This is a genomic window from Frondihabitans sp. 762G35 (assembly GCF_002074055.1).
In the GTDB taxonomy this organism is placed as follows: Bacteria; Actinomycetota; Actinomycetes; order Actinomycetales; family Microbacteriaceae; genus Frondihabitans.
Map to the genome: position 1 here is coordinate 397,195 of NZ_CP014619.1, position 449,664 is coordinate 846,858.

Sequence of the window (449,664 nt, forward strand, 5' to 3'; positions counted from 1 at the left end):
CCTCGACGAGTACGTGGGGATCCCGCTCGAGCACCCGGAGTCGTACGCCTCCGTCATCGCCCGCGACGTCACGGGGCCGCTCGGTCTCGATCCCGCCAGGGTGCACGTGCCCGACGGTCGCGCCGCGGACCTCGAGGCGGCGACGCAGCGCTACGACGACGACATCGCGGCCGCCGGCGGCGTCGACATCCAGATCCTCGGGATCGGGGCCAACGGGCACATCGGCTTCAACGAGCCGACGTCGTCCTTCGCGTCGCGGACCAGGATCAAGACCCTCGCGCCCGAGACGCGTCGGGCCAACGCGCGGTTCTTCGACGACCCCGACGATGTCCCCACGCACTGCCTGACCCAGGGGCTCGGCACGATCCTCGACGCGCGCCGGGTCGTGCTCGTGGCCCAGGGGCCGGACAAGGCCCGGGCGGTGGCGGCGGCCGTCGAGGGTCCGCTGTCGGCCCTCTGCCCGGGATCGGCGCTGCAGCTCCACCGGCACGCGACGATCGTCGTCGACGAAGCGGCCGCCGCCGAGCTGACCCTGGCCGACTACTACCGCTACACCTACGCCCACAAGCCGGCCTGGCAGCGGTTCGAGTGACGCCGGGCGGCGTCTTCCTGCCCGCCGGAGAGCCGGTCGTGGTTGGCTGGATCGACACCGTGGGAGGCACAGCATGCGAGTTCTCGTTCTCGGAGCGACCGGAGGCACCGGCCGGTTCGTCCTGACCAGCGCGCTCGCCGCGGGGCACGAGGTCACCGCGCTCGTCCGCGACCCGGCCGCGCTGGGCGACGTCGACGGGGTGCGGGTGATCGTCGGCGACGCGACCTCCGAGGCCGACGTCCAAAAGGCGGTCGACGGGCAGGAGGCGATCCTCAACGCTCTCGGGTCGCGGAACCTCCGCCGCCCCGTGGAGGCCGAGTCGACGTCCGTCCTGGTGCCCGCGGCCGTCGAGGCCGGGGTGCGACGGCTCGTCGTCTGCTCCGCCTTCGGCGTGGGCGACACGGCCGACGACGCCGGCGCGCTGCCGCGCCTCTTCTTCCGCACCGTCCTCGGGGCGGTCTACGACGCCAAGGAGATCGCCGACCGGGCCGTGCGCGAGTCGCCGCTCGACTGGACGCTCGCCTACCCGACGCGACTCGTCGACACTCCCGCGACCGGGCGGCTCCTGACGGTCGAGAGCTTCTCGGGGACCGGCCGCGTCCCGCGCGCCGACGTCGCCCGCTTCATGGTCGACCAGCTGGGATCGGCCGAGTGGTCGCGGAAGACGGTGATCGTCAGCGGTCGTTGATCGTCAGCGGTCGCTGACGACCCTCCCTCTCTCAGCCGAGGACGGCCAGCGCGTCGATCTCGACGAGCATGGCCTCGTTCGGCAGCTCGACGAACACCGTGGTGCGCGTCGGGTACACCCCGGACGGCACGTTCGCCTCGAGGTAGTCGGCGTACGCGGCGTTCATCTCCGGGAAGTCGCTGCGCGTCGTGAGGAAGACCCGGAGCGACAGGACGTCCTCGAACGACCCGCCCGCCGCCTCCACGACGGCCCGGACGTTGTCGAGCGTGCGCCGCGTCTGCGACGTCAGGTCGCCCGGGAAGAGGTAGGCGCCGGAGGCGGGATCCTGCGGGCCCTGATCCGACACGGCGAGGATCGCGCCCTTGCGGACCCCCTGCGAGAATGTCGTGAGCGGCGTGGGAGCCCCCTCGGTGACGACGGGGGTCTTGCTGTCGGTCATGGTGCGGTCCATTCTGTGTCGGAGCGGCGCCGTCGATACCCGGCGCTCAGGGCACGGTACTGCACGCGATCCGGCACCGGATCACGGCCACGACACGATCACGACAGGAATCCCATGACCGCCGGCACGGACAGCCCCTCGAAGATCGCCTTCACCGGGAGGGCGTGGCCGGTGCCGCTCGGGGAACTTCCCACGCCCGTGCTCACGCTCGACCAGGCCGCGCTGACGCACAACGTCGACACGATGTCCGAGTGGTGCAGAGCGTCCGGCGTCGACCTCGCCCCGCACGGCAAGACGACCATGGCGCCCGCGGTCTGGCAGCAGCAGCTCGACGCCGGCGCCTGGGGGATCACGGTCGCGACCGCGTACCAGGCGGCCGTCGCGCGGGAGGCCGGGGTCGAACGGATCATCCTCGCCGGAACCACCTTCGCCCCCGACGCCCTCGCGCTCCTCGCCGAGCCGGGCGCCGACGTCCTGATGTGGCTCGACTCCGTCGACGGCGTCCGCCTCGTCGACGACGCCCTCGGCCGGGTCGGACCCGCGCGCCAGCTCCCGATCCTGGTCGAGCTCGGCGCCCCCGGCGGCCGGACCGGGGCCCGCACCATCGAGGTCGCGCTCGAGGTCGCCCGCGCCGTCCTCGCCGCGGAGAACCTCGTGCTCGCCGGAGTCGCCGGTTACGAGGGCGCCCTCAGCCACGGCACCGACGGCTCCGCTCTGCAGCTCATCGACGACTACCTCGCCTCGCTCATCGAGTTCCGCGACGTCCTCGACGGCGACGCCTTCGCCGACTGGCTCGCGCGCGGCGGCGACGTCATCGTGACCGCAGGAGGCAGCGTCTACTTCGACCGTGTCGTCGAGGCCCTCGGGTTCCGGCACGACCCCGAGGGCGTGCGAGGTGCCCGCACCCGGGTCGTGCTCCGCTCCGGCGCGTACGTGACGCACGACCACGACCTCTACCGCCGCCTCACGCCCTTCGGCCGGACGGCGGGGCCGGAGACGTTCCGCCCCGCGCTCGACCTCTGGGCCAGCGTCGTCTCCCGGCCGGAGCCGACCCTCGCGCTCCTCAACGTCGGTCGCCGCGACACCTCCGACGACGAGGGGATGCCGCTGCCGGTCCGGGCCTACCGTCTCGTGGACGGGGAGCACCGACCGGTCTCGGACGCCGTCGAGGGCGCGGTCGTCACGGCCCTCAACGACCAGCACGCGTTCGTGCGACTCCCCGTCGGCTCCGAGCTCGCGGTGGGCGACCTGGTGCGGCTCGGGATCTCGCACCCGTGCACCACCCTCGACAAGTGGGCGAGCATCGCGGTGATCGCCGACGGGCGGGGCGGGCCGGCGCTGCCCGTGGTGACGGGGAGCGTCGTCACGCGGTTCTGAGGGCGGCGCGGCGCCGCGCCGCCGCCTGGAATGGAAAACGCGGTCTTTCCGGCCGATCCCGACGCTCTCGCGCGAGGAACGACCCGGAAGACCGCGTTTTCCGACGGTGTCGGCTCAGCTCAGGCGACGCCGACGCGCAGCCACCACCAGGCCGAGGCCGAGGGCGAGGAACGCGCCTCCGGCGATCAGCGGCACGGTCGCGTCCGAGCCCGTGTAGGCCAGGGCGGTGGGCGCCGGTGCCGAGACCGTGGACGCGGGCGTCTGCGCGGCGGGGACCACGGCCACGGTGGCGACGCGGGCGAAGTAGGCGTTGGACGCCGTCACGGCCGTGCCGGAGGTGGCGCCGCGGCCGGTGACGGTCCCGACGTCGTGGTGGTCGGTGCTCCCGGGGACGACGCCGGTCAGGGCGGCCGTGCAGGGGAAGCTGGCGCCGACGGCGAGCGGTCCGGCCCAGGTGGTCCCGGTGCGGGGGCCGCCCAGCGCCGAGAAGTCGCAGCTCAGACCGTTCACGGTGCCGTTCGCGATGACCGCGTCGGTGACCGCGAGGTCGGTGAGCGGCTCGGTACCGGTGTTGGTGACGGTGTACACGAGGCCCGTGGCTCCTGCGGTCCCGAGGGTCGCGGCCGTGGCCGCGGTGTCCGCGGCATTGCCCCGGACGTCGCCCTTGACGATACGGACCGTCGGTGTGAGGTTGGTGCCGACACCGGTGCCGCCCGCGGTGGCCTGCGTGTTGGAGGCCGAAGCGGACGCGGTGATCGTCGAGGCACCGACGGTCGTCGCCACCTGCGCGGTGTTGAGGAACGTCTGCGCGGGGGCGTCCGCCGGGATCGGCGTCGTGAGGGACACGGCGATGCGCGCGCGGTAGAGGTGGCCGTCGACCTGAGCGGGCCAGGTGACGCTGAGCGCCGTGGTGCTGCAGGAGGAGGTGGTCGGCGTGGCCGCGGCTCCGGGAGTCACTCCGCCGGCACCGTTGGGGGTCTCGTCCGCGAAGGTCAGGGTGCCGCAGTCGAAGGCCCAGTTCTGGCCGGCCGGCACGGTGTCGGTGGTGACGGCGGAGTCGAAGGGGCCGACGGGCGTGTCGAGGCGGTAGATGAGGAAGTCGGTGCCGTTGTCGCGGCCCTGGTCGGCGCGGGCGAACGAACCGTACTTCGACGGCATGCTGTAGTCGCGCGGTCCGCCGGTCGGAGTGACGTCGGTCGTGAACGAGCGGTTGTCACCGGTGGTGAACGTGAAGGGCGTCGCGACGTTCGAGGGCGTCGAGCCGCCGTTGAAGTCGGACGTGATGTAGGCGCTGCCCCGCGTGTTGAGGTGCGTGGACGCGTAGGACGTCATCGTGAACGTGATCACCTTGGGTGAGGTGCCGGTCAGGACCGCCGTGGCGACGACGGCGCCGGTCGCGGGGTCCTTCAGGGTGAAGCCCGCGGGCAGGTTGTCGAGGTGGGTCGACAGCGTCAGGGTGAACGTGTCGCCCGCCTTCGTGCTGTCGGGCACGGACCAGTCGATGCGCGTGGTCAACTGCGAGCCCTGCTTCGGGTTCGTCGGGGTGACCACGACGTTGGTGATCGCGGAGTCGATCGGGGCGGCCTGGGCGGGAGCGCCGATGCCGACGGTCAGGGCGAGGGCGGCCAGGAGCGGCGTCACCACGAGGGCGAGACGGCGGCGGGCGCGACCGGTTCGGGCGGAGGGCTCGGCCGCAAGCGGGCGCGCGGGCAGGAGGGGATTCGGGATTCTGGGCATGCGGATTCGGGTTCCATTCGGGTGGGTATCCCCCAAAGTAGTGACAAATCCGTCGCGGCGCACCTCTTCGTTCGGTCACGGTCGGATTGCGCACCCTCGTCGGCACGACGCAGCACACCCCCTCGTCGCCCTGGGGCGGGAGGGGGTGCGATCGCTGCCGGGGTAGGGCCCGCTAGCGCGACACGTTCCGACCGGACCTCGGCCACGTGTCGGCTGCGACGCCGCGGCGGAGGAGGAGGGCCAGGACGATGCCGAAGAGAAGCCCGAAGAAGCCGACCGGAAGGCAGATTGCCGCTGCCAGGATCGGTGCCGTCGTGAGCATGAGCGTGAAGGCCGCGATCAGGAAGACGCCGCCGATCATCCCGGAGGCGATCGCCACCCTCTCCCACGCTCCACGCTGCTCAGGCTTCATGTGAGCAGGCTAGGTGAGCGCAGGATGCCCGCGCAGTCGCATCTTCGGGGGACACGTCCCCCGGGCCGGGGTACGGGCGTGCCTCACGCGGGCGGTCAGGCGGTCAAGACGTAAGGCCCTCAGGCCCTCAGGCCATCGAGACGTCAGGCCCTCAGGCCGTCAGGCGGTCGTACAGCGCGTCCACCTCCGGGTCGACGACCCGTCGCGACGGATCCGCGTCGAACCAGTCCACGATCTGTCGGGCTCCCAGAGCGAACGGGATCCGGGGTGCCCAGCCGGGCACGTGCGCCAGGATCTTCGTCGTGTCGAAGACGGCCGGATGGCTGCGGTCTCCCCGGAGGTCGGCGTCCCACTGCGGTGCGCTCGCGGCGAGGTCGTGGGTGGTCCGGTGCACCAGGTGAGGCGCCGTGACTCCTGCGGCGTCGGCGAGATCGAGCGCGATCCTGTTCCAGGTGAGGAGCTCCGTCGACATGATGTTGAAGGCCTCTCCGAGAGCTGCGGGCGAACCCAGGAGCGGCACGAAGGCCCGGGCGAAGTCGTCGGCGTGGGTGATCGCCCAGGGCGAGGTGCCGTCGCCGTGGACGACGATCGGACGACCCCGGCGGAGCCGGTCGACGGCCGTCCAACCGCCGAGGAGCGGCACGTGCGTCCGGTCGTAGGTGTGCGAAGGTCGGACGACGGTAACCGGGATCCTGCTGCGCGCGTGCTCGTCGCGGAGCACCGTCTCGCAGGCGATCTTGTCGCGCGCGTAGGCCGAGAACGGGTTGAAGAGCGGCGTCGTCTCGGCGATCGGGAGTCGCGAGGGAGGCTTCTGGTAGGCCGAGGCCGAGCTGACGAAGACGAACTGGTCGGTGCGATCGACGACGGCGGCGACGGCGGCGCAGACCTGCTCGGGCGTGAACGAGAGGAAGTCGACGACGCTGTCGAACCGTCGACCCCGCAGCGCCCGCTGCAGTCCGACGTCGTCGCGGACGTCGGCGATCACCGTCTCGACGCCGTCGGGAAGCGGCCGGATGCTCGTGGAGCCGCGATTCACGACCGTCACGGCGATGCCCCGGCCGACGGCCTCGCGCACGCACGCGGCGCTGATCTGCCCGGTGCCCCCGAGGACGAGGACCGACTTCGCTGTCATGACCCGATCATGGCACGGGGGACAGGGCCCGCGCGGCGTCGGACGCCGCGCCGGGCGCGTCCCGCCCGGTCCCCGCCCGGTCCCCGCCCGGCGAGACTCCACGACACGCCGCTCGCCTTCGCCCGGCGTGGCGAAACGTGGAGCCTCGCGGGGCGAGCCCGCACGCATGCCCGGCGAGATTCCACGACACGCCGCTCGCCTTCGCCCAGCGTGGCGAAACGTGGAGTCACGCGGGGCGAGCCCGCACGCATGCCCGGCGAGACTCCACGACACGCCGCTCACCTTCGCCCAGCGTGGCCAAACGTGGAGTCACACGGCGAGACGCCGCCCCGCACCCCAGACCGAACGCACCGTCCAGTCGTCGTTCCAGACGACGAGGTCGGCGGCGTGCCCGGGCGCGAGGAGGCCGAGCCGATCGCCGAGGCCGAGGGCGATCGCCGGGGTGCGGGTCAGGGCCGCGACGGCGTCGCGAGGGGAGATCCCGGCCCGGTCGATGGCGAACCGGAGGGCCGCATCCTGCGTGAGGGTCGATCCCGCGATGGTGTCGCTGCCCCGCAGGCGGGCCACACCGCCGTCGACCCGCACGTCGAGCGAGCCGAGGACGTAGTCGCCGTCGGCCGCGCCGGCCGCGGCCATCGCGTCGGTGATCAGCGCCACGCGGTCGGGCGCCTCGCGCATCAGCAGCGCGGCGACGCTCGGGTGCACGTGCACGCCGTCCAGGATCAGTTCGAGCGTCACACGACGATCCTCGACGGCCGCGACGACCGGCCCGGGTGCGCGGTGGTGGATCCCGGGCATCGCGTTGAACGCGTGGGTGAGCAGCGTCGCGCCGCGGTCGAAGGCGAGAGCGGCGTCCTCGGCCGTCGCGACCGTGTGCCCGACGGCGACGGTGACGCCGGCTGCGACGAAGCGCTCGACGGCCTCGAGGGCGCCGGGCAGCTCGGGCGCGAGGGTGACGACGCGCAGGATGCCCGTGCCCGCCTCGATCAGGGCCTCGACGTTCTCCGGCGTCGGCGCCGCCAGGAAGTGCGGGTCGTGGGCGCCGCGGTTGTCCGGCGACAGGAACGGCCCCTCCAGGTGCGCCCCGAGGACGAGCGGGTCGCGGTCGGCCACTCGCCGGATCTGCTCCAGGGAGGCGCCGAGCCGGTTGAGCGGGCCGGCCACGAGGCTGACGACGCTCCGGGTGGTCCCGTGCGCGCGGTGGAAGGCGAGCGCCTCCCGGATCTCGTCGGCCGAGCCGTCGAACGAGTGGCCGCCGCCGCCGTGGCCGTGGAGGTCGATGAGCCCCGGCGTCACGACCGCCCCTCCGACGTCGACGATCTCCTCGGCGGTCTCGACCTCGTCGGCGGGAGCGCGACCCGTGCCGGTCGCGACGATCGTGTCGTCGTCGAGGAGGAGCCAGGCGCCGAGCGAGTCGCCGGTGGCGTCGAGCGCGACGGCGTGCGTGACGAGTGTCGTCACGCGTTCTCCCGACGGAAGTTGACGACGCCCGACACGAGCGCGAGCACGCCGAAGACGGCCCCGACGATCGGGATGCCCAGGCTGAACCAGGTGTAGGTCGCCGCCCCCATCACGGCGATCTCGACGATCGCCTTGCCCACGGGGTCGTTCTTGACGACGGCCCGCGGGGAGCGGAAGAGCGCCCAGAGCACCGCCGCGAAGGCCGGCAGGCCGATGACGAAGAAGATCGCCGGAAGGGGCCAGGGCCAGGCGTAGTAGCCCCAGAATGCGAGGCTGAACAGGGCGAAGATCTCGAGCAGGAGGCGGAGGACGTCGTTGCCCCGGAGGGGACGCGGGTCGCCGCCCGGTCGGCCGGGGCGGCGCTTCGGGGTGTCGTACACGGCTGGAGGCTACCGGAACACGATCGTGCGCGCCCCGTCGAGGAGGACGCGGTCCTCGGCGAACCAGCGGACGGCCTGCGTGAGGGTGCGCGACTCCTCGTCCTGGCCGATCGCCATGAGGTCGGCGGGCCCCTGCGTGTGGTCGACCCGGACGACGTTCTGCTCGATGATCGGGCCCTCGTCGAGGTCGCTCGTGACGAAGTGCGCCGTGGCGCCGATCAGCTTGACGCCGCGCGCGTGCGCCTGGCGGTAGGGGTTGGCGCCCTTGAACCCGGGGAGGAACGAGTGGTGGATGTTGATGGCGCGGCCGCCGAGGGCGTCGCACAGCTCGGGGCTGAGGATCTGCATGTAGCGGGCCAGGACGACCAGCTCGACGTCGTGTTCGTCGACGAGGTCGAGGATCCTGCGTTCGAAGGCGGTCTTTGAGTCGGCGTCGACGACGGCGCGGTGCTCGAACGGCACGCCGTAGAAGGCGGCCAGTCCGGCCAGGTCGGGGTGGTTCGCGAGGATCAGGGGGATCTCGACCGGGAGCTGGCCGGCCCGCTGCCGGAACAGCAGATCGTTGACGCAGTGGGCGGCCTTGCTCGCGAGCACCAGGGTGCGGAGGGGGCGGCCGACCACGTCGAGCTTCCAGTCCATCCCGTAGCGCTCGGCGACCGGGGCGAGCGCGGCCTCGAACGCCTCTCGCCCGATGCCTGCCACGACCTGGAGGCGCATGAAGAAGGTGCCGGTGTCGTGGCTGGAGAACTGCTGCGATTCGGTGATGTTGCCGCCCGCGTCGACGACGGCGCCGCTGATCGCGTGGACGATCCCGGGGCGGTCCTCGCAGACGAGCGTGAGGGTCCAGTGCGTCTCGGGGTCGCGTTCGTCGGTCACCCGTCCAGGGTAGGGCACCGCCCACCCCGGGTCGGCGCTACGGGTACCCGACGAACCAGAGCAGCACGACGGCCGCGGCCTGCAGCGCGATCGACGAGGCGACCAGCAGGATGCGCCGCCTCCGGCCCCGCGAGAAGACCTCCGCCCCGAAGAGCGGGGCGACCGGCATCAGGAGCCGGAAGAGGCTCTGCTGCGGCAGGAACACGGCCACGAGGTACAGCAGGTAGGCGCCCGCGAACCCGACGATCTCGTGACCGAGGGAGCGCACACCGGGCCGGGTCAGCCACCACGCGGCGGCCACGATCACGGCGGCGACGAGCAGGATGCCCAGGGCACCGAGATACGTCGACGCCATCGTGAACCAGGGCGTGAGCGGTGCGAAGTGGCGGCGACCGACGAAGCCGACCCACCACGAGAGCTCGGTGTCGAGGTAGGCGTCCGGGCGGCCGGTGGCGCGCGCGGCGATCACCGGCCAGGCCAGGCCGGCCACCGAGACGACGGCCGCGGCGACGACGATGCGGACGCGGTCGCCGACCGGGAACGGTGCCCCGCGGCTCCTGCTCTGCCACCACCGCACAGCGAAGTGGACGCCGAGCGCGAGGGCGAGAGCGAGCACGCCCGGCCTCGTGAACGCCGCGACCACGGCGAACGGCACGAGGAGGAGGTAGCGGCGGGTGACGAGGGCCCAGAGGCTCGCGAAGAGGAAGAAGAGGAACGTGCTCTCGGCGTACGCCGTCTGGAGCACGAAGCCGAGCGGGCCGACGCAGAACAGGGCGACCGCGAACAGGGCGCGGCGCTCGTCGACGCGCTGTCGCAGCAGGAGGAAGAGCATGAGCGCTGCTCCTGCGCCGAAGACGGTCGCGACGAGGACGCCCGCGGGGTAGAAGTCCAGCCCCGTGACGGTCGAGACGGCCCGGACGATGCCCGGGAAGACGGGGAGGAACGCCCACGGGTTCGGCACGACGTTCCCGCTCGCGTCGGTGGGGAGGACGCTCGGGTAGCCCCGGGTCGCGATGGTCCGGTAGAAGGAGGCGTCCCACGAGCCCGAGAAGGTGAAGAAGGTCGGGTTCGACCGGTGGCTCGCGAACGTCCAGCCGCTCGCGGTGGCGACGGCGAACATCGTGCCGAGCAGGAGCGACGACACGCCCCTCGAGGCGGCGTAGATCGCGAGCGCCATCAGCCAGGGGCGCTGTCGCAGGGCTCCTCGCATCCGAACAACGTAGCGGGAACCGCCGCACGAGCGGGTCAGTGCCGCGGGCGCCGGATCCGGATCGGGCCCTTCGCCGTCGACGGGTCGACGACCGATCCGCCCTGGGTGATCTCGACCTCGCCCCGCGCCACGAGGCGCCTCGCGGCGCGACGGGCCGGCTCCATCAGCTCCCGCCAGGCCTCGTCGTCGGGGAGGAGATCGCGGGCGGCGTCCGACGGGCAGATCGACGACGACGCCGCCCTCGCGTCGAGGAGGCGCAGGATGCTCGACTCCAGGTCGCGGTCGACGCGCGTCACCTTGCGCCGGCGGCACGCGTCGCTGCAGTACGCGACCTCGTCCCAGTTCTTCGCCCACTTCGCGCGCCATTCGATGCGGCGGCCGCAGGAGCGGCAGGTCTTCTCGGCGGGTTCGGGCACGCCCACCGTCGTACGCCCCCGACCTGGAGCGTCGCTCAGCGCGACAGGCTCCGGACCAGGACCTCCTGGACGTAGCCGAGCCACTCGTAGACGGAGTGCAGCACGCGGCCGTCGTCGCTCGTCGGGGCGATGACGCCCTCGGCGGTCGTGCCGAGTCGCGCCGCGAGCGTCAGTCGCAGGTCGGTGAGGGAGCGCAGCCAGGCCTGCTCGGTCGCCGCGTCGAGGGGCGTCCGGCGGTCGACGTCGAGGCTCGCGAGGACGGCTCGCGCGTTCCTGACCTTGCCCTCGGTGAGGTCGTCGACGGTCAGGCGCCGGAACTCCTCCTCCGCCTCCCGGTCGCCCGTGTACCCGGGCGGGAGCAGGCGCTCGAGAGCAGGATCCGCGTGGTCGCCCTCCTCGAGCAGGGTGACGAGCTGCCCGACGAGGTCGCGCAGCAGGCCGCGCTCGTGCTCGGCGAGCCCGAGGTGCAGGCCGTCGCGCCGGCGCTGGAACGGCATCACTCGTCGGCCCTCGCCACCGTCGCCTGGAGACCGTAGCCGTGGAGGGCGTCGACGTGCATCTCCATGCGCTCGCGGGCGCCCGTCGCGACGACCGCCTTCCCCTTCGTGTGGACCTGCATCATGAGCCGCTCGGACTCCTTCTGGTCGAAGCCGAAGTAGCTCCGGAAGACGTAGGCGACGTACGACATGAGGTTGACGGGGTCGTCCCAGACCAGGGTCACCCACGGCACGTCGGAGGAGGTGCTCCGGCGGAGCTCGGTCTCGTCCATCGTCATGCTCACGTCCTCCAGCGTGGCACGGTCCGGCGGCGGGGGAGTGCGGGAGCTCTCGGCGCCGAGCATCCGGATCGAGCATTCGGGCCGACCATCCGGTCCGCCATCGGATCCTCCGGTAGGAATAACACTCGCTTGACATGAATATGTCGCATGGTAGACAGTGGAGTCTCCTCCCACGAAAGGAACACCGATGTCCCTCCTCGCTCCCGTACGAGCCCCTCTCCTCCCGGGTATCGTCCGACTGCTCTCCGTCGACCCGGTCGACGTCGTCGCCCGCGCCCGCGAGCGCGCCGTCGAAAATGGGGTCGCGCCCGTGGTCCTGTTCTTCGTCGCGGTCATCGTCCTCCTGGCGCTCGCCGCCGCGATGAGCGTCGCCGTCCTGATCTTCTGCTCGCAGAAGGGGATGAACTTCGAGTGGTACGCGAAGACCTCCCTCTTCGAGGTGCAGATCGCCTGCAAGCGCTGAGCCGTGAGCGCTGCACACCTTCACCAAGGCCCACCCGGAGCGCGGCGGGCCCGACTCGTCCTCTGGGGTGTCGTCGGCCTGGTGGTCGGCGGCCTCGTCGGCGCCGTCCTCACGGCCTGCACGGCCGGCTTCGCCGTCTGGCGGACGGCGACTACGGCCCTGCCGACCGTCATCGATCCGGTCATCGCCGTCGCCGTCCGCGACGGGGTGATCCGAGCGGAGTCGGGCGACGGGATCCTGTTCCCGTCGCTGCTCGCGGCCTGCGCCGGAGGGCTGCTCGCCGTCCTCGTGGCGGCCCGGCTCCGAGGCGCGAGGCGTCCGTCAGCCGACTCCGGGGCGGGCGCGTCGCGCGGGGAGGTCGGCGGGTGATCGTCTGGCCCTTCCGCGTCGCCTGGGCGGCGACCTGGCGTGTCACGCTGGCACTGTCCGGCCTCCTGGCCGTCACGGTCGTGCCCGTCGGCCTCCTGTTCGGGGCGCTCGGCGGTCGCGCCGCCGCCGGCCCCGTCCTCGCGTTCGCCGTCCTGCTGCCCGGGAGCGTCCTCGTCCACGAGTGGGCGCACGCGGCGTGCGCCTGGCGGTGGGCGGCGTGCCGAACCCGCCGAGAGGTGGTTCCGGTCGGCGGCTGGCGACGGGCGGGCGTCCGACGCCCGCGCCTGCCCGTGCGGTTCGACGTCGCCACGACGGTCGCCGGTCCTCTTGCGGGAGCGGCGTCGGGGCTCCTGCTGTTCGCGGCCGTCCCCGGAGCGGGGTCGTCGGCGCTCCTGTGCGGGGCCCTGTGCCTCCCGTTCGCCGCGCACCTCCTGTCCCTCGCGCCGTCCGCCGCCGACGGGCGAGCCCTGCTCGCGGCCCTGGCTCCCGAGGGGAGCACCCCGTGAGCGACGGTCTCGTCGTCGCCGATCTCACCGTCGGCTACCGGCGTCGCGCGCCCGTCCTCCGCGGGGTCGGGTTCGAGGCGCCCCGGGGCCGGATCACGGCGCTGATCGGGGCGAACGGCTCCGGCAAGTCGACCCTGCTGCACTCGCTCCTCGGGCTGGTTCCCCGCTCGTCGGGTTCTGTGGAGCTCGACGGCGTCCCGCTCGTCGATCAGCAGCGCTGGGCGGTCGGCTTCTGCGCCGACGACCTCCCGCTTCCGGAGCTCCTGACGGGGGCCGAGTTCGTCCGCCTGATGACGTCCCTCCGGGGAGTCCACGTCGACGCCGCGCGACTGGCCGCGCTCTTCTCCGCTCTCAACATGCGCGGCGCCGAGCGCCGACTGCTGAAGGAGTACAGCCACGGCATGAAGCGCAAGGCGCAGCTCCTCGCGAACGTCCTCCACGGGCCGGAGCTCCTCGTCCTCGACGAGCCGTTCCGCGGACTCGACCCGGAGTCGCACGCCCTCGTGCTCGGCCTGCTCGACGGCTACGTCGAGACCGGGCGCGTCGTCCTGCTGTCGACGCACGACCTCCGGCTGGCCTCGACCCTGTGCCGAGGCGCCGTCATCGTCGAGGGCGGTGCGACGCGCTCGCTCGAGCTCGACCCGGGGGAGTCGCTCGGCGACGCCGTCGGCTCGGAGGCGGCGCTCGCCGCGAGCGATCGCGCCAGGCGGTTCTTCGAACTGCTCGATCCGGGCGGGTTCCGCGATCTCCCCGGGGCGAGCGACGCGGCGGTGCCGGGGTGACGCCGGGTCTCGTGGAGCGGCCCCTGATCGGCGCCCACCTGCGGTCGAGCGTCAACCACCTCGGCGATCATCTGGGCGGGCGCAGGAGCCTCGGGGTCGCCGCCGCGAGCATCCTGCTGGCCCTCGCGGGCTACGGTGCGTTCACGTTCGTGTCGCTCGACCGCCTCCTCGGGCCGGTCCTCGACGACCCCGCCGCGGCGGGCCGCATCGTGGCGATGCTGCCCGTGCTGCTGGCCGTGCCGGCCTTCGCCGTCAGCCTCGTCGTCGCGATGGTCATGCCGGTGTCGTCGCCGCTCGCGCTCCACGCCCGGATCGTCGGGGTGTCACGCTGGCGCTGCGGGGCGGCGGAGTTCCTCCCGTTCGCCGTCGTCACCGCGGGCCTCGGCGCCCTGTCGCAGGCGGGGTCGATCGCGTACCTGGCAGTGCTGTCCCCGGTTCCTGTCCTCGCCGCTCTCGGCCTCGGGTTCCTCGACGCGGCGTTCGCGCTGCTCTGCCCCGTCGGCGTGCTCGTCGTGCAGCGGATCGCGTCGCTCGCCCGGCTCCCGGGCTACGAGAGTCGATGGTTCGCGATGATCGCGGCGACGGCCGTGGCCGGGGCCGCGCTCGTCGATCTGGTGCGCTGGGCCGGCGATCCCTCCCCTGGGGCCGCCGCGTCGTCCGTCCTCGGACGCACGGCGGTCCTCTGGGGCGGCGGGGCTCCCGACGGCCCGCTCGCCGTCGGCGGACTGGCTCTCGTCGCTCTCGCCCTGGTGATCGTCGGGTCGGCGCTCGCCGCGGCGGATCCCGCCGGCGGCTACCTCGCGGGCGGGCGGCCCGTCCTCCGTCTCCCGGCGCTCCGGGGGCGTGCGGCACAGGTCGTCGCGACGGAGGTCGCGCAGTGGCTGCGCGACCCCACGGCCCGCGTCTCGCTGGCCTGCACCGTCGTGGGCGACGCGGCGCTCGTGGTCGGTGTCCGGGGTGGCGTCGTCGATCCGGGGATCGGGCTGACCGTGCTCGTGCTGCTTTCCGCGAGCGGTGCCGAGCTGGTGGTGGGGCGGACGAACCCCGTCACGTGGCTGCATCTCGTGGCGGGGCGGAGCGCCCCGGGCATCCTGCTCGCGAGGCTCGCGCCGGTCGTCGTCGTGATGCTCGGAACGCTCGCCGTCGCGGCCACGGCGTCGGGAGCCGCGGCCGGCAGCGGGCTCCTCCTCGGCGAGGCGGTCGCTCTCGGCGCGGGCGTCCTCAGCGTGGCCGCCCTCGCCGGTGCCCTGGTGCCGTTCGACCCGCGGGCCCCGCTCGCGATGGTCGGCACGACCGTCGTCGCGTTCGTCCTCGAGATCGCGCTGCTCGTCGTCGAGACGGCCGTCCTGCGTCTCACAGGGCCGTCGCTCACGCTGGCGAACCTGGCGGTCGCCGCCGTGTCCGTCCCCGTCCTGTGCGCCCTCCATGGCCGCTCCGGCAGGCGGCTGTGACTCGAGGTCACGGGGCTTCCGCGGGGTCGTCGCCCTTGTTATGCTCGACGGGTCGCGACTGGCGTTCGGGTGGTCAACCACCGGGGAGCGACTTGCACGGTTGGTGGCCGTACGCCTGGGCCACCGCTGCTCACGATCCGCGCCGGTTTTCCCAAGACCAGTGCTGTCGTCGAGATCCGCCCGTGTAATCGAGGAGTCGTTCCATGACCATTGCCGACCAGTCCACCGATCGTCTTCCCACGACGTTCAACCAGCCCCTCGAGGTCGTCGACCCCGAGATCGCCGAGGTCCTGCGCCAGGAGCTCGGTCGTCAGCGCGACTACCTCGAGATGATCGCCAGCGAGAACTTCGTTCCGCGCGCCATCCTCGAGTCGCAGGGCTCCGTGCTCACCAACAAGTACGCCGAGGGCTACCCGGGTCGCCGCTACTACGGCGGCTGCGAGTACGTCGACGTCGCCGAGAACCTCGCCATCGAGCGCGCCAAGTCGCTGTTCGGCGCCGACTTCGCGAACGTCCAGCCGCACTCGGGCGCGCAGGCCAACGCCGCCGTCCTCTCGGCGATCGCCACGCCCGGCGACACCATCCTCGGCCTCGAGCTGTCGCACGGCGGTCACCTGACCCACGGCATGAAGCTCAACTTCTCCGGCAAGCTCTACAACGCGGTCGCCTACGAGGTCGACCCGAAGACCTACCTGATCGACATGGAGGTCGTCCGCCAGCAGGCGCTCGCCCACAAGCCGAAGGTCATCATCGCCGGCTGGTCGGCCTACCCGCGCCAGCTCGACTTCGCGGCCTTCCGCGCGATCGCCGACGAGGTCGGCGCGTACCTCTGGGTCGACATGGCCCACTTCGCCGGTCTCGTGGCCGCGGGCCTCCACCCGTCGCCCGTGCCGCACGCCCACGTCGTCTCCTCGACCGTCCACAAGACCCTCGCCGGTCCGCGGTCGGGCGTCATCCTCTCCAACCACGAGCCCCTCTTCAAGAAGCTCAACTCCGCCGTCTTCCCGGGCCAGCAGGGCGGACCGCTGATGCACGTCATCGCCGCCAAGGCCACGGCGTTCAAGCTCGCGGCCGAGCCCGAGTTCAAGGACCGCCAGGAGCGCACGATCCGCGGAGCCCAGATCCTGGCCGCCCGCCTCGTCGCCCCCGACGCGAAGGCTGCGGGCATCGACGTCCTCACCGGCGGTACCGACGTGCACCTCGTCCTGGTCGACCTCCGCACGAGCGAGGTCGACGGCAAGCAGGCGGAGAACCTCCTGCACGAGGTCGGCATCACGGTCAACCGCAACTCCGTGCCGTGGGATCCCCGTCCGCCGATGGTCACCTCCGGTGTCCGCATCGGGACGCCGGCCCTCGCGACGCGCGGCTTCGGCGACGTCGAGTTCACCGAGGTGGCTGACATCATCGCCGCCACGCTCATGCCGAACCCCGACATCGAGGCCCTGGCTGCGCGCGTCAAGTCGCTCACCGAGGCTTTCCCGCTCTACGCGTGAGCGCGATGGTCGTGACCGACGAACTGCCTCGGGATCGATTCGTCGCCGATGACCCGGAGAGCGCCGTCCGCATCGACGGCACCGCCCTCGCCGCTCGGGTGAAGGCCGACCTGCGGGTCCGCGTCGACGCCCTCAAGGCGCGCGGCGTGCACCCCGGGCTCGGGACGATCCTGGTCGGCGCCAACCCCGGCTCGCTCTCCTACGTGGCGGGCAAGCACCGGGACTGCGCCGAGGTCGGCATCGAGTCGATCCGCATCGACCTCCCCGACACGGCCTCCGAGGCCGACATCCGCGGGGCGATCCTGACGATGAACGACGACGACCGGGTGACGGCGTTCATCATCCAGCTTCCGCTCCCCGACGGCATCGACCCGACGGCGATGCTCGAGCTGATGGATCCCCACAAAGACGCCGACGGACTCCACCCGGTCAACCTGGGCGAGCTCGTGCTGGCCGTCCCGGGCGGCAAGGGCTCCATCGACACGCCGCTGCCGTGCACCCCGCGCGGCATCGTGCAGATGCTCCAGGCGTACGACATCCCGATCCGGGGGCGTCACGTGACGATCATCGGGCAGGGGCTCACCGTGGGGCGTCCGCTGGGGCTCCTGCTGACCCGCCTCGAGGCGACGGCCACGCTGACCCATTCGCGCACGGTCGACGTCGCCGCCGAGGTGCGGCGGGCCGACATCGTGGTCGCGGCGGCCGGTGTCGCCGGCCTCGTCAAGGCCGACTGGGTCCGCCCAGGAGCCGCGGTGATCGACGTCGGCATCACGCGCGTCCTGAACGAGGAGACCGGTCGCTACCGCCTCCGCGGCGACGTCGACCCGGAGGTGGCCGCGGTCGCCGGTTACCTGTCGCCGGTCCCCGGCGGCGTCGGGCCGATGACCCGCGCCATGCTGCTCGCCAACGTGGTGGAGGCGGCGGAGCGCGCCTCCTGACCGGCTACGCCGTGCGGCGGGCGCCCTCGGCGGCGTGCACCACGAAGAGCGTCGGCGCGGTGAAGCCGGCGTCGGCGAACGCCCTGACGACGGCCGCGGAGACGGCCTCGCGGAGGTCGGTCGGCACGAGCGCGATGGCCGCGCCGCCGAAGCCGCCGCCGGTCATCCGGGCTCCGACGGCCCCGGTGGCCTGAGCCGTCGCGACGGCCAGGTCGAGTTCCGGCACGGAGATCTCGAAGTCGTCGCGCATCGAGACGTGCGAGGCGTCGAGGAGCGAGCCGATGGCTCCGGGCCCCTCGAGCCGCAGGGTCCGCACGGTGTCGAGGACGCGCTGGTTCTCGGTCACGACGTGGCGCACCCGGCGGAACGTCTCGTCGTCGAGCACCTCGGCGGCTCGGGGGAGGTCGTCGACACCGAGGTCGCGCAGGGACGAGACGCCGAGCGCCTCGGCGCCCCGCTCGCAGGAGGCGCGGCGGGCCACGTACCCGCCGGTCGCGTGCGCGTGCTCGACGTGCGTGTCGATCACGAGGAGTTCCAGCCCGGCGGCGGCGAACCCGAGATCGATGACCTCGGCGTCGAGGCTCCGGCAGTCGAGGAAGACGGCGGAGTCGACCCGGCCGAGGAGGGACGCCGACTGATCCATGATGCCGGTCGGGGCGCCCACGGCGTCGTTCTCGGAGCGCTGCCCGATCTTGGCCAGGGCGGGGCCGTCGAGGCCCAGTTCCCAGAGGTCGTTCATCGCGACGGCGACGGAGCACTCGAGCGCGGCCGACGACGAGAGGCCGGCCCCGACGGGGACGTCCGACTCGACGAAGACGTCGAGGCCGAAAGCCCCGGAGAGGTCGCTCGCGGGGACGCCCCGTGCGCCCTCGCCCAGCGCCCAGGCGATACCGTGCACGTAGGCCGACCAGCCTGCGAGGGCGGCCGGATCGAGCGCGTCGAGCGACGCCTCCTGCACGCCGTCCTCGAAGGAGGAGGCGACCCGGAGGAGCCGGTCGCTCCGGCGCCCCACCGTCACGGTGGTCTGGCGGTCGATGGCGAGCGGCAGCACGAACCCGTCGTTGTAGTCGGTGTGCTCGCCGATCAGGTTGACGCGGCCGGGAGCGGCCCAGCGGCCCACGACGTCGGTGTCGAAGATGTCGGTGAATGTCATGCGCGGTCGATGGCCTCTCGGATCAGGGCGGCGGAGGTCTCGGGGACGAGGTCGCCGATCCAGGCTCCCATCGCCGCCTCGGACCCCGCCAGGTACTTGAGCTTCGTCGCCGCGCGCCGCGGCGAGGTGATCTGCAGCATGAGCCGCACGGTGTCGCGCCCGGTGCCCACCGGGGCCTGGTGCCATGCGGCGATGTAGGGCGTGGGGTCGTCGTAGAGGGCGTCGACGCCGCGCAGGAGCCGCCGGTACAGCACCGCGAGCTCGTCGCGCTCCTCGGTGGTCAGCCCCGCGAAGTCCGCGACGTGACGGTGCGGCAGCAGGTGGATCTCGACCGGCCAGCGCGCGGCGAACGGGACGAACGCCGTGAAGTGCTCCCCGGCGAGGACGACGCGCGGGCCGTTCCGCTCGCTGTCGAGGACGTCGGCGAAGAGCGTGGGGCCGTACTGCTCGATGCTCGTGAGGAGGCGGGCGGTGCGCGGCGTGACGTAGGGGTAGGCGTAGATCTGACCGTGCGGGTGGTGGAGCGTCACCCCGATCGCCTCGCCGCGGTTCTCGAACGGGAACACCTGCTGGATGCCCGGCAGAGCGCTCAGCGCCGCGGTGCGGTCGGCCCACGCCTCGACGACGGTGCGCGCGCGGGTCTCGCTGAGGCTCGCGAACGAGCCGAAGGTCTCCGGGCTGAAGCAGACGACCTCGCAGCGGCCGACGGAGGTCCGGGTCCGGCCGAGACCGATCGAGGCCAGATCGGCGAGATCGTGCGGCGCGTTCGGCGCCTCGGGCGGCAGGAGCGGGCCGAAGGAGGGGGAGCGGTTCTCGAACACGGCCACGTCGTAGACGTCGGGGATCTCCGACGGATTCGTGGCGCTCGCCGGAGCCAGCGGATCGAACTCCGCCGGCGGCAGGAACGCGCGGTTCTGCCGCGAGGCCGCGATCGAGACCCACTCGCCGGTGAGGACGTCCTGCCGCATCGTCGCCGTCTCCGGCCGCGGGTCGAGGGGACGCTCGTCGGGCTTCCGCTCGGGGGAGAGCGACGTGCCGGGATCGTCGAAGTAGATCAGGTCGCGGCCGTCGGCCAGCAGGGTCGATCGCTTGACGACACCGGACGACAGCTCGACGGCTTCGGTCGGTGAACCGCTCATGGTCCCTCCTCGGGTTCGCGCGCCCGACTTGGGATTGCGAAAGCAAATGAAAGTATACGAAACTGGGGGCGTGGCTACCAGTCGTGACGAGCATCCTGCGGTCAAGCCGCCGGCCTTCGTCGTGTCGGCCCGCCGCCGCGACCAGATCGCCGGCGTCGTCGAGGCGCACGGCTTCGCGCGGACCATCGATCTCGCCCGCGAGTTCGGCACGTCCGAGGTGACGATCCGAAGCGACTTCGACGCGCTCGCGGCCACCGGCCGGGTGGTGCGGGTGCACGGCGGCGCGATGTCCTCCGAGCAGTCGCCCGTCGAGCGCCCGTTCGAGGAGGAGTCCACGGTGCGCGCCGACGCCAAGCGCGCCATCGGTGTCCGCGCGGCCTCGATGGTCCGCTCCGGGCAGTGCGTCGTCCTCGACGTCGGCACGACGAGCGCGCAGATCGCCGTCGCCCTGCTCGAGCGCACCGACCTGGTCGACGTGACGATCGTCACCAACGGCCTCACGATCGCCCTCGCCCTGGAGAGGGCCGTCCCGCGGTTCACCGTCATCGTGACCGGGGGCACCCTCCGCCCGCTGCAGCACTCGCTGGTCAACCCGCTCGCGACGAGCGTCCTCGACGGCATCACCGCCGACCTCGCCTTCATCGGCTGCACCGGGGTCGACGTCGACCGCGGCGTCACGAACGTCAACCTCCCCGAGACCGAGGTGAAGCGGGTCCTCGCCCGGACGGCCCGCCGCTCGTTCATCGTCGCGGATGGCGGCAAGATGGGAGAGGCGCACCTCGGCGTGATCGCACCGCTCGACTTCTTCAGCGGACTCGTCACCGCCGGCGCCTCGGCCGCGAGGGTCGACGCCCTCCGGGCTGCGGGCCTCGTCGTGATCGAGGCGGACGCGCAGGATGCCCAGCCGACGACCGAGGAGACCCCCGCGTGACCGAGACCACCGCCCACCCGCCCACCGGGGAGCAGTACCACCTCGCCCTCGACGTCGACGGGCACCGGATCACCGGCATCGTGACCGAGGTCGCGGGAGGCCTCCGCGCACTGGAGTACAACGGGGTCGCCCTCGTCGAGACGTTCGAGGAGCACGAGACGCCCCCGTCCGCCTGCGGCATCACGCTCGCGCCCTGGCCGAACCGCGTCGACGGCGGTGCCTGGACGCTCGACGGGGAGACGCAGCAGCTCGACATCACGGAGGTGGCGAAGGGGAACGCGAGCCACGGGCTCCTGCGGTACACGGCCTATCGGCCCGTGTCGGTCGAGGAGCACGCGGTCACGCAGGCGGCCACGGTGTTCCCGCAGCACGGTTGGCCGTTCCGGCTCGACACGACGGTGCGGCACGAGCTCACGGCCGACGGCCTCCGCGTCACCCACACCGTGACGAACCGCGGCCCCGGTCGGGCCCCGTTCGCGATCGGGTCGCACCCCTTCTTCCGCGTCGGCGACCACGATCCGGCGACGCTCCGGGTCACGCTCGATGCTGCGACGCGGTACGAGCTCAACGTGAGGAGCATCCCGGTCGGAACGACGTCGGTCGCGGGCACCCCGTTCGACCTGACGTCGTCGCCGCTCCTCGGCGAGCTCGACATCGACGCCTGCTACCGCGACGTGGCCGCCGACGAGCACGGCGTGCGGCGCACCCGGCTCGAGGCGCCGGACGGCTCCAGCACCACGATGTGGCAGGACGCCTCGTTCGAGTACGTGCAGATCTTCACGCCGCGGAACTTCCCGCGCCGCGGGGTGACCGGGCTGGCGTTCGCCGCCGAGCCGATGACCGCACCCGCGAACGCGCTGGCCTCGGGCGAGAGCCTGCGCTGGCTCGACGAGGGCGAGACGTGGAGCGGCACCTGGGGTGTCGCGTACGCGGGGCCGTCGGCTGGCTGACGCGTCATCGTCGGCGCGCGTCGGAGAACACGGTCGTCTCGGTCGCATCGCGACGCGTCTGGCCCCGCTCGCCCGAAAAGACCGCGGTTTCCCGCGGAGGCCGAGCGCAGCACGGGGCCGACAACGACGAAAGCCGCCCGAAGGCGGCTTCCGACGGTGTGGGCCCCGTGGGGCTCGATCCCCGGTGCACGGCCGCCACGTCGCTGGCGCGGCGCGTCGGGACCGGCTCCGTGGGCCCACCACCTGTGAGCCCGAGCGCAGCACGGGGCCGACAACGACGAAAGCCGCCCGAGGGCGGCTTCCGACGGTGTGGGCCCCGTGGGGCTCGAACCCACGACCCGCGGATTAAAAGTCCGATGCTCTACCGACTGAGCTAGAGGCCCTCGCGCACGAGGCGCTCCCTTTCAGCCTAGCAAGCATCCGCCGCCCCCACGCGCGGTCCCGCCAGGGGCGAAACCGGGCGCGCACATCTCCTGTCGCGGCTAGCCTGGCCCCAATGTCCCCACGCGACTTCCACCGTCCCGCCCAGTTCGCCGGCCACGAGTTCGAGGCGTTCCAGGGCGGCGCCGACCCGGCCGTGATGCACCGCGTCGCGCACGAGTCCGCGAGTGCCCTTCTGGCGCGCGTCCGGCAGGATCCCACACCCGAGATCCTCGACCGCCTCGTCGCGTTCACCGACTCCAACGGCATCGACGCCCTCGCCGAACTCTGGGCGAGCGCCACCCCGCACAGCCTGCCCGGCGCCCTCTGGCGGGTCTACCTCATGCGCGCCGTCATCCGGCAGAGCCCCGACGACATCGCCCTGCTCTTCGACCGGGGGACCCACGTCACCTCGACGATCGATCAGGTCGTGGCCGGAGCCCCGGCGCCCGCGAGCCCGGCGGAGATCCTCGATCTGGCCGACCGCATCCTGCGGGGCGTCTTCGACGGCGACTTCGCGCTCGCGCTCGATCGCGGTGCGGCCTTCTGCCGTCTGGCGGCCGCCGGAGCCACGGACGTCGCCGACGACCTCGACCCGACGCGCCCCGACCGGGCGAGCGAGCTGACCCGGCGGGCCCTCCGCCTCTCCGAGCTCGCCGTCGACCTGAGCGCCTGCGCGGCACTCTGGCGCGACGGGAGTCTCGCCTAGCCGGTTCGCCGTCCCGCGCCGACGCGCCCGGGCCCTCGCCGCGTTCGCTCTGTGCGGACTCGGTGCCGCGTTCCGGTTGCCGCGGCTAGAGTGGACGTCGCCGGGCCGCAGTAACCCCGGGCTCCAATATTCGCCGCTCCGAGCGGCCTCGCGCCGAGAGGCGTTCTGCGGCCCGGTTCTTCTCTGCCTGGGTGCCCGCGCCTAGCCGGCGAGTGAACAGATACCGACGTATCTCGGCGTCGAGACGTCGACACCTGTCCACTCGCGGCGCCGGCGCGGGTGCGCGCGGCCGGCGCGGGGCACACATCTGCGCGGACGCATTCTGCAGGATGCGCAGTCTCACCAAACCGATCCGGGACCCGCGCCGAATCCCTCTCTGAAACACCCCGCAACAGCTTCCCGAAAGCCGAACCGTGCCCCCAATGGCCGGTTCACAGCGGTGGTGCTCCCATGGGAGACGGGCTTGATTGCCATCCCAGACGTGTTCCATGGGAGTTCCACTGCTGTAACCGCCGCCCCCTTCGGACAGTGCGGATGGAGGTGCGACCTGACATGCTGGAACTCGTGAGCCGAGATTCTGAACTCCCCGGGCGAGACATCGATCCCGCCCTGACCCCCGAGGAACTCCTCGAGAGGGTCGCGACGGGAGACCGCCAGGCCTTCGCCGCTCTCTACGATCTGACGGCCCCGAGGGTCCTCGGGCTCATCAAGCGTCTTCTGAAGGACCACTCGCAGTCGGAGGAGGTCACGCAGGAGGTCTTCCTCGAGATCTGGCAGACGGCCTCGCGGTTCGATCACGCCAAGGGCGGGGCCGCGAGCTGGATGCTGACCATGGCCCACCGTCGCGCCGTCGACCGGGTGCGTGCCAGCCAGTCGAGCCGCGACCGCGACACGAAGGTCGGCATCCGCGACTTCGAGACCGACTACGACTCGGTCACCGAGCAGGTCGAGATCCGCATCGAACACGAGCGTGTCGAGCGGGCCCTGACCCGCCTCACCGAGCTCCAGCGCCAGGCCGTGACGCTCGCCTACTACGGCGGGTTCAGTCACAGCGAGGTATCCACCATGCTTCACGTCCCGATCGGGACGGTCAAGACCCGACTGCGCGACGGAATGATCCGCCTCCGCGACGAACTAGGAGTGGCATCATGAGCGACCGCGACAGCGTGTCCGGTGGTCGTCACCGCACGCCCGAGACCGACAACCTTTCCGCCTCCTACGCCCTCAACGCCCTGAGCGACGAGGAGCGCACCGCATTCGAGACCCGCATCGACGAGTCTCCCGAGATCAGAACGGAGGTGGCCGAGATGACCGAGACAGCCCTCCTCCTCGGACGAGCCGTCGAACCCGTGACACCGTCGGCAGGCCTCCGCTCGAGCATCATGGGTCTCCTCGACTCGACGCCGCAGCTCCCGCGGCTCGAGACGGTGGCGCAGGATGCCCGGGGCGACGAGTCCACCACCCCCTCGTGGTCCCCGGCCGAGCCCGCAGCACCGTCCGGCGAACTCCGCCAGCCGACGCCCCTCGCCCGCCAGCGCTGGTTCATGCGCCCCGTTGTCCTCGCCGTCAGTGCCGCCGCTGCCGTGGCGCTCGTCTTCGGTGCCGTGTCGCTCGGCACCAGCGGACTCGGACAGCGCCCCGCACCGGTCGCCGCCAGCGACCCGAGCATGTCGCAGATCCTCGCGGCGTCCGACGTGCAGCACACCGCCGCCGACATCTCGACCGGTGGTTCCGCGACCCTCTACTGGTCGAACAAGCTCAGCCGCTCGGCGGTCGTCCTCAACGGGGTTCCGGCGCTGCCCAGCGACAAGACCTACCAGCTCTGGTACATCAACGGCTCGAAGATCGCCTCGGCCGGCACCGTCACCGCGTCGTCCAACGGTCTGACCCAGGTCCTCCAGGGCGACCTCAAGACCGGCGACGTCGTCGGCATCACCGTGGAGCCCGCGGGTGGGTCCAACCAGCCGACCACGAAGCCCATCGTGACCCTGCAGAGCGCCTGACCCGCGGATCCTGCGAACCGAGAACGGCCCCGACCGGGGATACCCGGGCGGGGCCGTTTCCTGTGGGCGGTGACGCGTTCGCACGCCGCCGCCCTCGGATCAACCGAAGCGGCCCGAGACGTAGTCCTCGGTGGCCTGGACGGACGGGTTCGAGAACATCGTCGCGGTGTCGTTGTACTCGATGAGCTTGCCGGGCTTGCCGGTGCCGGCGATGTTGAAGAACGCCGTCTTGTCGCTGACCCGCGACGCCTGCTGCATGTTGTGGGTCACGATGACGATCGTGTACTGGGTCTTGAGCTCCTCGATGAGGTCCTCGATGGCGAGCGTCGAGATCGGGTCGAGGGCGGAGCAGGGCTCGTCCATCAGGACGACGTCGGGGGAGACGGCGATCGCGCGCGCGATGCACAGGCGCTGCTGCTGGCCGCCGGAGAGGCCGGAGCCGGGCTTCTCGAGGCGGTCCTTCACCTCGTTCCAGAGGTTGGCGCCCTGGAGGGACTTCTCGACCAGGGAGTCGGCGTCGCCCTTGCTCATCCTGCGGTTGTTGAGCTTGACCCCGGCGAGCACGTTGTCGCGGATCGACATCGTGGGGAACGGGTTGGGGCGCTGGAAGACCATGCCTACCTGGCGGCGGACGAGCACCGGGTCGACGCCGGGACCGTAGAGGTCGTTGCCGTCGATGAGGACCTCGCCGTCGACGTACGCCCCCGGGATGACCTCGTGCATGCGGTTGAGCGTGCGGAGGAACGTCGACTTGCCGCAGCCCGACGGGCCGATGAACGCGGTCACGGTCCGGGGCTCGATCGTGATGTTGACGTCCTCGACGGCCTTGAACTTGCTGTAGTAGACGTTGAGGTCTTTGACTTCGATGCGCTTGGACACGTGGTTCCTTTGACTGTTCGGGCGCGGGGGCGGGGGCGGGGCGCTGCGGAGGGCCTAGCGGCTGAGCTTCGGGGCGAAGAGGCGGCCGATGAGGCGGGCGATGAGGTTCAGCGCCATGACGATGAGGATGAGCACGAGGGCGCCCGTCCAGGCCCGCTCGACGAACGGCGTCGCGTCGGGCCCCTGGTTGGCGTACTGCGTGTAGACGAAGACGGGGAGCGTCATCATCCGGTCGCTGAAGAGGTCGTAGTTCATGCTCGTCGTGAAGCCCGTGGTGATGAGCAGGGGTGCGGTCTCGCCGATGACGCGCGAGATCGCCAGCATGACGCCGGTCGTGAGGCCCGCGATGGAGGTCGGCAGGACGATCTTCAGGATCGTGAGCCACTTCGGCACGCCGAGGGCGAAGCTCGCCTCACGGAGCTCGTTGGGGACGATCTTGAGGATCTCCTCGCTCGACCGGACGACCACCGGGATCATCAGGACGCTCAGCGCGATCGATCCCACGACGCCCGCGCGGAAGGCGGGACCGAGGAAGAGGGAGAAGAGCGCGAAGGCGAAGAGACCGGCCACGATCGACGGGATGCCGGTCATCACGTCGACGAAGAACGTGATCGCGCGGGCGAGGCGGCCGCGGCCGTACTCGACGAGGTAGATCGAGGTAAGTAGACCGATCGGGACGCTGATCAGGGTCGCGAACGCGGTGACCTCGAGGGTGCCGACGATGGCGTGGACGGCCCCGCCGCCGGCGCCGATGATGTTGCGCATCGACGACTGGAAGAACGTGCCGTCGAACCGGGCCACGCCGCGCGAGAGCACGGTGTAGACGAGGGAGACGAGCGGGAGCAGGGTCACGATGAAGGCCGTGGTCACCAGCGAGGTGACGAGGCGGTCCTTCGCCTTGCGGCCGCCCTCCACGATCATCGAGGTCACGACGATCAGGACGTCGAACAGGATCGTGCCGAAGAAGAGCGCGCCGACGATGTTGAAGTCGGCGGTCGTACCGGACGCCTTGAGCAGCAGGAACACCATGACGAAGATCGCCCAGCTGACCACGAGCAGGCCCCAGGTGGCGCCCTTCGGCAGCTTGCCGGCGGTGAGGGTGTTGGACTGCGCGTTGCGGACGGCGACCGACATCAGTTGGCTCCCGAGAAGGCCTTGCGGCGGTTGACGACGAAACGTGCGGCCATGTTGACCACCAGCGTGATGACGAAGAGGATCAGGCCGGACGCGATGAGCGTGTTGAGCCCGACGCCCTGAGCCTCGTTGAACTGCAGCGCGATGTTGGCGGCGATCGTGTTCGGGTTCTGGCTCGTCAGCAGGAAGAGGTTGATGACGGTGGCCGGAGACAGGACGATCGCGATCGCGAGGGTCTCGCCGAGGGCGCGGCCGAGGCCGAGCATGACGGCCGAGACGATGCCGGAGCGGGCGAAGGGCAGCACCGCCATCTGGATCATCTCCCAGCGCGTCGCGCCGAGGGCGAGGGCGGCCTCCTCGTGCAGGCGCGGCGCCTGCAGGAAGATCTCGCGCATGACGGCGGTCATGATCGGCAGGATCATCACGGCCAGGACGATCGCGGCCGTCAGGATGGTCTTCCCGGTGCCGGAGACGGGGCCGGCGAACAGCGGGATCCAGCCGACCTTGTCGACGAGCGTCGAGTAGAAGGGCTGGATGAACGGCGCCAGGACGAGGACGCCCCACAGGCCGAACACGACGCTGGGCACGGCGGCGAGCAGGTCGATGATGTAGCCGAGCACCTGGCTGATGCGCCGGGGTGCGTAGTGCGAGATGAACAGCGCGATACCGAGCGCGAGCGGCGTGGCGATGATGAGCGCCAGGAGGGCGGCCCAGACGGTGCCGAAGACGAGGGGGCCGACGTACGACCAGAAGCTCGTGGCCTGACCGGGCAAGGTTCCGGCCTTGGCGAAGAAGGCGGGGAGGCTCTGCGCCACGAGGAACGCGGCGACGAGGACCAGGACGAGCAGGATCAGCGAACCGGAGAGGACCGTGGCGAGGGAGAAGACCCTGTCGCCCAGCCGGACCTTGGCCTTGGGGCGCTCGGCGGTCAGGGGGCGTTCCGCGGTTGCGGTCATGAAGTGGAATCCTCGTCTGGCCCGCGCGGGGCCGGCATGACTGTCGGGTGGTGGTGCGGGTCGTGCTGGTGGAGCAGGAACGGTCCGGGTCGCGGCGGGTGGACCGCGACCCGGACCGGGTGGAGCGAGGTGCTACTTGATCGTCGCGGCGGCGGTGGCGACCTTGGTGGCGAGCGCCGAGGTCAGCGGCGCCGACTTCGCCTGCGCGGCGGCGGCCTTCTGGCCCTCGTCGCTGGCGGCGTAGGTGGCGTAGGCCTTGACGAGCGTACCGACCTTGGCGTCCTTGTAGGTGTCGCAGGCGATGATGTAGCTGACGAGCACGAGGGGCCAGTCGCCCTTGTCGGTCAGCGTGCGGTCGATGTTGATCGCGAGGTCGTTCGAGGCGCGGCCCGAGACGAGCGGCGACTTCTCGACCACGGCGGCAGCACCGTCGGCGCTGATCGTGGTGGCGGTGTCGCCGACCATCAGCTTGGCGACGGAGAGCGAACCGGCGCCGGACTCGTCGATGTAGGTGATGCTGTTCGTCGAGTTCTTGACGGCGTCAGCGACACCCGAGGTGCCCTTGGCGGCGTCACCGACCTTGTAGGGGTAGGTCTGCGAGGCTTCGGCGTCCCAGACGGACTTGGCGTTGGCGGCCAGGTACTGCGTGAAGTTGAACGTGGTGCCGGAGTCGTCCGAGCGGTGCACGACGCCGATGGAGGCGCTCGGCAGCTTGGCGTCGGGGTTCAGCTTCTTGATCGCTGCGTCGTCCCAGGTCTTGATGGTGCCCTTGAAGATGCCCGCGATGGCGTTCGCGTCGAGCGTCAGGTCGGTCACGCCGGAGACGTTGTACGCGATGGCGATGGGGGAGATGTAGACGGGGAGGTCGATGCCCTTGCCACCCGCGGCGCAGCCGGCGAAGGTCGAGGAGAGCTCGGTGTCCTTCAGGGCGGCGTCGGAGCCGGCGAAGTTGGCGGCGCCCGAGATGAAGCTCGTGCGGCCGGCGCCGGAACCCTGCGGGTCGTAGTTGACGGTGGCCCCGGGGTTAGCGGTCTGGAAGCCGGAGGCCCAGGTGGTCTCAGCGACGCCCTGGGCGGACGAGCCGATGCCGTTGATCGTGCCGGAGAGAGTCGAGGCCGAAGCCGAGCCGCTGCCCGCGGGAGCGGCGTTCTCGTTGGAAGCGCAGGAGGAGAGCGCGAGAGTTCCGACGATGGCGATGGCAGCGATGCTGCCGATTCGCGAGATTTTCACAGGTTTCCCTTCGGGAAGGTTCAAAGAATATGTGCTGCTGGACGGGCCGGTGCTGACCCGCAAGCGAGGCTACGTTCGCGCGTTAACGACGTTCGTCCGGTTGGGTGAACGGAAGGTGAACGGCTTGAGAACACGGGGCGGCCGAGGGCGTGGCGGCGGGTCGGGGCCCGTCGCGCGTCGCCCGAGACTCCACGACTCGCCGCTCACTTTCGCCGGGCGTGGCCAATCGTGGAGTCTCGCCGGCCGGGGCAGCCCGCCCCCGGCGAGGTCGGCCTCCGGCCCTGCCGAGACTCTACGACTCGCCGCTCACTTTCGTCGGGCGTGGCCAAACGTGGAGTCTCGCCGGCTGCGGCAGCCCGCCCCCGGCGAGGTCGGCCGCCGGCCCTGCCGAGACTCCACGACTTGCCGCTCACTTTCGTCGGGCGTGGCCAATCGTGGAGTCTCGCCGGCCGGGGCAGCCCGCCCCCGGCGAGGTCGGCCGCCGGCCCTGCCGAGACTCCACGACTTGCCGCTCACTTTCGTCGGGCGTGGCCAAACGTGGAGTGTCGCCGGGCGGGGGAAACCGGGGGCGGAGTGCGGCCGAGGGCGGGCGCAGGAGCTGCGGCCACAGCGACAACCGGCGGCTGCACCGGCCGGCCACCGCCTCGAACGGCTAGAGCTCCGGCCCGTGTGTCTCGACGGCGACCAGCGTGCCGTCGGCGCGCGACACGTGGAGCACCGTGTAGTCGGCGGTGCCGAGCGACGAGTAGCGACGGAGGTCGAGCCGGTTCCCCCCGCGCGTCTGCAGGGCGATCTGTCGGACGATCTCGGGCAGCACGGGGCCGTGGCTGCAGAGCACGGCGTTGACCCGCTTCTTCAGACGCTTCTTGACCACGGCGGCGACGTCGTCGGTGCCCGCCTCGAACGCGTCCTGGCTGATGTCGTCGGTGTGCTTGACCCCGACGTGCGACGCCGCCGAGAGCGGTTCGACGGTGGCGAGGCAGCGCGCGGCCGTGCTGCTGATGATCCGTTCGGGGCGCCAGGCGGCGATGCCGGGCGCGACGCTCTTGGCCTGCTTCCGGCCCGCAGGATGCAGGGGCCGAGTCGCATCCGCCCCCGACCACTCCCCGGGCGGCACCGCTTTGGCGTGCCGGAGAGCCACGATGGCGAAGGTGCGCGCGGTGTCGGTCGCGACCCGGTCGGCGAAGCGGTCGAGCACCTCGGCATCGCGCTCGTAGGTGAGCTGCGTGCGGGCCTTCGCGAGCGGGACCCACTCGATGAGCTGCACCTCGCTGTTGGGCACGAAGGTGCCCGCCGCCTCGAAGGCCTCGTCGGTCACTTCCGCCGCCCAGTAGTGCACGATCTTGTCGCGGCCGCCGGGGAGGAGGTACTCGGCGGTGCCGAGCGGCGCTCCCAGAGCCACCCGGTAGCCGGTCTCCTCCGCGATCTCGCGCACGGCCGTCTGCGGGGTGGACTCGCCGGGATCGACCTTGCCCTTGGGGAGGGACACGTCGTGGTGGAACTCGCGGTGGATGAGGAGGACGCGCACCTTGTCGTCGACGAGTCGCCAGCAGACGGCTCCTGCCGCGACGACGGTCGTCGCCGTCGTGCCTGTCGGACGCGGCATCGTCACCGGGCGGAACGCCTTCTCTTGCTGATCTGTCGCATCAGACCATCTTGCATGTCGTCGAGCGTCTCGCCCTCATCGCCGTGCGAGTGGCGGACCCACGTGCCGTCGGCGTCGAGGTGCCACGACGCGGTCTGCGGCGACATGGCGAGGTCGAAGAGGTGGCCGATCTCGGCGAGATGGTCGTCTTGCACGAGGCGGACGAGCACCTCGACCCGGCGGTCGAGGTTGCGGTGCATCATGTCGGCGCTGCCGATGAAGACCTGGCGGTCGCCGTCGTTCTCGAACGAGAAGAGGCGGGAGTGCTCGAGGTAGCGGCCGAGGATGGACCGCACCCGGATGTTCTCGCTGAGCCCGGGGATCCCCGCCTTGAGCGAGCAGATGCCTCGGACCCAGATGTCGACCGGCACGCCGGCGTTGCTCGCGTGGTAGAGCGCGTCGATGATCTCCTCGTCGACCATCGAGTTGATCTTGATGCGGATGCCCGAGGGCTTCCCCGCCCGGGCGTTCTCCGCCTCGACGGCGATGCGCTTGATGAGGCCCTTGCGCAGGTGGAGCGGCGCGACGAGGAGGCGCTTGAACTTCTTCTCGATCGCGTAGCCCGACAGCTCGTTGAAGAGCCGCGTGACGTCTTTGCCGACCTGGTCGTCGGCGGTGAAGAGCCCGAGGTCTTCGTAGATGCGGCTCGTCTTCGGGTTGTAGTTGCCCGTCCCGATGTGGGTGTAGTGGCGGAGGCGTCCGCCCTTCTCCTGGCGGATGACCAGGGCGAGCTTGCAGTGCGTCTTCAGCCCGACCAGGCCGTAGACCACGTGCACACCGGCCTTCTCGAGCTTGCGCGCCCAGGTGATGTTGTTCTGCTCGTCGAAGCGGGCCTTGATCTCGACCAGGGCCAGCACCTGCTTGCCGGCCTCGGCGGCGTCGATGAGGGCCTCGATGATGGGGCTGTCGCCCGAGGTGCGGTAGAGGGTCTGCTTGATGGCGAGGACGTTGGGGTCGGCCGCGGCCTGCTCGAGGAAGGCCTGCACGCTCGTCGCGAACGACTCGTAGGGGTGGTGCACCAGGACGTCGCGCCGCGCGATGCTCGAGAAGATGTCGGGCGCCGTGTTGGGCTCGTTGGGCAGGAGTTGGACGGCCGTGGTCGGGAGGTGCTTGGGGTAGTGCAGCTCGGGTCGCGCGATCTTGGCGACCTCGAACAGCCCGGCGAGGTCGAGCGGGGCCGGGAGGCGGTAGACCTCCTGGTCGGTGATGTCGAGCTCGCGCACGAGCAGCTCGAGGGTCACGGGATCCATGTCCTCGGTGATCTCGAGCCGGATCGGCGGCCCGAAGCGTCGACGGAGGAGCTCCTTCTCGAGGGCCTGGATGAGGTTCTCGGACTCGTCCTCGTCGATCTCGACGTCTTCGTTGCGCGTGACGCGGAAGATGTGGTGCTCGATCACCTCCATGCCGGGGAAGAGATCCTGCAGGTGGTTCGCGATCAGGTCTTCGAGCGGGATGAAGCGGAGGCGGCCGCTGTTGTCGTCGGGCAGCTGCACGAATCGGGGGAGGACCTGCGGCACCTTGAGGCGCGCGAACTCCTGCTTCTCGGTCTTGGGGTTGCGCACGCGCACCGCGAGGTTGAGCGACAGACCGGAGATGTAGGGGAAGGGGTGGGCCGGGTCGACCGCCAGCGGCATGAGCACCGGGAAGATCTGGTTGGAGAAGACGTCGTGCATGCGGGCGCGGTCGTCTTCGCCCAGGTCGGACCACATCTCGACGTGGATGCCCGCGGCGTCGAGGTCGGGCTTCACGAAGTCGCTGAACGCGCGAGCGTGCCGCTCCTGCAGCTCGAGCGCCCTCGCGTTGATGGCGGCGAGGACGTCGCTGGGAGCGGTGCCGATGTTGGTCGGGACGGCGAGGCCCGTGGCGATGCGGCGCTTGAGCCCGGCGACCCGCACCATGAAGAACTCGTCGAGGTTGCTGGCGAAGATCGCCAGGAAGTTGGCCCGCTCGAGCAGGGGCGTGTCGGGGTCCTCCGCGAGTTCGAGGACCCGCTGGTTGAACGCCAGCCAGCTGATCTCGCGGTCGAGGAACCGGTCGACGGGCAGCGTGCCGTCGTCGTCGAAGGTCACGATCTCGTCGAAGTCGTCGATCAGATCGTTGGTCACGGCTGCGCCGTCGACGTAGGGTTCGCTGTCCATCCGTCAATCGTGCCACGCGGCCGCGTGCGGATGAGCCCGGGCGGGTTAACTGTTAGTAACTCGCTCGGATCCGCTCGCGGCCGCCGCGCATCCTGCTATTCCTCTTCTTTGAGCGCGAGCCCGATCGCGAAGAAGGTCGGCGCCCAGTGGCCGATGAAGATGCCCCAGCGGTCCGACTGGGCCTTGTCGTCGCTCTTCTTGCCGCGCGAGACCAGCCAGGCGACCAGGGCGATGACGATCGACGCGAAACCGCCGATGTAGGCGTGCTCGCTGCGGAAGCCGAGGTCGTGGACGAATTTGATGGGGTTCATGGGGTGCCTTCCGGGACGGGGTGTCCCTCGACCCAACTCCCCGGCGGGGATCGCGGGCCGCCCGGGCGACGATCGCGCCGGAACGGGAGCCGGACCTAGCGCGAGAGCGTGTACTGCACGTCGACCGCGAAGTCGGTGAAGCCGCGCGCCCGGTACAGGCGCAGCGCCGCCTCGTTGTCGCCCTCGACGTAGAGGGAGGCCTCGTCGACGCCCCGCTCGCGCAGTCGCACGAGCCCCGCGTCGACCGCCGCGCCGCCCAGGTGCTCGCCCTGATGCTCCGGGGCGACACCGACGGCGTAGAACTCGCCCGGCTGAGCCCGGTCGACCTTCAGCCAGCAGAACGCGACGAGGTCGTCGCCCTGTCGCAGCAGGAGGAGGTCGGCCGCGTCGAACCAGGGCTCGCGGATGCGGGCGTCGAGGTCGTCCTGCGTCAGGGAACCCTGCTCCGGGTGCGAGGCGAAGGCGCGCGCGTTGAGGTCGAGCCACGCCGCGTCGTCCGTGCCGGGGCGGAACGGGGCGACGGTGGTGCCGGGCGCGAGGCGCGGGGCCCGTGGCTCCTGCGCGACCGGGGCCCGCTGCTGCAGGAGCCGCCGGGTCGCCTCGAATCCGAAGCGGGCCGCGAGCCGCTTCGCCCCGGGCAGGTCGCCGTGGGCCCAGACGGCCAGGTCGCCCTCGGTCTGGTCGACGACGGCCCGCAGGAGCACCGTGCCGAGCCCCGCGCGTCGGAGCGACGGGTGCACGACCAGTTCGGCCTCCCCGGGGCGGAGGATCGCGGCGGCGTCGGCGTCGCCGAGCACCTGCGCGTCGCCCGCCCGCGCCTCGACGAGGGACTGGTCGGAGAACGGGGGGACGCCGTCGGCGTCCAGGGCGGCCGCCGCGAGGGCCTGGAGGACGGGTGCCGCCGCGGCACCGCTCAGGTGGATGGCGCCCAGGTCGGAGGCCGCAGGGGAGTCGGTCGGCGCACCGGCGTCGGGACCCGCGCCAGCGTCGGGACTTGCAACAGCGTCGGGATCCGCGCCGCGTTCGGGCGCCGCGTCGTCAGGACGAGAGGGCCGGGACATCGCGCTGCTCGTCGTCGTAGACGTTGAATCGGTAGCCGACGTTGCGCACCGTCCCGATGAGCGACTCGAGGTCGCCCAGCTTGGCGCGCAGACGCCTCACGTGCACGTCGACGGTGCGGGTGCCGCCGAAGTAGTCGTAGCCCCAGACCTCGCTGAGGAGCTGCTCGCGCGTGAAGACGCGCGAGGGGTGGGTGGCGAAGAAGCGGAGGAGCTCGAACTCCTTGAAGGTCAGGTCGAGCGGGCGACCGTGCACCTTCGCCGAGTAGCTGGCCTCGTCGATGACGACGCCGGAGGCCTGGATCTTGGACCCGGTCTGCGTCTGGGCGAGGCGGCCGGTGACGAGCCGGATGCGCGCGTCGACCTCCGCGGGACCGGCCGTCTCGAGGATGACGTCGTCGACGCCCCACTCGGAGTTGACCGCGGTCAGGCCGCCCTCGGTGAGCACCAGGACCAGCGGGACCGTGACGCCCGTCGTCCGCAGGATCTTGCAGAGGGCCTTCGCGCTCGCCAGGTCGGCGCGGGCGTCGACGAAGATGAGGTCGCTCGACGGGGCGTTGACGAGGTGCGCGGGCTCCGCGGGGATCTGGCGCGTACGGTGACTGAGAAGGGCCAGGGCCGGCAGGACGTCGGGCGTGCTGGCAGAGGTCAGGACCAAGAGCTGCGCCACACGACCTCCAGAAGATGGACTGCGGGCAAGTGTAGAGGACCGCCGCAGTGCTACCGGCTCAGCCTAGCGGGTGCCGTGGAGGCCTCCGTAGGGGATGATGGACACGTGGAATCGACTGAACGACGCACGCGTCTCCGCCTGGCCACCACCATCCCGGTGTGGTTCGCGGCGCTCGTCGGCGCCGTGATCGTCGGTCTGACGACAAGCGGCGACCGCTACCTGGTCTGGCTGCCCCTGGTGCTCGGCCTGACGATCCTGCTGACCTTCTGCCTCCAGCTCGCGACCCGCGAGAAGGACGGCCTCGTCGACCGGACCATGCTCAGCCTCACCGGGAGCCTGGTGGTCCTGGGTGTCGCCACGGGCGTCCTGGCGCTGCTCGGCCTCTCGGCCTGAAGCGGACGGACCCCCGAAAGTCGGCCCCGACGAGTACCATCGGAGCATGGATTCGCTGCTCGCCCTCGAGGTGTTCTACATCGGCCTGCTCGTGCTGGCCTCGATCAGCATCGCCTTCGTCGCGGTGACCGTGCTCGTCAAGCTGTTCAAGGGACAGCGCTAGACGTTGATGGAGATCCCCACCGGTCTCCCCGCGGAGATCGTTCCCCTGTCCTGGCTCCTGGGCGTCTGGGAGGGCACCGGGGTGGTCGACTACACCACGGGCGACTCGCCCGACACCCGGCGCACCCACGAGTTCGGCCAGCGCGTGAGCTTCAGCCACGACGGCCTGCCGTTCCTCAACTACAGCTCCTACACGTGGCTCCTCGACGAGGCGCACACGCCCCTCGCGAGCGAGACCGGCTACTGGCGGCTCGACCGGCCGGCCGAGGAGGGCGACCGCGGCCCCGGCATGCTGCCGGGCGTGGGCATCCAGCCGTTCACGACGCCGCGCGCCGTCGAGATCCTGCGAACCAACGACGACGGATTCAACATCGAGGTCTCGCTCGTGCACCCGAGCGGCGTCAACGAGCTCTACCTCGGCCGCGTCAAGGGCCCGCGCATCGACCTGGCGACCGACGCGGTGCTCCGGTCGAGCAACGCGAAGGAGTACTCCGCGGCCACCCGCATGTACGGCCTGGTCGACAACCACCTCCTCTGGGCCTGGGACATCGCCGCCCTCGGCAACGAGCTGCGCACGCACTCGTCGGGGCGGCTCGCTCATGTCGACTGACCTGACCCCCTTCTCCGCCCGCCCCGGTTTCGTCGCCGACGCGGCCACCGGCGTCGCCGCTCACTACGGCAACCCGTTCGTCGAGCAGCGCGAGCTCCTCGCGGGGCGCGCCGTCGTCGAGCTCGGCGACCGCGGCGTCATCACCGTCATGGGCCCCGACCGTCTTTCCTGGCTCGACTCCCTGACCAGCCAGGCCCTCAAGGGCCTCGCGCCGGGCGAGTCCACCGAGACCCTGCTGCTCGACCCCTCCGGTCGCATCGAGCACGCCGCCCGCGTCGTCGACGACGGCGAGACGACGTGGCTCCTCGTCGAGGCCTCCGAGACCGAGGCGTTCGCCTCCTGGCTCGACCGGATGCGCTTCACGCTCCGCGTCGAGGTCGCCGACCGCAGCGCCGACTTCCGGGCGCTGGCGTCGTTCGCCGATCCGGGGATTCCCGCCGCGGCTCCTGCCGGGGTCGCCCTCGTCTGGGTCGATCCCTGGGCGGAGGTCTCCGTCGGAGGCGTCGGCTACGCGGCCGAGGCGGGTCACGCCGGGCGCGGCTGGACCCTCCGGGAGACCCTCGTCGCCCGCGCCGACCTCGCCGGCATCGCGGCGTCCGAGATCCCCGTCGCCGGGGTCGTCGCGCTCGAGGCCCTCCGCATCGCCGCGTGGCGCCCGCGCCTGTCGACCGAGGTCGACGAGCGCAGCATCCCCCACGAGCTCGACTGGCTGCGCTCCGCGGTGCACCTCGCCAAGGGCTGCTACCGCGGGCAGGAGACCGTCGCCAAGGTCCACAACCTCGGGCACCCTCCGCGCCGGCTCGTGATGCTCCACCTCGACGGCTCCGACAACGTCCTTCCTCCCCACGGCGCGCCCGTGTTCGCAGGAGGCCCTGGCGAGCGCCGCGAGATCGGTGCCATCACCTCCAGCGCCACGCACTTCGAGCTCGGGCCGATCGCCCTCGCGGTCGTGAAGCGCACCGCACCCGTCGACGAGTCGTTCGTCGTCGTCTGGGACGACACCGAGATCGCCGCCGGCCAGGAGGTCGTCGTGCCCCCCGAGGCCGGCGCCGCCGCCGGTGTCCCGCGTCTGTCGCGGCTCGGTGCCGTCCGGCGCTGACCCGTGTCGCCTCCCGCCGGGGCTCGCGCGCCTCGCCCCGGTGGCGCCTCGCGCGTCCTCGGCGACTTCGACCCCCGGGCCGCCCTCGAGCGCGTCCGCTCGTCGCTGCCCGCGGTGCTCCAGATCGTCGTCGCCGCCGGGGCCGCCTTCGCCATCGCCCACTTCGGCCTCGGCCACGCCATCCCCGTGCTCGCCGTCACCATCACCATCTCCTCGCTCGGGTTCGCCCGCGACGCGAGGCCCCGGCGCGTCCTCGAGAACGCCGTTGGCGTCGTCATCGGGATCGCGCTCAGCGAGGTGCTCCTGCTCGCCGTCGGCAAGGGGGTCTGGCAGTCCGGGGTCGTCCTGCTGGCCACGCTCCTCGTGGCGCGGTTCTTCTCGGCGAACAGCGCGTTCGCCGTCGCTGCGGCCACCCAGTCGATGTTCGTCGCGCTCCTGCCCGACCCGGCCGGCGGCCCCTTCACCCGCTCCCTCGACGGCCTCGTGGGCGGAGCGATCGCCCTGGTGGTGACGGCGATCATCCCGCGCGACCCCGTCGGTCTGGCGCGTGCCGACGCCCGGCGGCTTTTCCGCGAGCTCGACGCGTCCTTCGCCGCTCTCGTCCTCGCCCTGCGCCACGGCGACGTGCGCCGGGCCGACGACGCGCTGGCCACCCTGCGGGCGACGCAGCCGCTCCTCGACGACTGGGCGCAGACGCTCGACACGGCGGTGTCGATCGCGCGGATCTCGCCGTTCCTCCGCGGCCGGCTGCCGGCGCTCGAACGGGAGCAGCGGCTCCTGCGGTACCTCGATCTCGCGACGCGCAACCTGCGCGTGGTCGCCCGACGCATCGACACGTCGACGGGCGACGGCCGGAGACGCGGCGAGATCGCCGACCTCGTGGCGAGCATCGCCCGGGCCACCTCCGCCCTCGGCGACTCGATCGAAGCCATCGAGCTGATCCCGGTCGCGCAGGATGCCCTGACCGCCGTCGCCCGGAGGCTCGACCCCCGCGCGGTCCTGCCCGGCGCTCCCGTCGGGGAGACCGTCGTCGTGGTGATGCTGCGGCCGCTCGTCATCGACCTGCTCATGGCGACGGGGCTCGACCACGAGGCGGCGCGGGAGCGGCTCGCGCCGGTGTGAGGTTTGGTGCGCTCCGCGGAGCGCGGGTCAGCGCGGCAGCGGAGCGACGGCCTCCCACGGCACGCTGATCTCCCCCAGGCGCCAGCGTGTGCGGCCGTGCAGCACGGGCCAGCCCTCGGCCCGGAGCGCCTCCACCGTGGCGACCCAGCGCTGCACGGGGGAGTAGACGGCGAGGGCCGCGTTGTAGCGCCAGTGCCGGTCGAGCGAGACGAGCAGATCGTGGATGCGTTCGCCCTCGACGTTGCGATGGATCAGGGCCTTCGGCAGGCGCTCGGCGACGACGAGAGGCGTCTCGAGCGACGCGAGGCGGAGGCTGGCGGTGAACGTCCGCGGTCCCTCCGCCGAGACGTCGATCCACGAGGCCACACGCCCGACCTCGTTGCAGGTCCCCTCGACGAGCACCCCGTCGGGGGCGAGCCGGGAGGTCATGAGCGCCCACGCCTCTCCGACGTCGGCCTCGTCGTACTGCCGCAGGACGTTGAGGGCCCGGATGACGGCCGGCCTCCGCCCGCCGTCGAGGGGGACCTCGAAGCCGCCCAACCGGAACGTCACCCCCGGCCGCGCCGAGAGGCTCGCCACCCGGACCCGCTCCGGATCGATCTCGATGCCGACGACCTCGACGTCCGGCCGCACGCGGCTCAGCCGCTGGTGCAGCTCGAGCGGGGTCGTGGCGCTCGCCCCGTAGCCGAGGTCGACCACGAGCGGGTCGGGCGCGTGACGGAACGCAGGATGCGCGGCGATCCACCGGTCGACCCGGCGGAGGCGGTTCGTGCCGGTCGTCCCGCGCGTGATCGACCCGATTGGCATGGGCACAAGTCAAGCATCCCGGCGAGGCACCTTCGATAGGATTCCGACATGACTTCGACGCTCATCCTCCTCCGGCACGGCAACAGCGAATGGAACCAGAAGAACCTCTTCACGGGGTGGGTCGACGTGAGGCTGAGCGAGCAGGGCGTCGCCGAGGCGAAGCGCGCGGGCGAGCTGCTCCGCGACTCCGGCCTCAAGCCCGAGATCCTCTACACGTCGCGTCTGACCCGCGCCATCCAGACCGCCGACCTCGCGCTGGAGGCGGCCGACCGGCTCTGGATCGACGTCAAGCGCTCCTGGCGTCTCAACGAGCGCCACTACGGCGCGCTCCAGGGCAAAGACAAGGCAAAGACGCTCGAGGAGTACGGCCCCGAGCAGTTCCAGACCTGGCGTCGCTCGTTCGACGTGCCGCCGCCGCCCCTCGACGACGACAGCGAGTGGTCGCAGGCCCACGACGAGCGCTACCGCGACCTCGGCGTCGACGCCCCGCGCACGGAGTCGCTCAAGCTCGTGATCGACCGCATGCTCCCGTACTGGGAGAGCGACATCACCAAAGACCTGGCCGCCGGCAAGACGGTCCTCGTCACGGCGCACGGCAACTCGCTGCGCGCCCTCGTGAAGCACCTCGACGACATCGGCGACGACGAGATCGCCGAGCTCAACATCCCCACGGGCATCCCGCTCGTCTACGAGCTCGACGACGACTTCCGTCCCACCGGGCCGGCCGCGTACCTCGACCCCGAGGCGGCTGCCGCCGGTGCCGCTGCCGTGGCGGCGCAGGGCAAGAAGTAGGCTGCGCGTCGGCGTTGCCCCCGCTAGACCCTCGCGCTCGGCTGCGGCGGTGGTCCTAGGCGGGGTGCGGCGTCCGAGCGCGAGGGTCTAGCGACGGACGGGTAAAGGCCGCCGCCGACGTCACACGAAGAGCGCGCTGATCTCCTGCACGAGGGCGTCCATGTCGACGGTCGCGAGCGACCCGACCCGGACGACGGGCCAGTCGCCGATCGCGGGCACGTCGGCGCAGCGGACCTCGACGAGGCGCGGCGCGCCGGCTGCGGCCAGCGGGGCCAGGACGGCGTCGGCGTCACCGGCGTCCCAGGTCGCGTCGATGACGACGCCGGCCTCGACGAGCGCGGCGGTGCGCCAGACGGTGTCGATGGCGAGGGCGCGGATGCCGGCGCGCGGCGCCACCGGTCCGGTCTGCTGTGTCAGGGCATCCTGCAGTTTCGAGGGCTGGAGAACGGGACAGCCGAGCAGGATGCCCAGCGCCGACGCGATCTCCGTCTTGCGGGGGTCGGGGGAGCCGTTGACGAGAATCGCGACCTGAGCCATGCGTCCATCCTGCCGGATCCGGGGCGACGCCTCGGCCGATGGCTCTTGACATTCAATCGATCGCTTGAATAAAGTCGGCAGCGTGTCCACCACCGTCGCGTCCACCTTCGCCGCTCTGGGCGATCCGGTCCGCCGAACGATCGTCGACCGGCTGGCCGAGTCCGATGCGACCGTGGGCGAACTCGTGGCGCTCTTCGACATCTCGTTCCAGGCGGTCTCGCAGCACGTCGCCGTCCTGGAGCGCGCCACGCTGGTCAGTCGACACCGGGTCGGCCGCACCCGTCGCGTGCGGCTCGAGCCGCAGCCCCTCGACGAGGCGCTGACCTGGATGGAGTCGCGGCGACAGCGGCTCGAGGAGCGGTACCGCCGCCTGGACGCGGTCCTGGCGGACATGGCCGACGACGCCGGACCGGACACCACGGCGCGCCCGGACACCACGCCACTCCCCGACACCATGGGACGACCCGGTCGCGCATCGACAGCCACTTCGACGAAGGAGACGAAGAAATGACCGACGACGACACCCGGCACGAGCACGACACCCCTGCCGAACCCGACGCCCGACCCGGGCACGACGTAGCATCGCAGCGAGGCACGACCCACGTCAGGTCGGGCGCGCAGACGATCTCGCATCGGCGCGAATTCGACGCGCCGGCTTCTCGGGTGCAGCGGGCGCACACCGATCCGGCCCTCTTCCCGCGGTGGATGGGGCCGCGGGGGACGACCGTGCGGCTCGACAGGTTCGAGGCCGTGACGGGCGGCGCCTTCCGGTACAGCGTGGTGGGCGGGGACGGTGCCGCCTGGACGTTCTTCGGGAGCTATCACGAGGTCCGCGACGGACTCGTGACGCACACCTGGCAGTACGAGGGCGAGACGGACGTGTCGCTCGAGACCCTGCGTTTCCGCGACCTCGCCGGGGGCCGATCCGTGCTGGAGGTGACCTCGGCGTTCTCCTCGGAGGCCGCGTGCGAGGCGATGGTGGCGAGCGGGCTCGACGGCGGCATGGACGAGAATTTCGCCCGGCTCGACGAGGTCCTCGCCGGCTGACGCCGCCCCGAGGCTGATCCGGCACAGCCGGCTGACGCGGCCCGGCGTCACCGCACCTCAGAGCAGCGGCCGCACCTCGACGCGGCGGTTGCAGGCCTCCGACGCCTCTGCGGCGAGGGCCAGGGCGGCGTCGGCGTCCTGCGCCTCGATCACCCAGAAGCCGCCGACGTTCTCGGCGGAGTCCGACAGGGGCCCGGAGGAGGACTCCCCGCGCCCGCCCCGGTTGTCGAGCACGGTCGCCTCGCGGGGCGCGCTGAGGCCGCCCGCGAAGATCCAGTGGCCCTCCCGCACGAGGCGCTCGTTGTACTCGTGGATGGCCGCCGCCTCGGGCGGGGTCGCGGATCCGGCGTGGTCGCCGCGGACCCCTCCCGGGAGGAAGGTCTCGACGACCGAGAAGAGGAACTGCACCGGTCGCCCCCGTCAGGCCCGCGGCAGGGCGCGGACGCTGTTGTTGCGGGCGTCGTGCGTCAGCTCGACGAGGCCCAGCTCCTCGAGCAGGGGCGGGAGGTACATGCCGAAGCGTCCGCGGTAGCCGTTCCGGAGCCCGTACCAGCCGCCGACGGGGTTCTCCTCGGAGCGGCCCCACGCCTCGACCGTGCCCTCCGCCGCCGGCTTCTTCTCGTCGGCCGCCCCGAGGGGGACCCAGTCGCCCCTCTCGAGGAGGAAGGCGTGCAGGTCGTCGATGGCGCGGGCGTCGTACTTCAGGGTCGTCGACCCGACCTGGCAGACGATCGTCGGCGGGGTGGCGGCGTCGTCGACGTACATCGTGTAGGCGGAGGTGCCCGGCGCGGTGGTGAGTGTCCAGGGGTCGTCTTCGACGCCTCGTCCGGGTGCCATGGTTCGTCCTCTCGCGAGCGATCCGGGTCGCAGGATGCCCGGCCGTCCCCGCACGACCGCCCGGTGCCGCCGAGTCTGATCCTCCCGCCCCCGCCCGTCAAGGCCCCGCGTCGTCCCGGCCGAACCCCCGTCCGTCCCGGCCCGCACCCCCTTCCGTCCCCGCCGCACCCCCTTCCGTGCCGACGCACCCTCTCGCGGGAGGGTTCCTCGCCCGGAACGGGGGTGCACGTCTCCCGGCGGGGGCGCGCCCGCGGTCAGCGGCTCCAGCGGAACAGGAGGTAGCGCCCCGTCGGCGACACGGCGACGCGCGCGACTCCGGCCGAAAGCGTCCTCAGCCACGCCCGCGATCCCGCCGAATACGCGAGCGTGTCGACCTCGACGGCGCACGCTCCCGTGCGATCGACCACGGCCGCGAATCGCGAGGGCGTCGTGGCGTCCTGCCACACGCGGAAGCCGCGCCTGCCGGTGACCGAGCCGAAGCTCCAGCGCAGGTGCCCGGGTGTCGTGTGGAGGAAGGGGAGCGCCTCGTCGTAGGAGCCGGCGGCACCGTGGCTCCTGCCGGGCAGGAGGTCGGTGACCGGCAGCTGCGCCACACCGCAGCCGTCGGGGAGGGCCGCATCGGCCCGGGCCACGAAGGTGCGCACGTCGGAGTCCGACACGGGATCGATCTTGACCACGCGCGTCACGGCTCCGACCTGATCGACGAGAGCCGCGACGACGACGAGGCCGACGATCGCTCCCCGGACGAGGCGTCGCCCGGGAACGGCTTGCAGCGCGAGCCCGGCGATGCCGAGCCCGAGGAGGGCCAGCAGGATGCTCAGCCGCGCCCAGGCTCGGATCTCCGGCCCCGCCACGTAGGCAACGACGACGCCGAGGCCGCTCGAGACGAAGAAGAGCCCCACCCAGACGGTCGACGTCGCGAGGGTCGAGAGTCGCGGGTCGGCGAGGAACGCGCCGAGACCGGACGCCTCTCCCGTCGGCACCCGTCGAAGGCGCGATCCGAGGAGGACTGCCGCGATGCCCACGACGAGGCCGGCCGCGGCGAGGAGCGATACCCCGGGGCTCTCCGTCGTGTGGAGCGTGAAGGTCCCCGCCAGATACTTCGCGGTGATCCGCGGGAGCAGCGGGATCCCCGATCCCTGCCAGGGCAGGAGCACGGTGACGATCTTCCCGGCGTAGAGCTCCGATTCCCCGATCGTCCGGCCGGTGAAGTACGGGGCGAAGCGCTCGCCGAAGGAGCGGCCGAGCGTGAACAGTGCGAGGGCCACGAAGAGCGAGAGGAAGCCGATGGCTGCGGTCGGCGCGAGGCTCGATGACCGGCGGGGCCGCGCGAGGAGGTCCGGGAGCGTCCCGGCGAGCCAGGCTCCGCCGACCGCGATGACGGCGAAAACGAAGTAGTAGGGACCGGTCGTCGCCACGAGGAGGCCGAGCAGAGCGCTCGGTGCCGTGGACCGCAAGGTCCGGGATCGTCGCGATCCTGCGGACTCGCTCCACCTCCGGAAGGGATCCGTCGATCGCCCGGCCGCGACGAGGATCAGGATCCCGATGAGAGGAACGGCCCAGAAGCCGGCGAGGAAGTAGTGCCCGTACCCGATTCGGAGGAAGTGGTACGGCATGAGGCTGAAGAGGACGGAGGCCAGGACGGACCGCAGCCGGAGCGCGCGGAAGAAGAGGTAGGCGGTTGCCGCCGCACCCGCGAAAGAGAGGAGCGCGAAGACGTTCAGGAGCACGATCCCGTCCGGGGTCAGCGGCGCGAAGAGCCGGAGACCGACGACGGACGCGAGGTCGACCTGCCCCGTGAAGAACACGTCGAGCCCCCGGGGGAACCCGAGGTTCCGGTTCGTCGCGTACGAGAGCGAGGGCTTCGCGCAGGAGCCGCGGTGCCCTTCGGCGGGACACCGGCGGCCGAGGCGTCGCGGGTCGGATCGTGGAGGTCTGGCTGGTCACGCGGCGTCCTGTTCCACCCCCGTCGTTCGCGGGCCGGATCAGTTCAGCAGGGGACCCGTCTCTCGGGCGTTCGCGCTTTTCGAGATGTTTTCGAGAGGTCCCCCGCCGGGGAACACCACCTCGACGACGAGGCCGTCCGGCCTGCCCGCCTGGAGCAGGAGCCGCGCGTCGTGTGTCTCGACGATGCTCTTGACGAGGGCGAGACCGAGGCCGTGCCCCCCGGTGGCGGCACCGCTCGCCGTGCGGAGCGCGGTGCGGTGGAACGCCTCGGTGAGAAGCGGAACCGTCGCCTCCTCGATCCTGGGTCCGCTGTTCGACACGCGCAGGACGACTCCGCCCGGCTCGCGGCCGACGGCGACGTGCAGGTCGCCGCCTCGGCGGTTGTGGCGCACGGCGTTCTGAACCAGGTTCCTCACGAGGAGCTGGAGCAGGACGGGATGACCCACCACGGTGGCCGAACGGAGGACCTCCGTGACGACGAGGGCTTCGTCGTCGATCGTCTCGGACTGGTCGGCGAGCTCGCGGCGGGCGAGCTCCGCGAGGTCGACATTTTCCGCGTGGTCGATCCGGTTGCTGCCGGCGAGATCGAGGAGCGCGCGCGTGATGTCGATGGTCCGGTCGTTCGTGATCGACAGGCGGTACAGGAGCTGCTCGACCTCCGGCGTCTGCTCGGATCGGCTCGCGACCTGGAGCAACGTCTTCGTCGTCGTGAGGGGTGTCCGGAGCTCGTGGCTGACGTTCGCGGCGAACCGGCCCTGAACGGCGAACGCCGCCTCGAGACGGTCGAGCATCCCGTCGATCGTGTCGGCGAGGACGCGGACCTCGTCTTCCGGGCCGTCGAGGGCGATCCGACGGTCGATGGACGCCCCGTCGAGGGTCCTGGCCGTTCGGACGATGTCGGTCAGGGGTTTCAGAGCCCGTCCCGCGACGAACCAGCCGACAGCGGCCCCGATCCCGCCGACGAGGACGAGTACGGGCACGGCGACCACAGCGAGGAGCTCCAGCAGGTCCCGCTTGTTCGAGACCATGATCGACGGCGTGCCCAGGACACCGCTCGGGTACTGACTCGACGTGAACGCGTAGCCGGGGATGAGGAGCAGGACGACGGCCACCGCCGCGAGCACGCTGAACCCGGTGAGCACGACGAGCACCGCGTAGGTGATGGTGAGGCGCAGCCTCAGAGTCACCCGGATCCGACGCCTCCGCTCACTAGGCACGGTCCGCCTCCCGGATGCAGTAGCCGACTCCGGCGACGGTCACGATCGGCGAGGGCGGGCCGAGCTTCCTCCGGAGGTTCGACATCGTGATCCTCACGGCGTTCGTGAACGGGTCGGCGTTCTCGTCCCACGCCTTCTCGAGGAGGGTCTCGGCGCTGACGACGCCGCCGTCGGCCCTCAGGAGGACCTCGAGGACGGCGAACTCTTTGCGACTCAGCCGCACGAAGCGCCCCTTCCGGTACACCTCGCGGCGGAAGACATCGACCGTCAGGTCGCCCGAGGTCAAGGTGGGTGGCACCGACTCCTTGGACCGGCGGTTCAGGGCCCGGAGACGCGCGACCAGCTCCTCCAGGTCGAACGGCTTCGCGAGGTAGTCGTCGGCCCCGAGCTCCAGCCCGTCGACGCGGTCCCGGAGAGTCCCGGCGGCGGTCAGCATCAGGATGCGCGGGGGACGCTGGGACGCCACGAGGCGACGGCAGACCTCGTCGCCGTGGATCCCCGGCAGGTCACGATCGAGGACCACCACGTCGTAGTCGTTCACCCAGGCCTTCTCGAGGGCCGAGGCGCCATCGAAGGCGAGGTCGGCCGCGATCGCCTCCAGCCGGAGCCCCGCCTGGATCGCCTCCGCGAGGAACACCTCGTCCTCCACGACCAGAGCGCGCATTCGTCGGTCCCTCCCGTGGCCGGAGCGCGGCCACTCTCCGTCTAGTGGACCACGGACGCCCTTTCGAAAACGTCTGCGAAAGGGAAGACGGCCCCGCAACGGCCGCCGGCGTGGGATGGCTCTCGGCGCTCGACCTCCGAGCCGGAAGGAAGCACCATGTCGAACCCCACACGCGACTCGGGACGGTCGCTCCTGCCCTCCCTCACCGGGCTCCGCTTCCTCGCGGCGTTCGTGGTCTTCGCCTATCACACCCGGAACATGGCCTATTTCTCGGGTCACGGGCAGGCCGCACTCGGCCTCGTCTTCGGCGCCGGCCCAACGGGTGTCTCCCTGTTCTTCGTCCTCTCGGGATTCGTGCTCGCCTGGTCGGACGACGGTTCGGGAACGTTCCGTGCATTCTGGCTGCGTCGTGCGGCGCGGATCGTGCCGACGCACCTCGTGGTCCTCGCTCTCGCCCTCCTGCTGGCGGCGACGATCCTGCCGAGCATCCGGACCGCCGACCCCTGGGCCGCTGTGGCAGACGGCCTCCTCGTGAGCAGCTGGAACCCGGTCTGGTGGCAGGCCGGCAATCCGGTGAGCTGGTCCCTGGTCTGCGAGGCCTTCTTCTACGCGGTTTTCCCCCTCCTGATCCGTGCCCTCCGCCCATTCGGGACCGGTCGGCTCCTGGCCGTCTTCGCGCTCGCCGTCGGAGGCGTCCTGGCGGTGGCGGCGGTCAACGACCACCTTCCGGCCGTGCTCGGGGCGAACAGCTCTCCGCTGGCCCGACTGCCGGAATTCGTCGTCGGGATCGCCCTGGCGCGCCTGCTCCGCACGGGAGCGTGGCGGGGCCCCTCGCTCGCGGTCGGCGTGCTCGCCGCGCTCGCCGGATACGCCGGAGCGTCGCTGGCGCCGACGTCGGCGTTCACGAACGCAGGCTGGACGGTGATCGGTTACGCCCTCCTCATCGCCGCCCTGGCACGCTGCGACATCGAGGGGCGGCGGACGCTCCTCGCCTCCCGCCCGCTCGTGAGGCTCGGGGATCTCTCGTTCGCCTTCTACCTCGTCCACGTGCTCGTCCTGCAAAGCATCGGTTCGCTCTGGCCGGGGCACCAGCCGACACTCGCCGCTGTGCCGGCCGCGCTGCTGACCCTCGCGGCCCTCGGCGTGGCGGTCACGGTGGCGCTGCTGCTGAACCGCGTCGTGGAGAGGCCGGGTCGGAGGCTCCTGCTGGCCCTTGCCGAGGGTCCGCGACCGGCGGTACGTCCAGACGAGCGGCCGGTGCGAGCTCACCGCATCGGCACGTGACTCGCCGACCGCCTACCGACGGGCGACGAGCGCCATCGCGTCGCGCCGCATCGTCACCGGGTAGTCGACGGTCGCCGTCCCGATCCGCACGAGTCTCTGGATCGTCTGCCCGGGCCAACCTGCGTCACCGCGCCGGCGGACACCGCACCGGCGGCCGGTGCGCAGGCGGCCTGTGCGCAGGCGGCCGGTGCGAAGGCGGCCGCACCGCATCAGGCGGCGTCGCGCTCCAGCACCGGCTCGCCGCGCGAGCCGTCGAAGCCGACCACGATCTCGCTCGAGGCGGATCGCGGATCCTGCGTGCCGGGGGTCGGGCTGTCTGAGGTCATGCCTCACGGTCGCAACGATCGACCCCGGTCGATAGGGCAGAAGGTCACTTGCGACGGGAAAGGCCCCGCCCGGACCGGAGTCCGAGCGGGGCCGTGCGCCTCGGCGCGAGGTGTTACTGACCAGCCTTGGCGAGAGCCTCGAGCGTGGGGTTGTTCGCGTACTCCTTCACCGCGTTCTCCTTGGTGATGAGGATCGGGGTGAGCTCGACGGCCGGGACCGTCTTGACGCCGTTGTAGTTGTTCTTCTTGTCGAGGACCGTCTTGGGGGTCTGGCCCTTCGACAGCGTGGTGACCAGGTCGACCGCGGCCTGAGCCTCGACGTCGGTGTTCTTGTAGATGGTCGAGTACTGCGTGCCGTCCATGATGAGCGGGATCGACGCGGTCTCGGAGTCCTGACCGGTGACGATCGGGACGGGCTTTCCCGCCGACTTCACGGCCTGGATGATGGCGCGACCCAGGGTGTCGTTGGGGGAGAGGACGCCGTCGAGCGCGGTCGAGCCCGAGTAGCTGGCCTGCAGGAGGTTGCTCATGCGGGTCTGGGCGTTCTGGGCGAGCCAGCCCTGGGTCGAGACCTGGGTGAACTTGGTCTGACCGGAGACGACCTTGAGGGTGCCGTCGTCGATCTTCGGCTGCAGGATGCTCATGGCGCCGTTGAAGAAGACCGGAGCGTTGGCGTCGTCGGGCGATCCGGCGAACAGCTCGACGTTGTAGGGACCGGAGGACTTCTTGGCCTTCATGCCGTCGAGGAGGGCCTGGCCCTGAAGCTCGCCGACCTTGAAGTTGTTGAACGCGACGTAGTAGTCGACGTTCGCGGTGCCGGTGAGGTTGCGGTCCCAGGCGATGACCGGGATGCCGGCGGCCTTGGCCTGCTTGACCTGCGTGCCGAGCTGCGAGCCGTCCTGAGCGGCGATGATGATCGCCTTGTCGCCCTTGGTGACCATGCCGGAGATCTGGCTCTGCTGGTCGGTCACCGTGTTCGACGCAGCGGCGTACTGCACGTCGGCCTTGAAGCCGGCGGCGGCGAGCGACTTCTCGAACGCGGCCTTGGCGAGGACCCAGTTCTGCGAGGTCTTGGCGGGGAGCGCGACGCCGATGGTCGAACCCTTCGGGATGGCGGCGGCGCCGCTGGATGCTCCCGAGCCACCGCGGGCCGTGCCGGAGCACGACGTCAGGGTGACGACGGTGAGGGCTGCGACGGCGACGCCGACGATGAGCTGTTTCTTCATTGAAATGCTTCTTTCATTTCTGGTGGGATGTGAGTGCGGGGAACGCACCCGGTTGCTGTGGGATGACTGGTGCGCATCCCGTATTTCTGCTGCTGTCGGACGCCCGCACGCGGGCGGATCGTCAGGGCAGCAAAACCTGTGAGTCGCTGTCGATCGACTGCGGCTGGGCGCCCTGGCCCTTGAGGCCGCCGGAGGTGGGGCCGTCGTCCTGCTTGTTCTTGCGACCGAAGCCGCGGGTCAGGTAGCCGATGATCGACGGGCGGCCCTGCGTCTTGTTGTAGACGTCGAAGGCGACGGCGATGAGGAGGACGAGGCCGCGGATGATCTGGACCAGGTTCGTGTCGATGCCCTTGAGCGAGAGGCCGTTGGCGAGGAACGCGAGGACGAGACCACCGATGATCGAGGCGATGACGGTTCCGACACCACCGGCGACCGCCGCACCACCGACGAAGACGGCGGCGATGGCGTCGAGCTCCCAGCCCGTGCCGTCGGCGGGGCCGGAGGACCCCGAATAGCCGACGAAGACCATGCCGGCGACGGCGGCGAGGACGGACATGTTCATCATCACCAGGAAGTTGACGCGCTTCGAGTTGACACCCGACAGGACGGCGGCGTTGGAGTTGCCGCCGACGGCGTAGAGGTGGCGACCGAAGGTGGTCGTGTTGGTGACGAAGCCGTAGACGATGACGAGGACGCCGAGGATGATCGCGACGATCGGGATGCTCGTGTTGGGGCGGCCCGAGGCGAAGAGGATCGTGGCGTAGGCCGTGATGCCGCCGAGGACGACGATGCGGACGATGCTGGTCCACAGCGGTGCCGGCTGGGCTCCCATGAGGACGCGGTTGCGGCGGCCGCGGAACTCGAAGACGACGATCGCGATGATCGTGACGACGCCGAGGATGAGCGTTCCGTTGCTGTAGCCGGAGTTGGGTCCGAAGTCGGGGATGTAGCCGCCGCCGACGTTCTGGAAGCTCTGGGGGACGGGGACCGCGGTCGAGTTGCCGATGATCTGGTTCGCACCGCGGAAGATGAGCTGGCCGGCCAGCGTCACGATGAACGCGGGGACCCGGACGTAGGCGACCCAGAAGCCCTGCCAGGCCCCGACGAGCGCGCCGACGACGAGGCCGAGGATGATCGCGAGCCACCAGGAGAAGTGCCAGACGGCCATCGCCTGGGCGACGATGATGCCGACGAACGCGGCGACCGAGCCGACCGAGAGGTCGATGTGGCCGGCGACGATCACCATGACCATGCCGATCGCGAGGATCAGGATGTAGGAGTACTGCTGGAAGACGTTGATCACGTTCGCGGGCTCGAGGGTGATGCCGCCGGTCCAGATCTGGAAGCCGATGATGATCACGATCAGCGCGATGATCATGCCGTACTGGCTGATCCCACCACCCTTGTTCCCCAGGATGCTGTCGATGTTCTTCTTGATGTTCGTCATCGAACCGTGGTCCTTTTCGAGGTCATGCTCACCATCAGCGACTCGGGGTTCGCTTCGGCTGCGGTCAATTCATTGGTGATGGAGCCCTCGAAGATCGTGTAGATCCGGTCGGAGAGACCCAGGAGCTCGGGGAGCTCGGAGGAGATGAGGATGATGCCCTTGCCCTGGGCGGCGAGGTCCTGGATGATCCCGTAGATCTCGAACTTCGCGCCCACGTCGATGCCGCGGGTGGGCTCGTCGAGGATGAGGAGGTCGGGGTCGGTGAACATCCACTTCGCCAGGACGACCTTCTGCTGGTTCCCGCCGGAGAGCTTGTTGACGCCCTGCTCGACCGAGTTCGCCTTGGTGCGGAGCGAGCGGCGGTAGCGCTCGGAGACCTCGTACTCCTCCACGGAGGAGACGACGCCGTTGTGCGTGATCTTCGGCAGGCCCGCCGCGACGGTGGAGCGCTTGATCGTGTCGAGGAGGTTGAGGCCGAGGGCCTTGCGGTCCTCGGAGACGTAGCCGATGCCGTTCTTGATGGCGCGGCCGACCGTGTCGGTGCGGATCTCGCGGCCGTCCTTGTAGACCTCGCCGGAGACCCAGGTGCCGTAGGAGTGGCCGAAGATGCTCATCGCGAGCTCGGTGCGACCGGCGCCCATGAGGCCGGCGAAGCCGACGATCTCGCCCTTGCGGACGAAGAAGTTCTCGTTCTTGCAGACCAGGCGCTCCGGGTCGAGCGGGTGGCGCACCGTCCAGTTGCGGACCTCGAAGAAGGTCTCGCCGATGTTCGGGGTGCGGTCGGGGAAGCGGCTCTCGAGCGAGCGGCCGACCATGCCGCGGATGATGCGGTCCTCGTTGACGCCGTCGTTCTTCACGTCGAGCGACTCGATCGTCTTGCCGTCGCGCAGGATGGTGATGGTGTCGGCGATCTGCTCGATCTCGTTCAGCTTGTGGCTGATCATGATCGACGTGATGCCGCGGCCCTTCAGGCCGACGATGAGGTCGAGGAGGTGCTGCGACTCCTGCTCGTTGAGCGCCGCGGTGGGCTCGTCGAGGATGAGCAGCTTGACCGACTTGTTGAGCGCCTTGGCGATCTCGACGAGCTGCTGCTTGCCCACGCCGAGCGACTTGATCTTGAGGTCGGGGTCCTCGGCGAGGCCGACGCGGGCGAGGAGGTCCTTCGCGCGCTTCTGAGCCTCGACCCAGTTGATGACCCCGCCGCGACCGGGCTCGTTGCCGAGGAAGATGTTCTCGGTGATCGAGAGCTCCGGCACGAGCGCGAGCTCCTGGTGGATGATCACGATGCCCGCGGTCTCGGACTGCTTGATGCCCGAGAACTGGGCGACCTGCGACTCGTAGACGATGTCGCCGGTGTACGTGCCGAACGGGTAGACACCCGAGAGCACCTTCATGAGAGTCGACTTGCCCGCACCGTTCTCGCCGCAGATCGCGTGGATCTCGCCGGCCTTCACGGTCAGGTTCACGTCGGAGAGGGCCTTCACACCGGGGAATTCCTTGGTGATCGAGCGCATCTCGAGGATGGTGGGTTCACCAGCCATTGTGCACCGCCATTTGTTTGCTAGACGTCGTTGTCGGGTTGGGCTTGAGTCCGCCCCGCTGGGCCGAGGGCCCGAAGAAGTGGGCTTCTCAGCCCGGGATCACATTAGGCCGAGAAGGGCCTGAGGTCAAAAGGTTAACGCAACGAATTTGTAACGGCTTCAGGAGTCGGTCGTAAGAGAGCGCTCACATTTCGCGTGACCCTTGATTTTCCGGGCCTCGCGGGGGTGGTGACGCGGTCAGATGACGCGGACGGCGGCCTGGTGGTAGACGAGGGCCGCGGCGCCCAGGGCCTCGCCCCGATCGTCGAGGGTGGAGGCGACGATGGCCGTGGCGTCCTTCACGAGGGGGAGGACGTGCCGCCCGAACGAGCGGTTGATGGGCTCCAGGATGAGGTCGCCGAGCGCGGCGAGCGGGCCGCCCAGCACGATCACCTCGGGGCTCAGGATGCTCGCGAGGTCGCCGACGACCCGGCCGATGAGGCGTCCGGCGTCCTCCACGACGCGCATGACGGCGACGTTCTCCTCGAGCGCCGCGGCGACGAGGTCCTCCGTCGTCGTGATCGGCGTCACGGAGCTCAACCGGTCGAGCATCGCGGTGATCGACGCCTCGGCCTCGAGGCAGCCCCGGTTGCCGCAGCGGCAGGCCGTGCCGTCGGGGACGACCTGCACGTGACCGACCTCGCCCGTGACTCCGATCGCCCCGTTGAAGGGCTGCCCGTTCAGGATCAGGCCAGCCCCGATCCCGCTGCCCACCTTGAGGTAGACGAGGTTGGTGACGCCTCCGTACGGCCCCCAGATCGTCTCGGCGACGCTCCCGAGGTTGGCGTCGTTGTCGAGCACGACGGGCACGCCGAGGCGGTCCTCCAGCTCGACGACCACGTCCACGAAGGCCCACTCGGCCCACACCGTGCCGATCACGGGCATGAAGTCGCGGCGGTCGATCGACCCGGGGATCCCGACCCCGACACCGCTCAGGGCCTCCCAGGAGGTGCCGGTCTCGTCGAGAAGGCGGGTCAGCACGTCCTTGGCGAGGTCGAAGCCGTCGCGGGGGTCGTACTTCTGCGGGAGCACGATCGACTCCTCGGCGGCGATCGTGTAGTCCGGGTAGACGAGCACGACGCGCAGGTGCCGCCGACCGAAGCCGATGCCGGCGGCGACGGTGCCGTTGCTCGTCAGGAGCCGCACCGACACGGCGCGACGGCCGGAGCTGGTCGTCGGCGTGAGGCTGACGAGACCGTTCTTCGCCATGTGGCTGACGATGTTCGAGATCGTGGCGGTGCTGAGGCCCGTCCGGCGCGCCAGATCGGCCTGCGTGGAGGCGCCCACCTTGACGAGGGCCTCGACGACGCGCTGCTGGTTGCGCTTGCGGAGGGACGTTTGCGAACCGGGGCTCTGGCGAGCCACCGGACTCTGCCGTCGACCCGTCATTGGGTCTTGGAGATTTGACACCGTCGAATCATTGCCTCCCTGAAGTATGTCGTCAAGAGGTTAACGCAAAGCGTGATGCAACCGTGAAGGGCCCGGAAACACGCGCGAGGCGTGCGTCCGGGCCCTTCGACGGCAGGATGCGGGGCGCTCAGGCCTCCACGCCCACCCAGTCCCCCGTCGCCAGGTACTGGACCTTTTTGGCGATAGACACGGCGTGGTCGGCGAAGCGCTCGTGGTACCGGCTGGCCAGGGTGGCGTCCACCGTGTCGGCCGGCGCACCCTTCCAGGTCTCGCCGAGGACCTTGTCGAAGACGCTGAGGTGCAGCTCGTCGATCCGGTCGTCGTCGTTGCGGATCTCCTCGGCGAGGCTGACGTCCTCCGTTGTGAGGAGGAGCGTCAGCTTCTTCGCGATGGCCACGTCGAGCTCGCCGAGCTCGGTGAACGTCGGGCGGAGCGACTTCGGAACGACCTTCTCGGGGAAGCGGTAGCGGGCGAGCTGCGCGATGTGCTCGGACATGTCGCCCATGCGCTCGAGCGACGCGCTGATGCGGAGCGCGCTGACGACGATGCGCAGGTCGCGGGCCACCGGCTGCTGGCGGGCGAGGATGTCGATCGCGAGTTCGTCGAGGCTCACCGACAGCGAGTCGATCTTGTCGTCGTCGGCGATGACCTGCTCCGCGAGGCTCACGTTGGAGTCGTGGAACGCGCGCGTCGCGTTCTCGATCGAGACGGCCACCAGGGAGGCGATCTCGACGAGCCGCTCCTGGACCTCCTGGAGCTCTAGCTGGAATACCTCGCGCATTGTCTGTGTCGACCCTCTCGTCTCGGGACTCGCCTGCTCCGTGCAGGCCGCTGCCCGCGCAGTCCCGGCCACTGTCTCTCGCCGAGGTTAACGTCCGGTGATGCGCAGGCGAACTCTGTCCAACCTACAGCGGCGGCCGCGGCCCGCGGATTCGCGGGACATCTGCCGTTCACTACCCTGAACACTATGTACTCCCCCTGGCTGGTGCCGGTTTCCCTGGCACTCGGCATCGTGATCGGCGCGGGCCTCGTCCTCCTGATCGTCCTGGCCGTCGAGCGCGGGCGTCGCGCTCGCGCGCTCAGCGAGGTGACGCTGCCGGAGGGGGTGGGCGCCGTCCTCGACACCGTCGACTCCGTGGGGTTCGTGGTCGATCCGTCCAACAACGTCCTCAAGTCGTCCGCGCTGGCCCTGGCGACGGGCATCGTGGCCGCGCACCAGATCGCGCACCCGGAGGTCGTCGCCCTGGTCGAGCGGGCCCGCGACTCGGACGAGCCGCTCTCGGAGGAGCTCGTGCTTCCCCGGAGCCTCCGAGAGGAGACCAACCTCCGGATGCGCGTGCGCGCCTCGCGTCTCGGCAGCCGGTTCGTCCTGGTGCTCGCCGAGGACCACACGGAGACGCACCGGCTCGAGGAGGTCCGCCGCGACTTCGTGGCGAACATCAGCCACGAGCTGAAGACCCCCATCGGTGCCGTGGGTCTCCTCGCCGAGGCGCTCGAGTCGGCGTCCGACGACCCGGAGCAGGTCCGCTACTTCGCCAAGAGCCTCACGCGGGAGTCTTTGCGTCTCGGGCGCCTCACGCAGGACATCATCGAGCTCTCGCGCCTGCAGTCGGCCGACCCGCTGTCGGGCCCGTCCCTCGTGGACGTGCGCACCGTGATCCGGACCGCCGTCGAACGGAACCGCGTCGAGGCGGACGCGCGCGGGATCGAGATCGTCACCCGCGGCGGAAAGCACGCGTCGGTCGTCGGCGACGCCGACATGCTCGCCGTGGCCGTCCACAACCTCGTCGCGAACGCCGTCCACTACTCGCCGGACGGATCGCGCATCGGGATCGGCGCCACCGTGACCGACCAGGGCGTCGTCGAGATCGCGGTCACCGACCAGGGCGACGGCATCGCCGACGTCGAGAAGGAGCGCATCTTCGAGCGCTTCTACCGCATCGACCCGGCCCGGTCGCGCCGGACCGGCGGGACCGGCCTCGGCCTCGCCATCGTCAAACACGTCGTGCAGAATCACGGGGGCGACATCCGCGTCTGGTCGCAGCTCGGATCCGGCTCCACCTTCACCATCCGACTCCCCGAGGCCTCGACGGCTTCGGTCCCCGTCCGAGGAGAACCGCAATGACCCACATCCTGATCGTCGAAGACGAAGAGAGCCTCAGCGAGCCGCTGGCCTTCATCCTGGAGCGCGAGGGCTACCAGGTCTCGGTCGCCGACGACGGACCCAAGGCCCTGGTCGCGTTCGACCGCGACGGCGCCGACCTCATCCTGCTCGACCTGATGCTGCCCGGGCTGCCCGGCACCGAGGTGTGCCGCGAGCTCCGCAACCGCTCGCAGGTGCCCATCGTCATGCTCACCGCCAAGGACAGCGAGGTGGACATCGTCGTCGGCCTCGAGCTCGGAGCCGACGACTACGTGACGAAGCCCTACTCGACCCGGGAGCTGCTCGCCCGGATCCGCGCCGTCCTCCGGCGCCGGGTCGACCTCGAGGAGCTGAACGACGCGATCCTCACCGCCGGCGACATCTCGATGGACGTCGAGCGCCACGTCGTGACCGTCCGCGGCCGCGACATCGCCATGCCGCTCAAGGAGTTCGAACTGCTGGAGCTCCTGATGCGCAACGCCGGCCGCGTGCTCACCCGCGGACAGCTGATCGACCGGGTCTGGGGCTCCGACTACTTCGGCGACACGAAGACGCTCGACGTCCACATCAAGCGGATCCGATCGAAGATCGAGGCGACGCCGTCGGAGCCGGTGGCGCTCGTCACCGTCCGCGGCCTCGGCTACCGCATCGAGGCCTGACGCCTGCGCGCAATTAGCGCGGTACCACGCGCAAAACCCTCGCGTTCGGCTGCGGCGGTGGTCCTAGGACCACCGCGACGGCCGAACACGAGGGTTCAGCGGAGGAGGAGTGACCCGCTCAGCTCGTGGGAGCGGGGGAGGGCTCGGAGGACGGCACCTGCACGGGCACGCTCGACGGCGAGACGGAGGGCAGGAGCGTCTTGTACTGCGGCAGGGACCCGTCGAGCACCGGGATGTCGAAGTTCTTGCCCGACTGGGTGCCGTACTGGACGAAGACCCGGAGCAGCGATCCGGGCTGCTCGCCGATGCCGTCGAGGATGACCTGCTCGTCGCCGCCGGCCGTGCCGCGGCTGACCGTGCTGTTCGCCGGCACCGGGATCGTCGCCGTGGCCGTGCTGCCGAGCGACTTGTACTGGAACGAGACGTCCTGGTCGGTCGACGACGTGTTGATCAGCGTGACGCTGAGGCTGCCCTTGTCGCCGCTCTCGGTGAAGACGATGGCGTTGCGGATCTGGATGGCGCCGAGGTTCGTCTCGAAGCCGTCGCTCGGGGCGTACTGCTCGGTGGTGGTCTGAGGGCTGATGAAGTTGCACCCCGCTGTAAGGACCATCACGGCTCCGGCCAGAACGACGGTTGCCGTGGTACGTGCTCTCACAGTTCCTCCAGATAGGGGTCTTCGTATGCCGTGCAAGCCTAGCCTAGAGCGGGGGAGCGCTCGGCGACCGGGCTCCTGGCCCCCATCCCGGAGGGGGTCCCCGTGGTAATCTGGCGGCCCCAGAAACGGAGCCCCAGCATGCAGTTCGAGGTCGGCGAAACGGTGGTCTACCCGCACCACGGAGCGGCGGAGATCACGGCGGTGACGACGCGCGTCGTCAAGGGGACCGAGCGGCTCTACCTGACGCTCCGGGTGATGCACGGAGACCTCGAGATCCAGGTGCCCGCCGAGAACGTCGAGATGGTCGGCGTCCGCGACGTCATCGGAGAAGACGGCATCCGGCAGGTCTTCGAGGTGCTCCGCACCCCCTTCACCGAGGAGCCGACCAACTGGTCGCGCCGCTACAAGGCCAACGTCGAGAAACTCGCCTCGGGCGACGTCATCAAGGTCTCGGAGGTCGTGCGCGACCTCTGGCGCCGCGACAACGACAAGGGCCTGTCGGCGGGGGAGAAGAGCATGCTCGCCAAGGCCCGCCAGATCCTGGTGTCCGAGCTGGCGCTGGCCGAGCACACCGACGAGAAGAAGGCCGAGAGCGTTCTCGACGAGGTCCTCGCATCGTAGGCGCGAGCGGCGAGCCGACGCGGGGGGTCGTCGTCGTCGCCGCCGGCAGCGGAACACGTCTGGCGCAGGGGCGCCCGAAGGCGTTCGTCGAGGTCGCGGGGCGGACCATCCTGGAGCGCTCGCTGGTCCCCATCCTGCGGTCGCCCGAGCCCTATCAGATCGTCGTCGTCGCTCCGCTCGACCTCCTCGCCGAGACACGGTCCCTCGTCGCGACCGTCGCCGGCGCGGCCGCGGGCTCGGTCGACGTCGTCGCCGGAGGCTTGACGCGGCAGTCGTCCGTCGCCGCCGGCCTCGAGGCGCTCGCCCCCGCGATCGACACCGTGCTCGTGCACGACACGGCGCGCTGCTTCACCCCGACCGCGCAGTTCGAGGCGGTCGCCTCCGCGGTCGAGCGACTCGGTCACGGCGTCGTCCCGGGTCTCCCGGTCAGCGACACGATCAAGCGCGTGGCCCCCGACGCGACCGTGGTCGAGACCGTCGACCGGTCGGAGCTCGTCGCCATGCAGACGCCGCAGGGCTTCCCGCGCCGGGCGCTCGCCGAGGCGTACGCCGCGGCCGGCGCCGAGCACACCGACGACGCCGCCCTCTTCGCCGCGGCGGGGCACCGCGTCACCGTGATCGCAGGAGACGCCTCGGCGTTCAAGATCACGACCCCGTGGGATCTCGGTCGGGCCGAACAGCTCGCGGTCGAGCAGGCAGGAGCCGCGCGGCTCGTGGCCGAGAATGCAGGAGCCGCGCGGGCCGGCACCGCCCGGCCTCGCCTCGAGCGCATCAGCACCGGGATCGGCATCGACGTCCACGCCTTCGACGACGGCCAGCCGCTCCGGCTCGGCCTGCTCGACTGGCCGGGCGAGGCGGGGCTCGCCGGCCACAGCGACGGCGACGCGGTCGCGCACGCGATCGTCGACGCCCTCCTCTCCGCCGCCGCGCTGGGCGACATCGGCTCCCGCTTCGGCACCGACGACCCGCGCTACGCCGGTGCCTCGGGCGAGGTCTTCCTCCGGGCGACGCTGGCCCTGCTCGACGAGGCGGGCGCCCGCGTCGGCAACGTCGCGCTGCAGATCGTCGGCAACCGGCCGCGCCTCGCGAAGCGCCGGCTCGAGATGCAGGAGTCGCTGGCCGGCATCCTGCGCGCCCCCGTCTCGGTCTCGGCCACGACCACCGACGGCCTCGGGTTCACCGGCCGGACCGAGGGCGTGACCGTGGTGGCCACGGCGCTCGTGCACCTCCCCGCCTGACGCGACGCCTCCGCACCCGCGCCCGCCCCGATTAGGCTGTGGCGGTGACCATTCGCCTCTACGACTCCCGCGCGCAGGCCCTCGTCGACTTCGTCCCGCTCGTGGACGGCGAAGTGGGGCTCTACGTCTGCGGGCCGACGGTGCAGTCGTCGCCGCACATCGGTCACCTCCGCTCGGCGCTCGTCTACGACCTCTGGCGGCGGTGGTTCTCGCACAGCGGCCTCCGCGTCACCCTGGTGCGGAACGTCACCGACATCGACGACAAGATCCTGGCCCTCGCCGCGGAGACGGTCTCGGAGAGCGGTGGCGAGGAGTGGTGGGCCCGCGCCTACCGGTACGAGCTCGAGTTCTCGGCGGGGTACCGGGCCCTGGGCATCCTGCCCCCCACCTACGAGCCCCGGGCGACCGCGAGCGTCACGGAGATGCAGACCATCATCGCCCGCCTGATCGAGCGCGGCCACGCCTACCCGGCCGCCGACTCCTCCGGCGACGTCTACTTCGACACGGCCGGCTGGCCCGCCTACGGCGCCCTCACGCGGCAGAGCCTCGACGACATGGCGAGCGCGCAGGACGCCGACCCGCGCGGCAAGCGCGATCCCCGCGACTTCGCCCTCTGGAAGGGCACGAAGGAGGGCGAGCCGGAGTCGGCGAGCTGGGAGTCGCCGTGGGGCCCCGGGCGTCCGGGCTGGCACATCGAGTGCTCGGCGATGTCGCGGCGCTACCTCGGCCCCGAGTTCGACATCCACGGCGGCGGCCTCGACCTGCGCTTCCCGCACCACGAGAACGAGCTCGCCCAGTCGACGGCCGTGGGTGACCCCTTCGCCCGGCACTGGCTGCACAACGGCCTCGTGAACGTCGAGGGCCAGAAGATGTCGAAGTCGCTCGGCAACTCCCTCTTCGCGTCGGAGTTCCTGGAGCGGGCGCGGCCGGTCGTGGTCCGCTACTTCCTCGGTGCCGCTCACTACCGCTCGACGATCGACTACCACGAGGGAGCCCTCGAGGAGGCCGAGGCCGCTCTCGACCGCATCGAGACGTTCCTCCAGCGGGCCTCGAGGCGCCTCCTCGACACCCGCTTCGCCGGGGTCGGTTCGCGCGTCGTCCCCGACGACTTCGCCGACGCCATGGACGACGACCTCAACGTGCCCCAGGCGCTCGGGGTGCTCCACGACTCGGTCCGTCGCGGCAACGCGGCCCTCGACGACGACGACCTCGACACCGCCGCGCGGGAGTGGCAGCACACGCTGGCCATGGTCGACGTCCTCGGCATCGACCCGCTCGCCCCCGAGTGGCGCGGCTCCGACGAGGGCGCCGCACACCTGGCGCTCGGTACGCTCGTGGACAGCCTCCTCGAAGCCCGGCAGAGCGCCCGCCTCGCGAAGGACTTCTCGAACGCCGACCGCATCCGGGCCGATCTGGCCGCCGCGGGCATCACCATCGAAGACACCTCGACCGGATCGCATTGGAGCCTCACACAGTGAAGAACACCTCAGGAGAACGCAAGGGGCGCCCCGGGGCGGTCCGCCAGGGCGGCAAGGGCAAGCAGGTCGGTTCCGGCGGTCAGGGTCGCCAGGCCCTCGAGGGCAAGAAGCCCACGCCGCGCGCCGAGGACCGCCCGTACCACCCCGCGGGCAAGCGCAAGGCGGCTCAGGATCGTCTCGTCGCCGCTCGCGGCCGCGCCGGCACTTCCGCCGAGCGTCCGATCCGCCAGCAGCAGGTCGCCGGCCGGACGACGAAGCCCAAGGGCGACGAGAGCGAGATGGTCACGGGCCGCAACTCCGTGCTCGAGGCCCTGCGCGCGCGCATCCCCGCGTCGACCCTCTACCTGGCGGCCCGCCTCGAGATGGACGACCGCGTCAAGGAGGTCCTGACGCTGGCCACCCGCCGCGGGATCCCCGTGCTCGAGGTCATGCGCCCGGAGCTCGACCGGCTGACCGGCCCCGACTCCGTGCACCAGGGTCTCGCGCTCAAGGTGCCGCCGTACGAGTACGCCCACCCGATCGAACTGCTCGACCAGATCGAGCGTCGCGGCCAGAAGCCGCTGATCGTGGCGCTCGACGGCATCACCGATCCCCGCAACCTCGGCGCGATCATCCGCTCGGTCGCCGCGTTCGGCGGCCAGGGCGTCGTCGTGCCGCAGCGTCGGTCCGTCGGCCTCACGGCCTCCGCCTGGAAGACAAGCGCAGGAGCCGCGGCCCGCGTCCCCGTCGCGATGGCCGGCAACCTCACCCAGACCCTCAAGGCCTACAAGGAGCGCGGTCTCTTCGTGCTCGGTCTCGACGGCGGCGGCGACGTCAGCCTGCCCGGTCTCGAGCTCGCCGATCAGCCGCTCGTGATCGTCGTGGGCAGCGAGGGCAAGGGTCTGTCGCGCATCGTGACGGAGACCTGCGACGCCGTCGTCTCGATCCCGATCACGGCCTCGACGGAGAGCCTCAACGCCGGTATCGCGGCCAGCGTGACCCTCTACGAGATCTCGAAGCTCCGCGCGACTCGCTAGCGGCTCCTGCCCCTCACCCCTCACCCCTCACCCCTCACCCCGAGGGTACCGAGTGGACGGTTCTCGACGCGTTTCCCGCGGAAAACGTCGACACCTGTCCACTCGGCGCCTGGGGCTGACGGGCCGAGGGAGCGCGCGCGGGCTAGACCTTCGAGCGCCAGTCCTCGTCGGCGTCGTCGGCGACGGGCAGCGTGATCGACTCCGTCGCGGGAGCGATGACCATCTGCTCGTCGCGACGGTGGCGCAGCACGTCGTTCACGTACGAGGTCAACGCCTCGGCGATGGGCACGTCGCGCCCCTCGGCCTGCGACTGGTACCACCGGTGCTCGAGCAGCTGGTGGAAGACCTCCGCCGGCTCCAGCCGACCGCGGAGCTCGCGCGGGATCGACCGCACGACGGGCTCGAAGACCCGCGCCGCCCACTCGTGCGCCACCATCTCCTCGTCGAGGCCCGATCGGTCGTTCTTCATCCGGTAGGCGTCGAGGTCGTTCAGGAGGCGCCGGGCCTGGTTCTCCTGGGCGTCGAGCCCGGTGAGGCGCAGGAGCCGCCGCGAATGGTGCCCGGCGTCGACGACCTTCGGCTGGATGCGCACCTGCGTGCCGCCCTCGGTGGTCTTGATCGCGAGCTCCTCGATGTCGAATCCGAGGTCGTTGAGGCGCTCCACGCGGTCGTTGATGCGCCAGCGCTCGGAGTCGGAGAACTCCTCCGTGCCCGTGAGCTCCTTCCAGAGGCTGCGGTACTTGGCGACGATGCCGTTGGAGACGTCGACCGGGTCCATGTCCTCGTCGAGGCGTCCGCCGGCTTCCAGGTCGAGGAGCTCGCCTGCGATGTTGACCCGGGCGACCTCGAGGTCGTTCTCGCGCTGGCCGTTGGAGAGGCCGCCGGGGTAGAGCTTCCCGGTCTCGGCGTCGACGAGGTAGGCCGCGAAGGCTCCTGCGTCCCGTCGGAAGAGGGTGTTCGAGAGCGAGACGTCGCCCCAGTAGAAGCCGATGATGTGGAGGCGCACGAGGAGCAGGGCGAGGGCGTCGACGAGCCGTGCGGCCGTGTCGGGGCGCAGCGTCTGCGAGTAGAGGGCCCGGTAGGGGAGCGAGAACTTGAGGTGCCGGGTGACGAGGACGGGGTTGAGCTCGTTGCCGTCGTCGTCGCGGCGGTTCGTGATGACCGCGAGGGGGTCGACGCAGGGGATGTCCATGCGCTGGAGGGTGCGGAGCATCTCGTACTCGCCCTTGGCCATCTCGCCGGAGGTCTCCTTGATGGCGATGACGTAGCCGCTCAGGTAGGCGAACCTCACCAGGTGGCGGGAGATGCCCTTCGGCAGCGTCGCGATGGAGTCCTCGGGCCACACGTCGAGGGGGAGGTCCCACGGGAGGTCGAGGAGCGCGGGGTCCGCGGTGGCCGAGGTGATGTTGAGGGAGGTCACGGTGCTCCGATGTTAGTGCCGACGCGATCGGTGGACGAATGAGCCCGGACAGAGAAATGGCCCGGACGCGTGAGATGCAAGGCGGAGGAGGAAGCCGATAGTGGAACTATCGGCGACGACGACAACGCCGCAGGTCGCGCGACCGGGCCGTTTCGGCTACGCGGAGACGACGGCCTTGTCGCCGAGGCGGAGGCCCGACTCGGAGTCGAAGACGTGCACGTGGTGCGCCTGCGGGGTGATGAACACGGTGTCGCCGGCGCTGGCGTGCGCACGTCCGTCGACGCGGGCGACGATGTCGGCGCGCTGGCCGTTGACGTCGGCGTGACCGTAGAGGTAACCGTCGGCTCCGAGCTCCTCGACGACGTCGACGGCGACCTTGAGGCCCTCGCCGGTGGTCGAGACGACGACGTCCTCGGGGCGGATACCGACCGTGACCGACTTCGACGTGGCCTGGCCGAGGATGTCGCGCTCCACGGCGGCGACGCTCGTGCCGAACTGGATTCCCCCGTCGACGACGTCGGCGGGGAGGAGGTTCATGGCGGGCGAGCCGATGAAGCCGGCGACGAACACGTTGTCGGGCTTCTCGTAGAGGTCGCGGGGGGTTCCGACCTGCTGGAGGACGCCGTCCTTCAGCACGGCGATGCGGTCGCCCATCGTGAGGGCCTCGGTCTGGTCGTGGGTGACGTAGACCGTGGTGACGCCGAGGCGGCGCTGGAGCGACGCGATCTGCGTGCGGGTCTGGACGCGGAGCTTGGCGTCGAGGTTCGACAGCGGCTCGTCCATGAGGAAGACCTGGGGCTGGCGGACGATCGCGCGGCCCATGGCGACGCGCTGACGCTGACCACCGGAGAGGGCCTTGGGCTTGCGGCTGAGGTAGGGCTCGAGGTCGAGGAGCTTGGCGGCCTCGAGGACGCGGGTGGCGCGCTCGTCCTTGCCGACGCCGGCGATCTTGAGCGCGAAGCCCATGTTCTCGGCGACGGTCATGTGCGGGTACAGCGCGTAGTTCTGGAAGACCATCGCGATGTCGCGGTCCTTCGGCGGCACGTCGGTGACGTTGCGGTCGCCGATCAGGATGTCGCCCGAGTTGACCTCTTCGAGGCCGGCGAGCATTCGCAGGGTGGTCGACTTGCCGCAGCCGGAGGGGCCGACGAGGACGAGGAACTCGCCGTCGGCGACCTGCAGGTCGATCGAGTCGACAGCGGGGCGGGTCGAACCCGGGTAGAGACGGGTTGCTTTGTCGAACGTCACAGACGCCATGATGTTTCTCCTTCACCGGCAGGTACGTGCCGGACGATCCGTTGTGAATGGATGGCTGTCAACCAAGCGATGTCGCCGATGACCGCCTCGCTATTTCTAGCACACCGGACCGGTTGGTCGGGTCCTCTCACCCGGATGATCACCCCCGAACAGGGGTGACCCGATGCGGCCGCATCGATCTGCTTGGACTTTTCCCAGTGACTCCAAATACTGTTGACGAGGTTTCACACACGTGAATTCCCCTGACGCTGCGTTTCGACGCGGCGCGCGTTCCCGGAAGACAACGACACGGCCCCTCGGCGGAGACCGCGTATCGGAGACCTCGTTCCATGACTGACAGCGATTCTGACGACCAGCAGAACGGCGCACCCTCCGGTTCGTCCCGGGGCCAGCGCAGGGCCGCGGCCCGTGCGAAGGCCCAGGCCGCGCGTCAGCGCCAGAAGGCCCGCGCCAGGCGCGGTCGGTGGGCCATCCAGGGCGCTCTCGGCCTCGTGATCATCGCGGTCATCGTCGGGATCGTGCTCGTGGTCACCCAGTCCGTCCGTCCCGAGGGCCCCGGCCCGGCGAACATGGCCGGCGACGGCATCACCATCGGCCGTGACTTCAAGGCCGTGCCCGCCGATGCGCAGAGCGCCTCGGCCGCCCCCAGCCCCACCACGACGGCCGCGGCCGCCGACACGGTCAAGATCTCCGTCTACCTCGACTACCTCTGCCCGATCTGCGGCTCGTTCGGGGCGACGAACAACGAGTACATCAAGGGGCTCGTCGAGTCCGGCGCCGCGACGGTCGACTACCACCCCATCGCGATCCTGACCAACCAGTCGCTGGGCACGAAGTACAGCCAGCGCGCCGCCAACGCCGCGGCCTGCGTGGCCACGTACTCGCCCGACGCCTTCTTCGACTTCAACACGGCCATGTTCGCGAAGCAGCCGAAGGAGGGGACGGCCGGCCTGACCGATGCCGCGATCTTGACGCTGATCAAGGGCGTGCCGAAGATCACGCAGACCGACAGCATCGCGCGCTGCATCAGCGACAAGACGTACGTGCCCTGGGTCGTGAGCGCCACCCAGCGGGCGCTCGACGGTCCGATCGCGGGAAGTTCCATCGGCAAGGTGCAGGGCACGCCGACGGTCCTCGTCAACGGCCAGGAGTACAAGGCGACGACGCCCTTCACGACCGCGGAGTTCAGCAACTTCGTCGTCACGGCGGCCGGCAACAGCTACTCCGACACGGCGACCTCGAGCGCGACGCCCACGCCGACGAAGAAGTAGCGGCGACCGCCCCGACGCCTCGCCCGGTACGGTGGAGATCGAACCGCCGACGAAAGCAGACGATCCATGGGCCTCTTCCGCCGTACGAACGACCGTGACACCGCAGATCCTGCGGTCACGGCCGGAGCCCCGGGGCAGCGCCCGCCGCTGACCTGGAGTGCTCAGCGCACCATCTGGTCGGACGCCTTCGGGCGCCTCGCCACCCGCTGCCTCCAGATCATCCTCGTCCTCCTCGTGGCCATCGGCCTCGTCTTCGCGATGACGCAGCTCAGCCTCGTGGTGATCCCCGTCGTGCTGGCGCTGATCTTCGCCTCGGCGATGTACCCGTTCCTCGAGCTCCTCCGCCGCAAGGGCGTGCCCTCGATCCTCGCGACCTGGATCTCCCTCGTCGCGATCATCGTGATCCTCGGCCTGGTGGTGTTCCTCATCGTGGAGGCGGTGCAGAACCAGATCGGCTCCCTCGTCTCGCAGGCGTCGAAGGGCCTCGACCAGCTGCAGTCGTTCGTGAAGGACGGCCCGTTCCAGATCGGCGACGACCAGGTCCAGAGCGCCATCGACTCCGGCGTCAAGTTCCTGCAGAGCAGCTCGTTCTCGTCCGGCGCCCTTGCGGGCGTCTCCGCCGCCTCGAGCTTCGTCGCGGGTCTCGCGCTCTTCCTCGTCGTCCTCTTCTTCTTCATGAAGGACGGCCCGAAGATCTGGGCGTTCCTGCTCCGACCGTTCTCCGGAGACCAGTTCTCCCGGGCCGAGCGTGTCGGGGCCAAGACGGTCTCGACCCTGGGCGGCTACGTCCGCGGAACCGCGACGGTCGCTCTCGTCGACGCTCTCGGCATCGGGATCGGGCTCTTCGCCCTCGGGGTCCCGTTGGCGCTCCCGCTGGCGGTCATCGTCTTCATCTCGGCCTTCGTCCCGCTCGTCGGAGCGACGGTGGCGGGCATCCTGGCGGCCCTCGTCGCCCTCGTGGCGAACGGCCCCGTCGCCGCGATCATCGTCGTGGCCATCGTGGTCGTGGTCAACCAGCTCGAGGGCAACTTCCTGCAGCCGGTCGTCATGGCGCGGTCCCTCAAGCTCCACCCCCTCGTGGTGCTGATCGCGCTGACGGCGGGCACCATCATCGGCGGCATCGTCGGAGCGATCCTCTCCGTCCCGATCGCCGCCGTCGCCTGGGGCATCGTCACGATCTGGAACGGCGACGACACCCCCGCCGAGTTCGCGCGGCAGAAGCGTCCCGAGCGGCAGATGAAGTAGATCCCGAGCACGACGAAGCCCCCCGGAGGATCCTCCGGGGGGCTTCGTCGTGTCGCGGTCGGAACCTAGATCGTCGCGGTGTCGATCACGAAGCGGTAGCGGACCTTGCTGCCGACGACGCGCTCGTAGGCCTCGTCGATCGTCGTGGTGTCGCTCGCGTCGAGGACCTCGATCTCGGCGCCGATGTGGTGCTCGGCGCAGAAGTCGAGCATCTCCTGGGTCTCGCGGATGCCGCCGATGTTGGAGCCGGCGAGGCTGCGGCGGCCCATGATCAGCGATCCGGCGCTGAAGCTCTGCGGCTTCTCGGGCAGTCCGACGAACACCATGGTGCCGTTGAGGCGCAGGGTGCGGGCGTAGGCGTCGATGTCCATGTCGGCCGAGATCGTGTTGATGATCAGGTCGAAGGTCGAACGGAGGTCCTTGAAGGTCGACGGGTCGCTGGAGGCGTAGTAGTGGTCGGCTCCGAGCTTCAGGCCGTCCTCCTTCTTGGAGAGCGTCTGGCTGATGACGGTCACCTCGGCGCCGAGGGCGTGCGCGATCTTGACGGCCATGTGGCCGAGTCCGCCCATTCCGACGACGGCGACCTTCTTGCCGGGGCCGGCACCCCAGTGCTTCAGGGGCGAGTAGGTCGTGATGCCGGCGCAGAGGAGGGGCGCGGCCTCGTCGAGCGCGATGCCCTCGGGGATCGAGAGCACGTAGTTCTCGTCGGCGACGATCTGCTTGCTGTAGCCGCCGTAGGTGTCCTCACCCGTGTACTCGCGGCCGTTGTAGGTGGGCACGTTGCCCTTGACGCAGAACTGCTCCTCGCCGGCGAGGCAGTTCTCGCACTCGCGGCAGGAGTCGACGAAGCAGCCGATGCCGACGCGGTCGCCGACCTTGTGCTTCGTGACCTCGGCTCCGACCTCGGTGACGATTCCGGCGATCTCGTGGCCGGGGACCATCGGGAAGATCGCGGAGCCCCACTCCTCGCGAGCCTGGTGGATGTCGGAGTGGCATATGCCGGCGAAGGCGATGTCGATCTGGACGTCGTGGGCGCCGACGTCGCGGCGCTCGATGGTGGTGCGCTCGAATGCGGCACCCGCGGTGCGGGCGACGAGAGCGGGAACGGTGGTGGTCATGATTACCTCCGGGCAGACGGAACGGCCGGACGCAGGATGCACGCCGGCCGCCATTGGGGTGTTCGACAAGCCTACGACCGACGTGCAGTCGCCGCCCGGCGGTCTTTCAGCCCAGCAGGTGCGACTGGTGTACGAGCGCGGCGGCGCCGACGAGGGGGCTCTCGTCCGACAGGCCGGATCGGACGACCCGGACGCGCTTGGCGTAGCCGTTGTACGCGGCCTCCTCGATCACGGCGCGGACGAGGTCGAGGTAGTCGGCGCTCACCCGCGAGAATCCGCCGCCCACGGCGACGACGTCGAGGTCGAGGAGCGTCGTCACGGAGGTGATGGCCTCGCCGAGGGCCGTTGCCGACCGGCGGACGGCTGCCACGGCCAGGGGGTCGCCGGAGGCGTAGCCGGCGGCGAGGTCCTCGCCCCGCTCGCCCTGCCAGCCCTGCTCCCGAGCCCACGCGACCGTGTGAGGACCCGAACAAAGCACCTCGAGGGTCACCCGCTCCGAGGTCTCTCCCGGGGTCCGCGTCGCGATCTGGATCTGGCCGATATGGCCGGCGTTGCCGGTGCCGCCCGACAGGAGGCGCCCGTTGACGATGAGCCCGCCGCCGACACCGGTCGAGACGGTGACCGCGAGGGCGTTGTCGACGCCCTGCGTGGCCCCGACCCAGTGCTCGGCGAGGGCCAGGCTCACGCCGTCGAGCCGCAGGGTCACGGGTGCCGTGTCGGGCAGCGACTCGCCGACGAGGCCCGCGACGAGCTCGCGCAGCGGGTACTCGCGCCAGGCGGGGAGGTTGATGGGGGAGACGGTGCCGAGCCCGAGATCGACGGGACCGGCGCTGCCGATGCCGACCCCGATGATCCTGCCGTCTCCGGGCAGGACGCCCAGGGCGTGCACGACGACCGCGCGAACGGCCTCGGCCAGGTCGTCTGAGGAGGCGTCGGGCCCTGTCGGTTGCCGGTCGCGACTTCCCGCGAGGAGGAGCCCGGAGGCATCGACGAGGGCGGCTTCGACCTTGGTCCCGCCGAGATCGACGGCGAGCGCGAATTCAGTCACGGCGCCAGGCTACCGGCCCGCGGTCAGCGGCCTTCGGCGGCGCGCTTCGCGGCGCGCTCGGCGTTGCGCTCCTTGACGCGGAGCTCCTCGTCGCGGACCTGGGCGAGGTTGTACCGCTCCTGCGAGAGCCACCACGGCATCTCCTCGAGCAGCGCCGTGATCTCGTCGGTCGTGAGCGCCTCCTCGACGCCGCCGCGGGCGAGACCCGAGATGGTGACGCCGAGCTTGCGCGCCACCTCGGGGCGCGGGTGCGGGCCGGTGCGGCGGAGCTCCTGCAGCCACTCGGGCGGATTGTCGGACAGCTCGGCGAAGGCCTCGCGCGTGAGGGGCGTGTTCTGGAACTCCTCGGGCGTCGCGGGCAGGTGGATGCCGAGCTTCTTCGCCGCGGTGAACGGCTTCATGGTCTGCGACGTCTTGGTCGGCTTCGCGCGCGGCGTCTCCGGCTGGTCGCTGTTCTCGGTCGTCATCTGCCCAGGGTAGCGGCCCGGCCCCGGTAACCTGGCGTCTCGTCGGCGAACCGCCCGGCGTTCGAGCCACCGGCAGGGGAATCGTGAGCGATCAGAGAGCGGCCGGCGCCTTCCGCGTCGGCTTCGTGCCGGGCGTGACCCTGACGAAGTGGTCGCGCGTGTGGGAGGAGCGTCACCCGCGCGTGCCGCTCGAGATCTTCCACGTCGACGCCGCCGATCCCGCGCTGGCTCTCCGCGAGGGCCGGGCCGACGTCGTCTTCGCGCGGCTGCCGATCGAGGCCGACGGGTTCAGCGTCATCCCGCTCTACGACGAGCAGCCCGTCGCCGTCCTTCCGAAGGAGCACCCCCTCGCCGAGGCGGAGAGCGTCGTGCTCGCCGATCTCGCCGGCGAGAGGCGGTTCGACCAGGATCCGACCCTCGACCTCGTCGCGGCCGTGGAGGTCGTCGAGACGGGCGCCGGGGTCGCGGTCATGCCGCAGTCGCTCGGGCGCCTCTACGCGCGGAAGGGTGTCGTCTCCCGCTTCGTCACGGATCTGCCCGCGACGACGATCGCCCTCGTCTGGCCGGAGGAGGCGACGACCCCCGAGGTGGAGGACTTCATCGGGGTGGTGCGGGGCCGGACCGCGAACAGTTCGAGGGCGCGGCGCGACGAGTCCGAGGCTCCTGCCGCCTCGAAGACGGCGAAGAAGGGGGCCGCGGACCGCTCCGGCGGCAAGCCCGGATCCGCCGCCCGACCCGCTCGCGCTCGAGGCCCGCAGCGGGGCTCGGGGCGCGGGGGGAACCCGCGCGGCGGCACCCGCGGTAGACGGTCGTGACGCTCAGCCGAGGGCGGCGTCGGCGTTCCGCACGCGTCGGCTGAGCCCGACGACGGCCGAAGCGGCCACGATGAGCACCGCCATGCCGACGAGGGTGGCGGAGGAGCCGACGAGCCGTGCGACGGGCCCGACGACGATCTCGCCCAGTGGCATCCCGGCGAGGGAGGCCAGGGTGAGGCTCGCGTAGACGCGGGCCAGGTAGCTCCGCGGCACCTGGAGCTGCACCGTCACGTCGAGGGGGATCGTGAAGATCTCGAGCCCGACGCTGGCCGCGAACAGCGCGAGGCTCAGCCAGAAGAACCAGTGCAGCGGATCCACGCCGAGCGGTTCGACGAGCAGGATCAGGGCGAGGACTCCCAGGGGCAGCGCCATCGCCATCGTCCCGGTCGTCGCGACCGCGAGCCGCAGCCGCCCGCGCAGCGACCCCGCCACGACGGCGCCGACGACGAGCCCGAGGGTCTGCACCGCTCCGGCGAACCCCCAGAGGGCGGGGCCGAACGTCTCGCGGGCCGCGATCGGGCCCAGCACCTGGACGGCGCCCGCGAAGACGAACTGCGCGAGGAACGACAGGATCAGCGTCGAGAGCAGCCACCGCGTGCGGAGGACGAACGCGAGGCCCTCGAGCAGGTCCCGAGCGAAGGAGCCGCCGCGCACCGCCCCGATGGCGTTCCTCGGGAGGCCGGCGAACGCCACGAGGGCGCTGGTGAACAGGAGGGACCCGACGGCGAGCGCGATCTGCGACGAGAAGGCCGCGACGAGGGCCCCACCGATCGCCGTCCCCACGATGAGGCCGATGTTCATGCTGACCCGGTTGAGCACGGTGGCGTCGCGGATCAGCTGGTCGCCGACGAGCTCGCGGAGCAGAGCGCTGGTCGACGGCGAGAAGTACGCGGCGCCGACGCCGTTGAGCGCGCCGAGGACGGCCAGGAGCGGGAGCGTCCCGAGTCCGCCCGCCAGGAGCAGGGCGCCCACGGCGAGCGACAGCGCCGAGACGACCGAGGAGCCCACGGCGATCAGCCGCTTCGGCAGCCGGTCGGCGAGGACCCCGCCGAAGAGGATCAGCAGGAGGTTCGGAAGAGACCTCGCCGCCACGACCAGGCCGAGCTGCACGGCGTCCGCTCCGAGGTCGAGCGCCGCGAACGCGAGGGCGACCGGGCCGATCCCGCTGCCGACCCAGGAGAACAGGCGGCCGAGCCAGAGCGCCCGGAACGCGGGCAGCCGGAGCAGCGACCAGTTCATCGCGCACCCGTGATCGCAGATCCCGGTTCACGCGGCGGCAGAGGCACGAGGGTGAGCCTACCGACGGCGCTCGCGACGGGGCCGGGCACCGCGACGGGGCGCCGGTCCCGTATCGTCGACCGCGTGACGACCGACGGAACCGCCCCCGCGACGGGCCGGACAGCGTCGCCCGGGCACTACGCGAAGGGCCTCGCGAAGCGCGAGAGCATTCTGGACGCGGCGCTCGAGGTCTTCGGGCAGTCCGGCTTCCACGGCGCTTCGCTCCGCGAGATCGCCCGGCAGTGCGGCGTCTCCCACCAGTCGCTCATGCACTACTTCCCGACCAAGGAGGAGCTCCTCCTGGCCGTCCTGAGGCGCCGCGACGAGCGCCTCCGGCGGCACTTCGACGACGTCGGCGGGATGCGGCTCGGCGAACTGGTCGACCTGGCGGAGTACAACGTCGACGTGCCGGGCGTCATCCAGCTGTTCAACACCGCGTCGGCGGAGTCCACCTCGCCCGAGCATCCTGCCCACGACTACTACGCCGACTTCTACGAGCGCATCGTCGCCTCCACCACCCGCTACCTCGACGTGGCGGGCGCTCGCGGATGGTTGGCGCCCGGCTACACGGCGGAGACGGCGGCCCGCGTCGTGCTCGCGGTCCAGGACGGCCTGCAGCTCCAGTGGCTCTACGACCGCGGCCGGGTGCGCGTCGCCGAGACCATGCGGCTCGTGATCTCGTCGATCGTCGCGGTCCCGCTGGCGGAGCTCGATGACGCCGTGCGCGAGGCGACGGCAGGAGCCGCGGCTCCCGCGGACGACGTCAGCGCGAGCTGATCGACGCGAACTTCCGCACCGACCAGGGGACGAAGACCACCAGCATCACGGCGATCCCGATCAGGACGGTCGCCAGGGCGTTCTGCTGCGTCCAGACGTCGGGCACGGGCGTCGTCCCCTCGTTGCCGAACAGTTTCCGCGCCGACTGGACGAGCGACGAGACCGGGTTCCACTCCGCGAAGATCCGCAGCGGCGTCGGCAGGGTGTCGCTCGGCACGAAGGCGTTCGACACGAAGGTCAGCGGGAACAGGATCATGAACGACGCGTTCTGGATCGTCTCCGGGGTCTTCACGCTCATGCCGAGCAGCGCCATGACCCAGCTGAAGGCGTAGCTGAACAGCAGGAGCAGTCCGACCCCGGCGAGGAACGACAGCGGCGAGGCGTTCACCCGCCACCCGACCGCGAATCCCGTCGCCATCATGATCACCATCGAGATGCCGTTGAGCACGAGGTCGGAGTTGGTCCGCCCGATCAGCACGGCCGAGGTCGACATCGGGAGGGTCCGGAACCGGTCGATGATCCCCGCCTTGAGGTCCTGCGCCATGGCGGAGCCCGAGAACGTCGCGCCGAAGACGACGGTCTGGGCGAAGATGCCGGCCATGAGGAACTGCGTGTAGTCGGTGCCCTTCACGGAGATCGCTCCGCCGTAGACCTGGCTGAACAGCAGGACGAACATGATCGGCTGCAGCACCGCGAAGATGAGCATGTCGGGGGAGCGCTTGATCTTGATGAGGTTGCGCTTGGTGACGGCCCAGCCGTCCGAGAACCAGGTGCCGAGGGTGGCCGAGGAGGCCCCGACCGGGCGACCTCGCGCCGCGAGCGTGGTCATGCCGCCGCCTTCTTCCGTTTCGTCGCCGGAGCGTCGTCGGCGGCCTCGACCTCGGTGCTCCGGCCGGTGAGGGTGAGGAAGACGTCGTCGAGCGTGGGGCGCCGCATGCCGGCGTCGTGGAGGTCGATCCCGTCGGCGTCGAGGTCGCCGAGCACCCGCTGGAGCGACTCGGGGCCGTTGGTGACGGCCACGTCGATCGTGCGGCCGTCGGAGGAGATCACGGGCTCCGAATCGCCGTGGCGGCGCAGGATGCCCGTGGCCGCGTCTCGATCGGCGGCGTCGGTCAGCGACACGACCACCCGGTGGCCGCCGACCTGCGCCTTCAGCTCGTCGGAGGTCCCCTCCGCGATGACCCGGCCGTCGTCGATGACCGAGATGTCGTCGGCCAGCTGGTCCGCCTCCTCGAGGTACTGCGTGGTCAGGAGGACGGTCGTGCCGCCCTTCACGAGACTCGTGATGACGTCCCACAGCGCCAGGCGCGATCGCGGGTCGAGCCCCGTGGTCGGCTCGTCGAGGAAGAGGACGCGCGGGTCGGTCACCAGCGCCCCGGCGAGGTCGATCCGCCGCCGCATGCCTCCCGAGAAGCCCTTGACGGGTCGGTCGCCCGCGGCGGTGAGCTCGAAGAGGTCGATCAGCTCGTGCGCCCGCCGCTGCGACTCGCGTCGGCCGAGGTGGTAGAGGCGGCCGATCATGTCGAGGTTCTCGAAGCCGGTGAGGTTCTCGTCGACGGCGGCGTACTGGCCGGAGACGCCGATCACGCGTCGGGTGGCCCGCGGGTCGGCGAGCACGTCGATGCCCGCGATCCGGGCCGTCCCCTCGTCGGGGCGAGTGAGCGTCGTGAGGACCTTCACGGTCGTGGTCTTGCCGGCGCCGTTCGGACCGAGCAGGGCCTTCACGGTGCCCTCGGGCACGGTCAGGTCGAGGCCGGCGAGAGCGTGGACGGGCCCGGATTTCGACCGGTAGGTCTTCGTCAGACCGTGAGCTTCGATGATCGCCATGACACTGCCCTTCCGCGGGGTTCGGGCGTCCTTGGCCCCGAAAGTAGCAGCTTCTCGGCTCGCGGTCGACCGTCGATCGATCCGGGTCGTCCTGCCGTCCGCGGGCGAGGCGCCCGGGTCGCGAATCCAATCCTTGCCACGCGGCAAGTTCTCGACGTACTGTGAGCGCATGGCGAACATCGAGGTGGCCCCCGAGGCCGCGAGCACCGCAGCCGACACCCGCACGGGAGCGCCGGAGGTCTTCCCGCCCGGGCTCGCAGACGAGGCGGTCGCCCTGGCCCGGCGCTGGGCGCACGAGGCCACGAAGGCGCCGAGCACGAGGTCCGCGGAGCTCCTGGCGCACGTCCTCGAGGACGAGTCCGGGCTGGCCTTCACCATCGGGTTCGTCGACCGTGTGGTCCGCCCGGAAGACCTGTCGGTCGCGGCCCGCAACCTGGCCGGCCTCGCCGCCTCCGTCCCGTCGTTCCTGCCCCTCCCGATGCGCGCGGCCGTCCGCCTCGGCGGCGCTCTCGCTCCCACGTTCCCCGGCATCGTCGTCCCGCTCGCCCGGCGCGTCCTCCGCGGGATGGTGTCGCACCTCATCGTCGACTCCCGGCCCGACCGCCTCGGCCGCGCTCTCGAGACCCTCAAGAAGGACGGCACCCGGCTGAACCTCAACCTCCTCGGCGAGGCCGTCCTCGGCGACGCGGAGGCCGACCACCGCCTGCGCGGCACGAGGGAGCTCCTCGAGCGCGACGACGTCGACTACGTCTCCATCAAGGTCTCCTCGATCGTGAGCCAGCTGTCGATGTGGGCCTTCGACGAGACGGTCGAGCGCGTTGCCGAGAAGCTGATCCCGCTGTACGAGATCGCGGCGCGCTCGCCGAAGCCGAAGTTCATCAACCTCGACATGGAGGAGTACCGCGACCTCGACCTCACGATCGCCGTCTTCACCCGCGTGCTCGACGAGGAGCAGCTCTCGTCGCTCGAGGCCGGCATCGTGCTCCAGACCTATCTCCCCGACGCCCTCGGCGCCCTGCAGCGTCTGAACGCCTGGGCCACGAGGCGGATCGAAGCGGGCGGCTCGCCCGTCAAGGTCCGGGTCGTCAAGGGCGCCAACCTCGCCATGGAGCACGTCGACGCGGCCCTCCACGACTGGCCTCTCGCCACCTACGACACCAAGCTCGACAGCGACACCAACTACAAGCGCGTCCTCGAGTGGGCCATGACCCCCGAGCGGACCGCCGCGATCCGCCTCGGCGTCGCGGGCCACAACCTCTTCGACATCGCGTTCGCCCACCTGCTGTCGGTGCGACGCGGCGTGGCGGACCGGGTCGAGTTCGAGATGCTGTTGGGGATGGCCGAGGGGCAGGCCGACCTCGTCAAGGCGGAGGTCGGCGGGCTCCTGCTCTACACGCCCGTCGTCCACCCGCGCGAGTTCGACGTCGCGATCAGCTACCTCATCCGCCGGCTCGAGGAGAACGCCTCCAGCGAGAACTTCATGTCGGCCGTCTTCGAGCTCGCGCGGAACGAGGCGCTGTTCGAGAGGGAGAGAGGCCGCTTCCTCGACTCCCTCGCGCGCGTCACCACCGGTGCTCCCGCTCCCCACCGCACGCAGTCGCGCCTCGACGAGACGCCGGCCGTCCGCGAGGGTGCCTTCGAGAACACCCCGGACACCGACCCGGCGCTCGGAGCCAACCGCGAGTGGGGGCGCAGGATCCTCGGCCGAGTCCCGACCTCCGACCTCGGTGTCGCGACGATCCGCGCCGCTCGGATCGACGACGCGCAGGCGCTCGACGACGTCGTGCGGCGAGCCGTCCTGGCCGCTCCCGCCTGGGCGGCGCTCGGTGGCACGGGCCGCGCCACGATCCTGCGCCGCGCCGCCGCCTCCCTCGCCCGCCGCCGCGCCGACCTCATCGAGGTCGCCGCGTCCGAGACGGGCAAGACGATCGCCGAGGGCGACGTCGAGGTGAGCGAGGCGATCGACTTCGCCACCTACTACGCCGAACTCGCCGAGGAACTCGACCGGGTCGACGGGGCGCGATTCGTCCCCTCCACGCTCACGGTCGTGACGCCGCCATGGAACTTCCCGGTCGCCATCCCCACGGGCTCGACCGTCGCCGCGCTCGCCGCCGGGTCGAGCGTCGTCGTGAAGCCCGCCGGCCAGGCGAAACGCTCGGGAGCCGTCCTGGTCGAGGCGCTCTGGGACGCCGGCGTCCCGCGCGAGGTCCTCCACCTCGTCGACGTCGACGAGGGCGATCTGGGGCGTCGCCTCGTCTCGCACCCCGAGGTCGACCGGGTCATCCTCACCGGCGCGTTCGAGACCGCCGAGCTGTTCCGCTCCTGGCGGCCCGACCTGCCCCTGCTCGCCGAGACGAGCGGCAAGAACGCCATCATCGTCACGCCGAGCGCCGATCTCGACCTGGCGGCAGGCGACGTCATCCGCTCCGCCTTCGGTCACGCCGGGCAGAAGTGCTCCGCGGCCAGCCTCGTGATCCTCGTCGGATCCGTGGCCACGTCCGACCGCTTCCGCCGGCAGCTCGTCGACGCCGCCTCCAGCATGCGCGTCGGCCTCCCGTCCGACCCGACGACTCAGATGGGGCCGCTCGTCGAGCCGGCGTCGGGCAAGCTCCTCGGCGCTCTGACGACCCTCGAGGCGGGGGAGTCCTGGCTGGTCGAGCCCCGGAGGCTCGACGACAGCGGCCGGCTCTGGTCGCCGGGCATCCGCGCCGGGGTCGCCCCGGGCAGCGCCTTCCACCGCACCGAGTACTTCGGCCCCGTCCTCGGCGTCATGACGGCCGCGACGCTCGACGAGGCGATCGCCCTCCAGAACGCCACCGACTTCGGCCTCACCGCCGGGATCCACACCCTCGACCGCCGTGAGCTCGCGACCTGGCTCGACCGTATCGAGGCGGGGAACCTCTACGTCAACCGCGGCATCACCGGCGCCATCGTCCGCCGGCAGCCCTTCGGCGGGTGGAAGCGCTCCGCAGTGGGGGCGGGGGGCAAGGCGGGTGGGCCCAACTACCTGGTGCACCTCGGGTCGTGGCGGGGGGAGCCCCTCTCCGGGCATCCTGCCGCTGCGCCCCTTCCCGCGGTGACGGCACTCCTCGAGGCCTCCCGTGATCTCGTGACGGACCTCGACGCGCTGCGCGCAGCGGTGTCGGGCGACCAGGAGTCGTGGGTCGCCACCTTCGGAGCGGCTCCGGACGTCTCGGGCCTCGGCCTCGAGCGCAACGTCTTCCGGTACCGCCCGCTCCCCGTCACGGTGCGCCTCGCCGAGGGCGGATCGACGTCCGACCTCGTCCGCGTGCTCGCCGCGGGTCTCCGATCGGGGGCGCCATTTTCGGTGTCGTCCGCCGTCCCCCTGCCGGAGCGGGTCGTCTCCGTGCTGCGCTCCGCGGGAGCCGACGTGCGCGTGGCCGATGACGCCCGCTTCCACGCCGACGGCGTCACGACGCCCCGGGTGCGACTCGTCGGTCCCGAGTCGGCGGCCGTCGCGCTCGCGGTGGCCCTGCACGGTGATCCCGCCGTCGCGGTGTTCGCCGGCGCCGTCACTCCGGCCTCTCGACTGGAGCTGCTGCCCTTCCTCCGCGAGCAGGCCGTCACGGTGACGGCTCACCGCTTCGGCAACCCGGACGCCGCGTTCCTCGACGTCCCGGGCCTCGACTCCTAGACCTGTGGCGCGCAGGATGCCCGGAGCACGGCCCCACCCGGGCCGATAGTCTCGACCCGTGAAGATCGCGCGTTTCTCGAGTCCTGGTGAAGATCCCCGTTTCGGCGTCGTCGACGGCGAAGACCTCGTCGTCCTCGCGGGCGATCCGATGTACAGCGGGTACCAGACCACGGGGGAGCGCGTGCCGCTCCGCACGAGTCGAGTCCTCGCGCCGGTGATCCCGCGATCCAAGGTCGTCGGCGTCGGGCTGAATTACTACAGCGAGTCCGACGGCGCGGGCACGGACACCCCGGAGTTCCCCGTCCTCTTCGTCAAGCCGAACACCACCGTGGTCGGCCTGGGCGATCCCATCGTCCTGCCTCCTGTGGAGGGGTCCATCCTCATGGGCGCCTCCCTGGCCATCGTCATCGGGGGGATCGCGAAGCGCGTCTCCGCGGAGAACTACGGCGACGTCGTCTTCGGCTACACGATCGCGAACGACGTCACGGCCCAGGGCGTGCAGGAGGCGGACGGCCAGTGGACCCGCGCCAAGAGCTACGACACGTTCTGCCCGCTCGGTCCCTACATCGAGACCGAGTTGGACTGGAGCGACCTCCGCGTGCAGACGCGGGTGGAGGGCGAGCTCATCCAGAGCGAGACCACCGAGCAGATGATCCGCAAGATCCCGGAGCTCATCGAGTTCGTGAGCGATGTCTTCACGCTCCTTCCCGGCGACGTGATCCTGACGGGTACGCCCTCGGGCGCCGTTCCGTTCACCGCAGGCCAGACCGTGGAGGTCGGGATCGAGGGGCTCGGGTCCCTGATCAACCCCACGCGGTCGCGGGACTGACGCCGCGACACGCCCGGGATGCAGCCGAGATTTGGCAGACCCCCGATCGACACGTATTGTTTTCTCTTGTCACCCCAAAGGTTCGAAACGGGCCGCTGAGATCACATCTCGCGGTCAACGGCCTCAAGCGGGGACATCCTTCCACCAGATCGGCTCTTGCAGCCACTGTCTAGTGTGGTTAGGATTGCAACTCCCACCTTCCAGATCCTGATCGTCTCGATCACATCCGGATGCGGCAAGCTCGAAAGACATGCCGAAGTCGCGTCGCCTGGTCTCCAGGAGTGTTGCGGCCCGAAAAGGTGGTTTAGGTTCTGATTTGCTTTCGTGCTGTCTGGTCTTTGTGGCTGGGTGGGCGGGGTGCGTTTGGTCCTTGAGAACTCAACAGCGTGCACATTGTCAAATGCCAAAGTTTTACCTCGGCATCTGCTTGTCCTTTCATCGCGTTCGTGGTGGGGGGTTGGTGGGTGTTGGGTTTCTTTGAGATTGAAATGGACAACAATCGTCAGATTGTTTTTGTTCTTTTGGTCAGCATCAAACTTGCTGCGATCGGCCTTTTTCCGGTTGGTTGTGGTGTTTTTCTTTTACGGAGAGTTTGATCCTGGCTCAGGACGAACGCTGGCGGCGTGCTTAACACATGCAAGTCGAACGATGATCCCCAGCTTGCTGGGGGGATTAGTGGCGAACGGGTGAGTAACACGTGAGTAACCTGCCCTTGACTCTGGGATAAGCGTTGGAAACGACGTCTAATACCGGATATGACTCCTGGCCGCATGGTCTGGGGGTGGAAAGATTTTTTGGTCAAGGATGGACTCGCGGCCTATCAGGTAGTTGGTGAGGTAATGGCTCACCAAGCCGACGACGGGTAGCCGGCCTGAGAGGGTGACCGGCCACACTGGGACTGAGACACGGCCCAGACTCCTACGGGAGGCAGCAGTGGGGAATATTGCACAATGGGCGAAAGCCTGATGCAGCAACGCCGCGTGAGGGACGACGGCCTTCGGGTTGTAAACCTCTTTTAGTAGGGAAGAAGGGAGCTTGCTCTTGACGGTACCTGCAGAAAAAGCACCGGCTAACTACGTGCCAGCAGCCGCGGTAATACGTAGGGTGCAAGCGTTGTCCGGAATTATTGGGCGTAAAGAGCTCGTAGGCGGTTTGTCGCGTCTGCTGTGAAATCTGGGGGCTCAACCCCCAGCCTGCAGTGGGTACGGGCAGACTAGAGTGCGGTAGGGGAGATTGGAATTCCTGGTGTAGCGGTGGAATGCGCAGATATCAGGAGGAACACCGATGGCGAAGGCAAATCTCTGGGCCGTAACTGACGCTGAGGAGCGAAAGCATGGGGAGCGAACAGGATTAGATACCCTGGTAGTCCATGCCGTAAACGTTGGGAACTAGATGTAGGGGCCATTCCACGGTTTCTGTGTCGCAGCTAACGCATTAAGTTCCCCGCCTGGGGAGTACGGCCGCAAGGCTAAAACTCAAAGGAATTGACGGGGGCCCGCACAAGCGGCGGAGCATGCGGATTAATTCGATGCAACGCGAAGAACCTTACCAAGGCTTGACATATACCGGAAACGTCCAGAGATGGTCGCCCCGCAAGGTCGGTATACAGGTGGTGCATGGTTGTCGTCAGCTCGTGTCGTGAGATGTTGGGTTAAGTCCCGCAACGAGCGCAACCCTCGTTCTATGTTGCCAGCACGTTATGGTGGGAACTCATAGGAGACTGCCGGGGTCAACTCGGAGGAAGGTGGGGATGACGTCAAATCATCATGCCCCTTATGTCTTGGGCTTCACGCATGCTACAATGGCCGATACAAAGGGCTGCAATACCGTAAGGTGGAGCGAATCCCAAAAAGTCGGTCTCAGTTCGGATTGAGGTCTGCAACTCGACCTCATGAAGTCGGAGTCGCTAGTAATCGCAGATCAGCAACGCTGCGGTGAATACGTTCCCGGGCCTTGTACACACCGCCCGTCAAGTCATGAAAGTCGGTAACACCCGAAGCCAGTGGCCCAACCTTTTGGAGGGAGCTGTCGAAGGTGGGATCGGTGATTAGGACTAAGTCGTAACAAGGTAGCCGTACCGGAAGGTGCGGCTGGATCACCTCCTTTCTAAGGAGCATGTACCTGCCCTGCTGTTTACACAGGGATCAACGGGTCAAGTCACACCGAACCGAATGTGTTCGGGTGGCGCTCATGGGTGGAACATTGACAGTGGCCTTCTTCCGAAGGTTCTTTCTTCTAGTACGACTCCTTTCGGGGGGTTTGGAACGGCGGAGGGGCTGGGTGGGGTGGGCGTGCACGTTGTTGGGTCCTGAGGGACCAAACACCGGGGGCTCTTTGAGTCGTCGGGGTTGAATCCTCAAGCGGACCAGGTCTGAGAAGCTTTGTGCTTCGAGGAGTTGGTGTCGCCCGTTTTTTGAGAACTACACAGTGGACGCGAGCATCTTGAACGCGTGTGAACGATCAGGGTCGCCTTTCGGGGTGGCTCAGGTTGTTGGCAGGTGTTCGAGTGCAATTTCTTCCCCAGCCGGCTTGCCGGTTGGGGTAACGAGATAACACTGATTTACCGCGTCAAGTGGCGCCGCCTTCGGGTGGAGCCTTCTTGTCGTGGTTCTTTGTGGTCAAGTTTTTAAGAGCAAACGGTGGATGCCTTGGCATCTGGAGCCGAAGAAGGACGTAGAAATCTGCGATAAGCCTCGGGGAGCTGATAATCGAGCTGTGATCCGAGGGTCTCCGAATGGGGAAACCCCGCCAGGCGGTCTGACTGACCTGGTGACTCCCGCCTGAATATATAGGGCGGGTAGAGGGAACGTGGGGAAGTGAAACATCTCAGTACCCACAGGAAGAGAAAACAACAGTGATTCCGTGAGTAGTGGCGAGCGAAATCGGAAGAGGCTAAACCGGTCATGTGTGATAGACGGCGGTCGTTGCATGGTCGGGGTTGTGGGACGTGTTGTTCAGTTCTGCCGGACTGGAACAGTTACAGCGCATTATAGGCGAACAGGATTGAAAGCCTGGTCATAGAGGGTGCCAACCCCGTAGCCGAAATGGTGTTGCTGGCTGAATGCGTATCCCAAGTAGCACGGGGCCCGAGAAATCCCGTGTGAATCTGTCAGGACCACCTGATAAGCCTAAATACTCCCAGATGACCGATAGCGGACAAGTACCGTGAGGGAAAGGTGAAAAGTACCCCGGGAGGGGAGTGAAATAGTACCTGAAACCGTTTGCTTACAAACCGTTGGAGCCTCCTTAGTAGGGGTGACAGCGTGCCTTTTGAAGAATGAGCCTGCGAGTTAGCGATATGTGGCGAGGTTAACCCGTGAGGGGTAGCCGTAGCGAAAGCGAGTCTGAATAGGGCGATTCAGTCGCATGTCCTAGACCCGAAGCGAAGTGATCTATCCATGGCCAGGTTGAAGCGACGGTAAGACGTCGTGGAGGACCGAACCCACTTCAGTTGAAAATGGAGGGGATGAGCTGTGGATAGGGGTGAAAGGCCAATCAAACTTCGTGATAGCTGGTTCTCTCCGAAATGCATTTAGGTGCAGCGTTGCGTGTTTCTTGCCGGAGGTAGAGCTACTGGATGGCCGATGGGGCCCAAAAGCTTACTGACGTCAGCCAAACTCCGAATGCCGGTAAGTGAGAGCGCAGCAGTGAGACGGTGGGGGATAAGCTTCATCGTCGAGAGGGAAACAACCCAGACTACCAACTAAGGTCCCTAAGCGTGTGCTAAGTGGGAAAGGATGTGGAGTTGCAGAGACAACCAGGAGGTTGGCTTAGAAGCAGCCACCCTTGAAAGAGTGCGTAATAGCTCACTGGTCAAGTGATTCCGCGCCGACAATGTAACGGGGCTCAAGCACACCACCGAAGTTGTAGATTTCATATTATAGACAAGCCTTCGTGGTTCAGTCGTATGGAGTGGTAGGAGAGCGTCGTGTGGCGAGTGAAGCGGCGGTGGAAACCAGCCGTGGACGCCACACGAGTGAGAATGCAGGCATGAGTAGCGAAAGACGGGTGAGAAACCCGTCCTCCGAAAGACCAAGGGTTCCAGGGCCAGGTTAATCCGCCCTGGGTAAGTCGGGACCTAAGGCGAGGCCGACAGGCGTAGTCGATGGACAACGGGTTGATATTCCCGTACCGGCGAAAAACCGCTCAAGCTAATCCAGTGGTGCTAAGAGTCCTAACCCGGCTGAGTGGATCCCTTCGGGGTGAAGCCGGCCGGTCTAACGCTCGACCCCATGCTGGTGCGGTTAGCGTATTAACAGGTGTGACGCAGGAAGGTAGCTGAGCCAGGCGATGGTATCCGTAAGGTGATCCTGGTGTAAGGATGTAGGGCTGACGATAGGCAAATCCGTCGTCAATGCGCCTGAGATCCGATGCGTACCCCGATTGGGGGAATTCAGTGATCCTATGCTGCCGAGAAAAGCATCGACGCGAGGTTTTAGCCGCCCGTACCCCAAACCGACTCAGGTGGTCAGGTAGAGAATACCAAGGAGATCGAGAGAATCGTGGTTAAGGAACTCGGCAAAATGCCCCCGTAACTTCGGGAGAAGGGGGGCCGGAACCGTGAACGGATTTACTCCGGGAGCGGGGAAGGCCGCAGAGACCAGTGGGAAGCGACTGTTTACTAAAAACACAGGTCCGTGCCAAGTCGCAAGACGATGTATACGGACTGACGCCTGCCCGGTGCTGGAAGGTTAAGAGGAAGGGTTAGCGCAAGCGAAGCTCAGAATTTAAGCCCCAGTAAACGGCGGTGGTAACTATAACCATCCTAAGGTAGCGAAATTCCTTGTCGGGTAAGTTCCGACCTGCACGAATGGCGTAACGACTTCCCAGCTGTCTCAACCGCGAACTCGGCGAAATTGCACTACGAGTAAAGATGCTCGTTACGCGCAGCAGGACGGAAAGACCCCGTGACCTTTACTACAGCTTGGTATTGGTGTTCGGTGTGGCTTGTGTAGGATAGGTGGGAGACGGTGAAGCTCGGACGCTAGTTCGGGTGGAGTCATTGTTGAAATACCACTCTGGTCACTCTGGATATCTAACTTCGAACCGTGATCCGGTTCAGGGACAGTGCCTGGTGGGTAGTTTAACTGGGGCGGTTGCCTCCCAAAAAGTAACGGAGGCGCCCAAAGGTTCCCTCAACCTGGTTGGCAATCAGGTGTCGAGTGTAAGTGCACAAGGGAGCTTGACTGTGAGACTGACAAGTCGAGCAGGGACGAAAGTCGGGACTAGTGATCCGGCAGTGGCTTGTGGAAGCGCTGTCGCTCAACGGATAAAAGGTACCTCGGGGATAACAGGCTGATCTTGCCCAAGAGTCCATATCGACGGCATGGTTTGGCACCTCGATGTCGGCTCGTCGCATCCTGGGGCTGGAGTAGGTCCCAAGGGTTGGGCTGTTCGCCCATTAAAGCGGTACGCGAGCTGGGTTTAGAACGTCGTGAGACAGTTCGGTCCCTATCCGCTGCGCGCGTAGGAAATTTGAGAAGATCTATTCCTAGTACGAGAGGACCGGGATGGACGAACCTCTGGTGTGTCAGTTGTTCTGCCAAGGGCACCGCTGATTAGCTACGTTCGGAACGGATAACCGCTGAAAGCATCTAAGCGGGAAGCCGGCTTCGAGATGAGATTTCCATCCCCTTCGGGGGGAGAGGCTCCCAGCTAGACTACTGGGTTGATAGGCCGGATGTGGAAGTGGGGACTAAAGACCCATGGAGCTGACCGGTACTAATAAGCCGATAACTTGACAACACCCACCACCACGTACAGGTAACTGTGTGTGGCAGGGGCGGTGATGCTCGCGTCCACTATGTGGTTCCCGAAACACGGTCGATACGACCCTGTTCCGTGAAACCAGTACCCCGCTTGGCGGGGTGCGAAGCTAACTCAATAGCACGAAGCATTGACTTCGGAACACGACTTCACACCACACCCACACCACGTGGGGTGGTGTGGCATGAATGTTTCGGCGGCCATAGCGAGAGGGAAACGCCCGGTCACATTCCGAACCCGGAAGCTAAGACTCTCAGCGCCGATGGTACTGCAAGGGGGACCTTGTGGGAGAGTAGGACACCGCCGGACTTAACGTTGCACCACCAGAAGAGCCATCCCACACACCGGGATGGCTCTTCTGCGTTAACCGGCGGGCACGACGCTGAGCAGCAGCGCAAGACGTCCAGGCCGGTGCTCCCGGCAGGCACGGGCTCGTGCGGTCGGCGACGGTAGGATTGGCCACGATGTCTGCTTCCTTCACCACCGCCTCCGGTTCCGATGTCCGCGTGCGCTTCTGCCCCTCTCCGACGGGCACGCCGCACGTCGGACTGATCCGCACGGCCTTGTTCAACTGGGCCTACGCGCGTCACACCGGCGGCAAGCTGATCTTCCGCATCGAGGACACCGATGCCGCTCGCGACAGCGAGGAGAGCTACCTGCAGCTGATCGAGGCTCTCCGGTGGCTCAGGATCGACTGGGACGAGGGTGTCGAGGTCGGCGGCCCGCACGCGCCCTACCGGCAGTCGCAGCGCCACGACATCTACACGGAGGTCATCGCGCAGCTCACCGAGCGTGGGCTCCTCTACGAGAGCTTCGCCACCGCCGAGGAGATCGAGGCGCGCAACCGCGACAACGGTCGTGACCCCAAGCAGGGATACGACAACTTCGAGCGCGACCTGACGACGGAGCAGCGGGAGGCTTACCGCGCCGAGGGCCGGAAGCCGGCCCTGCGGCTCCGGGTCCCCGATCGCGACCTGAGCTTCGACGACCTCGTCCGCGGCGAGATCACGTTCCCCGCCGGATCCTTCACCGACTTCGTCGTCGTGCGTCCGAACGGCATTCCGCTCTACACGTTCGTCAACCCCGTGGACGACGCTCTGATGGGCATCACGCACGTCTTGCGCGGGGAGGACCTCCTCTCGTCGACACCTCGTCAGATCGCGCTCTACGAGGCGCTCGTCGAGGTCGGCGTCGCGTCGTTCATCCCCAGGTTCGGCCACCTCCCCTACGTCATGGGCGAGGGGAACAAGAAGCTCTCGAAGCGCGACCCGGAGGCGGATCTCTTCCTCCACCGCACGCACGGCTTCATCCCGGAGGGGCTCGTCAACTATCTGGCGCTCCTCGGCTGGTCGCTCTCGCACGACCGCGACGTCTTCTCGCTCGAGGAGATGGTCGCCGCGTTCGACGTCGAGGACGTCAACCCGAACCCTGCCCGCTTCGATCACAAGAAGGCGGAGTCGATCAACGGCGACCACATCCGGCTTCTGGAGGCGGGCGACTTCGCCACGAGGCTCCTGCCGTACCTCGAGGGCTTCGTGCAGGAGCCGCCGACGGCCGAGCAGCAGCGGATCCTCGACGCGGCAGCACCTCTCGTGCAGGAACGCATGCAGGTGCTGGGGGAGGCCCCCGGACTCCTCGGGTTCCTCTTCACGGAGGATGACGAGCTCGACTACGCCGACGACGCCCTGAAGACGCTCGGCGAGGGATCGGGCGACGTGCTGCGTGCTGCCACGGAAGCGCTCGCCGGTCTCGACGACTGGACGACGCCGGCCCTCGAAGCCGCCCTCAGGGCATCGCTCGTGGACGGCCTCGGGTTGAAGCCGCGCAATGCCTTCGGGCCCCTGCGCGTCGCCGTGTCAGGGCGCCGGATCAGTCCGCCGTTGTTCGAGTCGATGGAGATCCTCGGGCGCGAGTCCACTCTCTCGCGCCTCGAGCGTCTGTCGGCGCGACTCTGACCGGGGCGGCTTGAGAGGCCGCCGGCATGCTGTAGAGTAGTGACTCGGTTCGGGTAACGAGCCGCCTGGTCAGCCTCTTTCGAGGGCTGTGCCTTGGGGTATGGTGTAATTGGCAACACGACTGATTCTGGTTCAGTTGTTCTTGGTTCGAGTCCAGGTACCCCAGCAAATGGTTTTTCCGTGCTCCTCTCTTCGAGAGGGGCTTTTCCATTTTCTGGATGCTTTTTCCACGACGCTGAAGGGCGGTGCGCGTCCGCGCACCGCGGCTGGGGGAGCGAGCGCGCTGAGCGCGCCGCTGGAGGCGGGGGGACGTCGGAACCGTCCACATCCGGGTGGGTGCCGTTCGCGACTCCACGACATGCCACTCACTTTTGGCGGGCGTCGTAAAACGTGGAGTCTCGGTAGCGGATCGGGCGGGAGCCTTGCGGGCGGGGCGGTGCGGGCGTACGACGGAACGGCCGCCCCCGAGGGGGCGGCCGTTCGGCGGGGAGCGTGCGCGAGGCTACTTGACGGAGCCGGCGGTGAGGCCGCGGACGAAGAATCGCTGCAGCGACAGGAAGACGATGAACGGCACGATCATGACGATGAACGAGCCGGCCGCCACGAGGTTCCACCCCTGGTTGTACTGGCCGAGCAGACCGAGCAGGCCCTGCTGGAGCACGGGGTTCGCGTTTCCGATGAAGATGTAGGCGACCAGGTAGTCGTTCCACACCCAGAGGAACTGGAAGATCGCGAACGACGCCAGTGCCGGCACCGACATGGGCACCACGAGCCGCCAGAAGATCTGGAAGTGCGAGGCGCCGTCGACGCGGGCGGCTTCGATGAGGGCGTTGGGGAGCGTCGACATGTAGTTGCGCAGGATGAAGATGCACAGCGGCAGCGCGAAGGCGGAGTGGACGATCCAGGCCGCCGGGAACGTCCCGGTGATCTGGATGCCCGTCGCCTGCGTGATCGCCTTGTAGGTCTGCAGGATGGGGATGAGCGCGATCTGCACCGGCACGACGAGCAGACCGACGATGAGGGCGAAGTAGATCTCCTTGCCGCGGAACTCCAGGAACGTGAACGCGTACGCGGCGAACGCCGCGAACATGATCGGCAGGACGGTGGCCGGCACGGCGACCGCGACGCTGTTGAGGAACTCGCCGGCGAGGCTCTGGCCCGTTCCGCTGCTCGCGCCCGACAGGGCGTTGGAGTAGTTGTCGAGGGTCCACGCCGTTCCGAAGAACTTCGCGAACACCGTCCACCAGCCGGTCGACTGCGCGTCGGTGGTGGTGCGGAAGCTCGTGATGAAGAGGCCGATCACCGGGATGAGCCACAGGACAGCGACCACGCCGAGGATGATCGTCAGCGCGGGGCGCCGCTTCGGGGCGCCCGTCTTGGTGATCGCCTCCGGCTTGACCCTGGCCTTCGTCGAGGTCTTCGTCGTCGCGATGGTGGGGACGATTTCGGTCATCGGAGTGCCTCCTGCTGACGGTAGGTGCGGACTTGGTAGATGACGACGGGGATCACGGCGATGATCAGGATGACCACGACCGCGGACGCCTTGCCGGGGTTGTTGAACGAGAAGAACTGGTTGTAGAACTCCATGCCCAGCACGTTCGTGTTGAACGCACCGCTCGTCATCGCGAATACGATGTCGAAGATCTTCATGACCGTGATGAGCACCGTGATGAAGACCGCGATGATCGTTCCGCGGATCTGCGGGGCGATGATCTGGAAGAACGCCTGGCGCTCGCTCGCGCCGTCGATCCTGGCGGCCTCGATGGTCTCCTCCGGCACGGCTTTGATGGCTGCGGAGAGGAGGACCATGGCGTAGCCGGCGTTGAGCCAGATGACGACGGCCATGATGAGGAAGCTGTTCGCGTGCGCCGTGCTGTTCTGCAGCCAGGCGATCGGGTCGGCGTGCGTGATGCCGGTCCAGATGCCGTTCAGCAGGCCCACCTGGGGCTGGCCGGGAGCCACGTAGTAGTAGACGAACGACCAGATGGTCGCTGCGGCGATGAAGCTGATGGCCATCGGCAGGAAGATGATCGACTTGAACGTCTTCTCGCGCTTCGGGCCGAGGCGGTCGGCGAGGGTCGCGACGGCGAGGCCGATGATCACGGTCACGGCCGGCACCACGATGATCCAGAGCAGGTTGTTGAGGAGCGTCTGCAGGAACGACGGCGTCGTGAAGAGCGACACGTAGTTCGACAGGCCGCCGAACGACTGCAGGCCGTACTGGTCGGTCTTGAGGAGGCTCTGGTACACGGTGAGCAGCGTCGGTCCGATGAGGAACACCAGGATCAGCAGGAGCACCGGCCCGATGAACACGTAGGGCAGGAGCCGCCTGTTCCACGCGGTGTTCGTCTTGGCGACGATGAAGTTCAGGCCCAGATAGATGAGGAAGGACACGGCCAAGCCGCCGATGACGGACGAGAGAACGGAGATGATCTGCACGGGTAACCACCTGACCACGTTGTGAGGGGATGTCGGGGAAATACTAGGGCGGGGGAGGTCCCCACCGGTAGGGGTGATGCTGCGTGTGCCGGTGGCCGTGCATCCTGCGGGAGGACGGCCACCGGCACACGGTGGAGCGGGTGGAGCTGGTGGAACGGGTGGAGCGGGTGGAGCGGGTGGTGTCAGTTACTCGGCCACGAGGCGTCGATGGCCTTCAGAGCGTCGTCGAGACTCTCCTGGCCGGCCGTCCACTGCGTGAGGTTCGTCCACTCCGTGCCGGCGCCGACGGCACCGGGCATCTGGTCGGAGGCGTCGAATCCGAAGACCTTGCCGTCGGCGACGGTCTTCTGGGCGATCGCCTGGAACGGGCTGGCGTACGACGACGTCGGGAAGGAGCTGTGGGCCGAGAGGTACGACGACCACTCCTTCGAGTAGCCGTTGGTGCCGTAGTCCTTGCCCACGAGGTAGGCCATGACCTTCTTGACGTCGGCGTTGTTCTTGAAGGCGCCCACGAGGTCGCCGCCGCCGAGGGTTCCGGAGGTGGTGGCGTCGGACGGCGTCGGGAGCGGGAACGCGTTGACGTTCGTCGTGTCGCCCTTCGCGATCTCGGCCTGGATGTCCTTCGGGAAGAAGCCGGTGATGAACGTGCCCTGGCGCATCATGAAGCACTGTCCGGCCGACTTGCCGCTGACGAACAGGTTGTTGCCCGCCGCGCCGAAGTCGGTCGAGGCCATCGCCTTGCCGCCGCCGTTGACGGAACCGTCGGCGAAGATCAGCGATTCGACCTTGGTCGCGGCCTGCTTGACGAGCGGGGAGTCGAACTTGACCTTGTGCGTGATCCAGTCGTTGTACTGGTTGAGCCCGCCGTAGCGCAGCACGTACTCCTCGAGCCAGTCGGTCATCGGCCAGCCGTTGGAACCCGAGGAGGCGATACCGACGCACCACGGGTAGCCCTTGCCGGAGGCGATGATCTTGCTCTGGAGCGCGGTCAGCTCGGCGTCGGTCGTCGGAACGGTGTAGCCGGCGGCCTTGAAGGCGGCCGGGTTGTACCAGACGAGCGACTTGACGTTGATCGAGTAGGGCAGACCGTAGGTCTTGCCGTTGACCTTGGCGATGTCGGGGAGGCCCGAGGCCTCGTCGGCGGTGACCGACTTGACGTCGACGAGGTCGTCGAGGGGGACCATCTGCTGGCTGATGAGCGACTTCAGGACGCCGGGCTGCGGGAAGATCGCGATGTCGGGAGCCTGGCCGCCCTTGACCTGCGTGATGATGCCGGTCTGGAAGCTGTTGCTGCCGTTGTACTTGACGGTGATGCCCTTGCCCTTGGCCCAGGCGTTGAGGTCGTTCTGGAAGGCCGTGGCCTGAGCGCCGGTGAAGGCACCCGAGATGTTGACGGTGCCTCCGGACGAGGCGCCGCCGCCTCCGGCGGAGCATCCCGAGAGCACCACCGCGGCGGACGCCGTCAGGGCAACCGCCAGGGCGAGTCGTTTGCGAAGCATCATTACTTCGAACCTTTCGTCGTTGAAAGAGCAGAACCCAAAACGATTTAGCTCACCGTGACGGTAGCACCCGCTGAGGGATTCTCGCCACCACCCGAGGCGTCACGGATCGGTAACGATCCCAGCTGCCGGATCGACTCCCGCTCGATGAGTCGGCCGGGCAGGCGGAGCACCTGATCCCGGCGCGGCTTGGCGAGGGGGAGCCGCGAGGCCAGCTCGACGGCGCGGCGGCCCATCTCGGCGTGCGGCAGCGCCACGGTCGAGAGTCCGGGGCGGAGGGCGTCGGCGATCAGCCGGAGGTCGTCGACCCCGACCACGGACAGGTCGCGGGGGATCGACAGGTCGCGATCCGGCCCCACGGCCTGGTACACGCCCATGGCCATCTGGTCATTGAACGCGAAGATGCCGGTGAGGTCGCCGTCGGTCTCGAGCGCGCGGCCGATCGCCGTGTAGCCGGCGCCGGCGGTGGCGGGCCCGGGGACGCGGACGACCACGGGCGGGCATCCTGCCTCGTCCATCGCCTCGAGGTAGCCGCGTTCGCGGCCGTCGACGGCCGGGACGTCCTCGTCGACGGTGAGGTGCACGATCCTGCGATGCCCGGCCTCCAGGAGCCGCCGCGTCGCGAGCAGGCCGATGCCGAGCTCGTCGGGCACGACGGCGGGGCTCGTGATCGCGGGATCGTAGGCGTCGACGAGCACGGTCCTCGCCGGATCGAGCTTCGGCGGGACGCGGATGACCCGGTGCGACGACGAGGCGTAGATCATCGCGTCGACCTGCTGGGCGACGAGGGCGTCGATCTGGGGGTCGTCGATCGTGCCGCGCTTTACGTTGACGATCATGAGCATCAGACCGAGCTCGGCCGCCGCCTCCTGCGCCCCCACGAGGATCTGGCCGGCGTAGGGGGTCGTGGCGATCTCCTCGCTCACGAACCCGAGGAGGTTCGAGCGCTGCGATCGGAGGGCCCTGGCGATGCGGTTCGGGGCGTAGCCGAGACTGTCCGCGGCGGCCTTGACGCGCCGCTTGGTCTCGTCGCTGACCTGGCCGCGACCGCTGAGCGCGTGCGAGACCGTGGTGACGGAGACCCCGGCGGCGGCGGCCACCTCGCGGATCCCGGCGTTCTCCCGCGCCATCGCGTCTCCTCGCCTCGATCGTGGCAGTGCCGATCGTCCCGGTGAGGAGTGTCGCGTCGCTGCGTGCCTCGATGATGGCACAGACCGGAATCGTTTTGGTACTCCCGCCGACCTTCGGGCTGCGGTCGATGCCCCTGCCCCGGCGCTGCGGCGCTAGGACCGCAGGATGCCCGAACGCGCGCCGTACCAGGCCGCCAGCCGCGCGAACCCCTCCTCGAGCGACACCGCCGGGACCCAGTCGAGATCGCGGCGCGTCCGGCGCTGGTCGAACCAGTGCGCCGTCGACAGCTGCTCGGCGAGGAAGCGCGTCATCGGCGGCTCGTCGACGCCCGGCCGGAGGCGCCAGACGGCTTCCACGACCGAGCCGAGAGTCGTGGCCAGACCGGCGGGGACGCTCCGGACCGGTTCGCGGACCCCCGCGGCGCGGCAGATCCCGGCGAGGAGCTCGGCCACCGGACGGGGCTCGCCGTTCGTCAGGACGTATGCGTTGCCGTGGACGGCCTCGGCCCGCTCGAGCGCCTGCGCGATCCCCGTCGCGGCGTTGTCCACGAAGAGCGAGTCGATCAGGGCGGTGCCGTGCGCGAGCAGGGGCAGCCGGCCGGACCTCGACCGGTCGACGATCCGCTCCACGAGCTGCGTGTCGCCCGGGCCCCAGACGAGGTGCGGCCGGACGGCGACCACGGCGAAACCGTCGCGGTCGGCGCCGAGGGCCAGGAGCTCCGCGCTCGCCTTCGTGCGGGCGTAGTCGCCCCGCGCCGCCGCCGGGTCGGCGGGCAGCGCGTCGTCGCCGACGATCGACGTGCCCGCGTGCGCGACGGAGGGCGAGGAGACGTTCACGAAGCGCTCGACGCCGGCGCGGCGGGCCTCCTCGAGCAGGAGGGCGGTGCCCTGCACGTTGACGCGGTCGAACTCCGCGGGGTCGCCGGCGAGGGAGACGCGCGCGGCGAGGTGCACGACGGCGTGGACGCCCGCGGTGGCGGTGCGGACGTCGTCGCGGTCGGTGAGGGAGCCCCGGGCATCCTGCGCGCCCTCGACGCCGGAGGCGCGACGCTGGAAGGTGCGCACCTCGTGGCCCCGGGCGATCAGTTCGGCGGCGACGGCACCGCCGAGGAGGCCGCTCGCCCCCGTCACCAGGACGCGCACGCCGCGCCTCAGCGGGGAGCGACCAGGGCGCCGCCCGCGAGGACGTCGGCCGCCCACGAGGAGAGCGCACTCCGGTCGATCTTGGAGTTGTGGCGGACGTCGGTCGGGAGCTGGGCGACGACGAGCACCGCGGCGATCGGCACGCCGGCGATCCGGCGCACCTCGGCGGCGAGATCCGCGTCGGCCAGGGCCGGCCGATCGGTCGGCGTGGTCGTCTCGGCGACGACGACGATCTGCTGCGTCCCGGCGGGGCCGACGCCGACGACGGCGGCGCGCGCCACCTCGGCGAGGAGCTCGACGCGCTGCTCGGGGCCGACGGGCGTGACGACTCCGTCGGCGGTGGTGATGACGTGCGGGAGGCGGCCCTCGACGAAGACTCTCCCGGCGGCGTCGAGGTGGCCGACGTCGCCCGTCCGGTGCCAGCGCTCGCCGGCGAGAGCTCCCCGGCGGGCGGCGCGGTCGGTCGACCACAGCCGGTCGTAGTGGTCGAAGAGGTGGGGCGCCGAGACGCAGATCTCGCCGGTCCGACCCGCGTCGGTCGTCTCCGCGAGATCGAGGGCAGGATGCCCGGAGTCGTCGAGCGCCGCGATCCGCACCCGCACGCCCGCGACCGGGGTCCCCACGCAGACGCCGCCCACGGAGGAGGCGTCTCCCGCCTCGCGGATCGCGTCGAGCGTCACGTCGGTGAGCAGGAGCCCCTCCGTCATGCCGTAGGGCGTGTGAGCCGTCGCCCCGGGCAGCAGCGCGGAAGCCCGCTCGAGGAGCCCCTCGGAGACGGGGGCGCCGGCCGAGAGGAACGTCGTGACGGTGCCCAGGGCCGCCCGCTCGTCGGCGTCGAGGTCGTCGGCGGTCGCGACGACGTTGGCGAGGGCGGCGGGCGAGAGGAACAGGACCGTCGCGTCGACCTCGCGAGCGGCCTCGGCCACGGCGCGGGCCGTCAACGTCTTCGGCGAGGTGACGTCCATGTCGGGTGTGACCGATCGGGCGCCGATGGCGGGGCCGAGCAGGGCGAAGGGAGCGAATCCCGCGACGAGCCCGGTGCCGGGGCCGACGCCGTAGGTCTCGGTGAGGACCCCGCAGATCGCCGCCAGCTGCGCGTGCGTGTAGGAGACGCCCTTGGCAGGACCGGTGGAGCCCGAGGTGAAGAGGATCGCGGCCTCGTCGTCGGCCCCGGGCTCGACGGGGAGGCCCTGCAGACGGGCGGCGCCGAGGGAGGCGAGCTCGGGAAGCGAGTGGTCGACCCCGAGGGCCTTCGCGGCGGCGGCCGGCAGGACCTCCGTCGAGATCCGCTTGCCGGGCCAGCCGAGCGCCCGGGCCGCGGTGAGCCCGGGGAGGGCGCCGATCAGATGATGGGGCCAGGCGCCTCGGACGGCGCGGGTCAGGCCCTTCACCCCGAGGCCCGAGTCGGCCACGACGACGACCGCGCCGATCCGGAGGCAGGCGTAGAGGACCGCGGTGAGGTCCGCTCCCGGGGGGACGAGCAGCGAGACGCGGTCGCCCTTCGTCACGCCGCTCGCCGCGAGCCCCGCGGACAGGCGGGAGACGCGGCGCGAGAGAGCGCGCCAGGAGACGACGGTGGGCGACGCGCCCGCCATCTGCACGAGGGCGGTGTCGTCGCTGTCGCGGCGCTCGTCGAGCCACGCCCACAGGGGACGGTGGGGCGGCGGAGCGGACGGGGAGGGATCGGCGGGGGCATCCTGCGGGCCGACGGGACGGGGCCGGGCGGAGTCGGCGGCGACCGCGGGCTCCGTCGCGAACCGGTCGTCGAGCCAGGTCAGGGCGGCGGACGCGAAGTCCACGTCTTCGGCGACGAGGTGACCCGCCCCTTCGTAGCGGTGCACGTCCGGGCGGACGAGCCGTGCGAGGAGGTCGTCGAGGTAGCGGTCGCTGAAGATCGGGTCGCGCGGCCCCCAGAGCAGGAGCGACGGCACGTCGAGGGTCCGGATCGACTCGGCCACGCGCCTCCGCTCGGCCTCGCTCGGGTGCGTCTCGTCGACGGGGATGTCGGCCACGAAGGCGCCGATGCCGCCGCGGCGGTCGGCCCCGCGGTAGGGGGCGCGGTACGCCTCCTTGACCTCGGTCGGGAGAGCAGGATGCGCGAGCGCGAGGGTGGTCTCGAGGAACGCGGTCGTCGTGACCGTCGCGCGGCCGAGCACGCCCTTGCCCAGCGCGAGGCGCAGCGGCGCGGGGATCTTCGACGTCTCGGGCTGGTGGACGGCCGTGTTGAGGAGCATGACCGCGTCGACCTGGTCGGCGTGGTCGACCGCCCAGCCGAGCGAGATGACACCGCCCCAGTCGTGGCCGAAGGTGACGACGCGGCCGTCGAGGCCGAGGGCGTCGGTGAGGTCGGCGAGGTCGCCCACCCGGAGCGTCAGATCGCGCTCGACACCGGTGCGCTCGGAGAAGCCCATGTCGAGCTGGTCGACGGCGACGACGCGCCAGGCCGTGCCTCCGGCGAGGGCCTGCTCCGTGGCCGCGCGGACGAGGGAGCGCCAGAGGAACGACCAGGTCGGGTTGCCGTGCACGCAGAGGATCGTGCCGCGGGGCTCGATCCCGGCGGCGTCGAGCGTCGGGCCGGAGTCGAGGACGTGCCAGGTGCGTCCCGCCGCGGGGACGAGCCGGGAGAACGACGGGTCGAGACCGGGCAGACCGTGGGGCGGGAGCGAGGCCGGAGCCGTCCGCTGAGCCGCGCGGGGAAGCCGGGAGGTCACCAAGCCAGCTCGGTCATCGCGGTGTTGATGCCGGATCCGACGCCCATGAGGAGCACGCGGTCGCCCTTCGAGAGCGACTCCTTCTCGCTCGCCAGGGTGATCGGGATCGACGCCGAGCCGACGTTGCCGAGGGTGGGGTAGGTGAGGGGGACGAGGTTGCGGTCGATCCCGGCGGACTTCACGAAGTCGGCGGTGTGGATGTCGGAGACCTGGTGCATCACGTAGCGATCCATGTCGGCCCAGTTCCACTCCGCCTTCGCGTCGCTCCAGGCCTGCACGACGAGCTCCATGCCGTGCTTGAGCAGGCCCTTGGCGTCGGTGAACATGCCGTTGACGGTGCCGACGCAGAGGTCGTTGTACTGGCTGGCCGAGCGGGTGATGCCGCCGACGATGCGGTGACCCTCGGGGTGGAGATCGGCGCGGCCCAGCACCGCGGCCGCGGCACCGGAGCCGAGGGTGAGGCTGGCGAACTCGCTCATGAAGTCTTTTCGGGCGATGTCGCCGTTGAGGAGACGGTCGACCGTGTTGGTCTGGACGTCGTCGAAGTCCTCGCCGTCGATGATGATCGCGTAGTCGACCTGGCCGGCGTCGATCAGCGACGCGGCGAGGTTCATGCCGTTCACGAAGCCGAGGCACGCGTTGGCGATGTCGAAGTTCAGGGCGGCCGACCCGAGGCCGAGGCCGTCGTGGAGGTGGACGGCCACGCTCGGCTCGAGGTTGCGCCGCGTGATCGACGTGTTGATGAGGAGGCCGATCTGGTCGGCGCGGACGCCGGCCTCGTCGAGGGCGCGCTTGCCCGCCTCGATCGCCGCCTTCTCGAACGTCTGGTTCTCGCTCCAGTTGCGACGCTCGAAGACTCCGGCGACCCGCTGGAGAAGGCCCTTGGGGAGTTTGAGACGGCGGAGGACCGGCTGCAGGATCCTGTCGAGATCGTCGGAGGTCGTCACGCGGTCGGCCAGCGTGCTCGTGACCGAGAGAAGAGCCACGTTCCTGTGCCTCGTCGTTGCATTTCCGTCCAACGGAACTCCCTATCGAGTTGTACGTGTCCCTGACTGACTCCCCGAGTTTACGACCGGTTCAACTGGATAAGTGCCTGATAGCCTCTCGGGTCCTATACCCCTGGAGGCATATTATTTCTTCTTCGCGGGTGCCGTGTACTCGAAGTGCCAGGGTTCGCCCCACGCATTCCCGACGGGGTACCAGCCGTAGGCGGGGCCGTTCGCGTCGGCCCACTTCTTCTGCGGGCTGCCCGCCACGTTGACTCCGGAGAAGATGTCGTCCGCGAGAGCCCACCCGTGGACGGACGTCCCCGGGACGGCTGCGACCGCGACCTTGGGCTTCTTGGTCCAGTACCGGCCGCTCCAGAAGATGCCGGGGCGCGTGCGGCTGGGGGTGTAGCGATCGACGAAGATCTTCTGCTGCGTCGCGAAGTCGCGGTACCCCTCCGAGAGGGCGAGCGTCTTGCCGAACTTCGCGCTGTAGGCCTTCGACATCGAGGCGAACGCGGCGGCGGCGTCCGGGCGGAGGTACCCGCTCGACGCCTTCTTGAGCGAGCTGACCGGGATCTTTCCGTTGGCGTAGCCGCCCCAGGCGATCGAGCGGGGTGCGGCCTTGGCCTCGGCGCTCGGGCTCGCAGGATGCGCGGGGCCCGCGGCGTCGGCCGGCGCCACGGCCGCGGAGGCGACGAGCGCCACGGCGAGGAGGGCGGTGGCCGCGGCTCCGGCGCCGCCGCGTCGCCTCGCGGGGCGCCGCGACGGCCGGGGGGAAGTGGGTGGAGTCTGTGCGGTGGGGAGCATTCCTCGACCCTCGCATCCGAGGACGGACTCGTCTTCCCCCCAGTGCGGGTCGCCCCACTCCGGGGTACACGTCGGCGTGTCGCCTTGCCACGCCCCCGTGGCGCCTCTTTTTCATCGAGATCGCGCTCTGCGTCGTGTGTCGCGTTCGGGCCCGACGTCAACTGCGATCTCGAGGATCCTCAGTCCGTGGCGGTCGCCCGAAGGGCCGACTGCTTTGCCGTGTGATCTGTACCCCGGGGCCGACTGCGGGACTTGAACCCGGCGGAGCGCAGCTCCGCCAAAAAGGGGGCTTCAAGCCCCGCATTCGGGCCTCCATGAGGGCCGACTGCGGGACTTGAACCCGCAACCTGCTGTTTACAAGACAGCTGCGCTACCAATTGCGCCAAGTCGGCAAGATGCTCTTCAGTGTAGGGGACCGGCCCCGGGGAGCGACGAGGCTCTCGGAGGGCGTACCCTTGAGCTAGCGTTTCCCTTTGCAGAGGAGTCTGAAGTTGTCCAACATCGTCATCGCCGTGATCTCGATCGCGCTGTTCATCTTCGGCATGCTCTGCTTCGGTTTCGCATTCCAGGTGCCGGAGGCGTGGGCGTACCTGACGTTCCTCGGCGGCATCATCGCCTGCACGGTCTCCCTCTTCGTCCCGATGACGTTCATCGGTCGCAGCGACCGCAGCTGGTAGTCCGCAGCCTGATCGCCCGAGACGCCCCGGCGACACCGGGCGCGTCATTTGATCAGGCAGCGCCGAACGACTAGAGCGTTTTGACGTACTGCGCCGCGTCGAACGTCTTCCGCGGCTCCACCTCGTGATACGGGTCGATCCCGCCGACGTAGAGCCAGCCGAGCAGCTTCTCGCCGCTCTCGAGGCCGTGGGCCGCGTGCACCTCGGCCGATCTCGTCCAGATGCCGGTGCGCCACATGACGCCCCAGCCGGCCTCGTCGAGGAGGAGCGACAGGACGTGCGCGACTCCCGACGCCACCGACTCCTGCTCCCACTCCGGAACCTTGCGGCTCTCGCGCGGCGAGAGGACGACGCCGACGAGCAGGGGCGCTCGCAGCGGCTTCTGCGCCAGGAGCTCCGCCGCCTCGCCGGTGGCTCCGCCGGCCGCGGCGATGGCCCGGCCGACGACCGAGCGCGACTCGCCCCGGATCTCGATGAGCCGCCACGGTCGGAGACCGGAGTGGTCGGCCACGGTCGCGGCCGCCTCGACGAGCGAGAGCAGCTCGTCGCTCGACGGCGCCTCCGCGGTCACCCTGGCCCGCGACCGGCGCCGCAGCACCGCGTCGCGGGCCGGGTAGGCGAGCGTCACTCGCCCTCGGCCTTGAAGTTCAGCGAGATGCTGTTCATGCAGTAGCGGTCACCCGTCGGCGTGCCGAAGCCGTCGTCGAAGACGTGGCCGAGGTGCGATCCGCAGGTCGCGCAGCGGACCTCGGTGCGGACCGTGCCGAGCGAGCGGTCCTCGAGGAGCTGGACCGCCTCGGGGCGGACCGACTCGTAGAACGACGGCCAGCCGCAGCCGGAGTCGAACTTGGTGCCGCTCTTGAAGAGCTCGGCGTTGCATGCGGCGCAGGTGTAGAGGCCGGAGCGGCTCTCGTCGAGCAGCTCGCCGGTCCACGGGCGCTCGGTCGCGGCCTGCCTGAGCACCTGGAACTCCTCCGGGCTCAGCTCTTCGCGCCACTCGGCGTCGGTCTTCTCGATCTTGTAGTCCATCAGGGCTCCTCACTCGTCTGCCGGGTCGGCGGTCACGCCTCCGGCCCACCCCATTCAACACTGGGCTTCCCACGATGATTCCGTGAGCGCGCAGGATGCCCGCTGCATCCTGCCCGTAGGCTCGCCTCGTGACCACGGCCGACCGCTTCGCCGCCTTCGCCCGGTCGGCGGAGGCCGGCGGTTCCCCGCTCTACGCCGATTGGGCCGACGGATTCGCGCTCGACGAGGGCCTCCTCGCGCTCGTCGACCGGGCGCGGGAGTCGCAGCGTCAGCCCGTCCTCGTGTTCGCCGTCTGCCGGATCCTCGGGGCCCCGCTCGCCCCCTTCGTCACGCTGCGCGCGTGGCTGCTCGCTCACGCCGACGTGGTCCTCCCGGAGCTCGACCGGCGGCGCACCCAGACGAACGACGTCCGCCGTGCCGCGCCCGTGGCGGCGGCTCTCGCCCGGATCGACGGACCGGTCGCGCTGCTCGAGGTCGGAGCCGCCGCCGGGTTGGGGCTCCGGCCCGATCTGTTCCGCATCGACGTGCGCGACGGCGACGGCTCCCGGATCCTCGGCGATCCATCGGGAGATGTTCGCCTTCGCCTCGATGTCGGCGGCTCGCTCGGGCTGCCCGGCGATGCGTCCCTGCCCGCGGTCGTCGACCGCCGCGGACTCGACCTCAGCCCCCTCGATCCGGCCTCGGACGACGACGCCCTTTGGCTCGAGACGCTCCTCTGGCCGGGTCAGGACGACCGCGTCGATCTCCTGCGTCGGGCCGTCGCCATCGCGCGGCAGGAGCCGGCCACCGTCACCCGGGGCGACGCCGTCGACGGCCTGGACGCCCTCGTCCGCGCCGCACCCGCGGGAGCCGTCCCCGTGGTGATCACCTCCGGCACGCTGGTCTACCTCCCGGGGGCGCGGCGGCAGGCCTTCGTCGACCGGGTGGGGGCGCTCGGCGTGCGGTGGATCTCGTACGAGAAGACGGGACTGCTGGAGGGGGTCCAGGCGACCCTCCCGGATCCTGCGATCGCCGACGGCTGGTTCGCGACCCTCGCTCTCGACGGGCGCGCGATCGCCGTCGGCGACGCGCACGGGACGCGGCTCCGCGCCCTCTGAGCGGCCACCGACCCCGACCGGGCGGCAAGTCGCGCGACGTGCGCCCGTCCTCCGTCGGCGAGCGGCCTCGCCGCCCTAGGATGTGCGGGACCGAAGGGCGATCGATGCGAGACGAGCAGGCGGGTGGACTCACCGAGCGTGAGCGCCGCATCCTCGATTTCGAGCAGGATGCCCCGGCCCTTCCCGCCCGGAAGGCCGTCGCCATCCGGAGCGAGCTGGGCCTCACGCCGCCTCGATACCAGCAACTCCTCGGTTCCCTCATAGAAAAACCCGATGCACTGGCGTACGCCCCGATGCTCGTCGGACGACTCCTCCGTCTCCGCGAGACCCGGGCGGACGCCCGACGGGCCCGTACCTTCGGGCACTCGACCCGCTGACCCACGGAAGACCGCACACCCATGGCCAAGTTCCCGCCCGATCGTTTCGACGGGGTCCCCGACTCCCTGCAGCGCGTCGGTGCGCACCGGTCCGGGAGGCGCTCGCACCACGGCCTCATCGTCTTCGCCTGGGCCGCTCTCGCCACGGGCCTGCTCGTGGGTGCGGGAGTGCTCGCCCTCAACGTGCTGAACAACGGCACGCAGTTCACCGCTGGCGGCGGCACCACGACCGGCGTCACCTCGCCGAAGCCGTCGGCCTCGGCGTCCACGCCCTCGTCGTCCTCCCCCTCCGCGTCGTCGCCCGCCGCCTCCTCGGCGCCGACGCCCTCGGTCACCCCGCTGACCGACCCGACCCAGATCGACTCGACCGTGACGAAGATCACCGTCCTCAACGGCACGACGACCAGGGGCCTCGCCGCCAACGCCGCGACGACGCTGCGGAACGGCGGCTGGGTCGTCGCCAGCCAGGGCAACACCACCTCGACGGCTCCGTCGTCGGTCGTCTACTACTCGACCACGGCGCCCGCGAACCAGTCGATCGCGCTCGGCATCGCGCAGAAGCTCGGGATCGCCAGCGTCCAGCCGAGCACGGCGTTCCCGAACGCGGCGGTCGCCGTCGTGCTGGGGCCCGACTACACGCTGAAGTAAGAGGCTCAGCCGGCCGGGTGTCGGGCCGCACGTGACGGTCAGGGGCGCGCCAGGTTACGGCCGTGTTAAAACCTGGCCCCGGGCATCCTGCGGGCCCGGTTTTTTCGTGACGGGGTACAGTTTTCGCCCCTCCGTGTCATTACTATCTGGAACCAGTCGCCTCAGCACCAGGGCTGGCGCCGCACGGAACACAGCAGGGAGTACGCAATGGCCAACGGAACCGTGAAGTGGTTCAACGCTGAAAAAGGCTACGGTTTCATCACCGTCGAGGGGGGCGGGCAGGATGTCTTCGTCCACTACTCGGCGATCGACATGAGCGGGTACAAGGTCCTCGAGGAGGGTCAGGCCGTCGTGTTCGAGGTCGGGACCGGCAACAAGGGGCCGCAGGCGGAGGGCGTCCGTCTCGCTTAGCCGATCACGCTCGTGGGAACGCCGTCCGGCCGAGCCGGGCGGCGTTCCTTCATGCCCGGTGCGTGTTCGCTCCGCGTCCGGCGCGGGTGCCGCGAGTGCGCCCGTCGTCACTTGCACTCGCCTCGGCAGAGTGCCAGAATCAATTGGCACTCTCTACGAGTGAGTGCCAAAGCTACTGCCGGAGCCTTTGCTCCACGACGTCCGACGTCCGGGAGGGACGAAAAACCACATGGCTAAGATCATTGCTTTTGACGAAGAGGCCCGCCGCGGCCTCGAGCGCGGCCTGAACATTCTCGCCGACGCTGTGAAGGTCACACTCGGCCCGCGCGGCCGCAACGTCGTTCTGGAGAAGAAGTGGGGCGCCCCCACGATCACCAACGACGGTGTCTCCATCGCCAAGGAGATCGAGCTCGACGACCCCTACGAGAAGATCGGCGCCGAGCTGGTCAAAGAGGTCGCGAAGAAGACCGACGACGTCGCCGGTGACGGCACGACGACGGCCACCGTCCTCGCCCAGGCTCTCGTCCGCGAGGGTCTCCGCAACGTCGCCGCCGGCGCCGACCCGATCAGCCTGAAGCGCGGCATCGAGAAGGCCGTCGCGGCCGTCTCCGCGCAGCTGCTCGAGAACGCCAAGGAGATCGAGACGAAGGACGAGATCGCCGCCACCGCGTCGATCTCCGCCGCCGACCCCACCATCGGCGCGCTCATCGCCGAGGCCATCGACAAGGTCGGCAAGGAGGGTGTCGTCACCGTCGAGGAGTCGAACACCTTCGGCACCGAGCTCGAGCTCACCGAGGGCATGCGCTTCGACAAGGGCTACCTGTCGCAGTACTTCGTGACCGACCCCGAGCGGCAGGAAGCCGTCTTCGAAGACGCCTACATCCTGATCGTCAACTCGAAGATCTCGAACATCAAGGATCTCCTGCCGATCGTCGACAAGGTCATCCAGTCGGGCAAGCAGCTCCTCATCATCGCCGAGGACGTCGACGGAGAGGCTCTCGCGACCCTCGTCGTCAACAAGATCCGCGGCATCTTCAAGTCGGTCGCCGTCAAGGCCCCCGGCTTCGGTGACCGTCGCAAGGCTCAGCTCCAGGACATCGCCATCCTCACCGGTGGTCAGGTCATCGCCGAGGAGGTCGGTCTCAAGCTCGAGAACGCCACCCTCGACCTCCTGGGCCGTGCCCGCAAGGTCATCATCACCAAGGACGAGACGACCATCGTCGAGGGTGCTGGCGACGAGGAGCAGATCGCCGGCCGCGTCCGTCAGATCCGCTCCGAGATCGAGAACACCGACTCCGACTACGACCGCGAGAAGCTCCAGGAGCGCCTCGCGAAGCTGGCCGGTGGCGTCGCCGTCATCAAGGCCGGCGCTGCGACCGAGGTCGAGCTGAAGGAGCGCAAGCACCGCATCGAGGACGCCGTTCGCAACGCGAAGGCCGCCGTCGAAGAGGGCATCGTCGCCGGTGGTGGCGTCGCCCTGATCCAGGCCGGCAAGACCGCTCTCGCCACGCTCGAGCTCGAGGGCGACGAGGCGACGGGTGCGAACATCGTCCGCGTCGCCATCGACGCGCCGCTCAAGCAGATCGCCTTCAACGCGGGCATGGAGCCCGGCGTCGTCGCCGACAAGGTCCGCAACCTGCCCGTCGGCTGGGGCCTCAACGCCGCCACCGGCGAGTACGTCGACATGCTGGCCGCCGGCATCATCGACCCCGCCAAGGTGACGCGCTCCGCTCTGCAGAACGCCGCGTCGATCGCCGGCCTCTTCCTCACCACCGAGGTCGTCGTCGCCGACAAGCCCGAGAAGGTCCAGGCTCCGGCCGGCGACCCGTCGGGCGGCATGGACTTCTAAGTCCGAGCTGATGCGTGAAGGCCGGTTCCCCCTCGGGGGAGCCGGCTTTTCGCGTGTGCGCTGGGGGTGCGTGCGGTGGGGCGGGCAGGGTGGCCGGCGCGGGCACGGGGTGCGCGCCGTAACTCAGGAAGTCGGGGCGGGGCATCCTGCGGTGCGTGCCGGTGGCGGAGGTTCTTCCTGCATCACGTGCTGCGCAGGAGCTATGTTCCTGAGTTGTGTTGCCGCGTCCTGCGGTGGGTGTGCGTGCGGGACGGGGGTGGCGATGTTGCTTCGGCAGGAAGTCTGGGCCGGGCATCCTGCGTTGCGTGCCCGCGAGAGCGGTCTTTCCTGCATGGAGCGTCTCGCAGGAGCCGCGCTCCTGCGTTGTGGCGCGGAGGTCCTGCTTTACGGGCGGGCGCGTCGGGCGGTGAGACCGCGTCGCCCGCATCGCACGGATGCGCGGCACGGGGGCGGGGCGGTGGCGGGAACGTCGCTTCGGCAGGAAGTCTGGGCCGGGCATCCTGCGGTGCGTGCCGGTGGGGGAGGTTCTTCCTTCGTTAGGTGCTGTGCAGGAGCTGTGTTCCTGCGTTGTGTCGCGGGGGCCCTGTCTTACGGGCGGGCGCGTTATCCGGCGGCACCGCGTCGTCGGCATCGCGCGCGTGCGGCACGGGGGTGGCCCTGGCGTCCGGGATGTTGCTTCGGCAGGAAGTCGGGGCGGGGCATCCTGCAGTGCGTGCCGGTGGGGGAGGTTCTTCCTTCGTTAGGTGCTGTGCAGGAGCCGCGTTCCTGCGTTGTGGCGCGGAGGTCCTGCTTTACGGGCGGGCGCGTCGGGCGGTGAGACCGCGTCGCCCGCATCGCACGGATGCGCGGCGCGGGGGCGGGGCGGTGGCGGGAACGTCGCTTCGGCAGGAAGTCGGGGCGGTGCATCCTGCGGTGCATGCCCGCGGGCAGGAGTTCTCCTGCGTTAAGCGTCTCGCAGGAGCCGTGTTCCGGCGTTGTGGCGCGGCGGTCCTGCGTCACGGGCCGGCGCGACGGGCCGCGGCTCGGGACGGGTCAGGACGACTGCACGGCGGGGCGCGGCGCGGACGCGACGCGGGGCGGGGAGCCGGGGGTGAGCTGCTCCGGCACGAGGGGGAAGCCGACGCGGAACGTCGCCCCGCCGCCGGGGGTGTCGAAGACGTCGACCTCGCCGCGGTGCGCGGCCACGATGCCGGAGACGATCGCGAGGCCGAGGCCGCTGCCGCCGGTGTCGCGGGTGCGGGAGGTGTCCGCGCGCCAGAAGCGCTGGAAGATCTTCTCGCGGATCTGCGGCGGGATGCCCTCGCCGTGGTCGATGACGTCGATGGTCGCCATGCCGCGGCCCGGATCGGCCTGGACGGCGAGCTCGATGGGGGAGTCGGAGTCGGTGAACCGCATCGCGTTGCCCATGAGGTTGGTGACCACCTGCCGGATCTTGTTCTCCTCGCCGAGCACGACGGGGCTCGAGGCGTGATCGCTCAGCGGGTTGTCGGCGAAGTCGTCCGCGGCTCCTGCGGTCTCGCCCGTGGCCCGGGCGCGGCGGCTGCGGAGCCGCGCCAGCGTCGCTCCGGCGAAGGCGATGGGGCCGGTGACGTTGGCGGCGTTCTGCGCGTCGGGAAGCAGCTCGGGCTCGATCGGGAGCTCGTCGCCGGGCTCCGCGACGGGCTCGCGCACGATGACGCGGATCTCACGGTCGGTGTTGGAGGCCATCGTGTCTAGGGCCGAGTCGCGGGCGATCGTGACGAGGTCGACGGGGCCGAGCTCGAGCGGCTTGGACTCGTCGAGGCGGGCCAGCTGCAGGAGGTCCTGCACGAGGCCGCCCATGCGGATGGCCTCCTTCTCGATGCGGTCCATGGCCTGGGCGACGTCTTCGGGCTTCGTCAGGGCGCCCATCCGGTAGAGCTCGGCGTAGCCCCGCAGCGAGACGAGCGGCGTGCGGAGCTCGTGGCTGGCGTCGCCGACGAACCGCCGCATCTGGTCGATCGTCTTCGCGCGGTCGTCGAACGCCGAGTCGATCCTGTTCAGCATCGTGTTGAGCGAGCGGTTGAGGCGGCCGACCTCGGTGTTCGGCGTCGTCGCGTCGAGCCGCTGGCTGAAGTCGCCGTCGGCGAAGCGCGCGGCCGTGTCTTCGACGTCGCGCAGGGGCGCGAAGGTCGAGGTGACCAGGAGCCGCGTGAGCGCCGCCCCGAGGACGATCACCGAGAGTCCGAACCCGAGGAAGATGAAGGTGAAGCGCGCGATCGTGTTGTTCGTCTGCGCCAGGTTCGTGCCGGTGATGACGGTGTAGTACCCGGTCGCGTTCGTGGACTGGTTAGTCAGCGTCTCCTGGATCGCGAAGAGCCGCCACTCCTGGGAGTGGTCGGCGTTGAACGCGGTGGAGATGCCGACGAGGCTCTGGATGTCGGAGGCGCCCGAGATCGCGAGCTGAGGGGCGGACCCGGTCGGGAGGTCGCGCTCGTTGTCGCAGAGGCGCCGCCCCGTCGAGTCGAAGATCGCCAGGTAGCTGGTCGGCTTGTAGCCGAAGTTCGCTGTGCAGTACGAGTCGTCGAGGGTGAACGTGGTCGTGTTGCGCGCCGCGATCGGGAGGTTCTCGTTGACCTGCGTGTAGAGGTAGGTGCTCAGCACCGTCATGGTGCCGAGCCCCGCGACGAGGAGCCCGAGGGTCACCAGAGTCACCGTGATTCCGGTGATCTTGGTGCGGATGGAGATCTCGTTCCACCACTGGGACAGACGCCTGTGCATAGGCGGTCAGGATAGCCGTGCGGGCTGGGAGCCCGGGAACTGCGCCCCGGGGCTCCTGCCGTCTCAGGCCTTGGAGGCCTTGAGCATGTAGCCGAAGCCGCGCTTCGTCTGGATGATCGGCTCGGCCGAGAACTGGTCGAGCTTGCGGCGCAGGTAGGAGATGTAGCTCTCGACGATGCCGGCGTCGCCGTTGAAGTCGTACTCCCAGACGTGGTCGAGGATCTGGGCCTTCGACAGCACGCGGTTGGGGTTGAGCATCAGGTAGCGCAGGAGCTTGAACTCCGTCGGGCTGAGCTCGATCGCGGTGTCGCCGATGGTGACCTCGTGGGTGTCCTGGTCCATCGTGAGCTCGCCGGTGCGGATGATCGCGTCTTCGTCTTCGTTCATGGTGCGGCGGAGGATCGCCTTGATGCGCGCGACGATCTCGTCGAGGCTGAACGGCTTGGTGACGTAGTCGTCGCCGCCGACGGTGAGGCCGGTGATCTTGTCTTCCGTGTCGTCTTTCGCCGTGAGGAAGAGGATCGGTGACGTGTAACCCGACGAGCGGAGGCGCTTGGTGACGCCGAAGCCGTTCATGTCGGGGAGCATCACGTCGAGGATGATCAGGTCGGGCTCCTCTTCGAGGACCGCGGAGATCGCCTGGGCACCGTTGCCGACGGCCCGCACGGCGAAGCCGGCGAAGCGGAGGCTCGTGGTGAGCAGATCGCGGATGTTGGGCTCGTCGTCGACGATCAGGATCTTGGGGCCATCACTCATGCAGTGATTATCTGCGCGAAGCCTAAGCGTTGCCTGTGAGGAGTGCGAACGGCGGGTGGTAGCGCGCTGGCCGCCCGGCGCACGGTCGATGACGGATCGCGGCGGGGCGGAAGGGGTCTACGCGGCCAGGGCGGGCGAGTCGAGGATCGTGTAGCTGTAGCCCTGCTCGGCGAGGAACCGCTGCCGGTTCTGCGCGAAGTCCTGATCGACGGTGTCGCGCGAGACGAGCGTGTAGAACGACGCCGGCAGGCCGGATTTCTTGGGGCGCAGGAGCCGCCCGAGTCGCTGGGCCTCCTCCTGCCGCGAGCCGTACGACCCGGAGACCTGGATGGCCACCGTCGCCTCGGGCAGGTCGACGGAGAAGTTGGCGACCTTCGAGACGACGAGCACCTTCACCTCGCCGTCGCGGAACGCCTGGTAGAGCCGCTGCCTCTCGTCGACCGAGGTCGACCCGGTCAGCTTCGGGGCGTCGAGCGCCTCGGCGAGCTCGTCGATCTGGTCGAGGTACTGGCCGATCACGAGGATCTGTTCGCCCCGGTGCTTCTCGACGAGCTGCTTCACGACGTCGAGCTTGATCGGCGCCGTGGCGGCCAGGCGGTAGCGCTCGTCGTCGGCGGACGCCGCGTACTCGAGCCGTGCCTCCTGCGGGAGGTCCACGCGGACCTCGTAGCAGCTCGCGGGGGAGATGAAGCCCTGGGCCTCGATCTCCTTCCAGGGGGCGTCGAAGCGCTTGGGGCCGATGAGGCTGAAGACGTCGCCCTCGCGGCCGTCCTCGCGGACGAGCGTGGCCGTCAGACCGAGGCGGCGTCGCGCCTGCAGCTCGGCCGTGAGCTTGAAGACGGGCGCCGGGAGCAGGTGCACCTCGTCGTAGACGACGAGACCCCAGTCGAGCGCGTCGAGGAGGGAGAGATGCGTGTACTTGCCCGCCCGACGGGCGGTCAGGATCTGGTAGGTCGCGATCGTGACCGGCTTGATCTCCTTCACGGCGCCGGAGTACTCGCCGATCTCGTCCTCCGTCAGCGACGTCCGCTTGAGGAGCTCGTCGCGCCACTGCCGCGCCGAGACCGTGTTGGTGACCAGGATGAGGGTGGTCGTCTTGGCCTCCGCCATCGCCCCGGCGCCCACGAGGGTCTTGCCGGCGCCGCAGGGCAGGACGACGACGCCCGAGCCGCCCGCGAAGAAGTTGTCGACCGCCTGCTGCTGGTAGCCGCGGAGGTGCCAGTCGGCCGTGTCGAGGTCGATCTGGTGCGGGGTCCCGGGGGTGTAACCGGCGTGGTCCTCGGCCGGCCAGCCGAGCTTGATCAGCTGCTGCTTGACCTCGCCCCGAGCCCAGTCGGCCAGCTCGTAGACGTCGTCGCTCCGCTTGCCGGTGAGCAGCTCGGCGATCTTCTTGTTGCGGGACACCTCGCGGAGCACGGCGGTGTCGGTGCCGCGCAGGAGGAGCTGGTCGCCGTCGCGCTCGATCACGATGCGGCCGTAGCGGGCTACCGTCTCGCCGATGTCGACCGTGACGCTCTGCGGCACCGGGAACTTGGAGTACTTCTCGAGCGTGCCGAGCATGTCGTCTGCGGTGTGGCCGGCGGCGCGCGCGTTCCACAGGCCGAGGCGCGTGATGCGGTACGTGTGCACGTGCTCGGGGGCGCGTTCGAGCTCGGCGAACACGCTGAGATCGTGTCGTGCGTCCTCCGCGTCGGGGTGGGCGACTTCGAGGAGCACGGTGCGATCGCTCTGGACGATCAGGGGGCCTGTCACAACGGCCCAGTCTATGCGCGGGGGCTGGGAGCGGCGGCGGCCGGTCACGCCTCCTGCGGTGTCGCCACCGCCACGATGCTCGACAGCGGCAGGGTCCGCTCGATGTCGGACTTCCGGTCGCGGCCGCGCACGCGGCCGCCGCCGACACCGGTGGGCTCCATCTGGAGCTCGGAGGTCGTGCCGTCGGCCAGGGCGACCGTGACGACGACGGTCAGCCGGCCGCGGACGGCGGCGTCGAGCTGGCGCGCGATCCAGGCCCGGTCGGTGGCCTCCTCGGTCGCGTCTCCGGACGACTCGACGACGCGGGCGACCAGGTCGCCGATCGGGTCGGTGGGGGTCGCCAGGACGGATCGCTTCGGGCGGCGTCGGATCGGGGAGCGCAGCGGCTCCTGCCCGGCGTCTTCGAGCACGACCGGGTAGCGCTCGTCGCTGAGGGTCCAGTAGAGGCTCTCCGCCTCGAAGCGGCAGAGCATGCGGTGCGGGTCGATGCGCCGGAGGCCGAGCGGGCTCAGCGCCTGGTCGACGGCCACCGTGTCGAGGAGGGCCGGGTCGTCGCTCCGGAGCTGGCTGACGGCGCCGAAGACGGTCGCCTCGCGGTCGAGCTGATCGGGCGTCAGGGTGGAGACGCGGTAGCGGCCGTGTCGCGCCGCCGTCTCGGTGAGCAGGTAGTCGACCGGCTGGGGGATGCCGGTCGACGAGAGCTCGGTGAGGAAAGCGCGCAGCGACTCCTCGGTCTCGCCGTCGCTGAGGGCTCGGCGGATGCCGGCCTCGGTGATCCGGTAGGTGGCGGCCAGACCGGCGCTCTCGACGACGGCGATGGAGCGCAGGCGCCCGTCGAGGGCGGGATCGAGGGGGCCGGGTGAGACGGCCGTGAGGTCGTGCTGGAGGTAGACCTTCTCGATCGGCGCGGGCAGGAGCGTCGTGACGATGGCGCTCGCGGCCTCGGCGCCGTCGTGCAGCAGCGCCACGGCCACGGAGGTCGGCCGACCGGACGCGGTGAGCCCGAAGAGCTCCGCGGACCGGGCGAACGCGTCGAGGCGCTCGGGGACCCAGGAGCCGCCCGCCGGGAAGAGCCACTCGCTGAAGGTCTCGAGGGGGTCGCCCCACGACGTCTCGGCCCGCTGGTCGAGGATCGAGCGGATCTCGCGCGGCAGCGCGTCGAGCCACGCCGACACGAGGGCGGCCCAGCGCTCCGACCAGGAGGCCAGGAGCCACGACTCGGCGGCGCTCGCCGGGATCCAGCCGTCGGGACCGAGCTCGACGAGCCCGGCGGCGCGGGCGGCGGCCAGGATGGGGACGACGTCGTCGACGTCCACCCGCGCGGCCTCCGCGAGGCGGCGGGTCTCGGGCAGCGCGAGGCCGCCCTTGGCGAGTTCGCGCGCCGGGGAGTCGGCGACCGCGCGGACGAGCTCGGCCACCTCGACGACGACGGCGAACAGGCGCTCGGCGCTCTGGGCATCCTGCGCCTGACGGTCGACCACGTCGACGGCCTCGAGGACGACGGGAGCCGGTGTGCCGGCGAGGGCGTCTCTCGCGAGGACGGGGTCGGCGTCGAGGACCTCCGCGACCGCGTCGAGGGTCGTCACCCGGTCGCCGTCGCGCAGCAGGAGGAAGAGGTCGGCGACCCGGTCGAGGGCGCGGGCCGCGTCGTCGTCGGAGACGTCGAAGGCCGGTTCGGCCCCGGCGAGAAGCGCCGCCGCGGGGCCCGGAGTGCGAGCGACCTGGAGAAGGAGGAGCGACGTGCGGTCGAGTCGGCTGAGCGCGTCGCGCACCGACGAGGCCTCGAGGAGCGCCTCGGCGAGGTCGAAGGCGTCGCGGACGACGGTGGGGCGGTGGACGCTCCGCTCGCGGAGTCGCGTGGTGAGCTCCTCGGCGGACAGACCGCGCAGGACTCCGGCGAGGTCGAGGGCGCTAGCCACGGGGCGCCTCTGCCCCGCGCCGACGGCGCTCGCAGGTCAGCGTCGGGTGCCCCGGGTCTCGAGCTGACGCCGACGGAAGCTCACGAAGACGAAGGCGAGGATCAGCAGGATAGCGATCGGGAACCCGATCACGGGCAGCAGTGCGATGGCCGGCCAGATGCCGGTGGCGGACACGCTGTGCGTCGCGCCGCCGATCAGGAAGATGGCGATGCACACGGCCGAGAGCACCGCGACGGTGATCGCCGCGTAGGCGAGGACGCGCTCGGCGCGCTGGATGCCCTGGGGAGCGCCGTCGGGTTGCTTGTTCGTGGCCACGGTCCTCAGCGTAGTCGGGAGCGGGGGCGCACAACCCCCGTATGCTTAGGACGCCCCAAAACCTAGGAGTCAGTCATGCCCACCGGCAAGGTCAAGTTCTACGACGACGAGAAGGGCTTCGGCTTCATCTCCAGCGATGACGGCCAGGAAGTCTTCCTCCACGCGTCGGCCCTGCCCGCCGGCACCACCGGCGTGAAGGCAGGCACCCGCCTCGAGTTCGGCATCGCCGACGGCAAGAAGGGCGCGCAGGCGCTCTCGGTCCGCGTGCTCGAGGCCGCACCCAGCATGGTCGAGCGCTCGCGCCGTTCCGCGGAGGACATGGCGGTCATCGTCGAGGACCTCGTGAAGATGCTCGACGGGGTCGGCAACCGTCTCCGCCGCGGTCGCTACCCCGAGAACGGCCCGCAGGTCGCAGCCGTGCTGCGCAAGATCGCCGACCAGCTCGATGGCTGACGACTCCCGGCGCGCGATCCTGGAGCCGCTGACCCGCGAAGCGCTCCTCGAGGTGACGCGCGACGACACCATCGGAGACCTGCTCGACATCGTCGACGAGGGCGAGGGCGTCTCGACCGTCACCTACTCGAACACCCTGCCGGGCTACCCCGGCTGGGTCTGGACCGTCAGCGTCGCCACCGTCGAGGGGGCCGAGCCGACCGTCCTCGAGACGGAGCTGCTGCCCGGCGAGTCGTCCCTCCTCGCGCCCGACTGGGTGCCGTGGGTGGAGCGTCTCGCCGAGTACGAGGCCTCGCAGGAGGCGGCGGGCGCGCTCGCAGCCGAGGGCGAGTCCGACGACGACGAGTCGGATGACGACGACGACGAGTCGGATGACGACGACGATGCCGATGAGGACGACGACTTCGAGGACGAAGACGACGACGAGTCGGACGACGAAGACGAAGACGACGAGCCCGACGACGACCTCGGCGACGACGAGTTCGACGGGGTCGACGTCGAAGAGGCCGCCGAGGCCGGGGGCCTCGACGAGCCGGGCCGCCGCTAGCGCGCTCTCCCGCGCCCGCGCATCCTGCGCTCCAAGCCCCTGCCGCCAGTCGCTAGACCCTCGCACTCGGCTGCCGCGGTGGTCCTAGGACCACCGCGACAGCCCCGCAACAGGGTTTAGCGGGTGGTGGAGCCGAGCTCCGCCACGACGTACTCGATCGAGCGGATCAGCTGCCGCACGTCGTCGGGCTCGATGGCCGTGAACGTCGCGACGCGCAGCTGGTTGCGGCCGAGCTTGCGGTAGGGCTCCGTGTCGACGATGCCGTTGGCCCGCAGGATCTTCGCCACGGCGGCCGCGTCGATCGACTCGTCGAAGTCGATGGTCGCGACGACCTGCGAGCGGTGCTCCGGGTCGACGACGAACGGGGTGGCGTACTCCGAAGCGGTCGCCCAGTCGTAGAGCGCGGAGGACGACTCCTTCGTGCGCGCGTCGGCCCAGTCGAGGCCGCCGTTGTCGAGGATCCAGCGGGTCTGGTCCTCCATCAGGAGGAGCGTGGCCAGCGCCGGGGTGTTCAGCGTCTGGTTGAGGCGCGAGTTGTCGACGGCGTTCTTCAGGCTGAGGAACTCGGGGATGTAGCGGCCGGAGGCGGCGACCCGCTCGACCCGCTCGATGGCCGCGGGGGAGAAGAGACCGAACCAGAGGCCGCCGTCGGAGGCGAAGTTCTTCTGCGGGGCGAAGTAATAGACGTCGGCCTCGGAGGCGTCGAACTGCGCGCCACCGGCGGCGCTCGTCGCGTCGATCACGGTCAGCGCGCCATCGTCGCCGTGGACGCGCGTGACGGGCGCCATGACGCCGGTCGAGGTCTCGTTGTGCGGCCAGGCGTAGACGTCGACGCCCTCGACGACCTCGACCTCGGAGCGGGAGCCGCCGGGGGCGGTGATGACGTGGGGGGACTCCAGCCACGGGGCTCCTGCCGAGGCCGCGAACTTGGAGCCGAACTCGCCGAAGGAGAGGTTCTCGGCGCGCTTCTCGATGAGGGAGAAGGAGGCGGCGTCCCAGAAGGCGGTGGATCCGCCGTCGCCGAGGACGACCTCGTAGCCCTCGGGCACGTCGAAGAGTTCCGCGAGACCCTCGCGGACGCGGCCGACGAGATCTTTCACGGGGGCCTGGCGGTGCGAGGTACCGAGGATCGTGGCTCCTGCGGTGACGAGGTGCTCGAGCTGCGCGCCGCGGATCTTCGAGGGACCGCAGCCGAAGCGGCCGTCGGTGGGAAGGAGGTCGCTGGGTAGGGTGATTTCCGCCATGACCCCGATGCTAGCGAGCGGCCGGGAAGCGCAGCGGCACGGGGCGTCACGCCCAGAAGACGTCCAGGTGATCCGTCCCTAAGGTGCCAGCCGGTAGGATCTGGCCGGAGAGCGCGCCGTGTTCCAGGGCGCCGGACCGGGAGGCACCGTTGACCGATCTCGTCGACACCACAGAGATGTACCTTCGCACGATCCTCGACCTCGAGGAGGAGAACATCGTGCCTCTGCGGGCCCGCATCTCCGAGCGTCTCGGCCACTCCGGTCCGACCGTGTCGCAGACGGTCGCCCGCATGGAGCGCGACGGTCTCGTCGTCGTCTCCGGCGACCGCCACCTCGAGCTCACGACGCAGGGGCGCACGAAGGCCACGCACGTGATCCGCAAGCACCGTCTCGCCGAGCGCCTTCTGGCCGACGTGATCGGGCTCGACTGGGCCTACGTCCACGACGAGGCCTGCCGGTGGGAGCACGTCATGAGCGAGCAGGTGGAGCGCCGCCTCCTCGAGATGCTCGACCACCCGACGGAGTCGCCCTACGGCAACCCGATCCCCGGTCTCGACGAGCTCGGAGACTCCCCGGCCGGCCGGTTCCTCGACGGCGTGGTGTCGATCGTCGACGTCGCGGCCAAGAATCCCAGCGGAAAGTCAGGAACGATCCGCCGGCTCGCGGAACCCGTCCAGTTCGAGCCGGAGTTCCTCCAGCAGCTCCACGACAACGGGGTACAGCCGGGCCGCACGGCCACGATCGCTGCGGCGGGCACCTACATCTCCATCCACGTGGAGGGGTACGACGAGGCTTTGGAGCTCTCGCCCGAGGTCGCGGCGCACATCTACCTCTCGGAGTGATCCAGCGACCTCAGGTTTACCGATTCGTTACAAATATCAGCCTCAAGGATGACATCGGAGCGGTACTCGGGTACGCTCGCCCACGTCCAAACAACCAGGAAGCCGGTTGCCGGGCCCAGGGCAAGACGTTTCATCCCCCCGTCTCTTGACCTGGTTCGTTGAAAAACGAAGGAGACGGGGCGGAGTCCGATTCGGCACCTAGCATCCGGTGTCGGCCTCCGGGAGACGCAGGAGAGACCCACTCTTGACCACTGGCAATCAGACGTCCTCGAGCACGCCCACCCAGCAGCTCCGACGGACGACCCCCCGCACCGACCCGATCCGCACCGGCCCGATCGCGACCGTCCCGGCCCCGGCAGCTCCGCTCACGCGTCGAGCAGCCCGCGAGGCCGACAGCCGCGCACAGAAGGCCGGAGCCGTCGTCGGCAAGCGCCCGAGCGCCAAGAAGACCGTCGTCTCCGTGGCCGTCATGACCATCACGGCCGGCCTCTTCGGCACCATGGCCCTCCCCGCCTTCGCGCAGACCCCCACCAGCACCGACGGCACGTCGTCCGCCTCCGCCGGGTCGGCCCTCGTCCGCCAGTCGCAGAGCGTCTCCGTCTCGTCGACCGCGTCCGCCGCGACCGTCTCCCGCGACGACTACACGACGACCCTCCCCGTCGTGGTGAAGACCCCCACGACGACCACCGCCGCGTCGCTCAGCACCAAGGCCGCCGCGTCGGCCGAGGCGACCCGGGCATCGTTCGCCGCGAGCACCGCGTACTCCGGCAAGACGGCGTCCGACTACCTGGCCGCGCCCGCGCATCCTGCGTTCAGCCTCGCCGCGGTCTACCAGACGGCACTGCAGTACGTCGGCACCCCCTACGTCTTCGGTGGCGCGACGCCCGCCGGCTTCGACTGCTCCGGCTTCGTCATGTACGTCTACGCGCAGTACGGCATCTCGCTCGCGCACTCCGTGCCGCTGCAGTCCGCCGCGGGCACCACGATCTCGCAGGCCGACGCGCAGCCCGGCGACATCGTCGTCTTCAACAACGGCTCGCACGACGGTTTCTACGCCGGCAACGGCATGATCCTCGACGCCCCGAAGCCCGGCGGCTTCGTGAGCGTCCGTCCGCTCTGGTCGTCGGACGTGCACTTCGTGCGCTTCGGCATCAAGTAGCGGGGTTCGTCGCCCCGGGCATCCTGCGGTCGAGGCCCTCGTTCTTCATGGAGCGGGGGCCTTTCCCGTCGCGGGGAGAGCAGGATGCACGAGGCCGAGGCCGCTCGTGAACGTCCTGTAAACCGTTACCCGCCTCTCTAGGCGAGCGCGGGGCGGTGACGTACTCTGAAGCTCTCGGAGTTCCACGAACCGCTGGGAGAGTCTGATGTCACGCTCGGAAGCCGTCCGCACCATGGATGCGCGCCTGAGTTGTGCCATACGACAGGGCACCACCCGCAGCATCCACCATTCCGGTGTGCGCTGCGGAGCACACGACTGAGCACCGTCACCCCGTGACGGTGCTTTTTTCGTGAGCGGGAGCACCACCCGGTTGTCGTAGCGCGACGAGAGAGATCGAATGCCTGGAAGCCGTCCAGGCCGTTTCGAAAGGGAAGCGATGCGCACTCTTGTCCTCAACGCCGGCTACGAACCCCTGGCCGTCGTCTCGTTCCGCAGAGCACTCGTGCTCGTCATGAGCCAGAAGGCCACCGTGCTGGCGGCCGATGCGGAGCACCCCGTCCTCGGAGCCACGTTCGCCTTCGACCGCCCGAGTGTCATCGTGCTGACGCGTTACGTGAGACTCCCGCACACGAGGCAGATCCCGGTGTCGCGCCGGGGCGTGCTGCGGCGGGACGCCCACACCTGCGCGTACTGCGGCCGCTCGGCGACGACGATCGACCACGTGCATCCGCGCTCGCGGGGAGGACGGGACTCGTGGGAGAACCTCGTGGCGTGCTGCCTCCGGTGCAACAACCTCAAGAGCGACCGGACGCCGCTCGAGATGGGCTGGAGCCTCCGGTTCGTGCCCAAGGCGCCGCACGGCGTCGGCTGGGTCGTGCGCGGGGTGGAGCAGCCGCAGGCCGTGTGGGAGGACTACCTGACGGCTGCGTGACGCTGCTGGTCCTCGCTCGTTTGTCGCGCGTCGGTGTGCTCAGCGGCGGGGCGGTCGGGCCAGCAGGATGCGGCCCTCACCCGTGACCGTCAGCGCGCCGGCCGCGTGGGGGAGCACCGCCGTCGTGCCGCGCTCCACCCGGACGGGATGCGCGTCGGGGTCGCCCTGCGCGTGCAGCGTCAGCTCGCCGTCGAGGACGATGAGCACGGCGAAGCCGGCGTGGGTCGTGGTGGTGGCTGCGCCGGCGCCTGTGCCTGTGGCCGCGTCGCTCCCGCCCACGGTCAGCAGCTCGAAGCGGAAGTACGGTGCGGCAGCCCTCGCGAGGACGTCGCCCTCGGCGCCGCCCGACACGAGCGCGGCGATCTCGTCGGTGGTGCGGCCCCGCGTCTCGACGGCCCGGAGCGCGGTATCGAACCCGAGGCCGAGGTGTCCGTCGCGGGCGCCGTCGAGCTCGAAGTCGCGCCACTCCAGCAGGATCGACAGGTCTTCCGGCTCCTGCACCTCGGCCAGGAGGACGCCCGCCCCGATCGCGTGAAGGACGCCGGGCGGCACCATCACCGTGTCACCGGAGCGGACGGGGACGCGGTGGAGGAGGGCGAGGAGCGCCCGGGCATCCTGCGCGTCGACCAGCGCTGCGAGCTCGTCGGCATCGACGTCGCGCAGGAGCCCCAGATGGACGTCGCCCGGTTCGAGAATGAACCACGCCTCGGCCTTGCCGTGTCCCGTGCCGAGGTGCGCCTTGGCGAAGGGCCCGTCGGGGTGGGCGTGCACGGGGAGGCGCTGGCCCGCATCGAGGAGTTTCACCAGCAGCATCGTGTCGACGCCGAACGCGTCGAGGTGCTCCCGGCCGAGCCACCGCTCGGGGTCTTCGGCAATGGCGTCACGCAGGATGCGGCCGTCGGGCAGCGTCGTCAGCCCGAGGCTCGCCTCGCCCCGGATGGTGGTCGTGGAGCCGATCCAGTCCTCCGGGATGCGATCGCCTCGTGGTTCTTCACCGCGGAACGCCTGGATGCGCGGGCCGCCCCGGTAGAAGCGGTCGGCGGGCTGGTTGGCGGGTAGGACGACGATGTCCACGGGGATCCTCTCGGCAGGGAGTCTCCACGCTAGCCGGTTGGGTAGGCTTGTCTGGTCAGCCTCTGTAGCTCAATGGAAGAGCAGTTCCGTCCTAAGGAAATGGTTGGGGGTTCGAGTCCCTCCAGGGGCACCGGATAAACGGTGCAGGTGCACACACCAGTACACACAACGCGGGCGGCAGTGCCCCGCTGACAAGGCGAAGCCCCCGACTGTACGGCGGGGGCTGTCAGGCGAGGGTGCGTCGGGAGCGTCTCTCGGCGGCGGCATCTGCTCGGCGGAGGAGGCGCTTCACGAGCATCGGGTGACGGGCGAGGGCTTCCTGGGTCGTGATCAGCCGGGACAGGATCTGCTGGTACCTCACGCGCCCCATGTGCAGCTCGTTCCAAAGCTCCGTCGTGGCGTGCGCTCCACCATTCGGGTGTGCGGCTTCGAAGTCGAGGACTCGCTCTTCCGTCTCTGTCACTCCTCCAGTATGCGAAGTGGCACCGACGCCGGTGGCGTTCGAAGAATGTCTAGTGCGGGCTTGCATTACTTGTCTAGTCCGCACTAGAATGAGAGCATGAAGAAAGTAGACCTCGAGAAGCGGATCGCAGAGCTGGCCGCCGAGAACAATGCGACCTGGGTCTACGCCGGAGGTACGAACCATGACAAGTTCAAACTCAACGGGACCGTGATCATGATCCCCCGACACAAAGAGATCGGCGAGATCCTCGCAGCCAAGATCCTCAAGGACTGCAAGAAGGCCCTCGGTTAGCCACCGGGGGCCCGGGCCCCGGCCCACACGTAAAACACCGACCACACCTAGAACGCTGACCGTAACAAGCGCACTGACCACGCTTGACACAACTAACACACCTACCACGCCGCCCATGCAGGAGTTCATCATGCCCACCCCCACCTACCAGGTGACCGTCCGACGGGACGGCAAGTTCTGGTTCATCGAGATCCCCGAGATCGACGGCGCCACCCAGGCCCGACGCATCGACGAGATCGACGAAATGGCCCGCGACTACATCGCGAGCTCGCTCGACATCGACCCCAAGAGCTTCGAGTTGTCCGTCAAGTTCGAGCTTCCGGAAGCCGCCGCCCTTCACGCCGAGGCCGCTGAACGCCTCCGCGACGCCGCCGCCGCAGCGCAGGCACTCGCCGCAGACGAGTCCCGCGCCGCTGCCTGGACGCTTAAGGGGCTCGGGCTCACCTTCCGCGAGGTCGGAACTCTCCTCGGTGTCTCGCACCAGCGAGCACAGCAGCTCGTCGTGACCTACGACGGGACGATGGGAACGAAGTACGACGGCACGCTGCCTGGAGGGCTCACGACCCTCGACCTCGTTGATGCACGGTCAAATGCTGGTCGCATATTGACGGTGACAACCAAACCGGCCCGTTCGAGGGGTTTAAAAGCCGGGTCCTCTCGTTTAACCTGACAGGGCACTGATCACGTCACTATCTGGGGGGAACCCGAATTGAAGAAGCTCCATGTCTCCGCTGCCCTAATCCTGGCGGCCCTCGCCCTGACGGGCTGCTCGAGCACCACCACGACGGGTGCCGCTCCCGCCGACACGACGGCCGCGAAGACGCAGTCCTCCGCGCCGGCGAAGGCCGCCACGACCCGCAGTGTCACGTACGAGGTGACCGGCGATGGCACCAAGGCGATGAACGTCACCTACCTCACCTTCAACGGTGGCGGTTCCTCGCAGGCTCAGGCCACGAGCGCGCCCCTGCCGTTCAAGAAGGTCATCCCGATCAAGAGCGACCAGCTGTTCGAGTCGAGCATCTTCTCCCTCGTCGCACAGGCCGACGACGGCACGAAGATCTCGTGCAAGATCACCGTCGACGGCAAGGTGATCCAGGAGCAGACCTCGACGGGTCAGTACTCCGTCGTCACGTGCTCGGGGTCGGCCAGCAAGTAGCCCCACGTGACAGAACGCCCCGCCATCTCCTCGGAGGTGGCGGGGCGTTGTCATTGGGTGGGTGGCGCTGACGGGTTGCGCTGGGGTCCCGGGCGTAGCGCGTACGATCCACGGATGGCTGTTCAACCGTTCAAGGGCTCCCGGATGGAGTGGTTCGCTGCGCACGGATGGCGGCACGAGATCGTCACGGTCAAGGGCGGGTTCGAGCTGCGCATCCTCCCCGACCAGCGGCCGTTGACGTGGCACATCGTGAAGGTGGGCGAGGAGTACCAGGCCTCAGGCGTGATCCGGCAATCGTTCCAAGGGTGGATGCTCGACAGCGAGAGCCGGCCGTACCCCAGCGCCGATGCCGCTTTCGAGTCCTGGCTCGCCCAGCAGTAGGACCACACGACGGAACGCCCCGCCACCTCCGAGGAGATGGCGGGGCGATGTCGTAGGTCAGGCCGACCGGCGAAGGTTCACCAGTGGAGCGTCGTTGCTGCCTGACACTGACGTCGAGGCGTTGGCGAGCGCCATGGCGGTCGTGGGGAGCGCTGTCTGGCCGGACCAGGTGTAGGCGCGGATGCTCGTGTTGGAGCCGACCGTGGACGGCACGGCGAGCTGGTAGGCGTTGTTCGTGATGCACTGGAATGCCGGCGATGTCGTCGGGGCGGCCGTCCCGGTGAGCAGCGTCGCCACCCAGTAGAGGCCGGGCTTGAGCGTGATGGGCGCGCTGAGCAGGACTGTCTTCGCGCCGGTCGTGAGCGAGGCCGACGACTGGGAGCTGCTCGCGAGCGGGCCGCCTTGGAACTTCGGCTGACCGGTTCCGTCGTCGGCGTAGATCCCAGCGAGGAAGGCGATGTTGGTTCCGCCCGACACGGCTGTCGTGACGTTGTACAGGGCCGCGTCCGCGGTCCACGCGACAGGGCCGACGAGGAACGGAGTCAGCGTGAGCCGTTGGTAGACCGCAGTCCCCGCCGTCGCTCCGAGGATCCCACCGCCGTTGACGGAGAATCCCACGGGCGGAACGATGACGTGTGACGCCGGGATCGACAGCCCCTTGATGTCTGACGCGATCTTCGTCGCCAGCTCATCCATGAGGCCGCGGAGGCTCATGCCGACTTCGCCGCGTTGTAGACGGCCACGAGGGACGACGTCGTGTCGCCGATGTCAGCCGCGGCCACGGCACCGAGGTTGCTGAGCCCCTGCGCCTTCTGCGCAGCCGAGAACGCCTGGACGTCGTCGACCCGCACCCGGTTCCCGAGCATCGTCATCATCGTGGTGGCGAAGTTCGGGTCGTTGTTCAGCGCCGTCGCGAACTCGGCAAGCGTGTCGAGCGTCGCCGGGGACGAGTTCACGACCGCGGCCACGGCTGCCTGGATCGAAGAGTTGGTCTTGGATGAGGACCACGTCTTGCTCGTCGACGTCGATGCGTCGTCGATCGCCGCGCCGGCCGCGTTCTGCGCGTTCTGCGCGATGACGAGGACCGCGTTGATCGCCGCGGGGAGCGACGTCTTGTCGGTCGTGTTGAGGGCGTTGAGGTTCGACCCATCCTTCGCCCCGGTCGTCCACCTGGTCAGGTTGACGACGTCGGTCGCAGCGGAGGTGATGAACCCTTCGATGAGGGATCGCAGGGAAGCCATTAGAGGACGGCCTTTCGGTTGGCGTAGAAGAGGGCGAGGTCGGGGATGTCGTCGTAGGCCGGGTGAGGCTCGACGTCATCGACGTGGACTTGGAGGGCCGACTGCACCTCGGCCATGCTGACGCCAGCCGCAGCGCCCGGGCCCGGCGCGGTGCCAGGACTTGATGGGACGGGTGAGAGCGCCGTCAGATCGCGCGTCTCGCCGGCGTTGATGATGAAGTCGAACGGGTCGTAGTGGACGATCTTCCCGTTGGCGCGCAGTTGCGAGAACTCCACCCGCCAGGTCACCCCGCCGGGTACGCCCGCGTCCGACCCGAACAGGCGCACCCCACGGTGACCGTCCTGCACCAGATACCCGTCAGCGTCGAGCGCCCCGACGACTCGAGCAGGTACCCGCGTCGCCGGAGCGTTCTGATCGAGCATGGCGCTCGCCGGAGTGAACTTGACGTACCCGGTGAGGGGCGTGTTGTCGCTGGGCGCGAGGAGCCTGCCCGTCACGGTCGCGTAGTTCGTGGTGTCGGCCATGCTGCCTCCGTCTCGCGGGTCGAGGGTCAGGAAGCGACGTGCTCGCCGCGGGCGACGGCGCGGGGGACGGAGCCGAGGCCGAACCTGGTCGCGAAGGCGTTCACGGCGGGGATCGCCATGATGCGTGTGAGAGCGGCCGCCGCGGCGGTGATGGCCGCGGATACGCCGACGAGCCACAGCCTCAGCTCGTTGTCGACGGGCAGGCCGAGGGCGTCGATGAGTTGGGGGAGCAGGAGCGCCCCCGAGAGGAAGGCGGGGATCCCGACCTGGACGATGGTGCGGAGGACTCGCTGGCTCTTGAACCAGATCTCTTGCACCTGGGGAGTGGTGGACATGGTGTCTCGCTTTCAGTGTCGAGGCCGTCGCCGGGGAGACGGCACATCGGTGGGTGTGGAGATGGCGCGCCGTTCGGCATCGACCTGCGCGCGGGTCATGGTGTCGTACACGTCGGGGTCGTCCTCGAGCGGATCGTCGAGGAGTCGCTTCTGTGCGTCCGACAGCCGCGGCGGGTGGGTGGCGTGCCCCCACGCGGTGTTGACCTCGGAGACGAAGTCAATGAAGGCGTCTCGGAGATGCCGATAGGTGGCGCTGATCTTGCGGACCTGGTTGGTGCGGTTGACGAGCTTCTGTGACAGGTCGTCGATGCGCCCTTCGAGGCGGGCGAACTCGCGCTCGGTGGCCTCGCGGAGCATCTCGAACTCGGTCTTGTTGACCTTCTCCTGCGGGGGCTTCCGTGTCCGCGCGACGCGCTTGCCAGCCTTCTGCAGCAGGTATGCGCCGAGCAGCGAGATCATCGCGACGACGACGGTCGCGACGCCGGGCGGGATGTCGAAGTCTGATGCGGCTACTGCCATCCGTGCACCTCGCGATCACGGGCGATGTCGAACACCCGCCAGAAGGGCAACAGGATGAGTCGAATCGACCCGATCGCGAGCGCAGCTCGGTCGCCGGCGTGCGGATCTCCGGGGGCGAAGAAGGCGAGGTAGATGAGGCAGACCGTGTAGGTCGAGAACAGCATCACGAGGAACGCGTTGGCGTAGACGTCGACGCGCCACAGCTTCTGGGGGAAGTGGACTGCGACGAGGCAGGCGAGGGACGTCGCGAAGACGAGTTGCGACCAGATGGCGGCGTAGTCGGGCGCGATCGCGTCGAAGATCGCTGGGACTCCGTACCAGATGCCGTACCAGCCGAAGGCGGCTGAGACGGCATAGGTGATCGGCAGGTAGACCCGGAGCAGGGTCGCGAGGCGGTCGTCTTCTTCCGAGACCGACCCGCGACCCCAGATCGAGGCATCTCTGAGTGCCCGAGCGTTCGCGCGCAAACGGGTGAGCATCGTGGTCAGAGCTGCGGGTTGCGGTTGAAGAGGTAGACCCGCTTGGGGAGCTCGTTCGCGAACGTGCGGAGGCTCTTGACCTGGCCGAGCACCTGGTCGAGGACGCCGTCTTTCTCGGCGAGCTTCGCGGCGATCTGGGCTGGCGTGAACCTGGGCGTGCGGCGCTCGGCGGCGTCAGCGAACTGGATCTGGACGTTGGTGTCGGTGAGGACCGCGTAGACGATCGCCTTGATCTCGGCCTTGCCTTCTTCGGTGAGTGCCATTTCTTCGTCTCCAATGAGAGTGGTGTTGCCGTTTCCCGCGGACGCGGTAACGGGGGCGACGTTGGTCGCGGTGCCCGGGATGAAGTGCCAGTGCCAGAGCTCGGAGGGGACGTCGTTCACCCATCCGTACCTGTGGGCGTTGGCGGCCATCCACTTGTACGCACGGCTGGTCGGGTCGCCGATCCCGGACCGCCAGTCGACGGTGACGCCGAGGCCGTGGGTGCTGGTCCCGGGGAGGGCGGCGAGGGCCTCGCCGGCCTTCTTTGACCAGTAGGAGCCGTCGTACCAGAGCCCGGTGTTCCTCGAGGTTCGGACGTAGCGCTCTCCGAAGATGAGCCGCTGGTTCGCCAGGGGGCGGTAGGCCTCGGCGAAGAACAGCGTGATGCCGAGGTCGCGTTTGAAGTCGGCCTGCATGAGGCGGGCTTGCCGGGCGGCCTCGGCGGTGAGACGGTCCGAGCCGACCACGCTGGCCGCGTGGCTGTCCTGGTAGGGGGCGAAGTTCTCGAGGACTTCGAGGGTGCTGATGTCGAGCGTGCCGTTGGCGGGCATCAAGGCTCCTGGATGGTCAGGCCGGCCAGGCGCTCGAGAGCGACGAGTCGGGTGTGGTGGGCTTCGCGGGTCGCGCGGGTCTCGGCGACGTGCTGCTGGATGAGGGCGAGGCAGACGACGCCGAGCAGCTCGTAGCGGACGCCGCGGAGCTTGTGGTTCTCGTCGTAGATGCCGAGCATCGGTTCGCGCTTCACGACGAGCTCGGCGATGAGACCGAACTGTCGCTGCTTGGCCGGGTCGTCCTTGTAGGCGAAGACCTTCGGGATGAGGGTCACCCACTGGTCGATCTCGGGGGTGAAGTTGCCGAGGAGAGTCTTCGTCGAGAGCGTGGACGGGGCGTACCCGAAGACGCCGTTCTGGTCGACGTACATGGCGACGTATCCGGTGGTGACCTGGTTGTTCCGCACGCCTGTGGACGTGATGCCGGTGTTGGCGGTAAGGCGGCCGCCTGCGCTGAATGTGCCGCCGACGCTGCCCGTCCCGCTTGCCGAGACGGTGCTCGTCGTGGAGAGAGCCCCGTTCACAGCGAGCGCGCCACCTACGGTGAAGCCTGCCCCGGTCGTGCCGCCGGTCGTGATGTCGGACGCGGCGTGCTTGTGGCTTGTGCTCGACTTTCCAGCGAGGAGCGAGTCCGTCTGGGTCATCGTGTAGTAGGTGGTCTGGATCGTCGCGATGATCGTCGCCTGGAGGTTTTCGACGACTGGTGCGAACGACTTCGGGATGGATGCGAGGAGTTCGCCGAGCTTCTGTTTCAGTTGGGCGATATCGCGGAGGGTGTCGTCCTCGCCTCCGAGGACGCTGAGGCGGCTCATCAGGTGTCTCCGTCCGTGGGTTCCTCGAAGACGGGGATGATCTTCTCGACGTCGTCGAACTTGATCTGCCAGCCGATGACGCGGCGGATGCCGTCTGCGCCCCGGGGGAACGCGGTCCGTTCGTTGGAGTCCGGGTTCTCGTAGTCGGGGGAGACGTAGTAGCCGATGTCGTCGCCGATGAACCAGTCGATTCCTAGTCGGGGTGCGTCTTCGGCGATGGCTTCGATGGCGACGGTCTTCGTGCTGCCGAAGATCCGCTGCGCGCGGGCGCGGGCGTGGTCGTTCAGCGTCGCATTGTCGGTGACATCGGTCGTCGGGGTGAATCGGTCCTCGAACGTGGGCCTGAGAGGGTCGACCGTGACGATGTGGTCGGACTGGGGCTGGTCCGAACCGACCGCCGTGCTCGTCGCGGTGACGTCGTTCGCGCCGTGCCCTTCGGTGTAGTCCTCGTCGAGCGACACGGATCCTGCCGAGCCGGGCACCTCGAACGTCGTAGCCGTGCCGAGGACCGGATCGGCGGCCGTTCCGACCCGCGTCCCGATGTACAGGACTGGGGTGATGCGCTCCGGGTTGTGCTGGCGCTCCCACCCGATGGTCCATTCCGGGCCGTCAGGGAGGTCGCTTAGCTCGGTGAGGCACGAGTAGACCGACTTCCCCAGGGCTTCTTCGTAGTCGCGATCGCGGAGGGGACCGTCGTCAGTTCCGACCTTCACGATGCGGAGGGGGATGCCACCGTTGGAGCCCTGCGTGATGTAGCGCTGCACGAGGTCAGCGACGATCTGGTTCTGGCCGACTTGCGTGTAGGACACATCTCGCACGAAGCGCCGGTTGAAGTAGCCCTCGAGCGTGACCATGCTCAGCGGGATCTTGTCGTCGTCGGTCGACTTGTTCCGGTGTGTGATGAACGCTCCGTAGACCGGGGTGTCGTCGTTGTCGGAATCGATGAGGTTCAGGACCGTCGCGCCGGGCAGCGTCGCGCGCTCCCACTCGTCCGGCGCCGATGCGATCGGCAGGTCGGCAGTCGCCGACTGGTACTCGCACAGCCCTACGGCGATGTCCTCGACAGCGAGGTCGGGAAGGTCCTCCAGGATCTGCCCGTTCGTCATGGCCGTGGCCACCCACGCGTAGCTCATCAGGACACCGGGTACGACAGACCCGTGATCTGGTACGCAGGGGTACCGGATCGAGCCGTCGGCGACTGGAACCCGACCGTGCCGTCAGCCGCGAGGATCTGCACGTCACCACCCCAGCCACTCACACCCACTGGCAGCAGAAGGTCGGCAGTCGGGCGAGCACCGACCGGGAGGGTGAACGCCGTCGCACGAGTCGTGAACGACGCGGGACGGCCGACACCTCCGCGGAGGTAGCAGATGCCGTTCAGCACCCTGTAGCCGACCACCGTCGAGATCGTGAACCCGTTCAGAAGGGCGGGCACGTTGACCCAGCCCGTGTCGGACCACGAAGTCCCGTTGAAGTACACCGGGCACCCCATGGCGAGGTTGAAGACGCCCTGACCCGGGTACGGGTTCAAGGGGTAGCTGTTCGAATCCGCCGCGAACAACATCGCGCCGGCCGCCAGAAGCGGCGGAGCATCCCACGTGGTCGTCGGCGCACCGCCACCCGACGTCGGCATGTTGATCCGGAACAGCCGCATCGAACGAGCCGGCGTCGCCGGCACCGGAGCACCCGACTGAGCAACGCCCGCCAGATACTTGATGTCGACCTGGGTGAGCCCCGACCCGTCCTCCTGCTGGTCCGACACCTGCGCGTAGACGATGTCCGTCCGCGGGCCCGACGAGCTCGCAGGCACCAGATCACCCGACACCAGCGCATCCGATGAGAAGAGGTAGCCACCAGCCTCGGCCGCCGTCTGCACGTCCAGACCGCCAGCCAACGGACCGCACGACCACTTCGTGGACGTCGCGCTCGCAGTGCTGGCGGGGGTGCCGGGCCGGACGCCGGAGGTGAAGCCGAGGGGCCTGGCTGCGGTCGCGCCGGCGAAGGGGATGCCGGCGACGGTCTGTCGGAGGCTGCGGCCGGAGTAGACGGGGTTCCCGTTGAGGGCGTTAACGGGGTAGACGGTGATCGTCATGGTGATCTCCTAGAGCCAGGCGGGTCGCGCCGTGACGGTCAGTTTCGAGTTCGCGTTGAACGTGGCGGCCGTGAATGACCACGTGTTGTTCCCGGGGTCGAAGTTGGACCACCCGCGGGACAGGATGTAGAGCGACCGGGAGGACTGCCCGTTCGCTTTCGCGGTCTTCTTCTCCATGTCGACTTCGAGGTACTCGCCCGGTCCCAGAACGAGCGAGGACGAGAAGATGAGCTGCGCCCCGGATGACACGTGCGTGATGACGGGGCCAGCGCACGGGCCATCGATGCGGAGCATGACGGGGCCGCGCTCGTTGCCCGGGTTGGTGAGCTTCACCTGGCCGGTGACGGACGTGGCGTTGATGCTGAACGGGATGGTGTGGGGAAGGGTGAGCCCGCCCACCGTGGATGGCAGCTTCGTGCTGTCGGTGACTTCCGTTCCGAACTTCCGCCAGTCGTCGCTTCCGACCGCGAACGAGTAGTCGAACGCGCGGTCATTGATCCAGTCGGGAACGACGTCGCCCGTCTTGAACACGTCGACCCAGCGGGGGCCCGTTCCTTCGTCGATCGTGAGACGGGTGAGGTTGAGGTCGACGGCCTGGTTGAGTCGGTCGATCGCGGCGGCCGCGAGGAAGTTGCTGGGTGCCTCGACGGAGCCGTGGACAGTCATCGCCCGCGCTTGAGCGAACTTCCGTCCGGAGTTGGAGCCAGACCGGCGGGCCCTGGCCGTCTGAGACACAGACGAGCCAGTGGCCCCCCAACCTTCGACGTCGGTCACGGTCCACGCGACTCCCTGATCATCGAGGGTGTCGAGATTCAGAGATCCAAGTGTCCGGGTGGGCATCAGATCCTCTTCCTCTTGAGACGGCGAGCAACTTCTTGTGCAGTCGCTCGGCCATCGGTGGCCTCGTGCACGTCGATCTGGATCGGGACGTCAGCCCCGTTCCCGGTGCCATCCGTACTGCCCCCGCCCGTTGCCACGGACACGCGTGGCAGCGCCGTCGACGAGTAGCGGCCGCTGTAGTCGCCGATCCCTGCCGTGGACACCATCGACGGATCCACGAGGGACGCCATCCGCGACGCCAGCGCGGATGCCTGGTCGTTGATGCCGCTGATGATTCCGCCCACGACGTGAACGCCGACGAGCTTGTTCATCACCCGGGACGGCGAGTGGATGTCGAGCGCTTTCCGGATCGAGGTGACCATGGTCGAGGCGATGGTCTGCATCTGCTTCGAAATGGCCGCTTGCTGCGACTGCAGCCCGCGAACGATCCCTCGGGCGGCCTCGACCCCTGCGCCGTACAGGTCGTTCGATGCGGAGGTCGCGAGTGAGTCCGATGCGGCCGAGAGCTGTCCTTGGAGGGATGCCACGGCGCGCACGCTGGACGAGCCACCAGCGAGGAGTGCCTTCGCCTGAGGGAGCGAGTCCACTCCGGCCGCGACGAACTGCTGGTAAGTGGCGGAGTCGAGCCCAGCCTTGCGGAGGCTCGCCATGACGGTCGCGAACTGCTTCGTGTTCGCGACGCGCCTCGTGAGCGCGCTGATGAGGGACGTCGGCGATGAATAGCCGGTGGCGTCGAACTTCGTGAGTCCGGACTTGACGCTGTCCTTGTAGTCGGCTCGCTGCTTGACGAGCGCGTTGTAGCTTTTCGTGGCGGCGGCGAGCCTGGTCGTGATGGACTTCCGCGTGTTGGCGGCGGCCGAGAGCTGGCCGTTGCCGCGGTTGACGATCCCGATCAGGGCGTCTTTCGCTTTGGCGCTGATCGTCTTCGTGTTGAAGGCTTTCAGGATGGTGCTCGTCATCTTGACGGCAGCCTTTTGCACGCCCTTCGCGCCCTGGTTGATGCCGTTCGCGAGGCCCTGAGCGACGAAGCCACCGATCGCGAAGAAGACCGTGGAGGGGCTGTGGATGCCCAGCGCGTCGCGCACGACCTGGGGGATTTTGTTGATGAGCCCCTGGACGACTGAGGTCACCAGGCCCCACGAGTTTCGGATTCCGTTCACGAGGCCGTCGACCAGGTTGCGGCCGATTCCGAGCAGCCAGATTCCTGCTGACGCCAGAGCGCCGAGGATCTTGCCTTGGAGGCCGGCGAACGCTCGGGTCACGCCGCCGAGGGAGCCGAGGATGCCGGACACCATTCCGCCCGCGATTCCGAGGATCCGTGAGACCGCTCCGGAGACAATTCCGGGGATCGCGCCCCAGTTTCCGGTGAAGATGGCACGCACGATCGCGAGTCCGGCACCGATGACCGTCTTGACGATGTTGATGTAGCCGCCTACGACGGCGACGATTCCGGCGAACACGGATCGGCCGACCTGGAGCAGGAAGTTGAACCCGGCCGAGAAAATCGAGCCGATGAACGCGATCCCGGCCGAGAAGGTGACCTTGATGCCTTCCCAGGCTGCGGCGAGGAACGCCACGAATCCGGACCAAATTGCCTGGCCGACCTTCGTCTGGGTGAAGAACCAGATGAGTCCTGCAACGAGGGCAGCGACGGCCACGATGATGATGCCGATCGGGTTCGCGGTCAGTGCCGCGTTGAACAGCCACTGGGCTGCGGTGGCGACACCCGTAGCCGCGGCGCCGGCGAGCATGGCCGTTCTGCTCGCGACGTTCGCGATCCCCTGTGCTACCACGGCGGCCGTTGCGGGAAGACGAGCGATGAGGCCTTGCTTCTCTGCTCCGGCTGCGATCAGGGTTGCGTCGGCGAGGGCGTTGTTGGCGGCCGCCGAGGCAAACAGAGCTGCCGTCCGGGTCGCTTGGAGGGGTATCGAGGCCAGGGTCGCGACGTTCGCGGCGGCCTGCGCAAGCTTGTAGACCGCGAATCCCGCTGCGAGAGCGATGATCAGCGGCGTCAGGATCTCCGTGTGCTGACCGACGAAGCCGAGGATCTCGGCGAACGACTTGAGGATCGGCACGAGGAGGGGCAGACCCGACGCCACGACCTCGCCGGCAGCACCGGAGATGGAGCCGAGTCCCTGAGCGACCTTGAGGAAGAAGGGCAGCACGGGCTTGATCACGGTGCCCACCTGGCCCAGGGCCTGGGGTACCTTGCCGGGGTCGCCGGACTTGAGTGCCTGGAACAGGCCGATGACCGCTTTGCGGGTGTCGATGATGAACCCGACGAAGGAGTTGTCTTCCTGGATGTGGAAGGCCTTCGCGAGCTGCGAGGTGAAGTCGCCCTTGGCGACGAGGTCGTAGACGCCCTGGATGCCGCCGATGACTCGGCCGAAGTCGACTCGGTTGATCCAGGCGGTCAGGTTCGTGAGCGCCTTGACGACGTAGGTGTTGACCTTCTCCGCGAACGGCTGGAGTGCCACCCCTGCGCGGTCGATGGCGGCGCTGACGGCCTGGAAGAGCTTGGGGCCTGCGGCGACGGCTCCGCTCTGGAACATCGCTCCGACGCGGCCGAGGGCGGCCATGACGTTCGCCCAGGCACCACGGTTGGTGTCCGCGGCGGCGAGGGCGGCGCCGCCGATGTTCTTCTCGATCGCGGCGCGGAAGGTCGCGGAGTCGACCTGGCCCTTCTGGACCATCTCCTGGAGCTTGTCGGCGGAGACGCCGTACTGCTGCTGGAGCCAGGTGAAGATCGGGACACCGCGGTCGGCGAGCTGGTTGAGGGTGTCGGTGTAGACCTTGCCGGAGGACGACGTCTTGTTGAAGATCGCGCCCATGTCGCCGAGGGAGGTTCCCGCGATGACGGCCGTGTCGGCGGTCAGCTTGAGGTACTTCGTCAGGTCCTGGCCGGGCTTGATGCCCGAGGCGACGGCTGACGCGGCGACGGTCGCGGCGTCACCGAGGCCGAAGGCTGTGCCCTTCACGGAGGCGAGGGCGTTCTCCATGATCGTCTTGACGCTGGTGGCGTCGTGGCCGAGGCCCTTGAGCTTGGCCTGCGCGTCCTGGATGTCGAGGAGTCGGCCGAGGCCCTTCGTGGCAGCGACAGCGCCGATTCCGGCGACTGCCGCTGCCACGCCACCACCGAGCACCTTGGTGGTCGTCTTGGCGATGCCGCCGACCGTGCTGAGGAAGCTCTTCGACAGGCTCCTCGAGACGGTCGACCCGACGTTCTGGCCGTCGATGTCCGAGGCCAGCTTCGTCCCGAAGCCCTTGGCGGCCGGGACGACGCTGACGTATGCGACGGCAGATTCGGACATATCAGCCTCTGTTCTTTCGAAGCACCGCCTTCGCTTGCGCGGGGGTGAGGGTGGTGTGCCCGAAGTGGGTCTCGGAGGCGTCTTTCCATGGACGCGGGTACTTCTTGGCGGTTCGCTTGCTCTTGGACGCCACGAACTGGTCGTGGAGGTCAGCGATCGCGAGGTATTCGCGCGTGACGGGATAGCGCCAGTCGTTGAGGACGGCGAACAGCCACGACGTGGTCTCGCGTGCGTTGACCTTGACCAGCCGGTCGACATGGATGTGGTCGACCGTGGTACCGATGTCCTCTGGTCGGTAACCGAGCTTGTGGAGCTCGTAGACGAACTCGTTGGGGTGTGCCCTCGCTATCTCTAGGAGGGCTTCGATTCCCCCAGGCCGACGTGCTCCGACCAGATCGTGAAGACCTGGTCGATGTCTTCGAGGTCGAGGACGTTCTTGAAGTCCTCGGGGATGACGAGGGTGAAGAACGCGCCGATGAGGGCGGCGCCGAGCTCACGGGTGTGGTTCTCGACGGCCTCCTTCGAGGCGTTCTTCGGGCGGCGGTAGCCCGACTGAATCGTCAGGATCTCCGGGGGGATGCGCCCGGTGAGGGTGAAGACGTCGCCGGAGCCGGCGGGGTACTCGAGGTTGATGGGCTGACGGACGGTCGCCTTGATCTGGACAGCGTTGCTCGGTGCGGGGGTGGACGGGCTGTCGTCACGGGGCGCGGACTGGCTCTCGCGCCACTGCGCGAACTGAGCGAGCTCCTCTTCGGTGAGGGCAGCCTGTGGGGTGGTGGTGTCGGACAAAGTGGTCTCCTTGGTCGGTAGAAGATGGTCGGGAGTGTGGGGAGGGTGGCCGGCCCCGACCAAGCCGGCCACCCCGTGTGCTACTCGGGGCTGGTTTCGCCCTGAGTGGTCTTGTCGTCAGCCGAGGCCTTCACGAAGCCGCGCCGAATCGCCTTGGAGGCGATCTCACCGGCCGCCGCGCCGGAAGCCTGTGTCTCGGTGGGCTTGGAGACGTTGCCTGCTTCGACGTCGTCCGTCTCGGGCTCGCTGGGGTCGTCCGTCTCGGGCTCGCTGGGGTCGTCCGTCTCGGCGGGCGGCGTGTAGTCGGTGACGTGGACCCACCAGTTGGGGTCGCGCGCCTCGAAGTCCTCGTCGGAGAACTCCTTGATCTCGCCGGTGACGACGTGTCGTGCGTGTGACATTCGGGTTCCTCCTAGGAAGCCAGGGACGAGTACCACTTGATGGCGGAGTAGGTCTCGCCGGCGACGGTGACGGCGTAGCCGGTGACGGTGACCTCGTAGCCGATGGGCTCACCGTTCGCGAAGACCTGATCGCCGACCTCGGTGATCTCGCCCGAGGGGACGTAGATCCGGATGAGCTGGTCGCCGTCGATGATGTCGATGACGTGCTTCTTACGGCCGCCGGTCTTGGAGGGGTCGATCTTGACCGAGCCGTCCGTGCCGACCGAGACGCCGTAGTAGAGCTCGAGGGTGCCCTTCGTCGTCTCGATGAGGGTGCCCTTGTAGGTGATCGAGGACTCGGTGACGGGCTCGCGGACGAGTGCGCCGTTCTGCCAGGCGCGGATCTGGTTCGTCGACCGGTCGCGGGTCTCGGTGATCCCGTCGTCGCCGACGTAGCCGAGGTCCGTGTAGCCGGGGCCGGGGGTGGGCGAGGGGAGTGCGGACGACGCGGTGGTGGGTGCGGGGGCGGTCAGGGGCCCGGAGTACCAGGCCCCCGTTACCGCCACCCGGACGTTGTCTGAGTTCAGGGCCACGAGGGCTCCTTTCACGTTGTAGTTGGTGGGCGGATTGCCCTGGTTTTCCGGTCGGTGGAAAGACGGGTGCCCATGGCGGGCATGAGAAAGCCCCGCTCAGTTGGCGGGGCTGGGAAGGTTCGTGCCTCGGTGTCCGATGTCGAGTTCGGCGGTCTGCTTGAACTGGTCGTCGGAGGCGAAGTCGGCGTTGGGGCCACCGTTGATCGCGGCGTAGGTCAGCGGGGATCCGTTGACCATTCCGTCTGCGCCTCGTGAGGTGGCGAGGGCGAGGGCCAGGTTCATCAGGTCGACGGAGTCGGTCTGGGAGTTGGCGTAGACATCGACCGTGACGAAGCTTCGTCGGATGGTGTTGGTCGTGGAGCCTCCCGGCCCGATGCTGAGGACGATGCTGCGGTCGGCCCCTGATGCCTTCTTGTCGGACACGGTCACGTCTTGTGCGAAGGTCTCGTCGCGGTCGCGGATGAGTGTCGTGAGCCGGGAGATGACCGCTGCGAGGATGTCGCTGTAGAGGATCGCGTCCATCTGGTTCACTCCCTGGGTGTCGCCTGCCCGATGACGCTGCGCAGCGCGTTGATGAGGCGCTGCCGGGTCTGGTTCTCGTAGGTGTGCGGGGTCTCGACGCGGAGGCGCACTCGACTGCCGCCGCCGCGAGCGGTCGTGCGGACGGCGACGACGGTGGCGTTGGGCAGTTGGGAGGCGACACGCTCTGCCAGGGGCCTGAGCTGGGCTTCCATTGCGGCGGAGGACATCACCTGGCGGCCGAATTCGGCCTGGTTCATGACGACTTTCGTCTTAGCCATTGGTGTCTGCCTTGAGGACGATCTTGACCACGACGCCCGGGGTGAATCCCGTGTAGTACGAGACCCATTCGGCTGGGAGACCCGCGACCTTGTAGCGAGTTCCCCGGACGGTGAACTCGTCGGACGTGTCGACGGCGGTGCCTGCGGGGAGGTAGAGCGTCTGCTCGCGGGTGAGGCTGTCACGGCTCAGAGAGAGCGTGTCGCTTCCGAGTTCGGGGGCGACACCGACCCCGTCGACCGAGCGGGTGGACTCAGCCCTGGTGGGCTTGCCGTACCGATCCGGCTCCCCTGGCTCGAAGGTGTGCTGGAGGACGGTTTCGCCTTTCACAGCAGCCCCGATCGGACACGGAAGGAGCGGATCCGGTTCGACGTCCGGGGTAGCAGGCCGTCGAGGTCGTCGTCGGAGATGTAGATGAGGCCGGTGGAGAGCGCTGTGTCGATGGTGCCGGACTCGGTGAAGGGCCCGGTGGTGCTGGCCTTCTGCCGGTACCCCTCGGGGTTCATCAGCACGCGCTTGATCGCGTTCACGACGGCGTCTTTCGCAGTCAGTTTCGCGAGCTCGTCGGTCTCGACGAGGTGGTCGATGTCGACGTTCCGCTTCCGCGCCTTGACGCGCAGCTTCGTGGAAGCCTGCGCGATCCACGCGTCGACCTTTGCCTCCTCGGCGAGGGTGAGGTCACCCCACACTTCGGCGACGTCGTCAGAGCTTGCGAACGGTGTCATCTCCATGTGGGGTGCCCTTCCTACTCGACCGGGATGCCTTCGGCGGCGAGGCTCTCGCGGATCTCCGCGGCCTTGGCGTCCGCCTCGACCTCGAATCCGTTCGCGAGTGCGTACGCGGCCCAGGTTTTGGCGGTAGCGCCCTTCTTGGGCACCGTGATGGTCTGCTCAGCGCCGGCGTCCGGATCGGGCGTCTCGTCTTCGCCGCCCTCAGCGGGTCCGGCCTGCGGATCCTTCCCAGCGGCAGCCGGGGCAGCCTTCGCTTTTGGCTTGGGCTTCGGCGGGGTCGGAGTGGTGTCGTCGTTCTCATCCCAGACGGCGGGGTTGGTGATGAGCGGCACGGCCCAGTCCGGCGCGACGCTTCCGGCCGGGAGGACGTGGGTGGCGAAGTGCTCGTCTCGGACGACGACGGTGTCTTTCAGCTTGGGCATGTGTGTCCTCCTTGGACGCCAGGGGAGGAGCCACCCGTGGGGATGGCTCCTCCCGATCGGTTAGAGAACCTTGGCCGCCAGGCTGAGGTTCGCGTTGGCGAGGACCGGCATGCCGATGGCGTCCGAGATGACCTCGGCGATCATCGGCGGCTTCTCGTTGCGGTAGGTTCCCGCGACGATGCCGGGCTGCTCGACGTCCTCGATGCCGTAGCTGTCGTCCGTCGCCGTGAGGGTCTGGCCCCAGAAGGTCGCCCCGAGCTGGGTGCCCTCCCAGTCGTCGGTGGCGACCGGCGCGGGGAGGAGCATGAGCGTGTCGTTGGCGATGACCTGGCCGCCGCTGGTCTTCCGGTCGAACCGGAAGATCGGGGGGAGGCCGGCACCGGAGACGACGGCCTGCACGTCCGCGTCGGTCGCCGGGCGGGCAGCGCCGTTGAGGAGCTGCGTCTGGAACTGCGTTCCGGACGACAGTGCGCGGAAGACGCGGTTGGTGAGGAGGATCGAACCGGGCTCCTCGCCGTTCGTGTCTCGGTACACGTCCACGATCGACTCGAGGAAGCCGAGGCGGTCGGCGGCCGGGTCGGTCCAGAGCGTCGGTGCGGTGACCGAGTGCGACGCGGAACGACCGAAGTCGTCGCTCGAGTCGAAGTTGTTCTGGTTGATGGTCGCCTTGCCGGTGTTGAGGACGGTGCCGCGGAGGCGCTCCATGCGGTCGGCCACGGCTCGGACGACCTGGGTCGTCGTGGCGAGGATCGAGGCGAGGATCGCGTCGTCGGAGGCGTTCCGAGTGCGGAGCTGCTGGTACTCCGAGACGGGGATGTTCTGTCCGATGGCCGGGAGCTCCAGCGTGACGCGGCGGCCACCCTGGGTCTTGCCGACCTCGGGCTCGGCGTCGAAGGCTCGGAAGTTCGCCTCCTGGACGAGACCGCTCTGGCCCATGACGAAGCGCACGACGGTGTCGGCGACGGTTCGGTTGGGCAGCCAGCGCGCGAGCGTGCCCTTGGCCGCCTCGTAGTCCGCGAGGGACGCGCGGGCGTACCCGGTGAGCGTGGCGGGGTCGATGATGTCGGTCCAGAGTGCCATCAGGCGGTCCCTCCTACGAAGACGAAGCCGGCCGCGCCTGCGGTGGGCACCGTGAAGGCGACCGGCAGGTTCGGGGCGTTGATGATGCCGTGGCGGAGGATCGACACGGGGGCGACCTGACCGGCGACGACGGGGGCGTCGAAGAGCAGGAACCCGAGCTGCTCGCCGGCGGCGGCCGTCCAGGGCTTGATCACGTCCTCGTCTGCGGCGTTGACGGGGGTGCCGGAGCGGAGATAGCCGTCCGGGTAGTGCGTTGCAGCCGTGAAGGCCGTGAGCTGGAGGGTTCCGGTTCGCCCGTTGGCGATTCCGTGGGTGGACCCGAGCCACGACTGGTCACCGCTGCCGAAAGTCTCCGTGCGGAGCTTGGGCATGGTGTGTCCTTTCTAGGAGTTGGAGGTCTTCTTCTTGCTGTCGAACAGCTCCTGGCCGGCGTTGACGCCCCGGGAGGGTGCGTTGTTGCCGCGGTTTCTGCCCTGACCCAGGTCGACGTTCTGCCGCTGCTGGGTTCCGGTCTGTTCGGTGGAGTGCTCATCGACCCACGCCTTGATGGCGTCGGTGTCGACGTCGGTGCCCTTGGCGAACTTCGACCGGTCAAGGTCGAGGAGCGCCCCGGCATCGGGCACACGACCGACGAGGGCCCGTTCGAGGGCGGTTCGGACTCGCTCGCCGACGAGGACGGTGCGGAGCTCGGCCCGACCTTCTTCGCGAGCCTGCTCGATCGCACGATCCGCGTCGGAGAGGCTTTTCTGCCGCTCCGCCGCGAGGTCCTGCTCGAGCTGCTTGATCTGGGCGGGGGTGCGTCCGTCGAAGCCCTTGAGCTGGTCTTCGAGTCGGCGCGCCTTGTTCTGGTGGTACGCGACCTGCTGTTCGGGCGTCATGTCCTTGACAGGAGTGTTCGCCGGGAATCCGGGATCGTTGCCACCGCCGTTGGCACCGTCGTCGTTGGTTCCGCCGTCCCCGTGGCCGCCCGCGCCGTCGTTGCCGCCGTTGCTGCCGCCACCGCCGAGGCCCATGTCGGGATCCGCGGGGAAGAAGTAGCGCAGGCGCGAGGGATTCGTGGCGCGGGTGTACGGGTGGAGGGTGGTGATGAGCATGTTGTTGTCTCCCATGTCGGGTTTTCGGATCTCCCCATGGCGGGGCACCCACCGGTGAAGGTGGGGAGATTAGGGGGTGTCTTGGATTTGCGAGAGGCTCGTGAAGTGCTGGTCTCGCCAGGTGAGGACTGGGCCGATTTCGCCGTGCGTTCGGGTGGCGATGAGGTCGAGGTAGTCCGATCGGGGGTTGAGCCTGTCGATTTCGCGGGCTCCCGGGTCGGAGACGCCGGTGTGGTCGTCAACTGCCGCGTGGATGGCGGCTAGGCGGTCCGGGTGGATCACCTGTTCGTCTTTGAGGCTCAGGATTGGCCTCACGCCGCAGTCGCACCCGGGGTGGATAGGCAGTAGCTGCCCGCTGTGATACCGCTGAGTCGACGCCACGACGCAGAGGGAGCAGTTCTCGCGGCCTGTGAGGAACCGTTCGAACCCAGGGACTCCGCTCCGCTCGAGGGCGTTGGTCGCGGAGTGCGTTTTGGCGAGCTGCTGGTTCGTGTAGACGATGCTCGTCAGGCGGTGCTTGGCCGCCTCGACGGCATCCGTCATGGTCCCCCCGTTGGCGAGCTCGGTGTACATCGCCGTGAACGGGCGACGCATCACGAGCTCGCCGGCCACGTGTCGCAGGGCCATGAAGCTGACATCGACGATCAGCCCTCGAACGATCGATCCGCCGAGGAGGCCGGCAGCCGACCGCGCCATGTAGGCGTCGGTCAGCTGCGCGGCGCGTAGCTGGCCCGCTTCCATCCGGGGAACGACGGCAGTCGTGAACCGGGCGGCATCGGCGTCTCGGTAGGCATCGAGCGACAGGAACATGCCGAGGACGTAGGCGAGGACGTTCTCGTTGAGCGCGGTCATCCGCGCGTCATACGCCAGATCAAGCTTGGTTGCCACCGGCTGGTGTCACCTCCTGCATGAGCAGGAGCTCGTCCGCTGCTTCGGCTTCCGCCTGCTCGATCTCGGTCGGCGTGAACTGGTAGACCTCACGCATGGTGGTCCGCTTCGACAGAACAGAGACGGCCTGCGTTCCAGCCGACGCCTTGTCGGTGATCGAATACCGCTCGGCGGGTTTGAAACCGACGACGATGCTCGTCTTGTCGGCTCGGTCCTCGTCTCCCAGAGTCAGGAACGCCAGGTGGAACACGTCGACAAGACCCTGTCCCGCGCGCACCTGCTTGTCCTCCACCGCGAAGGTGAGCCCCTCACGCGTGAAGCTCGCTCCCTCAGCCGACTGATTGTCGGGAGCGAACAGCGACATGGGGCGACGTGTCACGGCAGCCAGGAGCTTGATGTCGTCGGCGGAGGCCGAAAGGATCCCCTGGAGGTCCGCCTGCGTCGACTCCCAAACCTTCGAGTTGAAGGGAAGCTGCAGCCACGATCCGGGATCGGACGTCAGGACGTCCTCGAGGTTGTCCAGTTCGTGGCCGTTTCCGTCCTCTGCTTCCGCCTCGTCGACCTGGATCGCACGCTGCTTGAATGCCTGGTAGATGGCGATCACCATGCGGTTGTAGACGTCGTGATTGATGCGATCGAGAATGTCGATGTGCGGCTCAAACTCCCCGACGCCCCGTCGATTGCGGAATCTGACGACGGGCACGAGCGGGTGGGAGAGTTCCTCGCCCTCCGCTCCACCGAAGTCCTCATCCCAGGAGAAACCGGCCGCATGGAAGATGATCGCCGTCCGCTTGTTCCGGCGCTCGCGGGAGGCCACGTAGCGCCTGGCGTTCGAGGCGGCGCCGGTCACCTCGTCGATCTGCCCGCCGGGGAGATATAGGTAGACGTAGTCCTTGCTGACGTCGGGATCGTGGAAGACCTTGACGGCGGCCCGCACCTGCGACTGCCGGACGGGGTTGTGGATGGTCACGACCTGCCGAGGGTCTTCCCCCGTGATTGCAACCTGTCCGTCTTCGTCGAGTCCGACGATCATGTATCCGTCGCCGAGTGCCAGCATGTTCTCGAGCACATCGGCGAACTCGATGTCCAGACCGTTCTCGAGCCAGATCTTCCAAGCCTTGTCATCGACCTGGTCACCGCTGGTAGCAGTCCGAATATCTCGGATGGCGACGCGCTCCCGTACCGATCCGACGATGAGTTCTGCGAGGTTGGTGCAGGACTGTTTCTGGATCTTCTTGAAGGCGTCGCCGGCAGCCTTGTTGCCTGTGGGCAGCGGCGGCTCGCCACGGTGGTAGGCGTCGAGCTTTTCCAGCCGTGGCAGCCGCGCTTCCCGCTTTCGGCAGGCCTTGAGCATCCACCATCCCGGGGAGTTAGTCACTGTGACGTCAATCAAGGCGACCTCCTATGCGAGTCGGCGGATCACCGACCTACGTCGGGTTCGTGGTTTGGCTCCGGTCTTGCGCGCGTCGAGGCAGGCTTTTCCGGCAAGGGTTGCGGCCATGGCTGCGTCGAACTTGAGCTCCATAGACTGCTTCTGCATGACCCAGAGAGGCTTGTCCTCGTCGTCGCGGATCCGGAGATCCTTTCGGCCTGCGTTGCCCATGTGGCGGGCGAACTCGGCCGCGTTGACGTGCTTCGGGTTCCAGCCGATCGAGCCGGTGTCCATCGCCTCGACGTACTCGCGGATCGTGTAGGCCATCCGCCCGTACTGCTGGGTGAAGAACTCCTCGATCTGGTCCGGCCACCGAAGCGCCCAGGAGCCGATGGTCTCCGTCCAGTGCGGCGGGTCGCAGTAGATCTTCCACACCGAGTAGGTCTTCATGACCCACTCGAGTGTCTGGGTGACTTCGTCCTCGGGGACTTCCCAGTCCTCGACGTCGTCCGGCCTCTCCCACAAGCCAACGAGTTCCTGAAGTCCTGTCGAGACTTCCGTAATGACGAGTGCGGTGGCATCACGAAAGCGAGCACCGTCGAATCCTCCGGTGACGAATGCGCCGGCCGGGATCTTCTGTCCGGGACGTGCGAGGCCCGGGCGCTGCCCCTCAGGTGTCTGGTCGCCCTCGGGCAGGTACTCGGGCGCGAGGCGATTCCAGCGGACCATGTCGAACGCTTGCGAGTTCGACTTCCGCCACCTGTTGAGCCAGACGCGTTCGAGGTAGGCAGCATCAGCATCGGGGCGGTCCCACTGCTTCGCGATCGACTCGAACTGCCCGGGCCCGTACTCGCCGGCAGGGCCCGTTGCGTCGGAGATGGCCGCGATCCGCTGCTCGATGGTCTCGAGATCCTTGTGCTCGTCTCCGGCCCAGCGGGCGAAGAAGAACATCGCGGGGTCTTCGATTTCGCCGGCTTCGATCTTCTCGGCCTCGCGGCGGACGCCTTCTTGAATCGATCCTTGGCCTGGCTGACCGGCCGTCGAGGTGTAGAACGACCACGGATCATCGAGTGGACGCTTCGTGAGGTTCGCCGTCATCGTCTCGTGCGCCTCTTTGGCGCGCGGGAGGATGAGGCGGTGCGGCTCGTCGAAGTGCTGAAAGGTGGTCAGCGCGCCGTCACGGCCCCCCGGGGAGTTGGCGACCGGGACGACCTTGCCGTCTTCGATGCCTCGGGAGCTGAGCCGAATGATGCGCTCGAGGGAGCTGTCGAAGATGCCGTTGTCGGGGCCGTTCTCGACGATGTACTTGAGTACGCCGTAGGCGAGATCCGAGACCTGCTCTTGAGAGACGGCCATCATCGGGATGAAGGGGAAGCTCACGGGACGCCCAACTGGGTCGCCCTGCGAGTTGAAGCCGTCCGCGCGGACTGGTGCTTCGGGGTGGAGCTCCGCGAAGGTCACCCACGCCGCAAACTCAGTCTTGGCCATCCCCTTCCGCCACTCGAGCGCGCCACGTTGGAAGCGACGCCGCCCGGCGAGCCTGTGGCCCTTCGGGTAGACCTCGTACAGCCGGTAGAGCGCCGCACGCTTCTCGGCGTCGAGCTTGGCTGGCTCGCCGGCGATGGATCCAGGACCGAAGATGCAGCGGTCCTCGATGAAGTCGGCCAGCTCTGGGCCGAGCGTCGGGAACGAGAGGTCGAGCGGCGGCACGATCAGTACCGTCATGACCTACCTACTGGACGAGAGCCAGGCGGGGGTCGGTGCCGGCTGGAGGCTGGCGGTTCGCACGGGGTGCGGCACGGCGTGCCTGGCCACGTTCTTTTGCCTCGTCCGCGGTCTCGATGGTCCACTCGAGGCGGCGGCGGTCGTAGGGGGTGAGGCCGAATGCGACCCGCTGCAAGCGGATCTCGGAGGCGAGCTTGGTCGATGGCTCCCGCCAGAAGTCGTCGATGAGGACGGCGAGGAGGAACAGCGCGTGGCGGTCTGACGAGTGGTACTCGGCGGCCATGGGGGAGGCCCAGAGGTCCGCCCACCAGTCGAGGGTCGCCTCGTGCCAGTCGCCAGCCTTCATCGCTCCGTCTTCGGTGAACACGACAGGCCGCGGAGGGAGCGCGGGGATCTGGACCGTGTCCGCGGGGCGCAGAGTGGATGCGGTGGACGCCGTGTTGCGTCGTGCGCGAGTTGTGGGGTGCTTCTTGGCGGCTGGCATTTCGGTACCTCCCATGTCGGGAACTGATCAACCCATGGCGGGCAGAACCCCGTAGTTACGGGGCTAAATCCGTTACACTTGGTGTGTGACGAGAACTTGTGGGTGGTGCGGCCGCTCGACGATCGCGCGGAATGCTCAGGCGCGATTCTGCTCGAGCAAGTGCCGCGTCTATGCGCACCGGGCAAAGCTGCCACGCGAGATGACCGAGCGAGAGCGCTGGATCCGTTACGAGTCGACCAAGCGCCCTGTGACCGTTGCCGGCGGCGCTGCCTCCTCGACGGATCCGGACACCTGGTCCAGCTACGGCCAGGCGAAAGCCTCCACAGCGGGCGTGGGTCTGGGCTTCGTTCTCGGAGACGGGATCGGATGCATCGACCTGGACCACTGCCTCATGGACGGGCTGCCCGATGCCGCCGCAGCGAGATTCCTGAAGGGTTTCGCTGGGCATTACATCGAAGTCAGCCCGTCAGGCGACGGACTGCACATCTGGGGCACGTGCGACGAGAGGCCGGGAACCCGTCGACATGAAGGCGAACTCAGCGTGGAGCGCTACAGCACCGGCCGCTACATCACGGTCACAGGCCGTGTCTTTCAGAACGGTGCGTTGCTGCCTCTCTGAGATTCTCTAGAGAAGGCGGTTCTCGTAGAGTTTCGCGATGACCGCAGAGGCGATGTCGCCGACCAAGTAAGCGAGAGGCTCATCGTCACCGAGTAAGACCGATCGCGCACGGCTGTCCCACCCTGGTACGCAGTCCATGAAGAAGAACGTGGTCGCGGCGTGAACGGCCTCGTGGGCGACGGTACTCGTTGTCAACTGTCCTACCCACAGCCGCATGACGACGATCGGGGTCACGTCCGGACGCGGCCAACGGTAGCCCTGCTGCACGGCGAGTCCTCCGCCGATGTTCGCCGTTGGGTCGTACTTCATCTTCCGTGCCTCGGTGTGAGCCCGGGCCATCTCCTGCCGGTCGTCGTACACATGGACGAAGACTTGACGGCGGATGCCCGTCGCTCGCGATGCGACCCGGAAGCGGGCGACCATGGTCACGGTCGCCCTCCTCCGAGAAGGGGGTTCCGATCAGGCACGGCTGGGCCACTGGAAGTGGCGCGGGCCCTCTCCCTCGCTGACCGAGGTCACCCAGAGGGTGTCGTTGCCGTCGAGGAGCGCCTGACCGTTCACGGAGGACGAGGGGGTGCTGCCCCATGCCCGGACGATGATCATGGGGACGACCTGTCCCGCTTCGGCCTTGTTGCCGACGTGGTTCTGTCGGCCGTCATTCGCCGGGGTTTCCTTCGCCGGGTTGTGCACCGCGCTCGTGTAATCGTCGCGGCGACGGTTGACGTTCTTGGCGTCGTCATCGCTGAGCGTGTACAGGACGATGCGCCCGGGTGTGGGGATCTGGTTACTGGACATGAGTGCCTCCCGGAGGTTGATGCGTGGTGGTCGCCGGACCCGATGGGCGCGGTGGTGTAACGCTTTTGGCGGCTGCTGCCCGCCTGGGTTCTTGATCTGCCCGGACCATGTGCAATGCCGGCGCGAGGCCCGCCGCGCGGCTGGCGCGGCGGCTGAGCGCCGGGCGGGCCCGAATCGTGGGGAACCGTACGGAGGAAAATGAGCAGCACCTCCCCGGCAGCCAGCAGCGACCGGGGGTAGGGGGTGACCCCCTACCCCCCGACGCGGAGGACTGTGCGGCGAGCCACCGTGTGACCGACGCGCGGTCGAGATGGCCGGAACGGGAAGGAGTGTCCGACTCGAGTGCTGGCTCGCTGGCGCGCCTCACAGAGGCGAAGCTGCAAGCGCCTGAACGAGACGATGTGCAGCACGTGCCGTGTGCACGTGCTGCTTCACCTGTTCGCGTACTTCGCTCGTCGTGCCGTCGCTGCCTCGTGCTGCACCTTGACGAGGTGACATGGATGACAGAGGCCTTGATGGTTCTCGATGTCGTCTACTCCACCTGATGCGACGTTGACAATGTGGTCGTCGTCGGTCGACGGTCGAGCGCATCCGTTCATGGAGCAGCGACGGCAGCCGCTGCATCGACAGATGGGATCTCGAGCGAGGACGAGATCGCGCATGCGCCTCGTTGCGCGCGTGAATCCTGTCCGTGTTGAGGTAGCCCAGGCGGTGGGCTGGTGGTCGGGGCAGTAGGTCTTGCCCACCACCCGGGCTTCGCAGGAGGGGTGGGCACACTTCTTGGGGGCCCTGGGCATTGTCTGCCCTCCTCGGTCACGGTGCAGGTACCACCTGGGAGACATGGACCATGGCCGAACGGGTGCAATCGAGGCTCAGCACCTCGATGTATGCGCCCCGCTCGCGGATGATCTGCCACGCTTCTTTCCGCCAGGTGACTGCACCTCCAACAGCAGTGCCGGTCATCCTGGTACTGCCTCGGCGAGCGTGGCCTCGATCTCGGCGGCGGCCTCGCGAAGAGCGACGACGAGCTGTGGTCGAAGGCTGTCGACGCCGATGTCGACGCCCGAGCGATTGGATGTGATCGGCAGGGCGAGGGTGAAGTCGGCTGCGTTGTACAGGACATCACCAACGCCGAGGATCACGCTGCCTTGGATCTCGATCGTTCCGGGCATTCTCGCCATGGTCAGCTCCTCGCCCATCATGTCTCTACGTTCGGCCTCGGCCGCCGCTGGATCCACACCGTTGGGTGCGCACCACGGGCGCAGTCGTCACCACTCGCGGCGGCCGAGGCTGGTTGCGGGAGTCGGATTCGAACCGACGACCTTCGGGATATGCGCCCGACGAGCTACCGAGATGCTCCATCCCACATGGGTTCCGTATGCGTCTCCGGAACAACGAGCACTTATTCGGTTGAACCTGCCGGCCGCTGCATCGCCAATGGGGTAGTCCCGCTCGCCCGCCGGCCGACGTCACTCGGGTTGGGCGGGGCGGTCATCGTTGTGTGTGTGCGATGGGGCCGGAAGTGGATGCTCGGATTAGCGTGGCGAGCCTGCACGGCGCGGGCAACGGGAGGCCAGCGACTACCCCGATCACAAGGGCGTTCAACGACAGAAGGCCCCGCCGAAGCGAGGGCCTTCCTGTCTGATCTGTGGGGGTGGGTCTCATGGACCCTTCCGGGTACACGTGTCCACCATCGATACATATCTTCTTGGCATTCTTGAATTAATGCAAGCGCATCACCAGCGGCGGCGTGTCACCGGATACCCGGTCGGACGAGCGGTGCTCTTCGGCCGGCCCCGGACCACCGTCGATTCGGCCTTGATAACGTCAGGCCCGAAGACCTCCATGACGCCCCTCGCGTTCCGCCTCGACTGGATGAGCTTCCTCTGTGCCCACAGGTAGATGGTCGGCTTTGAACGGTTCGCGACCTTCATCGCATCCTCGACCGAGATCCACTGGCCGCTCATGCCTGCGTGCTCGGGACGCGGTGGACCTCTTCGTGAGAGACCATCTCGAACGAGGTCTGATCGAGCTCGAACCCACAGACGGGGTCCATGCACTTGACGGACACCATGTCGGACTTGAAGCGAGGCGGCTTCCAGATCAGCGTCAGGCCCTCGCAGCGCGGGCATCTGGTTCGCGTGATCTTCGTCTCACCTTCCGCAGCGGGGAACGACCTCATCGCGCCCTTGACGGCCCTAGCGAAGTGGACGGCATCCGCAGCGCCGTGGTAGTCCGCCACCCAAGCGAGAGTGTCGCCGGGATGGGCTCTGCGGAATGACTGGAGCTCGTCGAGCGCGACCATCGTCGCGGGCAGCGGGATCCCTGCGGACATACCCGTGCGGATCCCACCGTTGTCCCGGCTCACTAGCTTGTCGTGCTCCTCGAGCAGGTTCACCAGCGGCCAATAGGCGTTCTCGGCATCGTCGACGTCGTGCCAGCACGGGCCGCAGAGGAAGCCATGGATGGCCTCTCTCGGCTGGCATCCGCGGCATGCCCGCCCCGTGCGTTCCCACGCCCCGTCCTCCCATGTGGACCCCGACCAGCGGTACTCCAGCCCATCACAGGAGATAAGGTGCTCGCCTCGAATCGTGCAGGTTCGCACGTCGGGCATTTCGGTCGTGATGCAGAACGTCAAATCGTCCCTCCTGGTTTGTCGGCGCTCGCGAGAGCCTCCAACTTGATTGGTGCCGTCCCGTAGTACGAGCCGGGCTGTCCGGGGGCATTGCTGTGCGAGCAGGGGTTGGCGTGCCAGCTCGCGCGGGGGCAGCGCTTGTTGCCGCACGCGGGGCACACGATGAACGTGCGGTCCCAGAGTTCGATCTCGCCTCGGGCCCTCTGGTCGTTCTCGCAGGTGATGCAGTCCGCTGTGGCGGCCAGCGTCCCCTCGGCTGGGGCGTGGGTCATCGACTGAACCACCTACGGATCCGCTGCCAGATGGTCGGCCTTCGGTAGGTGCATCCGCAGCCCCCGATGAAGTAGGGGAAGATCTCTTTGCCTCCGACCGAGCACATCCCGAAGTGCCACTGCCCGATGCTGTTGGGGCCGGACATGATCGTGTGTTTGCTCTTGGCGTGCCCGCAGCCTCCACACGCGCGTTCCCGCCCCACTACTCGTCACCGCCATCCGCGGGTTCGTAGGTCGCCTCGAAGATGTCGGGCTTGCAGGGGTAGAACTCGCCATGGACGCCTCGGATGATCCAGTCGCCGAGGGTGACCCAGTGGCCGCCCTCGAGCGTGGCGATGATCATGCGACCGTCCCGTGGGTCGATCGCGACGCCGGACTCGGGCCACGGCTCCACGCCGACCATGGCGTAACTGGGGTCAAAGGCCCCGAGGGTGTTCCTCTCGATCCAGCGGAAGATCGCGTGGGTGGGACTCGTGGAGTCTGGGGTGGGGCCGCCGTCGGGGCCGGCACCGCCTCCGAGGAACTGGCGTGCTTCGATCTCGACGGGCTTCTTGCGGAACTGGGGCATCAGGTGTCCTTCGGCTTGGGGGCGGGCTTCGTGCGTGGGGTGGGTCGGGGCGGCAGGACGTCGACGAGATCTGCGAGGGCTTGAGCGAGGGTCACTGCGCCGTCTCCGTCTCTCGCGACTTCTGCGCTCGCAAGCGCTCCGCCTCGTTGTCTGTCCAGGTGTCGCGGGCTTTCGCTGCGGCGCCGTCCCTGATCCCGCGGGCATAAGAGTCGGCGCACATCCGGCGGATGAGGAGTCGTCCGTCGTTTCCGAGGAACTCGAGTTCGCGATCGAGGAGCTTGAAGTTGACGTCCTCGTTGAGGTCCGGCGGCATGGTGTGGGGAATCTGTGCGGTCATGGGGTGCCTTTCGGGATGAGGAATTGGGTGCGGACGGAGGAGACGGCGGTGTCGGACCAGAGGACGATGGACCGGTCACCGTCCTGGGTGAGGACGATGCCGGTCCATTTGGGTGTGCCTGGCATGCGGGGTCGGAGTTGGACTTCGCGGTAGCGGGGTGGGCTTGGTGGGGTGAGGTGTTGGAGGTCGCCGTCTTCGTCGTTTCGGGTGTCGGAGGGATGGGTCACGGTGTTGCGGTCCTTCCGGGGCGTGTTCAGCTCGCTGCGCGGCGCTCGCTGAGGGTGAGGATGTGGGCGGCGAGGGTGCGTGCGCGGGAGGCGTCCTGGGTGCTGTTGCTGAGGAGCTTCCCGTCCTGGGTGAGCAGGGGTTCCGCCTGGTTGCGTTTCACCTGGAGTGCTTCCATCAGGGCGGGGTCGGAGCCCTCGACGCTGTTGAGGAAGTACGCGACGGGTGGGGCGTCTCCCATACCGTCGCGTCGGAGGCGGCCGATGGCTTGCTCGTGGACCTGTGGGGACCAGTCGAGTTCTCCGAAGACGGCGACGTTCGATGCCTTCTGGAGGCCGTCGACGCCGGCTCCGGAGCGGAGGGACATGATCAGGATCCGGGAGTCACCGTTCACGAACGCTTCTTGCGCTGCGTTCTTCTGGTTCGCCGACTCTGTGCCGGTGTACATGACGGGCTTGTACTCGGCGAGCATCTCGTTCCACACGTCGTACACGGCCCGGTGCCATCCGAAGAGCACCAGCTTCTGCTCTGCCTCGAGGATGAGCCGACAGAACTCGGCGACGTAGGGTGCTTTCGCGATGCCGGTCGCCTCGCGCACTTTCCAGTCGAGCTCGCCGGCGGCCCGGAACTTCTCCTGCCGTGTGGCCGTGTCGGACAGGATCAGGCGCGCCATCGCTGCCGCGTCGCCAGCGACCGCCTCGAGCGCGGCAGGGTCGGCGTCGATGAACTGGGGCACCTTGATCGTCTTGGGCAGTTCCCGGCCGACTTCCTTCCGGGTGCGGCCGAGCATCAGCCCCTGGCCGCGGAGGTAGCTGCCGAGCGCGGCGGGGTCGGTGACGGCTGCATGCCCGTTCCACGAGGTGCCCCACTCGCGCGAGAACTCGTCCTTGCTGCCGAGAGCGTTCGTGCCCATCGCGTTCAGGATCTCCCAGATCTCGCCGCCGTAGTTGTAGACCGGGGTGGCGGTCAGGCCGAGGACGTAGGCCGCCTCGCGGCTGATGTGCGCGGCGGCGCTGCCCTTCCCGGTACTCACCCCGTTCCGGAGGTCTTGGACCTCGTCGAAGATCACCGTTCGCGCCCACCCCGCAAGGGCGTTCGACCAGCCCGACAGTCGCGAGTACGGGACGACCATCACATCGGGGCGCTGCCCGGCGAGGAACGCATCGGACGGGTTGGTCTTCTTCGCGAGCTCGAACGTGAGGAACGGGAACGACTCCTGCATCTCGTCCATCCACCGCTTCGGCAGGTGCGTCGGCGGGACCACGAGGGCCGGAAGGGCATCGCGCTGCGTGGCCGCGAGGAGCCCCGTGTACGTCTTCCCGAGACCCACCTCGTCGGTCAGGAGCAGCGTCCTCGACGCCCGGAGCATCTCGACCGCCGTTCGCTGGTATTCGCGAGGCGGGCGGGTCGGCTCCGTGTGGAAGTCGAGGCGGGTCTGCACGCCGGCGAGGACGTCCCCGATCCTCGCCTCACGGACGGTGTGAGCGTCAGCCTCCTGCCGCAGCGTCTCCTCGGACTCGTTGTCAGCCGGGACGAGGGGCCACCGGTCCATCAGCCACACGATGTCCCGTGCGACCTCGAGAGTGGCCCGCATCGCGACCCGTCCGCGGATGGTCGATCGAGCTCGGCCGAAGACCCGCTTGGCACGGATGGCGACGGACGGTTCGAGCTCCAGGTGCCACTCCGGGTAGTCGAGAGGCTGGCCGTAGTTGTTCTCAGGGTTCGCGACGTACTGGTACTTGCCGTAGGTGTGGGTCACAGGGCTCCTCCAATCAGGGAAACGAGATGCACGGGCTTCCCTCCGAGCACGGCGGGAAGGTGGTGGTGGCGCGTCCGGGTTGTGACGAGCACGAGCTCGTCGATCTCAGCGCAGTTGGCGTAGCGGGTGAGCTGACGGATCACGTCAGCCCACCCGCCGTCCGTCTTGACCTCGATGCCCACCCGCCCCGCCATGAGATCGATCCGCGACCGATCATCCGACAGGCGCACCTCCCGCCTCGCTTCCACGCCGGCCTCGGCGAGCGCCGTGAGGATCTCTGCTTGGAGATCGTCTTCGGTGACGTAGGTGAGTTGGGCGGTGTCGAGGGTGTGGACGATGGTGTCGGCGTTCACGGGGTCTCGATGGTGAAGAGGGGTGGTGGGAGTTCGGTGGGGTCGTTGACGTCGGGTGTGGGTTGGAGGCCTTCGCGGTGGTGCTTGTCGCAGTACCAGTAAGTGGTGGCTCCGATGGGGATCTGCTGCCATTCGGCGTCGCCGGCCATGATGTGGAGCTCGGGGAGTGTGGTGCTGCCGTATTCGTCGGTGTGGTCGTCGACGAGGTCGGCATCGCAGCCGGGTTCGTCGCAGAGGGCGGTGTAGTACACGATCGGCTTGAGGCCCATCAGTCCTCCTCGGGTGCGGAAGAGTTGTCTCCGATGGCGTAGCTGTAGACGGGTAACTCTTGGACGGTCAGGGTTTCGCCTGAGTGGAATCGCTCGACTTCTCTGGCGTCCTGGGGTGTGCTGCAGAGGTCGAAGATGCGGCCGCCGTATCTGTCTGAGACGAGCCAGACGGTGCCGACCTTCGTGCCGTGTAGGACGGTCATCAGATGGCCTCCTCGATGGTTTCGATCTGGCCTGCTTCAACGCGGTGGTAGTGGCGGTCGTGGACGAGGCGGGAGACGGTGCGGCCGGGTGTGAGGCTGCCGGGCCCGTCCGTGAGCGTCTCGTTGGGGTGGAGGGCGACGGTGCGTGTCTCGAAGTACACGTCCGTCGTCGGGTCCAGGTTGCGGATGCGGATGTTCGCTTCCGCGGGGGAGGCGAAGGGGAGGACGACGTCGGCGAACGACTTGCCGTTCTTGAGGGTGAGTTTCGCGTGGGTCATCTTCGTGGCGCTCACGGCTGGACTCCTTTCCGGATGGTGAGGACGTGGGTGCCCTCGGTGGTGGTGGAGGCGTCGGCGAGGTAGCGGTCACCGGCGCAGATGAGGAGGTAGTCGTTCCAGATCTCGGTGGTCTCTGTCGTCCCGGCTTCGAGGTCCTCGATCGTGACGCGGATGCCAGACATCAGTCGAGGTAGGCGTCGAGGTCGAGGTCTGCGTGGTCTTCGAACGCGTGCTCTTCCATTGCCCTGAGGGACGGGAAGTGGACGGCGCAGACGGGACAGCGCTCCCCGCTCAAAACGGCGTCTCGTCGTTGTAGCGCCCGGTCGAGGTCGTGTTCCACACGTCGCCCGCGGCGCCGCCAGACGGTTGCTCCCACGGCTCATCGGCAGGCTGCCCTCCGCCGGGCGGGGTCGTCGCCCACGAGTCGGCCTGGCCCTGCCCCGTGGGCTGCTGCTGGCCGCCGGTCTTCTGGCCCTGGCCGTCACGAGAGGACGACGCCCGGGTGACCTGCGCGGTCGCGTACCGGAGGGACGGGCCGATGTCGTCGATCTCGAGTTCCATCGAGGTGCGCTTCTCGCCGGAATCGGTCTCGTACCTGCGCTGTCGGAGCCTCCCCGACGCGATGACCCGGGAGCCCTTCGTCAAAGATGCGGCGACGTGCTCGGCGAACTCGCGCCACACGGACGCCCGGAGGAACAGGGCCTCGCCGTCCTTCCACTCGTTCGACGCTCGGTCGAAGGTGCGCGGGGTCGACGCGATCGTGAAGTTTGCGACCGCGAGCCCGTTCTGCGTGTACCGCAGCTCGGGGTCGCTGGTGAGGTTTCCCGCGACGGTGATGATGGTTTCGCCGCTCATTCGGTGGCTCCGTTCTGGCTGGTGTTGGTGTCTTCGTCGGGGATCGGCTCGGTGCATTCCAGGCACTCGGACTCGGGTCCGTCGGCGCGATGGACGACGCGCCATCCTCTGGAGTCCGGGGCGTCGTAGTGGTCGTGATGGTCGGGCTCGGGCCCGCACGGGTAGGGCTTGATGACCTCGGGGTCGACGCCGTACTCGAGGGCTCGTTCGTAGAGGAACTCGCTGGCTTCCTCGTTGGAGCGCATGTCGGCCCACTGCCAGGCCTCTTCGCCGACCATGTCGCTCAAAAGCGCGTCGGCGAGGAACGCGATGCGCGCTGCCTGCAGGAACTCGACGATGCGGTTGCCCGCAGTGCTCCTCGGCTCCACCTCCATCCACGACGTCCCGAAGATGTCGAGACCCAGCGCGCGGGCGTAGAGGTAGGGCACCTCCTCATCGAGGGGACGCGTCTCGCCCTCGTCCGCGTGGGGGAAGAGCTCGTGGGCGTAGCGGCGCTTGGTACGCCGCTTCGGCTGATCTTCGGCGAGCGCCGTGGTGGGTTCTGGAGTGTCGGTCACTGGTCGGTGTCGCTTTCGTTCGGGTCGGTGGCGTCGACGGTGATGGGGTGCGCCTGGGTGAGTTCCTGGGGGATGACGATCACGGCCTCGGGGCGGAGAGGCAGGAAGGCTCCCTTGGGCACCTGGATGGTGAGCTTGACCTCGACGGTGCCGCCCCTGGGCTTCGCGGCCTTCTTCTGGGTCAGGCCGACGACTTTCGCTCCGATGAGGGATTGCGGGTTGTCGCGGGGCAGGTAGTTGTGGACCGGTTCGAGTTGCAGGTAGACGGTTGCTTGGACGGAGTCGCTCATGGCGGGTCTCGCTTTCGTTAGGGTTCGGGGATGACGTGTGATCTTGGGGAAGTTGCGTGCGCGATCGACCGCCTGAGGGAGTCCCTCGGGCAGGTGAGCGGGTTCGACTGGCTGACGCAGGTGTGGATTCCGATCGGGATCGCGTTCATCACGCTGCTGGTCGCCGGCGTTTCCGTCGTGATCGCGTTCCAGTCGAATCGGCTCGCACGCGAGGTGCGGCGGGACTCCCTGGAACGTGGCCTCTACACGGAGAGGGACGAGTTCACTGCCGACTTGGAGGAGTGGCTGTCTCTCCGGAATCGGGAGTTCTTGGGTCGCGGTCAGAGCAAGCTGCACAGGGACACCTGGGCTAAGCAGGTCGAGTTGACTCTCCTCGCGTCCCAGATCAGCTCGCCAGGCGCGCACGACCTCCTGCTCGACGTCCGCACGATGTATGACGAAGCGCCCGTTTCTTCCATCAGCGATGAGAACGCAGTGACGTCTGTCCTCCTCGAGCGGCTCGCCAGGTTCAAGCTGCGTCTCTGGCGGAAGAGCCCGCAGGAGTACGTGGACTGGTCGGCGAAGCAGATTCGCGAGAAGGCCGCGTCAGATCGCAGCACGGCGCAGTGGCAGGCAAGCGATAAGTCCTGAGAGAGGCGGTGGCCTAAGCCGTTCGCCTGGAAGCCCGGAGCGCCCTGTACGCGACAGCCACCTCACGGCGCCGCCGGTCCACCTCCTGAGCCTCCCGGATCTGCGTCAGGCGTTTCGCCTCCAACGCGGTCACCTTCTGCGGTCCGTGCTTGCCCTCGTAGAAGGCTTCCCGGCGCTCGCCGTGTCTGGTCCGCATCCTGGTGTCCTCCAGCCCGCCCGGCCTTTCGAGCTCCGGGTCGACGAGGTGGGGGAGACGTTCGGTCTCGAGCGCGGTCCGGCTGATGCCACGGATGAAGTTGTCCCAGTCAGCGGCCATCACTGGCCTCCCCGGTGACTACCTCGTGCTCGATGTCCGCGGGCACGACCCAGAACCCGAGAGCGCCCCTGGCGTGGGCGAGAGGCGGGCGTGCCTCCTGGGGATTGGTGACGACCCAGTGGAAGACCGGCTCCCACGACGTCGCCACGAAACCGCCGAGCGCCGAACAGTCGACGCCGTCGACCGAGCAGCCGAGGGTCGCCTCGTGGCAGTCGACGATCTCGACGGTGCCGACGATGACCGACCGGGGCATGTCCGCGACGCCGTCGACGTGCTCGGCCCGGTAGTGCTCGTGGAGCGCCTTGCCTGCGTGGATGGCGATGACTCCGCGCCGCGACGTCGGCCGGGAGCGGTTCTCGATCCGCTTCTCGCCCTGGACGAGACGGGACGCGTATGGCTGTTTGACCGTCAACGCCCGCATCACTCGTCCACCTCGTTCGCGATCTCGAGGAGCACATCGGCATGGCACGGGAGGTCGAGGGGGCACCAGCACGCGAGATCGCGCCCCGCGAGATCCGTTCGGATCGTGGTGCGTACGTCGCGATCCCACACGCCCAGGCCGTCGTGGCGCAGCTTCGGTTCGACTGAGTCGCTTGAGACCTTCTCGACCAGATCGCGGAACATCTTCACTGCGCTGTCGGCGTCGATAGGTCCGGCGACTCGGTATGGGTTGCCCCACTTGCTCGGCCGGGAAACGACCACGGCGCCATCGGGCTTCTTCCACCCCTTCCTGCGGCTCAACTGGATCCGCTTGGGCTTCGACGACGCGGAATCTTCTGCTGACTGGGAAATGCTCATCTGGTGTCGCTCCTTCCGGGGCCCTGTGGATAACTTTCGATCTCAGCGGCTGCATCTGCTTTTGGAGATGGTGTCGGTGGTGTTGATGTTGCTGTTGCTGTTGTAGACAGCCCCGAAACCTCAACTTGCGTTTGGGGCAAATGGACCCCCAAATCCACCCCGAAAGGGAGTTCGAGGTCGGGGTCCATGTCGCGAGGATTGACCGCGTTCTGGCGGAGCACCGTCTTCACCTGCGGCTTCTCCCAAGCGGGCAGATCGGGGTTCTCTTTCCGGAGGCGAGCCAGCTCGTGGACGACCGCGGCGCGTAGCTTGTTGCTCCCGATGGCCCCGAACGCGTTCGCGATCGACACTGCGAGGCGGGGCTGCTTGAGGAGACCGTCGTGCCGGATGTAGGAGCGGACGAGCACCTCCTCGGTGTCCTGGTCGAAGACGAGGAACCACGAGTAGGACAGCTCCACGGCGGCCTTCATGACGTCGAGGGTGCTCCACTCCTTCGCCCGCTGAGCGATGCGCCCCGGGTGCCACGGTGCGACTCCTGCGTAGGACAGTGCCGGGTCGCTGAGCATCACGAGGTACAGGTGCTGCGCGGCGGCCGTCAGGGACCGCCAGTCGTCGTCGAACCACATCTCGGGCCGGATCTGTGCGTACTGCTTCGGCATCAGGTCACGAGCCCTCTCTGGATCGCAATGACCTCCGCGCGGCGGCTGAGAGCCACCGTGCGGATGAAGGGCCAGTCGTCCTTCACGCGGGACGCCGAGCCCCACCTGTCGAGGGCGTACTCGAAGTCAGGGACGGAGACGCCGGCGGTGACGAGGAGCTCCACCTCGACCTCGTGGACGGGTGACATCTCGATGCCGCACTCGACGAGGAGCTGCATAGCTTCGTCCATCAGGTCTCACCTCTCTCTGCTTTCTCGATGAGCAGCTCCAGGTGCGGAGATGCTTCCTTGTCGTAGACGATCCGGGGCATGATCTTGTCCATGAACAGGGGGATATCGTCCTCGACGACCTTCGCGTCCACCAGCCCGTCGCACATGGCCTTGAGCGTCGGGACGATGTTGTCTTCGTCCCGGTGGTGACGCGTCGCGACAACCCACGTGAGAGTGACCCGGCAGTACCCGAGGGGCGGGATCTGATGCCGGTACTCCGCCTCGATTCGCGCCGAAGCCCGAACCTTCTTGACGATGCTCGCGCGCTGCCGCCATCCGTGGCGCTGGTTCTCCGTCAGCGGTGGCCGGGGGTAGTCGAACCGGATCGTCCACCTATCCACGGCGCGACGCTCGGCTCTCGTGTACGAGCTCCATCGCGGCTCGCTCAGCTTCGGCGAGCGCCGTGGTGAGTCGGTCGATCTCAGCGAGGAGGGTGTCGATGTCTTCGCGGGAGTGGGCGATGAATTCGGCGGTGGGGTGGCGGTAGCCGATGATGTCGTGGCGGTAGACGCGGGGGTCGTCGGGTGTGGTGGCGGTGGGGGCGACTTCGTAGATGGCGAGGTCGCGGCCTCGGATCATGAAGACGTCATCGGTCTGCATGAAGCGGGGTTCTGCTCCGTGCATGCCTGCGCGGGTGAAGTCCATGATGGAGCAGCGTCCCCAGCCGGGGATCCAGGTCGCGAGGTAGGTGTGGTGGTTCTTGGTGTTGCCTGCCCAGTGCCAGGGCCCTCGGGGGGCGGCTTCGGCTCGGGCGCGGATCTCGTCGATGGTGGGTGGTGTGCTCATGGCGGTGTGGCTTCCGTTCGTGGTCAGGGCCGCTCGGCGGGTAGTGCTGGGGAGGCGGCTGGCTTGACGTCGAGGATGCGGTCGAATCGGTATGAGTCGGTCCATGAGTAGCCGCTGTCGACGGTCACGGACCTGGCGTTGATGCGGATGACCTTGTGCCAGCCGAGGTTGGTTCTGATGTGGGTGACACCGATGAGTTCCTCGCGCGTGAAGCGGTGCCGTGTCCGTTCCCGTTCGGCCACGAGTGCGCGAGCTTCGGCCCAGGCGCGGGCTGTATGCTCACGGATCTCGGCCGCCGCTGCGTCGACCGTCGCATCCGTGGCTTTCGCTCTGGCGCGGTAGGCGCTTCTGGTGTCGCGTTTCACGCGGCGACCGTGACGTCGGTGCAGAGAGATTCGACGACTGCGGCGATGAGGTCGCGGGCGGCGGGCGGTGTGACTGCGTTGCCGGCGAGGCGCACCTGCTCGCGCTTGTTCCCGAGGAGCAGGTAGTCGGCCGCGAACGCCATGCCCTGCTTGATCTCGTCGGGGGTGAGCATCCTGAACTCGACGTCGTCGACATCAAGCGAAACCGGGGCGGCCGGCGACATGAGGGACTGGTCGCCGCGAGTTGTCAGAGTGCGGAGCTCTTCGACGACCGGGGTCGTCATCTCTGCTCCGCCGCTCTGGTTCCGCATCACGAGGGCGTGGTGGTTGCCGTTCGCCGAGACCGTGTCGATGGTCTCCGTGGCGGGCTTCGCGACGCCGTGGTTCCGGAGGGGGACGACGATCGCTGTCTCATTGCGGGTGGACTGCGTCCGCAGCGGCTCGGCCCCTGAGGAGGCCGTCTTGCCGTCGCGGCCCTCGACGGGCACCATGAGCGGCTGGGCGGCGAGGAACTGGCTGCCTGACGCCGTGATGGCACCGATGGGGTGGGAGTCGGGCTTGGCTCCCGTGTCGTTGCCCTCACCTCTGACGACGAGGGCTTTCGACGCGGACGTGTGCAGAGTCTTGAGCGCCTCCGATGCCGGCCACGCCCGGACGTACCCGTTGGGGTCGCCGTGCTGGCGGTGCTTCGGGTCGGTGGAGTCGTAGGCGTTCCCGGCAGCCTCGACGACGAGCGGGCCCCAGTAGCGTTCGATGCCGCGCTGGATCCGCTCGCGGGTCTTCGTCGCGAGGGGCTTGGCGCGGTCGCCGATGCGGACGCCGCGGAGGGACCAGTCGATGATCGATGACGCGGGCAGCCAGCCGGGTTCGAGGATGCGTCCGCGGCACTCGACCCGGGGGCACCGGTAGACGTACTGGGCACGGTAGCGGCCCCAACGCTCGGCCTTCTTGAATGTCTGCTCGGCGTTGACGATTCCGTGCTCGGGGCAGAGCGCCCGGGGGCGGGTCCATTTCGCGAGGTCTGGACGTCGGTTGCCCTTCCGCCAGAAGACCACGTACATGCGGTCCCGGGACTGTGGTGCCGGAGCTCCGAGCGCCTGGGCGTGCATGGAATTCAGCCACACCTGTTCGTGCTCGTAGCCGAGCAGCTCCATCGCTAGGAGCCACGCCGGGAACTGGATCCACTTCGCGGCGTCGACGACGTTCTCGACGATGATCGCCTGGTAGCGGTGGTACTCCGTGAATCGGGGCACGTCCCACATCGTCGCCCGGGAGCGCTCGGCGGCCTCGGTCGGGAGAGGGCGGTCGTCGAAGAGGTCGAACTCGCCCTGCGTGGAGCCGCGCTTGATGCCCTTAGCCTGCGAGTGGTTCGTGCACTCCGGTGACGCCCAGAGGATCTCGGTGCGCGGGTAGCGGCGAGGATCGACCTGGGAGAGGTCAGCGATGTCGTGGTCGGTCTCGGGGTGGTTCGTGTTGTGGGTCTCGATGGCGAGCTTCCAGTGGTTCGCGGCCATGCGGACGCGGACGCCCGGGACGGCGACGGCGCCGGAGCTCGAGCCGCCTGCTCCACAGAACAGGTCGGTGATGGTGATGTCGCTCAAGGTGCTTCTTTCGTCTTGCGGGGTCGGCCGCGCGGGATGCTGGGGAGGCCGAGGGCTCGGCGTCGTGATCCGATCGCGCCCGGGGTGAAACCGAGCACCTTCGCGATGTCGGCGTTGTTCTTGCCGGCGTGAGCCATCTCGGTGATGGTCTGCTCGTCGGCCGGGGTGATCGTTCGGTTGCGGCGGGCCTTCGCGGCGGCGGCGCGTTCGGCGTCGAGTGCGCGGCGGAACTGCCAGTCGCCTTGGTAGCGGCGCTGCGTCTCGGAGCACGTCATCCCGGTCGCTTCGCAGTGCGTGCCGCGGCAGCCGCGTGCGTAGCCCTCGAGGGTGCCGTGGGGAAAGTCGTCCGCTTCGAAGTCTCTGCCGCTCATGCGTGCTCGAAGACGACGGCGGGGACACCGTGCTCGGGGTCGACGTAGAAGCGGCGCGGGCGGCTGGGTGGGAGCGACGGGTAGCTGGACAGCCACTGCAGCTCAGGAGCGTTCTCTTCTGGCACCTTGAAGGTGAGCGACGCAACCGACCGCGCGATCGCGACGTCGTGGGTTCGGAGGACGACCACCTGGTCTCCGTGAAGAACCGCAGCGGCGGGCTTGGACGCTCGGTACATCTTCCCGTTTGGCCGTGCGACCCGGGCGAGACGGATGCTGTCCATGCCGTCCGCGAGCGCGTAGACGAGGTCGGTGAGGCGGCCGACGATGTCTTCGGCGTTGAGGAAGTGGTGGGTCATTTCGCTGTGGTGGGCGGAGTGGTTGAACTCGGCTTTGAGGAGTGCCGCGGCTTCGCGGTACTGCTGGGTCACGGACACGGGTGCCTTTCAGGTGACGGGGCGGAAGGGGACGGGTGCAGGGTGGCGTTTGCAGTCGCATTCGCCGAGGGTGCGGCGGTGGCACTCGTAGGAGCCGCAGGAGGTCCGCTCGCCGGGGAGGGGATGGCAGGTGAGGTCGTTGTCGCTGATGCGGTGGAAGGTGGTGTCGGTGCCGCTCACGGGGAGGGTGAGGCGGTCGGGTGGGGTGACTCCGGTGGGGGCGTAGATGGTGACTTTCAGGCCTCGCCCGGTTGAGTACGTGTAGCCGGTGTCCATCAGCGTTCTTCGCGGCGCTGGTCGATCTCGTGGACGATGCGGGCGAGGAGCCAGACGAACCAGAGGAGCACGAGCGATGCGAGAGTGCCGAGGATGACGGCGGCGGAGGTGGGGTGGTCGATGAGCCACGAGGTGGCTGCGGCGATGGCTGCGATCGCGGCGAGGATCATGATCATGAAGGTGAGTTGGCGGGCGACCCACCGGGTCAGGTAGTACCGCCACGTGCGGGTCTTCACGGGAGCACCCACCGTTGGATGGCCGCGAGGACGCCGGCGATGACGAGCAGCGACAGGGCGAGGGAGGCCATGTCGATCGTCTCGGAGACGGCGCGGCGCTTGCCGTGCTCCCACGAGACTTCGAGTCCCTTGAGGAACGTGGACGCAGCGATGATGAGGAAGAACGCGGCGAGCGCGAGGACCGCGATGATGGCGATGGTCATACGAGGACCGCCAGGAGTGTTCCGGCGATGATCATCGTGGAGGCGGCGATGAGCGAGATGAGGATGATGATCCAGGGCCCCCGCGGGGTCTCGTCGGGGTCGTAGTCGGGGCGGTTGTCCATGTGTGGTCCTTGGTGGTCTGGGGTGGCCCTGGGGTCACTGGGTGATGTGGCGGAAGTAGAAGCTGGTGCGGCGGCCGGAGCGGAGGTAGAGGTCCACGCAGCGGGCTTCGGCGGCGGGCCGGGAGTGCGTGTACTCGATGAAGCGGCGGCTCTTGAATTCGTGGATGGCGTAGCTGTTGGCCGTTTTGGTCACCGGTCGCGTCGCCTGGTTTCGAGGACGCGGTGGATGCCGTTGAGGGCGCTGGCGGCGGCGACGATGCCTTCGGCGATGGTCTGGAGCCAGATGCCGGTGGCTTGCTTGCCGAGTTCGTCGGTGCGCTGCGTATTGCCTTCGGCGTGGGCGGTCTTGAGGCCGGTGACGGCGAGCCGTCCGACTTCGAGGAGGCGTTCGGCTTCGGCGAGGTGCTGGGTGGTGGTCACGTTGGTTCTCCGGGGTAGGGGATGAGGGGTGCGTCTCCGCGGACGTAGAGAGGGTGTCTGGGCTGGCCTGCGTTGGTGAGGCCGAGGCAGAGCAGGGGATACCCCTGGAGGAGTTCCAGGACCCTTCCGATCCGTGCGGCGCCGCCTCCGCCGCGGGTGGCGGCTGCTCCGGCACCCCAGGCGGCGACGACCGGTTCGTCGAGGACGGCGTTCTCGGTGAAGATCCGCGCGAGGGTGTCGTCGTTCCGGGGGCCGACCGCGTCGATGGGGAACTCGAGGTAGTGGGGGTCGGTGGCCCGGTAGGCGTAGAGGTTGACGACGCGGATGCCGCCGAATCCCTCGCGCTCGGCGAAGCTCATGCAGCGTCGGATCGTGGGGTCGTCGATCGCCGCGTCTGCGGTCGATGGGTTGAGCATGATGAACGTCATGACCTTCCCGTCCCGCTTCCACGTCCGGGACAGCAGGTACCGGTACACCTGGTCGGCGCTGATCTCGGCGGACTTCTCGACGAACATCAGCCGGTCACCGACTTGAGGTAGTCGCGCCCGTACTGGGTGATCTCGTACTCCGCCTCACGCTTCCCGTTCGGCCCCTTCACCATCCGGGTCACCCGCAGGAACCCCATGGACGCAAGTTCACCCATCCGCTTCCGCGGGGTGTCCTCGGCGGCACGCGGCCACCCGTAGAGGGGCTGCCACTTCTTGTACCGCTGATTCCCGACGCTGCCGGCGATCTTCTTCAACGCCACCAGCTCGAGGACCGCGACCTTCAACGTGCTCAGCCGCACACCGACCGCGGCCGCCGCATCCTGCGACTCCTGCGGATCAGTACCGCGGGCGAGGGTGTCTCCGACGCTCTGGATCATCACTGCTCCTTGCTACGAGCGGTGCCGCGCAGCAACGCGGCCCGCATGCTCATTGGTCGACGGGATCTGGTGCATCAGCCGCTGCACCTCGCGGAGACGGCGCTCCTTCGCCTCGATGAGGCGGACCGCCTCCCCGAGCTCGCGCTCGGAGAGGAGCCCACCGAGACCGTCCATCCGTGTCTCACGACGACGCACCAGCTCCTCGAGCTCCATCCGCGAGCGCACCTCCTCCTCACGGAGCCGGGACCGCTCGGCGGCGTGACGGTCCTTCACCGCGGTAGCGGACCGCTTCGACTTGTCCTTCTGACGCGCGTGCCCGAGGGTCTTCTGCAGATCCCGGATGACGTTCCGCGTGGCGCGCTCGCTGATTCCGAACGAGACGAGGACCGGGGAGAGGGTGGGGTGCTCGTACACCTCGACGCTCTTGCTGTTGGTGCGGGAGTAGATGAAGTCGTTGTCGGTGAGGAACGTGACGAGGGTCTTGTAGTGCTTCGTCGACACGGTGTGGCCTAGCGGGCTCGGAGGAGGCCGCTGGCCGCGGCGGCGATGCGCTCCATGAGGGGCTTGTGCTGGTCGGGCTGGGGGAGGCTCTGCGAGCCGGTGCCCCAGCGGCGCCGCCAGTTGGCGTAGTACATCTCGTCGGGCTGGGACCGTTCGCTGAGCGGGGTGCCGATCTTGGGGGTGCGGTCGAACTTGATGCCGGCGCGCTTGCGGGCCTTGCGGGCGGTGGTGGACATGCGGTGGTGCCTTTCGGTGTGGTGGGGTTGGGAGGGTCAGGCGCGCCGCTGGAGGCGGTGTTGGACGGATGCGGCGACCTCGGCTGGCGTCGGTCCCGCGCTGACGTTGATGCGATGCGGCCCGCCGTCGAGGAGAGATGCGTTGGGATTCCCGGGGGGAGCGGCGGTGAGGTTCTGGTGCTGCGTCTCCTGGAGGAGACGACCGACCGCGAGGTTGCCCCCGGACTTCGGCTTGGTCTCGTTGATGTCCGGCGACTTCTTGGCCGGCTGCTCGTCGCCGCTGAGGAAGGCGTAGAAGTCACGGGCGAGGGGGACGATGCTGTCCCTGCTCATGTCGCTGCCGGCGCGCTGGGCGACGAGCGCTCGTTCGGCGATGTTGAGGGCTTCGACGCGGAGCGAGTCTTCGCGCTGTTGGTCGATGCGGCTGTTGCGGACCGGGCCCGGCTTGGGGGCGGTCGGAGTGTCTTCGGTCATGGCCTTCTCCGTTCGTGGGTGGGGGAAGCGCCCAGCCGGGGGAGGTCTGGGCGCTCGTGGCAGCCGGGGACTCGAAACCCCGTGTGTGTGTGCGGTGACCAGAGCCGCACCCTGTTCCCTGCCTGTGCAGACGCACCGCGCGTGTTCGCGGAGGGTCTGCTGTTCACATCGCGTTCTCACCCCTGGTCGGGCTGCCCTCCCTCGTGGTTGAGGGAGCGTTGAATCGCGTGTGGGTTCTTTGGTCGACTTCCCGCCCGCCGTTCCGCTCGGGGCGGAGGTACTCGGTGTGGGAGGGGGTAGCCCTGCTGTGGAGTTGGGGGCGGTTCATGCGCCTGCATTTGGGCGCGACGAATAGGCCCTAGGAAGGGCCGAGTCATCGAGAATGTGGGCCGCCTAGCGGCGCGCGTTCAGTGCTTCTCTGGCAGCGACTTGATGTAGTCGCGGATGTCGTCCAGTCGGAACTTCTGCCACTTGCCTCCGTCGTCGACGGGGACGATCTTGGACTGGCGGACGAGCTCACCCACGCCCCACTCGGAGGTGGAGAGCATGTAGGCGACGAGCTTCTTGGTGAGCAGCTCGGGCGGGAACGTGCAGACCTCGTTCATGCGGCATCTGCCACGGAGTTGCTGAGCGGGCTGTCCTGGACCACTTCGAACGCTTCGCCAAGTCCGAGTCCGAATGATTCACACAGGGCAGCCATGAACGCGCCGGAAGGTGTTGCCCCCCGGTCGATGCGACGCAACGTTGTGCGGTCGACACCCATCAGTCGGGCCTGGTGTTCTTCACTCGGGATGTCTCGGATCTGACGAAGTCGGGCGAGTAGACCTGGCTTAATCTGGAGCTTGCTTGCCATGTCACCTCCTGTTGCGACTTCGCTTCGGTATGTGGCAAGTCTGCCACACCGTGAAGCGTTTTGGCCCAACTTTGAGGGTGATTTGCAAAACTTCCCCGCCGAGTGTGGCGTTTACGGGCTACTCACCTTGACAGGTGATGCAAAAACGCATCAGTATCAAGTGTGAACATCGACGAATGGAAACGCCTCCTCCTCGGCAGGACTGGTCAGCACAGCGTGCGCAGCCTCGCCCTCGCCGTAGGCATGGAGCCGAGCACTCTCGCGCGGCAGATGCGAACTGGCCTCCCGGCCGAGACCCTGATCGACATCTGCCGCCACTTCGGAATCGAGATCGTCCCGATGATGGTCGAGGGCGGCTACCTGACTCCGGAAGAGGCGCACAACGGCGACATCCGGAGAGCCCTCCGCGAAGCTACGGACCACCAGTTGATGCTCGAGACGCTCAGGCGTGTGCAGGCCGGGAGCGCCAGTTCCGAGATCACCGACCCGATCGATGTCGGTGGCTCTGATGAGGATTACGACGTGTCGCCCGAAGCGTTGAAGAAGTCGGATCTGGGACTTGCTTCGAAGCGCGGGACTCGGAAGGTTGACGCGCCGCACGCCGACTAACCATTGGGGGGCAAATGAAAGACTTGATCCACATAGCGGCGAGCTTGGGGCTTCGCATCCACGCATCCCACCTGCCCGCCGGCATCCTCGGTATGTTCAGCTCGGCCGAGGGGCGCATCTACTTCGACCTGCACCTCACGCCGCACGAGCGCCGTTCCGTCATCGCGCACGAGCTCGGGCACGCCTACTACGGTCACGACTGCGACCACGGCGAGAGCAGCGCCCAGGAGAGGCAGGCGGACGCCTATGCGGCAGCATTGCTCGTCGACCCGTACGACTACGCCGAGCTCGAACGGATCAGCGCAGACGCGCACTACATCGCCGAGGAACTCGGGGTCACGGAAGATGTCGTCTACGCGTTTCGGGCACACTGCCTCAAGCAGTACGGCCGACGCACGTACTCCGGTCGAGTCCGCATCAGTTGACTTCGAGCGCGTCCGCGAAGTGTGCGCCGAGCTGACCGATCGCGTCGCGCGCAGCGGCGCTAGACACGTGCTGGTAGCGGCGGGTGACGGCCTCGGACTGGTGGCCGACGATCTCACCGATGATCTTGGCGTCGACCCCCAGTTCCATCAGGACCGTCGCGGTCGTGTGACGAGCCCAGTGGGTCGTCGGGATCGGTCGAGCGCCGATGTCGCTTTCCGCGATCACGCCGGCGGCCAGGAGCAGCGCTGTCCACGCCTGCTGATCCTCGCCAGGCAAGATCGGGGAGCCGTCCGGGTTATGCCAGATGAGACCGTGCGGGTTCGGCTCATCGGCGGTCCGCGCGAGGTGCTTTCGAAGCTCGACGACGACCTGGGGGAGTAGCGGCACGTCGCGGGTCTTCCCGGACTTGGGCCGGATCAAGCAGAGGCGACCGGCGAGCTGCTTGTACTCGAAGCCGTTGGGGATCTTGAGGCGTCGATGTGAGCATGCGGCACCCTGCTTCTTTCGGCAGGGCCAGACACCCTCGACGCGCTCACCACAGCCATGCTCGGACGGGATCTCGTCGAGCTGCCACTCGACGGCCAAGATGCCCTTGTCGAGGTCGAGGGATTCGATGCGCGCCCCGGTGCGCTCGGACTGACGAAGCCCGCCGAGAAGCGCCACCCACCACCGGGTTCCGTCGTCCTGCTTCGCGGCCGTCTTCAAGACGTTGATGGCGTCCTCGGGGCTGAGCGAGCCTCGATCAGAGACTGCGGCCTTGGGAGGCTCGACGTCGTCCGCCACGTTCCGCTTGGCGATCCCGTCCAGGCGTGCCGCCTTGAGCATCCCGGAGAGGACGTTGTGTGTCGCGAGCGCGGTCGAGGATGAGCGGCCGGAGTCGATGATGTGCTTGTGCAGGAGTCGGACGTCGGATGGCTTCAAGCTCGCGACGCTGCGCTTGCCGAGCAGGGGGACGATCCACGTCCGGCTGAGGGATTCGTACTTGGCTAGGGCGTTGGGCTTGAGGTGTGGCTTGCAGACGGTCTCGAGCCAATGGGGTGCCCATTCAGCGAGTGTGGTCTTCGCGTCGATGGGTGCGCCGAACTCGTCGATCTCATCGAGCTTCGTCTTCATCTTGGCGCGGGCGATCTCTGCGGTCTTGCCCATGACGGAGAGTTGACGGCGCCGGCCGTCTGGCCAGTACCCGTTGTCGACGACCGCGCGCCAGAGCTGCCGTGACTCGATCCAGTAGAGACCGCCGTCGCCGTTGCCGCGTTTCCGCCCTGGCTTCTTCTTCGCCACGATTGCTCCGATCTAGTGCACACACAGTGCACACACGCAACCATATGTGGTTGCTGGTGGTTGCGCGAGTGCAGAATGGCTCGATCGTTGATTTGACGGGGATCGAGCGGGTGTTTCAGGCGAGTTGCGCTGATCCGAGTGTACTCGGTTCTTTCCGTCCTAAGGAAAGGGTTGGGGGTTCGAGTCCCTCCAGGGGCACTGACGCGTGAAGCCCCTCCGAGGAGGGGCTTCACGCGTCAGTGACGCCGGAGGTCGAGAACCGCTCGGGGCCCCCGCCGCCGGTTCCGACGCGTCGCGGATGCGACGTGGCGGCCGTGCTGGCAGGGCGTCGAGACCCTCCAGGGGCACCCGCGCGTCAGCCACTCTCGCTCTGCGGCATGGTCCTGCGCCGCTGGCTACCGCTCGAACCCCTGCTGGACAGCGAAGCAGAGCTTGAAGAGGCGGTCGCTCGGCGGCAGATCGCGCCAAACTGCTTCTTGGTACTCGACTTCGGCATCGTGGCGTCCGGCGGCGCGAACCTCCGAAGGTGGGCTGAGTGTGGAGTTCTCATCGGTCTCGGTGTCCAGAGCGAGCGCTTCGCGGATCCGGTCTTTGATCGCGGGGGCGTCACATGCTTTCTGCTCGCCGGAAGCGAAGCTCCAGGGCGCGGAGACGGGCGTCTCGGAGCTCAGGGTTGCTGCGGGAGGGGCCGGACTCGCGCATGCGGCGAGGGCCCCAACCGCGGCGCAGATCAGGAGGCCGGACGTGAGCGTTCGGAGAGGTGTGATGCTCACTTGAGCCTCACCTGGCTGACGGAGGTGGTGATGCCGCTGCGGCATGGGCCGACAAAGCCGCCGATGGATGCCTGAAATGTTCTAGAAAAACGCATAATTTCAGAATGGCACAAATTTGTGCTTCGATGTCACGGGTGTCACCTCCGGCTACCTGCATTCGCCTTCATCGATCACGGAGCGCAGCATCACTTACACTTCCCGCCGTCTGCCCTCCATCTCCGCCTCCGGGTCAGTTGCGACAGTGTTTCGGTCTGTCGTGCGCCACGGCGCCGGCGCAGCACTCACTGCAATCGCCCTCACCGCGCCCGTCGCTGTCGCGTCGGGAAGCGATCGCTTCGGGTCCTGGATCCAATTTCGGCAAGACGCCCAGGAGGGTCACGTCGCCGGGACGCTTCCTTTCACCACGCTCCTGGCGCAGTCCGTCGTTTCAGCGCTGCTCACTCGCCGTCACAAAGCGGAAATCCCCCTCGTTCCCACGCAGTGGAACTTTCTCGCCGTTCTCGCGCACCTGGGGTGGTTCGCCGTGTGGGGCTGGTTCTTCGCCTTCACTGGTGGCGTGCACGATCCCGGCACGCAGATCGGCTTCGGTCACGACGTCGGGATTCTCACTCCGCTCCTGAACGGCATCGCGGCCCCCGCCATCATCTGCGCTGGCGCGTACACCGCGCGGTACCCGCACCACCGCCGAGGCGACGTCATCGTCTCCATCGTCCTCGTCGCCACGACGGCGCCCATTCTGGTGCTGCTCAAGCTCGCCTCCTAGGCAACCGACCACACACCGGCCCCTGCTTGACTCGAGGCGGCTTCGTTGGCCGTTGGCTTTTTTGGAAGGACGACGATGGCGGGCCGCCACAATTCACGAGTAGGCCTGGGGGCCGCCCCACCTCTCTGGCCAGGTCGCAGGTTCAATCTCCGCCTCCGGCTCGAAGGGGGCTAAAGCCCACGAGTCCTTCCACAAGTCCGCAAGGAAAGCCTTGCGATCCGCACGTCGTCCCCTTGATTCGAAGTGGAACGGGATGAGATCAGCCTCTGCCAGGTCAGCGGCAGCCGAAACCATCGCGGCCAGGTTGGGGCTGACGATTCTCGGAAGATCCGGCCAGCTGACGTCCATAACGACGCCAGGGGCCTCGGAGGTGGCATCGAGGGCTGCTTGCCCCCAGCCCGCTCTGATGAAGGGGATCCACGAAGGGGTCCACTGCCAGGGTTCGGCAAAATCCAGAACGGTGTCGATCAAGTCTGTAATGGAGGCAGCCGGTATGAGCGGGCCACAATCGAGCACCGGCCACCACGGACCGTTGTGAGCCTGACCATCGTGTCGCTGCAGGAGAAGCAGCAGCTCAGCAGGCAGAGGGATGGGCGCGAGCGTCAGGCGCAAGGCGTCGATATCCGCGTCTTTAGCGGGGCCGGAGAGACTGGCCCAGAGCTCGGGCGCGAGTCTGGGCAAAACATCGGCGATTCGATCGAGCGCTGAACTCATGGCTGCAACTCCGTGATCCATGAAATCAGTTTGGCCGAGGATGAGGCTGAGGGGTCGTCATCGCTTGTGCATTCATTTCGCCGGTCGCGCCCGTACATAGGCGCATCCGCCCATTAGGTGGAATTCGCATCGCGCCCGAGATCGACTCCTAAATTGTTGGTCGACGTCGGGTTCACCGTGGGCTAGACCCGGCATTTCCACGACACTCGGCTTTTTGAGCATCAACGCGACCCCATAGCTCGTAACCGAACTAGTCTGTCGGGGCATCGGCCACTCGTCGAACGCCTGATGGAAGCAAGGCAGCGCAGCGCGACGAGGCTGCCAACGAGGGGAGAACCATGGACGACGACGTCGAGCCGATCAGTGACGACGATGGGTCGGTAGCCGTTGGCGAAAATACGTCGGTACCCGCTGCGGAGGCGTCCGACAAGTGAGGAGCCGCGACGAACAGGATGCCATCCGTCGCGACGTCTTCCGCTGGCTCGACCTACGCCTCGGCGAAGGCATGCACGAATTCACGCGGGACGAGCTCGCGTCCTACGAATTCGACGGCGAGCGCATCCCTCTTGTGGATCAGTCGCGGGGCATCCGGAACCCCAGAGATTTTGAAGCGACCCTGTCGATCTTGACCAGCTCGAAGTCGACCGACTACGCCGATGAGATCGAACCCGGAGGCCTGCTGCGCTACTCCTACCGATCTCAGGAGGGCGGCGACAACGTCAAACTGAAGCGGGCCTTCGAGACGGAAGTGCCGCTCGTGTATTTCCGGGGAGTTCGGCCGAACTTCTACCAGGCGTTCTACCCGGTGCACATCGTCGCTGACGATCCCGTCGAGAGGGTCGTCAAGATCGCCTTGGATGATGAGTTCGAGATCTTCGGTGATCCGTTCACGATGACGGGGATTCAGAAGCGGTACGCCGAACGCTCCGTGAGGCAGAGACTTCACCAACCGCTATTCCGCGCCTGGGTGCTGAATGCGTACGACGCGGCTTGCGCCGTTTGCGGGCTGGCTGTCCCGCAGTTGCTGGAAGCCGCGCACATCGTCCCGGATGCTCACGAGGACGGGGAGCCCGCCGTCTCGAACGGCATAGCCCTCTGCGTGCTCCACCATGCCGCCTTTGACGGCAATCTCATCGGGATCGATATAGACGGGGTCCTTCACGTCTCGCGGTTCCTGGAATCGCTTTCGACCGGCGGTGGGCTCTTCGAGGTCGGTCTTCGCGGGATCGCGGGAAAGTCAATCGCGCTGCCTCGTCGACGAAGTGATCGGCCGTCGGTGGCGGCACTGACGCAGCGATTTATGGAGTTCCTGGCCGCGGAGGAGACGCGATGATCGATCGGTTGTGTTCGCAGTAGGGTCTCGTACAAGTTGACGACCCGACCTTGGTCGCCACGAACGATGACTGGGGAAACTCCTAACCCTGGCCGATGTGCCCTCCCGCCGTTAGCCGTGAGATAGGGCAAGACAGAGGGCAGCCTGAGTCGACTTGATTCGAGTAGCGGAACCGGGCACATCGGAGCCGCCTGTTAGATTTGCGCCATGCCCACCTCGGAAGTACGAGAACAGCTGCTTGCGTTCGTGGCCGAGCGAGAATGGGCGCAATTTCATTCGCCGGGGAACCTGGCCAAGAGCATCTCGATCGAATCGGGAGAGCTGCTGGAGCTCTTTCAGTGGTCGGACGACGCCGACGAGGTTCGCGTTCGCGATGAACTCGCCGACGTCCTGACCTACTGCCATCTGCTCGCCTACCGGCTCGGGGTCGAGCCGGAGGAGATCATCCTCGAGAAGCTGGCCACCAGCCGCCAGAAGTATCCGATCGAGACGTCACGTGGACGAAGCACCAAGCACACCGAGCTTTGAGGTCGTCAGGCTTCCGTTCTCCTCGGAGGCCGTCGGTGTCTGGTCGCAGCTTCACGGCAGGAACAGCAACTGGCCGGTCGTCTACGTCCTCGACGACAGGCAGGCGAGAGGCCGAGGGTCCGAGAGTCGCAGCGTCTACGTCGGCGAGACGCTGAGCGCGTCCGGCCGTATCCGTCAGCACCTCGTTTCTCCGGCGAAGCAGGGCATGACGACCGCCCGGGTGATCATCGACGGCACGTTCAACAAGTCGGTGTGCCTGGATCTCGAGTCTCAACTCATTCGTCTCCTCTCCGGAGACGGGGCCTACGAGGTGGCGAACCTGAACCTGGGGATCGTCGACGCGGACTACTTCGATCGTGAGCGGTATCGGGCTGGCTTCGAGGAGATCTTCGCCGAGCTCCGAGACGAAGGTGTCTTCACTCGCTCCGTGGCCGAGATCGTCAACGGTGACCTCTACAAGCTCTCCCCGTTCAAGGCGCTCACCAAAGATCAAGAGATCGCCGTCGAGTTGATCACGGAAGCTCTTCTGCAGGACCTCGAGGCGGGCCGAGAGAGCACCTCCGTCATCCAGGGGGAGCCGGGCACCGGCAAGACCGTGGTCGCCATCTACCTGCAGAAGGTCCTGGCGGACATCGCTCAGGGACGAGCGGCAGACGAACCGGAGGAGGAGTCGCCGTTCCTGGAGTTCTTCCTGCCCGACAACCAGGAACTCCTGCGCGGTCTCCGCGTCGCCTTCGTCATCCCGCAGCAGTCCCTCCGGAAGTCCGTGCAGCGCGTCTTCTCGAAGACTCCTGGCCTGACGAAGGCGACCGTGATGTCGCCTTTCGAGCTCGGAAAGTCGGAGGGCCACTTCGACCTCGTCATCGTGGACGAGGCCCACCGGCTGAACCAGCGCGCCAACCAGGCCTCCGCCGCCCAGAACAAGGACTTCGCGGGCATCAACGAGAAGCTCTTCGGTGAAGACGACGTCTCGAAGACCCAACTGGACTGGATCCTCGCGAAGAGCACACACCGCATCCTGCTCGTGGACCCGGCGCAAGCCGTACGACCGGCGGATCTGCCCCTGACCGAGATCACTCGGGTCACCGGTGAAGCGAGGTCGGCGGGTCGGTACTTCCCGCTCATGTCTCAGATGCGGGTCAAGGCGGGTGACGACTACGTTGGCTACGTCCGAGACGTGATCGGCTCGAGCACGGACACCACGCCGCGTGACTTCGAGGGCTACGACCTTCGCTTCTTCGACGACATCCGCGCCATGCGTCAAGAGATCAGATCACGAGACGAGGAGGTCGGGCTCTCTCGTCTCGTCGCCGGCTACGCGTGGCCGTGGAGGTCGAAGAAGGACCGTGAAGCGGTCGACATCGAGATCGACGGACTCGGGCTGCAGTGGAACTCGACTCAGGTCGACTGGGTCGCGTCACCGCGCTCGCCGAACGAAGTGGGATCGATCCACACCGTCCAGGGGTACGACCTGAACTACGTCGGAGTGATCATCGGTGCGGATCTTCGGTGGGACGCCGCCGCAGGTGCGACGCGGTTCGACCGTGCGTCGTACTTCGACACGAAGGGCAAGGAGAACAACCCGAAACTCGGCCGCAGCTACACGGACGCCGATCTCCTTCAGTACGTGAGGAACATCTATGCGGTGCTGCTGACCCGCGGAGTACTCGGCACCTACGTGTTCGTCGTCGACCCCGAGTTGCGTGAGCAGCTGCGGAAGTACTTTCCGAAGGGCTGAAGCACGGAGCCGGGGCTCCTGCGAGTCGAAGTTCGACAGCCAGACCTACCCCGCCCCCACCTGCCGCTCGATCGACACCGTCCGCTCGCTGACGACCTCGCCCGTGTGCGCCGTCGTCACCGTCTCGATGAGGACGATCTCGACCTCCTCGTCGGCCACCGGGTTGTGCTGCGCGCCCTTCGGCACGACGAAGAACTCGCCCGGTCGGAGCGTGACCTCGCGGTCGCCCTCGAGCTGGATGCGGAGGGTGCCCGAGACGATGAGGAACATCTCGTCCTCGTCGGCGTGGGCGTGCCAGACGAGTTCGCCGAGGAGCTTCGCGACCTTGACGTACTGGTCGTTGACGCGGCCCACCACCCGCGGGGTCCAGTGGGCGGTGACCTGCGCGAGTTCGTCGCGGATCCGGGTCGGGTCGAGTACCTGCATGCGGCAAGCGTACGGGTGGCGTCCGAGCCCGAGACGGGCCCCGACGACCGCCCCGGCCCCTCCTGAAGCCGCCGCGAACCGGACACCTCCACCGATCTGTCTAGCGCCCGATGTTGAGGGCTGCTAGGTTTCGCGAAAGCCTGCGGTGACATCGCGGTCTCGTTCGTGCAGCCGCGACTCCGTCGCCGATCACCAGGGGAATCATCTTCGTGTCCACATCCGTGCTCTCTCGCGCCTGGCGGCCCGTCGCCGCCGGCGCCGGCGTTCTCACCCTCGCCGCCGCTCTCACCCTCACCTCGACCATCGCCGCGAACGCCGCCACGGGGCCGACCTGCGCCAACGGGGTGTGCAGCGTAGCTTTCTCGCTGACCGGCGCACCCGAGTCGTTCACGATCCCGACCGGCGTCACCTCCGTCACCACGACGGTGACCGGCGGAGCCGGCGGCACCTCAGTCCCCAGTCGCTTCAGTGGCAGTGCTCCGGTACCGGGTGGGCTCGGCGGGTCCGTGACGGCGACGCTGCCGGTGACGTCGGGGGAGAGCTTGACCGTCGTCGTCGGCGGCAAAGGCCAGGATGGCATCGCCGACAGCACCGTCGCTGCGGCAGGGGGATTCGGTGGCGGAGGAGCCGCGGGTACGATCACCAATCCCGGTAGTCACGGTGCCGGCGGCGCGGGTGGCGGCGGCAGCTTCGTGTTCGCCTCCGGTTCTCTCGCCCTCGCGGCCGGCGGTGGGGGCGGCAGCACCGACTACTTCGCACAGCCCGTCGTCGGTGGCGCCGGAGGTTCCACGGGCGACGCGGGAGCTGCTGACTCGGTGAACGGCCAGGTCGGATCCGGCGGTTCCGCGACCACGACGGCTCCGGGCGCGGGCGGTGTGAGCGCCGACAAGGGTGCCCCGCCGTTCTTCGACGGCATTGCAGGCTCCGCCGCGTCCACCACCTCCCCGACCGCCCTCGCCCAGGGTGGTGCCGGAGCGACCAACACCGACCCGTCCGCAGCGAACTACACGACTCCAGGCGGTGGCGGCGGCGGCTACTTCGCGGGCGGCGGCGGAGCCATCGACGGCCCCGGGGGCTACTCCGGGTCGGGTGGCGCAGGGTCGGCGTTCGTCGCATCCTCGGCGACCAACGTGACGGCACTCGCCGGCGCCACCGGCGACGGCAGCGTCACGATCACCTACGCGCAGCCGGTTCCGAAGATCATCACGACCACGACGGTCGGGGCGAGCGCCGATCCGACCGCGGGAACCCCGACGACCCTCACGGCGAAGGTCACCCCGGCGCCGGGCACCGGTGGCACGGTCACCTTCACCGACGGCACGCGGATCCTCGGGACCGCCCCGGTCACGGACGGCATCGCGACTCTCGACGCGGACCTCGCGGCGGGATCTCACACCGTCACGGCCAGCTACTCGGGCGATGCCACCGACGCGGCATCCGTGAGCGCTGCCGTCATCGTGACCGTCGCGGCCGCACCGACCGCCGCGCCGACGCCCGCCCTGACACCGACGCCGTCGGCGACGGTCGCGCCCGCCGCCCTGGCCTACACCGGCTCCTCGCCGGCGCCGGCGCTGAGCCTCGGCGGGCTGCTCCTCGCCGCTGGCGTCGTCGCCACGACGATCGCTCGTCGCCGCAAGCGCGCCTGAACGCACCGCAGCCCAGCCTCACAGGGTCTGTGAGTGCTGGGCTGCGGCGTTTCTCCGGGGAGCTCGGCGGCCGCCTCAGAGCGCGGCCGCGCCCGCCTCGGCGACCGCCTGATCCTGCTCGATCGAACCCGTCGAGACGCCGATCGCCCCGATGATGTGGCCGTCGCGGACGAGCGGGATGCCGCCCGGGAAGACGACCAGCCGGCCGCCGTGCGCGTCGTTCAGGCCGTAGAGGTCGCCCGTGGGGCGGGTGATCTCCGAGAGGCCCTTCGTCTCCGTCTGGAACGCGATCGACGTGTAGGCCTTGTTGATGGAGATGTGGATGCTGCCGATGTTCGCGGTGTCCATCCGGACGTGCGCTTTCAGGTTGCCGCCGGCGTCGACGACGGCGATGTCCTGCGGCTGGCCGATCTCTTCCGCTTTGGCGATCGCCGCGTCGATCACGCGGCGGGCGTCGGCCAGGGAGATGCTGTCGGCGATCTTCTCGCCTGTCATGATCCCGGCCGCCTAGAACGTGCGGATCGGGATGTCGGCCGGAGCCGCAAGCAGCTCCTTGATCTCGTCGTCGAGCTTGACGAGGGTGATCGACGCACCGGCCATGTCGAGCGACGTGCAGTACTCGCCGACGTAGCTGCGGACGGGCGTGATGCCCTGCGCCACGAGCTTCTCGTGGGCGATCCCGTACAGCAGGTAGAGCTCGCTGATCGGGGTGCCGCCGAGGCCGTTGATCATCAGGGCGACCTCGTCGCCGTCGGCGTAGGGGAGGTCGGAGACGATCGGGTCGAGCAGGAGGTCGACGATCTCGTTCGCCGAGACGATCTTCTGGCGCGACCGGCCGGGCTCGCCGTGGATGCCGACGCCCACCTCGATCTCGTCCTCGCCCAGCTCGAAGAGCGGCGAGCCCTTCGAGGGCGGGGTGCAAGCCGTCAGGGCGACACCCATCGTGCGGGTGACGGAGTTGACCTTCTCGCCGACGCGGATGACCTCGTCGAGGTCCGCTCCCGCCTCCGACGCCGCTCCGACCGCCTTGATCACGAAGAAGTTGCCCGCGACGCCTCGGCGACCGATCGTGTAGGTGGAGTCCTTCACGGCGACGTCGTCGTCGATGAAGAGCGTCTTGACCTTCATGCCCTCGGCGTCGGCGATCTCCTCGGCCATCTCGAACGCCATCTTGTCGCCGGTGTAGTTGTTGACCAGCAGGAGCACGCCCTTCTCGCTGTTCACGCGGCGCGCGGCCTCGAGGACGTAGTCGGTGGGCGGTGCGGCGAAGACGTCACCGGGGCAGGCCGCGTCGAGCATCCCCGGCCCGACGATCATGACGTGGGCGGGCTCGTGGCCGGAGCCGGAGCCCTGCACGATCGAGACCTTGTTCTGGTTCGGCGCATCCTTGCGCACGATGAGGTTGTACTTCGGCTCGTAGACGAGGGTGTCCGGGTTGGCCAGCGCCAGCCCCTTCAGCATCTCGGGGACGAACTCCTTCGGGTCGTTGATGAACTTCTTCATTGCGGTTCCTCACTTCGTCGTGGTGTCGCGGTCGGGCAGGGAGTGGCAGGTCAGAGCGGAGGCAGAGCAGGTCGGAGCGGAGTCAGAGCAGGTCAGAACAGGGGGCAGGAGCCGCGGCTCACCACTCCTCGGCGATGCGCTCGGCCAGCACAGCCATCGCGATCGCGCCGGGGTCGGGGGAGCCGATGCTCCGCTCACCCGTGTAGGAGGCGCGGCCGCGGCGGGCCTGGAGCACCGACGTCGCCTCGGCGGACTCGCGCGCGACCTCGGCGGCGTGCTGCGCCATCGCGCGGGGCTCGACGCCGGCCGCGACGTCCGCGTCGAGCGCGTCGGCCACGGGCACGAGCGCGTCGAGCAGCGTCTTGTCGCCGACGTCGGCTCCGCCGCGCTTCTTGATGCCCTCGACGGCCGCGCGGATCATCGCCACGACGTCGGCCGGAGCCACCTCCTCGTGCCCCTTGACGACGCCCGCGGCGCGGAGGAACGCGGTGCCCCAGATCGGACCCGAGGTGCCCCCGATCCTGCTGCTCATCGTCATCGCGACCTTCTGCAGGAAGGTGCCCGGGTCGGAGCGGTCGAAGTCGTCGAACTCGGCCAGGACGACCTCGAAGCCCCGCGCCAGCGAGTAGCCGAAGTCGCCGTCGCCGGCCACGGCGTCGAGGTCGGAGAAATACTTCTCGTTGTCGACGCAGGTCTGCGCGATCAGCCGGATGACGCCCTCGAGGCGGGTGTCGTCGGGGGAAGTGGGGATGGCGTCGTTGCTCATGGTCCTCCTCGGGATGGTTTACGGGGTCAGCGGGCGAGCTGCTCGAGGGTGGCCAGGTCGACCTGGCCGCGGTCGTCGACCCCGTGCGGGTTCGCCAGGATCCTGCTGCGCGTCTCGGGCAGGTCGCCGAGGGTGTCGACGACGAGGGCGGCGCCCGTGAAGTCCTCCTCGGCGGTGTAGCTGCTCACGGTGACGACCGTGGTCAGCCCGCAAGCGAGAGCGGCGCGGAGACCGTTCGAGCTGTCCTCGACGACGATCGCGTCGGATCCTACGATGCCGAGCTCACGGACGGCCAGCTCGTAGATGTCGGGCGACGGCTTCTTGTGCTCGACGACGTCGCCGGCAAAGACGCGGAACCAGGAGGCCGCCTCCTCGCCTGCGGCGTGCTCGAGGACGGCGCGGACCGACGGCTCCGCCGAGGTCGAGGCGACGGCCAGGAGCCAACCCGCCTCGTGGGCCTCGCGGATGATGCGCGCGATCCCGGGGCGCCCCGGCAGCTCGCCGGCGCGGACCTTGGCGGTGTAGCGGCGCGTCTTCTCCTCGTGCCAGCGCTTGACCTCGTGCTGCTGGGCCGCCGGGTCGGTCGGGAGGACCGCGCGCTCGACGAACTCGGGCGTCAGGAGCGACGCGAGCCGCTCCTTGCCGCCGCCGATGCGGAGCACCTCGGCGTAGTCGTCCTCGCTCCAGCGCACCGGCAGGCCGAAGTGGTCGAAGGTCTCGTTGAAGGCGGGGAGGTGGCCGTCGCGCTCGGTGTCGGCGAGGACGCCGTCGCAGTCGAAGATCAGGGCGCGGGTCACCGGTCGGCCCCGGCTGTGGCGGAGGTCTGCTCGCCGGTGGCTCCGGCCGCCTTCCCGTCGGCCCCGAACCACGCGATGTGCTCGGCGATGACGTCGGTGACGGCGGCCTCGATGTCGGCGACGAGCTTCGGCGGATCCCAGCGGTTCGCGTCGCGCGCCTTCTCCAGGTGCGCGAGCGACGCCTGCATGTAGGCGTGCTTCACCGCGGTCGAGATGTTGATCTTCGAGACGCCGGCGTCGATGAACGAGCGGAAGTCGGCCTCGGTCAGGCCGGTCCCGCCGTGCAGGACCACCGGGATGTCGGTCAGGGCGGCCAGCTCCGCGGCGCGCTCCGGCAGGAGCCTCGGGCTCGCCGTGTAGAGGCCGTGGCTCGTCCCCAGCTGCGGCGCGATCAGGTCGACGCCGGTGCTCTCCGCGATCTCGCCGAGCTGGCCGACGGAGTAGGCGTGGTGGGCGTCGTCGCTGCCGACGCCGTCCTCCACACCGAGGATGTTCTCGATCTCCGACTCGACGTCGACGCCCGCCGCGTGCGCGGACTTCGTCACCTCGCCGGTCTCGCGGACGGCGTCGTCGAGGTCGCGGTCGGAGGCGTCGAAGAGGACCGACGACCAGCCGGCGGCGATCACGTCGTCGAGGACGGCGCGGTCGGGGCAGTGATCGAGGTGGAGCGCCACGGGGACGTCGACGTCGCGGGCGAGGGCCCGGAAGAGGTCGGTGACGAACGCGGTGCCGGAGACGCGGACGGTCTTCGTCGAGATCTGGACGATCAGGGGAGCGCTCGTCCGCTGGGCCGCCGCGAGGACGGCGCGCATGCTCAGCTCGTCGAACACGTTGACGGCGGGGACGGCGTAGCCGCGCTCGCGGGCCGTGCGGGTCAGCGCTCTGGTGGAGACGGCCATGCGTGCTCCTCACTTCCTTGTGGGGGATTGCGTCGTGGTGTGGTTCCGGTTCTGCAACGCTTCGGAATGTACATGGCTATACCGGGCTAGACAAGTACTCTCAGGGTATTGAATCCGTGAACACTCTGGGAGAGTTGGTGCCGTGATCGACGTCATCGAGCGGGGCTCCGCCGTCCCCATCTATCAGCAGCTGGAGGGCATCCTGCGCGCCCGCATCGCCAGCGGCGAATGGGCTCCGAGCCAGCGGATCCCCTCGGAGAACGAGCTCTACCGGATGTACGGGCTCAGCCGGATGACGGTGCGCGGCGTCCTCAACAAGCTGACGGCCGACGGGCTGCTCACCCGCGTCCCCGGCAAGGGCACCTACGTCGCCCCCGAGAAGCTGAGCGCTCTGTCACCGGCCTACCGGGGCATCCGCGAGCAGCTCGAGGTGCTCGGCCACGCCATCACCACCCGGCTGATCTCCCTCGACGAGATCCCCGCGCCGAAGGTCGTCCGGGAGAGCCTCGGGCTCGCAGGATCCGAGACGGTCTTCGCCCTCACCCGCCTCCGGTCGGTCGACGGCCAGCCGCTCAGCGTGCACCGCTCCTTCGTGCCCGCGCGCCTCGCGCCGACCCTCGCGGAGCTCGACGTGGTGGGGGAGCAGCTCTGCGTCGTCCTGGAGGACACCTTCGCCCTCGCCATGCACGACGTCGCCGAGACCCTCGAGGCGGTCTCGGCCGGCCGGACGGACGCCGAGCTCCTGGAGGTGGCGCCCGGGCAGCCCGTGCTCCAGCTGACCGACGTGATTTCTGACCGCGCCGGACTCGCGTTCGAGTACTCGACGATCGTGTTCCGCGGCGACCGGATGCGGCTGCGGTTCGACTACAGCCGCGACTGAGGCGGGGCGGGGGGCTGTGACGCGGCCCGGGGGCCTGCGGCGCGGCGCGGGGGTACGTCCGGCCCGCCGCTGTCAGGGGTGCGGCGTACCGTTTCGGCCATGAGCGACGAGACCCAGAACCCCGACACCACCGAGCAGCAGGCCACCGAGCAGCACGTGAGCGAGCAGCACACGACCGAGCAGCACACCACCGAGCAGCCCGCGGCCAGCGACCCCACCCAGAAGGAGATGCTGGGTTCCCCGGTCGCCGAGGGCGAGACCGCCGAGAAAGACCCCTCCGAGTGGGTCACGGGCGACGAGCCCGCCACCGGCCCGCAGAAGAGCTACCTCGACACGCTCGCGCGCGAGGCCGGCGAGGAGATCCCCGCCGACATCACCAAGGCCGAGGCCAGCGAGCACATCGACCGTCTGCAGCAGAAGACCGGTCGCGGCGCGTAGTCACCGTCGGCGCTCTCCGACTCGGACCGAGGTGACCTGACGCAAGTCGATGTGCACCCCGCGCCCGGCGGCGAACCCTCTCGTGATGCGATTCATCGCTCCGGCGTCGAGTCCGTCTGGATGCTGGCTCTGCTCAGACGACGGCGTCACCCTCGGCGAGCGTCATGGCCCATTTCTGACCGGGCTGGGCCGTGATCGTGACCGTGAAGTTCGACTTGCCCGTGAGTTGGAACTGGTTGAGAGAATCGACGTCGTCGCAGTCCAGCGGATACGTGCCGATGGAGCCCATGTCGACGTCGATCCGCCCTGAGCCGTTGCAGGTCAGATAGACGTAGGCGAATTTGCGTGTGGCGGGGAACGGCCCCATCGCGATGGTGCCGCTCTGATTGTCGAGGGTCTTCAGCACGGTGGCCCCGGGCGACGGTGTCGCATGCAGGACGCTGCCGGAAGCCGCAGACGACGTGCTCGTTTCCGGACCGTTCGTCGAAGGACTCGTCGGGGCGGTGGTGTCCGGCGTCGACTGGGTGCACCCGCTCAGGGCGAGCGCGGCGACCAGCGCCGCGCTCGTCCCGAGAAGGCTTGCTCGGAGGATCATGACGTGGTGACGACCCATCCCACCGTGCTCGGGGCGGTCAGGGTGCCGGAGTCCACGACGGACCTCGTGCAGTTCCCGCTGTAGTGCACCTTGTTGATGTAGACCTTGTAGGCCGTGGTGCCGTACTGCGCGTACCGCGACGAGTGCGCGGGAACCGTCGTCTTCGTCGCCACCGAGGTCGTCCATGTGACGGTCTTCGTGATACTGGCCGTGACGGACGCCTTGGCGGTGGCGATTCCCGCCGTGATGCCCCCTTCGATCGTTCCGCTGAGGCTGGCGCCGTACGAGCCGCTCTGCTGGACCGTGAACGTCGTCTCGACGGCGTTCGGGGTGTTGTTCGTCGTCGAGTATTTCGGCATCAGCGCCTTCCACGAGTGCGTCGACGATGACACCTCGTTGAAGTACTTGCTGGTGTCGCACGCTCCTCGGGGACTCATGAGCGACGGCACGGAAGCGGCGTTCGCGGCCACGGCTCCAGGGCCCATCGTGAGGCCCAGCGCCACGAGTCCGACGGTGAACAGACTTCTCTTCTTCATTTTCCCCCCAGTTGATATCGGCGGCACTACCCCAGCGCCGCACGATCAATCTAGTGAGGGTTCGCAGAAGGAATACACCCCCGAACGGGGGGGTCCGTCTCCTCTGGCGTTGCGGGACGCGCTCAGATCGGTTGCGTCCCGCCATAGGCTTTCCCTATAGCGATCAGCCGAGGCTGCTGTCTTCCTGCCGGATGCGCTTGTCCCTACCGTGGGCGTATTCCGAACAGCAAGGAGTGCACATGTCTCAGCGTGGACCGGAGAGCGGCGCCCTCAAGCGCGAACTCAAGGTGACCGATGCCGCCGCCTTCTCCGTGGGCCTCATCGGTCCCGTCGGTGTGATGGCTCTCCTGGGAGCAGGAGCCGCGGGCATCCTGGGCGGGGGCGCCACCTGGGCGTTCGTCTTCGCCCTGGTCGCCGTGGCGCTCGTCGCGTACGGCTTCGTCAAGCTGTCTCGCCACATCTCGCACACCGGCTCGGTCTACGCGACCGTCGGCCTGACGCTCGGCGCCCGCGCCGGGTTCATCGCCGGCTGGTGCCTCTTCTTCGCCTACGTCACCATCGGCGCCGGATCGGGCATCGAGATCGGGCTCTTCGTCAACCAGCTCTTCTCCGACCTGGGGCTCGCCTTCCAGCCGGACTGGATCTGGATCACGATCGTCGCGCTGGTCCTCGTGGTCATCCTCGGGAGGCGCGAGGTGCACGTCATCACGCGCGTCCTCCTCTACGCGGAGCTGATCGGCGCGCTCTTCGTCACGATCCTCAACGTCGTCATCCTGGTCCGCGTCGGGACGGGGCACGCGCCCGGCCAGCAGACGATGAGCTGGAAGTTCCTGGCGCTCCCTGAGGGCACCGACGTCGGGGTCATCGCCGCCGCGGCCGTCTTCGGCTTCCTCGCGTTCGCGGGCTTCGAGGGAGCCGCGACGCTGGGCGAGGAGACCTCGAACCCCAAGCGCGACATCCCCCGCGCCCTCAAGATCGCCATCGCCGTGGTCGGCGCCTTCTATCTGCTGTCGATCGTCGCGCAGTCGATCGGCTACGGTCTCGATCCTGCCGGGGTCAAGGCCTTCGGTGCCTCGAGCGCGCCCTACGGCGATCTCGCCCGCGCCTTCGTCGGGCCGTGGCTCGCCGACGTGCTCACCCTCGCCGCCTGCATCAGCCTCTTCGCGATCTTCGTCGGCACGCTCTCCGGTGCGACCCGGGTGCTCTTCGCGCTGAGCCGCGACACGGGGCTCTCGAAGCCGCTCGCCCGCGTCTCGCGGCAGGGCAGCCCGACGAACGCCCTCTGGGTGGTGGCGGTCCTGGCCCTCGTGGTCATCGTCGTGCTGCGCCTCACCGGGGCGGCCGTGCTGGACGCCACCTTCTGGTCGCTGACCCTCGGCACGATCGCGCTTCTCGTCGCCTACGTCCTGGCCACCGTCGGGGCGATCCGGTTCCTCTTCTTCCGCGAGCGCACGGACACCCCGAAGTGGCAGATCGTCGTGCCGGTCGTGGCCCTCGCGCTCGTCCTCTACACGATCTACCGCAACGCGGTCGGCCTGGAGGCGCCCTACAGCTGGTTCCCCTACATGGTCGCCGGCTGGATCGTGATCGGCCTCGTCCTCTCCCTGCGCCGCGGGCTGACTGAGAGCGTGGCGCGGAACCTCAAGGCCTCGAACGCCGAGCCGGGTGCCGACGGCGATCCGAGCGCCGACGCTGCTCTCGGCCGGCGTCCCGCGGCCGCCGGGGTCGGCGACTCCGACGGCGCGGGCAACGCCTGATGGTCCGCGTCGCCGCCGTCCAGCTCGCCCCGTCCGTCACCGAGCCGTCGACGAACCGCGCCCGTGCGGTGGCGGCCATCGAGGAGGCGCTGTCGGGCGGAGCCGACATCGTCGTGCTCCCCGAGCTGACGACGTCCGGCTACGTCTTCGAGACGGTCGACGAGGTGCGGGCCGTCGCGATCCGGCCGGACGACGAGCTGCTCGCGGAGTGGTCGCGCCTCGCCGCGACCCGACCGAGAGCCGTGATCGTCGGTGGGTTCGCGGAGCTCGGCGCCGACGGGGCGCTCTACAACTCCGCGGCGATCGTCGACGGCACCGGAGTCCGGGCCGTCTACCGCAAGGCCCACCTCTGGGACCGCGAGAAGCTCTTCTTCACGCCCGGATCCGAGGCGCCGCCCGTCGTCGAGACGGCGCACGGGCTCCTCGGCACGATGATCTGCTTCGACCTCGAGTTCCCGGAGTGGACGCGCATCGCGGCCCTGCTCGGCACCGAGATCCTGGCGGTGCCGACGAACTGGCCACACATGGAGCGCCCTGAGGGCGAGCGCGTCGCCGAGGTGCAGATCGGCCTCGCGACTGCCAGGATCAACCGCATGGCCATCGTCTGCGCGGACAGGACGGGCGTCGAGCGCGGCGTCGCCTGGAACGAGGGCACCAGCGTCATCTCGGCCGACGGCTGGCTTGTCGCGGAGGTGGGGGCCGGATCCGGGATCGCCTACGCCGACCTCGATCCCGCGCTCTCGCGGGACAAGACCCTCTCCGACCTCTCGGACGCCTTCGGCGACCGGCGGACCGACCTCTACGAGCGTTTCACGCCGCACCCCGGGGCCCGATGACGCTGACGCTCGTCCAGCTCCGCGTCTTCCTGACCGCCGTCGAACTCGGGTCGTTCACGGCGGCCGCGTCGCGGCTCCACATGGCGCAGCCCTCCGTCTCGGAGTTCGTGCGCCGGATGGAGGACGGCTACGGGACCCAGCTGTTCGTGCGCGGCGGGCGCCGCCTCATCCTGACCTCGGCCGGCGAGGCCCTCGTGCCCCACGCTGAGCGCGCCGTCGCGGCGGCGGACGAGGCCGACCGCGCGCTACGCGCGGTGACGTCTCTGAGCGGCGGCCGAGCGTCGTTCGGCCTGCTGCGGAACGCCAAGTACTACTCGCTGGAGGCGCTGCTCGCCCAGTTCCACGCGCGGCACCCCGACGTCCGGCTGCGCGTCGTCGGGCTCAACTCGGTCGAGGTCGCCTCCGCCGTGTCGTCCGGCGAGCTCGAGGCGGGCCTCGTGGTGCTGCCCATCGACGGGGAGGGGCTCCGGGTCACGCCGCTCCAGCGCGACGAGGTCGTGTACGTGAGCGCCGACCCCGAGCGCGCCTCGGAGCCCCTCACGATCGAGGAGCTCGCGCGCCGGCGCCTCGTGCTCTACGACGCCCACTACGGCTGGGCCGACCCGACCCGGAGGCAGATCGCTGAGCGGGCCCAGCTCGCCGGGGTGACCGTCGAGGCGGTGATCGAGGTGGAGCAGGTCGAGTCAGCGCTCGCCCTCGTGAGGGCCGGGATGGCCGACACCTTCGTCTCGCGCGCCGTCGCCGACGGGGCCGCCTTCCCCGAGGGGCTCCACTCCGTCTCCTTCGCGGAGCCGCTCTACGACACGATCGCGCTCATCCAGAAGGAGAACGCGGTGCTCTCGCCCGCGACGACCGAGCTCATCCGGCTGGCGAGGATCCTGATCGCGGAGCGCCCCGCCGCCGGATGAGGCCCTGCCGCCGGATGAGGCCCGGCGTCACGCGTAGGTCGCCAGGCGCATCGTCGCGGTGGCCTGGTGGGCCGTCATGCCCTCGCTGGCCGAGATGACGTCGACCGCGGAGGCGAGCTCCGGAGTCGCCTCCCGGGCGATGCGCTGGAAGGTCAGCGGCTTGAGATAGCGCGACACCGACAGCCCGGCGCTGTGCTTCGCGCCGCCCGCCGTCGGGAGCGTGTGGTTGGTGCCCGCCATGCCCTTGTCGGAGTAGGCGACGGTGCTCCACGGGCCGATGAAGAGCGAGCCGTAGTTAGTGAGGGTCGCCTGGTACCACTCGTCGTCGGCGGTCTGGATCTCGAGGTGCTCCGGGGCGAACTCGTCCATGACGAGAGCGGCGTCCTCCTTCGAGGAGACGAGGACCACCGAGCCGAAGTCGTGCCAGGCCGGGCCGCAGATCTCCGCGGTCGACAGGGTGAGGAGCTGGCGCTCGACGGCCGCGATCACGTCCCGACCGAGGGCCTCCGACGTCGTGACGAGGGCGGCGGGGGAGTTCGGGCCGTGCTCGGCCTGACCGAGGAGGTCGGCGGCGACGATCTCGGGATCCGCGGTCCCGTCGGCGATTACCGCGACCTCGCTGGGGCCCGCCAGGAGGTCGATGGCGACCGTCCCGAAGAGCTGGCGCTTGGCCTCCGCGACGAAGGCGTTCCCCGCCCCGACGAGCATGTCGACCGGATCCTGCCCGAGGAGGCCGAAGGCCATCCCGGCCAGCGCCTGGACGCCGCCGAGCACGAAGAGGTGGTCGATGCCCGAGAGCTGCGCCGCGTAGGCCACGGCGGGGTTGACGCCGCCGTCCGGCTGCGGGGGCGTGCAGCCGATCACGGTCGGGACGCCGGCCACCTTCGCCACGCCCACGGTCATGAACGCGCTCGCCGTGAGGGGGAAGCGGCCGGCGGGGAGGTAGGCGCCGACCGACGCGACCGGGACGTACTTCTGGCCCACCACGAGGCCGGGCACGATCTCCGCCTCGAAGTCGATGAGGTGCTCGCGCTGGAGGGCGGCGAAGCGCTTGGTGCGCGCCGAGCCGAGCTCGATCGCCTCGCGGAGGTCCGGAGCCACGTGGTCGCCGATCCGGGCGAGCTCGCCGGCGTCCAGCTCGAAGTCGTCGCGCGTGGAGCGGTCCAGGGCCTCGGCGTAGCGGCGGATCGCGTCGAGGCCGTTCTTCTCGATGTCCAGCAGCATCGCGCTGACCGTCTCGGCGACCCGGGGGTCGCGCTGCGCCTCGGGGGCATCGACTCCGGGAGCCTTGAGGTGGGTGAGGCGGTGGCCGTTCTGAGCGAGGAAGCGGGGACTCAATTTCATGCCTCGAGCCTGAGGCCGACCGTGCTCCAGGTCCAGAGGGCTTTCCGCTCGGCGAGCCATAGGGTCGGGCTATGGGCGCCGCGCGGCACCCCCAGAACGGGGGGCTCCCGAACGATTTCGACCGGAAGCTCTTGTCCCCCTAAATGCGGACCTCGTATGCTCGCAGAGGTTCGACCGCCCGAATGGTCGGACCGCGGGTCGCGTCACCCGAATGCGCGACCAGGTCGAGGAACCATGCCTGTTCACGCGCTGCCCCCTGCCCGGAAACGCCAGTGGGGATCGGAGCGGCGGACCACCCCGCTGCCCACCATCCACGCCCGCCCGAGCGACCGCAAGGTCGCCTACGCGCGCATCGCCATCATCTCGACGATCATGTCGTGGGTCGCGTACGTCGTGTCGACGATCCTGCGCCAGTTCATGGGGGTGGGAGCCGACTACGGCTTCACCCTGCAGGCGGTCAGCTACCTCGTCATCGTCACGTTCCTCACCTTCTCCGCCCTGATGTACCTGGTGGCCCGGCTCGGAGCCCTCACCCGCTTCACCGATCACGTCCGGGTGCCGCGCGCCGAGCTCGACCGGCACTTCACCGGCCACGCCTCCTCGATGACCGTCCTCGTGCCGAGCTACGCCGAGGAGCCGCAGGTCGTCCGGCAGACCCTCTGGTCGGCGGCGCTGCAGGAGTACCCGTCGCTCCGAGTCGTGCTGCTGCTCGACGATCCGCCGCATCCTGCGGACCCTCACGTGGCCTCGCGGCTCGATGCCACGCGCACCCTCGGCGAGGGGATCATGCGCGCGCTCGCCGAGCCCGCGACCCGCTTCACCGTCGCGAGCGACGCCTTCGCCCGGGAGCACGGCGACGCCGTCGACGAGCCCGACGCCCGCCCCGCCCTCGGCACCGCCGCCGTCGACGCCATCGCCGTGCGCGAGCTCGCCGGCCACTACGACTGGGCCGCGACGTGGCTGCGCTCCATGGCGGACGCGGAGGCCGCGACCGACCACGTCGACGAGTTCTTCGCCACGCAGATCCTGCGGGGGCTCGCCGACGAGTTCGAGCTCGTCGCGAACGCGCTCGTCGTCGCCGCCAACGAGGGCGAGGCTCCGGCCCTCGCGCGCATGTCGGAGCTGTACCGCCGCCTCGTCTGGACCTTCCAGGCCGAGGTCACCGTCTTCGAGCGGAAGCTCTACTCGTCGCTCTCGCACGAGGCGAACAAGGCGATGAACCTCAACTCCTACATCGGACTCATGGGCGGCTCCTACCGACAGGAGTCGGCGGCCTCGGGGATCGTGCTCCGTCGCGTCTCCGAGGCGCACCGCGGCGACCTCGTGATCCCCGACAGCGAGTACCTCCTCACGCTCGACGCCGACTCGCTCCTCCTGCGCGACTACTGCCTGCGCCTCGTCCACCTGCTCGAGGAGCCCGGCAACGAGCGCGTCGCCGTCACGCAGACGCCCTACTCGTCGTTCCGCGGCGCGGGGTCCCGGATCGAGCGGCTCGCGGGCGCCACCACCGACCTCCAGCACGTTCTGCACCAGGGCATGTCGCACTTCGGCGCCGCGTTCTGGGTCGGCGCCAACGCCGTGATCCGCAAGCGCGCCCTCGAGGACATCGTCGAGAAGGAGATGGTCGGCGGCTTCGAGGTGCGCCGGTACGTCCAGGACCGCACCGTCATCGAGGACACCGAGTCGTCGATCGACCTCGGCACTCACGGCTGGTCGATCGTCAACTACCCCGAGCGGCTCAGCTACTCGGCGACGCCGCCCGACTTCGGCTCGCTCATCGTGCAGCGTCGCCGGTGGGCCAACGGGGGCCTCCTGATCCTGCCGAAGCTGATCCGCCAGGCGTCCGAGCGACGGCGCGCAGGATCCAGGATGCCGCTCACCGAGATGGCCCTCCGCATCAACTACATGGGCTCGATCGCCTGGGCCAGCGTCGGCCTCGTCCTGATGCTCGCCTTCCCCTACGACTCGCGGCTCCTCAGCCCGTTCGTCCTCCTGGCGGCGCTGCCGTACTTCCTCGCGATGGCGAGCGACCTGCGGAGCGCCGGGTACAAGAGGAGCGACGTGCTCCGGATCTACGGCTTCAACCTCATCCTGCTTCCGGTGCAGCTGGCCGGGGTTCTGAAGTCGATCCAGCAGGCGATCACGGGGAAGAAGATCCCGTTCGCCCGCACGCCGAAGGTGAAGAACCGGACGGCCGCCCCCGTGCTCTACGTCCTCGCGCCCTACGGGATCGTGCTGTTCTCCGTGGCGACGCTCTACCGCGACTACCTCGCCCACAACTGGGGCAACGCGGCTTTCGCCGCCTTCAACGCGGTGCTGGCGACCTGGGCGATCTTCGCCTACCTCGGTCTCTGGAACTCACTCGTCGACGTCTGGCTCGGCCTGACCGACTGGCTCTACGTGGAGAAGCTCCCGCGCGGCGCCCGGAAGGCGGCCCAACCGGTGGTCGCCGAGCTCGACTGGAGATCCGTGCTCTACCACGGTCGCGAGGTCGCGGGGGAGACGCCCCGGGATCCCGCTCCCGCCGACCTCGAGACCGCGCGCCGAATGGTGGCGAACCCGTGAGCGGCGTCGGTGCGGTGCCGGTGCGGCGCCTGTCGTTCCTGCGGCTCTCCATCGCCGTCCTCGTGACGGCGGCGCTCGCCACGGGCGGCGTGCTCGGCTACCAGATGTACGCCGCGCAGGCGTCGGCCTCGACATCGGCGGCCTGGTTCGGCGGCTACGTCGACGTCACGGCGACCCCGACCTTCGCCTTCGAGAACCCGGCGACGGCCGCCGGGAAGCAGGCCGTTCTCTCGTTCGTCGTCTCCTCGAAGACCGACGCGTGCACGCCCAGCTGGGGCGGGGCGTACTCGCTCGACGAGGCCTCGGCGCGGCTCGACCTCGATCGCCGGATCGCGCGGCTGCAGCAGCAGGGCGGCCAGGTCGCCGTTTCCTTCGGCGGTCAGGCCAACCAGGAGCTCGCCGTCGGCTGCACGAGCGTGACGCAGCTCGCCGCGGCCTATCGCTCCGTCGTCGAGCGCTACGACGTGACCACGATCGACCTCGACGTCGAGGGCACGGCCCTCGAGAACACGGCGGCCAACCAGCGGCGGGCCGAGGCCATCGCGCTGGTGCAGAAGGAACGTCGCGCGTCCGGCAGCTCGCTGGCGGTCTGGCTGACGCTCCCCGTGACTCCTGACGGCCTCGCCGTCGCCGGGCAGGACGCCGTCCGCGCGACGCTCGCCGGGAAGGTCGACGTGGCCGGGGTGAACGCGATGACGATGGACTACGGCGCCTCCCTCGAGACCGGCGTCGGCATGGCCACGGCGGCCGAGCGGGCCGTCACCGCTACGCAGCGGCAGCTGGGCATCCTCTACCGCCAGCAGGGCACCACCCTCACCAACGGCACGCTCTGGTCGAAGGTGGGAGCCACCCCGATGCTCGGGCAGAACGACGACGCCGACGAGGTCTTCACGACCGCCGATGCCGCGACGTTCAACGCCTTCGCCGTCGCGCACGGACTCGGCCGGATGTCGGTCTGGTCGCTCAACCGCGACGTGCCCTGCGGCTCCAACTACGTGACCCTCACGGTCGTCTCCGACTCCTGCAGCGGGGTCTCCCAGAAGGGCGCCGCGTTCGCGACCGCGCTCGGCAAGCACTTCGCCGGCTCCATCGACGCCCTCTCCGGGAAGGTCACGACCTCCGAGGCGCTGAGCGCCACGACGCTCAAGGACGACCCGGAGACGAGCCCCTACGCGATCTGGTCGGGCGAGAACTCCTACCTCCAGGGCACCAAGATCGTCTGGCACCACAGCGTCTACCAGGCGAAGTGGTGGACGCAGGGCGACGTGCCCGACAACCCCGTCCTGAACTCCTGGCAGACCCCGTGGCAGCTCATCGGGCCGGTGCTCAAGGGCGAGAAGCCGATCCCGCAGCCCACTCTCCCGGCGGGCACCTACCCCGACTGGGCGGGGACGGCGACGTACTCCAAGGGCGCCCGGGTGCTGTTCGACGGCACGCCGTACCAGGCGAAGTGGTGGACCCAGGGCGACAGCCCGGCTGCGGCCTCGTCGAACGCGGACGGCTCGCCGTGGGTGCCGCTCACGCTGGCCCAGATCGACGCGGTGAAGGCGGGGTCGGCCGGGCGCTGACGGTCCGCCGGGGTACGCCCGTGCAGGACGGGGGACGGCGACCTGTGCCACCATCGTGGCGTGCAGGACGATTCGGCCACGGGCTTCCGCCGGGTGCGGTACTCGAGCGCCGACGGCACCACCTACCGGAGCGTCTTCCAGACCGAGTACGGCGGCACCGAGGCGGAGAAGTCGTTCGCCGAGGACACGGCGCACTTCGAGTACACGATCGCCGGTGACGAGGACGTCTCGCTGCGGACCCTCGACGCCGGCGGTGGCACCCGTCGCGGCACGATCGGGCCGCGCGCCGACCACGTGATCTTCTGGCTCGGACGCGGATCGATGGAGATGCGCGTCGAGGGCGAGACCCGCCTCGTCCTGCCCGGTGTCCCGTGGATCGCGTCGGCCAGCCGCTCCTACGAGTTCGAGTCGGAGGACACCCACTACAACGGCATCCACATCTCCGACGCGTTCCTCCGCGACGTCGCGTCGCGGCTCGGGCTCGTCGTGCCCGGGGGCGACCTCGTCTTCGAGCAGCAGGACGACCGGATCGCCGCTCTCGCCCCGCTCCGCACCCTGATGCGCGAGGCGGGGCCGCTCATCGGCAGCGCCTCGACCACGCCGGCGCTCCGGCGGGCGACGAACAGGCGCGTCGCCATGACGGTCCTCGAGACGTTCCCGCTCCGGGCAGGCGGTCAGCGGGTGGGGGAGCAGGACCGCCTCGCGGCCGCCGTCTCGTACATCCAGTCCGCCGCCGCCCACGAGGTCTCGGTGCTCGACATCGCTCGCGAGACGGGTATCGGCGAGCGGAGCCTGCAGCAGCACTTCCGGCGCGGCCTCGGGCTCACCCCGATGGCGTACCTGCGCCAGGTGCGCCTCGAGCGCGCGCACGACGATCTGCTCCGAGGCACCACCACGACGACTAGCGTGAGCGCCGTCGCGAGGTCGTGGCGGCTCAACCACCTCGGCCGCTTCTCGAGCGCCTACCGGGAGCGGTTCGACGAGCTGCCCCTCGAGACGCTGCGCCGCCGCTGACGGGCCCCTAGAGTGGCGGCATGCTCGTCGTCGCCTCGGTCCTCGCCCTTCTCGCGGCTCTGCTGCACGTCTACATCTTCGTCATGGAGTCGGTACTCTGGACGACGCCCCGGGTCCGCGCCACCTTCGGCATCACCGACGACGCGCAGGCCGAGCACACCAAGCCGCTGGCGTTCAACCAGGGGTTCTACAACCTGTTCCTGGCGGTCGTCGCGGCGACCGGCTCGATCCTGCTGCTCGCCCCGGGTGCCGGAGCCGCGGACGCCAGAGCGACGGGCGCAGGAGCCGCGGGGACGGCGCTGGTGATCGCCGGCGTCGGGTCGATGCTGCTGGCGGCCCTGGTGCTCCTGCTCTCCGACCGGACGAAGGCCCGGGCCGCGATCACGCAGGGGACTCTGCCCCTGCTCGCGCTGGTGGCCCTGCTGGTCTCCGCGCTCGTCCGCTGACGGGGGCTGCGGCGAGATCGCACCCGACGTCGCCCGGCGCGCGCCGAGGCGACGGGAATCGCGATCTCGGCGGGAGGGTCAGCGCGCCGCGAGCGTGCCGGGCTCGAGGCCCAGCGTCGACTCGAGAGAGAACGTGATGAGGTCGGCGCGCTCGGCCTCGCTGCGGTAGCCGACCAGGCCGTAGGCGGTCGTGCTGTCGATCAGCGCGAAGAACAGGAGCGCGGCGAGGTGCGAGTCGGCGACGCGGAAGTCGCCCGAGCGGACGCCGTCGTCGACGAGGTCGGTCAGGAGCGACTGCCAGGCGTCCATGCTCGTGCGCGCGGCCGCCGCGACGAACTCGTTGTGCCGGCCGACGCTCCAGGCGTCGGCCCAGACCGTCTTCGAGAGGCTGTGCTCCTCGCCCTGGAGCGAGGTGACGAGGAAGCGGAGACCGTCGAGGGGGCTCGTGCACTCGCCGAGGTCGTCGCGGATCCTGCTGAACTCGTCGTGGGCGAGATCGGCGAACGTGCGCGCGGCGAGAGCGCTCATGGAGGGCTCGCGGGCCGCGACGTCGGCGGGGGAGAGCGCCGCGGTCGAGGCGACGCGGCGCAGGGTGATCGCGGTGAGACCGCTCGAGGTGGCGATGCGGCGAGCCGCCTCGGCGATGGCGCCCTCGACGGTTCCGGAGGCGGTCGAGGTGGCGTCGGTCAGCGTCATCCTCCCAGAGTAGGCGGGCGCGGGACGCGCCGGTGCCCCCCGTCCTGGTCAGGCGACGTCCGACGGCGCGGCACCGGGTCAGCGGTCGTAGCTCTCCAGCAGCGCCTGCGGAGTCCACGGTTCCGAACCGGCCTCGCGCGTCCAGGCCGCCGACAACGCGCACCAGGCGAGGACCCACTCGCGCAGGAGCCGCGGGTCGAGACCGCTCCGCTCGGCGACGATCCCGAGGCGGCGCTCGAACGACTCCACGGCGATGCCGGTCGTCGGGTTGCAGAAGAGGTTGGCGAGGTCGAACGCGCGGTGCCCCAGGAGGCCCTTCGGGTCGATGGCGAGCCAGCGCTCGCCGAAGCGGAGCACGTTGCCGTGGTGGACGTCGCCGTGGAGCACCCGGACCTCGTCGGGGGTCGTCGCGGCGAGGAGGTCGCGCGCCCGGGCGGCCCCGCGCGCGAGAGACGTCGGCAGCGATCCGGCGGGTGCCTCGATCAGCCCGGCGAACCACGCGTCGAGCGGCAGGGCCTCGGCAGGCGCCTCGGCCACGGGCGCCGCGTGCAGGCGGGCGACGACGTCGCAGAGGATCGCGGTCGCCTCGTCGTCGCGCCCCTCGGCGCTGAGCCGGGCGAGACGCCCCGGATCGTCGGCCCGCTCCAGCAGGACGGCGTGGTCGTCGATCTCCAGCACGGGAGCGGCTCCGGAGTCGCGGGCGTGGGGCGACGACCCGGCGACGGCGTTCCACCAGGCGAGCACCCTCGCCCCGCGCGCCTCCTCCTCGATCCGGGCGACCTTCAGCATCACCGGTCGGCCGAGGCGCGTCCCCGGGACGAGCCTGCTCGCCGGTGTCGTGATCGTCTCGCCCGCGTCGTCGATCGCCCACCGGCCGACGTAGCGGTCGGGGTCGGCGGGGGACCAGGCGGTCGGCACGCGCGCGGCTCCCTCAGCCGAGGCGCACGCTCGTCGGAGCGGGGACGGGGCTCGCGAACAGGGACGCCCCCGTGCTCGCCTCCAGCACGCGACCGTCGACGAGGAGGGTCACGTCGCCTCCGCCCGCGGGAAGGGCGGCAGTCCAGCCGTTCGACGGGATGCTGACGCGGACCTCGTCGGCCGTGCGCTCGAACTCGGCCACGGGGCCGTCGCCACCCTCGAGGACGAGGCGGGCCGGGGCATCCTGCGGCCAGACCAGAGACGCGGTGGTCGAGGGCAGCGGCGTCTCGCCCGCGTCCGCGACGGTCAGGCTCGCGACGGAGTCGCTCGAGGTCACCGCAGGATGCGGGCGGGCCGTGAGGACGTCGCCGTCCAGCTCGAGGAGGTGCGGCACGCTCATCGCGCCGCTCCAGGTCGTGCCCGCTCCGTCGCGCACCTCGCGCAGCCAGAAGACGAGCCCGGGCCGCCCCTCGGCGTCGTGGAACACCGACGGCGCGTAGTAGCTCTCGCCGTGCGTGAGGCGCCCCCACGCGCGGGCCTCGAAGCGGCCGTCGGCCCAGGTTCCGACGCCGTAGGCGACCGAGTGGAGGAGGTCGTCCTCCCACACGGACACCACGAGCACATCGGAGTCGCCCACGCGGACGATCTGCGGGCATTCCCACACCGAGCCGGTCCAGACGGGGTCGGTCGAGGCTGCCGCGCGCGACGCGGCGACGCCGTCGAAGGTCCAGGTGGCGAGGTCGGGGGAGGTGTAGCCGAGGGCGGCGGCGGTCCGGTCGGGGAGGCCGGCGCCGACGAGCATCCGCCAGCCACCGGCCGCGTCGTCGCGGAAGACGAACGGGTCGCGGAAGACGCGGACGCCCAGATCGGCAGGAGCCTCGGCGACGACCGGCCCTTTCGTCCAGGCGCCCCACGACTCCTGCGCGCCCTGGGCGGGGTGGGCGATGCGGACGCGGCCGTCGTGGAGATCGGGTTCGTTCACCGACGTGTAGAAGAGCGACGACCGGCCCTCGTCGTCGGTCACCAGGGACCCGGACCAGATCCCGTCGTCGCCGTCGCCCGGGGCGAGGGCGACCGGCTGCTCGGCCCACGACACGAGGTCGCTCGACGTGGCGTGACCCCAGTGGCAGGACGACCTCCAGACGGTGCTCTCCGGGACGTACTGGAAGAACACGTGGTATTCGCCGGCGTGCCAGGTCAGCGACAGGGGGTCGTTGATCCAGCCCGTCGCGGGCGTCAGGTGCAGGCGCGGGCGGTCGACGTCGGCGTCGGTCATCTCATCACTCCCGGTCGGGACGGGGCCTCGCGGGGGCGAGACCGAGGTCTCGACCAGTGTGTCAGGCGATGGCGCTCAGCGTGTGGAACCGCGACCCGTGCCAGACGAGCGGGGCGGCCGCCGGATGCTCGTCGAACGCCTCGACCTCGAGCAGCACCACGGTGTGGTCGCCCGCCGGGAACTCCGCGAACACCCGGCACTCCAGGAGCAGCGGCGCCCGGTCGACGAGGAGGGCGCCGGTCGCGGTCGCCGTGACGTCGATGCCGTCGAAGCGGCGCCGGGGATCCGGGTCGGTCAGCTGTCGGGTCCGCGCTCCGTGCTCCAGCCCCAGGATCGAGACGCCGAGGTGCGACGCCGTCCTGAGGCGCGACCAGGTCGACGAACCGTGGCTCGCTGAGAACGACACGAGCGGCGGGTCGAACGAGGTGCCGATCGAGAACGAGGAGACGAGCATCCCGTCGTGGCCGTTCTCGTCGGTGCGGGCGATCGCCGCCACGCCGCTGGGGAACCGCGTGTGCAGGGTGGCGTCTGCGGCCTCGCGGCCGTCGAGGGTGCGCATGCTCGTCTCCCGGGGGATCTCGCTCGTTTGAACCAAACGGTTCACTTTCGACGATACCGGGGGCGTGTTTCGCCCTGATTACGTTCTCGAGACGGCTCCGTGCTCGTGCCCTGGCGACCGCCCAGCCGGGGCGACGGCGGCCTCAACTACGATTCGGGGGGGCGCGGAAGCGTCGGCGGCACCCGCGACCACGCCGGGGGCCACGAGAACGGGGATGCGCATGACAGACACTCACGAGGCGGCGGCGGCAGCACCGGCCCGACGCCGACGGGGCGGGCCCGTCCGGTTCCTGCGCGACATCGTCGTCATCTTCGTCGTGGCGCTCCTGCTGTCGTTCGTCATCAAGACCTTCGTCGTGCGCTCCTTCTACATCCCCTCGGGCTCGATGCAGAACACCCTCCAGATCAACGACCGCATCATCGTCAACGAGCTCGTGCCCCGCTTCTCGGCGATCAAGCGCGGCGACGTCGTGGTCTTCAAGGACCCGGGCGGCTGGCTGGAGTCCGCCCCGCAGCCCTCGACGGCGACGGGCAATCCGGTCGTCGACGGCGTGCAGTGGTTCCTGACCCAGGTCGGCATCGGCACGCAGGACAGCGACCAGTACCTCATCAAGCGCGTGATCGGCCTCCCGGGCGACACGGTCTCCTGCTGCGACGCGCAGGGGCACGTGGAGGTCAACGGCAAGCCGATCACGGAGCCGTACATCGTCGCTCCGGCGGGCCAGAAGGCCGTCCCGTCGTCGTTCTCCGTCACGGTCCCCGCGGGCTCCCTGTGGGTGCTCGGCGACAACCGCTACAACTCCGCCGACTCGGCGTTCCACTACAACGCGAAGAAGTCCCCGTGGTTCGTCCCCATCGGCAATGTCGACGGGCGGGCCGTGCTGATCACCTGGCCGGTGAAGCACTGGTCGTGGATCGACGACTTCCAGTCGGTGTTCCGAGGCTCGGAGCGCGAGGGGAGCTGACCGGCCCCAGGAGCCGGATCGACGCGGGCACCGCGACGGCTCCGATCACGGCGAGCGGCAGACTCAGCCCGTCGAGCATGATCGCGAAGGCGGGCGCGATCAGGAGGACCGCGGCGACGCCGATCACGGGGAGCGACGGTCGTCCGCGCCCCGGGCCGTCCGCCCGGGGAGCACGTTCGAGACGGGCGACGGCGAGCGAGACCGCGAACGCGAGGCCGAGGACGCCGGCGACCACGGGGATCCTGCTCCACCACCAGATCGCCGACGCCGGCTCGGGGAACGGGGCGCCGATCAGGAGGAGCACCCCGGTCAGCACGATCGCCAGCGGCAGGTGCCACAGGTAGACGGTCATGCCGCGGCTCCCGACGGCGAAGACCACGGCCCGGGCGGCGCGCGTCTCCATGAGGCGGGCGAGCAGAGGGCGGGCGAGGCGCAGGAGGCACAGCTGGGCTACCCCGAGGACCATCAGCGTCGCCATCGGCGGGTTGAGGTCGACGAGCATGTCGCGCGACCAGACGCCGGACGACGTCATCGGCACGAGGAGCAGGTAGCAGGCGGCGGCCACCGCCACGAGCATCCTGCGCGGGATCCTGCCGAACCGGGCGTCGGCGTAGACGAAGCCGAGCTGCTGAACGAACAGCCACACGAACAGCAGGTTCAGGAGGCCGACGTCCGTCACCCCGGTCGCGTGCCGCACCAGGTCGACCGCCACACCGCCCGCGGCCAGCGCGACGAGGGTGACGACGGGGCGCCGAGCGTGCAACCCGGCCATCGCGGGCACGAAGAGCTGCGTGATGCCGTACGCGGCGAGGAACCAGAGCGGGGAGCCGATGCCCACGGCGACGGTCGCGAGGAGCGCCGGGTCGACCCCCAGCAGCCGGGCCACGGCGAGGCCCGCGGCGAGGAAGACGAGGATCGCGGCCGCGGGCCGGCCGAGTCGCAGGAGCCGCCCGCGCACGTAGTCGCCCGCGTCGCCCCCGCGCCGCACGGTGGACGCCCACGCGGTGGCGCTCGCGAACCCGCCGACGACGAAGAAGAGCGGCATCACCTGCCCGGCCCAGGTGGCGAGCGGGAACCAGGGCTGCTCACCCAGCGTCCGGTCGACCGAGAGCGCCCCGGTCGCGTCGCGGGAGACGCCGATCATGAGGACGTGGATGACGACCACGAGGAGCACGCAGAACACGCGGGCGAGATCGACGGTGAGGTCGCGGCGGGAGAGATCGGGTGCGGCGGGATGATGAGCGTCGGCGTTCATGGGGTGGACGCTACGGGGGCGGAACCGGTGTCGCGTCCTCCTCCGGTGTCGTCCTCCGTCATCCGCGAGGTGCACGTCCGGCGTCACGGGGATGACGGCATCAGTAGGATGCTGCTCACGCAACGACGGCGATGCGAACCTCCCAGCCCACCCCTGCGAAGGGACACCATGACCACGATCGAAGGGTCGCGCCGCTCCGACGGTGCCAGCCGCGACGAGATCCGGGGAGCCGTCGACAGCCGGCTCCGCGAAGACGTGAGCTTCCTCGGGAACCTGCTCGGCCGCGTCCTGCGCGAGTCCGGCGGCCCCGAGCTGTTCGACGACGTCGAGGCGGTCCGCGCGGCCGTGATCGGCGCGTACGAGGGCTCCGGCGAGGCGTCGCTGGAGCGCGCCCGCGAGCTCGTCGACGCCCTGTCGCACGACCGCGCCGAGCAGGTGGCGCGCGCGTTCACGTGCTACTTCCACCTCAGCAACCTGGCCGAGGAGCACCACCGGGTGCGCGTCCTCAAGCGCCGCGCCTCCACCGAGGGCCCCGCCTCCGACTCGCTGCCGGCGACCCTCGACGTGCTGCGCGCGGAGGTCGGGCAGGATGCCGCGGCCGAACGCCTGCGCACCCTCCGGTTCCACCCCGTGCTCACGGCGCACCCGACCGAGGCGCGCCGTCGCGCCGTCGCGTCCACCATCCGCCGCATCAGCGACCTGCTCGACGAGCGCGACCGCGCCGAGAACGACGTGACGACGAGCGAGACGGAGCGGCGGCTCCTCGAGGACATCGACACGCTCTGGCGGACCTCCCCGCTCCGCACGACCAGGCCGACGCCCCTCGACGAGGTCCGCACGGCGATGAGCGTCTTCGACCAGACCCTCTTCGAGGTCGTGCCCCACGTCTACCGCCTCCTCGACGACCGCCTGCAGGGCGACGACGCCGGCCGCCGGCCCGCCGTCGTCCCCGCGTTCCTCCGTCTGAGCAGCTGGATCGGCGGCGACCGCGACGGCAACCCGCACGTCACCGCGGAGGTCACGCGGAAAGCGGCCGACATCGCGGCGGAGCACGTCCTGCTGGGGCTCCAGCGGGCCACCGCCCGCATCGGGGCGACGCTCACCCTCGACGAGAACGACACGCCCGCCTCCGCCGGCCTGACCGCGCTCGCCGAGAGCCAGCGGCTCCTCGACGCCGAGTCCGCCTCCCAGATCGGCATCCGGTCGCCCCAGGAGATCCACCGCCGCGTGCTCCTCTTCGTCGCGCAGCGCCTCGAGGCCACCCGCCTCGGCGACGACCAGCTCGCCTACGCGTCGCCCGACGAGCTGCTCGACGACCTCCGCTGCGTGCAGGAGTCGCTCCGCGAGGCCGGTGCCCACCGCAGCGCGAACGGCGAGCTGCAGAACCTCCTCTGGCAGGTCGAGACCTTCGGCTTCCACCTGGCCGAGCTCGAGGTGCGCCAGCACTCGCAGGTGCACCGCACGGCGCTCGCGGAGATCCACGCGGGTGGGGAGCTCAGCCCGATGACCGAGGAGGTCCTGAGCGTCTTCCGCACGATCGCCGACCTCCAGAAGCGCTACGGGATCCGCGCCGCGGCCCGCTACATCGTCTCGTTCACGCAGTCGTCCGCCGACCTCGCGAACGTCCACGAGCTCGCCGTCGCCGCGCTCGGGTCGGCCGAGGCCGCTCCCGTGCTCGACGTCATCCCGCTCTTCGAGACCTTCGCGGACCTCGAGGCGAGCACCCGGATCCTCGACGAGGCTCTCCAGACCGCCTCCGTCACCGAGCGCCTCGCCCAGACGGGCCGCAAGCTCGAGGTCATGCTCGGCTACTCCGACTCCTCCAAGGACGTCGGACCGGTCTCGGCGACGTTCGCGCTCTTCGACGCGCAGGCCCGCATCGCCGACTGGGCGCGGGAGAACGACATCGAGCTCACGCTCTTCCACGGCCGCGGCGGAGCCCTCGGCCGCGGCGGCGGGCCGGCCAACGAGGCCGTCATGGCGCAGCCGCCCGGGTCGGTGGCCGGGCGCTTCAAGATCACGGAGCAGGGCGAGGTCATCTTCGCCCAGTACGGCAACAAGACGATCGCCGCCCGCCACATCGAGCAGATGGCCGCCGCGACTCTGATGGCGTCGAGCCCGTCGAACGAACGCCTGAACCAGGAGGCGGCGGTCCGGTTCGGCGACCTCGCCACGACCATGGACCGCGCCAGCCGCGAGGCGTTCTTCGGCCTCGTCAAGGCCGAGGGCTTCGCGCAGTGGTTCGCCGCCGTCACGCCGATGGAGGAGATCGGGCTGCTCGCCCTCGGCTCCCGGCCAGCGCGCCGCGGCCTCTCGGTCGAGTCGCTGGAAGACCTCCGGGCCATCCCGTGGGTCTTCGCGTGGACGCAGGCGCGGATCAACCTCGCGGGCTGGTACGGCCTCGGGTCGGCGCTGCAGGCGATCGGCGACGTCGACGTGCTCCGGGAGGCGTACGCGTCCTGGCCGCTCTTCGCGGCGATGATCAAGAACGTCGAGATGTCGCTGGCGAAGACCGACGACGCGATCGCCCGTGAGTACCTCGGGCTCGCGACCCGCGACGACCTCGCGCAGCGCGTCCTCGACGAGATGGCGCTGACGCGCGAGTGGGTCACGAAGACGAGCGGTCACGCGGAGGTCCTCGACGGCCGACCCGTGCTCAGCCGCGCCGTCCGGCTGCGGAGCCCGTACGTCGACGCGCTGTCGCTGCTGCAGCTGCGCGCCCTGCGGGGGATCCGCACGAGCGCGACGAGCGATCCCGCCGATGCCGACCACCGGCTCCTGCTGCTGACCGTCAACGGGATCGCGGCCGGCCTCCAGAACACCGGCTGAGCCGCGTCCGACGAAGCGCCGGCAACCTCCGGGTCGCCGGCGCTTCGTCGCGCCCGGAAGTCGTCGGTCACCGTGAACGTGCCCGTTACGAAACCGAGACCTACTCGATTCCGCGAAAGGCTTTCCGTGACCTAGCATGGCTCTCTGTTAGCGCTCACACTGTGCGCTCACGGACCGAGACCACGCTCGCCTGACGAAGGAGTCACCCGATGTCTACGCCACTGAGCCGCTAGTCAGCCACCCACGAACGTTCTCCCGGGGCCCAGCACGATCACTCCCGGGGGATCCCCTCGATCGAGCGGTGCGGCATCCTGCGCCCGTCGATCACCTCCCTGCACGGCGACACCCGTCGTTCCGCGCGCACCCCAGGGGGCTCTCGTGCACGTCGCACTCGCGGCTGTGCGGAGCCACGCACTCACACAAAAGGAACACCATGAAGACAAGGAAGTTCTTCGTCGGCGCGGCCGCCATCGGCCTCGCTCTGAGCCTCGCGGCCTGCTCCGGCGGTCGTGGAGCCACGGACGCCGGATCCGGATCCGGCTCCGGTTCGAACAAGGGCGCCCTCGTCGGCGTCGCCATGCCGACCAAGGTGTCGGAGCGCTGGATCAAGGACGGCGACGCGGTCAAGAAGGACCTCATCGCCAAGGGCTACAAGGTCGACCTCGAGTACGCCGACAACAAGATCCCGACCCAGGTCCAGCAGGTCAGCAACATGATCACCAAGGGCGCGAAGGTCCTGATCATCGCCTCGATCGACGGCGGCTCGCTCAGCGACCAGCTCGACTCGGCGGCCAAGGCCGGCATCAAGGTCATCTCCTACGACCGCCTCCTCACCGGCAACAAGAACGTCGACTACTACGTGTCGTTCGACAACTACAAGGTCGGCGTCGACCAGGCCACGAGCCTCCTCACCGGGATTGGCATCCTCGACGCCGACGGCAAGAAGACCGGCAAGAAGGGTCCGTTCAACATCGAGCTGTTCGCCGGAAGCCCCGACGACAACAACGCGACGTTCTTCTTCAACGGCGCGAGCGACACGCTCAAGCCCTACATCGCGGACGGCACCATCAAGGTCGGCTCCGGCCAGACCGGCTTCACCCAGGCCGCCACGCTGCAGTGGGACCCGGCGACCGCCAAGGCCCGCATGCAGAACCTGATCGCCAAGTCGTACTCCGGCGGCCAGAAGCTCGACGGCGTCCTCTCGCCCTACGACGGCATCTCGATCGGCATCATCTCGGCGCTCCAGGGCGCCGGCTACGGAACCGCCTCCAAGCCCCTCCCGACCATCACCGGTCAGGACGCCGAGGCGGCGTCGGTCAAGTCGATCATCGCCGGCCAGCAGTACTCGACCATCTACAAGGACACCCGCAAGCTCGCGACGCAGTCCGTCACGATGGCCGACGATCTCCTCACGGGCAAGACCCCCGAGGTCAACGACACGAAGTCGTACGACAACAAGGTGAAGGTCGTCCCGACCTACCTGTTCCAGCCGACCGTGGTCACGAAGGACAACTACAAGAGCGTCCTCATCGACAGCGGCTACTACACGGAGGCCGACCTCAAGTAGGTCCGCTTCCCTCGGGTGGCGGCGACCCTCCGGTCGCCGCCACCCTTTCCCGACCACCCTTACGGAAAGGACACCACGTGGCGAACACCATCCTCGAGATGCGTGACATCACCAAGTCGTTCCCGGGCGTGAAAGCCCTGCAGAACGTGACCCTCGAGGTCGAGCGGGGACAGGTCCACGCGATCTGCGGCGAGAACGGCGCCGGCAAGTCGACGCTCATGAAGGTCCTGTCGGGCGTCTACCCGGCCGGCAGCTTCGACGGACAGATCCTCATCGACGGCTCCCCGGTCGACTTCAAGAACATCAACGACTCGGAGGAGGCGGGGGTGGTCATCATCCACCAGGAGCTGGCCCTCAGCCCGTTCCTCTCCATCGCCGAGAACATCTACCTCGGCAACGAGCGCTCCAAGCGCGGCTTCATCGACTGGAACGACACCAACCTCGAGGCGGCCAAGCTGCTCGCCCGGGTCGGGCTGCGCGACAACCCGATCACGAAGATCACCGACATCGGCGTGGGAAAGCAGCAGCTCGTCGAGATCGCGAAGGCGCTCTCGAAGAAGGTGCGCATCCTCATCCTGGACGAGCCCACGGCCGCCCTCAACGACGACGACTCGGCCCACCTGCTCGACCTGATCAAGAGCCTGCAGGGCCAGGGCATCACGTCGATCATCATCAGCCACAAGCTCAACGAGATCAAGGCGATCGCCGACAAGGTGACGATCATCCGCGACGGCAAGACGATCGACACCCTCGACATGCACGCCGACGACGTGTCGGAGGACCGCATCATCAAGGCGATGGTCGGCCGTGATCTCGAGAGCCGCTACCCGCACCACGACTCGAACGTGGGCGAGGAGCTCCTGCGGATCGAGGACTGGACCGTCCACCACCCCCTCGACGCCACGCGCGAGGTCGTGCACCAGGCGAACCTGCACGTGCGCGCCGGCGAGATCGTCGGAATCGCGGGCCTCATGGGCGCCGGTCGCACCGAGCTCGCGATGAGCGTCTTCGGGCACAGCTACGGCACGAACATCTCGGGCCAGGTCTACAAGCGCGGCAAGCCGATCAAGACCAACACGGTCTCGAGGGCGATCGACAACGGCCTGGCGTACGCCACGGAGGACCGCAAGCGCTACGGCCTCAACCTGATCGACGACATCAAGCGCAACATCTCCGGCTCCGCGCTGGGGAAGCTCGCGTCGTTCGGGTTCGTCGACGCCTCGAAGGAGACCACCGTCGCGGACAAGTACCGCAAGGACATGAACATCAAGGCGCCCAATGTCTCGGTGCTCACCGGCAAGCTCTCCGGCGGCAACCAGCAGAAGGTCGTGCTGTCGAAGTGGATGTACTCCGACCCCGACGTCCTGATCCTCGACGAACCGACCCGCGGCATCGACGTCGGTGCGAAGTACGAGATCTACACGATCATCAACGCGCTCGCCGACCAGGGGAAGGGCGTCATCGTCATCTCCTCCGAGCTGCCGGAACTGCTCGGCATCTGCGACCGCATCTACACGCTCTCGGAGGGCAGGATCACGGCCGACGTGCCCCGTGACCAGGCGACCCCCGAGTACCTCTTGAAATTCATGACCCTGGAAAGGGAGAAACCCGTCAATGAGCGCGACGTCTGACCTCAAGCCCGCCCCGCGGGATCTCCGACCCGGCAAACCGCAGGGCCCCCTGGGCTCGGCGGCCACCTACCTCGCGGGCCAGCTCCGCCAGATCGGGCTCTTCATCGCCCTGATCGTCATCGTCCTGTTCTTCCAGATCGCGACCAACGGCATCACGCTGGCGCCGATCAACGTGTCGAACCTGGTCGTGCAGAACAGCTACATCCTGATCCTCGCGATCGGCATGGTGATGATCATCATCGCCGGGCACATCGACCTCTCGGTCGGCTCGGTCGTGGCGTTCATCGGCGCCATGGCCGGCGTCATGATCACCCAGTGGGGCCTGCCCTGGTGGCTGGCGATCATCCTCTGCCTCGTGCTCGGCGGTCTCGTCGGCGCCTGGCAGGGCTTCTGGGTGGCCTACTTCGGCATCCCGGCGTTCATCGTCACGCTGGCGGGCATGCTCGCCTTCCGCGGTGCGGCGCAGATCGCCCTGCAGAACCAGCAGATCTCGCCGTTCCCCGACGAGTTCCGCGCCCTCGGCTCCGGCTTCCTGCCGTCGTTCGGCACCTCCGGCTACGAGCCGCTGACGCTGATCATCGGCGCGGTCGCCGCCATCGCGATCGTCCTCTCGGGCCTCCGCGGTCGCGCGGTGCGCCGCAAGTACGAGCTCGAGGACGAGCCCTTCCTCTGGTTCATCGTCAAGCTTGCCTTCACGGTCGCGCTCGTCGTCTACGTGGCGTTCCTCCTCGCCAGCTACAGCGGCACGCCCATCGTGCTCGTCGTCCTCGGCGCGCTCGTGGTCATCTACGCGTCGGTGATGCGCAACTCCGTCTTCGGTCGCCACACCTACGCGATCGGTGGCAACCTGCAGGCGGCCGCCCTCTCGGGTGTGAAGACGAAGCGCGTCACGTTCCTCCTGTTCGTGAACATGGGCGTCATCTCGGCTCTCGCCGGTCTCGTCTTCACCGGTCAGCTCAACCTCGCCAGCCCCAGCGCCGGCAACGGGTTCGAGCTGGACGCCATCGCCGCCGTCTTCATCGGTGGAGCCGCGGTCACGGGTGGTATCGGAACCGTCCCCGGGGCGATCGTCGGTGGTCTGATCATCGGGATCCTGAACAACGGCATGTCGATCCTCGGTGTGGGCACGGAGTACCAGTCGCTCATCAAGGGCCTCGTGCTCCTGGCCGCCGTCGCGTTCGACGTCTTCAACAAGCGTCGCGCGGCGAGCTCCCTGAAGTAGCAGAACCGAGCACCACCTGTCGCGCGTCGACTGCGGGAGTCACCCGCGGTCGGCGCGCGACAGGCGTTTCCGGACCCGGATCGCCAGACGCGTGAGCGGCGGCTTCGCCCGCTGGGCGCGCCGCAGGATCTCGGCCCGCTGCTCGGCCTCCCGCCGGAGCCGCTCCTCCTCCTGCGCGACCAGCCGCTCCCTCTCGGCGACGGGATCGGCGAGGACGCCGTCGTCGAGCATCCTGACGGCGATCCACGACGCCGTGAGGATCAGCACCTGGCAGACCAGGTTGAGGAAGATCAGGAGCCCCACGATCACGGCGAACGACGCCAGCAGCGGGTTGTTCGTACCGCGCCCGAGGAGGAGCCCGCCGAGAGCCTTCAGGACACCGAGGGCGAAGGCGCCCAGGAGGCTCCCCGATACCAGGCGCCGCCTCGGGATGTGCAGCCCCGCCAGCACCTTGAACAGCCCGATGAGCACGGCCGTGTCGAACGCGAACACGACGAGCAGACCGACGAGGCGCAGCAGGATTGAGGCGGCGAAGGTCGTGTCGCTGATCCGCAGGGCGTCGAGCAGGAAGCGCACCGACGACGTGCTGATCAGCGACAGGGCGCTCGAGAGCAGCACGGCGACGCCGAAGAGCAGCCCGAGACCCAGGTCTTTCGCCTTCAGCAGGTAGAAGTTCGTCGTCGGGGGAGCGACCGCGAAGATCTGGCGGACGGCGCCGCGCGCGGAGCCGAGGAAACCGACGGCCGTGAACACGAGCACCGCGAGCGACACGAGGCCGGTGAGACCGAAGATCCCGGCCTGCAGGAGCTGCGTCGTGTCGATCGCCCCCGACCCGCTCGACGTCTTGAGAAGCCCCGGGATCGACGTGTTGATCACGCTGAAGAGGGAGTCGCGGAGGGTGGGGCTGTTGGTCAGGGCGATCCCGGCGATGGCGAATCCCGACCAGAGCGCGGCGAAGAGGGCGAACAGCGCCTGGTAGGCGAGCCCCGCGGAGAGCAGCGGGCCGTTGAGGGAGCCGGAGTGCAGGGCGACCCGCACCGGCCGGAGCGCGAAGAACCAGGTGAAGAACCGGTCGACGGCGCCGCCCGGTCCGCTCCGCGCGGGAGTGTCGTCGGTCATGGCTCCAGGCTAGGACGTCTCGTCTGTGCGTGATTCGTATTGTGCCCAACCCGGTTGTGCGCAGTGTGTTAGGGTCGGAGCATGACAGCGGCAGGAGCGGACCTCACCTCGCTCGACGAGCAGATCTGCTTCGCCCTGTACAGCGCGTCCCGCGCCCTGACCGCTCGGTACCGCGACCTCCTCGCTCCGCTGGGGCTGACCTACCCGCAGTACCTCGTGCTGCTCATCCTCTGGAACGAGGGCGAGTCGAGCGTCGGCCACCTCGGCGAACGCCTGCACCTCGACTCCGGCACCCTCTCGCCGCTCCTGCGTCGCCTGGAGCAGGCCGGGCACGTCGTCCGGTCCCGCTCGACCGCCGACGAGCGGACCGTCCTCGTCGCGCTCACCCCGCAGGGTTCCGCGCTGCGCGCCGAAGCGGCCGGCATCCCCGAGCGCATCTGCGCCGCCACCGGGCTCGACCTGCAGGGTCTCTCGGCACTCCGCGAGCAGATCGACGCCCTCGCGGTCCACGCCCGCGCCACCGACTGATCCCGTCCCCCGTCCGGCGAGCATCCGCCCGCCGCCCACAGAAAGAGAGCATCATGCCCACTCGCACCGCACGCACCGCCTGGAACGGAAGCCTCGAGACCGGAGAGGGCCAGGTCGAGCTCTCGAGCTCGAAGATCGGCACCTACGACGTCTCGTTCCCGAAGCGCGCCGCCGACGACGCCAACGGGTTCACCAGCCCCGAGGAGCTCCTCGCCGCCGCCCACTCCGCCTGCTACGCCATGCAGTTCTCCGCCGTCCTCGGCGCAGCCGGCGGCACGGTCGAGGCACTCGACGTCAAGGCCGACGTCTCGCTCGGCCCGGACTCCGCGGGCGGGTTCAAGCTCACCGGCATCAAGCTCGTCGTCCGCGGCGAGGTCTCCGGCGTCGACAGCGAGGCGTTCCTCGCCGCCGCCACCGAGGCCAAGAACACCTGCCCGGTCAGCAAGGCCCTCACCGGTGTCGAGATCACGCTCGACGCCGCTCTCGAGAGCTGATCCGACCCCCTCTTCCGAGGAATTCCCCCTTTTTCCGTGACGATCCGGCTCCCCGCCCCGTCGTAGAGGTAGGCCCGATACCGGGCACCACCGATCGACCGGGGTGAACCGGATCGCAGACGAAAGGACACGCACCATGAGCGCAGCAGACAAGATCAAGGCCGCGGCCGAGGACCTCGCCGGCAAGGCCAAGGAGGCCGTGGGCAACGCCACCGACAACGACAAGCTCGTCGCCGAGGGCAAGGCCGACCAGGCGAAGGCCACCGGTGCCAAGAAGGTCGAAGACGTGAAAGACGTCTTCAAGAACTAGATCCCCCACCGGGATCGGGGGCGGTGCCGCGGGTTCTCCCGCGGTGCCGCCCCTTCTCTTTTCCGGTGAACCGATCGATTCACACCCGGAGTGGGGTGTTGTCTCCTAGACACCCCCGGGTGATAGTCGACGTAGTCCCCTCGAGAACCAGGAACCACCCGTGCAGTCTCTGCGACACATCCTCTCCCTCCCGTTCCTCCGCGGCAGGTACACCGCGGTCGGCGGGCGGCTGGGGATGCCCAGGCCCGACGACGCACCGACCTCTCACGCTCCCGGGATCGATCCCGACCGCGTGCTCGTCTTCGGCAACGGCGCCGCCGTCGGCTGGGGCGTCAGGAGCCACGACCTGGCTCTCCCCGGCCAGCTCGCCCGGCGCGTTGCCGCCACCACCGGTCGAGGCACCGACGTCGACCTCGTCGCGGACCCCCTGCTCACCATCCGCACCGCCGCCGAGGCCGTCCCCGTGGCGCGTCTCGCGGCCTACGACGCGGTCGTGGTCGTCATCGGGATGAGCGACGCCCTGCGTCTCACCTCCGAGCGGAAGTGGCGGGCCGGCATGTGGCAGCTGCTCGAGACGCTGACGACGAACGTCCACGACGGAGCGGGCATCCTGGTCGTCGGGGTGAGCACCCCGTCCGCCATCAAGGTCTTCAACATGAAGGAGGGGAGCGTGGTCGACGACCACGCCGCAGCCCTCAACGCGATCACGCGCGAGCTCTGCCGCACGCGCGACGGCGTCGAGTTCGTCGCGTCCCCGACCACGCCCTCGAGCCCGAATGCCGAGACGCGATCGACCCTCGCGCCCGAGCTCTTCAAGGTCTGGGGCACGGAGCTCGCGGCCGGACTCGCTCCCCTCCTCGACGCGCAGTTCCTCCGCGGGCGCGCGGCCTGCCCGAACCGCGACCGGGTCCAGACCGAGGAGGAGCGCCTCGAGGCGATCCGCGCCCTCGGGATCCTCGACAGCCCGCACGAGAAGCGCTTCGACGACATCGTGGAGCGGGCGCGCGTCCTGCTCGGCACCTCCGGGGCGGCGTTCTCCGTCGTCGACCGGGAGCGCATCTGGAACAAGGCGCTCGCCGGGTCCGCCGTCGTGGAGTCCCCGCTCCGCGGCGCGATGTGCGCGGAGACGATCAAGACCAACGCCCCCTTCGTGGTGTCCGACGTGTGGCACGACGACCGATTCGTGACCCACCCCTCCGTTCGCTTCTACGCGGGGCACCCCATCGAGACGGCGGAGGGCATCCGGATCGGGGCGCTCTGCGTGACCGACCCGGATCCGCGGGCCGCGGACAGCGTCGACCTGGTGCTCCTGCGCGAGCTCGCGCTCTCCGTGCAGAAGGAGCTCCGCAAAGCGGCGGCCCTCGCCTGACGAACCCGGGCGCGGGGCGATCAGGCCCGGCGACGCTCCGCCACGATCGACGCGAGGGTCTCGTCGAGATCCGGGTGCGAGAACTCGTAGCCGGCCCGGAGCAGTCGCTCGGGCACGACCCAGCGGCTCTTGAGGACGAGTTCGGTCTCGGTGCGGATCGCTGCCGAGCCGACCTCGAGCATCCAGCGCCAGGCGGGAAGGCCGAACCGCACGCCGAGCGCACTCCGGAGGGAGCGCATCATGGTCCGGTTGTCGCTCGGGTTCGGCGAGGAGAGGTTGACGACACCCTCGATCTCGGGGTGGTCGCGGAGGAACCGGATGCTGCCCGAGACGTCGTCGAGGTGGATCCAGCTGAAGCGCTGACGGCCGGAGCGCGCCCCGAACCGGTGGTAGGTCCCGGCTTCGAGTCGCGCCTTCGTGGCCGGCCAGCGTCCGTCGATCTGGGGCCCGCCGAGTCCCGCCCGGGCGAGGTTCATCAGCGGCACGAGCGCGCTGCCGTCGCCGAGGACGATCGCCATCCGGAGGGCCACGCGCCGCGTGTCGGGCAGGTCGGGGGCGAAGAACTCGTCCTCCCACGTGGTCGCGATCGAGACCGAGAACCCGGTGCCGATCTCGCCGGTCGACTCCGTCATCGGGCGGTCCTCGGCGTGGCGGTAGATCGTCGCCGTCGACGAGTTGAGCCAGAGCGGCGGGGGAGCGGCCGCCCGCTGGACGGCGGCCCCGAGCTCCCGGGTCGTCTCGATCCGGGACCGCAGGATCTCCTGGCGGTTCCCGGCCCCGTAGCGGCAGTTCACGCTCTTCCCCGCCAGGTTGACGACGAGGTCGGCGCCGTCCACGAGGCGCGTGATCGCGTCCGCGTCACCCCACCGGGCATCCGGCCCCGAACGCCCGATCAGGTGCACGTCGGCACCCTCGCGCCGGAACCCCTCGGCCAGGTGCTGCCCGATGAAGCCCGAGGCTCCGGCGAGGACGATCTTCTCCGTCATGACGGTGTTCCCTCGGTGTGAGCGGCCCCAAAGGGCTCGACGGCGTACTCGAAGTAGCCCGAGTACTGGTAGATCGTCCCGATGACGGGCAGGGTCAGCGTGACGGACACGTGCTGGCGGTCGCGCTCGTCGTCGAAGCGCTCGACGAGGGCGACACCCGGAGCGACGGCGGCCGGCACGCGCAGCGACCTGCCCCCGAGGCGGATCCGAAGCCCGCGACCCGTCAGGAGGAGCCGTCTGTCGCGGACCTCCGCCGCAAGCTCGGCGACGAGGAGTCGCCGCCCGCCGAGGTGGTCGACCAGCCCGCCGGGCTCGGCTGCGATGGCATCGACCATGCGGCGCTCGCCTCGCGGGAACGAGAAGGTCCGGACGGCGTCGACCGCGGGTCGCCCGGTCGCCGCGGGGCGGTTCTCGACGCGGAACGGGACACCGTGCTCCCAGGCCGGGAAGGCGATGCCGAGGCGGCCGAGGACGAAGAGGACCGGCCACAGCCAGAGGCGCGGCGTGCCGACGACGTCGAAGACACCCTCGCCGCGACCGACCGAGCCCTCGGGGATCGCCGCGAAGTAGGCGCGGAGACGCAGGTGGAGCCGGGTCAGGTCGTCGCCGAGGACGGTCTCGTAGGGCGACGGCGTCAGGAGCGCGGGGTCTTGTCGTCGACGATGGCGTCGACCGACACCTTGCGGACCGCGTCGATCCCGTTCTGCGCCGCACCCTTGGTGGTGTAGCTCTCGGACGTCGCGATGATCTCGCCGTTGCTCGCCACCAGGGAGAAGTGGAACGAACCGGACTCGGACTTGGTGAGGACGAACTTTCCAGCCATGGGAACCCCTGTCGCGTCGGTGTCGGCGGGCTCGTGACCCGCGTGGAGCACAGCATAGGGCCGACGGGTGCCGGCCGGACAGGTCAGTCGCCGAGCAGGACGGCCAGGGCGCTCTTCAGGGCCTCTCGGTCGCGGCGGAGTTTGGCGACCTCGGCCTCGAGCTCGGCCACGCGGGAGTCGCTCGCGGCGGCAGCGGCGGCCGGCGGGCGACCGGGGCCGCGACGGGGAGTCGTAGGAGCCGCGGGACTCGTCGGGGCGGCGACCGCCTCGGCTGCGGGGGCCGCGACCGCGGGAGCCGTCTCCTCGACGGGCTCGGGGGCCGCCTCCTCGGGCGCGTTCGCCTTCTCCATGACGCGGATCCAGCCTCGGAGCGACTGCTCGCCGACCTGGAACTCCTCCGCCGTCTCGCGGATGATGGCGCGGTTGCCGGGCTCGGCGGCGCGGCGCTCGACGATCCGGGCGAGAGAGGCTTCGCGGGTCTCGGGGGAGTACTTCTGTTCGAAAGGCATGGAGCCGTTCTCCTCGTCGTCGATGCGATCGTGTCGTTGTGTATGGGAACCGGATGTGCGTGGGGACTGGATCTGTGTCGGAACTGTCAGCATGGGCCGAAGCACCGCGATACGTGCCGTGCTATATGCGCATATTATGACACGAAGCGATATTGCAACAAGCGCGTGTCAACATGAGTCATCGTCATCAGGCGGGCCCGGAGAAAAACCGCCCGTCCTCCCGGCAATCTCCACCGGGACGCCTTAAGGTCGAAGGGTGTGGCGCGTGGACAGGCAGCAGGACGACGACGGTAACGACTCCGACGTCCCCTCCGGCGCGCCCGCGTCGACGACGCAGCCGCACACCCTCAGCCTGGGCGACCCGCGCCTGAGCGTCGGGAACGTCGCCGAGCCGGTCTGGGAGGCCTGGCGCACCCGCCTCGCCGCGACGGGCGGCGAGTCGACCCTCCTGCACTTCGCCGACGCCCCCCGCACCCGCATCGAGCTCTCGACGACGCACCCCGGCGGCCTCGCCCAGTTCATCACCGGCAAGACCACGCTCCTGTCGAGCCTGATCCGCGACGACCTCGCCCTCCGCACCGCGAGGCTCGCCGCGTCCGAGATCGCCGCGAAAGGTCTCGAGCTCTCGACCGTCCGCGGCATCGACGCCGTGCACCTCGCGATCGGGATCGCGCAGTGGTCCTTCGCGGGCGAGAGCCACCGGGCCCCGCTGCTCCTGCGCCCCCTCGCCATCCGCCGCTACGGGCGCGACTTCGAGGTCAAGCTCCTCGGGGCGCCCTACCTCAACCCGGAGCTCGCCGACGCCCTGCACGACCAGTTCGGCATCGCGCTCGACGCCTCGGCGTTCGTGGCCCTGGCCGACCGGGAGGGCTCGTTCACGCCCAACCCGGTGATCGACCGCCTGCGCGGCCTCACCGCCCACCTCGACGACTTCAGCGTGCACCCGCGCCTGGTCGTCTCGACGTTCGCCGCCGTCTCCGACGAGATGGTGCAGGATGCCCGGGAGCTCGGCCACCCCGTCCTCGACGCGCTCGCCGGCAACCCGTCGTCGCTGCAGCAGGTGACCTCGTCGTACCGGCCGGTGTCCGCCACCCCGCAGGACGAACGCAGCCCCGAGACCGACACGCTCCTGCTCGACGCCGATCCGGAGCAGGAGAACGTCGTCGCCCAGATCACCGCCGGCAACTCCGTCGTCGTGAAGACCCTGCCGGGAACGGGCGGGACGCAGACGATCGTCAACACGATCGGCACGCTCGTCGCGCAGAACAAGCGCGTGCTCGTCGTGAGCGCTCGCCGCGACACCCTCAACGCCATCTCGGCGCGCCTGGTCGAGATCGGGCTGCCCGGGGTCGCGGTCTCCCCATCGACCCTGCGCCGCGACGTCATCAAGGCGATCGGCCGCAACGAGAAGGCGAAGCAGCCCGGCATGGCCGAGGTCGACGACGCGCTCGTGCGGCTCCGGCGCGTGCTCGTCGACTACCGCGGCGCCCTCAGCCGCAAAGATCCCGCGCTCGGCGTCTCGGTGCTCGACTGCCTCACCGAGCTCTCGCGTCTCGCGCTCCTCCCCGCGGCTCCGGCGACGATCGCGCGCCTCAGCCGCCACAGCGTCGAGTCCATGGTCGAGGGCCGCGGCCGCGTCGCCGAGACCATGGTCAACGCCGCCAACCTCGGAGAGTTCCGCTACGGCCCGGGCGACTCGCCCTGGTACGGCGCGCGATTCGACGACGGCTCGGCCTCGGCCCTGAGCGCCGGTCAGGCGCACCAGCTCGCCAAGAACCTCCACCACCGCGACCTCCCGCACCTGCTCGAGCGCGCCGCCGAGGTCGTCGGTGCCACGCGCATGCGGCCGTTCGTCAACATCCGCGAGCTCGGCATCTACCTCCAGCTCCTCGCCGACGTCCGCGACACCCTCGACAAGTTCCAGCCCGTCGTCTTCGACCGCTCCGTCACCGAGCTGGTCGAGGCGACCTCCGGCCGGCGCGACAGCGGCATGTCGATGTCGAGCCGTCGCCGCCTGAAGAAGCTCGCCCGCGAGTACGTCCGGCCGGGGATGCACGTGCCCGACCTCCACGAGGCGCTCCAGCGGGTCCAGCAGCAGCGGATCCTCTGGCAGCGGTACGTCGCCGCGGGCACGCCGCCCGAGGTCCCCACGGGGATCACCGACGCCCTCACGCTCCACCGCCACGTCGCCGACGACCTCGCCCAGCTCGATCGGCCCCTCGGGCTCCAGGGCGACGACCTCCTCGAGGAGATCGGCGTCGACGAGCTGCGGCAGAAGCTCGAGGTGCTCGCCGCCGAGAGCGACGTCCTGCACAACCTCCAGGAGCGCACCGAGCTCATGACGACGCTCCGCGATCTGGAGCTCGCCCCGCTCATCACCGATCTCGCCAACCGCCACGTGCCCGAGGCGCAGGTCGCGGCCGAGCTCGAACTCGCCTGGTGGCGCTCGGCTCTCGAGTCGCTGCTCGAGTCCGACCGCGCGCTCCTGGGTGCGAACACCGCCATGCTCGACCGGCTCGAGGCCGACTTCCGCCTCGTCGACGAGGCGCACGCCGCGGGCAGCGCGCAGTCGCTCGCTTGGCAGCTCGCCGAGAATTGGAAGCTCGGTCTCGTCGACTGGCCCGAGGAGGCGTCGCAGCTCAAGCAGCTCCTGCGCCACGACCACGTGACCGGGCGGCTCCTGCAGGATGCCGCTCCGCACCTGTCGAGGTCGGTCGCCCCCGTCTGGATCGCCTCGCCATACGAGGTCCACCGCATCGCCGACACCGTGCCGTTCGACACGGTCGTCCTGGTCGACGCCGGAGCCACGACCCTGGCCGAGAACGTCGGCGCGATCCGCCGGGGCAAGCAGACCGTCGCCTTCGGCGACCCGGTCACCGAGACCCCGTCCGACTTCAGCATCGCCGTGGTGCCCACGGTCGACGAGACGCCGACCCGGGCGCGAGCCGTCCCGGGCGACGACTCCGACTTCGACCCCGTCGCCGTCGCGGAATCCCGCCTCGCCGAGCTGCACGAGGAGTCCGCGCTCGCGCGCCTCGCCACGGTCCTGCCGACGCTGTCGCTCACGCGTAGCTACCGCGCCGGCGGCGAAGACCTGGCGGAGCTCGTCAACCGCCGCTTCTACGGCGGACGCATCGAGTCGCTGCCCTGGGCGGGCAGCTTCCTCGGGCACGGCAGCATCGCGCTCGACTACGTCTCCGGCGGAACGGCCGTCCCCGACCCCGAGTCCGGCGCCGTCGAGAGCGTCGACGCCGAGGTCGACCGCGTCGTCGCCCTCGTCCTGGAGCACGCCCGCACGCGGCCCGCCGAATCGCTCATGGTGATCACGGCCAGCGCCAAGCACGCCATCCGGGTCCAGCAGGCGGTCCTCACCGCCGTCTCCGGCCACAAAGACCTGACGGAGTTCGTCGTCGGCGACCGTCGGGAGCCGTTCATGGTGGCGACCCTCGAGCAGAGCGTCGCGCAGAGTCGCGACCACGTGATCTTCTCCATCGGCTACGGCCGCACCCCGCACGGTCGCGTGCTGAGCGACTTCGGTCCGCTCGGACTCCCGGGCGGCGAGCGGCTCCTGGCCGTCGCGATGACGCGCGCCCGACGGAGCATGGTCATCGTCACCTGCTTCCAGCCGAGCGACATCGACGCCGACCGGATGGGCCACGGCACCGTCGCCCTCGCCGAGATCCTCGCCGAAGTCCAGGTGCGGACCACCGCCGAGCACGTCCCCGACGACAGCGACCCCATGCTCGTCGACCTCGCGCGGCGACTCGAGGCGCGCGGGATCCCCGTCGCGCTCGGCCACCGCGGCAAGCTCGGCCTCGTCTGCGCCAACGACGGCGTCTGCGTCACCATCGAGACCGACTCCACCCTGGTCGAGTCGAGCCTCCGCGAGTCGCTCCGCTCGCGGCCCGAGATCCTGCGGCGCCTCGGCTGGCACTACGTGCGCGTGCACGCCTTCCAGCTCTTCACCGACCCGGAGGCCGTCGCCCAGCGCATCGCCGACGTGCTCGGCATAGGGCACGGCGCCACGCAGCCGGTGCCCGTCGTGACGGCGGCCGACGCCCTCGCGGCGCGCCAGCACGTCAACACGCGCTAGGCGCCGCTCCGTGACGGACGGCCCGCAGGATGTCCGGGGCGACGACCCCGAGTTCGTCACGCCCCCCGAACCGCCCGCCCCCGTGGTCCGGCGCCGCGGGAGGCGCGTGACGACCGATCCGGTGCCCGGGACGGACCCGGCTCCTGCGCCCGTCGACCGGCGTCGCGACTCCTACGACAACGACGCCCGCCTGCGGGCGGACAAGCCGCCGCACTGGGGGTAGCTGCGCGAGGGCGTGGCTCCGCGTCCACGTGCGCCCTGGGCGCTGCGGGTGTGTGCTGCGTGCGGCGCCTGTGCGCGGCGTGCTGCGTGCACCTCCACAACACGCCGCTCATTTCTGAACGTGAGTGGCGTGTCGTGGAGTTTCGCGCGGGCGGGGCTTGCGTGCGCGACGTGACACTCCACGATGTGCGGGTTCCCGCGAAAGTGAGCAGCGTGTTGTGGAGTCTCGGCGCACGGGGTGGCCGCGGGCGACGGGAGACTCCACGATGTGCGGGTTTTTCCCAAAGTGAGCGGCGTGTTGTGGAGTCTCGCGGGGCGGGGCGGGGCGGAGCCGGCGCGGCGGGCGGAGCCGGAGCGGAGCGGGCCGAGCTGCGGGCTAGGCCGACGGCATGCCGGGGACGCCGGTGGTGCCCGTGGGCGTCGGAGCGTCGACGGGGGCGGCGTGCGAACCGTGCGTGTCGCCGAGCGACGAGTTCTGCGCGCGCAAAAGGTCGCGGATCTCGCTGAGGAGCTCGACGTCGGTGGGCGGCGTGTCCTGCGGAGCGCCCTCGGTCTCCTTCTGCTTGGCGAAGGCCGACTTGAGCAGGTGGTTGATCGGGAGCACGAGGCAGAAGTAGACGACCGCCGCGATGATCACGAAGTTGATGAGGGCACCGAGCACGGCTCCGAAGAGGAGCTTCGCGCTCCCGCCGGACACCGTGGGGATCGACACCACGAGCGCCTTGTCGAGCATCGACGCGTTGAACAGGGCCCCGATCAGCGGGTTGAAGATGTTGGTCACGAGCGACGTCACGATCGCGGTGAACGCGGCGCCGATGACGACCGCGACGGCCAGATCGATGACGTTGCCGCGCAGGATGAATTCTTTGAAGCCCTTCACGGGAGCCCCTCTTTCGGATGAGTGGTTCTGGGTGGACGGAGAACGAGTCGCCGTCGACCCTGATCCGAGCGTAGGGCTACCTGCGCTCGGGGAGCGTCATTTGGAGGGGGAGCCCGAGCCCGATGAGCCCGACTTCGCCGGGGAGGCGGCGGGTTTGGACGAGGAGCCCCCGGAGTTCGAGGAGCCGCCGGACGAGGATCCTGCGCCCCCGCCCGAAGCGGACGAGCCGGAGCCGGAGCCCGAAGCGCTGCCGGAGCCCGACGACTCGGATCCCGACGACCCGGATCCCGAACCAGACCCGGAGTCGGAGCCCGACCCGGAGCCCGACCCGGAGCCCGACTTCGCCGCGGCCCGCGAATCGGTGCGGTAGAAACCCGACCCGTTGAACGTCACGCCGACGGCGCTGAACACCTTGCGGAGCTTGCCGCCGCAGACGGGGCAGACGGTGAGGCTGTCGTCGGTGAACGCCTGCTGGATGTCGAAGGCGTTGTCGCACTCGGTGCAACGGTAGGAGTAAGTGGGCACGGAGACCTTCTAAGAAGACGCGGCAGGACGGGGCGGGTGCGCTAGGAGGTGAAGCGGTGGATTCCCGAGGGGGTCACGACCCCGTCGACGGGCTGGTCGTGCCGTTCGGTCGGCACCTCGTCGACGTACTCGGAATCGAACACCACAGCATAGACCGGGGGGCACTTCTCCATCGAACCCAGCGTCTTGTCGAAGTAGCCCTTGCCCCAGCCCATGCGCATCCCGGAGCGGCTGATCTGCGCCGCGGGCACCACGATGAGGTCGACGTCGTTGATGGCCATGGGGCTGAGGACCTCGCCGACGGGCTCCGGCAGACCGAACAGGCCCTCCGTCTCGGACTCCATGTCGGTCGACACGGCCCAGTCGAGGAGGCCGTCCGCGCGCGTGATGGGGAAGAGGATCCGGATGCCCCGCTCGTGCGCCCAGTTCAGGAACGGCCTGGTGTTCGGCTCGAACTCCGCCGAGAGGTAGGCCGACATCGACGTGATGTCGAGCCCGGAGACGAGCTCGACGAGGTGGTCGGTCAGCGACTCGGTGGCCTTCTCCACCTCGGATTCGGTCATCGTGCGCCGTCTCGAACGGAGTTCTCTGCGGAGGGCGCGCTTGCGATTTCCGACGTCGTCAGTCATGGGCGCAATCTTAACCACCCCGTAACGCTCAACATAGATACGCTGAGCGGCATGGGTTTCTCCATTTCTAAAGCCGTCATTCCCGCAGCAGGGTTGGGAACACGATTCCTCCCCGCAACCAAAGCCATGCCGAAGGAGATGCTTCCGGTCGTCGACAAGCCGGCGATCCAGTACGTGGTCGAGGAGGCGGTGGCCGCCGGCCTGACCGACGTCCTCATGATCACGGGGCGCAACAAGAACGCTCTCGAGAACCACTTCGACCACGTGTCCGAGCTCGAGGAGACCCTCAAGAAGAAGGGCGACCACGACAAGCTCGCCAAGGTCAACCAGTCGACCGACCTCGCCGACATGCACTACGTCCGCCAGGGCGACCCGCTCGGCCTCGGCCACGCGGTGCTCCGCGCCAAGATGCACGTGGGCCGCGAGCCCTTCGCCGTGCTGCTGGGCGACGACATCATCGACGCGCGCGACCCGCTGCTGTCGCGCATGATCGAGGTCCAGGGCCAGAAGAACGCCACCGTCGTGGCTCTGCTCGAGGTCGACCCCTCCATGACCCACCTCTACGGCGTCGCGACCGTCGAGAGGACCGATGAAGACGACGTCGTGAAGATCACGGGTCTCGTCGAGAAGCCCCCGCAGGGCGAGGCCCCGTCCAACCTGGCGATCATCGGGCGCTACGTGCTCCGCCCCGAGGTGTTCGACGTGCTCGAGAAGCAGGCCCCCGGCAAGGGCGGAGAGATCCAGCTGACCGACGCCCTCGAGAAGATGGCCGGAGCCGAGGAGTGGACCGGAGGCGTGTACGGCGTCGTGTTCCGTGGCCGCCGATACGACACGGGTGACAAACTCGACTACATCAAGGCGATCGTGCAGCTCGCCAGCGACCGGGACGACCTCGGCGCCGAGCTCAAGCCGTGGCTCAAGGAGTTCACGGCCCAGCTGGACTAGCCACCGGCACCGACGAAGGACAGCATCCACCCGTGACAACCATCCCCACGCTCGCGCAGGGGCGGGTCGGTATCCGACCCCTGCGCTTGCGTGACTCCCGCGACCTCGACCGGGCTCTCATGGAGAACCGCTCGTGGCTCCGCCAGTGGGAGGCCACGAACCCGCACGGGTTCACGACCATCGACGTGAGGTCGAGCATCCGGTCGCTGCAGACGAACGCGCGCGCGGGGCTCGGCCTCCCGTTCGCGATCGAGCTCGACCAGCGCTTCGTCGGTCAGCTCAACGTCTCCGGCATCACCTACGGCTCGCTCGCGTCGGCCACGATCGGCTACTGGGTCACGCAGGCCGCCGCCGGCCACAACGCCACGCCGACCGCCGTCGCGCTGGCCACCGACTACTGTTTCCAGCGCTTGGGCCTCCACCGGATGGAGATCTGCATCCGGCCGGAGAACGGTCCGTCGCTGCGCGTGGTCGAGAAGCTGGGCTTCCGCTACGAGGGGCTGCGCCGCCGGTACATCCACATCAACGGCGACTGGCGCGACCACTTCTGCTTCGCGCTCGTGGCGGAGGAGGTGCCGCAGGGTATCCTGCGAAGGTGGCTCGACGGGGGAGTTCCCGCGGGCCAGGGCCGGGTGCCCCCGGAGGCGCTCGCCGAGGGCGGGCACGCGCTGCCGATCTAGGCGGTCGGGTCCACACTGCCGCTGGGGGTCGCGGGCTCGCGAAGTCGCCGGGGGGTCGCCGGCTCGCGTCGAATCCGACGCGACGAGAGACACGCCCTCGGATGGCCCGGACCGGATGGGGCTTCGCTCCTACCGTTGACCCATGGGAATCGGGTCGTGGGGTGGAGGGATCGTCCTCGGTCTCGTCGCAGTGCTCTGGCTGGTCTATCTGATCCCGTCGTGGCACAAGCGGCAGGAGTACCTCGCGACCGAGCGCAACGCCGTACGGCTGCAGCAGACGCTGCGGATCCTCGCGCAGACGGCGGAGCTCCCCGAGGAGGTGCGTGTGGAGGCGAACGCGAAGTCCGTCGCTTCGGCGCAGCGCATCCTGCGTGACGAGGAGGCCAAGCGCGAGGCGATCCGCCGCGCGCAGGAGGCCGCTCGCCAGCGCGCGATCACGCGGGAACTCGCCGCGACCGCCCCCGCACTCCGCGCCGCCGACAGCGAACCCGCCCTCGCCGCCCGCCGACTCCGTCGCACCCGGCTCGCCGCCACGCTCGTGCTCGTCGCGGGCCTCGTCGGCTTCGTGCTCGGTGTCAGCGTCTTCGCCGGGGCCTGGCTCCTCCTGGGCGCGTCGGTCGTGGCCGGCGTCGGCTCGGTCACCGTGCTCTACCAGCTCGCCGCGGTCTCGCAGGCCCGCGCGCGTCGTCTCCGAGCGGCCCCCGCCGCCGAGTCGGCCGCGCCCCCCATGGCCCAGGAGTTCTACGACTTCGCCCCGCGCTCGCGCGACGTCGACCCCGAGGCAGGCCCGCAGGATGCCCGGGCCGATGCCGACGCCCGCTCCTGGACCCCGGTGCCGATGCCCCGCCCGCTCTACCTCCGCCGCGGGACCGCCCACGCGCTGGCCCGCTCCTCCGCCGTCGCCGGGTCGCCCACGACGCAGTCGGACGCCGACGCCCTCCGCGCCGCCGCCGAGCGCTCCGCCGACGCCCTCCGCGTGCGCGCCGCGCAGGAGGCGGCACGCCGGTCGGCCCAGCAGGAGGCGCTGCGCGAGGTCGCCCGCGCCGAGGCGGCTCTCGAGGCGCGCCGGTCCGGGGGCGTCGCTCCTGTTTCGCCGGTGGAGCCCGCTGCGGCCGCGGCGGCGGCGCCTGCCGCGGCGCCGGCTGCGACTGCGCCCGCGCCCGCGCCCGCGCCTGCCCCGCCGAGTCGTTTCGCCCGCATGGGCTACGTCGACGAGACGGAGCTCCAACAGCTGCACCTCGACGAGGTGCTGCAGCGCCGTCGCGCCGTCTAGCGCCGCCCCGTCCCGCCGCCCGCCGCGTCCGCCGCGCCACGTGGTGTCACGTTTCGTGCGTCGTGTCACGTCGAGACGCGACATCGCGCACGAAACGTGACAACACGCTGCAGTGCCACCGCCGGCGTGCACGGCGGGCCCGCGCGGAGGTGATATCGTTGCAAGGCAGTTTGGGGCTATGGCGCAGTTGGTAGCGCGTCTCGTTCGCAATGAGAAGGTCAGGGGTTCGAATCCCCTTAGCTCCACCAGACGCAGGAAGGGCCCGCCGGAAGGCGGGCCCTTGCTGCGTCTCGGGGGGCTGTGCGGAGGAGGGGCCGGTCGTGGGCCCACGCCGCCGGTTCCGGCGCGGTGCGGAGCGCCGTGGCGTCGACCGCACCACCCGGCACCGCTCAGCCGAGCGCGTCGATCCGGGCGGCCTCGTCGTCGGTGAGCTCGAGGAGAACACCGGCCGCGTTGGCGACGATGCGCTCGCGCTGCGCCGACTTGGGGATGACCACGTGGCCGTGCCGCACGTGCCACGCGACGACGACCTGGGCCGTGGTCGCGTCGTGAGCGTCCGCGATGGCCGTGAGGGTCGGATCCTGCAGGTTCGTGACCTTGAACGGGCTGTACCCCTCGAGGACGACGCCGCGCTCGCGCAGGCCGTCGGCGAAGGCCTCGTCGTAGAGGCTCGGTCCCCAGCGGACCTGGTTCACGGCGGGTGTCACGCCGGTCGCCCGGACGAGTTCGTCGATCTGGCCGAGCGAGTAGTTGCTGACGCCGATCGACGCGGTGAGGCCGTCCTCCTGCGCGCGGACGAACTCCTTCCAGGCGACGACGGAGTCGTTTCCGTTCGGCGGCCAGTGGATCAGCCAGAGGTCGACCTGGTCGACGCCGAGCTTCCCGAGGCTCGTCTCGAGCGTCTGGCGGGCGTGGGAGGTGCGGTCGGGCGGCATCTTGGTCGTGATGAAGACCTTCTCTCGGGGGAGTCCGGACGCCCGCACGGCGCGGCCCACCCCCTCCTCGTTGCGGTACATCGTGGCGGTGTCGAGGTGGCGGTAGCCGGCCTCGAGCGCGAAGCCGACCGCCTCCTCGGCGTCGCGGTCGCTGATCTGCCAGGTTCCGAAGCCGAGGAGCGGCATCGAGCCGCCCGCGATCTCGACGGCCGGTCGGGAGTAGTCGGTGTCTGTCATGGCTCCGTCGTACGCGCGGCGCTCCGAGGCGTTCCCAGGGTGGGGAGGAGTCGGGGTCGGAATCGCCGCCCCCCGTCCCCACGTAGTTGGATGGTCGGGTGCGTCACGACCTGATCCCCCTCCTCCGCCACGACCTCGGCCACTCCCTCTTCACCGTGGAGAGGCTGAGCGGCGCCGGCGCGTGGGGGCGCTCCGGCGGTGCCGCCCTGTTCCGCGGCGAGCGGGTCGCTGCGAGGCGGGCCCTCGACGACCGCGTGCCGCGCGACGAACGGGAGCGCGCCTCCGACACGCTCGCGAAGCTCTTCATCCTTGGCTACCCGCAGCCGCTGTCCGAGGTCGAGAGGGCGCTGCCGACGCTGGGGACCGCAGGAGCCGGGTCCCTCGACCTGGTGCGCGTCGACGGCGACACGGTGCACCCCCTCGTCGACCTCCGCCCCTACTCGTTCGTCGACTCGCTGGGCGAGGCGTCCTGGTGGATCGCCTCCGACCTCGGCGAGATGGCGCTTCAGGGCCCGCTCCCGGAGGATCACGTCCTCGGCATCGGCGGCGCCTCGACCACCCTGAGCGGGTTGATGGTGCCGCGGACCGTCGATCGCGCCCTCGACCTCGGGACGGGCTGCGGGATCCAGGCCCTCCACGCCTCGCGGCACGCCCGCCACGTCGTCGCCACCGACATCTCGGCCCGCGCCCTGGAGTTCGGTCGGTTCAACGCCGCGCTCAACCTCGTCGACGGCATCGACTGGCGGCTCGGCAGCCTCTTCGAGCCCGTGGCGGGGGAGACGTTCGACCTCATCGTGTCGAACCCGCCGTTCGTGATCACGCCCCGGGTCCCCGGCGTGCCCTCCTACGAGTACCGCGACGGCGGCATGGTCGGCGACGCCCTCGTCGCGACCGTCGTCGCCGAGGCGGGGGAGCACCTCGCCCCGGGCGGCATCGCGCAGTTGCTCGGCAATTGGGAGACCGGCGCCGGTGCCAAGCGGGGCGCCTACTCCGTGCTCGACTGGGTAGCGCTGGGCCCGGTGCCGCTCGACGTCTGGGTCGTGGAGCGCGAGGTGCAGGATGCGACCGGCTACGCCGAGACCTGGATCCGCGACGGTGGCACCCGCCCGGGCAGCCCGGAGTTCGAGCGCCTCTACGAGGCGTGGCTCGACGACTTCGCCGCGCGCGGGGTCGACGAGGTGGGCTTCGGCTACGTGATGCTCCGCCGACCGCAGGAGCCGGCTTCCGAACCCGTCGCGCGCGTCGAGCGTCTCCTCGGTCCGCTCGGTGCCGTCGACACGGGGCTCGGTTCGCACGTCCTCGCCAGCCTCGACGCATCGGACGCGCTGCGGGAGCTCTCCGACGACGGCCTCCTCGCCGCCCACCCGGTGGTCGCCGGCGATGTGACCGAGGAGCGCCACTACTGGCCGGGCAACGACGATCCGACGGTGATCTCGCTGCGCCAGGGTGGCGACTTCGCGCGAACCGTCGAGTCGGGGACGGCGCTGTCGGCCCTCGTCGGAGCGTGCGACGGAGAGCTCAGCGTCGGCGCGATCCTCGGGGCGCTCGCGCAGCTGCTCGAGGTGCCGGAGCGGGAGCTCACGGCGGAGGTGCTGCCGCAGGTCCGCGACCTGGTCCGCGACGGCCTGCTGCGCCTCTGACCCCGCGCCCGCGCATGGGCGACGAGCCCGCGCGACACCCCGGGCAGACGGGGACGTCTATCACCCGCAATTCACCCTCCCGATGGATGCGGAAACATATAACGTTTAGTCGTTCCGGCTGGTTACCGGAGCGCCGCGTCCACCAGAGGCCCCACCGCTCGAAGTCTCCTGATCCGACTTGCGAACGGCCGGCTGTGCCCCGGACGCGCGATGCGCCCCTGTCCGAGCCCCGCTCGTCGACGGGGGCGCATCCCCCTTCGCGGGCGTGTCGCCCGGCGACGGCCCAGTAGGGCAGGATCGAGGGACCATGTCTGACGCCCCCCTCGCCGCCCTTCTCTCGGAGTACTACGGTCCGAACGACACCAAGGGCGACGGCGCGTTCGACGCCGACCAGGTCTACACCGACTTCGCCTCGTGGGCGGAGTCGCGCGGCCTACCGCTCTACCCTGCCCAGGACGAGGCGATGATCGAGCTCGTCTCCGGCGCCTCTGTCGTCCTCAGCACCCCGACCGGCACGGGCAAGTCGCTCGTCGCGGCGGGCGCGCACTTCGTGGCGCTCGCGCAGGGCAAGCGGAGCTTCTACACGGCCCCCATCAAGGCGCTGGTCAGCGAGAAGTTCTTCGCGCTCGTCGAGCTGTTCGGGCCGGAGAACGTCGGGATGGTCACCGGCGACTCGTCGGTCAACTCCGACGCGCCGATCATCTGCTGCACCGCCGAGATCCTGGCGAACCTCGCCCTGCGGCACGGAGCCGACTCCGACGTCGAGCAGGTCGTCATGGACGAGTTCCACTTCTACGCGGACCCGTCGAGGGGCTGGGCCTGGCAGGTCCCGCTGCTCCTGCTGCCCCGCGTCCAGTTCCTGCTGATGTCGGCGACCCTCGGCGACGTCTCGCCCATCACGACGGACCTCGAGCGTCGCACGGGCCGTCCGGTCGCCCTCGTGACCGGCGTCGAGCGCCCCGTGCCGCTGCACTACTTCTACGCGACGACGCCCGTGCACGAGACCGTCGAGGAGCTCCTCGCGACGGGCGAGGCGCCGATCTACGTCGTCCACTTCTCGCAGGCCGCGGCCCTGGAGCGCGCGCAGGCCCTCTCCAGCATCAAGATCGCGTCGCGGGAGCAGCGCGACGAGATCGCCGAGCTCATCGCGGGGTTCCGCTTCAGCACCGGCTTCGGGAAGACGCTCAACCGTCTCGTCCGGGCGGGGATCGGCGTCCACCACGCCGGCATGCTGCCGAAGTACCGCCGCCTCGTGGAGCAGCTCGCTCAACGGGGGCTCCTGCGCGTCATCTGCGGAACCGACACCCTCGGGGTCGGCATCAACGTCCCGATCCGGACCGTCCTCCTGACCGCTCTCACCAAGTACGACGGCACGCGGATGCGGCAGCTCAGCGCCCGCGAGTTCCACCAGGTCGCCGGTCGCGCCGGCAGGGCGGGCTACGACACCGCGGGCACGGTCACGCTCGAGGCACCCGAGCACGAGATCGACAACCTCCAGGCCATCAAGAAGGCCGGCGACGACGCGAAGAAGAAGCGCAAGATCATCCGCAAGCGCGCTCCCGACGGCTTCGTCAGCTGGGGCGAGCCCTCGTTCTTCAAGCTGATCGACGCAGAGCCGGAGCCGCTGGTCTCGCGCATGCAGATCACCCACGCCATGCTCCTCAACGTGATCGGTCGCGGGGGCGACGCGTTCGCGAACGTGCGATCGCTGGTCTTCGACAACCACTCCACGAAGGCGGAGCGCTTCGCCCTCGCGCGCCAGGCGATCTCGCTCTACCGGTCGCTGCGGGAGGCCGGGATCGTCGAGCAGGTGCCCGGGGTGCCGAGCGCGACCGACCCGGATCCTGCGCCCACCATCAGCCTGACCGTCGACCTGCAGCCGAACTTCGCGCTCAACCAGCCGCTGTCGCCGTTCGCGCTGGCGGCCTTCGAGGTCCTCGACCAGGAGGCGCCGAGCTACGCCCTCGACATGGTCTCCGTCGTCGAGTCCACCCTCGACGACCCGCGCCCGATCCTGTCGCAGCAGCAGTTCAAGGCCCGCGGCGAGGCGGTCGCGGCCATGAAGCAGGAGGGCATCGAGTACGAGCAGCGGATGGAGCTCCTCGAGGAGGTCACCTGGCCGAAGCCCCTCGACGAACTCCTGTCGGCCCTGTTCGAGACCTACAAGGCGTCGCAGCCGTGGATCGGCGACTTCGAGCTGTCGCCGAAGTCGGTCGTCCGCGATCTCTACGAGCGCGCGATGACCTTCACCGACTTCGTGAACTTCTACGGTCTCGCACGCTCGGAGGGGCTAGTCCTCCGCTACCTCTCCGACGCGTACCGGGCGCTGCGGCAGACGATCCCGAACGAGGCGAAGTCCGACGACCTGCTCGACATCATCGAGTGGCTCGGCGAGCTCGTGCGGCAGGTCGACTCCTCCCTCCTCGACGAGTGGGAGGAGATGGTCAACCCGACCGAGGTCGCCTCGCACGAGGCGATCGTCCCGCCCGTGCTCCGGACCCTCACGGGCAACCACCGGGCCTTCCGCGTGCTCGTGCGCAACGAGCTGTTCCGTCGCGTGCAGCTCGCCGCCCTCGACGACGCGACGGCGCTCGGCGAGCTGGATGCCGCGGCCGGGTTCGACGCCGACGCGTGGGGCGAGGCGCTCGACCGCTACTACGACGAGTACGACACGATCGGCACGGGACCGGCGGCGCGCGGAGCCGCGATGCTCGTCGTCGACGAGGGCGTGACGGCGTGGCAGGTGCGGCAGATCTTCGACGACCCGGCGGGCGACCACGACTGGGGTATCACGGGCACGGTCGACCTGGCCGAGTCGAACGAGCAGGGCGTCGCCGTCCTGCGCGTGACGGCCGTCGGGCCGCAGGCCGCCGTCTAGCGCCCGGCGGGTCGCGGCCCCGGGCCGGTGGGCGGCGGAGCGCCTAGAACAGGGTCGCAGGAGCCTCGGGCTCGGCGGCCACGGAGGCCACCGTGGTCACGGGCTTGCCCGGCCACCCCGGACCGCTCGGCACCGCGCGCTTCGCCTGGAACGCCTCGGCCGCCGTCCGCGCGCGGATGTCGGCCGCCTCGTTCATCTCGTGACCGATGTGGCCCTTGACCCACTCGAAGCGGACCTTCCGGCCCTGGAGCGCGAGGTCGAGCTCCTTGATGATCTCGACGTTCATGACGGGCTTGCCGTCGGCCTTGCGCCAGCCCTTGCGCTTCCAGCCGGCCATCCACTCGGTGCAGGCCTTGATCACGTACTGGCTGTCGCAGAGGATGTGGAGGTCGTCGTCCTCGTCGACCGTGGCCCGCAGGAGCTCGAGCACGGCCGTCAGCTCACCGACGTTGTTGGTGTTCCTCGGCCACCCGCCCGCCGCCCAGCGGTCGTCGTCGACGTACCACGCCCATCCTGCGGGCCCGGGGTTGCCGAGGGCGGAACCGTCTGCTGCGGCGCGAATCGTCATGGTGACTCCTTGCTGGTGCGAGCTTCCACGGTAGCGGCAAGCACGGGGTCAGCCGACCTCGTCGGGGTGCGAGCCGACGCGCTCTCCGGAGTCGAGGGCGTCGATCGAGGCCATGTCGTCGGGGGAGAGCTCGAACGAGAAGACGTCGAAGTTCTCGGCGATCCGCGAGGGCGTCACCGACTTCGGGATGACCACGAGACCCGACTGGAGGTGCCAGCGGATCACGACCTGGGCGGTCGAGACGCCGTGTTCCGCGGCGAGCGACAGGAGGAGCGGGTCGTCGAGGATGCGGCCGCGCGCGAGCGGCGACCAGGCCTCCGTCACGATGTGGCGGGCGTCGCCGAAGGCCCGCAGCTCGCGCTGCTGGAGCCACGGCTGCACCTCGATCTGATTGATGACCGGCACCACGTCGGTCTCGCCCAGGAGCCGCTCGAGGTGGTGCGTCTGGAAGTTCGAGACGCCGATCGAGCGCGCCCGCCCCTCCTGCCGGATCCTCTCGAGGGCGCGGTAGGTCTCGACGTAGAGGTCCTGCCGCGGGGCCGGCCAGTGGATGAGGTAGAGGTCGACGACGTCGAGGTCGAGGCGCTTCATGCTGCGATCGAAGGAGGCGAGGGTGCTCTCGAAGCCCTGCTGGTCGTTCCAGACCTTCGTGGTGACGAAGACGTCGTCGCGCGGGACGCCCGAGTCGCGGAGCGCGCGCCCCACGCCGGCCTCGTTGCCGTAGTACTCGGCCGTGTCGAGGTGGCGGTAGCCGACCTCGAGGGCGGTCGAGACGGCGCGCTCCGCCTCGTCGTCGTCGACCTTGTAGACCCCGAGCCCGAGCTGCGGGATGGCGTTGCCGTCGTTGAGTCGGACGGCGGGGACGGCGTGGGAGGTCATGCCACGATTATCCGCTCCGGTGCCCGTCAGCTCGCCTGGACGGGGACCGGCTCGGTGTCGGCGAGCGGACTGGCGTCCGTCCCCCGGAGGTCGGGCAGCACGCGCTGGAAGATCACCGGCACCAGGACGCCCAGCACGGCGAACCCGCCGGCGACGAGGAGGCCGCCGAGGGTGCCCAGTCGGTCGATCATGATGCCGGCGACGGCGGACCCCAGAGCGGCGCCGATGAGCTGGCCCGTGCCGGACCAGCCGTACGCCTCCGCCGTGTCGCTGAAGCGGACGCTCGAGGAGATGATCGCGAACATCACGGCGAGGGCCGGGGCGATGCCGACTCCGGCCACCAGGAGCGTCGCGCTCAGCCACCAGAAATTGGTCGGCATGACGGAGGTGAGGGCGATCCCGACCACGACCACCGCCATGCGGATCGGGAGGGCCCACGGCCCGACGGGGAGGTGACCGAGGGCGAGGCCGCCGATGAGGGAGCCGACGGCGAAGATCGCGAGCACGAAACCGCTGTTCGGGCTTCCGTCGCCGAACGCGCTGATGACGCCGGCCTCGACGGCGGCGCAGGTGCCGATGAGGAGGAAGCCCGTGATGGTCGACAGCAGCACGGTCGGGCGGGTCAGGACCTTGCCGAACGAGCGCTTGCTCCGCGGGATCCGGACCCGGCCGACCTCGGGCGAGGCGATGAACCAGATTCCTCCGCCGATCAGGAACGTCGCCGCGACGAGGATGGCCGCCACGGTGCTGATCTGCGTGCCGACGAAGGTCGTGATGACGGGGCCCGCGACCCAGATGATCTCCTGCGCCGAGGCGTCGAGCGAGAACAGCGGGGTGAGCTGCGTGGAGTTGACCATCTTCGGATAGATGGTGCGCACGGCGGGCTGGACCGGCGGCACGCTCACCCCGGCGAGGAACCCGACGAGCATGTAGAAGGGGAGCGTCATCGTGACGACGGCGAAGACGACGAGGCTCGAGACGCAGACGGCGAGGGTCAGCAGGAGCACGGGCCGCATGCCCCACTGCCCCATCCACCGACTGGTGAGCGGGCCCGAGATGGCCTGGCCGACGCTCGTCGCGGCCAGGACGGCTCCTGCCGCCCCGTACGAGTGCGTGATGTGCTCGACGTGCAGGAGGAAGGCCAGCGAGAGCATGCCGAAGGGGAACCGGGCAGTCAGCTGGGCAGCGATGATGCGAGCGACTCCCGGGGTCGTCAGAAGATTGGAGTAGGCGCCCACGAGGCATCCAGTCTATTGAGGGGGTGCCGCGGCGACCAAGGCGGGCGCCGGAGGCGACACGCCGTGTCCGCGAATCGGAGTCGGGCCGGGTTATCCACAGCGGGGAGTGTCGGAGGTGGGGAGGAAGCTGTGCACAGAGCCGATTTTCCGGGGATAACCCTCCCCAGACAGGGGAATGCCTGTGGATAATCATCGGTTGGTAATTACACGGCTGTAACACATCATCTAGTTGTGCCTTCCGATGTCGGCCCCTAGATGTAGTATCGACACGCACCACCAACCACACGACTTCTCGGGGAGAAACATGGCAATCACCGTCTACACCAAGCCGTCCTGCGTCCAGTGCACGGCCACCTACCGCGCCCTCGACAACAAGGGCATCGAGTACGAGGTCTTCGACGTCTCCGTCGACGACAAGGCCCTCGAGACCGTCAAGGCGCTCGGTTACCTGCAGGCTCCCGTCGTCGTCACCGACGAAGACCACTGGTCCGGCTTCCGCCCCGACAAGATCGCCGCTCTCGGCGCTGCGATCGCGTAAGCACCCCGCCGGGGGCCGGGCATCCGCTCCGGTACTCCCCGCTTCATCGGCCAGGCTGAAGGTGACACCACGATGACCCACCTCATCTACTTCTCCAGCGTGTCGGGCAACACCGCCCGGTTCGTCGAGAAGGTCGGCCTCCCGGCGGAGCGCATCCCGCTCTTCCCGAGCGACGAGCCTCTCGTGGCCCGCGACCCCTACGTCCTCGTCCTCCCCACCTACGGCGGGGGCGAGACCGGTGGGGCCGTGCCCAAGCAGGTCATCCGGTTCCTCAACGACGAGGGCAACCGGTCGCTCATCCGCGGCGTGATCGCCGCGGGCAACACGAACTTCGGAGAGGGCTACTGCCTGGCCGGCGACATCGTCTCGGCCAAGTGCGGCGTACCCCTCCTCTACCGTGTCGAAGTCTTCGGCACGCCTGACGACGTCACAGCAGTACGAACCGGATTGGAAGAATTTTGGACGCAGCAGTCGATGACCTCGAAGTGATCGCAGCCCCGGCCGGCCTCGCCGGAGGGGGCGGGATGGATTACCACGCGCTCAACGCGATGCTCAACCTCTACGGTCCGAACGGGGAGATCCAGTTCGACAAAGACCGCGAGGCCGCCAAGCAGTACTTCTTGCAGCACGTCAACCAGAACACCGTCTTCTTCCACAACCTCAAGGAACGCCTCGACTACCTGGTCGAGAACGACTACTACGAGAAGGCGACGATCGACCTCTACGATTTCGCGTTCATCGAGAAGCTGAACGATCTCGCGTACTCGAAGAAGTTCCGGTTCCAGACCTTCCTCGGCGCGTTCAAGTACTACACCTCGTACACGCTCAAGACGTTCGACGGCAAGCGCTACCTCGAGCGCTTCGAGGACCGCGTCGTGATGACCGCCCTCGGCCTCGCCCAGGGCGACGAGCAGGTCGCGATCGACCTCGTCGAAGAGATCATCGCCGGCCGTTTCCAGCCGGCCACGCCGACGTTCCTCAACACCGCCAAGGCCCAGCGCGGCGAACTCGTCTCCTGCTTCCTGCTCCGCATCGAAGACAACATGGAGTCGATCTCCCGCGGCATCAACTCCTCGCTGCAGCTCTCGAAGCGCGGCGGCGGCGTGGCCCTGTCCCTCTCGAACATCCGCGAGGCCGGCGCTCCGATCAAGCAGATCGAGAACCAGTCCTCGGGCATCATCCCCGTCATGAAGCTCCTCGAAGACAGCTTCAGCTACGCCAACCAGCTCGGGGCCCGTCAGGGCGCAGGAGCCGTGTACCTCAGCGCGCACCACCCCGACATCATGCGGTTCCTCGACACGAAGCGCGAGAACGCCGACGAGAAGATCCGCATCAAGACGCTGTCCCTCGGCGTCGTCGTGCCCGACATCACGTTCGAGCTGGCGAAGAAAGACGAGGACATGTACCTCTTCTCGCCGTACGACGTCGAGCGCGTGTACGGGGTGCCCTTCGGCGACATCTCCATCTCCGACAAGTACCGCGAGATGGTCGACGACGGCCGCATCAAGAAGACCAAGATCAAGGCGCGCGAGTTCTTCCAGACCATCGCCGAGATCCAGTTCGAGTCGGGCTACCCCTACATCGTGTTCGAGGACACGGTGAACAAGGCCAACCCGATCAAGGGCCGGATCAACATGTCCAACCTGTGCTCCGAGATCCTGCAGGTCAACACGCCGACGACGTTCAACGAGGACCTCTCCTACGACGCCATCGGCAAGGACATCTCCTGCAACCTCGGCTCGATGAACATCGCCCTGTCGATGGACTCCCCCGACTTCGGCCGGACCGTCGAGACCGCGATCCGCGGCCTCACCGCGGTGAGCGACATGAGCCACATCTCGTCCGTCCGTTCGATCGAGGTCGGCAACGACTCGTCGCACGCCATCGGCCTCGGCCAGATGAACCTCCACGGCTACCTGGCCCGTGAGCACGTGCATTACGGCACGGAGGAGGCGATCGACTTCACGAACATCTACTTCTACACGGTCCTGTTCCACGCTCTCCGCGCCTCCAACCGGATCGCCATCGAGCGCGGCGTCACCTTCGGCGGCTTCGCCGACTCGACGTACGCGTCCGGCACCTTCTTCGACAAGTACACGGAGCAGGAGTGGGCACCCGCCACCGCTCGCGCCGCGGCCCTGTTCGCGGACGCCGACGTCACCATTCCCACGCAGGCCGACTGGCGCGAGCTCAAGGCCAGCGTCATGGAGCACGGCATCTACAACCAGAACCTCCAGGCCGTGCCGCCGACGGGATCGATCTCCTACATCAACCACTCGACGTCGTCGATCCACCCGATCGCGTCCAAGATTGAGATCCGCAAGGAGGGCAAGCTCGGCCGCGTCTACTACCCGGCGCCGTTCATGACGAACGACAACCTGGAGTACTACACCGACGCGTACGAGATCGGCCCCGAGAAGATCATCGACACGTACGCCGCGGCGACGCAGCACGTCGACCAGGGTCTCTCGCTCACCCTGTTCTTCAAGGACACCGCCACGACCCGCGACATCAACAAGGCGCAGATCTACGCGTGGCGCAAGGGCATCAAGACGATCTACTACATCCGTCTCCGCCAGCTGGCGCTCGAGGGCACCGAGGTCGACGGCTGCGTCAGCTGCATGCTCTAGCCACCTGCGGGCGGCGGCGCGGCGCGCCGTCGTCCGGGTCCGCCGCCGCCCCTGCGGCGAACCATCACTTCCACGATCCCGCGAAAGAATCGATCTCATGACACTCACCGATCCGGTGCACGCTCTGGGCACGAGCATCCCGCTCGTCCGGGCCGTCAGCGCCATCAACTGGAACCGCATCCAGGACGACAAAGACGCCGAAGTCTGGAACCGCCTCGTCAACAACTTCTGGCTGCCCGAGAAGATCCCGCTCTCGAACGACGTGCAGTCCTGGAACACGCTGACGCCGGCCGAGCAGCAGCTCACCATGCGCGTGTTCACCGGTCTCACCCTGCTCGACACGATCCAGGGCACCGTCGGCGCGATCAGCCTGATCCCCGACGCGATCACCCCGCACGAGGAGGCCGTCTACACGAACATCGCGTTCATGGAGTCGGTGCACGCCAAGAGCTACTCGTCCATCTTCTCGACCCTCGCGTCGACGCCGGAGATCGACGACGCCTTCCGCTGGTCGACCGAGAACCCCTACCTGCAGAAGAAGGCGCAGATCGTCCTCGACTACTACTCGGGCAACGACCCGCTGAAGCGCAAGGTCGCCTCGACCCTCCTCGAGTCGTTCCTGTTCTACAGCGGCTTCTACCTGCCGATGTACTGGTCGTCCCGCGCGAAGCTCACGAACACGGCCGACCTGGTCCGCCTCATCATCCGCGACGAGGCCGTCCACGGGTACTACATCGGCTACAAGTTCCAGAAGGGCCTCGAGGGAGCCTCGGAGGAGCGCAAGCAGGAGATCAAGGACTACACGTTCAACCTCCTCTTCGAGCTCTACGACAACGAGGTGCAGTACACCCAGGACCTCTACGACGGTGTCGGCCTGACGGAGGACGTCAAGAAGTTCCTGCACTACAACGCCAACAAGGCGCTGATGAACCTCGGCTACGAGCCGATGTTCCCGAAGGACGTCACCGACGTGAACCCGGCGATCCTCAGCGCCCTCTCGCCGAACGCCGACGAGAACCACGACTTCTTCTCCGGCTCGGGTTCGAGCTACGTGATCGGCAAGGCCGTCAACACGGAGGACGAAGACTGGGACTTCTGAGCCACCCGAGGCCCGGAAGCACCACGAACCCCTGAGAGAGTCCACGGTTTTGGGATCAGGGGATCACAGCACCACCTAGCAGAGAAGGGCGTCGACTCCGGTCGGCGCCCTTCTTGCGTGCGGCGCAGGAGTCAGCGGGTCGCCGCGGCCGTGGAGCCGGGCGTGGGGCTCGGCGTCGGTGTCGGGTTCAGCCGCGACACCTCGCGACCCGCCACGAGGGCGGCGACGACGCCGATCGCGACGAAGGCGGCCACCACGAGGACGATGGCCGAGAGGGCGAGGCCGCGGCGGAGCTGCATCCTGCGACCCTAAGCGGGCAGAGCGGCGCGGGAGCAGCGGGTCACGTACGGCACCTCGATCGTGTCGCGCCCGGCCAGGGCGGGATGCTCGGCGAGGAGCCGCCTCACCCTCGCCTCGACCACGGTCCGCTCGGCCTCCGGCAGGGTGAGGAAGTAGCTGCGCGACGTGACCATGGCGACGAACTCCTCCGGGGAGACCGTGTTGATCCACGCGACGTCCCGCCGCTCGAGGGCCGGGAAGGGCGGCCCGACCCGCGGCTCCAGCGATTCGGCACCGCTCTCGGTGGAGCTGCTGATGATCCGCTCCAGCTCCGCCGCCCACGGGGCGAACGGATCGCGGACGTTCCAGACGAGCCCGAGGACGCCGCCGGGCCGAAGCACCCGGGCGACCTCCGGGACGGCCCGCAGCGGATCCACCCAGTGCCACGCCTGGGCCACGAGGACGGCGTCGACGCTGTCGTCGTCGAGCGGGATCCGTTCGGCCGATCCGGCGAGGACCTCGACGGTCGGCACGGCCTCGACCAGTTCGGCGCGCATCCCCGCCGAGGGCTCGACCGCGGTGACCCGCTCGACGCGGTCGACGAGCAGCCTGGTGAACTTGCCGGTCCCCGCGCCCAGATCGACGACGTGGTGGGCGCCCTCGGGCAGGAGCCACTCGACGGCCTCGCGCGGATAGGTCGGTCGTCCGCGTTCGTAGTCGGCGGCCCCCTCGCCGAAGGAACGGGCGGCGTCGGCGTGAGGCAGCCCGCCCTCGAACGCGTCGGCGCCCGGGGTCGGTACGTCGGGGTGCGGCGCCCCCGTCATGCGCTGTCGCCTGCGTCTCGGGCCGCGAGGGCCTCGCGGATCGCTTCGACGCCCACGCGGACCTCGGCGAACGAGGTGGAGAGCGGGGAGAGGCCAATGCGGAGGCCGTCCGGGTTGCGGAAGTCGGGGATGACGCCCCGCTGCCAGAGCACCTCGACGACCTCGCGGAACGCCGGATGCGTGACGGTGACGTGGCTGCCACGAACCGAGCTGTCGCGCGGCGTCGCCACGGCCACTCCGAGCGGGGCGAGCAGGTCGTCGACGAGGGCCAGGGCGTACTCGGTCAGAGCGACGGACTTGGCGCGGATCCGGTCGATTCCCGCTTCCTCGATCGCGTCGAGCATGTCCTGCAGCGCCAGCATCCCGAGGATCGGCGGCGTCCCGCTCAGGAACCCCCGGATCCCCGGCGACGCCTCGTAGGCCGGCGCCATGGCGAAGACGTCGGACGCCCCCATCCAGCCCTGGATCGGCTGCCGGAGCGAGGCCTGGTGGCGCGAGGCGACGTAGACGAAGGCGGGCGACCCGGGGCCGCCGTTGAGGTACTTGTAGGTGCAGCCGACGGCGAGGTCGACGTCCCACTCGTCGAGCAGCATCGGGACGACCCCGGTGGAGTGGCAGAGGTCCCAAACCACGAGGCCCCCGGCGTCGTGCACGATCCGGGTGATCTCCGGCATGTCGGCGAGGTACCCCGAGCGGTACGACACGTGGTTGACGACGACGACGGCCGTGCGCGGGCCCACGGCCTCGCGCACCAGATCGGGCGTCACGCCGAGAGCCGGGTCGACCCGGATCCAGCGGATCGTCGCGCCGCGCTCGCGGGCGATGCCCTCGATCACGAAGCGGTCGGTCGGGAACTGGTCGTCGTCGAGGACGATCTCGTCGCGCCCGTCGCCGACGTCCGCGTCGAGGGCGGCGCGGATGGTCTTGTAGAGGAGCACCGTCGTCGAGTCGCCGATGGTCGTCTGCCCGGCGGCCGCTCCCAGCGTGGCCGCCCCGAGCCGGTCGCCGATCGCGAGGGGCAGTTCCATCCACTGCTCGTCCCAGGCCCGGATGAGCCTCGAGCCCCAGTCGCGGCGCACGAACGCGTCGAGCCGCCCCAGCGTGGCCCGCAGGGGGCGCCCGAGCGAGTTGCCGTCGAGGTAGGCGACGACGTCGTCGGCGGGGAGGAACCGCCTGACGAACAAGGCCAGCGGGTCGGCGGCGTCGAGAGGGGCGGGGTCGTGCGTGGGGGTCATTCGGCTCTCCTGACGAGCTCGGGAAGGGTCAGCGCGCGCGTCGCGGCGAGCCATGGCAGGTCGCCGTCGTCGGGGCGCGCGCCGTCGTGCACGGTCACCACGCGGGTGTCGAACGCAGGATGCCCGCTGCCGGGCGTGAGCGCGCCGAGGATGTCCGCGAGCCCCAGTCCCGCCTCGGCCAGGCCCGCGATCTCGCGGCCGTTCAACCCGGTGGGCAGGTCGCCGTTCCCGAGGTCGGTGCCGTAGGCGACGCGACCGCCTCGGGCATGGAACCGGGCCACGTTGTCGACGGCCGTCTCGTAGGCAGCCCCGTAGCGGCCGTGGCCGTGGATGTCGAGGGTGGAGATCCAGGTCATCGTTCGCGCGAGGTCGTCGAGGAGGTCGTCGTCGAGCCGCTCGCTGAAGGGCGCGTGGGCGAGCGCGTCGACCCGTGCCCGGCCGGCCCGCCGTACCTGGCCGATGCCCTGGGCGTGCGCGACGACCGGCAGGTTCCTGGCGTGGGCCGCCGCCACGACGGCGTCGAGGGTCTCGTCGTCGAGGACCGGGCCCGCGTCGGAGTTGAGGGTGATCTTGACGACGGAGGCCCCCGCCTCCTGCATGGCCCGGACGCTCGAGTCGGCGTCGTCCGGCGTCGCGACAGGGACGGCCGCCTCCGCGGGCGCCCAGGGAGCTCGACTCGGGTAGCCGCCGGGCGCTCCGAGGAGACCGCCCGCGATCGACACCTCCGGCCAGGTCGGATCGGCACGGGCGGTCTCGGGCCAGGTGCGGGCCACCGCGGGGTCCCAGCCCAGGTCGACCACGCGCCCGATCCCGCCCGCGAGAAGGGCACGGGCGTCGACGAGTCCGAGGTGCACGTGCGAGTCGGTGAACGGTGCCAGCACGACGCCGTCGAGGTGCGCCTCGGCCGAGCCGTCGTCGGGGCCGCCCCAGGTGAGACGGCCGGATTCGAGGCGCAGGATGCTCGGCCCGCGCCACCCGCCGAACCAGGCGTCGTCGCAGGAGAGCAGCATCCCCCCATCCTGCCAGCCGACGGTCGCCGCTACTCTCGGGGAATGCTGATCCGCCCCGCGACCAACGCCGACTGGCCCGCGATCTGGCCGTTCTTCCGCGACATCGTCGAGGCGGGCGAGACGTACGCGCTGCCGGCCGGGCTGTCGTCCGACGAGGCTGCGCCGCTCTGGTTCGCACCCGGGTTCACGGTGCTCGTGGCGGTCGACGACGCCCCGGTCGACGACGCCCCGGGTGCTGCGCCGCGCGTCCTGGGCTCCGCGAAGTACGGCCCCAACCGCGACGGCCGCGGCGCGCACGTCGCCACGGGGTCGTTCATGGTGGCGCCGGAGGCGGCCGGTCTCGGCGTCGGTCGGGCCCTCGGGGAGCACGTCGTCGACGCCGCGCGTCGGGACGGCTTCCGCAGCATGCAGTTCAACGCCGTCGTCGCGACGAACACCCGGGCCGTGGCTCTCTGGGAGAGCCTCGGGTTCGAGACGCTGGCCGTCGTGCCGGAGGCGTTCGAGCATCCTGCCGAGGGATTCGTCGGGCTGCACGTCATGTACCGGCGCCTCTGACGGTCGACCTGCTCCGCCGGCGCCGGGCGTCAGGCCGGCGTGACGGCGAGCTCCACGACGGCCCACGACAGGGCGGGCAGCGTCAGCCGGGCGGCGGAGCCGTCGACCGTCACGCCCTCGAGCGGCACGAGACCCACGGCATCCTGCGCGTCGACGGTGTTGGCCGTGTGGCGCGATCCGCCCTCGGGAACCTCGAGAAGCTCGGCGCGGAGCACGCGACCCGCGGCGAACCCGTTGAGCGCGAGCGACACGTCGGCGCTCTCCTCGAGCGAGCGGTTCGCGAGGAAGAAGGCGATGCGGCCGGTCTCCTCGTCGTAGGTGGCGCTGACGTCGACGAGGTCGGCGTCGCCGAAGCGCTCGGTGTCGATGCGGTCGGAGTCGACGCTGGTCCGCAGGATCTGCCCGGTCGCGAGGGCGGCCATGCGCGCGAACGGCCAGAAGATCGTCTGCTTCCAGGCTGGCCCGTTCTCCTCCGAGCGGATCGGGGCGATCACGTTGACGAGCTGCGCCTGGTTCGCGATCGACACGCGGTCGCCGTGGCGCAGGAGCGAGTTGAGCAGCGTTCCGACGACCACCGCGTCGGTGACGTTGTAGCTGTCCTCGATCAGACGGGGGTGCTCACGCCAGCCCTTCGACACGTTGTGCGGCTGGTCGTCGGTGTCGAGACCGGTCTGGTACCAGACGTTCCACTCGTCGAAGGAGAGGTTGATGTACTTCTTCGCCTTGCGCTTGGCGCGGACCGCGTCGGCCGTCGCGACGACGGACTCGATGAAGTAGTCCATGTCGACGGCGCTGGCGAGGAACGAGGCGGCGTCGCCGTCGTGCTCCTGGTAGTAGGCGTGCATCGACATGTAGTCGACCTCGTCGTAGGCGTGCGAGAGGACCGTGTGCTCCCAGGCGCCGAAGGTCGGCATGCCGGAGTTCGACGAGCCGACCGCGACGAGCTCGATCGACGGGTCGACGAACTTCATGGCCTTGGCGGCCTCCTGCGCGAGGCGGCCGTACTCGTCGGCCGTCTTGTGGCCGATCTGCCAGGGGCCGTCGAGTTCGTTGCCGAGGCACCAGAGCTTGATATCGAACGGGTCTTTGGCGCCGTTCGCGATGCGGCGGTCGGAGAGGGCCGTGCCGCCGGGGTGGTTGGCGTACTCGACGAGCTCGCGAGCGGCGTCGACGCCGCGCGTGCCGAGGTTGATCGCCTCCATGATCTCGACGCCGGCCTCCTTCGACCACTCGGCGAACTCGTGCAGGCCGAACGCGTTCGACTCGACGGTGTGCCAGGCGCCGTCGAGACGGCGGGGGCGGTCCTCGACGGGGCCGACGCCGTCCTCCCAGTTGTATCCCGAGACGAAGTTCCCGCCGGGGTAGCGGACGACCGTCGCGCCGAGCTCCTTGACGAGGGACAGGACGTCGCGGCGGAAGCCGCGCTCGTCGGCCTCGGGGTGCCCGGGCTCGTAGATGCCCGTGTAGACGCAGCGACCCATGTGCTCGACGAACGAGCCGAAGAGTCGCCGCGGCACCGGGCCGATGGTGAAATCGCGGTCGATGGTGATTCGTGCGCGGGACATGCATCTCCTTGAGTACATCGTTGTAACGGGCTGCGGACAGCGTAGCGCCTCGCGACGTCCGGCGTCACGGGTCACGTCTCACCGTCGGCGCGTGCTCGCCCGGGACACGATCTCGTGCGGGATGACGACGGCCCGCGGCGGCAGGCTCCGGTCGGCGATCCGGTCGGCCAGCAGATCGAGGGTCGCGACCGCGAAGGCGCGCTTGTCGAACGACACCGACGTGAGCGGAGGAGTGGCGTAGCGCGCCGCCGTCACGTCGTCGAAGCCGACCACTGAGAGGTCGTCGGGGACGCGGATCCCGCGCGATCCGAGCGCCGAGAGGACTCCCGCCGCCATCGTGTCGGTGAACGCGAAGACGGCGTCGAAGGTCACGCCGTCGTCGAGGGCCTTCAGGACGCTCTCGCCCGCCAGGCCGGGCACCCAGTCGAGGACGACCAGCTCCAGGCTCGGGTCGTTCGGCACCCCGGCCACGGACAGGGCCTGCCGGTAGCCGCGGATCCGCGACAGCGCCGTCGCCGTGGCGAACTCCGCGGCGGGGGCGCCGACCACGGCGATCCTGCGATGGCCGAGACCCAGCAGATGCGCGGTCATGTCGTGCGCGGCGGTGGTGCTGTCGAGGCCGACGCGGTCGACCAGATCCTGCTCGACCTCGCCGATGACGACGACCGGCGGGAGGTCGTCGGCGCCGACGATCGCGCTCGACTCGAGGTTGATCGGGTTGAGCACGAGGCCGTCCACGAGGTGCTCGCGGCCCTTCGAGAGGAGCTCGCCCTCCCGCTCCGGTCGCTTGCCCGTCTGCTCGAGCTGGATGCTCCAGCCTTTCTCGTGCGCGACCTCGACGAACTGGTCGAGCATCTCGGCGCTGTACTCGGTCGAGACGTCGGGGAAGGCGAGCGCGATGGCGCCGGTCCGCCCGTTGCGGAGGCCGCGTGCGCTCAGGTTGGGCACGTACTTCAGGTCGGCGATGGCGCTCTCGACCCGCGCCCGCGTCTCGGGCCGCACGAAGACGACGCCGTTGATGACGTTGGAGACCGTCTTCGGGGAGACTCCGGCGGCGACGGCCACATCTCTGACAGTTGCACGCATTCGCTCAGGCTAGCGCCCCGGAGAGGGTCGCCCGGCTCAGTTCGCCGAGGCCTGGGCCAGCACCTTCTGGATCCGCTGCAGCGACACCGACTCGGCCGGCCGGAGATCCTGGGCGAAGAGCGACAGGCGGAACTCCTCGAGCATCCACCGGGCCCGGACGAGGGGCGCAGGAGCCTCGGGGTCGGGCGGGAACGTGCCTCCGGCGTCGACGTACCGAGCCGTCGCCTGCTGCACCTCGACCATCCACGCCCGGTCGCGGGCGGGGTTCTCCACGAGCTTCGCGACGCGCCGCTGGATCCCGACGAGGTAGACCGGCACCCGCTGGAGCTGCTGGAGCCCCGTCGCCGACACGAAGCCGGGGGCGAGGAGCCGGTCGCGCTGCTCCCGCGCGTCGGAGAGGGCGGGGATGAGCGCCATGCTCGTCGCCTGCTTGAGCGCCCGGTCGGCGTCGCGCGCGGCGGTGAGGGTGCGGGCGACGAGCGAGACCGTCTGGAACATGGAGTCCATGACGGCCTGCGACACCCGGTCGCGGACCGTCTCGAACTCCTTCTTGGTGAACAGGAGCCCGTCGGGCTTCACGCGGTAGAGGACGTCGTCGACGACCGCCGCGAGGCAGTCCGCGAAGAGCGCCGCGGTGTTCTGGTACGGGCTGGTCGCGAGGATCAGCTTCTCGGGCGAGGTCAGGTGCTGCTGCACGTAGGCGACGGGGGAGGGGACCGCGAGCAGCAGGAGGCGGCGGACACCCCGCGGCGTCGCGAGCGCCTGATCGCGGGCGGTCGCCATCAGCCGGATCGACACGGAGGAGCCCTCGTCGACGAGCGCCGGGTAGGCCCGCACCGTCGTGTCGCCGTGGCGCGTGTCGAGGGTCTGCGGGAGGTCGTCGAAGTCCCACTTCGTGATGTCGGAGCGCTGGATCGTGGGCCCCTCGCTCTTCACCTCGGTGGCGCGCGCGACCGAGGTGCGCGTGTCGGCGGCGAGGGAGCGCTGCAGGGCGCCCAGGTCTTTGTCGAGTCCGACGACCCGGCTGTTCTCGTCGACGACGGCGAACGTCACCCGGAGGTGCGCGGGCACGCGGGAGACGTCGAAGTCGGCGGCGGTCACGGGCGTGTAGGTGAGCCGTCGGACGACCTCGGCGAGCGTCGCGGTGAACGGTTCCCGGGCATCCTGCGGGGGCTCGGGCGGGAGCTCGGCGGTGATCTTCGCGGCCCAGTCGGCGGCGGGGACGACGTTCTTCCGGATCTGCTTCGGGAGCGACTTGATCAGCGCCGTCACGAGCTCGTCGCGGAACGCGGGGACCTGCCAGTCGAACCGGAGCGGCTCGAGGCGGGCGAGAAGCGGGAGCGGCACGAGGACCGTCACGCCGTCGTCGTGGGAGCCGGGCTCGAAGCGGTACCGCAGCGTCAGCTGCTGGTCGCCCTGGCGCCAGGACGACGGGTAGGCGGCGTCGTCGACGTCGGGTTCGTCCTCGCCGAGGAGGTCTTCCGCCTTCATGGTCAGAAGGTCGGGGGTGTCGTGCCGGGCCTTCTTCCACCAGCCCTCGAACGACCGTGTGGACGAGACGTCGGCCGGCACCCGGCGGTGGTAGAACTCGAAGACCGCGTCGCCGTCGACGAGGATGTCGCGCCGGCGGGTCCGCTCCTCGATCTCGGTGAGCTCGTCGACGAGGGCCTCGTTGGCGCGCTGGAAGGCCTGCGAACTCTCCCAGTCGCCCTCGACGAGCGCGTGCCGGAGGAAGAGCTCGCGGGCGTAGACCGGGTCGATCCGGTTGAACTGCACGCGCTGGCGGGGGATGATCGGCACGCCGTAGAGGGTGACGCGCTCGAACGCGACGACGGCGCCCTGCTTCTTCTCCCAGTGCGGCTCGGAGTGGCTGCGCTTGACCAGGTCGCCGGCGATCGGGGCGGCCCAGGCGGGGTCGATGGCGCCGTTGACCCGGGCGAAGAGTCGGCTCGTCTCGACGAGTTCGGCGCTCATGATCGCGATCGGCTGCTTCTTCGCGAGGGCGCTGCCGGGGAAGATGACGAACCGCGACTGGCGGGCGCCGACGTAGTCCTTCTTCTGGAGGTCTTTCAGGCCGATCTGGCTGAGAAGGCCGGCCAGGAGCGACTTGTGCACGCCGTCGGGGTTGGTGCTGGGCGCACCGACATGGAGGCCCAGCGATTTCGACGCCCGGACGAGCTGCCGGTAGACGTCCTGCCACTCGCGGATGCGCAGGTAGTTGAGGAACTCCGATCGGCAGAGGCGCCGGAACGCGCTCGAGCCGAGCTCCTTCTGCTTCTCCTCGAGGTAGTTCCAGAGGTTCAGGAAGGTCAGGAAGTCGCCGGAGGGGTCGGTGAACCGGGCGTGCTGCTGGTCGGCCTGCGGACGGCGCTCGAGCGGCCGCTCCCGGGGGTCCTGGATGCTGAGGGCCGCGACGATGGCCATGACCTCGCGGGTCGTTCCGTGCTGCTTCGACTCGAGCACCATCCGGGCCAGCCGCGGGTCGATCGGAAGCCGGGTGATCTGGTGGCCGATGCGCGTGATGCCGCCGTTCGCGTCGACGGCGCTCAGCTCGCGGAGGAGGTCGAGGCCGTCCTTGATGCCGCGGGAGTCGGGCGGCTGGAGGAACGGGAACCGCGCGATGTCGCCGAGGCCGAGCGAGATCATCTGCAGGATGACGGCCGCGAGGTTGGTCCGCAGGATCTCCGGCTCGGTGAACTCGGGGCGCCGCGAGAAGTCCTGCTCCGAGTAGAGCCGGATCGCGATGCCGTCGCTCGTGCGCCCGGAGCGCCCCGACCGCTGGTTGGCGCTCGCCTGCGAGATCGCCTCGATCGGGAGTCGCTGCACCTTCGCCCGCGTGGAGTAGCGGCTGATGCGGGCGGATCCGGCGTCGACGACGTACCGGATGCCCGGGACGGTAAGGCTCGTCTCGGCGACGTTCGTGGCGAGGACGATGCGCCGCCGGATTCCCGGGGTCCGGGAGGACTCGAAGACGCGGTGCTGATCGGCGGCGCTCAGGCGCCCGTAGAGCGGCAGCACCTCGGTGAAGGGCAGGTTGCGACCGCGGATCGCCTCCTCGGCGTCGCGGATCTCGTTCTCGCCGGAGAGGAAGACGAGCACGTCGCCGTTCCCCTCGCGGGCGAGCTCGTCGAGGGCGTCGTTGATGCCCTGCAGCACGTCGCGGTCGTCGGAGCGGACCGACGAAGGTTCGTCGTCGAGGTCGTCGTCTCCGGCCGGGGCGTCGTCCTCCGCGACCAGCGGACGGTAGCGGATCTCGACGGGGTAGGTGCGTCCCGAGACCTCGATGATCGGGGCGCCGTCGAAGTGCTTCGAGAACGACTCCGGGTCGATGGTGGCGCTCGTGATGATGAGCTTCAGGTCGGGGCGCCGGGGGAGGAGCTGCTTGAAGTAGCCGATGAGGAAGTCGATGGTGAGGCTGCGCTCGTGCGCCTCGTCGATGATGATCGTGTCGTACTTCGTGAGCTCGCGGTCGAAGTGGATCTCGTTGAGCAGGATGCCGTCGGTCATCAGCTTGATCCGCGTGTCGGGCCCGACCTCGTCGGTGAAGCGCACCTGGTAGCCCACGAGGCCGCCGATCTCGCCGCCCAGCTCGTCGGCGATCCGCTCGGCGACGGTCCGCGCCGCGATGCGGCGGGGCTGGGTGTGGCCGATCATCTCGCGGCCGAGCTCCAGACAGATCTTCGGCAACTGCGTCGTCTTGCCGGAGCCGGTTGCCCCCGCCACGATGACCACCTGGTTGTCGCGGATCGCGGCCGCGATGTCGTCGCGGCGCTGGCTGACCGGCAGCTCCGGCGGGAAGGTGATCGTGGGATTCATGAGCCCTCGAGTCTACTTCCCGCAGGATGCCCGTCGGATCCTCGAGGAGGCTGGCTGATACATCGTATTCATGCAACACTCGATGCATGATGGTGTCAGAGCCGCGCATCGGGATCGACCGTACCGTCGCCCTCGTCGGGGGTGGGGCGCTGGCCGTGGGCGTGCTCCTCGGCTGGCGGCCACCGGGGCTCGTGCCGGGTCTCGGCCTGGTCGCGGGGCTGCTCTTCCCCCTGGGTCTCGCGGTCCTCGCCTTCGGGCTCCCCGGGAGGCCGGGAGCCTTCGGTCACTCGCGCGTCGTGCGAGCGAGCATCGGCGCGGCCGCGGCACTGACCGCTGTCGGCGTGCTCCTCGGGCTCAGCCTCACGTCCGTCGACTCGGCTCTCGCGGTGGGAACCCCGGCGACCGACGCTCTCTGGATGATCCTGAACGAGCTGCCGACCGTCCTCCTCGTCGTGGCCGCCGTGGCGGTGCGCCGGTCGGAGGGGGCGACGCGCGACGCCCAGCGGGGCCTGGCCGTGCTGGCCGTCGCGTCGGTCGCCGTGCAGCTCCTCGGCCTCGTGGTCGCCCTCCTCGGGAGCGCCCTGCCGAACGACGAGTTCCAGACCCTCGCCTCGCAGCTCTTCATCGTCTTCGACGTGCTCCAGGCGGTGACCCTCGCCGTCGGCCTCTGGTTCGCGTGGCCGTTCCTCGGCCCCCTCCTGCATCGCTTCGTCGCCTTCGTCACCCGGGTCCGCCGGGCTCACGTCGACTCGACCCCGTAGCGGTGCGGTCCGGGCCCGAGGGGGGTGTGGCCGGTCTCAGGATGCTTCCGTATGATTCGAGAATCACTCGTGCCCACCTCGATCAGGTGGAGCCGTCAACGGAGACGAAGAGGCCGTCAGATGAACGACAACCCGAACAGCCACCACTCGAGCGCATCCGTCGCGAGCATCCTCAAGGAATCGGCCGACCGATTCCCGGACGCCGTGGCCGTCGTCGTCGGGCCCAGCAAGACCACCTACCGGCAGCTCTGGGACGAGACCCGGGCCTACGCCGGAGCGCTGCGCGCCAAGGGTGTCACCGAGGGCAGCAAGGTGGCCATGCTGATCCCGAACGTCGCCGACTTCCCCCGCGTGTACTACGCGGTCCTCTCCCTCGGTGCCGTCGCGGTGCCGATCCACGCCCTGCTCAAGCAGCACGAGATCGAGTACGTGCTCCGCGACTCCGGCTCGACCATGCTGGTCTGCGCCGCCCCGCTCCTGGCGGAGGGCGCCGCCGGTGCCGGGCTCGCCGGCGTCGACGTCGTGACCGTCCTCGCTCCGGCCGACCTCGCCACCGGCTTCGACCGTCTCGAGGCGCTCGCCGAGGCGGCCGAGCCCCTCGACACCTACGTTCCGCGCGACGCCTTCGACACCGCGACGATCCTCTACACCTCGGGGACGACGGGCAAGCCCAAGGGCGCCGAGGGCTGCCACTTCTCCCTGCTCGAGCAGGTCAACGTGCTCCTGCTGAGCACGTTCCAGATGTCGGCCGGCGACAAGGTCCTCGGGGCGCTCCCGCTCTTCCACACCTTCGGTCAGACCTGCACGATGAACGTCGCGTTCCGCGCCGGTGCCACCGTGGTCATGGTGCCGAAGTTCGACGGCGACACCGCTCTCAAGGTCATGGTCGACGAGGGCTGCGACATCTTCATGGGCGTGCCGACCATGTACATGGCGCTCCTCGACGCGGCGACCCGCACCGAGGCGCGGCCGACCCTGAAGTACGCCATCTCCGGCGGAGCCTCGCTCCCGCTCGCCGTCATCGACCGGTTCCAGGAGGTCTACGGCGCCGAGATCCACGAGGGCTACGGCCTGACCGAGACCTCGCCCGTCGCCACCTTCAACCACGTCGGGCGCCCGACGCGTCCCGGCACCATCGGCACGCCGATCTGGGGCGTCGACGTCGAGATCGCCGACCCGTCGGTGGAGGACGCCATCGTCTTCATGCCCACCGGAGCCATCGGCGAACTCGTCGTCCGCGGCCACAACATCATGAACGGCTACCTGAACCGCCCGGAGGACACCGCGGCCGCCATCGTCGACGGCTGGTTCCGCACCGGCGACCTCGGCACGAAGAGCGACGACGGCTACATCACCATCGTCGACCGCACGAAGGACATGATCATCCGCAACGGCTACAACGTGTACCCGCGGCAGGTCGAGGAGGTCCTCGCCTCGCACCCGGACGTCACGATGGCCGCCGTCTTCGGCGTGCCCCACGAGATGCACGGGCAGGAGATCGAGGCGGCCGTGGTGCTGAAGCCGGGATCGACCGCGACGCCGGAGGAGCTGATCTCCTTCGTCAGCGACGAGATCGCCGCCTACAAGTACCCGCGGGTGGTCCACCTGGTGGAGTCGCTGCCCCTCGGTCCGAGCGGCAAGATCCTGAAGCGCGAGCTCGTCGCCCGCTTCGCGACCCAGCCGGCCTGACGCGCTGAGGGCCGTCCGAAACCGATCACGGCCTCGTGATGAAGCCCTTCTGCAGCATCCACTCGTAGGCGACGTCCGCGGGCTCCTGCCCCTGGACGTCGACCTTGAGGTTGAGCTGACGCATCACGGTGTCGGTGAGGTCGGGCGAGATCCGGTCGAAGACCTGCTTCAGCTGCGGATACTTCGTAAGCGTCGCGGTCGAGAAGACCGGCGCTGCGTTGTAGGCCGGGAAGAACGTCCTGTCGTCCTTCAGCACCGTCAGGTCGAGCGCGTCGATCCGGCCGTCGGTCGTGAACACCTCGCCGAAGTTGCAGGTGCCGCGGTCGGTGGCCGTGTAGACCGTGCCGGTGTCGAGGATGCTGACGTTCCTGGCCGGGACACCGTCGGGCCCCGAGGAGCCGAGTTTCAGGCCGTAGTGCGCGAGCATCGGCTTGAAGCCGTCGGCGCGGGAATTGAACTCCGCCTCGACGCAGAAGGTGCGCTCGGAGACGGGGAGCGACTTGATCTGCGAGAGCGACGTGATGCCGCCCAGCTTCGACACGGCCTCGGAGCGGACGGCCATGGCGTAGGTGTTGTTGAGGGGCGCGGGCGGGAGCCAGGTCAGGCCGTTCGCCGCGTCGGCGTCGCGGACCGCCTCGTACTGCTTCGTCTTGTCGGGGATCCCGGCCTTGTTGCCGAGGAAGGTCAGCCACGCGGTCCCGGTGTACTCGTAGGTGACGTCCGCGCCGCCGTCGATCATCAGCTGCCGGACGGCCACGCTGCCGGGCACGTTGGTCATGTCCGTGACCTGGAACCCGGCGGCCTGCGCCGCGAGGACGCCGATCTTCCCGAGGATGAGCTGCTCCGTGAAGTTCTTCGACGTCAAGGTGATCGCGGCGTCTTCGGGCAGTCCCGAGATCTTCTGGATCGACCCGGGCGCCACCGCCGGGACGAAGGCGGTCGCGGGCTGGAGGCCGCAGCCCGTGAGAGCGAGCCCCGAGGCCGCCAGGACGGCGACGAACGGGAGTCGGCGGTGACGGCGGGGGAGCGGAAAGCGGGTCATCGGAGGCCTTTCGGGCTGGCGGTGTGCTCGACGACGCGGCCCAGCCAGTCGATCAGGAGCGCCAGGAGCGCGATCAGGAGCGCGCCCGACACGAGGACGCGGGGGAGGAAGAGGTTGACGCCGGTCGTGATGAGGAGGCCGAGTCCGCCCGCGCCGATGAAGGTGGCGAGTGCGGCCGAGCCGACGAGCAGCACGAGCGCCGTGCGGATCCCGGAGAGCATGACGGGCACGGCGAGGGGCAGCTCGACGCGCAGGAGCACGGCGAACGACGACATGCCCATGCCGCGGCCGGCCTCGACGAGTCTCGGGTCGACGCTCTGGATCCCGATCATCGTGTTCCGCAGCACCGGCAGGATCGCGTAGGCGACGAGCGCCACGACGGCGGCCCAGAACGTGAAGCCGAGCCAGAACGCGAGCAGCACGATCAGACCGATGGCCGGCGCCGCCTGGCCGATGTTCGACAGGGCCAGGACGATCCCGCTCGCGCGGTTCAGCGGAGGCCGGGTGAGCAGGATGCCCAGCGGGATAGCGATGACCAGCACGATGACCGCCGACACGAACGTGAGGGCCAGGTGCTGCCCCGTGTACGCCAGGAGATCCGCCGGATTCAGCGTGGAGCGCTCCACGTCGGTGAGGTCGGCCGTCCTGAGCCAGACGACGAAGATCCCGAGGACGACGGCGATGGCGACCGGCTGCACCACGAGGCCGCGCCAGGTGGACGCCGCGCCGGTCCGCGTCGCGGTGACGACGTCGCTCACGCGGTACCACCCGCGCCGGCCGCCTCGGACTCGGGCCCGGAGTCGGCCCGCGCGCCCTGGGTGGCGGGCAGGACGTCGAGCGTGCCGGTATTGGTTCCGACCGGCTTGTACTCCGACTCCTTGGCGGCCCGACGGGAGCGGGTGATCGCCTCCATGACGACCTCGACCGTGATGACGCCGACGAAGCGTCCGCCGCGGCCCGTCACGAGCGCGGCTCCGGCGCTGGAGACGAGCATCGTGTCGAGCGCGTCGTTGAGGGTCGCCCCCTCGCCGACGACGGGCAGGTCGGCCTCCGCCTCGCGGGGCACCGTGTCGAGGCGCGAGAGCTGCCGGAGCGACGCCCAGCGGATCGGACGCTGCCGCTCGTCGAGGATCACCGCGTGGCCGTGGCCCGCCGCCTCGGCGCGGGCGAGCACCGCGGATCCTGCCTCGCCGGGCGTCGCCGTGACGGCGTCCTCGAGGGTGACGTCGCGGACGCGGTTGAGGGTGAGCTGCTTGAGGCCGGCGCCGGCGCCGATGAAGTTCTCGACGAACTCGTCGGCGGGCTCGGCGAGGATGCGCTCGGGGGTGTCGTACTGGACGATGCGGGCGCCCTCGGAGAAGACGACGATCCAGTCGCCCAGCTTCACGGCCTCGTCGAAGTCGTGGGTGACGATGACGATGGTCTTCTGCAGTTCGTGCTGGATGGTGATCAGTTCGTCCTGGAGGCGCTGCCGCGTGATCGGGTCGACGGCGCCGAACGGCTCGTCCATCAGGAGGACGGGCGGGTCGGCGGCGAGGGCGCGGGCCACGCCCACGCGCTGCTGCTGACCGCCGGAGAGCTCCTTCGGGTAGCGGTCGCGGTAGGTGTCCGGGTCGAGGTTGACGAGGTCGAGGAGCTCGTCGACGCGGGCCGCGATTCGGTCCTTGGACCAGCCGAGCATCTTCGGGACGACGGCGATGTTCTGCGCGACCGTCTGGTGGGGGAAGAGGCCGCCGGCCTGGATCACGTAGCCGATCTGGCGTCGGAGGGCGTCGCCGTCGATGCTCGTGACGTCGTCGTCGCCGAGGACGATGCGGCCCTCGGTCGGTTCGATGAGTCGGTTGATCATCTTGAGGGTCGTGGTCTTCCCGCAGCCGGAGGGGCCGACGAGCATGACGATCTTGCCGGCGGGGATCTCGAGCGTGATGCCGTCGACGGCGGGGGTCGCCTGCCCGGGGTAGCGCTTGGTGACCTGGTCGAGCAGGATGCTGCTGCCGGTGCCGATGGTCGGGGTGCTGTCAGTGGGAGACACGGATACCTCGCGAGATGGTCAGGCGGCCGAGGCCGACGAGAAGGAGATCGAGCAGGAAGGCCAGGACGACGACGCCCACGACCCCCACCACGACGGAGTTGAGGGAGTTCGCGCCGCCGAGGCGCGACAGACCCGAGAAGACGAACCCGCCGAGGCCGGGCCCGAGCCCGTACGCCGTGACGGCGGCGACGCCCATGACCATCTGGGCGGAGATCCGCACCCCGGTCAGGATGATCGGCCAGGCGAGGGGCAGCTCGACGCGGAGGAGGGTGCGCAGGCGGCTCATGCCGATGCCGCGCGCCGACTCGACGAGCGACGGGTCGACCTCCGTGAGGCCGACGACGGCGTTCCGCAGGATGGGGAGCGCGGCGAAGAAGGTCACGACGACGACCGACGGGGTCACCCCGAAGCCGAGCGGGGCGATCAGCAGGCCGATCAGAGCGAACGAGGGGATGGTGAGCCCGACGGCCGAGACGCCGTTCGCGATCGCGCTCGCCGTCCGGCTCCGGTAGACGAGGGCGGCGGTCCCGACCGCGAGGACGACGGCGAGCACGAGGCACTGCACCACCAGCGACAGGTGCTGCCAGGAGGCGAACCAGATCTGGTCCGATCGCTCTCCGACGAAGTTCCAGAACACGGCAGATTGCCCCTCAAAGATTCACATCGGTCACGGTCGCAGTCACGAAGCCGTCCCCTACTCGGGGGACAAACGCACTTAGCTTACGCACAGATGAGAGTTCTCGAAGAATCGGCCTAGGGTGGCGACCGTGTCCAACGCCCTCGCAGACGCCGTCAGCCCGTACCTCCGGTCGCACGCCGACAACCCCGTCGACTGGCGGGAATGGGGTCCCGAACCGTTCGAGGAGGCCCGTCGCCGAGGGGTCCCGGTGATGATCTCGATCGGCTACTCGACCTGCCACTGGTGCCACGTCATGGCCCGCGAGACGTTCAGCGACGAGGTCGTCGCGGCGAGGCTCAACGGCGCCGTCGTCGCGATCAAGGTGGACCGCGAGGAGCACCCCGACGTCGACTCCAGCTACCTCGCCGCCGCCTCCGCGTTCACGGGGAACCTCGGCTGGCCGCTGACGGTGTTCGCGACGCCCGAGGGCCGCGCGTTCTACGCCGGCACCTACTACCCGCCGGTCCCCGTCCGAGGTCAGCCCTCCTTCACGCAGGTGCTCGACGCCGTCCTCAACGCGTGGACCGAGCGCCGAGACGAGGTCGAGCAGAACGCCGCGGAGATCGCCGCCGCGCTCGCCGCGGGGGCCCCGGACGCGCAGGAGTCGCCGGGTCGCCTCCCGACCCCGGCCGACCTCGACTCCGTCGTCCGTCTCCTCGCCGCCCATGAAGATCCCGACCACGGCGGGTTCGGCGCGGCCCCGAAGTTCCCCGTCGCTCCGGTCCTCCTCTTCCTTCTCCAGGGCGCGGGAGGCGCAGGCGGAGTCGCTCGCGACCTCGCCGATCGGACGCTCCTCGCCCTGGCCGCCTCGCCGCTGCGCGATCCGGTCGAGGGCGGCTTCTTCCGCTATTCCGTGCGGCGCGACTGGAGCGAGCCGCACTACGAGCGGATGCTCTACGACAACGCGCAGCTGCTCACCGCGTTCTCGCGGCTCGGCGCCGTGGCTCCTGCTCACCGCGCGGAGGCCTCGGGGATCGCCGCGGGCGTCGCCGACTTCCTGCTTCAGGTGCTCCGCCGGCCGGAGGGCGGTTTCGGCTCGGCGCAGGACAGCGAGAGCACCGTCGCCGGCGGGCGGACCGAGGGCGGCTACTACGCCCTGACGGCCGACGAGCGCCGGGCGGAGACGCCTCCCGCCGTCGACGACAAGGTGCTGACGGGCTGGAACGGGCTGGCGATCGGCGCCCTCGCGGAGGCCGGTGCGCGCCAGGGGCGGAGCGACTGGGTCGAGGCGGCCCGGGTGGCCGCCGACCGGATCCTGCGCCACCACCGGACACCCGACGGGCGCCTGCTTCGAGCGGCGACGTCCGACCGGGTGTCGTCGGCGGTCGCCACCCTGGAGGACTACGGGATGCTCGCCCAGGGGCTCCTCCGTCTCGCCCTCGCGACGGGCCGGGTCTCCTACGCCGTCGAAGCGCGAGCGCTCTGCGACGCGTGCCTCGGGGACGGCGCCGGAGCTGGGGGAGTCGACGACGACCGGAGGCCCGCGTTCCGGGTGCCCGGCGGCACCGACCCCGTCCTGGCCCGGCACGGGCTGGCGCTGCCGGCCGATCCCTCCGAGGGGGCCTACCCGTCCGGGCTCAGCGCCCTGGCCGGCGCCGCGTTCCTCCTCGCCCAGCTCACGGCCGACCGGCGCTACCGCGACGCCGCGACGACGGCCATCTCGTCCGTGACGACGCAGGCGCTCGACTCGCCGATCGGCTTCGGCGCGGCCCTCGCGCTCGCCGCCGACCTCGCGGCGGAGGCGACGCAGCTCGTCGTCGTGACGCGCGGCGCCGAGGCGACCGGGGACGTCGCCGAGGTGGCCAGGACGCTCGTGCGCCCGGGTGCGGTCGCCGCCGTCGTCACCGCCGAGCAGGCCGCGGACTGGGCGGCCGCCGGCTTCGAGCTGTTCGAGGGGCGCACGGCGTCGACCGACGCCGACCTCGCCTACCTCTGCCGCGACTTCGTCTGCCGCCTGCCCGTCACGACCGCCGCCGAGCTGGAGGCGCAGCTCCTGCCCGCCTGACCGTCGGGCCGCGGGCCGGCCGGCGTCACTTCCAGGACAGCAGCCAGTAGTGCAGGTTGATGAACGAGAACGGCTCCTGCGTGCCGGTCCAGAGCGGGTAGTAGAACGCGGTGAGCAGGACCGCGACGATGACGACGATGCCGACCACCCGGATCCCGCTCAGCCGTCGCGTCTCGTCGTCGAGTCGACCGCCGAGGACGTGCCCGAGGGCCGCCGCCAGGCCGATCGCGAGGTAGGGCTCGAAGGCGATCGTGTAGAACTGGAAGACCGTCCGGTCGAGGTACGTCAACCAGGGCAGGTAGCCGGCCGCGACACCCGTCAGGACGAGCCCGATCTGCCACTCCCGGTGGCGCAGGAGCCGGTAGACGAGGTAGAGGCAGGCCGCGACGGCGGCGTACCAGATGAGCGGATTCGGGATCGCGGCGATGGCCTCGCCGCAGCGGTCCGCCGTGCAGCCGCCCTGCCCCTGGTTCGTCCCGAGGTAGTACATGCTCGTCGGTCGCTGCATCACGAGCCACAGCAGCGGGTTCGCCTGGTAGGGGTGAGGCGTGCTCAGCCCGACGTTGAAGGCGTAGATGCCCGCCTGGTAGTGCCACCAGTTCTGCACGACGTCGGGCACCCAGGCGAGGACGCCCTTCCAGCGCTCGCCGCCCTGGGTCTCGATCCACTGCCGGTAGTAGCCGCCCCGCGTGACGAACCACCCGGTCCAGCTGGCGACGTAGGCCGCGGCGGCGATCGGCACCATCAGCAGGAAGGTGACGGGGCCCTGGCGGAAGAGGGTGCCGGTGCCCCAGAACTCCACGCCCGCTCGCCTCCTCGCCACCATGTCGACGACCACGGTGTAGACGGCGAAGATCGCCAGGAAGAACGCGCCGTTCCACTTCACACCCGTCGCCAGGCCGAACATCAGCCCGGCGACGAGCAGCCACGGGCGGTTCCAGAGGACCGGCCCCCAGGCGAGGTCGCGGCCCGCCCGGTCGCGCCGCCGGACCCAGTCGTCGAGCCTCCTCGCCGACCAGGAGCGGTCGAGGAGGACCGCGCCGAATCCCAGGAGGCAGAAGAACATGACGAAGTTGTCGAGGAGCGACACCCGCGACATCACGATGGCCTGCCCGTCGAGCGCGAGGAACAGGCCCGCCAGCACGCCGAGGAGGGTCGACTTCAGGAGGTGGCGGGCCAGGAGCGTCACCAGCAGGACGGCGAGGATGCCGACGATCGCGACGCTGATGCGCCAGCCGGCGGGGTTCGACGGCCCGAACGCGGCCATGCCGAGGCCGATGAGCCACTTCCCGAGCGGCGGGTGCGCGACGAACTCGGGCGACGGCGTGAAGATGCTCGTGCGACCGGCGGCGAACTGCGGGTCCGCGTTGTCGGGCCAGCTCCCCTCGTAGCCGAGGTTGTGGAGCGACCAGGCGTCCTTCACGTAGTAGGTCTCGTCGAACACGAGCGTCGAGGGATGGCCGAGGTGCCAGAGCCGGAGCGCCGCCGCGAGCAGCGTCACGAAGAGGGGTCCGCCCCAGGTCCAGATCCGCTGACGACGGGGCGTCGAGAGCACTCGGCCCCACCACGCGTCGAGCGCCGTCAGCCGCCCCGTGACCGGTCGCGCCCGGTGCTGAGCCGGGGGCGCAGGATCCGGGTCGACCCGGTCGCCCGTCACGACGGCATCGAAGTCGTCGGCCGGCCGCAGGGTCATTCGCCCATCGTAGGGGCGTCCCCCTTTCGACCCGCTCCACGAAGCACCGGTCCGACCGAGGACAATGGGCTCGTGATCGTTCTCGCGGCAACCCCCATCGGCAACCTCGGCGACGCGACGACCCGCCTGGTCGACGCCCTGAAGAACGCCGAGATCATCGCCGCCGAAGACACCCGCACGGCGATCCACCTCATGCGCGCCCTCGGCATCGACAATCGGCCCCGGCTCGTCGCGCTCCACGAGCATAACGAGCGCGAGCGCGCGGCCGAGGTCGTCGAGCTCGCCCGCGAGCACGACGTGCTCGTCCTGACCGACGCCGGCATGCCCGCCATCAGCGACCCCGGCTTCCCGCTCGTCGAGGCGGCCGCGGCGGCAGGAGTCACGGTGACGGCGCTCCCGGGGCCCTCGGCCGTGCTCACCGCGCTCGCCGTCTCCGGCCTGCCCACCGATCGCTTCACGTTCGAAGGCTTCCTGCCGCGCAAGCAGGGCGACCGGCTCCGGATCCTGCGAGCCCTCGTCGACGAGCGACGGACCATGGTCTTCTTCGAGTCGCCGCACCGCCTGGCGGAGTCGCTCGGCGACGTCGCGGAGGCGCTCGGCGCCGAGCGCCGGGTCGTGGTCTGCCGCGAACTCACCAAGCTGCACGAGGAGGTCAAGCGCGGCACGGCGGCGGCCCTCGCCGCCTGGGCCGCCGAGGGCGTCCGCGGCGAGATCTGCGTCGTGGTCGAGGGCGCCCCCGAGCGCGAGGTCGATCTCGCCCAGGGGGTGGCGCTCGTCCTCGCCGCCGTCGCGGCGGGGGAGCGCCTCAAGGACGCCGCCGCCGAGGTCTCCGAAGCGACCGGGCTGTCGAAGCGCGACCTCTACCAGGGAGCCCTCGCCGCCCGCTGACGGGGCCGCGTCACACGCCCCCGGCGCGCCTTTAGGATGGTGGACATGCCCGCCGGCGACTCCTTCTTCATCACCACGCCCATCTTCTACGTCAACGACGTCCCGCACATCGGGCACGCGTACACGGAGGTGGCGTCCGACGTCCTCGCCCGGTGGCACCGCCAGCGCGGCGACGACACCTGGCTCCTGACGGGCACCGACGAGCACGGGCAGAAGATCCTGCGGACCGCCACGAGCCACGACGTCTCTCCCAAGGAGTGGGCCGACAAGCTCGTCGAGGAGTCCTGGAAGCCTCTCCTCGAGACGGTCAACATCGCGAACGACGACTTCATCCGCACCACCGACGCGCGGCACGAGACCGGCGTGCAGCTCTTCCTGCAGAAGCTCTACGACGACGGCTTCATCTACCAGGGCGAGTTCGAGGGCTTCTACTGCGTCGGCTGCGAGGAGTACAAGCAGCCCTCCGATCTGGTCGACGGCACGGGTCCGTTCGAGGGCCAGCAGGTCTGCGCGATCCACTCGAAGCCCGTCGAGGTGCTCAAGGAGAGCAACTACTTCTTCCGCATGAGCGACTTCGAGCAGCCGCTGCTCGACCTGTACGCCTCGCAGCCCGACTTCGTGCAGCCGGCGAGCGTCCGCAACGAGATCGTCCAGTTCGTGAAGCAGGGCCTCCGCGACCTCTCCATCTCGCGCGCCTCCTTCGACTGGGGCATCAAGGTGCCGTGGGACGAATCGCACGTCGTCTACGTCTGGTTCGACGCGCTCCTCAACTACGTCACGGCCACCGGCTACGGCGTCGACCAGGAGGAGTTCGACCGCCGCTGGCCGGCCGTTCACATCGTCGGCAAAGACATCGCCCGCTTCCACGCCGTCATCTGGCCGGCCATGCTCCTCGCCGCCGGTCTGCCCGTCCCGAAACGCGTCTTCGGCCACGGCTGGCTCCTCGTCGGCGGCGAGAAGATGTCCAAGTCGAAGCTCACGGGCATCGCGCCGCAGCAGATCACCGACACCTTCGGCGTCGACGCGTTCCGCTACTACTTCATGCGCGCCATCACTTTCGGGCAGGACGGCAACTTCTCCTGGGAGGACATCTCGGCCCGCTACCAGGCCGAGCTCGCCAACGGCTTCGGCAACCTCGCCTCGCGCATCACGGCCATGGTCGGCCGCTACTTCGACGGCACCGTCCCGATCGCCGGCGACCTCCAGCCCGCCGACCTCGCCATCCGCGAGACCGAGCTCCGCGTGACCCGGGAGGCCGACGGCGCCATCGAGCGCTTCGCCATCAACGAGGCCCTCGCGGTCATCTGGGAGCTCGTCGACGCCCTGAACGGCTACATCACCGAGCAGGAGCCGTGGGTCCTGGCCAAGAGCGAGGCCCAGCGGGAGCGCCTCGCGACGGTCCTGTCGACGTCGCTCCGTGGCCTCGGCACGCTCGCGGTCCTGCTCTCCCCGTTCATCCCCGAGGCGGCCCAGAAGCTCTGGCAGTCGATCGGGCAGGGCGAACTGACGAGCCAGCCCATCGACCGCGCCGCCGAGTGGTCGAGCGCTCCGACGGTGACGCCGCTCGCGGCGGGTCTCTTCCCGCGCATCGAGCAGCCGGAGGCCGGCGCCGCGTGACGGGTCCGATCGACGGCGCCGCGCACATCCGCAAGCGCAGCGAGGAGGCGCAGGGCGGGCAGAAGCGCGACCTGAGCTACCCGCCGCTGCCGCAGGCGTTGACCGTCCCGGTCTACGACAACCACACGCACCTCGAGATCGCCGACGGCGAGGGCCTCGACTACCGGGAGCACCTCGACCGGGCGTCGAGCGTCGGCATCCGCGGCGTGATCCAGGTCGGCAACGATCTGGAGACGTCGAGGTGGTCGGCGGAGATCGCGGCGCGGGAGCCCCGCGTGCTGGCGGCGGTGGCCCTGCACCCGAACGAGGCTCCGCGATACGCCGCCGAGGGCATCCTGCAGGAGGCGCTGCGCGAGATCGACGAGCTCGCCGCGCGCCCCCGGGTCCGCGCCGTGGGGGAGACGGGGCTCGACTTCTTCCGGACGGGCGAGGACGGCCGCAAGGCCCAGCTGGAGTCGTTCGAGGCGCACATCGAGATCGCGAAGAAGCACTCGCTCGCCCTGCAGATCCACGACCGTGACGCGCACGACGAGGTCGTCGAGACGCTCGAGCGGGTCGGGGCACCCGAGAAGACGGTGTTCCACTGCTTCTCCGGCGGCGTCGACCTCGCGCGCGTCTGCGCCAGGAACGGCTGGTACATGTCGTTCTCCGGCACCGTGACGTTCAAGAACGCGCAGCCGCTCCGGGACGCCCTGATCGCGGCCCCGCGCAACCTCGTCCTCGTCGAGACGGACGCCCCCTTCCTCACCCCGACGCCGTTCCGCGGGCGCCCCAACGCGCCCTACCTCATCCCGCACACGCTCCGGTCGATGGCCGAGACCCTCGGCACCGACGCCTCGATGCTCGCGGCGCAGATCACCTCGACCACCGAGCTCGTCTACGGCACGTGGGACTCCGAGCCGGTCACGGTGAGCGCGTGAGCACGCTGCTCGGGCCGGCCGAGATCCGCGACCTGGCCGATCTGCTGGGCATCCAGCCGACCAAGAAGCTCGGGCAGAACTTCGTCCACGACGGCAACACCGTCCGGCGCATCGTCGCGTCGTCGAAGGTCGAGAGCGGCGCCGAGGTCGTCGAGATCGGCCCCGGGCTCGGGTCGCTGACGCTCGGGCTCCTCGAGCGGGGAGCGCGCGTCACGGCGGTCGAGATCGACAAGCGGCTGGCCGCGCAGCTGCCGGAGACGGTGCGGCTCCTGCAGCCGGAGGCCGACCTGACGGTGGTCGTCGCCGACGCCATGAAGGTGACGGAGCTCCCGTCGGAGCCCACCCACCTCGTGGCGAACCTGCCCTACAACATCTCCGTCCCGGTGCTCCTGCACTTCCTGGAGCACTTCCCGAGTCTCACCCGCGGCCTCGTCATGGTCCAGGCCGAGGTCGGGCTCCGGCTCGCGGCCGCGCCCGGATCGAAGGTCTACGGCTCGCCGAGCATCAAGGCGGCCTGGTACGGCGTGTGGTCGACCGCCGGGCAGGTCAGCCGGCAGGTCTTCTGGCCGGTGCCGAACGTCGACAGCATCCTCGTCGCCTACGACCGCCGCGATCCGAAGGGCTCGGAGGAGGAGCGCGCGGTGACCTTCGCGCTCGTCGACGCCGCCTTCCAGCAGCGACGCAAGATGCTCCGGCAGTCGCTCTCGCCGGTTTTCGGGACTTCCGCCGAGGCCAGCGCCGCCATCGAGGAGGCCGGCCTCCCGGCCACCGGTCGCGGCGAGGAGCTCACGGTCGACGACTTCCTGGCGATCGCCCGGGTGCGACTGGCTCACCGGGAGCCCTGACCCGTGGCCCGCTCGAACCGCGACGGTCGGTCGGGGCGTGCGCCCGGCCTGAGCGATGCCGCCCTGGCCGCGCGCTCGGGGCGGAGCGTCGCCGAGTGGTTCGAGATCCTCGACGCCGAGGCGGCGACACGACTGTCGCACGACCAGATCGTGGCTCTCGTGACCGACGTCTACGAGGCGCCCGAGTGGGGCGCCCAGTCCGTGGCGGTCCGCTACGAGCAGGAGCGGGGGATGCGGCTGCCGGGCCAGCAGCCCGACGGCACCTTCGAGGTCTCGGCGAGCCGGAGCATCCGGGGCCCGCAGCTCGCCCTGCTCGAGCTCGCCGTCGAGCGCGCGTCGAGCCTCGCCGAGGCGGCACCCGACGAGGTGCACCGGCTGCCGGAGCGCTGCGTCGCCTCGTGGACCCTCGCGAACGGCGACCTGCTCGTCGCCCGCGTCACGGCCCCCGCCAACGACCGCTGCGCCGTCACGCTGACCGAGTCGCGGATCCGGCTGCCCGAGCTGGTCGCGCAGACCAAGAGGCGCCTCGAGCGCGCGGTCGAGGCCGTCGCGGCGTCAGTGGCCTGAGATCACCCGCGCGCCGCGTGCGCGCCGCGCTCAGGGGGCCGGAGTCGCGGCGGCCGTCGGGCGGGCCGCCTCGAACTGCGCCTGCACCTGCGCGGGCGTGAGCGCCACCGGGTAGATCGACACGTCGTCGATGCTCCCCGTGAACATCGGAGAGCTCGTCCAGCTGGTGTCGCCGCCGACGCGCCAGAAACCGGTGGCCGCGGCCGCGGCCGTCAGGTTCGTGCGCGACACGACGAGCTGCCCGTCGACGTAGAGCTGCATCGTCTTCCCGTCGAAGGTGCCGACGGCCTGGTGCCACGCCCCGTCGTTCACGGCGACCGGGGAGGTCACGCCGATCTTCGCCTTCGTGTAGACGCCGAAGCTCAGTCGACCGTCCGCGCCGACGGAGAGGCGGCGGTCGGCGCTGGCGGAGAGGCCTTCCTTCGCGCTGCCGAAGCCGACGATCGAGCCGCCGGTCCCCGTCGTGCGGAACCACGCCTCGACGGAGAGGACGGACGGAGCCGATGCGGCGGTCGCCGTGGAGGACGTCCCGGCCGACGACCCGTCGAAGGTCGACGAGGCGGTGCCGTCGGCGCTCGAGCCGTCGTCGCCCGCGGTGACGCCGGCCTGGGGCTGCTGGTCGGCGGGGCCGCCGAGGTCCGTGACGACGGCGCCCGTGGGCTGATCGAAGCGCCAGAAGTGCGAGGGGTGCTGGGCGTAGACCGACGCCGAGTAACCGGTCGGAGCGCTCCCGCCGACGGTGGCGGTCACGAGGCCGCCCACGGCGCGGTTGCCGAACGGGTCCGTCGCGGTGAGCCGGTAGCTGTGGCTCTCGCCGGGGACGAGCCCCGTGTCGGTCCAGGTGACCTGCGGCCGGTTCCAGATGCTGGAGTCGGCGCTCACCTGTCCGATCGGCGTCGGCTGCTCGTCCCGGTAGATCTTGTAGACGAGCGTCGTGTTGTCGCGGTCGCCGTTGGCGGGCCAGGTGAGGGTCACGCGCCCGTCCTGGGGGGACGAGGCGGTCGGCACGAACGCGTCGCCGGAGTCGACGGGGCCGACCTTGTTGGGCGCGAGGCTCGGGATCGCGAAGCGGGCGAGGCCCTGCTGCGGCACCCCGTTCACCTCCGTGAACTCGCCGCCGTAGACGACGTACTTCCCACCGGCGGCGACGCTCCAGGTGCTCTGGTCGAGTCCGGTGTATGTGCCGTCGTTGAAGTCGGGGAACCAGTTGAGGAGCGTCGGCGAGGGCTGGCCCGCGAAGTTCTGGTAGCTGGGGCTGAGGTTCGTGGCGATCCTGCCCGTGGCGGCCTTGCTGAAGGCGATGCCGTGGTGGATCGTGCCCTCCGGGAACCCGCCGATGTTGCCGCAGAAGTGAGCGTGGCCGGCGACGTACTCGGCGTTCGCGGTGACCGCGGTCGCGTAGGTGTCGCCGTGGCAGTCCTCCAGCCAGGTCAGACGACCCGTCTTCCAGTCGGCGCGGAAGCTCCCCTCGACGTTGCCGCCGTTGCCGTAGACGTAGCCCGACCCGTAGAGGCCCGTGCTGTCCGCCGTCAGGCTCGTGATGCCGGAGTTGGGGCCGGCGTCGCGGACAGTCGAGTTCATCGCCCAGGGCAGGCTCTTGCCGGTCGCGGTGTCGAGCGCGGCGATGCCGTAGCCCGGGTTCGTCTGGCCGTTCATCGACGTGAACGTGCCACCGGCGACGACCTTCGAACCGTCGGGCGCCACCACGAGGGCGTTCACCGATCCGCCGAGAGCGCGCGGAGCCCAGGTGGTGAGGCCGCCGTTCGTCGTCGAGACGGCGGCCGCGCCGATGCGGGTCTTGCCGTTCACGGTCGTGAAGGTCCCACCGAGGTAGACGGTGGTCCCGCGCGCGGCGAGCGAGCTCACGGTGTAGTTCACGGTGGGGCGGAACGTGGTCGTCGGCGCCCCGGTCGTCGGGTTGAGCTTGGCGATGTGACTGTAGGCGGTGGAGCCGATCTTCGTGAAGGCACCGGCGACGTAGACGCTCTTGCCGTCGGGCGCGGCGACGATCGCCTTGACCTGGCCGTTGAGCTGCGGGGCGAAGGAGGTGTTGAGGACGCCGGTGACGACGTTGTACGACAGCAGGTTCCAGCGCTTGACCGTCTTCGTGCCCGGGGCGGCTCCCGTCGGGCGGGCGCTCGTGAACTCGCCCCCGGCGTAGATGGTGGCGCCGATGATGGCCTGCGTGGTCACGAGCCCGTCGATCTGCGGCGTCGGGAGCGAGTCGGCCGAGACGGTCGTCGGCGTCGCCGGGTTCGCGGCGTTCTTCGGCGCCGAGTCGGCGGAGGCCGCCTGGCCGCTCGCGAGGGTGCCGGCGACGAGCAGCGCCGCGACGGTGGCGGCGGCCGCGAGGGGCAGGCGGCGGAGAAGTGGCCGGGATTTCGCCACGGGGGTGCCTCGTTCCTGGGGAAAGAGGCGCGCGGGGTGAGCGCGCGCAACGGGTTCGGGTCTCGCTGTCAGGCGTCGGCCGCGCGGGTACACGACCGCTCGTCGCGCGGGTCACACGGCGAGCAGGAATCGGCCCGTGGGTAAGCGAGTCGACGTTTCCTCGCCTCAGAGTACGGCGCCCTCGACCGAACTGGCTAGTCCCGGTGGCAGAAAAGTCCACCGAAAGGCGGACTAGAAGTCGTTCAGGTGCGACCGGAGTCCTCGACCGCCGAACGAGGACCGCAGGATGCCCCGCCGACGAAGCACGGGCACGAGCGCGTCCAGCGTCCGGTGCACGGTCGACGGGTGCAGGTCGCCGTTGAAGATGAAGCCGTCGTTGTCGGCGTCGTCGCCGAGCTCCTCCAGGAAGTCGGCCACCTGCTCGACGGTGCCGACGCTGCCGCTGCCGTCGCTGATCCTGCCCTTGCGGTACTTCGCGCGGAACAGCTCGCGGAGCGGCGTCGCGGGGTCGGCCGAGCCGACCAGGCTCTTGATGCTGCCCTGCGACACGTGCTGGCCGAAGACGGCGACGTCGAGCGGACGGTCGAGGTCGAGGCGCGTGAGGTCGGTCTCGGTGATGATGGACTGGCGCTCGATGACCTCCTGGAGGTCGCGATCCGCAGGATGCGCGCTCCCCTCGACCAGGCGGTCGACCTCCTCCCGGCTCGCCACGATCTCGGGCGTGAAGACGAAGAGGATCGTGATGGCCCGGGGATCGCGCCCCTCGGCCTCGGCGGCCGCGTGGATCCTCGCGCGATAGGCCCGCACGCTCTCGACCGTCAGCGGCGCCAGGGCGAGCTGCACGTCGGAGTTGTGCCCGGCGAAGGCGAGACCGCGGCCGGAGCCGCCGGGGCTGACGATCACGGGATCGTCGCCGCCGTCGAACGGCGTGGCGTTCAGGGGCCCGTCGAGCGAGAAGTACTCGCCCCGGTGCTGGAACGCGTCGAGCTTCGTACCGTCGGCGAAGCGCCACGACTCGGTGTCCTCCAGCACGGCGCCGTCCGCCCAGCTGTGCCAGAGCCTCCGCACGACCTGCATCCACTCCTCCGCGCGGTCGTAGGAGGCGTCGTGGTCGAGCTCGGGAATGCCGAAGTGCCGGCTGCCCTTCACGTCGGTCACGACGTTGAGGCCGACCCGGTAGTCGCCGAGGTGCTGCAGGGTCGCGAACTGGCGGGCCGCGAGGTAGGGCGGATGGACTCCGGCGTTGACCGTGGGGGCGACGCCGAGGTGCTCGGTCGCCGCGAACAGGTAGGGGGTCAGGAGCAGCGGGTCGAGTTTCGGGGCCCCCAGGGCGCTCCGCACGCGCAGGTCGAGCTGCTCGGCCGGGCCGGGGGAGAGGCTGTCCTCGATGATGAGGAGATCGAGGCCGGCCTGCTCCAGCGCCTTCGCGGATTGCTGGTAGACGGCCGGGCGATCCCAGCGGTGCCCCCAGAGGTAGTCGTCGCGGAGCCAGCCCTGCGGGCCGAACCCACGGCCGAAGAACCACCCGAAGTGCTGGAGACGTGCCATGCGTCGATCATGCCGTGTCGCGTCGGGAGCCGCGTCGGGAGCGTAGCCGCGCGCAACATTGCGTCGACGCGCAGCCGCGCTGCCTAGGCTGGTGCGGTGACCCAGAACCCGCGCGTGTACGTGATCCATGAGAACCCGGAGTGGTTCCCGCCGCTCCGAAAGGCCTTCGAGGCCGAGGGGGTGCCCGTCGAGGAGGTGCTGCTCACCGAGGGCGGGATCGATCTGACGGCGGCTCCTGCGCCCGGTGTCTACTGGTCGAGGATGTCGGCCAGCGCCCACACGCGCGGCAACGGCTTCTCGAAGGAGTTCACCCGGGCCACCCTGTCGTGGTTGGAGGCGTCGGGCGTCCGCGTCGTCAACGGGCGCGGCGTCATCGACCTCGAGGTGAGCAAGGTGGAGCAGCACCTCGCGCTCCAGCGCCTCGGCTTCGACGTGCCGCGCACGAGCGCGGTCTTCGGCACGCGCGATCTCGTGTCGACCGCGCGCGCCTTCGGCACCCCGTTCATCAGCAAGCACAACCAGGGCGGCAAGGGCCTCGGAGTGCGGCGCTGGGACGACCTCGACGAGTTCGCCGCCTGGGTCTCCTCGCCGGAGTTCGAGGAGTCCCCCGACGGGATCACGCTCATCCAGGAGCTGCTGGTCGGAGCCGAGTCGTTCGTCACCCGGGCCGAGTTCGTCGGCTCCGAGTTCGTCTACGCCGTGCGCGTCGACACCTCGGGCGACACCTTCGAGTTCTGCCCGGCGGACGCCTGCGCCCTCCCGGGCCAGGCCCCCCTCTTCCAGCTGCGCGAGCGCACCGCGTCCGGCGACCCGATCGCGGAGCACCCCCTGATCAAGCGCCTCCCCGAGTTCCTCCGCGCCTACGACATCGAGATCGCCGGCATCGAGTTCATCGAGACGGTCGACGGCCGCACCGTCGTCTACGACGTCAACACCAACACGAACTACAACCCCGACGTCGAGTCGGCGTCCGAGAGATCCGGCCCGCGGGAGATCGCGGCCTTCCTCGGGAGGCTCCTGGCCGACGAGTTCGCGAGCGAGGTCGCCGCATGAGATTCGGTTTCTGGACCCCCATCTTCGGCGGATGGCTCCGCAACGTCGACGACGAGAAGATGCCCGTCACCTTCGACTACGTCAAGGAGCTCGTGCAGACGGCCGAGCGCGTCGGCTTCGACCTCACCCTCATCCCCGAGCTCAACCTCAACGACATCAAGGGCGTCGCCTCCCCGTCGCTCGAGGCCTGGGCGCTCACGGCCGCTCTCGCCGCGGTGACCGACAAGCTCGAGCTGATGGCGGCCGTGCGGCCCGGCTACCACCTGCCCGCCGTCACGGCCAAGCAGGCGGTGACGATCGACGAGATCTCCGGCGGGCGCTTCACCCTCAACGTCGTCTCGGCGTGGTGGGAGGAGGAGTCGCGGCAGTACGGCGGCATCTTCTCGGAGCACGACGACCGCTACGCGCGCACGACCGAGTTCGTGTCGATCCTCAAGGGTCTCTGGCGCGAGACGCCGTACGACTTCCACGGCGACTACTACGACATCACCCGCTCGCACCTCGAGCCGAAGCCCCGCGTCGCCCCGACGATCTACGCGGGCGGCGAGAGCCCGGCAGGCAAGGCGGCCATCGTCGACTTCGCCGACGCCTACCTCACGCACGGCGGCACCGTCGACGAGCTCCGCACCAAGGTCGACGACATGAAGGCCCGTCGCGAGGCGGCCGGCGGCACGCCCTTCAGCCACTTCGGCATGGCGGCGTACGTCATCGTGCGCGACACGGAGGAGGAGGCGGAGCAGGAGCTCGCCCGCATCACCGACGTGAGCCAGGGGGCGGCCTACGAGTCGTACCAGGACTTCATCCGGCAGTCGCACCTCGAGCACAAGCCCGACCTCCGCGACTACTCGGTGTCCAACCGCGGCCTGCGCCCCGGCTTCATCGGGACGCCCCGGCAGGTGGCCGATCGGATCCGCGAGTTCGAGGAGGCCGGGGTCGACACGCTGCTCCTGCAGTTCTCGCCGCAGATCGAGGAGATGGAGCGCTTCGCCCGCGACGTGATCCCGCTGGTGCGCCGGGGAGCCTGAACTGTCGCTCCGGGGGGAAGAACGGCGGGGTGCGATGCCCGCGCGCGGTCAGGCTAGGTTGGACCCATGACGTCCGTGGTGTCTCCGACCGTGGTCCACACGCGTGCGCCGGGCAAGATCAACGTCTTCCTGGCGGTGGGCGATCTTCAGGACGACGGCTATCACGAGCTCGCGACCGCATACCAGGCCGTGTCGCTCTACGAAGACGTGCGGGCCCGGCACGCCGACGACTTCAGCGTGACCTTCACCTCGTCGGTGGCCAAGATCGACCTCTCGGGCGTCCCCGTCGACGACACCAACCTCGCCATCCGGGCCGCGAAGCTCCTGGCCGAGTCGACCGGCTACACCGGCGGCGTGGCCCTCTCGATCGACAAGAACGTCCCGGTCGCAGGAGGCATGGGCGGCGGTTCCGCGGACGCCGCCGCCACCCTGCTCGCCTGCGACACCCTCTGGAACACCGGCCTCAGCCGCGACGACCTGCTGCGCCTCGGAGCGCGCCTCGGCGCCGACGTCCCCTTCGCGCTCATGGGCGGCACCGCCGTCGGGACGGGCCGCGGCGACGAGCTCAGCCCGGCCCTGGCGCAGGGGCAGTTCCAGTGGGTGCTCGCGCTCGCCGACTTCGGGCTGTCGACGCCCGCCGTCTACCGCGAGCTCGACGAACACCGCCTCCGCCACGTCGCCGACATCTCGCCGGTGCGGCAGCCCCGGGTCGACTCGCTGGTGCTGCAGGCGCTGCGGGCGGGCGATCCGGCACAGCTGGCCGACGTCATGCACAACGACCTCCAGGCTCCGGCCCTGCATCTCGAGCCGGGCCTCGGCGACGTGCTCGAGCTCGGCGAGCGGAACGGGGCCCTCGCGGGTGTCGTCTCCGGCTCGGGGCCGACGGTGGCCTTCCTGGCGCCCGATCTCGACGGGGCCCTCGAGCTCCAGATCGCGCTCAGCGCCGCGCGGCTGTCCGTCGTGCGGGCGACCGGCCCGGTCCACGGGGCGCGGATCCTGGTCGACTGACGCGGTGCGCGCGACTAGCAGCACCCTCGGCCCGTGATCTCTACCGAGCCCGGAGCCACCCGCTGGGCCCCCACCGACGACAGCCATCGCCGCTCCGAGGTGACGGGGTCGGTCGGTCGCGGCCACGACGACTGGGAGCGGGCCGCGGCAGGCGTGCTCCGGTGGGCCGTGAAGACCCGCAGCGGGTTCTCGGTCGACGACGACTCGCCCGTCGTCGCGGGGCGGCGGACGCTCGTGACCGCCCGCGTCGCCGGAATCACGGTGGTGGAGCCCGTGGAGGTCGTCGAGGTCGTCGAGCGGAGCGACCGGGTCGGGTTCTCGTACCGGACCCTGCCGGGCCACCCGGTCAGCGGCGAGGAGGCGTTCATCGTCCACCGCGACGGCGACGAGGTGCTCCTCACGATCCGGTCGCTCACCCGCCCCGCCCCGCAGCAGCCCTGGCGGGCTCTCCACCCGGTGCTCCGGGTCGCTCAGCGTGTGGCGCGCCGGCGGTACCTCCGCGCGCTCGTCAGTTCGCGTCGCTGAGGGAGCGGGCCATGCTCCGCAGGATGCGCAGGGCGGCGGCCCGGTCGTCCGCGGACAGGCCCGCGAGCATCCTGACCTCCACCGACCTCACGGCCGCGGTGGCCGCCGCGAGTCGGCGGCGGCCGAGCGGTGTCAGACGCGTCGGGAGGGCCTTCCCGACGGGAGCCTCGGCCGGCCGCACGACGGAGCCGTCGCGCTCCAGCGAGAGCAGGAGCACGTTCATCGACTGGCGCGTGACAAAGGCGCCGCGGGCGAGCTCGGAGTTCGACAGACCGGGTCGCTGCGCGAGGAGTTCGAGGCACGAGTAGTGGGTGACAGTCATCCCGAGCGGACGCAGGACCGCCTCCATCGCCGTGCGAAGTGCGCTCGACGTCTCCTTCAGCAGGTAGCCGAGCGAGGTCTCCAGGTCGATTCCGCGGTCGTCTTGACTCATGTCAGTATTCTGACATAGATTGCCCTGTGTCAGAAGACTGACACGAAACGAAGGAGCATCACATGCCCGTCACCGGACCCGACTTCCTCTCCCTCCAGGTGCGCGACCTCGCCGCTTCCCAGGCGTTCTACGAGCGCCACCTCGGCCTCGTCCGCTCGCAGGCCGGCCCGCCGCACGCCGTCGTCTTCGAGACCACGCCGATCGCCTTCGCCCTGCGCGACGTCGTCCCGGGCACCGATCTCAGCTCGGCCCCCTGGCCCGGCGTCGGCGCGGCCATCTGGCTGCACGCGACCGACGTCCAGGCGATCCACGACACCCTCGAGGCCGACGGGTACGAGATCGTCGCGGCCCCGATCGACGGCCCCTTCGGCCGCACCTTCACCTTCGCAGACCCCGACGGCTACCGGATCACGCTGCACGATCGGGCCTGACGCCTGGCACTGACGCCCGGGCCGTCGTGAGCGCCTCGTGGTGCTCCGAGCGCGTCAGGCCTACGGTGGGAGCGTGACCGACTCACCGACGGGCATCCCGTTCCATCCCTACCTGCTCGCACCGCCGCTCCCGCGCCTCAACGGCCGCACCTACCTGCCCGTCGAGGCGGTCCCCGTCGAGCTGGACGGCCTCACCGTCGGCTGGCTGTGGCGGAACGACGACGACCGAGCGGCCGACTGCGAATTCGTCCCGTTCGACATGGTGCCGTACGGGAGGTTCGACCCGGGGCGATGGTCGGAGTCCGTCGCGCGCCGCGTCGCGGACGGCATGAGCCCGTCGGCGGCCGTCGGCGACGTCCGCGCGCACGGCGTCGACCCGGCTCCGGCCCACCGCGGGGAGCCGGGCACGATCGACCCGGAGGCGCGCGTCGTCCGCCTGCCCTTCCGCCACTTCCTCCACCTGTTCGGCGGATACGGCTCGCGGAACCGGCCACGCAACGACGGCCTCGTCTTCAAGCTGTCAGGCAGCTACGCCGACACGGTGCCGCCGGAGACACCCGTCACCTACGTCCCCTGGGAGCGCGACGGCGTCGTGATGGGGTGGCTCTGGTGGAACGACGACCTGGACGCGTCCTGGCACGTCCCGAACGTGTTCGAGCCGAGCTCCCGGATCCGAGACGGCAGGACCCTCGTCTTTAACCACCCCTGGGCCCACCGGATGAAGGACCTCCGAGACGAGGGACATGCTCCCGGCAGCGCCGTCCGGGAGCTCAGGAAGGAGGGCGGCGACGGCGAAGCGGTGACGATCGCCGAGCCGCAGCGGGCGGAGAGCCTCGAGCAGCTGCGCGTGGTGATCGGCTACTCCGACTACGTCGCTGCCGCCGCGGCGTTCCACGACCACGAGCGCTCGGAGCACCTCGCCCGGGAAGCCGCCGAGGCGGCGTACTACGAGGCGCACCCCGACGAGGCCGTGCCGCTCCCGGGTTCGTAGGGCCGTGGCGGGCGTGGGGCTGTGGGCGTGAGTCGCCGGGTGACGGCAGGAGCCGCGGCGATCGTGGTCGCGACCGCGCTGGGGGTCTCGGGGTGCGCCTCGACGGTCCACCTCGATCCTGCCCCCGACGCCGGGACGGTCGCGTGCGCGGCCGTGACGGTCCGCCTGCCGGGCGAGCTGGAGGGGCTGGCGTCCCGTGACACGGACGCGCAGGCGACCGCCGCGTGGGGCGCTCCCCTCACCGTGTTCGTCCGCTGCGGAGTCCGCGTGCCGCAGGTGTCGGCGCTCCCGTGCTCCACGTTCGGGGGCGTGGACTGGCTCATCGACACCAGCGACGAGCGCTACCTTCGTGCGGTCTCTTACGGTCGTGCTCCTGCCGTCGAGGTCGTCATCGACTCGAGCGTTCCCGCGCCCGGTGCGGACCTCGACGCGCTGGCCGGCGCGGTGCGCCAGGTGCCCGCGACGAAGCACTGCCTCTGAGGTCGGGTGCGCGTGGATCGACCGCTCGATGCTCGACTCGCTCCTCGCCACATCGGTGGGCGACCGATGACCGCGGCACGAGGCATTGCCTTTCCGCGACGATCGCGATAGCGTTCTGCTCCCGCTCGACATCCGTTCGAGCCCGGTGATGGCCCGCGTCCGCCGCGAAGGGCGCCCTCATGAATCGCATCCCGTTCTCTCCCGAACGTCCGACGTTCGGATTCCACCTCGACAGCAAGGGCGGCTTCTCGCCCCTCCGATGAGCGGCGGTTCGGCGGCGCGGCCCTCTGCCGGCCGTCGTCGTGACCCCCGTCTCCGGCCGGCCCTGTGGTCGACCGCCGGAGTCCTCCCACTCCCGGGCCCTCCCTATCTCGAGCACGTCGAGCGGCTCCTGACGGCCCACGGCCGGGGTCCGCTCCCCGACGGCGGCGGCCCGTCCCCCGACGAGGCGCCCCCGAAGCCCGGTCAGCCGCTCTGGATGCCCGGGGCGTTGGAGGGCATCCTCGCGGTGCGGGTGACTCCGGATGACTCGAGTCCGACGCCCCCACTCGCCGCCGCGGCCATCGTCCGGGCGTGCGAACAGCCTCTCGGCACGATCTCCCTGCACACGGTCGCCGACCGGCTGGCGGACCTGTCCGGCCCCTCGGACGTCGATCGGCTCGTCCGTCTCGTCCGGGTCGATTCGCTCGCCGGTCGGCTCCGGCTGGCCGAGCTCGCTCGGTGGCTCTGCCGATCCGGGACGCGCCTCCGCCAGGTCCAGTCTGGGATCGCGCTCCTGGGGAGCGTCGGAGGCCCGCAGGATCGGACGCTCGTCACCACCCTGGGGCTGCTCAGTGTTCTGACGAGACAGTCGGTGGCGGCGCTCCGGGGCATCCTGCCGGACGCCGAAGCGGCGGTCTTCGAGCTGGCGAGGCGGACCAGCGGGTGGGGCAGGATCCATGCCGTGCACGGACTCCAGGGCACGACGACACCGCGCATCCAGGACTGGCTCCTCCGAGGTGGGTACGACAGCGGAGTGATCGACGAGGAGCTGGCCGGGATCGCCGCCCTCTCGGGCGATCTCGCAGGAGCCCTCCAGGGGGACGTGGACGACGACCTCCTCCACCACGCCGGCCGCCTGCTCACGGCCCTTCGCTGGGGTGGACCGGCCGAGGACCTGGCGGACTACCCCGAGGGCGGTGTGGCGATCGAGTTCTACCTGAGAAGCGCCGCGGAGGCCGTCCCGACGATCGAGATCCTCGCCGTCGTGCAGACCCTCGATCGCTACTTGAAGGATGGCGCCGTCCGCAATCCTCACCTGGATGCGACCGCCAGCCGTCGACTGTCGTGGCTCACGGCGGAGCTCCTCTCCCGTCCCGTGTGGCCCGGAGTCGCCGAGGGGGCCCTCGCCTGCCGCGACATCGACGCCTTCTGTCTGGCGGTCCAGCCGGCGGCGAGGGCCGGAATCGACGTGCGGCCGGCCGTCTTGGGCCGGCTCGAGAAAGACGCTCTCGAGCCCTTCCTCTGGGATCGGCTTTTGAGGCGAGCCACGCCCGAGCAGATCGCGCTGACGGTGACCCTCGCGGAGCGCGTTCTCGTCGGCCGGCGTCCGGACGCCGACGTCTCGCCGGAGGCGGGGGAGTCGGAGCGCCTGGGCGAGTGTCTGGTGACGATCCTCGGGAGGCTGCACGGCCGGCCGGGACGGGGCTGGCCACTCGTGGCTGCGGCCCTGGGACACCCCGGTGTCCGCGTGCGCCGGAGCGCGCTCCGCTTGCTGCACGCCTGGCCGGCCGACGACCGACCTGCGTCGGTGCGAACGCTCGTCGAGCGGCTCCGGTGGACGGAGGCAGACCCCGAGCTGCGCGCGCTGTTCGCTGGGCTGTGAGCGCGCGCCGCGTCAGGGCAGCCGCGCCACGACCTGGTCGGCGACCTGCTCCGGCGTGAGGTGCGTCGTGTCGATCACCTCGGCCTCGCGGTGGAGCCACGTCCGAGCCGCCTCGGCGTACGGGTCGAGGTGGGTTCGCCGGAAGTCGGACGGCCCGAGATCGGCGTCGTTCTCGATCCGTCGGCTCAACTCGTCCCGCTCGGCGTGGAGGACGAAGTGCCGGATCGGAACGCCGTGGTCGGCCAATCCGGAACGGATCTCCCGCCAGTACTCCTCGACGAGGACCGTCATCGGCATGACCAGGGTGCCGCCGGTGAAGTCGAGGATCCGGCGGGCGGTCTCGACGACCAGCGGTCGCCACGGCGCCCAGTGCTGGAAGTTGTCGGTCCGCGGGAGGCCGGGGCGGACGTCCATCAGGACCTCGCCGACCTTCTCGGCGTCGAGGATGAGCGACTGCGGGATGCGCTCCTGAACGAGCGTGCTCGCCGTCGTCTTCCCGGATCCATGCGTGCCGTTCAGCCAGACGATCATGGTCGAAACCTACGGGGCCTTCGACATTGCGGCATCGATCAAGCGGGGGAGACGTGTCCGTCGCGCGGATGGTCGTCGTGCAGAGCGCATTCGCTCCCTTCCTGTCGTCCGGGCGCCGCAGTCTGGGTCACGCGGCGCCCAGCGGCCACGGGAGCTGTGCGCCGTCGGGCAGATCCCGGATGCGCGTGGTGAGGGTCGCGCGCTCCCTCATGCCTTGGACATCGGCGACCGCGCGCAGGTTGTCGACGCTGAAGGCGCCGCCGAGGACGAAGGGGATGACGGGTGCCAGGCGACGACCGGGCGGCAGCGCACCGTTCTGCTCCTGCCACTCGCGCGCGAGCGGGTGGCCGGTGAGGAGCGGGAAATCCTCGAGAACGGCTTCGGCCCAGCCTTCGATGCTCGTCGCGAGCGTCGATCTGGCGCCCGTCTCCGGATCGAACGTCACGACGCTCCGGTCATCGATCGCGAACTGGCCGCCGAAGACGTCCTCTGCGAAGAAGACGAGGCCATCGGCCAGATCGCCGTAGTCGCTCCGCCACGACGCGGCGTCGTTCCACGCGTCCAGACCGGACTCGCTGCCGTCGGCCGCCCGCACGACGAGAGCGCCCTCGAAGGCGTGGAAGCCGTTCGAAACGAGGAGCATCTCGGTGAGCTCGTCGACGAGCTGGCTCGCATGACCGATACGGGTCGGCATCGCGAGCGACGTCGGAGCCGCGAGGGCAAGGAGCTTGCGAGTGTGGGGACCTGGCGCCATGTTCCGATCGTACGGAGAGAGTCACGCCGGGAAGCGGTCCCACGGGAGGGAACGTCTCAGAATCGCGCCTACTTGCAGGGCACGAGAGCGCCCCCCGACAGGTAGTGGTCGGAATCGCCACCGACGAGGGTGACGCCAGTGGCCTGTCGCAGCACGAACTCGTTCGTGAACGACTGCGGGATGCACCTGCTCGGCACGATCTCCAGTGGTTGGCCGGAGCGGACCGCGACGTTGACGGCGGCCAGAGCGTCGGCGAAGTTCGCCGTTGTCGCGAGAACCGCCGACGTGGCCTGAGGGTAGGCGGTGTCGTCGAGGAGGCGGGCGGTCTCCGTGTCGCTGGAGCCGGCGATCCGAGACGTCGGCGCGAGTTTCGCCAGAGACGTCTGAACACCGCTCGAGATCTCCCTGGTGCTCCCCACCAGCACGATGTTCTGCGGGTGGAGTGCCGATACGGCAGCCTTCGTGGCTGGGTCGATGACGGGTGCCGCACCGTTGACGAGCAGGAACGGGGAGCGTTCGGCTCCGGCCACCGACGCCGTCACGACCGCGGGCTCGTAGGATTGACCCGTCGCCACGTAGACAGTGCGTCCCTGCCCGAGGGTTCCTGCCTGCAGCGTCGCGCGCGAGGTGGCGTAGCGGTCCGTCCCCGCGACGTGAACGAGGCTCACCCCGATCGAGCGGGCCGTTCTCGCGACGGCCGCCTGGTAGGAGGCGGATCCGGCGACCGCGACGATTCTGCCGGCGTGAAGGCGCTTGATCTCGGCGAGGATCACGGACGAGATGCCCGAGCCGGGTGTCAGCAGGAGCGGGACCTGAGCCGCAGCAGCTGCGGCGGCCGCATCGGTGGCGTCCGGGAAGCTGGTGCCCGGTGAGACGTAGACGACCGGAGCACCCTTCGGGAACGACGCCTTCGACGTCGCGACCGACGTCTCGTAACGATCCTTCGCGGAGATGGTCGTGGCCGATGTCTGCGCGAAGTCGACGACATTGAGACTCGAGGTGGTCGGTGTGGCCCCATTGCCGAGCCAGAAGAATCGGCGTCCGACGATCGTTTCCCCGTTCCTGCCCGGATTGAAGCCCGCGTGGAAGTACCTGGTGAGGAGCCCCGTCCGGGCGTCCTCGACGTCGTAACCCAGGATCGACGCCGAGGCGATCTCGGTCGTGCCCGGAAGCGTCATCAGGGGTGAGATCAGCCCGAGGTTCACGTGAGACACGGCGAGGGAACGAGTGTCGATGGCGAGAGTGTCCGGGTCGGCTTTGGCGACAACGATGGATCCGTCCGCTGTCGTCAGAACGTGTGAGACCGAACCGGCCGGCTCCTCGATCGTCTTCTCGACGCTGGCCGAAGCCGTGTCGATGACATCGACGGCTCCACCCTGGCCCGTCGACGACACCTGCCTGCTGACGAAAGCGCGGCTGCTGTCGCCCGAGAACGTGACGTCCCAGGGCCCCGGACCCACGGGAATCGTGTTCACGGTTCCCGTTCTCGTCTCGATGTCGAGGACGTACCCGGGCTGACTGACGTTCCTTGCCCATTCCACGACGTACGCGTGTTCGCCGTCGGGCGAGAGCACGAGAGGACGGAAAACGCCCTCGCCGTTGACATCGTGCGTGACCGTCCCGGTCGAGGGGTCGGTCACATAGGCCTCGAAGGCGGGGGTGGGGCTGCCGGGGGCAGCTGGCGACGCCGAATGTCCGATGGTCACAGCGACCCGTCCGTTGGCGGCGGCGGCGTACTCGACAAGGCCCATGGAGTAGGGGATGTCGGTCGTCGCCACGACGGCGCCCGTCGCGGCGTCGACGTCGAACTCCTCTTCCGGGTCGGCGGAGGTCAGATTCAGATTCGCTTCCTGGAAGCGGTTCTCCCAGGCGAGGAAGCGGCCGTCGGAGAGAGGCGTCACCTCGTCGACGACCCTCGGAAGATGAATGGTCCGAGCGACCCTCCCCGTCGACGCATCCACCACGAGGACGTCCTGCGACGCCGCGGTGACATAGAGCTGCGAGCCGTCCACGGATGCCACGACCGAGTCGGCCCGACCTCCCGGAAGTGGAAAGGACGCTGCGCCGAAGTCCGTGGACCGCGTGTACACGGCTGCGTCCGCGTCCGCACTGCGGGCGGGAAGGAGGCCGATCACGGACGCAGCCAGGAGCACGGCCACCGCCGCCGCCGTCGTGCGCAAGAACGGACGTGACATTCTTCGAACCCCCATGGGAGGAATCTAGGGGGCGACTCGACCGCGCACCTAGCCCGGTTCGGCCCCCCGTTCGGGGGCCGACACCGGCACGCGACCTCAGGCCTCCGCCACCTCCACGCCCAGCCACCGGGCCAGCTCGGCGATCTCCGCTCCGACGATCTCCCGCTCGTCGTCGTCGAACGGGAAGAACTCGTGGACGGCGTCCACCCGGAGGAGGCGCGCCGCCGCATCCAGCCGGGCGTCGAGCATGCCGACGAAGCGGTCGCCGAACAGGATCGGGTGGGCGAAGAACCCGTACCGTCGCTGCGCCTTCGGCTTGAACTGCTCGAGCACGTACTCGAAGTCGAAGATCTCGCGGAGCCGGGGGCGGTCGAAGAGGAGGCCGTCGTACGGGTTGAGGAACGCCACGCGACCGCCGTCGTCCTCCTCCGCGAGCGCCGCCAGGGCCTCGGGATCGACGCGCCACGTGGCCGTCGATCCCTCGATGACCGCGGGAACGCCGGCCTGCCCGACAGGAGTCCAGGGCGACTTCTGGCGCGCGAGTCCCGTGGCCCCGAGCCGTCGCTCGTTCAGGAGCGACTCCGCCTCGTCGAACTCGAGGTCGGGGAGGTCCGCCGGATAGACGCGCTCGGCGAGATCCCACCGCCGGTTGCGACCCTCCCGGCCGGCGACCGCAACGAGTCCCTGCCGACTCAGGAAGTCGAGCATGGTGGGCACCTGGTTCGCCCCCGACCAGCCGTCCGGGGGTCGGCTGACCCGGGCCGTGTCCGGGATGTCCTTCGCGAGGAGCGGTCCCTCGCCCCGGAGCCGGTCGAGAACGTCCTGGCGGAACGCGCCGTTGGCCTCGAGCCACTCGGCGGTCGACGCGCGATGCGGCCAGCGCCTCATCGCGGGGAGCATCAGGGGGAGCAGCCCGATGGGACGGAAGGCGCCGTCGAACTCGAAGAGGAGCCGGTCGCGCTCGGTGACGTCCTTGAGCTGGCCCGGCTCGTAGGCGTAGCCGATCCGCGACCAGAGCACCGTGTGTTCGCAGGGCGCGATGACCGAGGTCGGATCGATCTTGACGGCGCCGAGCTGCTCGGCGACCTCGACGACGTCGCCGGGCCGCTCGGCGTCGAGCAGCTGCGCGCGCACGATGATCCGGCGCGCCTCGTCCTTCGTGAGCTCGTGTCGGTCAGACGTCGGCATGCACCTATCCCAGGCCACTGCCGGGTCGGAGTCAACAGCTAGGGAAGGCGGTTCACGCCGTGCCGACTCCGTTATCAGGCGCCGACGTGCCATCCCGATCGGGGGTGAATAGGCTCGACGAATGACGGAAAAGGCGGGATCCGGAGGCAAGACTCCCGCGTGGCTCTGGGTCGTCTTCGCGGTCGGCATCGCCATCTTCGCGGCGGGGTCATTCATCGCGCGGATCGAGCACCAGCTCTACGGAGTTCTCATCCTCGCCGTGGGGCTCGCCGTCGTCGTGACCTTCACGGCCCTCCGAGGGCGCTATACACGGGGTCGCTAGCGGCGCTTCCGGGCGCCGGGTGTGAGTTTTTGCGACATGTTGTCAGCGCCAGGGTTGCAGCGCGGGCAACCCGTCGCCGAGGGCGAGATTGCCGAGCCGCTGCGGGTTCCACACGGCCTTGCGATCGGTCGCTCTGGTATCGCGGCCGACGTGTTGCAGTTGACGCACCCGAGCGTGCACATTCACCGTGCGGGGTAAACGCCCGTCGCGATCGTTACGAGCATGTGCAACGGCTCTAGGCGGGGCGGAGAACGGCTCGGGTCCGGGCGCTGCGCGAGCCGCTGGATGGCCGCGACAGGCGGGCGCTCACTTCCGTGCAGTGTCAAACCGGACGTGACGCCCGACTTCCGGCAAGATTTCGTGCGTGACGACGAAGCGGCCTCACCTGCCCGACGATGACGACCGCGGCTTCGCATTCGACCGTGCCGGCGTCGTGAGACGTCAAGCCATCGCCGACGCGATGGTCGGACACTCGCTGTCGCGCGTGCGCTACATCCTGCTCGAATACGCAGAAGGAGCCGTGGGCGATCACACGGGCCTTCGAAGCGTCACGGATCCGGCTGAGCTCCACGAGCCAGCCTGGAAGTTCGAGGGCTTTCACAACGTCGACTTCGGCATCGAGTTCGAGCTGGACGATGGAGCAGCGTTCTTCGCAACCTGGGACATGCCCTGGCCCGACTCCCTCAGGTTGGCACGTGGCGACATGAGCACCTGGACAGGCGCGAGCTGGGACGTCACCGACGTTCCCCCGTGGAACCTCCTCACGAAGACACCCATCGCAAACTTCGAGCTCCACTACGAACCCTGGGACTCCGAAGGGGGCTTCTGGTTTCGCGACATGACACTGATCGCAGGCTCGACCGTTATCACCATCGACGGAGCTGACGCGGACGGAGATGGACGCATGATGCCTTCTGCGACCAATCTCGCAGTGACATTCCTGACGCTCGACTCGAAGACGTGACCCATCAGTCGAAACTTGGCCCTTTCCGTAGCGCATTTCCCGTGAGTGTTGGTCACATATCGCGAGCAACCCACCCCTCTAATTCCTGTCTGAGCGTCCGGAAAAGCGCACGTTGGTAGTCCGGCGACTGCTTCCCTGACCCGAGCCCGTGCTCGGCCTCGGCCTCGAATGCCCTGACGGCACCGGTTTGTGGCGCCCGTGGTGGAGCCCCCTCTTGCTGTCATCAGGTGCACCGATTGATATGCGACAACGAAAAGTTTTCCAGTAATCGCTGTTGGTTTGTCGTGGTCAGATCGCTGCATCTAGCTTCATGGGCGTACCGAGCGGCCGTGTTCCCCTGATCCGGATCCGACCGCTCACTCCTTCCAAGAGAAATAGAGCCAAAGTTGCCTCACATCACTTTCAGGCGCCCGAAAAGGCGCCGCGTTGCCGCACTGGCAGCGTTGACCACGGTCGCCATCGTCGGTGCTCTTTCCGGATGTTCCGCTGGAGGGTCTTCTGCCGGCGGCAGCACCGCGACCCTGTGGGCGCTGACCGGCGATCAGACGGGTGTCGTCGAGCCTGCCGTGACGGCCTGGAACAAGGCCAACCCGAAAGAGCAGATCAACGCGCAGTACTTCGCGAACGACGCGTACAAGACCAAGATCCGCACCTCCGTCGGCGCCGGTTCGGCGCCGACGATCATCTACAGCTGGGCCGGTGGAACTCTCGACAGCTACGTCAAGGCGGGAAAGGTCGCTGATCTCACCTCGGAGACGGCGTCGATCAAGAGCAAGTACAACTCGTCCGTCTTCGACCTCGGTGTGGTCGACGGCAAGACGTACGCGGTTCCGATGGATCCGTCCTACCCGGTCCTTCTCTACTTCAACAAGAGCGTCCTGGCGAAGGCGGGGGTCAGCGCCCCGACGACGTGGGACGAACTGCTCGCGGCCATCCCGAAGCTCAAGTCCGCCGGCGTCCTTCCGTTCGCCCTCGCGGGCGGCAGCAAGTGGCCGGAACTGATGTGGGAGGAATACCTCGTCGACCGTGTGGCCGGTCCGGACGCGATCAAGGCCATCGCTGCGGGCAAGAAGAACGCGTGGAGCGACCCCGGAATCATCAAGGCGAACACGATGCTGCAGCAGCTCGTGTCGGCAGGTGCCTTCGGCAGCGACTACAACTCGGTCGTCGCGGACAGCAACGCCGACGCAGCGCTCCTGTACACGGGCAAGGCGGCGATGCTCCTTCAGGGAGCGTGGGCGTACTCGACCTTCCAGACCTCTGCTGCGGACTTCACGAAATCATCGCTCGGCTACTCGAACTTCCCGTCCGTCAGCGGCGGGAAGGGCGATCCGGCGAACATCGTCGGGAACGTCTCGGGCTACTTCTCGGTGTCCGCGAACGCATCGGCCGCGCAGAAGAAGACCGCCATCGCGTACCTCACCCAGGGCACCTTCAACGATGCCTACACGAAGCGGCTTCTCGACGGTGGTCAGGTTCCGCCTATCAAGGGTGTCTCGAGCCAGATCAGTGGAGGCAGCGACTCGTTCGTCGGCAAGACCGCGTCACTCATCGATTCGGCGCCCAACTTCCAGATGTCGTGGGACCAGGCTCTTCCTTCCGCCGAGGCGACAGCCCTGCTCACGAACCTCGACCAGCTGTTCACCAAGTCGATCACCCCGACCCAGTTCTCTGACGCGATGAACAAGACGATCGGCCAGTAGTACATGTCCTCCAGCACCATCAAGTCCGGTGGGGTGCGTAAGCGCCCCACCGGGGTGGGCGCCCCCTCCGGCTGGTACATGGCGCCGGCGCTCGGGATCTTCGCCCTTTTCGCTCTCGTCCCTCTCGTCGTCGCGCTCTGGTTGAGCTTCACCACCTGGGATGCCATCTCGTCCCCGGTGTTCGTCGGTGGTGCGAACTGGGCCACCGTCCTCGCTGACCGCGGAACGTGGCACGCCCTCGGTCTCACCCTCGAGGTCGTCGCTCTCTCGTGGCTCGTGCAGACACCGATCAGCCTTCTCCTGGGCGTCTTCGTGGCGGGAACCCAGAAGTACCGGGCGTTGCTCGCGGCGATCTACTTCCTCCCGCTGATCCTGTCCTCCGCGGCCATCGGACTGGCGTTCAAAGCCATCCTCGACCCGAACTTCGGGTTGGGGGCATCGGTCGGAGTGTCCTGGCTGAAGCAGAACTGGCTCGGAAGCCCGTCCCTGATCCTGCCCGTCGTCGTGTTCATCATCGCCTGGCAGTTCGTCCCGCTGCACACTCTCCTCTATCAGGGCGGCGTCCGGCAGATCCCGGCCAGTCTCTACGAGGCCGCGCAGATCGACGGCGCCTCGCGGGTCCAGCAGTTCTTCTCCATCACCCTTCCCCAGCTGAGGTACACCCTCATCACGTCATCCACCCTGATGATCACGGGGTCGCTCACCTACTTCGACGTCGTCTTCGTTCTCACGGGAGGCGTTCCGAGCAGTGCGATCAACATCCTGCCGATCGACATGTACGTCACGGGATTCTCCGCGGCGCAGTTCGGCACGGCGAGCGTCCTCGCGATCATCCTCGCTGTGATCGGCCTCGCAATCTCCCTCGTCCTCACGAAGTTCAGCGGCTTCAACCGTATGTCCAGCCAGCAAGAAGGGGCATGATGAGCACCCTCTCCGACGCCCGCACCACACCCGCCACTCGACCCGAGCCCGCTAAGTCCCGCCGAATCAAGGGACACAAGACGCGCAATTTCATCGGCGCATTCGGCGGATACGTCTGGTTGGCGGTGATCATCCTGCCCATCTACTACATCGTGATCACGAGCCTCCGACCACAGGATGGTTTCTACTCCTCCAACCAGCTCGTACCCCCCTCGGCACCGACCCTGTCGCAGTACGCGCTGGTGCTGCAGAGCGACTTCTTCCTCTACCTGGCCAACAGCGCGATCGTGACCGTGGTGAGTGTCGCGGTCACCGTGGCCGTCAGCCTCGGGGCGGCCTACGCGGTCGTCCGCTCTCAGACGCGTTTCACCAAGCTGGGATTCTCTATCTTCCTGGTGGGTCTCGCCGTGCCGCTGCAGGCGACGATCATCCCGCTCTTCTACATGATGAGCAAGGTGGGCCTCTACGACTCGTTGATGGCGCTGATCCTGCCCTCGATCGGGTTCGCGATCCCTCTGACCGTGCTCGTGCTCAGCAACTTTCTGCGTGATCTGCCCAACGAGCTGTTCGAATCGATGCGCGTCGACGGCGCATCGAACTGGCGCATCCTGATCTCCCTGGTGACACCTCTTTCCCGTCCGGCCCTGATCACCGTGATTATCTACGACGCGCTGACTGTCTGGAACGGCTTCCTGTTCCCGCTCGTGCTGACGCAGAGCCCGGACAAGCGCACCCTCCCACTGTCCCTCTGGACGTTCCAGGGGCAGTTCAGCGTGAACGTACCGGCTACTCTGGCTGCCGTGGTCCTCTCGACGTTGCCGATCTTCGCTCTGTATCTCGTCGGGCGTCGCCAGCTCGTCGCCGGCATCACGGCGGGGTTCGGTAAGTGACCACCGTGGCACCGGCTCCCGGTGCCGGCCACCGCACGACTCTCGACGCGGTCGCGAAGGTCGCGGGGGTCTCCATCGGGACCGTCTCCAAGGTGGTCAACGGCCGTTCCGGGGTGGGAGACGACACCCGCGAACGCGTTCAGCATGCCATCGGTCAACTCGGGTACGTGAGCATCGGAGAACGGCAACGGGGCGCCCACGACCGCGGTGAGGTGAGCGTCGAACTGCTCGTCGATTCGCGCGACATCGGGAACCCCTACGTGTCGACATTCCTCCAGGGCGTCATGGATGCCGCGGGCATGTTCGACGTCGGTGTGACCCTCCGCAACCTGACAGGGGTCGAAAAGCGGGATCCGGTGGGCTGGGCGCAGAAACTGGCCCGAGCGGGTCGATCCGGAGTGATCGAGTTGACGAGCGCGTATTCAGCGCCGCGGGCGCGCGCGCTTCGAGCGGTCGCCATGCCCATGGTCCTCGTCGACCCGATCGACTCGCCCAGGACATCGACGCCGAGCATCGGGGCCACCAATTGGCAGGGCGCCTACCAAGCGACCCGGCACCTGCTCGATCTCGGCCATCGCAACATCCGCTACATCGGCGGGCCCGAAGGGGCGGCGTGCGACATCGTCCGAGCTCACGGCTGGGCGGCCGCCATGGCCGAGTCCGGAATCACCGTGGACGCCACGACCGTTCCGCGTCACAGCTACACCTTCGAGCACGGACTGGCCGCGGCGACGGCCCTGCTCACGGGAGGCGACCGGCCGACCGCGATCTTCGCGGGCAGCGACGTCTCAGCGATGGGCGTCCTCGAGGCTGCGCGGAGGATGGGCCTGACCGTGCCGGAAGACCTCAGCGTCGTCGGGTTCGACGACACCCACATAGCCGCGATCGCCACCCCGCCTCTGACGACCGTCCATCAGCCGATCGCGGACATCGGGAGAACAGCGCTGTTCACCCTCCTGCGCCTGGCCCGCGGAGAGACTCTCGTGACCAAACGCACCGAACTCTCCACCGACCTCGTCATCCGCGCCTCCACGGCTCCTCCCCACGACTCGAATCCCGCGTAGACCGCGGCGCCCGAACGGACACTCATGAGCATCGACACGAACACCACTCAGCCCTGGCAGGACGTCACCCTCACCGCCGCGGAACGCGCGACGTCACTCCTGGTGGACATGACCCTCAGGGAGAAGGTGCAGCAGCTCGGCAGCACCTGGCCCGATGCGGAAGGCGCCGGGGGCGACGTCGCTCCCATGCAGGACACCCTTCTCCGAGCGGAAGCGTTCGACGAGGCGGTTCGCGACGGTATCGGACAGATCACCAGGCCGTTCGGGACCAACCCCGTGACCGTCCGGGAGGGCCGCGAGAAGCTGGTCCGGTTGCAGGAGCAGGTCGTCGCAGCGAATCGCTTCGGCATCCCCGCCGTCGCGCACGAGGAGTGCCTGACGGGTTTCACGGCGTGGACGGCGACCGTCTTCCCGACCCCTCTCGCCTGGGCGTCCACCAACGACCCGGAGCTCATCCGCGAGATGGCGGCCGCCATCGGCCACGACATGCGTTCGCTCGGGATCCACCAGGGCCTCGCGCCCGTGCTCGACGTCGTCCGCGACTACCGGTGGGGACGTGTCGAGGAGACCCTCGGTGAGGACCCCGCTCTCGTCGGGGAGATCGCGACCGCCTATGTCCAGGGCCTGCAGTCGTCAGGTCTCATCGCGACGTTGAAACACTTCGCCGGCTACAGCGCCTCGCGCGGTGCCCGCAATCACGCCCCCGTCTCCATGGGGCCCCGCGAATTCGCCGACGTCGTCCTGCCTCCGTTCGCCCGCGCCGTACTCGAAGGGCGCGTCGGATCGGTGATGAATTCGTACGCCGACGTGGACGGTGTGCCGCCGGCCGCCGACGAGAAGCTGTTGACGGGCATCCTGCGGGACCAGTGGGGGTTCACGGGAACGGTCGTCTCCGACTACTGGGCCGTCCCTTTCCTTCAGTCCACCCATCACGTCGTTGAGACCCTCGGTGAGGCAGGAGTCGCCTCCCTGTCGGCCGGCATGGACGTCGAGCTGCCGCACACGCTCGGCTTCGGGCAGAATCTCCTCTCCGCGGTTGCCGGTGGAACTCTCACGGAGGAGATCATCGACCGGGCGGTGCTGCGGGTCCTCGCGCAGAAAATCGAATTGGGGCTCCTCGATCCCGGCTGGACGCCGGAGGGAGACGGGGTGACGACGACGAACCTCGACTCGTTGACGAACCGGGACATCGCTGGGCGAATCGCGGAAGAGTCGGTGATCCTCCTCAGCAATCGCGGCGACTTCCTCCCCGTCCACGCGCCGACGTCGATCGCGGTGGTCGGCGCCGGTGCCGACGATTCCGGTTGCCTGTTCGGCTGCTACTCCTTCCCCAACCACGTCGTCGCAGGCCATGAGGGCGTCGACATCGGGATCGATGCGCCCACGATCCTGGACGCCATCCGGGCCGAGTTCCCGGACGCCGACGTCCACTACGAGCAGGGCACCCCCATCATCGGAGACGACTTCGGTGGGATCCCCGACGCTGTCCGTGCGGCGGAAGCCGCCGATCTCACCGTCGTGGTCGTCGGAGACCGGTCAGGCATGTTCGGGCACGGTACGTCCGGGGAGGGCTGCGACGTCGTCTCCCTGGACCTTCCCGGAATGCAGGACGAGCTCGTGCGACGAGTCCTCGATGCCACAGACCGAGTCGTGCTCGTGGTGCTGTCGGGTCGCCCGTATGCGATCGGGGAGCACGCCGACCGGGCGGACGCGGCCCTGCAGGTGTTCTTCCCCGGGGAGGAAGGCGGCCAGGCGATCGCCGGTGTCCTCTCCGGCCGCGTCGACCCCTCAGGTCGGCTTCCCGTGCAGATCCCCGGTCGAGCATCGAGCCAGCCGGGCACCTATCTCGCCGCGCCCTTGGCCCTCAAGAGCGACGGGGTGAGCAACCTCGATCCCACACCCGCCTTCCCGTTCGGTCATGGGCTCTCCTTCTCGACTCTCGAGATCCGGGCCGCTCGAGCGGACGCCTCGGACGTCGCCACGGACGGAACCGTGACCGTGACCGCCACGATCGCCAACACGGGGACGCGGCAGGCATGGCACGTCCCCCAGCTGTACATGAGCGATCCGGTGGCCTCCGTGGTGAGACCCGTTCGACAGAGACTCGCCTCCACCCGGGTCCACCTCGAACCCGGTGCCACGGCGGAAGTGGCCTTCACTGTGCACACCGATCTGCTCGCGTTCACCGGAACCGATCTGCGACGGGTCGTCGAGCCCGGGGAGATCGTGTTCACCGTCGCCCAGTCCGCCGCCGACACCGGCCGGGAGGTGGCTGTTCGCCTCTCGGGACCGAAGCGAGAAACGACGGTCGAGCGCGCGTGGGAGGTTCCCGCGCTTGTGACCGTGAAGTGACACCGCCCGTGGCGTGATGCTACGAGGACGTGGTCAGAAACGAAGATCGCCGCCGCCCCGATCAGGGCGACGGCGATCTTCGTTGTGAGGAATCTTTACCGGCGGGTGAATCTCTGGCTGGAGGATCCGGTGGCGGCCGCCAGGCTGACCGGGGTTCCGTTCCCGGTGCCGGAGGTGTTCAGGACCAGGCCGCTGAGACGGTTCGCGATCGAACCGTCGACACGCAGGTCCCACTGCTGGCTCACGTTTCCGTTGCAGGACCAGAGGATCACCCGGGTTCCGGGTGCGGTCCTGTCCGCTTCCGCGCCCAGGCAGCCGCCGGCCACCCGGAGCTCACCGCTGCGGGTCGGGGTGATCACCTGGTTGGCGTTTCCCACGCAGTCGTAGAGCTGCACCTGCGCTCCCGTCGTCCCGTTGGGGACGTCGAGGCACCGACCGGATGCGACGTTCTGCCGAGACGAGGCCGTCTCGCGCGGAACGAGAGTCCAGTTCTGGGAACCGTCCGTGGTTGCCGTGGCCGTCGTGGCGGGTGTGCCTTTCGCGTTCGCGGTCGCGTAGAGCGAGGTGTTCGACGAGGACTGGAGTGTGATGGTGCCGTCGGTGTTGTCCAAAAGATTCCAGAGCTTGTCGCTCTTGTCGTCGTCGTTCCACAGGGCGAGTTGCGCTCCGGCTGAGGTGCTTCCCTGCCAGATGCCGAGGGCTCGTCCTCCGGACGCGTTCAGCAGTGTCGTCTTCCCGTTCGCTTTCGGGGTGAGGTGCCACCACTGGGTGTCGGTGTCGGAGACCGACCCGGACGTCTCGGTATCGACGCGCCCACCGCTGAAGTCGCTGTCCTGGGCGGTGTTGCCTGTGCCGAGGACGTCACCGGTCTTCTTATTGACGAGCTGGTAGTACTGCCCGATCGACTGGCCCAGGTCGACCTCGCCGAACTCGATGGGGTTGGCGGCTCCGAAGTTGCCGCGCAGGATGACGACGCGGCCTGTCTGCGGGACGTACGTCAGGTTCCGGCTGTAGCCCGCACCCACCGACGTGCGCATGCGCGTCCACGTTCCGGTACTGGAACCCGTCGTGTTCACATACACGTCTCCGCCGTTGGCGCCATCGAGGTTGTTGAAGACGATCTCCCATTTGCCGTTGGCGCGCGGCACGGTGATGAGGACGGGCGAACCGGCGTTGTGGATCGACTGCCCTCCCGCGTTCTTCAGCGTCACGTTCGGTTTGTCCCAGAAGCGGAGCGGGTTGTCCGAGACACGGGCACCGCCCTGTTCGAACGTCATCAACCACTTTCCGTCCGTGGTCGGGACGACCGTGGTCATGCCTGGCCTCCCCGTGGACGAACTTCCGGCCACGGTTTCTGCGACGTCCACGACGGGTGCACTCCAGCCGTCCGCCGTCGCCCCCGTCCATGTCTTGTGCACGAGGATCTGGGTGATGGGGTCTTTGGCGGTCGCGTTGTTCGGGTCGGGGGTGAGGAGACCTGTCGACGTGTCGTAGCTGGAGTATTCGTTCTCGTCCGAGTAGTACGCGACGAGTTGCCCGTTGTAGACCATGAGGAAGGGCTCCCATACTGGGTCGTTCTGCGCATACGTGTTCTCGGTGGAGTGAAGGTTTCCGTAGGACCCTTCCCACCCTCCGGTGGCGACGATGTTCAAGAACTGCCACGACGACCCGGTCCCCGAGGTGTCCGCGTAGAGCGCGATGGCGAGGTCTTTGCGGTCACCGTCCTGCGTGGGCACCCAATTCGGGTTGGCCGCTTTCTGCTCCTTGTAATACGGATCATCCCCCGACACGACACTCGCCAGGAGAAGCGTCCCCGCCTTCAGCGACCCCACGTCCTGCGGGAGCGTGTACAGGTAAGGATTGGTCCAGTTGCTGGTGTATTTCGCGAAGGCGGCTTCTCGGGACGTTCCCTTGGTCATTGCCGCGGGCGAGGACAGGTCGGTGAGCTTCTGCCAGGAGGTTCCGAAATCGTCGCTCTTGTAAATCGGCAAGGTCTGGCCGACCGGATCTCCGATACTCCGTTCGAACGTCGCGACCAGGCGGCCGCTGGGGAGCGACGCTGCTTTCGGGTACAGGACGGCGTTGGCCTTGTTCACCTGCGTGGCCTCAGTCGAGGTGGGCGCGTACATCACGCCCGGCGTCGGGACATAGGCCCGAGCGGGCTGTGCGCCGATGATGGCGCTGCCGACCACGGTTGCTACGCCGAGGACGCTCAGAAGCCGGACGGCGAGCCGATGCTTCGAGATGGTCCGGGAGTCCGGAATGGACGGGGGTGGGAGGTGTGATCGCATCGTTGCGGATCCCCTTCGTCAGGAATAGGTCTCTCCAGGTTCAACCCCGACCGCCGCTGTGGAGCCATTCTGGAAAGACTTTCGTGACGGCCCCGCAATCTGCTGGTTGCAGGGTTGAACTCGATAGAGCTAGTCGTCAGCCTCCAAGAAACCGCGAACGACCGTTGAAGATCCGGTCGGCTTGCGACGAATGCTGCACCGGGAAGATTCTCGCCACCCACGCGAGCCGTCGTACTCACGTGCAACGCTCGTATCAGGCGTTCGCCCGCGGAGAGAATCCGCAAGCTCAGGCGCGCTTACACCGACACGTTGGCTGCACCACCAGCCCTACCGACTACTAGGTCGTGTCAAATCGCGCAACGCGACGGCCGACTCGTTTGGGCCGATGACCTCCATCCGGCTGCCCCGACGCTGACGACTCTTCGCGGAGAGCCGCACCAACTGCTCGACCGGCCAGGCCCAGCAACGCCGACATAGATGAAGTCGCCGTCGCGGTTCTTCGCCACATTCTCGATCCTGGCGTCGGCCATGGTTTCTGGACAGCGGGCGAGGAAGTGGTCGGTGTCGAGGCCATAAGTCGTGCCGTTCAGAAGCAATGGTGGCTCCTTCCCAAGAACCACCATTGGTGCTCCAACTTGATTGTCACCATCGATGGGGAACGAGCGCGAGGCGTAAGTGACCTCCTCGTCGTTGCTCGGTTCGCGGGAGGACAGTGGATCCGGTCTGGTGGCAGATACGTCGATACTTACGTTCATGCTGGCGATCGCTGGCTTTTTGAGACGCGGGCGGCAGGTGCAGGTTTCTCCATCGATCGGCAGCTCGAGGGGTTCGGACGGTGAAGCTAGCCAGGTGGCTGCCCACTGAGACCTCCTCATCCGTGTTGGATACGGTTACCGTGGTTTCACGGCAGCCCTCTTTCTCTTTGACCCGGATGGTAGCGATGATGATCGGGTGCTTACGGTGGCCGACTACCTTCGCGAGGTGATCCCCCGCGTCTACATGCCCGTTTTGCAGGAGCTGCTGACGGAGGACGAGCTCGCGACGCTGAGCCTTTCGATTCGGGTTCGGGCGGGGGCGCTGGGCGGGACGACGTCGTCGAACTTGCGGCCGATGCAGTGATCGGCATCGATGCTGAGTGGCTCGCCGTCGAGGTCCGCGGCGAACTCCAGAATTTTTGGCTTGCGTCGTCGATGACGGACGACGAGAACAGGGAACGGTTCTACTCAGACCTCCAGGACTGGATCTCGGAGACCACCTTCGGCTGGGGGCAACTACGGGGCCACATGTGACCGAACGCTAGAGGTCCGGCTAGCGGTCACAGTCAACGAAACCATCAGCAGTCCCGTTTTATCGAAGGCTGGGGTTTGTCGACTCCCACGTAGGCTTCAAGTTCTTCGTCACGCCGCCAGGGTCATCGACCCGCTAGCCGTTCCCGTCCGAACGTCGGCCGACACGAGCGGTGAGGGTCCGGCCCGCGCGCGCCATTGGTCAACTGATCTGACAGCAGTCCCAGCAAAGGAGATCCCAACGGCTCCGGAACGCCCTTACCGGTCCGTGACAGTTGCCCGGGTGCCGGCGAATCGAGAACGAACCTAAAGCGGACGTGGTCCGAGAATTTCTACTGCCCGTCAAGGTAGGTCGTGCCGTAAAGATCGCAGCCAAGGGCTGCGAGGTCGTTCATCATCGCGGACGGCAAAACGAAGCCTCCCTGACTGCTGTCGGAGTCACCAGACCACCCGATCACTGTTTCGCATGTTGCTCGCAGCGCCGCCAGCTCCCGAGTTCGCGATGACAAGACATCGATCAAGACCCTGAGCGTCCGGAAGCCAGTTTCGTCCGATGTATCAGCCGCAGATTCGTCAGCGTGGTAGCTCCAGCGTGCTCTGGGCTCGACCAACCTGGACCGGGAGGCATCTCGGCCGGCTTTTGCCGCGAGAGTCGCGTCTCCCTTTTCGTTCCATGACGTCGGTCAGAGGCGGAGGGTCTGCGTCATGGAAGCAGCTGTGGTTTCCTCGCTGTACACAGCAAGGGTTGCCCGGTCATGTGTGATCACGCCTGGCAGTCTCGCACGGCGCGCACCGCAAGGGGTCTTCGGCGAGTTATTGGTCGAGCGCTTATAAACACCAGGGTGGAGGTTCTCCTAGGATCGATGCCGAGGACGCTCGAATAGTACATGTCTTGCGCGGAGCGATGACGGAGATCGAACTACCGTTGCGTCTTTAAATCGCACGGTGAACTGACCCGTGGGCCAAGCCCAGTGCCGATGTGCGAACCGCCCATCGCTCTCCCGGTCAACCTCGCTATCGAGAAGATCAATGTCACCGGCTGTGAGCGCCAACGCATCGAGGTCGGCACCGCCAAGAACCTCGACCGAGGCTTCGTGGTAGTTGATCTCCACGTCTTCGACCATTTCTGAGCCGTTCAGCACAGACAGGCAAAGCGTGAAAATGCCATCCTCGGCGACCCAAGACCGGACCTTGGCATCTCCGATCGCCAAAGTTGTGAGCTCGAGGACTCCCGCCGACAGGGACGGCGCAAGCGTGGCGAGATGCCGTTCATAGCGGAGCCGAACATCTTCTGTCTCGTACTCGTCTCGGGTAAACCACTTCATGTCGTAGATGCTTGCACGGTTGTAGCGGCCGCTTGTCGCGGACAAGGACTCGCAACTCCCTCAGTCACAACAAACTGCCGAAGAGCACGATGAAGGTTCCCTCTGCGCGTCCGTCGAGGCGGACGTTGAAGGTCCGGCTTACGTGCAGGACAAGCCAACCAAGTCGATAGCAGACGCTGCAGCATCCCTTGGGGATCGGGCGATTGCATTGAGGTCGATCCCCGACGATCTGATGCTTATTCGTCTTTGACGCGGTCCGCTGGAGGTCGAGAGCCCCCGCGCATTTTTTTGAAGAAAAGCGTCATACCAATAGGGGCAGTGATACCCAAGGCGATGATGGCGGTGATCAGCCCCCCCGCTGTTCTGGCTCATGAGAGTGTCTTTCTGACTATCGCAAGCCGACGAGGAAGAGAACGACGCCAAGCACCCAAATGGCGATTACCGGTATCCAGGTGAACCGGGCCCACCATTCGGGTGTTTTTGCAAGTCTGGTTTGACCCATTGCAGTCCACTGCTGGAACGCGGAGCGTCCCAGGGGTTTTCTTATCAGCATCTCAAGAAGACCGAAGGCAATGGCGAGGAGGCCGAATCCACTGAGAGGGGTCTTGGAAAAGGAATCCTTAAACTAGATCAGGGCGCCCAAACCGACGTCGCAACCCAGCGCGCAACTCGATGTCATGATCCCAAAAAACTACTCCAGCACTCGGTTCGCAGCTACCCGCGCAATCACAGTTCCATCCGCGCACCGCCCAACGCCAGAGACTCTCAAGGTCAACATTCGCCTTCATGCGCGGATGAAGTCGCGGTTGGTCCTTCCGTACGGAGGCCTGGACATGCAAGTCGCCGCGAGAGTTATCTGGCAATCGTGAACTCGGACAGGCAAGACCCAACCTCAGACATCGTCGTCCAGCAGCTTCGAATCACTAAATGGGTTGGTGTCGGCGGCGGAATCATCATGGCTCTCGCCGGAGGGTTCTTCATCTACGCAGGGACCACGATCACCCCGGGATGGCCTTGGTTCGTAATCGGCGTTCTGGCCATAGTCTTCGGAATCGTGACGGCTATTCGCATCCCCAGGGCACGAGTCACTCTTCGACAGGACCAGATGGTTGTCTACGGCCAGTTGTGGTCACGGACCATTCCGCGCCAGTCGATCACGTCGATCACGCCCTGGCCATTTGTGAAGTGGACGGATTCTCGAGGACGGAAGCGATCCACTCCGGTCAGCGTCCTCAACGCACGAGGAGCGCTCCCGAAATTTGCCGAGCACGCGCATGAAGGCCGAGACGTCCTGCATAAATGGGCCGGAGTCGGCGGCGACTACCTGGACGACGAACGCTGAGGGTTCCTCTTCGTGCGCCCAGGTGTGCGAAAACTCAAGCGTGCCAGAACAGATGGGATGCGAGACGTTCTCGCGCCCGACCATGCCCGTGAGCGATCGCAGAGCACCGCCACTGACCGACCAAGTCCGCACCCGAATCGACGGGCGCAACTGTCTCGTGGACGGTCGTTCCCGGACGCCAGCCGGATCGTCTTCCTCTACTTGAGTACCGATGCCAGGCCCCTCGCCAGCGGTTGGGGCGAGGGGCGGAACCGCATCTACTACTTAGTGTCGACGCGCCCGATCGGATCGGTGCTGTCACTGAACGCGGAGCGAGCAGCGGACCAGCTGCTTTCGTCGACGTGGAGAGCAGTCCTCAGATACGCGGTACTCATCTGCTGGATGACGGCCACCCGCTCAGGGTTCTCGTCGGTGGTCTCGGCCACTTCGTAGCCGACGATCCCGCCGAGGGCGTGCTCGGCCCCGTAGAAGGTGAGGAGGTCGGTGGCGCCGGGGCTGTATGTGTAGGCGTCGGTGAACCAGTCGGGTCCGCGGCTGGACATCTTGGACTGGTCATGATCGCCCGCGATGACGAGGGTGGGTGTGGTCAGCTCCTGGAATGAGGGGCGCATGAACGGAAAGTTCGCCTGCGCGAACGGATGCAGGTCTTCGCCGCCGACGCCGGTTGCTGCGAACAAAATGCCAGCGGTGACTCGGCTGTCAGACAGGTCCTCGCCGACCTGGCCGGCTTCGTCGAAGATCCGTGCGCCGAGGAGCGACTGGGCCGTCTGTCCGCCCCAGGAGTGACCGGTCGCGGCAACGCGGCTGCGGTCGATGCGGCCAGCAAGTCCGGGTACGGCGGTCTCGATGGTGTCGAGCTGGTCGAGGATCCGGGTGAGATCCGCGATCCGCTCGGTCCAGATCGTCGGAAACGCCGGGTGGTCGAACCCGAAACCGTTTCGGCGCGAGTCGAGGTGGGTGGGCTGGATTACGACGAACCCTCGCGAGGCCCAGAACGCGGTGAGCGGCGCGTAGCCGTCGAGGTTCCACCCGTTGCCGTGGGAGAACACCACCACGGGGAGGTTCGTGCCGGCAGTCGGCGCGGACACACGCACCTCCAGCGGGACCGGACGGTCGGGGGCGGACAACGTCACTGGAGCGACGGAGACGACCGGAGTGCTGGCGCCGATGATGCCGTCCAGCGCGTCGAAGAGAAGCGAGGTCATGGCCATTCCTTTCTGAGGCGCGCTCTAAGATACGATTTATCGGAGCGTCGTTCCGTAACGTTACGGAACTATGCTCCGTAATGCAAGTATGCGCGATCAGTATGGAGAGGACGGGCACATGGCTGAGACCGAGAGCGACCGGTCGCACCCTGCGCGGCCCCAGCAAGTGGGCCGTCCGCGTCGAAGCCAGCAGGCGCTCCTAGACGCCGCGGCAGCGGTGTTCGTGACCTCCGGAGTCGACGCTCCGGTGCGCGAGATCGCAGTCGAGGCCGGCGTTGGTGTGGGGACGATCTACCGTCATTTCCCGACCCGTCCGGAGCTCGTGGTGGCGGTGTACCGGCACCAGGTCGAGGCGTGTGCAGAGGCAGGCCCGCGACTACTCGCTGAGAGCTCGACGCCCGAGGCAGCCTTGCGGGCATGGGTGGCTTTGTTTGTGGAGTTCCTCGTCACCAAGCACGGCCTCGCCAGCGCACTCCACGGAGACAGCGCCGGGTCCGATGCTCTGCATACCTACTTCGTCGGACGTCTCATGCCAGTGTGTGGCGACCTCCTCGAGGCAGCACTCGAATCCGTCGACGCAGCTCCGTCGGTCGATGCGTACAACGTGCTCAAAGGCATCGGCAACCTCTGCATCGGCGCCGCAAGTGACGCCCGGTACGAGGCCGGCGCCCTCGTGCAGCTATTCATCACTGGCGTGCTTAGCCGAGGGCCACGCTAGCCCGTGCCGATTGCGCCCTCGCGCGGAGCACGACAGGAAGCGCCGCGAGAATCAAGCCATTTGTCGTTGCGATTCACATCCCTACCCGTGCAGAAGGGCTTTCCAACGGAACATGCACGATGAACGTTCCTCTTGGGACCGTGGCTTGGTCGGGTAGGCCCGCACGACGCATACTCAGCGGATGGCCCGTAGATCCTGGATTCTCCTTGCCGCCGAAGGGGCGGTCATGCTCTCGATTGGCGGTGAGCTGGCCGGTGCGGGCCACGGAATCGTTTGAGCGATCCTCGTGGTGCTTGGTGCAGTGACGATTGGCATCGCGATCGGGCGCTACCTTTCGAGTAGGCCGCCCCTCAAATGAGCCGGATTTGCGGCCAGCGGATCCCTGAGGGCATTAGGGTCCTTTCGGAAACCCGGAAGGGTAACTTTCCACCATGCCGTCCTTGATTCAGCAGCGCCAAGCTATCGACCGGCGGCGGACAATAGGAACTTTCCAAGTCGTCACTGGCTTGCTCTTTTTGCTCCTCGTCGGAGCCTTAGCCCTTAGCGGCAGTTTCACAGGGACCGTTTTCCTAGAAGCGCTGATCGGAATCTCGATGGTGGTTTTCGGGCTCGTGCGGCGCCGCGATGCCCGACGTAAACAGTCGGCCTTCGAGGCAAAAGGAGGCGCGGACACAGGAAAGCAACGTCCGATCACGTAACCAACTCTGACCTGCTGGGAACCAGCCGTAGACCGCTATCAACGCGGAGTTTGTGTCGGCGCCGTTCGGTGGGAAGCAGAGTACGCGAATCCTCCATCCGGCCGTCTTTACCTGGTTTCCCATTCGTGCTTGGACGACTCAGCAGTTTCGCGAACGTAGAAGGTCCGGCTTGCGGGCGAGCATTGGACGCAGCACTTCACGAGCCGCATACCACCGTCTTCGTCGGCGTTGGGCGCATGGTGCACAGGAGCGCGAGATCTGCCGTTGCCTGGCTCCACGTCAGTTGCGTCGTTCCGACCGCTGCCGGATACCGCATTGCTTCTTCCTTCCAGCTCGCTGCGCTCTCGCACTCGACTATGGAGTTTTGGAGTTCCTTGAGCCGGGTTTCCCCTCGGGGTGGCTGTGCGGACAACTGCAAGTATGTCGAGCATCCTGTGTGACTCGAGACGTTCGACGCGGGAGTGTGGGAGGGCGTCTGCATGCTCGAAGTGTGTGTCGTCGGCTGACCTGATACGGGTGATTCCGCGCACCCGCACAATGTCAGTGCGGTAGCCGCGAAAAAGGTCACTCCACCAACGCACGACGCGGAAGGTGTCCTGCGGGGTTGTCGCATTCGACCGCCTCGACCGTCAACTCGTGAATGGATTGCCCCGATCGCCTCACCGAGCATCGAGACGGAGTAGCTACTTCTGCGATAGATCACGGCTACCCGACCGCCCGGAATTGTGGTCTGAGCTGCCGACGACTGGGCCCCGCATCAGCAGGGCTAAGCGTCGCGGCCGGAAGAGGTCGCTCCAGTCGAGGCTTCGGCGCGAGGTCGAACGGGCGGGTTTGCCGCGTCCTCTTTGAGGCGAATCTTGGCCTGTCGTTCGACGAGGACGGGGACGTAGTCGCGGATGGGTTTCCCGGCGAACACCTGGTGTTCCTGGTTGACGACATCCCGGATGTGGTCGCGTTCGAGTAACGGGAACTTCTCCGCTAGCCGGTCGATGACTTGTCCGACGGACTGATCCTCACCTGGGGTATCCATGCCGGAAGTCTGTCCCGGTCGGGCGAAGACCGCAATCCCGGTCCTTTCCTGCGGTGCGGGTCAGGCGGCGCGGGTGAGGCGTCGACGGAGTGCGTCGAATTCTTCTGCCGCATGCTCCGACGTCATGGCGCCGTCCTCCACAGAGTGACGGATCGTCTCCAGCTGGAGCCTCAAGGATGCGCGGTCTCGGTCGGTGATGTCGGTGACGTTCATGAGGGCCGTCTCGGCGGCCATTCGTGCCAGGACGGCGTCACGGGTCCAGCGGTGCACCAGCATGAGCGCCTCCCTCGATGTCTTCGTTCCCAGGGTTCAAGGATGAGCGATCCCGGTACGGCTCGGGTGGACGGTGTGTGAAAGGTGGGCGAAGACGACTCAACGTCTTTCCGGGACTGCGAGTGGGACGAGGTCATCGAATTGTCGTATGAACCCCACCTCGTCGAGCCGGCCCTTGACGCACTTGCTGATCGCGCCAAGCATTGGACGCTCGTATCGACTGTCTCCGTGTACGCCAAGAACGATCAACCGGATGCGGACGGGTCAGCGTTGCTCGTTGAACCGTTGGACATGGCCGAATAGGCGGACGCCAAGGTGGCGGCCGAGCGAAGCGCCGCCGCTCGTCTTGGATCTCGCCTTCTCATAGGACGACGAGGGCTCATCGTCGGAGTGGGTGATCCGAGCGACCGCTTCGGGTACTGGCCGGCACGCTTCAGCCGAATTGGGCCGACGCTGGTGCCTAGGACGGAAGGACGTTTCGTTCAGGCCATCGACGTCTCTGACCTGGCCGCCTGGATCGGCCAGGCGGGGCGGGCCGGACACACCGGCACCGTCAATGCGGTTGGCGAGACGATTCCCCTGGCTGATTTTTTCCGTCGAGCGTCATCGGTCGCTGGCTACAGCGGCGAGCTGGTTGAACTCGACGACGATGTCCTGCTCTCCCAGGATGTTCGCTACTGGGCAGGACCTCGCTCGCTTCCGCTGTGGTCGCCCATTGAAGATGATGCTTTTGCGCAGCGATCCGCCCATGCGTTCCACGAGTCAGGCGGCACCACGCGATCTCTCGAAGAGACGCTGAAGAGTGTTTTGACCGACGCTCCCGTGGCGTCGCTCGAGCACGCCGTTTCGGTCTTTCCGCGGCCGAAGGAAGAGGCAGTCCTGCGGAGCGTGCGTTAGAGGCTCCCCTGCAAACGCCAACCCTCACGAACGATAAAGGTTCCCTTCCGAACACCAGCCGGCTAGCACGCACCGCGTCCTCCAGCGAATGCCGTCCGAGCCGGACCAAAGTTGTCCAACTGCCGCCGTTTCGACGGAACCGAGTGGAATACCTTCTTACTTCTTGCGTCGCTTGCGTCTCTGGACGAGCCAAACGATAAAGCACGCCAGCAGAGTAGGCGGAAGCAAGATAAGAGCGAGGTTTGTGCGGGTATCGGCCACCGACGCTAGCGACAGAATTGACGCCAGATTTCCCCACAGATGAATCGGCACCTGGTTCAACTCCCATGATTTTCGATGATCGCGTTCCACACCAATAATGCGCTTGAAGCCAAAGGGAACGCCGCGACGGGGAGCACGCGGTGGTGCTCGTGACGGGCGACGGTGCGCGCTGACCGTACGGTCCCCTTGAGAATAATTGCGACCCGACCACCGAACAGGTCCCGGATGGGAGCGCGTCATGGCGGCGCCTCGGTCATAAGAGAGCCCCCTGGGTCGAACCAACGATTCAAAATTGGGCCGTGGCCGCCCCCTGGCTGATTGACGTTCCTCTGCGGACGCGGGCCTGCAACCACCGAGCAACTTCGACCATTGGGCCCATGTCAAATCCAGGAGTAGCCTCCGTCCATGATGGACCAGAGGCCGGTTGACGATCAGCAGCCGCGTTGGGTCCGCCGGGATAGTCAGCAGGCCTGCTTCCTGGTCGGCGCCCTTTTTCTCGTCCTCGCGATCCTTCTGCCCGTTCTTTTCATTGCGGGTAGAGAGTGGACCGCCCCCTCGATCGTGCTCGCAGCCGTCCTCGAGATCTCCTGGATCGGTCTTGCCCAGGCGTACCTTCGCAGTGGCATCTACAAGAGAAACGGTACGAGGCGATAGGTCAAGGGTTGAGCTCTTGACCTCTTTATATAAGCGGCACAACGCGGCCGAGGAGTCCTCGTGTGCCCATAACATCCCTCGGGATTCGCGAACGCTCAGGGTCTCCTTGCGACCAGCGCGTCTGGTGCACGCTGATGGTCCGGCTTCCGCACCTGAGAGGAGAACACGATTGCCTGCAGTCCCTTACTCTGCAAGTCACGAGCGGAAAGGGCTCAGCATGGATGAAGACGAGGACGGCTTCCAGTTCGCACCGAACCAGCGGCAAAATTCCGTCCAGAAGGCTGGCTTCAACTTCAGCCTTGTTTTCGGCATCGCGCTGGTGCCCATCGGCATCGCTTTCATAGTTGTCCTAGCGGCAAAGCAGGAAAATCCGATTTTTGGCATACTTGCCGTCGCCGCGGGCGTCTTGCTCACCTTCGGTGCTCGTTCGGTCAACCGGGACCAAAAGCGAAGATAGTGCAGGAGAACCTGGGTCGAACAACGACGACGACCAGTTCACTCCCGGTGCAAACATGACGCCTCTCCGAACCGCGATGGAAACTAACGCCGAGGCTCCTGCGCGACCGCAGTGAACCACACGGTAGGGGTTCCCGATCGGACGCCGGCCGCGAGCCGCACGTAGCGGGTTGGCGTGGACGCGCCAGTAGGCTCCGAGGATGACTCTGCGCCGTGTCCTCGACTACATCGGCATCACCCGTCCAAAGGGTGAGCGCAGCTGGTTACAGAAGCTTCTGGAGCGACGTCGCGCGCGGTAGGGATACCCCACGACACTTCGTTGAGCCCTGAACTGGGATGTGTTCCAGTCCTCGTCGCGCCCGTATGGTCGCGACATGCGCATTAACTCCAGCTACCTTTACCGGTCCGTCGTGGTGCTCGCGATCTTGGGGGCCGTTGCCGATACCGTTCTGTTCGCGGTGGCTCTCCTTCACCTCGCCACCGGCCCCTCGAACTTTGCCTATGAGCTGCTGAACGTCGCCGTCCACGGTTCCATCATCGAGACTGTGATGGTGGCCGTCGCGTCTGTAGCGGCCGCGCTTCTTCGTCAGGGCCCCGCAATCTTCCACGGTTTCGTGATGTTGCTCGCGAGTGGCTTTACCGGTGGAATCGCACTCGGCCTTTTCTGGACAGGTTCCGGGCTGGCCGGTATCGACTCCACCAGGCAGCCGGCACGACTGAGTTCGATGATCTACGCGATCTGGGGCGTCGGATCGCAACTGTGGCCCATTCCCGTCATCTTGACGGTGACTGCGGGAATCGTCTGGGTTTCGCCCAGTCTTCGCTCGACCTGGTCCCGTCGCGGCCAACAGGCAACGTTGCAAACAGCTAGCTAGAAAGCCTCGAGCCGGAACGTTCCGGGCGAGCGCCGTGTGGATATGGAGGTTCCCAGGAGTCCACCGCCATGCGGCGTACGCATGCGATTCCCTCTGCCCGTCCGCCAAGGCGGACTCAGAAGGTCCGTCTATCGTGCCCGAGCTTGGAATAAGTCGCGGCGCCAGGGCGGCGACGGAAGCGAACGGCGTTCACCGTGGGCAAGCGAGTTCTAGCGCCCGCCACATCTGTTCAGGTCGAGTAATCACACATTGCATTCCCAAGACCGCACCGCCGACGTCGTCGTGCGCTGAGTCGCCGATCATCAAACAATCCGTCGGGTCCGTGTCGAGCAAATCCGCCGTTAGTTGAAAGATCCGTGGATCGGGTTTGACGTATCCGACCTCATAGGACAGGACCACTGCGTCCAGTGCCGAGGCGATGCCCCAACCTTCCAGCGCGGGGCGAATGTTTAGGGCAATGTTTGAGATGAGAGCCAGACGCACCCCCGCGCTCGATGCTCGGACGATGAACTCGGATACGCCCCGGTTCAACTCCCATTGGTTCGGCATCGTCTCGTAGAGAGCTTCGGCGTCATCGAGTGCGATCGCGCCGTCGTGGCTCAGGGTTGAAACGAAAGCGTGCCTGTGTGCTGCCGGATCGAGATTCCAATCCAGGGTTGGGAAGAGATTTCTCGCGTCGCCCCAAACGTTTCCGAGCCTCTCCACTGCCATCGGCCTTGACGCAGGACTACTCGCCGTCAGGGATCCTGCCTCATCGATCCACATCTCCATGGATCGCACGACTGCCGTGGTGTTATGAAAGTCCAGCAGCACGGCCCGAGGATGAGCACCCGATCGGCTGGACAGGGGCGACTCGCCTAACAATGCTTTGCCGCCGAACTGATCGCTTTGCGCTGGGTTGCTACCGTGTCCGCTCATAGAACAAACCTAAGCCGGCGAGATCGCTCATCGAGGGATTGCGACTCCCGCTGGAACAACAGAAGCGGTAGCGGTAGCGGCTCCTCTGTGATTGCTCGATCAGGCGCGGAGCGAAGATCCTCTTGGAAGGGCTAGTAATCCGTTGACCGGGTGCTGCTGCCCTCCTGGCACGGGGGTGGAGCTTATTTGGAACACTGATGGCTATGAACTCAGAAACCCGTGTCGTTGGGTTCGTGACCACGATGGCAGTTGGCACGATCGTCTGGGGCGAGTGGTTCACGTGGAAAGCCTCGCTCGATGGCTTCCCTGGCCGCCGCCTTGAGTCGAGCAAGGACAGCCAGCGCGAGATCATTCTCGTGCCAGGATTTCCATCACGTGACGATGGCCGTGCGAGCCTCGTTCAGAAGTGGCGTTGCCGGATTGTAGATCGATCCACGAGTTCTTCTGCAGCACTGTTTGTGTTCAGCGGAGGCCCGTCTCGCGGAGGCCGATCCGAAGCTGCCGTTATGTCCGCCTACGCTGTCGACCGCTCGGTATCCAGGCGCACTCTGTTGTGCTCGAAGAGGAGTCCAAGAACACCTGGGAAAACGTGGCCATGTCGCTTCCGTTTCTCGAAGACGCTCAATCCATTGTGATCGCCTCCAACACGTTTCACGCTCGCCGCGTGAGGAGCTACCTCCAGAAGCAGCGGCCCGATCTTGCCCTTGCGTTGCTCCGAGGACGCGACTCGATTCCCGGTGAGCTCGCGCCGATCAAACCCGTTCTCGCGTTATACGAATGGCGACGTGCCAGGAAAGCTCGTTCGCAGGGCTGAAGCTAACTGCACGGTCACCGTTCTCCTGCGGACGCCCACCGCCTCCAACGGTGAGGGTTCCCTGGCGAACGGCGGCCGGGGAACGATCAGGGTCCGGCCTGTGTGCGGCTCATTTCGATTGACGAACCGTAGCGCTGGCGATCCCTCGGGCAGAATCAAACGGTGTCGAACGATCTGAGCCCTCGCTCCCTCCCGCTAGTCGCCGTCATACTTGGGCTCGGCGGTTTTGGAACCCTCGGGTACAGTTCCGTCCTCGCTTTCCAGGATGCTAGGGAATCCACGGGTCCGATTTTTGAGACCGCCGTGGTGGTCGGATTCGTGGGGCTATCTCTCGTGGCGGTCGGCATCGTACTTTCAGCCCGGGCCGTCCGACTCAGGACTGCATTCGCGCGTCTTGCCCTTGGGATTTGTGTCGCGGCCTTACCCGTTGTCATTCTTGGCTACCTGGTCGTCCTATTCCTGTTCTACAGCTGATTGAAGAGGAAGACACCTAGTCGGCTAATCGCAGGAGATCTGATGCCTTGGGCGTGACCTTCGTGCGGGCCGATACGAAGCAGAGTCCTCGCCCTCCCGCGATTACGCGATCGATGCCGCCGGGAGTTCCGCTTCGAACGTCGGCCGAGACGAATGCTGAAGACCGCCTACCGCATGCGTCAAGTAAGTGAACAGCAGTGCTTGTGGTACACCGATCTAAGGCTTGGGAAGGTGATGGGCGGATTTCTTCCCCTCGTTCCCCGTCACGAACCCTTCGTTGTCGTAGCGGACCGATACGATCAACCAACACTGGAAAGGGAAAAGCATGTTTGCCAATGTAGGTGGATACGGCTTCGCCGTTGGGGTCATCGTCGCCTACGTCGTCATTGCCGCCCTGGGGATCTTCGTCGGGTACCTCATCATCCGCACCGCGATCCTCCGCGCCCTAAACAGTCATTACAAGACCGTTCGACTCTTCGAGAAAACCGGTCAATGGCAACCCCGCTACCAAGGCAATCGGCGACCTCACGGAGCCGACACCACCGAGAACTCCTGAACGAGGATCGAGCGCTTGCAAGGCGTCACCTCTGCCCAAGAATGATGCACGCAGGATGACGTGGACACAGGATCGTTCTCGCTCACACCGGCCTCGCTTATCGCGCACTTCTGCCGTAGCTCGGCACTGCGCGTTTGGGAACGGACGCGGCGGTGCGGACACGGGCGACCCTTCATTCAGCCACTTTCGGCGGGTACACACGCGCACCTCTTAGCCACACGAACTTCCGCCCCAAGGACGGGTCGCCCCTCACGCTCTGCAGGACCGGGTTGAATGCCATCGGCCTCGTCATTGTCTGGTTCTGCTCAGGCCACACCATCGCCCGCCGCAACATACCCTCACGGTGAAGGTCCAGCCGCTAGACGGTGCCGGTCGAGCGCGAGCCCATGTCGATGCATTACCTCGGGGTTGCGTATCCACCGCTCCGAGCAAGCCGACCCAGCTTCGGAACGGCGCGCGAGAAGCGGTGGCCTGGTGCGGCGAGAGCTTTGGTCATAGGCGACCTCGGGGACGCGAACTCGTTGTCGAACACCGGCCGAAGGAGCTGCTCTTCTAGCCACGTAGCGGCAAGTGACGCGAACAGATCCGGGGTTCCAGAAAGCCCGCGCACTTTCAACTCATGCGGTGAGCCGAACACATAGTCGCCAGGATCTGGAAAACCCGTTTGACCCCACCCGCCGCGAAGTATCGGAACGCGATCGTCCCGGAACTGCACGAACACATGCAGCGCATTGACGGACCCAGCGATCCCTTGAACCGCCACCGCCACCATGAGCGGATCGGGCGAGGAGAACGTCTCCACGAGGGTGTCCTCGGGCTTCACGTCCGTCTTCCATCGCGCAGCGGCCGCCCGAAGAACTGTCAGGTACTCCGCCTCGCGGCTCTGGCGCGGTCGAATGTCGCGGAAGAAATCGGAAGTCACGCGCTCAGTGTCTCAGGGCGGCGGATGACCACACCGCCTTTCAGGGCCGTCGTCGCGTCGCGTGACTCTCACACGCGCTCGGGGTTCCCTCTGCGCGTCTGTCGAGGCGGACGTTGAAGGTCCGGTTGCGGAGTTAGTCGACGAGAGAGACAAGGGACTCGACGGCGTTCCACAGGTCGTGCTGAGTGCCGCTAGCAATGTGCGCATCGGTCTTCGTGTACTTGTATTGCGCCGAGAGAGCGATCCTGTGGATGGTTCCGATTTGCGCGTTCGTGCCAGCGGAGGTGACCGTCCAGTTCCTGCCATCGTTCCGACGAACCGTGTAGGAACCCCCGTCATCCGTCTTGGCTTCGAAGACGACTTCTCCTGTCAAGTCGGAGTCGCGTGATGCGGACCGTCCGTCAACCTGGACGTCGGTGATCATGACGGGTCCTTTCATAGCTGCCATCTCTTGTGACGATGTTTGGGAGGTGTCTTCCTTGCGATGCAAGCACTTTCATAGTCCTCTTCGCCGGAAGACGCCTTGCGGGTCGCTAATGACCTTCTCCCACGCAGAGGGTTCCCCCGCGGACGCGAGTCGAGATCCCTCGAAGGCGAACGCTGTACGTCCGGCTAGCGGTCCTCGTCAACGGGACCCACATCAGTCCCATTGTCCGCAACCTTGGCTCGCCGGAATAGGGACCCTCGATTCGAGGTCAGCGCCAGAGCAATAAAGGCAAGAATGGATGCGACCACCACATTTCCACCAACAAGCGGCCGGGAAAACACGTCGACTGCCAAAAGCGCAACGGTTGCGGCAAGGTATGCGCAAGACGCAATAAGCCAATTCCGCGCGTGCCGAACCGATCGCTGCCGTCGAGGCTTTGAACTGTTGCCGGTGTTCATGACAGGACCTTATCGCCGACTGATGGCTTCGCCGAGCACGCAGGTCGCTGCCCTCTGCCAGCGGCAGTTCGCGCTCCCTTTTGGCAGACAGTGGTGATCCCCCCCCCCCCGAACGTCGGCCGAGGCGGACGCTGAAGGTCCGGCCCGCGCGCGCCATTGGTCAACTGATCTGACAGCAGTCCCTCCCGAGGTAACCGCTCCGAGTGGCCCGGCCTTGGTGGCACGATGCGGGTTCGTCTTCCGGCTGCGGTCACATAGTCTCGCTCCATGGAGGAAGTAACCGGTGTCGTCGTCTGGTGGAGCGAGGAAGAGGGATGGGGCACCCTCCGGTCGGAGATGGCTCGTTCCGACGTGTTCGCCCACTTCTCGAACCTGGACATGGAGGGACATCACGTCCTGCAGCCGGGCCAGAGAGTCGATTTTCTCCTAGAGGAATACCCGCGTGGACAAGATGGGTATTTCTATCGGGCCGAGCAAGTTCGGGTCATCGGCCTTTAGGGCGAAAGTCCAACGCCGCAGCAGGCGAATGAACAGTCGGCGTTCCCGCTCCGCGACGGAGCGATACTGTGGCGCAATGCTGAGTTCGCGTCGTCTCCTTACCGTCGAAGCGGTTCTCACGCTGGCCCTGGTCCTGCTCGTTCTCACGTCCGCGTTCGGGTGGGATGTCAGGCTGTATTGGGTGGGCGGATTCATTGCCCTGGTTGCTCTCACAATGATCATTCTGAATTCGCTGGATCGTCGCCGCCGGCTCTAGCGTCCGTAGACCCTTCCCTCATATGTGCCGGTCTAAGGAATCCACAAACGGTAAAGACCGGGCTTGTGGGGAGCCCGGGCCCCTCGTTGAGATAAGAGGTTGCTGCTCTCTATGGACGAGGTCGAAACGAACCGCGCGCCGTCCAGGCGAAAATGCCTACGGCGATGAACGCCAGCCCGAGAAGGACGAAGAGGCCTCCTTGCGCCTGCCCGTGAATCAGCTCGACAGCCCCAAGCACGACGCAGAGCAGGCCAGCCAGGGGGAATGTGAAGCCTACGAGGATGAGGGCCACCCTCGCCTGAAAGAGCCAGAACCGCTTGAACATGAAGTCGATCCTCGCCCAGGAAGGGACCTTGCACTCAACCCGAGATTTCGACGCTCCGGCAGATGTGCGCAGGACGTTGCGATTCCGGGCAAAGTACGACTTGTCTCCTCCGCGAGGAGGATCCCTGAGGCGGAAAGCGTGAGAATTGCGCGAGAGAATCTACTTTGGGTCCCATGAGGAATCTCGTCCGGCTCGTCGACGCTGCCTTGCTCCCCGTTGTCGGGGTCGTCTTCGGCGTTCTGTGGATCATCGGCACTGCCAACACGATCTCGGACAGGACGCCGGTCGAGTGGATCCCCTACGCCCTGATCGGCGTGGCGATCGCCACCGCGCGCCTCTCCTCGGCGGGAGCGCTGAGTCTCGTCATCTCCGGGCTGGCCGTTCAGGCGGCCGTTCCTCGGCTGCGGTTTGCGGAGGGGGGCTGGCCGGCGTACGCGGGTCTTCTGATCGTGCTCTTCGTCGTCGCAGCCAAGCCGGATGCCAGATCGCGGGTATTCGGTCTGATCGTGGGGGTCACAGGATCCGTCGCCGTGGGGATCCTGGTCGGCGCCGCTGGCGGTCAGCCGCTGGTGGCGATGCTGGTCGCCGGTGTCAGCACCGTCGCAGCGTGGGTGCTCGGTCTAGCGGTCACGCTCGTCCGCCAGCGGAACGTCGCATCGAAGCGCAGTCGCGCCCTCGAACACGAGGTGGATGCTGCCGCGACAGAGCTCGCCGTCGCCCGGGAGCGCGAGAGGACCGCGCAGGACGTGCATGACATCATGGCGCACTCGCTGGCGGTGATCGTCGCTCAGGCCGATGGGGCCCTATTCCTGCAAGGGGAGAGACCCGCTGCTGCAACGGAGAGCCTGACGGCGATCTCCGTGGCCGCGCGCGAATCCCTGGGAGAGCTGCGGGTGATGCTGCAGTCGCTGACGGCGGATCCCGAGGGGCACTCTCATCCGACGCTGCAAGACCTCGACTCACTTCTTGCTCGCATGCGGTCCGCGGGTCTGCGGGTCTCGGAGACGACGTTCGGTGAACCCGGCCTACTCACGGCCGGGCAACAGCTGGCCGTCTACCGAATCGTGCAGGAGAGCCTGACGAATGCCCTCAAGCATTCGGGGCCCACGTCCGAGGTGCGCGTCACTCAAGACTGGCGCGGCCCGGGGCTCGCTCTCGGCGTCACCTCGATTGGCGGCCATGAACCACGACCAGGGTCGCCTGCCGGAACTTCTCGTGGAATCACCGGGATGACCGAGCGGGCGCGGCTCGCCGGGGGCTGGCTCGTAGCGGAGCAGGATCACGAGGATGCTCGCACCTTCGTCGTCACCGCCTTCATCCCCACGGTGGCCGCACCATCGGTAGCTGTCCGATGAGTCCGATCCGTGTCGCGATCGCCGACGACCAACGGCTTTTCTGCTCGGGCATTCAGATGCTCATCGAGTCGCAGTCTGACCTGGAGTTCGCGGGCGCCGCGTATGACGGCGACACCATAGTGAATCTCGCGGCGACTGTCGGACCAGACGTCATTCTGATGGACATTCGTATGCCCGGCCGCAATGGGATCACGGCGACTGAAGCGATCTGCGACCGGGCCGGCGATGCCGCTCCGAAGGTCATCATCCTGACAACTCACGAACGAGACGTCGCCGTACTTCAGGCGATCACCGCCGGCGCGAGCGGGTTCCTCCTCAAAGACACCAACCCGGACTTCCTCCTCGCCGCGATCAGGACCGTGCACGAGGGCCAGTCCGTGATCGCCCCTCGCAGCACGGTCGCGCTCATCCAGGACCTGATCCCGGCAGGCGGCAAGCCGGCCGACCAGTCGGTCATCCAAGCCCTGTCCGTGCGAGAGAAGGAAATCTTTCTCCTGGCCGCGCGCGGTCTCACCAACGCAGAGATAGCCTCGACGGCCTTCATCTCAGAGACGACGGTGAAAAGTCACGTCTCGAGTATCTTCGCCAAACTTGACCTGACGTCGAGACTGCAGATCGTCGCGTTCGCGTACGAGCACGGCCTCTTGAGGTAGGCAGTCTCCTCCGCGAGGAGGAGAGAAACCCTCCCGGGTGAACAGTCGTAGTTCACCCCGCAAACGATGAGGTTGGAGGTATGAAAGCCCTTCGGATTCTTCTCGTCATCGACTACAAGCTCGCCTACCTCGGAGGCGCTCAAACGGCCCTGCGGCAGCAGGCGATGGCCCTCGCCGGCGCCGGTCACGACGTCACGGTGATCGGATCGGACGCCACGTCCGATCCGGTCCTCGCCGAGACGGGGGTCTCCACCGTGGACCTCCGACCGCTGCTGACCGTCCCAGTCGTGGACCTGCCCATTTTCGTCAACAGTGCCGCCATGCGGACGCGGCTCGCCGGTCTTCTCGATCGGCGGCGCGTCGAAATCGTAATCGCCCACTCCGAGTTCGGCCTTGCCGCGGCAGCCCTCGAGGTCGCCGGCGACCGAGGAATCCCCACGATGCACACCGTCCACACGTTCTTCTGGCGGGGCCCGCGTCTCGCCGGCGTCGTGGCCCCGCTCGCCTCCGCTCTGCACGCCGCGGTCACCGGGCTGCCGGTCCCTCGCGGGGAGTTGGCCGAGCGACGACTGGACAGCTCTCTGCGCAAGATGACCCTGGCCGTGTCCCGCCGAGCGGACCTGGTCGTCTCACCGTCCCACCACCAAGGTCATGCGCTGCGCAGGGCCGGTCTCCCGAGGGTGGCCGTCATCTCCAACGCGACACGCATCCCCGCCGAGCACGCGGTGCTCCCGCCGCTCGACGGGCCGCTTCGGCTTGTCTGGGCAGCCCGGCTCGCGCCCGAGAAGCGTCTGAACGTCGCACTGCAGGCCATGCAGATCGTCGAAGCGACGATGGGGACCGGCGCAGTGCACCTGGACGTCGCGGGCGGGACACCGCGGTCGGGACCCCAGGCGAGGTCTGTCACGTTGCACGACCGCGTGACGCCCGAGGAGATCGTGGCGCTGCTCGGGAACGCGCACGCAGCAGTCATCACGTCGCACGGGTTCGACAACCAACCCATGATCGCCATCGAAGCGTTTCAAGCCGGTCGCCCCGTCATCGTCTCCGATCCCACCCTCGCGGCCGAGTTCGGGGCCGCGGCCATCGCCACGCGCACACCGGACGCCCCGGGTCTCGCCCGCATGATCATCCGGCTGGCAACTCACAGCGAACAACTCCTAGAGCACGTGAGGGCGGCGACGGCGGCCGGGCTCGCATCTTCGCCAGAGTGCCACGTCGCGCAGCTCGAGGCTGCCTACAAGCGGCTGAACCAGAATCGAACAGGATCTGTCCTCGCCGCGCGAAGGTCCGCATGAGCATGCGGTGCCCCGGCGCGGCCCGACCAATAGACCCTCAGACCCGACGCTCTGCGCCTTGATAAGGCGGCTCACCCTCCGCCACCCTGAGGTCTTGCTCCTCAAGCGTCTCGAGGGTTGGAAGGCGCTCGTCCTCCCGCCGGCCTTCCATGTTCATCGTCGTAATCCTCCACCGCCTCCCTTCTTGTCGAGAAGGCTCCAGCACAGAGTTCCCCCGCACGTATCCGGTTCCTTATTTGTTTTGTCCAGCGGCCACACCCTTCCAAGTTCGGTCTTGCGATGGATGTGAAGGGCCTCGAATATCTGAGACTTTTTCCCCGTGAAGAAACCCTTTTTGATCGGCATCGCGGCCGTGGCCCTCGGTGCGGGCGCCACCGTACTGGCCTTGGAAACGACAGACGCTGCGATTTATCTTCCGCCCCGTGGAGACGTCCCTGCGGCGTCGGCGTCCGTGTCAGTCGTCGCCCGTACGTATTTGGAAGCTGCTGAGCACAGTGACTGTGGCTTGACGAGAGCCCTCACGGATGCACGCTCAGCAATGGCGCCTTGGTGCAGGCATCCTCACGTCGTCTCGTTCCACAATTTGGAGACACCAATTTCTTCCCCGGCCACGGAATCCTCGGGGAACGAAGCGGAGACTGTCGTGCGTTTCCACTTTGTGATCACGGGCGGAGCCGATGCGGGTTTTTCGTCCAACGCAGATCAAATTTGGGGCCTTTGGTTCCGGCACACGCAGGCGGGGTGGCGCGTGTGGGATCAAGGCGTCGCCTAGATCATCGGCGCCCATGGCTGTCCAACGCTGAGGTCCTAAAGGCCCTTAACAAGGCTCAGGCCGACCGTGCCGCCGCACAGCTCCGACGCGCCGGCCGCACTCCCGAGGCGCAGGACCCCCGCCGCAGCGGGGCCCGCGAGGCGGCGGAGCGGGAGCGTCAGCGCCGCGACCGCGCCCGCGGGGACGACGCCCGCGAACGCTGAGAGTATTCAGTCGGTGCTGTCGTCTCCCAAGAGGTCTGAATTCGCGTAGGCCAGACGTCGCAGGTAATTCGACAAGAAGTACAAGGTTGACGCCCCGGACGGAGCTAAGCCCCCGCACCACAGCGCGTCAGCTCCACCAAGAGCAAAGTGCCCACGTTCATAGCGACACACACGTCGTTTTTTATACTCAGAGAGTTTGAGGGTTGACGGTTAGGACTCGAACAGTTAGAGTTCTGAGTATGAACGACGCAGAGCCCACCTTCACCAGCAACCTTGAACTGCTGCGCTGGGTTGGCTGGGCCCAGCAGCAGGCCGGGCTCGACTGGATCCGCGAACGCGGGCTCAGCCACCAGCAGAGCTTCGCGCTCGGCTTCCTCGTCCAGAACCCCGGCTCCATCCAGCGCGACATCGCCGAGATGACCCGCACCACACCGGCCAGCGTCTCGAGCCTCCTGCAGGGGCTCGAGGCACGAGGCCTCATCGAACGACGCACCGAAAGCGGTAACGAGCGCAGCAAGCGCGTCTACGCCACCTCGGCCGGCACCGAACTAATCTCTGGGTTCGACACCGCCATGCGAGCGGCCGAAGACATCATCCTGGCTCCCCTCGACGAGGCCGAGCGAGAGACGCTGCACGGCCTCCTCACCAAGATCACCTCCGTCCTCCCCCAGCCGACCCGGCAGTAACCGGGCGGCGCGGCATCGGCCCCACCCTCGATCCTTCTTCTTCCCCACCTACCGGGGCGGCTTCGCCGCGCCCGAAAGGAGTTCCGCCATGAGTACCTTCTCCCCCAGCGCCGACGTGGTCGGCAGCAACCGCTGGTACCTCGCCTCCGCGCCGATCGTGCGCGCACTCGTCCACCTCTGCATCCCGATGGCAGCCGCCATGATCGTCGGCGCCGTCTACAACGTCATCAATGCCGGCTTCATCGGGTCCCTCCACGACCCGATCCTGCTGGCCGCCGTCACCTTCGGCTCGCCGATCCTCGGCCTCGTCATGGCCGTCGGCGGGGTGTTCGGCGTGGGCGGCTCCTCGCTCATCTCGCGCCTCCTCGGAGCATCCGAGCAGGATCCCGCGAGGGCCGGAGACATCAAGCACGTCGCGTCGTTCGCCGTCTGGGGCGCCGTATTCGCGGGCGCCGTCGTCGGGGCGCTCGGCCTCATCTTCCTGAACCCGCTGGTCGGGCTGCTCGGCGCCCAAGGCTCGGCGGTCCCGGCCACAAGTGCCTTCGTCGGTGTGATGCTGGCGTTCGTGCCCGTGCTGGCCGCAGCCTTCTGCCTCGAGCAGATCGTCCGGTCGGAGGGCGCCGCGCACCAGGTGATGGTCGGCCTCATCGCCTCGACGGTCGCCAACCTCGTCTTCGACGTGCTGTTCATCCTCGTGCTGCACTGGGGCGTGGCCGGTGCCGCCCTCGCGGTCGGCCTCTCGAACGTCGTCACGATCGTCTACTTCGTCACCTACCTGATTCGGCACAGCGAGAACATCAGCCTGTCGCCGAAGTGGTTCACCCTCCGCGCTGACATCCTGAAGCCCGTGTTCGGCGTCGGCGTCGGCGAGCTGCTCCAGTCGGCGTTCCTCATCGTCACGTCGCTCGTGCTGAACAACCTCGCCGCGAACTACGGCGACGGCCCGCTCGCGGCGATGGGCGTCGCGGTCCGGATCGCGCAGGTGCCGGAGTTCCTCATCATGGGCGTCACCCTCGGAGTCCTGCCGCTCCTCGCCTACTCGTTCGGCAAGGGCGACGCGGCGCGGTTGGCCTCGTCGATCCGCGGCTCAGCCATCGCGGTCGGGGCGATCGCATTCTTCTTCTCGATTGTCGTGTTCGTCTTCCGCGACCAGGTGTTCTCACTGTTCGTGTCGGATCGCTCATTGCTGTCGCTCGGCGCGATCATCATCACCGCGCAGCTCGTGTCGATGATCTTCAACGGCTTCACCGGGCTCATCACGTCGCTCTTCCAGGCGACCGGGCGGGCACTGCCGGCCATGATCATGTCGATCACGCAGGGGGTGCTGTTCATCCCGATCGTCATCTTCGCGAACCTCTGGTTCGGGCTCGACGGCATCATCTGGGCGCTGACGGTCAGCGAGGGCCTCGTCCTGGTGGCCGGACTCGTGATGTGGTTCGCCTCGCGCGGCAGCATCGCCCGCGGGCTCGCCGAGGGCAGCCCCGAGCGCGCCGAGGCCGTGCTCGAAGAGGCCTGAGCAGGATCGCGAGTCGGCAGGATCGTGGGCGACCAGCAGGATCGCGCCGGCCCCTCTACAAAGCCGCAGTGACATGGTCGCTTTCCTTCAGGCCCGGCCATGACCGCGCGGGACCACGAGAGTGGTGACAGGTGACGCGGACGGGGGTCTGCTCCGAACGCTGGCCGAGACGAATGATGGTGTCTGACTTTCGTGTACCGGGTGTCGCCACCCATTCGACGCTCGGTCACCATGCCATCAGACGCAAGTTCCGCCTCGGGACCTGGTCGGTTAGGTGTTCTCGATGGTCGCGGGGTGGCTGGTAGCCGTTGTCTGGTCTCGCTTTTTCCGCATCCACCGGCGACTCATCAGCCACGGGTAGTTGATGAGGATCCACGAGAAAGCAACCGGCGTCCACGGATCAAAGCGGGCACGCGCCTCATAGCCCGACTTCGACAAGGAGAGCACCCTGTCCGTGCCGTCGACACTGACTCTGTAAACAGACTCCCGAACTGAATCCAAGGTCACGCTCACGTGCTGAACTTCGGCAACGATGAGCCACGCGACCGCCGCGGCAAACATCAGCACGAGAACGATGTCGAAAATTTGACGCCCGCCCGAGACATCGCGCAGATCAAGACCGAAGGCTCGAATGGATTTCCGGTTGCGATCCCGGTTTGTCAGCCACGCTCGGCTCCAGCCAACGAGCAAGGCGAAAACAACAAGACCGATCGACGCGACTTGGATCCAAGCTGCCGCAGGAAGAGGAAGAGTCAGCAAAACGAGACAGACGCCCAGGCCAAGGCAGAAACCAGAGAGCAAGGAGAGGATGCGGTTCACCTCGCGCACAAGGTCATCGCCAGCAAGGGTGACAAAGCGAGGTGACGATCTTGGTGCGTTCCACCACGACTTCAAGCCCACCTACGCACCCCCTTGATCTCGGCGATCGCCAAGCGACTCGTGACGACTCAGCTTGGACCCCGGGCGCGCTCTGAACAAGAAAGTGAGGATCCGGCTGCGGACGTCTGCGGAGTCAACCGGGAGATATCCCGGCTGTTTGTTAACGCCTTGCTGCCATCGCATACGATCGGCCGCATGACCGAGCCCCTCATCGCCGTCGGCTACTGGCGCAATGCGAATCGCCTAGACCTTCTCGACGTCGGAGCATCCGTGAACGCTGCTCTCACCACATCAGATGCCGAGGACACAGCGAATTACCTCTCTCGTGGTTTCGTTGCTCGAGCGTGGATGGGCCGAAGTACGTGTCGAATCTGCGGAGCAACTAACGGCAGCCTCGACCTCAGCGACGGAATCTACGTCTGGCCCGAAGGGCTGGCTCACTACGTCCCCGAACATAAAGTCCAGCTGCCCAACCAATTCTTGACTCACCTGGAGAGTCAGAGTGAGGCCCTCGAAAAGCGAGTCATCGACGAATCGTGGTGGAGTGGCCAAGTGGCGACCTCGTAGATGCCGGTCGTAATCGAAGTGGGCAGGACATCCTCGTGCGTTCTTCGAGGCGTTGCCTGAGTCGGGAACGCTGAGGGTTCCTCAACTCGCGGTCGGCCATCTGCCACTGGCGTCCCGAGCAGGGGGCTCCGATTCGTGGTGACAAGAAGTACTTTGTGGGCGTCGGGAAGAGAAGCGGGTCTCGAGCGATTCTCGTCGTGTCGATCATCGCGGTGGTACAGGTTGCGCTCGTCTTGGGATACCGGGTTTGGTCGGACGTGAATGAGCACACGCAGACCGCGGACGTTTTCACTGCCCTGCGAATCGTGGACAAGCGCATCGACCTGTCCGGAGAGGTTCCGGATACCACTCGCACCGAAAGCGGCCTGGCCGTCCGTCGAGGGGCTCAGGAATCGCGCCGACCATTGTCTATTCGTTCACCGCCGCCGAGACCCCAGATTGAGAGACGCGATTTCACGCCGCGGTGTCTCAGGGGCGCTATGGCAAAGGTGATGAGCCGTGGTCTCTCGAGATGCACGGCTACGACGTGACTGTTCTCTCGGCCGGTCCTGATGACTCGAACGGCCGCGTGTACATTTCCATCTCGACGCTTTGACCCCCACACACCCCGGCAGTTGCTGTCGCCAAGTAGAGGTTCCGCGCGCTGACTATGTCAAAGTTTTCTGGCCCCGGCCGGACGGAGAAAGTTGGCCCCAGCCTGGCCAGCAAAGAGCCCTTGGTTTCAGCGCATGTCGTTCTTAGTCCGTTTCCGGAGGTGCTTCGGGCGCAATGGCCGCAAGCGCCGTGAGGTAGTGATTGTTGATACTCACTGACGTCACTTCTTTGAGCCGGTAACCAAACGGCTTTCGATGCCAGGACGCGTTGGGACGAACCTCGAGGAGGCCGAACCACTTGCCGTGTTTGCCGACGTATTCGCCGATCCACAAGCAGTCGGTAATCACTCGGTCGCGTTCGATGGCAACCAAGGAGGCTAGGGACGACATCGTCTCTATGACTTGGTCGGTTTGCTCCAGGTCGACGGTGGCCAGGTCTTCGGGAGCGGGTTGTGGTTGCGTCATCGCGAAGTCCGTTTCAAAGGACCGATCTTTCTTGAGTGACGAGATGTCGCGGACTCGGATGGCGATCAGGCCATCTGAGTAGCCGCCATCCATGGTGCGGGCGATGAGGGCCCACTTCTTGCTGAGACCCACGACGAATCCGTCGATGCGATCCATGTCGTCGATCTCGCGGGTGATTCGATAGATCGATGAGGTCTCCAGTGCTCGCTGAAGCTTGGCCTGGACCTCTGATCGATTGCTCACTATGACCTCTCCGCCTCGAACCGGACAGGTCATGGCAGTTGTCGACCTTATCGGCCTCCAGGAACTCCTGAGACAAGTCAGGCGCGTCTTAGAGTCCAACCGAGACACCGTCGAGCTGCGCTACTGGGAAATAGGCCGCGGGAAGGGCCTCTAGGAGCTGACAGTTCTTTTCATTGGAGGTTCCCCCGCGGACAAGCTCCAGCTGACCCGCAAGACTTCCCCCCGCGAACGCCGGCCGAGCTGTGCGAAGGCCGCCCCTCATCGTTTGCTCGACAGGACGACCGACCCGACAGCGAACCGGACGAAGCGCTCGCGACTCCGCGCATCCACGCCGCTGACGCGCTCCGAGGCCTCCCGTGGGGCACAATCTGGATTGTGACGACTCGACTAGCCACTCCACAGGATGCGGCGGAGATCAGCGAAGTGATCACCGACGCCTTCGCAGACGGCGGACGCGTGGCAGCCCTGTGGACCGCGGTCGTGGCAGCCGACCTACATCGGGCCAGTGTGGTTGCCGTTGAGGGTCATCGTGTGGTCGGTCACGTAGGGATGAGCCACGCGTGGCTGGATTCGCGGCGAGAACTCGTCGATGTTCTGCTGTTGAGCCCTCTCAGCGTCCGGATGGACCGCCAAGGCGAAGGCATCGGCACGGAACTCGTCGCAGCGGCGATTCACGCCGCCGATGAGCTGGGGGCGCCCGCAGTGTTCCTCGAGGGCAGCCCTGACTACTACGGCGAGCGCGGCTTTGAGAGGGCGAACCTCAAGGGTTTTCAGGGGCCCTCGCGGAGAATTCCGGAAAAGGCTTTTCAGGTCGCAGTCCTTTCGACCCATGCCCCCTGGATGACGGGGAGAGTCGTGTATCGCGACGTCTGGTGGATCCACGATGCCGCCGGGTTGCGAGATCCAGAGTTGCTCGCCATTGAGGAGCAATTCGAAGCAGATCGATGACGCGTGCGAAGGAGTTCCACGTCGAGCAGCCGTCGATGACCTGGACCGGGCACACCCGGAGTGGCACGCTCGACTGCATGGTGCGCGACAGCTTGAAAGCCGAGGGATTCCGCCCCACGTTGACCTTGTTCTCGGGGCTGCCGGGCGCGGGGAAGACGACGCTCGCGCGCCGTCTCGAACGGGAAGGCAGGGGCATTCGTCTCGCCACGGATGAATGGCAGGACCGTTTGGGCATTCCGCATTCCGACAGCGACTTCCACGAGCGCCTACAAGCTGCCCTCTATCGGCACGCCCTCATCCTCCTGCGGCAAGGGGTCGACGTGATCCTGGAGGACGGCCTGTGGATGAAGGCCGAGCAGATCGAGAAGTTCGCCGATGCACGATCCTGCGGCGCTCTCATCGACCTGCACGTCTTCGACGTGGACCAAGACACCTTGTGGAGCCGGCTGCAGGAACGAAACACCGACGGCAACGCCGGAGCTGTACCGATCACATCGGAACACCTCCGAGCCGCGTGGGCCATTTTCCAGCCGGTATCCGCTGACGAGCTTTCCCACGCTGACTCCTACCAGACACACACAGGCGGCCTCGCTTGAAGGCCCCCGCGACGCATCAGCGCACGAAACGCACCACGTCCACCTCGGTGAAGTGCCACCGCTCGTCGACGCGGAACCCGCGCTCCCGGAGCGCTGCCGCCACCGTGGCCGAGAACCCGCCGGAGTCGCGCGTCACCAGCCACACCACCGGGTGACCGTCGACGCGGTCGACCGCCCGGGCGAACGGGAGCCGTGTCTCCCAGAGCCGGCCGGTCGCAGCGGCGGGCTCGTCGAGCGTCACGTCCGTCATGCCGTCGAACGCCGCGGGGTAGGCGTAAGCGATGCTCCGGGTCGACCCGCCCGGGTGCCGCTGGATCCCGCCGTACACGATCGCATCCGACTGCCCCGCGGGCAGCTGCTCGGCGGCGCGCTCGCGGGCGACCAGCGCCGCGACGGCCTTCCACGACGAGGCGTCCTTCGCCTCCGGGAGTCGCTGCCACACGGCCGTCCCCGCGCTGAGCACGGCGATCACGGCGACCACGGCCACCATCGCTCGCCGGTCGCGGAGCCGGGCGACACCGGCGGCCATCAGCAGCCCCAGCGCCGGCGTCGAGAACGACAGGTAGCGGGCCGTGTAGAGCGGCGTGCCGAGCACCGACACCGCGACGAGCACGAGCGCGGGCAGCAGGAGCCACGGCAGAGCGACCCCCGCGACCCCCGGCACCCCGGCCCCGTCGCTCCTGCGCGCCTCGCTCCCGCGACCCCCGCGCCACCGCCGCCAGGCGACAGTCACCGCCACGATCACGAACGCCCAGCCGACGACCGCGAGCGGCGGATTCTCCGGGAACCACTGGGTCACGAGCAGCGACTGCACGACCCCGGAGTCGGGCTTCGGCAGCCACGACACCTGCGCCTGCTGGCTCCGGGCCAGGGCGACGAGGGGGACCAGCAGGATGCCCGCGGCGACGGCTGCCAGAAGCCAGCCGACCACGGCGCGACCCGGGCCCTTCCCGTCGCTGCGCCGCGACTCCTGCGGGCGCCGCCCCGACCGATGCGCCAGCGCCGCGAGCACCAGCGTGACCCCGTGCGCCACGACGACGAGGGCCGTGTAGATGAAGAGCGTCGACGCGACCACGGCCACGGCGCCGTAAAGCAGCCACCAGCGCCAGGCGCCGATCCCGGTCCGGCCGTCCCGCTCCGCTTCGGAGCGCCGCACGGCGATCACGAAGACGAGAGTCAGCAGCGTGGCGAACGTGGCGGTCAGCGCGTAGGAGCGCGCCTCCGTGCCCATCCACGTGACGCGCGGCAGCAGGGTGAAGAGCAGCCCTGCGAGGAGGCCGGTGGTCCGCGGGGCGAGTGTGCGGGCGAGCACGGCCACGAGGGCGGCGGCCACTCCGACGGCCAGCGCGCTGGGAAGGCGGAGCGTGAAGGGGCTGTAGCCGACGACGGCGAGCCAGCCATGCATCAGCGCGTAGTAGAGCGCGTGCACGGCGTCGACGTGCTGGATCTCCGTCCAGAGCTCGGACCAGGAGCGCCGGGCGGAGACGATCGTCGCCGACTCGTCGTACCAGATCGACGGGACCCACGAGAAGGCGACCGCGATCGCGAACCCGACGACGCCCGCGAGCAGCGGGTCGCCCCACGGGCGCGCTCGGAGGTCGCGCAGGAGCCGCGGCCCGCGGGAGGACGCTCGGCCGTCGCGTAATAGGGTGGAGGGGTCGTCGGCACGCGGAGAACGGAGGTCGGTCATGGGGACGCTTCCTCCTCTGGTGCGGCCGCTCCCGCAGAGCGCCGCGGGCCCTGATCCGGCCCGGTACTCGCGGTCGTCCCGTCTCGCCGGCATCGGCCTCGACGGGCAGTCGCGCCTGGCCGCCGCGAGGGTTCTCGTGGTCGGAGCCGGGGGGCTCGGCTGCCCCGCGATCCAGTATCTCGCGCAATCCGGCGTCGGCACCCTGGGAATCGTCGACGACGACGTCATCGACCTCAGCAATCTGCAGCGCCAGGTTCTCTACCGGGCCGACCAGGTCGGTCATCCGAAGGCGCGAGCCGCCGCCGAGTGGGTCCGCGCGGCCAACGTCGACGTGACGGTCCGCGTCCATCCCGTCCGCCTCACCGACGCCAACGCCGACCTCCTCGACGACTACGACCTGGTCGTCGACGGCAGCGACTCCTTCGACACCTGCTACGTCGTCGCCCACGCCGCCGCCGAGCGCGGGCTCCCCGTCGTCTGGGCGAGCGTCAACCGGTTCGACGGGCAGGTCGCCGTCTTCTGGGACGCCGCCCCCGAGGGTCGCGGCGTCGACTACCTCGACCTGCACCCCGAGAAGCCGTCCGGCGGCTGGGACGAATCCTGCGCCGACGTCGGCGTGCTCGGCCCGCTCTGCGGCACGGTCGGCTCCGTCATGGCCTCCGAGGCGATCAAACTCCTCACCGGGGCCGGCGAACCCCTCCTCGGCCGCATCGTCACGATCGACGCCGCAGGAGGATCGTGGCGCGAGAGCAGGCTGGTCCGCTCCGCCGCCCGGCGCGAGGCCCGCGCCGACGACGTGGCCCGCATCCTGCGTGGCCGCCCGGCCCTCGCCCCCGACACGGTGCCTGCCGAGATCCCGACCGTCACCGCCGACGAGCTCGAGGCGCGCCTCGCGGCGCGTGACCGCGGCGACGACGCGTTCGTGCTGCTCGATGTGCGCGAGGCGACGGAGCACGCGGGAGGGGCCATCGAGGGGTCCGTCCTGGCCGCGGGGTTCGGGTCGACGGCGGCGGGGCATCCTGGGCTCGAGAGCGACGTGCCCGTGGTCGTCTACTGCGCGCGCGGGCCGCGGTCGGAGGAGGCTGCGCGGCTGCTTCGCGCCGAGGGGCACGAGGTGACGGTGCTGCGGCGCGGGATGCTCGGCTGGTCGCTGCGCGCGAGCGCGCTGGCGACCGGCGACGGAGTCACCCCCGCGGGGCGTGTGCCCCTGCCGCTCGGCGACATCGATCCCGCGGCGTTCCACCCCAACCGCACGGCGTAGCGCCGAGCGCGAAGGCGAAGCGCGCTCAGCCGCCGGCGAAGGGCGGCATCACGTCGACGACGGCGCCCGAGGGCACCACCTGCGCGAGGTCGCGCGTCGTCACGCCGTCGACGAGGAACGAGCAGCGCTCCAGCGTCGCCCGGAAGTCGTCCGGGTCGACGCCCGCGGCCGGCTGCACCGTTTCGACGAGGTCGCCGAGCGTCGGCTCGGACTCGGCCACGCACTCGAGCTGGTCGGTCCCCGCGGCGGCGCGCGCGGCGGCGAAGAAGCGGAGGGTGACGGTGACGACTCCCACGCTCAGCCCCCGATGGCGCTCATGGAGCGGGCCGGCTGCACGAACGAGGGGTCGTCGAGGCCGTGGCCCGCGGGCTTCGCCCACATGGCATCGCGCCAGAGGTCGGCCAGCGCCTGATCGTCGGCTCCGGCGCGGAGGGTGTCGCGGAGGCCGGTCTCGGTGTGCGAGAAGAGACAGCTCCGGACGCTGCCCTCGGAGGTCAGCCGAACGCGGCGGCAGTCGGCGCAGAACGGCTCGGTGACCGAGGCGATGATCCCGACGGTGCCCTCGAGGCCGAGGTCGTCCCCGGCTCGGCCCCGGGCGACGAAGCGCTCGGCGGGAGCACCGTCGCGGGGCTCCTGCGCGCGCTCGAGCGTGAAGCGCTCGCCGACGAGGCGGTGGACGTCGGCGGCCGTGATCATGGAGTCGCGGCTCCAGGTGTGATCGGCATCGAGCGGCATCTGCTCGATGAAGCGCAGCTCGTGGCCGTTGCGGAGGGCCCAGGCGACGAGCTCGGGAGCCTCGTGGTCGTTGACGCCCGGCAGCAGCACGGCGTTGATCTTGATCGGCCCGAGGCCGGCGGCCGCCGCGGCGTCGACGCCCTTGAGCACCCGCTCGAGGAAGGGGCGGCGCGTCAGCTGCGCGAAGGTGGCGGCGTGCAGCGAGTCGAGCGACACGTTGACGCGGTCGAGCCCCGCTGCCCGGAGGGTCTCCGCGCGCTCGGCCAGACCGATGGCGTTGGTGGTGAGCGAGATCTCGGGCCGAGGCTCGAGGGCGGCGCACCGGGTGATGATGTCGACGAGGTCGGCGCGCAGGAGCGGCTCGCCGCCGGTGAACCGGACCTGGCGGACGCCGAGCTCGCGGACGGCGATCCCGACGAGCCGCACGATCTCGTCGGCGGAGAGGGCCTGATCGCGGGGGAGCGCCGGGAGGCCCTCGGCGGGCATGCAGTAGGTGCACCGGAGGTTGCAGCGGTCGGTCAGCGACACCCGGAGATCGGTGGCCTCGCGGTCGTACCGATCGATGAGGCCTCGGGCTCCGGCCGGTCGCGGGGGGAGACCCGCCGGGGTGCGCCCGGGGAGGACGGGGATTCCGAGGCTGACTGTCATCATCCGAGACTAATTCACCGGAGCCGGGAGAGCGCCCCATCGGGGTGCAACGACGATGCCCGAGGGCCGCGGCGCGGGTTGTCCGCCACGGTCCCCGGGCTCAGCGCTGATCCGGCGCGATGCGCGTCCGGCCGAGGGTGAGTCGGCGGCGTGCGCGAAGGGGCGTCGTAGGGGGACGCCCACTCACCGTTCGGAGTCGTCTCTCGAGCGGATGGGTCCCGGTCGACCGCGAAGCTCCGGTCGGGCGGCGCTCAGGCGCGCGCGGGCGGGGTCTCGACGATGACGGTCGTCGCCTTGACGACGGCGATGGCGACGCTCCCGAGTTCGAGCCCGAGCTCGCGGACCGCCTCCGAGCTCATCAGCGACACGACGCGGAACGGCCCGCACTGGAGCTCCACCTGCGCCATGACGGTGTCCATCGTGATCGCGGTGACGAGGCCCATGAAGCGGTTCCGGGCGGAGCGGCCGACCGTCGACGGGTCGTCGGGCAGGACGGACGTTCGCTTCGCGAGCTGCGCGAGCTCCAGTCCGTCGACGACGGTCCGCCCGGCCGGGTTCTTCTCGCTCGCGAGGGTGCCGTTGTCGATCCAGCGGCGCACCGTGTCGTCGCTCACGCCGAGGTAGCGCGCGGCGTCGGACACCCGGATCTTCGGCATGGCGGGAGCCTACCGCCGGAGGGCGCCCCGGCGGGTGACGAGGTGCCACTCCTCGGTGGCTCGGCCGCGGATCCTGCCCCACCACCCGGGACCGGACCGCAGGATGCTCGCCACGACGATGATCGCGAGCGCCGCCCCGAGGGTGAACGGGCGCAGGGAGTCCGCGATCCAGAACTGCCGGGTCGACATCGCGAGCACGAGCGCCAGCCACTCGACCCGACCGGTGAACGCGATGAAGGGGACGAGCAGGAGGGCGTACCAGGGGTAGCGCGGGCTGAGGATCAGCAGCGCCGATCCGATCATGACGAGCTGGCCCAGCCACGGCGCCGCCGGGTCGGTCGTCCGCCACACGACGACGCCGATCACGAGGAGCAGCAGCACCGCGACGGGGGCCGCGGCCCGGCCGGGCGCCACGAGCGACACGAGGGCGAAGCGGTTGCCGCTGCTGTAGCCCTCCTCGGAGAGGTAGCCCGGCAGATAGCCGAGCACCTGCACCCCCGTCGTCACGACGAACGGCACGTAGAGCGCCACGAAGGTGACGACGGACGCCACGACGACGCGCCAGGGCTTCTCGCGGAGGAGCGCAGGAGCCGCCAGCACCGGGATCAGCTTCGTCGCGATCGCCGCCCCCAGCGCGATCCCGCCCGTGAGGCGTCGGCCCGAGGCGACGAGGAGGGTCGCCGCGAGCGCGAGAGCCGCCCCGATGAGATCGATGTGCGAGTTGGTGATCGCCTCCGAGGCGACGAGCGGGCACCAGCCCCAGAGCGCCGCCCAGCGTGGATCGAGACCCCGGCGGCGGAGGGCGAGGAGGAGCGCGACGGTGGTGCCGAGGCTCACGAGGAGGCCCACGGCCTGGAAGGGCCAGTAGGTCGCTCCGACCGGGACCACGGCGCGGACCGCGGCGAAGTAGAGCTCGGCGGCGGCCGGGTAGATCGTGAAGACGCCCGGCCGGTTGATCGTCGTGCAGAGCGTGTCGGAGGTGCCGAGGTCGGTCGTCGTCATGACACGGGTGCCCCGGCAGACCTCCTCGCCCGCGGCGTCGGTCGAGGTCGCCGGGAAGAGCCAGTCGGGGCGCAGGTCGCGGAGAGCGGGGTCGTTCGGCCGATGCGCGTAGGGGGAGATCCCGGCGTTCTGGACGATGCCGTCCCAGGCGTAGCGGGCGGAGTCGGTGCTCGTGTTCGGCGGGCCCACGATGGCCGCGCCTCCCACGAGGGCCGACCCGACGAGGACCACCGCGGCCACGGACCGTGCGGGGACCCGGCGGAGCAGGACGAACGCCAGAACGAAGAGGGCCCAGCAGACGAGGGTCCAGACGCGGAACCCCGCGGGGTGGGAGGTCGAGAAGAAACCCAGCGTGGCGACGCCCCAGCCGATGGTCGCGGCGAGGACCGCCGCGGCGAGGAGGCTGAGGAAGGTGCGCACGCTCCTACTCTGCCCGAACCCTCGGGGCGTCCGGTCCGAACTCCTTACACATCGGTGACATCTCCTCCCCCCGGAGGCGGAAACCGCTCTCGGGAGGGAGGATCCGTGGTGAGATTCAGCATGCGAGAACTGCTCTACGGTCTTCGGCGCGGCGTGACGTCGCCGAACCGCAACGCGAGGACGGCCGTCGTGATCGGGCGACTCCTAGGCCTGGCCTTCGTCGTCTGCCTCGGCACGGGGCTCTACAGCCACTTCCTGCAGGAGCCGCTGGCCTGGATGCGGTTCCCGACCCGCCCCGTCGCGCTCTACCAGGTGACCCAGGGCGTCCACATCACCGCGGGCATCCTGTGCTTCCCGCTCCTCTTCGCGAAGCTCTACGCCGTCTACCCCCAGCTGTTCACCTTCCCGCCGATCAAGAGCGTGCCCGAGTTCTTCGAGCGCGCGTCCATCGCGATCTTCGTGGCCTCCTCGCTGGTGCAGATCTTCACGGGCCTGCTCAACACGTTCCAGTACTACCCGTGGCCGTTCCCGTTCAAGCAGGTGCACTACGCGCTCTCCTACGTCATCATCGGGTCGCTCATCGTCCACATCGGCGTGAAGCTGCCGATCATCGCCCGCTACTGGCGGAAGCGCGACAGCTACGACGCCGAGGGCCGCTTCCTCGAGGGGGATGCGGCTCCTGCGGAGGCTCCGGCCGGCGACTCCGCCGATGCTCCCGCTCGTGTCCCGGTGACGGTCGAGAACGCCGCCCCCGCGCGCGGCGTCGTGGGCCGCATCGGCGCCTGGATCGACCGCACCCCCGAGGTCGACGTGAAGTCCTCCAGGCGCGGCTTCTTCGGCGCGATCGGCGTCACGGCCGCCGCCCTCCTCGTCCTCACGGGTGGGCAGTCGTTCCGCGCCCTCGACCCGGTCAACGCGTTCGCCCCGCGGAAGCGCGGCATCGGCCCGAACGACCTGCCGATCAACCGGACGGCGAAGGCCGCGCAGGTGCTCGACACGGCCGTCGATCCGGCCTGGGCCCTGACCGTCTCGAACGGGTCCACGAAGCGCACCTTCACCCTCGCCGAGCTCGAGGCCCTGCCGCAGACGCAGGTCGACCTCCCGATCGCCTGCGTCGAGGGCTGGAGCCAGATGGCGACCTGGAAGGGCGTCCGCCTGGTCGACCTCGCCGACGCCGTCGGAGCGGGATCCGACTCGGCCCTTAAGATCACGAGCCTCGAGAAGCGCGGCGGCTACCGCGTGACCACGATGGGCTCGGAGTACGTCCGCGATCCTGCGACCCTCGTCGCTCTGCACCTCAACGGGGAGCGGCTCTCGATCGACCACGGATATCCGGCGCGGATGATCGCGCCCGGGCGCCCCGGCGTCCTGCAGACGAAGTGGCTCAGCACACTGGAGGTGATCTGATGCGCGCGACCCGCATCGTGTTCGTGACCGTCGGAGCCCTCGGCATCGTGTTCGGCGCCTGGGTGATGGTCGACACCGTCCGACCGAAGAGCATCTGGGGTCTCGCGACCTGGCTCATCGGCGCCGTCATCATCCACGACGCGATCATCGCGCCCGCTGTCGTGGCGATCAGCATCGCCATGCGCCGGGTCGGACGGAGGATCCCGCCGGCCGTCATCGCGATCGTCCAGGGCGCCGTCGTCGTGGGCAGCGTCTTCACGCTGGTGGTCGTGCCGGAGATCATCCGGAAGGCCAAGGTCCCGAACAACGACACGGTCCTGCCATTCGACTACGCGTCGCGGCTCGTCGTGCTTTGGGCGGCGATCGTCGTGATCACCGCCCTCGTCGTGACGGTCTACCTGCGGCGGAGCAGCCGGCAGAAGGCGCGGCCGTCGACCCGCCAGGTCTGATCGAGCGCGAAGCCCGCGGCCTCCGCGTGACGCACGAGGGCGACGCTGCCGACCTCGGCCCACGGGAACGCCTCGCTGGCGCGGCCATGGTCGTCGACCACGGTGGCCGAGAACGTGTCGTCGACGTCGTCGTCGGGCTGGACCTCGACGATGAGCGTGCCCCGGCGACCGAGGAGTTCGTGGCAGCGCAGGAGCAGCGCGAACGGGTCGCCGCCGATCCCGATGTTGCCGTCGAGGAGGAGCGCCGTGCCCCAGTGGCCCTCGCGCGGCAGGCGCTCGAAGACGCTGTGCGCCAGAACGGGGAGTCCCGCCCGACGGGCGACCTTGACGGCGGCGCGGGAGACGTCCACACCGAGCGTGACGAAACCCTGCTCGACGGCGGCCTCGACCATCCGGCCCGGGCCGCAGCCGATGTCGAGCACGGGGCCCGATTCTCCGGCCAGAAGGGCGCGATCGACGTCGTCGGCCGCGGCCATCCAGCGACCGAGGTCGTAGCGTCCGCGCTCCGCACCCTCGGCGTCGTCGCGGACCAGCGTGAGCCGGCCCTCGCGTCGGAGAGCGTGCGCGTAGGGTTCCGAGCCACCCGAGCCGAAGGTCGCGGCGCGATCGGCCGCGATGCTCACGACGACCGCCCGTCGAGGGGGCGGTCGCTGAGGCGGTCGGCGGTGCGGAGGCTCGGAGGGATCACATCACTCTGTTCGGAGCGGAGGGTGGTGCGGTTGCCCCGGGCGGGCGCGATCACGTGCATGCCCTCGACAGTATGTGTCGGCGGCGCATCGTGTTCGCCGCGGACCTTACGAAACGGGAACGTCTCGCGGATTCCCGGTCGCCGCCGAGCCGAAGCGCTCCATGATGGGGGCATGCCTCCTCAGGACGTGTCCCGCGCGCCCGCCGTCGCGCCGGCGGCCGTCCCGGTGCCGCGCGCCGTCCCCGTGCCGCGCGCCGGGGCCGACGCCCCCCGGAGGGTCCTGGTCGTGGAGGACGACCCGATCGTCCGCGAGGTCGTCGTGAGCTACCTCGTGAGGCACGGCCACGCCGCCGAGGCCGTGGCCGACGGGCTCACCGCCGTGGCGCGGGTGGCGGCGTCCCGCCCCGACCTGGTCCTGCTCGACCGCATGCTGCCCGGGATCGACGGCCTGGAGGCGTGCCGGCGGATCCGCGCCGTGGCCGACGTGCCGGTGATCATGCTCACGGCGCTCGGTCAGGAGCACGACCGCATCGGCGGCCTCGAGGCCGGCGCCGACGACTACCTCGTCAAACCCTTCTCGCCGCGCGAGCTGATGCTCCGCGTCGACGCCGTGCTGCGCCGCACGGCCGCGGCCCCGTTCGAGCCGGAGGCCGTGCTCACCGTGGGGGCCTTCCGCCTCGACGCCGCCCAGCGCACCCTGGCCCGATCGGGCGCGCCTCTGTCACTGACCGTCCGCGAGTTCGACCTGCTCGCCTTCCTCGTCCGCCATCCCGACCGGGTCTTCACGCGCGAGGAGCTCCTCCGGGGCGTCTGGGGCTGGGAGTTCGGCGACCTGTCGACCGTGACGGTCCACGTGCGACGCCTCCGCGAGAAGATCGAGCCGGATCCCGCGGCGCCGCGGCACCTCCACACCGTGTGGGGCGTCGGGTACCGCTTCACGGCCTCGTCCGGGGAGGAGTGAGCGTGGCTCCCGCCGACTACCTCGTCGTCTCCCTGCTCGCCCTCGGCACGGCGCTCGTCGTCGGCGCGCTGGCCCTCGTCGCCCTCAAGCTGCTCAGTCGGGCGTCGCTCGTGGTGCAGGTCGCGGCCGTCGCGGTCGCCGCCGTCGTGTCGCTCATCGGCGGCATGCTGCTCGCGGCGGAGTTCATGTACGTCTCGTCGCACGATCTCGAGGTGTTCCTCTGGCTGGCCCTCTCGTCGGGCGCCGTGTCCGTCGTCCTCGCGCTGCTGCTCGGGCGGAGCCTCGTCGGCAACAGCCGGCTGCTGATCGCCCGCGCCCGGCGGGTCGGGGAGGAGAGTTCCGGGCATCCTGCGCCCCTCGCTCCCGAGCGGCACGTCGCCAACGAGTTCGCGACCCTGGCCCGCGAGCTCGCCGCCTCCGACGAGCGCCTCGCCCTCTCGCGCGAGCGGGAGGCCCGCACCGAGACGGCCCGGCGCGAGCTGGTCGCCTGGATCTCGCACGACCTCCGGACGCCGCTGGCCGGGCTCCGCGCCATGGCCGAGGCGCTGGAGGACGGCCTCGTCGACGACCCCGACCGGTATCACCGGCAGATGCGCGCGCAGGTCGACCGGCTGGGCGGCATGATCGACGACCTCTTCCAGCTGAGCACGATCCACTCGGGCAACCTGCGCCTGACGCTCCGGCGGGTCCGTGTCTCCGACCTCGTCGACGACCTCGTGGTGGAGCTCGGGCCCATCGCGACCGCTCGCGGCGTCCACCTCGTGGCGCGGGACGTCGCCGACGAGACGATCGTGGCCGATCCCGACGAGCTGGCGCGCGCCGTCGCCAACCTCGCGATGAACAGCATCCGCCTGTCGCCACCCGGCAGCGAGATCACGCTCTCGGCCGAGGCGGCCCCCGGCGACCTCGTGCTGCTCTCCGTCGCGGACAGCGCGGGCGGCATCCTCGAGACCGATCTCGCCCGCGTCTTCGAGCCGGGGTGGCGGGCCGGTGAGGCCCGGACACCGCTCGCCGACGGCTCGGCAGGAGGCGCGGGTCTCGGCCTCGCGATCGTGCAGGGCATCGTCGAGGCTCACCGCGGCCACGTCTCGGTCCGCAACGTCGACGGCGGCTGCCGGTTCGACGTGGCGCTGCCGCGGTCCTGACGGGGGAGCCGCCCGCGGCAGAGGAGCCGCCGCTACTCGCGGACGGCGTCGCTCCCGCTCGCCTGGAGGGCGTGGGTGCCGCGCAGGGCCTCGGTCGAGGCCAGGGCCCGGGCGAAACGACTGCGCGGCGCGACGGCGGCCACGTCGAGGGCGTCGTCGATCGTGTCGACGTCGACGAGCTCGGGCAGCATGCCGACGCGCAGGCCGGCTTCGGCGAGGCGGGCCAGCTGGTGCGCACCCGTGTCGTCCTGCGACATCGGGACTCCGCGGAGGAGGTCGCCCCGGGGCTCCCGGAGCGCAAGCGCCCAGAAGCCGCCGTCGTTCGCGGGGCCGAACCACGCGTCGACGTCGCTCGTCCAGCCGTCGAAGACGGGGGCGAGGTCGGCGACGGTGAGCTGCGGGGTGTCCATCCCGACGAGGACGGTGGGACCCGTCACGACGTCGAACATCGCCCCGAGGCGGGCGTCGAGGCCGCCCTGCACCTGGGGCAGGATCTCGTAGCCCCGGGCCTCCTGCGGCGGCACGACACCGTCGAACAGCAGGATGCGCCGGGTCGCCGGCAGCGCGGACGCGACGGCCAGGGTGTCGGCGAGAGCGGCGCTCGCGACCCGGGCGGCCTCCTCCAGACTGAGGGGCGGGTGGAGGCGCGTCTTCACCTTGCCGGGCAGGCACTCCTTGGCGATCACGACGAGGGTGGTCATCGGCGCGGTCCTTTCGCGTCTCGCAGCAGCGCGGACATGTCGTGGACGGCGCGGGCCGTCCCGCGGATGGTGCCGGTGACCTTGCTCCGGCCGACTCGGGGCGCGTAGGGCGCGTCGAGCTCCCGGATGCGCCAGCCCGCCTCGCTGGCACGGAGGACCATCTCGAGCGGGTAACCGCTCCGGCGGTCGCGGAGGTCGAGGGCGAGCAGCGCCTCGCGGCGGGCGGCGCGCATCGGCCCCAGGTCGTGGAGGGCGACGCCGGACGCCCGACGCATCAGTCTCGCGAGCACGAGGTTCGCGATCCGGGCGTGCAGCGGCCAGGCGCCGCGCGTCGTCGGACGGCGACGGCCGAGCGTGAGATCGGCCTCGCCCGCGAGGATCGGGGCCACGAGCGCGGGCAGGTCGGCGGGGTTCATGGAGGCGTCGGCGTCGCAGAACGTCACCACGGGGGCCGTGGCCGCCACGAGGCCCGCGTGGGCGGCGGCGCCGAAGCCGCGCCGCGACTCCTGAACGACCGTCGCGCCGAGCGAGCGGGCGACCTCGGCCGAGCGGTCGGTCGATCCGTTGTCGACGACGATGGCGCGGTAGCCCTCGGGGAGCCGGGAGAGGATCCAGGGGAGGGCGCGCTCCTCGTTCAGGCAGGGCAGCACGACGTCGACGGTCGCTGTGGTCATCCTCCGAGAATACGAAGGAGCACCTGAGAGGAGCGGGCGAGCGGGTCGCGGTCGGACGGTCGGCATGGCTGCTCCGGTTCGTGGGGGCAGCCGGGTGGCGCCGCACCCCTGGTTCGGAGCGGAGGCCGCGGGGGACGGGGTGCGGCGCTCAGCGGACGGCGGCGCGCAGGGGGGCGGTCGCGAATTCGCGCATCCCGTCCTCGAAGGACACGCCGGGCTCCCAGTGGAGCTCCCGCCGGAGTCGCTCCGACGAGGCCGTGATGTGACGGACGTCGCCCGCCCGGTAGTCGCCCGTCACGACGGGAGCCGGGCCGCCCGCGTGCCGGGCCAGCGCCTCCGCCATCTCGCCGATCGTGTGCACGGAGCCGCTGCCGACGTTGAACGCGCGGAACGTGTCCGGCTCCTGCGATGCGGTCCAGTCGAGCGCCGCGAGATTGGCGGAGGCCACGTCGCGGACGTGGACGAAGTCGCGCCGCTGCCGGCCGTCCTCGTAGACGCGCGGGGCCTCGCCACGCTCGAGGGCCGAGCGGAAGAGCGAGGCGACGCCGGCGTAGGGCGTGTTCTGCGGCATGCCGGGGCCGTAGACGTTGTGGTAGCGGAGGGCGGCGGCGCGGCCGCCCGTGCTCCTGGCCCACGAGGTCGCGAGGTGCTCCTGCGTGAGCTTCGTGATGGCGTAGACGTTGCGGGGATCGAGCGGGGCGTCCTCCGCGATGAGCTCCGGGCGGAGGAGCTCGCCGTCGGCGTCGCGCGGATCGAAGACGCCCGCGTCGAGGTCGGCGATGCGCCGGGGGGCGGGGCGTTCGAGGCCCTTCGGACCGCGATACGCGCCCTCGCCGTACACGACCATCGACGACGCGACGACGAGGCGGTCGACTCCTGCGCGCGCCATCGCGGCGAGCACCGTGGCGGTGCCGAGGTCGTTCGAGGAGACGTAGTCGGGGGCGTCCTGGAAGTCGACGCCGAGCCCCACCTTCGCGGCCTGGTGGCAGACGGCGGCGACCCCGCGGAGGGCGTCGTCGAGCGCGTCGGCGTCGCGGACGTCGGCCCGCAGGAAGTCGACCCGCTCGTCGAACGACGGCTCGCCGCCGTGCACGTCGGGTCGGAGGTCGTCGATGACGCGCACGGCCCAGCCCCGGTCGAGGGCACCCGTCACGATCTCGCCGCCGATGAAGCCGGCTCCGCCCGTGACGAGCAGGAGGGGCGGGGCCGCCTCGCTCACGCGGTCGCGCCCGAGACGGGGCGGGCGAGCACCTCGGCCACGGCCTCGGCGGGGATCAGCGCCCTCGGCTCGAAGTCGTCGGGAAGGGCCTGCAGGATGCGCTCGATCGCCTTCACGATCAGCGGCTGGGCCTCGGCCAGGCGCGTGAAGACGAGCTCCGCGCTGACCGTGTCGTCGTCGCTGCCCTCCTCGGGTGCCAGCCCGGCGTCGCTGTCGGTGACGAACGAGAGGTTCACCGTGCCGATGTTGAGCTCGGCGGCGAGCGGCACCTCGGGGACCATCGTCATGTTGACCGTGTGCGCTCCGGCCTGGCGGTACCAGACCGACTCGGCGCGCGTGGAGAACCGCGGCCCCTGGACGACGACGCAGGTGCCCGTCGGGGCGAAGTCGCCGAGCTCCTTGGCGAGGGCCTCGATGGCCGCCTGCCGGAGCACCGGGTCGAACGGGTCGGCGGCCGCCAGGTGCTGCACGGAGCCCTCGTCGAAGAACGTGTCGCGCCGGCCCCAGGTGCGGTCGATGAACTGGTCGGTGACCACGAGGGTCCCCGGCGGGTAGTCCGGGTGGACGCCGCCGACGGCGGACGACGACACGATGGCCTTCGCGCCGAGCGAGGCGAGCGCCCAGATGTTCGCGCGGTAGCCGATGAGGTGGGGGGCCACGGAGTGGTCGCTGCCGTGACGCGTGAGGAACGCCACGCGCTTCCCGCCCAGCTCGCCGATCGTGACGGGGCTCGAGGTGGGCCCGTACGGGGTGTCGACGTGGAGCGTCTCGGCGGCGCCCTCCTCGAAGAGCGAGTAGAGGCCGGAGCCGCCGATCACGGCGACGTCGACCCGTTCTGAAGGGGCTGTGGATAAGTCCGGAGGGGTCGGCGCCATGAATGCGAGACTACTGGGACGAGACGGCCGGAAGATGGGAAAGGGGCGCGAGTGCGAACGATCGAGGAGCATGCGGCGGCGATCGACGCGCTGGTGACGACCGCTCTCGCCGGGCGAGCACCCGAGGTCCTTCCCGTCGACGCGAGCGCGATGGCGCGCTCGCCCGAGAGGTACCGCGACCGCCTCCTGCTCGCCGACGTCCTGGCACCCCTCGATCTCCCGCCCTTCGACAACTCGCAGATGGACGGCTACGCGGTCGACTCGTCGGAGCTCGCCGCGTCGAGCGCCGCCGGCAGCGCCGTTCTCGCTGTCGGCACGCGCATCCCGGCGGGCACCCTCCCCGCCGATCTCGGTCCGGGCACAGCGGCGCCCATCATGACGGGAGCGCCGATCCCGCGGGGGGCCGACGCGGTGATCCCCATCGAGCAGGCCGATCCACCCCGCTTCCTCGGTGAGTCGGCGGGGCAGACGGTCGTCCTCCCGGCGGCGGTCGACTCCGGTGCCTTCGTGCGCACGGTCGGGTCCGACGTCCGTGCCGGCGACCTGCTGCTGCCCGCCGGCACGGTGCTCCGAGCGGCCCACTTCGGCATCCTCGCGGCGTCGGGCGTGGGCGAGGTCGGGGTCGCCGCACGGCCCCGAGTCCTCGTCGTCTCCACGGGGTCCGAGCTGGCCGACGGCGGCGAGCTCGTCCCCGGCTCCATCCACGACGCGAACGCGATCATGCTCGCGTCCCTCCTCACGAGCGCCGGAGCCACGGTCGACCTCGCCCGGGCCCCCGACGACGCAGCGCACCTCCTCGACGTGCTCCGCGAGCACGGTCTCGGCGTGTCCGGCCGTGCTCCCGGCGCCTCCGGCGGTGCTCCCAGTGCCTCCGGCGACGCGCCCGCCCCCGACCTCGTCGTCACCACGGGCGGCGTGAGCGCCGGCGCCTACGAGGTCGTGCGCGAGACGTTCGCTCCCCGGGGCGTCGAGTTCGGGTCGGTCGCGATGCAGCCCGGCGGTCCGCAGGGGTGGGGCGAGCTGGATCTCGACGGGGGGCGACGCGTCGCGGTCGTGTGCTTCCCGGGCAACCCGGTGTCGGCGCTGGTGTCGTTCGAGGCGTTCCTCCGGGGTCCGTTGCTCCGGGCCTCCTGCGGGCGGTCACCGCGGCGCGACGCCACCGCGACGCTCGCGGAGGGCGCCGATTCGCCGGCGGGAAAACACCAGGTGCGTCGTGGGCGGCTCGACGACTCGGGCCTCGTGCACTTCGTCGGCGGTGCGAGTTCGCACCTCCTGCACGCCTACGCGCGGTCCACGGTGCTCGTCGGCATCCCCGTCGGCACCTCGCGGGTCGAACCCGGCGATGAGGTCGTAGTGTGGCCCCTCGATGACTGACCTCGATCCGGTCGCCGCCTCGGGCGACCTCACCCACCTCCGCTCCGACGGCAGCGCCCACATGGTCGACGTGACCGGCAAGGCCGAGACCACGCGCACCGCTACGGCCCAGGCCGTGCTCCGCACTCGGGCCGACGTCGTCTCGCGCATCGCCGACGGCACGCTCCCCAAGGGCGAGGCGCTCGGCACCGCCCGCATCGCCGGCATCATGGCCGCGAAGCAGACCTCGACGCTCATTCCGCTCTGCCACCCGCTGCCCATCGGGTCGGTCACGGTCGACTTCGAGACCGCGCCCGAGTCGGTGCGCGTCACGGCGACCGTGTCCACCCGGGGTGTGACCGGGGTCGAGATGGAGGCCCTGACGGCCGCCACCGTCGCCGCGCTCACCCTCTACGACATGATCAAGGCGGTCGACAAGCTGGCCGTCATCGAGGCCGTCCAGGTGCTCGAGAAGAGCGGCGGGAAGAGCGGAGACTGGTCGCGATGACCGACACCGAACTCCGTCCCCACCCGCGCACGGCCCTCGTGGTCGTGGCCTCGACCTCCGCGTCGCTCGGCAACGCCTCCGACGACACCGGCCCCGTGATCGCGGAGTGGCTCACCGAGCGCGGCTTCGCCGTGGACGAGACCGTCGTCGTGGCCGACGGCGAACCGGTCGGGCGGGCCCTCGTCGCCGGCATCGCCCAGGGCGTCTCGCTGATCGTCACCACCGGCGGCACCGGGGTGTCGCCGACCGACGCGACGCCCGAGGTCACCCTGCCGCTCATCGACAAGCGCCTCCTCGGCGTGGAGGAGGAGCTCCGCCGCCGCGGCTCCCGCCACGTCGTCACCGCCCTCCTCAGCCGCGGCGTCGTCGGCGTCGCGGGCCGGAGCCTCGTGGTCAACCTGCCCGGTTCGCCGGGTGGCGTCCGCGACGGTCTCGAGCTCCTCGGGGAGGTCGTCGACCACCTCCTCGAACAGATCGTCGGCGGGCGCGGTCACAGTGCGCGGGGCGGGCAGCATGGCTGACCCGCGCGAGAACGCCGAGTCCCGCATCCTGCTGGCCCGCGTCATGCTCGACGAGCTGTCGGTGGCGCACTGCGCCGACCTCGTGAGCAGCGCGTCGGCGGGAGCCGTCGTGACGTTCGAGGGCGTGGTCCGCGACCACGACGACGGTCGGGGCGTCGAGGCGCTCGAGTACGAGGCGCACCCGTCGGCGACGGCGGTGCTGCGCGAGGTGGCCGTCGAGATCGCGCACGAGCATCCTGCGGTCGCGATCGCGGTCGAGCACCGCTCGGGCCCGCTCGGCATCGGCGACGTGGCGCTCGCCTGCGCCGTCGCGAGCGCTCACCGCGCGGAGGCGTTCGCCGCCTGCGGCGCCCTGGTCGACCGCGTCAAGGAGCGCGTCCCGATCTGGAAGAAGCAGGACTTCACCGACGGCAGCACCGAGTGGGTCGCGTCGCTCTCGTAGCCCCGTACCCTTGACGGGTGGCCCATCTTCTCGGCGCTGAAGCGCTTCACCTCGAATTCCCCACCCGCGTCATCTTCGAGGGAGTCACCCTCGGCATCGACGAGGGCTCCCGGATCGGGGTGGTCGGGCGCAACGGCGACGGCAAGTCGACCCTGATGTCGCTCCTCGCCGGGCGGCTCGAGCCCGACTCCGGCCGCGTCACGCGGCGCCGCGGCATCACGATGGGCGTGCTCGACCAGCGCGACATCCTGCCGCTCGACGCGATCGTCTCCGATGTCATCGTCGGCGGCCGCGAGGAGCACGAGTGGGCGGGCGACAGCCGGATCCGCGACGTCATCTCCGGCCTCGCCACCGACATCCCCTGGGAGTCGACGATCGGCGACCTCTCGGGCGGGCAGCGCCGGCGGGTGGCGCTCGCCGCGCTCCTCGTGGGGGAGTGGGACGTCCTCTTCCTCGACGAGCCCACCAACCACCTCGACGTCGAGGGTGTCGCCTGGCTCGCGCAGCACCTCAAGCGCCGCTGGTCGCCCAACCAGGGCGCCCTCGTCGTCGTCACCCACGACCGGTGGTTCCTCGACGAGGTCTCCACCGACACCTGGGAGGTGCACGACGGCATCGTCGAACCCTTCGAGGGCGGCTACGCGGCGTACGTCCTGCAGCGCGTCGAGCGCGACCGCTCGGCCTTGGTCTCGGAGGCGAAGCGCCAGAACCTCATGAAGAAGGAGCTCGCCTGGCTCCGCCGCGGCGCCCCGGCCCGCACGGCCAAGCCGAAGTTCCGCATCGAGGCGGCCGAGAACCTCATCGCCGACGAGCCTCCGGTGCGCGACAAGGTCGCTCTCAGCCAGATGGCCACCTCGCGCCTCGGCAAGCAGGTCGTCGACGTGGTCGAGGCGTCCGTCTCCTACGGCGAGCGGAGCGTCCTCCGCGACATCGAGTGGCGCATCGCCCCCGGCGAGCGCACCGGCATCCTGGGCGTCAACGGTGCGGGCAAGTCGACGCTGCTGAAGCTCGTCACGGGCGACGTGCTGCCGACGACAGGCCGGGTCACCCGGGGCAAGACGGTCAAGTTCGCCGTCCTCGACCAGCAGCTGGCCGACCTGCACGAGTTCGCGAACGAGCGGGTCAACACCGTGGTCTCGCGCTATCGCTCCTCCTACGTCTCCGGCGGAAAGGAATTGACGCCCGGCCAGCTCCTCGAGCGCCTCGGCTTCACGACGCCGCAGCTCCAGACCGCCGTCAAAGACCTGAGCGGTGGCCAGAAGCGCCGGCTCCAGCTGCTGCTGATCCTGCTCGACGAGCCCAACGTGCTCATCCTCGACGAGCCCACCAACGACCTCGACACCGACATGCTCGCGGCGATGGAAGACCTCCTCGACACCTGGCCGGGCACGCTCCTCGTCGTCTCGCACGACCGCTACCTGCTCGAGCGCGTCACCGACATGCAGTACGCCGTGCTCGACGGGGTCATGCGGCACCTCCCCGGCGGTGTCGACCAGTACCTCGCACTCCGCAAGGAGGCGACGGACGGCGCCGGCGAGGCGACCGACCGCCCCACCGCGACTCAGGGCGCCTCCGCCTCCGTCGCGGCGGCCGCCAAGAAGTCGGGGCTGTCGGGCGCCGAGAAGCGCAACGCCGAGAAGGAGATGGCCTCGCTCGGTCGGCGGATCCAGAAGGCCGCCGCCGAACGGCAGGAGCTCCTCGACACCTTCGCCGCGCACGATCAGAACGACTACGCCGGCCTCGGCGAGCTCCAGAAGAAGGTCGCGGCCGTCGAGGCCCGCACCGAGGAGCTCGAGTCCGCCTGGCTCGTCGTGAGCGAGAAGCTCGAGGGTTAGCGCCCGCCGCCGTCCGCTGAACCCTCGTGTTCGGCTGCGGCGGTGGTCCTAGGCGGTGTGCGGCGACCGAGCGCGAGGGTCTAGCGGCTCGCGGCGGCAGGCGCCAGCGCCTCAGGCGCCGAGGCGCAGCGACAGGGAGCGCAGGAGCCCCGACAACTGCTCCCGCTCGACGCCCGACAGATCGCCGAGCAGGTCGCGCTCCGCCTCGATGAGGTTCGCGATGGCGACGTCGACCGTGGTGCGTCCCCGCCGGGTCATCGTGACCAGGATGCCCCGGCCGTCGCGCGGGTCGGTCCGCCGCTCCACGAGTTCGCGCTCCACCAGTCGGTCGATGCGGTTGGTCATGGTGCCGCTGGAGACGAGGGTCTGCGTGAGGAGGGCCTTCGGGGAGAGCTGGTACGGGGCTCCTGCTCTCCGCAGCGCGCTCAGGACGTCGAACTCCCACGACTCGAGGCCGCTCGCGGTGAAGGCGGCCTTGCGCGCACGATCGAGGTGCTTCGCCAGCCGGCCGACGCGCGACAGCACGTGGAGGGGCGTGAAGTCGAGGTCGGGACGCTCGCGATTCCACGCGGCGACGATCCGGTCGACCTCGTCCTGCGCGGCGTCTTCGGGCATCCGTCCATTATGTCGGCCTACGCTCCGAGGCGGTGGGCACCGTCGCCCGCCGGAATCGAGGAGCATCGTGTCCGATCTCGACGTCGTCGCCGTCATCACCGCCAAGCCCGGCCAGGAGGAGACGGTCCGAGCCGCCCTCGAAGCGCTGGTCGCACCGACCCGGGCGGAGGAGGGCTGCCTCGCCTACTCGCTCTCCGTCTCGCAGGCCGACCCCACCGTCTTCGTCACCGTCGAGCGCTGGCGCTCGCAGGCCGACCTCGACGCTCACGTCGACTCCCCGCACCTGAAGGCGGCTCTCGTCGCCGCGGGGGAGGCCCTCGCCGTCGCTCCGGCGATCCACCCGCTGACACCCGTCGCCTGACCGCTCGCGCCACGGCACCGCAGGATGCCCGGGGCCGGCCCCGCGGGGGTCCGGTCGTTCCCCGTCTGGCAGACTGGAACGGCGCCGCCGTGCGCGATCCGCCTTGGTGTAATGGCAGCACGACAGCCTTTGGAGCTGTTAGGTCCAGGTTCGAGTCCTGGAGGCGGAGCGCGGAGGACGCGCCGGTCGGCGAGGCTCTCGCGGTCCCGAACGGGGGCAGCGGGCCACCGCCTCCGTCTCGTACTCTCGGAGCATGGGGATCGGGACGACACTGCGCGGGCTTCTAAGCCGGAGCGATCGGGTGGCTGCGCCCGCCCCCGAGCACGCAGGGCACGCCGAGCAGACCGGGCACTCCGAGCGCGGCCTCGACCTGGAGCTCATCATCCGGGCCGCCCGGCTGGCGGTGACGACGAGAACGGCCTCGAAGACCCTCTTCGTCCGGCACCTCGCCGTCGAGAGCGACGTGGCGGAGCGGCTCCTGCGGAAGTTGGAGCACTGCGAGGTCATCGCGCCGGAGGCTCAGGACGCGCCCGGCAGGCCGCGCCGTGTGCTCACGACGTCCGGGCAGCTGCCCGACGTGGTCGCCGAATTCGAGCGGCGCCACCGCACCGCGTGAAGCCGTCGGCGAACATGGTCCGTCGCCCACGCGACGCCACCTAGAGTGGCGGCGAGCACCACCACCTCGACTTCAGGAGATCACCATGGCAGCGGACTACGACGCCCCCCGGAACGCCCCCGACGGTGACGGCGACGACACCGTGCAGTCGCTCGCGGCCCGCGGACCGCAGGCCACCGGCCTGGTCGCCGATCTCGACGACGGCGACGCCTCGGGCGGCTTCCAGCTCGACGCCGCCGACGTCGACGAGGCGCTCGACGTCGTGGTGCTCCCGATGCAGGAGAACGAGTTCACCTGCGTCGAGTGCTTCCTCGTGCGCCCGCGGATCCAGCTCGACCACGAGTCGAAGCTCGGCCCGGTCTGCATCGAGTGCGCGGCCTGACCCGCACGGGCATCCCGGCGGCGACGCGATACGCTCGAAAGCGCTGATCCGCACCTCGATCGGCACTCCGCCCAGCACTCCGAGGAGACTCCGCATGCCCCAGACCCCACTCGCCGTCGTCGTCCTGGCGGCAGGCCAGGGCACCCGGATGAAGTCCTCCACCCCCAAGGTCCTGCACCGGCTGGCCGGCCTCCCGCTGATCGCCCACGTCCTCGAGTCGGCCCGCGCGCTCGAACCCGCGCACCTCGTCGTCGTCGTCCGGCACGAGCGCGACACGGTCGCGGCCAGCGTCCTCGAGGTCGCCCCGCACGCGCAGCTCGTCGACCAGGACGACGTGCCCGGTACCGGCCGCGCGGTCGAGCAGGCGGTCGAGGCGCTCCCCGCCGACTTCGCGGGCGACGTCGTCGTCGTCAGCGCCGACGTCCCGTTCGTCGACCACGGCACCCTCGCGGCCCTCATCGCGCAGCACCGCGAGGAGGAGGCCGAGGCGACCCTCCTGAGCGCCGTGGTCCCGGATCCTGCGGGCTACGGCCGTGTCATCCGACGCCGCGGCGACCTCGTCGACCGCATCGTCGAGCAGAAGGACGCCACCGACGCCGAGCGCGAGGTCACCGAGATCAACTCGGGCACCTACGTGTTCCGCGTCGCGGCGCTCCGCCAGCACCTCCCGTTCGTCACTCCGGCGAACGCCCAGAACGAGAAGTACCTCACCGACGTCATCGGCCTCGTCACCGTCAACGGCGGCACCGTCGCCGCGCGCACCGTCGAGGAGGCGTGGCGGGTCGAGGGGATCAACGACCGCGTGCAGCTGGCCGCGGCGGCGCGTCGCCTCAATGACCGGATCGTGCGCCACTGGCAGCTCGAGGGCGTCTCCATCGTCGACCCGGCCACCACCTGGATCGACCGCGACGTCAGCCTCGCGCGCGACGTCGAGATCCTGCCGGGCACGCAGCTCCGGGGCGCCACCGTCATCGAGACCGGCGCCGTCGTCGGGCCCGACACGACCCTCGTCGACACCGAGGTGGGGGCAGGAGCCACGGTCAAGCGCACCGACGCCACGCTCGCGATCATCGGGGCCGGCGCCACCGTCGGTCCGTGGTCGTACCTCCGCCCGGGCACCGACCTCGGCGAGCGGGGCAAGATCGGCGCGTTCGTCGAGACGAAGAACGCCGTCATCGGCGAGGGCAGCAAGGTCCCGCACCTCAGCTACATCGGCGACACCGAGATCGGAGTCGAGTCGAACATCGGCGCGGGCTCCATCACCGCCAACTACGACGGCGTCGAGAAGCACCGCACGGTCATCGGGTCGCACGTGCGGATGGGGTCGCACAACGTCTACGTCGCGCCCGTTAGGATTGGCGACGGAGCGCACTCCGGTGCGGGAGCGGTCGTGCGCAAAGACGTGCCGGCCGGAGCCCTGGTCTTGAGCGTCGCTCCACAGCGAACCATCGGCGGATGGGTCGAGGCCAAGCGTCCCGGCTCGGCTGCGGCGAAGGCCGCGGCGGCTTCTCAGGAGGCCGAAGCGCAAGGCACAGAGTGACCTCACGGTCAGAGAGCGAGTGACGTGTCCGGAATCAAGATCACCGGCGAAAATCGACTCGTCCTCGTGACGGGTCGGGCTCACCCGAGACTCGCCGATGAGATCGCTCTCGAACTGGGCACCGAACTCACTCACACCGACACCCGGACCTTCGCCTCCAGCGAGGTCTACGCCCGCTATGACGAGAGCGTCCGCGGTTCCGACGCGTTCGTGATCCAATCCCACACGCGGCCGATCAACGAGTGGCTCATGGAGCAGCTCATCATGGTCGACGCGCTCAAGCGCGCCTCGGCCAAGCGCATCACCGTCGTCGCCCCCTACTACCCCTACGCCCGGCAAGACAAGAAGGGCCGCGGCCGCGAGCCGATCTCGGCCCGCCTCGTCGCCGACCTCTTCAAAGCGGCCGGCGCGCACCGGATCATGAGCGTCGACCTCCACGCCCCCCAGATCCAGGGCTTCTTCGACGGCCCCGTCGACCACCTCTTCGCGATGCCCGTGCTGCTCAAGCACTTCCAGGAGAAGCTCGACCCGTCGACCCTCACGGTCGTCTCGCCCGACATGGGCCGCGTCAAGGTCGCCGACATCTGGAGCGAGAAGCTCGGGGCTCCGCTCGCCATCATCCACAAGCGCCGCGACCCCCGCGTGATGAACGAGGTGTCCGTCCACGAGATCGTGGGCGAGGTCCGCGGGCGCGTCTGCCTGCTCGTCGACGACCTCATCGACACCGGGCGCACCATCGCCAAGGCGGCAGAGGCCCTCAAGAAGGCAGGAGCACTCGGGGTCGTCGTGGCAGCCACGCACGCCGTCTTCTCGGATCCTGCGCCCGAGATCCTCAGCAACGAGTTCATCGACTCGGTCGTCGTCACCGACACCCTGCCGCTGACCGACAGCCAGAGGTTCGACAGTCTCACCGTGCTGCCGATCGCGCCGCTCATCGCCCGCGCGATCCACGAGGTGTTCGACAACGGGTCGGTCACGTCGATGTTCGACGGCGCGGCCTAGGTCGCTGCGGCGCGAAGCTCCACGATTGGCGCGTTTCCGCGAAGGTGAGCGGCGTGTCGTGGAGTCTCGGGAGGTGCTGCTGCGGCGGGCCACCGCGAGACTCCACGTTTGGCGCGTTCTCGCGAAAGTGAGCGGCGTGTTGTGGAGTCTCGGGTCGGGGCGCAGGGACACGCCCGCGCGCACGAACGCCCCGGGCACCGGGCCCGGGGCGCTCGCGCACTCGCCTCAGTGGGTCGAGGGCTCCGTCTCGATCTCGGAGCGGTCGTCCGACCAGAGCGTGTGGAACACCTTGTCGCTGTCGATCCGCTTGTAGGTGTGCGCTCCGAAGAAGTCGCGCTGCCCCTGGATCAGCGAGGCCGGGAGCCGCTCCGACGCCAGCGAGTCGTAGTACGACAGCGCGGACGCGAACCCGGGCACGGGGATGCCCGACAGCGCGGCCTTGGCCACGATGCGACGCCACGCCTCCTCGCCGTCGGCGATGGCCTTGGCGAAGTAGTCGTCCTCGAGGAGGGTCGCGATCGAGGCGTCCTTCTCGTAGGCGTCGACGATGCGGTTCAGGAACTGCGCCCGGATGATGCAGCCACCGCGCCAGATCTTCGCGATCGCGCCCTTGTCGATGTCCCAGTCGTACTCCTTCGCGCCGGCGATGATGGCGTCGAAGCCCTGCGCGTAGGCCACGATCTTGGAGGCGTAGAGCGCCTTCTGGACGTCGTCCTCGAAGCCGTCGCCCGGCTCCTGGATCTCGGGGCGGGAGGTGACGACCTTCTGCACGGCCTTGCGCTGGTCCGGCTTGGACGAGACGGCCCGGGCGAACACGGCCTCGGCGATGCCGCCGACGGGGACTCCGAGTCCGACGGAGTTCTGGACCGTCCAGACGCCCGTCCCCTTCGACCCCGCCTCGTCGACGATGATGTCGACGAGCGGCTTGCCCGTCTTCTCGTCGACCTGCTGGAGCACCTCGGCGGTGATCTCGATCAGGTACGACTCGAGGGCGCCCTTGTTCCACTCCTGGAACACCTCGGCGATGGCAGCGGGCTCGTGCCCGCCGACGCGGCGCAGCAGGTCGTACGACTCGGCGATGAGCTGCATGTCCGCGTACTCGATGCCGTTGTGGATCATCTTCACGAAGTGACCGGCCCCGTCGGTGCCGATGTGCGTCACGCAGGGCTCGCCCTCGGCGACGGCCGCGATCGACTTCAGGATCGGCCCGAGAGTCGCCCAGGCCTCCTTCGAGCCTCCGGGCATGATCGACGGACCCTTGAGGGCTCCCTCCTCGCCGCCGGAGATCCCCGTGCCGACGAAGTTGAGGTTCTTCTCTTTGAGGGCGTGCTCGCGGCGGATCGTGTCGTGGAAGTTGGCGTTGCCGCCGTCGACGATGATGTCGCCCTCCTCGAAGAGGTCGGCGAGCTGGTCGATCACGGCGTCGGTGCCCTTGCCGGCCTGGACCATGATGATCGCCGTGCGCGGCTTCGACAGCGAGGCGACGAAGTCCTCGATCGACTTCGAGGCGATGAATCCGACGTCGCCGTGCTCTTTCAGGAGCGTGTCGGTGCGCTCCGGCGAGCGGTTGTAGACCGCGACCGTGTTGCCCTCGCGCGACGCGAGGTTCCTGGCCAGGTTCGAACCCATCACCGCGAGTCCGATCACGCCGATGTTGGCCTTGCCCGCGTCTGCCTTGCCGTCGTTCCCGACGGCGCTGTCGTTTCCGTGTTCGGCCACGGTGCCTCCTTCGCTTGGTGAGTGCCAATCTAGCCACCCGGCCCGCGGATGACGCTGTGTCCGTCACGGGTGCCGTCCCCCGGCGCTCGGACCGGAGAATGCCCGGCTCGACGCGCCCGGGATCGTGCCGTAGACTCGACCACTGAACTTCGGCGAGGGATGCACGGCATCCGTGATCGACGCGGTGGGCGGGTCGGAATGCCTTCGAAAGGCCGTTCCCTGGCTTTCCTCACGCACGGTTTCACCAACTGCGTTCGAGTTGAAAACACAGACCCTGTCCGGGGTCGCACGAGAAGTGTGGGCCACGCCCACCGGAGGAGACACTCATGGCTGACGACAACAAGCTTTCCGTCGAACGACGCACCAGCTTCGGCAAGGGCGCTGCGCGCAAGATCCGCGCCGCCGACAAGATCCCCGCGGTCATCTACGGCCACGGCACCGACCCCGTGCACGTCTCGATGCCCGGTCACGAGACGATGCTGATCACGCGTCGTGCGAACTCGGTCCTCGAGCTCGACATCGAGGGCACGCACCAGCTCGCCCTCGTGAAGGACATCCAGCGCGACCCGGTGCGCCAGATCATCGAGCACATCGACCTCGTCGTCGTCCGCGCCGGCGAGCGCGTCGAGGTCGAGATCCCCGTGCACGTCGAGGGCGAGTCCTACCCGGGCACGATCCACATCCTCGAGGCCAACACCCTGACGCTCGACGTCGAGGCCACGCACATCCCGCAGAACGTCGTCGTGTCGGTCGAGGGCCTCGAAGAGGGCGCCCAGATCCTCGCCGGCGCCGTCGAGCTGCCCCGCGGCGCGAAGCTCGTCTCCGACCCCGAGTCGCTCGTGGTCAACGTCACCGTCCCGCAGCTCGAGGTCGAGGAGCCCGAGGAGGGCGCCGAGGGCGACGAGACCGAGGAGGGCGACGACGAGTCGGCCGACTCCGACGAGAAGTCCGAGTAGCACTCCCTCTCCGCAGGGGGCGCGTTCTCGAGGGGCATGGCACTGGACGACAACAGATGGCTCGTGGTCGGGCTCGGTAATCCCGGGCCCGACTACGCCTCCACCCGCCACAACGTGGGCCAGATGGTCCTGGCCCTCCTCGCGGACCGCCTCCGCGCGGGTTTCAAGAACCACAAGACGCAGGCGACGGTCGCCGAGGGCCGCACGGCTCCCGGCGGCCCTCGGCTCGTCCTGGCGAAGCCGACGACGTTCATGAACGTCTCCGGCCCGCCGGTCGCGGCGCTCCTGCGCTACTACGACCTCGACGCGTCGCGTCTCGTCGTCGTGCACGACGAGCTCGACATCCCCTTCGACACTCTCAAGCTCAAGCAGGGCGGCGGGCACGGGGGGCACAACGGGCTCCGCGACATCATCGCCGCGTGCGGCACCAACGACTTCACCCGGGTGCGCGTCGGTATCGGCCGCCCGCCCGGCCGGCAGCCCGCCGCCGACTTCGTGCTGAACGACTTCTCGTCGACGGAGCGCAAGACGCTGCCGAACCTCCTCGACGAGGCGGCCGACGCCGTCGAGGCGATCGCGGTCGACGGGCTCACGGCGGCGCAGCTGAAGTTCCACACCGCCGTCTAGCGCGACCGCAGGAGCCCCGGGCCGACCCCGCAGGGCCCGATGTCAGACCCCCTGCGTACACTCGTGCGAGTGATACTCCAGGGCTTGATTCCTGCGCTTTCGCGCGCCTCCACGTTCGATGCTGCCCTGGCGCAGGCGAACCGGTCGAGCGACTTCTCCCTCGTCGACGGCCTCCGCATCCCGCTCCTGGCGGGCCTCCTCGATCGGCGTGAGGGCCCGCAGGCGATGCTCGTCATCACCGCCACCGGCCGCGAGTCCGAGGCCGTCCGGGGCTCGCTGTCGAGCTACCTCCCGGGGGCCGAGATCATCGAGTTCCCGGCCTGGGAGACCCTGCCGCACGAGCGGCTGAGCCCGAGCGCCGAGACGGTCGGCAAGCGCATCCACGCGCTGCGGCGCCTGGCGTCGTGGTCGAAGGCCGCGGAGGCGGATCCTGCGGGCGTCACGCCGCTGATCGTCGTCGCGGGTGTCCGCGCGGCGCTGCAGCCGATCTCCGACAACCTGGCCGACATCGAGCCGGTGGTCCTGACGACGGGGGAGCGCGGCTACGACCTCTCCGGGATCGCCGTGCACCTCGTCGACCTGGCCTACGCGCGCGTCGACATGGTGACGCGCCGCGGCGAGTTCGCCGTGCGCGGCGGCATCCTCGACGTCTTCCCGCCGACGTCGGAGCACCCCGTCCGCGTCGACTTCTTCGGCGACGAGGTCGAGCAGATCCGCCTGTTCTCGGTCGCCGACCAGCGGAGCCTCGAGACGTCGATCACGACCGTCGAGCTCCCGCCGAGCCGCGAGATGCTGCTGACCGAGGCGGTCCGGCAGCGCGCCCGCGAGATGCAGCACGAGTTCCCCAGCCTCTCGCAGATGCTCGAGAAGATCGGCCAGGGCATCCCGGTCGAGGGGATGGAGTCGCTCGCACCCGCCCTCGTCCACCGCCTCGTGCCGCTGACCCACTACCTCCCGGTCTCGGCCGCGATCGCCGTGCTCTCTCCCGAGCGGGTCGTGTCGCGCGCAAAGAGCCTCGCCGAGACGAACCGCGAGTTCCTCGAGGCGGCCTGGAGCGCGGCGACCGCAGGAGCCGCTGCGCCGATCGACCTCGACGCGGGCGACTTCCTCACCCCGCGCGACCTCCGCGACAACGCGGGAGACCGCACCTGGTGGTCGCTCAGCGGCTTCGACTCGGGGATCGTGCTGACCGACGAGGAGAGGATCGAGGCGGCCGGCGACTACGTCCGGCTCGAAGCCGAGACCGTGCCGAGCTTCTCCGGCAACGCCGAGGGGGCCATCGAGCACGTGGCGGCGCTGGCGCGCGACGGCTGGAGCATCGTGGTCACCGCCCGCGGCGCCGGTCTCGTCGAGCGCGCCCGCGACGTCCTCGCCGAGGCCGGAGTCGCGGCGAGGCTCGAGGAGTCGCTCCCGTCCGAGCTCGAACCCGGCATCGTCCACCTCGTCGCCGGCGGGATCGAGGCCGGGTTCCAGATCCCCGAGGCGAAGATCGCCGTGCTCGGCGAGGCCGACTTCTTCGGCCGTTCCGCCGGCTACGAGTCGCGGCAGGTCAAGAAGCTCGCCTCGAGGCGCAAGAACGTCGTCGACCCCCTGCAGCTCAAGACGGGCGACATCGTCGTCCACTCGACGCACGGGATCGGGCGGTTCCTCGAGCTCACGAGCCGCGAGGTCTCGACGGGCGGCAGGAACGCCGTGAAGCACAGCCGCGAGTACCTCGTCCTCGAGTACGCGCCGTCGAAGCGCGGGCAGGCGGGCGATCGCCTCTACGTCCCCACCGATCAGCTCGACCTCCTCAGCCGCTACGTCGGCGGCGAGGCCCCGAAGCTCAGCAAGATGGGCGGCAGCGACTGGTCGCAGGCGAAGGGCAAGGCCCGCCGGGCCGTCCGCGACATCGCCGTGGAGCTCGTGAAGCTCTACTCCGCGCGTATGGCGTCGCGCGGCTATGCGTTCAGCCCCGACACCCCGTGGCAGCGCGAGCTCGAGGAGGCGTTCCCGTTCGCGGAGACGCCCGACCAGCTGACGACGATCGACGAGATCAAGGCCGACATGGAGAGGCCCATCCCGATGGACCGCCTCATCTCGGGCGACGTCGGCTACGGCAAGACCGAGGTCGCCATCCGCGCCGCCTTCAAGGCGGTGCAGGACGGCAAGCAGGTCGCGATGCTGGTGCCGACGACGCTCCTCGCCAAGCAGCACATGGAGACGTTCGCGGAGCGCTTCGCCGGGTTCCCGGTGCACCTGCGCGCCCTGAGCCGGTTCCAGACGGCGAAGGAGTCGCGGGAGACCATCGCGGGGCTCGCGGACGGCACCGTCGACATCGTGATCGGGACCCACCGCATCCTGACCGACGGCCTCGTCTTCAAAGACCTCGGGCTCGTCATCATCGACGAGGAGCAGCGCTTCGGCGTCGAGCACAAAGACCAGCTCAAGAAGCTCAAGACGAACGTCGACATCCTCGCGATGAGCGCCACGCCGATCCCGCGCACCCTCGAGATGGCCGTGACCGGGATCCGCGAGATGTCGACGCTGGCGACCCCGCCGGAGGACCGCCACCCGATCCTCACGTTCGTCGGGCCCAACAGCGACCGGCAGATCGCCGCCGCCATCCGCCGCGAGCTGCTGCGCGAGGGGCAGATCTTCTTCGTCCACAACCGCGTCTCCTCGATCAACCGGATCGCCGCGCAGCTGGCCGAGCTCGTGCCCGAGGCGCGCATCGCCGTCGCCCACGGGCAGATGGCCGAGTCGACGCTGGAGCAGGTCATGGTCGACTTCTGGGAGCGGAAGTTCGACGTGCTCGTCTCGACGACCATCATCGAGACCGGCCTCGACATCGCCAACGCCAACACGCTCATCATCGACCGCGCCGACCGCTACGGTTTGTCGCAGCTGCACCAGCTCCGCGGTCGCGTCGGTCGCGGGCGCGAACGCGGCTACGCGTACTTCCTCTACGACGCCGACAAGCCTCTCAGCGAGACCGCCCAGGACCGCCTCGAGACCATCGCCGCCAACAACGAGCTCGGCGCCGGGATGCAGGTGGCCCTGAAAGACCTGGAGATCCGCGGCGCCGGGAACCTGCTCGGCGGCGAGCAGTCCGGCCACATCGCCGGAGTCGGCTTCGACCTCTATCTGCGGATGATCGGCGAGGCCGTGAACGCGTTCCGCGGCGAGGTGGCGGAGGGGCAGACCGAGTTGCGCCTCGAGCTGCCCGTCGACGCCCACATCCCGGAGGAGTACGTCGAGAGCGAGCGGCTCCGGCTCGAGGCCTACCAGAAGCTGTCCACGGCGTCGTCGCCCACGTCGAACGACGAGCAGATCGACTCCGTCCTCGAGGAACTCACCGACCGGTACGGCGAGCCGCCGCAGCAGGTGCTCGCGCTGATCGAGGTGTCGCGCCTCCGGCGCATGGCCCAGAAGATCGGCCTCAGCGAGGTCGTGGCGATGGGATCCAACGTCCGGGTCGCGGCGCAGGAGCTGCCCGACAGTGTCCAGCTGCGGCTCCAGCGGCTCTTCCCGGGTGCCCGCTACTTCGCCCAGACGAAGTCGGTCACGGTGCCGATGCCACGGAAGCACGGAGAGGCGCTGCCCGACGACGAGCTGATCGCCTGGGTGGAGTCGCTGCTCAGCGGCATCTACGGCGGCGAGATCGCCCGGCCCGCGGCCGATTCGAGCGCGGCCGCGGGCTGAGACCGCGGCGACGCGGGCGCGGGCCTGAGCGCGGGCGCCGGGGCGGCGCGGGGCCGGCGTCAGCGCGCGGCGAGTTCCGCCGCGCGCCGGGCCGCCCGCAGCTTCGTCTGCTTGCGCTTGAGGCCGCTCACGAGCACGGCAGCGATGACGAGCGAGATGCCCGAGCCGACGAGGACGGCCAGCGTGCCCTCGTCGACGATCTCCTGGGATCGCGCGAAGGCGAGCTCGTTCATCAGGAGCGACACCGTGAAGCCGATGCCGCCGAGCATGGCCACGGTGATGAGCTCGCGGACGCTGAGCACCTGGCTGCGCCGGGACGGGTCGGGGTTCCGGAAGATGCGCGTGGCGATGCCGCCGGCCAGCGTGATGCCGATCAGCTTGCCCACGGGCAGCGCCACGACGATGGCCCAGAACACCGGGCTCAGCTCGCCGAGGCCCACGCTCGGCACGGCGACCGCGGCCGCGGCGAACGCGAAGAGGGGCAGGACGAAGCCGTTTGTCGCGGGCTCGAGCGCGTGCACCGCCTTGCGGGCCGGCTTGAGCGGGAGGACGAGGCCGACGGCGACCGCGGCGATCGTCGCGTGGACTCCCGATCGGTAGACGAGGTACCACGTGACGACGGCGAGGACGACGACGAGGGCGACCGCGAGGCCGCCGCGGAGACCCGTCGAACGTCCCAGCAGCTTGCCCGCCGCGAAGGTCACGGCCACGGCGACCACGCCGAGCACGAGGAACGTCAGATCGCTGTCGTGCGTGAAGAACACGGCGATGATGAGGATCGCGATGAGGTCGTCGAGCACGGCCAGGGCGAGGAGGAAGACCCGGATGCGCCCGGGCAGGGCGGTGCCGAACACGGCCAGCACGCCCAGGGCGAAGGCGATGTCGGTCGCCGTCGGCACGGGCCAGCCGCTCGTGTACGGCGTGCCGGCGGTGAACGCGACGAACAGGAGCGCCGGCACGAGGACGCCGCCGAGCGCCGCGATCGCCGGCACGACGGCCTTCGAGACCGAGTTGAGATCGCCCCGCACGAGTTCGTGCTTGAGGTCGACGGCGACGACGAAGAAGAACAGCGCGAGGAGACCGTCGGAGATCCAGTGCCCCACGGAGAGGTTCAGGCCGATCGCGGGCAGATCGAGGTGGTGGTCTTTGAGAGCGAGGAGGCCGGGGCCCGTCGGCAGGTTGGCGAGCAGGAGGCCCAGGACGGCGGCACCGAGCAGGAGGCCGGCGGAGGCGCGTTCGGAACGGAGGAGGCTCATGGAGTCCAATCGGGGTCGGCTGAATGAATGTCGACCAGACTTCCCGACTCACCTCGTCTGATTCTATCGTGGAACGTCCGGCATCCCGCCGGGCGGAGCGGAGCGGCATGACACCGAACGATCCCTTGGCCGACCTCCGGGCCACCGTCGATCGGCTGCTCGATCCGCCGGGCTGCGAGTGGAACCGGGCCCAGACCCACCGCACCCTCGTGACGTACCTCGTCGAGGAGGCGTTCGAGCTCGTCGAGGCCATCGAGGAGGGGACCGCCGACGACCTCCGCGAGGAGCTCGGCGACGTCCTCTACCAGGTCGTCCTCCACGCCGGGATCGCCGAGCGCACCGGTGAGGGCTTCGGGCTCGCCGACGTCGCCGCCGAGGTCGACGAGAAGATCCGCCGGAGGCACCCGCACGTCTTCGGTGCCGATCACGCCGACGGCGTGGACGACATCGTGCGGCTCTGGTCCGCCGCCAAGGCCCGCGAGAAGGCCGATCGCACGAGCGCCTACGAAGGGGTGCCGCGGGGGCTGCCGGCACTCGCCCGGGCGCAGAAGATCGCCGAGCGGAGGGCGCGGGCCGGGCACGCTGCCGAGCGGGCCGACGCGGTCGAGGCGACCGCAGGATCCTGCGGGCCGGGAGGCGACGCCGGTGACGCTCCCGGCGTGGTCGCCGGGTCGGCGCGGACCGAGCTCGACTGGGGTCGGCTGCTCCTCGCCCAGGTCGACCGGGCCACGGAGCAGGGCTGGGATGCCGAGCGGGCCCTCCGGGCCGCTCTCCGCGAGCGGGAGGAGGCGTGGCGCGCGGAGGAGCGTGGCGGCGCGAGACAGGCGGACACGGCGCGGGGCGGCACGAGACAGCCGGATACGGCGCGGGGCGGCACGAGGATGGCGGACACGACGCCGTTCGAGGACGACCGGTCGGGTGAATGGCGGGGCACCCCACAACCCGAATAGAGGGGACCCCGCCCGGCCGGGTGATCAAGCCCGACCGGTCGCGCTTGTTCAGCGCGACTCGTCCACTATAGGGCAAACTAAAATGTCAGAGGTTCGTTCACGGTATTTCAGCAGGGAGTCACCGGCTGTCTAGCGTCTGTTATGGTGATCGTTGCTCGCCGGGGCTGCGTAGGGCGCCCCACGTCGGCGAGAGCACGAAGGACGGCGACCATGCCCCGCAAACCCGATCCGACTCGCAAGCCGGAGCTCCTCGGTCAGATCCTCGATCACCTGACCGGACGCACCCTCGCCACGGTCTCGTTCCGCACCCTCGCCGACGCCCTGGGCGTCAGCACCTACGTCTTCGTCTACCACTTCGGAAACCGCGCGCAGCTCATCGAGGAGATCGTGCGCGCGGTGGTCTCGCGACTCGACCACCTGCTCCGCGTCGACCCGTCCAGCCTCGACGACGAGGGGTGGCGACGCTTCATGGCCGACGCGTGGGCGGAGGTCTCGACGCCCCGCAATCTGCAGCTGCAGCGCCTGGAGTTCGAGGCGGCCATGCTCGAGATGGTCGACGGCGACCAGAAGGGCATCGCGCGCTCGGCAGTCAGCGCCTGGCAGGGCTTCGCCACGACGTGGGCCGAAGCGCGCGGCGTCGATCCCGTCCGCTCGGAGCGGGAGGCGCGGCTGTTCACCGACGGCGTCTACGGCCTCCAGTACGACGCGATGGCGACGGGCGAGATCGAGCGCGTCGGAGTGGCTTTCGCGGCGCACGCCGACGCCTTCGCGGTCCGCGTCGCCTCGCTGAGCGCGGCCGCCGTCTAGGCGGCCTGCGCCCGACATGCGGCTGTCATCGGTATGACTGCTGCCGGAGTCGGTACGAGAAATGGCGGTGCCCCGCGCTCGCGCGCAGGACACCGCCGGCCAGGCGGTGGGCCGTCGCCGCAGGGAAGGGACGGATCGCCTGGCTAGGCAAGGCGCGCAACCCGATTCGCGCCCGCCGTTCGGTGACGAGAGTGCGGGTCGGTTCCGCTGCTCTCTCGCCGAGTCTCTCGCTCTCGGGTGGTCATCACTGTACATGAAATGTCACATGGCGGCAAACGCGAGGTTATCCCCAGGCGCCGTCCGGAGCGGCGAGCGTCTGGAAGACTTGTGGCCATGCCCAGCCCCGTGACTCCTGCCCGCGGAATGCGCGACTTCCTCCCCGCCGAGAAGCGCCGCCGCGATCTCGTTCTCGAGACGATCCGATCGACCTACCGCTCGTTCGGGTTCGATGAGATCGAGACCCCCGTGGTCGAAGACAGCGGGCGCCTCCACGCCGGCCTCGGCGGAGACAACGAGAAGCTCGCCTTCGCGGTCATGAAGCGGGGTCTCGATCGGGAGGCACTCCAGGCGGCCGACACACCCCTCGACCTCGCCGACCTGGGGCTCCGCTTCGACCTGACCGTCCCGCTCGCCCGCTTCTACGCCTCCCACCGCGCGACGCTGCCGACCGTGTTCCGGAGCATCCAGATCGCCCCGGTCTGGCGCGCCGAGCGCCCGCAGAAGGGCCGCTACCGGCAGTTCGTGCAGTGCGACATCGACATCATCGGCGAGCCGTCCGCGATGGCCGAGATCGAACTGCTGTCCGCGACGTCGGCCGTGGTCGAGAAGCTGGGCCTCGTCGGCACGACGATCCGGATCAACGACCGACGCATCCTGCAGTCCCTCCTCCGGCACTGGAGCGTTCCGGCCGATCGCACCGAGACGGCGCTCGTCATCATCGACAAGCTCGACAAGATCGGTGTCGACGGCGTCGTCGCTGAGCTCGAGGGCATCGGCGTGCCGACCGAGGGTCTCGCGGCTCAGCTCGGCGAGCTCGCCGGAGCCACGTGGCGGACGGGCGAGGCGGCTCCCGCCTGGCTCGACGCCGCGGCCTTCGCCGACCTCGTCGCCCTGCGCGACGCTCTCCCCGAGGCCCGGCTCGAGTTCGATCCGACCCTCGTGCGCGGCATGGGCTACTACACCGGCACCATCTTCGAGATCGCGCACCCCGACTTCGGCTACTCGCTCGGCGGAGGCGGCCGCTACGACGGCATGATCGGGAGGTTCCTCGGCAGCGACGTCCCGGCGGCCGGCTTCTCGCTCGGGTTCGAGCGCCTCGTCGATCTCGTCGAGCTGCCCGAGGGTGGCGGCGACGGCGGGCTCGTCCTGCTCTACGACCGGGGGCTCGACCCCGTCGCCCTCGTCCGGCTGCAGGGCGAGCTCGTCGCCCGGGGGGAGCGCGTCCGTCTCGATCGCAAGGCGAAGAACCTCACCAACCAGTTGAGCGGCCTGGCGGGGCTGGGGTACTCCCGGTTCGCCGTGGTGCGCGACGCCGGGGTGTCGGCGGAGGAGCTCGAGGTGCGCGAGCTGTCCTGAGGCGCGGGTCCGGGCATCCTGCGGTCCACCCGGCCGGAGGCGCCGGTGGCCCTGTGGAGAACCGCACCTGGCCGGGAACCCTCGTGACTAGGATTGATCCGGGCTTCCGGCCCCAGGTGATGAAGACGATCTAAGGAGTTCTCCGTGGCAGCAATCGACGCCGTAGGCGCCCGCGAAATCCTCGACTCGCGGGGCAACCCGACGATCGAGGTCGAAGTCCTGCTCGACGACGGTGTCGTCTCGCGCGCGGCAGTGCCCTCGGGTGCGTCGACCGGTGCGTTCGAGGCCTACGAGCTCCGCGACGGCGACAAGGATCGCTACCAGGGCAAGGGCGTCCTCAAGGCCGTCGCCGCGGTGATCGACGAGATCGGCCCGGAGCTCGAGGGAATCGACGCGACCGACCAGCGTGTCATCGACCAGGCCATGATCGAGCTCGACGGCACCGACAACAAGAAGCGCCTCGGTGCCAACGCGATCCTCGGCGTCTCCCTCGCCGTCGCCCGCGCCGCCGCCGACTCCGCCGACCTGCCCCTCTTCCGCTACCTCGGCGGCCCCAACGCGCACACGCTGCCCGTGCCGATGATGAACGTCATCAACGGCGGCTCGCACGCCGACAGCAACGTCGACATCCAGGAGTTCATGATCCTGCCGATCGGCGCGTCGTCCTTCTCCGAGGCGCTCCAGTGGGGTACCGAGACCTACCACGCGCTCAAGAGCGAGCTCAAGAGCAAGGGGCTGTCGACCGGCCTCGGCGACGAGGGCGGCTTCGCTCCCAACCTCGACAGCAACCGCGCCGCACTCGACCTCCTCGTCGAGGCGATCACCAAGGCCGGTTTCACGCCCGGCACCGACATCGCCCTCGGGCTCGACGTCGCCTCCAGCGAGTTCTGCACCAACGGCTCCTACGCCTTCGAGGGCGGCTCCAAGTCGGCCGAGGAGATGTCGGCCTACTACGAGGAGCTCGTCGCCTCCTACCCCCTCGTCACGATCGAGGACCCCCTCGACGAGGACGACTGGGAGGGCTGGGCCCACCTCACGTCCGTCATCGGCGCCAAGACGCAGATCGTGGGCGACGACCTCTTCGTCACCAACCCGACCCGCCTCGCCAAGGGCATCGAGACCGGCGCCGCGAACGCGCTCCTCGTCAAGGTCAACCAGATCGGCACCCTGACCGAGACGCTCGACGCCGTCGCGCTCGCTCAGCGTTCGGGCTACAAGGCCGTTCTCTCGCACCGCTCCGGCGAGACGGAAGACACCACCATCTCCGACCTGGCCGTCGCCACCGACTCCGGCCAGATCAAGACCGGTGCCCCCGCCCGCTCCGAGCGCGTCGCGAAGTACAACCAGCTGCTCCGCATCGAGGAGGAGCTCGGCGAGGCCGCCGTCTACGCCGGCCGTTCCGCGTTCCCGCGCTTCACGGCGTAGCGCTGCACGACGAAGGCCCGTCCCGCTCGCGCGGGGCGGGCCTTCGTCGTGCGGCGACCCGCCGCCGCCGTACGCTGTCACGTTCCGTGCGTGATGTCGCGTCGAGACGTGACACGGCGCACGAAACGTGACAGCGGGCGATGCGACGGCGCGGGCCACGACGGCGCGCGCCCGACGAAAGGCTGGGAACGCGGCGGCGCCTGCAGCACCCCGGGGCGACCCTCGCCTATCGTCGTCGACATGCCCCGTGACTCCAGCGCCCCCGACACGCGTGCCCGCCCCGGTGCCGCGAGGGGCACGGCTGCGACCACCGGCCCGGCCGGGACGAAGAACCGCCGCGTCCCCGTCAGCCTGCCGGCGATGGAGTCGGCCGCCGGAGGGTTCCTGCGCGGCATGCGCTTCTCCGGCTTCAGCCTGCTGATGCTGGTCATCATCGTGCTGTTCGTCGTGGTCCTCGCGCCGAGCCTCAAGACGCTCATCCAGCAGCAGGAGCAGATCTCGCAGCTCAAGAGGTCTGTGGCGGCTCAGGAGGCCGACGTCGACTCGCTCAAGGACGACGTCGCGCGCTGGAACGACCCGGCCTACATCGAGGCGCAGGCCCGCGACCGCCTGCTCTACGTCTACCCGGGCGAGTACAGCTACCTCGTGATGAACCCGACCAAGTCGACCTCCAAAGCGACGACGAAGGCGGGCTCGCCGATCACGCGCGACATCCAGAACCCGAACGTGGACTGGGTGTCGGGCATGCTGTCGTCCGTCTACGACGCGGGGCTGACCACGAAGCCCGCGCCCGACCTGGTCGCCCCCGACATCACCGGCACCAAATAGCCCGGTATCGTGGGGTGCTCATGAGTACGCCGCCCTTCGCCCCCGTCACCGAGCACGACGTCCGCGTCGTGACCGCCCAGCTGAGTCGTCCGGCTCGCGACGTGATCGGGATCGCCGCCCGGTGCGCGTGCGGCAACCCGACGGTGGTCGCCACGAAGCCGCGGCTCGGCGACGGCACCCCGTTCCCGACCCTCTACTACCTGTGCCACCCCGGTGCGACGGCCGCGGTGTCGACCCTCGAGGCGACCGGGGTCATGGCCGAGTACACCGATCTCCTCGCCGAGAGCGACGACCTGCGGGCGCGCTACACGGCGGCTCACGAGGCGTACCTCGCCGACCGCGAGAGCATCGAGCACGTCGACGAGATCGCCCACGTCACGGCGGGAGGCATGCCCGAGCGGGTCAAGTGCCTGCACGCGCTCGTCGGACACGCCCTCGCCGCCGGCCCGGGCGTCAACCCGTTCGGCGACCTCGCGCTCGAGCGCGCGGCATGGAGCCCCGAGGTCTGCGTGTGCGGCGACCTTGTCGGCGACGCCGAGGGCGAGGCCGCGGCCCAGGCCGAGGCCGAGGACACCCGGCGACCCGACGCGTCGGGCTCGTAGAAACGTGCGCCGCCTGCGACTCCTCGCCGCCGCGGTGGCGGTCGTCGCGCTGGTGGCGGCTCCGGGCATCCTGCTGTCCGCGTCTCCGGCCCGAGCGGACTCGCTCCGCGACCGCGAGTACTGGCTGAACGACTACGGGATCACCGAGGCCTGGAACACGACGAAGGGAAAGGGCGTCACCGTCGCGGTCATCGACACCGGCATCGACGGGAGCGTGCCGGAGCTGCGGGGCGCCGTCACCGCGGGCACCGACTTCTCGGGCGTCGGCGGCGCGGACGGACAGACGCCGATCGACGACGACTCGGCGCACGCGACCCTCGTCGGCTCGCTCATCGCCGGCCGGGGGACGGGGCCGGGCGCCGGGATGATCGGGGTCGCCCCGGAGGCGAACCTCCTGTCGATCTCGGTGGGCTTCGGCTCGTCCGCCGTCGACGCCGACGGGCAGATCGCGAAGGCGGTCCGCTGGGCGGTCGACCACGGCGCGAAGGTCATCAACATGTCGCTGACCCGGAACACCCTCGACTGGCCCGAGAGCTGGGACGACGCGTTCCTCTACGCGATGAAGCACGACGTCGTGATCGTCGCGGCGGCGGGCAACCGGGGGAGCGGGACCGACGAGGTCGGGGCTCCCGCGACGATGCCCGGCGTCCTCGCCGTGGCGGGCGTCGACGAATCCGGCAACGCCTCCTTCGACGCGTCGAGCCAGGGCATCACCATCGGCGTCGCCGCCCCGAGCGAGGGCCTCGTCGGTGTCGCTCCGGGCGGTCAGTACCTCCTCTGGTCGGGCACGAGCGGCGCCACGCCGATCGTTGCCGGCGTCGCGGCCCTCGTCTACGCGGCGCATCCGGGCATCTCCGCCGATGACGTGATCCAGCGCATCGTCTCGACGGCCACGCCCAAGGGCAGCCCCTCGCCCGGTCCGATCTACGGCCACGGTCTCGTGAACGCGCATGAGGCGGTCACCCGCGACGTCGCGCACGTCACGACGAACCCGCTCGGCAGCCTCCCGGAGTGGATCCGGCTCCACCGTCGCGCCGAGGCGTCGCCCCAGCCGACGTCCGCTCCGGTGCCGTCCTCGCGAGCGACCTCGACCCCGTCGACGGCTCCGCGGCAGGGGTCCGCGTCCGGCCCGTTCGCGTCGGCGGCGGCACTCCGCTCCACGGGGATCCCGCTGGCGGTTTATTCTGTCTTCGGAGTCATCCTTCTGGTGGTCGTCATCGGGGCCGTCCGGCAGTACAGAAGGCTGCGCGCCGGGCGCTAGCCTGCGCGGCAGGCACTAGCCTGTTTCAGATCACTCACACCTAGGAGACCATTTCTCGTGCCCAAAATCCTGATCGTCGGCGGCGGCTACGCCGGTTTCTACACCGCTTGGAAGCTCGAGAAGTGGCTGCGGAAGGGCGAGGCCGAGGTCACCGTGGTCGACCCGCTGCCCTACATGACGTACCAGCCGTTCCTCCCCGAGGTGGCCGCCGGCTCCATCGAGCCTCGCCACGCGATCGTGTCGCTGCGCCGCCACCTGAAGAAGACGGACGTCGTCACCGCGAAGGTCACGAAGGTCGACCACGCCACCAAGACGGCGACGATCACGCCCGAGATCGGCGAGCCCTGGCAGTACGAGTACGACCAGATCGTCATGACCGCAGGAGCCGTCTCCCGCACCTTCCCGATCCCGGGCGTCGCCGACGAGGCGATCGGCCTCAAGACGATCGAGGAGGCGGAGGCGATCCGCGACAAGCTCCTCACGAACTTCCAGAAGGCCGCGAACCTCCCGGCCGGTCCCGTGCGCGACCGTCTCCTCACGACCGTCGTCGTGGGTGGCGGCTTCGCCGGCATCGAGATCTTCGCCGAGCTCCGCAGCTTCGCGACCGACCTCCTCAAGAACTACCCGCAGCTCACGATCGACGACACCCACTTCCACCTCGTCGAGGCGATGGGCCGGATCATGCCCGAGGTCGCCCTCGAGACGAGCCACTGGGTTCTCAAGAACCTCGCCGAGCGCCAGGCCATCGTGCACCTCGACACGCAGCTGCAGTCCGCCGTCGGCGGCAAGGTGGAGCTGTCGACCGGCGAGTCGTTCGAATCCGACCTCATCATCTGGACCGCCGGCGTCATGGCGAACCCGGTCGTCCGGAGCACCGACTTCCCCATCGAGGCGCGCGGCCGCATCAGCGTGCAGCCCGACCTCCGCATCGTGACCGAGGACGGCTCCGTCGTCGAGGGCGCGTGGGCCTGCGGCGACGTCGCGGCGACCCCCGACATCACCGGCGGCGGCGTCGGCGGCTTCTGCGTGCCGAACGCCCAGCACGCGGTCCGCATGGGCAAGCAGCTCGCGAAGAACCTCGTGGCTTCGCTGCGCGGCGAGAACACCACCGACTACCGCCACGACAACCTCGGCGCCGTGGCCGGCCTCGGGCTCGGCATCGGAGTCTTCCAGAGCGGCAAGTTCGCGCTCAAGGGCTTTCCGGCCTGGGTGGCGCACCGCGGCTACCACGGCCTCGCGATGCCGTCGTGGGAGCGCAAGATCCGCGTCGTCTCCGGCTGGGCCAACAACATTGCGCTCGGTCGCGACATCGCCTCGCTCGACAACGTGACGCGCCCGCGCGCCGCGTTCGAGGAGTTCGCCTCGCGTCCCAAGCCCGCGGCTCCTGCCGAGTCCGCGGCACCCGCCGCCCCCGCCCCGGAGATCGGCAAGCCCGCCGACGCCGCCGGCCCGGCCTACGCCGATCCTGCCGACGGATCGAAGGCCGCCGAGCCCGTCGACGCCCCCGCCGCGGCCCCCGCGGCCAAGAAGGCCCCGGTCCGCAAGGCCGCAGCCAAGAAGGCGCCCGAGGCCGAGAAAGCGACCGCTTCGGAGTAGTCCTCCGCAGCATCGTCGATCGCCCCGCTCCCCGACCGGAGCGGGGCGTTCGCGTTCCCGCCGCGCGTTCGGCGCCCCCTACTCTGGGAGGGCACGCCCCCGTAGCCCAATCGGCAGAGGCAGGCGACTTAAAATCGCCTCAGTCAGGGTTCGAGTCCCTGCGGGGGCACCGCCGGGAGTTCGACGGTGAACGCGGCGCCGGTCGTCGAGGGGCCCCGTGCGTCGACCGCCCCGCCCGGTCGGAGGCCCGCCCGGAGAGTGCCTCCCAGCCGCCGGACGAGCCTCGACGCGATCGACAGGCCGAGCCCGGTCCCCACCGTCCGCGTCGATCGGTAGCGGTCGGCGAGCACGTTCCGATCGAAGACCTCCGCCGTGTCCGCCTCCGTGAGACCGGGACCCTCGTCCTCGACGACGATCCGGGCCCACTCCGGCCGCTCCGCCGCGTCCGTGTGGATCGTGACCGTCGAGCCGGGCGGCGAGGCCCGCAGGGCGTTCTCCAGCAGGCCGTCGAGGAGCTGCCGCACCCGCATCGGATCGGTCGTGATCGAGGCCACCGGCGCCGGGGCGACGAGCAGGAGCGTCACGTCGAGCGCCGCGGCCCGCGCCCGCCACGCCGCCGTCGCCTCCCGGGCGAGCTCGACCGGGTCGATGGTCTCCGGCCGGATGCGGAAGTCGTCCGCCTCGAGTCGCGCCAGCTCGAGCAGGTCGCGCGTGAACGCCTCGAGCCGGGTCGTCTCGGCGACGAGGGTGCGTCCGATGGTCGGCAGGGCCGCGGCGTCGACGAGGCCGTCCGCCAGGGCGTCGGCGTAGCCGCGGATGGCGGTGAGCGGGGTCCGGATCTCGTGCGAGATCGAGAGGAGGAACTCGTGCTGACGCCCCTCGGACGTGGCGAGGGCGAGGTCGAGGGCGGCGAGGGCGTTCTCCATGTCGCGGATCTCGGCCACCGCGGGAGCAGCATCCTGCGCGGATCCGGCCGACGCCGCCAGGCCGCGGCGCCCCGAGGCGAGCAGCCGCGCGGAAGAGGCCGCGCGGCGCAGAGGACGGGCGACGAAGCGGGCGACCACGACGCCCACGCCGATCGCGACGGCGACTCCGAACGCGAGGGCGATCGCGAACCGGCCGAGGAGCCGCGTGGTCGACGACTGGACGAGCGAGAAGTCCTGGGTGGCGATGACCGTGTCGCCCGTGGTCAGCCGGGTCCCCTCCACGAGGACCTGCTTCCCGTTCTGCCGGACCCGGGCGGAGAGGGACCCGCTGGCCTGCACCTGGTCGACGGCGGAGCGCGGCACTCCCGCGCCGCCCGCGGGGGTCGTCGTGCCGTCGGCGTGGAGGAGGACGATCCGGATGCCCCGGGCACGGGCCTGGTCGAGGTTGCGGACGAGCTCGGCGCGGTCCCGCGCGGGGGCGTCGGCCACCAGGAGCGTCGTCGACCGGAGGGTGTCCCGGGACTGCTGGAGGGCGACCTGGCGGACGAGCTGGTACGCGACTCCTGCGGTCGCGAGCGCGGCGAGCAGGGCGACGCTGACGGTCGCGACGACGATGCGGAAGGCGAGCGTCGGACGACGACGACCGTCGCCGTCGGGGGAGGGCGCCGCGCCGCTCACGAGGCGACCGGTCGGTCCACGGCGTAGCCGACGCCGCGGATGGTCCGCAGGTGGAGCGCCTCCCCGAACTTCGCGCGGAGCTGCGCGACGTGCACGTCGACGGTGCGGCTGCCGCGGTAGTCGGCGAGTCCCCAGACGGCGGAGAGGAGCTGGTTGCGCCCGAAGACCTGGCCCGGGCTCGCCATCAGGAACGCGAGGAGGTCGAACTCGGTCGCCGTCAGCTCCAGGTGGCGTCCCCCTTCGGCGACGGTCCGGGAGCGCGGATCGAGCACGATCGTGCCGAGGGTCAGGGCTCCGCTCCGGACCCCCACCTGGCTGCGACGCACCAGCGCCTTCACGCGGGACGCGAGCTCGCGGGCCGAGAACGGCTTCGTGACATAGTCGTCGGCGCCGAGCTCGAAGCCGAGGATCCGGTCGATCTCCGAATCGCGCGCCGTCACGAAGACCACGGGCGTCCAGTCGTCCTCGGCCCGGAGGCGGCGGCAGAGCTCGACGCCGTCCAGTCCCGGAAGGCCGATGTCGACGACGGCGGCCACGGGTCGGAGGGAGCGGATGGCGTCGAGGCCGGACTCGCCGTCCCGGGCGAGGTGGACGCCGAACCCGGCGTCGGCCAGGTAGATCCGCTCGATGTCGGCGATGGCCGCTTCGTCCTCGACCACGACGATCAGGCCACGGCTGTCACTCATCGCCCCAGTCAACTCGCCCCGGCCCGGCCGGCGGTGACGCCTTACAGGATTCGAACATCCCCCGAATGTCCGGTGGCGGAGGGGTCCGCATGCTTGCTCCCGAGCGTCCGACCGGGGCGCGGGAACATCGACACGAACCAGGAGTCACCATGATCAGCTTCACCCGCACGTCCCGCGTGGTCGGTCTGACGGCCGCCGCCGCCCTCGTCGCGGGGGCAGGTGTCCTCGCGGCCTCGACGGCGAACGCCGCGACCACCGCGCCGTCCGCGGCCGCCTCGACGACCACCGCGGGCCCCGCGACGAAGGTCACCGGCCTGCCCTTCCGCGCCATCCGTCCCGAGGCCGTCCGGCTCCTGACGGGCGACGTGCCCGCGGCCCTGAAGACGGACGTGAAGGCGCTGACGGGGAAGACCGGCGATGCACGTCGGACGGCCGTCCGCTCGATCGAGGAGAAGGCCCTGTCGGGCGCCTACGGAGCGGCCGTCAAGACCCTCGCCGTCGACGCCCGGAGCTCCTGGAAGTCCGCCCCCGACTCTCTCAAGGCGGACCTCAAGGCGCTCAAGGGCAAGGACGCCGCCGATCGGAAGTCCGCACGGACGGCCATCGAGCGGAAGGCGCTCGCCGGCGGCTACGGCGACGCCGTGAAGAAGGAGGCGGAGTCGCTCCGCGATCAGGCGAGCAAGACGGCGGAGACGAAGGCGGAGCCCGTCATCGGCTCGATCCTCTGAGGTGCGCGGGTCGTCGTCGGCGACTACTCCTCGGTCGCCGGCTCCACGTAGCGGATCCAGACCCAGGCGCTGACGGCGACCACCGCGAAGGCGATCGACGCGAAGACGAGCGGGACGACGGGGAACGTCTCCGCAGGATCCCCGGCGAACACGACCCCGGCCGCGGCGACGCCGACCACCGCGAGGCCCACGAGGGTCGCCCGCGACCACGAGTAGAGCGCCCGGCCGGGCAGCCCCCCGACGGGCACCAGCAGGACGATGAGCGACCCGAGACCGGCGAGGCACACCGTCGCGAGCGTCTCCCGGGTCATCTCCACGACGAACGACGTGGTGTCGGCCGGGAGCAGCCCGTGCGCGACCCAGGCGGCGAACGACACGACGGTCACCGAGCCGAGCTGGGCGGCCGCCACAATGCCGCCGCGGCGGACGGCGCCCGATTCGTCGAGGGTCCGCCCGTCCGGGTAGACGAGGGTTGCGGCGATCAGCACGCCGAGGACGACCGGCGGATCGAGCCCGAGGAGCCGCGTCACGAGGCAGGCGAGCGCGGCGGCCACGAGCATCCGGGCCGAGAAGCGGAGCCGGAGGCCCAACCCGAAGCGCCGGCCGGCGAGGTAGGTCGGCAGGACGACGCCCAGTCCGTTGAGCACGACGACGCCGACCGCGATGGCGGCTCCGAGGCGGACGTAGCGGAGCTGGTCGTCGACCCCGACGGCGAGGGCGACGAGGGCGATGCCGCCGGCCAGCGCGAGGGCGACGCCCGTCGCGGGGGAGACGAGAGGCGTGTCGTCGCGGTCGACGTGGGCCCGGTTCCGCCCGGTGAAGCGCCGCGCGCGGAGGGCGAGTCGGCCGCCGAGCGCCGTGGCGGCGAGGCGGAGCGGCGCGACGATCAGCAGGATGAAGACGAGCCCGAGGGCGAGCGCCCAGAGCCACGACCCGCCCGCGAGCCCCTCGCGGAGGGTCGGAAGGGTGCTGCCGAAGCCGGTGGTGCCGGTCCACGATCCCGCCTCGCGGGTGCCCTGCGTGGTCGGGGCCGTGCCGCCCGGATCCTGCGGACCGTTCCCGGCGGACGGACCGGGACCCGCTCCGCCGTCGCCCGATGACGGGGGCGCGGGGGTCGCCCCGGGCGACGAGGTGGTCTGCGGCGCCGGCGTCTGCTGCGGCTCCGCGGGGGAGGAGGGGGCGGGGACGGGCGAGGGAGAAGCGGCCCCCGGTGTCGCCGTCGGCTGAGCGGCCGTGAAGGTGATGCGGCTGCCCTTCGTGGGGGCGCCGTAGTTGCCGGCGGCATCACGCTGGGCGGCCTGGACCGTCCGCGTGCCCGCCGGGAGGAGGAGTCCCGCGGAGGTGCACCGCCACGTGCCGCCGCGAGCGACGGTCGCCTGGCAGACGGGGTTGCTGTCGACGTAGGTCGTCACGATGGCGCCGGGCTCGCCCGAGCCGTCGAAGACCAGCGGCTGGCTGGAGACGGTCGAGCCGGCCGCCGGATGCGCGAGGACGGGCGCGGACGGCGCCTCGCGGTCGATCGTCAGCGCGAGGGGCGACGACATCGACGACACCGGCACCGCGGGCACGGCCGTGGAGCGCTGCTCCGCCCGGAGCGCGTAGCGGCCGGACGGGAACGAGGCGGACGGCAGCGTGACCTGCCACGCTCCGGCGCTGGAGACCCGGGCGATGACCTGGGCCGTGGACGCGCCCGTCGCCATCACGGTCACCGAGGCCCCGGGGAACCCGGCACCCTTCACCACGGCGCCGACCGCGAGCCCGGGGGAGGTCACGAACGTCGGGGCCGCGAGGACCGAGAACGGGTCGCTGTCGACGTCGGCGAGAGCGGTGTCGGTGAGGTCGCGCAGCGTGACGACCTGGTCGGCTCCGCTCGGGACCGCGATGGTGCAGCCCCACGAACCCGAGGCATCGGCGGTGGTCGTGCAGAGCGAGGAGGCGGGCCGCTGCGGGTCGAGGATCCGCAGCTTCGCCCCGGGCGTCGCGGTGCCCCTAGCGCTCATCGTCGACGCGTCGGAGTCGGCGACCGTGATCGTCGGAGCCACGGGGGCCGCTGTCGCCGTCGGCGTCGGTGCGAGACCCGGTGCGGGGGTCGCCGCGTCGACGGGCGCGGCCCGGAGGGCGACCCCGGCCAGCAGGATGCCCAGGGCGAGGCTCGACATCGCCACGAGAACCACGGCACGACGACGTGCTCCGCCGGTCAGGGCCGCGGAGCGTCGGGAGCTGGGGGTCGTGTCGGTGAGCACTGTCACCCATCTAGCCAACAATCGGGGTACGAGTCAATCGGCCTCGCGGCTGATTTCGCGGAATGTTCACCCGTCGGGGCCGTTTCGGCCGGCTTTCGGGGCGTTTCCGGGCCGCGGGCGGTCACACGCGAGGCCTCTCGGGCGGACGTCACACGGAGGAAACATCGACTTCATAGGATCCTCTTATGATCCGTCGCGACGCCGAGACCCCGACCAGAATCCACCGATCGCGTCGGGCCCTCGGGCTCCTGCTCGCGGCCGGAGCGATCGCCGCGCCCCTGTCGGCGGTCGCCGTCCCGGCGACGGCCGCCTCCGCCGCAGCCGCCCCGATCGCGGGCGCGACCTCCGCTGGCGACTCGCTCTTCGCCGGGATCGGCAACGGCGGCTACGACGTGACCCACTACGGCGTCGACCTCGCCTACGCCACGGACGGCTCCATCGCCGCGACGACGACGATCAGCGCCACGGCGACGACCGCGCTCTCGTCGTTCTCCCTCGACTTCGAGGGCCTGACCGTGACGTCGGTGGTCGTGAACGGCCAGGCGGCCACCTTCGTGCGGGAGCAGGATCCTGCGATCTCGAAGTACAAGCTCGTCGTGACGCCTCAAACCCCGGTCGACGGTGACTTCACCGCCGTGATCTCCTACGCGGGGACGCCCGTCCAGCACACCGACCCCGACGGGTCGAGCGAGGGCTGGAGCACGACCAGCGACGGCGCGACCGCGGTCGGCCAGCCGGTCGGCACGATGACGTGGCTGCCGAGCGACAACACCCCGCGCGACAAGGCGACGTTCGACATCGCCCTGACGGTCCCGACCCTCCTCGGCGGTACGAGCGCCGCGGGTGTGAGCAACGGCGTCCTCACGGCGCAGACCCCCCACGCCGACGGCACGACGACCTGGGCCTGGAAGCAGTCGAAGCCCATGGCGACCGAGCTCGCCCTCGTCTCCATCGGTCGGTACACCGAGTTCCAGTCGACGATCCCGCTCCAGGGCGGCCGGAGCATCCCCGAGCGGAGCTTCGTCGATCCCAGCACGTCGCCCCAGGCGCTCGCCGAGATCACGTCGCTCCGGGCGGAGCTCCCCGAGATCTTCGCCTTCCTCGAGAAGAAGTACGGGCGCTACCCCGGCGACGCCACGGGCGTCGTCGTCGACAACACGGACCTCGGCTACGCCCTCGAGACGCAGGACCGCCCGTTCTTCGAGGGCAGCATCGACCGGGAGACGCTCGTCCACGAACTGACCCACCAGTGGTTCGGCGACGCGGTGACCCCCGCCGACTGGGGCGACATCTGGCTCAACGAGGGCCCCGCCACCTACACCCCGCTCGTCTACGACGAGGAGCACGGCGGCCCGACCGCCGAGGACAGCCTCTACGACCTGTGGAACAGCACCCCCGCCGGGGCGCCGGAATGGACGATCCCGCCCGCGAAGATGACCGATGCCGCCGACCTCTTCGGCTGGCAGGTCTACAACCGCGGCGCCATGACGCTCGAGGCGCTGCGATCCGCGGTGACCACGCCCGTCTTCGAGGAGATCATGCGTCGGTGGTACGCCGAGCGGGTCGGCACGAGCATCAGCACCGCCGACTTCATCGCGCTGGCCGAGAAGGTCTCCGGCAGGAGCCTCGGCGCGTTCTTCCAGGACTGGCTCTACGACGCCGACAAACCGGCCTGGCCCGCGACGTGGACCCTCGCCCTCGCGACACCGAGGGCGAAGGCCTCGGCGGTCCCGGCCGGCTCCGACCTCGGCTACGTCGTCACCGCGACCGCCACGGGGAAGGTCCCGCTCCGGGGAGCCACGGTCGAGGTCGATCTCGAAGCCCTCCTCGCCACGGCCACCCTCGACCCCGGCAGCCTGCCGGCCGGGGCTCGACTCGACGGCACCACGCTGCTCTGGACCGTCCCCACCACGGCGACGGGCGCCTCGGCGACGCTCCCGTTCACCGTGCACCTCGACGACCCGCGCAGGGCCTCCCTCGTCGACGTCGGCGCCCGGGCGGTCACGCTCGGTGCCACCTGCGCCGGATGCACGGTGAGTCACACCCTCGTGGCCGCGGCCGTCGGCACGGTCGAACCCGCCGCCGCGCAGCCGACCCTCGCCGCCACGGGAACCGACGCCGCGACTCCTGCGGCCGGAGCCCTCGCCCTGGTCGCGCTCGGCGGCCTCCTGCTCGCGTCGGGCCGCCGTCGGCGGACCGTGAACGTGGGCGCGGGCGCTACGGCCTCGAGGCCGGAGTCGCCCCGCCGTCGGTGAAGTCGAACACGAGGACGCCGTCGGGCCCTGCTGCGAGCAGCGGCCCGACGAAGTCCTTGAACGCGGCGTGCTCCCGGTCGACGAGCGCCGGATCGGAGATCAGCGGCTCGCCGACGTAGGTGTTGCGGTCGCCCTCCGACGCGAAGAGCACGACGAACCCGAGCTCGAACCCGTGCGACGCGCCCTCGTGGCTGGTCTGCCCGCCCGCCGCGATCGAGCGGATGTAGGGGCCGGAGCCGTCGGGATGCGGCGCGTCGGCGAGGGCCCGGAAGCGGCGCTCGACCTCCTGCGCGTCGTCCTGAGTGCATCCTGCGGCGAGGCGGAACAGCACGACGTGGTGCACCGCTCCCGGCCGGAAGTCGCGCGCTGTCAGGTCGGCGTCGGAGAGATCGGTGATCGAATCGGTGCCCATGGGGGACACTCTGCACCGTGACGGGCGCGTCCGCGTGAGTTCCCTCCGAGAATGCCCAGCCGTCATGGAGCCCCCATCCGGCCCGCCTATAGTGATTGCCGGATCGACAAGGAGCTCTCACACAATGGATTCCGCCCTCGTAGGCACACTCATCGCCGTCGGCATCGTCGTGCTGCTGCTCGTCATCGCCGGCATCTACCTGTGGGCGACCTACAACTCGCTCGTGACGCTGAAGGTCCGCGTCGACGAGGCCTGGAGCGACATCACGGTGCAGCTGAAGCGGCGAGCCGATCTGATCCCCAACATCATCAGCTCGGTAAAGGGGTACGCCACCCACGAGTCCGGCGTCTTCGAGAGCGTCACCAGGGCGCGCGCCGAGACCCTCAGCGCCACCACGCCCGCCGAGGCGAGCGAGGCCGAGGGGCACCTGCAGAAGTCGCTCAAGAGCATCTTCGCCGTCGCCGAGGCGTACCCCCAGCTCCAGGCCAGCCAGAACTTCCTCCAGCTCCAGTCCGAGCTCGTCGACACGGAGGACAAGATCCAGGGCGCGCGCCGGTTCTACAACGGCGGAGTGCGGGAGTTCAACACGAAGACCACGGTCTTCCCCAACACGCTGTTCGCCAAGCGCCTCGGATTCACCAGCCGCGACTTCTTCGAGGTGACGGAGCCGTCCGCCATCGCCGAACCGCCGCGCGTCCAGTTCTGACCGGACAGCCCGGCCTCGAGAGACGCTCCCCATGTACAGCGCCGTAGCGCGGAACAAGCGCAACACCGTCTTCATCATCCTGATCTTCCTGGTCATCATCGGCCTCCTCGGCTTCGCCGGCGGGCTGATCTGGAACAACCCGTCGATCGGCTTCACCGTCCTGGTCGTGGCGGCTCTCTACGCGCTCGTCCAGTACTTCTTCGCCTCCCGGCAGGCGATCGCGATGAGCCACGGCATCCGGATCGACGCGACGACGGAGCCGCGGCTCTGGCGCACCGTCGAGAACCTCTCCATCACGATGGGGATGCCGATGCCCGAGGTGTACGTCGTCGACGACCCCGCGCCCAACGCCTTCGCCACCGGGCGCGACCCCGAGCACTCCGTCGTCGCGGCCACCACCGGGCTGCTGGCGATCATGGACGACGCCGAGCTGCAGGGCGTGATGGCGCACGAGATGGGACATGTCAAGAACTACGACATCCGCGTCTCCACCATCGTCTTCGGGCTCGTCGTCGCCGTGGGGTTCCTCGCGGACATCCTGCTGCGCATGTCGTTCTTCGGCGCGATGTTCGGCGGCAACAACCGTCGCGACGGCAACGGCGGCGGCGGCGGTGCGAACCCGGTGATGCTCGTCGTCGGGATCGCCGCGATGGTCGTCGCCCCGCTCGCGGCGGCCGGCGTGCAGGCGGCCGTGTCGCGGCAGCGCGAGTACCTCGCCGACGCCACCGGGGCGCTCACCACCCGCTACCCCGAGGGGCTTGCCCGCGCGCTCGAGAAGCTCGGCGCCTACGGCCGGCCGATGCGCCAGCAGAACTCGTCGATGTCGCACCTCTGGATCAGCGACCCCATGCGCCCCGGTGTGATGGCGCGGATCTTCAGCACGCACCCGCCGCTCCCGGATCGCATCGCCCGCCTCCGCGCCACCTCCGGCACTTTCTAGCTCGCCCTCGGCGGGGCCGTCTGCGGCGTTGTCGCGACCACCGATAGCGCGGCTATCGGCGGCCGCTCCGCCTTGCAGCCGACCGCGCCGAGCGCGAGCTGCGCCCGGCGCGAGCTTCGCACGAGGGCGAGCTGCGCCGGGGGCCTCAGAGCTGCGGCGCCGACTCGACGGGGTCGTCGGCCGGGGCATCCTGCGCGCCCACGCCGAGGGCACCCGCGAGCGACGAGGCCAGGTCGCCGCGCCGCACGACCTCCACGTCGCCGAGCCCCTGCCACGCGGCGGTGCGTCGGAGCAGCGCGGCCAGCCGCTCCACGTCGACCTCCTGCCCCTTCTCGTGCCAGGATGCCTGGACCCGCAGGACGCCCGCCTGCCGATCGCTCTTGAGGTCGACCCGGGCGACGAGCGCGTCGTCCTGCAGCACCGGGAGCACGTAGTAGCCGAACACCCGCTGCGGCCGCGGCGTGTAGATCTCGATGCGGTAGTGGAACGAGAACATCCGCTCCGCCCGGCTCCGCTCCCAGACGACGGGGTCGAAGGGCGACAGCAGGGCGTCCGCCTCGATGCGGCGCGGCACCCGCGCCTCCGCGTGGAGGAACGCCGGCGCCTTCCACGACGCCACCTCGACGCGGCGGATCTCGCCCGCGTCTTCAAGGTCGCGCAGCGCCGGAACGACGGCGGCGTTCTTCATGCGGAAGTAGTCGCCGAGATCCCTCGGCGTCCCGATCCCGTGGGCTCGGGCCGCCCGGGCCAACAGGAGCCGCTGCGCCTCCTCGCGGGGCACCGAGCGCGCCAGCACCTCGGCCGGCAGCACGTGCTCGGGCAGCGCGTAGGAGCGCTCGAAGCGCGTCCGCCCGGCACTGACCACGTCGCCCCAGCGGAAGAGGGCCTCGAGACCCCTCTTCACGTCGCTCCAGCCCCACCACGGCCCCCGACGCACGTTCGCGTCGTGCTCGATCGCGCTCGCGGGAAGGGGCCCCTTGTCGCGCAGCTCGTCGAGGAGCCACGCCAGGAGGCCCGGCTCGACGCCCAGCGCCTCGGCCGGGTACCGGTCGCGCATGGCGTCCATCCGCCACCGCAGGAGCGGCCACGTCTCGACCGGCAGGAACGCCGCCTCGTGCGCCCAGTACTCCACGTAGCGGCCGCGCCGAGCGAAGGTCAGCCGGTCGAGGAGAGACCGGTCGTACGACCCGAGACGGGCGAAGAGGGGCAGGTAGTGACTCCGCTCGAAGACGTTGACGGAGTCGATCTGCAAGAGGCCCAGGCGGTCGACGGTCTGGTTGAGCTGGCGGGTGCCGACGCTCTCGGGCACGGGGCGGCCGAAGCCCTGAGCGGCCAGGGCGATGCGCCTCGCCTGGGCGGCGGAGATCGTCGAACTCGTCACCCCTCCGACCCTAGGGCCGACCACCGTCAGCGGGGGCCTCCCGGCCCTAGACTGGCGCGATGGACACGCCGCTCCGCGCCCCGGGCGAGGATCCCGTGACGGGCGATCGAGCTCTCCCGGCCGCGGTCGTGCTCGCGGGTGCCTGGGCCTGGCGGCTCCTCGCGATCGCCGCGGTCGTCGGGCTCTTCTTCCTGATCGTCGCGCAGCTCCAGGTCGTCGTGATCCCGATGATGGTGGCCATCCTGCTGTCGGCGCTCCTCGTCCCGCTGTCGACCTTCCTCCAGCGGCACCGGTGGCCGAAGTGGCTCGCGATCGTCGTCACCCTCCTCGTCGTCCTCGTCGTCCTGACCGGCCTCGGCTTCCTGGTGGTCACGCAGATCGTCGACGGCTTCCCCAACCTCCTGAAGCGCAGCTACCGCGCCTACGACGAGTTCATCACGTTCCTCACGACCGGCCAGGTCCACGTCTCACAGGCCCAGCTCCGGACGTATTACCGCGACGCCGTGTCGGCGTTCCAGTCCAACACGCAGGGGATCGTCGCCGGAGCGCTGTCGTTCGGCTCCTCGTTCGGGCACTTCCTGACCGGTCTCCTGCTGACCGTCTTCGCCACGATCATCCTGCTCGTCGACGGAGCCGGGGTGTGGCGCTGGGTGGTCCGGCTCTTCCCGCGGCGGGCACGCGCGTCCGTGGACGGCGCCGGGCGGGCGGGCTGGACGACGCTCACCACCTTCGTCAAGGTGCAGATCTTCGTCGCGCTCGTCGACGGCGTCGGGATCGGCGTCATCGCGGGCATCCTGCACGTCCCCCTCGCGATTCCGATCGCGGTCGTCGTGTTCCTCGGCTCGTTCGTGCCCGTCGTCGGCGCCGTCGTGACCGTCGCCGTCGCCGTCTTCGTCGCGCTCGTCTACGACGGCTGGGTCATCGCGCTCATCATGCTGGCCGGGGTGCTCCTCATCCACCTGCTGGAGGGGCACGTGCTCCAGCCGCTGGTGATGGGCAACGCCGTCAAGGTGCACCCGCTGGCGGTGGTCTTCGCGGTCGCCGGAGGCGCCTACCTCGCCGGGATCGCGGGCGCCCTCTTCGCCGTGCCCGTCGTCGCCACCCTCAACGTGATGGTGACCTTCGTCGTGACCCGTGCTCACAGGAAAACTCCCAGCCCGGGAGACCACGATGACTCGTCCCTCCCACCCGACCTCCAGGAAGGCCCGATCGAGCATGTCTGATCTGAAAGTGGCTGGCCCCACCCTCGCCGAGATCGAGGAGGCCCGCGAGCGCGTGTCCCACGTCGTGCACCGCACGCCGATGGAGAGCTCGTCGTACCTCTCCAAGGTGCTGGGAGCGCCCGTCTACCTCAAGTGCGAGAACCTCCAGCGGACCGGCTCCTACAAGATCCGCGGTGCGTACAACCGCCTGTCCCGCCTCAGCGACGAGGAGAAGGCGAACGGGGTGGTCGCCGCGTCCGCCGGGAACCACGCGCAGGGCGTCGCGCTGGCCGCGCGCGAGCTCGGCATCCGCGCGACGATCTTCATGCCCGTCGGAGTCGCCCTGCCGAAGCTCCAGGCGACCCGCGACTACGGTGCCGACGTCGTGCTCAGCGGCCACTCCGTCGAGGACGCCCTCCGCGCGGCGAGCGAGTTCTCCGAGACGACCGGGGCCGTCTTCATCCCGCCGTTCGACCACCCCGACGTCATCGCCGGTCAGGGGACGCTGGGCCTCGAGATCCTCGAGCAGGTGCCCGACGTCGAGACGATCATCGCCTCCATCGGCGGCGGCGGGCTCATCGCGGGAGTCGCCAGCGCGGTCAGCCAGATGCGCGCCCGCACGGGCGGAACGATCCGCGTCATCGGCGTCCAGGCCGCGAACTCCGCGCCCTACGCCCTCTCGATGAAGCTCGGCGCCCTCACGACCGTCGTGCCGACTCCGACGATCGCCGACGGCATCGCCGTGTCGAAGCCGGGCGTGCTCAACTTCGAGATCGTCCGCGAGCTCGTCGACGAGGTCGTCACCGTCTCCGACGACGACACCGCCCGCGCCCTCCTCGTGCTCCTGGAGCGCGCCAAGCAGGTCGTCGAGCCGGCAGGAGCCGTCGGCGTCGCGGCGGTCCTCACCGACCAGGTGCGTCCGCTCGGGAAGACGGTCATCATCCTCTCGGGCGGCAACATCGACCCGCTCATGATGGAGCGGGTCATCAGCCGGGGCCTCGCGGCCTCGGACCGCTACCTGCACTTCCGTGTGATGCTCCCCGACCGCCCCGGCCAGCTGTCGCGCGTTTCCGAGATCATCTCGGAGGCCAACGCCAACGTCGTCGAGGTGCTGCACACGCGCCACGGGCGCGGCCTGCAGATCAGCGAGGTCGAACTGGAGCTGAGCGTCGAGACCCGCGGACCCGACCACGCCGAGCAGGTCATGCAGCGCCTCCGCGACGGAGGCTTCGACCCGCAGTTGGTTCGCAGCTGACGTTCTCGTGCGCCCGAGCTGCAGGGCGGAGGAGGCGCCGATGGTGGGAATTATCGGCGACGACGACGCCGGAGCTCGAGCGCACGGGGACGTCAGGGGTGGTAGGGCTCCACTTTGTTGATGGTGACGGAGATCTCGCGGCCGTTGGGCGCCACGTAGCTCGTGCTGGTGCCCGCGGCCTTGCCGTTGATGGCCTCGCCGAGGGGGCTCGTCTCGCTGTAGACCGAGAGGTCGCTGCCGGCGGCGATGATCTCGCGGTTGCCCAGCAGGAAGCGCGATTCGTCTCCGGCGATCGTCGCGGTGACGACGGTGCCGGGGCTGACGACGTCGGCGGCGGCGGTCGACTCGGCGACGGTGGCGCTCTTCAGCAGGTTGATGAGCGTGCGGATGCGCGCCTCGATCTTGCCCTGCTCGTCTTTCGCGGCGTGGTAGCCGCCGTTCTCCTTGAGGTCGCCCTCTTCGCGGGCGGCCTCGATGCGGGCCACGATCTCGGCCCGGCCGGAGGTGCTCAGCGTCTCGAGCTCCGCGGCGAGTCGATCGTGTGCCTCCTGGGTGAGCCAGGTGGTCGCTTCGGTGTCAGTCATGGCATTTCCTCCTCGTCGGCGTGATCCGTCGCTGTGGACGACCCACCCCAGTGGTGTCCCGCCGAAAAAAGGAGACCGGCCGAGTGGCCGGTCTCGATGGTGAATCACGTGAGTTTACGGCAGCCAGCACTTGTCGATCAAGCCCGTGACGCCCCGGCTGGTCGTCTTCAGCTCGGTCGTGTACGTCGTCGTCGAGCTCGTCTGGGCCGGGAAGTGCACCACTTTCCAGCCGACGACGCCGAACGACGAGTTGAGCACCTGGATGGAGCAGTCGACCTTCGTGCCGGGATTCACACTGACCTCGGAGGTGACGGTGGCGCTGGTGTCGCTGTGGATGACGTAGCCGGCGTCGTTGGTGTCGATGGTCGCGCTGGTGCCGTCGAGGCCGGCGAAGACGACCCAGGCGGCGAAGACGACGACGAACGCCCCGCCCACGATCGCGGCGATCCAGCGACGTCTCAGGCGGAACGAGCGAGTGCGGCCGTAGCGGATGTCGAGGGCGCTGTCGCCGGTCGCGGGGCCGCCCGCGGACGGGTCGGAGGAGCCGGGCGCGGGCCGGGGGCCTCCTGCGCCGGTCGTGCGTGAAGGCGTGGGCGCCATCGACGAACTCCGTCCGATTATCCTTGGACCTTAGGTTAGCAACGCTGACCGTGACAGGAATCTGAGGACAACACTGTGCCTACCTCGAACCCGGGAGCTCTCCGTCTCCTGGCGGTGCACGCGCATCCCGACGACGAGTCGAGCAAGGGCTCGGCGACCTACGCCCACTACCGCAAGCGCGGCGTCGAGGTGCTGGTCGTGAGCTGCACGGGCGGTGAGCAGGGGTCCATCCTCAACGAGAACCTCGAGGCGCGCGCCCACGCCGAGCGCGACATCGCGGGCCTGCGCGTGCTCGAGATGGCGCGGGCGCAGGAGGCGATGGGGATCGACCACGCCTGGCTCGGCTACAGCGACTCCGGCCTCCCCGGCGAGGGCGAGTCGGTCGCGGTCAACTCGTTCGCGACCATCCCGCTCGAGACGTCGACGGAGCCGCTCGTGCGCATCCTGCGTCGCTTCAAGCCCCACGTGCTCGTGACCTACGACGAGAACGGCGGCTACCCGCACCCCGATCACATCCGCTGCCACGAGGTCTCCGTGGCCGCCTACGAGGCCGCCGCCGATCCTGCGCGCTACCCCGACGCCGGGCCCGCCTGGCAGGTCTCGAAGCTCTACTACGACCGCATCATGAACGCGTCGAAGATGCGCGCCATCCAGCACCAGCTCTCCGTGGAGCTGCCCGATTCGCCCCTCAACGAGAAGATGGTCGAGATGATGGAGTGGATGGGCGCTCGGCCCGACCTCTCGACGACGCACGTCGACGTCTCCGATTCCTTCGACGCGCGCGATGCCGCCCTGCGCGCTCACGCCAGTCAGGTGTCGCCCGACAGCGCGTTCTTCTTCTGGCCGAACGACCTGCAGAAGCGCGCCTGGCCGACAGAGGACTTCCAGCTCGTCGACGCCCGCGTCGAGACGTCCCTGCCCGAGACCGACCTGTTCGCGGGGATCGAGGCGTGAGCGCTGCAGCCGCGGTCGCCGTCGCCTCCTCCCGGGTCGTCACCTACCTCGCCGAGACGAGCAACCCGTCGTCGGCGCCTGCGCAGGGGGTCCCCGACGTGCAGGTCACGCCGGGTTGGATCGGCTTCGTCGCCATCTTCGTCGTCGCCCTGGCGACCGTCTTCCTGATCGTCGACATGACGAGGCGGATCCGCCGGGTGCGCTACCGGGCCGAGGTGCGCGAGCAGATCGAGCTCGAGCGCGAGGAGGCCGCCCGCGAGGCGGCGGGTCTCGACGACGAGCTGCGGGAGCAGGGCAGGCGCGACGACTGAGTCGTCAGGCTCCGGGAGCGTCGCCCGGGGCGTCGCCGCCGCGTCCCGTGTTCAGCAGGGCGGCCGCGGCGCCGGTGAGGACGTCCTCGGGACGAGACCGTCGCTCCCGGGCCAGAGCTCCGGAGAGGCCCGCGGTCAGCGATCCGCCGGCCACGGCCACGGCCTCGACCACCTCCTCCTGGCGCGGTGTGAGGGGTTCGTCGACGAGGTCGTCCACGGTGTCGAGCAGGTTCTCCCGAGCGGCCAGCGAGACCTCCGGGTCGTCGTCCCGAAGCGCCGTCGCCTCCGCGATCACGGCGAGGCCGGACTGCGTCGCGTCCGCCTGAGGGTCGCCCTCGGGCTCGGTTCCGGTGCTCATGCGACGGACGGTACACGTCGTCCGGCGGCCCGCCCTCAGCGAGACGCCCGACGGGGTACGGGCTCCGTCACCCGCCCGCGTCGGACGGCGGCCGGGACGCTCGCGGTCAGCGCGGGTCGAGCGCGACGATGAGCACGCCCGTCCAGTGGCAGGCGAACGCCAGCACCGTGAGCGCGTGGAAGATCTCGTGGAAGCCGAAGACGCCCGGGATCGGGTTGGGCCTCTTCAGGCCGTAGACGACCGCCCCGACGATGTAGAAGAGCCCACCGGTCAGCACCAGGATCATCGTGGCCGGGCTCGATTCGAGGAGCTGCGGCAGGTAGAGCAGCGCCCCGACGCCCAGCAGGACGTAGAGCGGGACGTAGAGCCATCGCGGCGCGGAGGTCCAGAAGATGCGGAACGCGATGCCGAGGACGGCACCCGTCCAGATGAAGATCAGAAGCGTCGTCGCCTGGCGCTGGGGGAGCGCGAGCACGGCGATCGGCGTGTAGGTGCCGGCGATCAGCAGGAAGATGTTGGAGTGGTCCATGCGCTTCAGCAGGAGCTTCGCCCGCGGGCTCCAGTCGAAGCGGTGATAGGTCGCCGAGATGCCGAAGAGCAGGAGCGACGTGCCGAAGAAGACGGCCGTCGAGGCCTTGGCCGGGCCGCCGTGGGCGAGCGTGACCAGGACGACGCCGAGCGCGATCGCGACCGGGAACGTGCCCGCGTGGATCCAGCCGCGCCAGGTCGGCTTCGTCTCGGTCGCGGGATGCGCGAGCTCGTCGTCCAGGAACGGCAGCTTGGCCTCCGCGGCCCCCGTGATCGGGGTCGTCCCCTCGTCAGTCGGTGTCATGCCGGGTGAGCCTACGGGGCCCCGTCGGAGACAGGCTGAGCGCCTCCCCGATGCGACGGCGTCCCCACACCGAGAGTGGGCTAGCGTAGCTGCGTGACGAACCGCCGACGCTTGAGCGAGGACGACGCGGGAGAGACGCCCGTCGGCCGGGGGTTCCTCTACGGCCTCTACCAGAACCGCATCCGACGCGGTCTGGCCGGCCTGGAGCTGCCGCACCACGTCGCCATGATCGTCGACGGGAACCGCCGCTGGGCGAAGCAGCGGATGCTCGAGACCGCCGCTCACGGTCACCGGGCCGGCGCCGCGAAGATCCGGGAGTTCCTCACCTGGTGCGACGACCTCGGCATCCGGGTCGTCACCCTCTACCTGCTCTCCTCCGACAACCTCACCAACCGCGAGGACGAGGAGCTGACCGCCCTCGTCGACATCATCGCCGACCTGGCCGACGACCTCTCCAAGTTCCGCGACTGGCGGGTCCAGCACGTCGGCTCGACCGACGGTCTGCCCGAGCGGCTCGCCGCGACGCTGGCCGAGGCCGAGCGGAGCACCGCCGGCCACTCGGGTCTCCACGTCAACCTCGCCGTCGGCTACGGAGGCCGCCGCGAGATCGCCGACGCCATGAGGAGCATCGTGCACCAGCACGGGGCCGACGGCGGCACCATCGACGACCTCGCCGACGTGCTGACGCCCGAGCTCATCGCCGAGCACCTCTACACGGGCGGGCAGCCCGACCCCGACCTCGTGATCCGCACCTCCGGCGAGCAGCGGCTGAGCGACTTCATGCTCTGGCAGAGCGCCCACAGCGAGTTCTACTTCGTCGAGGCCTTCTACCCCGATCTCCGCGAGGTCGACTTCCTCCGCGCCGTCCGTGACTACGCGGCGCGCCATCGCCGGTACGGTGGGTAGGTTGTCCGCCGACCACGGGAGCTTCTGTGACCAGCATTGACGAGTACGCCCGAGGATTCGCCGAAGACCCGGGGTACCTCGATTTCGCCTCGTTCGGGCCCCTGAGCCGGGCCGTCCTCGAGGAGCAGAACGCCCTCGGCGAGATCCACTCCCGGGCGCGCTACGGCGCCGCCGCCGTGTTCGACGAGCAGGACATCCGCGTCCGCGAGGCCGTCCGCGCGCTGACCGGGTTCGCCACCGACCGCGTGGTCTTCCAGGGGAACGCGTCCACGGGGCTCCTGCACACCTTCTTCGGTCTGACCGGGCAGGTGCTCTACTCGGCGCGCGAGTACCCGAGCATCCCGGTGGCGGCGCAGCGGGCGGTCCAGGCCCAGCACACGCTCGACGTCATCACCATGCAGCCGCCGCAGGGCGTCGTCACGCCCGAGACGGTCCGCGACAACCTCACCCCGGCAACCACCGCGGTGGCCGTCAGCCTCGTCGACTACCGGACGGGCTACCTGGCCGATCTCGAGGCGATCCGCGACGTCATCGGCGACCGGATGCTCATCGTCGACGCCATCCAGGGCTTCGGCGTCGTCGAGGCCCCCTACGAGGTGGCGGACGTCGTCGTCTCCGGCGGACAGAAGTGGATGCGGGCCGGCTGGGGCACGGGCTTCCTCGCGCTGAGCGAGCGCGCGGCCACCGACCTCGTCCCGCTCTTCAGCGGCGTCTCGGGCACGATCGTGCCGCTCGGCGCCTCCTACGAGGAGGTGCCCCCACCCCTGCAGGGCGCCGCGGCCTTCCAGGTCACGCGGCCCGATCCAATCGCGCAGGCCCGCTTCTCGACCGCGCTCGAGGCCGTCGCAGCCGTCGGTGTCGGAGCGATCCGAGAGTCCATCGCGGAGAAGGTGTCGCGCCTCATCGACCTCGCCGACGAGTTCGCCGTCGAGGTCGTGTCGTCGCGCGACGAGACGGAGCGCGCCGGGATCGTCGTGCTCGAGCCCGAGGCCGGCAAGCTGACGGCGCTCACGGCGGAGCTGATCAACCACGGCATCACGGCGACCGTCCGCGACGGTGCCGTCCGGTTGAGCGCGCACGTGTCCACCGACGAGGCGACGTTCGAGGCGCTCCGCGGGGCGCTCACCTCCTACGGCAGCAACCTGTCGTACTGAGAGTCACCCGGTCCCGGGTCACGAACGGGGTCAGGCCGAGGTGGCCGCGACCCCGTCGGTGCGGAAGGCCTCGATGAGTGCGCGCGCGTCGTCGTCGAGGCCCGCCGCCGACGACGGGTCGTCGAAGAACCGGTCGTAGCCCGGGATGAGCGCGATCAGCGGATCGGTGAGCGTCTCGTAGCCCATCGTCCAGCGCGGGAACCGGCGCTCGTCGATCGTCTCCTCCAGCAGGATGCGGATCTGGCGGTGCCGCGGATCCTTCGCGACGATCGCGTACCGACGACGAACGGCCTCCTCCTCGCCTTCGAGGACCTGGAGGAAGCGGCCGTCCCGGTAGAGCAGGAGCCCCGTCAGTCCGACCCGGCGATTGTTCGCCCGGCTGTTCATGAGGAGGGTGATGAGATCCCCGTCGGTGAATTCGGTTCGGGCGGTGCTCGAGTAGACGAGGGACAGCATGCGGCGCTCCAATTTTTCGACTGCTCATCCATCCTGCAGGATGCCCGCCCGCCGCGATCGCCCCCGTTCTGGGCGTTGTCGGGCCGACGCCGGTGGCACGGCGGACGTCGGCGTGGGGCTCCTGCGACACGCGTTAATCGGCTCGTAACCTGGCGCCGGTGTGTCGAGAGTGGCGAGTGTCGGCGGGCTGACGTAGCTTCGAGGCATCGGGTAGAGCACCCGGTCGAGACGGCCACGTAAGTTCGTTTCGGAACTGCTCCACGGCCGTCTTGCGGGAAAGTACCGAGTGCCCGGCACTCGGAGATGGAGTGGTCGTGGCCGCGTTCGACATCACCGCACACTCGAGCAGCACCGAGTCGCAGGGGGAGGTGTCGAGCGAGAGTCGAGCCGATTCCCCCACCGGGGTCCGGAGCGCGACCGCCCAGCGCACCTACGTCCTCGACACCTCGGTCCTGCTCTCCGATCCGCAGGCCATGTTCCGGTTCGCCGAGCAGGCCGTCGTGATCCCCGTCGTCGTCATCGGCGAGCTGGAGAAGAAACGCCACGACCCGGAGCTCGGCTACTTCGCTCGGCAGGCCCTGCGGCTCCTCGACGAGCTGCGCATCAAATACGAACGGCTCGACTTCCCGGTCGCGGTCGGAAAGGGCGGGTCGCTCCGGGTCGAGCTGAACCACTCCAACATGGCCGTCCTGCCGTCCGGGCTCCGTCTCGACGACAACGACTCCCGGATCCTCGCGGTCGCCTCCAATCTCTCGAACGACGGCCTCGACGTCGTGGTCGTCTCCAAAGACCTCCCGCTCCGCGTCAAGGCCGCCTCGATCGGCCTCTCGGCGGAGGAGTACCGGGCCGAGCAGGTCGTCGACTCGGGCTACACGGGCATCGCGGAGGTCGACGTCTCGAGCGAGCAGATGGCGAAGCTCTACGACGACGAGCACATCTCGACGCGCGTCGCCGAGCAGCCCGTCAACACCGGTCTCGTGATGCACTCCGACCGCGGCTCGGCGCTCGGACGCGTCGTGTCCAAGGGGCACGTGCGGCTCGTCCGCGGCGACCGCGACGTCTTCGGCCTGCACGGTCGCTCGGCGGAGCAGCGACTCGCCATCGACCTGCTTCTCGACCCTGAGGTTGGCATCGTGTCGCTCGGCGGCCGCGCGGGCACGGGCAAGTCGGCCCTCGCCCTCTGCGCCGGCCTCGAGGCCGTGCTCGAGAAGCAGCAGCACAAGAAGATCATGGTGTTCCGGCCGCTCTACCCGGTCGGTGGTCAAGACCTGGGATTCCTGCCCGGCGACGCCGGCGAGAAGATGAACCCCTGGGCGCAGGCCGTCTTCGACACCCTCGGGGCCATCGTGTCGCAGAACGTCCTCGACGAGGTGCTCGAGCGCGGCATCCTGGAGGTCCTGCCGCTGACGCACATCCGCGGCCGCTCGCTGCACGACGCGTTCGTGATCGTCGACGAGGCGCAGTCGCTCGAACGCAACGTCCTGCTGACGATGCTGAGCCGGATCGGCCAGAACTCGCGCGTGGTGCTGACGCACGACGTCGCTCAGCGCGACAACCTCCGCGTGGGTCGCCACGACGGGGTCGCCAGCGTGATCGAGACGCTGAAGGGCCACCCGCTCTTCGCGCACGTGACGCTGACACGCTCCGAGCGCTCGGCGATCGCGGCTCTCGTCACCGATCTGCTGGAGTCGAACGAGCTGGCCTGAGCGTCCTCGCTCTGACGGGGTCCCGGTGCGTTCTGCGCCGGGGCCCCTCTTCCTTCTGAGCGCACGGTTCCCCCACAGGCGCAGCGCTCTCCACAGGCGAGGATCTCGCCCGTTCGCGCTCCCGCGACGGTCCTAGCGTGGAGCCATGACCGCTCTCGGCGACGCCCTCGCCATCCTCGTCCTGGCGGGGCTCGCCTTCGCCGCGGCTCCGGCCGACTCCGCAGCGGCGTTCTGCCTGCCTGCGGCGCTGTGGCTCGCCGCCTGCACGCCCTTCCTCGTCCGGAGCGACCTCGGCGTACGCCGACTCCCCGACGTCGCGACGCTGCCGGCGCTCGCGCTCGTCGTCGCCTCGATCGCGGCGGGGGCTCTGTCGTCCGTCGCTTCCGGGCGGGGCCCGCAGGAGGCCCTGCTGGCGCTCCTCCCACCGGCTTGCGTCGCCCTCGCCGGCGTCGCCGCCGCACGCCGGGGCGCTTTCGGCATGGGCGACGTCAAACTCGCCGCCGCGATCGCGGGGTCGGTCGCCCAGATCGCGCCGTCGCTCCTCGTCGTCGTCGCCGCGGTCGCGAGTCTCGGCGCACTCGCGGCCGCGCTGTCTCAGACCCTGGGCAGCCGGGGGCGGATCGGCCGAGGGTTGGACCCCGCTGCCGGAGCGACGGGGCCCGGAGGCACGCGGCCAGCACCGACGGGGGCGTGCGCGACGGCGGGGCGCCGGGCGTCGGAGGGGTCGCCGCAACATCGCCCGAGGCGGACGATCGCGTTCGGACCGCCCCTGCTCGCCGGCTACTGGTGCGCCGTCGGTGTGGCCGCGCTCAGCCCGGGTGGGTCATGCTGAGCACGTCGAGGGCCGCGTCGAGCTGCTCCTCGGTGACCTCGCCGCGCTCGACGAAGCCGAGGTCGACGACGGCCTCGCGGACGGTCATCTTCGCGGCCACCGAGTGCTTGGCGATCTTCGCGGCCGCCTCGTATCCGATGATGCGGTTGAGCGGCGTGACGATCGAGGGCGACGACTCGGCGAGGGCGCGGGCGTGCTCGACGTTGGCCTCGAGGCCGTCGACGGTCTTGTCGGCGAGAGCGCGGGTGGCGTTCGAGAGAAGGCGGATCGACTCGAGCAGAGCGGTGCCCATCACGGGGATGGCGACGTTCAGCTCGAAGGCGCCCGAGGCTCCGGCCCAGGCGATCGTGGCGTCGTTGCCGATGACGCGCGCGCTCACCATGAGCACGGCCTCAGGTATGACGGGATTGACCTTGCCGGGCATGATCGACGACCCGGGCTGGAGGTCGGGGATGTGGAGCTCGCCGAGGCCGGCGTTCGGCCCGGAGCCCATCCAGCGCAGGTCGTTGTTGATCTTGGTGAGGCTGACCGCGAGGACGCGGAGGGCACCCGAGGCCTCGACGAGGCCGTCGCGGGCACCCTGCGCCTCGAAGTGGTCGACGGCCTCCGTCACCGGCAGCCCGGAGTCGGCGGCCAGCAGCTCGATGACGCGCTGCGGGAAGCCCTGCGGCGTGTTGATGCCGGTTCCCGTCGCGGTCCCGCCGAGGGGCACCTCGGCGACGCGCGGGAGGGTCGCCGTGACGCGGTCGATGCCGAGGCGGATCTGGCGGGCGTACCCGCCGAACTCCTGCCCGAGGGTGACCGGGGTGGCGTCCATCAGGTGGGTGCGGCCGGCCTTGACGACGCCCTTCCACTCCTCGGCCTTCCTCTCGAGAGACACCGCCAGGTGGTCGAGGGCCGGGACGAGGTCGTGCAGGAGAGCGCCGGTCACGGCGACGTGCACGGAGGTGGGGAAGACGTCGTTCGACGACTGCGACGCGTTGACGTGGTCGTTGGGGTGGACCTTCGAGCCCAGGATGCCCGAGGCCAGCGTCGCCAGGACCTCGTTCATGTTCATGTTCGAGGAGGTGCCGCTGCCCGTCTGGTAGACGTCGACGGGGAACTGATCGTGGTGCTGGCCCTCGATGAGGAGATCGGCCGCCTCGGCGACGGCGGCGGCGAGCTTCTCGTCGAGGATGCCGAGCTGCCCGTTGACGGTCGCGGCGGCCTTCTTGATGCGCGCGAGCGCGACGATCTGCGCGGGCTCCAGGCCCTTACCCGAGATGGGGAAGTTCTCGACGGCGCGCTGCGTCTGAGCGCCGTACAGGGCGGTGGCGGGGACGCGCACCTCTCCCATCGTGTCGTGCTCGATGCGGTACTCGTCGCGGGCCGAGGTCTCGGTCGTGGTCACGTCGCTGTGGTCCTTCCGTTGGCCCGGGTCTCGGGCTGGTGTGCGCCGCGCCCTGAGCGCGCGACGGGGTGGTTCTGGGTCAGAGCGTGCCGACCACGGTGTGGGGGTCGACCCGGCCGTTCGCGAGGTCGTAGTTCGCGCCGACGACGGCCAATCTACCGCTGGCGACGGCCTCCGAGATGAGCGGGGAGCGGCCCAGGAGCGCGGTGACCGAGGCCTCGATGTGGAGCCGGCCCACCTCGCGCGGGTCGAGCGGCGCGTCGCGGTCGGCGCCGTCGGCCAGGGCGCGGTGGGCGCTCTTGACCGACGGCACGATCATGTCGATGAGGCGCTGGAGGTAGAAGGAGGCGGGCTCGGAGTCGGCGTCGATCGACTGGATCGCCCCCGCGACGGCGCCGCAGCTGTCGTGGCCGAGGACGACGATCAGCGGGATGCCCAGCTGACCGACCGCGAACTCGAGGGTGCCGAGCACCTCCTCGCCGACCACCTGTCCGGCGTTGCGGACGACGAACAGGTCGCCGAGCCCCGCGTCGAAGATGATCTCCGCGGCCAGACGCGAGTCGGAGCAACCGAACAGCGCCGCGATGGGCTGCTGGCCCTGCGCCAGGAGAGCGCGCCGATCGGCGTCCTGCCGGGGGTGCTCGGGGCGCCCCTCGACGAAGCGCTCGTTGCCCTTGAGGAGGGCCGACCAGGCGTCGCCCGGGGTGGTGATGTCGGTCGTGGTCACGTCGTCTCCGTGTCTCTTCGAGGGCTCTGGGGGTGTGTCTGCGAGGTGGGGCCGGGTCGCCGTCGGGTCCGGCAGCGGCGGGCCGGGCGTCAGCGGGTCAGCTGCTCCGCGACGCGCTGGGCGAGGAGGTCGAACTGCGCGTCGGTCGCCGTGCCCGACAGCACGACGGTGCTGCGATCGATGACGGCCGACATCGAGTAGGCGAGGTTGCCGGCGTTCGTGTCGCTCCTGCGGTCGTAGACCTTCCAGGTCACACCGCCGACCGAGGTCGACGACGTGGCGACACCCTTCTCGAGGGTGTTGCTCAGCCAGGTCTGGTTGGCGTCGAGGCCCTGCGTCAGCCCGATGAACTGCGTGTCGGGGGTGAGGAAGCCGACGTACCACGACTGCACGCCGTCGGACCCCGCGGGTCGGATCTCGGCGCTGTTCGACGACCAGCCGGACGGGAGGCTCGGAGCCGCGAGCGTCGGCGTCACCTGCTGCTGCGCGGAGGCGGCGACCTGGCGGTAGTCGGTCGGCGTGATCTGCGACTCGTTGGGGCGCACCACGGCGAGCACCAGCACGAGCACGATGCCGACGGAGGCGCCGATGGAGAGCAGGAGGTTGCGGGTCGTCTGATTGACGCGGTGGGCGCGGGAGCTCGCGGCCTTGCGTGCCGCGGTCTCCTCCGGCGTCTCGGGTCGCCCGAGCTCGGCGACGACGCGCGGCGGCCGTTGACGGCCGATCGGCGGGGGCGGCGGGGGGACGGAGGTCATGACTCCCCGTCGGCACTCTGCGAGGTGGCCCGTCGCGCCTTCTCCAGGCGCTCCTTGGCCCCGAGGAGCCACTCCTCGCAGCGGTTCGCGAGGGCCTCGCCGCGCTCCCACAGCGCGAGCGAGCGCTCGAGCGTCGACGAGCCCTGCTCGAGCTCCGTGACCACGGTCACGAGCTCGTCGCGGGCCTGCTCGTAGCTGAGGTCGGAGACGGCGGGAGGGGAGGTCTGTGCCACGGGGAAATCCTATCGAGCCTGGGTGGGAGTCGAGCCGGGGTCGCTCGGCCCGGAGCCGGAGCCGGAGCCGGAGCCGGAGCCGAAGCCGGAGCCGGAGCCGGTGCTGGTGGCACCGAGCGTGCCCGAGGCGAGCGTGAGGAGGAGGTCGGTGCCCGCAGGAGCCTCGGCGGCGTCGCGCAGGACGGCCCCGGACGGCAGCTGGGCGATGGAGTATCCGCGCCGCAGGGTCGACTCCGGCGACAGGGCGCGGAGCTGCACGCGCAGCTCCGACACGCGCGTGCCCGCGCGCTCGAGCGTGCGCCGGAGCAGCTCCTCGCTGCGGGCGACGTGGCGGACGAGCTCGTCGGCGCGCACGTCGATCAGCGTCTCGGGCCGGGCGAGCACGGGACGGCTGCGCACCTGGCCGAGGCGGTCGATCTCCGTGTTGACGAGCTGGGTCAGCCGCTGGCCGATCCGGGCGCGGGCCTGCTGCACGCGCTGCAGCTCCTCGCCCACGTCGGGCACCACCCGCTTCGCGGCGTCGGTCGGCGTGGACGCGCGGAGGTCGGCGACCTCGTCGAGGAGCGGGCGGTCCGCCTCGTGGCCGATGGCGCTGACGATCGGCGTCGTGGCTCCTGCCGCCGCCCGGACGAGACCCTCGTCGCTGAAGCCGAGGAGGTTCTGGAAGTCGCCGCCGCCGCGCGCGACGATGATGACGTCGACCTCGGGGTCGGCGTCGAGCCGCTGGATGGCGGCCGTCACCTCGCCCACCATCCGATCGCCCTGCACAGCGGCGTGGACGACGCGGAACCGGACGGACGGCCAGCGGAGCTGCGCGTTGCGGAGGACGTCTTTCTCGGCGTCGGAGTCCTTGCCCGTGACGAGGCCGATGCACTGCGGAAGGAACGGCAGAGGCCGCTTGCGTTCGGGGGAGAACAGGCCCTCCGAGGCGAGCTGGCGCTTGAGGCGCTCCAGGCGTTCGAGAAGGTCGCCGAGGCCGACGTGGCGCATGTCGAAGACCTGCATGGTGAGAGAGCCGCCCTTGACCCAGTAGTTGGGCTTGACGGCGGCGATGACGCGGTCGCCCTGCTTCAGGTCGCCGGGGATCTTCGAGCGTGTGCTCGACCACACCGAGAACGACACGGTGGCGTCCATCTCGAGATCCTTCAGCTTGCCGTAGACGTTGCCGCCCGACACGTTCCACTGCGTGATCTCGCCTTCGACCCAGGCGGTGCCGAGGCGGTCGATCCAGTCGCGGATCTTGCCCGCGAGAAGGCCGACGGGCCACGGGTTCTCGGCCGTGGGAGGCGGGGTGACGATCGTCAAAGCGGGCTCTCCTTCTGCGTCGGGCGGGCGACTCGGAGGAACTGCCACAGCAGACCTACGTAGAATCGCCCTGTGAGCCGAATTACCAATGGCGCTCTCGCCATCGACCTTCCGACGCCGCGAGTTCCTGCGGTCCGCAACAGGCTAAAGGATACCCCCGTCACCGGGCGCAAACGCGTGCTCCTGGCGGCTCCCCGCGGCTACTGCGCCGGCGTCGACCGCGCCGTCATCGCGGTCGAGAAGGCGCTCGAGCACTACGGCGCCCCGGTCTACGTGCGCAAGCAGATCGTGCACAACGTCCACGTCGTCTCCACGCTCGAGCAGCAGGGGGCGATCTTCGTCGACGAGGTCGACGAGGTCCCCGAGGGCTCGCACATCGTCTTCAGCGCGCACGGCGTCGCGCCGTCCGTCGTGCAGGGAGCCGCCGATCGCAACCTGCAGTCGATCGACGCCACCTGCCCCCTCGTCACGAAGGTCCACCGCGAGGCCGTCCGCTTCGCGAAGCAGGATCAGCACATCATCCTCATCGGCCACGCCGGCCACGAGGAGGTCGAGGGCACGATGGGCCACGCGCCGGAGCAGACCACTCTCGTGCAGAACCCGGACGAGGTCGACTCGCTCGAGATCGCGGATCCCGACAACCTCGTCTGGCTCTCGCAGACCACCCTCAGCGTCGACGAGACGATGGAGACGGTCCGTCGGCTCCGCGAACGCTTCCCGACGATCCAGAACCCGCCGTCGGACGACATCTGCTACGCCACCCAGAACCGCCAGGTGGCCATCAAGAAGGTCGCGGAGGACTCCGACCTCGTCATCGTCGTCGGCAGCGCCAACAGCTCCAACAGCGTGCGCCTCGTGGAGGTCGCCCTCGAGTACGGCGCGAAGGCCGCCTACCGGGTCGACTACTCCTCCGAGATCCAGCAGGAGTGGCTCGACGGCGTCGAGACCGTCGGTGTCACCTCCGGCGCCTCCGTCCCCGAGGTCCTCGTCGACGAGGTCCTCGCCGAGCTGTCCGACGCCGGCTACAGCGACGTCGGCGAGGTCGTCACCGCGGAGGAGGACCTCCTGTTCTCGCTCCCCAAGGAGCTCCGCAAGGACGCCTCCGGCAACGACGACTCGCGGGCGCTCGGCGGCCGCACCCGATGAGCGACGAGCCGCGCTACGGCGAGCGGATCGATCCCCGACCCGCACCGAAGTACGGCGAGTACGCCCCGCCCGGCTGGGTCAGCCCCGTCGCCCCGCCCGAGGCGGATGTCGCGCAGGAGCCCCGGTCCGATGCTCCTGCGTCCGGCACCGTCCCCCCGCCCACGAGCGCCCCCCGGCAGCAGGGGCCGGCCGGTCGGTACGACGCCCCACCGCCGACGGGGTCTCCCGTGCCGGGGCCCGCACCGGTGGTGCGGCGCGGCTCCGCCAACGGCATGGCCACGGTGCTCCTGCTGGTCCTCGGGCTCTTCCGCGTCATCAGCGACGCGACGGCGGTGCCGGACTTCGCATCGACCTTCATCGGTTCGTTCCGCCAGTACGGCTACATCCAGGGCGATTTCGGCAGCACCGACACGCTGCAGAAGGTCGGGGCGACGGCCGCCGCCGTGGCGGTGGTGCTCTTCCTGCTGGTCGCGGTGTGGTCGCTGCGAAGGCTCCGGGCCGGACGCCGATCGTGGCACGTCCTTCTCATCGCGGGCGTCGCCTACAACGTGGTCGTGGGCGTCGTCGTGGTCGCCGTCATGATGGGCGACCCGTCGTTCGTCGGTGTCGCGGCGGCCTCCGGGCGCTGAGGTCGGCCTCTCGCGCGGCGCGCGTGGCTCGCGCGGCGTGTTGTGGAGTCTCGCGGGGAAACGTGGGGCGCCCGCCCGCGAGACTCCACGTTTGGCGCCTTCGCGCGAAGGTGAGCGGCGTGTTGTGGAGTCTCGCGAGGAAGCGTGGGGCGCCCGCCCGCGAGACTCCACGTTTGGCGCCTTCGCGCGAAGGTGAGCGGCGTGTCGTGGAGTCTCGCGGGGGAGGGTGCGGCTCCCGCCCGTGAGACTCCTCGTTTGGCGCCTTCGCGCGAAAGTGAGTGGCGTGTTGTGGAGTCTCGCCGGGCCGAGCCGGCCGGGCGCGCAAGGCAGCGCGCCCGCGCCGACTAGCCGGCGGAGTGCCCGAACGAGCCGAGCTGCCGCGTCGCCTCGACGACGCGCGCGGCCATCGCCGACTCGGCGATCTTGCCCCAGGAGCGCGGGTCGTAGATCTTCTTGTTGCCGACCTCGCCGTCGACCTTGAGGAACCCGTCGTAGTTCTTCAGCACGGTGTCCGCGATCGAGCGGCTGAAGGCGTACTGCGTGTCGGTGTCGATGTTCATCTTGACGACGCCGTGGCTCACGGCCTCCGCGATCTCCGCGTCGGTCGAGCCGGAGCCGCCGTGGAAGACGAGTTCGAGCGGCTTCTCCGCCGTGCCGAACTTCTCCTGGATGCCCTGCTGGATCTCGCCGAGGAGCTCCGGGCGCAGCTTCACGTTGCCGGGCTTGTAGACGCCGTGGACGTTGCCGAAGGTCAGCGCCGCGATGTAGCGGCCGTTGTCGCCGAGCCCGAGGGCCTCGACGACGCGCGTGACGTCTCCGACGGTCGTGTAGAGAGCGTCGTTCGTGCCCTCGTGCTCGACGCCGTCCTCCTCGCCGCCGACGACGCCGATCTCGACCTCGAGGATGGCGTTGATGGCGCGGGTGCGCTTCAGCATCTCCTCGGCGATCGAGATGTTCTCGTCGAGGGGGACCGCGGAGCCGTCCCACATGTGCGACTGGAAGAGCGGGTTGCGCCCGGCCTTGATCTCCTCCTCGGAGGCGGCGATGAGCGGGAGGACGAAGCCGTCGAGGGCGTCCTTCGGGCAGTGGTCGGTGTGGAGGGCGACGGTCACCGGGTAGTTCTTGGCGACCTCGGTCGCGAACTTGGCGAACGCGATGGCGCCCGCGGCACGGTTCTTGACCGTCTGCCCGGCGAAGTAGTCGGCACCGCCCGTGGTGACCTGGATGATCCCGTCGGAACCCGCCTCGGTCAGGCCCTGGAGCACGGCGTTGATGGTCTGCGACGACGAGACGTTGATCGCCGGGTAGGCGAACCCCTTCGTCTTCGCGCGGTCGAGCATCTCGGCGTACTGCTCGGGGGTGGCGACGGGCATGGCTTCTCCTTCGTAAACGGCTTCGTTCGACATCACTCTAGACGGGCAGGATGCCCGGCCGTCAGGGCCCGGACGGTGCCCCGCCGCGACCCCCTAGTAGAGTTCGGACCATGGCCAGCACAGACACCGGAACGCTCTTCACCCACCCCGACCGCAACCTCGGTATGGAGCTGGTGAGGGCGACCGAGGCGGCGGCGATCCGTGCCGCACCGTGGATCGGCCGCGGCGACAAGAACGCCGCCGACGGGGCCGCCGTCGATGCGATGCGCAAGTTCCTGGGCACGGTCGACTTCGACGGCGTCGTGGTGATCGGCGAGGGCGAGAAGGACGACGCCCCGATGCTCTTCAACGGGGAGCACGTCGGCACCGGTCACGGCCCGTCCTGCGACATCGCGGTCGACCCGATCGACGGGACCTCCCTCACCGCGACCGGCCGCCAGAACGCGGTCAGCGTCATCGCCGTGAGCGACCGCGGGTCGATGTACGACCCCAGCGCCGTCTTCTACATGGACAAGATCGTGACCGGACCCGAGGGCATCGGCGTCATCGACCTGAACAAGCCGATCGGCGAGAACATCCGGGCCCTCGCGCACGCCAAGGGCATCTCGGTCGAGCAGATGCAGATCGCCGTCCTCGATCGTCCCCGTCACGAGCAGCTCATCAAGGACATCCGGGCGGCAGGAGCCGGCACCCGCCTCCTGCTCGACGGCGACGTCGCGGGTGGCATCAACGCCGCACGACCCGAGTCGCGCATCGATATGTGCGTCGGCGTGGGCGGCACCCCCGAGGGCATCATCACCGCGTGCGCCGTCAAGGCGCTCGGCGGCGTGATCCAGGGCAAGCTCAAGCCGAAGGACGACGCGGAACGCCAGCGCGCGCTCGACGCCGGGCACGACCTCGACCGCGTCCTGCACGCGGACGACCTCGTCACGGGCGACAACACGTACTTCGTCGCGACGGGTGTCACCGACGGCGCGCTCGTCGCCGGCGTCAGCCGCAAGAACGGCATGATCCGCACGGAGAGCCTCGTGCTGCGCTCGCACTCCGGCACCCAGCGCCGCGTCGTGGCCGACCACCTCGAGCAGAAGTGGCTCGGCGAGGACTCCTAGTCGCGCATGCCGTAGGCCGGCTCGGTGCTGTTGGATAGCTCGGCGGCGTCGGGCAGGTCGACGGCGTCGGGAAGGTCGACGGTGAGCTCGGGGGCGACGAGGTCGCGCGGAAGCTCCTCGACGAGGGGTGAGGCGGGGATCACCGTCGACTCGTCGAGCATGCTGAGCCGGCGGGCCGACGGAAGCACCTGCCGCTCCAGCGATCCGACGAACCGGTTGTAGTCGCCGACGGTGGCGCGCACCGACCGCCCGAGCTTGTCGACGTGCGACGCCAGGGTCGAGATGCGGCCGTAGAGCTCTCGGCTGAGGGCGAAGAGCTGCTTGGCCTCCTGCGTGACGACGTCCTGCTGCCAGCTGAACGCGATCGTCTTGAGGACGGACCACAGCGTGACCGGCGAGGCCAGGGCGACGCGCTTCTGGAAGGCGTAGTCCATGATCGAGGGGTCGGCCTCGAGCGCGGAGGAGACGAGCGACTCGCTGGGGATGAAGGCGATGACGAGCTCGGGGGAGTCGTCGAGGCCCGCCCAGTAGGTCTTGCCGGCGAGGGCGTCGATGTGCGCCCGGACGGCCTTGACGTGCTCCTTCATCAGGAGGGCGCGGCGCGCGCCCTCGGCCCCGGTCGCGGTCGCCGCGATGGCCGACGCCTCGAGGTACGACGTGAAGGGCACCTTGGCGTCGACGGCGATGTTCTTGCCGCCCGGCAGGTGGATCACCATGTCGGGGCGCCCGGCCCCCGCGTCGCTCCGGATGCTCGTCTGCACGTCGAAGTCGACCCGCTCGAGGAGACCGGCGGCCTGGACCACGTTGCGCAGCTGCGTCTCGCCCCAGACCCCGCGCGTGCTGTTCGACTTGAGGGCCGACGCCAGGGACTCGGCCGTGCTCCGGAGCCGCTCCTCCGACTCGCTCGCCGCCCGGAGCTGCTCGCTCAGCTCGCCGTGCTGCCGAAGCCGCTGCTGCTCCATCTCGGCGACCTTCGCCTGGACGGCGCGCAGGCTCTCGGCCACGGGGCTGAGGGCGGTCAGCACGCGGCCGTCGGTCGAGGTGCGACGGGTCTCGGCCTCGGCGACGGCGATGAGGCGGTCGTGGAGCTCGCCGATGCGCTCCTCCTGCTGGTCGAGCTGGCGCGCGAACTGCGACTCCTGCGCGCGGAGCCGCTCGTGGAGGGCGGAGGCCGTCGAGTCGGCGGCGGCGGCCCGCGCTCGGAACAGCGCCGCGCCCAGGCCGAGTCCGAGCAGGGCGCCGATCACGACGCCGAGGACGAGTGCGAGAACCGGAGACATGCGGGCAGTCTCGCAGGAGCCACCGACACAGCCCTCCCCGACGCGGACGGGTTCACCGACCCGACGGGGAGGGCCGCCGCGTCAGTCGGCGAGCGTCGCGATCGCGTGCGCCCAGAGGAAGTACTTGTTCGTCCCCAGGTCGCCGATCGTCGTCACGCCGAAGGCGTCCTTGAGGTGCTGGGCGTCGCTGTCGCTGACCCCCTGCAGGGCGGCGACCGGCAGCTTCGCCAGTTCGTCGACCGGGGTCGCTTCGTACGCCTTGTCCAGTTTGTCTGCGAGACCTGCCATGACTACCTCCTCGTGAGAAATGGGTTCGTGCGCTCGAACGCTATTCCTCCGGCGGGGCCGTGACAAGAACCCCGTTCCGCCCGACGCCGAGCCCGATCTCAGCGCGCGAGACTGCGAGCGGGGGCGGCGGGCTTGAGGACGTTGACGCGGAGCCCGGTGAGCGCCGCGAGCTCGTCGACCGACGTGGCACCGTGGCGCTTCGCCGCGTGCGAGACGATGGCGGCGCAGGCCTCCGCGTCGGCGAGGGCCTCGTGGTGGGTGAAGTCGTCGAAGCCGGCCGCCATCGCGGCGACGGGGAGGCGGTAGGAGTCGAGGACGTACGTCTTGCGCGCGACCTGGAGGCTGCAGAAGTAGCGCGCCGGCGGGCAGTCGAGCCCCGTCGCGGCGCAGGCGGCACGGATGACGCCCATGTCGAAGCCCGCGTTGTGGGCGACCAGGACGTCGTCTCCGGCGAAGTCGAGGAGGTCGGCCATCTGCTCGACCCAGCCCAGGGCCTCCTGCACGTCGCTTTCGACGATGCCGTGGATCCGGGTGTTCCACTCGGAGAACGCGTCGTGCCCGAACGGCGGCCGGATGAGCCACCCGGCCCGCTCGACGACCCGGCCGTCGCGGACCCGGACGAGACCGACCGAGCACGCCGACGCGCTGGAGGAGTTCGCGGTCTCGAAGTCGATCGCTACGTAGTCGAGGGGCATTGCCTCATCGTGACACAGGCCTCCGACGTCGCCCGCGGCGCACGCCGTTAGGCTTGACCACCGTGGCTCTCACTATCGCGATCGTCGGACTCCCCAACGTGGGCAAGTCGACCCTGTTCAATGCCCTGACCAAGAACCAGGTTCTGGCGGCGAACTACCCGTTCGCCACCATCGAGCCGAACGTCGGAGTGGTCAACCTGCCCGACCCGCGCCTGGGCGTGCTCGCCGGCCTCTTCGGCAGCGAGAAGATCCTGCCGGCGCCCGTGTCGTTCGTCGACATCGCCGGCATCGTCAAGGGCGCGAGCGAGGGGGAGGGGCTCGGCAACAAGTTCCTCGCCAACATCCGCGAGGCCGACGCCATCGCGGAGGTCGTGCGCGGCTTCGTCGACCCCGACGTGGTCCACGTCGACGGCGAGGTCAACCCCGAGAACGACCTCGGCACCATCAACACCGAGCTGATCCTCGCCGACCTCGAGACCGTCGAGAAGGCGCTCGTCCGCTACGAGAAGGAGCTCCGCCTCAAGCGCGTCGAGCCGACCGTGTACGACACCGCCGTCGCCGCGCGCGACGCGCTGCAGCGGGGCGAACCGCTGTCGTCCACGAAACTCGACCTCGCCCCGATCGCCGAGCTGGGGCTCCTGACGGCCAAGCCCTTCATCTACGTCTTCAACGTCGACGAGACGATCATCGCCGACGACGCGGCCAAGGCGAAGCTGCAGGCGCTCGTGGCTCCCGCGGAGGCGATCTTCCTCGACGCCAAGATCGAGTCGGAGCTGATCGACCTCGACCCCGACGACGCCGCCGAGCTCCTCGCCTCGACCGGGCAGGAGGAGTCGGGTCTCGACCAGCTCGCCCGCATCGGCTTCGACACGCTCGGGCTCCAGACCTACCTGACGGCCGGTCCGAAGGAGACCCGCGCCTGGACGATCGGCAAGGGCTGGAAAGCGCCCCAGGCCGCAGGAGTCATCCACACCGACTTCGAGAAGGGCTTCATCAAGGCGGAGGTCATCTCGTTCGACGACCTCGTCGCGACGGGCTCGATCAACGAGGCGCGCTCGGCGGGCAAGGCCCGCATCGAGGGCAAGGAGTACGTCATGCAGGACGGCGACGTGGTGGAGTTCCGCTTCAACAACTAGGCATCCTGCCCGACGCGGTCGGGGCACCTGCCGGCTCCCTGTCGGCGGTGCTTCACTGGGGTATGGCCGCCTCACCGATGTTCCCGCTCGGATCCGTGCTGTTCCCCTACGTGGGGATCCCGCTGCGGGTGTTCGAGCCGCGGTACCTCACGATGGTCGGCCGCCTGCTCGACGAGGACGAACCGGGGTTCGAATTCGGCGTCGTCCTCATCGAGCGCGGACCCGAGGCCGGGGGTGGCGATCAGCGTGCCTCGGTCGGGACGATGGCTCAGCTCGTGAGCGCCACCGCGGGACCCGAGGACCTGCTCATCGTCGGCGCGGGAACCCAGCGGTTCACGGTCGAGCGCTGGCTCGACGACGACCCGTACCCCCGCGCCGAGGTCTCGATGCTGCCGGATCTGGAGTGGTCCGAGGGGCTCGCTCCCCTCAGGGTGGAGGCGGAGGCGGCTGTCCGTCGCGCGATCGCCCGCGCCGCGGAGCCGGAGCCGGACTCGGAGTCGGACGCCGGCATCGAGCTGTCGGACGATCCCGTCGCGGCCGCGTGGCAACTGGCGGCGATCGCCCCCCTGGGCGAGTACGACAGGTACGCGCTATTGAGGTCGACCTCGCTGGAGGATCTCCTGCGTCGGACGATCGATCTGGTCGTCGAGGCCGAGGACCTCTGGTCCGCCGAGTGAGGCGTTCGGCGGCTGCCCACCCCTGCTGATCCCTCCGTCGACACGGAGCCTGCGCGCGCTGTCGGTCCCATCGGCTAAACTCAGACCAATCGACCCCCTCCCAAGCCTCTCGACGATGCTCAAATGGGAGGGGCCTTTTCGTTTGAGGAGTCTTGTGAAGCCGAGCCTGTCGTGGGACGAGCAGGTCGCCCTCATGGTGCGGCGTGGCTTGATCATCACGGATGAGCCCGGCTGTGCCCGCTTCCTGGCCTCGTCGAACTACTACCGATTCTCCGGCTATGCCAGGTACTTCCAGAAAGCTCCACACCTCGGCGATGACGGATTCCGCCCGAACACCACGTTCGACCAGATCCGCGCCGTCTACGACGCCGACGAATCGTTGCGCATCGCTCTCGTTCGACCGCTCGCTCAGGTCGAGCTCCTGCTTCGTTCGCACGTCGCCCGCGTCATCTCCGACGAGTACGGCGCGTATGGTCGCTACCTCGAGAAGGACTTCTACTCGGACGTCGGGGACCGCGAGCCCACTGTCGCGTCCTGTCTCCGTGATACCGACCGGAGCAAGGATCGCCACATCCTGCGCTACCGGGACGCCGACCGCGGTCGCGACGATTACAGCAAGTTGCCCGTGTGGTCTGCCGTCGAGGCGTGGTCCTTCGGGACGCTGTCGAAGGCGATCGAGCGCGGGAGTCGGGGATCCTTGGCAGATTCCGTCGCTTCGAGCATCGGCGTCGCCAAGGCCGGCTTCGCCTACCGCGTCAAGGCGCTCGTCTATCTCCGTAATCGTTGTGCGCACCACAGCCGGCTGTGGAACCACTCGATCATCGATGCGGGGCCCACACCGAACAACGTTCGGAGCAAGGCGAAGAAGCTCGTCGGTCAGTTCGGTCCTCGATCCGCGCTCGACGTGATCGCGTCTCTCGACGACATAGCATTTCGCGGCGACGTCGCCGATCCCTTGCTGCCGAGAATGGTCGAGCGGCACGCGCGGGAGTCCGACTTCTGGCACGGTCTAGCCGCACCGCAGGGTCCACAAGACCACGTTGCCCGATCAGCCTGATCGGCATCATTCAGAGCCTCGGGAGAGCGATGATCGATCACGACGGCGACGATGGCGGACGACACCTCGCTCGTGCCGAAGACATCTCGAGGGGACGAAAAGCGAGGGGTCTCCCCCGCTATTTCGGGAGCGAGGATTTCAGCTCGGGTCTCTCGTTCGTCTTCGGGATGATCTTCGGAGTGGTGTTCCTGATCGTGGGCCTCGCCGGTGGTCCGATCTGGTGTGCCATTGTCGGGCCATTCATCGCGGCCGCCTCGTTCCTCGCCTTCCGTTTCCTCTAGGAGCGGCGAATCGGAAAGAGAAGAGCGAGCGGAGCTCACCGCCCGGGTGTTCACTGAACGCCAGAGAGTAATCCAGGGGCTCTCGGACCGGCGGCGATCAGGACGTTCGTGCACCTTCGAACGGCGCAGTGGCGGCGAATCAGGGGCCCGAAGCGAGTCGGGTCGCGCGTGCGGGTCCGTCTCCGTTTTGAGGAGCACCGTGTCGAACCCTCCGACGGCCCCGCATCAGACGCCCGACTCGCTCCAGGCCGCCTCGCCGCCCACGTCCGACAGTCGGGGGGACGCCCGCCCGCGCCGCCGCCTCGGCCGCGGCTCCCTCGACATCCAGTCGAAGCTGCTCATCATGCTGCTGGCGGTGAGCGTCCTCTCGACGGTCGTGATCGGGGCCATCGGCTACGTCAACGGGCGGAACTCCCTGGAGCGTGCCGCCTTCCAGCAGGTGACCAACCTCCGGGAGTCCCGGACGACGACCCTCGAGCGCACCATCGCCCAGATCCAGCAGAACGTCGTGCTCGACAGCCGCAACCAGAGCGCGATCCAGGCGACGGCGGCGTTCACGAGAGGGTTCGACCAGCTGCAGGGCACGCCGGTCACGGCCGCCGAGAAGTCCGCGATCTCGTCGTTCTATGCGGACGACTTCGCCCCCGCCCTGGAGCAGCGGAGCGGGCAGACCACGGATCCGGCCCTCTTCGAACCGACGACGAACCCGCAGGCCTACCTGCAGACGCACTACACGGTGCCGTTCAAGCTCGACTACGACAAGGCGCTGGCGAACGACGACGCGGGCGACGGATCCTCGTGGTCGAAGGCCCACGCCGAGTACCACGACTACTTCCGGGAGCTCGTGACGCAGGCGGGCTACGAGGACGTCCTCCTCCTCGACACGAAGGGCAACGTCGTCTACTCGGCCTACTCGGGTGTCGACCTGGGCACGAACGTGCTCACCGGGCCGTACTCGAAGTCCGCGCTGTCCACCGTCTACAACACGTCGCTCCGGTCGAACGCCGTCGACACCGCCTTCACGACCGATTTCGACCGCTATCAGCCGTCCCTCAACGTGCCCACGGCGTGGATCGCGTCGCCGGTCGGATCGGGCTCCAGCGTGGAAGGCGTGCTCGCGATCCAGGTCCCCTCGGACGCCATCAACTCGGTGATGACCGACGACGGCAACTGGAAGAAGGACGGCCTGGGCCAGACCGGCGAGGCCTACGTCGCCGGCCCCGACCGGCTCCTGCGCTCCACCTCCCGCGAACTCCTCGAGAACCCGCGACAGTTCGAGAAGGACGCCGTCGCGGCGGGCACCCCGGTCGCCACGGCGCGGCGCGAGGTGCAGGTGAAGGGCAGCGTGCTCCTGCAGCCCGTCCCGACGACGGCCGTGACCCGCGCCCTCCAGGGCAAGTCCGGGACGGTGGTCGACACCGACTACCTCGGGCACGAGGCGCTCGCCGCCTACGCCCCGCTGAGCATCGACGGCGTCGACTGGGTGATCGTCGCGAAGGTCGACTCGTCGGAGGCGTTCGCTCCGGTGACCGACTTCACCCGGAACCTCCTGCTGTCGATGGCGGCGATCATCGTCTTCGTGGCGCTGCTGGCGCTCGTCCTGGCGCAGGTGTTCGTGCGTCCGATCCGTCGCCTCCAGACGGCGGTGAACCGGATCGGCGCCGGCGAGATCGGGGTCGAGGTGGACGCGCGGGCCGGCGACGAGATCGGGGACCTCGCCACCTCCTTCAACGACATGAGCCGGAGCCTCAAGCTGAAACAGGACCTCCTCGACGAGCAGCGGGCCGAGAACGAGCGGCTCCTGCTGACGTTGATGCCCGCTGAGGTCGCCAAGCGGTACAAGGAGGGCGAGGAGACGATCGCCGCCGACCACCAGGACGTCTCGGTCGCCTATGCGGACATCGTCGGGTTCGACGAGTACAGCCGGTCGAAGCAGTCCGAGGAGGCGCTCCTGGCGCTCAACGGGCTCTGGAAGTCGTTCGACGAGGCCGCCGAGCGCCACGGCGTCGAGAAGGTCAGGAGCACGCAGCGCGGCTACCTCGCGAGCTGCGGGATGACCGTGCCCCGGGTCGACAACGCGCGCCGGGTGGCGGAGTTCACCCTGGAGCAGCAGCGGATCGTCGACCGGTTCAACGGCGTGAACGGCACGAAGCTCGGGCTCCGGGCTGGCCTCGACTCGGGCACCGTGACGAGCGGACTCATCGGCCGGACCAGCATGGTCTTCGACATGTGGGGAGACGCGGTGAACCTCGCCTACCGGGTCCAGGGCACGTCGCCCGTCCCCGGCATCTACGCCACCCAGCGGGTCGCCGACAAGCTCGGCGACACGGTCCGGATGAGCGAGGCCGGCACGATCGAGACGCAGGGCGGCTCCCAGCGCGTCTGGAAGCTCGACGGGGAGGCGGCCCGTGCCTAGCCTCGTCGGCCAGCCGTGGTTCTGGCCCACCCTCGCCGTCGTCGTCGGGCTGCCCGTCGTCCTGATCGTCCTGACGGAGCTCGGATCGAACCTCGAGCGCCGGGGCAACCCCGCCCACACGATCGTCCGCCTCGCCCGCAACTTCGTCGTACCCTCGGTGGCGGTGGCTGTCCTCCTGGCCGAGATCACCCGGGCGGTCGGTTCGTCGGACTTCACGGTCGCCAAGCTCTTCGCCACCCTGTTCGGGTTCCTCGTCATCCTGCTGGTGCTCAACGCGTTCAACTTCGCGCTGTTCACCAACGCGCGGGAGGGGTCCTGGCGCGACAGGCTGCCGTCGATCTTCACGGACATCGCCCGGATCATCCTGATCGCGATCGGCTTGGCCGTCCTCTTCTCCGTCGTCTGGGGGACCGACGTCGGCGGCCTCTTCACGGCGCTCGGGGTCACCTCGATCGTGCTCGGGCTCGCGCTGCAGGGGGCGATCGGGAGCGTCGTGTCGGGGCTCCTGCTGCTGTTCGAGCAGCCGTTCCGCCTCGGCGACCACCTCGACACCGGCGGTGCGCGCGGCCGGGTGGTCGAGGTGAACTGGAGGGCCGTCCACATCGACACGGGGAACGGCATCCAGATCGTCCCCAACGCGACGCTCGCAGGAGCCTCGTTCACCAACCTCAGCCGCGGAGGCTCGACGTACACCGTGGCGACGACCGTGACCTTCACGACCGACGACCCGCCGGCGCAGGTGACCTGCCTCCTCCGCGCTGTCGCGGGGCAGCTGCCGGACCTCGCTCCCGGAACGGTGCCGGTCGCGGTCCCGACCGGCGGCGCGGCCTACGAGCTGACCTTCGAGGTCGCCGGGCCGGAGGCGGAGGGCAACGCCCTGGCCGTGCTCCGGACGCGCCTCTGGTACGCCGCCCGCCGCGAGGGCCTCGCCCTGGACGGCGACACGACGGACGCGTTCGTCACGCCCGAGCGGGCGACGGAGGCCCTCCGCAGCATCGCGCCGCTGCTCCATCTCACCGGCGACGACTCGGTCGCCCTGCAGCCCGTGGTGCGGCTGAAGCGCTACGCGGCGGGGGAGACCGTCTTCACCGCGGGGGTCGTGCCGCGGTCGATCCTCTTCGTGCTCGCCGGAGCGGCGAGCCTCGCCGTCCCCCTCGCGGACGGCGGACTCGTGCCGGTGACCCGGGTCGACGCGGGCGACTACCTCGGCCAGACCGCGCTCACCCGCGAGACGCTCCTCACGACGGCCGTCGCCCTCTCCGAGCTCGCCGTCCTCGAGGTGCCCGTCACGAGTCTCGACGAGCTGGTCCGTGCGCGTCCCCGTCTCGCCCGCGAGGTCGGCGAGGTCATCGAGCGACGGCGCGTGGCGGCGATGGCGACCCTGCGCGAGTTCGGGGCCACCCCGACCCTCGGGCAGGATGCCAGGCCGAGAGCCTAGGCTGCGGACCATGCCGCACATCGTCTACGCCGGTCAGAGGATCGCCATCACCTCCCAGCAGCTCGTCGAGGTCAAAGACGGCCTGCGCGCGGCCGCCACCGAGGGCACCGTCTTCGAGACGTACCTCGCCGGGGGCGACGGGGCCGGGTTCTGGCTCCTCTGGACGCCGGGCGCGCCGATCGTCGTCAGCGACGCCGACGTGCCGCCGCTGCCGGAGATCCCGTGGCCCGACCTGTCGGCCCTCGGGCTCGGACTCCCGCCGGAGCCCCCGCAGCAGCAGCGCCGCGTCGGCTTCTAGCCCGGCCTCCGCCTAGCCCGCGACCGCCCCCGCACGCTTCGGCAGGCGCCAGCCCGGTCGGACGTAGTGGCAGGTGTACCCGTAGGGGTCCTTCTCGAGGTAGTCCTGGTGCTCCTCCTCGGCCTCCCAGAAGTCGCCGGCGGCCGTGACCTCGGTGACGACCTTCCCGGGCCAGAGCCCCGACGCATCGACGTCCGCGATCGTGTCGAGGGCTGTGCGCTTCTGCTCGTCGGAGGTGTAGAAGATCGCCGAACGGTAGGACGCCCCGACATCGTTGCCCTGGCGGTTCTTCGTCGACGGGTCGTGGATCTGGAAGAAGAACTCGAGCAGCTCGCGGTACGAGGTCAGTCCCGGGTCGAAGACGATCTCCACCGCCTCGGCGTGACCCTCGTGGTGACGGTAGGTGGCGTGCTCGCGCGTCCCGCCCGAGTAGCCCACGCGCGTCGAGACGATGCCGGGACGGCGGCGCAGGAGTTGCTGGGCACCCCAGAAGCAGCCTCCGGCGAGCACGGCCCGCTCGGTGCTCCCGGAGGACACGGGCTCCGCATCGTCGAAGAGCCCGGCGTAGGCGCCGTAACCCTGGGCGTCGAGCTCGGCGAGGGGGACGAATAGGAGCGCGGCGGAGTTGATGCAGTAGCGGAGCCCGCCCTCGGCCGTCGGCCCGTCGTGGAAGACGTGGCCCAGGTGGCTGTCGCCGGAGGTCGACCGCACCTCGGTCCGCCCGGCGAAGAGGAACCGGCCGCGCTTGAGAACGACGTTCTCGCCGTCGATGGGTCGGGTGAAGCTCGGCCAGCCGGTGCGGCTGTCGAACTTGTCGACGGAGGCGAAGAGGGGTTCGCCCGAGACGACGTCGACGTAGATACCGGCGTCCTTCGTGTCCCAGAACTCGTTGCGGAAAGCCGGCTCGGTCCCGTTCTTCTGGGTGACGCGGAACTGCTCGGGCGTCAGGCGGGTGACGGCTTCGGGGTCTTTGCGGTAGTTCGACATGGGTGCCTCCTGAGCAGGTCAACGTGCATCCTGCGTCGACTGTTCCGCGCCCGCCTGCGAATCCGGTGAGAACGATGCACTCGATGCATCGATGCACCTAGTGTGAACGCGTGAGATCCGCCGCCCGCCCCGTCCGAGAAGCCGAGCCCGACCGTCGTGCCGCCCTCAAGGCGCGCCACCGGGCCGCCATCCTCGATGCCGCGCGGAGCCTCATCGACGAGCAGGGCGGCCCCGGCTTCGGCGTGGAGGAGCTCGCCGCGCGGGCCGACGTGGCCCGCCGCACCGTCTTCAACCACTTCGCCTCGCTCGACGAGATCCTGCTGACCCTCTGCGCGGACGCCCTCGACGTCATCATCGACGACGTCATCGAGGCGGCCACCGTGACGACTCCGGTGGGCGACGGCAGCCGGGCCGCCCTCTTCGACGAGGTGTCGCAGATGCTCCGGCAGTCCGATCTCCCGTCCGCCATCGCGTCCATCACGCGGATCCTCGGCGAGCCCGACGCCGACGACCCCAAGGGCCGCGCCCTCAGCGACGAGGCGTTCGCGCGGGCGGCGGAGCGGCTCCTGCAGGAGGTCCTCCGCCGGAACCCCGGGGTCGACGCCCTCGACGCGGAGCTCCTCGTCACCTCGCTCATGAGCGGGCTCATCGTCGTGGCCAAGCACTGGGTGCTCGGTACCGGCGTACGGCTCGACGCGGTCGGCCGGGCCGAGTGGCAGCGGCTCCTCGGCCGCCTCACCGACAGCGTCCGCTCCGGGTACGCACCCGTCCACTGATCCTTCCCAGGGGTCCACCGGCGCACCCCGTCCCTCCCGCATCGCATCTCGTTTCACAGAAAGGTTCTGGGTCGCATGGCCGGTCTCCTCTATCGCCTCGGGCGGTTCTCCGCCCGACGGCACTGGGTCGTCATCGTCAGCTGGGTCGTCATCATCGCGCTCGCGGGTGTCGGCTACGGGCTGTTCAAGGGCCCCATCACATCCGCGATCAGCATCCCGGGCACGGCCACCCAGAAGGTGACGGACGAGCTCGCGGCCAAGTTCCCCAAGGCGTCGGGCGGCTCCGGGAGCCTCGTCTTCGAGTCCTCCGACGGCAAGGCCTTCACCGACGCGCAGAAGTCCGGCATCGGCACGCTCCTGTCCGACGTGTCGAAGATGGACGGCGTCCGCGCGACGACCGACCCGTTCACCACCCAGGCGGACCTCGCCTCGCAGAAGCAGAAGATCGTCGACGGCCGCGCCCAGATCACGGCGGCCAAGGAGCAGCTGACCACCGCCCAGTCGCAGCTCGACGCGGGCCAGAAGCAGCTCACGGCGGGCCAGCAGCAGCTCGACCAGGCGAAGGCGCAGGCTCAGGCCGCCGGTCAGCTCGCGGCCGCGCAGCCGCAGCTGGACGCGCAGCAGGCGCAGCTCGACGCGCAGCAGGCCACCCTGACGGCCAGCCAGAAGAAGATCGACGCCAGCTCGTCGACCCTCGCCGAGCAGAGCACGAAGCTCGAGCTCGGGTCCCAGCTCTTCGATCTCTCCTCGAACATCCGGCTCGTCTCGACCGACGGCACCGCCGCGGTCGGAACGATCCAGTTCACCAAGTCGACGAACCTCGTGTCGTCGAGCCTCAAGAGCGCCATCGAGGCCAAGGCCGACGCCGGGGTCGCCGGGGTCGACGTCTACGTGTCGCAGGACATCGCGCAGGGCGTCCCGAGCATCCTCGGTCCCGGCGAGGTGGTCGGCGTGATCGTCGCGGCCATCGTGCTGCTCCTCATGCTCGGCACCCTCATCGGAGCCGCACTCCCGCTTCTCTCGGCCGTCGTCGGACTCGGCGCCTCGGTGCTCGGGGCGATGGCGTTCTCCGGGATCGTGGAGTTCAACTCCGTCACGACCGTCCTCGGGATCATGCTGGGGCTGGCGGTCGGCATCGACTACTCCCTCTTCATCCTCAACCGGCACCGAGCGCAGTTGAAGCAGGGCGTCCCGCTCCACGAGTCCATCGGCCTCGCCAACGGCACCTCGGGCAACGCGGTCGTCTTCGCCGGATCGACGGTCATCGTCGCGCTCCTGGCGCTCAACATCACGGGCATCCCGTTCCTCGGCCTCATGGGCACCGTGGGTGCGGTGGCCGTGGCCGTCGCGATCCTCGTGGCGATCACCTTCACGCCCGCCATGCTCGGGATCGTGGGGATGCGGATCCTGCGCAAGAAGGAGCGCCGGTCGATCGGCAGCACCGGCGCGACCCGGGTGCCCAACGCTCCGATGAAGACCTGGCGCGCCGTCGTCACCCTCGTCGCCGGCGTCGCCGTGCTCGGAGTCGTCGCGCTGCCCGCCCTGCAGATGCGCCTCGGCCTCCCCGACGGCTCGTCGGAGGCCACGAACTCCAGCCAGTACAAGGCGTACAAGGTGCTCGAGGACAAGTTCGGCGCGGGGCAGAACGGGCCGCTCCTCGTCGTCGCGGACCTCCCGAAGGCCGCGACGGGCGACACCCTCACCCGGCAGCAGATCACGGTCGGCGAGAAGATCTCCGGCCTGTCCGACGTGTCCGCGATCGCCCCGATCGGCGCCTCGAGCGACGGCACGGTCGTGGCGTTCCAGGTGATCCCCAAGGGCGGGCCGTCGAGCGTGTCGACGGAGAACCTCGTCCACGAGCTCCGCGACCTCCCGGCGATCTCCTCGGACGACGGCGACATCACCCTCGGGGTGGCGGGCAACGCCAGCGCGAACATCGACGTGTCGGAGAAGCTCGCCACGGCGCTGCCGCTCTACCTCGTCGTGGTCGTCGGCCTGTCGCTGATCATCCTGATCCTCGTGTTCCGGTCGATCCTCGTGCCGCTGACCGCGACGGCCGGCTTCGTGCTCTCGCTCCTGGCGGCCTTCGGCGGTCTGACGGCGATCTACCAGTTCGGGTGGCTGTCCGCCGTCTTCGGCACGCACGACCCGGGGCCGATCCTGAGCTTCCTGCCGATCATCGAGGTCGGGGTGCTCTTCGGGCTCGCGATGGACTACCAGCTCTTCCTGGTCTCGGGGATGCGCGAGGCGTTCGCGCACGGCGCCCCCGCGAAGATCGCGGTGCAGCGCGGCCTCCACGCCGGGCGGGCCGTCGTGACGGCCGCCGCGATCATCATGATCTCGGTGTTCTCCGGCTTCATCTTCTCGGAATCCTCGACGATCCGGCCCATCGGCTTCGGGCTCGCGTTCGGTGTCCTGGTCGACGCGTTCGTCGTCCGGATGCTGCTCATCCCCGCCGCGATGCACCTGCTCGGCAAGGCGGCCTGGTGGTTCCCGAAGTGGCTCGACCGCATCGTGCCGGACGTCGACGTCGAGGGGGCGAAGCTCGAGCGCGGCCACCCGGCGGAGGCACCGCAGGATGCCCGGCCGGAGCACCACGACGCCGCGGTCTCCGGCGCCCACCCCGCGCACCGCGCCTGACGACGAGAGGGGCGGCCCGCTTCGGCGGACCGCCCCTCTCTCCATTCGACCGACTACACGTGGTCGCGCCAGCTGTGCTGCGGCTCGTAGCCCAGCAGACGCCGCGCCTTCTCGATGCCGAGGAGCGTCTCCGTGCCGGTGACCTCGCGCGAGAGCTCGACATCGGGGAAGACCTCCGCGGCCAGCTCGGCGCTCGGGCGGCTCATCACGGTGTCGGCGGCGGCGATGATGTAGGCCTCGAAGCCGGGCTTCGCGTTCGCGAGGGCCTTCGACACGGCCTGAGCACCGTCGCGGCCGTCGATGTAGCCCCAGAGGTTCCACTTGCGGAGGAGCGCGTCGGAGTCGAAGGACGGGAACTCCGCGTAGTCCTCCGGGTTCATCACGTTGGAGAAGCGGAAGGCCGTGATGCTGAGCTCCGGGTCCCAGCGCGTGAGCTGGATCGCCATCTGCTCCTCGAGGTGCTTCACGAGCGAGTAGGTGCTCTGCGGCCGGGCCGGGTACTCCTCGTCGACGGGGATGTACGGCGGGTCGATGTCGAAGGGGAGGCCGAGGACCGTCTCGCTCGACGCGTAGACGACCTTCTTGACTCCTGCGCGCCGGGCCGCCTGGAAGACGTTGTAGGTCGAGAGCATGTTGTTGTGGAACGTCGCCGAGTCGGGCAGGATCGCCGGGGCCGGGATCGCGCCGAGGTGGACGATCGCGTCGAAACCGGTCGAGACCTCGTCGATGCCGAGGATGGCGTCGACGACCTGGCCGTAGTCGGTGAGATCGATCTGGATGAAGCCGCGCCCGCGGGTCCCGGCTCGGTCGAGGTTGACGACGTCGTGGCCCTCGTCGGTGAGGCCCTTGACGACGCTCCGGCCGAGCTTGCCGCTTCCGCCCGTGACTGCGATCTTCATTGGTCGAACTCCTTCGTGTCGTTCGCCCCGCGACGAGCCGGTGGCTCCGGCCGCGTGGGCACCTCCGGCCATGATGCCAGCCGCGACCATTCATCGCCCCGGCTTCTGAATGGCATGAGCACTTTCCATTTGACGTCACACCCCGGCCTTCCTACTGTCGGAGCATGCTCACGACATCGACGACGATCCCCCTCCTCCCCGGCACCGCGATCCCGCAGATCGGATTCGGCGTGTTCCTGGTCGACCCGGAAGACACGCAGCGCGTCGTCGAGGACGCCCTCGCGGTCGGCTACCGACACATCGACACGGCCACCGGCTACAACAACGAGAAGGAGGTCGGGGCGGCCCTCCGCGCCTCCGGCATCCCCCGCGAGGAGATCTTCGTCACCACGAAGCTCCGCAACGACCACCACAAGGCCGGTGACGTCGAGGGCGCCTTCGAGCGCAGCCTCGAGGCCCTCGGTCTCGACGCCCTCGACCTCTACCTGATCCACTGGCCGATGCCCGCCAACGACCGCTACGTCGACACCTGGAAGACCTTCGAGACCTTCCACGCCGACGGCCGCGCGAAGGCGATCGGCGTCAGCAACTTCCAGATCCCGCACCTCGAGCGGCTCCTCGCCGAGACGGAGGTCGTGCCCGCCGTCAACCAGGTCGAGCTGCACCCGATCTTCCAGCAGCGGGAGCTCCGCGCGTTCCAGGACGGCCACGGCATCAAGACCGAGTCGTGGGGCCCCCTCGGTCAGGGCAAGTACGACCTCTTCGGCATGGTACCGGTGCAGGCGGCCGCGGCGGCGCACGACGCGACGCCCGCGCAGGTCGTCCTCCGCTGGCACCTCCAGACCGGGAACATCGTGATCCCGAAGTCGAACCGGCGCGAGCGCATGGCCGAGAACCTCGACGTCTTCTCGTTCGAGCTCAGCGACGACGAGATGCGGGCGATCGACGACCTCGACGAGAACCGTCGCGTCGGCGGCCACCCCGACGAGATCAACTGACCCGATGGATCTCCGGCAGATGGAGTACTTCGTCGCCCTCGCGGACGAGCAGCAGTTCACGCGCGCCGCGGAGCTGACGCGCGTGTCGCAGTCGGGGCTCTCGGCCGCGATCCGCACGCTCGAGGACGAACTCCAGACGCCGCTGTTCACCCGCACCACCCGTCGCGTCGAACTGACGGGAGCCGGGCGCGCGCTGCTCCCGCACGCCCGAGCGCTGCTCGCCCAGGCTCTCGCCGGTCGCGACGCCGTCGTGGCCGCCCGCGCGGAGGTCCTCGGCGACCTCCGCGTCGGAGGCGAGCAGTGCCTCGGCGTCATCGACCTGCCCGACCTCCTCACGCGATTCCACGGCCGCTACCCCAAGGTCGTCATCTCGTTCGAGCAGGCAGGATCCACGGAGCTCCTGTCGAAGCTCCGCGCGGGCGACCTCGACCTCGCGTTCGTCGCCACGGGCGAGGGTGACGCGTCGACCCGCGCCCACCAGCAGGGCGCCCCCGTGCTGACCGAGATCGCCGTCGAGCCCCTCGTCTTCCTCTGCGCGCCCGACTCCCGCTTCGCGAAGCGGCCCCAGGTGCTCTGGGAGGAGCTCGAGGGCGAGACCTTCGTCGACTTCCACGCGACCTGGGGGGTGCGGAGCATCAACGACCGGGCCTTCGCGCGGCGCGACCTCGACCGCCGCGTCGGCCTCGTGGTCAACGACGTGCACACGCTCCTCGACTTCGTGCAGCGCCGGTTGGGGGTGGCGATCGTGCCGCGCCCGATCGCCGGGAAGCCGCAGGCGCAGGGCCTCGTGGCCATCCCGTTCGCCGACGCGGACGCCGACCGGTGGTCGGTCGGGGTCGCGACGCCGGCGCACGACGGCGCCTCCTCGGTGGCCGCGAAACTCCTCGAACTCGTGCCGTCGCGCGAGGCTACGGTGGTGGGATAGAGGCGGTCGGGCTCCGGCTCCGGTGCGCTCGGGGTCGACGGGGGAGACGTGGCGAAGAGGGAGTGGCCGACGCGCGGGTGGCGGTTCTGGGCGCGGGCCGTGGGACTGTTCGTCCTGGGCGTCGGGCTCTCCACGCTCCTTTCCGTCGGACTGGAGAGCACCCACTGGTTCCCGGAGGACTTCCCGGTGGGCTCGATCGGAGCGGGGCTCTTCGCAGGGCTCTTCGGCGGTCCACTGGGTCTGCTCATCGCGCGGCGGCGTCTGGGAGATCGCCTGTCCGCGGCCCTCCGCGAGTCAGGCGGGAAGTGGCGACACGGTCGCCTCACCGTGACACCCGGGCTCATCGTCTTCGAGCCCTACCGGCGTCAGACGACGCTGGTCCGCGGCACCCGCGAGGAGTACCGCGTCGGCCGCGTCGGCGACGACACCGGCCGTCGCCCGCCCCGCCGTCAGCTCCTGTGGATCAATCCGCAGCTCCACATCGTCGATCTCGACACCGATCGGGGTCGGCGGGAGATCGCGCTCCTGCCCACCGCTCTCACCACGCTGCGGGAGCGCCTCTCCGAGCCCTCGCTCGCGGGCGACGCGTCGTCTTCGCCCTCCGGCCCCTGACCCGCCCGGGGAGGGGCGCCCGCCGAGGGCACGGAGCCGACCATCAGCCGCCGCCCGCGATACTGGAGGCCCGATCCCCGACCCCTGGAGACCGCGCATGTCGCCCCGCCGCCTGTTCCGCACGCTCGCCCTCGCCGAGGCGGTGACCTGGACCCTCCTGATCGTCGGCATGCTGCTGAAGTACGTCGTGCGGGCGGGAGACGTCGGGGTCCGCGTGGGCGGCTCGATCCACGGATTCGTCTTCCTGCTCTTCCTCGTCGCGGTCGCGGTCGTCGCCGTCAACCAGCGCTGGAGCCTCCGCCTCACCCTGGTCGCGGTCGCCAGCGCCGTCGTCCCCTATGCCACGATCCCCTTCGAGGTCGCCGTCGACCGCCGCGGGCTGCTCGGTGGCGACTGGCGTCGCGAGGCGACGGGCGACCCGCAGCATGCCCGGCCGCTCGACCGCCTCCTCCGCTGGGTCCTCGCCCACACCGCGCTCGCGGCAGTGGTCGGCGTCATCGGCGTGGCCCTCGTCTTCACCCTGCTCCTCGTGGTGGGGCCGCCCGGCGGCGCGTCGCCCATCCGCTAGTCGCACCCGGCACCGCCGCCGGGCAGACGAAGGGGCCCGGAGCTCCCGCTCCGGGCCCTTCACCGTGCCGCTACTTGCCGAGGGCCGCCTGCGCGCCCTTCTCGGCGGCCGCGAGCGCGTCCGACGGCGACTCCTTGAGCAGCATCGCCTTCTGGATCTCCTCCGAGAGGGCGGCGCTCACCTCGCCGTACTGCGTGATCGACGGTCGCGCCTTGGCGTAGTCGAGCTCCGAGGCGAACTCGGCGACGCGCGGGTTCTTCTCGAGGTACGACTTCCAGGTGGCGTTCGACGACGTCTCCTTGTTGCTGGGCAGGAACCCGTTCTCGCTGTCCCAGACGGCCTGCGTCTCGGGCTTCAGCCAGTACTGCAGGAACTCCCACGAGCCGGCCTCCTCCGCCTTGGTGCCCGAGAGGAGGTAGGAGTTGTTCGTGCCGAGGTTCATGGCGGGCTCCTTGATGCCGGGCAGGGCGAAGACGCCCACGTTGCCGTCGCCGAGTCCCTGGTCGAGCACGGACAGGTTGTAGGCGCCGTTGATCTGCATCGCGACCTTCTTCGCGGTCATCGCGGCGGTGCCGTTGTTGTCGCTCGCCGTCTGGAGGCTCTGCGGGTAGGCGCTGCCGTCCTTCACCATGTCGGTCCAGGCCGTGAGAGCCGTGACACCCTCGGGGCTGTTGAAGGCCACCTTCGTGTTGTCCTCGTTGAGGAACTCGCCGCCCGCGCTCCACAGCATCGACTGCCAGGTGAAGACGGGCCACTCGCCGGTGCCGATCGGGAGGTACATGCCGTACTGCGTGGTGCCCTTCGTCAGCTTCTTGGCGTCGGCGGCGAGCTCGTCCCAGGTGGTCGGCAGCGTGGTGATGCCGGCGTCCTTGAACATCTGCTTGTTGTAGACGACGGCGTAGTCGCCGATGTCGGTGGGCAGCGTGTAGACCTTGCCGTCGAACGTCCCGGTGGAGAGCATGCCCTCGGTGAAGTTGTCCTTCGAGATCGTCGACGACGAGTCGGCGAGGAGGGAGTCGAGCGGCACGACCTTGCCGGTCTGGATGACCTGGCCGATGTTCTGCGGCGTGCTGTCGCCGAGGACCATGTTGGGGCCGGTGTCGTTCTTGACCGCGTTGATGAGCTTGGAGTCGAACTGGTCGCTCGTCGCCGCGTACTGCGCGCTGACGGTGTACTTGTCCTGCGAGGCGTTGAACTTGTCGATCAGCTTCTTGGCGCTCGTGACCGAGGTGCCGGTGTAGTTGTACCAGACGGTGATCGCGGTCTTGCCGGAGGCCGAGCCTCCGGTGTTGCCGGTGACGGAGCCGCCCGAGCAGCCGGTCAGGGCGAGCGCGGCGGCGCCGGTGAGGGCGACGGCGACGAGGAGCCGCTTCCTGGTCGGGCGGAAGCGGAACGGGGAGGGTGACGGCATGGTGGTCCTCTCGTGGGGGCGGTGCGGGGAAGGGGAGGGGGGAGAGCGGTGGATCAGCGGAGCCCGCCGGCCATGGCCGACACGATCTGCTTCTGGAAGATGATGAAGACGACGAACACCGGCAGGATGGCCAGGGTCGACCCGGCCATGAGCAGGTTGAAGCTCTCGGCGGCGTTGGTCGACTGGAGCTGCGCGAGACCGATCGGCACGGTGAAGAAGTCGGTCTTCGTCACGGCGAGGAACTGGAAGAAGAAGTTGTTCCAGTTGTAGACGAACGACAGCACCGCGAAGGCCCCGATCATCGGCGTCGCCATGGGGGTGACGACCGACCACATCCGGCGCCAGACGCCCGCGCCGTCGACCCGCGAGGCATCCTCGATCTCGGTGGGGAACGACTCGAAGAACTGCTTGAAGAGGAACACCCCGAGGATCGACGGCACGTTCGGCACGATGAGCCCCTGGTACGAGTTCAGCCAGCCGAACTGCGACAGAAGGCTGATGAGGGGCGTGAACACGACCTCGAAGGGGACGAGCAGGGCGGCGAGCAGGATCACGAAGATCACGCCGGAGCCCCGGAACTTCAGCCGCGAGAACGCGAACCCGGCCGCGAGGCTGGTGACGATCTGCCCGGCCGTCGAGGCGACCGACACGATGGTGGAGTTGAGGTAGTAGGTGCCGAACGGCGCCACCGAGAAGATCTGGGTGTAGTTGTCGAAGTGCCAGACCTTCGGCAGGAACGTCGGCGGGAAGCTGAGCGCCTCGGCCGACGACTTGAAGCTCGTCAGCACCATCCAGACGAACGGTCCGAAGAAGAGGATGACGCCGAGAACGAGGATCGCGTGGCGGAGGATCGAGGGCGTCGCGAGGCGCAGTCGCGCGGAGAACGGGCGCTTGCGGTGGGTGCGGACGGCGGGGCGCGCGGTGCGCCGGGCGGTGGCTCCTGCGGTGAATTCGGTCACGGTCGGTCTCCTAGGTGAGCTCGATGGTGTCGCGGCGGTTCAGCACGCGAAGCTGGATGACGGAGACGACGATCCCGACGATCAGCAGGAGCACGGCCGCGGCGCTCGCCGTGCCCCCGTGGAAGAAGACGAAGCCCTGCTGGTAGATGAAGTAGAGGATCGTCTCGGTCGACTGGAGCGGGCCGCCCTGCGTGAGGATGTAGACCTGGGTGAAGACCTGGAGCGCGCCGATCACACCGGTGATCGCCAGGAACCCCAGCGTCGGCACGACGAGCGGGAGCGAGATCGAGAAGAAGCGCCGGATGGGGCCGGCCCCGTCGAGGGTCGCCGCCTCGTGGTAGCTCTGCGGGATGTTCGTGAGCGCCGCCGAGAAGATGATCATCGCGTAGCCGGTGCCCTGCCAGATGGAGAAGACCATCACGCTGATGAGGGCCCACGGTTCGGAGTTGAGGAACCCGATGGGGGCGACCCCGAGCGAGGTGAGCGCCCCGTTCACGATGCCGCCGAGCGGGGAGAGGATGAAGCTGAAGATGAGGGCGCTGCCGACGATCGGTGCGATGTAGGGCACGAAGAGGAGGGCCCGGTAGACACCGCGACCCCGGAACGGCTGGGCGAGGAGGGCCGCGAAGAAGAGGCCGATCGCCATGGTGATCGGAACGACCACGAGAACGTAGATCCCCGTGTTGCCGGCCGCCCGGAGGAACTCGTCGTTCTGGAAGAGGCCGGTGAAGTTCGACAGCCCCACGAAGTCGCCGGTCTGACCGGTGGCCGGGTTCCAGGTCGTGAAGCTGTAGCCGACCGTCTGGACGAGCGGGTAGAGGTAGAAGACGGCCAGAAGGACGGTCGTCGGCGCGATGAGCGCGTACCCGGCTCGCCCCTCCTGCTCCTCGGTCGTGCGTCTCCGGCGGACGCGGGGCGGCCTCGGCACGACGGCTGTCGCGCCGGTGCTCGAGGTGCTGTCGACGGTGCTCTGCATCGGGGCTCCTCCTGATAGGGGACCCGGGCGCATCGCGAAAACATCGTGACGCCGTCGTCCGGATCTACTTCGATGAAACCTAGTGTTGGTCTGTTTCTAGATCATTACCGTTCGATCACCAAATGTAAACAGTCGATTTCGGGGGTACTTCGTTCGATTTCTGACGCTAGAGTGACGCCATGAACCCGAACCATCTGCAGGACTCCGACTACGTCGCCGGGTCCGCGGGAGACGTCCTCCGGCTCATCCGGTCGAGCGACGCCATGTCGAGGTCGACCCTCGCGCGCACCACCGGTCTGGCCCCGTCGACCGTGTCGCTCCGGGTCGAGGCGCTCGTCGCGCTCGGGCTGGTCCGCGAGCAGGGCACGGAGGACTCCCGGGGCGGCCGTCGCGCGCGGAGGCTCGCGCTCGCCGGCGACGCCGGATTCGTCGCGGGCGTCGACGTCGGGGCGAACCACGTGCGCGTGGTGCTGAGCGACCTCGCCGGCCGGGTGCTCGCCGACAGCGACACCGACGCGACCCGCGCGGTCGGGGTCTCCGAGGATCCTGCGGAGACCGTCGACGCCCTCTGGGCGGCGATCAACGAGCTCGCCGCCGTCGCGGGGCTCGACCCCGATCGCTTCCGCGGAGCCGCGATCGGCATCCCCGCCCCCATCGAGTACCCGAGCGGCCGCGTCGTCACGCCGTCGTTCCGGCCCACCTGGCACGAGGCCGACCTGCCCGGGCTCTTCGCCCGGCACACCCCCGCTCCCGTCCTCGTCGAGAACGACGCCAACCTCATCGCGCTCTACGAGAGCACCGAGCGGGGCCGCACCGACGAGAACCAGCTCCTCGCGATCAAGATCGGCACGCGCATCGGCTGCGGGATCCTCGCCAGCGGCCGCCTGCACCGCGGCATCGGAGGAGCGGCCGGCGAGATCAGCCACATGGCCGTCGCGGGGGAGTCCGTGATCGCCTGCACCTGCGGCGTCCCGAACTGCCTGGACTCGGTCGCGAGCGGCGGGGCGATCGCGGCGAAGCTCCGCGCCCTCGGCCTCGACGCGGCCGGGGCGTCGGACGTCGTCGCCCTCGGCGCCCGGGGCGAACCGCTCGCGCTCGACGCCCTCCGCGAGGCCGGGGCCATGATCGGCCAGTCCCTCGCCGGCATCGTCAACTTCTTCAACCCGCGCGAGGTCGTGCTCGCCGGATCCATGTCCGCGTCGCTCCCGCTGGTGGCGGCGATCCGCGCCGAGCTCTTCCAGAAGTGCCTGCCCCTCGTCGCCCACGACCTCGAGGTCCGGGCGACGAGGGACGCCCGGGTGGCGGGCATCCGGGGCGCGACGCTCCTCGCCCTCGACGAGGTGCTGGCTCCCGCCCGGATCGACGCCCTCCTCCGCGAGACGGCCGACGACGTGAGGACGGCCTGACGGTGACGGACCTCGCACACGGCGACCCCGGGCATCCTGCGGACACCGCCGTCGTCGCCGTCGACATCGGCGGGACGACCATCAAGGGCGCGGCGTTCGACGACCGCGGCGCCCTCCTCGACCGGTTGACCGTGCCGACGTTCGGCGTCGAGTCGAGCGCCGTCGAATCGCTCGCCGCGCTCGTCGGGCGGCTCGAGGGCGCCATCGCCGGAGGCGGGCGTCGCCTCGCCGGCATCGGCGTCGCGTCCCCGGGACTCGTCGACCCCGTCCACGGCAGGGTGAGCTTCGCCGCGAACCTCGGCTGGTCGGACCTCCCGCTCGTCGACATCCTCACGGAGCGATTCGGCGTCCCCGTGGCCCTGGAGCACGACGGCCGTGCCGCGGCGCGGGCCGAGCGGGCGGCGCGCATCGCCGCGGGGCGCGACGGCGACGAGTTCGTCTTCGTCCCGATCGGCACGGGCATCTCCGCCGCGATCGTCACCGGCGGCGTCGTCGTCCAGGGGGCCACCGGAGGTGCGGGCGAGTTCGGGCACGTGCAGGTCGTGCCCGACGGCGAGCTGTGCACCTGCGGTCAGCGCGGCTGCATCGAGGTCTACGCGTCCGCAAGCGCCATCGTCCGCCGCTACCGCGCCCAGGGCGGGACCTCGACCGGTCTCACCCGGGAGATCACCGAGGCCGTCGACGACGATCCGGTGGCGGCCCGGGTCTGGGACGCCGCCGTCGGCGCCCTCGCCACCGGCATCACCGGCCTCGCCGCCCTCCTCGACCCGACCGCCATCGTGATCGGCGGCGGCCTCGGGGAAGCGGGGGAGCGGCTCCTGGTGCCGCTTCGAGCCCGCGTCGCCGAGCACCTCGGGTGGCGCGTGCCCCCGCTGATCGAGCAGTCGCTCGTCGGCCCCGGCGCCGGGCTGGAGGGCGCCGCGCTCCTGCTCGGACCCGTGGCCCGGGGCTCCCGCGCGCCAGGCTCGACCCTCGTCTCCCCTCCCGCCTCCGTCCCATCCCCGCCGAAGGAGTTCTCATGACCGACACACCCCTGCGCATCGGCCTCGTCGGTGCCGGTGGCATCGCGCACGCCCACCTGCCCAACCTGCTCCGGCTCGGAGCGACCGTGCTCGTCTACTCCGAGGTGGGCGCCGACGCCCTCGTCGCGCAGTACGGCGGGCAGGTCGTCGACACCCTCGACGAGCTGCTGGCGAGCGTCGACTTCGTCGACGTCGCGACCCCCACCTACACCCACCACGCCGTGGTGAAGAAGGCGTTGGCGGCCGGTCTCGACGTCGTCTCGGAGAAGCCCCTCGCGCGGACGGACGCCGACGCGCTCGATCTCGTCGAGGCCGCGCGCGCGGCGGGCCGGCAGCTCTATCCGGCCCACGTCGTGCGGTTCTTCCCCGAGTACGTCCGGCTCAAGGAGGCGGTCGACGAGGGGATCCTCGGCGATCTGGCCGTCCTGCGCTTCTCCCGGTCGGGTGCCTTCCCGACGCGGACGCCCTGGTTCGGCGACCGCGCGCTCTCCGGCGGCATCATCATGGACCAGATGATCCACGACCTCGACATCGCCCGGTGGGTCGCCGGCGAGGTCGTCCGCGTCTCCGCCGTGTCGACCCGCCGCGGCGACGCGGAGCACCCCGTCGAGGCGGCGCACGTGCTCCTCACCCACGCCTCCGGCGCCATCAGCCACGTGGCCGGGATCTGGGGACCGCAGCACCTCCGGTTCACGACGGAGTACTCCGTCACCGGGACCCTCGGCAGCCTCGCCCACTCCTCCCTCGCCGAGCAGAACTACACGGCCGATCTCGCCTCGCCCGACGCGGCGAACGGGCTGATGCCGGAGGTCGACCCGACCGAGGACCCCTACTTCCTCGAACTCCGCGAGTACGCGGCCGCGTTCCGGGGCGGCGCGACACCGCGCGTGACGGCCGACGACGGCCGGATCGCGGTCCGCATCGCGAACGCGGCCCTCGAGTCGCTCGCGACCGGCCAGCCGGTCGCGCTCGAGCCGGAGGTGCGCTGACATGGCGACCGTCACGCCCCTCACGCCGCCCGCCCCGTCGGCCCCCGTCGCCCCGCTCAAGGTCGCGATCATGTCGTTCGCGCACACGCACGCCCTCGGCTACGCCGCCGCCCTGCGGGAGATGCCGGGGGTCGAGGTGCGCGTCTCGGATCCTGCGGTCCCCGACGTTCTCGTGCCCGGTGAGGTGCGGGGCCGCGCGCTCGCCGACGCCCTGGGCGTCGACTACGCGGAGACCTACGACGACCTCCTCGCCTGGGGGCCGGATGCGGTGATCGTCACGAGCGAGAACGCCCGCCACCGCGAGTTGGTCGAGCTCGCCGCCGGCGCAGGAGCCGCGATCCTCTGCGAGAAGCCCCTCGCGACGTCCTGGGAGGACGGCCTCGCCATGCGCGCGGCCGTCGAGAAGGCCGGGGTGCCGTTCATGATGGCGTTCCCGGTGCGGTTCGCGGGCACGTTCGACCGGCTGCGCGCCGCCCACGAGGGCGGGGCCCTCGGCGAGGTGTTCGCGATCCGCGGCAGCAACAACGGGATGCTGCCGCTGGCGCGGTCGTGGTTCACGGAGCCGGAGCTCTCCGGCGGCGGTGCCCTCGTCGACCACGTGGTCCACATCGCCGATCTGCTCGATGCGCTGCGAGGAGTGCCCGTGGCCTCGGTCACGGCCGTGGCGAACACGAAGCTGCACGCCGCCCGAGCCCGCGCCGAGACGGCCGGTCTCGTCACCCTCACCTACGCCGACGGGGTCGTCGCCGCGATCGACTGCTCCTGGAGCCAGCCCGACACGTCGCCGATCTGGGGAGGACTGAAGCTCTCGGTCGCAGGATCCGCGGGGACCGTCGACATCGACTTCTTCGGCCCCGCCGCGCGCGGCCTCGACGCCCGGACCGGCGCCGCGATCGTGCGGACCTACGGCCCGAACTTCGACGAGGCGATGCTCGACGTGTTCCTCTCCGCCGTGCGGGCGGGCGAGCAGCCGCAGCCCGACCTGGCGGTCGGGTTGCGGACGCTCGGCGTGGTGCTGGCCGCGCAGGAGTCGGTGCGGACGGGCCGCACGGTCGAGGTCGTCGCGCCCTGACCCGCTTGGCCCGCCGAGACTCCACGACTCGCTGCTCATGTTCGGGGTGACGTGGCGTGTCGTGGAGTCTCACGGCGGGCGCGTGCGGCCCGGCCCGCCGAGACTCCACAACGCGCCGCTCACCTTCGACGCAGCGTGGCGTGTCGTGGAGTCTCGCGGTGCAGCGACGAGCAGCGGCCCGCCGCCCGGCCGGAGCCCCGGGGTATCGTGGTCGCATGACGAGCGACAGCGCCCCCGACCGCATCCTGATGTTCGGCGCCGAGTGGTGCGGCGACTGCCGCCGCTCCAAGGCCCTGCTCGAGCGCGAGGGCGTGCAGTACGACTACGTCGACCTGGAGAAGGTCGACGACGGGGCCGACCGGGCCCGCGCGATCAGCGGTCGCACGAACATCCCGGTCATCGTCTTCCCCGACGGCTCGCACCTGGTCGAGCCGACCGACGCCGAGCTCGCCGCGCGTCTCGGCTGACGGCCGGCGAGCCGACCCCGTGAGCGAGCAGGAGCCGCAGGGTCCGTCCGCGCGCGCCACCCGCCGCATCCGGCTCACCCTCCGGAAGCCCCGCGTGGGCCTCTTCCCGAAGCCGACCGTCGTCATCGACGGCCGCGGCCAGCCGGCGCAGTGGGGAACGGGCACCTGGGTCGTGTCGGCCGACGAGCCGGCCGTCGTCGGCGTCTTCCTCTTCGCGCGCGGACTGCGCTTCGGCGAGGCGGAGGCCACCGTCTCGCCCGGCGACGAGGGCGTCCTGACGTACAGCGCCCCGATGCTGCCGCTCGGACCGGGGCGCTTCGAGGCGGGCGAGCGCTAGCTCGTCCGCGACTCAGTAGCGGGGCTGCTCGGGAACCTCGAGCTCGCCGAGCACGCCGTCGATCTGCCCGAGGAAGTCGGGGAGGTCCTCCGGGCTCCGCGACGTCACGAGGGTCCATCCCGCGGAGTCGTCGCGCACGACGGCCTGGTCGACCCAGTCGCCGCCGGCGTTCTTGACGTCGGTCTGCACGGAGGCGAACGACGTCAGCTTCTTGCCGTCGAGCACGCCCGCCTCGACGAGGGCCCACGGGGCGTGGCAGATGGCGGCGACGGGTCGCTTGGAGTCGACGAACGCGTGCACGAGCTCGAGCGCGCGCGCCTCGGTCCGGAGGGTGTCGGCGTTGATCGTGCCGCCGGGGATCAGCAGGAGCCCGTAGCCCGCGGCGTCGACGTCGTCGAGGGTGAGGTCGGGCGTCAGCGTCTGCCCGGGGTCCTTGTCTCCGACGAGGGTGACGATCTCGTCCTTCGTCACGGCGGCGATGTCGACGAGTGCTCCGGCGTCGCGGAGGTGCTGGACGGGGACGACGAGCTCGTCCTGCTCGATGCCGTAGTTCGTGACGATGGCGAGGACGCGGCGTCCGGTGAGGTCGGTGGTCATGGTGGGGATCTCCTTCTGCGGGTGGGTGCCCGCTCGGGTGCGACCGTACTCGGGCGCTCGCGGTCCGCTCCCAGCCGTCGTCGGCGGCGGGAGCGCACCGGCCGCGGAGGGCCGATGACACCGTGCCGTCGCGCGGTCGACGGGGTACACGGCGTCGAGAGGCGCGCTCCCTCACGGTGCCGCCCCGACCTCGCATGCGAGCCTCAGCTCAGGATGTCCTTGGTGCTGAACCGCCCCCAGGCGAGGAAGCCGAACACGACGACGTAGCCGAGCTGCAGCAGCGCGTTCGCCTGGAAGTTGTCGAACGACATGGGCGACCGCAGCACGTCCGCGAAGCCGAGCCAGTAGTTCGTGAAGAGGTACGGCGCGAGGAACGACAGCTGCGGCAGCGACCCGACGATCTGCGCGACGGTCGAGAGCACGATCGTGGCGGCCATGGCTCCGACCGGCACGGAGGTCAGCGTGGAGATGAACAGTCCGATGGCGCTGAGGCCGAGCAGCGAGATGGTGACGTAGAGGGCCAGCAGGAGCATCCGGCCCGCGTAATCGGCGAAACCGACCTGCTGCCCGGAGAGCAGCGTCACCGGCCCGATCGGGAACAGGAGCGCGCCGATGAGCGCCCCGACGACGACGACCACCAGGGTGCCGACGAAGCAGAAGAGCGCCGCCCCCGCGTACTTGACGAGGAGCAGCCGCACGCGCCCGGCCGGCGCGACCAGGAGGTAGCGGAGAGTGCCGAGTCCGGCCTCGCCCGCGATCGTGTCGCCGGCGACGACGCCGACGGTGAGGGGGAGGAACAGCGGGATCGACACCGTCAGCGCCGTCAACGACACGAAGAGCCCGTTGCCGGTGATCTGGCTGAGGAAGGCCGGCCCGCGACCGCTGTCGCCGGACGTCGTCACCTTGACGGCGATCGCCAGCAGGATCGGGATGAGCGCGAGGGCGCCCAGCATCGCGATGGTCCGGGTGCGGCGGAACAGCACAGTGATCTCGGAGAGGAGGAAGGCGAGTCCGAGGCCGGGGCGCCTCACCTCGGCCGAGTCGGCCGAGGCGGCCGCTGCTGCCGGGGCGGTCGCGAGCGGTGTCACGGCGCGGGCGTCCTGCGTGTCATCCGGCAACGTCGAACCCCTCTCCGGTGAGATCCACGAAGCGGTCCTCGAGGCTCGCTCCCGCGACCTGGAATCCGCGCAGCCGCACGCCCTCGGCGACGAGGGCGGCCGAGATGCTCTCCGGGGCGGGACCTCCGGCGGTCAGCTCGGCGGTGACGGTGTCGGCGCGGACCGGGTGCCCCGCGTCGGCGGGGGCAGGATGCAGCCCGAGACGCTGCAGGACGGCGGCCGCCACCTCGCCGTCCGGCGTGACCACGCTGACCCGCTGGACGCCCTGGGCGCGCAGCTCGTCGAGCGTGCCCTGGGTGAGGAGCCGACCGGCGCTCATGACGGCCACGTGCGTGCACATCTGCTCGATCTCGGACAGCAGGTGGCTCGAGACGAAGATCGTGGTGCCCTCGCCGGCGAGGGAGCCGATCAGCGTGCGGACCTCGCGGGTGCCCTGGGGGTCGAGCCCGTTGCTCGGCTCGTCGAGGATGAGGAGCTCGCGGGGCATCAGGAGCGCGTTCGCGATCCCGAGACGCTGCTTCATGCCGAGCGAGTAGGCGTGGGCCTTCTTGTCGGCGGCGTGCCCGAGGCCGACCCGTTCGAGGGCGGCGTCGACCCGCGCCTTCCGTGTGGCGCCTGGGGCGTCGCGGTCGGCGGTGTCGAGTCGCAGGAGGTTGGCGCGGCCGGAGAGGAACGGGTAGAACGACGGACCCTCGACGAGGGCCCCGACGCGGGGGAGGACCCGGTGGAGGCTCCGGGGCATGTCGCCTCCGAGCATCCTGACCTCGCCGCTCGTGGCCCTGGTGAGCCCGAGCAGCATGCGGATCGTGGAGGTCTTGCCCGAGCCGTTCGGACCGAGGAACCCGAAGACGCTGCCCGAGGGCACGGCCAGGTCGAGATCGGCGACGGCTCGCTGACGACCGAACTGCTTCGTGAGAGCCGTCGTCTCGATCGCGAGCGAGTCTGCCACCGCCGCTACTTCTGGGCGGCGACGGCCGCCTCGAGATCGGCGGCGCTCACCGACCCGACGTAGACCTTGCCGCTGTCGGCGAGGAAGACCGAGAGGAGCGACGTCTGGACGACCTTGCCGCCCGCGACGGGCTTCAGCACCTGGTCGAGGAGCTGCGACGACGAGCCCGAGCCCTCGGAGAGCGACGTGAGAGCACCGGTCGGCAGCGTGGCCGCGATGATCGAGCTCCAGCCGGAGCCGATCACGGTCGGACGCGCCTCGGCGCGGGCCGCCTTCTCGGAGGCCTTGCGCTCGGCGTTCGCCGTGGCGTCGCCCTGGGAGAGCGCACCGGGGTGCTTGGCGTGGGAGCGGGCCGACGGCACCGTCTTGTCGGTCACCGTGGCGCCCTTCGGCGGGCTGAAGGCGAACGTGTCGGCGGACGGCGTCGAGTAGTCGATCGACGTGAAGGCGACCGAGTAGGCGGGAGCGGCCTGGCCGCGGGCGTCGATGACCGCCTTGAGCGGAACGCCCGTCGTCGCGTCGACGGCGAGGGTCACGCTGCCGACGAGGGTCGTGGAGTCTTTCGGCGTGAGCGTGATCTGGTACGCCTTCTGTCCGGCGACCAGGACGTTGCTGCTCGTCGCGACGGTCGTGTAGCGGCCGATCGCGTCGAGGGCCTTCTGCGCGACCTCGGTCGGCGTGGGGAGGGTCGCGGTCGAGGGGGCCGACTCTGCGGAGGAGCCGGACGGCAACGTGACGTGGAGGGCGGTGTTCGCCTTCGAGTCGTAGGCCCACACGGAGTCGCCGTTGCGGGTGACGTCGCGCTCCGCGAGGTCGTCGAGGGTCTGGATCCGGGAGGCCGTGGTGCCCTTGACGTAGACCTTGGCCTTATGGGTCCCGGTCAGCTGCGCGAGGACGCCGTCGACACCGGACTTGGCCGATGAGCCGAGCGCCGAGGTGGGAACCTGGGGGAGACCGAGATCGGCGGTCTGCGTGACGCTGCCGGAGAAGGACGTACCGACGCTCTTCTCGGCGAGGGCGACGATGCCGGCCGCGGACTTCGACGGGAGCTGGACATCGGCGTTGGCCATCGACGGGATCGCCACCGCGCCCGCGATCACCACGGCGGGGACGACGAGGGCGGGGACCCAGCGGAGCTGCGACTTCTTCATGACGACACCTTTCGAGAACGCGTCACCTGGGCGGTGCGGCGTTCGTTGAGAGAAAAGTACGCGTCCAGTCTGCGAGCCGGATGGGTCTTCGGTCACGCGCGGGCGGGTACCGTGCACCGCATGACAGAACTCGACGACGCGGTCGTCCTCGTCCTCGGCGCATCCGGCGGTCTCGGCTCCCGGATCGCGGCCCTCCTCGAAGAACGCGGCGCCGTGGTGGTCCGCGGCGGGAGCCCCGCCGGCGGCCTCACGGGGGAGAACGCCTACCTGGCGGATCTCCGCGACAGGGCGGGAGCCGGCTCCCTCGTCCAGGCCGCGCTGGCGGCCCACGGCCGCCTCGACGGCGTGATCGTGGCGGCCGGTGCCGTGGCCTTCGGCCCGGCGTCGACACTCGCCGACGACACCCTCGACGAGCTCTTCGCGATCAACGCGCTCGCGCCGATCCGGGTGATCCGCGACTCCTTCGCACCGCTCGCCGCCTCCTCCGAGGCCGGACGGAAGCCGTTCGTGATCACGCTCAGCGGCGTCGTCTCGGAGGCGCCCACGAGCGGGATGGCGGCGTACTCCGCGGCGAAGTCGGCGCTCGGCGCCTTCGTGCAGGCCACGTCGAGGGAGTACCGCCGGAGCGGCATCCGACTGCTCGACGCCCGCCCCGGCCACACCGAGACGGAGCTGTCGAAGCACCCGATCGCCGGCGAGGCCCCCGCCTTCGGCGAGAGCCACTCCCCGGACGCCGTCGCGGAGCGCATCGTCCGTGCCATCGTCGACGACGAGAAGGATCTCCCCAGCACGGCGTTCTGAGCGTGCGTCAGGCCGTCTTCATGATGTCGGCCGTGAAGTTCTGCACGCGCTCCGCGAGCCCCGCTGCGCGCTCCGCGATCCGCGACGGCGGGTTCAGGTGCGGTGGGGCGACGCGGATGAGCAGCGAGCACGCGAGGTCCTCGCAGATGTAGGTGCCGAGCGTGTTGCCGTTCAGGCCGGCCTCGCCCGCGCGGGGCGCGGTGAAGAGCCGCACCTGCGTGGCGGGCTGGGGCGAGTGGCAGAGGGAGCACATCGCGGCGATGCCGGGGCGGAGGGCGCTGGAGGCCGTCCGGACGACGAGGCCGACGGGCCGGTCGTCCATCCAGTGGACGATGTAACCGCGGAGATGCGCCTGGCTGTCGCGCCATCCGAGGAACTCGCGCTCGTCCCAGAGCATCTCGTGGAGCCCGGGGATCGGCAGGCGATCGAGGTCGCCGGGCATCGCGTTCACGAATGACGAACGGATGTCTTCCTCGGTCAGCGGCTTCACGATCCCCTCTCCGGGTCGGTTGGTGACACCACCTTACTCACGCGTCCGCACCCCGGTCCCAGGGCGGGGCGACGGGCGCGGACGGTCGCGCGTCGTCCCCGGGCGGGCAGGAGCCGTCACCGCCCGAGCCAGCCCCCGTCGACGGGCAGGGTGATCCCCGACACGTAGTCGGACGCGCTCGAGGCGAGGAACACCGCGGCGCCCGCCAGGTCGTCGGCGCGACCCCACCGGCCGGCCGGTATCCGGTCGAGGATGGCCCGCGAGCGCGCCTCGTCGTCCTGCAGGGCCTGCGTGTTGTCGGTGCGGATGTAGCCCGGTGCGATGGCGTTCACCTGGACACCGCGCCCCGACCACTCGTTCGAGAGGGCCTTCACGAGGCCGACGACCCCCGATTTCGCCGCCGTGTAGGCCGCGACGTTGATGCCGCCCTGGAAGCTGAGCAGCGACGCCGTGAAGACGATCTTGCCGGAGCCGCGCTCGAGCATCCCCCGACCGATCGCCTGGGTGAGCGCGAACTGGTTCGAGAGGTCGACGTCGATCACGTGGTCCCAGCGGTTCAGGGGGTGCTCGGTGGCGGGGAACCGCTCGATGGTCCCGGCGTTGTTGAGGAGGACGTCGACAGGGCCGTCGGCCTGGACGCGCCGGGCGAAGTCCTCGACCGCGGCTCGGTCGGCGAAGTCGACGGCGTGGGCCTCGAACGTCCGCCCGAGGGCCTCGACGCGCGCGGCGACCTCGCTGCCGGACGGCTCCAGGGTGGCGCTGACACCGACGATGTCGGCTCCGGCCTCGGCGAGGGCCACGGCCATGGCGAGGCCGATCCCGCGCTTGGCGCCGGTGACGACGGCGCGCTTGCCCGTGAGGTCGAACGGTCCGGTCACGCGGCGCCCCCCGCGGCGGACGAGGCGGATGCGGACCCGGATGCGGACACGGCGGTCCCGGCACCGGCCGGCGACGCCTCGCGGCCGGACTGCACGTCGACGAGGATCTTCATCGCGCGGCCGGCGGCGAGCTCGGCGAAGGCGTCGGCGGTCCGATCGAGCGGCACGATCGACGTGATGAGGTGCTCGGCCGGAACGACGCCGCGGTCGAGCAGGTCGACGGCCGTCTCGAAGTCCTCGCGCCGGTAGACGCGCGCGCCGATGATCGTCAGTTCGCGCCAGAAGAGACGCTGGAGGTCGACGGGTCGCGGATCGGGGTGGATGGCGACGACGACGAGGCGCCCGCGGACCTTGCAGAGCGCCGTCGCGCCGAGGACGGCGGCCGCGGCTCCGGAGACCTCGAAGACGACGTCGGCTCCGGCGCCGTCCGTCCACTCGGTGACCCAGGCGACCTGGTCGACGGCGGTGGGGTCGAGGGTCGTGAAGCCCAGGTCGGCGACGGCCTGGCGGCGGGTCGGGTCGATCTCGACGACGACGACCTCGCCGCCGAACTCCCGGGCGGAGGTGGCGATGAGGACGCCGATCGGGCCCCCGCCGATCACGACGGCGCGCTCTCCCGGGACGAGGCCGGAGCGCCGCACGTCGTGCACCGAGACGGCGACCGGCTCGACGAGCGCGGCGTGCTCGAGCGAGAGGGTGTCCGGCAGGCGGACGAGCACGCCCTCGGGCACGGTCCACAGCGGTTGCAGGGCACCGGGGGAGTCGATGCCGATGAAGTCGAGGTTCTGACAGATGTGCTCGTTGCCGGCGAGGCACGCCGGGCAGGTGCCGTCCCAGTCGAGGGGCATCACGGTGACGGCGTCTCCCGGAGCCCAGGCCGTGACTCCTGCGCCGACCGCGGCCACGCGACCGGACATCTCGTGGCCGATGACGGCGGGCAGCGACACGCGGGCGTCCATGTGGCCGTGCAGGATGTGGAGGTCGGTCCCGCAGAGGCCGGTGTAGGCGACCTCGATCTGGACCTCGCCCGGTCCGGGGTCGCGGGGCACGGCCTCGCGGAGATCGATGGTGCCGTTCCCGACGTAGTTGGCGCTGAGCATGTGTCTCCCTTGACGATGGCCCTCTAATCATCTGATGATTACGGCCAAACTTCAACTCAGGGGCTCATCTCACGAAGGAAGCCCCCCTAAGATCGGATGAGTGGTCGGCTAGCGGCCGCGCGGCGACGAAGGAGACGCGATGACCGCCACCCTGCTCGGACGCTCCGGCGACAGCTTCGAGGCGTCCATCCGGGCGCAGGAGCTGCCGCCCGGCCTCCTCGCCGACCGCTGGCTCTCTCTCTCCGAGCTCGAGCGGACCCTCTTCGACACCGACGCCTGCGCGAGCGGCGACGTCGACCTCGTGCTCGTCCCCGCCGACTGGCTGCCGCGGTTGGCGGCACGCGGGGCGATCAGGGCTCTCGACCCGCTGCTCTCCGCTTCTCCGCCTCAGGGGTGGCCCGAGGCGTGGTCGTCGGCGTTCACCGACGTCGTCGCGTTCGCCTCCGCCGAAGCCATCTCCGTCGAGGCGACGACCGGCGCCGGCGTCTGGGGTCTCCCCTTCCACGACGGGCCGCCCCTCCTCGTCTATCGGCGCGACCTCTTCGAGTCGCCCGACGAGCGACGCGCCTATCGCGAGCGCTTCGGCGAGGACCTCGTCCCGGCTCGGACCTGGCGCGACTTCGAACGGCAGGCCTCGTGGTTCACCCGCCCCGACGACGACCTCTTCGGCACCGTCTTCGCCGGCGCTCCCGACGGACACAACGACGTCTACGACCTCGTGACGCAGATCCGGCTCCGGGGCGGCGACGTGCTCGACGGTCGTCGACCGGCCTTCGGCGGGCGCGCAGGAGTCGAGGCCCTGGCCTTCCTGCGCCGTCACCTCGTCGAGCATCCCACCGTGCCGCCCGAGGCCATCGACCTCGACAGCGTGCACAGCGGGGCCGCCTTCGCGGCGGGTCGCGTCGCGCTCATGCTCAACTGGGCCGGCTACGCCCACGCGGCGGAGGGGCCGGGGAGCCGCGTGGCCGGGCGCGTCGGCGTGGCGCTCGCCCCGACGGCGGACGACGGGTCCGCCACCACCGTGGTCAACGCGTTCTGGGCCCTCGCGGTCACCTCCGGGGCGCGGCACGTCGAGGAGGCGTGGGCGGTCGCCCGGGAGTGCCTCTCCGAGCGGGGGGACCTCGCGACGACGCGGGCCGGATCGTCGGGCACCCGGCTCGGCACCTGGCGGGATCCGGGCATCCTGCGGAGGAGCCCCGCCTTCGCGCTCTTCGAGAGGGCTCACGAGAACTCGCGGCCCCTGCCGATGGTCGAGGAGCTGCCCGTCCTCGTGGCCGTCCTCGACGACCTCTACGACCGCGTCGTCCGACGCGGCGAAGAGGCCGAGGGGGCTCTGGAGGAGGCCGTCGCACAGGCCACCGAAGCCATGGCGAGAGATTCAGCGGATGTTTAGACGAAGTCACGGCTTCACTTCGACATAATCTGCCCCTATGCTCGTTATAGATCATATGTTTGATCGAAAGACTGATCGGGAGAACAGCGTGGACGTGACAACTCAAGGGCGAGGGGTCGACCTGACGGAGCTCGGGTTCGGTGCCGCTCAATTCGGCAACCTCTATCGGGAGGTCAGCGACGAGGACGTGAGAGGCGCCTTCGACGCCGCGTGGGAGGCTGGTGTCCGGTACTTCGACACGGCCCCCCACTACGGTCTCGGCCTCTCCGAGCGCCGTCTGGGCGCCCTCCTCCGGCAGAAGCCGCGCGACGAGTTCACGATCTCCACCAAGGTCGGGAAACTGCTCGTGGACAACCCCGGCGGCGGGACGTCGCAGGACGACGAGGGCTTCGCCGTCCCGGCGACCCTCCGCCGGCAGTGGGACTTCAGCGCCGACGGAGTCAAGCGCTCGCTGGAGTCGAGCCTCGACCGGCTCGGGCTCGACCGGGTCGACGTCGTCTACGTGCACGATCCCGACGACTTCGGCGAGCAGGTGATCCGGGAGGCCCTCCCGGCGCTCGTCGACCTCCGCGAGCAGGGAGTCGTCGGGGCCATCGGTGCCGGCATGAACCAGTCGGCGCTGCCGACCGAGTTCGTGCGTCGCGCCGACGTCGACCTCATCATGCTGGCCGGCCGGTATTCGCTCCTCGAGCAGGGTGCGCTCGACGACCTGATACCGGCCGCGCTGGAGAACGGGGTGGGAATCGTCGCCGCCGGGGCCTACAACTCCGGGCTGCTGGCGACGGCGAGACCACCCCGCGACGCCATGTACAACTACGACCGGGTCCCGCCCGCCCTGCTCGAGCGCGCCTGGGCGATCGCGGACGTCTGCGAGGAGCACGGCGTCACGCTCCCGGAGGCGGCACTCGCCTTCCCCCGACGCCACCCGGCCGTCGTGTCCGTCGTGCTGGGGATGCGCGACCGACGCCAGGCCGAGGAGAACGTCCGACGATTCTCCGTCGACGTGCCCGACGACCTCTGGCCGGACCTCGTGGCGAGAGGTCTCCTCGACGAGCGCTCCGTCTCCGCCGACGTCCCCCTGACACCGAACGGCTCCCGCTCATGACCATCATCACCGCAGTCCAGACCTTCGACGTCCGGTTCCCGACCTCGCTGTCGGCCGACGGCTCCGACGCCATGAACAAGGACGGCGACTACTCCGCCGCCTACGTCGTGCTCCGCACCGACGACCCCGCCCTGAGCGGCTACGGCTTCACGTTCACCATCGGCCGGGGCAACGACCTCTGCGTCTCGGCCGCCGAGCAGCGCGCCCTGCCCCTGGTCGGGCGCGACGTCGACGAGATCGTGAACGACCTCGGCGGCCTCTACCGCGAGCTCCAGGGAGATTCGCAGCTCCGCTGGCTCGGGCCGGACAAGGGCGTGATCCATCTCGCGCTCGCCGCCGTGATGAACGCGGTCTGGGACCTCGCCGCCCGCGTCGCCGGGAAGCCGCTCTGGCGGCTCCTGACCGACATGACGCCCGAGCAGCTCGTCGAGGTCGCCGATCTGCGCTACCTCTCCGACGCGCTCACCCGCGACGAGGCGGTGGCGCTCCTGACCGAGCTCGCCCCCACGCGCGGAGAGCGGATCGCCGAGCTCGAGAGCAGCGGCTACCCCTGCTACACGACGAGCGCGGGCTGGCTCGGATACTCCGACGCGAAGCTCCGGCGCCTCTGCCAGGAGGCCGTCGACGCCGGGTACCGCCACATCAAGCTGAAGGTCGGAGCGAACCGCGAGGACGACCACCGCCGCCTCCGGATCGCCCGCGAGGTGATCGGCTGGGACGCCGACCTCATGATCGACGCCAACCAGGTCTGGGACGTCCCCGAGGCCATCGAGTGGGTGAACTCCCTCGCGGAGTTCAAGCCGCTCTGGATCGAGGAGCCGACGAGCCCCGACGACGTGCTCGGTCACGCGGCCGTGCGGCGCGCGGTGAGCCCGATCGGCGTCGCCTCGGGGGAGCACGGCATGAACCGGGTGCTCTTCAAGCAGATGTTCCAGGCGGGTGCGCTCGACTTCTGCCAGCTCGACGCCGCTCGTCTCGGCAGCATCAACGAGATCCTCGCGGTCTACCTGCTGGCCAAGAAGTTCGGGGTCCCGGTCTGCCCTCACGCCGGCGGGGTCGGGCTCTGCGAGCTCGTCCAGCATCTCTCGATCTTCGACTACGTCGCCGTCTCGGGCTCGCTCGAGGGGCGCGTCACGGAGTTCGTCGACCACCTCCACGAGCACTTCGTCGAACCCTGCATCGTCGAGGACGGCGCTTACACGCTGCCGACCGCGCCCGGCTACAGCGCGGAGATGTACGAGGGCTCCGTCGCGGAGTACTCGTTCCCACACGGGTCGTACTGGGTCTCCGCGCGCGAGTCCGACGACGTGGCGGTCGTCGCCGACCGCGAGCGTCTCGCCTCGTCGCGCGTCGCCTGAGGCAGCCGTGGTCGTCGACTCGCACGTGCACGTCTGGGACCTCGAGCGCGTCGACTACGCGTGGCCGAACGACAGCGTGCCGTCGATCTTCCGCTCGTTCGACCTCGACGAGGTGGCCCCGTCGCTCCGGCGCGCGGGGGTCGACTCCGTGGTGCTCGTCCAGGCGGACGACAGCGACGCCGACACCGACGGGATGCTCCGCGCGGCCGACGCCCACCCGGAGGTCCGGGGCGTCGTCGCGTACGTGCCCCTCGATCGACCGCAGGAGGCCCGGGACCGCCTCTCCGCGCTGCGACGCGACCCGCGCGTGGTCGGCGTCCGCACCCTGATCCACGACCGGGCCGACCCCGACTGGATCCTGCGCCCCGAGGTCGACGAGGGGCTCGGCGTCCTCGAGGAGGCCGGTGTGCCCTTCGACTACGTCGCCGTCCTGCCTCGGCACCTGGAGCACCTGCCCGGGATCGGCGAGCGGCACCCCGGGCTGCGCCTCGTCGTCGACCACCTCGCGAAACCGCCGATCGACGATCCGGCGAGCGGGCGCTGGCCGGGGACGCTCTGGCGCGACCTGATGGCGCGGGCGGCCGAGAACCCGCTCGTCTCGGCGAAGGTGTCGGGCCTCTACTCGGCCACCGCGGATCCTGCGGCCTGGTCGACCGATAGCGTGCGCCCCTTCGTCGACGCCGCCCTCGACCTCTTCGGGGCGGACCGCCTGATGTACGGCGGCGACTGGCCGGTGTCGATCACGGCCGGAGGCTACGACCGCTGCTGGGACGCCCTCTCGGCGATCTTCACGACCTGGTCGACGGCCGAGCGGGAGGCCGTCCTCGGCGGCACCGCGAAGCGCTTCTACGCCCTGTCCCGCTGACGGCGCGACGTCCCCGACGTGCGAGAGGGCGGGCCGGAGTCGCCTCCGACCCGCCCTCTCACCGCTCAGTCGAGGTGGTGGTCTGCGGTGAGGCCGATGCGGTGCACCTCGGGCACGACGACGGCCGGCCGGATGCGCACGACCGCGAGCGTGCCGCGCACGGCCTCCGGGATCTCGACGGTCAGGCCGCTGTCGTCGCGCGTGAACGCCGCCTCCCCGGCGCCGAGGACGTCCACGCGGTGGATCTCGCGGGGGAAGAGGCCGGAGGCCGTCCCGAGCGAGGTGATCGTGAGGGTGTCGCCGACCGGGGCGAGGACGGTGGCGAACAGGTCTCCGCGTCCCGTCGTGAAGCGGATGTCCCGCGTGGTGAAGGGCTGGCGCGCCGTGTCCGTGAACGCCCCCTCGACGACGCGCGTCGGGCCCTCGCCCGGGATGGCCCAGGGCCGGGAGCCGTAGATGGCCTCCCCGTTCGTCGAGAGCCAGGCGCCGATCGTCTCGAGCAGCTCCACCTCCGGCTGCGGGATGGTCCCGTCGGCCTTCGGTCCGACGTTGAGCAGGAGGGCTCCGTTCTTGCTGACGATGTCGACGAGGTCGGCGATGAGGTCGTTCGCGCCCTTGTAGTCGTGGTCGTCCACGTAGCTCCAGGAGTTCTTCGAGACCGAGGTGTCGGTCTGCCAGAAGTCGGCGCGGGTCGCGGAGAGCTGACCCCGCTCGATGTCGAAGACGGCCGTGCCCTCGGGGAACGCGTCGAACTTGTAGTTGACGGCCACCGGGCGGTCCCACTCGACCGAGCGGTTGTAGTAGAAGGCGAGGAACTTCCGCAGGTAGGGCGCGAAGGCCGGCTGCTCGATCCACCAGTCGAACCAGATCAGCTGCGGCCGGTACTTGTCGACGAGCTCGCAGGTGCGGACGAGCCAGTCCTCGAGGAACTCGTTCGAGGGCTGCGACTCCTCGCGCTGGGCGGGACCGTAGAAGTCGAGGTAGGCGGGATCGGTCACGTCGGAGTCGAAGGTCGCACCGCCGTTGAAGAAGAACCAGTGCTCGGCGCGGTGCGACGACGCTCCCATCACCATCGACTGGGCGCGGACGGCCGTCGCGAGCTCGCCGACGACGTCGCGCTTCGGGCCCATCTCGGTCGCCTTCCACCGCGTGAAGGAGCAGTCGTACATCGGGAAGCCGTCGTGGTGCTCGGCGACCGGGACGACGAACTGCGCTCCGGCCCGGCGGAACAGGCGCGCCCAGGCGTCGGGGTCGAAGTTCTCGGCGCGGAACTCCGGGATGAAGTCCTTGTAGCCGAACGACGCCTGGTCGCCGTAGGTCTCGCGGTGGTGCTGGAAGGTCGGCTCGTCCTTCTGGTACATGTGGCGCGGGTACCACTCGCTCCCGAAGGCGGGAACCGCGTACGGGCCCCAGTGGATGAAGATGCCGAACTTGCCGTCCTGGTACCACTGCGGGGCCTCGGTCCCGAGCGTCTCCCACGCGTCGTCGTGGGGCCCCTGGGCGATCACCTCCTCGATCAGGGAGAGGTAGTCGCGGTGGTTCTGCGTGTCGAAGGGGGTCATCGTCGATCCTTGTCGAGAAGTGTGGGGGGTGGTCAGATCAATTCTAGGCAAACATCCTATCAATACGGTAACGGTCGGGGTAAATCGGCTCGAAATGTCATTGACACGGCGAATAGAGCCCGAGAGAATAAGAAATCATCTGATCCATTTCAGATTCACCCGTTGCGGGAACCGCTCGAACCTCTGGTCGGGCAGGCCCTGGCGACCTCAATGAGGAGGAAACGTGAAACGCACTCTCGTGGGCCTCGTGGCCGTGGCAGCCCTGGCTCTGCCCCTGTCCGCGTGCAGCTCGTCGTCCAACACCGGAACCGACGCGTCGGGCAACACCGTCGTCAACTGGTCGGTCTGGGCCGGATCCGAGGCGGAGACGGCTGCCTGGCAGCACGTCGCCGATCTCGTCCACCAGCAGGATCCCAAGATCACCGTCAAGCTGCAGACCGCGGCCTGGAACGACTACTGGACCAAGCTGCCCACCCAGCTCGCGGGCTCCAACGCCCCCTGCATCGCCGGCCTTCAGATGGCCCGCGTCCAGCAGTTCGCGAACTACTTCAAGACGCTCGACAGCTCGACGCTGTCGGACGCCAAGATCTCGACGGGCGACTTCGACCCGTCGATCATCTCGGCGCTGCAGGCGAAGGGCGCCCAGAAGGCGATCCCCTACGACCTCGGCCCGTACATGGTCTTCTACAACAAGGACGCCTTCAAGGCGGCCGGCCTGCAGGAGCCGCAGAACGGCTGGAAGATCGACGAGTTCCTCACCGACGCCAAGGCCCTCACCAAGGGCAGCAAGTACGGCTTCGCGGCCAGCAACCAGATCGACGCCCTCAACCAGTGGGGTCCGACGATCGGCGGCGACCAGGCGGCCACGAAGGACGGGGCGCTCAACCTCTCCTCCGCCGGACAGGTCAAGACGCTCGAGTGGTACGCCGGCCTCGTCAGCAAGGAGAAGGTCGCGGCTCAGCTCGCCACCGACTCGAGCGACGGCAGCCAGTTCCTCGGCGGCAACGCGGCCATGTACGTCACCGGGCCGTGGGACATGATCAACGCGAAGGCGCAGGCCAAGTTCGACGTCGGCGTCGTGACGGTCCCAGCGGGCGACAACGGCGTCACGACGGCGGTCGGCGGCTCCGGCTTCGGCATCACCTCGAAGTGCGGCAACGTCGCGGCGGCCGAGAAGGCGCTGTCGATCATCACCGGACCCGACGCGCTCGGCTACCTCGGCGAGCAGGGTCGAGCCTTCCCGGCTCGGACCGCGCAGCAGTCGACCTGGTACAAGGCGGCCGTGCCCGGCGCCGAGGCCACGTTGACGGCGGCCCTGAAGGAGGGCGTCCCGTACCTCTCGACGCCCACCTGGACGCAGGTCGGCCTGAGCTACTCGCAGGGATCGATCTCCGTGATCAACGGCTCCGGTGACGCGAAATCGTTCCTCGACGGGGTCCAGTCCTCGAGCGGTCAGTAGTCCCGCGGGCTCACCCCGGCCACGAAGCCGGGGTGAGCCCGCCTCCCCGCCCCACGAACGATGCAAAGGAGCGTCATGTCCGTCGCGATCAGGCCCGGTTCGACCGAGCTGAGCACGCAAGACTCCGGCAAGCCCCCCGGCCGGGTGAGACGCCGGCGGCGCAGGAGCGACGGGCCGGCGGCAGCGGCCTTCCTCGCGCCGACCCTCGGCGGATTCGCCGTCTTCACGGCGTTCCCCATCGTGGCGTCCGTCCTCGTGGCGTTCACGGTCTGGCCCCTCGCCGGGAGCCCGACCTTCGCGGGAGTCGACAACTTCGTGCAGCTCCTGACGAAGGATCCCGCGTTCATCAAGACCGTGATCAACACGCTGATCTTCGTGGTGGCCTACGTCCCGCTGAACCTGGCTCTCTCGCTCGCGATCGCCGCCTGGATCTCGCCCCGGGTGAAGGGGGCCAACGTCTACCGCGTCCTCCTCTTCATCCCCGTCGTCACCCCGATGGTGGCCAACGCGGCGGTGTGGCAGATCATGCTCATCCCGAACGGCCTGATCGACAGCGTCTGGCAGCAGCTCTTCGGCGTCAGCGCCCCGAACTTCCTCGGGTCGACTCAGACGGCCATGCTCAGCGTCGTCATCATGTCGCTCTGGCAGGGCTTCGGCTACAACCTGCTGATCTTCTCCTCGGCCCTCCAGGCCGTCCCGGAGAGCCTCCTCGACTCGGCGGCGATCGACGGCGCCGGCCCGATCCGGCGCTACTTCAGCATCAAGCTCCCGCTGATGTCGCCGTCGATCTTCTTCGGCGCGACGATGACGCTCATCACGTCCTTCCAGGTGTTCGCGCAGCCCTTCATCCTGACGAACGGCGGTCCGTCGTCGTCGACGACCACCATGGTCATGTACCTCTACCGCTCGGGCTTCCAGTTCTTCAACCTCGGCTACGCGTCGGCCATCGGCGTCCTGCTCTTCGTCATGATCCTGATCATCACGGGCCTGGTCTTCCTCGCCCAGAAACGGTGGGTCCACTATGACTAGTCCCGCGACCACACGCCGACTCGGCGGCCTCGCCGCGAGCGACCGCACCGTCCGCCGCGGATCGGTCTCGCTCAGCGCGATCGCCCGGCGGCAGCGACGGAACGACTGGATCTCGCAGGGTCTCCTGACCCTCTTCGTCATCGTGTTCCTCATCCCGCTCATCTGGATGATCGCGACGTCCCTGAAGCCCGGAGCCGAGGTGTTCTCGTCGCCGCCCTCCCTGATCGGCAGCGAGGTGCGCTGGCAGAACTACGCCGACGTGTGGAGCTACGTCCCGTTCGCGCAGTACATGATCAACGGCGCGATCGTGGCCATCCTCGGAACCGCGCTCGTCGTCGTGGTGTCGGTGATGTCGGCGTACGCGTTCTCCCGACTCCGCTTCCGCGGTCGCGAGGGCATCTTCTTCGTCTTCCTCGGCACGCTGATGGTGCCCCAGGAGGTCGTCGTCATCCCGATGTTCCTCTTCATGACGCAGCTCGGCTGGGTGAACTCGTTCCAGGCGCTCATCGTGCCCTGGGCCTTCACGGCCTTCGGCACCTTCCTCCTGCGGCAGGCGATGCTGACCGTGCCGATGGAGCTCGAGGAGGCCGGGAAGATCGACGGGGCCAGCCACCTCCGGATCCTGCTCGGCATCATCATGCCGGTGGTGCGACCCACCATCGCCGTGCTCGTGGTCTTCACGTTCATCAACTACTGGAACAGCTTCCTGTGGCCGCTCATCGTCGTGAACGACCCGGCCCACACCACGGTGCCCCTCGGCCTCAACGCGTTCCTCGGCCAGGGCGGCAAGCAGTGGCAGCTCATCATGGCCGCGTCGACGATCTCGATGGTGCCCACAGCCGGGCTGGCGATCTTCCTGCAGAAGTACCTGGTGCGCGGCATCTCGCTCTCCAGCGGCCTCGGCGGCAAATGACGCAGGCCCCTCCTCGACGATTCCCCCGCTCCACCTCCGAAAGGACGACCGCTCCATGACCTCCACCCTCGACACCGCTCCGTCGACCGAGACCCGTCCGATCGCGCCCTGGTTCACGCACGACCGGTTCGGCATGTTCATCCACTGGGGGCTCTACGCCCTTCCGGCCCGCCACGAGTGGGTGATGAACTTCGAGAAGACGCCGACCGCCGACTACGAGCGCTACGCGACCTATTTCGAGCCCGACCTCTACGACCCGCGGGCCTGGGCCCGGGCCGCGAAGGACGCCGGCATGAAGTACATGGTGCTCACCACGAAGCACCACGAGGGCTTCTGCCTCTGGGACACCGCGCTGACCGACTACAAGGCGACGAACACCCCGGCGGGGCGCGACCTCGTCCGCGAGTTCGTCGACGCCGTCCGGGCCGAGGGCCTCAAGGTCGGCTTCTACCACTCGCTCCTCGACTGGCACCACCCGGACTTCACCGTCGACGGCCGCCACCCCCGCCGCGACGACTCTCCGGACGAGATCGAGCGGCTCAACACGGGGCGCGACATGGCGAAGTACCGCTCCTACCTCCACGGGCAGATCCGCGAGCTCCTGACCGACTACGGGCAGATCGACTACCTCTTCTACGACTTCTCCTACGCCAACGACCACCACCACCCCGTCTGGGGCGGCAAGGGCCGTGACGACTGGGGCTCCGAGGAGCTGATGGCCCTGACCCGCGAGCTGCAGCCGGGCATCGTCGTCAACGACCGCCTGGAGATCCCCGGCGACATCGTCACGCCGGAGCAGTACCAGCCCTCCGAGCCGATGACGGTCGACGGGGTCGAGGTGCCCTGGGAGGCCTGCCAGACGATCAACGGGTCGTGGGGTTACTTCCGCGACAACCACAACCACAAGTCGCCGGAACTGATGATCCGGATGCTCGTGGACGGCGTCTCGAAGAACGGCAACATGCTCCTCAACGTCGGACCGACCGGCCGCGGCGAGCTCGACCCGGTGGCGCTGGGTGCGCTCGCCGAGTTCGGCGAGTGGATGAAGCGCCACTCCCGGTCGATCTACGGCGCAGGAGCCTCGGCCCACCGTCCGCCCGTCGACGCCCGCTACACGCAGCGCGGCAACCGCCTCTACCTGCACCTCTTCGCGTGGCCGTTCGAGCACGTGCACCTGCCCGGCCTCGCCGGGAAGGTCGCCTACGCGCAGCTGCTCAACGACGCCTCCGAGCTGACCTTCCGCGAGATCGCGCCCGACGTCGCAGCCCTCACCACGGGCGTCGGCGGACAGCCGGCCGGGACGCTCACGCTGTCGCTGCCCGTCGTGCGGCCGGACGTCGCGGTGCCGGTGGTCGAGCTGTTCCTGAAGGACGAGGCGTAGCCGCGGTGGCGACCGGCCGGGCGACCCTAGGCGCCGTTCGTCGGCGCGGGGAGCTCGGCCGGCGTGTCGGACGGGTGCTGCACGATGAAGTCCTCGACCTCGACCAGGTGCACCGCCATGGCGAGACGTGCCCGGTCGGGGTCGCCCGAGGCGATGGCCCGCAGGATGTCGCGGTGCTCGCGGTGCGTGCGCGGCACGACGCCCTGCTCGGTGATGGCACGCCACATCCGGGTGCGGATGGTCCGGTTCGCGAAGGCCTCGATGAGAGCCTCCAGAGCCGGGTTGCCGGAGGCGCGCGCCACGATCCGGTGGAACGCGATGTCGACGTTCATGATCACGTCGTCGCCCGCCGCCGACGGGTCGTCGACGACGTCGTCGATCGAGGCGAGAGCGGCGGTGGCCTCGCGCAGATCCGCGTCGGTGAAACGGAGCGCGGCGCGCGCGGCGGCCTCCGTCTCCAGCACGCGACGGACGGAGGCGAGGTTCTCGCTCTCGTCCGGCGACTGCAGGTCCACGAGGAAGCCGAGCGGCGCGAGGAGCAGCGACGCGTCCAGCGAGGTCACGTAGGTGCCGTCGCCCTGGCGCGTCTCGAGCACACCGAGGACGGCGAGCGCGCGGACACCCTCGCGGAGGGAGCTCCGCGAGACCCCGAGGGCGGGTGGCGAGGTCCTTCTCGACCGGGAGCCGGGATCCTGCGAGCAGTTCGCCCCGGATGATCATCGCCTTGATGTCGTTCACGACGACGTCGGTCTGCGAGCGCGTCGTCCCCGACAGCGAGGGCGCGTCGGCCGCGGCCGGTGCCGGTGGCACTGCGGCGGCGTCGTCGTCGCGCAGGTCCTGATCGTCAGCCATGTCGATACTGTAGCCGCGAACGGCGTTTTCATCAGATGTCTGGTGCGCGGAACCGCTTCCCGCACCTCGAACGAGGAGAAGAGCATGACGGACGACTTCCAGCGGCTGGGCCCGGTCGGCGCGGAGATCCCGGTCTACCGGAACGACGGCACGGCCTACGACCTGCGACCCGTGACGGCCGACATCGATCGCGCCTGGTTCGCCCGGGGCGGCTTCGCCGAGGCCCGTGCGGCCCACGCGGCCGGTCGCCTCCCCGTCCTCGGAGGAGGCGTCGACCCTGCGCGTGGGCGCTCCTCTCGCGCAGCCCGGCAAGATCGTCTGCATCGGCCTGAACTACCGGGACCACGCCGAGGAGACCGGTGCCGCGATCCCCGCAGAGCCGTCGTCTTCATGAAGGATCCGACGACGATCGTCGGACCTTCCGACACCGTCCTCATTCCGCGCGGTTCGACGAAGACCGACTGGGAGGTCGAGCTCGGCATCGTGATCGGCTCCGAGGCGCGCTACCTCGACTCTCCGGCCGACGCCCGCGCCTGCATCGCCGGGTACGTGCTCTCGCACGACGTCTCCGAGCGCGAGTTCCAGCTCGAGCGCGGCGGCAGTGGGACAAGGGCAAGAGCTGCGAGACGTTCAACCCGCTCGGCCCGTTCATCGCCCCCGCCGACGCGGTGGCCGACCCGCAGGCCCTCGGACTGACCCTCAGCGTCAACGGGACGCTCCGGCAGAACGGCTCCACGAGCACGATGATCTTCCCCGTCGACCACCTCGTCTGGTACCTCAGCCAGTTCCTCGTGCTCCACCCCGGCGACCTCGTGAACACCGGCACCCCGGCCGGCGTCGCGCTCGGGCTCCCCGACCACCCCTACCTCCGCGCGGGCGACACCGTCTCCCTCGCGATCGACGGTCTCGGCGAGGCCGTCCAGACCTTCCAGCAGGCGTAGGCGCGACCGCGCACCCGCCGCGTCCGTCCACGCGTCCCCAGAGAGAGCGAGATCGCAGGATGAAGTCCACCGAGTACCAGGGCCTGGTCGCCGCCGTCACCGGGGGAGCGTCCGGGATCGGACGAGCCACCGCGGTCGAACTGGCCTCCCGGGGCGCGACCGTGGCCGTCCTCGATCTCGCCCCCGACGACCTCCCGACGACCTCCCCGAGGGTGTCCACGGCTTCGTCTGCGACGTCACCGACGACGACTCCGTGGCCCGCGCCGTCGCACGGGTGGGGAGGAGCTCGGCGGGCTCGACGTCCTGGTGAACAACGCCGGCATCAGTGCGGTGGGCACCGTCGAGGACAACCCGACGGACGAGTGGACGCGGGTGCTCGACGTGAACGTGGTCGGCATCGCGCGCGTGACGAGGGCGGCCCTCGGGCTCCTGCGCCGGTCGGATCACGCCGCCGTGGTCAACCTCTGCTCCATCGCGGCCTTCAACGGGCTGCCGCAGCGCGCGCTCTACTCGGCGACGAAGGGTGCCGTCTACGGGCTGACGCTCGCCATGGCGACCGACCACGTCCGGGAGGGGATCCGCGTGAACTGCGTCAGCCCCGGCACCGTCGACACCCCCGTTCGTGGCGCGGATGCTGCAGAAGTTCGACGACCCGGTGGCCGAGCGGGCCGCCCTCGACGCGCGGCAGGCCACCGGGCGGATGGTCACGCCGGAGGAGATCGCCTCGGCGATCGCGTACCTCGCCGGGCCGACCTCCGGCTCGACCACGGGCACGTCGCTGCTCGTCGACGGCGGGGTGACGACGCTGCGCGTGCGGCCCCTCTGACCCTCGTGCTCGCGGCGGCGGCGTTCCGGCGTCGCGACCCGTTCCCTCGGGGCGCTAGGGTCGCTCCGTGACGATCTACCTCTCGGCGAACGACTACCCCTGGGGGCTGCTCTGGCTGGGGCTCGCCCTCGCCACGGCGGGTCTCGCCGAGCAGAAGAACCGGTCGCGGTGGACGTGGTTCCTCCTCGGGCTCTTCCTCGGTCCGCTCGCGACCGCGCTCGTCGTCGTCTGGCCGCGCTACGGGGGCGTCCGGTCGCCGAAGCTCGACCTCCTGCGGAGCGCCGCCGATCGTTACCTGCTCGGAGCGGCGATCATGCTCGCCGTCCTGTTCGTCTCGCTGGGAGGCGTGGTGCTCGGCATCGTCGCCGTGACGCAGGCGGGCGGTGCCGACGCCGGTGTCGTCCAGACCGACCCGCCGGCGTGGCTCCTGATCGTCGTCTTCGCGGGTGTCCTCGTGCTCGCGGCGGCGGCGTTCTGGTTCTTCGTCACGCGGCAGAACCGGGCCCGGGCGCTCTCCCGCGTGCTGGACGCCCGTCTCGAACGAGAGTCCTGACCCGGGGGAGCGACGACAGCAGGGCCGCGCCGATGATGACGCTGCCGAACCAGCCCGCGACGGCGCCCGGGATGGGCACGACGAGGCTCGCCCAGAGCAGGACGGCGAGGACACCCAGCACGTACGCCGCTCCGGCCCGCAGATGACGGAGGCGCTTGAGTCCGCTCTCCGCGTCGACGCGGGCCGTCAGCCGCGCGAGGAACACGGCCCCGATCCCCACGCCGAGCCCGGCGACGGCCGCCGCCTCGAGGGCGCCGAGCCCCGCATCCTGCGAGGACGACAGGCTGTACACGCCGTCGAGGATCTCGAAGAGGAGGAAGACGGTCAGCCCGCGCTCGAAGACGACGGTGGCCGCGTGCGCGTGCAGTCGCCACGGAGCTTCCCCGTCGCGCTTCGCCCACGCGGCCACGGCCTTCACCGTCAGGTAGACCACGCCGCCGACCGCGCTCCCGACGGCGACGACGACGCGGTCCGCAGGAGCCGTCAGGGTCGTCACGACACCCGCCCCGACGAGCGCGACCGCGAACGCCGCGACCCTCGGCGCCCGAACCCGCGCCAGGACCGCCTCCAGCCGGCCGAGCCACGGCCGGCGGGCGGCGCGATCGGTGTTGAAGAGGTACTCGGAGAAGACGAGCCAGATGAACACGGCCCCGAATGCGGCGAGGCCGGGCCGGGCCGTCGCGAGGTGGTCCGCGAACGTCGCGGGCTCGAAGACCGCCTCCGCGGCCGCCTCGCCGGGGCTCGCCGTCTGCGTCACCGCGACGGCCGCGGGAGGCAGCAGGAGCCGCATCCCGATCACGCCCGCCACCAGACCGATCGACAGGAACACCTTCTTCGCCGGATGCGCGATGCGCGACGCGATCCCCGCCATCGGGACCGACGAGTCGGCCGCCATCGCGATCTCGAGGAGCGTGAGCGCGAGCAGGACGAAGGCGGCCGCGGGCGACACGACGATCCAGGTGGCGGGCACGGCGATCGCGAGAAGGGCGAGGGGCAGGGCGAGGCTTTCGCGGAGGAGGGTCACGGCGGTCCTCTCGGTGGGGGAAGGCGGCGCGTCGTCGAGCCCTGGGCTCCAGTCGAGCAGGCGAAGGTGGGCGTCTCCTCCGAGCACTCGCGATCGCGGGTTTCACACGGACACGCCGCGCGCGATTGAGCGGGCGTGGAGGTTGAGCGGGCAAGGTGGCCTGATGACTTCCGCCGAAGACACGGGCCCCGCCCAGCAGACCGCACCCGACCGCGACGCCACGCCCCTGGAGCAGGCCATCGCCTCGGGGCAGGCCGGTGACAGCGACATGAACGACGTTCTCGCGCAGTTCGTCAACGCGATCATCATCGTCCCGACGGCGACCGAGGTCGTCACCGACATGAACGAGCTGCAGCCGGTTCTCTTCGACCGCGAGGGCACCCCGATGCTCGCGACCTTCACGCACATCGACCGCATCCCCGAGCAGGTGGGCGAGTTCGCCAAGTACGCCGTCGAGATCCCGGCCGCCGAGCTGGTCCAGGCCATCCCGGAAGACACCGGTCTCGTCGTGAACCCCGGCCACTCGGAGGGGTTCGAGATGCTTCCCCAGGGCGTCCAGCAGCTGTCCGCCGACGTGCGACGGATGATCGAGCAGATGGAGCAGGCGCAGGCCGAGGGGCAGAGCCAGCAGGCCCCGGCAGCGCCGGGCAAGATCGACCCGTCATCGATCCCCAACTTCTGACGCCGACTTCTCCACAGCTCCGAAGTCCGACCCGTGAGAGGCCGGTCGTCCGGCTAAGCTGACACCACAATCGAACATCGGGCCACGAACACAGCGCGGGAGAGCGTACGACCCCACCGGGTCTGCCACCGAAGGAGCAAGCTCCCCGCCAATCTCTCAGGTAGACGTACCGCGCCGTGTTGGCCACTCTGAAAAGCAGGTCGCTTCCGTCGCGCCTCGCCCACGGTGAAAGTCGGCGCTCGCGCCGACGAAGCTCTCAGGCTCATGACAGAGGGGGATTCCTGTTCTAGCGCGTGCCGAGCTCCTGGAGTCCTGAATGTCCGACGATTTCGTCCCTCCCGTCGAGGAGGGCCCGAGCCTCGCTTCAGTCCCCTGCACGACGTGCACGTGGCGGCCGGGGCCAGCTTCACCGACTTCGCCGGGTGGCAGATGCCGGTGCGCTACAGCTCCGACCTGCAGGAGCACCACGCCGTCCGCACCGCTGCCGGCCTCTTCGACCTGTCGCACATGGCCGAGATCGCCGTCGTCGGCCCGGAGGCCGGGGCGTTCCTCGACCACGCGCTCGCGGGCACGCTCTCCACGATCGCCGTCGGTCGGGCCAAGTACTCGCTCCTGCTCGCCGAGGAGGGCGGGATCGTCGACGACCTCGTCGTCTACCGGCTCGACGAGCACGACTTCCTCGTCGTCGCGAACGCGGGCAACCGCCAGGCCGCCTTCGATCTCCTCGCCCAGCGCGCCCACGGTTTCGACGTGACGGTCGACGACGAGAGCGACGACACGGCCCTCATCGCCATCCAGGGTCCCGAGGCGGCCGGCGTCCTCGACGAGTTGATCACCTCCGACCGGCTGGCCCCCGACTCCCCGCTGGCCGAGCTCCGCTACTACCGCGTCCTCCAGGGCACCTTCGACGACGCCCCCGTCCTCATCGCGCGGACGGGCTACACCGGCGAGGACGGCTTCGAGCTCTACCTGGCACCCGACGTCGCCCCCGACCTGTGGCGCGCTCTCGCCGAGGCGGGGGCCCGCGCGGCGTCGTCCCCGCGGGGCTCGCGAGTCGCGACACCCTCCGCCTCGAGGCGGGGATGCCGCTCTACGGCCACGAGCTCGGCCTCGACACGCGGCCCGCGCAGGCAGGCCTCGGCCGCGTCGTCGACAGCACGAAAGCGTCCTTCGCCGGTCGCGACAACGTCGACCCCGCGCCCGGAGCCCCCGTCCTCGTCGGGCTCGCCCTCGAGGGCGCCGGGCGGCGCGCGCGGGCTACCCGGTCGTCACCGCCGACGGCGACGCGTCGGTCGTCGTGGGCGTCGTGACGAGCGGCGCCCTGTCGCCGACGCTCGGTCACCCGTGGCCATGGCGTACGTCGATCCCCGTCACTCCGAGGCCGGTGCGACGCTCGCCGTCGACGTCCGAGGCACCCCGATCCCCGCGACCGTCGTCGCGCTCCCCTTCTACAAGCGCTCCTGAAAGGCGTACCCATGGCCGACCTCACCTCCCTGAAATACACGTCCGAGCACGAGTGGCTCCTCATCGACGGCGACACCGCCACCGTCGGTATCACCGACTACGCGGCCGACAAGCTCGGCGACGTCGTCTACGTCGACCTTCCCGCGGTCGGCTCCGACCTCGAGGCCGGCAAGGTCGTCGGCGAGATCGAGTCGACGAAGTCCGTCGGCGAGCTCTTCGCCCCGGTCCTCGGCACCGTCCTCGAGATCAACGAGGCCGTCGTCGACAGCCCCGACCTCGTCAACGCGTCGCCCTTCGACGACGGCTGGCTCATCAAGATCACCCTCGCGGGCGATCTCCCCGACTTCCTCGACCGCGACGCCTACGTCGCTCTGACCGCCGAATGAGCGGGCTCATCGAGGGGACCGCCGCCGAGGGCTTCGTCGACCGTCACATCGGCACGACGCCGGCCGACCAGGCGACCATGCTCGCCGCCCTCGGGCACGACAGCGTCGACTCCCTGGTGCGCGCCGCCGTGCCCGACAGCATCCGCGCGCAGGTGCTCGAGTCGAGCATCCTGCCGGAGCCGATCGGCGAGCAGGAGGCCCTGGCCGAGCTCCGCACGCTCGCGTCGCGCAACCGCGTCAACCGGTCGTTCCTCGGGCTGGGCTACTACGGCACGGTGACGCCCGCCGTCATCCAGCGGAACGTCCTCGAGAACCCGAGCTGGTACACGGCCTACACGCCCTACCAGCCCGAGATCTCGCAGGGTCGCCTCGAGGCTCTGATCAACTTCCAGACGATGGTCTCCGAGCTCACCGGCCTCACCACGGCGAACGCGTCCATGCTCGACGAGGCGACCGCCGTCGTCGAGGGCATGCTCCTGGCTCGCCGTGCTTCCAAGGCGAAGACGAACACGTTCGTCGTCGACTCCGACGCCCTGCCGCAGACGCGCGCCCTCCTCGCCGGTCGCGCGGCCGCGGTCGGCATCGACCTCGTTGAGCTGCCCCTGGCCGAGACGTCCACCGACGACCTGCCCGACGCGTTCGGGGTCTTCGTGCAGTACCCCGGCGCCTCCGGCCGGGTCTGGAACCCCGCAGCCGTCGTCGAGAGCGTGCACCTCCGGGGCGGGCTCGCGATCGTCGCGGCCGACCTCCTCGCGCTGACCCTCCTCGAGGCGCCCGGCGAGTTCGGGGCCGACGTCGCGGTGGGCACGAGCCAGCGATTCGGCGTGCCCATGGGCTTCGGCGGTCCGCACGCCGGCTACATGGTCGTGCGCACCGGCCTCGAGCGGCAGCTCCCGGGCCGCCTCGTCGGCGTCTCCCAGGACGCCGTGGGCAACCCGGCCTACCGCCTCAGCCTGCAGACCCGCGAGCAGCACATCCGCCGCGAGAAGGCGACGTCGAACATCTGCACGGCGCAGGTGCTCCTGGCCGTCATGGCGTCGATGTACGCGGTCTACCACGGGCCCTGGGGCCTCAAGCACATCGCGTCGCGCGCCCACCAGCACGCGGTCGACCTCGCGGCAGGTGCCGCGGCCGCCGGCATCGAGACGGGCAGCGACGAGTTCTTCGACACGGTCACCCTAAGGGTCGAGGGCCGCGCCGCCGAGATCGTGCTCCGCGCGCACCACCGCGGGTACCTCCTCCTGCAGGTCGACGACCACACCGTGTCGATCTCCACCGACGAGACGACGACGCGCGACGACCTCGCCGTGCTCGGCGACCTCCTCGGCTTCGAGGTGCCCACGGGCTCGCCCTCGCCGCTTCCCGAGTCGCGGCTCCGCACCAGCGACTACCTCACGCACCCTGTCTTCCGCACCCACCGCAGCGAGACCAGCATGATGCGCTACCTCAAGCACCTCGCCGACAAGGATTACGCTCTCGACCGCGGCATGATCCCGCTCGGCAGCTGCACGATGAAGCTCAACGCGGCGACCGAGATGGCCGCCGTGACCTGGCCGGAGTTCGCGAACGTCCACCCGTTCGCGCCCGCCGACGACGTCGCCGGCTACCTCGAGCTGATCGGCCAGCTCGAGGCCTGGCTCGCCGAGGTGACCGGCTATGACACCGTCTCGCTCCAACCGAACGCCGGCAGCCAGGGTGAGCTCGCGGGCCTGCTCGCGATCCGCGGCTACCACCTCGCGAACGGCGACGACCGGCGCACGGTCTGCCTCATCCCGCAGTCGGCTCACGGGACGAACGCGGCCAGCGCGGTCCTCGCCGGGCTGTCCGTGGTGGTCGTGGCCTGCGACGAGCAGGGCAACGTCGACGTCGACGACCTCCGGGCGAAGATCGCCCTCCACGCCGACGACCTCGCGGCGCTCATGATCACCTACCCCTCGACCCACGGCGTCTACGAGCACGACATCCGCGACATCACGGCCGCCGTCCACGAGGCGGGCGGCCAGGTCTACGTCGACGGAGCGAACCTCAACGCGCTGCTCGGCTACGCGCGCTTCGGCGAATTCGGGGGCGACGTGTCGCACCTCAATCTGCACAAGACGTTCTGCATCCCTCACGGCGGCGGCGGCCCGGGCGTGGGTCCCGTCGCGGCGAAGGCGCACCTCGCCCCGTTCCTCCCCGGCCACCCGATGGCGCAGCAGCACGACCGACGCACCGGGGCTCCCGTCGCGGGCGACGGCCAGCGGCTCGCGCACTCGGGCGTGCCGGTGTCGGCCGCGCCGTACGGGTCCCCGAGCATCCTGCCGATCTCGTGGGCCTACGTGCGCATGATGGGCTCGCAGGGGCTGACCGAGGCGACCGGGGCGGCAGTCCTCGCGGCGAACTACGTGGCCGTGCGGCTGCGCGACCACTACCCGGTCCTCTACGCGGGCGAGGGTGGGCTCGTGGCTCACGAGTGCATCCTCGACCTCCGTCCTCTCCGCGACGCCACCGGGGTCACCGTCGACGACGTCGCCAAGCGACTCATCGACTACGGCTTCCACGCGCCGACGATGTCGTTCCCCGTCGCGGGAACCCTCATGGTCGAGCCGACAGAGAGCGAAGACCTCGCCGAGATCGACCGGTTCGTCGACGCGATGATCGCCGTCCGCGCCGAGGCCGACCGGGTCGGTGCCGGCGAGTGGTCCGCCGACGAGTCACCGCTCCGCGGGGCTCCGCACACGGCGGAGTCGGTCATCGCGGGGGAGTGGAAAGCCGCCTACTCCCGCGAGGAGGCCGTCTACCCGGTGCGGACCCTCGTCCGTTCCAAGTACTGGCCGCCGGTCCGCCGGATCGACCAGGCCTACGGCGACCGCAACCTCTTCTGCGCCTGCCCGCCCGTGGAGGCGTTCGCCTAGTCGCCGCGGGTCGTCCGCCTGCGCCAGACTCCACAACACGCCGCTCACGTTCGTTCGTGAGCGGCGTGTTGTGGAGTCTCGCCGCGTGCGGGCGCGACGTGGGTTCGGCGAGGCTCCACGTTTGGCGCTTTTCGGGGAAAGTGAGCGGCGTGTTGTGGAGGGTCGCCGGGGCGGCCCGGCGGGGTGCGACTTGGGTAGGGCGAGGCTCCACGTTTGGCGCTTTTCGGGGAAAGTGAGCGGCGTGTTGTGGAGTGTCGCGCGGCGGGGCGGGGCAGGGCGGGCGGGGCGGGCGGCGCGGGCGCGACAGCCGGGACGCGCGACGCCGCACCTAGGCCAGCACGCCGGCCAGAGCCTCCTGCAGCACCGATGCGCTCTGGAAACGGGCCCCGACGACGGCGACGTGCTTCCAGCGCAGGATGCCCGACGCGTCGACCACGAAGACCGAGCGCCGCAGCCCCAGTCCGGGAAGCCCCACGCCGTACCGCTTCACGGCGAGGCCGTGCTCGTCCGCCAGCAGCGGGAACGACAGCCCCTCCTTGCGCGCGAATCGCTCGTGGCTGTCGAGGCCCTGCTTGCTGATGCCCCAGACGGTCGCGCCGAGGGTCTCGAAGCCGGCCAGCTCGGACTGGTACTCGCACAGCTGCGCCGTGCACACGCTCGTCTCGTCGCCGGGGTAGAACGCCAGCACGACGGGGGATCCGTGTTGGGCGGAGAGGCAGAACGAGCGCCGTTCCACGACCCCGTCGACGATCCGGATGCCCGGGAGGCTGAAGTCCGGGGCGATGTCGCCCACCGCTGGGATGCTCATGCTCCGAGAGTACGACCCGCGCGGGCTCGGTGCGCCTGGGTGAATCGTATGAAGGTCGGCGAGTCCCGAGGTCAGTGCATCCCGAACAGCGCCGGGAACGCGTGCGACGCCCACGGGTAGCCGACGAACACGGCGGCGTCCATGAGGAAGTGCGCGATGACGAGCGGCAGGATCCTGCCGTACCGGGTGTAGAGCCAGCCGAAGACGACGCCCATCACGGCGTTGCCGATGAACGCGCCGAAACCCTGGTAGAGGTGGTAGGTGCCCCGCAGCAGCGCCGCGGACAGGATGATCGGCCACGTCTTCCAGCCCAGGTCGCGGAGTCGGGCGAAGAGGTAGGCGACGACGATGACCTCCTCCGTGACGCCCGATCGGAAGGCGGACAGCAGGAGGACCGGCACGGTCCACCAGTGCGCCGCGAGGTTCGTCGGCACGACGTCGACGCTGATGCCGAGCGCCCGACCGGCGAAGTAGAGGCCGAGGCCGGGGATCCCGATGGCCAGGGCGAGCCCCGCTCCGCCGAGGGCATCGCGCCCCGTGCGGGTGAAGTCGACGCCGAGGCGGGACAGGTGAGGGCGGGCGGGCCGCCAGAGGAGGTAGGCCACGAGGGCCACGGGGACGAGGTCGAACCCGTTCTGGAGGATCTGGTAGAGGAGATCGAACAGCTCGCGGCTGGCCAGGGAGGTGTTGAGCGTCGCCTGCTGACTGCCGAGGGCGGTGGGGCGCGTGAGGAGGTCGAGGAGCTGGACCACGGAATACACCGCACTCGCCCCGAGGGAGAGACCGAGGACGATGAGGATCTCCGCCCGGAGTCGCCGCGGCGTCACTCCCGCGGGGAGCGGTTCGGCGAGCGGTAGAGCGGACATCGATCCTCCTGTTCGGGCCATGATCGCAGATCGCGGAGGCGTGGACGCAACCGGATGGTACGGCTCTCGACCGCGGAATCCGCCGGATTCTTGCGTGGAGACGCTGATCGCCGCACAAATGTGACTCGCGCCGCAAGATATGCGCCCTGCGTGTTTCCAAGACGTAACGCTTTCCCCCGCGGTTTGGCGTTTGCCAGCGGTTTACTTATGGTCTTCTTATCCAGAGCGGATCGCCGTGCCTCTGCGCTGCACCGCTGTGCGTCACATTCCATCAGGAGGAACATTCAGTGAAAATCACTGGTAAGCGGATGCGTCCGCTCGTCGGCGCCATTGCCCTCGCGGCAGTCGCGACGTTCGGTCTCGCAGCGTGCACGACGTCAGGCAGCACCGGAACGGAGACCGCCAAGGCGGGCGGCACCGTCACGATTGCTCAGGTGAACGAGGTCACCTCGTTCAACAGCAACACGCCCCAGGGCAACCTGGACACGAACGGCGAGGTCGCGTACATGACGCAGCCTCAGTTCTTCACCCTCGACGACAAGTACAACATCGTCCCCAACACCGATCTCGGTACCTACGAGAAGCTCAGCGACAACCCGCTGAAGGTGAAGTACACCCTCAAGTCGGGTCAGAAGTGGTCCGACGGCACGGCGATGACGGCCGACGACCTCGTCCTCGGCTGGGCGATCGCCTCGACGTACTACGACTCCGAGACGACCAACGACGCGGGCGACGTCACCAAGGGCACGCAGTACTTCGCGACCGCCGGTGGCACGACCTTCATGACGGACAAGCCCACGGTCGGCGACAGTAACCGCAGCATCACCTTCACGTACGACACCCCCTACGTCGACTGGCAGCTCGTCAACCCGATCGGCTTCCCGGCGCACGTCGTCGCGAAGAAGGCCGGCGTCTCGACCTCCGACCTGACGAAGGCGTTCATGGACACCGCGAAGGGCGACGCCGCCAACCCGGCCGCTCCGAACGAGACCCTCGTGAAGGCCTCCAAGTTCGTCAACACGGGCTACGACGCCACGTCGCTCCCCACCGACAAGAGCCTCCTCGTCTCCGGCGGCCCGCTCCAGGTCACGTCCTGGACCCCGAAGCAGTCGATGACCTTCGCGCCGAACCCGGAGTACCAGGGCTCGCACAAGGTGAAGATCGGCAAGCTCGTCATGCGCTTCATCGGTGACGCCAACGCCCAGGTCACGGCCCTCCAGAACAACGAGGTCGACGCGATCCAGCCGCAGGCCTCCGCCGACACGGTGAAGTCGCTCAAGGCCCTCACCGGCACGACCCTCGAGCAGGGCGACCAGGTCGCCTACGACCACCTCGACCTCAACTTCGGGGCGAACGTGTTCAAGGACGAGAACACCCGCAAGGCGTTCCTGCTGACCATCCCGCGCCAGCAGATCCTCGACGCGATCGTCACCCCGATCAACTCGAACGCCAAGGTCCTCGACTCGCAGGTCTTCCTGCCCGGCCAGGACGGCTACACGGACTCGATCGCCGGCAACGGTTCGAGCACCTACAGCAAGGTCGACATCGCCGGGGCCAAGGCTCTCCTGAAGGGCGCGACCCCGACGGTCAAGATCCTCTACAACACCCAGAACCCGAACCGCGTCGACACCTTCCAGGCCATCCAGGCCTCGGCGGCGAAGGCCGGCTTCAAGGTCGTCGACGGCGGCTCGCCCGACTGGAGCTCGCTCCTGTCCGGTGGCAACTACGACGCCTCGATCTTCGGGTGGATCAACCCGGGTGCCGGTAACGCCGCGCTCCCGCAGCTGTTCCAGACGGGCAACCCCGGCAACTACAACAAGTTCGCCGACCCGACGACGAGCGCCCTCGCGGTGAAGACGCAGACGACCCTCGACGCCGACACCCTGAAGACGCAGAAGATCGACATCGACAAGCAGGTCTTCGCGGACGCATACGGTCTGCCCCTGTTCCAGCTGCCCGGCCTCTTCGCCAGCAACAGCACGGTCAAGGGGATCAAGTACTTCGGTGGACAGACGGGAATCGTCTGGAACATCTGGGACTGGACCAAGTAACACCGGTCGCCGGATGATCCATCCGGGCGCCGTCAGCTAGACAACTCAACAGTCCGGGCGTCGGGTTCCTCTTGTGGGCCCGACGCCCGAACTCTGAGTCCGTAGTAACCTCGTCCTGCTCTTCCGTCGGTTTCGTCCCTAGCGCGTCTCGCATCGCAAAGGTCAAGTTCCCCCTTATGGTCAGTTTCATCGTCAGGCGAATTCTCGTCTCGATCCTCGTTCTCCTCGCGGCGTCGTTCATCATGTACGTCCTCGCCGCGAACTCCGGCAACCCGCTTCAGGACTTGCAAGGAAGCAACTCCCCGAACCGGCAGGCGCTCATCGAAGCGCGCATCGCCCAGCAGCACCTCGACGTGATCCCCCCGCTCCGCTGGGTCCTCTGGCTCGGCGGCGTCGCCAAGTGCGTCGTCCCCGTCGGCGGCGGCTGCGACCTCGGCACGACGTTCGCGAACCAGCCCGTCACGGTGCTCCTGCCGAGCGCCATGGTCTCGACTCTCCAGCTCGTGACCCTCGCCTTCATCCTGGCCATCGTGCTCGGCATCGCGCTCGGCATCGTGACCGCCCTGCGCGTCTACAGCGGCTTCGACTACACGATCACGCTGTTCAGCTTCTTCCTCTTCTCGCTGCCGTCCTTCCTCATGGCCGTGCTGCTCAAGTCGTTCGTGGCCCTCGGGTACAACAGCTTCCTGGCGGATCCCCACATCCCGTTGAGCACGCTGATAGTCGTCGGCGTGGTGCTCGGCGTCCTCGTGCAGCTCGCGGTCGGGGGACCGCTGCGGCGTCGCCTCGTCGCGTTCTTCGCCACGGGCATCCTGAGCGCGCTGATCCTGGGGCTCCTCTCCGCGGCGGATTGGTTCACCCACCCGCAGCTGGGGCCGGTGTTCGTCATCCTCTTCACCGCGGCGATCGGCTTCGGCATCGTGTCGCTGCTGGCCGGCATCCACAATCGCCGGGCCATCCTGACGGCGGCGATCAACGTCCTCATCGCGATCATCGCCTACTTCGCGCTCCAGGGGCTCTTCAACATCTCCTCCGTCGGGACCCTGTTGACCCTCGCCATCGTCACGGTCGCGGTCGGGCTCATCAGCGGCTACTTCGTGGGCGGCTACGACCGCGGCCTGATGATGCGGATCGGCGGCCTCACCGCGTTCCTCAGCGCGGGCGTCGTCCTGCTCGACCGCTTCGTGCAGTCGTGGGACAACTACGTCGCCCTCATCGGCGGCCGACCGATCGCGACCGTCGGATCCCAGACCCCGTCGCTCGGCGGCGACGTCTGGATCACGGGCATCGACACCTACACGCACCTCCTGCTGCCGACCATCAGCCTGCTGCTGATCAGTTTCGCGGGCTACACCCGCTACTCGCGGTCCGGCATGCTCGAGGTCCTCGACCAGGACTACGTGCGCACGGCGCGGGCCAAGGGCCTGCCGGAGCGCACCGTCATCGTCCGCCACGCGTTCCGCAACATGCTCATCCCGATCGCCACGCTCATCGCGACCGACATCGGAGCGCTGCTGGGTGGTGCCGTCATCACCGAGACGGTCTTCGCGATCAGCGGCATGGGCGCGCTCTTCAACAGCGGTCTGCAGCGCACCGACGTGAACCCGATCATGGGCTACTTCCTCGTGATCGCGATCACCGCCATCGCCTTCAACTTCCTGGCCGACCTCGCCTACGCGGCGCTCGACCCCCGGGTGCGCGTCCGATGAGCCGCTCGCACCCTCCCCTGACGACGGGTCGCTCGGCGGCCATGAACCGAGAGGTCTTGCGATGAGCACCATCCAGGGCAACCCGCTCGAACCCCAGATCCCCGACGGCGTCCAGGCGGCCGGCGACCTCGACGAGCACCGCGGCGAGAGCCAGGGGCAGATCGTCCTCAAGCGCTTCCTCGCCAACCGCCTCGCCGTGGTCGCGATCATCGTCTACGTCATCGTGATCGTCTTCTCGATCAGCGCGATCGGCCTCGGCCCCATTCCGGGCTGGTGGAAGTACAACTACACGAGCCTCAACCCCCTCCTCAAGGGCGGAGCGCCGACGCTCTCCCTCGTGCCGAAGTTCCTCGGCGGGCAGGGCTTCCAGCTCGGCGAGCACCCGTTCGGCCAGAACAGCATCGGCAAGGACTACTTCGCCCTGACCATGCGTGGGATCCAGAACTCCGTGCTCGTCATGATCGTCATCGGTCTCGTCGCGACGATCCTCGGCATCGTCGTCGGCGCCCTCGCCGGCTACTACCGCGGCTGGATCGACGCCGTCCTGATGCGCATCACCGACGTCTTCATCGTCATCCCGGCCCTCGTCGTCGGCGCGATCGTCGGTCGCTCCACGAGCTCGGTCGGCTTCGGCGCGTTCGGCCTGGCCGTCCTGCTGGGCCTGGTGTCGTGGATGGTCATCGCCCGACTGGTGCGCGCCGAGTTCCTGTCGCTGCGCGAGCGGGAGTTCGTCGAGGCGGCCCGGGTCGCCGGCGCCTCCGACTCGCGGATCATCTTCCGCCACATCCTGCCCAACGCCATCGGCGTGATCATCGTGAGCTCGACGCTCCTGATCGCCTCGGCCATCCTGCTCGAGACGGCGATCAGCTACCTCGGCTACGGCATCAAGTCGCCCGACTCGTCGCTCGGTCTGCTCATCAGTGCGAACCAGTCGGCGTTCCAGACGCGGCCGTGGCTGTTCTGGTGGCCCGCCACGTTCATCGTCCTGCTGGCGCTCTGCGTCAACTTCGTCGGCGACGGCCTCCGCGACGCGTTCGACCCGCGTCAGAAGCGCTTCAGCCTGAAGAAGACGGTCGAGCCGGAGCCGGAGCCGGCGCCCGTGAACCCGACCGGCACGAGGACCGCGTGACCTCCGTCGTCACCGCCGGTCGGCCGTCAGCCGACGTTCAGAGCCACGACGGTGGCCGCGGCCAGCACGACGAGCAGGGCGGCCGGCTGCCACAGCCACTCGACGCGCGCGCGGACCTCGTCGGCGCGGCCGAGTTCGAGGCCGCCCGACTCGCGGAGATGCTCCCAGCGCTCGCGCACGAGTTCGGCCGCCGCGCCCGACTCCGTCGTGAGGAGATCGCCGGGGGCGGCCGTGCCGCCGACCGCGGACCGCGGCGCGACGTCGGTCCGCGCCTGACGCTTCGCGACGGCGGCTCCAGTGCGACCCGGTGCCGGCGCGGCCCAGGCGGCGTACTTGCGGCCCGGCGTGTGCAGCGTCAGGGCGTATTTGGTGTCGACGTGGATCAGCGCTTCCCACGGAACCGTGATGCGGCGCACGAGGTTCTGGAGCACGACACCCTCGTCGACGACGTCGACCCGCGGTCGCCAGAGGGCGATCCAGTCGAGAAGCGCGATCGTCGCTCCGGCCAGCAGCGCCGACAGGAGCGATCCGGGTGCGCCCACGATCGTCGCCACGACCATGAAGACCACGAGGGCCCAAATCAGCACCGCCAGGATGCGATTGAACCTCGACACGAACGAGACGCGGTGGGTGGACGCGAGGGAGTCAGGCATGACTCCATCGTCCCAGACCGCACCTCGGTGATTCGCACGGCGGCCGTCTCCGGCCGAGAAAGGACCGCTGCCTGATGGCCCAGGTCACGACCCCCTCCGACGCTCCCGTTCTCGAGGTCACCGACCTCGACGTCGACTTCGCCGTCGACAACGTGTGGGTTCCCGCCGTGAAGAAGCTCAACTACCGCATCAAGCGGGGCGAGGTCATGGCGCTCGTCGGCGAGTCCGGCTCCGGCAAGAGCGTCAGCTCCATGTCGGTGCTCGACCTCCTGCCGCGGAACAGCCGCGTCAACGGCAGCATCAAGCTCAACGGGCGCGAGATCCGCAACCTCCCCGCCGCCCAGATGCGTCAGATCCGCGGTGGCGACGTCGCGGTGATCTTCCAGGAGCCGATGACGGCTCTCAACCCGGTCTTCACCGTGGGCTTCCAGATCGTCGAGACCCTGCGGATGCACTTCGGCATCTCGCCGCACGAGGCTCGCGACCGCGCCATCGAGCTCCTCCGCCTCGTCGAGCTGCCCGACCCCGAGAAGGCGTTCAACTCCTACCCGCACCAGCTCTCCGGCGGCCAGCGCCAGCGCGCGATGATCGCGCAGTCGATCTCCTGCGACCCGGGCCTCCTGATCGCCGACGAGCCGACCACGGCCCTCGACGTGACGGTCCAGGCGGAGATCCTCGATCTCATCCGGAGCCTCCGCGACCGTCTCGGCAGCGCCGTGCTCCTCATCACCCACGACATGGGCGTCGTCGCCGACCTGGCCGATCACATCGCCGTCATGCGACAGGGCGAGGTCGTCGAGGCCGGTCCGACCCTCCAGATCTTCCGCGACCCGCAGCACGAGTACACCAAGGCGCTTCTCGCCGCGGTGCCGCACCTCGGCCAGGGCGGCGACAGCGACTCCGTCGTCGACATCACGGAGACGCTTGCCGAGACGGTCGAGCAGCAGGACGGCACGCACACCGTGTCCGAGCGCGAGGAGTACGAGAAGCGCGCCGCCGAGCCGACCGGGAAGCCCGTCCTCGAGTTCGACGACGTCGTGATCGAGTACCCGGGCCGCGGTCGCGTCAAGGCGTTCCGCGCGATCGACCACGTGTCGCTGACCGTGCACAAGGGCGAGGTGGTCGGCCTCGTCGGCGAGTCCGGCTCGGGCAAGACGACGCTCGGCCGCGCCGGCATCGGCCTCCTCCCGATCACCGAGGGTCGCCTCGACGTCGTCGGCACCGACCTGTCGAAGTCGACCCGATCGCTCGTCCGCCAGGTGCACAAGAACGCCGGAATCGTCTTCCAGGATCCCTCCTCGTCGCTCAACCCGCGCATGACGATCGGCGAGAGCATCGCCGAGCCGCTCCTGCTCGCGAAGAAGTCCAAGGGCCAGGGGCTCGTCCGCGAGGTCGAGACGCTCCTCGACAGCGTCAAGCTCCCGCGCTCCTACCGCACCCGCTACCCGCACGAGCTCTCGGGCGGCCAGAAGCAGCGCGTCGGCATCGCCCGCGCGCTCGCGCTCCGGCCGGAGCTGCTCATCGCCGACGAGCCGACGTCGGCCCTCGACGTGTCCGTCCAGGCGACCGTGCTCGAGCTCCTCCGCGAGCTGCAGCGCGAGTTCCAGTTCGCGTGCCTCTTCATCACGCACGACCTCGCGGTCATCGACATCCTGGCCGACCGGATCGCCGTGATGCACAAGGGCCGCCTCGCGGAGGTCGGAACGCGCGACGAGATCCTGCGTCGTCCGCAGGATCCCTACACGCAGCGCCTCATCGCGGCCGTCCCGCTGCCCGACCCGGAGGTCCAGCGCGAGCGTCGCGAACTGCGCGCACAGATCCTGGCGGCCGGAGCCGACGAGTAGGGCGCGCGGGGAGCGTCGGCGCCCTCGCCGGGCGACGATCGCAGGAGGCGCCGGGTACGCCCACAGAGGACGCGGGAGAGATCCGGGCGCTCTCCGGGTAGACTCTGGAGGTCGGGGCCATGGCCGCCCCCGCCTCTGCCTTCGTCAGCCGGTCTGACGCATCCCCCCAAACCCCCTCCGCAAAGGACGTACAACTATGGCGACTGCCATCCGCAGTGACCTGCGCAACGTGGCAATCGTTGCCCACGTCGACCACGGCAAGACCACGCTCGTCGACGCGATGCTGAAGCAGACGAACTCCTTCGACGCGCACTTCGACACCGAAGACCGCATGATGGACGGCAACGAGCTCGAGCGCGAGAAGGGCATCACGATCCTCGCGAAGAACACCTCGGTGCTCTACAACGGGTCGCACGCCACCGACGGTCCCATCACGATCAACGTGATCGACACCCCGGGCCACGCCGACTTCGGTGGTGAGGTCGAGCGCGGCCTCTCCATGGTCGACGGCGTCGTCCTCCTCGTCGACGCGTCCGAGGGCCCGCTGCCCCAGACGCGCTTCGTCCTTCGCAAGGCTCTCGCGGCGAAGCTCCCCGTCATCCTGCTGGTCAACAAGACCGACCGCCCCGACGCGCGCATCGACGAGGTCGTCGCCGAGTCGCAGGATCTCCTGCTCGGCCTCGCCTCCGACCTCGCCGACGAGGTGGAGGATCTCGACCTCGACGCCATCCTCGACGTCCCCATCGTCTACGCCTCCGGCCGCGCCGGCGCCGCGTCGACCAACAAGCCCGAGAACGGCTCGCTGCCCGACAACGACGACCTCGAGCCGCTCTTCGACGCGATCCTCAAGCACGTCCCGGCTCCGACCTACGACGACGAGCACCCGCTCCAGGCGCACGTGACCAACCTCGACGCGTCCCCGTTCCTCGGCCGTCTCGCCCTGCTGCGCGTCTTCCACGGCACGCTGAAGAAGGGCCAGACCGTCGCCTGGGTCAAGCACGACGGCACGGTCCAGAACGCCCGCATCACGGAGCTCCTCATCACCAAGGCGCTCAGCCGCTACCCCGCCGAGAGCGCGGGCCCCGGCGACATCGTCGCCGTCGCCGGCTTCGACACCATCACGATCGGCGAGACCCTCTCCGACCCCGACGACGTGCGGCCGCTGCCGACCATCACGGTCGACGACCCCGCCATCTCGATGACGATCGGCACGAACACCTCGCCCATCATCGGGAAGGTCAAGGGCCACAAGCTCACCGCCCGCATGGTGAAGGACCGTCTCGACCGCGAGCTCGTCGGTAACGTCTCGCTCAAGGTCGTCGACATCGGACGCCCCGACGCCTGGGAGGTCCAGGGTCGCGGCGAGCTCGCCCTCGCCATCCTGGTCGAGCAGATGCGCCGCGAGGGCTTCGAGCTCACGGTCGGCAAGCCGCAGGTCGTCACGCGTCGCGTCGACGGCAAACTGCAGGAGCCGTTCGAGCACATGACCATCGATGTGCCCGACGAGTACCTCGGTGCCGTCACGCAGCTCATGGCCGCGCGCAAGGGCCGCATGGAGAACATGGCGAACCACGGCTCCGGCTGGGTCCGCATGGAGTTCATCGTCCCGTCGCGCGGGCTCATCGGCTTCCGCACGCAGTTCCTCACCGACACGCGCGGCACCGGCATCGCCAACGGCATCTCGCACGGCTACGACGCGTGGGCCGGTGAGATCTCGACGCGGACCAACGGCTCGATCATCGCCGACCGCTCGGGTGTCGTCACGCCGTTCGCCATCATCAACCTCCAGGAGCGCATGACCTTCTTCGTGCAGCCGACCGAAGAGGTCTACGAGGGCATGGTCGTGGGCGAGAACTCGCGCGCCGACGACATGGACGTCAACATCACCAAGGAGAAGAAGCTGACGAACATGCGTCAGTCGACCGCCGACAACTTCGAGTCGATGACGCCCTCCAAGGTGCTCTCGCTCGAGGAGGCGCTCGAGTTCGCCGGTGACGACGAGTGCGTCGAGGTCACCCCCGACGCCATCCGCATCCGCAAGGTCGAGCTCGACGCCAGCGCCCGCCAGCGCTCGACGGCCCGCCTCAAGAAGCAGAACGCGTAGCGCTCCCCGCTTCGCCCGCTGAACCCTCGTGTTCGGCCGTCGCGGTGGTCCTAGGACCACCGCCGCGGCCGAACACGAGGGTTCAGTTCGTTGCGGGGCAGGATGCCCGGCTCAGGCGAAGAGCGTCTCGCCGACGTAGCCACCGCTCGTCGCCCCGGGTGGCACGGCCCAGATGCCCGAAGCGACGTGCTGGATGTACTCACCGAGCCGGTCGGACGCCGCGAGGGACGTCTGGATCCGGACGAACTGCTTCTCCGGGTCGCGCTGGTAGGCGAGGAAGAAGAGCCCCGCGTCGAGGCGCCCGAGCGAGTCGTTGCCGTCGACGAAGTTGTAGCCGCGTCGGAGGAGCTGCGCACCGCCGTTGTGGTCGGGGTGGGCGAGAGAGACGTGGGAGGTCTTCGCGATCGCCGGTCCGCCGCCCTGGGCCTTCGCCGCGAAGTCGGGGGCGGTGAACTCCGTGCCCCCGGAGAGCGGTGCACCCTCGCCCTTGTCGCGGCCGATGACGGTCTGCTGCTCACCCAGGGACTGGTGGTCCCAGGTCTCGATGTGCATCCGGATCCTGCGAGCCACGAGGTAGGAGCCGCCGGCCATCCAGGCGGCGCCGTCGGCCTCGTGGGCCCAGACGTGGTCGGCGACGAGAGCGGTGTCCTCGGCCTTGAGGTTGGCCGTGCCGTCCTTCAGGCCGAAGAGGTTGCGGGGTGTCGCCTGGCCGCGCGTCGTCGACGAGGTGCGACCGAACCCGAGCTGCGACCAGCGGAGATCGGCGCGGCCGAACGCGATCCGCGAGAGGTTCCGGATCGCGTGGACGGCGACCTGGGGGTCGTCGCTGCACGCCTGGATGCAGAGGTCGCCGTCGGAGCGCGAGGCGTCGAGCTGGTCGCCCGCGAAGGCCGGCAGGTCGATCAGCTTCGGCGGCCGGCGGGATCGGATGCCGAAGCGATCCGCGCCGTCGGCGTCCTCGAACAGGCTCGGCCCGAAGCCGATCGTGATCGTGAGGCCGGCGGCGGCGAGTCCGAGCGCCTCGCCGGTGTCGTCCGGGGGAGCGTAGAGGGAGCCGCCCACGGCGCCGGAGGGGCTGACCTCCTGGCCGCGGGTCATCCGGGCGGCCGCGTAGCTCCAGTCCCTCAGCAGGTCGACGAGCTCGGCGCGCGTCGTGCCGGCCGAGACGTCGAAGGCCGCGAAGTGCAGGCGGTCCTGCGCGGCCGTGACGATGCCGGACTGGTGCGCGGCGAAGAAGGGGTAGCTCGCGCTCGCTCCCGAGCTGCCGGGGCTCGCGGTGGCCACGGCGCGATCGAGACCGATTCCGAGACCCGCGCCCGCGACTCCTGCCCCCAGGCCGGCCCCGGCGAGGCCGAGGAGGCCGCGACGGGAGAGGCCGGTCCGCGCCGGTGCCGGGGTGGAGTCGTCGTCGTTCGTCGCCATCGTCGACTCAGCCCAGCAGGGCCGCGGCCAGCTTCGAGAGCGGCTCGCTGAGGGCGTTGACCCCGTCCGAAAGGGCCTTCTTGTCGGCGGTGGTGAGCGTCGTGTACGACGGGTAGGAGGTGTCGAGGCTGCCGTAGCCGGCGAGCAGCTTGTCGAGGGCGGCGAACTCGGTGTCGAGCTCGGTGGCGAGCGCGCGGTCCCGGGTCAGCAGGAGGGAGCGGACCCCCTCGTAGGCCACCCGGGCGCCCTCGAGGTTGGCCTGGAAGTCGTAGAGGTCGGTGTGCGACCAGGTCTCCTCCTCGCCGGTGATCTTCGAGGTGGCGACCTCGTCGAGCAGGCCGACGGCCCCGTTCGCGATCGTGTCGAGGCCGACCGTGAACGTCGACGCGGTGACCTCGTCGTAGAGCTGCTTCGTGTTGGTGGTGAGCTGCGCGGCGAGCGCCTTCTTCTCGGCCGCGGTCAGGGCTCCGTAGCCGGAGGCGCCGGGCACGGCCGCGTCCGGCTGCCAGAGGTCCTTCTCGATGCGGTGCCAACCCGTCCACGTCTCGCCGGCGGTCAGGTCGGCGGCGCGGTTGTCGAGCTGCGGATCGAGTTCGCCGAACGACTCGGCGACCGGCTCGATGCGCTCGTAGTGGGCGCGCGTCGTGGCGTACAGGGTCTTGGCGCGCGCGTCGTCGCCGGCGAGCCACGCGTCGAGGAAGGTCGCCGTCGAGGTGACGAGCTGTCCGGTCTGGTCCTTGACGTAGCCGACGTACGACTTCGCGGCCGCATCGACCTGCTGCTTCTCGGAGCCCTCGGCGACGACCTTCGCCCCGGAGTCGGTCACGGTGAAGTCGCTCCGGACGCCCTTGCCGACCAGTCCCGGGATGCAGGCGGTGACGTACTTCCCGGCCGTGAGGCTCGTGGTCAGCGTGCCGCTCGTGCCGGGGCCGATGTTCTCCTTCTCGCTGACGATCCGCAGGCCGTCGGAGGCGAGGACCTCGAACTCCGTGCTGTCGGTGCCCCTGTTGGACACGGTGAAGGTGACCGTGCCGCTCGGGGCCGTGGTGGCGGACAGGGTGCACGTGGAGTCGTCGCCGGTCACGGAGATCGCCTGGGACGTGGCTCCTGCGGTCCCGGCGGGGGTGTTGGCGACGCAGCCGGTGAGGGCGAGGGCGGCCAGGGTGACGCCGGCCGCGAGGCCGAGGGGGCGGAGGGTCATTCGGGGGCTCCTGCGGTGAGGACGGGCTCGTCGGCGCGGACGCCGGTCGAGCTCTGGGGCGAGGCCGGTCGCGCGGGGCGACGGCGGGTGGTCCGGACGAAGAGGGGGAGGACGACGGCGAGGTAGACGAGCCACACCAGCACCTGGAGGACGCTGGGACGCGGGGTGAAGTTGACGAGCCCCTGGAGGAGGGTGCCGTACCAGCTCGTGGGCGGGACGATCGCCGAGAGGTCGAAGGCCGTGACGCTTCCGCCGGGCAGGAACCCGATCTCCTGCAGGTCGCCGACGCCGTAGAGGAGGACCCCGGCCGCCACCACGACCAGGAAGAGTCCCGTGACCGTGAAGAAGCGCGAGAGGTCGAGCCGGACGACGCCGCGGTAGATGCCGATCTCGAGGGCGACGGCCGTCAGGATGCCCAGGATCGCCCCGATCGCAGGGACGCCCGTGCCCCCGGCCGTCGCGACCGTGGCCCAGACGAACAGCGCGGTCTCGATCCCCTCCCGCCCGACCGATAGGAACGCCAGCCCCACGATCGCCCGGGCTCCGCCGAGGAGCGCCCGGTCGAGGCTCGACGTGAGGTCGTGCTTGAGGCTGCCGGCGGTCTTCGCCATCCAGAACACCATGGTCGTGACGAAGCCGACGGCCACGAGGGAGAGCCCGCCTCCGATGGCCTCCTGAGCCTGGAAGCTGAGGCCGTAGGCGCCGAAGGTCAGGACGGCGCCGAGCCCGAGGGAGAGGACCGTCGCGAGGCCGACGCCGAGCCACACGCGGGGGAGGACGTCGCGCCGCGAGACCTTGACGAGGTACGCGATCAGGATGCCCACGACGATGGAGGCCTCGAGGCCTTCTCGAAGACCGATGAGGTAGTTGGCGAGCACGACAGGGCCTTCTCTCCGGGTTCTCGGGGCCGATCGGCCCCGTCGGGTTAGGGGAACCTCATGTTGGTAAGCCTTACCTAACCGAAGAGAACCATAATGTCGCAGCCTCTATCCTGTCCAGTGATGTCTGTCACCTCCGAGCAAACGCTTCCCGCACCCGACGCCGGCAGCGCGTTCGAGCGCGTCCTGGTCGTCCACGCCCACCCCGACGACGAGACGATCGTCACGGGCGCCACCCTCGCGACCCTGGTCGACGCGGGGGCCCGCGTCACCGTGGTGACCTGCACGCGCGGCGAACTCGGCGAGGTGATCCCCGACGACCTCGCGTCCCTCCGGGCCGACCCCGCCGCGCTGGCCGTCCACCGCGAGGGAGAGATCGCACGGGCCATGGCGGCTCTCGGGGTCACCGATCACCGCTTCCTCGGGAGCGCCGGGGCGCGGACCGCCGGCCTTCCCGCTCGGGCCTACGTCGACTCCGGCATGGAGTGGGGTCCCGACGGGAGCCCCGTGCCGGTCGCCGACGTGCATCCTGCCGCCTTCTGCTCCGCCGAGTTCGGCGAGATCGTGTCCGACCTGGCCGCCGTCGTCGCCGACACACGCCCCGACGCGATCGTGAGCTACGACTCCGACGGGGGCTACGGCCACCCCGACCACGTCCGCGTCAACCGGGTCGCGCTGCGGACGGCCCGGCTCGCCGGCATCCCGTTCTTCGCCATCGCCGCGGGCTCGGCCCACCCGGAGGCGCACCGGGCTCCCGGCGACGTCGTCATCGACGGGACCCCCGTCCTCGCCCGCAAGGTCGAGGCCCTCGAGGCGTACCGCTCGCAGGTCACCGTCGTCCCCACGCCCGGTGGCCCCGCCCTGGAGTACCCGCACGGCGCGGTCGAGCCCGTCACGGTC

General features: G+C 69.4%; 457 protein-coding genes, 8 tRNA genes, 3 rRNA genes, 3 pseudogenes and 3 riboswitches (2 of these 474 cut by a window edge). Of the genes and pseudogenes, 225 read left to right on the forward strand and 246 right to left on the reverse strand.

Annotated features, from left to right (window positions below):
- A protein-coding gene (gene nagB, locus AS850_RS01960; RefSeq protein WP_119867601.1) for a glucosamine-6-phosphate deaminase crosses the window boundary here: on the forward strand, positions 1-592 show its 3' portion. Its footprint begins 194 nt before the window's first position; only the last 592 of its 786 coding nucleotides appear in the window; its start codon lies off the left edge, out of view; its stop codon occupies positions 590-592.
- Between the two features lie 73 nt (positions 593-665).
- Positions 666-1,280: an NAD(P)-dependent oxidoreductase gene (locus tag AS850_RS01965; RefSeq protein ID WP_119867602.1), complete on the forward strand. Its 615-nt coding sequence runs from the start codon at positions 666-668 to the stop codon at positions 1,278-1,280.
- 31 nt (positions 1,281-1,311) lie between these two features.
- On the opposite strand, the gene AS850_RS01970 is transcribed toward AS850_RS01965, so the two are convergent.
- Positions 1,312-1,719 carry a RidA family protein gene (locus tag AS850_RS01970; RefSeq protein WP_119870079.1) on the reverse strand — a complete coding sequence of 136 codons (408 nt, stop codon included), beginning with the start codon at positions 1,717-1,719 and terminating at the stop codon, positions 1,312-1,314.
- A 114-nt stretch (positions 1,720-1,833) separates the two neighbouring features.
- Between AS850_RS01970 and AS850_RS01975 the strand changes: the two genes are divergently transcribed.
- Positions 1,834-3,096: an alanine racemase gene (locus AS850_RS01975; protein WP_119867603.1), complete on the forward strand. Its 1,263-nt coding sequence runs from the start codon at positions 1,834-1,836 to the stop codon at positions 3,094-3,096.
- 114 nt (positions 3,097-3,210) lie between these two features.
- On the opposite strand, the gene AS850_RS01980 is transcribed toward AS850_RS01975, so the two are convergent.
- From AS850_RS01980 to clpS, 10 genes are all read right to left on the reverse strand, one after another.
- The gene (locus tag AS850_RS01980; RefSeq protein WP_119867604.1) at positions 3,211-4,833 is read right to left on the reverse strand and encodes an Ig-like domain-containing protein; all 1,623 of its coding nucleotides are present in this window, start codon (positions 4,831-4,833) and stop codon (positions 3,211-3,213) included.
- A gap of 172 nt (positions 4,834-5,005) precedes the next feature.
- Complete coding sequence (locus tag AS850_RS01985; RefSeq protein ID WP_123955416.1) at positions 5,006-5,245, reverse strand: hypothetical protein; 240 nt, start codon at positions 5,243-5,245, stop codon at positions 5,006-5,008.
- Positions 5,246-5,396: 151 nt separating this feature from the next.
- On the reverse strand, positions 5,397-6,377 hold the full coding sequence (locus AS850_RS01990) for an NAD-dependent epimerase/dehydratase family protein (protein WP_119867606.1): 981 nt from the start codon (positions 6,375-6,377) through the stop codon (positions 5,397-5,399).
- Between the two features lie 309 nt (positions 6,378-6,686).
- Positions 6,687-7,838, reverse strand: a complete 1,152-nt coding sequence (gene nagA / locus AS850_RS01995; RefSeq protein ID WP_119867607.1) for an N-acetylglucosamine-6-phosphate deacetylase — start codon at positions 7,836-7,838, stop codon at positions 6,687-6,689.
- Positions 7,835-8,218, reverse strand: coding sequence for a YrdB family protein (locus AS850_RS02000; RefSeq protein WP_119867608.1), 384 nt, complete (start codon positions 8,216-8,218; stop codon positions 7,835-7,837). The genes nagA and AS850_RS02000 overlap by 4 nt, the downstream gene beginning before the upstream one ends.
- A gap of 9 nt (positions 8,219-8,227) precedes the next feature.
- Positions 8,228-9,094, reverse strand: coding sequence for a formyltetrahydrofolate deformylase (gene purU, locus AS850_RS02005; RefSeq protein ID WP_119867609.1), 867 nt, complete (start codon positions 9,092-9,094; stop codon positions 8,228-8,230).
- 37 nt (positions 9,095-9,131) lie between these two features.
- Positions 9,132-10,304 carry a hypothetical protein gene (locus tag AS850_RS02010; protein ID WP_119867610.1) on the reverse strand — a complete coding sequence of 391 codons (1,173 nt, stop codon included), beginning with the start codon at positions 10,302-10,304 and terminating at the stop codon, positions 9,132-9,134.
- 35 nt (positions 10,305-10,339) lie between these two features.
- Positions 10,340-10,720 carry a DUF2256 and DUF3253 domain-containing protein gene (locus tag AS850_RS02015; protein ID WP_119870080.1) on the reverse strand — a complete coding sequence of 127 codons (381 nt, stop codon included), beginning with the start codon at positions 10,718-10,720 and terminating at the stop codon, positions 10,340-10,342.
- Between the two features lie 35 nt (positions 10,721-10,755).
- Entirely contained in the window at positions 10,756-11,217 is a 462-nt protein-coding gene (locus AS850_RS02020) for a DUF2017 family protein (RefSeq protein ID WP_119867611.1), read from the reverse strand.
- Positions 11,217-11,495 (reverse strand): ATP-dependent Clp protease adapter ClpS, encoded by a 279-nt coding sequence (gene clpS / locus AS850_RS02025; protein WP_119870081.1) that lies wholly within the window; start codon positions 11,493-11,495, stop codon positions 11,217-11,219. The genes AS850_RS02020 and clpS overlap by 1 nt, the downstream gene beginning before the upstream one ends.
- Before the next feature lie 190 nt (positions 11,496-11,685).
- On the opposite strand from clpS, the gene AS850_RS02030 reads away from it, so the two are divergent.
- The 7 genes from AS850_RS02030 (at position 11,686) to AS850_RS02055 (ending at position 17,500) form a co-directional block, all read left to right on the forward strand.
- Positions 11,686-11,961 carry a hypothetical protein gene (locus AS850_RS02030; RefSeq protein WP_119867612.1) on the forward strand — a complete coding sequence of 92 codons (276 nt, stop codon included), beginning with the start codon at positions 11,686-11,688 and terminating at the stop codon, positions 11,959-11,961.
- Positions 11,962-11,964: 3 nt separating this feature from the next.
- A complete protein-coding gene (locus AS850_RS02035) occupies positions 11,965-12,330 on the forward strand; it encodes a hypothetical protein (protein ID WP_123955417.1) in 366 nt (121 codons plus the stop codon).
- Entirely contained in the window at positions 12,327-12,836 is a 510-nt protein-coding gene (locus tag AS850_RS16405; RefSeq protein WP_164088357.1) for a hypothetical protein, read from the forward strand. The genes AS850_RS02035 and AS850_RS16405 overlap by 4 nt, the downstream gene beginning before the upstream one ends.
- Positions 12,833-13,618 (forward strand): ATP-binding cassette domain-containing protein, encoded by a 786-nt coding sequence (locus AS850_RS16410; RefSeq protein WP_164088358.1) that lies wholly within the window; start codon positions 12,833-12,835, stop codon positions 13,616-13,618. Before AS850_RS16405 ends, AS850_RS16410 begins: the two co-directional genes overlap by 4 nt.
- A complete protein-coding gene (locus AS850_RS02045) occupies positions 13,615-15,069 on the forward strand; it encodes a hypothetical protein (protein WP_119867615.1) in 1,455 nt (484 codons plus the stop codon). The genes AS850_RS16410 and AS850_RS02045 overlap by 4 nt, the downstream gene beginning before the upstream one ends.
- A 44-nt stretch (positions 15,070-15,113) precedes the next feature.
- Positions 15,114-15,197: riboswitch (ZMP/ZTP riboswitch) on the forward strand.
- 75 nt (positions 15,198-15,272) lie between these two features.
- A complete protein-coding gene (gene glyA / locus AS850_RS02050) occupies positions 15,273-16,562 on the forward strand; it encodes a serine hydroxymethyltransferase (RefSeq protein ID WP_119867616.1) in 1,290 nt (429 codons plus the stop codon).
- Between the two features lie 5 nt (positions 16,563-16,567).
- On the forward strand, positions 16,568-17,500 hold the full coding sequence (locus AS850_RS02055) for a bifunctional methylenetetrahydrofolate dehydrogenase/methenyltetrahydrofolate cyclohydrolase (RefSeq protein WP_119867617.1): 933 nt from the start codon (positions 16,568-16,570) through the stop codon (positions 17,498-17,500).
- Positions 17,501-17,504: 4 nt separating this feature from the next.
- On the opposite strand, the gene galK is transcribed toward AS850_RS02055, so the two are convergent.
- Positions 17,505-18,653: a galactokinase gene (galK, locus tag AS850_RS02060; protein WP_119867618.1), complete on the reverse strand. Its 1,149-nt coding sequence runs from the start codon at positions 18,651-18,653 to the stop codon at positions 17,505-17,507.
- Positions 18,650-19,792, reverse strand: coding sequence for a galactose-1-phosphate uridylyltransferase (gene galT / locus AS850_RS02065; RefSeq protein ID WP_119867619.1), 1,143 nt, complete (start codon positions 19,790-19,792; stop codon positions 18,650-18,652). Before galT ends, galK begins: the two co-directional genes overlap by 4 nt.
- Before the next feature lie 70 nt (positions 19,793-19,862).
- On the opposite strand from galT, the gene AS850_RS02070 reads away from it, so the two are divergent.
- Both AS850_RS02070 and AS850_RS02075 read left to right on the forward strand, forming a co-directional pair.
- Positions 19,863-20,723: a DeoR/GlpR family DNA-binding transcription regulator gene (locus AS850_RS02070; protein ID WP_236940798.1), complete on the forward strand. Its 861-nt coding sequence runs from the start codon at positions 19,863-19,865 to the stop codon at positions 20,721-20,723.
- On the forward strand, positions 20,720-21,673 hold the full coding sequence (locus tag AS850_RS02075) for an aldose 1-epimerase family protein (protein WP_119867621.1): 954 nt from the start codon (positions 20,720-20,722) through the stop codon (positions 21,671-21,673). Before AS850_RS02070 ends, AS850_RS02075 begins: the two co-directional genes overlap by 4 nt.
- 310 nt (positions 21,674-21,983) lie before the next feature.
- On the opposite strand, the gene AS850_RS02080 is transcribed toward AS850_RS02075, so the two are convergent.
- A tRNA-Lys gene (locus AS850_RS02080) sits at positions 21,984-22,056 on the reverse strand.
- A 113-nt stretch (positions 22,057-22,169) separates the two neighbouring features.
- Between AS850_RS02080 and AS850_RS02085 the strand changes: the two genes are divergently transcribed.
- From AS850_RS02085 to AS850_RS02095, 3 genes are all read left to right on the forward strand, one after another.
- Positions 22,170-22,802 (forward strand): DNA-directed RNA polymerase subunit beta, encoded by a 633-nt coding sequence (locus tag AS850_RS02085; protein ID WP_119867622.1) that lies wholly within the window; start codon positions 22,170-22,172, stop codon positions 22,800-22,802.
- Positions 22,803-23,354: 552 nt separating this feature from the next.
- On the forward strand, positions 23,355-23,954 hold the full coding sequence (gene sigK / locus AS850_RS02090; RefSeq protein WP_119867623.1) for an ECF RNA polymerase sigma factor SigK: 600 nt from the start codon (positions 23,355-23,357) through the stop codon (positions 23,952-23,954).
- Entirely contained in the window at positions 23,951-24,805 is an 855-nt protein-coding gene (locus AS850_RS02095) for an anti-sigma factor (RefSeq protein ID WP_119867624.1), read from the forward strand. The genes sigK and AS850_RS02095 overlap by 4 nt, the downstream gene beginning before the upstream one ends.
- 99 nt (positions 24,806-24,904) lie before the next feature.
- Here AS850_RS02095 and pstB read toward each other — a convergent pair whose 3' ends face one another.
- The 9 genes from pstB to AS850_RS02140 form a co-directional block, all read right to left on the reverse strand.
- Entirely contained in the window at positions 24,905-25,684 is a 780-nt protein-coding gene (pstB, locus tag AS850_RS02100; protein WP_119867625.1) for a phosphate ABC transporter ATP-binding protein PstB, read from the reverse strand.
- Between the two features lie 54 nt (positions 25,685-25,738).
- Entirely contained in the window at positions 25,739-26,818 is a 1,080-nt protein-coding gene (pstA, locus tag AS850_RS02105) for a phosphate ABC transporter permease PstA (protein ID WP_119867626.1), read from the reverse strand.
- Complete coding sequence (gene pstC, locus AS850_RS02110; protein WP_119867627.1) at positions 26,818-27,774, reverse strand: phosphate ABC transporter permease subunit PstC; 957 nt, start codon at positions 27,772-27,774, stop codon at positions 26,818-26,820. The genes pstA and pstC overlap by 1 nt, the downstream gene beginning before the upstream one ends.
- A gap of 132 nt (positions 27,775-27,906) precedes the next feature.
- Positions 27,907-29,004, reverse strand: coding sequence for a phosphate ABC transporter substrate-binding protein PstS (locus tag AS850_RS02115; RefSeq protein WP_119867628.1), 1,098 nt, complete (start codon positions 29,002-29,004; stop codon positions 27,907-27,909).
- A gap of 652 nt (positions 29,005-29,656) precedes the next feature.
- Positions 29,657-30,610: an NUDIX hydrolase gene (locus tag AS850_RS02120; protein ID WP_119870082.1), complete on the reverse strand. Its 954-nt coding sequence runs from the start codon at positions 30,608-30,610 to the stop codon at positions 29,657-29,659.
- Positions 30,611-30,612: 2 nt separating this feature from the next.
- Positions 30,613-32,787 carry an RNA degradosome polyphosphate kinase gene (locus AS850_RS02125; protein ID WP_119867629.1) on the reverse strand — a complete coding sequence of 725 codons (2,175 nt, stop codon included), beginning with the start codon at positions 32,785-32,787 and terminating at the stop codon, positions 30,613-30,615.
- Between the two features lie 95 nt (positions 32,788-32,882).
- On the reverse strand, positions 32,883-33,098 hold the full coding sequence (locus tag AS850_RS02130; RefSeq protein WP_119867630.1) for a hypothetical protein: 216 nt from the start codon (positions 33,096-33,098) through the stop codon (positions 32,883-32,885).
- Between the two features lie 95 nt (positions 33,099-33,193).
- Positions 33,194-34,159 carry a mycothiol synthase gene (gene mshD, locus AS850_RS02135; protein ID WP_119867631.1) on the reverse strand — a complete coding sequence of 322 codons (966 nt, stop codon included), beginning with the start codon at positions 34,157-34,159 and terminating at the stop codon, positions 33,194-33,196.
- Positions 34,137-34,826, reverse strand: coding sequence for a winged helix-turn-helix domain-containing protein (locus AS850_RS02140; RefSeq protein WP_119867632.1), 690 nt, complete (start codon positions 34,824-34,826; stop codon positions 34,137-34,139). The genes mshD and AS850_RS02140 overlap by 23 nt, the downstream gene beginning before the upstream one ends.
- A gap of 105 nt (positions 34,827-34,931) precedes the next feature.
- Here AS850_RS02140 and AS850_RS02145 point away from each other — a divergent pair, with 105 nt between their 5' ends.
- The 4 genes from AS850_RS02145 to AS850_RS02160 all read left to right on the forward strand — a co-directional run bounded on the left by AS850_RS02145 (position 34,932) and on the right by AS850_RS02160 (position 38,212).
- Entirely contained in the window at positions 34,932-35,219 is a 288-nt protein-coding gene (locus AS850_RS02145) for a hypothetical protein (protein WP_123955418.1), read from the forward strand.
- Between the two features lie 166 nt (positions 35,220-35,385).
- Positions 35,386-35,991 carry an FABP family protein gene (locus AS850_RS02150; protein ID WP_119867634.1) on the forward strand — a complete coding sequence of 202 codons (606 nt, stop codon included), beginning with the start codon at positions 35,386-35,388 and terminating at the stop codon, positions 35,989-35,991.
- Entirely contained in the window at positions 35,981-37,090 is a 1,110-nt protein-coding gene (gene ygfZ / locus AS850_RS02155; protein WP_119867635.1) for a CAF17-like 4Fe-4S cluster assembly/insertion protein YgfZ, read from the forward strand. The genes AS850_RS02150 and ygfZ overlap by 11 nt, the downstream gene beginning before the upstream one ends.
- Before the next feature lie 3 nt (positions 37,091-37,093).
- Positions 37,094-38,212: an FUSC family protein gene (locus tag AS850_RS02160; RefSeq protein WP_119867636.1), complete on the forward strand. Its 1,119-nt coding sequence runs from the start codon at positions 37,094-37,096 to the stop codon at positions 38,210-38,212.
- Positions 38,213-38,239: 27 nt separating this feature from the next.
- On the opposite strand, the gene AS850_RS02165 is transcribed toward AS850_RS02160, so the two are convergent.
- On the reverse strand, positions 38,240-39,019 hold the full coding sequence (locus AS850_RS02165) for a class I SAM-dependent methyltransferase (protein WP_119867637.1): 780 nt from the start codon (positions 39,017-39,019) through the stop codon (positions 38,240-38,242).
- A 48-nt stretch (positions 39,020-39,067) separates the two neighbouring features.
- Between AS850_RS02165 and AS850_RS02170 the strand changes: the two genes are divergently transcribed.
- Positions 39,068-39,811, forward strand: a complete 744-nt coding sequence (locus tag AS850_RS02170; RefSeq protein WP_119867638.1) for a phosphoglyceromutase — start codon at positions 39,068-39,070, stop codon at positions 39,809-39,811.
- 120 nt (positions 39,812-39,931) lie between these two features.
- Here AS850_RS02170 and AS850_RS02175 read toward each other — a convergent pair whose 3' ends face one another.
- Complete coding sequence (locus AS850_RS02175; protein WP_119867639.1) at positions 39,932-40,348, reverse strand: hypothetical protein; 417 nt, start codon at positions 40,346-40,348, stop codon at positions 39,932-39,934.
- An 82-nt stretch (positions 40,349-40,430) separates the two neighbouring features.
- Here AS850_RS02175 and AS850_RS02180 point away from each other — a divergent pair, with 82 nt between their 5' ends.
- Positions 40,431-40,859, forward strand: a complete 429-nt coding sequence (locus AS850_RS02180) for an ArsR/SmtB family transcription factor (protein ID WP_119867640.1) — start codon at positions 40,431-40,433, stop codon at positions 40,857-40,859.
- Positions 40,856-41,395, forward strand: a complete 540-nt coding sequence (locus AS850_RS02185; RefSeq protein ID WP_119867641.1) for an SRPBCC domain-containing protein — start codon at positions 40,856-40,858, stop codon at positions 41,393-41,395. Before AS850_RS02180 ends, AS850_RS02185 begins: the two co-directional genes overlap by 4 nt.
- 57 nt (positions 41,396-41,452) lie before the next feature.
- Here AS850_RS02185 and AS850_RS02190 read toward each other — a convergent pair whose 3' ends face one another.
- The 5 genes from AS850_RS02190 to AS850_RS02210 all read right to left on the reverse strand — a co-directional run bounded on the left by AS850_RS02190 (position 41,453) and on the right by AS850_RS02210 (position 46,060).
- The gene (locus AS850_RS02190; protein WP_119867642.1) at positions 41,453-41,803 is read right to left on the reverse strand and encodes a YciI family protein; all 351 of its coding nucleotides are present in this window, start codon (positions 41,801-41,803) and stop codon (positions 41,453-41,455) included.
- A gap of 12 nt (positions 41,804-41,815) precedes the next feature.
- Positions 41,816-42,232: a DUF6855 family protein gene (locus AS850_RS02195; protein WP_119867643.1), complete on the reverse strand. Its 417-nt coding sequence runs from the start codon at positions 42,230-42,232 to the stop codon at positions 41,816-41,818.
- Between the two features lie 254 nt (positions 42,233-42,486).
- Entirely contained in the window at positions 42,487-44,040 is a 1,554-nt protein-coding gene (locus tag AS850_RS02200; protein WP_119867644.1) for a hypothetical protein, read from the reverse strand.
- Between the two features lie 177 nt (positions 44,041-44,217).
- Positions 44,218-45,366 (reverse strand): ATP-binding protein, encoded by a 1,149-nt coding sequence (locus AS850_RS02205; RefSeq protein WP_119867645.1) that lies wholly within the window; start codon positions 45,364-45,366, stop codon positions 44,218-44,220.
- Positions 45,367-45,388: 22 nt separating this feature from the next.
- Positions 45,389-46,060 carry a response regulator transcription factor gene (locus AS850_RS02210; protein ID WP_119867646.1) on the reverse strand — a complete coding sequence of 224 codons (672 nt, stop codon included), beginning with the start codon at positions 46,058-46,060 and terminating at the stop codon, positions 45,389-45,391.
- A gap of 156 nt (positions 46,061-46,216) precedes the next feature.
- Here AS850_RS02210 and AS850_RS02215 point away from each other — a divergent pair, with 156 nt between their 5' ends.
- Positions 46,217-47,344, forward strand: a complete 1,128-nt coding sequence (locus tag AS850_RS02215) for an acyltransferase family protein (RefSeq protein ID WP_119867647.1) — start codon at positions 46,217-46,219, stop codon at positions 47,342-47,344.
- Between the two features lie 439 nt (positions 47,345-47,783).
- Here the strand turns inward: AS850_RS02215 and AS850_RS02225 are convergent, their stop codons facing one another.
- From AS850_RS02225 to phoU, 5 genes are all read right to left on the reverse strand, one after another.
- Positions 47,784-48,896: a substrate-binding domain-containing protein gene (locus AS850_RS02225; protein WP_119867649.1), complete on the reverse strand. Its 1,113-nt coding sequence runs from the start codon at positions 48,894-48,896 to the stop codon at positions 47,784-47,786.
- A gap of 121 nt (positions 48,897-49,017) precedes the next feature.
- Positions 49,018-50,343 carry a multiple monosaccharide ABC transporter permease gene (mmsB, locus tag AS850_RS02230; RefSeq protein WP_119867650.1) on the reverse strand — a complete coding sequence of 442 codons (1,326 nt, stop codon included), beginning with the start codon at positions 50,341-50,343 and terminating at the stop codon, positions 49,018-49,020.
- On the reverse strand, positions 50,340-51,884 hold the full coding sequence (gene mmsA / locus AS850_RS02235; protein ID WP_119867651.1) for a multiple monosaccharide ABC transporter ATP-binding protein: 1,545 nt from the start codon (positions 51,882-51,884) through the stop codon (positions 50,340-50,342). The genes mmsB (AS850_RS02230) and mmsA (AS850_RS02235) overlap by 4 nt, the downstream gene beginning before the upstream one ends.
- A 237-nt stretch (positions 51,885-52,121) precedes the next feature.
- Positions 52,122-53,288: an ROK family transcriptional regulator gene (locus AS850_RS02240; RefSeq protein ID WP_335589182.1), complete on the reverse strand. Its 1,167-nt coding sequence runs from the start codon at positions 53,286-53,288 to the stop codon at positions 52,122-52,124.
- Between the two features lie 172 nt (positions 53,289-53,460).
- A complete protein-coding gene (gene phoU, locus AS850_RS02245) occupies positions 53,461-54,114 on the reverse strand; it encodes a phosphate signaling complex protein PhoU (RefSeq protein WP_119867653.1) in 654 nt (217 codons plus the stop codon).
- A gap of 186 nt (positions 54,115-54,300) precedes the next feature.
- Here phoU and AS850_RS02250 point away from each other — a divergent pair, with 186 nt between their 5' ends.
- A complete protein-coding gene (locus tag AS850_RS02250; RefSeq protein ID WP_119867654.1) occupies positions 54,301-55,458 on the forward strand; it encodes a sensor histidine kinase in 1,158 nt (385 codons plus the stop codon).
- The gene (locus AS850_RS02255) at positions 55,455-56,135 is read left to right on the forward strand and encodes a response regulator transcription factor (protein WP_119867655.1); all 681 of its coding nucleotides are present in this window, start codon (positions 55,455-55,457) and stop codon (positions 56,133-56,135) included. Before AS850_RS02250 ends, AS850_RS02255 begins: the two co-directional genes overlap by 4 nt.
- A gap of 118 nt (positions 56,136-56,253) precedes the next feature.
- On the opposite strand, the gene AS850_RS02260 is transcribed toward AS850_RS02255, so the two are convergent.
- Positions 56,254-56,790 (reverse strand): hypothetical protein, encoded by a 537-nt coding sequence (locus tag AS850_RS02260; protein WP_123955419.1) that lies wholly within the window; start codon positions 56,788-56,790, stop codon positions 56,254-56,256.
- Between the two features lie 138 nt (positions 56,791-56,928).
- Between AS850_RS02260 and AS850_RS02265 the strand changes: the two genes are divergently transcribed.
- Genes AS850_RS02265 through rlmB form a run of 4 tightly spaced genes read left to right on the forward strand, consistent with a single transcriptional unit; the run spans position 56,929 to position 61,143 of the window.
- On the forward strand, positions 56,929-57,411 hold the full coding sequence (locus AS850_RS02265; RefSeq protein ID WP_119867657.1) for a CarD family transcriptional regulator: 483 nt from the start codon (positions 56,929-56,931) through the stop codon (positions 57,409-57,411).
- On the forward strand, positions 57,405-58,649 hold the full coding sequence (ispD, locus tag AS850_RS02270; protein ID WP_119867658.1) for a 2-C-methyl-D-erythritol 4-phosphate cytidylyltransferase: 1,245 nt from the start codon (positions 57,405-57,407) through the stop codon (positions 58,647-58,649). The genes AS850_RS02265 and ispD overlap by 7 nt, the downstream gene beginning before the upstream one ends.
- Positions 58,650-58,693: 44 nt before the next feature.
- Positions 58,694-60,127 carry a cysteine--tRNA ligase gene (gene cysS, locus AS850_RS02275; RefSeq protein WP_119870083.1) on the forward strand — a complete coding sequence of 478 codons (1,434 nt, stop codon included), beginning with the start codon at positions 58,694-58,696 and terminating at the stop codon, positions 60,125-60,127.
- A complete protein-coding gene (gene rlmB, locus AS850_RS02280; protein WP_119867659.1) occupies positions 60,124-61,143 on the forward strand; it encodes a 23S rRNA (guanosine(2251)-2'-O)-methyltransferase RlmB in 1,020 nt (339 codons plus the stop codon). Before cysS ends, rlmB begins: the two co-directional genes overlap by 4 nt.
- Before the next feature lie 142 nt (positions 61,144-61,285).
- On the opposite strand, the gene AS850_RS02285 is transcribed toward rlmB, so the two are convergent.
- Both AS850_RS02285 and AS850_RS02290 read right to left on the reverse strand, forming a co-directional pair.
- Complete coding sequence (locus AS850_RS02285; protein WP_119867660.1) at positions 61,286-62,563, reverse strand: DUF4032 domain-containing protein; 1,278 nt, start codon at positions 62,561-62,563, stop codon at positions 61,286-61,288.
- A gap of 156 nt (positions 62,564-62,719) precedes the next feature.
- A complete protein-coding gene (locus AS850_RS02290; protein WP_119867661.1) occupies positions 62,720-63,820 on the reverse strand; it encodes an ABC transporter ATP-binding protein in 1,101 nt (366 codons plus the stop codon).
- A gap of 329 nt (positions 63,821-64,149) precedes the next feature.
- On the opposite strand from AS850_RS02290, the gene AS850_RS02295 reads away from it, so the two are divergent.
- On the forward strand, positions 64,150-65,091 hold the full coding sequence (locus AS850_RS02295; RefSeq protein ID WP_119867662.1) for a DsbA family protein: 942 nt from the start codon (positions 64,150-64,152) through the stop codon (positions 65,089-65,091).
- A 66-nt stretch (positions 65,092-65,157) separates the two neighbouring features.
- On the forward strand, positions 65,158-66,336 hold the full coding sequence (locus AS850_RS02300; RefSeq protein ID WP_119867663.1) for an AI-2E family transporter: 1,179 nt from the start codon (positions 65,158-65,160) through the stop codon (positions 66,334-66,336).
- Between the two features lie 65 nt (positions 66,337-66,401).
- On the opposite strand, the gene AS850_RS02305 is transcribed toward AS850_RS02300, so the two are convergent.
- The 3 genes from AS850_RS02305 to AS850_RS02315 all read right to left on the reverse strand — a co-directional run bounded on the left by AS850_RS02305 (position 66,402) and on the right by AS850_RS02315 (position 68,903).
- Positions 66,402-67,454 (reverse strand): NAD(P)-dependent alcohol dehydrogenase, encoded by a 1,053-nt coding sequence (locus tag AS850_RS02305; protein WP_119867664.1) that lies wholly within the window; start codon positions 67,452-67,454, stop codon positions 66,402-66,404.
- A gap of 106 nt (positions 67,455-67,560) precedes the next feature.
- Positions 67,561-68,502 carry an ROK family protein gene (locus tag AS850_RS02310; RefSeq protein ID WP_119867665.1) on the reverse strand — a complete coding sequence of 314 codons (942 nt, stop codon included), beginning with the start codon at positions 68,500-68,502 and terminating at the stop codon, positions 67,561-67,563.
- A 23-nt stretch (positions 68,503-68,525) separates the two neighbouring features.
- Entirely contained in the window at positions 68,526-68,903 is a 378-nt protein-coding gene (locus AS850_RS02315) for a DUF5997 family protein (protein WP_173795207.1), read from the reverse strand.
- Positions 68,904-69,052: 149 nt separating this feature from the next.
- On the opposite strand from AS850_RS02315, the gene AS850_RS02320 reads away from it, so the two are divergent.
- The gene (locus AS850_RS02320; RefSeq protein WP_119867667.1) at positions 69,053-69,784 is read left to right on the forward strand and encodes a LysR family substrate-binding domain-containing protein; all 732 of its coding nucleotides are present in this window, start codon (positions 69,053-69,055) and stop codon (positions 69,782-69,784) included.
- A 3-nt stretch (positions 69,785-69,787) separates the two neighbouring features.
- Here AS850_RS02320 and AS850_RS02325 read toward each other — a convergent pair whose 3' ends face one another.
- Complete coding sequence (locus tag AS850_RS02325) at positions 69,788-71,023, reverse strand: MFS transporter (RefSeq protein ID WP_119867668.1); 1,236 nt, start codon at positions 71,021-71,023, stop codon at positions 69,788-69,790.
- 123 nt (positions 71,024-71,146) lie between these two features.
- On the opposite strand from AS850_RS02325, the gene AS850_RS02330 reads away from it, so the two are divergent.
- Entirely contained in the window at positions 71,147-71,839 is a 693-nt protein-coding gene (locus tag AS850_RS02330) for a TetR/AcrR family transcriptional regulator (protein WP_164088359.1), read from the forward strand.
- On the opposite strand, the gene AS850_RS02335 is transcribed toward AS850_RS02330, so the two are convergent.
- A complete protein-coding gene (locus AS850_RS02335; protein ID WP_119867670.1) occupies positions 71,826-72,668 on the reverse strand; it encodes an ABC transporter permease in 843 nt (280 codons plus the stop codon). The two genes, AS850_RS02330 and AS850_RS02335, sit on opposite strands and share 14 nt — an antisense overlap.
- On the reverse strand, positions 72,665-73,666 hold the full coding sequence (locus AS850_RS02340) for an ATP-binding cassette domain-containing protein (RefSeq protein WP_119867671.1): 1,002 nt from the start codon (positions 73,664-73,666) through the stop codon (positions 72,665-72,667). Before AS850_RS02340 ends, AS850_RS02335 begins: the two co-directional genes overlap by 4 nt.
- A gap of 169 nt (positions 73,667-73,835) precedes the next feature.
- Between AS850_RS02340 and AS850_RS02345 the strand changes: the two genes are divergently transcribed.
- The 7 genes from AS850_RS02345 to AS850_RS02375 all read left to right on the forward strand — a co-directional run bounded on the left by AS850_RS02345 (position 73,836) and on the right by AS850_RS02375 (position 86,037).
- Positions 73,836-77,321, forward strand: a complete 3,486-nt coding sequence (locus AS850_RS02345) for a proline dehydrogenase family protein (protein WP_119867672.1) — start codon at positions 73,836-73,838, stop codon at positions 77,319-77,321.
- A 58-nt stretch (positions 77,322-77,379) separates the two neighbouring features.
- Entirely contained in the window at positions 77,380-78,150 is a 771-nt protein-coding gene (locus AS850_RS02350) for a fumarylacetoacetate hydrolase family protein (protein WP_119867673.1), read from the forward strand.
- Between the two features lie 580 nt (positions 78,151-78,730).
- Positions 78,731-80,256: ribosomal RNA gene (locus tag AS850_RS02355) — 16S ribosomal RNA — on the forward strand.
- Positions 80,257-80,766: 510 nt separating this feature from the next.
- Positions 80,767-83,895, forward strand: a 23S ribosomal RNA gene (locus AS850_RS02360).
- 213 nt (positions 83,896-84,108) lie between these two features.
- A 5S ribosomal RNA gene (gene rrf, locus AS850_RS02365) occupies positions 84,109-84,225 on the forward strand.
- Together the 16S, 23S and 5S rRNA genes form the textbook arrangement of a ribosomal RNA operon.
- A gap of 155 nt (positions 84,226-84,380) precedes the next feature.
- Positions 84,381-85,871, forward strand: a complete 1,491-nt coding sequence (gene gltX / locus AS850_RS02370; protein WP_119867674.1) for a glutamate--tRNA ligase — start codon at positions 84,381-84,383, stop codon at positions 85,869-85,871.
- Positions 85,872-85,965: 94 nt separating this feature from the next.
- A tRNA-Gln gene (locus AS850_RS02375) sits at positions 85,966-86,037 on the forward strand.
- A gap of 336 nt (positions 86,038-86,373) precedes the next feature.
- Here AS850_RS02375 and AS850_RS02380 read toward each other — a convergent pair.
- The 9 genes from AS850_RS02380 to AS850_RS02425 all read right to left on the reverse strand — a co-directional run bounded on the left by AS850_RS02380 (position 86,374) and on the right by AS850_RS02425 (position 96,981).
- Entirely contained in the window at positions 86,374-87,324 is a 951-nt protein-coding gene (locus tag AS850_RS02380) for a carbohydrate ABC transporter permease (RefSeq protein WP_119867675.1), read from the reverse strand.
- A complete protein-coding gene (locus tag AS850_RS02385; protein WP_236940799.1) occupies positions 87,321-88,310 on the reverse strand; it encodes a carbohydrate ABC transporter permease in 990 nt (329 codons plus the stop codon). The genes AS850_RS02380 and AS850_RS02385 overlap by 4 nt, the downstream gene beginning before the upstream one ends.
- A gap of 182 nt (positions 88,311-88,492) precedes the next feature.
- On the reverse strand, positions 88,493-89,812 hold the full coding sequence (locus tag AS850_RS02390; protein WP_119867677.1) for an ABC transporter substrate-binding protein: 1,320 nt from the start codon (positions 89,810-89,812) through the stop codon (positions 88,493-88,495).
- 44 nt (positions 89,813-89,856) lie between these two features.
- Complete coding sequence (locus AS850_RS02395) at positions 89,857-90,939, reverse strand: LacI family DNA-binding transcriptional regulator (RefSeq protein ID WP_119867678.1); 1,083 nt, start codon at positions 90,937-90,939, stop codon at positions 89,857-89,859.
- Positions 90,940-91,092: 153 nt separating this feature from the next.
- Positions 91,093-92,082, reverse strand: coding sequence for an NAD-dependent epimerase/dehydratase family protein (locus AS850_RS02400; protein ID WP_119867679.1), 990 nt, complete (start codon positions 92,080-92,082; stop codon positions 91,093-91,095).
- Between the two features lie 8 nt (positions 92,083-92,090).
- The gene (locus AS850_RS02405) at positions 92,091-94,793 is read right to left on the reverse strand and encodes an alpha/beta fold hydrolase (RefSeq protein WP_119867680.1); all 2,703 of its coding nucleotides are present in this window, start codon (positions 94,791-94,793) and stop codon (positions 92,091-92,093) included.
- On the reverse strand, positions 94,790-95,812 hold the full coding sequence (locus AS850_RS02410) for a 3-oxoacyl-ACP synthase III (protein WP_119867681.1): 1,023 nt from the start codon (positions 95,810-95,812) through the stop codon (positions 94,790-94,792). The genes AS850_RS02405 and AS850_RS02410 overlap by 4 nt, the downstream gene beginning before the upstream one ends.
- A gap of 111 nt (positions 95,813-95,923) precedes the next feature.
- Positions 95,924-96,589: a M15 family metallopeptidase gene (locus tag AS850_RS02415; protein WP_164088360.1), complete on the reverse strand. Its 666-nt coding sequence runs from the start codon at positions 96,587-96,589 to the stop codon at positions 95,924-95,926.
- A 319-nt stretch (positions 96,590-96,908) separates the two neighbouring features.
- Positions 96,909-96,981 (reverse strand) — tRNA-Thr (locus tag AS850_RS02425).
- Between the two features lie 99 nt (positions 96,982-97,080).
- On the opposite strand from AS850_RS02425, the gene AS850_RS02430 reads away from it, so the two are divergent.
- A complete protein-coding gene (locus AS850_RS02430) occupies positions 97,081-97,266 on the forward strand; it encodes a hypothetical protein (RefSeq protein ID WP_119867684.1) in 186 nt (61 codons plus the stop codon).
- Between the two features lie 70 nt (positions 97,267-97,336).
- Here the strand turns inward: AS850_RS02430 and AS850_RS02435 are convergent, their stop codons facing one another.
- Both AS850_RS02435 and msrB read right to left on the reverse strand, forming a co-directional pair.
- Positions 97,337-97,894 carry a nitroreductase family protein gene (locus AS850_RS02435; RefSeq protein WP_236940800.1) on the reverse strand — a complete coding sequence of 186 codons (558 nt, stop codon included), beginning with the start codon at positions 97,892-97,894 and terminating at the stop codon, positions 97,337-97,339.
- Positions 97,891-98,295 carry a peptide-methionine (R)-S-oxide reductase MsrB gene (gene msrB / locus AS850_RS02440; RefSeq protein WP_119867685.1) on the reverse strand — a complete coding sequence of 135 codons (405 nt, stop codon included), beginning with the start codon at positions 98,293-98,295 and terminating at the stop codon, positions 97,891-97,893. Before msrB ends, AS850_RS02435 begins: the two co-directional genes overlap by 4 nt.
- A gap of 128 nt (positions 98,296-98,423) precedes the next feature.
- On the opposite strand from msrB, the gene AS850_RS02445 reads away from it, so the two are divergent.
- The 5 genes from AS850_RS02445 (at position 98,424) to groL (ending at position 102,677) form a co-directional block, all read left to right on the forward strand.
- Positions 98,424-99,392: a DUF2332 domain-containing protein gene (locus AS850_RS02445; protein WP_119867686.1), complete on the forward strand. Its 969-nt coding sequence runs from the start codon at positions 98,424-98,426 to the stop codon at positions 99,390-99,392.
- 104 nt (positions 99,393-99,496) lie between these two features.
- A complete protein-coding gene (locus tag AS850_RS02450; protein ID WP_236940801.1) occupies positions 99,497-99,769 on the forward strand; it encodes a DUF3263 domain-containing protein in 273 nt (90 codons plus the stop codon).
- A 21-nt stretch (positions 99,770-99,790) separates the two neighbouring features.
- Positions 99,791-100,417 carry a LytR C-terminal domain-containing protein gene (locus tag AS850_RS02455; RefSeq protein WP_119867688.1) on the forward strand — a complete coding sequence of 209 codons (627 nt, stop codon included), beginning with the start codon at positions 99,791-99,793 and terminating at the stop codon, positions 100,415-100,417.
- Between the two features lie 207 nt (positions 100,418-100,624).
- Complete coding sequence (locus AS850_RS02460) at positions 100,625-100,828, forward strand: cold-shock protein (RefSeq protein WP_119867689.1); 204 nt, start codon at positions 100,625-100,627, stop codon at positions 100,826-100,828.
- A gap of 229 nt (positions 100,829-101,057) precedes the next feature.
- Complete coding sequence (gene groL / locus AS850_RS02465; RefSeq protein WP_119867690.1) at positions 101,058-102,677, forward strand: chaperonin GroEL; 1,620 nt, start codon at positions 101,058-101,060, stop codon at positions 102,675-102,677.
- A 1,032-nt stretch (positions 102,678-103,709) separates the two neighbouring features.
- On the opposite strand, the gene AS850_RS02470 is transcribed toward groL, so the two are convergent.
- The 5 genes from AS850_RS02470 to AS850_RS02490 form a co-directional block, all read right to left on the reverse strand.
- A complete protein-coding gene (locus AS850_RS02470; protein WP_119867691.1) occupies positions 103,710-105,416 on the reverse strand; it encodes a sensor histidine kinase in 1,707 nt (568 codons plus the stop codon).
- A gap of 63 nt (positions 105,417-105,479) precedes the next feature.
- The gene (locus AS850_RS02475) at positions 105,480-106,172 is read right to left on the reverse strand and encodes a response regulator transcription factor (protein WP_119867692.1); all 693 of its coding nucleotides are present in this window, start codon (positions 106,170-106,172) and stop codon (positions 105,480-105,482) included.
- A 117-nt stretch (positions 106,173-106,289) separates the two neighbouring features.
- Complete coding sequence (locus AS850_RS02480; RefSeq protein ID WP_173795170.1) at positions 106,290-107,924, reverse strand: DNA repair helicase XPB; 1,635 nt, start codon at positions 107,922-107,924, stop codon at positions 106,290-106,292.
- Between the two features lie 44 nt (positions 107,925-107,968).
- Complete coding sequence (locus tag AS850_RS02485) at positions 107,969-109,843, reverse strand: helicase-associated domain-containing protein (protein ID WP_119867693.1); 1,875 nt, start codon at positions 109,841-109,843, stop codon at positions 107,969-107,971.
- 36 nt (positions 109,844-109,879) lie between these two features.
- Entirely contained in the window at positions 109,880-110,158 is a 279-nt protein-coding gene (locus tag AS850_RS02490) for a hypothetical protein (protein ID WP_119867694.1), read from the reverse strand.
- Positions 110,159-110,233: 75 nt separating this feature from the next.
- On the opposite strand from AS850_RS02490, the gene AS850_RS02495 reads away from it, so the two are divergent.
- A complete protein-coding gene (locus tag AS850_RS02495) occupies positions 110,234-110,611 on the forward strand; it encodes a cold-shock protein (protein WP_119867695.1) in 378 nt (125 codons plus the stop codon).
- A complete protein-coding gene (locus AS850_RS02500; protein ID WP_119867696.1) occupies positions 110,604-111,158 on the forward strand; it encodes a DUF3027 domain-containing protein in 555 nt (184 codons plus the stop codon). The genes AS850_RS02495 and AS850_RS02500 overlap by 8 nt, the downstream gene beginning before the upstream one ends.
- 116 nt (positions 111,159-111,274) lie before the next feature.
- Here AS850_RS02500 and serC read toward each other — a convergent pair whose 3' ends face one another.
- Positions 111,275-112,402: a phosphoserine transaminase gene (gene serC, locus AS850_RS02505; RefSeq protein WP_119867697.1), complete on the reverse strand. Its 1,128-nt coding sequence runs from the start codon at positions 112,400-112,402 to the stop codon at positions 111,275-111,277.
- A 149-nt stretch (positions 112,403-112,551) separates the two neighbouring features.
- Here serC and AS850_RS02510 point away from each other — a divergent pair, with 149 nt between their 5' ends.
- The 3 genes from AS850_RS02510 (at position 112,552) to AS850_RS02520 (ending at position 115,334) form a co-directional block, all read left to right on the forward strand.
- Positions 112,552-113,244 (forward strand): metal-dependent transcriptional regulator, encoded by a 693-nt coding sequence (locus AS850_RS02510; protein ID WP_119867698.1) that lies wholly within the window; start codon positions 112,552-112,554, stop codon positions 113,242-113,244.
- A gap of 244 nt (positions 113,245-113,488) precedes the next feature.
- On the forward strand, positions 113,489-114,403 hold the full coding sequence (locus AS850_RS02515) for a C40 family peptidase (RefSeq protein WP_119867699.1): 915 nt from the start codon (positions 113,489-113,491) through the stop codon (positions 114,401-114,403).
- A 436-nt stretch (positions 114,404-114,839) separates the two neighbouring features.
- Entirely contained in the window at positions 114,840-115,334 is a 495-nt protein-coding gene (locus tag AS850_RS02520; protein WP_119867700.1) for an HNH endonuclease, read from the forward strand.
- A 39-nt stretch (positions 115,335-115,373) separates the two neighbouring features.
- Here the strand turns inward: AS850_RS02520 and AS850_RS02525 are convergent, their stop codons facing one another.
- Complete coding sequence (locus tag AS850_RS02525) at positions 115,374-116,408, reverse strand: class I mannose-6-phosphate isomerase (protein WP_164088361.1); 1,035 nt, start codon at positions 116,406-116,408, stop codon at positions 115,374-115,376.
- Positions 116,409-116,466: 58 nt separating this feature from the next.
- Between AS850_RS02525 and AS850_RS02530 the strand changes: the two genes are divergently transcribed.
- Positions 116,467-116,538 (forward strand) — tRNA-Arg (locus tag AS850_RS02530).
- Between the two features lie 96 nt (positions 116,539-116,634).
- Here the strand turns inward: AS850_RS02530 and AS850_RS16415 are convergent.
- Positions 116,635-117,054, reverse strand: coding sequence for a DUF3263 domain-containing protein (locus AS850_RS16415; protein ID WP_335589193.1), 420 nt, complete (start codon positions 117,052-117,054; stop codon positions 116,635-116,637).
- Between AS850_RS16415 and AS850_RS16420 the strand changes: the two genes are divergently transcribed.
- The 4 genes from AS850_RS16420 to AS850_RS02550 all read left to right on the forward strand — a co-directional run bounded on the left by AS850_RS16420 (position 116,968) and on the right by AS850_RS02550 (position 118,699).
- The gene (locus tag AS850_RS16420; protein WP_164088363.1) at positions 116,968-117,162 is read left to right on the forward strand and encodes a hypothetical protein; all 195 of its coding nucleotides are present in this window, start codon (positions 116,968-116,970) and stop codon (positions 117,160-117,162) included. The two genes, AS850_RS16415 and AS850_RS16420, sit on opposite strands and share 87 nt — an antisense overlap.
- Positions 117,163-117,292: 130 nt before the next feature.
- On the forward strand, positions 117,293-117,832 hold the full coding sequence (locus tag AS850_RS02540; RefSeq protein WP_164088364.1) for a hypothetical protein: 540 nt from the start codon (positions 117,293-117,295) through the stop codon (positions 117,830-117,832).
- 39 nt (positions 117,833-117,871) lie between these two features.
- A complete protein-coding gene (locus AS850_RS02545; protein WP_164088365.1) occupies positions 117,872-118,318 on the forward strand; it encodes an MmpS family transport accessory protein in 447 nt (148 codons plus the stop codon).
- 114 nt (positions 118,319-118,432) lie between these two features.
- Positions 118,433-118,699, forward strand: coding sequence for a hypothetical protein (locus tag AS850_RS02550; RefSeq protein WP_119867703.1), 267 nt, complete (start codon positions 118,433-118,435; stop codon positions 118,697-118,699).
- Between the two features lie 57 nt (positions 118,700-118,756).
- On the opposite strand, the gene AS850_RS02555 is transcribed toward AS850_RS02550, so the two are convergent.
- From AS850_RS02555 to AS850_RS02685, 27 genes are all read right to left on the reverse strand, one after another.
- Complete coding sequence (locus tag AS850_RS02555; RefSeq protein WP_119867704.1) at positions 118,757-119,413, reverse strand: hypothetical protein; 657 nt, start codon at positions 119,411-119,413, stop codon at positions 118,757-118,759.
- Complete coding sequence (locus AS850_RS02560) at positions 119,410-119,940, reverse strand: hypothetical protein (RefSeq protein WP_119867705.1); 531 nt, start codon at positions 119,938-119,940, stop codon at positions 119,410-119,412. Before AS850_RS02560 ends, AS850_RS02555 begins: the two co-directional genes overlap by 4 nt.
- Complete coding sequence (locus AS850_RS02565; protein ID WP_119867706.1) at positions 119,940-120,464, reverse strand: hypothetical protein; 525 nt, start codon at positions 120,462-120,464, stop codon at positions 119,940-119,942. Before AS850_RS02565 ends, AS850_RS02560 begins: the two co-directional genes overlap by 1 nt.
- A 26-nt stretch (positions 120,465-120,490) precedes the next feature.
- Positions 120,491-120,799, reverse strand: a complete 309-nt coding sequence (locus AS850_RS02570; RefSeq protein WP_119867707.1) for a hypothetical protein — start codon at positions 120,797-120,799, stop codon at positions 120,491-120,493.
- A 12-nt stretch (positions 120,800-120,811) separates the two neighbouring features.
- Positions 120,812-121,318 (reverse strand): hypothetical protein, encoded by a 507-nt coding sequence (locus AS850_RS02575; RefSeq protein ID WP_119867708.1) that lies wholly within the window; start codon positions 121,316-121,318, stop codon positions 120,812-120,814.
- Positions 121,309-121,797, reverse strand: a complete 489-nt coding sequence (locus AS850_RS02580) for a hypothetical protein (protein ID WP_123955420.1) — start codon at positions 121,795-121,797, stop codon at positions 121,309-121,311. Before AS850_RS02580 ends, AS850_RS02575 begins: the two co-directional genes overlap by 10 nt.
- A 5-nt stretch (positions 121,798-121,802) precedes the next feature.
- On the reverse strand, positions 121,803-122,609 hold the full coding sequence (locus tag AS850_RS02585) for a M15 family metallopeptidase (RefSeq protein WP_119867710.1): 807 nt from the start codon (positions 122,607-122,609) through the stop codon (positions 121,803-121,805).
- Entirely contained in the window at positions 122,609-123,421 is an 813-nt protein-coding gene (locus AS850_RS02590; RefSeq protein ID WP_119867711.1) for a hypothetical protein, read from the reverse strand. Before AS850_RS02590 ends, AS850_RS02585 begins: the two co-directional genes overlap by 1 nt.
- On the reverse strand, positions 123,421-124,554 hold the full coding sequence (locus AS850_RS02595; protein WP_119867712.1) for a hypothetical protein: 1,134 nt from the start codon (positions 124,552-124,554) through the stop codon (positions 123,421-123,423). Before AS850_RS02595 ends, AS850_RS02590 begins: the two co-directional genes overlap by 1 nt.
- On the reverse strand, positions 124,554-125,513 hold the full coding sequence (locus tag AS850_RS02600; protein ID WP_119867713.1) for a hypothetical protein: 960 nt from the start codon (positions 125,511-125,513) through the stop codon (positions 124,554-124,556). The genes AS850_RS02595 and AS850_RS02600 overlap by 1 nt, the downstream gene beginning before the upstream one ends.
- Positions 125,514-125,522: 9 nt before the next feature.
- Positions 125,523-126,179 carry a phage tail family protein gene (locus AS850_RS02605; protein WP_236940803.1) on the reverse strand — a complete coding sequence of 219 codons (657 nt, stop codon included), beginning with the start codon at positions 126,177-126,179 and terminating at the stop codon, positions 125,523-125,525.
- 173 nt (positions 126,180-126,352) lie between these two features.
- Positions 126,353-129,664: a tape measure protein gene (locus tag AS850_RS02610; RefSeq protein WP_164088367.1), complete on the reverse strand. Its 3,312-nt coding sequence runs from the start codon at positions 129,662-129,664 to the stop codon at positions 126,353-126,355.
- Positions 129,665-130,015: 351 nt separating this feature from the next.
- Positions 130,016-130,453, reverse strand: a complete 438-nt coding sequence (locus tag AS850_RS02615) for a hypothetical protein (RefSeq protein WP_119867716.1) — start codon at positions 130,451-130,453, stop codon at positions 130,016-130,018.
- A gap of 80 nt (positions 130,454-130,533) precedes the next feature.
- Positions 130,534-130,854 carry a hypothetical protein gene (locus AS850_RS02620; protein WP_119867717.1) on the reverse strand — a complete coding sequence of 107 codons (321 nt, stop codon included), beginning with the start codon at positions 130,852-130,854 and terminating at the stop codon, positions 130,534-130,536.
- A gap of 11 nt (positions 130,855-130,865) precedes the next feature.
- Complete coding sequence (locus AS850_RS02625; RefSeq protein ID WP_123955421.1) at positions 130,866-131,426, reverse strand: phage tail tube protein; 561 nt, start codon at positions 131,424-131,426, stop codon at positions 130,866-130,868.
- A gap of 96 nt (positions 131,427-131,522) precedes the next feature.
- The gene (locus AS850_RS02630; protein ID WP_123955422.1) at positions 131,523-131,948 is read right to left on the reverse strand and encodes a hypothetical protein; all 426 of its coding nucleotides are present in this window, start codon (positions 131,946-131,948) and stop codon (positions 131,523-131,525) included.
- A gap of 5 nt (positions 131,949-131,953) precedes the next feature.
- Positions 131,954-132,226, reverse strand: coding sequence for a hypothetical protein (locus AS850_RS02635; RefSeq protein ID WP_123955423.1), 273 nt, complete (start codon positions 132,224-132,226; stop codon positions 131,954-131,956).
- Entirely contained in the window at positions 132,219-132,554 is a 336-nt protein-coding gene (locus AS850_RS02640; protein ID WP_119867721.1) for a hypothetical protein, read from the reverse strand. The genes AS850_RS02635 and AS850_RS02640 overlap by 8 nt, the downstream gene beginning before the upstream one ends.
- Positions 132,551-132,949: a Gp19/Gp15/Gp42 family protein gene (locus AS850_RS02645; protein WP_216819841.1), complete on the reverse strand. Its 399-nt coding sequence runs from the start codon at positions 132,947-132,949 to the stop codon at positions 132,551-132,553. Before AS850_RS02645 ends, AS850_RS02640 begins: the two co-directional genes overlap by 4 nt.
- A 20-nt stretch (positions 132,950-132,969) precedes the next feature.
- The gene (locus AS850_RS02650) at positions 132,970-133,377 is read right to left on the reverse strand and encodes a hypothetical protein (RefSeq protein WP_119867723.1); all 408 of its coding nucleotides are present in this window, start codon (positions 133,375-133,377) and stop codon (positions 132,970-132,972) included.
- Positions 133,378-133,437: 60 nt separating this feature from the next.
- Complete coding sequence (locus AS850_RS02655; protein ID WP_119867724.1) at positions 133,438-134,457, reverse strand: major capsid protein; 1,020 nt, start codon at positions 134,455-134,457, stop codon at positions 133,438-133,440.
- Entirely contained in the window at positions 134,457-134,828 is a 372-nt protein-coding gene (locus AS850_RS02660) for a hypothetical protein (protein ID WP_119867725.1), read from the reverse strand. The genes AS850_RS02655 and AS850_RS02660 overlap by 1 nt, the downstream gene beginning before the upstream one ends.
- Before the next feature lie 12 nt (positions 134,829-134,840).
- The gene (locus AS850_RS02665; RefSeq protein ID WP_119867726.1) at positions 134,841-135,566 is read right to left on the reverse strand and encodes a hypothetical protein; all 726 of its coding nucleotides are present in this window, start codon (positions 135,564-135,566) and stop codon (positions 134,841-134,843) included.
- A 54-nt stretch (positions 135,567-135,620) separates the two neighbouring features.
- Entirely contained in the window at positions 135,621-136,403 is a 783-nt protein-coding gene (locus tag AS850_RS02670; RefSeq protein WP_123955424.1) for a hypothetical protein, read from the reverse strand.
- A gap of 19 nt (positions 136,404-136,422) precedes the next feature.
- Entirely contained in the window at positions 136,423-137,832 is a 1,410-nt protein-coding gene (locus AS850_RS02675; protein ID WP_123955425.1) for a phage portal protein, read from the reverse strand.
- A 9-nt stretch (positions 137,833-137,841) separates the two neighbouring features.
- Positions 137,842-139,536, reverse strand: coding sequence for a large terminase (locus AS850_RS02680; RefSeq protein ID WP_119867729.1), 1,695 nt, complete (start codon positions 139,534-139,536; stop codon positions 137,842-137,844).
- A 7-nt stretch (positions 139,537-139,543) separates the two neighbouring features.
- Positions 139,544-140,035, reverse strand: a complete 492-nt coding sequence (locus tag AS850_RS02685; protein WP_442856895.1) for a phage terminase small subunit — start codon at positions 140,033-140,035, stop codon at positions 139,544-139,546.
- A 184-nt stretch (positions 140,036-140,219) separates the two neighbouring features.
- On the opposite strand from AS850_RS02685, the gene AS850_RS02690 reads away from it, so the two are divergent.
- Positions 140,220-140,639: a hypothetical protein gene (locus tag AS850_RS02690; RefSeq protein WP_216819843.1), complete on the forward strand. Its 420-nt coding sequence runs from the start codon at positions 140,220-140,222 to the stop codon at positions 140,637-140,639.
- Positions 140,640-140,645: 6 nt separating this feature from the next.
- On the opposite strand, the gene AS850_RS02695 is transcribed toward AS850_RS02690, so the two are convergent.
- The 19 genes from AS850_RS02695 to AS850_RS02780 form a co-directional block, all read right to left on the reverse strand.
- On the reverse strand, positions 140,646-141,068 hold the full coding sequence (locus AS850_RS02695; RefSeq protein WP_119867732.1) for a hypothetical protein: 423 nt from the start codon (positions 141,066-141,068) through the stop codon (positions 140,646-140,648).
- A gap of 30 nt (positions 141,069-141,098) precedes the next feature.
- Positions 141,099-141,434 carry a hypothetical protein gene (locus AS850_RS02700; protein ID WP_119867733.1) on the reverse strand — a complete coding sequence of 112 codons (336 nt, stop codon included), beginning with the start codon at positions 141,432-141,434 and terminating at the stop codon, positions 141,099-141,101.
- Between the two features lie 431 nt (positions 141,435-141,865).
- Positions 141,866-142,276 (reverse strand): HNH endonuclease signature motif containing protein, encoded by a 411-nt coding sequence (locus tag AS850_RS17020; protein ID WP_119867734.1) that lies wholly within the window; start codon positions 142,274-142,276, stop codon positions 141,866-141,868.
- Between the two features lie 117 nt (positions 142,277-142,393).
- Entirely contained in the window at positions 142,394-142,636 is a 243-nt protein-coding gene (locus AS850_RS02710) for a hypothetical protein (protein WP_119867735.1), read from the reverse strand.
- Positions 142,637-142,725: 89 nt separating this feature from the next.
- A tRNA-Met gene (locus AS850_RS02715) sits at positions 142,726-142,802 on the reverse strand.
- A gap of 368 nt (positions 142,803-143,170) precedes the next feature.
- Positions 143,171-143,401 (reverse strand): hypothetical protein, encoded by a 231-nt coding sequence (locus tag AS850_RS02720; RefSeq protein ID WP_119867736.1) that lies wholly within the window; start codon positions 143,399-143,401, stop codon positions 143,171-143,173.
- Complete coding sequence (locus tag AS850_RS16205) at positions 143,398-143,832, reverse strand: hypothetical protein (protein ID WP_123955426.1); 435 nt, start codon at positions 143,830-143,832, stop codon at positions 143,398-143,400. The genes AS850_RS02720 and AS850_RS16205 overlap by 4 nt, the downstream gene beginning before the upstream one ends.
- Before the next feature lie 711 nt (positions 143,833-144,543).
- On the reverse strand, positions 144,544-144,909 hold the full coding sequence (locus tag AS850_RS02735; protein ID WP_119867739.1) for a hypothetical protein: 366 nt from the start codon (positions 144,907-144,909) through the stop codon (positions 144,544-144,546).
- A 91-nt stretch (positions 144,910-145,000) separates the two neighbouring features.
- Complete coding sequence (locus tag AS850_RS02740; RefSeq protein WP_123955427.1) at positions 145,001-145,246, reverse strand: hypothetical protein; 246 nt, start codon at positions 145,244-145,246, stop codon at positions 145,001-145,003.
- Positions 145,243-145,371 (reverse strand): hypothetical protein, encoded by a 129-nt coding sequence (locus AS850_RS16900; protein ID WP_257788666.1) that lies wholly within the window; start codon positions 145,369-145,371, stop codon positions 145,243-145,245. Before AS850_RS16900 ends, AS850_RS02740 begins: the two co-directional genes overlap by 4 nt.
- Positions 145,372-145,499: 128 nt before the next feature.
- Positions 145,500-147,230: an SNF2-related protein gene (locus tag AS850_RS02745; RefSeq protein WP_119867741.1), complete on the reverse strand. Its 1,731-nt coding sequence runs from the start codon at positions 147,228-147,230 to the stop codon at positions 145,500-145,502.
- The gene (locus AS850_RS02750; RefSeq protein ID WP_119867742.1) at positions 147,227-147,583 is read right to left on the reverse strand and encodes a hypothetical protein; all 357 of its coding nucleotides are present in this window, start codon (positions 147,581-147,583) and stop codon (positions 147,227-147,229) included. The genes AS850_RS02745 and AS850_RS02750 overlap by 4 nt, the downstream gene beginning before the upstream one ends.
- Positions 147,580-147,852 carry a hypothetical protein gene (locus AS850_RS02755; protein WP_119867743.1) on the reverse strand — a complete coding sequence of 91 codons (273 nt, stop codon included), beginning with the start codon at positions 147,850-147,852 and terminating at the stop codon, positions 147,580-147,582. The genes AS850_RS02750 and AS850_RS02755 overlap by 4 nt, the downstream gene beginning before the upstream one ends.
- A complete protein-coding gene (locus tag AS850_RS02760) occupies positions 147,852-148,055 on the reverse strand; it encodes a hypothetical protein (protein ID WP_119867744.1) in 204 nt (67 codons plus the stop codon). Before AS850_RS02760 ends, AS850_RS02755 begins: the two co-directional genes overlap by 1 nt.
- Entirely contained in the window at positions 148,055-148,348 is a 294-nt protein-coding gene (locus AS850_RS02765; RefSeq protein WP_119867745.1) for a hypothetical protein, read from the reverse strand. Before AS850_RS02765 ends, AS850_RS02760 begins: the two co-directional genes overlap by 1 nt.
- Positions 148,345-148,515 carry a hypothetical protein gene (locus tag AS850_RS16430; RefSeq protein WP_164088369.1) on the reverse strand — a complete coding sequence of 57 codons (171 nt, stop codon included), beginning with the start codon at positions 148,513-148,515 and terminating at the stop codon, positions 148,345-148,347. Before AS850_RS16430 ends, AS850_RS02765 begins: the two co-directional genes overlap by 4 nt.
- 109 nt (positions 148,516-148,624) lie before the next feature.
- The gene (locus AS850_RS02770) at positions 148,625-149,188 is read right to left on the reverse strand and encodes a single-stranded DNA-binding protein (RefSeq protein WP_119867746.1); all 564 of its coding nucleotides are present in this window, start codon (positions 149,186-149,188) and stop codon (positions 148,625-148,627) included.
- Entirely contained in the window at positions 149,185-149,745 is a 561-nt protein-coding gene (locus AS850_RS02775) for a hypothetical protein (RefSeq protein ID WP_119867747.1), read from the reverse strand. Before AS850_RS02775 ends, AS850_RS02770 begins: the two co-directional genes overlap by 4 nt.
- Positions 149,742-150,035, reverse strand: a complete 294-nt coding sequence (locus AS850_RS02780) for a hypothetical protein (protein WP_119867748.1) — start codon at positions 150,033-150,035, stop codon at positions 149,742-149,744. Before AS850_RS02780 ends, AS850_RS02775 begins: the two co-directional genes overlap by 4 nt.
- Positions 150,036-150,128: 93 nt before the next feature.
- Here AS850_RS02780 and AS850_RS02785 point away from each other — a divergent pair, with 93 nt between their 5' ends.
- Complete coding sequence (locus tag AS850_RS02785; protein WP_123955428.1) at positions 150,129-150,665, forward strand: hypothetical protein; 537 nt, start codon at positions 150,129-150,131, stop codon at positions 150,663-150,665.
- A gap of 13 nt (positions 150,666-150,678) precedes the next feature.
- Here AS850_RS02785 and AS850_RS02790 read toward each other — a convergent pair whose 3' ends face one another.
- From AS850_RS02790 to AS850_RS16215, 24 genes are all read right to left on the reverse strand, one after another.
- The gene (locus AS850_RS02790) at positions 150,679-150,981 is read right to left on the reverse strand and encodes a hypothetical protein (protein ID WP_119867750.1); all 303 of its coding nucleotides are present in this window, start codon (positions 150,979-150,981) and stop codon (positions 150,679-150,681) included.
- Positions 150,971-151,393: an ASCH domain-containing protein gene (locus AS850_RS02795; protein WP_164088370.1), complete on the reverse strand. Its 423-nt coding sequence runs from the start codon at positions 151,391-151,393 to the stop codon at positions 150,971-150,973. Before AS850_RS02795 ends, AS850_RS02790 begins: the two co-directional genes overlap by 11 nt.
- Positions 151,394-151,401: 8 nt before the next feature.
- The gene (locus AS850_RS02800) at positions 151,402-151,779 is read right to left on the reverse strand and encodes a DUF4326 domain-containing protein (RefSeq protein WP_119867752.1); all 378 of its coding nucleotides are present in this window, start codon (positions 151,777-151,779) and stop codon (positions 151,402-151,404) included.
- On the reverse strand, positions 151,776-152,438 hold the full coding sequence (locus AS850_RS02805; RefSeq protein ID WP_119867753.1) for a hypothetical protein: 663 nt from the start codon (positions 152,436-152,438) through the stop codon (positions 151,776-151,778). The genes AS850_RS02800 and AS850_RS02805 overlap by 4 nt, the downstream gene beginning before the upstream one ends.
- The gene (locus AS850_RS02810; RefSeq protein WP_119867754.1) at positions 152,438-152,668 is read right to left on the reverse strand and encodes a hypothetical protein; all 231 of its coding nucleotides are present in this window, start codon (positions 152,666-152,668) and stop codon (positions 152,438-152,440) included. Before AS850_RS02810 ends, AS850_RS02805 begins: the two co-directional genes overlap by 1 nt.
- A complete protein-coding gene (locus AS850_RS02815) occupies positions 152,668-153,048 on the reverse strand; it encodes a hypothetical protein (protein WP_119867755.1) in 381 nt (126 codons plus the stop codon). Before AS850_RS02815 ends, AS850_RS02810 begins: the two co-directional genes overlap by 1 nt.
- Complete coding sequence (locus tag AS850_RS02820) at positions 153,041-153,493, reverse strand: hypothetical protein (protein ID WP_119867756.1); 453 nt, start codon at positions 153,491-153,493, stop codon at positions 153,041-153,043. Before AS850_RS02820 ends, AS850_RS02815 begins: the two co-directional genes overlap by 8 nt.
- Positions 153,494-153,516: 23 nt before the next feature.
- Entirely contained in the window at positions 153,517-153,858 is a 342-nt protein-coding gene (locus AS850_RS16210; protein ID WP_123955430.1) for a hypothetical protein, read from the reverse strand.
- A complete protein-coding gene (locus tag AS850_RS02830) occupies positions 153,855-155,459 on the reverse strand; it encodes a DNA cytosine methyltransferase (RefSeq protein WP_119867758.1) in 1,605 nt (534 codons plus the stop codon). Before AS850_RS02830 ends, AS850_RS16210 begins: the two co-directional genes overlap by 4 nt.
- The gene (locus AS850_RS02835) at positions 155,456-155,830 is read right to left on the reverse strand and encodes a hypothetical protein (RefSeq protein ID WP_119867759.1); all 375 of its coding nucleotides are present in this window, start codon (positions 155,828-155,830) and stop codon (positions 155,456-155,458) included. The genes AS850_RS02830 and AS850_RS02835 overlap by 4 nt, the downstream gene beginning before the upstream one ends.
- Positions 155,827-156,258, reverse strand: a complete 432-nt coding sequence (locus tag AS850_RS02840) for a hypothetical protein (RefSeq protein WP_123955431.1) — start codon at positions 156,256-156,258, stop codon at positions 155,827-155,829. The genes AS850_RS02835 and AS850_RS02840 overlap by 4 nt, the downstream gene beginning before the upstream one ends.
- A 15-nt stretch (positions 156,259-156,273) precedes the next feature.
- The gene (locus AS850_RS02845) at positions 156,274-156,540 is read right to left on the reverse strand and encodes a hypothetical protein (protein ID WP_119867761.1); all 267 of its coding nucleotides are present in this window, start codon (positions 156,538-156,540) and stop codon (positions 156,274-156,276) included.
- Positions 156,540-156,776: a hypothetical protein gene (locus tag AS850_RS02850; protein WP_123955432.1), complete on the reverse strand. Its 237-nt coding sequence runs from the start codon at positions 156,774-156,776 to the stop codon at positions 156,540-156,542. The genes AS850_RS02845 and AS850_RS02850 overlap by 1 nt, the downstream gene beginning before the upstream one ends.
- On the reverse strand, positions 156,773-156,979 hold the full coding sequence (locus AS850_RS02855; protein ID WP_119867763.1) for a hypothetical protein: 207 nt from the start codon (positions 156,977-156,979) through the stop codon (positions 156,773-156,775). The genes AS850_RS02850 and AS850_RS02855 overlap by 4 nt, the downstream gene beginning before the upstream one ends.
- Positions 156,976-157,101 (reverse strand): hypothetical protein, encoded by a 126-nt coding sequence (locus tag AS850_RS16905; protein WP_257788667.1) that lies wholly within the window; start codon positions 157,099-157,101, stop codon positions 156,976-156,978. Before AS850_RS16905 ends, AS850_RS02855 begins: the two co-directional genes overlap by 4 nt.
- A gap of 34 nt (positions 157,102-157,135) precedes the next feature.
- Positions 157,136-157,294 carry a hypothetical protein gene (locus AS850_RS16435; protein ID WP_164088371.1) on the reverse strand — a complete coding sequence of 53 codons (159 nt, stop codon included), beginning with the start codon at positions 157,292-157,294 and terminating at the stop codon, positions 157,136-157,138.
- Positions 157,291-157,521: a hypothetical protein gene (locus AS850_RS02860; protein WP_119867764.1), complete on the reverse strand. Its 231-nt coding sequence runs from the start codon at positions 157,519-157,521 to the stop codon at positions 157,291-157,293. Before AS850_RS02860 ends, AS850_RS16435 begins: the two co-directional genes overlap by 4 nt.
- Positions 157,518-158,036: a DUF1643 domain-containing protein gene (locus AS850_RS02865; RefSeq protein ID WP_119867765.1), complete on the reverse strand. Its 519-nt coding sequence runs from the start codon at positions 158,034-158,036 to the stop codon at positions 157,518-157,520. The genes AS850_RS02860 and AS850_RS02865 overlap by 4 nt, the downstream gene beginning before the upstream one ends.
- Positions 158,036-158,386 carry a hypothetical protein gene (locus tag AS850_RS02870; RefSeq protein WP_123955433.1) on the reverse strand — a complete coding sequence of 117 codons (351 nt, stop codon included), beginning with the start codon at positions 158,384-158,386 and terminating at the stop codon, positions 158,036-158,038. Before AS850_RS02870 ends, AS850_RS02865 begins: the two co-directional genes overlap by 1 nt.
- A 12-nt stretch (positions 158,387-158,398) precedes the next feature.
- Complete coding sequence (locus tag AS850_RS02875) at positions 158,399-158,887, reverse strand: hypothetical protein (protein WP_119867767.1); 489 nt, start codon at positions 158,885-158,887, stop codon at positions 158,399-158,401.
- 8 nt (positions 158,888-158,895) lie between these two features.
- Positions 158,896-159,123, reverse strand: a complete 228-nt coding sequence (locus tag AS850_RS02880; protein ID WP_119867768.1) for a hypothetical protein — start codon at positions 159,121-159,123, stop codon at positions 158,896-158,898.
- Positions 159,124-159,159: 36 nt separating this feature from the next.
- Positions 159,160-159,597 (reverse strand): hypothetical protein, encoded by a 438-nt coding sequence (locus AS850_RS02885; protein ID WP_119867769.1) that lies wholly within the window; start codon positions 159,595-159,597, stop codon positions 159,160-159,162.
- 407 nt (positions 159,598-160,004) lie between these two features.
- Positions 160,005-160,202: a hypothetical protein gene (locus tag AS850_RS02890; protein ID WP_119867770.1), complete on the reverse strand. Its 198-nt coding sequence runs from the start codon at positions 160,200-160,202 to the stop codon at positions 160,005-160,007.
- The gene (locus tag AS850_RS16215; protein WP_123955434.1) at positions 160,199-160,450 is read right to left on the reverse strand and encodes a helix-turn-helix transcriptional regulator; all 252 of its coding nucleotides are present in this window, start codon (positions 160,448-160,450) and stop codon (positions 160,199-160,201) included. The genes AS850_RS02890 and AS850_RS16215 overlap by 4 nt, the downstream gene beginning before the upstream one ends.
- A gap of 162 nt (positions 160,451-160,612) precedes the next feature.
- Here AS850_RS16215 and AS850_RS02895 point away from each other — a divergent pair, with 162 nt between their 5' ends.
- The gene (locus AS850_RS02895) at positions 160,613-161,059 is read left to right on the forward strand and encodes a hypothetical protein (RefSeq protein ID WP_119867771.1); all 447 of its coding nucleotides are present in this window, start codon (positions 160,613-160,615) and stop codon (positions 161,057-161,059) included.
- 14 nt (positions 161,060-161,073) lie between these two features.
- The gene (locus tag AS850_RS02900) at positions 161,074-161,484 is read left to right on the forward strand and encodes an ImmA/IrrE family metallo-endopeptidase (RefSeq protein ID WP_119867772.1); all 411 of its coding nucleotides are present in this window, start codon (positions 161,074-161,076) and stop codon (positions 161,482-161,484) included.
- On the opposite strand, the gene AS850_RS02905 is transcribed toward AS850_RS02900, so the two are convergent.
- Entirely contained in the window at positions 161,477-162,766 is a 1,290-nt protein-coding gene (locus AS850_RS02905) for a tyrosine-type recombinase/integrase (protein ID WP_119867773.1), read from the reverse strand. The two genes, AS850_RS02900 and AS850_RS02905, sit on opposite strands and share 8 nt — an antisense overlap.
- 395 nt (positions 162,767-163,161) lie before the next feature.
- Complete coding sequence (locus AS850_RS16220; protein WP_123955435.1) at positions 163,162-163,539, reverse strand: hypothetical protein; 378 nt, start codon at positions 163,537-163,539, stop codon at positions 163,162-163,164.
- A gap of 256 nt (positions 163,540-163,795) precedes the next feature.
- Between AS850_RS16220 and AS850_RS02910 the strand changes: the two genes are divergently transcribed.
- Positions 163,796-164,302 (forward strand): hypothetical protein, encoded by a 507-nt coding sequence (locus AS850_RS02910; protein ID WP_119867774.1) that lies wholly within the window; start codon positions 163,796-163,798, stop codon positions 164,300-164,302.
- 93 nt (positions 164,303-164,395) lie between these two features.
- Here AS850_RS02910 and AS850_RS02915 read toward each other — a convergent pair whose 3' ends face one another.
- Positions 164,396-165,016 (reverse strand): SMI1/KNR4 family protein, encoded by a 621-nt coding sequence (locus AS850_RS02915; protein WP_123955436.1) that lies wholly within the window; start codon positions 165,014-165,016, stop codon positions 164,396-164,398.
- Positions 165,017-165,446: 430 nt separating this feature from the next.
- On the opposite strand from AS850_RS02915, the gene AS850_RS02920 reads away from it, so the two are divergent.
- The 3 genes from AS850_RS02920 (at position 165,447) to AS850_RS02930 (ending at position 168,615) form a co-directional block, all read left to right on the forward strand.
- Positions 165,447-166,349, forward strand: a complete 903-nt coding sequence (locus AS850_RS02920; protein ID WP_119867776.1) for an HNH endonuclease — start codon at positions 165,447-165,449, stop codon at positions 166,347-166,349.
- 207 nt (positions 166,350-166,556) lie between these two features.
- Complete coding sequence (locus tag AS850_RS02925; protein ID WP_119867777.1) at positions 166,557-166,877, forward strand: nucleotide pyrophosphohydrolase; 321 nt, start codon at positions 166,557-166,559, stop codon at positions 166,875-166,877.
- The gene (locus AS850_RS02930; protein WP_119867778.1) at positions 166,846-168,615 is read left to right on the forward strand and encodes a DNA/RNA helicase domain-containing protein; all 1,770 of its coding nucleotides are present in this window, start codon (positions 166,846-166,848) and stop codon (positions 168,613-168,615) included. The genes AS850_RS02925 and AS850_RS02930 overlap by 32 nt, the downstream gene beginning before the upstream one ends.
- Before the next feature lie 45 nt (positions 168,616-168,660).
- On the opposite strand, the gene AS850_RS02935 is transcribed toward AS850_RS02930, so the two are convergent.
- Entirely contained in the window at positions 168,661-169,041 is a 381-nt protein-coding gene (locus AS850_RS02935) for a cupin domain-containing protein (protein ID WP_119867779.1), read from the reverse strand.
- Between the two features lie 209 nt (positions 169,042-169,250).
- Here AS850_RS02935 and AS850_RS02940 point away from each other — a divergent pair, with 209 nt between their 5' ends.
- On the forward strand, positions 169,251-170,687 hold the full coding sequence (locus tag AS850_RS02940) for an Ig-like domain-containing protein (RefSeq protein WP_119867780.1): 1,437 nt from the start codon (positions 169,251-169,253) through the stop codon (positions 170,685-170,687).
- Positions 170,688-170,762: 75 nt separating this feature from the next.
- Here the strand turns inward: AS850_RS02940 and AS850_RS02945 are convergent, their stop codons facing one another.
- From AS850_RS02945 to AS850_RS02965, 5 genes are all read right to left on the reverse strand, one after another.
- Positions 170,763-171,182: a GlcG/HbpS family heme-binding protein gene (locus AS850_RS02945; RefSeq protein WP_119867781.1), complete on the reverse strand. Its 420-nt coding sequence runs from the start codon at positions 171,180-171,182 to the stop codon at positions 170,763-170,765.
- Between the two features lie 12 nt (positions 171,183-171,194).
- Entirely contained in the window at positions 171,195-172,190 is a 996-nt protein-coding gene (gene dhaK, locus AS850_RS02950; protein WP_119867782.1) for a dihydroxyacetone kinase subunit DhaK, read from the reverse strand.
- A 118-nt stretch (positions 172,191-172,308) separates the two neighbouring features.
- On the reverse strand, positions 172,309-172,956 hold the full coding sequence (gene dhaL / locus AS850_RS02955; protein WP_119867783.1) for a dihydroxyacetone kinase subunit DhaL: 648 nt from the start codon (positions 172,954-172,956) through the stop codon (positions 172,309-172,311).
- Between the two features lie 26 nt (positions 172,957-172,982).
- On the reverse strand, positions 172,983-173,753 hold the full coding sequence (locus AS850_RS02960) for an HAD-IA family hydrolase (protein WP_119867784.1): 771 nt from the start codon (positions 173,751-173,753) through the stop codon (positions 172,983-172,985).
- Positions 173,750-174,652: a class II fructose-bisphosphate aldolase gene (locus tag AS850_RS02965; RefSeq protein WP_119867785.1), complete on the reverse strand. Its 903-nt coding sequence runs from the start codon at positions 174,650-174,652 to the stop codon at positions 173,750-173,752. Before AS850_RS02965 ends, AS850_RS02960 begins: the two co-directional genes overlap by 4 nt.
- A gap of 142 nt (positions 174,653-174,794) precedes the next feature.
- Here AS850_RS02965 and AS850_RS02970 point away from each other — a divergent pair, with 142 nt between their 5' ends.
- Positions 174,795-175,532 (forward strand): GntR family transcriptional regulator, encoded by a 738-nt coding sequence (locus AS850_RS02970; protein WP_119867786.1) that lies wholly within the window; start codon positions 174,795-174,797, stop codon positions 175,530-175,532.
- Between the two features lie 228 nt (positions 175,533-175,760).
- On the forward strand, positions 175,761-175,970 hold the full coding sequence (locus tag AS850_RS02975; protein ID WP_119870087.1) for a DUF3072 domain-containing protein: 210 nt from the start codon (positions 175,761-175,763) through the stop codon (positions 175,968-175,970).
- A gap of 133 nt (positions 175,971-176,103) precedes the next feature.
- On the opposite strand, the gene AS850_RS02980 is transcribed toward AS850_RS02975, so the two are convergent.
- Entirely contained in the window at positions 176,104-176,565 is a 462-nt protein-coding gene (locus AS850_RS02980; protein WP_119867787.1) for a hypothetical protein, read from the reverse strand.
- Positions 176,562-177,101 carry a hypothetical protein gene (locus AS850_RS02985; protein WP_119867788.1) on the reverse strand — a complete coding sequence of 180 codons (540 nt, stop codon included), beginning with the start codon at positions 177,099-177,101 and terminating at the stop codon, positions 176,562-176,564. Before AS850_RS02985 ends, AS850_RS02980 begins: the two co-directional genes overlap by 4 nt.
- Positions 177,102-177,340: 239 nt before the next feature.
- On the opposite strand from AS850_RS02985, the gene AS850_RS02990 reads away from it, so the two are divergent.
- Genes AS850_RS02990 through AS850_RS03000 form a run of 3 tightly spaced genes read left to right on the forward strand, consistent with a single transcriptional unit; the run spans position 177,341 to position 180,602 of the window.
- A complete protein-coding gene (locus AS850_RS02990; protein ID WP_164088372.1) occupies positions 177,341-178,858 on the forward strand; it encodes an APC family permease in 1,518 nt (505 codons plus the stop codon).
- Positions 178,858-179,694, forward strand: coding sequence for a nitrilase-related carbon-nitrogen hydrolase (locus AS850_RS02995; protein WP_119867790.1), 837 nt, complete (start codon positions 178,858-178,860; stop codon positions 179,692-179,694). Before AS850_RS02990 ends, AS850_RS02995 begins: the two co-directional genes overlap by 1 nt.
- Positions 179,691-180,602, forward strand: a complete 912-nt coding sequence (locus AS850_RS03000; protein WP_119867791.1) for a LysR family transcriptional regulator — start codon at positions 179,691-179,693, stop codon at positions 180,600-180,602. Before AS850_RS02995 ends, AS850_RS03000 begins: the two co-directional genes overlap by 4 nt.
- A 27-nt stretch (positions 180,603-180,629) precedes the next feature.
- Here the strand turns inward: AS850_RS03000 and hisD are convergent, their stop codons facing one another.
- Positions 180,630-181,946: a histidinol dehydrogenase gene (hisD, locus tag AS850_RS03005; protein WP_119867792.1), complete on the reverse strand. Its 1,317-nt coding sequence runs from the start codon at positions 181,944-181,946 to the stop codon at positions 180,630-180,632.
- A 234-nt stretch (positions 181,947-182,180) separates the two neighbouring features.
- On the opposite strand from hisD, the gene AS850_RS03010 reads away from it, so the two are divergent.
- The 4 genes from AS850_RS03010 to AS850_RS03025 are packed head-to-tail and all read left to right on the forward strand — an operon-like array spanning position 182,181 to position 187,539.
- On the forward strand, positions 182,181-184,511 hold the full coding sequence (locus AS850_RS03010; protein ID WP_119867793.1) for a glycosyltransferase family 2 protein: 2,331 nt from the start codon (positions 182,181-182,183) through the stop codon (positions 184,509-184,511).
- Positions 184,508-186,079, forward strand: a complete 1,572-nt coding sequence (locus tag AS850_RS03015; RefSeq protein WP_236940804.1) for a chitinase — start codon at positions 184,508-184,510, stop codon at positions 186,077-186,079. Before AS850_RS03010 ends, AS850_RS03015 begins: the two co-directional genes overlap by 4 nt.
- A gap of 60 nt (positions 186,080-186,139) precedes the next feature.
- Positions 186,140-187,093 (forward strand): helix-turn-helix domain-containing protein, encoded by a 954-nt coding sequence (locus AS850_RS03020; protein WP_119867794.1) that lies wholly within the window; start codon positions 186,140-186,142, stop codon positions 187,091-187,093.
- Between the two features lie 20 nt (positions 187,094-187,113).
- Complete coding sequence (locus tag AS850_RS03025) at positions 187,114-187,539, forward strand: DUF1304 domain-containing protein (RefSeq protein WP_119867795.1); 426 nt, start codon at positions 187,114-187,116, stop codon at positions 187,537-187,539.
- A 78-nt stretch (positions 187,540-187,617) separates the two neighbouring features.
- Here the strand turns inward: AS850_RS03025 and AS850_RS03030 are convergent, their stop codons facing one another.
- The 4 genes from AS850_RS03030 to AS850_RS03045 form a co-directional block, all read right to left on the reverse strand.
- A complete protein-coding gene (locus AS850_RS03030; protein ID WP_119867796.1) occupies positions 187,618-188,235 on the reverse strand; it encodes a TetR family transcriptional regulator C-terminal domain-containing protein in 618 nt (205 codons plus the stop codon).
- 78 nt (positions 188,236-188,313) lie between these two features.
- Entirely contained in the window at positions 188,314-189,153 is an 840-nt protein-coding gene (locus AS850_RS03035) for an aminoglycoside phosphotransferase family protein (RefSeq protein WP_119867797.1), read from the reverse strand.
- A gap of 13 nt (positions 189,154-189,166) precedes the next feature.
- Complete coding sequence (locus tag AS850_RS03040; RefSeq protein WP_119867798.1) at positions 189,167-190,429, reverse strand: glycoside hydrolase family 32 protein; 1,263 nt, start codon at positions 190,427-190,429, stop codon at positions 189,167-189,169.
- Between the two features lie 61 nt (positions 190,430-190,490).
- The gene (locus AS850_RS03045; protein ID WP_119867799.1) at positions 190,491-190,988 is read right to left on the reverse strand and encodes a flavin reductase family protein; all 498 of its coding nucleotides are present in this window, start codon (positions 190,986-190,988) and stop codon (positions 190,491-190,493) included.
- Positions 190,989-191,208: 220 nt separating this feature from the next.
- Between AS850_RS03045 and lepB the strand changes: the two genes are divergently transcribed.
- Positions 191,209-191,952, forward strand: a complete 744-nt coding sequence (lepB, locus tag AS850_RS03050) for a signal peptidase I (RefSeq protein WP_119870089.1) — start codon at positions 191,209-191,211, stop codon at positions 191,950-191,952.
- On the opposite strand, the gene AS850_RS03055 is transcribed toward lepB, so the two are convergent.
- Positions 191,873-193,207: an acyltransferase family protein gene (locus AS850_RS03055; protein WP_119867800.1), complete on the reverse strand. Its 1,335-nt coding sequence runs from the start codon at positions 193,205-193,207 to the stop codon at positions 191,873-191,875. The genes lepB and AS850_RS03055 overlap by 80 nt on opposite strands.
- A gap of 168 nt (positions 193,208-193,375) precedes the next feature.
- Here AS850_RS03055 and AS850_RS03060 point away from each other — a divergent pair, with 168 nt between their 5' ends.
- The 4 genes from AS850_RS03060 (at position 193,376) to mmsB (AS850_RS03075) (ending at position 200,456) form a co-directional block, all read left to right on the forward strand.
- A complete protein-coding gene (locus tag AS850_RS03060) occupies positions 193,376-196,036 on the forward strand; it encodes a phosphoenolpyruvate carboxylase (protein ID WP_119867801.1) in 2,661 nt (886 codons plus the stop codon).
- A 433-nt stretch (positions 196,037-196,469) separates the two neighbouring features.
- Positions 196,470-197,603 (forward strand): multiple monosaccharide ABC transporter substrate-binding protein, encoded by a 1,134-nt coding sequence (gene chvE / locus AS850_RS03065; RefSeq protein ID WP_119867802.1) that lies wholly within the window; start codon positions 196,470-196,472, stop codon positions 197,601-197,603.
- Positions 197,604-197,680: 77 nt separating this feature from the next.
- Positions 197,681-199,234, forward strand: a complete 1,554-nt coding sequence (mmsA, locus tag AS850_RS03070) for a multiple monosaccharide ABC transporter ATP-binding protein (protein ID WP_119867803.1) — start codon at positions 197,681-197,683, stop codon at positions 199,232-199,234.
- Complete coding sequence (gene mmsB / locus AS850_RS03075) at positions 199,218-200,456, forward strand: multiple monosaccharide ABC transporter permease (protein WP_119867804.1); 1,239 nt, start codon at positions 199,218-199,220, stop codon at positions 200,454-200,456. The genes mmsA (AS850_RS03070) and mmsB (AS850_RS03075) overlap by 17 nt, the downstream gene beginning before the upstream one ends.
- Positions 200,457-200,495: 39 nt before the next feature.
- Here mmsB (AS850_RS03075) and AS850_RS03080 read toward each other — a convergent pair whose 3' ends face one another.
- Entirely contained in the window at positions 200,496-201,575 is a 1,080-nt protein-coding gene (locus tag AS850_RS03080; RefSeq protein ID WP_119867805.1) for a YihY/virulence factor BrkB family protein, read from the reverse strand.
- An 81-nt stretch (positions 201,576-201,656) separates the two neighbouring features.
- On the opposite strand from AS850_RS03080, the gene AS850_RS03085 reads away from it, so the two are divergent.
- The 4 genes from AS850_RS03085 to AS850_RS03100 all read left to right on the forward strand — a co-directional run bounded on the left by AS850_RS03085 (position 201,657) and on the right by AS850_RS03100 (position 204,276).
- The gene (locus AS850_RS03085; protein WP_119867806.1) at positions 201,657-202,103 is read left to right on the forward strand and encodes a MarR family winged helix-turn-helix transcriptional regulator; all 447 of its coding nucleotides are present in this window, start codon (positions 201,657-201,659) and stop codon (positions 202,101-202,103) included.
- 53 nt (positions 202,104-202,156) lie between these two features.
- Entirely contained in the window at positions 202,157-202,597 is a 441-nt protein-coding gene (locus tag AS850_RS03090; protein ID WP_119867807.1) for an OsmC family peroxiredoxin, read from the forward strand.
- A gap of 136 nt (positions 202,598-202,733) precedes the next feature.
- Positions 202,734-202,907: a CsbD family protein gene (locus tag AS850_RS03095; RefSeq protein ID WP_119867808.1), complete on the forward strand. Its 174-nt coding sequence runs from the start codon at positions 202,734-202,736 to the stop codon at positions 202,905-202,907.
- Between the two features lie 160 nt (positions 202,908-203,067).
- Entirely contained in the window at positions 203,068-204,276 is a 1,209-nt protein-coding gene (locus AS850_RS03100) for a GAF domain-containing protein (protein WP_119867809.1), read from the forward strand.
- Positions 204,277-204,296: 20 nt separating this feature from the next.
- Here AS850_RS03100 and AS850_RS03105 read toward each other — a convergent pair whose 3' ends face one another.
- The 4 genes from AS850_RS03105 to AS850_RS03120 form a co-directional block, all read right to left on the reverse strand.
- Positions 204,297-205,262, reverse strand: coding sequence for an epimerase (locus tag AS850_RS03105; protein WP_119867810.1), 966 nt, complete (start codon positions 205,260-205,262; stop codon positions 204,297-204,299).
- Positions 205,259-205,900 (reverse strand): DUF4166 domain-containing protein, encoded by a 642-nt coding sequence (locus AS850_RS03110; RefSeq protein ID WP_119867811.1) that lies wholly within the window; start codon positions 205,898-205,900, stop codon positions 205,259-205,261. The genes AS850_RS03105 and AS850_RS03110 overlap by 4 nt, the downstream gene beginning before the upstream one ends.
- Positions 205,897-206,085, reverse strand: a complete 189-nt coding sequence (locus AS850_RS03115) for a YegP family protein (RefSeq protein ID WP_119867812.1) — start codon at positions 206,083-206,085, stop codon at positions 205,897-205,899. Before AS850_RS03115 ends, AS850_RS03110 begins: the two co-directional genes overlap by 4 nt.
- A gap of 83 nt (positions 206,086-206,168) precedes the next feature.
- Positions 206,169-206,594 carry a hypothetical protein gene (locus tag AS850_RS03120; RefSeq protein WP_119867813.1) on the reverse strand — a complete coding sequence of 142 codons (426 nt, stop codon included), beginning with the start codon at positions 206,592-206,594 and terminating at the stop codon, positions 206,169-206,171.
- Between the two features lie 256 nt (positions 206,595-206,850).
- Between AS850_RS03120 and AS850_RS03125 the strand changes: the two genes are divergently transcribed.
- The gene (locus AS850_RS03125; protein WP_119867814.1) at positions 206,851-210,687 is read left to right on the forward strand and encodes an ATP-binding protein; all 3,837 of its coding nucleotides are present in this window, start codon (positions 206,851-206,853) and stop codon (positions 210,685-210,687) included.
- Positions 210,688-210,697: 10 nt separating this feature from the next.
- Positions 210,698-210,910 (forward strand): transcriptional regulator, encoded by a 213-nt coding sequence (locus AS850_RS03130; protein ID WP_119867815.1) that lies wholly within the window; start codon positions 210,698-210,700, stop codon positions 210,908-210,910.
- A 375-nt stretch (positions 210,911-211,285) separates the two neighbouring features.
- On the opposite strand, the gene mscL is transcribed toward AS850_RS03130, so the two are convergent.
- The 3 genes from mscL to AS850_RS03145 all read right to left on the reverse strand — a co-directional run bounded on the left by mscL (position 211,286) and on the right by AS850_RS03145 (position 212,943).
- Positions 211,286-211,789 carry a large conductance mechanosensitive channel protein MscL gene (mscL, locus tag AS850_RS03135; protein ID WP_119867816.1) on the reverse strand — a complete coding sequence of 168 codons (504 nt, stop codon included), beginning with the start codon at positions 211,787-211,789 and terminating at the stop codon, positions 211,286-211,288.
- 96 nt (positions 211,790-211,885) lie between these two features.
- Positions 211,886-212,314 (reverse strand): FmdB family zinc ribbon protein, encoded by a 429-nt coding sequence (locus tag AS850_RS03140; protein ID WP_119867817.1) that lies wholly within the window; start codon positions 212,312-212,314, stop codon positions 211,886-211,888.
- Positions 212,315-212,355: 41 nt separating this feature from the next.
- Positions 212,356-212,943, reverse strand: a complete 588-nt coding sequence (locus AS850_RS03145; RefSeq protein WP_119867818.1) for a 5-formyltetrahydrofolate cyclo-ligase — start codon at positions 212,941-212,943, stop codon at positions 212,356-212,358.
- A 51-nt stretch (positions 212,944-212,994) separates the two neighbouring features.
- Between AS850_RS03145 and galU the strand changes: the two genes are divergently transcribed.
- The 4 genes from galU to AS850_RS03165 all read left to right on the forward strand — a co-directional run bounded on the left by galU (position 212,995) and on the right by AS850_RS03165 (position 216,089).
- Positions 212,995-213,888 carry a UTP--glucose-1-phosphate uridylyltransferase GalU gene (gene galU / locus AS850_RS03150; protein WP_119867819.1) on the forward strand — a complete coding sequence of 298 codons (894 nt, stop codon included), beginning with the start codon at positions 212,995-212,997 and terminating at the stop codon, positions 213,886-213,888.
- A 32-nt stretch (positions 213,889-213,920) separates the two neighbouring features.
- Complete coding sequence (locus tag AS850_RS03155) at positions 213,921-214,568, forward strand: GNAT family N-acetyltransferase (RefSeq protein ID WP_119867820.1); 648 nt, start codon at positions 213,921-213,923, stop codon at positions 214,566-214,568.
- A gap of 142 nt (positions 214,569-214,710) precedes the next feature.
- Positions 214,711-215,841 (forward strand): DUF3040 domain-containing protein, encoded by a 1,131-nt coding sequence (locus AS850_RS03160; RefSeq protein ID WP_119867821.1) that lies wholly within the window; start codon positions 214,711-214,713, stop codon positions 215,839-215,841.
- Between the two features lie 172 nt (positions 215,842-216,013).
- Positions 216,014-216,089: transfer RNA gene (locus tag AS850_RS03165), tRNA-Ala, on the forward strand.
- Positions 216,090-216,230: 141 nt separating this feature from the next.
- Here the strand turns inward: AS850_RS03165 and AS850_RS03170 are convergent.
- A complete protein-coding gene (locus AS850_RS03170) occupies positions 216,231-217,013 on the reverse strand; it encodes an aldo/keto reductase (protein WP_119867822.1) in 783 nt (260 codons plus the stop codon).
- Positions 217,014-217,111: 98 nt separating this feature from the next.
- Between AS850_RS03170 and AS850_RS03175 the strand changes: the two genes are divergently transcribed.
- Together AS850_RS03175 and AS850_RS03180 are read left to right on the forward strand one after the other, a co-directional pair.
- Positions 217,112-218,653, forward strand: coding sequence for a DUF7059 domain-containing protein (locus AS850_RS03175; protein ID WP_173795171.1), 1,542 nt, complete (start codon positions 217,112-217,114; stop codon positions 218,651-218,653).
- A gap of 307 nt (positions 218,654-218,960) precedes the next feature.
- Positions 218,961-221,531 (forward strand): DEAD/DEAH box helicase, encoded by a 2,571-nt coding sequence (locus tag AS850_RS03180; RefSeq protein WP_119867824.1) that lies wholly within the window; start codon positions 218,961-218,963, stop codon positions 221,529-221,531.
- A gap of 43 nt (positions 221,532-221,574) precedes the next feature.
- Here the strand turns inward: AS850_RS03180 and AS850_RS03185 are convergent, their stop codons facing one another.
- From AS850_RS03185 to AS850_RS03195, 3 genes are read right to left on the reverse strand one after another with little or no spacing between them, the layout of a single operon-like run.
- Positions 221,575-222,099 (reverse strand): ribonuclease H family protein, encoded by a 525-nt coding sequence (locus AS850_RS03185; RefSeq protein WP_119867825.1) that lies wholly within the window; start codon positions 222,097-222,099, stop codon positions 221,575-221,577.
- 48 nt (positions 222,100-222,147) lie between these two features.
- Positions 222,148-222,978 carry an aldo/keto reductase gene (locus AS850_RS03190; protein WP_119867826.1) on the reverse strand — a complete coding sequence of 277 codons (831 nt, stop codon included), beginning with the start codon at positions 222,976-222,978 and terminating at the stop codon, positions 222,148-222,150.
- Between the two features lie 26 nt (positions 222,979-223,004).
- Positions 223,005-224,216 (reverse strand): MFS transporter, encoded by a 1,212-nt coding sequence (locus tag AS850_RS03195; protein WP_119867827.1) that lies wholly within the window; start codon positions 224,214-224,216, stop codon positions 223,005-223,007.
- A 304-nt stretch (positions 224,217-224,520) separates the two neighbouring features.
- On the opposite strand from AS850_RS03195, the gene nrdH reads away from it, so the two are divergent.
- From nrdH to nrdF, 4 genes are all read left to right on the forward strand, one after another.
- The gene (gene nrdH, locus AS850_RS03200) at positions 224,521-224,754 is read left to right on the forward strand and encodes a glutaredoxin-like protein NrdH (RefSeq protein ID WP_119867828.1); all 234 of its coding nucleotides are present in this window, start codon (positions 224,521-224,523) and stop codon (positions 224,752-224,754) included.
- Between the two features lie 72 nt (positions 224,755-224,826).
- Positions 224,827-225,243: a class Ib ribonucleoside-diphosphate reductase assembly flavoprotein NrdI gene (nrdI, locus tag AS850_RS03205; RefSeq protein WP_119867829.1), complete on the forward strand. Its 417-nt coding sequence runs from the start codon at positions 224,827-224,829 to the stop codon at positions 225,241-225,243.
- A gap of 35 nt (positions 225,244-225,278) precedes the next feature.
- Complete coding sequence (gene nrdE / locus AS850_RS03210; RefSeq protein WP_119870090.1) at positions 225,279-227,384, forward strand: class 1b ribonucleoside-diphosphate reductase subunit alpha; 2,106 nt, start codon at positions 225,279-225,281, stop codon at positions 227,382-227,384.
- A gap of 97 nt (positions 227,385-227,481) precedes the next feature.
- Complete coding sequence (gene nrdF / locus AS850_RS03215) at positions 227,482-228,483, forward strand: class 1b ribonucleoside-diphosphate reductase subunit beta (protein ID WP_236940806.1); 1,002 nt, start codon at positions 227,482-227,484, stop codon at positions 228,481-228,483.
- A 131-nt stretch (positions 228,484-228,614) separates the two neighbouring features.
- Here nrdF and AS850_RS16440 read toward each other — a convergent pair whose 3' ends face one another.
- Genes AS850_RS16440 through AS850_RS03230 form a run of 4 tightly spaced genes read right to left on the reverse strand, consistent with a single transcriptional unit; the run spans position 228,615 to position 231,831 of the window.
- Positions 228,615-228,782: a hypothetical protein gene (locus AS850_RS16440; RefSeq protein ID WP_164088373.1), complete on the reverse strand. Its 168-nt coding sequence runs from the start codon at positions 228,780-228,782 to the stop codon at positions 228,615-228,617.
- Positions 228,783-228,791: 9 nt separating this feature from the next.
- The gene (locus AS850_RS03220; RefSeq protein ID WP_164088374.1) at positions 228,792-229,586 is read right to left on the reverse strand and encodes a class I SAM-dependent methyltransferase; all 795 of its coding nucleotides are present in this window, start codon (positions 229,584-229,586) and stop codon (positions 228,792-228,794) included.
- The gene (locus AS850_RS03225; RefSeq protein WP_119867830.1) at positions 229,583-230,821 is read right to left on the reverse strand and encodes a kynureninase; all 1,239 of its coding nucleotides are present in this window, start codon (positions 230,819-230,821) and stop codon (positions 229,583-229,585) included. The genes AS850_RS03220 and AS850_RS03225 overlap by 4 nt, the downstream gene beginning before the upstream one ends.
- Positions 230,818-231,831 carry an amidohydrolase family protein gene (locus AS850_RS03230; protein WP_119867831.1) on the reverse strand — a complete coding sequence of 338 codons (1,014 nt, stop codon included), beginning with the start codon at positions 231,829-231,831 and terminating at the stop codon, positions 230,818-230,820. Before AS850_RS03230 ends, AS850_RS03225 begins: the two co-directional genes overlap by 4 nt.
- Positions 231,832-231,873: 42 nt before the next feature.
- On the opposite strand from AS850_RS03230, the gene AS850_RS03235 reads away from it, so the two are divergent.
- Complete coding sequence (locus tag AS850_RS03235; RefSeq protein WP_119867832.1) at positions 231,874-232,386, forward strand: GNAT family N-acetyltransferase; 513 nt, start codon at positions 231,874-231,876, stop codon at positions 232,384-232,386.
- A 29-nt stretch (positions 232,387-232,415) separates the two neighbouring features.
- On the opposite strand, the gene arfA is transcribed toward AS850_RS03235, so the two are convergent.
- The 3 genes from arfA to hrpA form a co-directional block, all read right to left on the reverse strand.
- Positions 232,416-233,951: an arabinosylfuranosidase ArfA gene (gene arfA / locus AS850_RS03240; RefSeq protein WP_119867833.1), complete on the reverse strand. Its 1,536-nt coding sequence runs from the start codon at positions 233,949-233,951 to the stop codon at positions 232,416-232,418.
- A 78-nt stretch (positions 233,952-234,029) separates the two neighbouring features.
- A complete protein-coding gene (locus AS850_RS03245; RefSeq protein ID WP_119867834.1) occupies positions 234,030-235,037 on the reverse strand; it encodes a LacI family DNA-binding transcriptional regulator in 1,008 nt (335 codons plus the stop codon).
- Positions 235,038-235,073: 36 nt separating this feature from the next.
- On the reverse strand, positions 235,074-238,853 hold the full coding sequence (gene hrpA / locus AS850_RS03250) for an ATP-dependent RNA helicase HrpA (RefSeq protein ID WP_119867835.1): 3,780 nt from the start codon (positions 238,851-238,853) through the stop codon (positions 235,074-235,076).
- An 86-nt stretch (positions 238,854-238,939) separates the two neighbouring features.
- Here hrpA and AS850_RS03255 point away from each other — a divergent pair, with 86 nt between their 5' ends.
- The gene (locus AS850_RS03255) at positions 238,940-239,614 is read left to right on the forward strand and encodes a hypothetical protein (RefSeq protein WP_119867836.1); all 675 of its coding nucleotides are present in this window, start codon (positions 238,940-238,942) and stop codon (positions 239,612-239,614) included.
- A gap of 120 nt (positions 239,615-239,734) precedes the next feature.
- Positions 239,735-241,303: a long-chain-fatty-acid--CoA ligase gene (locus tag AS850_RS03260; RefSeq protein WP_119867837.1), complete on the forward strand. Its 1,569-nt coding sequence runs from the start codon at positions 239,735-239,737 to the stop codon at positions 241,301-241,303.
- A 25-nt stretch (positions 241,304-241,328) separates the two neighbouring features.
- Here AS850_RS03260 and AS850_RS03265 read toward each other — a convergent pair whose 3' ends face one another.
- The 4 genes from AS850_RS03265 to AS850_RS03280 are packed head-to-tail and all read right to left on the reverse strand — an operon-like array spanning position 241,329 to position 245,014.
- Positions 241,329-242,345 (reverse strand): glycine betaine ABC transporter substrate-binding protein, encoded by a 1,017-nt coding sequence (locus tag AS850_RS03265; RefSeq protein ID WP_119867838.1) that lies wholly within the window; start codon positions 242,343-242,345, stop codon positions 241,329-241,331.
- Entirely contained in the window at positions 242,342-243,103 is a 762-nt protein-coding gene (locus AS850_RS03270; RefSeq protein ID WP_119867839.1) for an ABC transporter permease, read from the reverse strand. Before AS850_RS03270 ends, AS850_RS03265 begins: the two co-directional genes overlap by 4 nt.
- Positions 243,100-244,377, reverse strand: a complete 1,278-nt coding sequence (locus AS850_RS03275) for an ABC transporter ATP-binding protein (RefSeq protein ID WP_119867840.1) — start codon at positions 244,375-244,377, stop codon at positions 243,100-243,102. Before AS850_RS03275 ends, AS850_RS03270 begins: the two co-directional genes overlap by 4 nt.
- Positions 244,364-245,014 (reverse strand): ABC transporter permease, encoded by a 651-nt coding sequence (locus AS850_RS03280; RefSeq protein WP_119867841.1) that lies wholly within the window; start codon positions 245,012-245,014, stop codon positions 244,364-244,366. Before AS850_RS03280 ends, AS850_RS03275 begins: the two co-directional genes overlap by 14 nt.
- 130 nt (positions 245,015-245,144) lie before the next feature.
- On the opposite strand from AS850_RS03280, the gene AS850_RS03285 reads away from it, so the two are divergent.
- Positions 245,145-247,061, forward strand: coding sequence for a thioredoxin domain-containing protein (locus tag AS850_RS03285; protein WP_119870093.1), 1,917 nt, complete (start codon positions 245,145-245,147; stop codon positions 247,059-247,061).
- A 25-nt stretch (positions 247,062-247,086) separates the two neighbouring features.
- Here AS850_RS03285 and AS850_RS03290 read toward each other — a convergent pair whose 3' ends face one another.
- Positions 247,087-248,754, reverse strand: a complete 1,668-nt coding sequence (locus tag AS850_RS03290) for a dolichyl-phosphate-mannose--protein mannosyltransferase (RefSeq protein WP_119867842.1) — start codon at positions 248,752-248,754, stop codon at positions 247,087-247,089.
- Positions 248,755-248,826: 72 nt separating this feature from the next.
- Between AS850_RS03290 and rsmI the strand changes: the two genes are divergently transcribed.
- Genes rsmI through AS850_RS03315 form a run of 5 tightly spaced genes read left to right on the forward strand, consistent with a single transcriptional unit; the run spans position 248,827 to position 253,591 of the window.
- Positions 248,827-249,642, forward strand: a complete 816-nt coding sequence (gene rsmI, locus AS850_RS03295) for a 16S rRNA (cytidine(1402)-2'-O)-methyltransferase (RefSeq protein WP_119867843.1) — start codon at positions 248,827-248,829, stop codon at positions 249,640-249,642.
- A 45-nt stretch (positions 249,643-249,687) separates the two neighbouring features.
- On the forward strand, positions 249,688-251,259 hold the full coding sequence (gene metG / locus AS850_RS03300) for a methionine--tRNA ligase (protein ID WP_119867844.1): 1,572 nt from the start codon (positions 249,688-249,690) through the stop codon (positions 251,257-251,259).
- Between the two features lie 26 nt (positions 251,260-251,285).
- A complete protein-coding gene (locus AS850_RS03305) occupies positions 251,286-252,179 on the forward strand; it encodes a TatD family hydrolase (RefSeq protein WP_442856908.1) in 894 nt (297 codons plus the stop codon).
- Positions 252,176-253,024 (forward strand): 16S rRNA (adenine(1518)-N(6)/adenine(1519)-N(6))-dimethyltransferase RsmA, encoded by an 849-nt coding sequence (gene rsmA, locus AS850_RS03310; RefSeq protein ID WP_119870094.1) that lies wholly within the window; start codon positions 252,176-252,178, stop codon positions 253,022-253,024. The genes AS850_RS03305 and rsmA overlap by 4 nt, the downstream gene beginning before the upstream one ends.
- A gap of 3 nt (positions 253,025-253,027) precedes the next feature.
- Entirely contained in the window at positions 253,028-253,591 is a 564-nt protein-coding gene (locus AS850_RS03315; RefSeq protein WP_119867845.1) for a hypothetical protein, read from the forward strand.
- 30 nt (positions 253,592-253,621) lie between these two features.
- Here AS850_RS03315 and AS850_RS03320 read toward each other — a convergent pair whose 3' ends face one another.
- Both AS850_RS03320 and AS850_RS03325 read right to left on the reverse strand, forming a co-directional pair.
- A complete protein-coding gene (locus AS850_RS03320; protein WP_119867846.1) occupies positions 253,622-255,979 on the reverse strand; it encodes a LamG domain-containing protein in 2,358 nt (785 codons plus the stop codon).
- A gap of 231 nt (positions 255,980-256,210) precedes the next feature.
- Positions 256,211-257,527: an LLM class flavin-dependent oxidoreductase gene (locus AS850_RS03325; RefSeq protein ID WP_119867847.1), complete on the reverse strand. Its 1,317-nt coding sequence runs from the start codon at positions 257,525-257,527 to the stop codon at positions 256,211-256,213.
- A gap of 96 nt (positions 257,528-257,623) precedes the next feature.
- On the opposite strand from AS850_RS03325, the gene AS850_RS03330 reads away from it, so the two are divergent.
- From AS850_RS03330 to AS850_RS03345, 4 genes are all read left to right on the forward strand, one after another.
- Positions 257,624-258,580, forward strand: coding sequence for an ATP-grasp domain-containing protein (locus tag AS850_RS03330; RefSeq protein WP_119867848.1), 957 nt, complete (start codon positions 257,624-257,626; stop codon positions 258,578-258,580).
- Positions 258,577-259,605 (forward strand): LLM class flavin-dependent oxidoreductase, encoded by a 1,029-nt coding sequence (locus AS850_RS03335; RefSeq protein WP_119867849.1) that lies wholly within the window; start codon positions 258,577-258,579, stop codon positions 259,603-259,605. Before AS850_RS03330 ends, AS850_RS03335 begins: the two co-directional genes overlap by 4 nt.
- Positions 259,606-259,671: 66 nt before the next feature.
- Entirely contained in the window at positions 259,672-260,613 is a 942-nt protein-coding gene (locus AS850_RS03340; RefSeq protein WP_119867850.1) for a 4-(cytidine 5'-diphospho)-2-C-methyl-D-erythritol kinase, read from the forward strand.
- A 33-nt stretch (positions 260,614-260,646) separates the two neighbouring features.
- Positions 260,647-261,138 carry a DUF1990 family protein gene (locus tag AS850_RS03345; RefSeq protein ID WP_119867851.1) on the forward strand — a complete coding sequence of 164 codons (492 nt, stop codon included), beginning with the start codon at positions 260,647-260,649 and terminating at the stop codon, positions 261,136-261,138.
- Here AS850_RS03345 and AS850_RS03350 read toward each other — a convergent pair.
- The gene (locus tag AS850_RS03350; protein ID WP_119867852.1) at positions 261,122-261,571 is read right to left on the reverse strand and encodes a MarR family winged helix-turn-helix transcriptional regulator; all 450 of its coding nucleotides are present in this window, start codon (positions 261,569-261,571) and stop codon (positions 261,122-261,124) included. The two genes, AS850_RS03345 and AS850_RS03350, sit on opposite strands and share 17 nt — an antisense overlap.
- 62 nt (positions 261,572-261,633) lie before the next feature.
- Between AS850_RS03350 and AS850_RS03355 the strand changes: the two genes are divergently transcribed.
- The 4 genes from AS850_RS03355 (at position 261,634) to AS850_RS03370 (ending at position 265,337) form a co-directional block, all read left to right on the forward strand.
- Positions 261,634-262,002: a VOC family protein gene (locus AS850_RS03355; protein ID WP_119867853.1), complete on the forward strand. Its 369-nt coding sequence runs from the start codon at positions 261,634-261,636 to the stop codon at positions 262,000-262,002.
- 73 nt (positions 262,003-262,075) lie between these two features.
- Complete coding sequence (locus tag AS850_RS03360; protein ID WP_123955437.1) at positions 262,076-262,993, forward strand: hypothetical protein; 918 nt, start codon at positions 262,076-262,078, stop codon at positions 262,991-262,993.
- Between the two features lie 27 nt (positions 262,994-263,020).
- Entirely contained in the window at positions 263,021-263,473 is a 453-nt protein-coding gene (locus AS850_RS03365; RefSeq protein ID WP_164088375.1) for a DUF3515 family protein, read from the forward strand.
- 259 nt (positions 263,474-263,732) lie between these two features.
- Positions 263,733-265,337 carry a hypothetical protein gene (locus AS850_RS03370; protein WP_119867856.1) on the forward strand — a complete coding sequence of 535 codons (1,605 nt, stop codon included), beginning with the start codon at positions 263,733-263,735 and terminating at the stop codon, positions 265,335-265,337.
- A 12-nt stretch (positions 265,338-265,349) separates the two neighbouring features.
- On the opposite strand, the gene AS850_RS03375 is transcribed toward AS850_RS03370, so the two are convergent.
- The 4 genes from AS850_RS03375 to AS850_RS03390 all read right to left on the reverse strand — a co-directional run bounded on the left by AS850_RS03375 (position 265,350) and on the right by AS850_RS03390 (position 270,005).
- Positions 265,350-265,868: an AAA family ATPase gene (locus AS850_RS03375; protein WP_119867857.1), complete on the reverse strand. Its 519-nt coding sequence runs from the start codon at positions 265,866-265,868 to the stop codon at positions 265,350-265,352.
- A gap of 127 nt (positions 265,869-265,995) precedes the next feature.
- Positions 265,996-266,622, reverse strand: coding sequence for an SMI1/KNR4 family protein (locus AS850_RS03380; protein ID WP_216819845.1), 627 nt, complete (start codon positions 266,620-266,622; stop codon positions 265,996-265,998).
- A gap of 68 nt (positions 266,623-266,690) precedes the next feature.
- Positions 266,691-268,643 (reverse strand): cell wall-binding repeat-containing protein, encoded by a 1,953-nt coding sequence (locus AS850_RS03385; protein WP_164088376.1) that lies wholly within the window; start codon positions 268,641-268,643, stop codon positions 266,691-266,693.
- 270 nt (positions 268,644-268,913) lie between these two features.
- Positions 268,914-270,005, reverse strand: a complete 1,092-nt coding sequence (locus tag AS850_RS03390) for a DNA glycosylase AlkZ-like family protein (protein ID WP_119867859.1) — start codon at positions 270,003-270,005, stop codon at positions 268,914-268,916.
- A 121-nt stretch (positions 270,006-270,126) separates the two neighbouring features.
- On the opposite strand from AS850_RS03390, the gene AS850_RS03395 reads away from it, so the two are divergent.
- The 7 genes from AS850_RS03395 to AS850_RS03425 all read left to right on the forward strand — a co-directional run bounded on the left by AS850_RS03395 (position 270,127) and on the right by AS850_RS03425 (position 278,221).
- Positions 270,127-270,327 carry a hypothetical protein gene (locus AS850_RS03395; RefSeq protein ID WP_119867860.1) on the forward strand — a complete coding sequence of 67 codons (201 nt, stop codon included), beginning with the start codon at positions 270,127-270,129 and terminating at the stop codon, positions 270,325-270,327.
- Positions 270,328-270,691: 364 nt separating this feature from the next.
- On the forward strand, positions 270,692-271,291 hold the full coding sequence (locus tag AS850_RS03400; RefSeq protein WP_119867861.1) for a hypothetical protein: 600 nt from the start codon (positions 270,692-270,694) through the stop codon (positions 271,289-271,291).
- A 443-nt stretch (positions 271,292-271,734) separates the two neighbouring features.
- On the forward strand, positions 271,735-272,994 hold the full coding sequence (locus AS850_RS03405; RefSeq protein WP_236940807.1) for an extracellular solute-binding protein: 1,260 nt from the start codon (positions 271,735-271,737) through the stop codon (positions 272,992-272,994).
- 3 nt (positions 272,995-272,997) lie between these two features.
- Entirely contained in the window at positions 272,998-273,915 is a 918-nt protein-coding gene (locus AS850_RS03410) for a carbohydrate ABC transporter permease (RefSeq protein ID WP_119867862.1), read from the forward strand.
- Positions 273,915-274,805, forward strand: coding sequence for a carbohydrate ABC transporter permease (locus tag AS850_RS03415; RefSeq protein WP_119870098.1), 891 nt, complete (start codon positions 273,915-273,917; stop codon positions 274,803-274,805). The genes AS850_RS03410 and AS850_RS03415 overlap by 1 nt, the downstream gene beginning before the upstream one ends.
- Positions 274,802-275,869 (forward strand): LacI family DNA-binding transcriptional regulator, encoded by a 1,068-nt coding sequence (locus AS850_RS03420; protein WP_119867863.1) that lies wholly within the window; start codon positions 274,802-274,804, stop codon positions 275,867-275,869. The genes AS850_RS03415 and AS850_RS03420 overlap by 4 nt, the downstream gene beginning before the upstream one ends.
- A 24-nt stretch (positions 275,870-275,893) precedes the next feature.
- Positions 275,894-278,221, forward strand: a complete 2,328-nt coding sequence (locus tag AS850_RS03425; protein ID WP_119867864.1) for a beta-glucosidase family protein — start codon at positions 275,894-275,896, stop codon at positions 278,219-278,221.
- 95 nt (positions 278,222-278,316) lie between these two features.
- Here the strand turns inward: AS850_RS03425 and AS850_RS03430 are convergent, their stop codons facing one another.
- Positions 278,317-280,512: an RICIN domain-containing protein gene (locus tag AS850_RS03430; protein WP_119867865.1), complete on the reverse strand. Its 2,196-nt coding sequence runs from the start codon at positions 280,510-280,512 to the stop codon at positions 278,317-278,319.
- A 554-nt stretch (positions 280,513-281,066) separates the two neighbouring features.
- Here AS850_RS03430 and AS850_RS17025 point away from each other — a divergent pair.
- The 3 genes from AS850_RS17025 to AS850_RS16450 all read left to right on the forward strand — a co-directional run bounded on the left by AS850_RS17025 (position 281,067) and on the right by AS850_RS16450 (position 281,801).
- Positions 281,067-281,351 (forward strand): nuclear transport factor 2 family protein, encoded by a 285-nt coding sequence (locus tag AS850_RS17025; protein ID WP_164088377.1) that lies wholly within the window; start codon positions 281,067-281,069, stop codon positions 281,349-281,351.
- Positions 281,352-281,472: 121 nt separating this feature from the next.
- Entirely contained in the window at positions 281,473-281,631 is a 159-nt protein-coding gene (locus tag AS850_RS16445; RefSeq protein WP_164088378.1) for a hypothetical protein, read from the forward strand.
- The gene (locus tag AS850_RS16450) at positions 281,628-281,801 is read left to right on the forward strand and encodes a hypothetical protein (RefSeq protein WP_164088379.1); all 174 of its coding nucleotides are present in this window, start codon (positions 281,628-281,630) and stop codon (positions 281,799-281,801) included. The genes AS850_RS16445 and AS850_RS16450 overlap by 4 nt, the downstream gene beginning before the upstream one ends.
- A gap of 851 nt (positions 281,802-282,652) precedes the next feature.
- Here AS850_RS16450 and AS850_RS16225 read toward each other — a convergent pair.
- Positions 282,653-283,123 carry a hypothetical protein gene (locus AS850_RS16225; RefSeq protein WP_123955438.1) on the reverse strand — a complete coding sequence of 157 codons (471 nt, stop codon included), beginning with the start codon at positions 283,121-283,123 and terminating at the stop codon, positions 282,653-282,655.
- Between the two features lie 865 nt (positions 283,124-283,988).
- Here AS850_RS16225 and AS850_RS16230 point away from each other — a divergent pair.
- Positions 283,989-284,465, forward strand: a complete 477-nt coding sequence (locus tag AS850_RS16230) for a hypothetical protein (protein ID WP_123955439.1) — start codon at positions 283,989-283,991, stop codon at positions 284,463-284,465.
- Positions 284,466-284,725: 260 nt separating this feature from the next.
- Here the strand turns inward: AS850_RS16230 and AS850_RS03440 are convergent, their stop codons facing one another.
- On the reverse strand, positions 284,726-285,670 hold the full coding sequence (locus AS850_RS03440; protein ID WP_119870099.1) for an alpha/beta hydrolase family protein: 945 nt from the start codon (positions 285,668-285,670) through the stop codon (positions 284,726-284,728).
- Positions 285,671-285,788: 118 nt separating this feature from the next.
- Here AS850_RS03440 and AS850_RS03445 point away from each other — a divergent pair, with 118 nt between their 5' ends.
- Entirely contained in the window at positions 285,789-286,388 is a 600-nt protein-coding gene (locus AS850_RS03445; RefSeq protein WP_119867867.1) for a TetR/AcrR family transcriptional regulator, read from the forward strand.
- A 1,464-nt stretch (positions 286,389-287,852) separates the two neighbouring features.
- On the opposite strand, the gene AS850_RS03450 is transcribed toward AS850_RS03445, so the two are convergent.
- Together AS850_RS03450 and AS850_RS03455 are read right to left on the reverse strand one after the other, a co-directional pair.
- On the reverse strand, positions 287,853-288,116 hold the full coding sequence (locus AS850_RS03450) for a three-helix bundle dimerization domain-containing protein (RefSeq protein ID WP_216819847.1): 264 nt from the start codon (positions 288,114-288,116) through the stop codon (positions 287,853-287,855).
- Between the two features lie 60 nt (positions 288,117-288,176).
- Positions 288,177-288,392, reverse strand: coding sequence for a hypothetical protein (locus AS850_RS03455; protein ID WP_119867868.1), 216 nt, complete (start codon positions 288,390-288,392; stop codon positions 288,177-288,179).
- Between the two features lie 387 nt (positions 288,393-288,779).
- On the opposite strand from AS850_RS03455, the gene AS850_RS03465 reads away from it, so the two are divergent.
- From AS850_RS03465 to AS850_RS03480, 4 genes are all read left to right on the forward strand, one after another.
- Positions 288,780-289,286 carry a hypothetical protein gene (locus AS850_RS03465; protein ID WP_119867870.1) on the forward strand — a complete coding sequence of 169 codons (507 nt, stop codon included), beginning with the start codon at positions 288,780-288,782 and terminating at the stop codon, positions 289,284-289,286.
- A gap of 666 nt (positions 289,287-289,952) precedes the next feature.
- On the forward strand, positions 289,953-290,201 hold the full coding sequence (locus AS850_RS03470; RefSeq protein ID WP_119867871.1) for a hypothetical protein: 249 nt from the start codon (positions 289,953-289,955) through the stop codon (positions 290,199-290,201).
- Positions 290,202-290,418: 217 nt separating this feature from the next.
- Positions 290,419-290,658, forward strand: coding sequence for a hypothetical protein (locus tag AS850_RS03475; protein ID WP_119867872.1), 240 nt, complete (start codon positions 290,419-290,421; stop codon positions 290,656-290,658).
- 373 nt (positions 290,659-291,031) lie between these two features.
- Positions 291,032-291,532 carry a hypothetical protein gene (locus tag AS850_RS03480; protein ID WP_123955440.1) on the forward strand — a complete coding sequence of 167 codons (501 nt, stop codon included), beginning with the start codon at positions 291,032-291,034 and terminating at the stop codon, positions 291,530-291,532.
- Between the two features lie 189 nt (positions 291,533-291,721).
- Here the strand turns inward: AS850_RS03480 and AS850_RS03485 are convergent, their stop codons facing one another.
- Positions 291,722-292,450 (reverse strand): HAD family hydrolase, encoded by a 729-nt coding sequence (locus AS850_RS03485; protein WP_119867874.1) that lies wholly within the window; start codon positions 292,448-292,450, stop codon positions 291,722-291,724.
- Positions 292,451-293,003: 553 nt separating this feature from the next.
- Here AS850_RS03485 and AS850_RS17030 point away from each other — a divergent pair.
- The 3 genes from AS850_RS17030 to AS850_RS03495 all read left to right on the forward strand — a co-directional run bounded on the left by AS850_RS17030 (position 293,004) and on the right by AS850_RS03495 (position 294,294).
- Entirely contained in the window at positions 293,004-293,264 is a 261-nt protein-coding gene (locus AS850_RS17030; protein ID WP_442856896.1) for an ElyC/SanA/YdcF family protein, read from the forward strand.
- Between the two features lie 162 nt (positions 293,265-293,426).
- The gene (locus AS850_RS16235) at positions 293,427-293,738 is read left to right on the forward strand and encodes a hypothetical protein (protein ID WP_123955441.1); all 312 of its coding nucleotides are present in this window, start codon (positions 293,427-293,429) and stop codon (positions 293,736-293,738) included.
- Between the two features lie 325 nt (positions 293,739-294,063).
- Positions 294,064-294,294 carry a hypothetical protein gene (locus AS850_RS03495; RefSeq protein WP_119867876.1) on the forward strand — a complete coding sequence of 77 codons (231 nt, stop codon included), beginning with the start codon at positions 294,064-294,066 and terminating at the stop codon, positions 294,292-294,294.
- A gap of 397 nt (positions 294,295-294,691) precedes the next feature.
- On the opposite strand, the gene AS850_RS16240 is transcribed toward AS850_RS03495, so the two are convergent.
- Both AS850_RS16240 and AS850_RS03500 read right to left on the reverse strand, forming a co-directional pair.
- Positions 294,692-295,216, reverse strand: coding sequence for a hypothetical protein (locus tag AS850_RS16240; RefSeq protein ID WP_123955442.1), 525 nt, complete (start codon positions 295,214-295,216; stop codon positions 294,692-294,694).
- A 133-nt stretch (positions 295,217-295,349) separates the two neighbouring features.
- Complete coding sequence (locus AS850_RS03500; RefSeq protein WP_119867877.1) at positions 295,350-295,640, reverse strand: hypothetical protein; 291 nt, start codon at positions 295,638-295,640, stop codon at positions 295,350-295,352.
- 728 nt (positions 295,641-296,368) lie between these two features.
- Here AS850_RS03500 and AS850_RS03505 point away from each other — a divergent pair.
- Positions 296,369-296,599 carry a cold-shock protein gene (locus AS850_RS03505; protein ID WP_119867878.1) on the forward strand — a complete coding sequence of 77 codons (231 nt, stop codon included), beginning with the start codon at positions 296,369-296,371 and terminating at the stop codon, positions 296,597-296,599.
- Between the two features lie 365 nt (positions 296,600-296,964).
- Here AS850_RS03505 and AS850_RS03515 read toward each other — a convergent pair whose 3' ends face one another.
- Positions 296,965-297,180: a hypothetical protein gene (locus AS850_RS03515; protein ID WP_119867880.1), complete on the reverse strand. Its 216-nt coding sequence runs from the start codon at positions 297,178-297,180 to the stop codon at positions 296,965-296,967.
- Positions 297,181-297,353: 173 nt separating this feature from the next.
- Between AS850_RS03515 and AS850_RS03520 the strand changes: the two genes are divergently transcribed.
- From AS850_RS03520 to AS850_RS03540, 5 genes are all read left to right on the forward strand, one after another.
- On the forward strand, positions 297,354-298,535 hold the full coding sequence (locus AS850_RS03520) for a sensor histidine kinase (RefSeq protein ID WP_119867881.1): 1,182 nt from the start codon (positions 297,354-297,356) through the stop codon (positions 298,533-298,535).
- Entirely contained in the window at positions 298,532-299,188 is a 657-nt protein-coding gene (locus AS850_RS03525; protein WP_119867882.1) for a response regulator, read from the forward strand. Before AS850_RS03520 ends, AS850_RS03525 begins: the two co-directional genes overlap by 4 nt.
- 80 nt (positions 299,189-299,268) lie before the next feature.
- Positions 299,269-300,486, forward strand: coding sequence for a glycosyltransferase family 4 protein (locus AS850_RS03530; protein ID WP_119867883.1), 1,218 nt, complete (start codon positions 299,269-299,271; stop codon positions 300,484-300,486).
- Positions 300,487-301,700: 1,214 nt separating this feature from the next.
- Positions 301,701-302,147, forward strand: a complete 447-nt coding sequence (locus AS850_RS03535; protein WP_119867884.1) for a MarR family winged helix-turn-helix transcriptional regulator — start codon at positions 301,701-301,703, stop codon at positions 302,145-302,147.
- 88 nt (positions 302,148-302,235) lie between these two features.
- Positions 302,236-303,663, forward strand: a complete 1,428-nt coding sequence (locus AS850_RS03540) for an MATE family efflux transporter (protein ID WP_119867885.1) — start codon at positions 302,236-302,238, stop codon at positions 303,661-303,663.
- A gap of 270 nt (positions 303,664-303,933) precedes the next feature.
- Here the strand turns inward: AS850_RS03540 and AS850_RS16245 are convergent, their stop codons facing one another.
- Positions 303,934-304,563, reverse strand: coding sequence for a hypothetical protein (locus AS850_RS16245; protein WP_164088381.1), 630 nt, complete (start codon positions 304,561-304,563; stop codon positions 303,934-303,936).
- A 174-nt stretch (positions 304,564-304,737) separates the two neighbouring features.
- Here AS850_RS16245 and AS850_RS16250 point away from each other — a divergent pair, with 174 nt between their 5' ends.
- Positions 304,738-305,109, forward strand: coding sequence for a hypothetical protein (locus AS850_RS16250; protein ID WP_123955444.1), 372 nt, complete (start codon positions 304,738-304,740; stop codon positions 305,107-305,109).
- Positions 305,110-305,846: 737 nt separating this feature from the next.
- Here AS850_RS16250 and AS850_RS03550 read toward each other — a convergent pair.
- Entirely contained in the window at positions 305,847-306,410 is a 564-nt protein-coding gene (locus AS850_RS03550; protein ID WP_119867887.1) for a hypothetical protein, read from the reverse strand.
- 423 nt (positions 306,411-306,833) lie between these two features.
- On the opposite strand from AS850_RS03550, the gene AS850_RS03555 reads away from it, so the two are divergent.
- Both AS850_RS03555 and AS850_RS03560 read left to right on the forward strand, forming a co-directional pair.
- Positions 306,834-307,358 (forward strand): GNAT family N-acetyltransferase, encoded by a 525-nt coding sequence (locus AS850_RS03555; RefSeq protein WP_236940808.1) that lies wholly within the window; start codon positions 306,834-306,836, stop codon positions 307,356-307,358.
- The gene (locus tag AS850_RS03560) at positions 307,355-307,954 is read left to right on the forward strand and encodes an AAA family ATPase (protein WP_119867889.1); all 600 of its coding nucleotides are present in this window, start codon (positions 307,355-307,357) and stop codon (positions 307,952-307,954) included. Before AS850_RS03555 ends, AS850_RS03560 begins: the two co-directional genes overlap by 4 nt.
- A gap of 16 nt (positions 307,955-307,970) precedes the next feature.
- Here the strand turns inward: AS850_RS03560 and AS850_RS03565 are convergent, their stop codons facing one another.
- On the reverse strand, positions 307,971-309,644 hold the full coding sequence (locus tag AS850_RS03565; protein WP_119867890.1) for a glycosyltransferase family 39 protein: 1,674 nt from the start codon (positions 309,642-309,644) through the stop codon (positions 307,971-307,973).
- Here AS850_RS03565 and AS850_RS03570 point away from each other — a divergent pair.
- The gene (locus AS850_RS03570) at positions 309,643-310,905 is read left to right on the forward strand and encodes a ThiF family adenylyltransferase (protein ID WP_119867891.1); all 1,263 of its coding nucleotides are present in this window, start codon (positions 309,643-309,645) and stop codon (positions 310,903-310,905) included. The two genes, AS850_RS03565 and AS850_RS03570, sit on opposite strands and share 2 nt — an antisense overlap.
- A 25-nt stretch (positions 310,906-310,930) precedes the next feature.
- On the opposite strand, the gene AS850_RS03575 is transcribed toward AS850_RS03570, so the two are convergent.
- The 4 genes from AS850_RS03575 to AS850_RS03590 form a co-directional block, all read right to left on the reverse strand.
- Positions 310,931-311,200, reverse strand: a complete 270-nt coding sequence (locus tag AS850_RS03575) for a MoaD/ThiS family protein (protein ID WP_216819849.1) — start codon at positions 311,198-311,200, stop codon at positions 310,931-310,933.
- Between the two features lie 2 nt (positions 311,201-311,202).
- Positions 311,203-312,288, reverse strand: coding sequence for a GTP 3',8-cyclase MoaA (moaA, locus tag AS850_RS03580; RefSeq protein WP_236940809.1), 1,086 nt, complete (start codon positions 312,286-312,288; stop codon positions 311,203-311,205).
- Positions 312,289-312,539: 251 nt separating this feature from the next.
- A complete protein-coding gene (locus AS850_RS03585) occupies positions 312,540-312,944 on the reverse strand; it encodes a TOBE domain-containing protein (RefSeq protein ID WP_119867893.1) in 405 nt (134 codons plus the stop codon).
- Between the two features lie 9 nt (positions 312,945-312,953).
- The gene (locus tag AS850_RS03590) at positions 312,954-314,366 is read right to left on the reverse strand and encodes a glycosyltransferase 87 family protein (RefSeq protein WP_119867894.1); all 1,413 of its coding nucleotides are present in this window, start codon (positions 314,364-314,366) and stop codon (positions 312,954-312,956) included.
- 108 nt (positions 314,367-314,474) lie between these two features.
- Here AS850_RS03590 and AS850_RS03595 point away from each other — a divergent pair, with 108 nt between their 5' ends.
- Complete coding sequence (locus AS850_RS03595) at positions 314,475-315,773, forward strand: molybdopterin-dependent oxidoreductase (RefSeq protein WP_236940810.1); 1,299 nt, start codon at positions 314,475-314,477, stop codon at positions 315,771-315,773.
- On the forward strand, positions 315,773-316,222 hold the full coding sequence (locus tag AS850_RS03600; protein WP_119867896.1) for a hypothetical protein: 450 nt from the start codon (positions 315,773-315,775) through the stop codon (positions 316,220-316,222). Before AS850_RS03595 ends, AS850_RS03600 begins: the two co-directional genes overlap by 1 nt.
- Here AS850_RS03600 and AS850_RS03605 read toward each other — a convergent pair.
- Positions 316,168-316,845 carry a class I SAM-dependent methyltransferase gene (locus AS850_RS03605; protein WP_119867897.1) on the reverse strand — a complete coding sequence of 226 codons (678 nt, stop codon included), beginning with the start codon at positions 316,843-316,845 and terminating at the stop codon, positions 316,168-316,170. The genes AS850_RS03600 and AS850_RS03605 overlap by 55 nt on opposite strands.
- On the reverse strand, positions 316,842-316,970 hold the full coding sequence (locus tag AS850_RS16910) for a hypothetical protein (protein ID WP_257788668.1): 129 nt from the start codon (positions 316,968-316,970) through the stop codon (positions 316,842-316,844). Before AS850_RS16910 ends, AS850_RS03605 begins: the two co-directional genes overlap by 4 nt.
- Before the next feature lie 112 nt (positions 316,971-317,082).
- On the opposite strand from AS850_RS16910, the gene AS850_RS03610 reads away from it, so the two are divergent.
- Together AS850_RS03610 and AS850_RS03615 are read left to right on the forward strand one after the other, a co-directional pair.
- Positions 317,083-317,871, forward strand: coding sequence for a response regulator transcription factor (locus AS850_RS03610; protein WP_119867898.1), 789 nt, complete (start codon positions 317,083-317,085; stop codon positions 317,869-317,871).
- A gap of 2 nt (positions 317,872-317,873) precedes the next feature.
- Positions 317,874-319,016 carry a sensor histidine kinase gene (locus AS850_RS03615; protein ID WP_119867899.1) on the forward strand — a complete coding sequence of 381 codons (1,143 nt, stop codon included), beginning with the start codon at positions 317,874-317,876 and terminating at the stop codon, positions 319,014-319,016.
- 32 nt (positions 319,017-319,048) lie between these two features.
- On the opposite strand, the gene AS850_RS03620 is transcribed toward AS850_RS03615, so the two are convergent.
- The 4 genes from AS850_RS03620 to AS850_RS03635 form a co-directional block, all read right to left on the reverse strand.
- A complete protein-coding gene (locus AS850_RS03620) occupies positions 319,049-319,717 on the reverse strand; it encodes a TIGR04282 family arsenosugar biosynthesis glycosyltransferase (RefSeq protein ID WP_119867900.1) in 669 nt (222 codons plus the stop codon).
- Positions 319,714-320,391: a glycosyltransferase family 2 protein gene (locus AS850_RS03625; RefSeq protein ID WP_119867901.1), complete on the reverse strand. Its 678-nt coding sequence runs from the start codon at positions 320,389-320,391 to the stop codon at positions 319,714-319,716. The genes AS850_RS03620 and AS850_RS03625 overlap by 4 nt, the downstream gene beginning before the upstream one ends.
- Before the next feature lie 148 nt (positions 320,392-320,539).
- Entirely contained in the window at positions 320,540-321,610 is a 1,071-nt protein-coding gene (locus AS850_RS03630) for an NAD-dependent epimerase/dehydratase family protein (protein WP_119867902.1), read from the reverse strand.
- The gene (locus AS850_RS03635; RefSeq protein WP_119867903.1) at positions 321,607-322,485 is read right to left on the reverse strand and encodes an MTAP family purine nucleoside phosphorylase; all 879 of its coding nucleotides are present in this window, start codon (positions 322,483-322,485) and stop codon (positions 321,607-321,609) included. The genes AS850_RS03630 and AS850_RS03635 overlap by 4 nt, the downstream gene beginning before the upstream one ends.
- Before the next feature lie 51 nt (positions 322,486-322,536).
- Here AS850_RS03635 and AS850_RS03640 point away from each other — a divergent pair, with 51 nt between their 5' ends.
- The 5 genes from AS850_RS03640 to AS850_RS03660 are packed head-to-tail and all read left to right on the forward strand — an operon-like array spanning position 322,537 to position 327,144.
- Positions 322,537-323,859, forward strand: a complete 1,323-nt coding sequence (locus AS850_RS03640) for a molybdopterin molybdotransferase MoeA (protein ID WP_119867904.1) — start codon at positions 322,537-322,539, stop codon at positions 323,857-323,859.
- Positions 323,852-324,346 carry a cyclic pyranopterin monophosphate synthase MoaC gene (gene moaC, locus AS850_RS03645; protein WP_119867905.1) on the forward strand — a complete coding sequence of 165 codons (495 nt, stop codon included), beginning with the start codon at positions 323,852-323,854 and terminating at the stop codon, positions 324,344-324,346. The genes AS850_RS03640 and moaC overlap by 8 nt, the downstream gene beginning before the upstream one ends.
- Positions 324,343-324,867 (forward strand): MogA/MoaB family molybdenum cofactor biosynthesis protein, encoded by a 525-nt coding sequence (locus AS850_RS03650; protein WP_119867906.1) that lies wholly within the window; start codon positions 324,343-324,345, stop codon positions 324,865-324,867. The genes moaC and AS850_RS03650 overlap by 4 nt, the downstream gene beginning before the upstream one ends.
- Complete coding sequence (locus tag AS850_RS03655) at positions 324,860-325,309, forward strand: molybdenum cofactor biosynthesis protein MoaE (protein ID WP_173795172.1); 450 nt, start codon at positions 324,860-324,862, stop codon at positions 325,307-325,309. Before AS850_RS03650 ends, AS850_RS03655 begins: the two co-directional genes overlap by 8 nt.
- A gap of 17 nt (positions 325,310-325,326) precedes the next feature.
- Complete coding sequence (locus AS850_RS03660) at positions 325,327-327,144, forward strand: ABC-F family ATP-binding cassette domain-containing protein (RefSeq protein ID WP_119867907.1); 1,818 nt, start codon at positions 325,327-325,329, stop codon at positions 327,142-327,144.
- A 111-nt stretch (positions 327,145-327,255) separates the two neighbouring features.
- Here the strand turns inward: AS850_RS03660 and AS850_RS03665 are convergent, their stop codons facing one another.
- The gene (locus AS850_RS03665) at positions 327,256-327,759 is read right to left on the reverse strand and encodes a MarR family winged helix-turn-helix transcriptional regulator (protein WP_119867908.1); all 504 of its coding nucleotides are present in this window, start codon (positions 327,757-327,759) and stop codon (positions 327,256-327,258) included.
- 67 nt (positions 327,760-327,826) lie between these two features.
- Between AS850_RS03665 and AS850_RS03670 the strand changes: the two genes are divergently transcribed.
- The 6 genes from AS850_RS03670 to AS850_RS03695 all read left to right on the forward strand — a co-directional run bounded on the left by AS850_RS03670 (position 327,827) and on the right by AS850_RS03695 (position 331,660).
- Positions 327,827-328,120 carry a putative quinol monooxygenase gene (locus tag AS850_RS03670; protein ID WP_119867909.1) on the forward strand — a complete coding sequence of 98 codons (294 nt, stop codon included), beginning with the start codon at positions 327,827-327,829 and terminating at the stop codon, positions 328,118-328,120.
- Positions 328,121-328,217: 97 nt separating this feature from the next.
- Positions 328,218-328,289: transfer RNA gene (locus tag AS850_RS03675), tRNA-Gln, on the forward strand.
- Between the two features lie 132 nt (positions 328,290-328,421).
- Complete coding sequence (locus tag AS850_RS03680; protein ID WP_119867910.1) at positions 328,422-328,736, forward strand: hypothetical protein; 315 nt, start codon at positions 328,422-328,424, stop codon at positions 328,734-328,736.
- Positions 328,737-328,821: 85 nt separating this feature from the next.
- Entirely contained in the window at positions 328,822-329,118 is a 297-nt protein-coding gene (locus tag AS850_RS03685; protein WP_119867911.1) for a DUF4193 family protein, read from the forward strand.
- 94 nt (positions 329,119-329,212) lie between these two features.
- Positions 329,213-330,658 (forward strand): bifunctional UDP-N-acetylglucosamine diphosphorylase/glucosamine-1-phosphate N-acetyltransferase GlmU, encoded by a 1,446-nt coding sequence (gene glmU, locus AS850_RS03690; RefSeq protein ID WP_119867912.1) that lies wholly within the window; start codon positions 329,213-329,215, stop codon positions 330,656-330,658.
- A 24-nt stretch (positions 330,659-330,682) separates the two neighbouring features.
- Positions 330,683-331,660, forward strand: a complete 978-nt coding sequence (locus tag AS850_RS03695) for a ribose-phosphate diphosphokinase (RefSeq protein ID WP_119867913.1) — start codon at positions 330,683-330,685, stop codon at positions 331,658-331,660.
- Between the two features lie 225 nt (positions 331,661-331,885).
- Here AS850_RS03695 and gndA read toward each other — a convergent pair whose 3' ends face one another.
- Positions 331,886-333,289 carry an NADP-dependent phosphogluconate dehydrogenase gene (gndA, locus tag AS850_RS03700; RefSeq protein ID WP_119870102.1) on the reverse strand — a complete coding sequence of 468 codons (1,404 nt, stop codon included), beginning with the start codon at positions 333,287-333,289 and terminating at the stop codon, positions 331,886-331,888.
- A 416-nt stretch (positions 333,290-333,705) separates the two neighbouring features.
- Here gndA and AS850_RS03705 point away from each other — a divergent pair, with 416 nt between their 5' ends.
- From AS850_RS03705 to mfd, 3 genes are all read left to right on the forward strand, one after another.
- Positions 333,706-334,335, forward strand: coding sequence for a 50S ribosomal protein L25/general stress protein Ctc (locus AS850_RS03705; protein ID WP_119867914.1), 630 nt, complete (start codon positions 333,706-333,708; stop codon positions 334,333-334,335).
- 36 nt (positions 334,336-334,371) lie between these two features.
- Positions 334,372-334,962: an aminoacyl-tRNA hydrolase gene (gene pth, locus AS850_RS03710; protein WP_119867915.1), complete on the forward strand. Its 591-nt coding sequence runs from the start codon at positions 334,372-334,374 to the stop codon at positions 334,960-334,962.
- 69 nt (positions 334,963-335,031) lie between these two features.
- Positions 335,032-338,646, forward strand: a complete 3,615-nt coding sequence (gene mfd / locus AS850_RS03715) for a transcription-repair coupling factor (RefSeq protein WP_119867916.1) — start codon at positions 335,032-335,034, stop codon at positions 338,644-338,646.
- Between the two features lie 59 nt (positions 338,647-338,705).
- On the opposite strand, the gene nhaA is transcribed toward mfd, so the two are convergent.
- Positions 338,706-339,902 carry a Na+/H+ antiporter NhaA gene (nhaA, locus tag AS850_RS03720; RefSeq protein WP_119867917.1) on the reverse strand — a complete coding sequence of 399 codons (1,197 nt, stop codon included), beginning with the start codon at positions 339,900-339,902 and terminating at the stop codon, positions 338,706-338,708.
- 107 nt (positions 339,903-340,009) lie between these two features.
- On the opposite strand from nhaA, the gene AS850_RS03725 reads away from it, so the two are divergent.
- The 9 genes from AS850_RS03725 to AS850_RS03765 all read left to right on the forward strand — a co-directional run bounded on the left by AS850_RS03725 (position 340,010) and on the right by AS850_RS03765 (position 349,115).
- Positions 340,010-340,852, forward strand: coding sequence for a MazG nucleotide pyrophosphohydrolase domain-containing protein (locus AS850_RS03725; protein ID WP_119867918.1), 843 nt, complete (start codon positions 340,010-340,012; stop codon positions 340,850-340,852).
- A gap of 210 nt (positions 340,853-341,062) precedes the next feature.
- The gene (locus tag AS850_RS03730) at positions 341,063-341,659 is read left to right on the forward strand and encodes a TetR/AcrR family transcriptional regulator (RefSeq protein WP_119867919.1); all 597 of its coding nucleotides are present in this window, start codon (positions 341,063-341,065) and stop codon (positions 341,657-341,659) included.
- Positions 341,660-341,992: 333 nt separating this feature from the next.
- Positions 341,993-343,234 carry a histidine--tRNA ligase gene (gene hisS, locus AS850_RS03735; RefSeq protein ID WP_119867920.1) on the forward strand — a complete coding sequence of 414 codons (1,242 nt, stop codon included), beginning with the start codon at positions 341,993-341,995 and terminating at the stop codon, positions 343,232-343,234.
- A gap of 144 nt (positions 343,235-343,378) precedes the next feature.
- Positions 343,379-344,659, forward strand: a complete 1,281-nt coding sequence (eno, locus tag AS850_RS03740) for a phosphopyruvate hydratase (RefSeq protein WP_119867921.1) — start codon at positions 343,379-343,381, stop codon at positions 344,657-344,659.
- A gap of 240 nt (positions 344,660-344,899) precedes the next feature.
- Positions 344,900-345,487 carry an FtsB family cell division protein gene (locus AS850_RS03745; protein ID WP_119867922.1) on the forward strand — a complete coding sequence of 196 codons (588 nt, stop codon included), beginning with the start codon at positions 344,900-344,902 and terminating at the stop codon, positions 345,485-345,487.
- A 20-nt stretch (positions 345,488-345,507) separates the two neighbouring features.
- The gene (locus AS850_RS03750) at positions 345,508-346,089 is read left to right on the forward strand and encodes a DUF501 domain-containing protein (protein ID WP_119870103.1); all 582 of its coding nucleotides are present in this window, start codon (positions 345,508-345,510) and stop codon (positions 346,087-346,089) included.
- 4 nt (positions 346,090-346,093) lie between these two features.
- Positions 346,094-347,350: a S8 family peptidase gene (locus AS850_RS03755; RefSeq protein WP_119867923.1), complete on the forward strand. Its 1,257-nt coding sequence runs from the start codon at positions 346,094-346,096 to the stop codon at positions 347,348-347,350.
- Positions 347,351-347,407: 57 nt separating this feature from the next.
- Entirely contained in the window at positions 347,408-348,946 is a 1,539-nt protein-coding gene (locus AS850_RS03760) for an NAD(P)/FAD-dependent oxidoreductase (RefSeq protein WP_119867924.1), read from the forward strand.
- Between the two features lie 95 nt (positions 348,947-349,041).
- A tRNA-Leu gene (locus AS850_RS03765) sits at positions 349,042-349,115 on the forward strand.
- Here the strand turns inward: AS850_RS03765 and AS850_RS03770 are convergent.
- Together AS850_RS03770 and AS850_RS03775 are read right to left on the reverse strand one after the other, a co-directional pair.
- Positions 349,090-350,550: a sensor histidine kinase gene (locus tag AS850_RS03770; protein ID WP_119867925.1), complete on the reverse strand. Its 1,461-nt coding sequence runs from the start codon at positions 350,548-350,550 to the stop codon at positions 349,090-349,092. The two genes, AS850_RS03765 and AS850_RS03770, sit on opposite strands and share 26 nt — an antisense overlap.
- Positions 350,547-351,236 (reverse strand): response regulator transcription factor, encoded by a 690-nt coding sequence (locus tag AS850_RS03775; RefSeq protein WP_119867926.1) that lies wholly within the window; start codon positions 351,234-351,236, stop codon positions 350,547-350,549. Before AS850_RS03775 ends, AS850_RS03770 begins: the two co-directional genes overlap by 4 nt.
- 149 nt (positions 351,237-351,385) lie before the next feature.
- On the opposite strand from AS850_RS03775, the gene AS850_RS03780 reads away from it, so the two are divergent.
- Complete coding sequence (locus AS850_RS03780; RefSeq protein WP_119867927.1) at positions 351,386-351,964, forward strand: hypothetical protein; 579 nt, start codon at positions 351,386-351,388, stop codon at positions 351,962-351,964.
- A 23-nt stretch (positions 351,965-351,987) separates the two neighbouring features.
- Here AS850_RS03780 and AS850_RS03785 read toward each other — a convergent pair whose 3' ends face one another.
- Complete coding sequence (locus tag AS850_RS03785; protein WP_123955445.1) at positions 351,988-354,213, reverse strand: hypothetical protein; 2,226 nt, start codon at positions 354,211-354,213, stop codon at positions 351,988-351,990.
- A gap of 179 nt (positions 354,214-354,392) precedes the next feature.
- Here AS850_RS03785 and AS850_RS03790 point away from each other — a divergent pair, with 179 nt between their 5' ends.
- Entirely contained in the window at positions 354,393-356,462 is a 2,070-nt protein-coding gene (locus tag AS850_RS03790) for a M1 family metallopeptidase (RefSeq protein WP_119867929.1), read from the forward strand.
- Here AS850_RS03790 and AS850_RS03795 read toward each other — a convergent pair.
- Entirely contained in the window at positions 356,425-356,874 is a 450-nt protein-coding gene (locus AS850_RS03795) for a Dabb family protein (protein WP_119867930.1), read from the reverse strand. The genes AS850_RS03790 and AS850_RS03795 overlap by 38 nt on opposite strands.
- Positions 356,875-356,998: 124 nt before the next feature.
- Here AS850_RS03795 and AS850_RS03800 point away from each other — a divergent pair, with 124 nt between their 5' ends.
- Together AS850_RS03800 and AS850_RS03805 are read left to right on the forward strand one after the other, a co-directional pair.
- A complete protein-coding gene (locus AS850_RS03800) occupies positions 356,999-357,580 on the forward strand; it encodes a LemA family protein (RefSeq protein WP_119867931.1) in 582 nt (193 codons plus the stop codon).
- A gap of 31 nt (positions 357,581-357,611) precedes the next feature.
- Positions 357,612-358,520: a M48 family metallopeptidase gene (locus AS850_RS03805; RefSeq protein ID WP_119867932.1), complete on the forward strand. Its 909-nt coding sequence runs from the start codon at positions 357,612-357,614 to the stop codon at positions 358,518-358,520.
- 145 nt (positions 358,521-358,665) lie between these two features.
- On the opposite strand, the gene AS850_RS03810 is transcribed toward AS850_RS03805, so the two are convergent.
- Complete coding sequence (locus AS850_RS03810) at positions 358,666-359,901, reverse strand: winged helix-turn-helix domain-containing protein (RefSeq protein ID WP_164088382.1); 1,236 nt, start codon at positions 359,899-359,901, stop codon at positions 358,666-358,668.
- 59 nt (positions 359,902-359,960) lie between these two features.
- Here AS850_RS03810 and AS850_RS03815 point away from each other — a divergent pair, with 59 nt between their 5' ends.
- Together AS850_RS03815 and ilvA are read left to right on the forward strand one after the other, a co-directional pair.
- On the forward strand, positions 359,961-361,124 hold the full coding sequence (locus tag AS850_RS03815; protein WP_119867933.1) for an AI-2E family transporter: 1,164 nt from the start codon (positions 359,961-359,963) through the stop codon (positions 361,122-361,124).
- Positions 361,117-362,358: a threonine ammonia-lyase gene (ilvA, locus tag AS850_RS03820; RefSeq protein WP_119867934.1), complete on the forward strand. Its 1,242-nt coding sequence runs from the start codon at positions 361,117-361,119 to the stop codon at positions 362,356-362,358. The genes AS850_RS03815 and ilvA overlap by 8 nt, the downstream gene beginning before the upstream one ends.
- A 92-nt stretch (positions 362,359-362,450) precedes the next feature.
- Here the strand turns inward: ilvA and greA are convergent, their stop codons facing one another.
- Together greA and AS850_RS03830 are read right to left on the reverse strand one after the other, a co-directional pair.
- Complete coding sequence (greA, locus tag AS850_RS03825) at positions 362,451-362,942, reverse strand: transcription elongation factor GreA (protein WP_119867935.1); 492 nt, start codon at positions 362,940-362,942, stop codon at positions 362,451-362,453.
- A 114-nt stretch (positions 362,943-363,056) separates the two neighbouring features.
- Positions 363,057-363,542: a DUF4307 domain-containing protein gene (locus tag AS850_RS03830; protein ID WP_119867936.1), complete on the reverse strand. Its 486-nt coding sequence runs from the start codon at positions 363,540-363,542 to the stop codon at positions 363,057-363,059.
- A gap of 75 nt (positions 363,543-363,617) precedes the next feature.
- Here AS850_RS03830 and mca point away from each other — a divergent pair, with 75 nt between their 5' ends.
- Both mca and AS850_RS03840 read left to right on the forward strand, forming a co-directional pair.
- Positions 363,618-364,496, forward strand: a complete 879-nt coding sequence (gene mca / locus AS850_RS03835) for a mycothiol conjugate amidase Mca (protein WP_236940811.1) — start codon at positions 363,618-363,620, stop codon at positions 364,494-364,496.
- A complete protein-coding gene (locus tag AS850_RS03840) occupies positions 364,493-364,807 on the forward strand; it encodes a hypothetical protein (protein ID WP_119867937.1) in 315 nt (104 codons plus the stop codon). Before mca ends, AS850_RS03840 begins: the two co-directional genes overlap by 4 nt.
- A 4-nt stretch (positions 364,808-364,811) precedes the next feature.
- Here AS850_RS03840 and AS850_RS03845 read toward each other — a convergent pair whose 3' ends face one another.
- Positions 364,812-365,165 (reverse strand): hypothetical protein, encoded by a 354-nt coding sequence (locus AS850_RS03845; protein WP_119867938.1) that lies wholly within the window; start codon positions 365,163-365,165, stop codon positions 364,812-364,814.
- 106 nt (positions 365,166-365,271) lie between these two features.
- On the reverse strand, positions 365,272-365,997 hold the full coding sequence (trhA, locus tag AS850_RS03850) for a PAQR family membrane homeostasis protein TrhA (protein ID WP_119867939.1): 726 nt from the start codon (positions 365,995-365,997) through the stop codon (positions 365,272-365,274).
- A 93-nt stretch (positions 365,998-366,090) separates the two neighbouring features.
- Between trhA and AS850_RS03855 the strand changes: the two genes are divergently transcribed.
- Both AS850_RS03855 and AS850_RS03860 read left to right on the forward strand, forming a co-directional pair.
- The gene (locus AS850_RS03855) at positions 366,091-366,903 is read left to right on the forward strand and encodes an isoprenyl transferase (RefSeq protein WP_269466613.1); all 813 of its coding nucleotides are present in this window, start codon (positions 366,091-366,093) and stop codon (positions 366,901-366,903) included.
- Between the two features lie 26 nt (positions 366,904-366,929).
- Positions 366,930-368,057 (forward strand): aminotransferase class V-fold PLP-dependent enzyme, encoded by a 1,128-nt coding sequence (locus AS850_RS03860; RefSeq protein ID WP_119867941.1) that lies wholly within the window; start codon positions 366,930-366,932, stop codon positions 368,055-368,057.
- A gap of 30 nt (positions 368,058-368,087) precedes the next feature.
- On the opposite strand, the gene AS850_RS03865 is transcribed toward AS850_RS03860, so the two are convergent.
- Positions 368,088-368,513: a BLUF domain-containing protein gene (locus AS850_RS03865; RefSeq protein WP_119867942.1), complete on the reverse strand. Its 426-nt coding sequence runs from the start codon at positions 368,511-368,513 to the stop codon at positions 368,088-368,090.
- A gap of 368 nt (positions 368,514-368,881) precedes the next feature.
- Here AS850_RS03865 and AS850_RS03870 point away from each other — a divergent pair, with 368 nt between their 5' ends.
- Positions 368,882-370,219, forward strand: a complete 1,338-nt coding sequence (locus AS850_RS03870; protein WP_119870106.1) for a PhoH family protein — start codon at positions 368,882-368,884, stop codon at positions 370,217-370,219.
- A 145-nt stretch (positions 370,220-370,364) separates the two neighbouring features.
- Positions 370,365-371,051 (forward strand): prepilin peptidase, encoded by a 687-nt coding sequence (locus AS850_RS03875; RefSeq protein WP_119867943.1) that lies wholly within the window; start codon positions 370,365-370,367, stop codon positions 371,049-371,051.
- Here AS850_RS03875 and AS850_RS03880 read toward each other — a convergent pair.
- The 5 genes from AS850_RS03880 to xseA all read right to left on the reverse strand — a co-directional run bounded on the left by AS850_RS03880 (position 371,029) and on the right by xseA (position 375,461).
- Positions 371,029-372,387: a class II fumarate hydratase gene (locus tag AS850_RS03880; RefSeq protein WP_119870107.1), complete on the reverse strand. Its 1,359-nt coding sequence runs from the start codon at positions 372,385-372,387 to the stop codon at positions 371,029-371,031. The two genes, AS850_RS03875 and AS850_RS03880, sit on opposite strands and share 23 nt — an antisense overlap.
- A gap of 133 nt (positions 372,388-372,520) precedes the next feature.
- Entirely contained in the window at positions 372,521-373,168 is a 648-nt protein-coding gene (locus tag AS850_RS03885; protein ID WP_236940812.1) for a carbonic anhydrase, read from the reverse strand.
- An 89-nt stretch (positions 373,169-373,257) separates the two neighbouring features.
- On the reverse strand, positions 373,258-373,923 hold the full coding sequence (locus tag AS850_RS03890) for a DUF4245 domain-containing protein (RefSeq protein ID WP_119867944.1): 666 nt from the start codon (positions 373,921-373,923) through the stop codon (positions 373,258-373,260).
- Positions 373,920-374,156 carry an exodeoxyribonuclease VII small subunit gene (locus tag AS850_RS03895; protein WP_119867945.1) on the reverse strand — a complete coding sequence of 79 codons (237 nt, stop codon included), beginning with the start codon at positions 374,154-374,156 and terminating at the stop codon, positions 373,920-373,922. The genes AS850_RS03890 and AS850_RS03895 overlap by 4 nt, the downstream gene beginning before the upstream one ends.
- Before the next feature lie 9 nt (positions 374,157-374,165).
- Positions 374,166-375,461 (reverse strand): exodeoxyribonuclease VII large subunit, encoded by a 1,296-nt coding sequence (gene xseA, locus AS850_RS03900; protein ID WP_119867946.1) that lies wholly within the window; start codon positions 375,459-375,461, stop codon positions 374,166-374,168.
- A gap of 81 nt (positions 375,462-375,542) precedes the next feature.
- Here xseA and AS850_RS03905 point away from each other — a divergent pair, with 81 nt between their 5' ends.
- Entirely contained in the window at positions 375,543-376,607 is a 1,065-nt protein-coding gene (locus AS850_RS03905; protein WP_236940884.1) for a 4-hydroxy-3-methylbut-2-enyl diphosphate reductase, read from the forward strand.
- Positions 376,604-377,236 carry a DUF6264 family protein gene (locus AS850_RS03910; RefSeq protein WP_119867947.1) on the forward strand — a complete coding sequence of 211 codons (633 nt, stop codon included), beginning with the start codon at positions 376,604-376,606 and terminating at the stop codon, positions 377,234-377,236. Before AS850_RS03905 ends, AS850_RS03910 begins: the two co-directional genes overlap by 4 nt.
- A gap of 344 nt (positions 377,237-377,580) precedes the next feature.
- Here AS850_RS03910 and fbaA read toward each other — a convergent pair whose 3' ends face one another.
- Positions 377,581-378,609 carry a class II fructose-bisphosphate aldolase gene (fbaA, locus tag AS850_RS03915; RefSeq protein WP_119867948.1) on the reverse strand — a complete coding sequence of 343 codons (1,029 nt, stop codon included), beginning with the start codon at positions 378,607-378,609 and terminating at the stop codon, positions 377,581-377,583.
- Positions 378,610-378,719: 110 nt separating this feature from the next.
- On the opposite strand from fbaA, the gene glpX reads away from it, so the two are divergent.
- On the forward strand, positions 378,720-379,718 hold the full coding sequence (gene glpX / locus AS850_RS03920) for a class II fructose-bisphosphatase (protein WP_119867949.1): 999 nt from the start codon (positions 378,720-378,722) through the stop codon (positions 379,716-379,718).
- Here glpX and AS850_RS03925 read toward each other — a convergent pair.
- The 3 genes from AS850_RS03925 to AS850_RS03935 form a co-directional block, all read right to left on the reverse strand.
- Positions 379,715-380,998: a DNA recombination protein RmuC gene (locus AS850_RS03925; RefSeq protein ID WP_119867950.1), complete on the reverse strand. Its 1,284-nt coding sequence runs from the start codon at positions 380,996-380,998 to the stop codon at positions 379,715-379,717. The two genes, glpX and AS850_RS03925, sit on opposite strands and share 4 nt — an antisense overlap.
- Before the next feature lie 81 nt (positions 380,999-381,079).
- Entirely contained in the window at positions 381,080-381,286 is a 207-nt protein-coding gene (locus tag AS850_RS03930; RefSeq protein WP_119867951.1) for a hypothetical protein, read from the reverse strand.
- A gap of 98 nt (positions 381,287-381,384) precedes the next feature.
- The gene (locus AS850_RS03935) at positions 381,385-381,981 is read right to left on the reverse strand and encodes an exonuclease domain-containing protein (RefSeq protein ID WP_119867952.1); all 597 of its coding nucleotides are present in this window, start codon (positions 381,979-381,981) and stop codon (positions 381,385-381,387) included.
- A gap of 62 nt (positions 381,982-382,043) precedes the next feature.
- Between AS850_RS03935 and ychF the strand changes: the two genes are divergently transcribed.
- From ychF to AS850_RS03970, 7 genes are all read left to right on the forward strand, one after another.
- Positions 382,044-383,117 (forward strand): redox-regulated ATPase YchF, encoded by a 1,074-nt coding sequence (gene ychF, locus AS850_RS03940; RefSeq protein ID WP_119870110.1) that lies wholly within the window; start codon positions 382,044-382,046, stop codon positions 383,115-383,117.
- 62 nt (positions 383,118-383,179) lie between these two features.
- Complete coding sequence (locus AS850_RS03945; RefSeq protein WP_119867953.1) at positions 383,180-383,794, forward strand: LON peptidase substrate-binding domain-containing protein; 615 nt, start codon at positions 383,180-383,182, stop codon at positions 383,792-383,794.
- Positions 383,795-383,909: 115 nt separating this feature from the next.
- Positions 383,910-384,851 carry an Abi family protein gene (locus tag AS850_RS03950; RefSeq protein ID WP_236940813.1) on the forward strand — a complete coding sequence of 314 codons (942 nt, stop codon included), beginning with the start codon at positions 383,910-383,912 and terminating at the stop codon, positions 384,849-384,851.
- Between the two features lie 29 nt (positions 384,852-384,880).
- On the forward strand, positions 384,881-385,132 hold the full coding sequence (locus AS850_RS03955) for a hypothetical protein (RefSeq protein WP_119867955.1): 252 nt from the start codon (positions 384,881-384,883) through the stop codon (positions 385,130-385,132).
- Between the two features lie 199 nt (positions 385,133-385,331).
- The gene (locus AS850_RS03960) at positions 385,332-387,548 is read left to right on the forward strand and encodes an adenylate/guanylate cyclase domain-containing protein (RefSeq protein ID WP_216819851.1); all 2,217 of its coding nucleotides are present in this window, start codon (positions 385,332-385,334) and stop codon (positions 387,546-387,548) included.
- The gene (locus tag AS850_RS03965; RefSeq protein WP_119867956.1) at positions 387,541-388,986 is read left to right on the forward strand and encodes a mechanosensitive ion channel domain-containing protein; all 1,446 of its coding nucleotides are present in this window, start codon (positions 387,541-387,543) and stop codon (positions 388,984-388,986) included. The genes AS850_RS03960 and AS850_RS03965 overlap by 8 nt, the downstream gene beginning before the upstream one ends.
- A 10-nt stretch (positions 388,987-388,996) precedes the next feature.
- Positions 388,997-389,284 carry a hypothetical protein gene (locus AS850_RS03970; protein WP_119867957.1) on the forward strand — a complete coding sequence of 96 codons (288 nt, stop codon included), beginning with the start codon at positions 388,997-388,999 and terminating at the stop codon, positions 389,282-389,284.
- A 12-nt stretch (positions 389,285-389,296) separates the two neighbouring features.
- Here the strand turns inward: AS850_RS03970 and AS850_RS03975 are convergent, their stop codons facing one another.
- Positions 389,297-390,271 (reverse strand): bifunctional methionine sulfoxide reductase B/A protein, encoded by a 975-nt coding sequence (locus AS850_RS03975; protein WP_119867958.1) that lies wholly within the window; start codon positions 390,269-390,271, stop codon positions 389,297-389,299.
- Between the two features lie 110 nt (positions 390,272-390,381).
- On the opposite strand from AS850_RS03975, the gene AS850_RS03980 reads away from it, so the two are divergent.
- A complete protein-coding gene (locus AS850_RS03980; protein WP_119867959.1) occupies positions 390,382-391,047 on the forward strand; it encodes a TetR/AcrR family transcriptional regulator in 666 nt (221 codons plus the stop codon).
- Between the two features lie 75 nt (positions 391,048-391,122).
- The gene (locus AS850_RS03985; RefSeq protein WP_119867960.1) at positions 391,123-393,687 is read left to right on the forward strand and encodes an MMPL family transporter; all 2,565 of its coding nucleotides are present in this window, start codon (positions 391,123-391,125) and stop codon (positions 393,685-393,687) included.
- Between the two features lie 53 nt (positions 393,688-393,740).
- On the opposite strand, the gene AS850_RS03990 is transcribed toward AS850_RS03985, so the two are convergent.
- Entirely contained in the window at positions 393,741-394,586 is an 846-nt protein-coding gene (locus tag AS850_RS03990; RefSeq protein WP_119867961.1) for an NAD-dependent epimerase/dehydratase family protein, read from the reverse strand.
- 164 nt (positions 394,587-394,750) lie between these two features.
- On the opposite strand from AS850_RS03990, the gene AS850_RS03995 reads away from it, so the two are divergent.
- The 4 genes from AS850_RS03995 to AS850_RS04010 all read left to right on the forward strand — a co-directional run bounded on the left by AS850_RS03995 (position 394,751) and on the right by AS850_RS04010 (position 397,689).
- Entirely contained in the window at positions 394,751-395,584 is an 834-nt protein-coding gene (locus AS850_RS03995; protein ID WP_119867962.1) for an aldo/keto reductase, read from the forward strand.
- A 4-nt stretch (positions 395,585-395,588) separates the two neighbouring features.
- Complete coding sequence (locus AS850_RS04000; RefSeq protein ID WP_119867963.1) at positions 395,589-396,509, forward strand: LysR family transcriptional regulator; 921 nt, start codon at positions 395,589-395,591, stop codon at positions 396,507-396,509.
- A 99-nt stretch (positions 396,510-396,608) separates the two neighbouring features.
- The gene (locus AS850_RS04005; protein ID WP_216819852.1) at positions 396,609-397,121 is read left to right on the forward strand and encodes a hypothetical protein; all 513 of its coding nucleotides are present in this window, start codon (positions 396,609-396,611) and stop codon (positions 397,119-397,121) included.
- A 97-nt stretch (positions 397,122-397,218) separates the two neighbouring features.
- Positions 397,219-397,689 (forward strand): DUF3817 domain-containing protein, encoded by a 471-nt coding sequence (locus tag AS850_RS04010; protein WP_119867965.1) that lies wholly within the window; start codon positions 397,219-397,221, stop codon positions 397,687-397,689.
- A gap of 70 nt (positions 397,690-397,759) precedes the next feature.
- On the opposite strand, the gene AS850_RS04015 is transcribed toward AS850_RS04010, so the two are convergent.
- Genes AS850_RS04015 through AS850_RS04025 form a run of 3 tightly spaced genes read right to left on the reverse strand, consistent with a single transcriptional unit; the run spans position 397,760 to position 401,035 of the window.
- Positions 397,760-399,100 (reverse strand): ABC transporter substrate-binding protein, encoded by a 1,341-nt coding sequence (locus AS850_RS04015; RefSeq protein ID WP_119867966.1) that lies wholly within the window; start codon positions 399,098-399,100, stop codon positions 397,760-397,762.
- 53 nt (positions 399,101-399,153) lie between these two features.
- The gene (locus AS850_RS04020) at positions 399,154-400,059 is read right to left on the reverse strand and encodes a carbohydrate ABC transporter permease (RefSeq protein WP_119867967.1); all 906 of its coding nucleotides are present in this window, start codon (positions 400,057-400,059) and stop codon (positions 399,154-399,156) included.
- A 10-nt stretch (positions 400,060-400,069) separates the two neighbouring features.
- Positions 400,070-401,035, reverse strand: a complete 966-nt coding sequence (locus tag AS850_RS04025) for a carbohydrate ABC transporter permease (RefSeq protein WP_164088383.1) — start codon at positions 401,033-401,035, stop codon at positions 400,070-400,072.
- A gap of 179 nt (positions 401,036-401,214) precedes the next feature.
- Between AS850_RS04025 and AS850_RS04030 the strand changes: the two genes are divergently transcribed.
- The 6 genes from AS850_RS04030 to AS850_RS04055 all read left to right on the forward strand — a co-directional run bounded on the left by AS850_RS04030 (position 401,215) and on the right by AS850_RS04055 (position 406,328).
- A complete protein-coding gene (locus tag AS850_RS04030) occupies positions 401,215-402,441 on the forward strand; it encodes an ROK family transcriptional regulator (RefSeq protein ID WP_119867969.1) in 1,227 nt (408 codons plus the stop codon).
- Between the two features lie 2 nt (positions 402,442-402,443).
- Complete coding sequence (locus tag AS850_RS04035) at positions 402,444-403,463, forward strand: ROK family protein (protein WP_119867970.1); 1,020 nt, start codon at positions 402,444-402,446, stop codon at positions 403,461-403,463.
- The gene (locus AS850_RS04040) at positions 403,460-404,452 is read left to right on the forward strand and encodes a Gfo/Idh/MocA family protein (protein ID WP_119867971.1); all 993 of its coding nucleotides are present in this window, start codon (positions 403,460-403,462) and stop codon (positions 404,450-404,452) included. The genes AS850_RS04035 and AS850_RS04040 overlap by 4 nt, the downstream gene beginning before the upstream one ends.
- A gap of 1 nt (position 404,453) precedes the next feature.
- Positions 404,454-405,524: a Gfo/Idh/MocA family protein gene (locus AS850_RS04045; protein ID WP_119867972.1), complete on the forward strand. Its 1,071-nt coding sequence runs from the start codon at positions 404,454-404,456 to the stop codon at positions 405,522-405,524.
- 215 nt (positions 405,525-405,739) lie between these two features.
- Positions 405,740-405,991: a glutaredoxin family protein gene (locus AS850_RS04050; RefSeq protein WP_119867973.1), complete on the forward strand. Its 252-nt coding sequence runs from the start codon at positions 405,740-405,742 to the stop codon at positions 405,989-405,991.
- Between the two features lie 19 nt (positions 405,992-406,010).
- Complete coding sequence (locus tag AS850_RS04055; protein ID WP_119867974.1) at positions 406,011-406,328, forward strand: hypothetical protein; 318 nt, start codon at positions 406,011-406,013, stop codon at positions 406,326-406,328.
- Positions 406,329-406,340: 12 nt separating this feature from the next.
- On the opposite strand, the gene AS850_RS04060 is transcribed toward AS850_RS04055, so the two are convergent.
- The 4 genes from AS850_RS04060 to AS850_RS04075 form a co-directional block, all read right to left on the reverse strand.
- Positions 406,341-406,925 carry a DJ-1/PfpI/YhbO family deglycase/protease gene (locus AS850_RS04060; RefSeq protein WP_119867975.1) on the reverse strand — a complete coding sequence of 195 codons (585 nt, stop codon included), beginning with the start codon at positions 406,923-406,925 and terminating at the stop codon, positions 406,341-406,343.
- A 203-nt stretch (positions 406,926-407,128) separates the two neighbouring features.
- The gene (locus AS850_RS04065) at positions 407,129-408,043 is read right to left on the reverse strand and encodes an ABC transporter permease (RefSeq protein ID WP_442856897.1); all 915 of its coding nucleotides are present in this window, start codon (positions 408,041-408,043) and stop codon (positions 407,129-407,131) included.
- Positions 408,033-408,992 (reverse strand): ATP-binding cassette domain-containing protein, encoded by a 960-nt coding sequence (locus AS850_RS04070; protein WP_119867977.1) that lies wholly within the window; start codon positions 408,990-408,992, stop codon positions 408,033-408,035. Before AS850_RS04070 ends, AS850_RS04065 begins: the two co-directional genes overlap by 11 nt.
- A 5-nt stretch (positions 408,993-408,997) precedes the next feature.
- Positions 408,998-410,143 carry a LolA family protein gene (locus tag AS850_RS04075; RefSeq protein ID WP_119867978.1) on the reverse strand — a complete coding sequence of 382 codons (1,146 nt, stop codon included), beginning with the start codon at positions 410,141-410,143 and terminating at the stop codon, positions 408,998-409,000.
- 120 nt (positions 410,144-410,263) lie between these two features.
- On the opposite strand from AS850_RS04075, the gene AS850_RS04080 reads away from it, so the two are divergent.
- Positions 410,264-410,944 carry an SDR family NAD(P)-dependent oxidoreductase gene (locus tag AS850_RS04080; protein WP_119870112.1) on the forward strand — a complete coding sequence of 227 codons (681 nt, stop codon included), beginning with the start codon at positions 410,264-410,266 and terminating at the stop codon, positions 410,942-410,944.
- A 7-nt stretch (positions 410,945-410,951) separates the two neighbouring features.
- On the opposite strand, the gene AS850_RS04085 is transcribed toward AS850_RS04080, so the two are convergent.
- The 3 genes from AS850_RS04085 to AS850_RS04095 all read right to left on the reverse strand — a co-directional run bounded on the left by AS850_RS04085 (position 410,952) and on the right by AS850_RS04095 (position 413,412).
- On the reverse strand, positions 410,952-411,434 hold the full coding sequence (locus AS850_RS04085; protein ID WP_119867979.1) for an FBP domain-containing protein: 483 nt from the start codon (positions 411,432-411,434) through the stop codon (positions 410,952-410,954).
- 116 nt (positions 411,435-411,550) lie between these two features.
- The gene (locus AS850_RS04090) at positions 411,551-412,312 is read right to left on the reverse strand and encodes an SDR family oxidoreductase (RefSeq protein WP_119867980.1); all 762 of its coding nucleotides are present in this window, start codon (positions 412,310-412,312) and stop codon (positions 411,551-411,553) included.
- Positions 412,309-413,412, reverse strand: coding sequence for a zinc-dependent alcohol dehydrogenase (locus AS850_RS04095; protein WP_119867981.1), 1,104 nt, complete (start codon positions 413,410-413,412; stop codon positions 412,309-412,311). The genes AS850_RS04090 and AS850_RS04095 overlap by 4 nt, the downstream gene beginning before the upstream one ends.
- A gap of 139 nt (positions 413,413-413,551) precedes the next feature.
- On the opposite strand from AS850_RS04095, the gene AS850_RS04100 reads away from it, so the two are divergent.
- The 4 genes from AS850_RS04100 to AS850_RS04115 all read left to right on the forward strand — a co-directional run bounded on the left by AS850_RS04100 (position 413,552) and on the right by AS850_RS04115 (position 418,133).
- Positions 413,552-414,805, forward strand: coding sequence for an extracellular solute-binding protein (locus AS850_RS04100; protein WP_119867982.1), 1,254 nt, complete (start codon positions 413,552-413,554; stop codon positions 414,803-414,805).
- A gap of 94 nt (positions 414,806-414,899) precedes the next feature.
- A complete protein-coding gene (locus AS850_RS04105) occupies positions 414,900-415,910 on the forward strand; it encodes an aldo/keto reductase (protein WP_236940814.1) in 1,011 nt (336 codons plus the stop codon).
- Positions 415,907-417,268: an L-fuconate dehydratase gene (locus AS850_RS04110; protein ID WP_119867984.1), complete on the forward strand. Its 1,362-nt coding sequence runs from the start codon at positions 415,907-415,909 to the stop codon at positions 417,266-417,268. Before AS850_RS04105 ends, AS850_RS04110 begins: the two co-directional genes overlap by 4 nt.
- Before the next feature lie 7 nt (positions 417,269-417,275).
- The gene (locus AS850_RS04115) at positions 417,276-418,133 is read left to right on the forward strand and encodes an amidohydrolase family protein (protein WP_119867985.1); all 858 of its coding nucleotides are present in this window, start codon (positions 417,276-417,278) and stop codon (positions 418,131-418,133) included.
- Positions 418,134-418,198: 65 nt separating this feature from the next.
- On the opposite strand, the gene AS850_RS04120 is transcribed toward AS850_RS04115, so the two are convergent.
- Positions 418,199-419,695 (reverse strand): alpha-L-fucosidase, encoded by a 1,497-nt coding sequence (locus tag AS850_RS04120; RefSeq protein ID WP_119867986.1) that lies wholly within the window; start codon positions 419,693-419,695, stop codon positions 418,199-418,201.
- Positions 419,696-419,918: 223 nt separating this feature from the next.
- On the opposite strand from AS850_RS04120, the gene AS850_RS04125 reads away from it, so the two are divergent.
- The 4 genes from AS850_RS04125 (at position 419,919) to AS850_RS04140 (ending at position 424,477) form a co-directional block, all read left to right on the forward strand.
- The gene (locus AS850_RS04125; RefSeq protein ID WP_119867987.1) at positions 419,919-421,154 is read left to right on the forward strand and encodes an ABC transporter substrate-binding protein; all 1,236 of its coding nucleotides are present in this window, start codon (positions 419,919-419,921) and stop codon (positions 421,152-421,154) included.
- 75 nt (positions 421,155-421,229) lie between these two features.
- The gene (locus AS850_RS04130; RefSeq protein WP_119867988.1) at positions 421,230-422,183 is read left to right on the forward strand and encodes a carbohydrate ABC transporter permease; all 954 of its coding nucleotides are present in this window, start codon (positions 421,230-421,232) and stop codon (positions 422,181-422,183) included.
- Positions 422,176-423,096: a carbohydrate ABC transporter permease gene (locus AS850_RS04135; protein WP_119867989.1), complete on the forward strand. Its 921-nt coding sequence runs from the start codon at positions 422,176-422,178 to the stop codon at positions 423,094-423,096. Before AS850_RS04130 ends, AS850_RS04135 begins: the two co-directional genes overlap by 8 nt.
- Positions 423,097-423,151: 55 nt before the next feature.
- Positions 423,152-424,477 carry an alpha-L-fucosidase gene (locus AS850_RS04140; RefSeq protein ID WP_119867990.1) on the forward strand — a complete coding sequence of 442 codons (1,326 nt, stop codon included), beginning with the start codon at positions 423,152-423,154 and terminating at the stop codon, positions 424,475-424,477.
- A 26-nt stretch (positions 424,478-424,503) separates the two neighbouring features.
- Here the strand turns inward: AS850_RS04140 and AS850_RS04145 are convergent, their stop codons facing one another.
- Positions 424,504-425,073: a FadR/GntR family transcriptional regulator gene (locus AS850_RS04145; RefSeq protein WP_236940815.1), complete on the reverse strand. Its 570-nt coding sequence runs from the start codon at positions 425,071-425,073 to the stop codon at positions 424,504-424,506.
- Between the two features lie 116 nt (positions 425,074-425,189).
- On the opposite strand from AS850_RS04145, the gene AS850_RS16915 reads away from it, so the two are divergent.
- The 4 genes and pseudogenes from AS850_RS16915 to AS850_RS16660 all read left to right on the forward strand — a co-directional run bounded on the left by AS850_RS16915 (position 425,190) and on the right by AS850_RS16660 (position 427,649).
- Positions 425,190-425,318 carry a hypothetical protein gene (locus tag AS850_RS16915; protein WP_257788670.1) on the forward strand — a complete coding sequence of 43 codons (129 nt, stop codon included), beginning with the start codon at positions 425,190-425,192 and terminating at the stop codon, positions 425,316-425,318.
- Positions 425,319-425,413: 95 nt separating this feature from the next.
- Positions 425,414-426,270 (forward strand): annotated as a pseudogene (locus AS850_RS04150) (fumarylacetoacetate hydrolase family protein).
- Positions 426,271-426,329: 59 nt separating this feature from the next.
- Positions 426,330-427,096: pseudogene (locus tag AS850_RS04155) on the forward strand (SDR family NAD(P)-dependent oxidoreductase).
- A 67-nt stretch (positions 427,097-427,163) separates the two neighbouring features.
- Positions 427,164-427,649, forward strand: coding sequence for a hypothetical protein (locus tag AS850_RS16660; RefSeq protein WP_216819853.1), 486 nt, complete (start codon positions 427,164-427,166; stop codon positions 427,647-427,649).
- Here the strand turns inward: AS850_RS16660 and AS850_RS04165 are convergent.
- A complete protein-coding gene (locus tag AS850_RS04165; RefSeq protein WP_119867991.1) occupies positions 427,582-428,673 on the reverse strand; it encodes a DUF475 domain-containing protein in 1,092 nt (363 codons plus the stop codon). The genes AS850_RS16660 and AS850_RS04165 overlap by 68 nt on opposite strands.
- A gap of 163 nt (positions 428,674-428,836) precedes the next feature.
- On the opposite strand from AS850_RS04165, the gene AS850_RS04170 reads away from it, so the two are divergent.
- The 4 genes and pseudogenes from AS850_RS04170 (at position 428,837) to gcvP (ending at position 434,099) form a co-directional block, all read left to right on the forward strand.
- Positions 428,837-429,355: an SseB family protein gene (locus tag AS850_RS04170; RefSeq protein WP_119867992.1), complete on the forward strand. Its 519-nt coding sequence runs from the start codon at positions 428,837-428,839 to the stop codon at positions 429,353-429,355.
- An 86-nt stretch (positions 429,356-429,441) separates the two neighbouring features.
- Positions 429,442-429,537: riboswitch (glycine riboswitch) on the forward strand.
- A 1-nt stretch (position 429,538) separates the two neighbouring features.
- Positions 429,539-429,633: riboswitch (glycine riboswitch) on the forward strand.
- A gap of 34 nt (positions 429,634-429,667) precedes the next feature.
- Positions 429,668-430,819: pseudogene (gcvT, locus tag AS850_RS04175) on the forward strand (glycine cleavage system aminomethyltransferase GcvT).
- A gap of 11 nt (positions 430,820-430,830) precedes the next feature.
- Positions 430,831-431,205, forward strand: a complete 375-nt coding sequence (gene gcvH, locus AS850_RS04180; RefSeq protein ID WP_119867993.1) for a glycine cleavage system protein GcvH — start codon at positions 430,831-430,833, stop codon at positions 431,203-431,205.
- Complete coding sequence (gene gcvP, locus AS850_RS04185; RefSeq protein ID WP_119867994.1) at positions 431,202-434,099, forward strand: aminomethyl-transferring glycine dehydrogenase; 2,898 nt, start codon at positions 431,202-431,204, stop codon at positions 434,097-434,099. The genes gcvH and gcvP overlap by 4 nt, the downstream gene beginning before the upstream one ends.
- A gap of 328 nt (positions 434,100-434,427) precedes the next feature.
- On the opposite strand, the gene AS850_RS04190 is transcribed toward gcvP, so the two are convergent.
- Positions 434,428-434,907, reverse strand: a complete 480-nt coding sequence (locus tag AS850_RS04190; protein ID WP_119867995.1) for a peroxiredoxin — start codon at positions 434,905-434,907, stop codon at positions 434,428-434,430.
- Positions 434,908-434,978: 71 nt separating this feature from the next.
- Positions 434,979-435,773, reverse strand: coding sequence for a CPBP family intramembrane glutamic endopeptidase (locus AS850_RS04195; RefSeq protein WP_119867996.1), 795 nt, complete (start codon positions 435,771-435,773; stop codon positions 434,979-434,981).
- A gap of 287 nt (positions 435,774-436,060) precedes the next feature.
- Here AS850_RS04195 and AS850_RS04200 point away from each other — a divergent pair, with 287 nt between their 5' ends.
- The 3 genes from AS850_RS04200 (at position 436,061) to AS850_RS04210 (ending at position 440,662) form a co-directional block, all read left to right on the forward strand.
- On the forward strand, positions 436,061-437,824 hold the full coding sequence (locus AS850_RS04200) for an ABC transporter family substrate-binding protein (RefSeq protein ID WP_119867997.1): 1,764 nt from the start codon (positions 436,061-436,063) through the stop codon (positions 437,822-437,824).
- A 176-nt stretch (positions 437,825-438,000) separates the two neighbouring features.
- On the forward strand, positions 438,001-439,533 hold the full coding sequence (locus AS850_RS04205; RefSeq protein ID WP_119867998.1) for an ABC transporter permease: 1,533 nt from the start codon (positions 438,001-438,003) through the stop codon (positions 439,531-439,533).
- 61 nt (positions 439,534-439,594) lie between these two features.
- Positions 439,595-440,662: an ABC transporter permease gene (locus tag AS850_RS04210; RefSeq protein WP_119867999.1), complete on the forward strand. Its 1,068-nt coding sequence runs from the start codon at positions 439,595-439,597 to the stop codon at positions 440,660-440,662.
- 26 nt (positions 440,663-440,688) lie between these two features.
- Here the strand turns inward: AS850_RS04210 and AS850_RS04215 are convergent, their stop codons facing one another.
- Positions 440,689-441,315 carry a PH domain-containing protein gene (locus AS850_RS04215; RefSeq protein WP_119868000.1) on the reverse strand — a complete coding sequence of 209 codons (627 nt, stop codon included), beginning with the start codon at positions 441,313-441,315 and terminating at the stop codon, positions 440,689-440,691.
- Positions 441,316-441,389: 74 nt separating this feature from the next.
- Here AS850_RS04215 and AS850_RS04220 point away from each other — a divergent pair, with 74 nt between their 5' ends.
- On the forward strand, positions 441,390-443,159 hold the full coding sequence (locus tag AS850_RS04220) for an ABC transporter ATP-binding protein (RefSeq protein WP_119868001.1): 1,770 nt from the start codon (positions 441,390-441,392) through the stop codon (positions 443,157-443,159).
- A gap of 196 nt (positions 443,160-443,355) precedes the next feature.
- Positions 443,356-445,263 (forward strand): translational GTPase TypA, encoded by a 1,908-nt coding sequence (gene typA / locus AS850_RS04225; protein ID WP_119868002.1) that lies wholly within the window; start codon positions 443,356-443,358, stop codon positions 445,261-445,263.
- Positions 445,264-445,374: 111 nt separating this feature from the next.
- Here the strand turns inward: typA and efeB are convergent, their stop codons facing one another.
- The 3 genes from efeB to efeU are packed head-to-tail and all read right to left on the reverse strand — an operon-like array spanning position 445,375 to position 448,764.
- Entirely contained in the window at positions 445,375-446,685 is a 1,311-nt protein-coding gene (gene efeB, locus AS850_RS04230) for an iron uptake transporter deferrochelatase/peroxidase subunit (protein WP_119868003.1), read from the reverse strand.
- A gap of 7 nt (positions 446,686-446,692) precedes the next feature.
- Complete coding sequence (efeO, locus tag AS850_RS04235; RefSeq protein WP_119868004.1) at positions 446,693-447,886, reverse strand: iron uptake system protein EfeO; 1,194 nt, start codon at positions 447,884-447,886, stop codon at positions 446,693-446,695.
- On the reverse strand, positions 447,883-448,764 hold the full coding sequence (gene efeU / locus AS850_RS04240; RefSeq protein WP_119868005.1) for an iron uptake transporter permease EfeU: 882 nt from the start codon (positions 448,762-448,764) through the stop codon (positions 447,883-447,885). The genes efeO and efeU overlap by 4 nt, the downstream gene beginning before the upstream one ends.
- A 123-nt stretch (positions 448,765-448,887) precedes the next feature.
- Here efeU and AS850_RS04245 point away from each other — a divergent pair, with 123 nt between their 5' ends.
- Positions 448,888-449,664 carry the 5' portion of a PIG-L family deacetylase gene (locus AS850_RS04245; RefSeq protein WP_164088384.1) on the forward strand. Its footprint extends 495 nt past the window's final position, so only the first 777 of its 1,272 coding nucleotides appear in the window; the start codon lies at positions 448,888-448,890; its stop codon lies off the right edge, out of view.

Bases quoted from the DNA above. Each gene is read 5' to 3' on its own strand.
- AS850_RS01965 (WP_119867602.1), top strand. From the start codon at position 666: ATGCGAGTTCTCGTTCTCGGAGCGACCGGAGGCACCGGCCGGTTCGTC.
- AS850_RS01970 (WP_119870079.1), bottom strand. From the start codon at position 1,719: ATGACCGACAGCAAGACCCCCGTCGTCACCGAGGGGGCTCCCACGCCG.
- AS850_RS01975 (WP_119867603.1), top strand. From the start codon at position 1,834: ATGACCGCCGGCACGGACAGCCCCTCGAAGATCGCCTTCACCGGGAGG.
- AS850_RS01980 (WP_119867604.1), bottom strand. From the start codon at position 4,833: ATGCCCAGAATCCCGAATCCCCTCCTGCCCGCGCGCCCGCTTGCGGCC.
- AS850_RS01985 (WP_123955416.1), bottom strand. From the start codon at position 5,245: ATGAAGCCTGAGCAGCGTGGAGCGTGGGAGAGGGTGGCGATCGCCTCC.
- AS850_RS01990 (WP_119867606.1), bottom strand. From the start codon at position 6,377: ATGACAGCGAAGTCGGTCCTCGTCCTCGGGGGCACCGGGCAGATCAGC.
- AS850_RS02010 (WP_119867610.1), bottom strand. From the start codon at position 10,304: ATGCGAGGAGCCCTGCGACAGCGCCCCTGGCTGATGGCGCTCGCGATC.
- AS850_RS02020 (WP_119867611.1), bottom strand. From the start codon at position 11,217: ATGCCGTTCCAGCGCCGGCGCGACGGCCTGCACCTCGGGCTCGCCGAG.
- clpS (WP_119870081.1), bottom strand. From the start codon at position 11,495: ATGACGATGGACGAGACCGAGCTCCGCCGGAGCACCTCCTCCGACGTG.
- AS850_RS02030 (WP_119867612.1), top strand. From the start codon at position 11,686: ATGTCCCTCCTCGCTCCCGTACGAGCCCCTCTCCTCCCGGGTATCGTC.
- glyA (WP_119867616.1), top strand. From the start codon at position 15,273: ATGACCATTGCCGACCAGTCCACCGATCGTCTTCCCACGACGTTCAAC.
- AS850_RS02055 (WP_119867617.1), top strand. From the start codon at position 16,568: ATGGTCGTGACCGACGAACTGCCTCGGGATCGATTCGTCGCCGATGAC.
- galK (WP_119867618.1), bottom strand. From the start codon at position 18,653: ATGACATTCACCGACATCTTCGACACCGACGTCGTGGGCCGCTGGGCC.
- galT (WP_119867619.1), bottom strand. From the start codon at position 19,792: ATGAGCGGTTCACCGACCGAAGCCGTCGAGCTGTCGTCCGGTGTCGTC.
- AS850_RS02085 (WP_119867622.1), top strand. From the start codon at position 22,170: ATGTCCCCACGCGACTTCCACCGTCCCGCCCAGTTCGCCGGCCACGAG.
- sigK (WP_119867623.1), top strand. From the start codon at position 23,355: ATGCTGGAACTCGTGAGCCGAGATTCTGAACTCCCCGGGCGAGACATC.
- AS850_RS02095 (WP_119867624.1), top strand. From the start codon at position 23,951: ATGAGCGACCGCGACAGCGTGTCCGGTGGTCGTCACCGCACGCCCGAG.
- pstA (WP_119867626.1), bottom strand. From the start codon at position 26,818: ATGTCGGTCGCCGTCCGCAACGCGCAGTCCAACACCCTCACCGCCGGC.
- pstC (WP_119867627.1), bottom strand. From the start codon at position 27,774: ATGACCGCAACCGCGGAACGCCCCCTGACCGCCGAGCGCCCCAAGGCC.
- AS850_RS02120 (WP_119870082.1), bottom strand. From the start codon at position 30,610: ATGCCGCGTCCGACAGGCACGACGGCGACGACCGTCGTCGCGGCAGGA.
- AS850_RS02125 (WP_119867629.1), bottom strand. From the start codon at position 32,787: ATGGACAGCGAACCCTACGTCGACGGCGCAGCCGTGACCAACGATCTG.
- AS850_RS02130 (WP_119867630.1), bottom strand. From the start codon at position 33,098: ATGAACCCCATCAAATTCGTCCACGACCTCGGCTTCCGCAGCGAGCAC.
- mshD (WP_119867631.1), bottom strand. From the start codon at position 34,159: ATGTCCCGGCCCTCTCGTCCTGACGACGCGGCGCCCGAACGCGGCGCG.
- ygfZ (WP_119867635.1), top strand. From the start codon at position 35,981: ATGTCGACTGACCTGACCCCCTTCTCCGCCCGCCCCGGTTTCGTCGCC.
- AS850_RS02165 (WP_119867637.1), bottom strand. From the start codon at position 39,019: ATGCCAATCGGGTCGATCACGCGCGGGACGACCGGCACGAACCGCCTC.
- AS850_RS02170 (WP_119867638.1), top strand. From the start codon at position 39,068: ATGACTTCGACGCTCATCCTCCTCCGGCACGGCAACAGCGAATGGAAC.
- AS850_RS02175 (WP_119867639.1), bottom strand. From the start codon at position 40,348: ATGGCTCAGGTCGCGATTCTCGTCAACGGCTCCCCCGACCCCCGCAAG.
- AS850_RS02185 (WP_119867641.1), top strand. From the start codon at position 40,856: ATGACCGACGACGACACCCGGCACGAGCACGACACCCCTGCCGAACCC.
- AS850_RS02195 (WP_119867643.1), bottom strand. From the start codon at position 42,232: ATGGCACCCGGACGAGGCGTCGAAGACGACCCCTGGACACTCACCACC.
- AS850_RS02210 (WP_119867646.1), bottom strand. From the start codon at position 46,060: ATGCGCGCTCTGGTCGTGGAGGACGAGGTGTTCCTCGCGGAGGCGATC.
- AS850_RS02215 (WP_119867647.1), top strand. From the start codon at position 46,217: ATGTCGAACCCCACACGCGACTCGGGACGGTCGCTCCTGCCCTCCCTC.
- AS850_RS02225 (WP_119867649.1), bottom strand. From the start codon at position 48,896: ATGAAGAAACAGCTCATCGTCGGCGTCGCCGTCGCAGCCCTCACCGTC.
- mmsB (WP_119867650.1), bottom strand. From the start codon at position 50,343: ATGACGAACATCAAGAAGAACATCGACAGCATCCTGGGGAACAAGGGT.
- mmsA (WP_119867651.1), bottom strand. From the start codon at position 51,884: ATGGCTGGTGAACCCACCATCCTCGAGATGCGCTCGATCACCAAGGAA.
- phoU (WP_119867653.1), bottom strand. From the start codon at position 54,114: ATGCGCGAGGTATTCCAGCTAGAGCTCCAGGAGGTCCAGGAGCGGCTC.
- AS850_RS02250 (WP_119867654.1), top strand. From the start codon at position 54,301: ATGTACTCCCCCTGGCTGGTGCCGGTTTCCCTGGCACTCGGCATCGTG.
- AS850_RS02255 (WP_119867655.1), top strand. From the start codon at position 55,455: ATGACCCACATCCTGATCGTCGAAGACGAAGAGAGCCTCAGCGAGCCG.
- AS850_RS02265 (WP_119867657.1), top strand. From the start codon at position 56,929: ATGCAGTTCGAGGTCGGCGAAACGGTGGTCTACCCGCACCACGGAGCG.
- AS850_RS02290 (WP_119867661.1), bottom strand. From the start codon at position 63,820: ATGGCGTCTGTGACGTTCGACAAAGCAACCCGTCTCTACCCGGGTTCG.
- AS850_RS02295 (WP_119867662.1), top strand. From the start codon at position 64,150: ATGACTGACAGCGATTCTGACGACCAGCAGAACGGCGCACCCTCCGGT.
- AS850_RS02300 (WP_119867663.1), top strand. From the start codon at position 65,158: ATGGGCCTCTTCCGCCGTACGAACGACCGTGACACCGCAGATCCTGCG.
- AS850_RS02305 (WP_119867664.1), bottom strand. From the start codon at position 67,454: ATGACCACCACCGTTCCCGCTCTCGTCGCCCGCACCGCGGGTGCCGCA.
- AS850_RS02315 (WP_173795207.1), bottom strand. From the start codon at position 68,903: ATGAAGCCGTTCACCGCGGCGAAGAAGCTCGGCATCCACCTGCCCGCG.
- AS850_RS02325 (WP_119867668.1), bottom strand. From the start codon at position 71,023: ATGAACTGGTCGCTGCTCCGGCTGCCCGCGTTCCGGGCGCTCTGGCTC.
- AS850_RS02335 (WP_119867670.1), bottom strand. From the start codon at position 72,668: ATGACCACGCTCGCGGCGCGAGGTCGCCCGGTCGGGGCCTCCTCGGCC.
- AS850_RS02340 (WP_119867671.1), bottom strand. From the start codon at position 73,666: ATGGCGATCATCGAAGCTCACGGTCTGACGAAGACCTACCGGTCGAAA.
- AS850_RS02345 (WP_119867672.1), top strand. From the start codon at position 73,836: ATGGCGAACATCGAGGTGGCCCCCGAGGCCGCGAGCACCGCAGCCGAC.
- gltX (WP_119867674.1), top strand. From the start codon at position 84,381: ATGTCTGCTTCCTTCACCACCGCCTCCGGTTCCGATGTCCGCGTGCGC.
- AS850_RS02380 (WP_119867675.1), bottom strand. From the start codon at position 87,324: ATGACCGAAATCGTCCCCACCATCGCGACGACGAAGACCTCGACGAAG.
- AS850_RS02390 (WP_119867677.1), bottom strand. From the start codon at position 89,812: ATGATGCTTCGCAAACGACTCGCCCTGGCGGTTGCCCTGACGGCGTCC.
- AS850_RS02395 (WP_119867678.1), bottom strand. From the start codon at position 90,939: ATGGCGCGGGAGAACGCCGGGATCCGCGAGGTGGCCGCCGCCGCCGGG.
- AS850_RS02415 (WP_164088360.1), bottom strand. From the start codon at position 96,589: ATGCTCCCCACCGCACAGACTCCACCCACTTCCCCCCGGCCGTCGCGG.
- msrB (WP_119867685.1), bottom strand. From the start codon at position 98,295: ATGGACTACAAGATCGAGAAGACCGACGCCGAGTGGCGCGAAGAGCTG.
- AS850_RS02450 (WP_236940801.1), top strand. From the start codon at position 99,497: ATGCGAGACGAGCAGGCGGGTGGACTCACCGAGCGTGAGCGCCGCATC.
- AS850_RS02455 (WP_119867688.1), top strand. From the start codon at position 99,791: ATGGCCAAGTTCCCGCCCGATCGTTTCGACGGGGTCCCCGACTCCCTG.
- AS850_RS02460 (WP_119867689.1), top strand. From the start codon at position 100,625: ATGGCCAACGGAACCGTGAAGTGGTTCAACGCTGAAAAAGGCTACGGT.
- groL (WP_119867690.1), top strand. From the start codon at position 101,058: ATGGCTAAGATCATTGCTTTTGACGAAGAGGCCCGCCGCGGCCTCGAG.
- AS850_RS02470 (WP_119867691.1), bottom strand. From the start codon at position 105,416: ATGCACAGGCGTCTGTCCCAGTGGTGGAACGAGATCTCCATCCGCACC.
- AS850_RS02475 (WP_119867692.1), bottom strand. From the start codon at position 106,172: ATGAGTGATGGCCCCAAGATCCTGATCGTCGACGACGAGCCCAACATC.
- AS850_RS02495 (WP_119867695.1), top strand. From the start codon at position 110,234: ATGCCCACCGGCAAGGTCAAGTTCTACGACGACGAGAAGGGCTTCGGC.
- AS850_RS02500 (WP_119867696.1), top strand. From the start codon at position 110,604: ATGGCTGACGACTCCCGGCGCGCGATCCTGGAGCCGCTGACCCGCGAA.
- serC (WP_119867697.1), bottom strand. From the start codon at position 112,402: ATGGCGGAAATCACCCTACCCAGCGACCTCCTTCCCACCGACGGCCGC.
- AS850_RS02520 (WP_119867700.1), top strand. From the start codon at position 114,840: ATGCGCACTCTTGTCCTCAACGCCGGCTACGAACCCCTGGCCGTCGTC.
- AS850_RS16420 (WP_164088363.1), top strand. From the start codon at position 116,968: ATGAAGAAAGTAGACCTCGAGAAGCGGATCGCAGAGCTGGCCGCCGAG.
- AS850_RS16415 (WP_335589193.1), bottom strand. From the start codon at position 117,054: ATGGTTCGTACCTCCGGCGTAGACCCAGGTCGCATTGTTCTCGGCGGC.
- AS850_RS02540 (WP_164088364.1), top strand. From the start codon at position 117,293: ATGCCCACCCCCACCTACCAGGTGACCGTCCGACGGGACGGCAAGTTC.
- AS850_RS02550 (WP_119867703.1), top strand. From the start codon at position 118,433: ATGGCTGTTCAACCGTTCAAGGGCTCCCGGATGGAGTGGTTCGCTGCG.
- AS850_RS02555 (WP_119867704.1), bottom strand. From the start codon at position 119,413: ATGAGCCTCCGCGGCCTCATGGATGAGCTGGCGACGAAGATCGCGTCA.
- AS850_RS02560 (WP_119867705.1), bottom strand. From the start codon at position 119,940: ATGGCTTCCCTGCGATCCCTCATCGAAGGGTTCATCACCTCCGCTGCG.
- AS850_RS02565 (WP_119867706.1), bottom strand. From the start codon at position 120,464: ATGGCCGACACCACGAACTACGCGACCGTGACGGGCAGGCTCCTCGCG.
- AS850_RS02570 (WP_119867707.1), bottom strand. From the start codon at position 120,799: ATGTCCACCACTCCCCAGGTGCAAGAGATCTGGTTCAAGAGCCAGCGA.
- AS850_RS02575 (WP_119867708.1), bottom strand. From the start codon at position 121,318: ATGGCAGTAGCCGCATCAGACTTCGACATCCCGCCCGGCGTCGCGACC.
- AS850_RS02580 (WP_123955420.1), bottom strand. From the start codon at position 121,797: ATGCTCACCCGTTTGCGCGCGAACGCTCGGGCACTCAGAGATGCCTCG.
- AS850_RS02585 (WP_119867710.1), bottom strand. From the start codon at position 122,609: ATGCCCGCCAACGGCACGCTCGACATCAGCACCCTCGAAGTCCTCGAG.
- AS850_RS02590 (WP_119867711.1), bottom strand. From the start codon at position 123,421: ATGAGCCGCCTCAGCGTCCTCGGAGGCGAGGACGACACCCTCCGCGAT.
- AS850_RS02595 (WP_119867712.1), bottom strand. From the start codon at position 124,554: ATGAGCTACGCGTGGGTGGCCACGGCCATGACGAACGGGCAGATCCTG.
- AS850_RS02600 (WP_119867713.1), bottom strand. From the start codon at position 125,513: ATGACGATCACCGTCTACCCCGTTAACGCCCTCAACGGGAACCCCGTC.
- AS850_RS02605 (WP_236940803.1), bottom strand. From the start codon at position 126,179: ATGACTGTCCACGGCTCCGTCGAGGCACCCAGCAACTTCCTCGCGGCC.
- AS850_RS02610 (WP_164088367.1), bottom strand. From the start codon at position 129,664: ATGTCCGAATCTGCCGTCGCATACGTCAGCGTCGTCCCGGCCGCCAAG.
- AS850_RS02620 (WP_119867717.1), bottom strand. From the start codon at position 130,854: ATGTCACACGCACGACACGTCGTCACCGGCGAGATCAAGGAGTTCTCC.
- AS850_RS02630 (WP_123955422.1), bottom strand. From the start codon at position 131,948: ATGGACGCGATCCTCTACAGCGACATCCTCGCAGCGGTCATCTCCCGG.
- AS850_RS02635 (WP_123955423.1), bottom strand. From the start codon at position 132,226: ATGGCTAAGACGAAAGTCGTCATGAACCAGGCCGAATTCGGCCGCCAG.
- AS850_RS02645 (WP_216819841.1), bottom strand. From the start codon at position 132,949: ATGACACCGTTCGCAAGCTCTGACGACGTCGCCGAAGTGTGGGGTGAC.
- AS850_RS02650 (WP_119867723.1), bottom strand. From the start codon at position 133,377: ATGCCCAAGCTGAAAGACACCGTCGTCGTCCGAGACGAGCACTTCGCC.
- AS850_RS02655 (WP_119867724.1), bottom strand. From the start codon at position 134,457: ATGGCACTCTGGACCGACATCATCGACCCCGCCACGCTCACCGGGTAC.
- AS850_RS02660 (WP_119867725.1), bottom strand. From the start codon at position 134,828: ATGCCCAAGCTCCGCACGGAGACTTTCGGCAGCGGTGACCAGTCGTGG.
- AS850_RS02665 (WP_119867726.1), bottom strand. From the start codon at position 135,566: ATGGGAGACAACAACATGCTCATCACCACCCTCCACCCGTACACCCGC.
- AS850_RS02670 (WP_123955424.1), bottom strand. From the start codon at position 136,403: ATGACCGCGCTCAACGAGAACGTCCTCGCCTACGTCCTCGGCATGTTC.
- AS850_RS02680 (WP_119867729.1), bottom strand. From the start codon at position 139,536: ATGACGGTACTGATCGTGCCGCCGCTCGACCTCTCGTTCCCGACGCTC.
- AS850_RS02685 (WP_442856895.1), bottom strand. From the start codon at position 140,035: ATGGGAGGTACCGAAATGCCAGCCGCCAAGAAGCACCCCACAACTCGC.
- AS850_RS02690 (WP_216819843.1), top strand. From the start codon at position 140,220: ATGACCGAGCGAGAGCGCTGGATCCGTTACGAGTCGACCAAGCGCCCT.
- AS850_RS02700 (WP_119867733.1), bottom strand. From the start codon at position 141,434: ATGTCCAGTAACCAGATCCCCACACCCGGGCGCATCGTCCTGTACACG.
- AS850_RS17020 (WP_119867734.1), bottom strand. From the start codon at position 142,276: ATGTCTCCCAGGTGGTACCTGCACCGTGACCGAGGAGGGCAGACAATG.
- AS850_RS02710 (WP_119867735.1), bottom strand. From the start codon at position 142,636: ATGATGGGCGAGGAGCTGACCATGGCGAGAATGCCCGGAACGATCGAG.
- AS850_RS02720 (WP_119867736.1), bottom strand. From the start codon at position 143,401: ATGAGCGGCCAGTGGATCTCGGTCGAGGATGCGATGAAGGTCGCGAAC.
- AS850_RS02735 (WP_119867739.1), bottom strand. From the start codon at position 144,909: ATGCCCCAGTTCCGCAAGAAGCCCGTCGAGATCGAAGCACGCCAGTTC.
- AS850_RS02740 (WP_123955427.1), bottom strand. From the start codon at position 145,246: ATGACCGCACAGATTCCCCACACCATGCCGCCGGACCTCAACGAGGAC.
- AS850_RS16900 (WP_257788666.1), bottom strand. From the start codon at position 145,371: ATGCCAGGCACACCCAAATGGACCGGCATCGTCCTCACCCAGGACGGT.
- AS850_RS02755 (WP_119867743.1), bottom strand. From the start codon at position 147,852: ATGGGCCTCAAGCCGATCGTGTACTACACCGCCCTCTGCGACGAACCC.
- AS850_RS02760 (WP_119867744.1), bottom strand. From the start codon at position 148,055: ATGACCGTCCTACACGGCACGAAGGTCGGCACCGTCTGGCTCGTCTCA.
- AS850_RS16430 (WP_164088369.1), bottom strand. From the start codon at position 148,515: ATGTCTGGCATCCGCGTCACGATCGAGGACCTCGAAGCCGGGACGACA.
- AS850_RS02770 (WP_119867746.1), bottom strand. From the start codon at position 149,188: ATGAGCGGCGAAACCATCATCACCGTCGCGGGAAACCTCACCAGCGAC.
- AS850_RS02780 (WP_119867748.1), bottom strand. From the start codon at position 150,035: ATGAGCGACTCCGTCCAAGCAACCGTCTACCTGCAACTCGAACCGGTC.
- AS850_RS02790 (WP_119867750.1), bottom strand. From the start codon at position 150,981: ATGGCCGCTGACTGGGACAACTTCATCCGTGGCATCAGCCGGACCGCG.
- AS850_RS02800 (WP_119867752.1), bottom strand. From the start codon at position 151,779: ATGAGCATTTCCCAGTCAGCAGAAGATTCCGCGTCGTCGAAGCCCAAG.
- AS850_RS02805 (WP_119867753.1), bottom strand. From the start codon at position 152,438: ATGCCGAAGCAGTACGCACAGATCCGGCCCGAGATGTGGTTCGACGAC.
- AS850_RS02810 (WP_119867754.1), bottom strand. From the start codon at position 152,668: ATGGACGAAGCTATGCAGCTCCTCGTCGAGTGCGGCATCGAGATGTCA.
- AS850_RS02820 (WP_119867756.1), bottom strand. From the start codon at position 153,493: ATGAGCACACCACCCACCATCGACGAGATCCGCGCCCGAGCCGAAGCC.
- AS850_RS02835 (WP_119867759.1), bottom strand. From the start codon at position 155,830: ATGAGCGGCAGAGACTTCGAAGCGGACGACTTTCCCCACGGCACCCTC.
- AS850_RS02845 (WP_119867761.1), bottom strand. From the start codon at position 156,540: ATGGACACCGGCTACACGTACTCAACCGGGCGAGGCCTGAAAGTCACC.
- AS850_RS02855 (WP_119867763.1), bottom strand. From the start codon at position 156,979: ATGACCATCGCCATCATCGCGGTCCTCGCGCTCGCCGCGTTCTTCCTC.
- AS850_RS16905 (WP_257788667.1), bottom strand. From the start codon at position 157,101: ATGGACAACCGCCCCGACTACGACCCCGACGAGACCCCGCGGGGGCCC.
- AS850_RS02865 (WP_119867765.1), bottom strand. From the start codon at position 158,036: ATGTTCGTCGAGAAGTCCGCCGAGATCAGCGCCGACCAGGTGTACCGG.
- AS850_RS02870 (WP_123955433.1), bottom strand. From the start codon at position 158,386: ATGATCCAGAGCGTCGGAGACACCCTCGCCCGCGGTACTGATCCGCAG.
- AS850_RS02880 (WP_119867768.1), bottom strand. From the start codon at position 159,123: ATGTCCACCACCGCCCGCAAGGCCCGCAAGCGCGCCGGCATCAAGTTC.
- AS850_RS02885 (WP_119867769.1), bottom strand. From the start codon at position 159,597: ATGACCGAAGACACTCCGACCGCCCCCAAGCCGGGCCCGGTCCGCAAC.
- AS850_RS02890 (WP_119867770.1), bottom strand. From the start codon at position 160,202: ATGAACGAGGTCTGCACGTTCCCGCCCGAGCTGCTCACCAAGAAGCTC.
- AS850_RS16215 (WP_123955434.1), bottom strand. From the start codon at position 160,450: ATGGCAAGCAAGCTCCAGATTAAGCCAGGTCTACTCGCCCGACTTCGT.
- AS850_RS02900 (WP_119867772.1), top strand. From the start codon at position 161,074: ATGAAAGACTTGATCCACATAGCGGCGAGCTTGGGGCTTCGCATCCAC.
- AS850_RS02915 (WP_123955436.1), bottom strand. From the start codon at position 165,016: ATGAGTTCAGCGCTCGATCGAATCGCCGATGTTTTGCCCAGACTCGCG.
- AS850_RS02925 (WP_119867777.1), top strand. From the start codon at position 166,557: ATGCCCACCTCGGAAGTACGAGAACAGCTGCTTGCGTTCGTGGCCGAG.
- AS850_RS02935 (WP_119867779.1), bottom strand. From the start codon at position 169,041: ATGCAGGTACTCGACCCGACCCGGATCCGCGACGAACTCGCGCAGGTC.
- AS850_RS02945 (WP_119867781.1), bottom strand. From the start codon at position 171,182: ATGACAGGCGAGAAGATCGCCGACAGCATCTCCCTGGCCGACGCCCGC.
- dhaK (WP_119867782.1), bottom strand. From the start codon at position 172,190: ATGAAGAAGTTCATCAACGACCCGAAGGAGTTCGTCCCCGAGATGCTG.
- dhaL (WP_119867783.1), bottom strand. From the start codon at position 172,956: ATGAGCAACGACGCCATCCCCACTTCCCCCGACGACACCCGCCTCGAG.
- AS850_RS02965 (WP_119867785.1), bottom strand. From the start codon at position 174,652: ATGGCCGTCTCCACCAGAGCGCTGACCCGCACGGCCCGCGAGCGCGGC.
- AS850_RS02975 (WP_119870087.1), top strand. From the start codon at position 175,761: ATGCTGGGTTCCCCGGTCGCCGAGGGCGAGACCGCCGAGAAAGACCCC.
- AS850_RS02980 (WP_119867787.1), bottom strand. From the start codon at position 176,565: ATGATCCTCCGAGCAAGCCTTCTCGGGACGAGCGCGGCGCTGGTCGCC.
- AS850_RS02985 (WP_119867788.1), bottom strand. From the start codon at position 177,101: ATGAAGAAGAGAAGTCTGTTCACCGTCGGACTCGTGGCGCTGGGCCTC.
- AS850_RS02990 (WP_164088372.1), top strand. From the start codon at position 177,341: ATGTCTCAGCGTGGACCGGAGAGCGGCGCCCTCAAGCGCGAACTCAAG.
- AS850_RS02995 (WP_119867790.1), top strand. From the start codon at position 178,858: ATGGTCCGCGTCGCCGCCGTCCAGCTCGCCCCGTCCGTCACCGAGCCG.
- AS850_RS03000 (WP_119867791.1), top strand. From the start codon at position 179,691: ATGACGCTGACGCTCGTCCAGCTCCGCGTCTTCCTGACCGCCGTCGAA.
- hisD (WP_119867792.1), bottom strand. From the start codon at position 181,946: ATGAAATTGAGTCCCCGCTTCCTCGCTCAGAACGGCCACCGCCTCACC.
- AS850_RS03010 (WP_119867793.1), top strand. From the start codon at position 182,181: ATGCCTGTTCACGCGCTGCCCCCTGCCCGGAAACGCCAGTGGGGATCG.
- AS850_RS03025 (WP_119867795.1), top strand. From the start codon at position 187,114: ATGCTCGTCGTCGCCTCGGTCCTCGCCCTTCTCGCGGCTCTGCTGCAC.
- AS850_RS03030 (WP_119867796.1), bottom strand. From the start codon at position 188,235: ATGACGCTGACCGACGCCACCTCGACCGCCTCCGGAACCGTCGAGGGC.
- AS850_RS03040 (WP_119867798.1), bottom strand. From the start codon at position 190,429: ATGACCGACGCCGACGTCGACCGCCCGCGCCTGCACCTGACGCCCGCG.
- AS850_RS03045 (WP_119867799.1), bottom strand. From the start codon at position 190,988: ATGCGCACCCTCGACGGCCGCGAGGCCGCAGACGCCACCCTGCACACG.
- lepB (WP_119870089.1), top strand. From the start codon at position 191,209: ATGACAGACACTCACGAGGCGGCGGCGGCAGCACCGGCCCGACGCCGA.
- AS850_RS03055 (WP_119867800.1), bottom strand. From the start codon at position 193,207: ATGAACGCCGACGCTCATCATCCCGCCGCACCCGATCTCTCCCGCCGC.
- AS850_RS03060 (WP_119867801.1), top strand. From the start codon at position 193,376: ATGACCACGATCGAAGGGTCGCGCCGCTCCGACGGTGCCAGCCGCGAC.
- chvE (WP_119867802.1), top strand. From the start codon at position 196,470: ATGAAGACAAGGAAGTTCTTCGTCGGCGCGGCCGCCATCGGCCTCGCT.
- mmsB (WP_119867804.1), top strand. From the start codon at position 199,218: ATGAGCGCGACGTCTGACCTCAAGCCCGCCCCGCGGGATCTCCGACCC.
- AS850_RS03080 (WP_119867805.1), bottom strand. From the start codon at position 201,575: ATGACCGACGACACTCCCGCGCGGAGCGGACCGGGCGGCGCCGTCGAC.
- AS850_RS03085 (WP_119867806.1), top strand. From the start codon at position 201,657: ATGACAGCGGCAGGAGCGGACCTCACCTCGCTCGACGAGCAGATCTGC.
- AS850_RS03090 (WP_119867807.1), top strand. From the start codon at position 202,157: ATGCCCACTCGCACCGCACGCACCGCCTGGAACGGAAGCCTCGAGACC.
- AS850_RS03095 (WP_119867808.1), top strand. From the start codon at position 202,734: ATGAGCGCAGCAGACAAGATCAAGGCCGCGGCCGAGGACCTCGCCGGC.
- AS850_RS03105 (WP_119867810.1), bottom strand. From the start codon at position 205,262: ATGACGGAGAAGATCGTCCTCGCCGGAGCCTCGGGCTTCATCGGGCAG.
- AS850_RS03115 (WP_119867812.1), bottom strand. From the start codon at position 206,085: ATGGCTGGAAAGTTCGTCCTCACCAAGTCCGAGTCCGGTTCGTTCCAC.
- AS850_RS03120 (WP_119867813.1), bottom strand. From the start codon at position 206,594: ATGCCTTTCGAACAGAAGTACTCCCCCGAGACCCGCGAAGCCTCTCTC.
- AS850_RS03145 (WP_119867818.1), bottom strand. From the start codon at position 212,943: ATGACTGACGACGTCGGAAATCGCAAGCGCGCCCTCCGCAGAGAACTC.
- galU (WP_119867819.1), top strand. From the start codon at position 212,995: ATGGGTTTCTCCATTTCTAAAGCCGTCATTCCCGCAGCAGGGTTGGGA.
- AS850_RS03160 (WP_119867821.1), top strand. From the start codon at position 214,711: ATGGGAATCGGGTCGTGGGGTGGAGGGATCGTCCTCGGTCTCGTCGCA.
- AS850_RS03170 (WP_119867822.1), bottom strand. From the start codon at position 217,013: ATGACAGACACCGACTACTCCCGACCGGCCGTCGAGATCGCGGGCGGC.
- AS850_RS03180 (WP_119867824.1), top strand. From the start codon at position 218,961: ATGTCTGACGCCCCCCTCGCCGCCCTTCTCTCGGAGTACTACGGTCCG.
- AS850_RS03185 (WP_119867825.1), bottom strand. From the start codon at position 222,099: ATGACGATTCGCGCCGCAGCAGACGGTTCCGCCCTCGGCAACCCCGGG.
- AS850_RS03190 (WP_119867826.1), bottom strand. From the start codon at position 222,978: ATGACCTCCCACGCCGTCCCCGCCGTCCGACTCAACGACGGCAACGCC.
- nrdH (WP_119867828.1), top strand. From the start codon at position 224,521: ATGGCAATCACCGTCTACACCAAGCCGTCCTGCGTCCAGTGCACGGCC.
- nrdI (WP_119867829.1), top strand. From the start codon at position 224,827: ATGACCCACCTCATCTACTTCTCCAGCGTGTCGGGCAACACCGCCCGG.
- nrdE (WP_119870090.1), top strand. From the start codon at position 225,279: ATGGATTACCACGCGCTCAACGCGATGCTCAACCTCTACGGTCCGAAC.
- nrdF (WP_236940806.1), top strand. From the start codon at position 227,482: ATGACACTCACCGATCCGGTGCACGCTCTGGGCACGAGCATCCCGCTC.
- AS850_RS16440 (WP_164088373.1), bottom strand. From the start codon at position 228,782: ATGCAGCTCCGCCGCGGCCTCGCCCTCTCGGCCATCGTCCTCGTGGTG.
- AS850_RS03220 (WP_164088374.1), bottom strand. From the start codon at position 229,586: ATGACGGGGGCGCCGCACCCCGACGTACCGACCCCGGGCGCCGACGCG.
- AS850_RS03225 (WP_119867830.1), bottom strand. From the start codon at position 230,821: ATGACCCCCACGCACGACCCCGCCCCTCTCGACGCCGCCGACCCGCTG.
- AS850_RS03230 (WP_119867831.1), bottom strand. From the start codon at position 231,831: ATGCTGCTCTCCTGCGACGACGCCTGGTTCGGCGGGTGGCGCGGGCCG.
- AS850_RS03235 (WP_119867832.1), top strand. From the start codon at position 231,874: ATGCTGATCCGCCCCGCGACCAACGCCGACTGGCCCGCGATCTGGCCG.
- arfA (WP_119867833.1), bottom strand. From the start codon at position 233,951: ATGTCCCGCGCACGAATCACCATCGACCGCGATTTCACCATCGGCCCG.
- AS850_RS03245 (WP_119867834.1), bottom strand. From the start codon at position 235,037: ATGCGTGCAACTGTCAGAGATGTGGCCGTCGCCGCCGGAGTCTCCCCG.
- hrpA (WP_119867835.1), bottom strand. From the start codon at position 238,853: ATGAATCCCACGATCACCTTCCCGCCGGAGCTGCCGGTCAGCCAGCGC.
- AS850_RS03255 (WP_119867836.1), top strand. From the start codon at position 238,940: ATGATGGTGTCAGAGCCGCGCATCGGGATCGACCGTACCGTCGCCCTC.
- AS850_RS03260 (WP_119867837.1), top strand. From the start codon at position 239,735: ATGAACGACAACCCGAACAGCCACCACTCGAGCGCATCCGTCGCGAGC.
- AS850_RS03265 (WP_119867838.1), bottom strand. From the start codon at position 242,345: ATGACCCGCTTTCCGCTCCCCCGCCGTCACCGCCGACTCCCGTTCGTC.
- AS850_RS03290 (WP_119867842.1), bottom strand. From the start codon at position 248,754: ATGACCCTGCGGCCGGCCGACGACTTCGATGCCGTCGTGACGGGCGAC.
- metG (WP_119867844.1), top strand. From the start codon at position 249,688: ATGCCCGCCGGCGACTCCTTCTTCATCACCACGCCCATCTTCTACGTC.
- AS850_RS03325 (WP_119867847.1), bottom strand. From the start codon at position 257,527: ATGGCACGTCTCCAGCACTTCGGGTGGTTCTTCGGCCGTGGGTTCGGC.
- AS850_RS03335 (WP_119867849.1), top strand. From the start codon at position 258,577: ATGAGATTCGGTTTCTGGACCCCCATCTTCGGCGGATGGCTCCGCAAC.
- AS850_RS03340 (WP_119867850.1), top strand. From the start codon at position 259,672: ATGACGTCCGTGGTGTCTCCGACCGTGGTCCACACGCGTGCGCCGGGC.
- AS850_RS03350 (WP_119867852.1), bottom strand. From the start codon at position 261,571: ATGAGTCAAGACGACCGCGGAATCGACCTGGAGACCTCGCTCGGCTAC.
- AS850_RS03355 (WP_119867853.1), top strand. From the start codon at position 261,634: ATGCCCGTCACCGGACCCGACTTCCTCTCCCTCCAGGTGCGCGACCTC.
- AS850_RS03370 (WP_119867856.1), top strand. From the start codon at position 263,733: ATGAGCGGCGGTTCGGCGGCGCGGCCCTCTGCCGGCCGTCGTCGTGAC.
- AS850_RS03375 (WP_119867857.1), bottom strand. From the start codon at position 265,868: ATGATCGTCTGGCTGAACGGCACGCATGGATCCGGGAAGACGACGGCG.
- AS850_RS03380 (WP_216819845.1), bottom strand. From the start codon at position 266,622: ATGGCGCCAGGTCCCCACACTCGCAAGCTCCTTGCCCTCGCGGCTCCG.
- AS850_RS03390 (WP_119867859.1), bottom strand. From the start codon at position 270,005: ATGCCGACGTCTGACCGACACGAGCTCACGAAGGACGAGGCGCGCCGG.
- AS850_RS03395 (WP_119867860.1), top strand. From the start codon at position 270,127: ATGACGGAAAAGGCGGGATCCGGAGGCAAGACTCCCGCGTGGCTCTGG.
- AS850_RS03410 (WP_119867862.1), top strand. From the start codon at position 272,998: ATGTCCTCCAGCACCATCAAGTCCGGTGGGGTGCGTAAGCGCCCCACC.
- AS850_RS03415 (WP_119870098.1), top strand. From the start codon at position 273,915: ATGAGCACCCTCTCCGACGCCCGCACCACACCCGCCACTCGACCCGAG.
- AS850_RS03425 (WP_119867864.1), top strand. From the start codon at position 275,894: ATGAGCATCGACACGAACACCACTCAGCCCTGGCAGGACGTCACCCTC.
- AS850_RS03430 (WP_119867865.1), bottom strand. From the start codon at position 280,512: ATGCGATCACACCTCCCACCCCCGTCCATTCCGGACTCCCGGACCATC.
- AS850_RS16225 (WP_123955438.1), bottom strand. From the start codon at position 283,123: ATGAAGTGGTTTACCCGAGACGAGTACGAGACAGAAGATGTTCGGCTC.
- AS850_RS03440 (WP_119870099.1), bottom strand. From the start codon at position 285,670: ATGACCTCGCTTCTCTTCGACGCGCTGGACGGCATCATCGGCGCCAGC.
- AS850_RS03445 (WP_119867867.1), top strand. From the start codon at position 285,789: ATGGCTGAGACCGAGAGCGACCGGTCGCACCCTGCGCGGCCCCAGCAA.
- AS850_RS03450 (WP_216819847.1), bottom strand. From the start codon at position 288,116: ATGGATACCCCAGGTGAGGATCAGTCCGTCGGACAAGTCATCGACCGG.
- AS850_RS03455 (WP_119867868.1), bottom strand. From the start codon at position 288,392: ATGCTGGTGCACCGCTGGACCCGTGACGCCGTCCTGGCACGAATGGCC.
- AS850_RS03470 (WP_119867871.1), top strand. From the start codon at position 289,953: ATGATGGACCAGAGGCCGGTTGACGATCAGCAGCCGCGTTGGGTCCGC.
- AS850_RS03475 (WP_119867872.1), top strand. From the start codon at position 290,419: ATGGATGAAGACGAGGACGGCTTCCAGTTCGCACCGAACCAGCGGCAA.
- AS850_RS03480 (WP_123955440.1), top strand. From the start codon at position 291,032: ATGCGCATTAACTCCAGCTACCTTTACCGGTCCGTCGTGGTGCTCGCG.
- AS850_RS03485 (WP_119867874.1), bottom strand. From the start codon at position 292,450: ATGAGCGGACACGGTAGCAACCCAGCGCAAAGCGATCAGTTCGGCGGC.
- AS850_RS03495 (WP_119867876.1), top strand. From the start codon at position 294,064: ATGTTTGCCAATGTAGGTGGATACGGCTTCGCCGTTGGGGTCATCGTC.
- AS850_RS03500 (WP_119867877.1), bottom strand. From the start codon at position 295,640: ATGATCACCGACGTCCAGGTTGACGGACGGTCCGCATCACGCGACTCC.
- AS850_RS03505 (WP_119867878.1), top strand. From the start codon at position 296,369: ATGGAGGAAGTAACCGGTGTCGTCGTCTGGTGGAGCGAGGAAGAGGGA.
- AS850_RS03515 (WP_119867880.1), bottom strand. From the start codon at position 297,180: ATGTTCAAGCGGTTCTGGCTCTTTCAGGCGAGGGTGGCCCTCATCCTC.
- AS850_RS03520 (WP_119867881.1), top strand. From the start codon at position 297,354: ATGAGGAATCTCGTCCGGCTCGTCGACGCTGCCTTGCTCCCCGTTGTC.
- AS850_RS03525 (WP_119867882.1), top strand. From the start codon at position 298,532: ATGAGTCCGATCCGTGTCGCGATCGCCGACGACCAACGGCTTTTCTGC.
- AS850_RS03530 (WP_119867883.1), top strand. From the start codon at position 299,269: ATGAAAGCCCTTCGGATTCTTCTCGTCATCGACTACAAGCTCGCCTAC.
- AS850_RS03535 (WP_119867884.1), top strand. From the start codon at position 301,701: ATGAACGACGCAGAGCCCACCTTCACCAGCAACCTTGAACTGCTGCGC.
- AS850_RS03540 (WP_119867885.1), top strand. From the start codon at position 302,236: ATGAGTACCTTCTCCCCCAGCGCCGACGTGGTCGGCAGCAACCGCTGG.
- AS850_RS16250 (WP_123955444.1), top strand. From the start codon at position 304,738: ATGACCGAGCCCCTCATCGCCGTCGGCTACTGGCGCAATGCGAATCGC.
- AS850_RS03560 (WP_119867889.1), top strand. From the start codon at position 307,355: ATGACGCGTGCGAAGGAGTTCCACGTCGAGCAGCCGTCGATGACCTGG.
- AS850_RS03570 (WP_119867891.1), top strand. From the start codon at position 309,643: ATGGGGACGCTTCCTCCTCTGGTGCGGCCGCTCCCGCAGAGCGCCGCG.
- AS850_RS03565 (WP_119867890.1), bottom strand. From the start codon at position 309,644: ATGACCGACCTCCGTTCTCCGCGTGCCGACGACCCCTCCACCCTATTA.
- moaA (WP_236940809.1), bottom strand. From the start codon at position 312,288: ATGACAGTCAGCCTCGGAATCCCCGTCCTCCCCGGGCGCACCCCGGCG.
- AS850_RS03585 (WP_119867893.1), bottom strand. From the start codon at position 312,944: ATGCCGAAGATCCGGGTGTCCGACGCCGCGCGCTACCTCGGCGTGAGC.
- AS850_RS03600 (WP_119867896.1), top strand. From the start codon at position 315,773: ATGCGCGCGACCCGCATCGTGTTCGTGACCGTCGGAGCCCTCGGCATC.
- AS850_RS16910 (WP_257788668.1), bottom strand. From the start codon at position 316,970: ATGCACGTGATCGCGCCCGCCCGGGGCAACCGCACCACCCTCCGCTCC.
- AS850_RS03610 (WP_119867898.1), top strand. From the start codon at position 317,083: ATGCCTCCTCAGGACGTGTCCCGCGCGCCCGCCGTCGCGCCGGCGGCC.
- AS850_RS03620 (WP_119867900.1), bottom strand. From the start codon at position 319,717: ATGACCACCCTCGTCGTGATCGCCAAGGAGTGCCTGCCCGGCAAGGTG.
- AS850_RS03625 (WP_119867901.1), bottom strand. From the start codon at position 320,391: ATGACCACAGCGACCGTCGACGTCGTGCTGCCCTGCCTGAACGAGGAG.
- AS850_RS03635 (WP_119867903.1), bottom strand. From the start codon at position 322,485: ATGGCGCCGACCCCTCCGGACTTATCCACAGCCCCTTCAGAACGGGTC.
- moaC (WP_119867905.1), top strand. From the start codon at position 323,852: ATGACTGACCTCGATCCGGTCGCCGCCTCGGGCGACCTCACCCACCTC.
- AS850_RS03650 (WP_119867906.1), top strand. From the start codon at position 324,343: ATGACCGACACCGAACTCCGTCCCCACCCGCGCACGGCCCTCGTGGTC.
- AS850_RS03655 (WP_173795172.1), top strand. From the start codon at position 324,860: ATGGCTGACCCGCGCGAGAACGCCGAGTCCCGCATCCTGCTGGCCCGC.
- AS850_RS03665 (WP_119867908.1), bottom strand. From the start codon at position 327,759: ATGCCCGAAGACGCCGCGCAGGACGAGGTCGACCGGATCGTCGCCGCG.
- AS850_RS03685 (WP_119867911.1), top strand. From the start codon at position 328,822: ATGGCAGCGGACTACGACGCCCCCCGGAACGCCCCCGACGGTGACGGC.
- glmU (WP_119867912.1), top strand. From the start codon at position 329,213: ATGCCCCAGACCCCACTCGCCGTCGTCGTCCTGGCGGCAGGCCAGGGC.
- gndA (WP_119870102.1), bottom strand. From the start codon at position 333,289: ATGGGTTCGAACCTGGCCAGGAACCTCGCGTCGCGCGAGGGCAACACG.
- AS850_RS03705 (WP_119867914.1), top strand. From the start codon at position 333,706: ATGGCTGACGACAACAAGCTTTCCGTCGAACGACGCACCAGCTTCGGC.
- pth (WP_119867915.1), top strand. From the start codon at position 334,372: ATGGCACTGGACGACAACAGATGGCTCGTGGTCGGGCTCGGTAATCCC.
- nhaA (WP_119867917.1), bottom strand. From the start codon at position 339,902: ATGAGCCTCCTCCGTTCCGAACGCGCCTCCGCCGGCCTCCTGCTCGGT.
- AS850_RS03725 (WP_119867918.1), top strand. From the start codon at position 340,010: ATGACACCGAACGATCCCTTGGCCGACCTCCGGGCCACCGTCGATCGG.
- AS850_RS03730 (WP_119867919.1), top strand. From the start codon at position 341,063: ATGCCCCGCAAACCCGATCCGACTCGCAAGCCGGAGCTCCTCGGTCAG.
- hisS (WP_119867920.1), top strand. From the start codon at position 341,993: ATGCCCAGCCCCGTGACTCCTGCCCGCGGAATGCGCGACTTCCTCCCC.
- AS850_RS03745 (WP_119867922.1), top strand. From the start codon at position 344,900: ATGCCCCGTGACTCCAGCGCCCCCGACACGCGTGCCCGCCCCGGTGCC.
- AS850_RS03750 (WP_119870103.1), top strand. From the start codon at position 345,508: ATGAGTACGCCGCCCTTCGCCCCCGTCACCGAGCACGACGTCCGCGTC.
- AS850_RS03775 (WP_119867926.1), bottom strand. From the start codon at position 351,236: ATGAGTGACAGCCGTGGCCTGATCGTCGTGGTCGAGGACGAAGCGGCC.
- AS850_RS03780 (WP_119867927.1), top strand. From the start codon at position 351,386: ATGATCAGCTTCACCCGCACGTCCCGCGTGGTCGGTCTGACGGCCGCC.
- AS850_RS03790 (WP_119867929.1), top strand. From the start codon at position 354,393: ATGATCCGTCGCGACGCCGAGACCCCGACCAGAATCCACCGATCGCGT.
- AS850_RS03795 (WP_119867930.1), bottom strand. From the start codon at position 356,874: ATGGGCACCGATTCGATCACCGATCTCTCCGACGCCGACCTGACAGCG.
- AS850_RS03800 (WP_119867931.1), top strand. From the start codon at position 356,999: ATGGATTCCGCCCTCGTAGGCACACTCATCGCCGTCGGCATCGTCGTG.
- AS850_RS03805 (WP_119867932.1), top strand. From the start codon at position 357,612: ATGTACAGCGCCGTAGCGCGGAACAAGCGCAACACCGTCTTCATCATC.
- AS850_RS03815 (WP_119867933.1), top strand. From the start codon at position 359,961: ATGGACACGCCGCTCCGCGCCCCGGGCGAGGATCCCGTGACGGGCGAT.
- ilvA (WP_119867934.1), top strand. From the start codon at position 361,117: ATGTCTGATCTGAAAGTGGCTGGCCCCACCCTCGCCGAGATCGAGGAG.
- greA (WP_119867935.1), bottom strand. From the start codon at position 362,942: ATGACTGACACCGAAGCGACCACCTGGCTCACCCAGGAGGCACACGAT.
- AS850_RS03830 (WP_119867936.1), bottom strand. From the start codon at position 363,542: ATGGCGCCCACGCCTTCACGCACGACCGGCGCAGGAGGCCCCCGGCCC.
- AS850_RS03845 (WP_119867938.1), bottom strand. From the start codon at position 365,165: ATGAGCACCGGAACCGAGCCCGAGGGCGACCCTCAGGCGGACGCGACG.
- trhA (WP_119867939.1), bottom strand. From the start codon at position 365,997: ATGACACCGACTGACGAGGGGACGACCCCGATCACGGGGGCCGCGGAG.
- AS850_RS03865 (WP_119867942.1), bottom strand. From the start codon at position 368,513: ATGCTGTCCCTCGTCTACTCGAGCACCGCCCGAACCGAATTCACCGAC.
- AS850_RS03875 (WP_119867943.1), top strand. From the start codon at position 370,365: ATGACCGCTCTCGGCGACGCCCTCGCCATCCTCGTCCTGGCGGGGCTC.
- AS850_RS03880 (WP_119870107.1), bottom strand. From the start codon at position 372,387: ATGGGAGAGGTGCGCGTCCCCGCCACCGCCCTGTACGGCGCTCAGACG.
- AS850_RS03890 (WP_119867944.1), bottom strand. From the start codon at position 373,923: ATGACCTCCGTCCCCCCGCCGCCCCCGCCGATCGGCCGTCAACGGCCG.
- AS850_RS03910 (WP_119867947.1), top strand. From the start codon at position 376,604: ATGAGCGACGAGCCGCGCTACGGCGAGCGGATCGATCCCCGACCCGCA.
- fbaA (WP_119867948.1), bottom strand. From the start codon at position 378,609: ATGCCCGTCGCCACCCCCGAGCAGTACGCCGAGATGCTCGACCGCGCG.
- glpX (WP_119867949.1), top strand. From the start codon at position 378,720: ATGGCCAGCACAGACACCGGAACGCTCTTCACCCACCCCGACCGCAAC.
- AS850_RS03925 (WP_119867950.1), bottom strand. From the start codon at position 380,998: ATGTCTCCGGTTCTCGCACTCGTCCTCGGCGTCGTGATCGGCGCCCTG.
- AS850_RS03930 (WP_119867951.1), bottom strand. From the start codon at position 381,286: ATGGCAGGTCTCGCAGACAAACTGGACAAGGCGTACGAAGCGACCCCG.
- AS850_RS03935 (WP_119867952.1), bottom strand. From the start codon at position 381,981: ATGCCCCTCGACTACGTAGCGATCGACTTCGAGACCGCGAACTCCTCC.
- AS850_RS03945 (WP_119867953.1), top strand. From the start codon at position 383,180: ATGGCCGCCTCACCGATGTTCCCGCTCGGATCCGTGCTGTTCCCCTAC.
- AS850_RS03950 (WP_236940813.1), top strand. From the start codon at position 383,910: ATGCTCAAATGGGAGGGGCCTTTTCGTTTGAGGAGTCTTGTGAAGCCG.
- AS850_RS03955 (WP_119867955.1), top strand. From the start codon at position 384,881: ATGATCGATCACGACGGCGACGATGGCGGACGACACCTCGCTCGTGCC.
- AS850_RS03970 (WP_119867957.1), top strand. From the start codon at position 388,997: ATGCCGCACATCGTCTACGCCGGTCAGAGGATCGCCATCACCTCCCAG.
- AS850_RS03975 (WP_119867958.1), bottom strand. From the start codon at position 390,271: ATGTCGAACTACCGCAAAGACCCCGAAGCCGTCACCCGCCTGACGCCC.
- AS850_RS03985 (WP_119867960.1), top strand. From the start codon at position 391,123: ATGGCCGGTCTCCTCTATCGCCTCGGGCGGTTCTCCGCCCGACGGCAC.
- AS850_RS03990 (WP_119867961.1), bottom strand. From the start codon at position 394,586: ATGAAGATCGCAGTCACGGGCGGAAGCGGCAAGCTCGGCCGGAGCGTC.
- AS850_RS03995 (WP_119867962.1), top strand. From the start codon at position 394,751: ATGCTCACGACATCGACGACGATCCCCCTCCTCCCCGGCACCGCGATC.
- AS850_RS04000 (WP_119867963.1), top strand. From the start codon at position 395,589: ATGGATCTCCGGCAGATGGAGTACTTCGTCGCCCTCGCGGACGAGCAG.
- AS850_RS04010 (WP_119867965.1), top strand. From the start codon at position 397,219: ATGTCGCCCCGCCGCCTGTTCCGCACGCTCGCCCTCGCCGAGGCGGTG.
- AS850_RS04015 (WP_119867966.1), bottom strand. From the start codon at position 399,100: ATGCCGTCACCCTCCCCGTTCCGCTTCCGCCCGACCAGGAAGCGGCTC.
- AS850_RS04025 (WP_164088383.1), bottom strand. From the start codon at position 401,035: ATGCAGAGCACCGTCGACAGCACCTCGAGCACCGGCGCGACAGCCGTC.
- AS850_RS04030 (WP_119867969.1), top strand. From the start codon at position 401,215: ATGAACCCGAACCATCTGCAGGACTCCGACTACGTCGCCGGGTCCGCG.
- AS850_RS04040 (WP_119867971.1), top strand. From the start codon at position 403,460: ATGACCGACACACCCCTGCGCATCGGCCTCGTCGGTGCCGGTGGCATC.
- AS850_RS04045 (WP_119867972.1), top strand. From the start codon at position 404,454: ATGGCGACCGTCACGCCCCTCACGCCGCCCGCCCCGTCGGCCCCCGTC.
- AS850_RS04050 (WP_119867973.1), top strand. From the start codon at position 405,740: ATGACGAGCGACAGCGCCCCCGACCGCATCCTGATGTTCGGCGCCGAG.
- AS850_RS04060 (WP_119867975.1), bottom strand. From the start codon at position 406,925: ATGACCACCGACCTCACCGGACGCCGCGTCCTCGCCATCGTCACGAAC.
- AS850_RS04075 (WP_119867978.1), bottom strand. From the start codon at position 410,143: ATGAAGAAGTCGCAGCTCCGCTGGGTCCCCGCCCTCGTCGTCCCCGCC.
- AS850_RS04080 (WP_119870112.1), top strand. From the start codon at position 410,264: ATGACAGAACTCGACGACGCGGTCGTCCTCGTCCTCGGCGCATCCGGC.
- AS850_RS04095 (WP_119867981.1), bottom strand. From the start codon at position 413,412: ATGCTCAGCGCCAACTACGTCGGGAACGGCACCATCGATCTCCGCGAG.
- AS850_RS04100 (WP_119867982.1), top strand. From the start codon at position 413,552: ATGACCGCCACCCTGCTCGGACGCTCCGGCGACAGCTTCGAGGCGTCC.
- AS850_RS04110 (WP_119867984.1), top strand. From the start codon at position 415,907: ATGACCATCATCACCGCAGTCCAGACCTTCGACGTCCGGTTCCCGACC.
- AS850_RS04120 (WP_119867986.1), bottom strand. From the start codon at position 419,695: ATGACCCCCTTCGACACGCAGAACCACCGCGACTACCTCTCCCTGATC.
- AS850_RS04130 (WP_119867988.1), top strand. From the start codon at position 421,230: ATGTCCGTCGCGATCAGGCCCGGTTCGACCGAGCTGAGCACGCAAGAC.
- AS850_RS04135 (WP_119867989.1), top strand. From the start codon at position 422,176: ATGACTAGTCCCGCGACCACACGCCGACTCGGCGGCCTCGCCGCGAGC.
- AS850_RS04140 (WP_119867990.1), top strand. From the start codon at position 423,152: ATGACCTCCACCCTCGACACCGCTCCGTCGACCGAGACCCGTCCGATC.
- AS850_RS16915 (WP_257788670.1), top strand. From the start codon at position 425,190: ATGATCATCGCCTTGATGTCGTTCACGACGACGTCGGTCTGCGAGCGC.
- AS850_RS04170 (WP_119867992.1), top strand. From the start codon at position 428,837: ATGACTTCCGCCGAAGACACGGGCCCCGCCCAGCAGACCGCACCCGAC.
- gcvH (WP_119867993.1), top strand. From the start codon at position 430,831: ATGGCCGACCTCACCTCCCTGAAATACACGTCCGAGCACGAGTGGCTC.
- gcvP (WP_119867994.1), top strand. From the start codon at position 431,202: ATGAGCGGGCTCATCGAGGGGACCGCCGCCGAGGGCTTCGTCGACCGT.
- AS850_RS04190 (WP_119867995.1), bottom strand. From the start codon at position 434,907: ATGAGCATCCCAGCGGTGGGCGACATCGCCCCGGACTTCAGCCTCCCG.
- AS850_RS04195 (WP_119867996.1), bottom strand. From the start codon at position 435,773: ATGTCCGCTCTACCGCTCGCCGAACCGCTCCCCGCGGGAGTGACGCCG.
- AS850_RS04205 (WP_119867998.1), top strand. From the start codon at position 438,001: ATGGTCAGTTTCATCGTCAGGCGAATTCTCGTCTCGATCCTCGTTCTC.
- AS850_RS04210 (WP_119867999.1), top strand. From the start codon at position 439,595: ATGAGCACCATCCAGGGCAACCCGCTCGAACCCCAGATCCCCGACGGC.
- AS850_RS04215 (WP_119868000.1), bottom strand. From the start codon at position 441,315: ATGCCTGACTCCCTCGCGTCCACCCACCGCGTCTCGTTCGTGTCGAGG.
- AS850_RS04220 (WP_119868001.1), top strand. From the start codon at position 441,390: ATGGCCCAGGTCACGACCCCCTCCGACGCTCCCGTTCTCGAGGTCACC.
- typA (WP_119868002.1), top strand. From the start codon at position 443,356: ATGGCGACTGCCATCCGCAGTGACCTGCGCAACGTGGCAATCGTTGCC.
- efeB (WP_119868003.1), bottom strand. From the start codon at position 446,685: ATGGCGACGAACGACGACGACTCCACCCCGGCACCGGCGCGGACCGGC.
- efeO (WP_119868004.1), bottom strand. From the start codon at position 447,886: ATGACCCTCCGCCCCCTCGGCCTCGCGGCCGGCGTCACCCTGGCCGCC.